The 461,373-nt window shown below is 36.8% G+C and carries 434 protein-coding genes, 2 tRNA genes, 10 pseudogenes, 1 riboswitch and 1 other annotated feature (1 of these 448 cut by a window edge); of the genes and pseudogenes, 350 read left to right on the plus strand and 96 right to left on the minus strand.

All coding sequences use genetic code 11. The features are described 5' to 3' along the window. The 14 genes from R2R35_RS18080 to R2R35_RS18145 all read left to right on the plus strand — a co-directional run. On the plus strand, nucleotides 1-284 hold the 3' portion of the coding sequence (locus R2R35_RS18080) for an ABC transporter substrate-binding protein (protein WP_317731234.1). The gene continues 1,051 nt to the left of window position 1, outside the view; the window shows 284 of its 1,335 coding nt (coding positions 1,052-1,335); its start codon lies off the left edge, out of view; its stop codon occupies nucleotides 282-284. A 289-nt stretch (nucleotides 285-573) separates the two neighbouring features. Further along, entirely contained in the window at nucleotides 574-1,461 is an 888-nt protein-coding gene (locus R2R35_RS18085; protein WP_317731235.1) for a carbohydrate ABC transporter permease, read from the plus strand. Nucleotides 1,462-1,472: 11 nt separating this feature from the next. After that, the gene (locus R2R35_RS18090; RefSeq protein WP_317731236.1) at nucleotides 1,473-2,300 is read left to right on the plus strand and encodes a carbohydrate ABC transporter permease; all 828 of its coding nucleotides are present in this window, start codon (nucleotides 1,473-1,475) and stop codon (nucleotides 2,298-2,300) included. Between the two features lie 263 nt (nucleotides 2,301-2,563). After that, complete coding sequence (locus tag R2R35_RS18095; protein ID WP_317731237.1) at nucleotides 2,564-3,157, plus strand: DNA-3-methyladenine glycosylase; 594 nt, start codon at nucleotides 2,564-2,566, stop codon at nucleotides 3,155-3,157. Between the two features lie 282 nt (nucleotides 3,158-3,439). Further along, complete coding sequence (locus R2R35_RS18100; RefSeq protein ID WP_317731238.1) at nucleotides 3,440-4,132, plus strand: iron-sulfur cluster assembly scaffold protein; 693 nt, start codon at nucleotides 3,440-3,442, stop codon at nucleotides 4,130-4,132. A 19-nt stretch (nucleotides 4,133-4,151) separates the two neighbouring features. Further along, nucleotides 4,152-5,162 (plus strand): GGGtGRT protein, encoded by a 1,011-nt coding sequence (locus R2R35_RS18105; RefSeq protein WP_033168102.1) that lies wholly within the window; start codon nucleotides 4,152-4,154, stop codon nucleotides 5,160-5,162. 332 nt (nucleotides 5,163-5,494) lie between these two features. Then, nucleotides 5,495-6,025 carry a GNAT family N-acetyltransferase gene (locus R2R35_RS18110; RefSeq protein WP_317731239.1) on the plus strand — a complete coding sequence of 177 codons (531 nt, stop codon included), beginning with the start codon at nucleotides 5,495-5,497 and terminating at the stop codon, nucleotides 6,023-6,025. Nucleotides 6,026-6,393: 368 nt separating this feature from the next. Further along, nucleotides 6,394-6,495, plus strand: a riboswitch (TPP riboswitch). 73 nt (nucleotides 6,496-6,568) lie between these two features. Continuing rightward, nucleotides 6,569-7,075, plus strand: a complete 507-nt coding sequence (gene thiW, locus R2R35_RS18115; RefSeq protein ID WP_442872300.1) for an energy coupling factor transporter S component ThiW — start codon at nucleotides 6,569-6,571, stop codon at nucleotides 7,073-7,075. A 31-nt stretch (nucleotides 7,076-7,106) separates the two neighbouring features. Further along, nucleotides 7,107-8,408, plus strand: a complete 1,302-nt coding sequence (thiC, locus tag R2R35_RS18120; protein ID WP_317731241.1) for a phosphomethylpyrimidine synthase ThiC — start codon at nucleotides 7,107-7,109, stop codon at nucleotides 8,406-8,408. A gap of 25 nt (nucleotides 8,409-8,433) precedes the next feature. Beyond that, the gene (thiM, locus tag R2R35_RS18125) at nucleotides 8,434-9,297 is read left to right on the plus strand and encodes a hydroxyethylthiazole kinase (protein WP_317731242.1); all 864 of its coding nucleotides are present in this window, start codon (nucleotides 8,434-8,436) and stop codon (nucleotides 9,295-9,297) included. Next, nucleotides 9,285-9,929, plus strand: a complete 645-nt coding sequence (thiE, locus tag R2R35_RS18130; RefSeq protein ID WP_317731243.1) for a thiamine phosphate synthase — start codon at nucleotides 9,285-9,287, stop codon at nucleotides 9,927-9,929. Before thiM ends, thiE begins: the two co-directional genes overlap by 13 nt. Nucleotides 9,930-9,966: 37 nt before the next feature. Continuing rightward, nucleotides 9,967-10,755, plus strand: coding sequence for a bifunctional hydroxymethylpyrimidine kinase/phosphomethylpyrimidine kinase (gene thiD / locus R2R35_RS18135; protein WP_317731244.1), 789 nt, complete (start codon nucleotides 9,967-9,969; stop codon nucleotides 10,753-10,755). 818 nt (nucleotides 10,756-11,573) lie between these two features. Continuing rightward, nucleotides 11,574-12,776 (plus strand): MBOAT family O-acyltransferase, encoded by a 1,203-nt coding sequence (locus R2R35_RS18140; protein WP_317731245.1) that lies wholly within the window; start codon nucleotides 11,574-11,576, stop codon nucleotides 12,774-12,776. A gap of 59 nt (nucleotides 12,777-12,835) precedes the next feature. After that, nucleotides 12,836-14,206 carry a GDSL-type esterase/lipase family protein gene (locus R2R35_RS18145; RefSeq protein ID WP_317731246.1) on the plus strand — a complete coding sequence of 457 codons (1,371 nt, stop codon included), beginning with the start codon at nucleotides 12,836-12,838 and terminating at the stop codon, nucleotides 14,204-14,206. A gap of 374 nt (nucleotides 14,207-14,580) precedes the next feature. Here R2R35_RS18145 and R2R35_RS18150 read toward each other — a convergent pair whose 3' ends face one another. Next, nucleotides 14,581-15,279, minus strand: coding sequence for a YitT family protein (locus tag R2R35_RS18150; protein WP_317731247.1), 699 nt, complete (start codon nucleotides 15,277-15,279; stop codon nucleotides 14,581-14,583). A 177-nt stretch (nucleotides 15,280-15,456) separates the two neighbouring features. Between R2R35_RS18150 and R2R35_RS18155 the strand changes: the two genes are divergently transcribed. From R2R35_RS18155 to R2R35_RS18230, 17 genes are all read left to right on the plus strand, one after another. After that, nucleotides 15,457-16,278: a MerR family transcriptional regulator gene (locus R2R35_RS18155; RefSeq protein ID WP_317731248.1), complete on the plus strand. Its 822-nt coding sequence runs from the start codon at nucleotides 15,457-15,459 to the stop codon at nucleotides 16,276-16,278. 408 nt (nucleotides 16,279-16,686) lie between these two features. Further along, nucleotides 16,687-17,898, plus strand: coding sequence for a GNAT family N-acetyltransferase (locus R2R35_RS18160; RefSeq protein ID WP_317731249.1), 1,212 nt, complete (start codon nucleotides 16,687-16,689; stop codon nucleotides 17,896-17,898). Nucleotides 17,899-18,382: 484 nt separating this feature from the next. Then, a complete protein-coding gene (locus tag R2R35_RS18165; RefSeq protein WP_317731250.1) occupies nucleotides 18,383-18,526 on the plus strand; it encodes a hypothetical protein in 144 nt (47 codons plus the stop codon). 406 nt (nucleotides 18,527-18,932) lie between these two features. Then, on the plus strand, nucleotides 18,933-19,022 hold the full coding sequence (locus R2R35_RS24755) for a potassium-transporting ATPase subunit F (RefSeq protein ID WP_442872253.1): 90 nt from the start codon (nucleotides 18,933-18,935) through the stop codon (nucleotides 19,020-19,022). Next, entirely contained in the window at nucleotides 19,019-20,707 is a 1,689-nt protein-coding gene (gene kdpA / locus R2R35_RS18170) for a potassium-transporting ATPase subunit KdpA (RefSeq protein ID WP_317731251.1), read from the plus strand. The genes R2R35_RS24755 and kdpA overlap by 4 nt, the downstream gene beginning before the upstream one ends. Before the next feature lie 82 nt (nucleotides 20,708-20,789). Beyond that, complete coding sequence (gene kdpB / locus R2R35_RS18175; RefSeq protein WP_317734814.1) at nucleotides 20,790-22,847, plus strand: potassium-transporting ATPase subunit KdpB; 2,058 nt, start codon at nucleotides 20,790-20,792, stop codon at nucleotides 22,845-22,847. Between the two features lie 126 nt (nucleotides 22,848-22,973). After that, the gene (gene kdpC / locus R2R35_RS18180) at nucleotides 22,974-23,534 is read left to right on the plus strand and encodes a K(+)-transporting ATPase subunit C (protein WP_317731252.1); all 561 of its coding nucleotides are present in this window, start codon (nucleotides 22,974-22,976) and stop codon (nucleotides 23,532-23,534) included. Nucleotides 23,535-23,601: 67 nt separating this feature from the next. Beyond that, entirely contained in the window at nucleotides 23,602-26,292 is a 2,691-nt protein-coding gene (locus R2R35_RS18185; RefSeq protein WP_317731253.1) for a sensor histidine kinase KdpD, read from the plus strand. 199 nt (nucleotides 26,293-26,491) lie between these two features. Next, entirely contained in the window at nucleotides 26,492-27,190 is a 699-nt protein-coding gene (locus tag R2R35_RS18190) for a response regulator transcription factor (protein ID WP_317734815.1), read from the plus strand. Between the two features lie 78 nt (nucleotides 27,191-27,268). Next, nucleotides 27,269-27,697, plus strand: coding sequence for a hypothetical protein (locus R2R35_RS18195; RefSeq protein ID WP_317731254.1), 429 nt, complete (start codon nucleotides 27,269-27,271; stop codon nucleotides 27,695-27,697). A 394-nt stretch (nucleotides 27,698-28,091) separates the two neighbouring features. Continuing rightward, nucleotides 28,092-29,309: a hypothetical protein gene (locus tag R2R35_RS18200; protein ID WP_317731255.1), complete on the plus strand. Its 1,218-nt coding sequence runs from the start codon at nucleotides 28,092-28,094 to the stop codon at nucleotides 29,307-29,309. Between the two features lie 19 nt (nucleotides 29,310-29,328). After that, nucleotides 29,329-29,721: a hypothetical protein gene (locus R2R35_RS18205; RefSeq protein WP_317731256.1), complete on the plus strand. Its 393-nt coding sequence runs from the start codon at nucleotides 29,329-29,331 to the stop codon at nucleotides 29,719-29,721. A 441-nt stretch (nucleotides 29,722-30,162) separates the two neighbouring features. Further along, complete coding sequence (locus tag R2R35_RS18210) at nucleotides 30,163-30,576, plus strand: DUF2500 domain-containing protein (RefSeq protein WP_317731257.1); 414 nt, start codon at nucleotides 30,163-30,165, stop codon at nucleotides 30,574-30,576. A 710-nt stretch (nucleotides 30,577-31,286) separates the two neighbouring features. Next, entirely contained in the window at nucleotides 31,287-33,089 is a 1,803-nt protein-coding gene (locus R2R35_RS18215; RefSeq protein ID WP_317731258.1) for a bifunctional homocysteine S-methyltransferase/methylenetetrahydrofolate reductase, read from the plus strand. 55 nt (nucleotides 33,090-33,144) lie between these two features. Beyond that, on the plus strand, nucleotides 33,145-33,306 hold the full coding sequence (locus tag R2R35_RS18220) for a hypothetical protein (protein WP_317731259.1): 162 nt from the start codon (nucleotides 33,145-33,147) through the stop codon (nucleotides 33,304-33,306). Nucleotides 33,307-33,479: 173 nt separating this feature from the next. Continuing rightward, nucleotides 33,480-33,836 carry a hypothetical protein gene (locus R2R35_RS18225; RefSeq protein ID WP_317731260.1) on the plus strand — a complete coding sequence of 119 codons (357 nt, stop codon included), beginning with the start codon at nucleotides 33,480-33,482 and terminating at the stop codon, nucleotides 33,834-33,836. Between the two features lie 135 nt (nucleotides 33,837-33,971). Next, nucleotides 33,972-36,461, plus strand: a complete 2,490-nt coding sequence (locus R2R35_RS18230; RefSeq protein WP_317731261.1) for a homocysteine S-methyltransferase family protein — start codon at nucleotides 33,972-33,974, stop codon at nucleotides 36,459-36,461. A gap of 180 nt (nucleotides 36,462-36,641) precedes the next feature. On the opposite strand, the gene R2R35_RS18235 is transcribed toward R2R35_RS18230, so the two are convergent. Together R2R35_RS18235 and R2R35_RS18240 are read right to left on the minus strand one after the other, a co-directional pair. After that, complete coding sequence (locus R2R35_RS18235) at nucleotides 36,642-37,202, minus strand: hypothetical protein (protein WP_317731262.1); 561 nt, start codon at nucleotides 37,200-37,202, stop codon at nucleotides 36,642-36,644. Then, a complete protein-coding gene (locus R2R35_RS18240) occupies nucleotides 37,199-37,399 on the minus strand; it encodes a helix-turn-helix transcriptional regulator (protein WP_317731263.1) in 201 nt (66 codons plus the stop codon). The genes R2R35_RS18235 and R2R35_RS18240 overlap by 4 nt, the downstream gene beginning before the upstream one ends. A gap of 362 nt (nucleotides 37,400-37,761) precedes the next feature. Between R2R35_RS18240 and R2R35_RS18245 the strand changes: the two genes are divergently transcribed. The 4 genes from R2R35_RS18245 (at nucleotide 37,762) to R2R35_RS18260 (ending at nucleotide 42,789) form a co-directional block, all read left to right on the plus strand. Further along, nucleotides 37,762-38,277: a MarR family winged helix-turn-helix transcriptional regulator gene (locus R2R35_RS18245; protein WP_317731264.1), complete on the plus strand. Its 516-nt coding sequence runs from the start codon at nucleotides 37,762-37,764 to the stop codon at nucleotides 38,275-38,277. A 37-nt stretch (nucleotides 38,278-38,314) separates the two neighbouring features. Then, nucleotides 38,315-40,555, plus strand: coding sequence for an ABC transporter ATP-binding protein (locus tag R2R35_RS18250; protein ID WP_317731265.1), 2,241 nt, complete (start codon nucleotides 38,315-38,317; stop codon nucleotides 40,553-40,555). After that, nucleotides 40,548-42,410 (plus strand): ABC transporter ATP-binding protein, encoded by a 1,863-nt coding sequence (locus tag R2R35_RS18255; RefSeq protein ID WP_331670156.1) that lies wholly within the window; start codon nucleotides 40,548-40,550, stop codon nucleotides 42,408-42,410. Before R2R35_RS18250 ends, R2R35_RS18255 begins: the two co-directional genes overlap by 8 nt. A gap of 220 nt (nucleotides 42,411-42,630) precedes the next feature. Then, nucleotides 42,631-42,789, plus strand: a complete 159-nt coding sequence (locus tag R2R35_RS18260; protein WP_317731266.1) for a hypothetical protein — start codon at nucleotides 42,631-42,633, stop codon at nucleotides 42,787-42,789. Nucleotides 42,790-42,873: 84 nt separating this feature from the next. Here the strand turns inward: R2R35_RS18260 and R2R35_RS18265 are convergent, their stop codons facing one another. Further along, nucleotides 42,874-43,644 (minus strand): MerR family transcriptional regulator, encoded by a 771-nt coding sequence (locus R2R35_RS18265; protein WP_317731267.1) that lies wholly within the window; start codon nucleotides 43,642-43,644, stop codon nucleotides 42,874-42,876. Between the two features lie 527 nt (nucleotides 43,645-44,171). Here R2R35_RS18265 and R2R35_RS18270 point away from each other — a divergent pair. Further along, complete coding sequence (locus R2R35_RS18270; RefSeq protein ID WP_317731268.1) at nucleotides 44,172-45,506, plus strand: MATE family efflux transporter; 1,335 nt, start codon at nucleotides 44,172-44,174, stop codon at nucleotides 45,504-45,506. A 574-nt stretch (nucleotides 45,507-46,080) separates the two neighbouring features. Next, nucleotides 46,081-47,238 carry a peptidoglycan DD-metalloendopeptidase family protein gene (locus R2R35_RS18275; protein ID WP_442872301.1) on the plus strand — a complete coding sequence of 386 codons (1,158 nt, stop codon included), beginning with the start codon at nucleotides 46,081-46,083 and terminating at the stop codon, nucleotides 47,236-47,238. Between the two features lie 321 nt (nucleotides 47,239-47,559). On the opposite strand, the gene R2R35_RS18280 is transcribed toward R2R35_RS18275, so the two are convergent. After that, nucleotides 47,560-48,462, minus strand: coding sequence for an AraC family transcriptional regulator (locus tag R2R35_RS18280; protein ID WP_317731270.1), 903 nt, complete (start codon nucleotides 48,460-48,462; stop codon nucleotides 47,560-47,562). Between the two features lie 261 nt (nucleotides 48,463-48,723). Between R2R35_RS18280 and R2R35_RS18285 the strand changes: the two genes are divergently transcribed. Then, the gene (locus R2R35_RS18285) at nucleotides 48,724-51,381 is read left to right on the plus strand and encodes an alpha-L-rhamnosidase (protein ID WP_317731271.1); all 2,658 of its coding nucleotides are present in this window, start codon (nucleotides 48,724-48,726) and stop codon (nucleotides 51,379-51,381) included. Nucleotides 51,382-51,532: 151 nt separating this feature from the next. On the opposite strand, the gene R2R35_RS18290 is transcribed toward R2R35_RS18285, so the two are convergent. Then, a complete protein-coding gene (locus tag R2R35_RS18290; RefSeq protein ID WP_317731272.1) occupies nucleotides 51,533-52,099 on the minus strand; it encodes a hydrolase in 567 nt (188 codons plus the stop codon). A 216-nt stretch (nucleotides 52,100-52,315) separates the two neighbouring features. On the opposite strand from R2R35_RS18290, the gene R2R35_RS18295 reads away from it, so the two are divergent. The 59 genes and pseudogenes from R2R35_RS18295 to R2R35_RS18585 all read left to right on the plus strand — a co-directional run bounded on the left by R2R35_RS18295 (nucleotide 52,316) and on the right by R2R35_RS18585 (nucleotide 114,529). Beyond that, nucleotides 52,316-53,155: a C40 family peptidase gene (locus tag R2R35_RS18295; RefSeq protein ID WP_317731273.1), complete on the plus strand. Its 840-nt coding sequence runs from the start codon at nucleotides 52,316-52,318 to the stop codon at nucleotides 53,153-53,155. Between the two features lie 137 nt (nucleotides 53,156-53,292). After that, nucleotides 53,293-54,270, plus strand: coding sequence for a dipeptidase (locus R2R35_RS18300; RefSeq protein WP_317731274.1), 978 nt, complete (start codon nucleotides 53,293-53,295; stop codon nucleotides 54,268-54,270). A 269-nt stretch (nucleotides 54,271-54,539) separates the two neighbouring features. After that, nucleotides 54,540-56,258: a MutS-related protein gene (locus R2R35_RS18305; RefSeq protein WP_317731275.1), complete on the plus strand. Its 1,719-nt coding sequence runs from the start codon at nucleotides 54,540-54,542 to the stop codon at nucleotides 56,256-56,258. 283 nt (nucleotides 56,259-56,541) lie between these two features. Beyond that, nucleotides 56,542-58,005, plus strand: a complete 1,464-nt coding sequence (locus R2R35_RS18310; RefSeq protein ID WP_317731276.1) for a cellulase family glycosylhydrolase — start codon at nucleotides 56,542-56,544, stop codon at nucleotides 58,003-58,005. Nucleotides 58,006-58,839: 834 nt separating this feature from the next. Next, a complete protein-coding gene (locus R2R35_RS18315; RefSeq protein ID WP_317731277.1) occupies nucleotides 58,840-59,685 on the plus strand; it encodes a nucleoside phosphorylase in 846 nt (281 codons plus the stop codon). 170 nt (nucleotides 59,686-59,855) lie between these two features. Further along, complete coding sequence (locus R2R35_RS18320; RefSeq protein WP_317731278.1) at nucleotides 59,856-60,536, plus strand: transposase; 681 nt, start codon at nucleotides 59,856-59,858, stop codon at nucleotides 60,534-60,536. 32 nt (nucleotides 60,537-60,568) lie between these two features. Next, nucleotides 60,569-61,435 carry an IS3 family transposase gene (locus tag R2R35_RS18325; RefSeq protein ID WP_317734817.1) on the plus strand — a complete coding sequence of 289 codons (867 nt, stop codon included), beginning with the start codon at nucleotides 60,569-60,571 and terminating at the stop codon, nucleotides 61,433-61,435. A gap of 491 nt (nucleotides 61,436-61,926) precedes the next feature. Then, complete coding sequence (locus R2R35_RS18330) at nucleotides 61,927-62,370, plus strand: LytTR family DNA-binding domain-containing protein (RefSeq protein WP_317731279.1); 444 nt, start codon at nucleotides 61,927-61,929, stop codon at nucleotides 62,368-62,370. Between the two features lie 4 nt (nucleotides 62,371-62,374). Then, nucleotides 62,375-62,797 (plus strand): DUF3021 family protein, encoded by a 423-nt coding sequence (locus R2R35_RS18335; RefSeq protein ID WP_317731280.1) that lies wholly within the window; start codon nucleotides 62,375-62,377, stop codon nucleotides 62,795-62,797. 152 nt (nucleotides 62,798-62,949) lie between these two features. Next, nucleotides 62,950-64,296 (plus strand): alpha/beta hydrolase family protein, encoded by a 1,347-nt coding sequence (locus R2R35_RS18340; protein ID WP_317731281.1) that lies wholly within the window; start codon nucleotides 62,950-62,952, stop codon nucleotides 64,294-64,296. 608 nt (nucleotides 64,297-64,904) lie between these two features. Next, nucleotides 64,905-65,336, plus strand: a pseudogene (locus R2R35_RS18345) (ABC transporter substrate-binding protein); the annotation flags it as partial. 591 nt (nucleotides 65,337-65,927) lie between these two features. Continuing rightward, nucleotides 65,928-66,905, plus strand: coding sequence for a hypothetical protein (locus R2R35_RS18350; RefSeq protein WP_317731282.1), 978 nt, complete (start codon nucleotides 65,928-65,930; stop codon nucleotides 66,903-66,905). 5 nt (nucleotides 66,906-66,910) lie between these two features. Continuing rightward, nucleotides 66,911-67,540: a hypothetical protein gene (locus R2R35_RS18355; RefSeq protein WP_317731283.1), complete on the plus strand. Its 630-nt coding sequence runs from the start codon at nucleotides 66,911-66,913 to the stop codon at nucleotides 67,538-67,540. A 106-nt stretch (nucleotides 67,541-67,646) separates the two neighbouring features. Next, entirely contained in the window at nucleotides 67,647-68,306 is a 660-nt protein-coding gene (locus R2R35_RS18360) for a hypothetical protein (RefSeq protein ID WP_317731284.1), read from the plus strand. A 183-nt stretch (nucleotides 68,307-68,489) separates the two neighbouring features. Beyond that, the gene (locus R2R35_RS18365; protein ID WP_317731285.1) at nucleotides 68,490-69,278 is read left to right on the plus strand and encodes a ParA family protein; all 789 of its coding nucleotides are present in this window, start codon (nucleotides 68,490-68,492) and stop codon (nucleotides 69,276-69,278) included. Then, the gene (locus R2R35_RS18370) at nucleotides 69,265-70,278 is read left to right on the plus strand and encodes a ParB N-terminal domain-containing protein (RefSeq protein ID WP_317731286.1); all 1,014 of its coding nucleotides are present in this window, start codon (nucleotides 69,265-69,267) and stop codon (nucleotides 70,276-70,278) included. Before R2R35_RS18365 ends, R2R35_RS18370 begins: the two co-directional genes overlap by 14 nt. Before the next feature lie 28 nt (nucleotides 70,279-70,306). After that, complete coding sequence (locus tag R2R35_RS18375) at nucleotides 70,307-70,903, plus strand: hypothetical protein (protein ID WP_317731287.1); 597 nt, start codon at nucleotides 70,307-70,309, stop codon at nucleotides 70,901-70,903. Between the two features lie 59 nt (nucleotides 70,904-70,962). Then, complete coding sequence (locus tag R2R35_RS18380) at nucleotides 70,963-71,343, plus strand: hypothetical protein (RefSeq protein WP_317731288.1); 381 nt, start codon at nucleotides 70,963-70,965, stop codon at nucleotides 71,341-71,343. A gap of 272 nt (nucleotides 71,344-71,615) precedes the next feature. Continuing rightward, a complete protein-coding gene (locus R2R35_RS18385) occupies nucleotides 71,616-72,179 on the plus strand; it encodes a hypothetical protein (RefSeq protein ID WP_317731289.1) in 564 nt (187 codons plus the stop codon). 104 nt (nucleotides 72,180-72,283) lie between these two features. Further along, nucleotides 72,284-78,709, plus strand: coding sequence for a helicase-related protein (locus tag R2R35_RS18390; RefSeq protein ID WP_317731290.1), 6,426 nt, complete (start codon nucleotides 72,284-72,286; stop codon nucleotides 78,707-78,709). A gap of 20 nt (nucleotides 78,710-78,729) precedes the next feature. Next, on the plus strand, nucleotides 78,730-79,284 hold the full coding sequence (locus R2R35_RS18395; protein ID WP_317731291.1) for a hypothetical protein: 555 nt from the start codon (nucleotides 78,730-78,732) through the stop codon (nucleotides 79,282-79,284). A gap of 195 nt (nucleotides 79,285-79,479) precedes the next feature. Further along, the gene (locus R2R35_RS18400) at nucleotides 79,480-81,435 is read left to right on the plus strand and encodes a hypothetical protein (RefSeq protein WP_317731292.1); all 1,956 of its coding nucleotides are present in this window, start codon (nucleotides 79,480-79,482) and stop codon (nucleotides 81,433-81,435) included. Nucleotides 81,436-81,512: 77 nt separating this feature from the next. Beyond that, nucleotides 81,513-82,538 carry a DUF3991 and TOPRIM domain-containing protein gene (locus R2R35_RS18405; RefSeq protein ID WP_317731293.1) on the plus strand — a complete coding sequence of 342 codons (1,026 nt, stop codon included), beginning with the start codon at nucleotides 81,513-81,515 and terminating at the stop codon, nucleotides 82,536-82,538. 61 nt (nucleotides 82,539-82,599) lie between these two features. After that, nucleotides 82,600-83,022 (plus strand): hypothetical protein, encoded by a 423-nt coding sequence (locus tag R2R35_RS18410; protein ID WP_317731294.1) that lies wholly within the window; start codon nucleotides 82,600-82,602, stop codon nucleotides 83,020-83,022. 170 nt (nucleotides 83,023-83,192) lie between these two features. Beyond that, nucleotides 83,193-83,744: a hypothetical protein gene (locus R2R35_RS18415; protein WP_317731295.1), complete on the plus strand. Its 552-nt coding sequence runs from the start codon at nucleotides 83,193-83,195 to the stop codon at nucleotides 83,742-83,744. Continuing rightward, a complete protein-coding gene (locus R2R35_RS18420; protein WP_317731296.1) occupies nucleotides 83,737-84,123 on the plus strand; it encodes a hypothetical protein in 387 nt (128 codons plus the stop codon). Before R2R35_RS18415 ends, R2R35_RS18420 begins: the two co-directional genes overlap by 8 nt. A gap of 11 nt (nucleotides 84,124-84,134) precedes the next feature. Continuing rightward, on the plus strand, nucleotides 84,135-84,665 hold the full coding sequence (locus R2R35_RS18425; RefSeq protein WP_317731297.1) for a hypothetical protein: 531 nt from the start codon (nucleotides 84,135-84,137) through the stop codon (nucleotides 84,663-84,665). A 45-nt stretch (nucleotides 84,666-84,710) separates the two neighbouring features. Beyond that, nucleotides 84,711-85,400: a hypothetical protein gene (locus R2R35_RS18430; protein WP_317731298.1), complete on the plus strand. Its 690-nt coding sequence runs from the start codon at nucleotides 84,711-84,713 to the stop codon at nucleotides 85,398-85,400. Further along, nucleotides 85,390-86,145 carry a DUF5688 family protein gene (locus tag R2R35_RS18435; RefSeq protein WP_317731299.1) on the plus strand — a complete coding sequence of 252 codons (756 nt, stop codon included), beginning with the start codon at nucleotides 85,390-85,392 and terminating at the stop codon, nucleotides 86,143-86,145. Before R2R35_RS18430 ends, R2R35_RS18435 begins: the two co-directional genes overlap by 11 nt. A 21-nt stretch (nucleotides 86,146-86,166) precedes the next feature. Continuing rightward, the gene (locus R2R35_RS18440; protein ID WP_317731300.1) at nucleotides 86,167-86,667 is read left to right on the plus strand and encodes a plasmid mobilization protein; all 501 of its coding nucleotides are present in this window, start codon (nucleotides 86,167-86,169) and stop codon (nucleotides 86,665-86,667) included. Nucleotides 86,668-86,671: 4 nt separating this feature from the next. After that, nucleotides 86,672-87,736 (plus strand): relaxase/mobilization nuclease domain-containing protein, encoded by a 1,065-nt coding sequence (locus tag R2R35_RS18445; RefSeq protein ID WP_317731301.1) that lies wholly within the window; start codon nucleotides 86,672-86,674, stop codon nucleotides 87,734-87,736. 10 nt (nucleotides 87,737-87,746) lie between these two features. Continuing rightward, on the plus strand, nucleotides 87,747-89,999 hold the full coding sequence (locus R2R35_RS18450) for a VirD4-like conjugal transfer protein, CD1115 family (RefSeq protein ID WP_317731302.1): 2,253 nt from the start codon (nucleotides 87,747-87,749) through the stop codon (nucleotides 89,997-89,999). Between the two features lie 16 nt (nucleotides 90,000-90,015). Beyond that, nucleotides 90,016-90,327: a hypothetical protein gene (locus R2R35_RS18455; RefSeq protein ID WP_317731303.1), complete on the plus strand. Its 312-nt coding sequence runs from the start codon at nucleotides 90,016-90,018 to the stop codon at nucleotides 90,325-90,327. A 28-nt stretch (nucleotides 90,328-90,355) separates the two neighbouring features. Continuing rightward, nucleotides 90,356-90,730, plus strand: a complete 375-nt coding sequence (locus R2R35_RS18460) for an Mbov_0395 family pilin-like conjugal transfer protein (protein ID WP_317731304.1) — start codon at nucleotides 90,356-90,358, stop codon at nucleotides 90,728-90,730. Nucleotides 90,731-90,753: 23 nt separating this feature from the next. Next, entirely contained in the window at nucleotides 90,754-91,002 is a 249-nt protein-coding gene (locus R2R35_RS18465; RefSeq protein WP_317731305.1) for a DUF6133 family protein, read from the plus strand. Nucleotides 91,003-91,079: 77 nt separating this feature from the next. Then, on the plus strand, nucleotides 91,080-96,530 hold the full coding sequence (locus tag R2R35_RS18470) for an Ig-like domain-containing protein (RefSeq protein ID WP_317731306.1): 5,451 nt from the start codon (nucleotides 91,080-91,082) through the stop codon (nucleotides 96,528-96,530). Between the two features lie 84 nt (nucleotides 96,531-96,614). Continuing rightward, nucleotides 96,615-97,487, plus strand: coding sequence for a conjugal transfer protein TrbL family protein (locus R2R35_RS18475; RefSeq protein ID WP_317731307.1), 873 nt, complete (start codon nucleotides 96,615-96,617; stop codon nucleotides 97,485-97,487). Between the two features lie 9 nt (nucleotides 97,488-97,496). Next, nucleotides 97,497-97,706 (plus strand): hypothetical protein, encoded by a 210-nt coding sequence (locus R2R35_RS18480; RefSeq protein WP_317731308.1) that lies wholly within the window; start codon nucleotides 97,497-97,499, stop codon nucleotides 97,704-97,706. A gap of 23 nt (nucleotides 97,707-97,729) precedes the next feature. After that, entirely contained in the window at nucleotides 97,730-98,056 is a 327-nt protein-coding gene (locus R2R35_RS18485) for a hypothetical protein (RefSeq protein WP_317731309.1), read from the plus strand. Further along, a complete protein-coding gene (locus R2R35_RS18490; protein WP_317731310.1) occupies nucleotides 98,047-98,466 on the plus strand; it encodes a prepilin peptidase in 420 nt (139 codons plus the stop codon). Before R2R35_RS18485 ends, R2R35_RS18490 begins: the two co-directional genes overlap by 10 nt. A 47-nt stretch (nucleotides 98,467-98,513) precedes the next feature. Further along, a complete protein-coding gene (gene cpaB / locus R2R35_RS18495) occupies nucleotides 98,514-99,356 on the plus strand; it encodes a Flp pilus assembly protein CpaB (protein ID WP_317731311.1) in 843 nt (280 codons plus the stop codon). Next, nucleotides 99,349-100,248, plus strand: coding sequence for a hypothetical protein (locus R2R35_RS18500; RefSeq protein ID WP_317731312.1), 900 nt, complete (start codon nucleotides 99,349-99,351; stop codon nucleotides 100,246-100,248). The genes cpaB and R2R35_RS18500 overlap by 8 nt, the downstream gene beginning before the upstream one ends. Then, complete coding sequence (locus tag R2R35_RS18505) at nucleotides 100,248-101,600, plus strand: CpaF/VirB11 family protein (RefSeq protein ID WP_317731313.1); 1,353 nt, start codon at nucleotides 100,248-100,250, stop codon at nucleotides 101,598-101,600. The genes R2R35_RS18500 and R2R35_RS18505 overlap by 1 nt, the downstream gene beginning before the upstream one ends. Continuing rightward, nucleotides 101,597-102,526 (plus strand): hypothetical protein, encoded by a 930-nt coding sequence (locus R2R35_RS18510; protein WP_317731314.1) that lies wholly within the window; start codon nucleotides 101,597-101,599, stop codon nucleotides 102,524-102,526. Before R2R35_RS18505 ends, R2R35_RS18510 begins: the two co-directional genes overlap by 4 nt. Nucleotides 102,527-102,542: 16 nt before the next feature. Further along, a complete protein-coding gene (locus R2R35_RS18515; RefSeq protein ID WP_317731315.1) occupies nucleotides 102,543-103,403 on the plus strand; it encodes a secretion protein F in 861 nt (286 codons plus the stop codon). 13 nt (nucleotides 103,404-103,416) lie between these two features. Continuing rightward, entirely contained in the window at nucleotides 103,417-103,854 is a 438-nt protein-coding gene (locus R2R35_RS18520; protein ID WP_317731316.1) for a DUF4320 family protein, read from the plus strand. Beyond that, nucleotides 103,851-104,426 carry a hypothetical protein gene (locus R2R35_RS18525; RefSeq protein ID WP_317731317.1) on the plus strand — a complete coding sequence of 192 codons (576 nt, stop codon included), beginning with the start codon at nucleotides 103,851-103,853 and terminating at the stop codon, nucleotides 104,424-104,426. The genes R2R35_RS18520 and R2R35_RS18525 overlap by 4 nt, the downstream gene beginning before the upstream one ends. A 117-nt stretch (nucleotides 104,427-104,543) precedes the next feature. Further along, nucleotides 104,544-105,164 carry a hypothetical protein gene (locus R2R35_RS18530; RefSeq protein ID WP_317731318.1) on the plus strand — a complete coding sequence of 207 codons (621 nt, stop codon included), beginning with the start codon at nucleotides 104,544-104,546 and terminating at the stop codon, nucleotides 105,162-105,164. A gap of 23 nt (nucleotides 105,165-105,187) precedes the next feature. Then, nucleotides 105,188-106,381 carry an immunoglobulin-like domain-containing protein gene (locus R2R35_RS18535; protein WP_317731319.1) on the plus strand — a complete coding sequence of 398 codons (1,194 nt, stop codon included), beginning with the start codon at nucleotides 105,188-105,190 and terminating at the stop codon, nucleotides 106,379-106,381. 42 nt (nucleotides 106,382-106,423) lie between these two features. Continuing rightward, nucleotides 106,424-106,717: a hypothetical protein gene (locus tag R2R35_RS18540; RefSeq protein ID WP_317731320.1), complete on the plus strand. Its 294-nt coding sequence runs from the start codon at nucleotides 106,424-106,426 to the stop codon at nucleotides 106,715-106,717. A 73-nt stretch (nucleotides 106,718-106,790) separates the two neighbouring features. Further along, nucleotides 106,791-108,650: a hypothetical protein gene (locus R2R35_RS18545; protein WP_317731321.1), complete on the plus strand. Its 1,860-nt coding sequence runs from the start codon at nucleotides 106,791-106,793 to the stop codon at nucleotides 108,648-108,650. 14 nt (nucleotides 108,651-108,664) lie between these two features. Then, entirely contained in the window at nucleotides 108,665-108,868 is a 204-nt protein-coding gene (locus R2R35_RS18550) for a hypothetical protein (RefSeq protein WP_317731322.1), read from the plus strand. Then, nucleotides 108,865-109,551: a JAB domain-containing protein gene (locus tag R2R35_RS18555; protein ID WP_317731323.1), complete on the plus strand. Its 687-nt coding sequence runs from the start codon at nucleotides 108,865-108,867 to the stop codon at nucleotides 109,549-109,551. The genes R2R35_RS18550 and R2R35_RS18555 overlap by 4 nt, the downstream gene beginning before the upstream one ends. A gap of 19 nt (nucleotides 109,552-109,570) precedes the next feature. After that, a complete protein-coding gene (locus tag R2R35_RS18560; RefSeq protein ID WP_317731324.1) occupies nucleotides 109,571-109,894 on the plus strand; it encodes a single-stranded DNA-binding protein in 324 nt (107 codons plus the stop codon). Between the two features lie 144 nt (nucleotides 109,895-110,038). Further along, entirely contained in the window at nucleotides 110,039-110,185 is a 147-nt protein-coding gene (locus R2R35_RS18565) for a hypothetical protein (RefSeq protein ID WP_317731325.1), read from the plus strand. A 116-nt stretch (nucleotides 110,186-110,301) separates the two neighbouring features. After that, nucleotides 110,302-110,997, plus strand: coding sequence for a hypothetical protein (locus R2R35_RS18570; protein WP_317731326.1), 696 nt, complete (start codon nucleotides 110,302-110,304; stop codon nucleotides 110,995-110,997). A gap of 34 nt (nucleotides 110,998-111,031) precedes the next feature. Beyond that, nucleotides 111,032-112,873 carry a VirB4 family type IV secretion system protein gene (locus R2R35_RS18575; RefSeq protein ID WP_317731327.1) on the plus strand — a complete coding sequence of 614 codons (1,842 nt, stop codon included), beginning with the start codon at nucleotides 111,032-111,034 and terminating at the stop codon, nucleotides 112,871-112,873. Then, nucleotides 112,873-113,706 (plus strand): C39 family peptidase, encoded by an 834-nt coding sequence (locus R2R35_RS18580; protein WP_317731328.1) that lies wholly within the window; start codon nucleotides 112,873-112,875, stop codon nucleotides 113,704-113,706. The genes R2R35_RS18575 and R2R35_RS18580 overlap by 1 nt, the downstream gene beginning before the upstream one ends. Nucleotides 113,707-113,827: 121 nt before the next feature. Continuing rightward, the gene (locus R2R35_RS18585; protein WP_317731329.1) at nucleotides 113,828-114,529 is read left to right on the plus strand and encodes a geobacillin-26 family protein; all 702 of its coding nucleotides are present in this window, start codon (nucleotides 113,828-113,830) and stop codon (nucleotides 114,527-114,529) included. Between the two features lie 687 nt (nucleotides 114,530-115,216). Here the strand turns inward: R2R35_RS18585 and R2R35_RS18590 are convergent. Next, nucleotides 115,217-115,411 carry a helix-turn-helix domain-containing protein gene (locus R2R35_RS18590; RefSeq protein ID WP_317731330.1) on the minus strand — a complete coding sequence of 65 codons (195 nt, stop codon included), beginning with the start codon at nucleotides 115,409-115,411 and terminating at the stop codon, nucleotides 115,217-115,219. Between the two features lie 206 nt (nucleotides 115,412-115,617). On the opposite strand from R2R35_RS18590, the gene R2R35_RS18595 reads away from it, so the two are divergent. From R2R35_RS18595 to R2R35_RS24600, 12 genes and pseudogenes are all read left to right on the plus strand, one after another. Then, on the plus strand, nucleotides 115,618-116,043 hold the full coding sequence (locus R2R35_RS18595; protein ID WP_317731331.1) for a hypothetical protein: 426 nt from the start codon (nucleotides 115,618-115,620) through the stop codon (nucleotides 116,041-116,043). Then, nucleotides 116,043-117,236 carry a hypothetical protein gene (locus R2R35_RS18600; RefSeq protein WP_317731332.1) on the plus strand — a complete coding sequence of 398 codons (1,194 nt, stop codon included), beginning with the start codon at nucleotides 116,043-116,045 and terminating at the stop codon, nucleotides 117,234-117,236. Before R2R35_RS18595 ends, R2R35_RS18600 begins: the two co-directional genes overlap by 1 nt. 69 nt (nucleotides 117,237-117,305) lie before the next feature. Continuing rightward, nucleotides 117,306-117,467, plus strand: a complete 162-nt coding sequence (locus R2R35_RS18605) for a hypothetical protein (RefSeq protein ID WP_317731333.1) — start codon at nucleotides 117,306-117,308, stop codon at nucleotides 117,465-117,467. Continuing rightward, nucleotides 117,460-117,741: a hypothetical protein gene (locus tag R2R35_RS18610; protein ID WP_317731334.1), complete on the plus strand. Its 282-nt coding sequence runs from the start codon at nucleotides 117,460-117,462 to the stop codon at nucleotides 117,739-117,741. The genes R2R35_RS18605 and R2R35_RS18610 overlap by 8 nt, the downstream gene beginning before the upstream one ends. Nucleotides 117,742-118,192: 451 nt before the next feature. Beyond that, nucleotides 118,193-118,363: a hypothetical protein gene (locus R2R35_RS18615; protein ID WP_317731335.1), complete on the plus strand. Its 171-nt coding sequence runs from the start codon at nucleotides 118,193-118,195 to the stop codon at nucleotides 118,361-118,363. Further along, nucleotides 118,363-119,622 (plus strand): hypothetical protein, encoded by a 1,260-nt coding sequence (locus tag R2R35_RS18620; RefSeq protein WP_317731336.1) that lies wholly within the window; start codon nucleotides 118,363-118,365, stop codon nucleotides 119,620-119,622. The genes R2R35_RS18615 and R2R35_RS18620 overlap by 1 nt, the downstream gene beginning before the upstream one ends. Nucleotides 119,623-119,818: 196 nt before the next feature. Beyond that, a complete protein-coding gene (locus R2R35_RS18625) occupies nucleotides 119,819-120,562 on the plus strand; it encodes a helix-turn-helix domain-containing protein (protein ID WP_317731337.1) in 744 nt (247 codons plus the stop codon). A gap of 151 nt (nucleotides 120,563-120,713) precedes the next feature. Next, nucleotides 120,714-121,010, plus strand: a complete 297-nt coding sequence (locus R2R35_RS18630) for a hypothetical protein (RefSeq protein ID WP_317731338.1) — start codon at nucleotides 120,714-120,716, stop codon at nucleotides 121,008-121,010. A 490-nt stretch (nucleotides 121,011-121,500) separates the two neighbouring features. Next, nucleotides 121,501-121,866, plus strand: a complete 366-nt coding sequence (locus R2R35_RS18635; RefSeq protein WP_317731339.1) for a hypothetical protein — start codon at nucleotides 121,501-121,503, stop codon at nucleotides 121,864-121,866. Between the two features lie 229 nt (nucleotides 121,867-122,095). Then, entirely contained in the window at nucleotides 122,096-123,220 is a 1,125-nt protein-coding gene (locus R2R35_RS18640; protein WP_317731340.1) for a phospholipase D-like domain-containing protein, read from the plus strand. A gap of 110 nt (nucleotides 123,221-123,330) precedes the next feature. After that, nucleotides 123,331-124,584 (plus strand): AbiH family protein, encoded by a 1,254-nt coding sequence (locus R2R35_RS18645; RefSeq protein ID WP_317731341.1) that lies wholly within the window; start codon nucleotides 123,331-123,333, stop codon nucleotides 124,582-124,584. A gap of 291 nt (nucleotides 124,585-124,875) precedes the next feature. Then, nucleotides 124,876-125,029, plus strand: a pseudogene (locus R2R35_RS24600) (DNA polymerase IV); the annotation flags it as partial. A 385-nt stretch (nucleotides 125,030-125,414) separates the two neighbouring features. Here the strand turns inward: R2R35_RS24600 and R2R35_RS18655 are convergent. The 3 genes from R2R35_RS18655 to R2R35_RS18665 all read right to left on the minus strand — a co-directional run bounded on the left by R2R35_RS18655 (nucleotide 125,415) and on the right by R2R35_RS18665 (nucleotide 131,752). Next, entirely contained in the window at nucleotides 125,415-127,967 is a 2,553-nt protein-coding gene (locus tag R2R35_RS18655; RefSeq protein WP_317731342.1) for a DEAD/DEAH box helicase, read from the minus strand. 568 nt (nucleotides 127,968-128,535) lie between these two features. Continuing rightward, complete coding sequence (locus R2R35_RS18660) at nucleotides 128,536-130,962, minus strand: DEAD/DEAH box helicase (protein ID WP_317731343.1); 2,427 nt, start codon at nucleotides 130,960-130,962, stop codon at nucleotides 128,536-128,538. A gap of 16 nt (nucleotides 130,963-130,978) precedes the next feature. Then, complete coding sequence (locus tag R2R35_RS18665) at nucleotides 130,979-131,752, minus strand: hypothetical protein (RefSeq protein WP_317731344.1); 774 nt, start codon at nucleotides 131,750-131,752, stop codon at nucleotides 130,979-130,981. Nucleotides 131,753-132,682: 930 nt separating this feature from the next. On the opposite strand from R2R35_RS18665, the gene R2R35_RS18670 reads away from it, so the two are divergent. The 7 genes from R2R35_RS18670 to R2R35_RS18700 all read left to right on the plus strand — a co-directional run bounded on the left by R2R35_RS18670 (nucleotide 132,683) and on the right by R2R35_RS18700 (nucleotide 143,142). Further along, on the plus strand, nucleotides 132,683-133,948 hold the full coding sequence (locus tag R2R35_RS18670) for a hypothetical protein (protein ID WP_317731345.1): 1,266 nt from the start codon (nucleotides 132,683-132,685) through the stop codon (nucleotides 133,946-133,948). Nucleotides 133,949-134,397: 449 nt separating this feature from the next. Then, nucleotides 134,398-137,634: a hypothetical protein gene (locus tag R2R35_RS18675; RefSeq protein ID WP_317731346.1), complete on the plus strand. Its 3,237-nt coding sequence runs from the start codon at nucleotides 134,398-134,400 to the stop codon at nucleotides 137,632-137,634. A 46-nt stretch (nucleotides 137,635-137,680) separates the two neighbouring features. Then, nucleotides 137,681-139,012 (plus strand): RES domain-containing protein, encoded by a 1,332-nt coding sequence (locus R2R35_RS18680; protein WP_317731347.1) that lies wholly within the window; start codon nucleotides 137,681-137,683, stop codon nucleotides 139,010-139,012. 128 nt (nucleotides 139,013-139,140) lie between these two features. Beyond that, nucleotides 139,141-140,067, plus strand: coding sequence for a hypothetical protein (locus R2R35_RS18685; protein WP_317731348.1), 927 nt, complete (start codon nucleotides 139,141-139,143; stop codon nucleotides 140,065-140,067). Nucleotides 140,068-140,174: 107 nt separating this feature from the next. After that, on the plus strand, nucleotides 140,175-140,717 hold the full coding sequence (locus R2R35_RS18690) for a hypothetical protein (RefSeq protein ID WP_317731349.1): 543 nt from the start codon (nucleotides 140,175-140,177) through the stop codon (nucleotides 140,715-140,717). Nucleotides 140,718-140,857: 140 nt separating this feature from the next. After that, nucleotides 140,858-141,727, plus strand: a complete 870-nt coding sequence (locus R2R35_RS18695) for a hypothetical protein (protein WP_317731350.1) — start codon at nucleotides 140,858-140,860, stop codon at nucleotides 141,725-141,727. A gap of 284 nt (nucleotides 141,728-142,011) precedes the next feature. Beyond that, nucleotides 142,012-143,142: a hypothetical protein gene (locus R2R35_RS18700; RefSeq protein WP_317731351.1), complete on the plus strand. Its 1,131-nt coding sequence runs from the start codon at nucleotides 142,012-142,014 to the stop codon at nucleotides 143,140-143,142. A gap of 235 nt (nucleotides 143,143-143,377) precedes the next feature. Here the strand turns inward: R2R35_RS18700 and R2R35_RS24760 are convergent. Further along, nucleotides 143,378-143,551, minus strand: a pseudogene (locus tag R2R35_RS24760) (transposase domain-containing protein); the annotation flags it as partial. A 13-nt stretch (nucleotides 143,552-143,564) separates the two neighbouring features. On the opposite strand from R2R35_RS24760, the pseudogene R2R35_RS24605 reads away from it, so the two are divergent. After that, nucleotides 143,565-143,706 (plus strand): annotated as a pseudogene (locus R2R35_RS24605) (transposase domain-containing protein); the annotation flags it as partial. Between the two features lie 228 nt (nucleotides 143,707-143,934). Here R2R35_RS24605 and R2R35_RS18715 read toward each other — a convergent pair. Continuing rightward, the gene (locus R2R35_RS18715; protein WP_317731353.1) at nucleotides 143,935-144,306 is read right to left on the minus strand and encodes a hypothetical protein; all 372 of its coding nucleotides are present in this window, start codon (nucleotides 144,304-144,306) and stop codon (nucleotides 143,935-143,937) included. Nucleotides 144,307-144,483: 177 nt separating this feature from the next. Here R2R35_RS18715 and R2R35_RS18720 point away from each other — a divergent pair. Continuing rightward, a pseudogene (locus tag R2R35_RS18720) lies at nucleotides 144,484-144,755 on the plus strand (transposase); the annotation flags it as partial. Nucleotides 144,756-144,995: 240 nt separating this feature from the next. On the opposite strand, the pseudogene R2R35_RS18725 reads toward R2R35_RS18720, so the two are convergent. Further along, nucleotides 144,996-146,315, minus strand: a pseudogene (locus R2R35_RS18725) (IS1380 family transposase). Nucleotides 146,316-146,698: 383 nt separating this feature from the next. Here R2R35_RS18725 and R2R35_RS18730 point away from each other — a divergent pair. The 6 genes and pseudogenes from R2R35_RS18730 to R2R35_RS18755 all read left to right on the plus strand — a co-directional run bounded on the left by R2R35_RS18730 (nucleotide 146,699) and on the right by R2R35_RS18755 (nucleotide 150,974). Beyond that, nucleotides 146,699-148,759, plus strand: coding sequence for a phospholipase D-like domain-containing protein (locus R2R35_RS18730; protein ID WP_317731354.1), 2,061 nt, complete (start codon nucleotides 146,699-146,701; stop codon nucleotides 148,757-148,759). 131 nt (nucleotides 148,760-148,890) lie between these two features. Beyond that, nucleotides 148,891-149,247: an IS66 family insertion sequence element accessory protein TnpA gene (gene tnpA / locus R2R35_RS18735; protein WP_317731355.1), complete on the plus strand. Its 357-nt coding sequence runs from the start codon at nucleotides 148,891-148,893 to the stop codon at nucleotides 149,245-149,247. Nucleotides 149,248-149,297: 50 nt separating this feature from the next. Continuing rightward, nucleotides 149,298-149,597: an IS66 family insertion sequence element accessory protein TnpB gene (gene tnpB / locus R2R35_RS18740; protein ID WP_442872254.1), complete on the plus strand. Its 300-nt coding sequence runs from the start codon at nucleotides 149,298-149,300 to the stop codon at nucleotides 149,595-149,597. 90 nt (nucleotides 149,598-149,687) lie between these two features. After that, nucleotides 149,688-149,879: pseudogene (locus tag R2R35_RS18745) on the plus strand (IS66 family transposase); the annotation flags it as partial. After that, on the plus strand, nucleotides 149,878-150,504 hold the full coding sequence (locus R2R35_RS18750) for a phospholipase D-like domain-containing protein (protein WP_317731358.1): 627 nt from the start codon (nucleotides 149,878-149,880) through the stop codon (nucleotides 150,502-150,504). The pseudogene R2R35_RS18745 and the gene R2R35_RS18750, both read left to right, overlap by 2 nt. A 23-nt stretch (nucleotides 150,505-150,527) precedes the next feature. After that, nucleotides 150,528-150,974 carry a hypothetical protein gene (locus R2R35_RS18755; protein ID WP_317731359.1) on the plus strand — a complete coding sequence of 149 codons (447 nt, stop codon included), beginning with the start codon at nucleotides 150,528-150,530 and terminating at the stop codon, nucleotides 150,972-150,974. 230 nt (nucleotides 150,975-151,204) lie between these two features. Here the strand turns inward: R2R35_RS18755 and R2R35_RS18760 are convergent, their stop codons facing one another. Continuing rightward, nucleotides 151,205-151,756 (minus strand): helix-turn-helix domain-containing protein, encoded by a 552-nt coding sequence (locus R2R35_RS18760; RefSeq protein WP_317731360.1) that lies wholly within the window; start codon nucleotides 151,754-151,756, stop codon nucleotides 151,205-151,207. Between the two features lie 196 nt (nucleotides 151,757-151,952). Between R2R35_RS18760 and R2R35_RS18765 the strand changes: the two genes are divergently transcribed. Then, nucleotides 151,953-152,189, plus strand: a complete 237-nt coding sequence (locus R2R35_RS18765; RefSeq protein ID WP_317731361.1) for a DUF4011 domain-containing protein — start codon at nucleotides 151,953-151,955, stop codon at nucleotides 152,187-152,189. A gap of 421 nt (nucleotides 152,190-152,610) precedes the next feature. Here R2R35_RS18765 and R2R35_RS18770 read toward each other — a convergent pair whose 3' ends face one another. After that, entirely contained in the window at nucleotides 152,611-153,747 is a 1,137-nt protein-coding gene (locus R2R35_RS18770) for a hypothetical protein (RefSeq protein WP_317731362.1), read from the minus strand. A 74-nt stretch (nucleotides 153,748-153,821) separates the two neighbouring features. Then, the gene (locus tag R2R35_RS18775) at nucleotides 153,822-154,340 is read right to left on the minus strand and encodes a helix-turn-helix domain-containing protein (protein WP_317731363.1); all 519 of its coding nucleotides are present in this window, start codon (nucleotides 154,338-154,340) and stop codon (nucleotides 153,822-153,824) included. A 967-nt stretch (nucleotides 154,341-155,307) separates the two neighbouring features. Here R2R35_RS18775 and R2R35_RS18780 point away from each other — a divergent pair. The 6 genes and pseudogenes from R2R35_RS18780 to R2R35_RS18805 all read left to right on the plus strand — a co-directional run bounded on the left by R2R35_RS18780 (nucleotide 155,308) and on the right by R2R35_RS18805 (nucleotide 162,968). Then, nucleotides 155,308-157,182 (plus strand): recombinase family protein, encoded by a 1,875-nt coding sequence (locus tag R2R35_RS18780; protein WP_317731364.1) that lies wholly within the window; start codon nucleotides 155,308-155,310, stop codon nucleotides 157,180-157,182. Beyond that, nucleotides 157,151-157,723, plus strand: a pseudogene (locus tag R2R35_RS18785) (ABC transporter substrate-binding protein); the annotation flags it as partial. The gene R2R35_RS18780 and the pseudogene R2R35_RS18785, both read left to right, overlap by 32 nt. Before the next feature lie 444 nt (nucleotides 157,724-158,167). Beyond that, nucleotides 158,168-159,403, plus strand: a complete 1,236-nt coding sequence (locus R2R35_RS18790) for a S8 family serine peptidase (RefSeq protein ID WP_317731365.1) — start codon at nucleotides 158,168-158,170, stop codon at nucleotides 159,401-159,403. 289 nt (nucleotides 159,404-159,692) lie between these two features. Beyond that, the gene (locus tag R2R35_RS18795) at nucleotides 159,693-160,397 is read left to right on the plus strand and encodes a response regulator transcription factor (protein WP_317731366.1); all 705 of its coding nucleotides are present in this window, start codon (nucleotides 159,693-159,695) and stop codon (nucleotides 160,395-160,397) included. After that, nucleotides 160,372-161,985: a sensor histidine kinase gene (locus R2R35_RS18800; RefSeq protein ID WP_317731367.1), complete on the plus strand. Its 1,614-nt coding sequence runs from the start codon at nucleotides 160,372-160,374 to the stop codon at nucleotides 161,983-161,985. The genes R2R35_RS18795 and R2R35_RS18800 overlap by 26 nt, the downstream gene beginning before the upstream one ends. 215 nt (nucleotides 161,986-162,200) lie before the next feature. Then, entirely contained in the window at nucleotides 162,201-162,968 is a 768-nt protein-coding gene (locus R2R35_RS18805; protein ID WP_317731368.1) for a SagB/ThcOx family dehydrogenase, read from the plus strand. Between the two features lie 229 nt (nucleotides 162,969-163,197). Here R2R35_RS18805 and R2R35_RS18810 read toward each other — a convergent pair whose 3' ends face one another. Further along, the gene (locus R2R35_RS18810; protein ID WP_317731369.1) at nucleotides 163,198-164,709 is read right to left on the minus strand and encodes an arylsulfotransferase family protein; all 1,512 of its coding nucleotides are present in this window, start codon (nucleotides 164,707-164,709) and stop codon (nucleotides 163,198-163,200) included. A gap of 465 nt (nucleotides 164,710-165,174) precedes the next feature. Between R2R35_RS18810 and R2R35_RS18815 the strand changes: the two genes are divergently transcribed. From R2R35_RS18815 to R2R35_RS18845, 7 genes are all read left to right on the plus strand, one after another. Beyond that, nucleotides 165,175-166,335, plus strand: a complete 1,161-nt coding sequence (locus R2R35_RS18815; RefSeq protein WP_317731370.1) for a C40 family peptidase — start codon at nucleotides 165,175-165,177, stop codon at nucleotides 166,333-166,335. Nucleotides 166,336-166,685: 350 nt separating this feature from the next. Continuing rightward, on the plus strand, nucleotides 166,686-167,897 hold the full coding sequence (locus tag R2R35_RS18820) for a C40 family peptidase (protein ID WP_317731371.1): 1,212 nt from the start codon (nucleotides 166,686-166,688) through the stop codon (nucleotides 167,895-167,897). Between the two features lie 446 nt (nucleotides 167,898-168,343). Next, nucleotides 168,344-168,925, plus strand: a complete 582-nt coding sequence (locus R2R35_RS18825) for a TetR/AcrR family transcriptional regulator (RefSeq protein WP_317731372.1) — start codon at nucleotides 168,344-168,346, stop codon at nucleotides 168,923-168,925. Then, nucleotides 168,922-169,347: a flavodoxin domain-containing protein gene (locus R2R35_RS18830; RefSeq protein ID WP_317731373.1), complete on the plus strand. Its 426-nt coding sequence runs from the start codon at nucleotides 168,922-168,924 to the stop codon at nucleotides 169,345-169,347. Before R2R35_RS18825 ends, R2R35_RS18830 begins: the two co-directional genes overlap by 4 nt. Beyond that, a complete protein-coding gene (locus R2R35_RS18835) occupies nucleotides 169,344-169,730 on the plus strand; it encodes an FMN-binding protein (RefSeq protein ID WP_317731374.1) in 387 nt (128 codons plus the stop codon). The genes R2R35_RS18830 and R2R35_RS18835 overlap by 4 nt, the downstream gene beginning before the upstream one ends. A gap of 27 nt (nucleotides 169,731-169,757) precedes the next feature. Beyond that, nucleotides 169,758-170,297 (plus strand): flavodoxin family protein, encoded by a 540-nt coding sequence (locus tag R2R35_RS18840; protein ID WP_317731375.1) that lies wholly within the window; start codon nucleotides 169,758-169,760, stop codon nucleotides 170,295-170,297. Next, on the plus strand, nucleotides 170,294-170,950 hold the full coding sequence (locus R2R35_RS18845; RefSeq protein ID WP_317731376.1) for an NAD(P)H-dependent oxidoreductase: 657 nt from the start codon (nucleotides 170,294-170,296) through the stop codon (nucleotides 170,948-170,950). The genes R2R35_RS18840 and R2R35_RS18845 overlap by 4 nt, the downstream gene beginning before the upstream one ends. 14 nt (nucleotides 170,951-170,964) lie before the next feature. Here R2R35_RS18845 and R2R35_RS18850 read toward each other — a convergent pair whose 3' ends face one another. From R2R35_RS18850 to R2R35_RS18870, 5 genes are all read right to left on the minus strand, one after another. Further along, entirely contained in the window at nucleotides 170,965-172,374 is a 1,410-nt protein-coding gene (locus R2R35_RS18850; RefSeq protein ID WP_317731377.1) for a PhoH family protein, read from the minus strand. Between the two features lie 210 nt (nucleotides 172,375-172,584). Then, nucleotides 172,585-172,728 carry a hypothetical protein gene (locus R2R35_RS18855; RefSeq protein ID WP_317731378.1) on the minus strand — a complete coding sequence of 48 codons (144 nt, stop codon included), beginning with the start codon at nucleotides 172,726-172,728 and terminating at the stop codon, nucleotides 172,585-172,587. A gap of 213 nt (nucleotides 172,729-172,941) precedes the next feature. Then, nucleotides 172,942-173,277, minus strand: a complete 336-nt coding sequence (locus tag R2R35_RS18860; protein ID WP_317731379.1) for a hypothetical protein — start codon at nucleotides 173,275-173,277, stop codon at nucleotides 172,942-172,944. A gap of 73 nt (nucleotides 173,278-173,350) precedes the next feature. Next, nucleotides 173,351-175,648 carry an ATP-dependent helicase gene (locus R2R35_RS18865; protein ID WP_317731380.1) on the minus strand — a complete coding sequence of 766 codons (2,298 nt, stop codon included), beginning with the start codon at nucleotides 175,646-175,648 and terminating at the stop codon, nucleotides 173,351-173,353. A gap of 206 nt (nucleotides 175,649-175,854) precedes the next feature. Next, nucleotides 175,855-176,073 (minus strand): DUF6774 domain-containing protein, encoded by a 219-nt coding sequence (locus R2R35_RS18870; RefSeq protein WP_317734818.1) that lies wholly within the window; start codon nucleotides 176,071-176,073, stop codon nucleotides 175,855-175,857. 110 nt (nucleotides 176,074-176,183) lie between these two features. Between R2R35_RS18870 and R2R35_RS18875 the strand changes: the two genes are divergently transcribed. Further along, nucleotides 176,184-176,789, plus strand: a complete 606-nt coding sequence (locus R2R35_RS18875; protein WP_317731381.1) for a DUF1836 domain-containing protein — start codon at nucleotides 176,184-176,186, stop codon at nucleotides 176,787-176,789. Between the two features lie 51 nt (nucleotides 176,790-176,840). Here R2R35_RS18875 and R2R35_RS18880 read toward each other — a convergent pair whose 3' ends face one another. Both R2R35_RS18880 and R2R35_RS18885 read right to left on the minus strand, forming a co-directional pair. Further along, nucleotides 176,841-177,161 (minus strand): YerC/YecD family TrpR-related protein, encoded by a 321-nt coding sequence (locus tag R2R35_RS18880; RefSeq protein ID WP_317731382.1) that lies wholly within the window; start codon nucleotides 177,159-177,161, stop codon nucleotides 176,841-176,843. Nucleotides 177,162-177,295: 134 nt separating this feature from the next. After that, nucleotides 177,296-177,877, minus strand: coding sequence for a hypothetical protein (locus tag R2R35_RS18885; protein ID WP_317731383.1), 582 nt, complete (start codon nucleotides 177,875-177,877; stop codon nucleotides 177,296-177,298). 198 nt (nucleotides 177,878-178,075) lie between these two features. On the opposite strand from R2R35_RS18885, the gene R2R35_RS18890 reads away from it, so the two are divergent. From R2R35_RS18890 to R2R35_RS18900, 3 genes are all read left to right on the plus strand, one after another. After that, entirely contained in the window at nucleotides 178,076-178,672 is a 597-nt protein-coding gene (locus R2R35_RS18890; RefSeq protein WP_317731384.1) for a class I SAM-dependent methyltransferase, read from the plus strand. 217 nt (nucleotides 178,673-178,889) lie between these two features. Continuing rightward, nucleotides 178,890-179,639 (plus strand): nitroreductase family protein, encoded by a 750-nt coding sequence (locus R2R35_RS18895; RefSeq protein ID WP_317731385.1) that lies wholly within the window; start codon nucleotides 178,890-178,892, stop codon nucleotides 179,637-179,639. Between the two features lie 287 nt (nucleotides 179,640-179,926). Beyond that, entirely contained in the window at nucleotides 179,927-180,223 is a 297-nt protein-coding gene (locus tag R2R35_RS18900) for an ArsR/SmtB family transcription factor (protein ID WP_317731386.1), read from the plus strand. 249 nt (nucleotides 180,224-180,472) lie between these two features. Here R2R35_RS18900 and R2R35_RS18905 read toward each other — a convergent pair whose 3' ends face one another. Both R2R35_RS18905 and R2R35_RS18910 read right to left on the minus strand, forming a co-directional pair. Next, the gene (locus R2R35_RS18905; protein WP_317731047.1) at nucleotides 180,473-181,378 is read right to left on the minus strand and encodes an IS3 family transposase; all 906 of its coding nucleotides are present in this window, start codon (nucleotides 181,376-181,378) and stop codon (nucleotides 180,473-180,475) included. After that, nucleotides 181,375-181,674 carry a transposase gene (locus tag R2R35_RS18910; protein ID WP_317731048.1) on the minus strand — a complete coding sequence of 100 codons (300 nt, stop codon included), beginning with the start codon at nucleotides 181,672-181,674 and terminating at the stop codon, nucleotides 181,375-181,377. Before R2R35_RS18910 ends, R2R35_RS18905 begins: the two co-directional genes overlap by 4 nt. Before the next feature lie 193 nt (nucleotides 181,675-181,867). On the opposite strand from R2R35_RS18910, the gene R2R35_RS18915 reads away from it, so the two are divergent. The 6 genes from R2R35_RS18915 (at nucleotide 181,868) to R2R35_RS18940 (ending at nucleotide 190,933) form a co-directional block, all read left to right on the plus strand. After that, nucleotides 181,868-184,387 carry a CoA-disulfide reductase gene (locus R2R35_RS18915; protein WP_317731387.1) on the plus strand — a complete coding sequence of 840 codons (2,520 nt, stop codon included), beginning with the start codon at nucleotides 181,868-181,870 and terminating at the stop codon, nucleotides 184,385-184,387. Between the two features lie 703 nt (nucleotides 184,388-185,090). Further along, nucleotides 185,091-186,038, plus strand: a complete 948-nt coding sequence (locus R2R35_RS18920) for a radical SAM protein (protein ID WP_317731388.1) — start codon at nucleotides 185,091-185,093, stop codon at nucleotides 186,036-186,038. A gap of 41 nt (nucleotides 186,039-186,079) precedes the next feature. Further along, on the plus strand, nucleotides 186,080-187,999 hold the full coding sequence (gene rlmD / locus R2R35_RS18925; RefSeq protein ID WP_317731389.1) for a 23S rRNA (uracil(1939)-C(5))-methyltransferase RlmD: 1,920 nt from the start codon (nucleotides 186,080-186,082) through the stop codon (nucleotides 187,997-187,999). A gap of 465 nt (nucleotides 188,000-188,464) precedes the next feature. Then, a complete protein-coding gene (locus R2R35_RS18930) occupies nucleotides 188,465-188,998 on the plus strand; it encodes a toll/interleukin-1 receptor domain-containing protein (protein WP_317731390.1) in 534 nt (177 codons plus the stop codon). Continuing rightward, a complete protein-coding gene (locus tag R2R35_RS18935; RefSeq protein ID WP_317731391.1) occupies nucleotides 188,995-190,131 on the plus strand; it encodes a hypothetical protein in 1,137 nt (378 codons plus the stop codon). Before R2R35_RS18930 ends, R2R35_RS18935 begins: the two co-directional genes overlap by 4 nt. 115 nt (nucleotides 190,132-190,246) lie before the next feature. Then, nucleotides 190,247-190,933, plus strand: a complete 687-nt coding sequence (locus R2R35_RS18940) for an SH3 domain-containing protein (RefSeq protein WP_317731392.1) — start codon at nucleotides 190,247-190,249, stop codon at nucleotides 190,931-190,933. A 728-nt stretch (nucleotides 190,934-191,661) separates the two neighbouring features. Here R2R35_RS18940 and R2R35_RS18945 read toward each other — a convergent pair. Continuing rightward, entirely contained in the window at nucleotides 191,662-192,543 is an 882-nt protein-coding gene (locus tag R2R35_RS18945) for an SH3 domain-containing protein (protein WP_317731393.1), read from the minus strand. A gap of 700 nt (nucleotides 192,544-193,243) precedes the next feature. Between R2R35_RS18945 and fliB the strand changes: the two genes are divergently transcribed. From fliB to R2R35_RS18975, 6 genes are all read left to right on the plus strand, one after another. After that, a complete protein-coding gene (gene fliB / locus R2R35_RS18950; protein WP_317731394.1) occupies nucleotides 193,244-194,377 on the plus strand; it encodes a flagellin lysine-N-methylase in 1,134 nt (377 codons plus the stop codon). A 449-nt stretch (nucleotides 194,378-194,826) separates the two neighbouring features. Beyond that, the gene (locus R2R35_RS18955; protein WP_317731395.1) at nucleotides 194,827-195,429 is read left to right on the plus strand and encodes a TetR/AcrR family transcriptional regulator; all 603 of its coding nucleotides are present in this window, start codon (nucleotides 194,827-194,829) and stop codon (nucleotides 195,427-195,429) included. A 12-nt stretch (nucleotides 195,430-195,441) separates the two neighbouring features. Continuing rightward, a complete protein-coding gene (locus tag R2R35_RS18960) occupies nucleotides 195,442-195,969 on the plus strand; it encodes a hypothetical protein (RefSeq protein ID WP_317731396.1) in 528 nt (175 codons plus the stop codon). Nucleotides 195,970-196,244: 275 nt separating this feature from the next. Next, nucleotides 196,245-196,388 carry a hypothetical protein gene (locus R2R35_RS18965; RefSeq protein ID WP_317731397.1) on the plus strand — a complete coding sequence of 48 codons (144 nt, stop codon included), beginning with the start codon at nucleotides 196,245-196,247 and terminating at the stop codon, nucleotides 196,386-196,388. A gap of 47 nt (nucleotides 196,389-196,435) precedes the next feature. Next, on the plus strand, nucleotides 196,436-196,816 hold the full coding sequence (locus tag R2R35_RS18970; protein ID WP_317734819.1) for a suppressor of fused domain protein: 381 nt from the start codon (nucleotides 196,436-196,438) through the stop codon (nucleotides 196,814-196,816). A gap of 171 nt (nucleotides 196,817-196,987) precedes the next feature. Next, nucleotides 196,988-197,299, plus strand: coding sequence for a hypothetical protein (locus R2R35_RS18975; RefSeq protein ID WP_317731398.1), 312 nt, complete (start codon nucleotides 196,988-196,990; stop codon nucleotides 197,297-197,299). 125 nt (nucleotides 197,300-197,424) lie between these two features. Here the strand turns inward: R2R35_RS18975 and R2R35_RS18980 are convergent, their stop codons facing one another. From R2R35_RS18980 to R2R35_RS18990, 3 genes are all read right to left on the minus strand, one after another. Next, nucleotides 197,425-197,970, minus strand: a complete 546-nt coding sequence (locus R2R35_RS18980; protein WP_317731399.1) for a GNAT family N-acetyltransferase — start codon at nucleotides 197,968-197,970, stop codon at nucleotides 197,425-197,427. 154 nt (nucleotides 197,971-198,124) lie between these two features. Next, nucleotides 198,125-198,709, minus strand: coding sequence for a TIGR00730 family Rossman fold protein (locus R2R35_RS18985; RefSeq protein ID WP_317731400.1), 585 nt, complete (start codon nucleotides 198,707-198,709; stop codon nucleotides 198,125-198,127). A 19-nt stretch (nucleotides 198,710-198,728) separates the two neighbouring features. Beyond that, on the minus strand, nucleotides 198,729-199,175 hold the full coding sequence (locus R2R35_RS18990; protein WP_331670160.1) for a DMT family transporter: 447 nt from the start codon (nucleotides 199,173-199,175) through the stop codon (nucleotides 198,729-198,731). Nucleotides 199,176-199,295: 120 nt separating this feature from the next. Between R2R35_RS18990 and R2R35_RS18995 the strand changes: the two genes are divergently transcribed. The 18 genes from R2R35_RS18995 (at nucleotide 199,296) to R2R35_RS19080 (ending at nucleotide 225,424) form a co-directional block, all read left to right on the plus strand. Continuing rightward, nucleotides 199,296-200,207, plus strand: coding sequence for a LysR family transcriptional regulator (locus R2R35_RS18995; protein WP_317731401.1), 912 nt, complete (start codon nucleotides 199,296-199,298; stop codon nucleotides 200,205-200,207). A gap of 134 nt (nucleotides 200,208-200,341) precedes the next feature. Next, on the plus strand, nucleotides 200,342-200,971 hold the full coding sequence (locus R2R35_RS19000) for a DUF4397 domain-containing protein (protein ID WP_317731402.1): 630 nt from the start codon (nucleotides 200,342-200,344) through the stop codon (nucleotides 200,969-200,971). A 289-nt stretch (nucleotides 200,972-201,260) separates the two neighbouring features. Then, entirely contained in the window at nucleotides 201,261-202,727 is a 1,467-nt protein-coding gene (locus R2R35_RS19005; RefSeq protein ID WP_317731403.1) for a helix-turn-helix transcriptional regulator, read from the plus strand. 655 nt (nucleotides 202,728-203,382) lie between these two features. After that, complete coding sequence (locus R2R35_RS19010) at nucleotides 203,383-204,711, plus strand: FRG domain-containing protein (protein ID WP_317731404.1); 1,329 nt, start codon at nucleotides 203,383-203,385, stop codon at nucleotides 204,709-204,711. A 527-nt stretch (nucleotides 204,712-205,238) separates the two neighbouring features. Next, nucleotides 205,239-205,661 carry an NAD(+)--rifampin ADP-ribosyltransferase gene (gene arr, locus R2R35_RS24500; RefSeq protein WP_331670297.1) on the plus strand — a complete coding sequence of 141 codons (423 nt, stop codon included), beginning with the start codon at nucleotides 205,239-205,241 and terminating at the stop codon, nucleotides 205,659-205,661. 319 nt (nucleotides 205,662-205,980) lie between these two features. Beyond that, nucleotides 205,981-206,880, plus strand: a complete 900-nt coding sequence (locus tag R2R35_RS19020; protein ID WP_317731406.1) for a helix-turn-helix domain-containing protein — start codon at nucleotides 205,981-205,983, stop codon at nucleotides 206,878-206,880. 96 nt (nucleotides 206,881-206,976) lie between these two features. Then, entirely contained in the window at nucleotides 206,977-207,492 is a 516-nt protein-coding gene (locus tag R2R35_RS19025; RefSeq protein WP_317731407.1) for a hypothetical protein, read from the plus strand. Nucleotides 207,493-207,703: 211 nt separating this feature from the next. Further along, the gene (locus R2R35_RS19030; RefSeq protein ID WP_317731408.1) at nucleotides 207,704-208,078 is read left to right on the plus strand and encodes a GntR family transcriptional regulator; all 375 of its coding nucleotides are present in this window, start codon (nucleotides 207,704-207,706) and stop codon (nucleotides 208,076-208,078) included. Between the two features lie 2 nt (nucleotides 208,079-208,080). Then, entirely contained in the window at nucleotides 208,081-208,980 is a 900-nt protein-coding gene (locus R2R35_RS19035) for an ABC transporter ATP-binding protein (protein WP_317731409.1), read from the plus strand. After that, nucleotides 208,940-209,578 (plus strand): ABC-2 transporter permease, encoded by a 639-nt coding sequence (locus tag R2R35_RS19040; protein WP_317731410.1) that lies wholly within the window; start codon nucleotides 208,940-208,942, stop codon nucleotides 209,576-209,578. The genes R2R35_RS19035 and R2R35_RS19040 overlap by 41 nt, the downstream gene beginning before the upstream one ends. Nucleotides 209,579-209,893: 315 nt before the next feature. Then, nucleotides 209,894-210,055, plus strand: a complete 162-nt coding sequence (locus R2R35_RS19045) for a hypothetical protein (protein WP_317731411.1) — start codon at nucleotides 209,894-209,896, stop codon at nucleotides 210,053-210,055. A 280-nt stretch (nucleotides 210,056-210,335) separates the two neighbouring features. Then, entirely contained in the window at nucleotides 210,336-216,452 is a 6,117-nt protein-coding gene (locus tag R2R35_RS19050) for a glucoamylase family protein (RefSeq protein WP_317731412.1), read from the plus strand. A 73-nt stretch (nucleotides 216,453-216,525) separates the two neighbouring features. Beyond that, nucleotides 216,526-218,958, plus strand: a complete 2,433-nt coding sequence (locus R2R35_RS19055; protein ID WP_317731413.1) for a GH36-type glycosyl hydrolase domain-containing protein — start codon at nucleotides 216,526-216,528, stop codon at nucleotides 218,956-218,958. A 922-nt stretch (nucleotides 218,959-219,880) separates the two neighbouring features. Further along, nucleotides 219,881-221,536 (plus strand): chitinase, encoded by a 1,656-nt coding sequence (locus tag R2R35_RS19060; RefSeq protein ID WP_317731414.1) that lies wholly within the window; start codon nucleotides 219,881-219,883, stop codon nucleotides 221,534-221,536. Between the two features lie 369 nt (nucleotides 221,537-221,905). After that, nucleotides 221,906-222,358, plus strand: a complete 453-nt coding sequence (locus tag R2R35_RS19065; RefSeq protein WP_317731415.1) for a chemotaxis protein CheX — start codon at nucleotides 221,906-221,908, stop codon at nucleotides 222,356-222,358. 330 nt (nucleotides 222,359-222,688) lie between these two features. Beyond that, on the plus strand, nucleotides 222,689-223,288 hold the full coding sequence (locus R2R35_RS19070) for a MarR family winged helix-turn-helix transcriptional regulator (RefSeq protein ID WP_317731416.1): 600 nt from the start codon (nucleotides 222,689-222,691) through the stop codon (nucleotides 223,286-223,288). 172 nt (nucleotides 223,289-223,460) lie between these two features. Next, entirely contained in the window at nucleotides 223,461-224,888 is a 1,428-nt protein-coding gene (locus R2R35_RS19075) for a DHA2 family efflux MFS transporter permease subunit (RefSeq protein WP_317731417.1), read from the plus strand. 80 nt (nucleotides 224,889-224,968) lie between these two features. Beyond that, on the plus strand, nucleotides 224,969-225,424 hold the full coding sequence (locus R2R35_RS19080; protein ID WP_317731418.1) for a MarR family winged helix-turn-helix transcriptional regulator: 456 nt from the start codon (nucleotides 224,969-224,971) through the stop codon (nucleotides 225,422-225,424). Between the two features lie 364 nt (nucleotides 225,425-225,788). On the opposite strand, the gene R2R35_RS19085 is transcribed toward R2R35_RS19080, so the two are convergent. The 3 genes from R2R35_RS19085 to R2R35_RS19095 all read right to left on the minus strand — a co-directional run bounded on the left by R2R35_RS19085 (nucleotide 225,789) and on the right by R2R35_RS19095 (nucleotide 229,088). Beyond that, nucleotides 225,789-227,564 carry an oleate hydratase gene (locus R2R35_RS19085; protein WP_317731419.1) on the minus strand — a complete coding sequence of 592 codons (1,776 nt, stop codon included), beginning with the start codon at nucleotides 227,562-227,564 and terminating at the stop codon, nucleotides 225,789-225,791. A 123-nt stretch (nucleotides 227,565-227,687) separates the two neighbouring features. Then, entirely contained in the window at nucleotides 227,688-228,272 is a 585-nt protein-coding gene (locus R2R35_RS19090) for a TetR/AcrR family transcriptional regulator (RefSeq protein ID WP_317731420.1), read from the minus strand. Between the two features lie 243 nt (nucleotides 228,273-228,515). Beyond that, the gene (locus R2R35_RS19095) at nucleotides 228,516-229,088 is read right to left on the minus strand and encodes a hypothetical protein (RefSeq protein WP_317731421.1); all 573 of its coding nucleotides are present in this window, start codon (nucleotides 229,086-229,088) and stop codon (nucleotides 228,516-228,518) included. A gap of 587 nt (nucleotides 229,089-229,675) precedes the next feature. Here R2R35_RS19095 and R2R35_RS19100 point away from each other — a divergent pair. Beyond that, nucleotides 229,676-230,752: a glycosyltransferase family 2 protein gene (locus R2R35_RS19100; RefSeq protein WP_317731422.1), complete on the plus strand. Its 1,077-nt coding sequence runs from the start codon at nucleotides 229,676-229,678 to the stop codon at nucleotides 230,750-230,752. Nucleotides 230,753-230,982: 230 nt separating this feature from the next. Here the strand turns inward: R2R35_RS19100 and R2R35_RS19105 are convergent, their stop codons facing one another. Continuing rightward, nucleotides 230,983-232,659 (minus strand): cellulase family glycosylhydrolase, encoded by a 1,677-nt coding sequence (locus tag R2R35_RS19105; RefSeq protein ID WP_317731423.1) that lies wholly within the window; start codon nucleotides 232,657-232,659, stop codon nucleotides 230,983-230,985. A 746-nt stretch (nucleotides 232,660-233,405) separates the two neighbouring features. Here R2R35_RS19105 and R2R35_RS19110 point away from each other — a divergent pair. From R2R35_RS19110 to R2R35_RS19160, 11 genes are all read left to right on the plus strand, one after another. After that, nucleotides 233,406-234,689: a 4Fe-4S dicluster domain-containing protein gene (locus R2R35_RS19110; protein ID WP_317731424.1), complete on the plus strand. Its 1,284-nt coding sequence runs from the start codon at nucleotides 233,406-233,408 to the stop codon at nucleotides 234,687-234,689. Nucleotides 234,690-235,190: 501 nt separating this feature from the next. After that, nucleotides 235,191-236,558: an MATE family efflux transporter gene (locus tag R2R35_RS19115; RefSeq protein ID WP_317731425.1), complete on the plus strand. Its 1,368-nt coding sequence runs from the start codon at nucleotides 235,191-235,193 to the stop codon at nucleotides 236,556-236,558. Between the two features lie 204 nt (nucleotides 236,559-236,762). Beyond that, nucleotides 236,763-237,725, plus strand: a complete 963-nt coding sequence (locus R2R35_RS19120) for a helix-turn-helix transcriptional regulator (protein WP_317731426.1) — start codon at nucleotides 236,763-236,765, stop codon at nucleotides 237,723-237,725. Nucleotides 237,726-237,886: 161 nt separating this feature from the next. Then, nucleotides 237,887-238,516 carry a type 1 glutamine amidotransferase family protein gene (locus R2R35_RS19125; protein WP_317731427.1) on the plus strand — a complete coding sequence of 210 codons (630 nt, stop codon included), beginning with the start codon at nucleotides 237,887-237,889 and terminating at the stop codon, nucleotides 238,514-238,516. A 382-nt stretch (nucleotides 238,517-238,898) separates the two neighbouring features. After that, nucleotides 238,899-239,321 (plus strand): MarR family transcriptional regulator, encoded by a 423-nt coding sequence (locus tag R2R35_RS19130; protein WP_317734821.1) that lies wholly within the window; start codon nucleotides 238,899-238,901, stop codon nucleotides 239,319-239,321. Between the two features lie 166 nt (nucleotides 239,322-239,487). After that, nucleotides 239,488-242,100 carry a LuxR C-terminal-related transcriptional regulator gene (locus R2R35_RS19135; RefSeq protein WP_317731428.1) on the plus strand — a complete coding sequence of 871 codons (2,613 nt, stop codon included), beginning with the start codon at nucleotides 239,488-239,490 and terminating at the stop codon, nucleotides 242,098-242,100. Between the two features lie 139 nt (nucleotides 242,101-242,239). Then, nucleotides 242,240-242,830: a DUF5105 domain-containing protein gene (locus R2R35_RS19140; protein WP_317731429.1), complete on the plus strand. Its 591-nt coding sequence runs from the start codon at nucleotides 242,240-242,242 to the stop codon at nucleotides 242,828-242,830. Between the two features lie 92 nt (nucleotides 242,831-242,922). Then, complete coding sequence (locus R2R35_RS19145) at nucleotides 242,923-243,312, plus strand: hypothetical protein (RefSeq protein WP_317731430.1); 390 nt, start codon at nucleotides 242,923-242,925, stop codon at nucleotides 243,310-243,312. Between the two features lie 279 nt (nucleotides 243,313-243,591). Then, on the plus strand, nucleotides 243,592-244,005 hold the full coding sequence (locus R2R35_RS19150; RefSeq protein ID WP_317731431.1) for an Rrf2 family transcriptional regulator: 414 nt from the start codon (nucleotides 243,592-243,594) through the stop codon (nucleotides 244,003-244,005). A gap of 95 nt (nucleotides 244,006-244,100) precedes the next feature. Next, on the plus strand, nucleotides 244,101-244,649 hold the full coding sequence (locus R2R35_RS19155; RefSeq protein WP_317731432.1) for an NADPH-dependent FMN reductase: 549 nt from the start codon (nucleotides 244,101-244,103) through the stop codon (nucleotides 244,647-244,649). Between the two features lie 325 nt (nucleotides 244,650-244,974). Beyond that, nucleotides 244,975-246,219: an RICIN domain-containing protein gene (locus tag R2R35_RS19160; protein ID WP_317731433.1), complete on the plus strand. Its 1,245-nt coding sequence runs from the start codon at nucleotides 244,975-244,977 to the stop codon at nucleotides 246,217-246,219. A 112-nt stretch (nucleotides 246,220-246,331) separates the two neighbouring features. Here the strand turns inward: R2R35_RS19160 and R2R35_RS19165 are convergent, their stop codons facing one another. After that, nucleotides 246,332-246,922 carry a TetR/AcrR family transcriptional regulator gene (locus tag R2R35_RS19165; protein WP_317731434.1) on the minus strand — a complete coding sequence of 197 codons (591 nt, stop codon included), beginning with the start codon at nucleotides 246,920-246,922 and terminating at the stop codon, nucleotides 246,332-246,334. 145 nt (nucleotides 246,923-247,067) lie between these two features. Here R2R35_RS19165 and R2R35_RS19170 point away from each other — a divergent pair, with 145 nt between their 5' ends. From R2R35_RS19170 to R2R35_RS19185, 4 genes are all read left to right on the plus strand, one after another. Beyond that, nucleotides 247,068-247,637: an NAD(P)H-dependent oxidoreductase gene (locus tag R2R35_RS19170; RefSeq protein ID WP_317731435.1), complete on the plus strand. Its 570-nt coding sequence runs from the start codon at nucleotides 247,068-247,070 to the stop codon at nucleotides 247,635-247,637. Continuing rightward, nucleotides 247,637-248,311: an NAD(P)H-dependent oxidoreductase gene (locus tag R2R35_RS19175; protein WP_317734822.1), complete on the plus strand. Its 675-nt coding sequence runs from the start codon at nucleotides 247,637-247,639 to the stop codon at nucleotides 248,309-248,311. The genes R2R35_RS19170 and R2R35_RS19175 overlap by 1 nt, the downstream gene beginning before the upstream one ends. 337 nt (nucleotides 248,312-248,648) lie before the next feature. Then, nucleotides 248,649-249,227, plus strand: a complete 579-nt coding sequence (locus tag R2R35_RS19180; RefSeq protein WP_317731436.1) for a TetR/AcrR family transcriptional regulator — start codon at nucleotides 248,649-248,651, stop codon at nucleotides 249,225-249,227. Between the two features lie 54 nt (nucleotides 249,228-249,281). Beyond that, nucleotides 249,282-249,536 carry a hypothetical protein gene (locus tag R2R35_RS19185; protein WP_317731437.1) on the plus strand — a complete coding sequence of 85 codons (255 nt, stop codon included), beginning with the start codon at nucleotides 249,282-249,284 and terminating at the stop codon, nucleotides 249,534-249,536. A gap of 52 nt (nucleotides 249,537-249,588) precedes the next feature. Here R2R35_RS19185 and R2R35_RS19190 read toward each other — a convergent pair whose 3' ends face one another. Continuing rightward, on the minus strand, nucleotides 249,589-250,461 hold the full coding sequence (locus R2R35_RS19190) for an AraC family transcriptional regulator (RefSeq protein WP_317731438.1): 873 nt from the start codon (nucleotides 250,459-250,461) through the stop codon (nucleotides 249,589-249,591). A gap of 323 nt (nucleotides 250,462-250,784) precedes the next feature. Between R2R35_RS19190 and R2R35_RS19195 the strand changes: the two genes are divergently transcribed. From R2R35_RS19195 to R2R35_RS19265, 15 genes and pseudogenes are all read left to right on the plus strand, one after another. After that, a complete protein-coding gene (locus R2R35_RS19195; RefSeq protein WP_317731439.1) occupies nucleotides 250,785-252,845 on the plus strand; it encodes a glycoside hydrolase family 31 protein in 2,061 nt (686 codons plus the stop codon). A 391-nt stretch (nucleotides 252,846-253,236) separates the two neighbouring features. Continuing rightward, the gene (locus R2R35_RS19200) at nucleotides 253,237-255,672 is read left to right on the plus strand and encodes an endoglucanase (protein WP_317731440.1); all 2,436 of its coding nucleotides are present in this window, start codon (nucleotides 253,237-253,239) and stop codon (nucleotides 255,670-255,672) included. A 232-nt stretch (nucleotides 255,673-255,904) separates the two neighbouring features. Continuing rightward, nucleotides 255,905-256,290, plus strand: a pseudogene (gene gloA2 / locus R2R35_RS19205) (SMU1112c/YaeR family gloxylase I-like metalloprotein). Nucleotides 256,291-256,612: 322 nt separating this feature from the next. Continuing rightward, a complete protein-coding gene (locus R2R35_RS19210; protein WP_317731441.1) occupies nucleotides 256,613-257,197 on the plus strand; it encodes a hypothetical protein in 585 nt (194 codons plus the stop codon). A 352-nt stretch (nucleotides 257,198-257,549) separates the two neighbouring features. Further along, a complete protein-coding gene (locus R2R35_RS19215) occupies nucleotides 257,550-258,266 on the plus strand; it encodes a hypothetical protein (protein ID WP_317731442.1) in 717 nt (238 codons plus the stop codon). Nucleotides 258,267-258,337: 71 nt separating this feature from the next. After that, nucleotides 258,338-258,763, plus strand: coding sequence for an SRPBCC family protein (locus R2R35_RS19220; protein WP_317731443.1), 426 nt, complete (start codon nucleotides 258,338-258,340; stop codon nucleotides 258,761-258,763). Nucleotides 258,764-258,836: 73 nt separating this feature from the next. Further along, nucleotides 258,837-261,068, plus strand: coding sequence for a DUF2339 domain-containing protein (locus R2R35_RS19225; RefSeq protein WP_317731444.1), 2,232 nt, complete (start codon nucleotides 258,837-258,839; stop codon nucleotides 261,066-261,068). A 405-nt stretch (nucleotides 261,069-261,473) separates the two neighbouring features. Beyond that, on the plus strand, nucleotides 261,474-263,282 hold the full coding sequence (locus R2R35_RS19230; protein WP_317731445.1) for a hypothetical protein: 1,809 nt from the start codon (nucleotides 261,474-261,476) through the stop codon (nucleotides 263,280-263,282). A gap of 155 nt (nucleotides 263,283-263,437) precedes the next feature. After that, a complete protein-coding gene (locus R2R35_RS19235) occupies nucleotides 263,438-264,856 on the plus strand; it encodes a dicarboxylate/amino acid:cation symporter (protein WP_317731446.1) in 1,419 nt (472 codons plus the stop codon). A 32-nt stretch (nucleotides 264,857-264,888) separates the two neighbouring features. Next, a complete protein-coding gene (locus tag R2R35_RS19240) occupies nucleotides 264,889-266,265 on the plus strand; it encodes a hypothetical protein (protein ID WP_317731447.1) in 1,377 nt (458 codons plus the stop codon). Between the two features lie 110 nt (nucleotides 266,266-266,375). Continuing rightward, on the plus strand, nucleotides 266,376-266,729 hold the full coding sequence (locus R2R35_RS19245) for an MGMT family protein (protein WP_317731448.1): 354 nt from the start codon (nucleotides 266,376-266,378) through the stop codon (nucleotides 266,727-266,729). Nucleotides 266,730-266,940: 211 nt separating this feature from the next. Then, the gene (locus R2R35_RS19250; RefSeq protein WP_317731449.1) at nucleotides 266,941-267,555 is read left to right on the plus strand and encodes a hypothetical protein; all 615 of its coding nucleotides are present in this window, start codon (nucleotides 266,941-266,943) and stop codon (nucleotides 267,553-267,555) included. Between the two features lie 435 nt (nucleotides 267,556-267,990). Then, nucleotides 267,991-269,001 carry a sensor domain-containing diguanylate cyclase gene (locus R2R35_RS19255; protein WP_317731450.1) on the plus strand — a complete coding sequence of 337 codons (1,011 nt, stop codon included), beginning with the start codon at nucleotides 267,991-267,993 and terminating at the stop codon, nucleotides 268,999-269,001. A 789-nt stretch (nucleotides 269,002-269,790) separates the two neighbouring features. Continuing rightward, nucleotides 269,791-270,138 carry a PadR family transcriptional regulator gene (locus R2R35_RS19260; RefSeq protein WP_317731451.1) on the plus strand — a complete coding sequence of 116 codons (348 nt, stop codon included), beginning with the start codon at nucleotides 269,791-269,793 and terminating at the stop codon, nucleotides 270,136-270,138. After that, complete coding sequence (locus tag R2R35_RS19265) at nucleotides 270,125-271,522, plus strand: FtsW/RodA/SpoVE family cell cycle protein (RefSeq protein WP_317731452.1); 1,398 nt, start codon at nucleotides 270,125-270,127, stop codon at nucleotides 271,520-271,522. The genes R2R35_RS19260 and R2R35_RS19265 overlap by 14 nt, the downstream gene beginning before the upstream one ends. 119 nt (nucleotides 271,523-271,641) lie before the next feature. Here the strand turns inward: R2R35_RS19265 and R2R35_RS19270 are convergent, their stop codons facing one another. Further along, complete coding sequence (locus R2R35_RS19270) at nucleotides 271,642-272,022, minus strand: VOC family protein (RefSeq protein ID WP_317731453.1); 381 nt, start codon at nucleotides 272,020-272,022, stop codon at nucleotides 271,642-271,644. Nucleotides 272,023-272,088: 66 nt separating this feature from the next. After that, nucleotides 272,089-272,409, minus strand: a complete 321-nt coding sequence (locus R2R35_RS19275; RefSeq protein WP_317731454.1) for a cupin domain-containing protein — start codon at nucleotides 272,407-272,409, stop codon at nucleotides 272,089-272,091. A gap of 231 nt (nucleotides 272,410-272,640) precedes the next feature. Between R2R35_RS19275 and R2R35_RS19280 the strand changes: the two genes are divergently transcribed. Next, nucleotides 272,641-272,985: a winged helix-turn-helix transcriptional regulator gene (locus tag R2R35_RS19280; RefSeq protein ID WP_317731455.1), complete on the plus strand. Its 345-nt coding sequence runs from the start codon at nucleotides 272,641-272,643 to the stop codon at nucleotides 272,983-272,985. A 172-nt stretch (nucleotides 272,986-273,157) separates the two neighbouring features. On the opposite strand, the gene R2R35_RS19285 is transcribed toward R2R35_RS19280, so the two are convergent. Beyond that, a complete protein-coding gene (locus R2R35_RS19285; protein WP_317731456.1) occupies nucleotides 273,158-274,783 on the minus strand; it encodes a response regulator transcription factor in 1,626 nt (541 codons plus the stop codon). A gap of 115 nt (nucleotides 274,784-274,898) precedes the next feature. Then, the gene (locus R2R35_RS19290; protein WP_317731457.1) at nucleotides 274,899-276,593 is read right to left on the minus strand and encodes a sensor histidine kinase; all 1,695 of its coding nucleotides are present in this window, start codon (nucleotides 276,591-276,593) and stop codon (nucleotides 274,899-274,901) included. 216 nt (nucleotides 276,594-276,809) lie between these two features. On the opposite strand from R2R35_RS19290, the gene R2R35_RS19295 reads away from it, so the two are divergent. From R2R35_RS19295 to R2R35_RS19310, 4 genes are all read left to right on the plus strand, one after another. Continuing rightward, nucleotides 276,810-277,748: an ABC transporter permease gene (locus R2R35_RS19295; RefSeq protein ID WP_317731458.1), complete on the plus strand. Its 939-nt coding sequence runs from the start codon at nucleotides 276,810-276,812 to the stop codon at nucleotides 277,746-277,748. 12 nt (nucleotides 277,749-277,760) lie between these two features. Then, complete coding sequence (locus tag R2R35_RS19300; RefSeq protein WP_317731459.1) at nucleotides 277,761-278,663, plus strand: carbohydrate ABC transporter permease; 903 nt, start codon at nucleotides 277,761-277,763, stop codon at nucleotides 278,661-278,663. Between the two features lie 15 nt (nucleotides 278,664-278,678). Further along, nucleotides 278,679-280,274 (plus strand): extracellular solute-binding protein, encoded by a 1,596-nt coding sequence (locus R2R35_RS19305; RefSeq protein WP_317731460.1) that lies wholly within the window; start codon nucleotides 278,679-278,681, stop codon nucleotides 280,272-280,274. A 231-nt stretch (nucleotides 280,275-280,505) separates the two neighbouring features. After that, nucleotides 280,506-282,803 carry a glycoside hydrolase family 31 protein gene (locus R2R35_RS19310; RefSeq protein ID WP_317731461.1) on the plus strand — a complete coding sequence of 766 codons (2,298 nt, stop codon included), beginning with the start codon at nucleotides 280,506-280,508 and terminating at the stop codon, nucleotides 282,801-282,803. Between the two features lie 123 nt (nucleotides 282,804-282,926). Here R2R35_RS19310 and R2R35_RS19315 read toward each other — a convergent pair whose 3' ends face one another. Continuing rightward, nucleotides 282,927-283,910 (minus strand): glycoside hydrolase family 43 protein, encoded by a 984-nt coding sequence (locus R2R35_RS19315; protein WP_317731462.1) that lies wholly within the window; start codon nucleotides 283,908-283,910, stop codon nucleotides 282,927-282,929. 250 nt (nucleotides 283,911-284,160) lie between these two features. Here R2R35_RS19315 and R2R35_RS19320 point away from each other — a divergent pair, with 250 nt between their 5' ends. After that, entirely contained in the window at nucleotides 284,161-285,603 is a 1,443-nt protein-coding gene (locus R2R35_RS19320; protein WP_317731463.1) for a DEAD/DEAH box helicase, read from the plus strand. A 108-nt stretch (nucleotides 285,604-285,711) separates the two neighbouring features. Here the strand turns inward: R2R35_RS19320 and rsmH are convergent, their stop codons facing one another. Next, nucleotides 285,712-286,761 (minus strand): 16S rRNA (cytosine(1402)-N(4))-methyltransferase RsmH, encoded by a 1,050-nt coding sequence (gene rsmH, locus R2R35_RS19325; protein WP_317731464.1) that lies wholly within the window; start codon nucleotides 286,759-286,761, stop codon nucleotides 285,712-285,714. 423 nt (nucleotides 286,762-287,184) lie between these two features. Here rsmH and R2R35_RS19330 point away from each other — a divergent pair, with 423 nt between their 5' ends. Further along, nucleotides 287,185-288,558 (plus strand): DEAD/DEAH box helicase, encoded by a 1,374-nt coding sequence (locus R2R35_RS19330; protein WP_317731465.1) that lies wholly within the window; start codon nucleotides 287,185-287,187, stop codon nucleotides 288,556-288,558. A gap of 112 nt (nucleotides 288,559-288,670) precedes the next feature. On the opposite strand, the gene R2R35_RS19335 is transcribed toward R2R35_RS19330, so the two are convergent. Next, nucleotides 288,671-289,243 carry a TetR/AcrR family transcriptional regulator gene (locus R2R35_RS19335; protein WP_317731466.1) on the minus strand — a complete coding sequence of 191 codons (573 nt, stop codon included), beginning with the start codon at nucleotides 289,241-289,243 and terminating at the stop codon, nucleotides 288,671-288,673. A gap of 170 nt (nucleotides 289,244-289,413) precedes the next feature. Between R2R35_RS19335 and R2R35_RS19340 the strand changes: the two genes are divergently transcribed. Beyond that, on the plus strand, nucleotides 289,414-290,115 hold the full coding sequence (locus tag R2R35_RS19340; RefSeq protein WP_317731467.1) for an ABC transporter ATP-binding protein: 702 nt from the start codon (nucleotides 289,414-289,416) through the stop codon (nucleotides 290,113-290,115). Nucleotides 290,116-290,120: 5 nt separating this feature from the next. Then, nucleotides 290,121-293,276, plus strand: coding sequence for an FtsX-like permease family protein (locus R2R35_RS19345; protein WP_331670162.1), 3,156 nt, complete (start codon nucleotides 290,121-290,123; stop codon nucleotides 293,274-293,276). A gap of 65 nt (nucleotides 293,277-293,341) precedes the next feature. On the opposite strand, the gene R2R35_RS19350 is transcribed toward R2R35_RS19345, so the two are convergent. After that, a complete protein-coding gene (locus R2R35_RS19350; RefSeq protein WP_317731468.1) occupies nucleotides 293,342-293,476 on the minus strand; it encodes a hypothetical protein in 135 nt (44 codons plus the stop codon). Nucleotides 293,477-293,745: 269 nt separating this feature from the next. Here R2R35_RS19350 and R2R35_RS19355 point away from each other — a divergent pair, with 269 nt between their 5' ends. The 11 genes from R2R35_RS19355 (at nucleotide 293,746) to R2R35_RS19405 (ending at nucleotide 303,167) form a co-directional block, all read left to right on the plus strand. Further along, the gene (locus R2R35_RS19355) at nucleotides 293,746-294,138 is read left to right on the plus strand and encodes a VOC family protein (protein WP_317731469.1); all 393 of its coding nucleotides are present in this window, start codon (nucleotides 293,746-293,748) and stop codon (nucleotides 294,136-294,138) included. Nucleotides 294,139-294,248: 110 nt separating this feature from the next. After that, on the plus strand, nucleotides 294,249-294,815 hold the full coding sequence (locus R2R35_RS19360; protein ID WP_317731470.1) for a rhomboid family intramembrane serine protease: 567 nt from the start codon (nucleotides 294,249-294,251) through the stop codon (nucleotides 294,813-294,815). Nucleotides 294,816-295,019: 204 nt separating this feature from the next. Further along, nucleotides 295,020-296,168 carry a hypothetical protein gene (locus tag R2R35_RS19365; protein WP_317731471.1) on the plus strand — a complete coding sequence of 383 codons (1,149 nt, stop codon included), beginning with the start codon at nucleotides 295,020-295,022 and terminating at the stop codon, nucleotides 296,166-296,168. A 422-nt stretch (nucleotides 296,169-296,590) separates the two neighbouring features. Next, the gene (locus tag R2R35_RS19370) at nucleotides 296,591-297,682 is read left to right on the plus strand and encodes an iron-siderophore ABC transporter substrate-binding protein (RefSeq protein ID WP_317731472.1); all 1,092 of its coding nucleotides are present in this window, start codon (nucleotides 296,591-296,593) and stop codon (nucleotides 297,680-297,682) included. Further along, a complete protein-coding gene (locus R2R35_RS19375; RefSeq protein WP_317731473.1) occupies nucleotides 297,679-298,677 on the plus strand; it encodes a FecCD family ABC transporter permease in 999 nt (332 codons plus the stop codon). Before R2R35_RS19370 ends, R2R35_RS19375 begins: the two co-directional genes overlap by 4 nt. After that, the gene (locus R2R35_RS19380) at nucleotides 298,674-299,702 is read left to right on the plus strand and encodes a FecCD family ABC transporter permease (RefSeq protein ID WP_317731474.1); all 1,029 of its coding nucleotides are present in this window, start codon (nucleotides 298,674-298,676) and stop codon (nucleotides 299,700-299,702) included. The genes R2R35_RS19375 and R2R35_RS19380 overlap by 4 nt, the downstream gene beginning before the upstream one ends. Continuing rightward, complete coding sequence (locus tag R2R35_RS19385) at nucleotides 299,699-300,505, plus strand: ABC transporter ATP-binding protein (RefSeq protein ID WP_317731475.1); 807 nt, start codon at nucleotides 299,699-299,701, stop codon at nucleotides 300,503-300,505. The genes R2R35_RS19380 and R2R35_RS19385 overlap by 4 nt, the downstream gene beginning before the upstream one ends. A gap of 451 nt (nucleotides 300,506-300,956) precedes the next feature. Then, nucleotides 300,957-301,493: a GNAT family N-acetyltransferase gene (locus tag R2R35_RS19390; RefSeq protein ID WP_317731476.1), complete on the plus strand. Its 537-nt coding sequence runs from the start codon at nucleotides 300,957-300,959 to the stop codon at nucleotides 301,491-301,493. A 40-nt stretch (nucleotides 301,494-301,533) separates the two neighbouring features. Beyond that, nucleotides 301,534-301,989, plus strand: coding sequence for a GNAT family N-acetyltransferase (locus tag R2R35_RS19395; RefSeq protein WP_317731477.1), 456 nt, complete (start codon nucleotides 301,534-301,536; stop codon nucleotides 301,987-301,989). Nucleotides 301,990-302,299: 310 nt separating this feature from the next. Further along, nucleotides 302,300-302,713: a bacteriohemerythrin gene (locus R2R35_RS19400; RefSeq protein WP_317731478.1), complete on the plus strand. Its 414-nt coding sequence runs from the start codon at nucleotides 302,300-302,302 to the stop codon at nucleotides 302,711-302,713. Between the two features lie 4 nt (nucleotides 302,714-302,717). Continuing rightward, complete coding sequence (locus tag R2R35_RS19405; RefSeq protein ID WP_317731479.1) at nucleotides 302,718-303,167, plus strand: chemotaxis protein CheX; 450 nt, start codon at nucleotides 302,718-302,720, stop codon at nucleotides 303,165-303,167. A gap of 54 nt (nucleotides 303,168-303,221) precedes the next feature. Here R2R35_RS19405 and R2R35_RS19410 read toward each other — a convergent pair whose 3' ends face one another. Beyond that, entirely contained in the window at nucleotides 303,222-304,322 is a 1,101-nt protein-coding gene (locus R2R35_RS19410) for a DNA alkylation repair protein (protein ID WP_317731480.1), read from the minus strand. 340 nt (nucleotides 304,323-304,662) lie between these two features. Here R2R35_RS19410 and R2R35_RS19415 point away from each other — a divergent pair, with 340 nt between their 5' ends. The 4 genes from R2R35_RS19415 to R2R35_RS19430 all read left to right on the plus strand — a co-directional run bounded on the left by R2R35_RS19415 (nucleotide 304,663) and on the right by R2R35_RS19430 (nucleotide 307,848). Continuing rightward, nucleotides 304,663-305,598 carry a bifunctional helix-turn-helix transcriptional regulator/GNAT family N-acetyltransferase gene (locus R2R35_RS19415; RefSeq protein WP_317731481.1) on the plus strand — a complete coding sequence of 312 codons (936 nt, stop codon included), beginning with the start codon at nucleotides 304,663-304,665 and terminating at the stop codon, nucleotides 305,596-305,598. A 66-nt stretch (nucleotides 305,599-305,664) separates the two neighbouring features. Then, nucleotides 305,665-306,267, plus strand: coding sequence for a helix-turn-helix domain-containing protein (locus R2R35_RS19420; protein ID WP_317731482.1), 603 nt, complete (start codon nucleotides 305,665-305,667; stop codon nucleotides 306,265-306,267). Nucleotides 306,268-306,287: 20 nt separating this feature from the next. Continuing rightward, a complete protein-coding gene (locus R2R35_RS19425; RefSeq protein ID WP_317731483.1) occupies nucleotides 306,288-306,620 on the plus strand; it encodes a GIY-YIG nuclease family protein in 333 nt (110 codons plus the stop codon). A gap of 175 nt (nucleotides 306,621-306,795) precedes the next feature. Beyond that, complete coding sequence (locus R2R35_RS19430; protein WP_317731484.1) at nucleotides 306,796-307,848, plus strand: bifunctional transcriptional activator/DNA repair enzyme AdaA; 1,053 nt, start codon at nucleotides 306,796-306,798, stop codon at nucleotides 307,846-307,848. 195 nt (nucleotides 307,849-308,043) lie between these two features. Here the strand turns inward: R2R35_RS19430 and R2R35_RS19435 are convergent, their stop codons facing one another. Together R2R35_RS19435 and R2R35_RS19440 are read right to left on the minus strand one after the other, a co-directional pair. After that, nucleotides 308,044-308,955 (minus strand): PLP-dependent cysteine synthase family protein, encoded by a 912-nt coding sequence (locus tag R2R35_RS19435; RefSeq protein ID WP_317731485.1) that lies wholly within the window; start codon nucleotides 308,953-308,955, stop codon nucleotides 308,044-308,046. Between the two features lie 235 nt (nucleotides 308,956-309,190). Continuing rightward, nucleotides 309,191-310,345, minus strand: coding sequence for a trans-sulfuration enzyme family protein (locus R2R35_RS19440; protein ID WP_317731486.1), 1,155 nt, complete (start codon nucleotides 310,343-310,345; stop codon nucleotides 309,191-309,193). A gap of 320 nt (nucleotides 310,346-310,665) precedes the next feature. On the opposite strand from R2R35_RS19440, the gene R2R35_RS19445 reads away from it, so the two are divergent. After that, complete coding sequence (locus tag R2R35_RS19445; RefSeq protein WP_317731487.1) at nucleotides 310,666-312,687, plus strand: putative bifunctional diguanylate cyclase/phosphodiesterase; 2,022 nt, start codon at nucleotides 310,666-310,668, stop codon at nucleotides 312,685-312,687. Nucleotides 312,688-312,941: 254 nt separating this feature from the next. Here the strand turns inward: R2R35_RS19445 and R2R35_RS19450 are convergent, their stop codons facing one another. Beyond that, the gene (locus R2R35_RS19450; RefSeq protein ID WP_317731488.1) at nucleotides 312,942-313,325 is read right to left on the minus strand and encodes a VOC family protein; all 384 of its coding nucleotides are present in this window, start codon (nucleotides 313,323-313,325) and stop codon (nucleotides 312,942-312,944) included. Between the two features lie 358 nt (nucleotides 313,326-313,683). Between R2R35_RS19450 and R2R35_RS19455 the strand changes: the two genes are divergently transcribed. From R2R35_RS19455 to R2R35_RS19470, 4 genes are all read left to right on the plus strand, one after another. Beyond that, nucleotides 313,684-314,133 carry a helix-turn-helix domain-containing protein gene (locus tag R2R35_RS19455; protein ID WP_317731489.1) on the plus strand — a complete coding sequence of 150 codons (450 nt, stop codon included), beginning with the start codon at nucleotides 313,684-313,686 and terminating at the stop codon, nucleotides 314,131-314,133. Nucleotides 314,134-314,135: 2 nt separating this feature from the next. Beyond that, nucleotides 314,136-314,459: a hypothetical protein gene (locus tag R2R35_RS19460; protein ID WP_317731490.1), complete on the plus strand. Its 324-nt coding sequence runs from the start codon at nucleotides 314,136-314,138 to the stop codon at nucleotides 314,457-314,459. A gap of 71 nt (nucleotides 314,460-314,530) precedes the next feature. Beyond that, nucleotides 314,531-314,962, plus strand: coding sequence for a GNAT family N-acetyltransferase (locus R2R35_RS19465; protein ID WP_317731491.1), 432 nt, complete (start codon nucleotides 314,531-314,533; stop codon nucleotides 314,960-314,962). Between the two features lie 64 nt (nucleotides 314,963-315,026). Beyond that, complete coding sequence (locus R2R35_RS19470) at nucleotides 315,027-316,199, plus strand: pectin acetylesterase-family hydrolase (RefSeq protein ID WP_317731492.1); 1,173 nt, start codon at nucleotides 315,027-315,029, stop codon at nucleotides 316,197-316,199. 137 nt (nucleotides 316,200-316,336) lie between these two features. Here R2R35_RS19470 and R2R35_RS19475 read toward each other — a convergent pair whose 3' ends face one another. The 3 genes from R2R35_RS19475 to R2R35_RS19485 all read right to left on the minus strand — a co-directional run bounded on the left by R2R35_RS19475 (nucleotide 316,337) and on the right by R2R35_RS19485 (nucleotide 318,320). Beyond that, a complete protein-coding gene (locus tag R2R35_RS19475; RefSeq protein WP_317731493.1) occupies nucleotides 316,337-316,885 on the minus strand; it encodes a cysteine hydrolase family protein in 549 nt (182 codons plus the stop codon). A gap of 61 nt (nucleotides 316,886-316,946) precedes the next feature. After that, complete coding sequence (locus R2R35_RS19480) at nucleotides 316,947-317,336, minus strand: winged helix-turn-helix transcriptional regulator (protein ID WP_317731494.1); 390 nt, start codon at nucleotides 317,334-317,336, stop codon at nucleotides 316,947-316,949. Between the two features lie 132 nt (nucleotides 317,337-317,468). Beyond that, a complete protein-coding gene (locus tag R2R35_RS19485) occupies nucleotides 317,469-318,320 on the minus strand; it encodes an AraC family transcriptional regulator (RefSeq protein WP_317731495.1) in 852 nt (283 codons plus the stop codon). Between the two features lie 162 nt (nucleotides 318,321-318,482). Between R2R35_RS19485 and R2R35_RS19490 the strand changes: the two genes are divergently transcribed. The 3 genes from R2R35_RS19490 (at nucleotide 318,483) to R2R35_RS19500 (ending at nucleotide 320,507) form a co-directional block, all read left to right on the plus strand. Beyond that, complete coding sequence (locus R2R35_RS19490; RefSeq protein ID WP_317731496.1) at nucleotides 318,483-319,952, plus strand: alpha-L-fucosidase; 1,470 nt, start codon at nucleotides 318,483-318,485, stop codon at nucleotides 319,950-319,952. Nucleotides 319,953-319,996: 44 nt separating this feature from the next. Beyond that, nucleotides 319,997-320,236, plus strand: coding sequence for a GNAT family N-acetyltransferase (locus R2R35_RS19495; protein WP_317734824.1), 240 nt, complete (start codon nucleotides 319,997-319,999; stop codon nucleotides 320,234-320,236). A 64-nt stretch (nucleotides 320,237-320,300) separates the two neighbouring features. After that, on the plus strand, nucleotides 320,301-320,507 hold the full coding sequence (locus R2R35_RS19500) for a GNAT family N-acetyltransferase (protein WP_317731497.1): 207 nt from the start codon (nucleotides 320,301-320,303) through the stop codon (nucleotides 320,505-320,507). 59 nt (nucleotides 320,508-320,566) lie between these two features. Here R2R35_RS19500 and R2R35_RS19505 read toward each other — a convergent pair whose 3' ends face one another. Beyond that, on the minus strand, nucleotides 320,567-321,823 hold the full coding sequence (locus tag R2R35_RS19505) for a diaminopimelate decarboxylase family protein (RefSeq protein ID WP_317731498.1): 1,257 nt from the start codon (nucleotides 321,821-321,823) through the stop codon (nucleotides 320,567-320,569). A 125-nt stretch (nucleotides 321,824-321,948) separates the two neighbouring features. Between R2R35_RS19505 and R2R35_RS19510 the strand changes: the two genes are divergently transcribed. From R2R35_RS19510 to R2R35_RS19535, 6 genes are all read left to right on the plus strand, one after another. Continuing rightward, on the plus strand, nucleotides 321,949-323,292 hold the full coding sequence (locus R2R35_RS19510; RefSeq protein ID WP_317731499.1) for an aminotransferase-like domain-containing protein: 1,344 nt from the start codon (nucleotides 321,949-321,951) through the stop codon (nucleotides 323,290-323,292). 416 nt (nucleotides 323,293-323,708) lie between these two features. Next, nucleotides 323,709-324,539, plus strand: a complete 831-nt coding sequence (locus R2R35_RS19515; protein ID WP_317731500.1) for a zinc dependent phospholipase C family protein — start codon at nucleotides 323,709-323,711, stop codon at nucleotides 324,537-324,539. Nucleotides 324,540-324,633: 94 nt separating this feature from the next. Further along, nucleotides 324,634-324,927, plus strand: coding sequence for an MFS transporter (locus tag R2R35_RS19520; RefSeq protein WP_331670163.1), 294 nt, complete (start codon nucleotides 324,634-324,636; stop codon nucleotides 324,925-324,927). Between the two features lie 293 nt (nucleotides 324,928-325,220). Beyond that, on the plus strand, nucleotides 325,221-325,841 hold the full coding sequence (locus R2R35_RS19525; RefSeq protein ID WP_317731501.1) for a TetR/AcrR family transcriptional regulator: 621 nt from the start codon (nucleotides 325,221-325,223) through the stop codon (nucleotides 325,839-325,841). A 119-nt stretch (nucleotides 325,842-325,960) separates the two neighbouring features. Beyond that, the gene (locus R2R35_RS19530) at nucleotides 325,961-327,727 is read left to right on the plus strand and encodes an ABC transporter ATP-binding protein (protein ID WP_317731502.1); all 1,767 of its coding nucleotides are present in this window, start codon (nucleotides 325,961-325,963) and stop codon (nucleotides 327,725-327,727) included. Between the two features lies 1 nt (nucleotide 327,728). Further along, nucleotides 327,729-329,459 carry an ABC transporter ATP-binding protein gene (locus R2R35_RS19535; RefSeq protein ID WP_317731503.1) on the plus strand — a complete coding sequence of 577 codons (1,731 nt, stop codon included), beginning with the start codon at nucleotides 327,729-327,731 and terminating at the stop codon, nucleotides 329,457-329,459. A gap of 159 nt (nucleotides 329,460-329,618) precedes the next feature. Here the strand turns inward: R2R35_RS19535 and R2R35_RS19540 are convergent, their stop codons facing one another. Together R2R35_RS19540 and R2R35_RS19545 are read right to left on the minus strand one after the other, a co-directional pair. Next, a complete protein-coding gene (locus tag R2R35_RS19540) occupies nucleotides 329,619-330,596 on the minus strand; it encodes a DUF3298 and DUF4163 domain-containing protein (protein ID WP_317731504.1) in 978 nt (325 codons plus the stop codon). Nucleotides 330,597-330,651: 55 nt separating this feature from the next. Next, nucleotides 330,652-331,149 (minus strand): RNA polymerase sigma factor, encoded by a 498-nt coding sequence (locus R2R35_RS19545; protein ID WP_317731505.1) that lies wholly within the window; start codon nucleotides 331,147-331,149, stop codon nucleotides 330,652-330,654. 452 nt (nucleotides 331,150-331,601) lie between these two features. On the opposite strand from R2R35_RS19545, the gene R2R35_RS19550 reads away from it, so the two are divergent. From R2R35_RS19550 to R2R35_RS19565, 4 genes are all read left to right on the plus strand, one after another. Then, nucleotides 331,602-335,408, plus strand: a complete 3,807-nt coding sequence (locus R2R35_RS19550) for a phosphoribosylformylglycinamidine synthase (protein WP_317731506.1) — start codon at nucleotides 331,602-331,604, stop codon at nucleotides 335,406-335,408. A 372-nt stretch (nucleotides 335,409-335,780) separates the two neighbouring features. After that, nucleotides 335,781-335,918 carry a hypothetical protein gene (locus tag R2R35_RS19555; RefSeq protein WP_317731507.1) on the plus strand — a complete coding sequence of 46 codons (138 nt, stop codon included), beginning with the start codon at nucleotides 335,781-335,783 and terminating at the stop codon, nucleotides 335,916-335,918. Between the two features lie 5 nt (nucleotides 335,919-335,923). Continuing rightward, on the plus strand, nucleotides 335,924-336,139 hold the full coding sequence (locus R2R35_RS19560) for a hypothetical protein (protein WP_317731508.1): 216 nt from the start codon (nucleotides 335,924-335,926) through the stop codon (nucleotides 336,137-336,139). A gap of 47 nt (nucleotides 336,140-336,186) precedes the next feature. After that, entirely contained in the window at nucleotides 336,187-337,137 is a 951-nt protein-coding gene (locus R2R35_RS19565) for an L-lactate dehydrogenase (RefSeq protein ID WP_317731509.1), read from the plus strand. A 719-nt stretch (nucleotides 337,138-337,856) separates the two neighbouring features. Here the strand turns inward: R2R35_RS19565 and rsgA are convergent. The 3 genes from rsgA to R2R35_RS19580 form a co-directional block, all read right to left on the minus strand. Next, nucleotides 337,857-338,921: a ribosome small subunit-dependent GTPase A gene (rsgA, locus tag R2R35_RS19570; RefSeq protein WP_317731510.1), complete on the minus strand. Its 1,065-nt coding sequence runs from the start codon at nucleotides 338,919-338,921 to the stop codon at nucleotides 337,857-337,859. Between the two features lie 695 nt (nucleotides 338,922-339,616). Then, the gene (locus R2R35_RS19575) at nucleotides 339,617-341,416 is read right to left on the minus strand and encodes an ABC transporter ATP-binding protein (protein ID WP_317731511.1); all 1,800 of its coding nucleotides are present in this window, start codon (nucleotides 341,414-341,416) and stop codon (nucleotides 339,617-339,619) included. Next, the gene (locus R2R35_RS19580; RefSeq protein ID WP_317731512.1) at nucleotides 341,416-343,173 is read right to left on the minus strand and encodes an ABC transporter ATP-binding protein; all 1,758 of its coding nucleotides are present in this window, start codon (nucleotides 343,171-343,173) and stop codon (nucleotides 341,416-341,418) included. The genes R2R35_RS19575 and R2R35_RS19580 overlap by 1 nt, the downstream gene beginning before the upstream one ends. A gap of 475 nt (nucleotides 343,174-343,648) precedes the next feature. Between R2R35_RS19580 and R2R35_RS19585 the strand changes: the two genes are divergently transcribed. The 3 genes from R2R35_RS19585 to R2R35_RS19595 all read left to right on the plus strand — a co-directional run bounded on the left by R2R35_RS19585 (nucleotide 343,649) and on the right by R2R35_RS19595 (nucleotide 345,527). Beyond that, nucleotides 343,649-344,539, plus strand: coding sequence for an AraC family transcriptional regulator (locus tag R2R35_RS19585; protein WP_033167907.1), 891 nt, complete (start codon nucleotides 343,649-343,651; stop codon nucleotides 344,537-344,539). A 17-nt stretch (nucleotides 344,540-344,556) separates the two neighbouring features. Then, nucleotides 344,557-345,321, plus strand: coding sequence for a nitroreductase family protein (locus R2R35_RS19590; RefSeq protein ID WP_317731513.1), 765 nt, complete (start codon nucleotides 344,557-344,559; stop codon nucleotides 345,319-345,321). 134 nt (nucleotides 345,322-345,455) lie between these two features. Then, nucleotides 345,456-345,527: transfer RNA gene (locus R2R35_RS19595), tRNA-Gly, on the plus strand. A 33-nt stretch (nucleotides 345,528-345,560) separates the two neighbouring features. Here the strand turns inward: R2R35_RS19595 and R2R35_RS19600 are convergent. The 4 genes from R2R35_RS19600 to R2R35_RS19615 all read right to left on the minus strand — a co-directional run bounded on the left by R2R35_RS19600 (nucleotide 345,561) and on the right by R2R35_RS19615 (nucleotide 349,181). Beyond that, complete coding sequence (locus R2R35_RS19600; RefSeq protein WP_317731514.1) at nucleotides 345,561-346,781, minus strand: tyrosine-type recombinase/integrase; 1,221 nt, start codon at nucleotides 346,779-346,781, stop codon at nucleotides 345,561-345,563. Between the two features lie 167 nt (nucleotides 346,782-346,948). After that, nucleotides 346,949-348,262, minus strand: a complete 1,314-nt coding sequence (locus tag R2R35_RS19605; protein WP_317731515.1) for a DUF4041 domain-containing protein — start codon at nucleotides 348,260-348,262, stop codon at nucleotides 346,949-346,951. Nucleotides 348,263-348,314: 52 nt separating this feature from the next. Next, on the minus strand, nucleotides 348,315-348,740 hold the full coding sequence (locus R2R35_RS19610) for an ImmA/IrrE family metallo-endopeptidase (RefSeq protein ID WP_317731516.1): 426 nt from the start codon (nucleotides 348,738-348,740) through the stop codon (nucleotides 348,315-348,317). Between the two features lie 18 nt (nucleotides 348,741-348,758). Further along, on the minus strand, nucleotides 348,759-349,181 hold the full coding sequence (locus tag R2R35_RS19615; RefSeq protein ID WP_317731517.1) for a helix-turn-helix domain-containing protein: 423 nt from the start codon (nucleotides 349,179-349,181) through the stop codon (nucleotides 348,759-348,761). A 240-nt stretch (nucleotides 349,182-349,421) separates the two neighbouring features. Here R2R35_RS19615 and R2R35_RS19620 point away from each other — a divergent pair, with 240 nt between their 5' ends. Further along, on the plus strand, nucleotides 349,422-349,625 hold the full coding sequence (locus R2R35_RS19620) for a helix-turn-helix domain-containing protein (protein ID WP_317731518.1): 204 nt from the start codon (nucleotides 349,422-349,424) through the stop codon (nucleotides 349,623-349,625). A 171-nt stretch (nucleotides 349,626-349,796) separates the two neighbouring features. Here R2R35_RS19620 and R2R35_RS19625 read toward each other — a convergent pair whose 3' ends face one another. Further along, the gene (locus R2R35_RS19625; protein ID WP_317731519.1) at nucleotides 349,797-349,952 is read right to left on the minus strand and encodes a hypothetical protein; all 156 of its coding nucleotides are present in this window, start codon (nucleotides 349,950-349,952) and stop codon (nucleotides 349,797-349,799) included. Nucleotides 349,953-350,099: 147 nt separating this feature from the next. Here R2R35_RS19625 and R2R35_RS19630 point away from each other — a divergent pair, with 147 nt between their 5' ends. From R2R35_RS19630 to R2R35_RS19650, 5 genes are all read left to right on the plus strand, one after another. After that, on the plus strand, nucleotides 350,100-350,267 hold the full coding sequence (locus R2R35_RS19630) for a hypothetical protein (protein WP_317731520.1): 168 nt from the start codon (nucleotides 350,100-350,102) through the stop codon (nucleotides 350,265-350,267). A gap of 89 nt (nucleotides 350,268-350,356) precedes the next feature. Continuing rightward, nucleotides 350,357-350,548 (plus strand): hypothetical protein, encoded by a 192-nt coding sequence (locus R2R35_RS19635; RefSeq protein WP_317731521.1) that lies wholly within the window; start codon nucleotides 350,357-350,359, stop codon nucleotides 350,546-350,548. Nucleotides 350,549-350,781: 233 nt separating this feature from the next. Continuing rightward, nucleotides 350,782-350,967, plus strand: coding sequence for a hypothetical protein (locus tag R2R35_RS19640; protein ID WP_317731522.1), 186 nt, complete (start codon nucleotides 350,782-350,784; stop codon nucleotides 350,965-350,967). 189 nt (nucleotides 350,968-351,156) lie between these two features. Then, nucleotides 351,157-351,318 (plus strand): hypothetical protein, encoded by a 162-nt coding sequence (locus tag R2R35_RS19645; RefSeq protein WP_317731523.1) that lies wholly within the window; start codon nucleotides 351,157-351,159, stop codon nucleotides 351,316-351,318. A gap of 155 nt (nucleotides 351,319-351,473) precedes the next feature. Further along, nucleotides 351,474-352,070, plus strand: coding sequence for a rolling circle replication-associated protein (locus R2R35_RS19650; protein WP_317731524.1), 597 nt, complete (start codon nucleotides 351,474-351,476; stop codon nucleotides 352,068-352,070). On the opposite strand, the gene R2R35_RS19655 is transcribed toward R2R35_RS19650, so the two are convergent. Together R2R35_RS19655 and R2R35_RS19660 are read right to left on the minus strand one after the other, a co-directional pair. After that, nucleotides 352,067-352,972 carry an IS3 family transposase gene (locus R2R35_RS19655; RefSeq protein ID WP_317731047.1) on the minus strand — a complete coding sequence of 302 codons (906 nt, stop codon included), beginning with the start codon at nucleotides 352,970-352,972 and terminating at the stop codon, nucleotides 352,067-352,069. The genes R2R35_RS19650 and R2R35_RS19655 overlap by 4 nt on opposite strands. Further along, nucleotides 352,969-353,268 (minus strand): transposase, encoded by a 300-nt coding sequence (locus tag R2R35_RS19660; RefSeq protein ID WP_317731048.1) that lies wholly within the window; start codon nucleotides 353,266-353,268, stop codon nucleotides 352,969-352,971. Before R2R35_RS19660 ends, R2R35_RS19655 begins: the two co-directional genes overlap by 4 nt. Before the next feature lie 80 nt (nucleotides 353,269-353,348). On the opposite strand from R2R35_RS19660, the gene R2R35_RS19665 reads away from it, so the two are divergent. From R2R35_RS19665 to R2R35_RS19710, 10 genes are all read left to right on the plus strand, one after another. After that, nucleotides 353,349-353,666 carry a hypothetical protein gene (locus tag R2R35_RS19665; RefSeq protein WP_317731525.1) on the plus strand — a complete coding sequence of 106 codons (318 nt, stop codon included), beginning with the start codon at nucleotides 353,349-353,351 and terminating at the stop codon, nucleotides 353,664-353,666. Between the two features lie 95 nt (nucleotides 353,667-353,761). Next, the gene (locus R2R35_RS19670; protein ID WP_317731526.1) at nucleotides 353,762-353,911 is read left to right on the plus strand and encodes a hypothetical protein; all 150 of its coding nucleotides are present in this window, start codon (nucleotides 353,762-353,764) and stop codon (nucleotides 353,909-353,911) included. Nucleotides 353,912-354,085: 174 nt separating this feature from the next. Then, nucleotides 354,086-354,259: a hypothetical protein gene (locus R2R35_RS19675; RefSeq protein ID WP_317731527.1), complete on the plus strand. Its 174-nt coding sequence runs from the start codon at nucleotides 354,086-354,088 to the stop codon at nucleotides 354,257-354,259. A gap of 28 nt (nucleotides 354,260-354,287) precedes the next feature. Then, the gene (locus R2R35_RS19680; RefSeq protein WP_317731528.1) at nucleotides 354,288-354,431 is read left to right on the plus strand and encodes a hypothetical protein; all 144 of its coding nucleotides are present in this window, start codon (nucleotides 354,288-354,290) and stop codon (nucleotides 354,429-354,431) included. A 72-nt stretch (nucleotides 354,432-354,503) separates the two neighbouring features. Next, entirely contained in the window at nucleotides 354,504-354,794 is a 291-nt protein-coding gene (locus R2R35_RS19685) for a hypothetical protein (protein ID WP_317731529.1), read from the plus strand. A 123-nt stretch (nucleotides 354,795-354,917) separates the two neighbouring features. Continuing rightward, nucleotides 354,918-355,286: a hypothetical protein gene (locus R2R35_RS19690; protein ID WP_317731530.1), complete on the plus strand. Its 369-nt coding sequence runs from the start codon at nucleotides 354,918-354,920 to the stop codon at nucleotides 355,284-355,286. A gap of 55 nt (nucleotides 355,287-355,341) precedes the next feature. Continuing rightward, the gene (locus tag R2R35_RS19695) at nucleotides 355,342-356,166 is read left to right on the plus strand and encodes a hypothetical protein (protein WP_317731531.1); all 825 of its coding nucleotides are present in this window, start codon (nucleotides 355,342-355,344) and stop codon (nucleotides 356,164-356,166) included. Nucleotides 356,167-356,180: 14 nt separating this feature from the next. After that, nucleotides 356,181-356,447, plus strand: coding sequence for a hypothetical protein (locus R2R35_RS19700; RefSeq protein ID WP_317731532.1), 267 nt, complete (start codon nucleotides 356,181-356,183; stop codon nucleotides 356,445-356,447). Continuing rightward, nucleotides 356,389-356,715, plus strand: coding sequence for a hypothetical protein (locus R2R35_RS19705; protein WP_317731533.1), 327 nt, complete (start codon nucleotides 356,389-356,391; stop codon nucleotides 356,713-356,715). Before R2R35_RS19700 ends, R2R35_RS19705 begins: the two co-directional genes overlap by 59 nt. 688 nt (nucleotides 356,716-357,403) lie before the next feature. Continuing rightward, nucleotides 357,404-358,111, plus strand: coding sequence for a sigma-70 family RNA polymerase sigma factor (locus tag R2R35_RS19710; protein WP_317731534.1), 708 nt, complete (start codon nucleotides 357,404-357,406; stop codon nucleotides 358,109-358,111). A gap of 18 nt (nucleotides 358,112-358,129) precedes the next feature. Here R2R35_RS19710 and R2R35_RS19715 read toward each other — a convergent pair whose 3' ends face one another. Continuing rightward, the gene (locus R2R35_RS19715; RefSeq protein ID WP_317731047.1) at nucleotides 358,130-359,035 is read right to left on the minus strand and encodes an IS3 family transposase; all 906 of its coding nucleotides are present in this window, start codon (nucleotides 359,033-359,035) and stop codon (nucleotides 358,130-358,132) included. Next, a complete protein-coding gene (locus tag R2R35_RS19720; RefSeq protein WP_317731048.1) occupies nucleotides 359,032-359,331 on the minus strand; it encodes a transposase in 300 nt (99 codons plus the stop codon). The genes R2R35_RS19715 and R2R35_RS19720 overlap by 4 nt, the downstream gene beginning before the upstream one ends. A gap of 88 nt (nucleotides 359,332-359,419) precedes the next feature. Between R2R35_RS19720 and R2R35_RS19725 the strand changes: the two genes are divergently transcribed. The 8 genes from R2R35_RS19725 (at nucleotide 359,420) to R2R35_RS19760 (ending at nucleotide 364,208) form a co-directional block, all read left to right on the plus strand. Then, the gene (locus R2R35_RS19725; protein ID WP_317731535.1) at nucleotides 359,420-359,665 is read left to right on the plus strand and encodes a hypothetical protein; all 246 of its coding nucleotides are present in this window, start codon (nucleotides 359,420-359,422) and stop codon (nucleotides 359,663-359,665) included. 71 nt (nucleotides 359,666-359,736) lie between these two features. Continuing rightward, a complete protein-coding gene (locus tag R2R35_RS19730; RefSeq protein WP_317731536.1) occupies nucleotides 359,737-359,946 on the plus strand; it encodes a hypothetical protein in 210 nt (69 codons plus the stop codon). Between the two features lie 379 nt (nucleotides 359,947-360,325). After that, a complete protein-coding gene (locus R2R35_RS19735) occupies nucleotides 360,326-360,694 on the plus strand; it encodes a hypothetical protein (RefSeq protein WP_317731537.1) in 369 nt (122 codons plus the stop codon). Further along, nucleotides 360,694-361,644 (plus strand): hypothetical protein, encoded by a 951-nt coding sequence (locus tag R2R35_RS19740; protein ID WP_317731538.1) that lies wholly within the window; start codon nucleotides 360,694-360,696, stop codon nucleotides 361,642-361,644. The genes R2R35_RS19735 and R2R35_RS19740 overlap by 1 nt, the downstream gene beginning before the upstream one ends. A gap of 11 nt (nucleotides 361,645-361,655) precedes the next feature. Further along, a complete protein-coding gene (locus R2R35_RS19745) occupies nucleotides 361,656-361,994 on the plus strand; it encodes a hypothetical protein (RefSeq protein WP_317731539.1) in 339 nt (112 codons plus the stop codon). Nucleotides 361,995-362,008: 14 nt separating this feature from the next. Continuing rightward, nucleotides 362,009-362,557, plus strand: coding sequence for a hypothetical protein (locus R2R35_RS19750; RefSeq protein WP_317731540.1), 549 nt, complete (start codon nucleotides 362,009-362,011; stop codon nucleotides 362,555-362,557). A 645-nt stretch (nucleotides 362,558-363,202) separates the two neighbouring features. Beyond that, nucleotides 363,203-363,787 carry an EcsC family protein gene (locus tag R2R35_RS19755; RefSeq protein ID WP_317731541.1) on the plus strand — a complete coding sequence of 195 codons (585 nt, stop codon included), beginning with the start codon at nucleotides 363,203-363,205 and terminating at the stop codon, nucleotides 363,785-363,787. A 61-nt stretch (nucleotides 363,788-363,848) separates the two neighbouring features. Then, nucleotides 363,849-364,208 (plus strand): hypothetical protein, encoded by a 360-nt coding sequence (locus R2R35_RS19760; protein WP_317731542.1) that lies wholly within the window; start codon nucleotides 363,849-363,851, stop codon nucleotides 364,206-364,208. Between the two features lie 95 nt (nucleotides 364,209-364,303). Here the strand turns inward: R2R35_RS19760 and R2R35_RS19765 are convergent, their stop codons facing one another. Next, nucleotides 364,304-364,453: a hypothetical protein gene (locus R2R35_RS19765; RefSeq protein ID WP_317731543.1), complete on the minus strand. Its 150-nt coding sequence runs from the start codon at nucleotides 364,451-364,453 to the stop codon at nucleotides 364,304-364,306. Between the two features lie 870 nt (nucleotides 364,454-365,323). Here R2R35_RS19765 and R2R35_RS19770 point away from each other — a divergent pair. Both R2R35_RS19770 and R2R35_RS19775 read left to right on the plus strand, forming a co-directional pair. Continuing rightward, nucleotides 365,324-366,115, plus strand: coding sequence for a hypothetical protein (locus R2R35_RS19770; RefSeq protein ID WP_317731544.1), 792 nt, complete (start codon nucleotides 365,324-365,326; stop codon nucleotides 366,113-366,115). 40 nt (nucleotides 366,116-366,155) lie between these two features. After that, on the plus strand, nucleotides 366,156-366,980 hold the full coding sequence (locus R2R35_RS19775; RefSeq protein WP_317731545.1) for a GNAT family N-acetyltransferase: 825 nt from the start codon (nucleotides 366,156-366,158) through the stop codon (nucleotides 366,978-366,980). 294 nt (nucleotides 366,981-367,274) lie between these two features. On the opposite strand, the gene R2R35_RS19780 is transcribed toward R2R35_RS19775, so the two are convergent. Next, nucleotides 367,275-368,162 carry a substrate-binding domain-containing protein gene (locus R2R35_RS19780; RefSeq protein ID WP_317731546.1) on the minus strand — a complete coding sequence of 296 codons (888 nt, stop codon included), beginning with the start codon at nucleotides 368,160-368,162 and terminating at the stop codon, nucleotides 367,275-367,277. A 235-nt stretch (nucleotides 368,163-368,397) separates the two neighbouring features. Here R2R35_RS19780 and R2R35_RS19785 point away from each other — a divergent pair, with 235 nt between their 5' ends. From R2R35_RS19785 to R2R35_RS19835, 11 genes are all read left to right on the plus strand, one after another. Beyond that, nucleotides 368,398-368,529: a 5'-nucleotidase C-terminal domain-containing protein gene (locus R2R35_RS19785; RefSeq protein WP_317731547.1), complete on the plus strand. Its 132-nt coding sequence runs from the start codon at nucleotides 368,398-368,400 to the stop codon at nucleotides 368,527-368,529. A gap of 147 nt (nucleotides 368,530-368,676) precedes the next feature. Beyond that, nucleotides 368,677-369,945 carry a M16 family metallopeptidase gene (locus R2R35_RS19790; RefSeq protein ID WP_317731548.1) on the plus strand — a complete coding sequence of 423 codons (1,269 nt, stop codon included), beginning with the start codon at nucleotides 368,677-368,679 and terminating at the stop codon, nucleotides 369,943-369,945. A 49-nt stretch (nucleotides 369,946-369,994) separates the two neighbouring features. Continuing rightward, nucleotides 369,995-370,564, plus strand: a complete 570-nt coding sequence (locus tag R2R35_RS19795; RefSeq protein WP_317731549.1) for a hypothetical protein — start codon at nucleotides 369,995-369,997, stop codon at nucleotides 370,562-370,564. Continuing rightward, complete coding sequence (locus tag R2R35_RS19800) at nucleotides 370,564-370,719, plus strand: hypothetical protein (RefSeq protein WP_317731551.1); 156 nt, start codon at nucleotides 370,564-370,566, stop codon at nucleotides 370,717-370,719. Before R2R35_RS19795 ends, R2R35_RS19800 begins: the two co-directional genes overlap by 1 nt. A gap of 108 nt (nucleotides 370,720-370,827) precedes the next feature. Continuing rightward, entirely contained in the window at nucleotides 370,828-370,959 is a 132-nt protein-coding gene (locus R2R35_RS19805) for a hypothetical protein (RefSeq protein ID WP_317731552.1), read from the plus strand. Between the two features lie 115 nt (nucleotides 370,960-371,074). After that, the gene (locus tag R2R35_RS19810) at nucleotides 371,075-372,367 is read left to right on the plus strand and encodes a radical SAM/SPASM domain-containing protein (RefSeq protein WP_317731553.1); all 1,293 of its coding nucleotides are present in this window, start codon (nucleotides 371,075-371,077) and stop codon (nucleotides 372,365-372,367) included. Beyond that, nucleotides 372,364-373,689 (plus strand): MFS transporter, encoded by a 1,326-nt coding sequence (locus tag R2R35_RS19815; protein ID WP_317731555.1) that lies wholly within the window; start codon nucleotides 372,364-372,366, stop codon nucleotides 373,687-373,689. The genes R2R35_RS19810 and R2R35_RS19815 overlap by 4 nt, the downstream gene beginning before the upstream one ends. A 248-nt stretch (nucleotides 373,690-373,937) precedes the next feature. Continuing rightward, nucleotides 373,938-374,498 carry an XRE family transcriptional regulator gene (locus tag R2R35_RS19820; protein WP_317731556.1) on the plus strand — a complete coding sequence of 187 codons (561 nt, stop codon included), beginning with the start codon at nucleotides 373,938-373,940 and terminating at the stop codon, nucleotides 374,496-374,498. A 114-nt stretch (nucleotides 374,499-374,612) separates the two neighbouring features. Next, nucleotides 374,613-376,316, plus strand: coding sequence for a TerB N-terminal domain-containing protein (locus tag R2R35_RS19825; protein ID WP_317731557.1), 1,704 nt, complete (start codon nucleotides 374,613-374,615; stop codon nucleotides 376,314-376,316). 2 nt (nucleotides 376,317-376,318) lie between these two features. Continuing rightward, nucleotides 376,319-377,635 (plus strand): ATP-binding protein, encoded by a 1,317-nt coding sequence (locus tag R2R35_RS19830; RefSeq protein ID WP_317731558.1) that lies wholly within the window; start codon nucleotides 376,319-376,321, stop codon nucleotides 377,633-377,635. After that, nucleotides 377,635-379,839 (plus strand): DEAD/DEAH box helicase, encoded by a 2,205-nt coding sequence (locus tag R2R35_RS19835; protein WP_317731559.1) that lies wholly within the window; start codon nucleotides 377,635-377,637, stop codon nucleotides 379,837-379,839. Before R2R35_RS19830 ends, R2R35_RS19835 begins: the two co-directional genes overlap by 1 nt. Nucleotides 379,840-379,932: 93 nt before the next feature. Here R2R35_RS19835 and R2R35_RS19840 read toward each other — a convergent pair whose 3' ends face one another. From R2R35_RS19840 to R2R35_RS19845, 3 genes and pseudogenes are all read right to left on the minus strand, one after another. Next, nucleotides 379,933-380,946 (minus strand): ABC transporter substrate-binding protein, encoded by a 1,014-nt coding sequence (locus R2R35_RS19840; RefSeq protein WP_317731560.1) that lies wholly within the window; start codon nucleotides 380,944-380,946, stop codon nucleotides 379,933-379,935. A 171-nt stretch (nucleotides 380,947-381,117) separates the two neighbouring features. Further along, nucleotides 381,118-381,282: pseudogene (locus R2R35_RS24765) on the minus strand (helix-turn-helix domain-containing protein); the annotation flags it as partial. Next, nucleotides 381,283-381,918: a hypothetical protein gene (locus R2R35_RS19845; RefSeq protein ID WP_317731561.1), complete on the minus strand. Its 636-nt coding sequence runs from the start codon at nucleotides 381,916-381,918 to the stop codon at nucleotides 381,283-381,285. It lies immediately after the preceding pseudogene. Between the two features lie 436 nt (nucleotides 381,919-382,354). Between R2R35_RS19845 and R2R35_RS19850 the strand changes: the two genes are divergently transcribed. The 4 genes from R2R35_RS19850 to R2R35_RS19865 all read left to right on the plus strand — a co-directional run bounded on the left by R2R35_RS19850 (nucleotide 382,355) and on the right by R2R35_RS19865 (nucleotide 385,616). Next, entirely contained in the window at nucleotides 382,355-383,359 is a 1,005-nt protein-coding gene (locus R2R35_RS19850; RefSeq protein WP_317731562.1) for a helix-turn-helix domain-containing protein, read from the plus strand. A gap of 284 nt (nucleotides 383,360-383,643) precedes the next feature. Next, entirely contained in the window at nucleotides 383,644-384,066 is a 423-nt protein-coding gene (locus R2R35_RS19855) for an NUDIX hydrolase (protein WP_442872255.1), read from the plus strand. 293 nt (nucleotides 384,067-384,359) lie between these two features. Then, nucleotides 384,360-384,800, plus strand: coding sequence for a GNAT family N-acetyltransferase (locus tag R2R35_RS19860; RefSeq protein WP_317731564.1), 441 nt, complete (start codon nucleotides 384,360-384,362; stop codon nucleotides 384,798-384,800). A 60-nt stretch (nucleotides 384,801-384,860) separates the two neighbouring features. Next, nucleotides 384,861-385,616 (plus strand): hypothetical protein, encoded by a 756-nt coding sequence (locus tag R2R35_RS19865; RefSeq protein WP_317731565.1) that lies wholly within the window; start codon nucleotides 384,861-384,863, stop codon nucleotides 385,614-385,616. 199 nt (nucleotides 385,617-385,815) lie between these two features. Here the strand turns inward: R2R35_RS19865 and R2R35_RS19870 are convergent, their stop codons facing one another. Continuing rightward, the gene (locus R2R35_RS19870) at nucleotides 385,816-386,523 is read right to left on the minus strand and encodes a DUF5780 domain-containing protein (RefSeq protein WP_317731566.1); all 708 of its coding nucleotides are present in this window, start codon (nucleotides 386,521-386,523) and stop codon (nucleotides 385,816-385,818) included. 295 nt (nucleotides 386,524-386,818) lie between these two features. Here R2R35_RS19870 and R2R35_RS19875 point away from each other — a divergent pair, with 295 nt between their 5' ends. The 4 genes from R2R35_RS19875 to R2R35_RS19890 all read left to right on the plus strand — a co-directional run bounded on the left by R2R35_RS19875 (nucleotide 386,819) and on the right by R2R35_RS19890 (nucleotide 390,868). Beyond that, nucleotides 386,819-387,676: a carbon-nitrogen hydrolase family protein gene (locus R2R35_RS19875; RefSeq protein ID WP_317731567.1), complete on the plus strand. Its 858-nt coding sequence runs from the start codon at nucleotides 386,819-386,821 to the stop codon at nucleotides 387,674-387,676. A 148-nt stretch (nucleotides 387,677-387,824) separates the two neighbouring features. Continuing rightward, nucleotides 387,825-388,655, plus strand: coding sequence for an ornithine carbamoyltransferase (locus tag R2R35_RS19880; protein ID WP_317731568.1), 831 nt, complete (start codon nucleotides 387,825-387,827; stop codon nucleotides 388,653-388,655). A 687-nt stretch (nucleotides 388,656-389,342) separates the two neighbouring features. After that, entirely contained in the window at nucleotides 389,343-390,137 is a 795-nt protein-coding gene (locus tag R2R35_RS19885) for a helix-turn-helix domain-containing protein (protein WP_317731569.1), read from the plus strand. 26 nt (nucleotides 390,138-390,163) lie between these two features. Next, nucleotides 390,164-390,868 carry a CPBP family intramembrane glutamic endopeptidase gene (locus R2R35_RS19890; protein WP_317731571.1) on the plus strand — a complete coding sequence of 235 codons (705 nt, stop codon included), beginning with the start codon at nucleotides 390,164-390,166 and terminating at the stop codon, nucleotides 390,866-390,868. A 234-nt stretch (nucleotides 390,869-391,102) separates the two neighbouring features. On the opposite strand, the gene R2R35_RS19895 is transcribed toward R2R35_RS19890, so the two are convergent. Both R2R35_RS19895 and R2R35_RS19900 read right to left on the minus strand, forming a co-directional pair. Next, the gene (locus R2R35_RS19895; protein WP_033167888.1) at nucleotides 391,103-391,354 is read right to left on the minus strand and encodes a GlsB/YeaQ/YmgE family stress response membrane protein; all 252 of its coding nucleotides are present in this window, start codon (nucleotides 391,352-391,354) and stop codon (nucleotides 391,103-391,105) included. Between the two features lie 36 nt (nucleotides 391,355-391,390). Next, nucleotides 391,391-391,609 carry a CsbD family protein gene (locus R2R35_RS19900; protein WP_317731572.1) on the minus strand — a complete coding sequence of 73 codons (219 nt, stop codon included), beginning with the start codon at nucleotides 391,607-391,609 and terminating at the stop codon, nucleotides 391,391-391,393. A gap of 278 nt (nucleotides 391,610-391,887) precedes the next feature. Between R2R35_RS19900 and R2R35_RS19905 the strand changes: the two genes are divergently transcribed. The 3 genes from R2R35_RS19905 (at nucleotide 391,888) to R2R35_RS19910 (ending at nucleotide 393,366) form a co-directional block, all read left to right on the plus strand. Beyond that, nucleotides 391,888-392,307 (plus strand): GNAT family N-acetyltransferase, encoded by a 420-nt coding sequence (locus R2R35_RS19905; RefSeq protein ID WP_317731573.1) that lies wholly within the window; start codon nucleotides 391,888-391,890, stop codon nucleotides 392,305-392,307. Nucleotides 392,308-392,350: 43 nt separating this feature from the next. Then, nucleotides 392,351-392,536 carry a DUF2268 domain-containing putative Zn-dependent protease gene (locus tag R2R35_RS24770; protein ID WP_442872302.1) on the plus strand — a complete coding sequence of 62 codons (186 nt, stop codon included), beginning with the start codon at nucleotides 392,351-392,353 and terminating at the stop codon, nucleotides 392,534-392,536. A gap of 68 nt (nucleotides 392,537-392,604) precedes the next feature. Beyond that, nucleotides 392,605-393,366, plus strand: a complete 762-nt coding sequence (locus R2R35_RS19910; protein WP_317731574.1) for a GH25 family lysozyme — start codon at nucleotides 392,605-392,607, stop codon at nucleotides 393,364-393,366. Nucleotides 393,367-393,738: 372 nt separating this feature from the next. Here R2R35_RS19910 and galE read toward each other — a convergent pair whose 3' ends face one another. Then, the gene (galE, locus tag R2R35_RS19915; protein WP_317731575.1) at nucleotides 393,739-394,734 is read right to left on the minus strand and encodes a UDP-glucose 4-epimerase GalE; all 996 of its coding nucleotides are present in this window, start codon (nucleotides 394,732-394,734) and stop codon (nucleotides 393,739-393,741) included. Nucleotides 394,735-395,059: 325 nt separating this feature from the next. Between galE and R2R35_RS19920 the strand changes: the two genes are divergently transcribed. Beyond that, nucleotides 395,060-395,887, plus strand: a complete 828-nt coding sequence (locus R2R35_RS19920; protein ID WP_317731577.1) for an AraC family transcriptional regulator — start codon at nucleotides 395,060-395,062, stop codon at nucleotides 395,885-395,887. 57 nt (nucleotides 395,888-395,944) lie between these two features. Here R2R35_RS19920 and R2R35_RS19925 read toward each other — a convergent pair whose 3' ends face one another. After that, on the minus strand, nucleotides 395,945-396,406 hold the full coding sequence (locus tag R2R35_RS19925; protein WP_317731578.1) for an AraC family transcriptional regulator: 462 nt from the start codon (nucleotides 396,404-396,406) through the stop codon (nucleotides 395,945-395,947). 355 nt (nucleotides 396,407-396,761) lie between these two features. On the opposite strand from R2R35_RS19925, the gene R2R35_RS19930 reads away from it, so the two are divergent. Next, nucleotides 396,762-397,544: an AAC(3) family N-acetyltransferase gene (locus R2R35_RS19930; RefSeq protein WP_317731579.1), complete on the plus strand. Its 783-nt coding sequence runs from the start codon at nucleotides 396,762-396,764 to the stop codon at nucleotides 397,542-397,544. A gap of 273 nt (nucleotides 397,545-397,817) precedes the next feature. On the opposite strand, the gene R2R35_RS19935 is transcribed toward R2R35_RS19930, so the two are convergent. Together R2R35_RS19935 and R2R35_RS19940 are read right to left on the minus strand one after the other, a co-directional pair. Then, a complete protein-coding gene (locus R2R35_RS19935; protein WP_317731580.1) occupies nucleotides 397,818-398,105 on the minus strand; it encodes a hypothetical protein in 288 nt (95 codons plus the stop codon). A 216-nt stretch (nucleotides 398,106-398,321) separates the two neighbouring features. Then, complete coding sequence (locus R2R35_RS19940) at nucleotides 398,322-398,831, minus strand: HIT family protein (RefSeq protein ID WP_317731581.1); 510 nt, start codon at nucleotides 398,829-398,831, stop codon at nucleotides 398,322-398,324. 410 nt (nucleotides 398,832-399,241) lie between these two features. Between R2R35_RS19940 and R2R35_RS19945 the strand changes: the two genes are divergently transcribed. From R2R35_RS19945 to R2R35_RS19955, 3 genes are all read left to right on the plus strand, one after another. Continuing rightward, a complete protein-coding gene (locus R2R35_RS19945; RefSeq protein WP_317731582.1) occupies nucleotides 399,242-400,453 on the plus strand; it encodes an EAL and HDOD domain-containing protein in 1,212 nt (403 codons plus the stop codon). A gap of 148 nt (nucleotides 400,454-400,601) precedes the next feature. Next, nucleotides 400,602-401,021 carry a hypothetical protein gene (locus tag R2R35_RS19950; protein ID WP_317731583.1) on the plus strand — a complete coding sequence of 140 codons (420 nt, stop codon included), beginning with the start codon at nucleotides 400,602-400,604 and terminating at the stop codon, nucleotides 401,019-401,021. 90 nt (nucleotides 401,022-401,111) lie between these two features. Then, nucleotides 401,112-401,183, plus strand: a tRNA-Gly gene (locus tag R2R35_RS19955). Nucleotides 401,184-401,217: 34 nt separating this feature from the next. Here the strand turns inward: R2R35_RS19955 and R2R35_RS19960 are convergent. The 5 genes from R2R35_RS19960 to R2R35_RS19980 all read right to left on the minus strand — a co-directional run bounded on the left by R2R35_RS19960 (nucleotide 401,218) and on the right by R2R35_RS19980 (nucleotide 404,062). Further along, nucleotides 401,218-402,438, minus strand: coding sequence for a tyrosine-type recombinase/integrase (locus R2R35_RS19960; protein WP_317731584.1), 1,221 nt, complete (start codon nucleotides 402,436-402,438; stop codon nucleotides 401,218-401,220). Nucleotides 402,439-402,597: 159 nt separating this feature from the next. Next, the gene (locus R2R35_RS19965; protein ID WP_317731585.1) at nucleotides 402,598-402,750 is read right to left on the minus strand and encodes a hypothetical protein; all 153 of its coding nucleotides are present in this window, start codon (nucleotides 402,748-402,750) and stop codon (nucleotides 402,598-402,600) included. Next, on the minus strand, nucleotides 402,740-403,183 hold the full coding sequence (locus R2R35_RS19970; RefSeq protein ID WP_317731586.1) for a helix-turn-helix domain-containing protein: 444 nt from the start codon (nucleotides 403,181-403,183) through the stop codon (nucleotides 402,740-402,742). The genes R2R35_RS19965 and R2R35_RS19970 overlap by 11 nt, the downstream gene beginning before the upstream one ends. A gap of 16 nt (nucleotides 403,184-403,199) precedes the next feature. Beyond that, complete coding sequence (locus tag R2R35_RS19975; RefSeq protein ID WP_317731587.1) at nucleotides 403,200-403,628, minus strand: ImmA/IrrE family metallo-endopeptidase; 429 nt, start codon at nucleotides 403,626-403,628, stop codon at nucleotides 403,200-403,202. A 17-nt stretch (nucleotides 403,629-403,645) separates the two neighbouring features. After that, nucleotides 403,646-404,062, minus strand: coding sequence for a helix-turn-helix domain-containing protein (locus tag R2R35_RS19980; RefSeq protein WP_317731588.1), 417 nt, complete (start codon nucleotides 404,060-404,062; stop codon nucleotides 403,646-403,648). Nucleotides 404,063-404,265: 203 nt separating this feature from the next. Between R2R35_RS19980 and R2R35_RS19985 the strand changes: the two genes are divergently transcribed. Beyond that, the gene (locus tag R2R35_RS19985) at nucleotides 404,266-404,466 is read left to right on the plus strand and encodes a helix-turn-helix transcriptional regulator (protein WP_317731589.1); all 201 of its coding nucleotides are present in this window, start codon (nucleotides 404,266-404,268) and stop codon (nucleotides 404,464-404,466) included. Nucleotides 404,467-404,589: 123 nt separating this feature from the next. Here R2R35_RS19985 and R2R35_RS19990 read toward each other — a convergent pair whose 3' ends face one another. Next, on the minus strand, nucleotides 404,590-404,919 hold the full coding sequence (locus R2R35_RS19990; protein WP_317731590.1) for a hypothetical protein: 330 nt from the start codon (nucleotides 404,917-404,919) through the stop codon (nucleotides 404,590-404,592). Nucleotides 404,920-405,060: 141 nt separating this feature from the next. On the opposite strand from R2R35_RS19990, the gene R2R35_RS19995 reads away from it, so the two are divergent. Then, nucleotides 405,061-405,231, plus strand: coding sequence for a hypothetical protein (locus R2R35_RS19995; RefSeq protein ID WP_317731591.1), 171 nt, complete (start codon nucleotides 405,061-405,063; stop codon nucleotides 405,229-405,231). On the opposite strand, the gene R2R35_RS20000 is transcribed toward R2R35_RS19995, so the two are convergent. Beyond that, a complete protein-coding gene (locus R2R35_RS20000) occupies nucleotides 405,224-405,922 on the minus strand; it encodes a nucleoside 2-deoxyribosyltransferase (RefSeq protein ID WP_317731592.1) in 699 nt (232 codons plus the stop codon). The two genes, R2R35_RS19995 and R2R35_RS20000, sit on opposite strands and share 8 nt — an antisense overlap. 87 nt (nucleotides 405,923-406,009) lie before the next feature. On the opposite strand from R2R35_RS20000, the gene R2R35_RS20005 reads away from it, so the two are divergent. The 10 genes from R2R35_RS20005 (at nucleotide 406,010) to R2R35_RS20050 (ending at nucleotide 410,475) form a co-directional block, all read left to right on the plus strand. Then, nucleotides 406,010-406,201 (plus strand): helix-turn-helix domain-containing protein, encoded by a 192-nt coding sequence (locus tag R2R35_RS20005; RefSeq protein WP_317731593.1) that lies wholly within the window; start codon nucleotides 406,010-406,012, stop codon nucleotides 406,199-406,201. Nucleotides 406,202-406,434: 233 nt separating this feature from the next. Continuing rightward, on the plus strand, nucleotides 406,435-406,620 hold the full coding sequence (locus R2R35_RS20010; protein WP_317731522.1) for a hypothetical protein: 186 nt from the start codon (nucleotides 406,435-406,437) through the stop codon (nucleotides 406,618-406,620). 189 nt (nucleotides 406,621-406,809) lie between these two features. Then, nucleotides 406,810-406,971: a hypothetical protein gene (locus tag R2R35_RS20015; RefSeq protein ID WP_317731523.1), complete on the plus strand. Its 162-nt coding sequence runs from the start codon at nucleotides 406,810-406,812 to the stop codon at nucleotides 406,969-406,971. A gap of 155 nt (nucleotides 406,972-407,126) precedes the next feature. Further along, on the plus strand, nucleotides 407,127-407,984 hold the full coding sequence (locus R2R35_RS20020; RefSeq protein ID WP_317731594.1) for a rolling circle replication-associated protein: 858 nt from the start codon (nucleotides 407,127-407,129) through the stop codon (nucleotides 407,982-407,984). 95 nt (nucleotides 407,985-408,079) lie between these two features. After that, nucleotides 408,080-408,229, plus strand: coding sequence for a hypothetical protein (locus R2R35_RS20025; protein ID WP_317731526.1), 150 nt, complete (start codon nucleotides 408,080-408,082; stop codon nucleotides 408,227-408,229). Nucleotides 408,230-408,392: 163 nt separating this feature from the next. Then, nucleotides 408,393-408,566 (plus strand): hypothetical protein, encoded by a 174-nt coding sequence (locus tag R2R35_RS20030; RefSeq protein ID WP_317731527.1) that lies wholly within the window; start codon nucleotides 408,393-408,395, stop codon nucleotides 408,564-408,566. A 30-nt stretch (nucleotides 408,567-408,596) separates the two neighbouring features. After that, on the plus strand, nucleotides 408,597-408,740 hold the full coding sequence (locus R2R35_RS20035) for a hypothetical protein (protein ID WP_317731528.1): 144 nt from the start codon (nucleotides 408,597-408,599) through the stop codon (nucleotides 408,738-408,740). Nucleotides 408,741-408,812: 72 nt separating this feature from the next. Then, a complete protein-coding gene (locus R2R35_RS20040) occupies nucleotides 408,813-409,103 on the plus strand; it encodes a hypothetical protein (RefSeq protein ID WP_317731595.1) in 291 nt (96 codons plus the stop codon). 123 nt (nucleotides 409,104-409,226) lie between these two features. Beyond that, nucleotides 409,227-409,595: a hypothetical protein gene (locus tag R2R35_RS20045; protein ID WP_317731530.1), complete on the plus strand. Its 369-nt coding sequence runs from the start codon at nucleotides 409,227-409,229 to the stop codon at nucleotides 409,593-409,595. Between the two features lie 55 nt (nucleotides 409,596-409,650). After that, complete coding sequence (locus R2R35_RS20050) at nucleotides 409,651-410,475, plus strand: hypothetical protein (protein ID WP_317731597.1); 825 nt, start codon at nucleotides 409,651-409,653, stop codon at nucleotides 410,473-410,475. A 121-nt stretch (nucleotides 410,476-410,596) separates the two neighbouring features. Here the strand turns inward: R2R35_RS20050 and R2R35_RS20055 are convergent, their stop codons facing one another. Continuing rightward, nucleotides 410,597-411,502, minus strand: a complete 906-nt coding sequence (locus R2R35_RS20055; RefSeq protein ID WP_317731047.1) for an IS3 family transposase — start codon at nucleotides 411,500-411,502, stop codon at nucleotides 410,597-410,599. Beyond that, nucleotides 411,499-411,798 (minus strand): transposase, encoded by a 300-nt coding sequence (locus R2R35_RS20060; protein WP_317731048.1) that lies wholly within the window; start codon nucleotides 411,796-411,798, stop codon nucleotides 411,499-411,501. The genes R2R35_RS20055 and R2R35_RS20060 overlap by 4 nt, the downstream gene beginning before the upstream one ends. Before the next feature lie 137 nt (nucleotides 411,799-411,935). Here R2R35_RS20060 and R2R35_RS20065 point away from each other — a divergent pair, with 137 nt between their 5' ends. The 6 genes from R2R35_RS20065 to R2R35_RS20090 all read left to right on the plus strand — a co-directional run bounded on the left by R2R35_RS20065 (nucleotide 411,936) and on the right by R2R35_RS20090 (nucleotide 418,751). Then, the gene (locus tag R2R35_RS20065; RefSeq protein ID WP_317731598.1) at nucleotides 411,936-412,358 is read left to right on the plus strand and encodes a hypothetical protein; all 423 of its coding nucleotides are present in this window, start codon (nucleotides 411,936-411,938) and stop codon (nucleotides 412,356-412,358) included. A gap of 684 nt (nucleotides 412,359-413,042) precedes the next feature. Further along, a complete protein-coding gene (locus tag R2R35_RS20070) occupies nucleotides 413,043-413,969 on the plus strand; it encodes a sigma-70 family RNA polymerase sigma factor (protein WP_317731599.1) in 927 nt (308 codons plus the stop codon). A gap of 153 nt (nucleotides 413,970-414,122) precedes the next feature. After that, a complete protein-coding gene (locus R2R35_RS20075; RefSeq protein ID WP_317731600.1) occupies nucleotides 414,123-415,457 on the plus strand; it encodes an AAA family ATPase in 1,335 nt (444 codons plus the stop codon). Further along, nucleotides 415,447-415,983, plus strand: coding sequence for a hypothetical protein (locus R2R35_RS20080; protein ID WP_317731601.1), 537 nt, complete (start codon nucleotides 415,447-415,449; stop codon nucleotides 415,981-415,983). Before R2R35_RS20075 ends, R2R35_RS20080 begins: the two co-directional genes overlap by 11 nt. 265 nt (nucleotides 415,984-416,248) lie before the next feature. Then, a complete protein-coding gene (locus tag R2R35_RS20085; protein WP_317731602.1) occupies nucleotides 416,249-417,853 on the plus strand; it encodes an SIR2 family protein in 1,605 nt (534 codons plus the stop codon). A gap of 274 nt (nucleotides 417,854-418,127) precedes the next feature. Further along, nucleotides 418,128-418,751, plus strand: coding sequence for an EcsC family protein (locus R2R35_RS20090; protein WP_317731604.1), 624 nt, complete (start codon nucleotides 418,128-418,130; stop codon nucleotides 418,749-418,751). A gap of 107 nt (nucleotides 418,752-418,858) precedes the next feature. Here the strand turns inward: R2R35_RS20090 and R2R35_RS20095 are convergent, their stop codons facing one another. After that, nucleotides 418,859-419,008, minus strand: a complete 150-nt coding sequence (locus tag R2R35_RS20095) for a hypothetical protein (RefSeq protein WP_317731605.1) — start codon at nucleotides 419,006-419,008, stop codon at nucleotides 418,859-418,861. Nucleotides 419,009-420,393: 1,385 nt separating this feature from the next. On the opposite strand from R2R35_RS20095, the gene R2R35_RS20100 reads away from it, so the two are divergent. After that, on the plus strand, nucleotides 420,394-421,266 hold the full coding sequence (locus R2R35_RS20100; protein WP_317731606.1) for an AraC family transcriptional regulator: 873 nt from the start codon (nucleotides 420,394-420,396) through the stop codon (nucleotides 421,264-421,266). Nucleotides 421,267-421,680: 414 nt separating this feature from the next. Then, the gene (locus R2R35_RS20105; RefSeq protein ID WP_317731607.1) at nucleotides 421,681-422,649 is read left to right on the plus strand and encodes a methyltransferase domain-containing protein; all 969 of its coding nucleotides are present in this window, start codon (nucleotides 421,681-421,683) and stop codon (nucleotides 422,647-422,649) included. A gap of 21 nt (nucleotides 422,650-422,670) precedes the next feature. On the opposite strand, the gene R2R35_RS24775 is transcribed toward R2R35_RS20105, so the two are convergent. Next, nucleotides 422,671-422,787, minus strand: coding sequence for a shikimate kinase (locus tag R2R35_RS24775; RefSeq protein ID WP_442872256.1), 117 nt, complete (start codon nucleotides 422,785-422,787; stop codon nucleotides 422,671-422,673). Between the two features lie 158 nt (nucleotides 422,788-422,945). Here R2R35_RS24775 and R2R35_RS20110 point away from each other — a divergent pair, with 158 nt between their 5' ends. The 9 genes from R2R35_RS20110 (at nucleotide 422,946) to R2R35_RS20150 (ending at nucleotide 432,263) form a co-directional block, all read left to right on the plus strand. Then, nucleotides 422,946-423,956 (plus strand): acyltransferase, encoded by a 1,011-nt coding sequence (locus tag R2R35_RS20110; RefSeq protein ID WP_317731608.1) that lies wholly within the window; start codon nucleotides 422,946-422,948, stop codon nucleotides 423,954-423,956. Nucleotides 423,957-424,382: 426 nt separating this feature from the next. Next, entirely contained in the window at nucleotides 424,383-425,030 is a 648-nt protein-coding gene (locus R2R35_RS20115; RefSeq protein WP_317731609.1) for a response regulator transcription factor, read from the plus strand. Between the two features lie 178 nt (nucleotides 425,031-425,208). Continuing rightward, nucleotides 425,209-426,435, plus strand: a complete 1,227-nt coding sequence (locus R2R35_RS20120; protein WP_317731610.1) for a sensor histidine kinase — start codon at nucleotides 425,209-425,211, stop codon at nucleotides 426,433-426,435. 91 nt (nucleotides 426,436-426,526) lie between these two features. Further along, nucleotides 426,527-427,369, plus strand: coding sequence for a hypothetical protein (locus R2R35_RS20125; protein ID WP_317731612.1), 843 nt, complete (start codon nucleotides 426,527-426,529; stop codon nucleotides 427,367-427,369). A gap of 387 nt (nucleotides 427,370-427,756) precedes the next feature. Continuing rightward, nucleotides 427,757-429,493: a methyl-accepting chemotaxis protein gene (locus tag R2R35_RS20130; RefSeq protein ID WP_317731613.1), complete on the plus strand. Its 1,737-nt coding sequence runs from the start codon at nucleotides 427,757-427,759 to the stop codon at nucleotides 429,491-429,493. Nucleotides 429,494-429,793: 300 nt separating this feature from the next. Further along, on the plus strand, nucleotides 429,794-430,066 hold the full coding sequence (locus tag R2R35_RS20135; RefSeq protein WP_317731614.1) for a CD3324 family protein: 273 nt from the start codon (nucleotides 429,794-429,796) through the stop codon (nucleotides 430,064-430,066). Nucleotides 430,067-430,279: 213 nt separating this feature from the next. After that, nucleotides 430,280-430,864, plus strand: coding sequence for a dTDP-4-dehydrorhamnose 3,5-epimerase (gene rfbC / locus R2R35_RS20140; RefSeq protein WP_317731615.1), 585 nt, complete (start codon nucleotides 430,280-430,282; stop codon nucleotides 430,862-430,864). 58 nt (nucleotides 430,865-430,922) lie between these two features. Continuing rightward, nucleotides 430,923-431,576 carry a zinc dependent phospholipase C family protein gene (locus R2R35_RS20145; RefSeq protein WP_317731616.1) on the plus strand — a complete coding sequence of 218 codons (654 nt, stop codon included), beginning with the start codon at nucleotides 430,923-430,925 and terminating at the stop codon, nucleotides 431,574-431,576. 108 nt (nucleotides 431,577-431,684) lie between these two features. Next, a complete protein-coding gene (locus R2R35_RS20150) occupies nucleotides 431,685-432,263 on the plus strand; it encodes a hypothetical protein (protein ID WP_317731617.1) in 579 nt (192 codons plus the stop codon). Nucleotides 432,264-432,375: 112 nt separating this feature from the next. Here the strand turns inward: R2R35_RS20150 and R2R35_RS20155 are convergent, their stop codons facing one another. Continuing rightward, nucleotides 432,376-434,172 carry a tetratricopeptide repeat-containing glycosyltransferase family 2 protein gene (locus R2R35_RS20155; RefSeq protein ID WP_317731618.1) on the minus strand — a complete coding sequence of 599 codons (1,797 nt, stop codon included), beginning with the start codon at nucleotides 434,170-434,172 and terminating at the stop codon, nucleotides 432,376-432,378. A 136-nt stretch (nucleotides 434,173-434,308) separates the two neighbouring features. Then, nucleotides 434,309-435,154, minus strand: coding sequence for an AraC family transcriptional regulator (locus R2R35_RS20160; RefSeq protein WP_317731619.1), 846 nt, complete (start codon nucleotides 435,152-435,154; stop codon nucleotides 434,309-434,311). Nucleotides 435,155-435,354: 200 nt separating this feature from the next. Between R2R35_RS20160 and R2R35_RS20165 the strand changes: the two genes are divergently transcribed. From R2R35_RS20165 to R2R35_RS20185, 5 genes are all read left to right on the plus strand, one after another. Then, nucleotides 435,355-436,113, plus strand: a complete 759-nt coding sequence (locus R2R35_RS20165; protein WP_317731620.1) for a sugar phosphate isomerase/epimerase family protein — start codon at nucleotides 435,355-435,357, stop codon at nucleotides 436,111-436,113. A 181-nt stretch (nucleotides 436,114-436,294) separates the two neighbouring features. Continuing rightward, nucleotides 436,295-437,467 (plus strand): Gfo/Idh/MocA family protein, encoded by a 1,173-nt coding sequence (locus R2R35_RS20170; RefSeq protein WP_317731621.1) that lies wholly within the window; start codon nucleotides 436,295-436,297, stop codon nucleotides 437,465-437,467. Beyond that, entirely contained in the window at nucleotides 437,448-438,530 is a 1,083-nt protein-coding gene (locus tag R2R35_RS20175; protein ID WP_317731622.1) for a Gfo/Idh/MocA family protein, read from the plus strand. The genes R2R35_RS20170 and R2R35_RS20175 overlap by 20 nt, the downstream gene beginning before the upstream one ends. A 53-nt stretch (nucleotides 438,531-438,583) precedes the next feature. Then, on the plus strand, nucleotides 438,584-439,429 hold the full coding sequence (locus R2R35_RS20180; RefSeq protein ID WP_317731623.1) for a sugar phosphate isomerase/epimerase family protein: 846 nt from the start codon (nucleotides 438,584-438,586) through the stop codon (nucleotides 439,427-439,429). Nucleotides 439,430-439,477: 48 nt separating this feature from the next. Continuing rightward, the gene (locus R2R35_RS20185) at nucleotides 439,478-440,134 is read left to right on the plus strand and encodes a DUF3298 and DUF4163 domain-containing protein (RefSeq protein WP_317731624.1); all 657 of its coding nucleotides are present in this window, start codon (nucleotides 439,478-439,480) and stop codon (nucleotides 440,132-440,134) included. 562 nt (nucleotides 440,135-440,696) lie between these two features. Here the strand turns inward: R2R35_RS20185 and R2R35_RS20190 are convergent. Then, nucleotides 440,697-440,894 (minus strand): hypothetical protein, encoded by a 198-nt coding sequence (locus R2R35_RS20190; RefSeq protein ID WP_317731625.1) that lies wholly within the window; start codon nucleotides 440,892-440,894, stop codon nucleotides 440,697-440,699. A 174-nt stretch (nucleotides 440,895-441,068) separates the two neighbouring features. Here R2R35_RS20190 and R2R35_RS20195 point away from each other — a divergent pair, with 174 nt between their 5' ends. From R2R35_RS20195 to pyrF, 3 genes are read left to right on the plus strand one after another with little or no spacing between them, the layout of a single operon-like run. Continuing rightward, the gene (locus R2R35_RS20195; RefSeq protein WP_317731626.1) at nucleotides 441,069-441,464 is read left to right on the plus strand and encodes an NUDIX domain-containing protein; all 396 of its coding nucleotides are present in this window, start codon (nucleotides 441,069-441,071) and stop codon (nucleotides 441,462-441,464) included. Between the two features lie 11 nt (nucleotides 441,465-441,475). After that, nucleotides 441,476-442,750 carry a dihydroorotase gene (locus tag R2R35_RS20200; RefSeq protein WP_317731627.1) on the plus strand — a complete coding sequence of 425 codons (1,275 nt, stop codon included), beginning with the start codon at nucleotides 441,476-441,478 and terminating at the stop codon, nucleotides 442,748-442,750. A gap of 21 nt (nucleotides 442,751-442,771) precedes the next feature. Next, on the plus strand, nucleotides 442,772-443,710 hold the full coding sequence (pyrF, locus tag R2R35_RS20205; protein ID WP_317731628.1) for an orotidine-5'-phosphate decarboxylase: 939 nt from the start codon (nucleotides 442,772-442,774) through the stop codon (nucleotides 443,708-443,710). A gap of 120 nt (nucleotides 443,711-443,830) precedes the next feature. On the opposite strand, the gene R2R35_RS20210 is transcribed toward pyrF, so the two are convergent. The 4 genes from R2R35_RS20210 to R2R35_RS20225 all read right to left on the minus strand — a co-directional run bounded on the left by R2R35_RS20210 (nucleotide 443,831) and on the right by R2R35_RS20225 (nucleotide 449,142). Then, nucleotides 443,831-445,006: a MalY/PatB family protein gene (locus R2R35_RS20210; RefSeq protein WP_317731629.1), complete on the minus strand. Its 1,176-nt coding sequence runs from the start codon at nucleotides 445,004-445,006 to the stop codon at nucleotides 443,831-443,833. 94 nt (nucleotides 445,007-445,100) lie between these two features. Then, nucleotides 445,101-446,237: a trans-sulfuration enzyme family protein gene (locus R2R35_RS20215; RefSeq protein WP_317731630.1), complete on the minus strand. Its 1,137-nt coding sequence runs from the start codon at nucleotides 446,235-446,237 to the stop codon at nucleotides 445,101-445,103. A 151-nt stretch (nucleotides 446,238-446,388) separates the two neighbouring features. Then, nucleotides 446,389-446,651: a binding site (T-box leader), on the minus strand. Nucleotides 446,652-446,809: 158 nt separating this feature from the next. Continuing rightward, nucleotides 446,810-448,600, minus strand: coding sequence for an aminopeptidase P family protein (locus R2R35_RS20220; protein WP_317731632.1), 1,791 nt, complete (start codon nucleotides 448,598-448,600; stop codon nucleotides 446,810-446,812). Nucleotides 448,601-448,617: 17 nt separating this feature from the next. Beyond that, nucleotides 448,618-449,142: a peptidylprolyl isomerase gene (locus R2R35_RS20225; protein WP_317731633.1), complete on the minus strand. Its 525-nt coding sequence runs from the start codon at nucleotides 449,140-449,142 to the stop codon at nucleotides 448,618-448,620. Between the two features lie 486 nt (nucleotides 449,143-449,628). On the opposite strand from R2R35_RS20225, the gene R2R35_RS20230 reads away from it, so the two are divergent. The 12 genes from R2R35_RS20230 (at nucleotide 449,629) to R2R35_RS20285 (ending at nucleotide 461,114) form a co-directional block, all read left to right on the plus strand. Continuing rightward, nucleotides 449,629-450,384 carry a DUF2087 domain-containing protein gene (locus R2R35_RS20230; RefSeq protein ID WP_317731634.1) on the plus strand — a complete coding sequence of 252 codons (756 nt, stop codon included), beginning with the start codon at nucleotides 449,629-449,631 and terminating at the stop codon, nucleotides 450,382-450,384. 19 nt (nucleotides 450,385-450,403) lie between these two features. After that, nucleotides 450,404-450,775 carry a DUF2087 domain-containing protein gene (locus R2R35_RS20235; protein WP_317731635.1) on the plus strand — a complete coding sequence of 124 codons (372 nt, stop codon included), beginning with the start codon at nucleotides 450,404-450,406 and terminating at the stop codon, nucleotides 450,773-450,775. Nucleotides 450,776-450,880: 105 nt separating this feature from the next. Then, nucleotides 450,881-451,642, plus strand: coding sequence for a dihydroorotate dehydrogenase electron transfer subunit (locus tag R2R35_RS20240; RefSeq protein WP_317731636.1), 762 nt, complete (start codon nucleotides 450,881-450,883; stop codon nucleotides 451,640-451,642). A gap of 32 nt (nucleotides 451,643-451,674) precedes the next feature. Further along, the gene (locus tag R2R35_RS20245) at nucleotides 451,675-452,583 is read left to right on the plus strand and encodes a dihydroorotate dehydrogenase (RefSeq protein WP_317731637.1); all 909 of its coding nucleotides are present in this window, start codon (nucleotides 451,675-451,677) and stop codon (nucleotides 452,581-452,583) included. 62 nt (nucleotides 452,584-452,645) lie between these two features. Further along, a complete protein-coding gene (pyrE, locus tag R2R35_RS20250) occupies nucleotides 452,646-453,323 on the plus strand; it encodes an orotate phosphoribosyltransferase (RefSeq protein WP_317731638.1) in 678 nt (225 codons plus the stop codon). A 53-nt stretch (nucleotides 453,324-453,376) separates the two neighbouring features. Further along, on the plus strand, nucleotides 453,377-453,529 hold the full coding sequence (locus R2R35_RS20255; protein ID WP_033167850.1) for a hypothetical protein: 153 nt from the start codon (nucleotides 453,377-453,379) through the stop codon (nucleotides 453,527-453,529). Between the two features lie 403 nt (nucleotides 453,530-453,932). Beyond that, entirely contained in the window at nucleotides 453,933-454,862 is a 930-nt protein-coding gene (locus R2R35_RS20260; RefSeq protein ID WP_317731639.1) for a hypothetical protein, read from the plus strand. After that, nucleotides 454,855-455,823, plus strand: a complete 969-nt coding sequence (locus R2R35_RS20265; RefSeq protein WP_317731640.1) for a hypothetical protein — start codon at nucleotides 454,855-454,857, stop codon at nucleotides 455,821-455,823. Before R2R35_RS20260 ends, R2R35_RS20265 begins: the two co-directional genes overlap by 8 nt. Continuing rightward, the gene (locus tag R2R35_RS20270; RefSeq protein ID WP_317731641.1) at nucleotides 455,813-456,469 is read left to right on the plus strand and encodes a hypothetical protein; all 657 of its coding nucleotides are present in this window, start codon (nucleotides 455,813-455,815) and stop codon (nucleotides 456,467-456,469) included. The genes R2R35_RS20265 and R2R35_RS20270 overlap by 11 nt, the downstream gene beginning before the upstream one ends. Further along, complete coding sequence (locus tag R2R35_RS20275) at nucleotides 456,469-457,284, plus strand: hypothetical protein (protein WP_317731643.1); 816 nt, start codon at nucleotides 456,469-456,471, stop codon at nucleotides 457,282-457,284. The genes R2R35_RS20270 and R2R35_RS20275 overlap by 1 nt, the downstream gene beginning before the upstream one ends. Next, nucleotides 457,274-459,100 carry an ATPase, T2SS/T4P/T4SS family gene (locus R2R35_RS20280; protein ID WP_317731644.1) on the plus strand — a complete coding sequence of 609 codons (1,827 nt, stop codon included), beginning with the start codon at nucleotides 457,274-457,276 and terminating at the stop codon, nucleotides 459,098-459,100. Before R2R35_RS20275 ends, R2R35_RS20280 begins: the two co-directional genes overlap by 11 nt. Then, nucleotides 459,093-461,114, plus strand: coding sequence for a hypothetical protein (locus R2R35_RS20285; protein WP_317731645.1), 2,022 nt, complete (start codon nucleotides 459,093-459,095; stop codon nucleotides 461,112-461,114). Before R2R35_RS20280 ends, R2R35_RS20285 begins: the two co-directional genes overlap by 8 nt. Nucleotides 461,115-461,373 lie beyond the last annotated feature (259 nt).

Here is a 461,373-nt window from a genome sequence, read left to right on the forward strand (position 1 = left end):
ATGATACAGCGCAGAAATACACAGCAGAAGTCGCTGGAAAGATTCCGGTAATCAACGTGGCATATGATAAGGAAAAAGCACCGGCACAGCTTGGTTACGTAATGGATATCCTGTCTAAATCAACCGGAACCCTGGGCTTTTATAATGAATCCCTGGCATCGGTGGAGGCTGGAGATGTATTTGATAATGCAATGGTCGATCTGTTCCTGGGTAGTCTGACCTCAGAACAGGCTTTTGAACAGGTTCAAAATTTCTACACCGAGAATGTCCGTAAGAAAAAATAGAACGAAAGGAAAAAGAGACTGTTAATATCACAAGGCTGCTGTAAGAAGTCCCATGGCTTTCTGTCACACAGCGACAAAAAGGCACATTACTGATTTCTGTGTACTGTAACCGTACAAGACTGTTCGCTTTCAGTATACAGAATCGGCAATATGTCTTTCAGAACGTTCATGACGGAAAAGCCAAGGACTTCTTACGACATCCTTTTTGCACACTCATGTAACAATCGTTTGCGCAACCCCTGCGGGTTCGTATATCCGAAATGAAGTAAAAACTGCCAGGGAGGTACCTATGGACAAAATATATCGTAATAAGACCGCAATTATTCTGTTTGTTGCACCTGCATTTATTTTATTTACAGCTGTACTCTTAGTGCCGATTTGCCAGGCACTTTATTATTCTCTTTGTAACTGGAATGCCTTGACCGGTGCTGAATTTACCGGGTTTGATAATTTTAAGAAGCTGTTTATGGAAGATGCCATCATGAGGACAGCTTTAAAGAACTCTATTTTCTTCATGCTGTTTTCTGCTGTCAGTCAGCAATTTATGGGTTTACTGCTGGCTGCGCTGCTTACCAATGTTAAACGCGGAAGGAATCTGTTTAAGAACATTTATTATCTGCCTGCGGTATTATCTTCTGCAGCACTGGGACTTCTCTGGTCCTTTCTCTTTAACCCGAAAATGGGTGTCAATCAATTGCTCAGCCTGATAGGTATAAAAGGCCCTCTCTGGCTGATGGATACAAAAGGTTTTATTGTTCTGCCCATGTGGGTAATTGCCTTTGTGGCTCTATGGCAGTATGTAGGGACTACCATGATGTTATATATGGCGCAGATTGCGGGGATTTCCGGTTCGCTTTATGAGGTGTCTTATATAGACGGAGCCGGCAGGTTTAAGAGTTTTTTCCATGTTACCTTACCTTTAATTAAGCCAATGATTGCCACCTCTCTGTCCCTGAACTGCATTGGTTCCCTGAAATTCTTTGATCTGGTATATAACATGACCCAGGGAGGTCCGAACCATCGGACGGATGTGCTTGCCACCCATCTGTATAACCAGGGGTTTCAATATTTTAAATACGGTTATGCCAGTGCCATAGGGGTTGTGCTATTGGTCTTATGCATCATTGTAACCTTTATTATCAGTAAGTGCCTGAAGACAGAAGATTATGAAATGTAGGAGGTTAGCAGGTGAGAAAGTTTAAAGTAAGTTTTCTGTTTGTATATATATTTCTTGGGTTATTGGCTGTAATCTACATAACGCCGTTGTTATGGGTCATATTAGTTTCCTTTAAGACAAATGCGGAAATTTTCAGCAGTCCCTTCCGTATTCCAAGGACACTCCAATGGGATAATTACAGAGTGGCCTGGACAGCCGGAAAATTAGGACTTGCAACCCTGAATTCTGTAATAGTCTGTGTCATTACACTGGCAGCAAGCATGCTCCTTGGAGCGATGGCTGCCTTTGCCATTGGGCGTATGAGATGGAAGTTCGCCAATTCTGCTATGGGATATTTTCTTATTGGAATGATGATACCGGTGCATTGTGTACTAATACCACTGTTTGTTGCCTTCTCTAACTGGCGGCTGACTAACAGTCTTTTTTCCTTGATACTCCCTTATGTAACTTTTTCTTTACCGATGACTATCTATATTCTGGTGAATTTTTTCCGTGGTATGCCAGGAGATATGTTTGAAGCGGCTTGCATTGATGGCTGTTCTATTTACGGCAGTTTTTTTAAGATTGCCTTGCCTTTGTCTAAGACGGGTCTATTCGTTACCGGCCTTATGACCTTTGTAAGTAACTGGAACGAACTACTCTTAGCAATGGTGTTCATATCTGATGCGGCCAAGAAGACACTTTCTGTGACGCTAACGTATTTTGTGGGTCCTTATTCAACAAACTATACTCAGATGTTTGCTGCTATTGTAATAGCGGTGGTTCCCTCCATTCTGGTATATTGCTGTTTCAGCAATCAGATTGTGGAAGGATTGACGGCAGGAGCTGTAAAAGGTTAAAAAGCCATTGAAAAAACGGCTGGAATTATCTATACTTTATAGGAGGAATTTGGAATGTGGCGGAAAACTACTTGCACCTCAGAAGGGTGCAATGAGTTTTCAGACATGCAATGGTATTGACTTTGTACATAGGTAATAGGAGGTATGCATTAGCAGTATGCGATACCTAACGACGACAGTACATTTTATTGGAATAACGGGTGCTGAATAAACTTATCAAGACAGTACTGGGATATACATGAGTTAGAAGGAGCAATACGGATATGAAATTATCACGTGAATTTTATAGACAGGACGGCATAAAGCTTGGAAAAGCTCTTCTTGGAAAGGTACTGGTTCATGAATCGGAGGAGGGCATAACCAAAGGAATCATTGTTGAGACAGAAAGTTATATGGGAGTAATCGATGCAGCAGCCCATTCATATAAAGGAAAAAGAGATGGCAGGTGCAATATCCAATACAATGAGGGGGGCTATGCCTATATTTTCATGATATATGGAATGTATAATTGTATGAATATTGTAGCCAATAAAGAAAATATACCGGAGGTGGTACTCCTTCGGGCACTTGAACCGCTGGAAGGCATTGATATCATGGAAAAAAGAAGAAAGAATGCCAAATTAAAAATGCTTCTTAATGGGCCTGGGAAATTGTGTCAGGGAATGGGAATTACCAGAGAACATTATGGTCTTGATCTGTGCAGCAGCAAATTATATCTTGAAGAACCGGCAAATTCAGAGGAATTTGAGATAGAAACCTCCAAGCGGATCAATATCGATTATGCGGGGGAAGCGAAAGATTATCTCTGGCGGTTTACCATTAAGAACAATCCTTATGTATCGGTTAAAGTAAAGTGAACAAATCGGAAAAGACCCTTAGATGGCATAAAATTCCTGTAGGAGAGAAGCAGGTTGTTAATAATTTTTTCTCAAAAACTATGGACTAATTTGACTTTTTATGAGAGAATAAGTGCGGTGTTAAAATAATAACATACTGTCTGCTTACAAAAGCATAGATGGCAGGGGATTTAAGCCTGCCTGCAAGGCGGTATTACCGCATTTATGAGGCATTCATAACCCCATATCCGCGACTAGATAGTAGATACTGCAAAATTGATGTACATTGAAAGGAGTCTAGACATGATTTATTCACATGAAGTAGAAATGATGTGTCCGGTTGCGCAAGGCGTTAACCACGGTGCAGCACCAATCCCAGAAGAAGCAAAATGGGTACAGGCCAGAGAAGTGAAGGATATTTCCGGTTTAACACACGGTGTTGGCTGGTGTGCACCTCAGCAGGGAGCCTGTAAATTGACCCTGAACGTAAAAGACGGTATTATCCAGGAAGCACTGGTAGAGACCATCGGATGTTCAGGTATGACACATTCAGCAGCTATGGCAGCTGAAATACTTCCCGGAAGAACTGTTTTAGAAGCACTTAACACAGACCTTGTTTGTGATGCTATCAATACAGCTATGAGAGAGCTTTTCTTACAGATCGCTTATGGTAGAACTCAGAGTGCCTTCTCTGAAGGAGGACTTCCAATCGGAGCCGGACTTGAAGACTTAGGAAAAGGTTTAAGAAGCCAGGTTGGTACTATGTATGGTACTTTAAAGAAAGGTCCCCGTTACCTTGAAATGGCAGAAGGCTATGTAACCGGAATCGCTCTGGATGAGGAAGATCAGATAATCGGTTATCAGTACGTAAATCTGGGCAAAATGACAGATTTCATCAAAAAAGGTGATGACCCTACAACCGCTTATGAGAAGTCCAAAGGACAGTACGGACGTGTTGCGGATGCTGTGAAGATCATTGACCCCAGAAAAGAATAACCGAAGGAGGATACATAAAATGGCTTTATTTGAATCATATGAAAGAAGAATAGATAAAATCAATGCTGTATTAAACAGCTATGGAATAGCTTCCATCGAAGAAGCAGAACAGATTACAAAAGCAGCCGGTCTTGATGTATACAACCAGGTAAAAGGTATTCAGAATATCTGTTTTGAAAATGCCTGTTGGTCTTATATTGTAGGCGCTGCAATCGCTATCAAAAAAGACTGCAGAAAAGCAGCAGATGCTGCTGCTGCAATTGGTGAAGGACTTCAGGCTTTCTGTATCCCCGGTTCTGTTGCTGACCAGAGAAAAGTTGGTTTAGGACACGGTAACTTAGGAAAGATGTTATTAGAAGAAGGCACAGAATGCTTCGCTTTCCTTGCTGGTCATGAGTCTTTCGCAGCAGCTGAAGGTGCTATCGGTATCGCGCTCTCCGCGAACAAGGTAAGAAAACAGCCTTTAAGAGTTATCTTAAATGGTCTTGGTAAAGATGCAGCTCAGATTATCTCCAGAATCAACGGCTTTACTTTCGTAGAGACACAGATGGATTACTATACAGGAGAGGTGAAGGAAGTATACCGTAAATCCTACTCCAATGGAGACAGAGCAAAAGTAAACTGCTATGGTGCAAACGACGTAACGGAAGGTGTTGCAATCATGCACAAGGAAGGTGTTGACGTTTCCATCACTGGTAACTCCACTAATCCTACAAGATTCCAGCATCCAGTAGCAGGTACTTACAAAAAAGAATGTCTTGAGCAGGGTAAGAAATACTTCTCCGTAGCTTCCGGCGGCGGTACAGGCAGAACACTTCATCCTGATAACATGGCAGCAGGTCCTGCTTCCTATGGTATGACAGATACTATGGGTAGAATGCACTCTGATGCTCAGTTCGCAGGTTCTTCTTCCGTTCCCGCTCACGTTGAGATGATGGGTCTTATCGGAATGGGTAACAACCCTATGGTTGGAGCCACTGTAGCGGTAGCGGTTGCGATCCAGCAGGCTGCTGATGCAGGTAAATTCTAAGCTTTGCTTGTTGAATAGATTTTAATATAATCAAGTTTGGTTCAAAACTTGCCCACTGCCCACGGTTTGTCCGCTACGGATAAACTGGTGGGCAGTTTTTCTGGATACATCTATTATTATTAGTATATTTATAAGCAATCATAGAGGGCAAAAGGAGACAAGGATGGGAAAAAATTATAGCTATGGTATAAGGTTTTGTAGTAAGCTCCATGCAATTCTTTAGGTGAACTCATCAATACGCATGGGGCGTTATGTTACAGTAAAGAATTGCATTATAAATTATAGTTTTAAGATAAATAAAAATTATAAAATATAAAAGGAGCAATTCAAATATGAAAATAGATTTGATTTTATGCAATAAAGAAACAGGCTTTGTAATAAAGAACATGTACCCGCTATATCTGCATGATTTGGCTGAAATCCATGATACACTGCCTAATCGATATGGTATCTTTGAAGAAGATGAGACACGCACTTTAAGCGAGCAATATGATACGCAGAATATCTGGTTTGAAAATCCGGAAGAGCTTTTTCCCTATTGCATAACCGTTGATGGGATTCCGGCAGGCTTCTGCCTCATAGCCAGTGGTAAATACGTATCAAGAGAAGTGGACTATTGCGTCCACGAGACCTTTATTTTGCGCCCCTATCGAAGCAAAGGCATCTCTCAGGAGGCGGTTATCCGTATTCTTGATAAACACAGAGGGCGATGGATGCTTGATACCAGTTCAGAGGATATTAATAGCCGTGCTCAATTGTTTTGGAGCAGAATGATATTGGCCTATACAGGAGGGATATATCAGGTAGAGAAAAGAATAATTCATAATATGCCAAGACTGGTATTCACTTTTCATAATCAGTAAGGGCGTTCATACCTTACCGTCTGGATATAACGAGCCATAGAAAAACAATTATGAGCCAAGAAGAACATTTACAAGCCAAGAAGAACAATTACAAGTCAAGAAAGACAATTACAAGTCAAGAAAGACAATTACAAGTCAAGAAAGACAATTACAAGCCAAGAAGAACGATTACAAGCCAAGAAAGACGATTACAAGCCAAGAAGAACGATTACAGGCCAAGAAAGATAATTACAAGCCAAGAAGATACGATTACAATCCAAGTGAGAAAACGGTTACAGTAACAAATCAAGTAAAGAGATGTGACCAATATCGAAAAGGTTTCCGTAATTCAATTGACATTACAGAATATGGATACTATAATAAAACTAAATAAATAATTCGGGAGCTTGTGTGCAGGCTGAGAGGAAACAATAGTTTCGACCGTACCTGATTTGGATAATGCCAACGTAGGGAAGTATAACATGGATGAACTGTATTTATGGGATATACCTGCGGGTATATCCCTTTTTGGTGTTATTTATTGACAAAATACAGAAAGGATAAATAAAAATGTCAGTTAAAAAGCTATCATTGGCAGGGGTTCTAACCGCTTTGGGAGTAGTATGCTCAACCTTCTATATTCCGGTCGGTGCCTCCAAGGTTTTTCCGGTGCAGCATTTCCTTAATGTGATTGCCGGTGTAATGCTGGGGCCGGTATACGCAGTTTCCATGGCTTTTGTTACCTCTGTGGTTCGCAATATCATGGGAACGGGAAGTATCCTGGCTTTCCCCGGGAGCATGTGCGGAGCTTTTCTCTGCGGAATACTCTATAAATACACAAAAAAGCTTGGAGCAGCTTTATTGGGAGAGGTTGCGGGTACAGGAATTTTTGGAGCTCTTTTAGCCTATCCTGTTGCAGCGATGTTTTTATCCGGTAAAGGAGCTTTTTACGTTTTTGTAATACCCTTTGGTATCAGTTCCTTCGCTGGCGCCATAATATCCGCAGTGCTCCTGTTATCCTTAAGTAGAAGCGGGATATTACAGAAACTTATTCACAATGAACAACTTTAAATAGTTAAAATATGAAAGAAGGTAATAAAAAATGAATTATCATACACAGATGGAAGCAGCCAGAAAGAAGATACTTACAAAGGAAATGGAGATAGTCTCCCAAAAAGAGGGAATGGATACCGAACTGCTCATGGAACGGGTCTCGGCAGGGCGTATTGTCATTCCAGCTAACAGACTGCATACTTCACTGAGCCCGGAAGGTATCGGAGAAGGCTTAAAGACAAAAATCAATGTCAACCTGGGAGTCTCAGGAGATTGCGCAGATTATGAAAAGGAATTTGAAAAAGTCAGACTTTCCCTTGCGTTTGGTGCCGAGGCTATAATGGATTTAAGCAACTACGGCAAGACCAATACCTTTCGGAGACAGCTGATAGAGTACTCAAAGGCTATGATCGGAACAGTTCCCATGTATGATGCAATAGGCTACCTGGAGAAAGATCTTATGGATATTTCAGCTAAGGATTTTCTGAGGGTGGTAGAAGCACATGCCAAACAGGGAGTGGATTTTATGACCATCCATGCTGGAATCAACAAGAGGGCAGTTGAAACCTTTAAAGCCTCCCATCGTTTAACTAATATTGTATCCAGGGGAGGTTCTCTGTTGTTTGCATGGATGGAGATGACAGGAAATGAAAATCCCTTTTATGAATACTACGATGAAGTACTGGCACTGTTAAGAGAATATGATGTTACCATCAGTCTGGGGGATGCGCTTCGACCAGGAAGTATTCATGACAGTACGGACGCCGGACAGCTGGGAGAGTTAATTGAATTGGGACAACTGACCTTAAGAGCCTGGGAGAAGGATGTACAGGTAGTGGTGGAGGGACCGGGGCATATGGCAATAAATGAAATTGCTGCCAATATGACCCTTCAAAAACGCCTGTGCCATGGTGCACCGTTTTATGTTCTGGGGCCTTTGGTAACGGATATTGCACCTGGCTATGACCACATTACATCTGCTATCGGAGGTGCCATTGCTGCTGCAAACGGTGCGGATTTTCTCTGTTATGTCACCCCTGCGGAGCACTTAAGGCTTCCGGACCTCTCCGATGTAAAGGAAGGAATCATGGCAACCAAAATAGCTGCTCATGCGGCGGATATTGCCAAAGGTTTACCGGGAGCAAGAGAGCAGGATAACCGTATGAGCGATGCCAGAAGAAGAATTGACTGGGAAGAAATGTTTGCTTGTGCTCTTGATTCTAAGAAAGCAAGGGAATACTTTGAAAGTGCACCGCCATCAGATAAGCACAGCTGCTCCATGTGCGGCAAAATGTGTGCAATGAGAACCACTAACAAAATATTGAACGGTGAAAAGGTAGAAATACTATAGAACTACTCTATAAAGGAAGGAAATAATGGTACATACTATTTTTGAGGGGAGTTTCAGGAGATTGCGGGAGAGGGCACCTCATATTCACTGTATCACCAACTATGTTACCGCAAACGACTGTGCTAATATATTGCTGGCCTGTGGCGCTTATCCGGTAATGGCAGATTTTTCGGAGGAAGCCGAGGAAATAACGGCAGGCTGTGAGGCTCTGGTAATCAATCTGGGAACGATAAATGACAACAGATTATCGGCTATGCTAAGGGCAGGTAAACGGGCAAATGCACTTTTGCACCCCGTACTTTTAGATCCGGTGGGAGTGGGAGCCTCTGCCTACCGCTTAGAGGCGGCTTTTCGATTGCTGAAGGAAATAGACTTTAGCGTCATCAGAGGAAATGCATCGGAAATAAAGACGTTGTATAAAGGAAGCGGCAGCTCAAAAGGAGTGGATGCGGCAAAAGAAGACAGCCGTATGGAAAATAATCCAGAGGAAGCCTGTAAAGCGGCACGGGAGCTTGCCGGAAGGACCGGTGCAGTCATTGTTCAGACGGGAGAAACAGATATTCTTGCAGAGAAAGAAAAGGTCTTTTATCTTGGAAACGGACATGCCTCCATGTGTAAAATAGCAGGAACCGGCTGTATGCTTTCGGCAGTTATCGGAGCTTTTAACGCCGTTTATCCGGAAGAACCCTTAAGGGCCGCAATAGCAGGAACTGCAGCAATGGGAATAAGCGGTGAAATTGCTTTTGCGAGAATGCTAGAGAGGAAAGAGGGGACAGCTTCCTTAAAAATTCATTTAATGGATTGCATCAGTAATATGGAGGAGGAACTCCTGAAAGAACGTATTTTACTGACAGAAGACCTGAAAGGATATAGAGAATGGACAAGTTAAGGGATAAAATGCTTTTATATCTGGTTACAGACAGAACCTGGCTTAGAGCGAAGCAATTGGCTGAGCAGGTAGAAACCGCCGTCAGAGCGGGAGTAACCATGGTACAGCTGAGAGAAAAAGAACTTTCCTTTGATGCTTTTACCGCAGAAGCGCTGGCAGTAAAAGAAGTGACGGACAGATACCGGATTCCCCTTATCATAAATGACAGAATTGATGTGGCGGTGGCAGTGGATGCCGCCGGTGTACATCTGGGACAGAAGGATGGAGAGATTGCAAAAGCAAGAAAGATACTTGGAAAAAATAAGATAATTGGTATGTCAGTTCATAATGTATGGGAAGCGGCAGAAGCGGAGCGAGAAGGGGCGGATTATCTTGGGGCAGGTGCAGTCTTTGGTTCTTCTACGAAAACGGATGCTGGTCTGTTGTCCTTTGAAACCTTAAAAGACATATGCCAGGAGGTATCCATACCGGTAACAGCCATCGGAGGAATCAACAGTGAAAATATCTGCAAATTGTCAGGCACCGGTATAAGCAGCGTGGCTGTTATTTCTGCAATTCTTGGAAGCAGGGATATTAAGCAGGCAGCGGCAGAAATGAAAAGGCTTGCAAAACAGATAATTATATCTTCTTAGAAACGTTAAGGAAGGAAAGAAAGGAAACAGACAGCTTATGCAGAAAGTACTTACGGTTGCAGGCTCCGACTGCAGCGGAGGAGCAGGAATTCAAGCAGACCTAAAGACCATTACTGCCCACGGACACTATGGTATGAGCGTAATTACAGCCCTAACGGCACAAAATACTCTTGGTGTTTCCGGAATATATGAAGTCAGCCCCCAGTTTGTTGAGGAACAGTTAAACCGCATCTGTGAAGATATCTATCCGGATGCAGTAAAGATTGGTATGCTATATAACGCAGAAATCATGAAGTGTCTGTGCAGGAAAATCAAAGAATACCGGCTGAGAAATATTGTATTAGATCCGGTGATGGTCTCCACTAGCGGAAAAAGTCTTTTGAAGGAAGAAGCCGCAGCTATTTTAATCGATGAACTTCTTCCCCTGTCCCATGTCTTTACCCCAAATCTGTATGAAGCCTCTGCTGTCAGTGGTATCTCCATTCGAAGCAAAAGTGATATGCTTGCTGCGGTACAAAAGATTGGCAGCAGATATGACGGATATATTTTGATGAAAGGAGGACATCTGCAGGAATGCTGTGATGACCTGCTGTATAAAGACGGAGAAGTATACTGGTTACGGCAGGAGAGAATCGACAACCCGAATACTCACGGAACAGGCTGCACTTTATCCTCAGCCATTGCCTGTAACCTGGCAAAAGGAAAAGAAACCAGAGATAGTATTACGGCTGCCAAAGAGTATGTAACCGGTGCAATCAGAGCAAATCTTAAGCTGGGGAGGGGGAACGGGCCGTTAAACCATGTCTGGAATTTGCCATTATATTGAAGGCAGGTTTCAAAGCCGATGGATAACAGAAAATTACGAAATCCAGAAATGTAGAAATATATGTAGAAATTTAAACTGGAAAAATTGATTAATGAAAAAGTACATAAATGAAAAGCACATAATGAATAGTTGATAAATGAGAAATTAATAAACGAATAATTGGTAAAAAAAAATTCATCAATGAAAAATGCTCTATGAACTGAACATGAAAAAATCGATTATCTGTAAAAATATTCATGATTGAAAAATAGGTTGCCTGAGAATTCACCAAAAGCTGTATTATAAGCTGGGAGATCTCAGGCAACCTTTTTTGAGAGGTAAAGAGGATTGAGAAGTATAAAAAAAGGCATAATTATAGAATGTGTGGGGATGTTAAACCTGTGTAAAATATAGCAAAACAGGAAAGAAACAGCAGAAAAAATACATATATTTACATATAATCACGAAGATGTCGAAATTGTTAAGTTTTTTGTAAGTTTGTTTACTAAATTGTAAAATTAATTAAAGCTTACTTAATGGTATTATTTTTAAAATAGTTTATAATACATTCTCGTAGCCTATTTTTTATATAGGAATATTCAATATGGCATGGACCATATAATGACAACAAGAGGGAGGACAAAGCAGTGGTTTTTAGCAGTCTGGAATTTATTTTTAGATTTTTACCGTTGTTTTTAATAATTTATTATGTTATGCCTGCCAGGTTTCGGAATGCTGTTCTCTTTCTCGGGAGCCTGTGTTTTTACGCTTGGGGAGATTTAAAATATCTCGCTTTGATTCTTATATCAATTCTGGTCAATTACTTAGCGGTCAGAGAAATGAAGCGTAATAAAGTATATTCCAGGATATGGCTCATTGCAGCACTGCTTTTTAACTTTGGAGTTTTGTTCTTCTTTAAATACATAAATTTTGCTATTGAAAACATCAACGTACCTCTTAAAGCCATAACACATGGAACGGGTATAGCCTCCCTGGAATTGGGGCTGCCTTTAGGAATCAGTTTTTATACCTTCCAGGCAGTAGCTTATGTAATTGACCTTTATCGAGGGGATTGTAAGGAAAACCCAAACCTGTTCCGTTTTGCCACATATCTGGTGATGTTTCCAAAATTGGTTTCCGGACCCATCGCTGTATACGGAGACATGGAAGACCAGTTAGAGGAGAGAAGGTATGGCCTGTTCAAATTTGAAAAAGGCTTAAAACTTTTTGTAGTCGGACTAGGTATGAAAGTACTCATTGCTAACCGTATCGGCATACTCTGGAATGATATACAGACCATCGGGTTTGAAAGTATTTCAACGCCTCTTGCCTGGCTTGGCTCTTTCGGTTACAGCTTACAGCTTTATTTTGATTTTCAGGGTTATTCCCTCATGGCGATTGGAATAGGGCGAATGCTGGGCTTTCATCTGCCGGAGAACTTCAATCATCCCTATATGTCCAAATCAATGACAGAATTCTGGCGCAGATGGCATATGACACTGGGAGCATGGTTTAGAAATTACGTGTACATTCCCCTTGGTGGAAATCGTAAAGGAAACAGACGATTGGCCATTAATATGCTGGTAGTATGGCTCTTGACCGGTTTATGGCATGGAGCCAGCTGGAATTTTGTGTTATGGGGCCTGGTACTATTTCTATTGATATTGCTTGAAAAGCTGTATTTCAAAAGAATTCTGGATAATTCAAGGATTATAGCAAGAATCTATATGCTTCTGGCTATTCCGCTTACCTGGACATTATTTGCTATCAGCAATTTAAGGGATGCGGGGATATATTTTGGCAGGATGTTTGGGATAGTTCCTGGCATAAATGTCAATGCTGGAGACTTTTTGAAGTATCTTGGGCAATATAAATGGTTGTTTTTGGTGGGATTATTCTTTTGCTTCCCTTATGGTAAGAGATTGTTTGAGAAATTTCAGAACAGTATCTTCTGCACAGCCTTTTTGTTCCTGGTCTTCTGGTACTCCATCTATCTCCTGGCCAACGGAGTTAACAATCCCTTCCTGTATTTCCAGTTTTAATCGTAGACTTCTAGACTTTTGATTATATACCGCCACAGGCGGAAGATTGTGAGTGAATTATGAAACATTTTAGGAATTTAAAAAGATATCACTTCCTGTTTGCGGTAGCAGCCAGTACACTGCTTCTGAGTATCCTTGGATATGCCGGCAAGAACAGCGTTTATGCTGATTACGCTGTTGATATAGTAAAGGTTCCACAGCTTGCGGTTGTATTTGAAGGATTAAAAGATGGAAAATATCCATGGAATATCCCAGGGGATAAACAAGAAGATTTAAAGGGTGATGGGCAGCTGACCGCTGATTCCGAAAAAACAGGTAACGAAACAGAGAATCCTATAGGAAATGCAGAGGCTTCAGGCAATCCAGCAGATAATAGCAAGGCTGACAGGCCTGGAACCGTAAAGAAACCCGGAGAAGGAAATAAAGGATCAAATGAATCTGGAGAAGGAAATAAGGGATCAAATGAACCCATGGATTCAGATAAAGACACCGGGAAAAATATCAATACGGGTATTGATAAAGATAATCAGACTAACGGAAAAGATGGCAGTACTGTTAAGGACGGTTCCGGAAATGAAAATACCGGAAAAGACAGTACGGAAAAAGGCAGTAACACGGAAAAAGGCAGTAACACGGAAAAAGGTAGTATTCCGGAGAACAATAGTACTACGGATAAAAACAACAACAACCCAGGCAAGAACAGCGAAAGTACCGGCAAAGGTGACAAACCGGTAAAAGGCAGCGATACGGATAAAAAGAATGATGCTGGTAAGAATACAGATAAAGACGGCAGTGCCGGCAAAGACAACAATTCAAATTCTGGTACAAAAGCAGACTTTAAGTATGAGACCGTAGAAAAAAGTTACTTCAAGGATGCACTTTTCATCGGTGATTCCAGAACAGTAGGACTCTCAGAATATTCCGGCTGGACAGAACCGACTTATTTTGCTGACGTAGGTCTTACGATTTACGATATCTTTAAAAAGGAAGTTGCCGAAGTGAATGGAAAGAAGCTTACAGTTGACAAAGCTTTGGCAAAACAGAAATATGGTAAGATCTATATTATGCTTGGAATCAATGAATTAGGAACAGGAACCACCAAAACCTTTGTTGCAGAATATAAAAAGGTGCTTGATGAAATTCAGAAGCTTCAACCCGATGCTATAATCTATATTGAAGGTATCATGAATGTGACCAAGAAAAAATCAGACACCGATCCGATCTTTAACAATAAGAACATCAAGGACAGAAACAATGGAATTGCAACCCTGGCTGATAATAAGTCCACTTTCTACATTGATGTGAACGAAGCAATAACAGATAAGACTGGTGGTATACCTGAAAAATATACCTTTGACAGTATTCATCTGAAAGCAGCCTATTATAAGATATGGACGGAATTTCTACTAAACCATGGTGTCGTTAAATAATTTAGATAAATAAAGGATCGTTCCCTTTTTATCAAATTAAGGCTGTTGCAGCTGGTTAACTGTAATAAGATAGTCTGAAGTATAGCTTATCTTACAGTTAAGAGCCGTAACAGTCTTTTTAGAATAATACATATCATATTATTACAAATCAAAGAGGAATGGGAGGAAGAAAGATAAGTCAAGGTTCAATGGAGGCCCAAGAACAAGCAAGTCAAGGTTCAATGGAAGCCAAGAACAAGCAAGTCAAGGTTCAATGGAGGCCAAGAACAAGCAAGTCAAGGTTCAATGGAAGCCAAGAACAAGCAAGTCAAGAGGCTCGAGGGAAGACATGATTAAGCATAATCAAGGCTCGAGGGAAGCCAAGAACAAGCAAATTAAGGCTCAAGGGAATCTGGCAGAGGAATTTCTTCACAAGAATAAACTTCTTTTGATTTCTCTTTTTTACGACCGACATTCTGCACGAACTCAATAAGAAAAGATGAGATAACTACCGTTACAAGGGAGTATACAATCCGTTGCAGCGGAATATAAAGCAGGGATAAGCTTAATACTACAATATCAGTAGCCAGGTATGCTCTTGATAATCTGCATCGGGTAAATTTTGAAATAATGAGTGCCAGGGCATCATCGCCTCCGCTGGAACCCCCCTGCCTTATAATCAAGCCGACACCTGTTCCCACAAAGATACCGCCTGCTATGGCAGCAACCAGGGGGTAAGGAGACAGATTGGGAAGAACTGGCGGGAACTGTTCCCACAGCCTGAAGAAACCGGCAAGGCTTAAGGTTGAGAGAAAGGATACCTTGATAAAGTTCTTGCCAAGATAACGAAAGGCAAGTGCATAGCAAAGGATGTCAAGTATAGGGGTCAGCAGTGACGGAGAGAGACCAAGCTGGTTATTTAATAACAGAATCAGTCCGATTACTCCGCCCTCTGTAATATTTGCCTGCTGGTGTATATTATAGACACCGAAGGAACCCATCGCAGTACCCAGCAATATGGCTCCAAAGCCTTTTAAGGTCAATAGTCCTTTATTATTATCTATAAATTTCGTAATTAATCTTTTTCCTAACATAACAGTCAACCTTTCAAATTTACCTGGAATTTTGGTTCAGGTGTTTTTTTGGGGTTTTTATCCATAAGTTGAATTAATCCCTACCATTCCATTTTAAACTCTGGTATAATACTAATGTCAAGTGCTTTATTTTACTGATAAAGCGGCTTAAAAATCAGTGCCAGAATGGGGGGAACCGTGAAAGATTATTATAAAATAAACGAAATCTCCAAACTTTATGGAATCGGAGTGGATTCTCTAAGATATTATGAAAGAATCGGAATCTTAAAGCCAAAAAGAGATATCAACGGATATCGTCTTTATAGCCTGAAGGATATCTACAAGTTAAATATCATATCGGATCTTCGTCAGTTGGATTTCTCCATGAAACAGATCAAGGAATATCTTGATCATCAAAGTATAGATAATACCATAGCTTTACTCTATGAAGAACAGGAGTACATCAAAGAGCAGCTAAAGAAACTCAGGGAAAGAAAGCAGATAATGAAAGACCGAATTGAGGCTCTGAAATCTGCAGCCAGAATTACAGCAGGCGAATATGTGGTAAAGGAGCTGCCGCCCCGCCCCTGTGTAAGACTGAATGAGTATATCACCAGAGATGAAGAAATGGATTTTGCTGTAAAGAAGCTTCATAGAAAGCATGAAAATAAAATAAGAGATTTTGGAAATCAGTCCATTGGTGCAGTAATGTCACTTGAGGATCTGGAAAGAGGTCTCGTAAATGTATACCGCAGCATTTTCTTTATTCTGGAGCATACAGAGGAGGCATATGATTTTATGCTTCCCGAGGGCAGATATCTGTCCTGCTGTTACAGGGGAGACTACCGGCAAAGTACGGAACGCATTAGTAAGATGTTAGACTATAGTAAGGCGCAGGGATTTACCATATCCGGTGACCCCTTTGAGATATATGTAGTAGATAATCGGGAAACCATGAAGGAAGAGGAATTTCTCACAGAAATTCAGGTACAAATATTCGATCCAATTTATCATTACTAAGATGTGACGAAACTGTTTATCGATGTGAGGAAACTGTTTATCGATGTGACGAAATTGTTTATCAATTTGAGGAAGCTGTTTATTGATGTGACGAAACTGTTTATCGATGTGACGAAACTGTTTATCAATGTGAAACATAGTATATCAATCTGACGAAATCTGCATATTGAATGACGGAATACATCATAAACCAGGCTGAACCTTTCCTTTATTGGCTTCAAGCAGGAAGTGGTAGCAGGGGGAATTTAAGCTGTGCATTGAAACTTCACCGTCCGGTGCAATACTATCATACAGATTGGAAGTAAGACGGGTACTATATACCTTCAGACACACCTTTAGGGAAAACGAAACGAATAAAACATAGAATGGGTTATTGCTTGTCGCTGTTAAGCGAGATAAGAGGAGATTATGAGTAGAAGAAAACAGCTAAAAATGAGAAAAGTGGGCTTAGAGCACCTGGAACAATATAATCAGCTTCTTCGATATGTCTTTCAGGTTACTGACAGAGAACTCCATCAGATCGGCTGGGAAGAGAAAGAGATGATAAGAGCCAAATCTCCCATCCTTGAGCAGGCGGACGTACTGGGATGGTTTGATGATGATAAATTAATATCACAGGTGGCAGTCTATCCTTTTCAGGTCAGAATCTTTCATAAGACCTACGATATGGGTGGTCTTACTGGAGTGGGCACCTATCCGGAATATTCCGGTCAGGGACTCATGCATAAGCTATTATGCCAGGCCCTTGAGAATATGCGAAACCGTAAGCAGTCTATTTCTTATCTATATCCCTATTCCATTCCTTATTATAGAAGGAAGGGTTGGGAAATCATATCAGATAAGATTACCTTTGAGATAAATGATTATCAGCTGCCAAAAAATAAAAGGGTATCCGGTGAGATTGAGAGAGTTCCTGCTGAAAGTGAGCAGGTCAGAGAAGCTTATGAGCGTTTTGCACTTCAGACCCATGGTGCGATGCTTCGGGGAGATCTTGCCTGGAATGAGTATTGGCTCTGGGATACAGACGATTTAATGGCAGCTATCTATTACAATGAGGATGGTGAGCCGGACGGTTATGTGCTCTATTGGATAGCAGATGAAATCTTTCATATAAAGGATATGATATTTGTCCATGAAGAAGCCAGAAGCGGGCTCTGGAATTTTATCAGTGCTCATTTTTCCATGATTTCAAAGGTTACGGGGAATATCCATACCGATGAACCACTGGCATTTCTATTGGAGGATGCAGATATCAAGGAGACCATTTCACCTTATTTTATGGCACGAATCGTAGATATTGAGATGTTCATAGCTCTTTATCCTTTTAAAGCAGATACTGCTGACAGGAAATGGACCTTTACCCTGGATGATCCGCTTCTTTCCTGGAACCAGGGAACCTTTATATTGCATATTTCGGCTGAAGGAAAAGGGGAGATTCTTAGAACCTCCCAAAAAAGCAGTGATAAGATAGATATACAGACAATGACAACCATGCTTCTTGGATATAAACGCCCGGATTATCTGAATAAAATCGGACGTTTAAGCTGTAGCCCTGACACTGTGGATATGTTGGAGGATGCCATTGAACAGCAGACACCTTATTTCTCTGATTATTTTTAAATAATATCTTATTTTAAAATTATTTGCGAAGGAAAAGACTGCAACTGCAGATATAAAAGGAGGAAGGCCAGCCGGTATAACCGTCTGGCCTCATATGAAAAAAAGATTATGTCAGCAAGGTGGGGAACCTTGTTTATTGCTATATAGGTAGTATACTGTTCATAAATGTACTTAATATGAATGGTTATTGAAAAGATTGTGAATATTTTTATTTAAATAAACTTCGTAACCTTTAAAACAACGAAAAGATGACTCCCTTTTTTCATAATAAGATAGCTGATTTATGAACCTGATGCGATAATTACTTACCTTACATTTCTGTATACATAAATTATTCTTGGCTGCAGATACTAACTGAAAAGCAATTTTATTATTCTATCATTTTTCGGTGGAGATAAGATTGGTTTTGGTGGACAAACTCATTTAAACTCAGCAATTCTTATCAGCGCTTCTCAAAGATTAATGGCGCAGAAATGGGGAATACATGGAAAAGGCTTCTGAAAAACAGCAGCAGCGCAAGGAAAAAGAAAAATTTAATACGTCAACGCAGAAAGAAAAACCGGAAAACCAGAATCAGACTCATAATGTGGTAAGAGAGGGTATCGGTCCTCAGAATCAGAAAAGATGAGTTAAAGGAGCTGTTATTTGAAATAATGTTGCGGTTAGAAGCCTCTTGGCTTTCCTCCACACACCGGCTGATCGACATATTGTAAACTTCGTTTGCTGTAATCGTACAAAATTGTTCGCTTATGCATCCCGAATTGGCAGATGTTCCTTCAGTCAGTGCATTACGGGGAAGCTAAGAGGCTTCTTACTGTTTGGCATCCTTTGGCATCATCAGCCTCTCTTATACATGTAAAATTACATACTATTTCATTTCTTTATATCTTCTTAACACGTTTGCTGCTTATCTGAACACCCCCTTAACCAGAAATTTGTTATTATCTATTTACGGTGACACCAAAACATCAGTAATACAAAACATGAATACCAGAACATTCGTAATGAAAATAGCAAAGATAGGAGTGGAAACAATGGGAAGTGTAATAATCCTTACAGGAACAGCAGGACTTTGCCTACTGGGATACCTGTTTTATGTCTTATTTCGAGGTGAAAAATTATGACAACGATACTAATACAACAGGTAGGATTTTTGATGATATTAATACTGCTGTCAATACCGCTGGGGTTATATATCAATAAGGTAATGAACGGGGAAAAGGTCTTTCTGACCAGGTTTATGGAACCGGTAGAGAAGGGCTTCTATCGGCTTATGGGGATAAAAGGGAATGAGGAAATGAGCGGGGGGAAATACGCTCTTTCAGTACTTATGTTCAGCCTGGCAGGTTTTGCTTTGCTGTTCTTGCTCTTATTATTACAGGGGTATCTGCCCTTTAACCCGGAAGGAATGAAAGGAATGAGCCCTGACCTGGCGTTTAACACCGCTGCAAGTTTTGTAACCAATACAAATTGGCAGGCTTATTCCGGTGAAGCAGCTCTTTCCTACCTGTCACAGTTTCTGGGACTGACAGTACAGAATTTCCTGTCAGCAGCTGTGGGGATTGCAGTATTATTTTCCCTGATCAGAGGTTTTGTCCGTAAGGAGATGAAAACCATCGGTAATTTCTGGGCAGATATGACCAGAGCTGTACTGTATGTATTGCTTCCCCTTTCCTTTCTGCTGGCTATCCTTTTAGTATCCCAGGGAGTGGTGCAGAGTTTTTCCTCCTATAAAGAAGTTACAACTCTTCAGGAGGGTACAGCTCAGGTACTGCCTTTGGGGCCGGCAGCCAGTCAGATTGCCATTAAGCAGCTTGGAACCAATGGCGGTGGTTTCTTTGGGATGAACTCTGCTTATCCTTTTGAGAATCCAACAGCCTTTTCCAATCTGTTGCAGCTGTTATCTATTTTATTGATTCCCGCGGCCCTTTGTGTAAGCTTTGGAAAAGGCGTTAAGGACAGAAAGCAGGGAAGGGTAATCTATATGGTTATGGCTGTATTGTTTACAGCGGCTCTGCTTATTACAACGGTAAGTGAAGAATATACGGGACCTGCTTATGCAGGTGTTACGGCAAGTGGAAATATGGAAGGAAAAGAAGCCGTTCACGATGTGGGGATGTCCTCGTTGTGGGCAACGGCTACTACCGCTGCCTCCAATGGCTCTGTAAATGCGATGCATGACAGCCTTACGCCTCTTGGAGGTCTGATGCCATTGTTTCTCATGCAGCTGGGCGAAATCGTATTTGGTGGTGTGGGAAGCGGCTTGTACGGAATACTTGCTTATGTGCTGCTGGCAGTATTCATAGCGGGACTTATGGTAGGACGTACCCCGGAATATCTGGGGAAAAAGGTTGAACCTTTTGATATGAAGATGGTGTGTCTGCTGATACTGATTCCACCTTTAGTATCCCTTCTGGGCACGGGCGCAGCGGTGTTAATGCCGGGAGCAGTGAGCTGGCTAACCAATTCCGGGGCACATGGATTTTCAGAAATACTTTACGCTTTTTCCTCAATGGGGAATAATAACGGCAGTGCCTTCGGAGGATTTACGGCAAATACTCCCTTTACGAACCTGACCGGAGGTGTAATTATGCTTCTTGGAAGATTTATACCTTTAATAGCAGTAATCTATCTTGGCGGGAATATGGCCGGAAAAAGGACGGTTGCAGCAAGTGAAGGTACCCTGCCGACGAACAACGGCATGTTTGGGGGGTTATTAATTGGAGTTATTTTAATCGTAACAGCCCTTAGCTTCCTGCCGGCTCTCGCCCTGGGTCCGATCGCGGACTTTTTCACCACTCGTTCATAAAGGCTATAATCGAGGGAACGTGATAGTCATAACACCCTTAGGTGTTACCTTCGCAGACAATGAGAAAGGCATGGTCATGATTATGAAAGAAAAGAGTTTTGACAAAAGTATTTTATCAGATGCAATATTGCAGTCATTTATGAAATTGAATCCGGCAGCGCAGTTACGGAATCCTGTTATGTTCGTGGTATATGTCGGTGCTATATTTACATCATTTCTATTCCTGTTATCCTTTGCTGGGATAAAGGATGAAAGCAGTGGGTATACCTTTGCAATAGCAATGATTTTATGGTTTACCTGCCTCTTTGCTAACTTTGCGGAAGCAATTGCGGAAGGGAGAGGCCGGGCACAGGCAGAGTCCCTAAAAAGTGCAAGAAAGGATGTAAAAGCAAGAAAATTAATTTCGCCCTCCGATGTGAAGAATTATACAGAGGTTATATCAAGCAGCCTGAAAAAAGGTGATATTGTTTTTGTGGAGGCCGGAGAGCAGATTCCAATGGACGGCGATGTCTTAGACGGTGCAGCTTCCGTGGACGAGAGTGCCATTACAGGTGAATCTGCGCCGGTAATCCGTGAATCCGGTGGTGACAGAAGTGCCGTTACCGGCGGTACCACCCTTGTTTCTGACTGGCTCATCATTCGAATTACAGCAGAAGCGGGAGAGAGTTTTCTGGATAAGATGATAGCAATGGTGGAAGGTGCAGCAAGAAAGAAGACTCCCAATGAAATTGCTCTGCAGATACTCCTGGTGGCCTTAACCATTATCTTTTTGGTTGTAACGGCTATGCTGCTTCCCTTTACCAGATTCTCCAGTATGCTAGCAGACAGCGGAGCCCCCATTTCCATAACAAATATAATTGCCTTGCTGGTGTGTCTGGCGCCTACTACCATAGGAGCGCTGCTATCCTCCATCGGTATAGCCGGTATGAGCCGTCTGAATCAGGCGAATGTACTGGCTATGAGCGGAAGAGCCATTGAAGCCGCTGGAGATGTGGATGTACTGCTCCTTGACAAGACCGGAACAATTACCCTTGGTAATCGTCAGGCCAGCGAATTTCTTCCTTTACAGGGAGTGAGTGAAGAAGAGCTTGCAGATGCAGCGCAGCTATCTTCTATTGCCGATGAGACAGCAGAAGGCAGAAGTATTGTTATTCTTGCAAAAGAAAAATTCGGTATCAGAGGAAGGGAATTGCAAAAGCTTCAGGCGTCTTTTATTGAATTTACGGCTAAAACCCGTATGAGCGGTATTGATTTTCAGGGAAATGAAATCCGTAAAGGTGCAGCAGAAGCAGTGAAATCCTATGTTACTGAAAAAGGCGGTGAATACACAGAGGAGTGTGACCGTCTTGTAAAAGAAGTGGCGAAAGCCGGTGGAACTCCGCTGGTAGTGGCTAAAAATGAGAAGGTACTGGGGGTAATTTATTTAAAGGATATTGTTAAGAATGGTGTGAAAGAGCGGTTTGAGGATTTGCGCAGGATGGGCATCAAGACAATAATGATAACCGGAGATAATCCGATGACCGCAGCAGCTATAGCAGCAGAAGCGGGAGTGGATGATTTTCTGGCAGAAGCAACACCGGAAGCCAAATTAAGCCTCATCCGTGATTACCAGACCAAAGGACATCTGGTAGCCATGACAGGAGACGGAACCAATGATGCGCCAGCCCTTGCGCAGGCAGATGTAGCGGTAGCCATGAATTCTGGAACCCAGGCTGCCAAGGAAGCTGGAAACATGGTGGATTTGGACTCCAATCCTACCAAGCTTATTGACATTGTGCGAATTGGAAAACAGCTGCTGATGACCAGAGGTTCACTGACAACCTTTTCTGTAGCCAATGATGTGGCCAAATATTTTGCAATAATACCGGTGCTATTCTTCTCAATTTATCCGGAGCTTTCCGTGCTTAATTTTATGGGGCTGACCAGTACCGTAAGTGCCATATTATCCGCAATCATCTATAATGCTTTAATTATCATAGCGCTTATACCTCTGGCATTAAAAGGGGTAAAATACAGAGAACTGCCTGCGGTTAAGCTATTGCAGAGAAACTTGCTATTCTATGGACTCGGTGGGATAATAGCCCCTTTCATTGCAATAAAGGTAATCGATATGCTGCTTTCAGCTTTCGGAGTCGTATAGTGCGGGTAATATAACGAAGAAATAGTCAGAGCACCCTGGTACAGAAAAAACTGGTGAGACAAATTTATATATACAGTATTTTGCATGGAACAAGGATTGGTTGTGGAAAAAGGAAGGATTATTAATATGAATAGTATAAAGAAAATAATAAGACCTGTTGCAGTAAGTTTACTAATGATGACTCTTCTCTGCGGTGTATTTTATACCGCAGCAGTAACAGGAATAGCAGGAATCTTCTTTCCGGTAAAGGCGGAAGGTAGTATAATAACAGTAACCTTAGCAGATGGAAGCACCAAAGAATACGGTTCGGCGCTGATAGCACAGGAATTTACCGAAACAAAGTATCTTATCGGACGTCCTGCGGGCACCAGTAACCTATCACCTGCCAGTAATGAACAAAAGGAACTGGTACAGGAAAGAATTGAGTGGTGGCACAGTATTGATCCGGCGAATCAATTGGAGCTTCCAGCTGATCTGGTAACGGCTTCTGCAAGTGGAGTTGATCCAAACATCTCTGTTGCGGCAGCCAGGTATCAGGTAAGCCGGATAGCAAAAGAGCGTGGTATGGGGGAGGAAGAGGTGCAGGAAATAATTGATAAATATACAGATAAGCCCTTTCTGGGTATATTCGGAGAAGCGGTGGTCAATGTATTAAAGGTCAATCTGGCACTGGATGGATTGCTATAGGGATAAGCAAATTTGCAGAGGTAAAAACTGTGATATAATTAGTTAAATGTGTGAAAGTGAGAAAGCCATGGATGTTACAGATAATCGTCCTGACCCGGAGGCAATTTTAATAAAACTTCAGGTGAAGGATGAAAAAGAAGGCGGAAAACTTAAAATATTCTTTGGATATGCAGCTGGTGTAGGGAAAACTTACGCTATGCTTGATGAAGCACTGGAACATTACAGGTGGGGCAGTGATGTACTGGTGGGTTATGTGGAACCACATGACAGACCTGAGACCCTTAAATTTTTGGAGGAATTACCTGTATTGCCTCCAAAAAGCATAAGCTACAAGAATATGGAACTGAAGGAATTCGATCTGGATGAAGCCTTAAGGAGAAAACCTAAGCTGATTCTTGTTGATGAGCTTGCGCATACCAATGGGGAAGGCTCCAGAAACCGGAAGCGTTATCAGGATGTAGAAGAGCTCCTTCATGCCGGAATTGATGTATTTACAACAGTAAATGTCCAGCATCTGGAGAGCCTTAACAATGTGGTTGAAGATGTAACGAAAGTTACAGTTAGAGAAACAGTTCCGGATTATATCTTTGATCAGGCGGATATGGTCAAGGTTATCGATATAGAGCCGGAGGAGTTATTGCAGCGTCTTAAGGAAGGAAAGGTCTATCACAAGGAAAGAGCCAGAACTGCCATGAGTAATTTCTTTGCAGTTGAGAATCTGAGAATATTAAGAGAAATAGCTTTGCGAAAGGCAACTGACCGTATCAGTAACGAGAATCAAAGTGAACGTATTATGCAGGAGAAAATGGCGAATACCAAATTCCTGGTCTGTATCAGCGGTTCACCCTCGTCGGCAAAATGTATCCGTTGGACTGCCAGAGCCGCAGAAGCTTTTCACGCGCACTGGATTGCTATTTATGTAGAAGATGAGGATAATCTTTCTGCAGAGCAGAAACAGACAGTTCGTAATAATATGGAGCTGGCAGAGAAGCTGGGGGCAGAAGTAAACACCCTTATGGGGCATGATATAGCAGAAACCATTGCAGAATATGCCAGATTGGCTGGGATAACAAATATTGTTGTAGGGAAAAGCCGGAATAAAAAGACGATTAGGAGTCTCTTTGAAATGGACTTTGAGGATCGGCTGATAGCGCTGTTACCGGCCATTGAGGTACACATTATACCGGATAATACCGGTGTCAGGAGCTTCCACCCTCAGAAAACACAGAGATTTCGGGACCTTCGACTTAATTTGAAGGGCAGGGATTGGCTTAAGACCTTTGGGATACTCCTTGCTGCCCTGTTACTATGTGAAGGACTTCAGTTCTGGGAGTTTGGTGATCAAAATGATGTTATGATTTTTATACTGTCCGTTTTGATTATATCGAGAATAACAGAAGGATATTTTTATGGTGTCTTTGCCTCCTTATTAAGTGTACTGATATTCAATTTCTTCTTTACCCAGCCTTATTTTACTTTTAATGCCATTGAAAACGGCTATCCCCTTACTTTTGTAATAATGCTGTTTATCTCACTTATCACCAGTGCACTTACCGTTCGGATTAAGCGGCAGGCCAGATTTGCTGCAGAAAGAGAACACCGTATTGAGGTATTATATGAGATAAATAAAAAGCTCCTTGTAACAAGAGGTACCGAAAATATTATCGCATTGGTATTGGATTACAGTGTGAAGCTTTTTGAAAGGTCGGCCATTCTATATATCCAGGATGAAAATGGTGAAATGAAAGGGAGCTATTCGCCGTTTCCGGAGGAGAAGGATTCCTTTATGCTGGCAGAAGATGAGAAGGCAGTAGCTCATTGGGTATTTGTAAACGGGAAAAAGGCCGGGGCCGGTACAGATACCCTGATGGGGGCCGGAGCCTTCTATGAGCCGGTATTATTCCAGGGAAATGTTCTGGCAGTTATCGGGTTATCCTGTAAGAATGGAAACATGGATCATAACAATCGTCTGTTCTTACGGATGATTACACCGCTGGTGGCTATGGCTTTTGAAAGGCAGAGGTTGAGTGATGAACAAAGGAATATATTAGTGGAGACAGAAAAAGAGAAGATGCGGAGCAATTTGCTGCGGGCTATTTCTCATGACTTAAGAACTCCACTTACCGGAATACTTGGTGCAAGCTCGGCAATTCTGGAAAATGAAGGTTCTATCAATGCAGATACCAGCAGACAGCTTATAGTGAATATCAAAGAAGATTCCCAGTGGCTTATCAGGATGGTGGAGAATCTTTTGTCCGTAACCAGAATCAATGAAGGAACTATGAATGTTACAAAGACACTGGAGGCAGGAGAAGAAATCATAGCAGAAGCAGTAAGCCGTATACGCAAAAGGTATGGTGAGAGGAACATTCAGGTCAAGGTACCGGAGGAATTCTTAGAAGTGCCTATGGATGGAACCCTCATTGCCCAGGTGTTGATTAATCTTCTTGAAAATGCCATTAAGCATTCCAGGGAGGAAGCTCTTATCGAAGTTTCCTTAAGAAAGAAAGAACAATGGGCAATATTTGAGGTGCTTGACAATGGAGAGGGTATCACAGAAGAAGATCTGCCTTCTCTGTTTGAGGGATATACAGCTCTTGGCGGTAAGGCATCCGATTCCGCTAGAGGACTGGGAATCGGGCTGTCAATCTGCCGGTCTATTATAAAAGCACATCAGGGAAGAATGGAGGCGGAGAACCGCTCTGGCGGCGGGGCAGCTTTCCGGTTCTTGCTGCCACTGGAGGAGAATATATCCTGAGCATTTCTTAAACATGCTCCTGACTGCCATAACTACAAGAATGCTCAAGGCCATTCCCGCAGCAATACTGGTGTATGTGTAGCGGTATTACTTTTGTTATAGTATAGTTGTTTTTGTGACTAATATGTTCTTTTGCAGTGGGACGAAATAAACCGCAAACCTGTTTGCATTATGAAAAGAATATGGAGATGAAAAAGTGATGGAAATGGAGCCTTTAATACAGATAGTGGAAGATGATGCGACCATTGGAAATTTCATATCTGCTGTACTTACAGCAAATGGCTATAAGGTCATACGAAGTACAGGAGGAAGAGAAGCAATCCAGATGAATGCTTCCTATATTCCGGATCTCATTCTCCTGGATCTGGGGTTGCCGGACATGGATGGCCTGGAAGTACTGAAAAATATAAGAACCTGGTCTAAAGTACCTGTAGTGGTAGTATCCGCAAGAGGACATGAAAGAGAGAAGGTGGAGGCGCTTGATCTGGAAGCAGATGATTACATCGTAAAACCTTTTGGAACCCCTGAGTTGCTGGCGCGTATCAGAACGGCTTTGCGCCATGGAGTTAGAAGCCATGATGAAATGAGCAAAGAAGCGGGACGTGTTAAGATTGCAGAACTGGAAATCGATTATGAGAAAAGAAGTGTTTCTCTGGAAAAGCAAAATATTCATCTGACGCCTATAGAATATAAAATACTTGCACTTTTAGCCAGACATCCGGGCAAAGTATTAACCCATGATTATATTATCAAGGAAATTTGGGGACCCTATGCCAATGAAAGCCGTACCCTTCGTGTAAATATGGCTAATATTCGAAGAAAAATTGAAAAAAATCCCGGTGAGCCTCAGTATATCCTTACGGAAATGGGAGTTGGCTACCGTATGGCTGACAGATAAAGTAATATCCTTTATGAGGTTGTCAAACCGAATAAAAGAAATGCATTCTGTGAATATTATCTCCAAGGAGGTAATACAATGGATGCCAATGAAGAATATTTAAATTATATCTACCAAAATGCTAAAATGGGTACAGATACTTTGGGACAATTGATCAATATTGCAGAAGATAAGGAGTTTACCAGTACATTAAACTCTCAGTTCAGAGAATATGAGTCCATCGAGAAAAAAGCAGAAGAGTATTTAAAGCAAAGAAACAAAGAAGAGAAAGATATTTCTTTGTTTCAGAAGGTCTCAGCAGATGTGATGATAAATGTTAAGACCTTAACGGATAAATCAGCCTCCCATATTGCAGGGATGCTTATGCAGGGTAGTACCATGGGAGTAATTGATATCATAAAAAATAACCGTAAATATAACGGTGCAGACAGCGAAATAAAGGAACTGGGACAGAGGTTGTTAACCTTGGAAGAAAATAATATCAATGAGTGTAAGAGATATATCTAGTACTGTTTTAGCTTAGACAGGGTACCCTGCTTCTTGAAAAAGCATGGTACTCTTTTTGTGTATTAAATCACTCCGTTTAAAGGTAATCACAAATTAGAATGTCTGCACATTGTCATAAAAAATAGATAGATAAAAGTCCACGGTCCTGAGTGATAAAAGTTATTCATCTTAATAGTGACAATGTAAAGGAAATTAAAGCTTACTATAACTCAATCAGTTATGACACAAATTAACAATAAAACAAGAAGAAAGACAATATATTATTGACATAAAATGTTAAAAATAGTAAAATAACTATTTATAGGGGAGGTGCAATAAATGTGAATTCAGTGATTTAATATTTATTAACAAATCACTCATATTATCAAATTTAATCAAAAAGGAGAGTTTAAGTATGAAAAAGGGAAAGATCTATTTAATATTAGTATTGACTCTGATGCTTTTGGTAACATGGTTAGATGGAGTAGCCATGGCTGATGTCTATGAGACAAAAGACAAATTTCTTACAGAAATAACTACTGAAGAGCTTACAAATTATGCTTTGAATTTTGCAAAAGATTTTAATGGTTCACTTAATCTTGAAACTCGTGATATGATACCAATCTACAATAATAATAATGTACTGGTAGGGTATTCAATTTCCTACTACATAGGCGAAACACCGTATGGATATATTAATCTTGATTTTTCATATGATGATCCTGTAACAGAATTTGTAATCAATGAGAACTCACCAAGTTTATATGATAATCTGGCTGATAGTGCAGTAAATAATGTTGGAAATGAAATTACAATTGGAGAAAAGCTTTATAATACAGCTCCTTTGGACTTCACTATAGAAGTGAAAGATAAAAGTAACCAGGATTTTTATTATAATAACAGAGAGAAAATGCCATCATATAAATTTAGAGATTTTCAAAATAAATCTAAAAGCACATTTAAAGTAAATAATCAATCTACATCAGCAACAAAATATAATTCGCATAGTGATTTATTTAGCAGTTCCTATGAATCAGGCTCAACTTTAGTGACTGGTCCAACATATACTTCAAAATATTCATCTAGTAAATCATTAATTTCTCAAAAAACCATAATGACAAGTACATATAAATATGCTTGTGCTGTGGTAGCATTAACAGAGGTAGCAAGACAGGAGGGCATATTAAAAAATTCAAGCATAACAGATACATTTAATGCGTTATGGACGTCCACCTCAACTAGTGAAGAATCTACAGGTAATTTTTATGGTTATACAATAACTCTCGGTAGTACAAAGGATTCAAAATTAGGATCTGGTATGAAATCATATTGTGAAGATAGAGGTAAAACTAATACAACAACGACATCCAGTAGCAATCCAAGTTTTTCGTTTTTTACCGGATCTATAGCAAGTAATTATTCAACAACTTTATCATATCGTATACTAGAAACCAGTGGAGAGGAATCAGGGCATACTGTAAATGTTGTAGGGTACTGCACTGCCAAAAAATCTGGAACTACATCGAATTACTTGATTGTTGCTGATGGCTGGTATGATGATGCTCCGAAGTATATGAATTATACTAGCATTGATTTTGTTGATACGTATGGTGTAAAATATGTTATTAAATGATTAAATATGAGGACTTAGAATGAAGAAAATTATTAGTATTGGAACGATTATTATACTGATTACAACTATATTTAATGGGTGTTCAAAAGAAAACAAAAAGAATGATGAAAGCAATACTACAGCAACTGCTTTTGGGATAATTGCTGAAGTTATAGAAGTGTTTGATGGGTATTGCAGAGCGAAAGTAACGAATGAGGATACCAATTTTAGTAAAGATACTAATGTATTAATTTATTTTAATAAGATCTATCAAGAGTTAAATGAAGTTGCAGATGACGCAAAGGATACTAAGAAAACTGAGGAAATAGATAAATTAAATGTTGGAGACAAAATTTCAGTGACTTATACAGAGTATCAAAAGGATGATAATGAATACTCTATAAATGCACCTTATATTGAAATTATTCAATAGGCTGAAAACCGGGTATACTTGTATGCTCGGTTTTTATTTTCATCTAACTCTGTCAAGTAGCTAATTTATATTATTTTGACATGTTTAAATGAGTATTGAAAGAAATGTATATAAGAACCTTTATAACTGCTTTGAAATTTGAGCGAATCCTTTATAGCATTAATATATTTGGGAATTATTAAATTACATAAAAAGCGCGAAATTACAATATGAAGCAGACTAGAAAATAATACATATATTACAGTATAAATTCATCTTATGTAGCAATGCACTTATAGAATCTATATTGAAAAAAGATACATCAGAGAACTGATAGAATTATTTGACAGTTGGATTTCGGTTTTGTTATAATCAAAGCGAAGAATACATGTAACGGATGAAAGATATCGTGCTGTAACCAAACGAAATTCTAGCTATCGTTTGGTGGAAAAGAGGATTTTGATGGATGGGTTTAATACTGGGTTTAGCGATGGTTTTGGAAATGGTTTCATAGGAAATGCTTTTCCGAGGATTTTTACAATTATTTTTCTGTTGATATTTGGATTTATTTTATTTGGGGTAATAACCGCAATCAGACAGGGTATCAAAAATAGTAATTCACCTGTTCTTACAGTAGAAGCAAAAGTAGTTGCCAAACGAACCAGTGTTTCTCATAGTACAAATAACACAGTGGACGGCTTCGCTTCTTCCAGTTCAAGTACCTGGTATTATGCTACATTCGAAGTAGAGAGCGGTGACCGGATGGAGTTCTCAGTCAGTGGCAGAGAATATGGAATGTTGGCAGAAGGAGATTACGGCAAATTAAAATTTCAGGGAACCAGATATTTAGAATTTACCAGGAATACAGCCTTATAGGTATATAAGCCGCTGATAAGCCTAAGTTTGACGGCAGGCATGATTGTTATCTGCTTGCAGTATTCGTACTCTTTGCCGGAGGCAATTTGCAACATCTGTAATACATTGCTTTAGGAAGTAGCAGTGTTGAAATACCGCTGATATGCATTGAAGTACAGGGGAATATAACGTAGTGTATGTCAAATTAAAAAAATCAAATTGAAATATGTCAAATTGAAAATATGTCAAATTGAGAGTTAAGAAGGTTTTAATGAGGTTTCAAAGATTCCGGAGTAATGAATAAAAATACGAATATTCTTTCAATAGAACAAAAAGTCTTAGGGATGGAAAGGTTTATTGCAGCTTCAAGCAGTATCCTTTCTTTTTTATTATCCGAAAAATAATTCTTGTAGACAAGTCATTCATTTCTGATTATGATATAAGAAATGAAATTACATAAAGGGAATAAAGTCAGATAGAAGATATGAGACACAAGATGAAATGAAAAGTATACGGAAGAAATGAAAAGTATACGGAAGAAATGAAAAGTATACGGAAGAAATGAAAAGTACACGGAAGAAATGAAAAGTACACAGAAGAAATGCAAGTGCACGGAAGAAATGAAAAGTATACAGACGAGATGAAATTGCACATAAGAAATGAAATAAAACGGAAAGAAATCTGAATAAATATACCATTAGTATTCTACTTCAAACAGAGAGGATTAAACTATGGAGTTAAGGGACTACCTAAAAGAACACAAATTGATAACAGATGGAGCCATGGGAACCTATTATTCCAGGCTGCTAAACAATGATAATGCTGTATCCGAATACGGTAATATTAAGAAAGAAGATATAATCGTTGACATTCATAAAGCATATATCAAAGCCGGTGCAGTGTTAATCAGAACAAATACCTTTGCTGCCAATAAGCAAACCCTTTCAAAGTTTGGAGAAGAACAGAAAGAATTGATTAAGAATGCCTACGGGCTGGCGCAAAGGGCTGTAAAAGAAGCGAAAGCAGAAGGATTCACAAACGCACAAGATATTTATATCGCCTGTGATATAGGGCCTATACCTGAAAATGGTACCAGAACGGAAGAGGATATACTGGCAGAATATCTGGAGATGTGTGATGCCTTTCTGGAAGCGGGCGGAGAAGTATTTCTTTTTGAGACTTTTTCGGATTTCTATTACTTAAAAAATGTCACCGCATATATCAAAAAGAAAAAACCAGAGGCTTTTATCATTACGAATTTCTGTCTTAATAAGAATGGTTTTACCACCAAGGGAATCAGTGCCAGAACCATACTCGAGACCATTGAAAAAATGGAGGAGATCGAGGCGGGAGGCTTCAACTGTGGTATTGGTTCAGGACACATGAATCAGATTCTGAAACGTCTGCCTTTCCCGGAGAAGAAATTCATAGCTGCAATGCCCAATGCCGGTTATCCGGAACAGTTTAAGAACCGCCTGGTCTTTATGGATAATGAAGGATATTTTAGGGAGAATCTTCAAAGGATATGTGATCTGGGTGTTGATATTATCGGAGGCTGCTGCGGTACAACGCCGGATTATATTCAGAATATGTCAGAGCGGCTTCTGTTAAGAGAGGACTACAGGGGAGTCAGAAAAGACCTGGCAGAATTAAAGGAAAGCAAAGTTGAAGTCCGAACCAATGATTTCTATGAGCTCTTTAAGACAAACAAGAAAGTAGTTGCAGTGGAGCTGGACCCCCCTTTTGATGCAAAGGATGAAAAGGTTATAGCCTGTGCCCTTAAATTGAAAGAAACAGGGACAGATATCATAACCATTGCGGATTCTCCAATGGGAAGAAGCAGAGTGGATTCCATTCTGATGGCTCTAAAGCTGCATAATGAAACAGGTTTACCTGTTATGCCCCATGTATGCTGCCGGGATAAGAATATGATTTCCATGCGTTCCACCTTGCTGGGAGCGTACTTAGGAGGAATACGCAATATATTGATTGTAACCGGAGATCCTATTCCCAGTGAACACAGACAATCTACTACCGGTGTATTCGACTACAACTCCATTCAGCTCATGAATTATGTAAAGGAAATGAACAGAGAACATTTTCCCGAGGAACTTCTCTATTATGGTGGTGCCTTGAATTATGGACGAGGTCCCATTGAGAAGGTGGTTGAAAGGATGGAGAAGAAGATTGAAGCCGGTGCCGGATATTTTCTTACACAGCCTGTATATTCAGAGGAAGACATGCGGCGTCTGGAAGAAATCAAGAAGAGGGTAAATACCAGGATCTTATGCGGAATCATGCCTCTTGTAAGCTACACCAATGCAAATTTTATCAAGAATGAGATATCTGGTATCAATGTACCAGACTGGGTAGTGGAAAGATATCGTCCGGATATGGAGAAAGAAGAAGCAGAATGGGTAGCAGCAGATATTGCAAGTGAAATTATAAGGGATATAAGTCCTTTTGCAGATGGTTATTACTTTATGCTTCCCTTTAACAGGGTAAGCCTGATGGAAAAAATTAAGATAGTATAGAGTTATGAAAACGATAGATAAAAGAAGATGTCTATAGAATGATTTCCAAAAAATAATGTGTCCAAGGTTATGGGTACAGTATAGAAAACTGGATAAAAAGAAACTGGATAAAAAGAATCTGGATAAAAAGAATCTGGATAAAAAGAATCTGGATAAAAAGAATCTGGATAAAAAGAATCTGGATAAAAAGAATCTGGATAAAAAGAAAACCAGATAAGAGAAAAACAAGATAAAAAAACTAGATTAAAAGAAAACGAAATAAAATGAAAACTAATAAAAAGATACTAAATAAAAATAAAACGATAAAATAAACGATAAATAAATGAAAAGGTCTAAGGTGTAACTATGAGGGATGTTGAGGATAAGCCGATCGTAAGGGAGTCCTTTGCCATGGCATATAAAGGAGGAGAGATCTGGTTTGAGCAGCTGGATGCTCTTTATGGGCATAAGGAGCTGGTGATGGAGAAGTTTCATAAGGATATGGAAATACTTAAGCGACCTTCTTCTACCGGTCTGGTAGCTGTTAACATAAACCAGACGGTTATAGAGGAAGACATGGCAAAGGATATACTTGATCGGCTGATAGAATTGAACAAATTGCGCAAGGTAGTTTTTGTAGGAACCGATAAGAAGATAAAACATTTTTTAAAGGTCAGGTTGAAAGAACAGAGGGATAAAACTACCTTTGTTTGTTCCTTTATAGATGATTATGAAAAGGCAAAGACCTGGCTGGTCGGAAAGATATAACAGCAGAAATGTACAAGTTGAATTAATTAGTCTTTACCTGTCCAAGCATAAAAGACCATATAAGCAAGCTTTTTATACTGGTACAGGAACAGGAGTAAACGAAAACGCAGCGATAGATTCAGGAAAGAGGTTACCATGACAAGAAAAGAATTCAGAGAGCTGACAAAGCAGAAAATTGTACTCTTAGACGGAGCAACTGGAAGTAATATGCAAAAAGCGGGAATGCCTACCGGCGTATGTCCGGAGGAATGGATACGAAAGAACCCGGATGTTCTGATTAATCTGCAAAAAGCCTATATCGAAGCCGGAACGGATATTCTTTATGCACCTACTTTTACCGGTAACCGAATAAAGCTTACCGAATACGGCCTTGCAGACAGTATTGCAGAGATTAATGAAGAACTTGTGAAGCTGTCTAAACAGGCAGTAACAGAAGCGGCTGCTGACAGAAAAGTCTATATCGCCGGAGATCTTACCATGACCGGGCAGCAGCTATACCCAGTGGGAACACTTCGTTTTGAAGAATTGGTAGAGATATACAAGGAGCAGATTGCTTATTTGTTATTAGCTGGAGTTGATCTATTTGTCATCGAGACAATGATGAGCCTGCAGGAATGCAGAGCCGCCCTCCTGGCAGTAAAAGAAACCTGTGAGTTACCTGTTATGATAACCCTTACCTTTAACGAGAATAACAGAACCCTTTATGGTACGGACCCGGTAACGGCAATTACTGTGCTTCAGAAAATGGGAGCGGATGCCGTAGGTGTCAACTGTTCCACCGGTCCGGAAGGCATGAAGGAAATCGTAAGTGAAATGAAAAAGTATTCTTCTGTACCCATCATTGCAAAACCCAATGCAGGTTTGCCAAAGCTTGTAAAGGATGAAACGGTCTTTTCTATGGCGGGAAAAGAATTTGCGGAAGAAACCAGAGGACTTGTGGAGGCAGGAGCAGGGATTATCGGTGGTTGCTGCGGAACCACACCAGAGCATTTAGCTATGCTAAAGGCTTCCGTCAGCGAACTTCCGATACCGGAACCTACTCCGGAAAAAGTAAGGATTCTCACAACGGAACGTAAAGCTCTTAAGATTAAGGATAATGGGAAATTCCTTGTAATCGGTGAACGAATCAACCCGACCGGTAAGAAAGCCCTTCAGGAAGAATTAAGACAGGGTAATTATCAGATGGTTACGGATTTTGCAAGGCAGCAGGAAGAAGACGGTGCGGATATTCTGGATGTTAATATGGGGATGAACGGTATTGATGAGAAAGAAGCCATGCTTGAAGCAATCTATGAGATAACAGGCTTTTCGGGACTGCCCCTAAGCATTGATACAAGCCATATCAGCGTAATGGAAGCCGCTCTGAGGATCTATCCGGGACGTGCTCTTATTAACTCCATATCGCTGGAAAAGGAGAAATTTGAAAAACTAATCCCCCTTGCCCGTAAATACGGAGCTATGTTTATACTGCTTCCTCTATCTGATAAAGGTTTACCGAAGGATCTGGAGGAGAAGAAAGAGATTATCCGTACAATTGTAGAAGCAGCAGAAAGAAATGGTCTCGAGAAAGACGATATAATCGTAGACGGGCTTGTAAATACCGTAGGAGCCAATCGTGACGCAGCACTGCAGACCCTTGAGACCATCAGGTACTGCAAGGAAGAGCTTGGACTGGCTACGGTAGTGGGGTTGTCCAATATATCTTTTGGACTCCCTGAGAGGCAGTACGTAAACAGTACTTTTCTGGCACTTGCAATCAGGGAAGGACTGACCATGGCAATAGCAAATCCTTCTCAGGAACTGTTGATGAACACAGCCTTTGCAGCAGATCTTCTGGCAGCCAAAGAAGAGTCAGATATCAGGTATATTAAAAGAGTAACGGAAAGGCCATCTTCTGTTGTAACCAGAAAGGAAGAAACTCTTAAGAAGTCGGGAGCAGATTCTTCCGGGAACCAGGAAGGCAGAGCAGGAAGCCCGGCAATTTTTGAGGGGAATAAAATCTATCAGGATATCTATGATGCGGTGATAAAGGGTAATAAAAGAGAGATTGCAGCACGTGTCAAGGAGGCTCTGAAAGAAGAACTTAAACCTTCTTTCATTTTGGATGAGCTGCTGATACCGGGGATTAATGAAGTGGGCAGGCTCTTTGACAAGCAGATTTATTTTCTTCCCCAGTTGATTGCGTCGGCGGAAGCCATGAAAATAGCAATTGATTATCTGGAGCCGCTGTTAAAAGACGGGCAGGAGGAGAAGAAGCTGGCAACGGTTGTTATAGCAACGGTTTCTGGAGATGTACATGATATCGGTAAGAATCTGGTGGTATTGATGCTTAAGAACTATGGTTTTCACGTCATTGATCTTGGCAAGGATGTACCCTCGGAAAAAATCATAGAAACAGCCAGAGAGCAGGAAGCGGATATTATTGCATTATCCGCCCTGATGACCACCACCATGCTTGAAATGAAACGGGTTATAGCTCTGAAAAATGAAGCAGGACTAAAAGCAAAGGTTATTATTGGAGGTGCGGTAATTACACAAAGTTATGCGGATGAGATAGGTGCAGACGGTTTTGCAGCAGATGCCGGAGAAACTGTAACAGTTGTAAAAAGGTTATTGAAGTTGTAAGGGTAAGTTAGCAAAAGCGCAGGCAAGGGCTTTCATATACCTAAAAAACCACCATAAGTTTTTCAATCAGACTTATGGTGGTTTTTACTGAAGTTATCCTTAGCGATATCCTTAAACAGCAAGTTGTAAAATACAAGTTATTTGAACCGCTGATGGTATAACTGATAGTTATAAATCACGTTAACGATTATCAGAATCTTCCTCCAGTTCATCACATTGTTTATTATATTTTTTAACTGCAAGTTCTCCCGTTATCCACTGAAAGAGAAGACTGAATACAAAAAAAGGAATAAACATCTGAACAGCACCCTTGAGGGCAGAAACTCCTTCAAACTGTGCATCCTGTACCCCAAAACCATAATGCAAGACAGTTGATACAATAACAATACCTGCAGACAGCCAGAGAGAATTCAAGACATAATGAAGTCTTCTTTTTTTTCTTCCGGAAATATTCACAGGCAGAAGTTTTCTGTTCAAACTCCGGGGAAGCATTGCCTCTATATGACTCTTTTCAGCTATAAGAAGAACAACACTGATTATTAAAATCAGACCGACTGCCCATCCGCAGTCATCCACACTTTTCGTGGTAATCACTTTATAAATTATTTCAAATATCAAATAGGTGTAGGCTGCCAGTACTGCCCACATACTGGCTTGCTGAGTGTTTCTCGTAATTCTCTCATCTTGGTGCAAATCAGCAGCTAGCTTTGCAGCAAGTTCCTTGGAATTTAATAACTTCATTCTTCATCCTCCCAAAAAAGATCATTCAAAGTTTTATCTGTTGCGCGGCAAATTGCAATACATAGGTTCAAAGTGGGATTATATTTTCCGCTTTCGATTAATCCTATGGTCTGCCTGGTAACGCCTATAGCTGCAGCCAGGTCTTCCTGAGACATATCCTTTTCAATACGCGCTAATTTCATTTTTATATTTTTCATTTTATCACCTGAAACAGAGTATATAGTATAAATTGCAAAATGTCAAATATATATTGCATTTTTATTTTAAAAATTGAGGTATGACAGACATGGAGGTAATGGCAGGTATGACAGGTATGGATAGGAGGTATAATTCATATGAATCATATGAATTACGCATAAATTGTGCAAATTTAAAACAATAAAAGGTGTTTTCTTCGTCCATTTATGTAAAATGCTGTTTTTCAAAAGTTCTATTGACTTCATTGAAAAAAGAATTATAATATTGGTTGAGCATCTCAATAGTTGAGGTACTCAACAAAATGAGAGCAAAAGAATATAAGAGCTCGGTACTGGGGAGTTCTTGAGGAGGAATCGTGATAATGGCAGATAAACGGGAAGATGAGGAGTATGAAGGAACCATAAGTCAGGAGTTCATCACCACCTTGAATAAAGTACGCAAGCTCATGGGAAGACTTCATGGAAACAGAAGTCTCTATCCGGCTGAATTTATGATGTTAGGCGCAATACATCATGGTGGAAAGCATTGCGGAGTGAAGGAAGCCGAGACAAACGAGCCGGGTGTACGTGTCGGTGAACTTAGTAAAATGGTTCATTCTACCAAGTCGGCCACGTCTAAGATGCTGAAAGCTTTAGAAGAAAAGGGTTATGTAATGAGAATAACTGATACCAAAGACCGTCGTGTCGTATATATATGCCTGACGGACAGAGGACATGAGATTATCCAGGAGTCAATATCGCAGCTGCGCATATTTACGGATAATACTATTCTGAAAATGGGAGAAAATAACACGAGAAGCTTGATAGAAATGCTAAACAAGTTATATGACGCCATGGTCGAGGTGTTGGGGGAATCAGATAAAACGGATGATTTCTAAGGGCAACAAAGTAAGAACATATTAGAAAGGAGCACCCATGTTTAAATTATTAAAACTGTTAAGATCCTCCTGGGCTATCATGCTTGTGGTAATTGCCCTTTTGGGATTGCAGGCTTATTGTGATTTGTCCCTTCCTACTTATACCTCCAAAATCGTGGATGTAGGTATACAAGGGGGAGGAATTGAGAATGCCGTCCCAGAAGCCATGCTGGAAAGCCATATGAAGGTTTATCTATATTTTCTGGATGAGAACGGACAAAAGGATGTAATGGATTCTTATACACTGGTAACAAAGGATTCTGTTTCCGACAGTGATTATAAGGATTATTTGAAAAAGTACCCGGAACTATCCAACGAAAATATATATGTGTTAAATGACAACGAAAATATTGAACATTTAAATAATATCCTGGCAGATTCAATGCTGCTGGCAGGTACATTAAGCCAGGAAACGGAACAATCTGAACTAATAAAAGAACAGCTGAAAACTATCGTTCCTGACGAGCTTAAGGATGGGACCTTGTTACAGATGATCCTAGCTCTGCCCAAGGAGCAGACAGTACAGATACTTGAACCAATAAAAACGTCTTTTGCAGCCTTGTCTGATTCCATGAGAGTTCAGGCAGCTACAAAGGTAGTAAAGGAAGAGTACAAAGCCTTAGGAATAGATACGGATAAGTTACAGACACAGTATATTCTTTTTGCGGGACTTAAGATGTTAGGTTTTGCTCTAATTGCCATGATCGCTACTGTACTGGTAGGTTTCTTCTCAGCCAGAATAGCAGCAGGCCTTGGTATGGAACTCAGAGGTAAGGTATTCCGTAAGGTGGTTGGTTTTTCCAACTCGGAATTCGACCATTTTTCCACTGCTTCCCTGATAACAAGAAGTACCAATGATATTCAGCAGATACAGATGATGCTGGTATTCTTAATCCGTATTGTATTCTATTCACCGATTCTTGCAATCGGAGGTGTAATTAAGGTGTTGAATACCAATGTATCCATGACCTGGATCATTGCACTTGCCGTACTTATTATTATCATGGTAGTGGGAATCCTGTTTGCAGTAGCCATGCCTAAGTTTAAAGCAATACAGAAACTGGTGGATAGGCTGAATCTGGTAACCAGAGAAATTCTTACAGGACTTCCCGTTATCCGGGCGTTCCATAAAGAGCGGACAGAGGAAAAGCGTTTTGATATTGCCAATAAAGATCTGACCGCTACGAACCTTTTTGTAAACAGATCAATGGCATTTATGATGCCTGTTATGATGTTTGTCATGAACGGTGTATCTGTACTTATTTTATGGAGCGGTGCTCATGGAATCAGTGACGGAAATATGCAGGTTGGTGATTTGATGGCATTCCTACAGTATACTATGCAAATAATCTTCTCCTTCCTGATGTTCACTATGATATCTATTATGCTGCCAAGGGCAACTGTTGCTGCCGGACGTATCCTGGAAGTACTGGAGTCTGAGGTTACCATCCATGATCCTGCTTCGTCCAAAGCATTTAAGGCGGACAAAAAAGGTTATGTGGAATTTAACTCCGTCTGTTTTAAATATCCTGGTGCAGAGGATAATGTACTGGAGGATATCAGCTTTACAGCAGAACCCGGTAAGACAACTGCATTTATCGGAAGTACCGGTAGCGGTAAGTCCACTCTGGTTCATTTGATACCGAGATTCTATGATGTAACAGGGGGAAATATTCTGGTGGATGGTGTTGATGTCAGAGATCTGACACAGCATGATCTGCGTGAGAAGATAGGTTTTGTTCCCCAGAAAGGTGTACTGTTCACCGGAACCATTGAATCCAATATCAAATACGGTAAGCAGGATGCCGGGGAAGAGGAAATAAAGAAAGCTGCACGTATTGCACAGGCGATAGATTTCATTGAAGAAAAACCGGAAAAGTATGAAACAGCTATATCCCAGGGCGGTAATAATGTATCAGGCGGTCAGAAGCAAAGGCTTTCCATAGCAAGAGCAATTGCAAAGAATCCGGATGTCTTTATCTTTGATGACAGCTTCTCTGCTCTTGATTACAAGACAGATGTGGCACTTCGTAAGGCTTTGAATGAGGAAATTAAGAATAAGACCATTCTTATTGTTGCTCAGAGAATATCAACGATTCTTCATGCGGATCAGATAATCGTTCTGGATGAGGGCAAGATTGTTGGAAAAGGTACTCATAAGGAGCTGCTGAGAAATTGTGAGGTTTACAATCAGATTGCATTATCACAGCTGTCAAAGGAGGAATTGGCATATGAGTGATGAGAGAAATAAACAGGCAGCACGTCCGCCCAGAGGCGGCAGAGGTCCTATGGGCGGAGGTCCTTTTGGCGGACCGGTTGAGAAACCCAAGGATTTTAAAGGCTCCGTATCAAAGCTGGTAAAATATATATCTGTTTATAAAATAAGCATTATACTTGCAATGCTGTTTGCAGCGGGCAGTGCGGTATTCTTTATCGTAGGACCGAAGCGTCTGGGTAATATCACTACAGATATTTTTACAGGTTATTCAGCAAAGCTTCGGGGAACCGGCGGAATTGATTTTACGAAGATAGGCAAAGCACTTATTGTATTACTTATATTGTATATTGCAAGTTCAGTATTTAACTTTGTCCAGGGATATATCATGTCAGGGGTAACCCAGAAGGTCACCTACAGGCTGCGAACTGAAATATCAACCAAGATAAACCGCATGCCAATGAACTACTTTGAGACCAAGACCCATGGTGAAGTGTTATCCAGAGTAACAAATGATGTCGATACCTTAAGCCAGAGCTTAAATCAGAGTATTACTACGGTAATTACCGCAATAACCCAAATAATTGGTATTACAATTATGATGATAACCATCAGCGGCAGAATGACAATTGTTGCTGTACTTACACTGCCGGTTTCTTCACTGCTGATAGCTTTTATCATGAAGAAATCTCAGAAGTACTTTAAGTCACAGCAGGAATATCTGGGTCATGTAAATGGTCAGGTAGAAGAAGTGTATTCCGGACACAACATTGTTAAGGCTTTTAACGGTGAGAAGCAGGTTATTGAAGAATTTGAAAAGTCCAACAGCACTTTATACGGTTCTGCCTGGAAGTCTCAGTTCTTATCCGGTATGATGATGCCTATTATGGGCTTTGTCGGAAATATCGGTTATGTAGCCGTTGCGATCCTGGGTGGTTATCTTACGATCAAGAAAACCATCGAAGTCGGTGATATCCAGTCCTTTATTCAGTATGTAAGAAGCTTTAACCAGCCTATTTCCCAGATTGCCCAGATCTCCACGCAGCTACAGCAGACAGCGGCCGCAGCGGAAAGAGTATTTGAGTTCTTGGAAGAAGAGGAAGAAGACCAGACCGTTCCTAATCCCGTTAATCCTGAAATTGTTGAGAGCAGAGTAGAATTCAAGAATGTTAAATTCGGTTATAACCCTGACAAGATCGTTATCAATAATTTCTCAGCTGAAATTGAAAAAGGACAGAAGATTGCAATTGTAGGTCCTACCGGTGCAGGTAAGACTACGATGGTCAAACTGCTAATGCGTTTCTATGATGTCAATTCCGGTGAGATCCTGATTGACGGTCACAACATTAAAGATTTCAACCGCGGAGAACTGCGTAAAATGTTTGGTATGGTATTGCAGGATACCTGGCTCTTTAACGGAAGCATAATGGAGAATATCCGTTACGGTAAAGAAGATGCAACGGATGAAGAGGTTATAGCAGCTGCCAAAGCGGCACATGCCCATCATTTTATATCAACCCTTCCCGATGGCTATCAGATGGTATTAAATGAAGAAGCCAGCAATGTCTCCCAGGGGCAGAAGCAACTCTTGACCATAGCAAGAGCTATCCTGGCAGATCCTAAGATCCTGATTCTGGATGAAGCTACAAGTTCTGTCGACACCAGAACCGAAGTCAGAATCCAGAAGGCCATGGATAACCTGATGAAAGGCAGAACCAGCTTTATCATTGCCCACAGACTGTCAACCATAAAAGATGCAGACCTTATCCTTGTTATGAAGGACGGAGATATTGTAGAACAGGGCAGCCATGAAGAACTGTTAAAGAAGCAGGGCTTCTATGCAGGACTTTATAATTCACAGTTTGAAGAGACTGCTTAAAATAAATGCCTATGGTATAATTGTTTAAATTGTAATAAACGTTCTATTTATTGAATGGATTTTATTTACACCCTCTGCTTAAAAAGGTAACTGAATTTAGGCAGAGGGTGTTCTGTTATGTGATTTGAATATGGACGGGCAGTATATATAAAATATAATAGAGTTTCCTGTTATAATGTGGTAAGATAATTAAAAAATAACACGTCAGAAAGGAATGTTTATGAAAAAATTAACGGTATTTTTAATGGGGACTACCTGCTTTTTAGGCGGTGTTTTACTTGGAATACTTATGGCTCCTGTAAAGCAAGGTATTGGTAATAATAGCGGGAATACTTATAACAATCATTACCACAAGGAAGAAACAGAGACAGAAGAATAGAAATATGTAATACAAACCACTTTTCATTAGAACAGCCGAAGCTGTAGCCTAATGAAAAGTGGTTTGTAGAAGGTTATTCAACGATTATTCATCCTTTAAGTCCGCTGTATATACATGAATAGCATCTCTTAAGAATTCGGCAAGTCCATCCTGTTCCTTATCGTAATAAGCCTTAAAACGGTCATCGGCTACATACATATCACCTAGTCCTTTATGGGCTTCTTTGTTATAATGTCCCCAGCTTAAGGTCAGCCATTCTCTGTGAAGGTGAGCTGTTTCCTGGGCTTTTTCACCGGAGGGGTCTTTGGTTTCATAAGCCTCTTTCAGTGTTTTATGAATAAGTCTGCTTAATTCCTCCAATCTGTCATACTCCTCTTTGGTCAGTTTTAACATTTGCTGATTGGACTTTTCTATGGTCTCATCACCATATTTTTCTCTAATTTCTTTTCCGTATTTTTCTTCATTTGCTGCTACAAGATCTTTCTTAAAACCTTCGAATTTATCTCTATCTGTCATGGTCTTCCTCCCTGTTACTGAATCAATGGTCTTATCGACGGTGGATATGAGAATATCCAGCCGTTCTCTTTCCTGCTTAAGTTTCTTGCGGTGTTCCTGTAAGGCTGTAAGGTTATCAAAGCCAGGGCTAAGGACAATGGAACGTATTTCATCAAGACCAAATCCCAGCTCCCGGTAGAAAAGTATCTGCTGCAGCAGAGCGATTTCCTTCTGGCCGTATATACGGTAACCGGAGGAGTTGGTTCGCAGGGGCTTCAAAAGACCTATGCTGTCATAATGCCTTAATGTTCTGGTGCTGACACCTGCCATTTGGCTTAATTTTAAAATAGTATATTCCATGTTTCTCCTGTTCCGCCCTGAGAGGCTGCGTCTGCTGGTTGTTAAAAACGAATATCTGCTATGTCTTTCCTGAGTCAGCAAGGATATAAAACGATATTTATAATACACTTACTTTCCTTCGTTCGTTGGCAAAACTTGGCTTCTCAGCCTGTAAAGCTATTTGATGATTTATTGTGTGCACACTGGTTGAAGAGGGACGGCTCCGGATGCAGTAATCATCAACCATGAACTTATCATAAACCTTTACGTAATGTGAATGTCAATAGGAAAAATGAAATTTTTTTGCATAAGATACTACATGATTTTGGGTCGAAATCATATTGTAATTTAGTACAGAAAGGGTCATAATGGAATTTACATGCTTTTAACGGAAGATTTACCACGAAATAAGTCACCTGATAATGGAACCCTCCTGGATTATGATCGGGAGTTTCTGTTTTAAAGGGCAATGGAAAGATTGCAGTTTTAGAACAGAGGTAAAACGAGACGTGCTATGGCACCTTAATACAGAAAGGCTACGGATTATTATGATGTTTACCAGAAAGCAGCTTTTTCAGCTGATCTTACCACTGATTATTGAGCAGATATTGGCAGTGTCTGTAGGACTTGTCGGAATAATAATGGTATCAAGAGCTACGGGAGAAGCCGGTATATCGGGAGTCTCACTGGTAGATACCCTTAACGTTCTTCTCATTACTCTATTTTCCTCCCTGGCTACAGGAGGTGCGGTAGTATCTTCCCAATACATGGGACGTAAAGAAAATGATAATGCCAGTAAAGCAGGAAGCCAGCTTATAATAACTACATTGATGATTTCCCTGATTATAATGCTTATTTCTTTAATCGGAAATGAAAATATTCTGATTATGATATATGGTAAGCAGGAAGCGGCCATAATGGACAGTGCAAAGATTTATTTCTTTATTACGGCTTTTTCCTTTCCGTTTCTGGCGGTATATAATTCCTGTGCAGCGCTGTTTCGCGCTATGGGTAATTCCAAGGTTTCCATGTATGTTTCCCTTCTGATGAATATTATTAACGCTGTAGGAATTTATATTATGATTTTTCTTTTGGATATGGGAGTAGAGGGCGTTGCGATTCCTACCCTTACTGCCAGAGCAGTGTCAGCGATTATTATGTTCATCCTGATTTGTAATAAGAAGCATCCCATACATATGAATAATATTCTCCGAACAGGAATTGATTTTAAGATGATTAAGCGAATTCTGAATATCGGTGTGCCAAATGGTCTTGAGAACAGTATCTTTCAGATAGGAAAGATCATGGTGCAGGGACTGACGGCGAGCCTTGGCTCCGTTGCCATAGCTGCCAATGCGGCAGCCGGTACCATTGCCGGATTTGCCTTGATCCCCGGTAGTGCCATGGGGCTTGCAATGATCACGGTAGTCGGACGTTGTATCGGTGCTGGTAATATCAAAGAGGCAAAGAACTATACCAAGAAGCTTATGAAGGCCTGCTACCTTATCATGTGCGGATTAAATATCGGAATTATTTTTCTCAGAGAACCTATTGTTTGGGTATTTAAATTATCACCTGCGGCAGAAGAGACAACACTGATGCTTATTCTATATCACAGTATCTGCTGCTGTATTGTCTGGCCTCTGTCTTTTGCACTGCCCAATGCATTACGGGCAGCAAATGACGTAAGAACTACTATGGTCATCTCCATAATATCCATGTGGGTATGGAGAATTGCTTTCAGTTATCTTCTGGTAAAGGGGTTGAAAATGGGAGTAATGGGAGTATGGGTTGCCATGACAATAGACTGGCTTTTTAGGGCAATCTGTTTTACGTTGCGGTTTGTCAGAGGCAAATGGGTGAAGCATGCCTATATACACTGATACCGGAGTAAAAGTATAGTGAGATGCATCTGAAAGATATAATTATCCCCATAGTTTACAGCAGTGATACATTCGCATGCAGATGAGGAATGAAATAAGAACCGGTGGTCAAAAAAGAATTTCATAAGGTTTTAAAGGTTTAAAGTGCTAAGTAAAACCCTCACGACATAAAATGTTACTACAGTTTATGGATGAGGGTTTTCTTTATATGAAAAAAATAAAGTATGGTATTATCATAGAAGCAGTTCTGCTTCTTGTATTAATAGGGAGTTTGGCATTCGGCGGCGGTAAGGGCGGCGGAATCGGAAACTTTATGAAGGAAACCTTTCTTCCGCGCTTTCTTTCAGAGGAGAATACAGAGAAGAAATACATAAAATGGGTGGATTTCGATGTTACGGCGGAAGCTATGGGCAGAGCCTATGATCTGGATGTGGCTTCTCAGTCTGAAACTGTGAAATTAAACTGGATAGAACTCTTAGCATATCTGGGAACCAGGTATGGAGGAGATTTTTCGAAATACAAGGATAAGGATATAAACAGCCTTGCCGAAAAATTAAAAAGCGGTGAGACTACAATGGCAGCATTAACTCAGGATATGAAATACTATTCTTATTATCTGGAAGTCTATACAGCAGTTCTTGGGGGATTTGTAGGAGAATACGAGGTAGAGTCAGTAAATGTCAGCAGTTCGGATCAAAATAATAGTACCGAACAAGGTACGGATACTGCACAAGGAACTGATACGACAAAGGAAAATAAAACAGTCCAGGGAACTGATGCAACAAAGGAAGATAAAGCAGCCAAAGGAACTGACACAACAAAGGAAGATAAAACAGCCCAGGGAACCGATACAACAAAGGAAGATAAAACAGCTAAAGGAACTGATGCAACAAAGGAAGATAAAACAGCCCAGGGTACTGACACCGCAAAAGAAAATAATACACAGGGAAACAATACAGTTCAGGAAGAAAGTACAAAGCAGGAAGAAAGTACGGAAGGAACTGTATGGGAGAAAAAATATGGTCTAAAAGCTTATCTGCCACTGGCAAAGTATTTCCCTTACAGTGATTATGATGATTTCGGTGTATCACGTACATATGGATATAAGCGAAGACATTTGGGCCATGATATGATGGGACAGGTGGGAACACCGGTTATTGCAGTGGAGTCTGGATATATAGAAGCTTTGGGCTGGAATCGCTATGGTGGCTGGCGTATCGGTATCCGAAGTTTTGATGGTAAGCGTTATTACTATTATGCGCATCTTAGAAAGAACTACCCCTATAACAAAGAGTTGGCCACCGGCAGTGTCGTTCAGGCAGGTGATGTTATAGGATATCTTGGCAGAACCGGTTACAGTACTACGGAGAATGTCAATAACATAGATACACCCCATCTTCATTTTGGTTTACAGCTGATTTTCGATGAATCCCAGAAAGAGGGAAATAATGAGATCTGGATAGACTGTTATGAACTGGTGAAGTTCCTGTACCGGAACCGTTCTGAAACGGAAAAAGTCGCTGCTTCCAAGGAATGGGTAAGGGTTTATAATATAAAAGATCCGGCAGCAGAGGATTTTGAAAAGAATAGAGATAAGTATAATATAACGCCTCATAATACAGACGAAGATATGGGAGAACCGATAAATGAAAATGGTGGAACTAATCAGCAGTCGTCACCTGCACCCACGGAACAACCTACGGGTGAACCATCAAATGGTACCGGTGAATAACAGCAATGCTGACTGCAGAAGTGGGGGATTATAGGATTATACAATGGAAGAGCTCGAAAAGAAGCCTTGCGTTAGAATCCCCCTGTAACAAAAAGGGCTGTATACTTCCACTGTGATATATACACAGCAGGCATATATCCCTTTTGTTGTCAGCAGCTCTAACACCGTCAGTTTGTTGAGGATGTAGGGAGATTTTTATGCATTCTGGATTAAATGCAAATATGAATTATATATTTGATATACGATGTATATCGAATATATAATAATTTCGATAATTGTATAAAATAATCATGTTATTATAAACATCGAATATCGATTTAATCATTTACTTCGTATCTGTTTCTTGTATTCCCGTGGAGTCATACCAGTCAGTCGTTTGAACACTTCATTAAAATGCTTGATATCGTTATATCCAACCTTCTGCGCTATTACGATAACTTTATCCTCTGTAGCCGTTAACAAATTACAAGCTTCTTCTATACGCAGTCTTTGTACATATTCTGAAATGGTCATACCGGCGTAATCTTTAAAAAGCTTACAAAAATAAGTTGGGCTTAAGAAAGACTGTGCTGCCAGATCGGTGAGTTTGGTATTGACAGAATAATTAAGTTTCAAATACTGGATGGACTGTTTTATCATTTTCGCATGGTGGGACATCATAGTGGTCGTATTGGTTCCGGAATTTTTGTAGGAGCGAAAGATCTTAATAAGAAGTTCAATAAGATATACACGCAACAGTTCTATATATCCTTCTTCTTTCTCGGTGAACTCAGTAAGCATTTTTTTATATATTGCTTCCAGTGAGTTATTTTCAACCCCCAGAATTTTAATATCTTCTATATTTTCTGACTCCAGGGCAAAAATGGAACGAAAGGAAAGATAGTTAATAACATCAGTAAATTCTTTATAATCCAAAAGGTTCATATCGATAAAGTCCGGCTTAAAAACACAGTTATATACCATCAAGGGTGCCGTAGGAGCAGGAAAAGAGCGGAACTCGTGAGGAATATGATAGTTTATCAGGAATAAATCTCCCTTCCCGACATCATATTGTTTATCTCCAATGATATGAATTCCTGTTCCGGAGGCTACATAGGATATCTCGATAAAATCGTGTACATGAAGGTGTGGTTCTGTGTTTTCATTGATATAGTTAATATATATGGAATTTCCATTACGAAAAAAGCTTTTACCGGTATCCCGGTAGAATTTATTATCATTCATAAAATTCACCCCATTTTATTATAATATAGCCCAAGGAAATTGAAAATAAAAAGAAGTAGAATATAACTATAATTAAAGTTTCTATTATTGATTATATCTGAAAGTTGTGAGAATTCATACTGATAATCATGTTATCTGAGATAAAAGAATTTATCCAAGAATTAAGTTATCTTGGAAAGGCGAGAGAATTCAGTACAGGCAATCATTCTATTTAATTGAGGAGAGACTTCTGCTTACAACTATTATATGGGAGGAAATAAAATGAAGATAAGCGCAATGAAATGTAACCGTATTGAGAATCCTTTAGGATATGCATTGGACAAGCCGGTTTTAAGCTGGATAACAGAGGCTGAGGAAGCTGTAGTTCAGACTGCCTGCCGAATTGAAATTGCCTTAGATGAGGAATTTGCAGACCTTGTGCATGACAGTGGCAGGGAGGAGACAATCAACAGTATTGGTTATACACCGGATATTACTTTGCTGCCGGAGACCAGATATTATTGGAGAGTTTATGTTTGGACAGATTGTGGGGAAGTTAGCAGTAATACTGCCTGGTTTGAAACATCAAAGCTTTTCAACCCCTGGAGTGGTATCTGGATTACACCTGACTGGAAAGAGGAAGTTTCCCATCCCTATGTCAGAAAGAATTTTCAGGTTAAGAGTGAGGTTAAGGAAGCCAGGCTCTATATATGCGGTTTGGGGCTTTATGAAGCTGAGTTAAATGGAAGCAGAGTAGGAGATGAATATCTAACACCTTATTGCAACAGTTATAACAATTGGATTCAATACCAGACCTTCGATGTAACGGAACTGTTAGAAAAAGGTGACAATGTCATTGGGGTACTTCTCGGAAATGGCTGGTATAAAGGACGTTTTGGTTTCCTGGGGAAAACAGAAGGAATCTATGGAAATGAATTTGCATTGCTTTGTGAAATCAAACTTACCTATGCGGATGGGAGCACTGAAAGAATAGGTACAGATGATACCTGGAGGGCAACTGGTTCCCATGTAATGGAGAGCAGTATCTATGACGGAGAGCTCCAGGATGCCGGAAAGAAGATCTATGGCTGGTCAACCATACAAGTATCCGATGAAGATTGGAGCGGAGTTAAACCCATTGAAATAGATAGCAGCTTATTGTCTGCCAGAAGAAGCATCCCTGTTAGAATCAAGGAAAAGCTTACGCCAGTAAAGGTAATTACAACCCCGATTGGTGAAACAGTACTGGATATGGGGCAGAATATGGTAGGGTGGTTAAACTTCCGGGTGGAAGCGCCAAAAGGCACAAGAATAAAACTACAATATGGAGAAGAACTGCAGGAGGGCTGCTTCTACAGAGAAAATCTCAGAACAGCCAAAGCAGAGTTTGAATATATAAGTGATGGTCATAAGGCAGAGGTACAGCCTCATTTCACTTTTTATGGATTTCGTTATGTCAAAGTAGAAGGATTTACCGAGGAAATCAAGAAAGAGGATTTTACAGGATGTGTAGTATACTCTGACCTTTTAAGAACCGGAAATATCGAGACATCCAATCCAATGGTCAATCGCCTCTTTCAGAATGCATTATGGGGACAGAAAGGTAACTTCCTGGATGTACCTACAGATTGCCCTCAAAGAGATGAAAGAATGGGGTGGACGGGAGATGCACAGATGTTTTCCGGAACTGCCTGCATGAATATGGATTGCGATGCCTTCTTCCGCAAATTTCTTTATGACCTTGCAAGAGAACAGGAAGCCTTAGGCGGAATCGTTCCCCATACGGTACCTACCTTTGATTTGGGAAAAGAAGGTGAGAACAGCTTCCTATCCGGTGGGTCCTCTGCCTGGTCAGAGGCAGCAACGGTAATTCCCTGGAACTTGTATCTTCATTATGGTGATAAGGAAGTCTTACAAGAACAACTAAATAGTATGATTTCCTATGTGGAATATATCAGAAAACAGGATGATGGCAGCAGGTTATGGAACACAGGTTTTCATTTTGGTGACTGGCTTGCACTGGATGGGCAAGGTGACTTCAATCCTTTTGGAGGAACGCCTACTGACTTAATTGCAACAGCTTATTATGCCTATTCTTCTGATATATTGGCAAAAGCAGCAGCGGTACTAGGCAGGAATGACCTTGTTCATGAATATGGTAAGTTGGCTAAAGAGGTCAGAGAAGCTTTCTGTGCCGAATTCCTGACACCCAGAGGACGTCTTGCCGCAGATACCCAGACAGCATATATTCTTGCACTTTTTATGGATTTGGTTCCGGAGAATTACAGACCTAGAATCCTTAAAGCATTGGTTCAGAATCTGGAGGCCAATAAGTATTATCTTAAGACTGGTTTCGTTGGTACTCCATATTTCTGCAGGGTATTATCCGAAAACGGATACAATGAACTGGCTTACAAGCTTTTGTTAAATGAGGAATTTCCTAGCTGGCTCTATGAGGTAAAACTTGGTGCCACAACTATCTGGGAGAGATGGAATTCCTTACTTCCGGATGGTAAATTTGGGGAACTGGGAATGAACTCCTTAAATCATTATACTTACGGGTCCATTGCTGAATGGATGTATCGTAATATGTGCGGAATCAACCCTCTTGAAGAATATCCGGGGTATAGAAAAATAAGACTTGCACCTCAGCCAAATAAGCTCTTATCTTATGCAAAGGCTGAATTGGATACAGCAGCAGGACATTATGAGAGTGGCTGGTGCTACGAGGAAGATGGACTGCACTATCAATTTATGATACCTTTTAATGCGGAGGCAGAGTTAGTCCTGCCGGTTACGGAGAACTCGGAGGTAACAATTAATGGCTCCCAACTTTCGGAGGCAGGAGTAAGCTATCGGAAAGAGGATAATGAATATAGAATCATTCTGAAAGCAGGTAAATTTGAAGTAAAGCAGAAGATAACAGCTTCATTAAGCTGAAATAACACAATTATCAAGCAAGAAAAATGTAATAATAATTATTTATAAGATGTGCCCCCCTTTAACGTCGATGAAACTGGCATTGTAAGGGGGGCTAAATTATATATTTTATTGGCTATTATTTCTATTGGAGACAGGCAGGCTTATATAATCATAGCTCCATTTCAGACATAAGACTTCTCATAGCATGAATCGTTTTATCTATTAACTCATTGAGTTCTACGTCCATCATCTGGGCACCCCGGTTAATCACCTCTCTGCTGCAGCCGGCAGCAAAATTGGCATTCTTATATTTTTTCATAACAGATTTTACTTCCAGATCCGATACACTTTTTGAGGGTCTCATAAGAGCTACGGCACCAATAAGACCGGTAAGCTCGTCCACGGCATATAATACCTTCTCCATATAACGCTCTGGTTCAACATCTACAGTAAGCATATAACCATGACTGGCAGCTGCATGAATTATGCTGTCGTCAATATCCAGTTTCTTCATGATCTCCTGAAGCTTGATGCAATGTTCTTCAGGATAAAGTTCAAAGTCTAAATCATGTAACATTCCTACGGTTTTCCAATAGGCCATATTTTCAGGATCGTATTCCTTTGCAAAATACTCCATTACTCCGGCTACGATTCTACCGTGTTTCAGGTGAAAGTCATCCTTGTTGTAATCCTTTAAGATCTCATAAGCCTGGTCCGGCGTCGGTATATAACTCATAGGTGCTCCTTTCAATATGCAGTCCTTATAATAAAATAGAACGGAATATAAATGATATTGGTGTAATCGGGGTGATTTGATACGGTTATATATATCCTATTATTTAAATATGAATATAGCACTTCTGACTTTTGTTGTCAAATCCCATAGAGTGATTAATTCTTGAATGAAGAAATTAAATTGCGAATATGATAGCATAAGAAGCAGTTGAATTGATTGAGGTTCATATTAATGTGTGAAGCTGTCATAAATACAGCCATTGGCTCGTTGAGAAAAGACCCGCACCAAAGAGGAGAGCTTCTGGACGAAGATCTCTATGGAAGACCTGTGACTATTTTAGAGGAAAAAGAGAATGGCTGGAGTTATATAAGAACGCAGTATGGTTATCATGGATACGTGAACAACAGAGAACTGATAAGGGACCATTGCCTGGTGTCCAGGTGGAAAAAGGAATTTAAAAAGGTAGTAATACATCCCTTTGCGGATATTTTGGCTGCGCCTAATGTTAGGGGAGCACTGATTATAACAGTGTGTAAAGGAGCACTTTTGGCTGTACTTGATTCGCCTGACCCTCAGGGCTATGTAAAAGTAGGGTTATGTAACGGGGACTCGGGTTTTATCAAAGAAGCTTTTCTAGGTGATTATCTAACAGATTTTAAGGTAGAAAAAGAAGATAATTTGCGTTATGATATAGTTCAGACTGCAATAACATATCTGGGCTGCCAGTACAGGTGGGGAGGCAAGTCGCCTCTGGGAGTAGATTGCTCCGGCTTAACCTTTATGGCTTATCAATTAAATGGAGTTACCATTTACCGGGATGCATCCATTGAACCAGGTTATCCGGTAAGAGCTATTTCGCCGGAAAATAAAAAACCTGCTGATTTGTTGTATTTTTCAGGTCATGTTGCTATTTATCTGGGGGATGAACGGTATATACATTCTACTGCAAGGAATGGCAGTGATGGAGTGGTAATTAACAGCTTAAATCCAAAGGATATTTTATACCGTGAGGATCTTGCACAACGGTTAAAGGAAGTGGGAAGTATCTTTCCTTAGAAAATAGGTAAGTTAAAGAGGCATTGAACGCTGATTTTTTCGATGGTAAGGCAACCATCCATATAATATATATGGAATTAATTATATAGCTTTAAAGTTACTTCTATTTAAATAGCAGAAAGGCTTGGTTATTATTTATGAAAATAATTGATATGCATTGTGATACCATTTCTGAGTTGTTTGCCAGAATGGCAGAAGGAAGAAAGGATACGCTGGCGAAAAGTGAGTTACATATAGATCTTGAAAAGATGAAAAAGGGTGATTATCTCCTTCAGAATTTTGCCATGTTCGTTAATCTTTCGGAAAGAGAAGATGCTCTAAGCTACTGTCTGGAGCTTATTGATTTATATTACAGGCAGCTGCAGGTAAATCAAGACTGTATAGCACCGGTTTTCCGATACGAAGATATTGAGCGAAACAGAAGTGAGGGAAAGCTGTCTGCTTTACTGACCATAGAAGAAGGCGGAGTTACGAAAGGAAACCTGGCACATTTGCGCAATTATTACAGACTTGGCGTGAGAATGCTTACACTGACCTGGAATCATATGAATGGAATCGGCTATCCAAATGTAACTATGAGAGGACAGGAAACAGACTGGTATACTCCAAATACCACTGAGGGTCTGACGGAGTTTGGACTTGAATTTATACATGAAATGGAGAATATCGGGATGATAATCGATGTATCCCATTTATCCGACGCTGGTTTCTATCAGGTGTTAAGACATACTACGAAGCCTTTTGTGGCAAGTCATTCCAATGCCCGCAGTATTTGTCCTCATGTCAGAAATCTTTCGGATGATATGATAAAAAAACTGGCTTTAAGGGGAGGGGTCACAGGGATGAATTTCTATCCTTTCTTTTTAGGAGAGGATGAAAGTGCAGGCACTGTTTCCGCAATCGTAAAGCATATCCTGCATATCCGAAATGTAGGTGGATACGAGTGTATCGGTCTTGGCTCAGATTTTGATGGGATACCGGGACATGATGAATTGATTGATTGTTCCTTTCTGCCCTTGTTGGCTGATAGCCTTAAAAAAGCAGGATTAAGCAACAAGGAGATAGAGTCTGTATTCTATAAAAATGTATTACGAGTGTATAAGGAGTTGTTATAATAGAGGCACAAAATGAAAGGGGTCCCGTAAAATTCTGATATGTTACGGGGTTCCTTTTTTGTACCCTTTATTTACAGATGACTTAGCATAAGGTAAAATATAGAAATACTGGAAAGAGATGCGGATAAACTAATTTTCCTTGTGTAATTTGCGAGTAATGCATCATGTGTAATTTTGGTAGGTTACGATCCTTAGAGAGCGGGACGCTTAATCTGGTACAGAAAAATTTATTAACATAGCAAATGAATGTGATTTGAAAGGGGAATTCTATGGAGATATTACTGTTCCTGGCTTTGGCAACTGCCATTATGCTTGCCACTCAAAACATACAGAAGAGACGGATGTACCGGTACCGTGAAAGCTCTTTTGGGAAAGAGAAAGGAACCGATAACTGGAGACAGGAAGAGGAATCAATCGCCTGTTATCACCGCACAGAATTAAAAGCTGGAGGCATAGATGACATAACCTGGAATGATCTGGAGCTGGATTGCATTTATAACGATATGAATATAACCCAGTCTAATTGTGGAGCGGAGTATCTCTATGCAATGCTTCGAAAACCTGTGGCGGAGGAGATGCTCCTGGCAAAGAGGCATCAGATGTCAGAAAAAATCAAAGAGGACAGAGAATTTCGCTTAAATCTTCAAAGGGTATTTTTTCGTTTAGGTAAGGTATATGGCGCATCTGCTTATGAAATGCTTCTTCATTGTACGACAGCCCTGCATATTCCGGCACTTTTTCATGTGGGTATTTTTGCATTTACAATGCTGGCAATCCTAACTCTATTTATAAATCCCTGGGTTGGAGGGTGTCTGAGTGTGCTGGCTTTGTTTGTGTCGCTATATACTTATTATAAAGCTTTATTCAGAATACCGGATTCTGGCAAGTGGTATCTTAAGAATTTCTCAAAGATGCTAAAGGCAGCTGACAGAATCGTAAAGATAAATTCACCGGAGCTTAAGCCTTACCAGCTTGAGCTGCTGGATATACTTAAGTGCTTTCGCGGCGTCAGGCTGCAATCAGTATTTCTGGTCTCGGGAACAGGAATCGTAGCCGATGTATATGAACTGGTACTTGATTATATCTGTATACTGACTCATGCTGATGTTCTGGCTACGGGAAGCATCACCACCAAAGTCAGAAAGAATTTTCCCAAAGCAAGAAGGCTGTTTGAAATCTTAGGTTTTCTGGATGCAATGACAGCAGTTGCTAATTATAAGCTGCTGCTTCCCTTTTATTCGATACCGGAATTAAAGAAGGAAGGGAGTAAAGATTCTGAAGGACTTATAGCAGAAGAATTATATCATCCGGGAGTCCGGGAGCCTGTCCCTAACTCCATAAGAGTAACAAAGGGAATCGTTCTGACAGGCAGTAATGCTTCCGGTAAATCCACTTTTCTAAAGGCAGTGGCTCTAAACGGAATTTTTTCACAGACCCTGTACTTGTCCACTTCCCGCAGATACCAGGGATATTTCTGCCAGGTTTATACATCAATGACTTTAAGGGATAGTATTGAAAATAGGGACAGCTATTTTCTTGCAGAGATTAAATCATTAAAAAGGATTCTGGAGGCTTCCAGGAAAGAAAGAGTACTCTGCTGTATTGATGAAGTCTTTCGGGGAACCAATACACCGGAGAGAATTGCAGCATCCACTGAGATATTACAAAGTCTTGGTGAAGGGAAGGCGATTTGTTTGGCAGCTACCCATGACATTGACCTTGCAAGACTGTTAGAGGGCGTATATGATAATTATTATTTCACGGAGCAGGTCTTAGCGGATGAGATATCATTTGATTACAAACTAATGAAAGGAATCTCCTATACAGGTAATGCACTTAAGCTGTTAAAGGCTTATGGATATCCTGAGAATATTGTGGAAAGAGCAGCAAGAAGACTGGCGGAATATGAGGCAAGCGGTGAGTGGGAACAGACCGCCCAGGGTTGGTTTTTACAGGAAGGCGAAGAGGTTTATGCATCTAAAAATTAAGAGGGTATTATGAGCAGTTGGTGGCTAAAGTGAATGATGAAAAGAAGTCTCACAAATTAATAAATAACATGACTAAGATAGAGTACAGTAATAAAAGCAGTGCTATGGGGCATAAGGTTGGGGGGACTGAATTCATCTATTCGCATTAAATGACAGGATTAAGCAGAAATGCAGGGAAATAAAATAAAAAAAGTAAAAAATATCCATTAATTTTGTTGATTATATAGAAAAATATGTTAAAATTAAATAGTAACTGTAAAAAATAAACAATAAGGAGGTTATTATGAGAGCTTTAAAGAAGGTAGGCGTTATTTTATTAGTACTGGTGCTGTTAACCGGTATGGGGGGGTATAAGCCTAACATTTTAAAGGCTGCAAGCAGGTTAGAAACAATTACTGCGCTAGAACTGACAAAGGATATGAAATTGGGTTGGAATTTAGGAAATTCACTTGATTGTACGAATATTACAGTCAATAACCCGACTGTAACCGATTACGAAACGGCATGGGGAAATCCGGTTACGACGAAAGCAATGGTAGATCAGGTTAAAAAAGCAGGTTTTAACACGATACGTATTCCCGTAACCTGGGATACGAAGTTTGGTCCGGCACCGAATTATACAATTAATTCTGCCTGGATGGACAGAGTGCAGGAAGTTGTTAATTACGGTATTGACAATGGTATGTATGTAATTATCAATCTTCATCATGAAACTAATTGGATGATACCAAATGCAGCAAACCAAAGTACAAATACTGCAATTCTGCAAAAGGTCTGGACCCAGATTGCCACACGTTTCAAGAATTATGATGAGCATTTAATTTTTGAGACAATGAACGAACCAAGAGTGGTTGGGGATCCAACAGAATGGTCCGGTGGTACTTCTCAGGCTCGTGCTATCGTAAATGCATATAATTTAGCAGCAGTTAATGCCATACGTATGACCGGAGGAAATAATACATATCGATTTATAATGGTGCCGACCTATGCAGCTTCTTCCGTTACTGCGGCAGTAGATGATCTGGTAATACCCAATAATGATAAAAACTGTATTGTATCACTGCATATGTACTCACCTTATTTTTTTGCTATGGATATTAATGGAACCTCTTCCTGGGGAAGTGATAGTGACAAAGCATCTTTAGACAGTGAGTTAAATGCGGTATATAACAAGTTCATTAGCAAAGGAATTGCTGTTGTTATTGGTGAATGTGGTTCCATTAACAAAAGCAATGAAAGCTCAAGAATTGCATTGGCTGAATATTTTGCTAAAGCAGCAAAAAGCAGGAAAATACCACTTATATGGTGGGATAATAACTATTCTGTGCCCAATCAAAGTGAAACCTTTGGTATATTTAACAGAAGTACTCTTACATGGGTATTTCCGTCTATAGTAACCGCACTTGTAAAAGGGGCAGGAGATTCGGTAACACCAACTCCTACACCGACACCAGGTACAGGGACAATGGCATTAAGTACTGAAGTTAATTCTTGGAATTCAGGTTATATCATGAATTTCACTATTACTAATTCCTCCAGTACAGCCATCAATGGTTGGAGCCTGACCGTGAACAAAGCAGATTTTAACATAAGCAGTATCTGGAATGCACAGCAGGCGGTGTCCGGTGATAAGATTATTATTACTCCGATGTCCTACAATAATACCATTAGCGCAGGAGGAACAGTAAGTTTTAGTTTACAGGGCTCAGGAACAGCAGTTACTAATTTTTCATATACACTCAAATAATTGAGCTGTGGTTATGAATGGGATAGATTTTATAGATTGTGTTTGAAGGATACATTGCATTGCTGGAGAGCAAGGAGTACGATGTAAACTAACGAAAAGAGAAGCAAATGTCAAACCCTGTCTCGGTCGTGTTGAACGTTGACAGACATAATCCAAGTAAGAGAGGAACTAAACGGGAGTTTGGTTCCTTTTTTTGTAATGGAGTTTAGGTTTTATTGTATAAAAAGCCCTGAAGGATTTGAAACTCCAGAAAACAAGAATGAGTGCATTAACGTGACAGTACGTCAGCACCAGAGTCAGATATGAAAGGTGCATTTGAATTGTTTTTCAAGTTGCTTGATGAATTTTTAGGGATATAAACTAATAATTAATATAAGCTTGGTATTGTTAGTTAGGAATGTAAAGCTAAAAATTTACATTTTGCAGTTGATTTATGGAAGCATTATGGTATACTATTTTAAATACATTGACGGAGACAGTAAGTTTATTTTGAAATTAACAGTGAATCGGAGATAGTGTGAACCCGATATAAGTAGAAATATACAGAACATCCCTCCTGAGTATCATATCGAAAGGAAACGAGTAGAGTATGACGGTTCCCTGCTGTGAATAAGGGCGCATATGCTTGTATGGCGAAATGGGTGGTAAGAGTCTGAAGTACAGACCGTAACGAGAGTATTGATTCTCGTCCCGATGCGAATAAGATTCGTTTTTGGGACGAGTTTTTTATTTGTCCCAGTGCATGGGAGGTGATCAGGCTATGGGAGTAGCCAATATGATTAATGATGACATTTGAGATATTACAATTATATATTTGGAGAGGAAATGTTATCAATGGAAAAAGAGATAAATGAAAGAAAGATAAAGGAAGAAAAGATAAAGGAAGAAAAGATAAAGGAAGAAAAGAAGTATGTATTAAAAAAGGAACTTCCCATATTGGAATACGATCCTAATCCAATCGCTAAAATTGACCCATTCAAATTGACGCTCAAAACGGATGTTTCAGAATACTGTGTAATAACTTTTTTTGGCGATATAATCGATGAAATGCTACAGTCGAACAGGTTAAAGCAAGTTGCAACATTCTACACCGCTACGGTTAATTTACCTATATATGAAACGAGATGTAATGGGAAGTCCATTGCAATTGTTCAGGGATTCTTAGGTGCTGCAGGCTCTGCTGCTTTATTGGAAGAACTTATTGCAATGGGATTTAAAAAGTTTATAGTTTGTGGTGCTGCCGGAGTCTTACAAAAAGGTATTCAGGTAGGTCATTTAATTGTACCTTATTCAGCAGTTCGAGATGAGGGGGTTTCCTATCATTATGTAGAGCCTGCGAGAGAAATAGAATGCAATGAACATGCAATAAGCACTATTGAGAAAATATTTAACAATGAAAACATCCCTTATATTAAGGCAAAGACATGGACTACTGATGCATTTTACAGAGAAACCGAAGATAAAATTGCACTTCGAGTTTCGGAAGGGTGTGTTTCAGTAGAGATGGAAGCTGCTGCATTTTTTGCGGTATCAAGATTCCGTAACGTAGTCTTAGGACAAATTTTATTTGGCGGTGACGATTTAAGTGGTGTTGAATGGGATTCGCGTCAATGGACTAGCAGAGATGAAATAAAGAGAGGGCTGGTTGAATTATCTTTAAAGACATGCATGGAACTGTAAAGGTTATTTGTATTATAAGCGTAATTGTGGCACAATAAATGCGAATATACAAAGTTAATGATAGATCGATTTATTCTGAAATGATAAAACAGACTAGCTTTGATATGCTTCCCTCTAAGTAGACAAGTGAAATAATAAAAAACTTGTTACTTAGGAGGAAGCATATTTTTATGGGAAGAAAAGCTAAGTTTTCTTTCGAAATAAAGATAAATATTGTTCAAAGATATTTATCAGGTAAGACCTCTGCTAATCATGAAGCGCAGTTATTAGGTATCAGCGGGACACGCATTTTGGAGTGGATTTCTTTATATCAATCTTTGGGAGAAGAAGGTCTTATTACTACTTCCCAGAATACCGCTTATTCTTCGGATACAAAAAAAAATGCTGTACTAGATTATCTAAATGGTAAGGGTTCCTATTCTGAACTCTGCAGAAAATATGGAATTCGTTCATCATCCCAACTACGAAACTGGATTTTGAAGTATAATGGTCATGAGAAGCTGAAAGCTTCCGGAACAGGAGGCCGTATCATGACCAAAGGTAGAAACACCACATTTGATGAGCGAGTGGAAATAGTACAGTATTGTATTGCACATAATCACAATTACAGAGAAACAGCAGAAAAACACCAGATATCCTATCAGCAGGCACGCAATTACACCATTAAATATGAATCAGATGGAGTTGAAGCTTTAAATGATAGTCGTGGAAAAAGGAAATCGAAAGAACAAATGAACGAGTTAGAGAAACTCCGGGCTGAAAACAAGATTTTGAGAGCAGAAAAAGAACGAGCCGAAATGGAGGTATCCTTCTTAAAAAAACTCGAGGAGATAGAAAGGAGGCGGTATTAAGCCTGATTCGCCATGAAAGTATTTACCAGGCAATCAAAGAGGTAAACGAAAAATACGGCTATCCTATACATGCTTTATGTAAGCTTGGTGGTATTTCCCGCTCTGCATACTATAAGTGGATAAACAGGAATATCCCCGCATGCGAAACCGAAAACAGGCGCATAGCAGATATCATTGAACGGATCCATGAGGAATCCCCAGATAAAGGGTATCGAAGAATCCGGGATGACCTGGAACGGTATCATGATATAAAAGTAAATGATAAACGCGTATTGAGAATCTGCCGGAATCGGAATATAAAATCAACAATCAAGTACTCTAGTAATGGATGTACAAGACAAGCAGTAAACCCATACTACATAGCAGAAAATTTACTCAACCGCGAGTTTAAAGCGGATGCACCCAACAGGAAATGGCTTACCGATGTAACTGAATTTCACTATTACATTGGCATCGAAAAGCATAAGGTCTATCTTAGCGCCATATTTGATTTGTATGACCGTCGGATTGTATCGTACATCATTCGTGACAACAACAATAATTCGTTAGTCTTTGATACATTTGATGCTGCGATTGAGACCAACCCAGGTGTTTGCCCACTATTTCATAGTGACAGAGGATTTCAATATACAAACAGGATTTTCCGTTCAAAAGTTGAATCAGCAGGAATGACTCAGAGTATGTCAAGAGTGGCAAAGTGCATTGACAATGGGCCAATGGAAGGGTTTTGGGGAATTATTAAAAGAGAGCGTTATTATGGAAAACGTTTTACGAGTAAGAAAGCAGTTGTTGAAATGATCGAGAAATATATGAAATACTATAACAATAAACGCTTACAAAGAAATCTAGGTGTATTAACTCCGATGGAGAAACATGAGTTATATCTACAGGCAGCATAAAAAACTGCCAGTAAGTTATCCTTTACTGGCAGAAAGATTTATATTTTTTTAATTGTCTACTTGACGGGAAGCAGTTCACTTATGGTAGTCTGTTTTTTTCAGATTTGGATTAAACATATCAAACGAATTACAACTATACCATTTCAACCCTCTTCGTAAATCCTCAGGAGAATAGATGTTTGGCAGCAAGCTCCAGCGCCATATCTTTTGAATTTTGTGGAATTTCATTGAAATATGGCTATTTTTAATTTATTATATGTTCATATCTATTTCAATCAGTAATCAGTAATTCCTTCTTAGTTTTAAAATATGGAAGCAAATTAGAGACAAACATTCATTTATACATTGAAATAATGAAGGCAGAAACAAGCATTAATCTATGAATGAGACGGATACAAGCTGAAACAGAATTTATTGTGACCACTATTAATCTGACAAATTTAGTTTGGTAATCAATCGTTAATATAAAAATAACAAGAAGGTATACTAGAATGAAAATTACAATAGACACCATTGGAAAAGAGCAGGAAGAAGAGATAATTATTCGGTGCCATGAAGTAACGGACGAGATTGTAAACTGCATAAATAGCTTTAAAAAGCAGGATAAAGAATTGATAGGATACATAGAAAATGATATCCATCGCCTATACTTTGGCGATGTGTATTATTTTGAAGCGGTTGAGAATAAGGTTTTTATCTATTGCCAGAATGGGGTCTATGAATCGAAGCAAAAGCTATATGAGCTTGAGCAAATGTATGAGAATCGCCGTTTTTTCCGTTGTTCTAAATCGACTATTTTGAATATTGAGAAAATCACCTTGGTTCGGCCATCAATCAGTGGCAGATTTGAAGCAATTCTTGACAATAAAGAAAAAGTGATTATATCAAGACAATATGTACCACAGTTAAAAAATAAGATTGGGCTAGGAGGCTGATAAAATGAATAAATCAAATTTATTTAGTAAAATGCTCCGTAATTATTTTATCATTTTTTCAGTTATTATATTATTAACAGCATTTCTTAATCCAACGCAAGCCCTTACCTTCAGAATAATTATCCTGGCAGCCTTATTTGCCCTTGCAGGGAATCTTACTAATCTGGTATATTATTCAAAAAAAGAGTTATCTCAAAAAAGTAGATATATTCGAAAGGTAATACATTTTCTTCTGCTGGAAGTTGTCATCGTTACCTTAGGTAATATAATAGGACAGGTATCTGGCGTGATGCAAAGCACCATATTAGCGCTCGAGGTTTTATTAATTCGTGTACTAGTCGTATTAATTATCTGGTTGATTGATCGCAAAACAGCGAATGATATCAATAAACAATTGGAAAACATGAGAACCAAAAGAAATGAATAGCGTAATATACTTTCGCGGTAAGTTTTTCAACTTACCGCTATTTTTATACAGCTTATCAGTACATAGTATCAACCTGGCTCGGCCTATATTTACTTTCAGTTTTTGCTATGGTACTGTATAAATATTAAAACAGATTAGTTGAGGAGATTATTATGATAGGTTTGATATTTCTGTTAATTGTAGTGTTTGAAATTTCATTTACGAGTTATTGTCTATTTACAAAATCCATAAACATCAAATTAAAAAGTTATACACGCCTTTTTACTTTTATAATTTTTCTGATTCTTAGTATACTGCAAGTGATTGAGTGGAGTATGCGTTGGTATCTACTAGGTGCTTTATTATTATTTCTAGCTGTAAAGAGTATCTATGCATTAACTTCAACGAAGATAAATGTAAAGCAAATTCCTCCGCGTAAGATGATTCTAAAAGCTATCACAAGGAGCTTGCTTTTTGCCGTTGTACTAATACCGGCTTTTCTGTTTCCGCAACATAAGCCTTTGCAGCCTACTGGACCATTCCAAGTTGCCACAGCCAAATTCACTTTTACAAGCGATACCATTACAGATTATTTTACTGGTGGTAAAAGGCAGGTGAATGTCGGTTTCTGGTATCCTAAGGATATCGATGAAAAATCTCCTTTGCTAATATTCTCTCATGGTGCGTTTGGGATAAAAAATAGCAATTTTTCTGCTTTTGAGGAGCTAGCCAGCCATGGCTATGTGGTTTGCTCAATTGATCATCCTGGGCACTCTTTTTATACGGTGTCATCAGATGGTAAAAGAACAATTGTTGATAAGGCATATATGAGTGAAGTTATAAACTCCAATAGGAAGGCTTACTATACCAATGCTGAAAAAAACGAATTAATAAAGAAATGGATGAACATACGTACAGAGGATATTAATCTGACGATTGATAGTATACTGAAGAATGCAAAGGAAGCAAATACGTCTAATAATACACAATTCCAGAATGATGATACCAGGAAACTTTATCATAGTATAGATTGCGATAAAATAGGTGTGTTTGGACATTCCATGGGTGCAGCTGCAAGTGTGCAGATGGGAAGAACGCGTAACGATGTAAGCGCTGTAATAAATATAGATGGGCCATATTTTAGTGAGATGACCTATGATGCTAATCTGGATGAATTTATTGCCACCAGGGAACAGTATAACACACCAATTCTTAATATTTACTCAGACCAGGTATGGGTACAGTTAAAGGATGGTACTGATACGGGTGTCTATGCAGGCAATAAAATATCCAATCAAATATGCAAGGAAAGTTATGATGTATATCTGAAGGGCACGAAACATTTAACCCTGACAGATTTATCTTTAAGCTCCCCTTTTCTAGCTACCGTACTAAACGGAGAAGTTGCTAAGGTTGATGCAAGAAAGTCTATTGAGCTTGAAAATAGAATTATATTAGAGTTTTTTAATGCTACATTAAAAAAAGAAGGAAAGTTTACGGCAGAGGGGATATATGAGTAGTAGTTTTCAATCCTTTATAGCGACAAACATCCAGAACTGATAATTCTCTGACATAATTTTCAGAGCTTTGATAACAAAAGAGTTTAAAATGATATTTCTTTCTTGTGTCATACTGGAATTAAGAAATTGTCTAATAAGAAAAGTCATCATATTTCCTAGATGGATGATATGATTTAACTTTGTTGTAGCTGATATAACTGAAATACCAGAAAAATAAAATCAATTACGAATAAGGAATAGAGGTTATTATACTGTTAAATCTTACAGATGAGGAATATGAAGAGTTATTATTTTTAGATTTTGGAATCAAATTGAGTAAGTAATTCTTAATATATATTAAATAATATTCAAAGATATTGTAGTAAACGCTACAATATCTTTTTTTATTGCTGTCCTATCAGCATGACGGGGTATACTCTCGCCATATAAGGTGGTGATGCGCAACACCACCTTATACTTATGTAAGGAGATGAGTCAATGAAATAATTACATGTATATATAATAAGTGAAACAGTAAAAGTAGTAATATTATAATATTAAAGACAGGCAACAAAACCTTAAACCTCTAATATACATATTGTAACAGCTTAATTTCAAGGAGACATGAAATGAAGAAAAAGGGATTAGCAGCACTGGCTGTATTTGTATTTACAGCAGTGCTTTTATCCGGTTGCGGCAAAAGTAATGGGAATCTGATAAAGGTTCAGTTAAATGAAGTAGCACATTCTATTTTTTATGCACCTCAATATGTAGCAATAGAACAGGGATATTTTAAAGACGAAGGCCTTGATGTGGCATTGGTAAACGGACTTGGTGCAGATAAGACAATGACTGCGGTTCTTTCAGGAGATGCAGATATCGGATTTATGGGGCCGGAGGCAACCGTTTATGTGTACAACGAGGGAAAAGATGATTATGTCGTAAACTTTGCGCAGCTGACACAACGAGCAGGTAATTTTCTGGTGACAAAGGATAAGAATGAGACTTTTACCTGGGATAATGTGAGAGGAAAGACAGTAGTCGGCGGTCGCGCCGGGGGACGCCAAGGTATAATGTAAACTTTGAGTCTATTGTATTGGTATGTAATTGGGTTAATAAGATTACGAGCAATAATTACTATCATTATTTATAACCTAATAGAATGTTTATCCAGAAATTTGTGCAGACATATCGTCTATATAATTAAGGAGTGAATGTTAGTTGAAAATAAATATAGAGTTAATAAGATATTGGGTATAAACTCAATATCTTATTTTATTGTCATTTTAGCTGAACGACAGGGAGTATACACCTTATTAATGATCTAACAATAAAAGATTGAATATAAAATTTAGTAAAGTTGATTAATACTCATTATTAGTAACAAAAGTAGCCAGTGGACAGTAATGTCTATTTACTATACTATTATTAATGTCTAAAATAGTGATATATAGTTGAATTACAATAAATTTTAACTGATACATTGTTTTCTTCTATTAAAAGTATTTTATTTATAGTTAAAATAAATATTGAAAATAATAACATAAAATGTTATTATATGTATATTAAGGAATTGATTCTTTATATTATAGAATATTTGCGCAAAATATCTAAAAAAAACAATTAAATAGTAAAAAGGAGAATGAATTTATATGAAAAAATTTTATAAATTTACTGCATTATTATTAATAGTAGCAATATTTTGTGTTAGCTTACAAAATAATGCATATGCTAAAACTAATAATTATGTTAGATCAACTATCGGAAACGAAAAGTTGCAGAGATATAGTCCTGAGAGACCAACAATGACAATATATAATGATGAGCAAATTGCTAAAAATGAAGTATATGTTGATGGTAAGAAAGTAAATATATCCATGGATGCTAATAATACTTTGGCATTAACTGTTAATGATAAAGATTTTAATGCTGTAATGGAAATTTATGCAGATGGTGCTGCTGGCTTAATTGTAGATAACGGTAAAGAGCAACATGATTATGTACTACAGATAAACGAACTAATAACAGATACAGGTAAAGTTGATATAAATGTATTTGAAGATAATACAATGGTCGAATCATATAGCAGTTTAAGTGATGTTAGAAGTTATACATATACGGGACAAATACCAATTTTTGCAGGATGGGCTATTGCAGAAATTATTGGTTTTTGTATTTCTGCTCTTATAGTTGCAGGAGTTATCACAACTATACAAAGTGTTGCTACACAATATGGTTATGATTGGTATGATGGAAAAGAGGCATATAAAGTAATTGCTGCCGAGCCAGAACTAAAAAAATATTATTATCCAGCTTTGATTACAAATACTGTAACTAAGAAAGTAGCAATGGGAGTAACTAAAAATTATACATATATTGCTGTCTATGCTGGTATGGACCTTAACAGTGCATCTGCCTTAGCAACTGTAGACAAGCCGATTGATGTGTATACTTATTCGGCTAGTAATGCAGCTAAAGTCATTACAAATGCTGGATTTAAAACAGAAAAAGTAGATATTGAAAAGCACACTTCCTCTGGACTTCAATTTCCTCATTTTCATAAAGCAGGACATAGTGCAGGACTATCTGATTTTCATTCATTATGTGGGACACCTACCCTTTATAATTAAAGTTTATGAATAGAAAGCGGATAATATTCATTGCTATTACATTACTAATAGTAATAACATTAGCATTAATAGTGGTTAGACTAAATTTTATAACACAAACAGATAAAGATATAACTATTGGAATGATAGATGGATCCGTTAGCAAGAATTATGATAATGTAATAATGAATACTAATAATAAGTCAGATTACATTAGTCATGGTGATCATATGATAGATTTTGCTAATATTTGCAACTCAAAAAATAAGATATATTATTTTGACGCATCAATAAATGGGGAAATATCAACTGAAAGTATCATTGAAGGGTTAGAATGGATGATAGAGAATTCAGTATCTAAGGTTAATCTTAGTCTGAGCAGTAAAATCTATAGCGAACAATTAAATCAATGGATTAATGACCATAAAGATGATATTGAGATATATGCAAGTTATAATAATAACATAAACTCTTATGATTATCCAGCGATGTATAGTAATGTAGTTGCGTCTGGTAAAAAAAGCACAATTAAATTCAAAGATATTGATTATAGTTATGCAAGTAGTAATATTATTTATATTGGTACTGGAGTAAAATTATATGAAGGGAATTCATATCTCTCAGTGCTGACTTTAATAAGAAAGTCTACTAAATAAATTCTATTATGAATTCCCCATGGATAAATTGCATGGGGAATTTTATAGATATATATACTGCACTATGTAAGTTATTCGAATATAAAATATCATATGAGGTGATAAATTGTATTATATAGAGAAATTAAATAATTTAGTATTAACAAAATTCTATGATTTTCTTCTATTAAGATGTGAAAAGATTTCTTTTAAAAGATCTTATCAACGAGGATTTATTGAAAAGTTAGATCCTATGCATCCAAAATATTATGAAATTGGTTACATAGAAAAAAAGAATTTTGATTGTATTCAAGAAAAACTGAAAGAGACTTTATTAAAACAATTTACTAATAATTATGAATTTTTAGATGGATCCGAAGAGGAATTTCAGAAAAATTTTGAAGAAGAGTTAGAGGTATATAATTGGAATATTGATTACAATATGAAAATTAAAGATAGTAAAGATATCTCATTTAAATGTAAAATGAAAGAATATTTAGGAAATGAGATAACACGATGCTCATATGATACAATTGGACCATTTCAAGAGTTGTGTTTTTTTGAAAAGGGCAATTTAGTAAAAGAAGTAATTGGAAATATGAAGCATTTATACGATTGGGAAAAATTTATGATAAATTGCCAACAATTTGAGGATATAGCGTTTTGGAGAAATGATATTGAAGTTATATATCATACACTTGAAGGTCGTCAAGCTGTTTTAAATCTTACAGATGAGGAATATGAAGAGTTATTATTTTTAGATTTTGGAATCAAATTGAGTAAGTAATTCTTAATATATATTAAATAATATTCAAAGATATTGTAGTTAGACTCTACAATATCTTTTTTTATTGCTGTCCTATCGGCACGACGGGGTAAATACTCTCTCCATATAAGGTGGTGTTGCGCAACGCCACCTTATACATATGTAAGGAGATGAGTTAAATAAAATAAAAGGAGAGATATTATTATGTGTGAAATCATTGCAGTTGCAAATCAGAAAGGTGGAGCAGGTAAGACTACCACAACAAAGAATTTAGGACGGGCTTTAACTGAAAATGGAAAGAGGGTATTAGAAGTTGATTTCGATCCCCAGTTTAGTCTTTCGACATCATTGGGTTATACCAATACCGATAGTGAGCAATTTACAATAGGGGATCTCATGGATCGAGCTATCGAAATGAAGGAGTTACCAGGTAAAGAGGAATACATTAAACATACCGAGCATTTTGACATATTATTGAGCAATATAGTTTTATCATCAACCGAATTAAAGCTGGTGGGTATAATGGAGAGAGAATACATACTTAAAAGTATACTTGACGAATTAAGAGAAGATTATGATTATATACTCATTGATTGCAACCCTTCTTTGGGTATGCTGGTTATTAATGCTCTGGCAGCTTGTGATTGTGTAATAATTCCGGTAGATAGTAATTACTTGGCATCGAAAGGTTTAGAATTGTTTCTACGAACCTTCATTAGAATATTAAAAAGAATTAATACAAAATTATATATAAAAGGTATTCTACTTACAAAATTTAATGGACTAACTAACATATCTAAAAAAACATTTAGGAATATAAATGAAGCATATGGATCTGGTATTAATATTTTTGAAACGAAAATTCCTACTTCTGTAAAAGTTGGTGAATCTGATGATGAAGGATTAAGTATCATTGATTTCGCCCCTGAGAACCCTGTAGCAATAGCGTATAAGGAATTAGCCAAGGAGGTCATCAATTATGTCCGACAATAAATTAACCGCATTAGATGCTCTGTTTGGTGAATTAAAAGAGACTAAAAGCGATGATAAAGACAAGGTTATGAAAGCTAATGTTAAATACCTTATACCTTTTAAAAATCATCCGTTTAAGCTTTATACAGGGCGAAAGTTTGATGAAATGGTGCGTAGTATTAAAGAGTTCGGCATACTGCAGCCAATCATAGTAAGAACATTTATAAGTGATTCAGTTCAATTTAAAGATCAGACTATTGAAACAAATAAATATGAAATATTAGCTGGACACAATCGTTGGAATGCAGCAATAGCCGCTGAATTAGATGAAGTACCAATTGTTATTATGGAAGGGCTTTCAGATGAGGAAGCAATGTTAGTTGTTATTGAAACTAATCTTTTACAAAGATCATTTGCAGATTTAAGTTATTCAGAAAGAGCCTTAGTGATAGATGAGCACTACAAGTCATTAAAATCTCAAGGTAGACGGACTGATATTATTAATCAAGTTAAAGAAATACTTGATTCTAAGAATTCTATTGAAGATGAAACTTGTGGACATGATGTCCACAAGTCAAATTCTAGGGATCAAGTAGGAGAAGAATATAATTTAGATGGAAGGACAATAGCCAGATACATAAGAATCAATAAGTTATGTGTTGGGCTTAAGAAGTTTATTGATGAAAAAAGCATTAGTTTTACAGCAGGTGAACAATTATCTTATTTAAGTGAAGAAAATCAACTTTATCTAGTTGATATTCTTAATAATAGTAAACTGAAGGTCAGCCCAGTTAAAGCGGCAGCTCTTAGAAAACTAGAAGAAGCCAATAATCTGGATGAAGACGGAATTAAAAATGTAATGGTAGAAAATGAGAACAAACAAGAAAAAACAGCATTACAGGGAATTAAGGTTAAACCCAACATTGTAAAAAAGTATTTTAAGGAAAATCAATCGGCCAAAGAAGTTGAGAATATTATTGATAAAGCTTTAGAATTTTACTTCTCACATAATAAAGAATAATAACATCTTAGGAAAGACAGGTGAGATATTGAAAAGAAATGAAGTGGATTCTGAAGAAGAGTTAAGGAAATCTTTTAATCGTTGGGAAGACATATATATAAATGGATGTAACGATCCGTTTCATACCGATGGTACTAATCTAAATCTGGTTCGTAATCATATAATATCATTTAAAAGACAACTTGAAGAGAAAAAGCTTTACCCTGAAATATATTATAAAGAAACTCCTCCAGAAGTTGACTATAAGTATATGGCAAAAAAAGAAGAAATAATTGATAGTGCTAATAAAATATTAAATATATATTTGAATAATGAGGATTATCAATACCTTATTTCTAATATTAATCGACTTAATAAAACTCAGTTGAAAGAAATAACACATTTAACCTCTTTAAACTATATTAATGGTTTTAAGAACGCTGTAGAGAATAGAGAATTAGTTTATATGCAGAGGAACCTGAATACAAGTTACATAGAGACTTTGCATTGTGCAAGAGAGCAGGTACAAAATTTATTAGATAATGATGTAGGTACTGATGTAGTTAGCAGTACTAGCCAGGTCATTGGGCAGATTTCTTTATTTGAACTAGATTGTGAAGAAGATGAAGATTACGAAATTGATTAATTACATAAAACAACTTGTGGGCATCATGTCCACAAGTTATAGAAAGGTAGGTGATAATCGTGTTTGAATTATTTATTCCAATAGTTTATCCCTTTGCAAAACATTATCAAGGGAAACTAAGCGTTGTTACTCAGAACTACCAAGATATTAGGATTGCTTTTGCAAGTAATAATAAAAGACGTTTAACTTATGGTAGACCAGTAAGAAGAGGATGCTTAAATCATCAGAGAGTCGTAGATAGAAGAAAAATGAAAGCTAATAAACGACAAAGAAGAAAGCTTTATAAATTCAATGCTATAGATGAAATGTATATTATAGGGTTAGATACAAGTAATTGTAACGATACTATTTTTCAAACATCAAATTCGAAGCAGCATTTTTCAGCTGTTCCATATGATTTTGATACAAAGAAAAATGCTCTTATTGTTTTAAAGAGATGAGGGTAGGCAACTTGTGGACATCATGTCCACAAGTACAGAGAAAGGTCTAAACCAAACTTTTGGATTTACATATCACAAAAATTACAACTATGCCATGACACCCCTTTCCAGTATATACTCTGGATAGGGGCATAGGTGTATGAAAGGAGAAGGATTCTATTATGAAATATCTAAGTGGTAGATATTTCATAATTAATACTTATGGACATCGTACCCACCAAGTTTAGTAATAGCACTTTGAAATAATTTGCCCTGAAAGGAGTAATCTAAGGTTGAAAAGAGAAAATATTCCAATTATAATAGGATTTATATTATGTTTAATTTTGTTATACGGAGGAAAAGAGAGTATGAATAATGGTTATTGGGCACTGGTAGTAGCACTAATATCAGTAGCAGGAACTTTGGTTGCACATCTTATATCATTTCGCAAAGATAGCAATAAAATCGGGTCTGTTAAAGAGGATACATCAAAAATGACACCACAGGTAAATAATATCGATGAAAATACTAAAAAAATTAGAGATCAGGTTATAGAACAAATTATTCCTTCTATAAATCAATTTAAAGATAGCAGAATAGGTATATCTGAATTAGTCGAAGATTTACGTTATCAGAAAAGGTTAAAACAAGAAACATTGCCATATGTAAACAATATGGATACTTTTATTTCAGGAATTAAAAATGTATATGATGTTAATGCGAGACTAGCTTTTGAATTAAAAGAAGAAAGAGAAAAGACACAATTTTTAACATTAGAAAATAATCAGCTAAAAGCGGAATTATATAAATATAAAGAAAAAAGTTTTACCAAATCTAAAGATGAACTCGAAAGATAAATAGAGTAAGTGATGGGATATTGCAAAAAAGCGATATCCCCTTTTTTATAAAATCTCAAATAATCTTGAGGTTTTATAAAAGGAGGGGAAAAGAGAGGTGACACATGAGTAAACTAGAAAATTTGAGACAGCTATATTACCAAACAGTACAGGAAATGCTTGATGATACAGATAAATGGAAAGCGTTTCTTCAATATGCCAGTAATATGTATAAGTACGACTTTGCAACTCTTGTTACTGCTTATGCACAGAATCCTAATTATGTGCAACTGGCTTCTTATGATGACTGGAAGTCGATTGGAAGACAAGTAAGAAGAAATGAAAAGAGTATTCCGGTATTAATTAAAAATCAATATGGTATAGATCATTTTTTTGATTCTTCTCAGTTATGGGGGAATAAGCAAATTATGAATTGGTCTATTAGCGCAGAAGAGCTGGATGATTTCAACCATCGTTTTATGGAAAAATATAAGGATTACAATAGTGAGTTCATTTTAACTCCAGATGATGTTAGACAAATGCTTATAACAGACCAATTAAAAGGGGCATATAATAAGACAAATAATCCAGTAAATAAAGCTGCCCTACTTTCAGATTACCTTATCAACAGTATTAATTATATGATACAATATCGATATCATGGTGTTGATCCGAAGATATTAATACATAAATCGGCAGAAGTTAACAGTGAAACAATAGGTACAGTTGGATATTATACAGTTAAGGCTGCAAGAGAAATATTATTAACCAGTAAAGAAATCATATTTGATATAAGGAAGGAGAAACGAGATGGACAAAAGAATGACAGAGATGATAGCGAACGGGATGGAAATGGAGTACGAAGAGAGGGAGGGACTTTGGTTCGGAGTGGTAGAAGAGGAGCAGAACCAGGGAATGGAACAACTGACCAAATACGGAAATCTGGCGATGAAGTATTGGGAAGAAGAGAAACCAGTGGAGTTACAGCAGATTCTGATAGACGGCACACTAAGAGAAACCATGCTGAAGATACAGGAACAAGCAGAGGAAAAGATGGAGAGATTACAGGCGAAAATGCTGGAGAAAGACCCAATAAAGAATCCAAACGACACAATGGAAGCTTATCAGCACAGACAAAGGATCCACGACCAAGCAGAGGAAATAGTCCTCAGGGAAGTGGTTTACAATTAGAACTTAATTTAAAAGAATTACATGAAAACATTGAAGGAGAAACTAAAACGGTTTCTTCTTTTTTTATTAATAGAAGCTATGGGCAGTCTATGTTAGATGATGTAACTCTTATCAAAGCCGTAAATTATGGTACAGGTACTGAAGGTAGTCAATCGGGTATAACAAGGCTTTATAACACTGATGTACCTTATACTGAAAGAGTAAAATATCTGCAGAATGCTTATGATAAAACTAATTATTATGATGAAACTGGGAATGAGGGCTTTATTGGGATTCAAACACTAAGGCAAATGGGCATTAAAATATCTTGGTCTGAGAATTCTAAATTAAGTAACGAAATTATACACTGGAGTCAATTGGACAGAATCCTTGAAAAGATGATTCTTGATAATAAGTATATAATACCAATCAATGAGGACAAGGTTGCTCACAAAGAAGTTGCCAATTTAGTGAAAGAAGATAAGGGAACCGTAACACAAAAAGCAAGTAACATTGAAAAAATTAATTATAAGTATCAGGAAGATCTGCTTAGTGAAGGAGGAATTAAGAAGAAGTTTCAGAATAATGTTGCAGCTATTAAGCTCTTAAAAGAAATAGAAAATGAACAACGCTATGCCACAGAGAATGAGCAAATTATATTAAACAGGTATGTTGGCTGGGGTGGTTTAGCAGCTGCATTTGATGAAAGAAATTCATCCTGGGTAAATGAGTATATAGTACTTAAGGAACTACTAACTGAACAGGAATATAAGAGTGCAAGAGCATCTACAACCACAGCATTTTATACTCCTCCAGAAATAATTAAAGGTATATATAAAGCTTTAGCTCAGTTTGGATTCAAGGGTGGAAACCTTCTAGAGCCGGCCCTAGGAACAGGAAGATTCTTTTCCCATATCCCAGAGAATATTACGAATCAAACACGGTTGTATGGTGTTGAATTAGATAGTATTTCTGGTAGAATAGCAAAGCAACTTTATCAGGAGGCAGATATACAGATATGCGGCTACGAAAATGCTAATCACTCTGATAACTTTTTTGATCTGGTTATAGGTAATGTACCTTTTGGTGATTACAAAGTATTTGACAAACGTTACAGCAAATACAACTATCATATTCACGATTATTATTTTGCAAAGTCACTTGATAAGGTACGAGCCGGTGGATTAGTAATCTTTATAACAAGTAAAGGCACTTTGGATAAGGCAAATCCAACATTCCGTAAGTATCTTGCAGAACGTGCGGATTTAATTGGAGCCATTAGACTACCAAATATTACTTTTAAGGATGCCAATACTGAGGTGACGAGTGATATTCTGTTTTTACAAAAGAGAGATAGAATACAAGTAAGTGAACCCTCTTGGGTATTTACTGGTTTTACGGATGATAAAATTCCTGTTAATCAATATTATCTTGAGCATCCGGAAATGATGCTTGGTAAAATGGTATTTGATAATAAAATGTTTGGAGAAGATAGTAAATATACAACTTTAGTCAACGAGGATCCGGAGCGTTTACAGGAAGATTTCTTAGCTGCAGTTACTAAGCTTACTGGAAGAATTGATAAAAATAAGAATATAGTTATGGAAAAAGAAGAGGAAATAATACACACCATTCTGGCTGATCCAAGTGTTAAGAATTACTCTTATGCTATTGTAGATGAAAAAGTCTATTATAGAGAGAATTCAGAAATGAAGGAAGTGTTATTACCTATTCCTAAACTAAATCAGTTAAAGGGATTGATATGCCTTAGAAAAGCAGCCAGAGAAATAATAGAAGCACAGCTTCAAAACTGTGCAGATAATGAATTATACAAATTGCAGGAAGATCTTCACTCTTTATATAATTCATTTGTAAATAAATATGGTGTACTTAGTGGAAAAAATAATAATATTTTTAAACTTGATGCTGATTATCCACTGATCCTATCATTAGAATATGTTGATAAGAATAATAAGGTAGTAAAAGCTGATATCTTTACCAAGCGTACAATTAAACCTTACAAATTAATTGATCATGTTGAAACTGCCAGAGAAGGATTAATAGTGTCACTAACTGAAAAGGGACGAGTTGATATCCCTTATATTGCAAACTTAGGTGGATTTACAAACGACCAGGTAATAAAAGATCTTAATGGTGAGATATTCCTTAATCCAGAGAAACAGGATACAGAAGATCCGTATGCTGGTTATGAAACAGCTGATTCATATTTATCAGGAAATGTACGGTCCAAGCTTAAAATAGCTGAATTATTTGCAGAAATTAATTCAGATTTAAAAATAAATGTGGAAGCCTTAAGGAGAGTTCAACCGGAGGATTTGAAGGCAGGTGAAATAACTGTACGGTTAGGTACAACATGGATTGATGAAGAGGATCTCAATCAATTTATGTATGAACTGCTAGATACTCCGAAGACTTATCAACTAAAGGTAGGGAACAAAGATAAAAAAAGAGTAACAGCTATTCGATACAATAATTTTACATCTGCTTATGCTGTAACAAATAAGGTTTATGATGTGACTAATCGTATTCGTGCATCAAAGACTTATGGTACAAGTAGGATGGATGCCTATATGATAATTGAAGATACTCTCAATTTAAAAACTGTTGTTGTAAAGGACAGGTTGGTTAACGAAGACGGTAATTATTACTATGTTGTAAATAAAGCAGAAACAATATTAGCCAGAGAAAAGCAGAGTTTAATTAAGGAAAAGTTTCAGGAATGGTTCTGGTCCGATATTAGTAGGCGTGAGAAGTATGTTAGAAAATATAATGACCTATTTAATACTACAAGACTACGTGAATATGACGGTTCCCATTTGCAATTTCCTGGTATGAATCCAGCAATTAAATTGAGAAATCATCAAAAAAATGCGATTGCAAGAGTCTTATATGGTGGGAATACATTGCTTGCTCATTGTGTAGGTGCCGGAAAAACATACGAAATGATAGCTAGTGCTATGGAACTTAAGAGAGTAGGTCTTGCTACCAAGTCGATGTTTTGTGTTCCTAATCACCTTACTGAACAAATTGGAAATGACTTCATAAAATTATATCCTGCAGCAAATATTCTTGTTGCTACAAAAGCAGATTTTGAGCCATTAAACAGAAAAACCTTTATAAGTAAAATTGCTACAGGTGAGTATGATGCAATAATACTTGGCTATACACAGTTTGAGAGAATACCAATATCACCAGAGAGAGAGCAAGTTATGTTGCATGAGCAGATTGACCAAGCAAAGGCTGCTATAGAAAGGATACACGAAGAAAATGGCGAGAACTGGTCAATTAAACAGATGGAAAAGTTTAAAAAGAGTCTGGAAACTGAACTTCTTTCTTTGCGTAATAGTGATAGAGACAATGTCATTTATTTTGAAGAATTAGGAGTAGACGCATTATTTGTAGATGAAGCACATTATTATAAAAACTGTGCTGTATTTTCAAAAATGAGAAATGTTGCTGGAATATCTACAACTAAGGCAAAAAAATCAACTGATATGCTTATCAAGTGTCAGTATATTCAAGAAATCAATAGTGGTAGAGGGGTAGTTTTCGCCACTGGGACTCCGATCTCTAATTCTATGACAGAATTATATGTTATGCAGAGATATTTACAGAATAATACCTTGAAGGAAAAAGGGATTGGACATTTTGATGCTTGGGCTGCGAACTTTGGTGAAGTTATTTCCTCTTTAGAATTAGCGCCAGAAGGTACGGGATACCGCTTTAAGAACCGCTTTGCCAAGTTTACTAATGTTCCAGAACTGATGAATATGTTCCGGGAGATAGCAGATGTTCAGCTTCCTGAAATGTTAGAAGATTTGCCAGTGCCTAAGATTAAGGGGGGGAAATACAAAGTTATAGTATCTGAACCGTCTGATTATACACGAAAAGTAATGGCTAGCTTTGCAGAAAGAGCTGAAGCAATAAGAAATGGACAAGTATATCCGCATGTTGATAATATGCTTAAGGTAACGAATGAAGCAAGAAAACTTGGAACGGATCCCAGATTACTTGATCCCAAAGCACCAAATGAACCAGCAAGTAAAGTTAATCAATGTATTGAGATTGTTTACGATGAGTATGTTAAGAGTTCAGAAATCAAAGGTACACAGATTATTTTCTGTGATATAGGAACACCTAATAAGGATAAGAGATGGAATATTTACAATTACATAAAAGAGGAATTGATACGATTAGGAATGCCAGAACAAGAGATATGTTTTATACATGACGCTAACACAGAAAAACAGAGGGAAAAACTATTTGAGTACTTACGGAATGGTACAAAAAGAGTAATAGTGGGAAGTACTCAAAAGATGGGAACAGGTGTAAACATACAAGACAGGATAGTAGCTGCACATGATCTTGATTGCCCATGGAGACCAAGTGATCTGGAGCAACGATCAGGACGTCCTTTACGACAGGGAAATATTAATGATGAGGTTGCTATGTATCGTTATGTAACGAAAGATACTTACGATGCTTATAATTGGCAGCTAGTAGAGCAAAAACAGAAAATTATTGCACAAATCATGACGAACAAGACTATAGAACGTACATATGAGGATATTGATGAAACAGTTTTGTCTTATGCAGAGATAAAAGCATTGGCTACTGGAAATCCCTATATAAAAGAGAAGATGGATATTGATACAGAAGTGGGTAGGTTAAAAATGTTAAAGGCTGGCTATTTAAATGAAAAGTATAAATATGAAGAAGGATTTCATCGTATTTATCCAGCTCAAATAACAGAGTATAGGTCAAAAATTGAAGCTATAGAAAAGGATATCAAGTTAAGAGATTCCAATCCTGTTAGTGAGGACAGCTTCTGCATAAAACTAATGAATACAATTTTTACGGAGAGATCCAAAGCCGGTGAAGCTTTGCTTGCTATTATGACCATGAAAGAAATACCAGATGAAATTGGAAGTTTTCGTGGATTTCGTTTATACCATATTACTACAGAAATATCTCAGAATAGAAGCAATATCATGGTTGATGGAACAAGAACATATAGTCTAGATTTGGGAACCAGTGGAGTAGGAAACATGAGCCGGTTGGAAAATCTTATAAATGGGCTTGAGGAAAAGTTAGAGCATTTCAAAGAAGAGCTTAATATTGCACAAGATAATCTTAAAGAAGCACAGATAAATTGTGGTAAGGTTTTTCCTTATGAGGAAGAACTTTCTAAAAAAATTATGAGACAATCTGAATTGAATCAATTTCTGGAACTTGATAAAACCGATGAGGTTTTAGCCGATGAGGACATGGATATTGAAAAGAATAATAGTAGCCTAATGGTTAAGGAAATTATAAGCGCATATAACATTATAGAAGATGATGCGGAAATGGAGCCATAAAGCGCAAGAAAGGGAATAAAATGGATAAGTATTTTTTTGATAATGAAGGAAATACAATGTATGAGTTTAAATGCAACATAGTTATGGATAAAGAGTTGCAAAATATACATGATAAAGAGAAAAAATGTAAACAGCATAATTTAATTATAATTTCTATTGGAATTGCTATAGGATTGTTTCTTGTACCCATTGTTTTCTTTTTACAACACTGGTTTTTTTCAGACTGGATATCAGACTTGAGGATGCAGATTTTTGGGTGTCTGGTGATGATATCGCCATTTTGTCTTTTAATAGTCACCTATGTATCAAACGACCTTCAGGACGTAGATTCAAAATATTATAATCGGGTTGAACTAATTAATTTAATACCTCAAATAGATGAGCTGTTAGAGATTTCATCTTCATCGGGTGGTATGTTTGAGTATGATGACTTCTTAATACATTATACAAATAAAGATGATAGTAGAAAAATAGTCTCATTATTCATACTGGAAGGATATAGATTAGAGAAAAGTAGAGCAGTAAGCTGCTTAACATTTGACATAGATAATTTCACTTTACAAAAACCATATTAATAACCATAAAATCAGGTAACTCGAAGTCGAACAGTAGAACTGTTCTTTTTTTATATATTTTATAAGGAGGTAAATATTATGGCCGAAACAGGTACAAAGGTCAAACAAAAACAGAAAGAAAGAGAGGATGCGAAGGTTGAAGTTGCCAATAGTATAAGCATACTTGATTATGCAAACAAAAATGATATGGATGTCTTGTATGAGGATAAGAAGATTGCCAGGATCGAAACACCTGGCGGTGAAATGCTAACAGTTTTTAAAGACAGAAACTCATGGTCAATCTCAAACGGAGAAGATGAAAGGGCTGAATACGGTAATACTATTCGTTTCGTAGCTAAAATGGAAAATAACGAATGGAGAGAAGCATTAGATAAACTGGTTGCAGACAGAGGTGACTATCTGTCGAGTGATCAATATAATGCAGCTTATGTAGAAACATATAATTTAAATAACCAGGATGCTTTAGAAAGTGTAAATACAAGGAATAAAGATTTGATTAAGTCGGAAAATCTGGAATTCCAAACTGCTAAAACTGTACGAATCGCTGATTATGCCAGAGCAATAGGGCTTCAAACAGATGAAATAAATCGTGGAAAGACTACAGTTATTAGAGATCCACGTTTTGAAGGGATTCTAATATATAACAACAGTAATAAATGGGACTGGCACTCAAAGTTTGTACGAGATGCAGATGTAATCAAGTTTGCAGAGAGAGCACAAGGTCTAAGCAGAGAAGAAGCAATAAAATCTCTTGCTGCTTTTAAAGACACTGGAATCATTACAGAAATCCAAAAAGATAGTGAATACATTATTGAGCAGGAAGAAGTACTTGGAGAACGTTCAGAAGAGAAGCCTACTGAAGAGACATTATTACCTGAAGAGCTTAATGATCAACAATCAGAATCAAGCCAAAGTAATGAAAAAAAAGAAGAAATAAATAATTCTCAGATACAGACGCAAAGCCAGACACGAAAAACAATGTCAAAGGAGCAGTTATCAGAAATCTTATCGGGTTATAGAAGAGGAATAGATGTAACCTCATTTGATAATGTTAAGTTATCTCCTAAACAAATGCGGCAGCTCCGCCTTGCAGAGCAAAATGGTATTGATTCGAAAGGTTTTAATGATCCTTCATTGTCTGCGGAATATATGAAAGAAATGCGTTTAGCTGCAGAAAATAGAGTGGATCTAAGCAGCTTTAAAAATGAAGAGAGTAACTTTGTATATTCTGCTGAACAGGCGAAGGAAATACGACTTGGGAAACAGTATGGATTGGCACCGGAAGAAGTTGCAGCTTTTGCTAAAGAAGAACTAGATCCGGAAGTTATGAAAGAAATGAGGCTTGGGCTTCAAGATGGAATGATTCAGATGAGAAACTTGGGTAACGGCAGTTATACTGCAAAAGATCTTCATTCTATTAGAATGACAATTATGGTGAATCATATCATGGATGCAATAAAGGTTCAGCTTAGAAATATCTTTGATAATCTCATCTCAATAATTAAACGTAATGTTTTACATGATCAAAGCTTTATCAGGCATGAACAAGTACCACAAAATGAGGTAAATGACACTGTTGTACAAGAGGTTGATATTGAAAAAGCTGCCATCAATGAAGTTAAAAACACAATTGAAAGTATCTATGAAGCTATTTCAGATGAGATGCAGGATCTTCCGGTGGAAGAGAGAAAAGATGTTATTATATCTGCTCTAAGGACTGTTATTAACCAGGTTAAGGAGAATGAATTTACTGCTAAATCTGATATTGAAAAGAACCAAGAATTTGAGGAAGCTGTAAATAATGTAATTGAGGAAAAACAAGAAAATGCCCTTAAGCGAGCAGCACTAGAGAGCCTGGAAGAAGATTATGTGGAACAATTTTATAAGAATGAAAATGACTATAACGACAAAATAATTGACTTCACAAACTCAATTGTGAATGATTCTACGATACCCTTAGAATTGAAGCATGAAATATTCGATCGCACAATTGAAAGAGTTTTCGGTACAGGCACAGCTGAGAAGTTGATAAGTCGATTATCGCCTGATGATCTGCATCCGGATTTACCGAAACAATCAATGGAAGAGATGCTTCAGCAGGAAGAGATATATCAGGAAGAAATAAGCGAAGAACTTTCATTAGAACAGTAAAAACTTCAGAATTGAAAATTATGGTTAGGGTAATGGCTTAATAATATGCTGTTGCCCTTTTTTTATGAGGTGATTATATGGAAAGTAAGGCACGTTATGCAAGAGCTGGAGCACCAGCAAACTATCAGATTTATAATGATGAGGATATTGCAAAGGCTAATGCAGTTAGTATACCTGATTTGGCAAGATCTAAGGGTTACAACGTTAAAGATGTAAATCAACGATGGGCAGAGGTAAAGGGGCAGGGAGGATTATCAATTGATAAGGCAGGAAATCGCTGGTACTGTCATTCTACCCATAAAGGTGGAGGCCCTATACAATTAGTTATGTATCTGGATGGATCAAGTTGGCAGGATGCTATGTCAGAGTTATTAAATGGTGAAAGTTCATATTCACGATATGTACCTTCAAAAGAATTGATTGTGGAAAAAAAAGATTTTGTACTACCTGAAAAAAACAATACTTACAGACATATCTTCGCATATCTTGGTCAGACACGTAAAATTCACCAGGAAGTTATCAAAGAATTTGTAGATAAGAAACTTCTATATGAAAATAATAAAAAAAGTTGCGTATTCGTCGGGATAGATAAAGAAGGTAATCAGAAGTATGCATGTATTCGAAGTACAAATACAAATGGTGCATCTTTCAAAGGGGAAGCTTCAGGATCAGATAAAAGATTTGGTTTTGCAAAAATAGGGTCAAATGACAGATTGACAATCGTTGAGGCTCCTATTGATCTCTTAAGTTATATGTCAATTTATCACTACCATGGATTAGGATATAAAATCCAAAATGACCACATTTTATCTCTTGGTGGAGTGAGTGATGTTGCATTAAAACAATATCTGATGGATCACCCTGAGATTAAACAAATACAAATGGGATTAGATAATGATACGGCAGGTAATGAAGCTTGCAATGATATATTTAAGCAGTATTCCAGTAAATATAAGATTAAACGTATTTCATTCAAGGAAAAAGATTTCAATGAAGTCTTGAAGGCGGATTTAGTTAATATGAATCTGAAGAAAGTTGAGCAACTACAGACCCAGCTGGCAGAGCCGGCTAATGAGCTGAATCATGAATGTGAGCCAGCATAAGCGGAGGTAGTGATATAAAAATGAAATAGATAGAAAGGATCAGTGTTTTAGCACTGCGGTTATGATGAATTCAAAATCAAACTCTTTTTTAAGATTAATAGGAGCAGCGGGTAATGAGAAAGAGTTAATTGAACGCCTGGTACGTGATCTAGGAATCAAAACTTTTCTTGATAATGCAGACTCCATAGTTTTAAGTCAGAAAACAAAGAATGCCTTGGAATGGCTAAATAATATTTTGTATCAGCAAGGAAATATTCCTGAGAGTTTATCGGGGTTGACAGAAATTCCTACTAAGACTTTTACACAAAATAATATAAAAGAATTAGAACTTCTTACCATTAAGGATCATCCAGAATTATTGGATGTGGATGCAAGGCAGTTCTATAAACTTCTATGTTTAAAAGATGTAATTAAAAATTTTCAGGATGAACAGGATTATATTGCAGTAAAAGAAGATTTTCTCGATTATGAACCTGAACAATGATTCTTTTTCAATATCGCCCCTCAAAAGGGGGAGGAACTCACCGTAGGTGTATAACTGGCAAGATTCCCCTTTGTGTGACTGTTGTCACACAAAGAGATCTTGTCGGGAGACCCGAACCCCAGAATTGGGATGAATCCCAAACCCTCTATTAAAGAAAGGAAAAAAAATAAATGAAGAGAAAATTAGCAAAGTTATTTATTTCAGTATTTTTAGTTATGCTTGCTTTGGTGGGATGTGATAATTATACGACTGCCGATGTAGATAATCAGATGATAGTCCAAGAAACGTTATCTGATAATCAGGGGACTCCAACTGATATAAATTACTCTCTTGAACGTTATAATCTAACTCGTAGAGCATATTGGGTTAATGGACAAAGAGAAAAAGCCAATAGCTTAATTTGCTCTATTGAGAAACCTCTAGGATATATAGTTTTAATAACTGATAATGGAGCTGTCCTTGGAAGTTTTGTAGTTGATGGGAAAGTAAGTAGCTTAAACAGCTTCTTAACCCCTAATTATATTGAGGAATACTACTCAAATGGAGCAACTATAAATAAAGAGTTAGCAGACGTAGATGGTTCCTTTGGAGAAAATGACAATGGAATATTCTTCTTTACTCCAGATGGAAAATATATGGAGTGGACAGGTACATATTTATATTCAGATATCCCTTTCGAAGTGGATGATCCGGTATTAAAGGTAGGTAAAGTCGATGAATAGTCTTTTTAAGGGAACAGGTATTGTTGTACTTGTTATCATGTCTCTTTTATTAATAATTTATATAACGCCTTTTGGAAGAGGAGCTATAAACACTTACTTTTTTCAGGTGCAAAAGGTTGATGATATAACTAATTACAAGACCGTCAAAGAAGTAGAAGATACTTGTAGAGCAATGATAAGTAGTTATGAAACAGACAAATTAACTTATGAACAATATAAGGACAGCAGCAATGAAGAGAAGCAATCCTGGGCAGAACAAGCAAAGATGAGGGCAAATAAAACTGCTAATAGTTATAACAATTACATACTTAAGAACAGTTTCATATGGGAAGACAATGTACCGCCTGATATTAAGGCTGAGTTACAAATATTAGAATAAGGAGATTAATCATGAAAATTAAAGTTATAGAAGGAAAGGTTGGATATGGAAAAACCTTTTATGTTAAATCTGAATTGCTCCGGTCAAGAGGAAAGACAATATGTTTGTCGTCTTATGATGAGTATGCCGCACTTAGCAAAAAATTAGATGGTAGTACTTATCTCGATGGATTAGATATTTCTATAGATAAGGTATTCGATTTCATGAATAATGAAAGCGAATATCTTTTCTTAAATTTTGACATGGAGGATGAGAAAGAAAAGCGTTTCGATTTTCTGCTGAATATTATTGGAATCATTAGCACAAATATAAAAGACAATAGTGTTAATCTGATAATTGATAATATTGAAAGTTTTGTTAATAAAATGGATGAACCTCAGTTATTAACCAGAATATTACTTCATAATAGAAAGAATTGTGAACGGCTCAATATAACCTATACAACATTTGGTAGGCAGAAAGCGAATATCCATCTATTAAAAGAGAATTCTAGGGATTTATCTGTTACGGAATATATACTAGGAAATATGGATAAAGGATAGAGTTAAGATCAATATATTATAACAAAATTTAGAGGAGGTAATTAATTGGATAAAAACAACTTCAAGTTAGGGGAGTTGTTTCGAGAAGAGTTTAATGATAAACAATGGAATGAAATACTTACAGGAGTTATATCTGGATGTGATGTTCTGATATATGCAAAACCATATTATCATTACGCACAGATGAGAGAACTTCGCCTGGGTCAAGAAGCTGGAATAGATACAACCTGCTATGAAGACCGTTTTCTACATTCCAAAGATATGGCTATTATCCGAAAAGCAATAGAACAAAAATTTGAAGTCGATATTCTGTTGGATAGAGAGTTTAATCATAAGCAAAGAGAGCAGATATATTTAGGCATGATTTCAGGAGTGAGTTATATGAAATATGCTCTACCTATTCACAATGAATGGAAGATGATGGAGGTAAGATTAGGCTTTGAAAAAGGTATAGACTTGACTCAGTACCTTTTTACACATAACCATAATCAGATATGTCAAATACGCATAGGTATTGAAAATGGATTGAGTGTGAAAATATTTGACGACAATCGATTCAAACAAGCACAGATGGCAGAAATTATTGATGGAATGCTGCGTGGTTTAGATGTTTCTCAATATTCAGATTATAGTCTTTCTATAGAGCAAATGCGATTCAAAAAGGCTGAACTTATACAAAAAGAGATGAAACAATCAAAGAATAAGAAAGGAAATTGTAGATATTATGAAAAATAAAGACATTAAGATTGTAGACAGAAATGAAGAAATGAATCTATTAAAGAAAGAAAATATTATATTTTCTCTAATTAGTCAGGAAGAAAATAGGCGCTCACAGCGGCCTCATCCCTATAGGCTGCAAAATGACATGGTGATTACATATCGATTGGTTGTAAAAGTTGAAGATCAAAGTATCCATTCTGCATTGATTGATGACACTCTTTTAAACACTCTTGATTTAAGTAGTTATGAGGAGTTGCATAATCTGGCTATTGAGAATACGATGCGTTTATTTCCAGCAAAGGTTATATCTATGGAGCAAATGTTTATGAATGAGTCTGCACCTTCTGATATTGATAATTTTCATTATGATGATATAGACAAGATGTCGCCTCCTTTGTATGTATTATCAAATAACATAAAAATCAACGGGGCTTCAACGATAGTTTATCCAGGTATTTTAGAAAAATTAGCAGAGAAGTTCAAATCCAATTTTTATATATTACCTTCATCCGTACATGAAGTAATACTTATTCCAGATGAAGGAGACATTGATAAATCTCAGCTAAGTTGGTTGGTAAGAACTGTTAACATGGAGCAAGTTTCCAGAAATGAAAGGCTTTCTAATAGTGCTTATAAATATGATAAAGATGAGAAGAGCCTTGAAAAGATTGAGGAACAGTCAACCACAGTAAATCAGGAGTTTGTTAATCATTTTCTTTACGGTAATGAACAAGATCCGGATATGGACTTAGAACCTTAAAGGTTTAAAGAGGTATTTGCAATGGAGGAAAAGCCCACCACTAAGATTAAAAGGATAGAAGCAAGAGCCACACTTGAACAGAAAATTTTTGTTAAACGTAAAGCGAAAGAAGCTGGAATGAAGGAATGTGAATATGTGCTTTATTGTTGCTTAAAAGATGAGATGCCCTTGCAATCACCAGCAATGTTGGAAAAGATTATGAATAGTGATCCAGAAAGTATACATATAAGGGTCACTGCTGAGGAAAAAAAACAGATTATCGAAAAATATAAAATCTCAGGCATTAATAACTTAAGTAGGTTTGTTCGACTATGCTGCCAGAATAAACAAATAATTGTTATAAATGATTTGAAAGTATTAGCAAAGGAACTACATAAAGTCGGCAACAATTTAAATCAAATTACTATGCTATGTCATCAAGGACTTATTCAAACGCCTGACATTACAGAAACTAAAGACAACTTAAGTAAAGTGTACCAGGAGCTGGTTAAGCTAAATAAAAAGGTTAAGCCAGGCAGGTGATAACATGGCTATTGTTGCTTTTTTTAATGGGAGAAAAAATAAGAAAGGTGAAAAACTAACTTATAAGACTCTTGGTAGTGTAAGAAGATTAATTAATTACATCTTACAGGAAAGCAAAACCAGAGATGAATTAATGGGGGGAGTTTATTGTAATCCGAAGACAGCTTTTGATGAATTTGTACTGACTAAGGCAATTCATAATAAATTACCTGAAGGCCCAGTATCCAAATCTGAGGAAGTAATACATTTTACACAGAGCTTTAAAGTAGAAGAAATTACACCGGAACTAGCGAAAGATATTGCGGATAAACTTCTTACCCATAAACTATTTGAAGGGTTTCAAATAGTCTACGCAGTACATACGGATCAGCAACACATCCATACTCATTTTGCTATTAACTCTGTAAATTATGAAACAGGGCTGAGATGGCATATTTCAAAATATGATCTACAAAAAATAAAAGATTGGAGTAATGAATTATGTAGAGAGAATAATTTGTCCGTTCTTCCTAAGATGGAACAGCGAAGAATACCCAGGGTTAAAATGGAGAATCGATTACATGAGCATGTTTCAAAGGGAGAGTATCGAGCTGCTAAAGAAGGTAGGAGCTGGAAGGCTGAAACATTATATGCAGGAATGGCAGCTAGAAAGGTTTCTCGAAGTCGTGATGAGTTTATAGATATTATGAATAGGTTTGGTTATCAGGTACGGTGGGAAGAAAGTCGTAAAGATATTACTTATACCAATTCCGACGGAAAGAAAATTAATTCTGACAAGCTGGGGTATCCCGCAAAGAACTTTACTCCATTAACAAAGGAATCTCTGGAGAAGCAGTTTGCTCTTAATAGACAAGTAGAAACAAATCATAATACAAGTATCCAGATCGGGCAAGAACGGTTAAGAAATCAATTACTTAAAATGGCAGATACACTAGCAAAAGACTCTTCAAATCCTTACCCCTTTCAAAATTCAGATTCATTGAAACCTTACTTCATAGATGGACAAGCCTTGAAAGACAAAATTATAGAATCTGAAAAAGGTAAGGGATTAGATTGGGAAAAGGATTAAGGTATATTATATGAATAAAAAAAATATTTATCTATATTCATTTTTAGCTTTAATAGGTAGTGTTTTAGCAATCTATTTTGCAGCTCTGTTCGATAGTGTCCTACTTAAACAGAAATTAGAAAGTATGAATATCTTCTATATTATAAAGTATGTAGCTTCCAGTAATAATGCATGGAAGCTTTTTTTAATACTTCTGGTTGCAATTATACTTTTTGTTTTTGTTACTGCGATGCAAGACAGTAAAGATTATCAGAGCAAGCAAATTTTTGTTACACCAGATATATCAACACCTGCAGTTGCAGGACAGGGGCAATGCGGAACAGCTAAGTGGTTACCTCCTGAGAAATTTGATACATCTTTTGATAATTTTATATTGGATCAAAATAATCCAACGCTCAAAAAAATTCAGATGAATAGCTTAAATGATATAAAACAGGAATTAAAACGAATAACCGCCTTAGAGGAGGAGATTGATAAGCTAACAAAAGAACAAGAGCAGGAAGAAGATGATACAAGGATAGAAGAGCTTGAAGCACTAATTGATATAAAACAACATGAACTAACGGATGAAGATAAAATTATTTATGATGTAACAAATCCGACTGTTTATGATGACATAAAAAAAGAAATAAAGAGAGGAGCGTTAAATAATATTAATCCACAAAAAGGTGGAATTGTTTTAGGTAAAAAAGACCTTGAAGAAAAAAAAGTAATTAATTCTTTATTCAAATTGGTTTCAGGGGTTCCGTTTTCCCAAGAACGAATTTACTACATTTTAAAAGATGTACATACTCTTGTACTTGGAGCTACAAGATCTGGTAAAGGTAGAACAGTAGTATTACAGACAATAGGTACGCTACTCTTGGCCGGAGAAAGCATTATAGTTACGGATCCCAAGGCAGAATCCTATTTTTACTACAAAAAGATTTTAGAGTTGCTGGGATACAAAACTATAACAATTGATTTTAAGAATCCGAGAAAAAGTACAAGATTTAATTTCTTACAGCCAATTATCGATAGGGTAGATGAAGATGATATCCCAGGTGCAATTGATGCAACCTGGGATTTGGTTTCTCAGCTTGTAGGTGAACCAAAAGGTGAAAGACTCTGGAACGATGGTGAAGCATCTACAATCGCAGCTTGTGCAATGTCAGTTGTATATGATAACCGGTCCCCCGAAAATCATAAGTATCGAAATCTTACCAATGTGTATTATTTCTTAAGTCAGATGTGTACGCCAATCCAAGTAGGAAAAGAACTTGTACTTCCAATTTCAAAATATGTACAAGACTTGCCTTATGAACATCCTTCAAAGGGGTTACTTGCTGTAGCAGATATAGCTCCGTCTAGGACTAGAGGAAGCTTTTACACATCAGCACTTATGACTTTAAAACTGTTTACAAACCCTTTAATCGCTGACATGACCTCAAGTACGGATTACGATCCAATGAAAGTAGGGGATAGAAAGACAGCAATATTCATTATCCTTCCTGATGATAGAAAGACATATTATTCTCTTGCGACATTATATGTAACACAGCAATATCAACTATTAAGTAGAGCAGCTGATTTAAGAGGTGGAAGGCTAAAAAGAAGAACAAACTATATTCTTGATGAATTTGGTAATTTTGCTAAGATTCCTAATTTTACTACTATGCAAACAGTAGGTGGAGGAAAGGGTATTCGATTTAATATTTTAGTGCAGGATTACAACCAAATTGATGATATTTACGAAAATACACAGGGAAAGATTATAAGAAGCAACTGTGAAAATTGGATATATCTGCAAACTGACGATCCCGATACCTTAGAGGGATTATCAAAGAAACTTGGTAATTATACAATTAGTACCTATTCCTTAACTGCAAATCATCAGAAATTCAGTAATCCCAGCTCTTCGCATAATGTAAGCTTAACTGGAAGAGAGTTGCTTAAACCAGATGAAATTAAAGATATTAAACGACCATACACTCTGGTGACTAGCCGTAATGATCCGGCTATTTTAAATTCACCAGATTTATCAAATTGGTATTTCAATTCGATGTTAGGTTTAGGAAATGAGGAACATAATCGTAGAGTGCGAATGGCCAGAGATAATATAAGGCCCCAAAGAAGCGTTTCTCCAAAGCTAGAATTATGGGGAATCTGGGATGAATATAAAGTAATCATGGTAAAAGAGCAAAAAGACAAGACTGCAAAAGCTATGAAAGAAATGGCTGAGCAAGTGATGGCAGCTCAGTCCAATCAATTTTTTGATTCCTAATCGAAAGGATGAGTAAATGCAAGATAAAGAAAAGGCGGCTTTAGTAAATCAACTCTGCAGAGAAATCATAGAAAAGAATGAATTAACGTTAAAGAGTAATGTTTACTATGATTACACAGCTGTAATAGAGAAATTATATGATTTGAAGGAGGTGATGCATGACACAATAAGAATACCAAGACCAGAGAAAATACCTAAGCACATGATCTGGAGTGAGAAGCCAGCTGACTTAGAATTAGACCCATATGTATTTGATGGTTCGATGAGTCCTGAAGAATTTGAATGCTGGCAAGATAAGGTGTTTGGCGAAGAACCTGAGCTGGAATAGTAACAATAAGAAAAGGAGTAATTATGTAATGAAAAAACTAAATAATATGAAAAAAGTTCTCAAAGGAATGAAAAGCAAGGTTATGTATCTATTGACCTTGCTTTTTTTGTTAAGCAACAGAGTGATGATTTATGCTGCATCTACAGAGGGAGGTAATAAAATTACATCTAGCAAAGCAGGTTCAGGGTTAAAGAATTTATTAACTGACGTATCATCCTTTCTACTAATTATATCACCTATTGTTGGAGGGCTATTTGCTATTTATTTCTTCATTAGAAAGAATGCAGCTGATGAGCAGGATCAGAAACAATGGAATAAAAGGTTAGTAATAACTGGAGTTTCAGTTATAGGAGCCGTACTGGTTTCTAGTGGTATTACACTTATTACAGGATACTTTGTATAAATTAAAATCGGAGGATAAAGAACATGAGAAAATTAAGAGAATTTACACAGGAAAAAATGATTACATTAAAGGTTAAATTACACAAGTCTGGTGAAACAGCAATTTTAAAGCTGTCTGAGAACAGTGGAAACTTCCTTGAAGAAGCACTGAAGTACATAGCTGGTATAGTAGTAGGGTTACTCTTTTTAGGAGGAATCTATCTACTGTTTAAAAATGTTATAATTCCTGGTCTTGGATCAAAAGTACAGGAAATATTTAACTTCTCTGCCTAATTACAATCAAAACGGTATCAAGTTAAGTGAGTGAAACTTGATACCGTTATATAACAGAATAAAAGAAAGGACAACGAATGAAAATAAAGAAAATTTATAGGCTAATGGCTGCATTTCTTCTTATTACATTAATAATGCAGTCATTTCAGCTAACAAGTGCAAAAGCAGCTAGTGGTGCTTCTGTAACTGGAGCAAGTGGTACGCAATACATTCTTGATCACCAGTATGTTAAACAGTTAAACATTAATACAGGAAATATAACAATAACAGATACAGGATACACACAAACCAACGGTACTAGTGAAAGCTGGGACGCCGATGAAGATGCCTATGTTATAAAGGGCCAGGGAACCAGTACTAATACCATAACCATAAATAATACAAATTATGTTCCTACAATTTATTTACTGGAAACAGAGTGGGCCGGAAATATAGCAATTAGTAATAGTAAGGGATGTAATTTAGTAATAGTGGGCAGCGTAAAAAATACAAATGGGTATGGATTAACAATGTCAGGAAATACTTCTGCAGCATCGCCAATCGCTTTGAGTGTAATAGGGCTGAATAGAGAGACATCTAAGTTATCTGTATCAAAAAATGTACTAGGAAGAGTATCTGGAGGTTATGCAACCTATGCCAAGTCATTTCTTATGAAAGATTTAGAACTTTCTTGTACCAGTATCGCTACAGGAACGTATTTTTATGAGAATGTTACTATAGCGGATTGTTCAATCACATCTTCAGTGACAACTTACGGTAATTATTCTTTTAATACTAATTCCGCAGCTAGTTTTTCAATAAGTAACCTTACTGCTAACTTCCTGGCAATTGAGAGAACATCCGGTAGTATTTATAATACGGATCTGGTATCAATAAGTTCATCTAATATAGACAGGCTTATTCTTACTTCAAGTTTTAGGTACGGCTGTAAGATAACTAACACAACTATTAATACTGCAACTATAGGGACAGTAAATAATTTAACCCTAAATAATGCTGTAATACATAATTTTGAGACATTTTTCTATGCGGACACTGTAAATATGATTGAAAGTACTATTGCTAATAAAAGTCTTACAAACAGTAATACCATAGTTACAAGTTATAAATTGGATTACAGTAGTTATAATGATGCCGGAGAAGGGTGGGTATTGGATGTAACACCTACGAATAGTGCAGCAGAGGATTTATTTCTTAAGAAAGTACGCTTAAGAGATTATCCTAATTATTATGTATTGGTTACTTTTCCTGACGGTTATACATCTAAGTTATTGCTGGATGAAAACGGTTATTTATTTCCGTATGTGCCCAAAAACTCTACAGAGCTTAAATTTCAGGTTACTGATGAAAAAGGTGCTGCCAACTTTGGGAATTATGAATTAGAGTTTGATCCCATAACAGGAAATGACACAAATACAAATGAACCTGCCATAACAATTCAGCCAACAGTAGTGACATTCACACCGTTTGCTAATTTACCTATCGAATATTCATTTGATAAAGATAATTGGACAGGTACAACCACAGATTCTAATTGTCAGTTCAGTGTTGTTTTTCCTATAGGGGTTAAGAGAATTTATTTAAGATATAATGGAGCACTCTATGTTATTGATTATGATGAATCTGGTACACCTGGAGAAGTTATTGAACAGAAACCTGAAATAACATCTCAATCCGGAAGTAATGTTACGCTGCTGAAAGGAAAAGAAGGAAGTATATTTGTTAATGCATCACCTGTTAATACAGGTACAATATTAAAGTATCAATGGTATAAAGATGGTTCTTTATTATCAGGTGAAAAATCAAACGTGCTAGTTATAAAAAACCCTGATAATTTAAATGCCGGTGATTATATATGTGTCGTTACTGAAGATGAGATTGGTAGTACTACATCAGCGCCTATATCAGTATCGGTTACCACTGGAGTACCAGAAGAAACAGCACTTGTAATATTGGCACAATCAGGTAATAAGAGTGTTACAGAGGATTCAAAGGTTGAGTTATATGTTATACCAAATAGTACAGATGGTGTTAATTATCAGTGGAAGAAAAATGGAGTTAATATACCTGGTGCTACAACTGCAAAATATGAAATCGGTGCTGTAGAAAAAGCTGATGAAGCTACTTATACAAATGTTCTTACTAAAGGAAGTGAAGTGGTAACATCTGACCCGATTGTGCTTACAGTAAATCCTAATCCGCTAGCCGGTGATGTTGAGGATCTACAGGGTGCTGTTGATACATTAACAGAGCAAGTTAATACATTGCAAGGACAGCTTGATGCTGCAAATAACAATTTAACCACCTTACAGAATACTATTAATGATTTGACTGCTCAGCTTAATGATTTAAATAATCAAATAACAGCATTGCAAACACAGATTTCTAACTTAAATGGTAATGTTACAGAGTTGCAAGATCAGATTAATGCATTGCAGGATCAGAAAAATAACCTGCAGATAGATTTGGATGCTGCCAATACAGAAAAATCTACACTGCAGATAACTATTAATGAGTTGAATACTGAGGTTAGTAATAAAGATACTCAAATTACATATCTCCAGACATTACTGAATGCCAGTGAGAGTGAGAATGCGGAATTAAAAGGTCAGATTACAGTGTTAAATACGCAAATCAATAATATGACCACTCAGATTGAAACTCTTAATGCGCAGGTAACAACAATAACTTCTGAAAGGGATTCCCTTCAAAATCAGCTCACTACTGCAAACACTATTATTAGTAATTTACAGCAGCAGATTTTAGATCTGACAAATGAAAATAATGACCTTAAATCACAGTTGGATACTGCTTTACTTCAAATTATTCTTCTACAAGGGCAGGTAAATAACCTTACTACTCAAAACGCGGAGTTGGTTAATCAGGTTAATGATCTTAATGCAGAGATTACATTGCTTAAGAACCAGCTAGACGGTGCCGGAGATAATACAAGCGAATTGCTGCAACAAATAAGCAACTTAACAACACAGGTTAATAACCTTACCACAATAATTAACCAGAAAGATACTCAGATAACATCCTTGAATGATCAAATAACCAATTTAAATACAACTATAGTGAATCTGCAAACAGAAGTAAATAATGCTCTGGATAGTTTATCCGAGTATGAAGGTGCAGCTTTACAAGATAAGATCAATCAAATTCTTTCTGAGAATGCAGAGCTAAAAAGTGAATTAAACTCTTTAAAACAGGAGCGAAATTCACTTTTGCTACAGTTAGCAGACTTAAATAACTTGGTACAAAGCCTGCAGGCTGAAAATGCTTCTTTGATTCACCAGTTACAAGAAGCAGAAACACTGATTAATAATTTACAGAGTAGCCTTACTGCAGAAATAGAAAAAAGCACTGCACTACAATCTCAGGTGGATACTTTAAATATTCAAATAAGTAATCTGCAGTTACAATTGGGACAAACAGAAAGTGATAAAGAAGCTCTGAACCAGCAGATAAATAATTTACAAACAGATTTGACTAATATTACATATCAGTTAAACGTGTCAACACAGACGATTGCTGACCTAAATAGTCAAATAACAGCTTTAAATACCACAATAATAAACCTGCAAATTCAGATAAATAATGCTTTATCAGAATTAACTGAATATGAAGGCAACAATTTGCTTGAAAAGATTCAAGATATAAAAACCAAACAGTCTACTATAACGGCTGACCTGAATGAAGCGAATGCATTAAATACAAGCTTGAACTCACAGTTAAATACAGCTAATACACTACTGATATCCTTACAACATCAAATCGATGTTTTAATGGGGCAGATAAACGATAAGGATGCTCAAATCGCAGAATTATTAGCATTGATAGCTGAAAAAGACACAGAGATAGCAGCAAAGAATACTCAAATCAATAATTTGCAGATCCAGGTTCAGACACTCCAAGAAACGATAAATAATTTATCTGGAGGAAATGATACTATTACAAAATTGACAGAACAGGTTAATGACTTGAAAAATCAATTGGAAGCAAAAAATACTGAAATTAGTAACTTACAAAAGAAAATAGAAGAACTACAAAATGCAGGAGGCAGTCAATCAGAGATTAACAAATTAACGGATGAATTGAATAAAGCAAAAGATATTATAAGTAATCTTCAAAAGCAAATTGATGAACTGAAAAAGAATCCTATAACAGTATATGTTCCTGTTCCGGCCGACAATAATGGAGTATCTGATGAAGTAGCAGACACCACTATACCCGAAACCATTGTTAAGGAAGTAAATCCAGATAAAGTTGATTCAGTTGTTAAAGATCCTGTGATATTAGATGGTAATGCAACGGTTGAAGCAAGGGAAGGCTGGGAAATTTCTACATCACTTGCAAAAGATGCTGTCTGGTCTGGTTCCTTACTTCCAGTAACAGAAAATTACACAGGACTTTATACTTTCTTTGATAATGGGTTGAGTGTAGATGCAGCAGTGAAAGGAGCTGCTTTAACAGTCGGTTATAATGGAATATCAAATGCTGGTCTGACAGATACAAAAGATGGTTTTATGAAATACACCTTCTATGCAAGACGTGTCATAGATAAAAATAATATCTATGTATGCTCGGTTGATATTGAAAAAGAGGAGTACACGACACCAGTTACAACCATAACTTCCTCAATTTTAAAAGAGCCAAGAAATTATACACCTGAGAACTCTTATAATGTATTGGCTGACAAAGCAATTACATTTAAACTCTCCGCTGATTATGGAACTTATGGAAAAGGAGCTATTAAATATCAGATAGTGCCAGAAAGCATGGATTTTGACCCCGACGGTACATGGATAAATGTAAAAGGAAATTCATTTACGATACCAAAGCAGGATAATAATTTCCGTATATATGTAAAATTTATCGATAAAAACGGAAATTACACTGTAGATAAAACAATAGGGTTTAAGATACCTGAAGAAAAAGTAACCCAAGTAACCCAAGATGATACCTCACCGATATTTACAATGTACAAGACTATCTATCTGGGATATGACTACCAGGTACAGCTTGCAAATGTGACAGGAGATGTTACTTATAAATCTTCTGATGCTAAAATCGCTAAAGTTAATAAAAATGGCTTGATTACTTCAGTAAAGGAAGGAAAGGCGATTATCACTTGCTCTGTGAAAGGTAAGAGAAGTTACACTTACCGGATTGTTGTAACGATAGCCGATGGAAAAGGATCACCAACGTTAAACCTTTTCACGTCACCAATACAGGCAACAGGTGATAACCCAGTTTTAATTATGTATAAGCAGCTAAAAGCTGGTACTAGTACAAAACTTAGTATAAGTGGGCTAGATAAGGATGCAACTGTAACGTACATTAATATGGACTCTGATATCGCAGTTGTTTCTAAAGATGGAACAATTACTGGTATTACAAAAGGTAGTACTGATGTAATGGCTATTGTTTCAAAAGGTGATATTAATTATATCTATTATATTAAAATCAGAGTGGATGATGGAACAAAAGATCCTAATATGTGGACTTATCTGACTGCAGCATAATATGAGCTGCAGACCGTAATTAATTGGAGAACGGTCTGCAGCTTTTTTAGTTTAGATTCTAGCGGAAAGAAGGTGCATAATTGTTTGTTTTTAGATGGTTTAAAAGAAACTATAGTTAATATTTTTAATATGGGTTTTGAGGGATTTCTCTCTTACTTACTGCAGGAAGCACTTAAAGCATTTGATACAAGTTTAATCTACATATCAGATATATCGTTCAATGCAGAAACATATATGCAAAGTAACATGGGAATGAATCTAAATAGTATCTTTTCTGTCATCCGTATATTTGGGTTTTATCTAATATTGCTCAAAGCATTAAAAAAGGGATTTGATGTATATGTTCTTTGGACTGATGGAGATTCTGACATGGATCCGTTTATGTTATTTACTAATTTTTTTAAAGCAATAGCAATAGCGGCTTCTTTTTCCAGCCTATATGGTTTTGCAGTAGAAATAATAGTGGATATTATAAACCAAGTACTTGGTTCTCTTAATAGGGTTGACTTAGGGAATATGTCCATGAGACTTGTTTTGGGACAGTTTATGTCTCAAGGTATTATTGTACTTATATTTGTCTTAGTGTACCTGGTATGCTATGTAATGCTGTATTTGAAATTCATTGGAAGGGGCCTTGAGATTTTCATTTTAAAAGCTGGTCTACCTTTTGCCTGTGTTGGTTTAATGGATTCTGATGGAGGTGTTTTTAAGATGTATATAAAAAAGTTTGCCCAAGAATTTTTTACAGTTCTTGTGCAAACTTTTTTACTTAAGTTATCTGTAGCATTAATGCTTAATGGTCATTATATATGGGCTACTGCAACAATGATGACTTCATTAAAAGCTCCCCAAGTATTGTCCGAGTTTATAATGGTCGGATCAGGTGGGCCAGGGGTAGCACAAAAGGTTACATCAACTGCTTATACTGCAAATATGATTCGTAGCTTTGTGAAATAAGAGGTAAGTATGAATACATTAATTGATATTATTAAATATCTTATCTTTCTTGCAGATATTGGTGCGGGCTTTAGAGCATTGTACTGTCTCATCCGGATTATGGCTAATCCGGATGAAGTGAGTAGCTATACGAAAAAAATTAATCATGTACTTATATTTGCGGTATTTGCAAATTGCAGCCTTGCACTTATGTTACTGGTAGAAAGATACTTTTTATAAATAAAAACTGAAAGGTGATAGAAATGGAGGATCATGAAAAGAAAGATGGTTTATACATTCCATGGGGTATTAAATTAGAACGTGAATATTTCTATGGTTACGGAAAGAAAGAGCTAATAATTACAATAATTTTTACGTTACTCGGTGCCGGAATCGGAATATTTATCAATTTAGTAACTGATAATATAATAGCTGCAGTATTAGAAGTACTAATACTACCAACTACTACTGTTTTCTGCATCGTAAAGAACGACTGTAATATTTCAGTAGTAGATCAGTTAAAGTTCATGGTCGATCATGCAAAGGAGCAAAAGAAGTATTATTATGTCCAGCAGGATGAATGGAAATGATTGATATCCTATGCTATATTATCACACTGCTATACGCTTCAGTATATGATTATAAGTATTTAACGGTACAGAATCGAATAAATGTAGTTATTGCTTTTTTAGCTATTATGTGTTCTGACTTTACTATATGGAGGTTGTTAGTAGCCTTTTTATTTACATTGCCTATTTTGCTTTTGGCAGTTTATAAGAACTCTATTGGTGGAGGAGATATTAAATTTATATTTTCTAATATCTTGTATCTTGGTTTTTCTGCCGGCTATGCAGGACTTATCATTGGCTTACCTCTAGCGGTGTTGTTTGCATTGGTGAGTAAATATATTTTAAAGCAACAGATTGATAAAATACCTTTGGTACCTTTTCTTTCCATAGGATTCTTAGTAACTATTATCATGAGAGTCATTGTTAATTAAGCAATGACTCTTTTTTATACCATAATTCATACTCGAAAGGAAAACATATGAAATACTTAAAGAATAAGACGGTTATTGGAATTTTAGCAATTGTGTTCGGATTACTTGTGGTTTTTATCATAAGTCCACTTTATAATAGGGCACTCGAAGCAAAGACAAAAGTTGTAAGGGTGGTAAATTATATTGAGAGAGGGAGCCAGATAACCTCTGATGACATTAAAATAGAGGAAGTCGGTAGCTATAATATACAAGCAGGAGTTTATCACGCTGAAAAAGATGTGATTGGGAAATATGCAGCAGCTGATTTATACAAAGATGAAAATATCATAAACAGTAAATTATCTGATACTCCTCTATCGGAAGATGAATATCTGGAGGGTATGGATGGAACTAAAGGAGCAATGAGTATAACATTGCAATCATTTGCTGCAGGATTATCCGGTAAGCTTTTGTCTGGGGATATTGTAAGTATAATTGCTACAGATGCTAATACAAAAGAAACGAAGGTACTACCGGAGCTTATGTATGTAAAAGTATTGGCAAGCACCACCCAAAAGGGAAAAGATGTAGATGACAAAAGCAAAAAGAACAGCGATACAGATGAAGATAATTTACCAGTAACAGTAACCATTCAAGTTAATAGAAAACAAGCACTAGCCATGGCAAATATTGAACAGTTGGAGAAATCACATCTTGAATTAGTATTCAGGGGAACAGAAGAAGATAGTAAGCGCTTTTTGGATCAGCAAGATAAAATTATTAATGAAATGGAAGCGGATCCTCTTTTAGAAGATTCAGAGGACATTACAACAAAAGATCAATCTGCAGATACAAAACTACCAGGTGATGCAGATCAGAAAATAGATGAGGTAGGTGATGATAATGAGTAATGGAAAGCTGATTGCTGTGTGGGGGAGTAAGGATTGTGGGAAAACAACATTGGCAGTAAAATTAGCTTCCAAACTTGCTGCCATGAAAAGAGAAACTATTTTAATACATACGGATCTGTTGGCTCCTGACATTAATGTCCTAATGCCTGAAAAAAAGGATATTAACACTATGGGAAATTTATGGGCTATGCCAGATTGTAGTATAGATACAATTCTTAAGGCTTGCAATGTAACCGACTCAAAGCATTTAGCAGTACTTTCCTTCAGGAGTGGTGATAATATATTCTCTTTCCCCGAATATACAAAAGAAAATATCATGGAGATTTTCATGAAGCTGAAAAACCTTGCAGAATTTATTATTGTTGACTGTGTAGAGGCCTTTGCATGGAATTCAATAACTACAGTATCTTTAGAGTTAGCCGACAAAGTAATACGATTGGGTGAGCCGACCATGAAATCTTTTTCTTTTTACGATTCAAATCTTGCATTGCTAAATGATAGCAGATATAGAACTGATCAGCATTTTAAAGTTTTGGCAAAAGTTAAAAGCAACCAAGCGAAGGAAATTGCAATTAGCCATTTTGGTGGTATAAATGTTGAGCTTCCTTTCGTGGGTGAATTGGAAAAACAGATGTTAGAAGGGGAGTTGTTCCAGCTTACAGACAATAAGGAAATGAAGAGTTATAACGCAGGGATTGATAATATTCTTGATGTCGTATTCTTTGAGAAAAAAATAGAAGATAATGAAAATATAGCTTTGACACAGCTTGATAAAAAAGCAAGGAAAGTGCAAAAACCGGATAGTGACAAGAACTCATCTACCAAAGCTGCAGCTAATTTGAAATCTGTAAGATCAGCTTTTAAATCCCGCAAAAACAAGGAGGTATCGTAATGGATAATATATTATTCAATGAAAAGGATCTTCGGCAAAAACCCTTTTTTGAAGTTTTACAGGAGGTGCAGAGTTACATTTCCGAAAACTTCTCCAATTTAATTGTGGAAGAGGAAACAGATAACACCAGGGAGCAACTAAAAAATAATATTCGCAAATATTTAAATGATAAAAAGTTAAAAGCGGAGGAATTATCCATACAGGAAACCATTGATAAGTTATATAGTGAAATGACAGAATTTTCAGTTCTAAATGAATACCTTGATCCCAAAAGAACTGATATTGAGGAAATTAATATCAACGCATGGAATGATGTTAAGGTAAATTTTTCGGATGGTACTACAAAAAGCGTAGAATCTTTCTCCGGCCCAAGACACTGCGAGAATATTATCCGAAGATTACTGAACAGAGAATCAAAAATGATTCTGGATAAATCCAGACCTATTGTGAGAGGGCATTTGTCCAAGAAAATTAGAATAACAGTAATGGGTGACGGTGTAATTGATTCCAGCATAGGGCTAGCTTCATCTATTCGTATTGTTAATCCTAAAAAGTTATGTAAACAGGATTTTATTGAAAAATGTACTGCATCTAAAGAAATGATTGATTTATTGGAGGTACTTTTTCAAAACGGTGTATCTATGTGTATTACAGGTGAGACTGGTTCTGGTAAGACAACATTCATGAGTTACCTCTTGACAACAATCCCTTATGAAAAGAGAATCTTCACAATAGAAGAAGATGTAAGAGAATTTGATCTTGTCGTGACAGATGAAAAGGGCAAAGTACTAAACAATGTAGTCCATACTTGTACAAGAAAATCAGATGATCCGGCCAAAGTAATTGATCAAGAGAAACTTTTAGAAACGGCCATGACAATGAATCCAGATGTAATCTGTGTAGCGGAGATGAAAGGGAGGGAGAGTTATGCTGCTCAGGAAGCTGCTAATACTGGACATACAGTTATAACTACAACCCATGCCAAAAGTTGTAGAGCAACTTATCCAAGGATGCAAAATCTTTGCAGAACCAGTACCAATATGGATAGTTTTACTTTAATGGAGATGTTAAAGGATGCTTTTCCAGTAGTAGCTTATATCGCAAAATATAAGGATAATGTCCGGAGGATAAAAGAAATAACTGAATGCTACAGGGATGAAAACGGTAACAGTAAAATAGTAACTTTATTCAAATACAAGGTGAAAGAAAACCGTATTAACAAAGACGGGAAAAGAGAGATTATTGGCGAATTTATTAAAGTGAATGATATCAGTGATGATCTTAAGATTATGCTATTAGAAAATGGTGTACAGCTTAATGATACTGAAGGTCAGGAGGCTGAAAATATATGATAGGTTTGCTTAGATTACTATCTTTTGCGCTTTATATTTTAGGAGTTTTTTATTTACTAAGGCTTAATGTAGCTGAAGTAATACAGGATCTATCAGCGCCTTTTTATGGCAAAGAAAGCTTAAAAGATAAAATACAATATGCACAAGGGAAAAAAAAGAAAAGCTGGTTGTATCTTCTGATAGAAGATACAAGAAATATCTTAAAACTTAATGGAAAAGAAAATGATTTTCCAAGAGTTTGCGTGTTTTCAGTATTACTTTCTATAGTGGGTATTCTTATCGGTTTTTCTATGTCTAATTATTTCATTGTGCCTGTACTCTGTGCTGGTCTATGTACAGTCCCATTTATATACATAAAATACCTGGGGATTAGATTAAAAAAACAACAGAATGAAGAACTTGAAACTGCTTTGTCTATCATAACATCTTCTTATATTCGATCTGAGAACATTGTGCTTGCTATTTCGGAAAATAAAGACTATTTAAATCCGCCAGTGAAAGATGTTTTTGAACAGTTTGTTCTACAGTCGAATTTGGTTAATCCAGATATAAAAATACTTTTAAACAGTTTAAAGCAGCAGATAGATAATAGTATTTTTCAAGAATGGTGCGATGCTATTATCGCTTGCCAAGATGATGGAGCTCTAAAAACTACTTTAACGCCAATTGTAAAGAAACTATCGAATATCCGTCTTGTTAGTGTAAGGTTAGATGCTTTGCTGTATGCACCAATAAAAGAATTTATAACCTTGGCTTTACTTGTAGTTGCAAATGTGCCACTTATGTATTTTCTTAATCGCACCTGGTTTGAGATACTTGTATTTCACACTGCAGGAAAGTTTACTCTTGCGGTATGTGCTGCTGTAATATTCATTTCTACAGTTAATATTATCAAAATATCTCGACCAGTTGAATATAAGCGTTAGATAGGAGGAGTAGCCGATGGTACTAATGATTTATACTTTTTTGTTTCTTATGACGGCATTTGGTATTTATTCAATAATTACTGGGCAGTTAGAACTGGTATCTTCCAAAACAGAAAAAGTTGCGAATGCATATCATAACCGTTATAAAAAGCTACAAAATACAGACAGATTTTTGGAAAGGCTGGCAGTTAAACTTAGCGTTTATATACGAATAGATTCTTATAAACGAAAAAAGTTAGAAGCTGACCTTAAGGGGCTGGATATTAATGAATCACCGGAAATCTATAAAGCCAAAACACTTATAAAACCTGCAGTTATGTTACTTGGAGTAATACCTTGTCTATTGATCGTTCCTATATTATCAATCGGTTTTATTGCAGCTGCAATTATTATTTATTTTAAGAACGATATGGAAATCAGGGAACGTTTGAGGAAGAAGAAAGAAGATATTGAATTTGAATTACCCAGGTTTACCTGCACGTTAAAACAAGAACTAGTAAGCAGTAGAGATGTCCTTACGATACTTGAAAATTATAAGAAGAATGCTGGTGATGCTATGAAAAAAGAATTAGAGAAAACAGTTGCGGATATGCGATCTGGAAATTATGAAGCAGCGTTGCTCCGGTTTGAAAGTCGAATCTCTATACCTGCACTTTCAGATATTATGAGAGGATTAATCGGTGTATTAAGAGGTGATAATAATGTAACTTATTTTGAGATGCTCAGCCATGATCTGGATATGCTTGAAGTACAAAGATTAGAAAATATTGCGATGAAGCAACCAGGTAAAATTAAAAAGTATCTGTTTATGCTTTTTATTTCGCTGATATTTATGTATTGCGTTATGATGGCTGTATACACCATAAGTATGGTTTAGTAAAGGAGTTGCGATGACAAGAAAAAAGAATAAGATATCGAAGATTTTAAAAGACAAATCAGGTGCAGCAACTTATCTTGAGATGGTAGTAACCATACTGATAGTAGCTATAGTAGTTGTATTTATTGTTAAAGTAGTTCCAGTACTTGTCTTAAAGAATCAGCTAAATACATTTGCTACTAGTGTTAGTAGAATCATTTCTGTTGAAGGGCGATATGACAATACAGTGCGTGAAGCAATTGAAGAGCTTCGGCAGAAGAGTGAGGTTGGAAATGTAACGATAACTTTAGATGGTTCAGATTTTATCTCTGGAGGTGAAAAAATACAGTTGAATGATATTATTCAAGTCAATGTAACTACTCAGTATGATCTTGGTTTTTTTACATTTGGTAGTTTTCCCATAACACTGAAAAATACAGCTCAATCAAGAAGTGAGGTGTATTGGAAATGAAACGGAGAATATTTGTTCCAAAGATAATTAATAAAATTAAAACTAAAGACGGATCAGGAATAATTGATGGAGTAATAATTTTTCTTTTTTGTATGTTACTGTTATCTGTAGCTTTTGAATATCTAAAAGTACAAATAATTGCTTATGGTATTCGTGATAATTTTGAGAGAGCTGTGCTTACTGTAGCGTCCGAAAATTATAATGAAGTATATGCAGGATTTCGAGAGATTGAATATACAGGTGGTGTGTATGAGGGAGGGCCTGCAGGTGGTGGGAATATAGAAGAGATTCCTGAATGGCTTCCGCTTAATGATTACGGTAATGTTATTGATGAATTGCAGGAGTTATTAAATTTGGAGCAAACAGAGGATGAAACGTATGTTAGTGAAAATGATAATTACGTCGTAGATAACATGATTGTTGAAGTTAGGGATTATAGCTCTGAAGCAGGGGGCAGGTACGAAATCAGAGGAGTTATCCGGCTTCATGTTCCTCTATATTTTGTAAAGATAAAAATTACGGATATAGAATTACCAATCAAAATAAAAACGGCATACACACCAAAGTATTAAATAATATAAGGGATGATAAAAAACTTGATTAACTACTCGTTATGTAGTATAATTAAATTGGGAAATATTAACCTTTTTAGAATATTTTGGGTATTTGAAGAAAGAGAGGTTATTATATTGAAGAAAAAGACCGAAATAAAAAGTAATAAATGGAAAATAATGATCATAAGTACATTACCGGTTCTTCTCTTGTTGTTTTTCCTTATCATTAGTATCTTGCCACAAAAAAGCACCAAATCAGATGCTGCGACTGAGAATCATTTGGATATTTCTCTAGATGAAAATGAAGATATAAGTACTGATGAAGAAAAAGAACTAACCCTTTTGGATTACGCAGATGTGAAAGATTATACCTATAAAGATGAGGACAAGCAAGAGGATGATAATTCATTAACTTATAAACCCAGTCGTATTAAAGAAGAAAATGATATGACGAATGAAGATAGTAAGCAGGTAACAGAAGATGCTGAAAAAGAAATAGACTCAATTGCTGCAGAAGGTAAAGACGAGAAAAGTAATGAGTCACAAATTGAACCATCAAGTAGCAATTCTAAAGATTCTAATAAAATTGTTATTGATGAATCCTCGGATACGATGAAGGATGAGACAAAGCAAAATGAATATAAAGGAGAAGATAGCCCGGAGGAAATAGAGTTTTTTGATGTCAGTCCTGAAAAGGGATCAGACATAAAGGGTGACGTTCCTGCAAGTGGTGTACATCTAGGAAATTGGAATTAGTTTAAAGAAAGGGGAGATATATTATGAAAAGAAAAGTTATAACAATATCAAGTATTGTAGTTTTATTTATTTCGGTTTTAATGATTGGAGGATTTCAGTTTTTTCGAATGGATTTAAAAAATAATACAACTGTAATTGAATTAGGGGAGCAGCTCAATGCAGAAGTTTCAAATTATGCAAAAGGGAATATTAGCAGTGCTAAACTGGATCTATCAGATGTTAATACAACAAAGGCAGGTATCTATAATGCGTATATCTCTAATAAAACGCAGAAGTTGACTTTTAATGTTGAAGTAGTCGACACGATACCTCCAACAGCAGATAAAATTGAAGGATTATCTTTTTTAACAAATGAAGTAGTAAAGGCAGAATCTTTAATTGTAAATATGAAAGATTACAGCAAGATAACGGTTTCTTTTGCAGACGGTAATGTAAATCATACATATACCCAAGGTGGAATCATTAATGAAGTTATTATATTGAATGATGAATCTGGTAATGAGACAAAAATTAATGTTAGTTTTGAAGTGATCGAGGATGAAAAAAAGCCAGTCTTGAGTGGTATAAAAAATATTACAGCCTTTATTGATGAGAAAATCAATTATTTTGATGGCATAACAGCTATTGATGATCGCGATGGAGATATTTCAAAAAATATTAAGGTTAACACTGATGGAATTAATCTTAATAAACCAGGACAATATAGTGTGTTATATTCCATAAAGGACAGTTCTGGTAATGAGACAACTAAAAAAATAAAAGTTACCTTATTAAAGGATAAGTCACCTGTGTTTAAAGGAATATCTAATAAAACATCATATTTAAATGAAAAAATTGATTTTTTAAATGGTGTAACTGCAATTGATGATAGAGATGGCGATATAACGTCAAAAATTAAGGTGGACACTACTAATGTAAATATTAACGTTGCAGGTATTTATAAGGTTACTTACTCAGTTGTAGATAGTGCTAAAAATAAGACTACTAAATCAATAACTATTACAATTAAGAAAAAAGAGACAGTAACCAAGCCAAAGAATGCTAAATCAACATCACCAAGTACTAATAATTCAACTAAAAAAGATAAAAGCACAAAATCTAAGACAAACGGAAATTCCTCAAGCGAGTTCAACTTTTTTGATGTTAATCCAGAACAGGGATCAGATGTGAATGGTGATGTTCCTGCAAGTGGTGAACATGTAGGAAACTGGGGTTAATAATTCCTTTTGAAAGAAGTAAATAATAAAGAGGTATGAGTTGTGAAGTCCATTTTTGAAGGAATCATGGTATCAAAAGTAGATAAATATAGTGTTGGGTGCTATTCTGATAGCGAATTTATTGACATAGAAAAGGAGTACGCATATGCAAATTCAACGGATATAAGTGATATAGTTGAATTAAACATAGGCTACAAAGATGGTACACTAAGAATTATAAAGGAACTTATAAATAATACTTTAAATGAGTATACCCACATTGTTGAGGATAGAGATGGTTTCCTATTTGCTATAGCAGTAAAAGATGGGGATTATAGTGAGTTATACCTCACCTAAATCCGCATACCTTAATAATGTGTATTTGTAAAAGCGTGGCTAAAATAGCCATGCTTTTTTTGTGGAGGTAAGGATGCAAATTAAAGGATTTGTTAGTATAGCTTTTTTGCTTTTTTTTATTCTTATGATTATTAATTGTAAACAAGTAAAAGCTGATACCAATATGGACGGTGGAGGAAGTGGAGGAGGTTCACAATCAGGGACAAGTGAAAACTTTTACTCGTCCGGAGACGATGGTGTTAGAATAACTATTATTGACATAAAAACAGGAATGAGGGCAACAGGTACATGGTCAATTGACTATTTTCGAAAATCAAAAGAAGATAAAACAATAACACATTTTGGAAAAGTTAATAAACTTGAATACATGGGAGTTTCTGGTTACTCATCTGCTAAAGCGCTACAGCAGTCAGCTGAAAGTTATCGTGTTGATGGTAGTGGGAAGACAGTTGCTTATCGTGTCGAGGATATGCCGATTATTGTTAGTAGTTCACTTGGTAATTCTGATATTGAAAAAATAAAAGATTATTTTGATGATAAAGCAAGATTAGAAGTGATTGCTTCACGAGTTGGTATTTCTTATTCTGAGATGATAAACGGAAATTATAAAATGATTATCGAACCAGTAATATATTTAACCTTTCAAGGACGATATATTGCAATGACAGCGCATGAAGCTGCCAAATTAGATATGGCTCTTGGCGGTACCTCTACAACAGGAGGTCAGCTAAGAGCTAAATTTGTATCTTTTTCACACAAAAACTTACCTTTATCAATATTTTTAAAGAAAAAAGAGCTGGGAGTAAAACGATGGACAGGAAGTAAAAAGGATAGAGTTAATAATGGGCAGATACTTGAGTATTTAGGTATTGGAATTCTATCTTTTGAGCCAGAAGGTACTGAAGTTGATGTGGGAGGCGGTAATTATCAGTATCGTCCCAACACTGATGTAATTACAAGTGTAGATGTAAGTGTAGAGAATATTGGGTATGGGGCAACAAGTGATAACCCTATTACGGTGCAATTCTCTGGAGATCTAATCCCAACAACTACAGTAACAGGAATTGTAATACCTGCTGGAGGATCCAGACCAGTTTGGTTTAAGTGGCGAACACCTTACGTTAAAGAACTTAAAAATTCAAAAATTTATGTAAATATCACTGAAGGTAGTAGTACAACATCATCTGCAGTAATAGATATTACAGTTAAACCAATAGTGGAGAAAGAACCTGCTAACCCTACTGCAGACGATAAGAGAAAAAGTACCTGGTCTGATGATACCCTACCTGCTTTCCCTAAAATTCTTGAGTTAAAGAACTTTTCAGTACCTAATAAATCAACTTCTTGGCATACATATACCTGTACAAAAAGGTCAGTTTGGACAGGAGATTATGAGACTGATTGGGAAGGAAATTATATTTTGGATGCTTGGGGAAGTAAAATTCCTATATACACTACAGTTTATGATTTTACAACTAATAATTATAGTGCATCATTGATTAGTACTACAGCAAGTATTAAGCCGGATAGTAAGACTAAGGTCACAAATACAAATGATTATTATATCAAGAGTGGATATGGAATAGAGTTAAAAGTTAATTCATCTATCTCCGGTAATTCTGATGTTACTGGTATACAGAATGCAGTAGTTTATTTTCCAGAATTTAAGTATGGAACATATAGGAGAATTGGTAAGTTACCAGGAGCTGGTCTTAATGGGGTTATAGAATTTCCAGTAAACATGTATTCTTTACATAAAAGTCGAGTGCATTTTTTACCAATATGGTTCCCAGATAAGGAATATAAAGTTTATATTGAAACATTAGATGCATGGACTCCAGGCGGTATGCTTTGCGATTATACTACTGCTAGTATAAATGTTAAGGGGTCTATGTGGGATGACTTTCACATTAGTGTACTGCCAAATTATTAAAACACGAGGTGTTTATGGAAAGTAATGAGCTGGAAGATTTATTAATAAAACTGTTAGACATTGCAGATGAGGATAAAGCTATAGTCTGCAGCTTTTTTAAAAGAAATAATATAAATTCTTTTTTTGAGGATTTCCATACATTGTTATTAACGGATGAGTCCTATATGAAGATACAAGCCTTAAAAGATATAATATTACTCATCGTGGAGGACATATGATAAAAGTTATAGCAAACAAAGATATCTTTATTGATGGCCTTGTAACAATTATAGGACTGGATCGGGTCAAACTTAATGAGATGTCTCCTGAAGATCTTCTTCAGATAATTGATCACCCAATGTTAGAGATGACAGATGTGCAGAGAGAAAAAATCTCATTGTTAAAGGAGTTTATAAATGTATATCAATATTACCGAAAAGGAGACACAGAACAACAAAGCTTTAATACACCTAAAAAATTTGTTAATTATTTTAAATCTAAATTAGAAAATAAAAAGGATCGTGAGTTCTTTCTTGTGGCGTATTTAGATTCGAAAATGCATTTGTTAAGTTGTGACGAATTTCAAGGTGGTATAAATCAATGTATAGTTTATCCAAGGGATTTAGTGAAAAGAGCCTTACAGTTAGATTGTATAGGAATCGTAATAAGCCATAATCACCCATCAGGAGATCCAACACCCAGTCAAGAGGATATAACGATTACAAGAAGGATTGTTGCTATTTTTAAGACTATGGGGATTAATATATTCGACCATATAATTATAGGCAATGACTGTTATTATTCTCTTGAAGAGAATGATTATTTAGAAGACATGAAGTCACTTCCCAATCCCGCTGATATACTTCCATTCGATATTACAAAGATATCTGATCTGGAAGTAGAATTCGAGGAAGAGCAATAAAAATTAGGAGGTACTAACCATGAATAAAGTAGTATTGATGGGAAGATTACCTAGAGATCCTACAATTAAATATTTTGAAAAAGGAATAGCAATCGGGAATTTTTCTCTTGCTGTTACCAGGAATGTTAAAAATAATGGTAAGGAAGAAGTGGATTATCTAAATTGTACTATTTTTAATAAACAAGCAGTGTTTTTAGATAAATATGTGAAACAAGGCAGTAAAATACTTATTTCCGGAAGAATAGAAAATAATAATTATGCTGGTAAAAGTGGACAGGCTTATAGCATAAAGGTAATAGTGGAAGAGATAGAATTTGCAGAGAATAAATCCAAACCTTTATAGATAATAGGATAAGGTTATTTAATATTGATAACTGTAAAAAAGAAATACAGCCAAAGATTTAATAGGTACAAGAAGTTGATTAAGTAAAGTAAGGCAACCGTCTAACTGCGGTTGCCTTTTTACTTTCAGAGAAGGAGGATTTTTATGCTAGATGATAAACAGTGCTTATATGTGGATATAGATGGAACATTAGCAGTATATCGTAAATTAAATACTTTAGAGCCATTATATGAGAAAGGATATTTCCTGAATCTTGAACCAATGGTTAATGTTGTTGCAGCCGTTAAATAACTGGTAAATAATCCTGGTATAGAAGTTAAGATACTCTCTGCAGTTTTAACTGACAGTCCGTATGCAATGGATGAAAAGAATGCCTGGTTAGATAAATAATTACAGAAAGGACAAAAATGAAAGAACTTATATTTCCAATATTGATGATTTTTATTTGCATTACTGGAATGATAGCACTACAAATATATTTAAAATACAGTAAAAACAAAGCTGTATCAAATGCAAGGAAGACTAGTGAAGGATCTAAGAAGTCTGCACAGGATTTTGTAAATGTAAAAGACATTCAAGATATTTTTCTTTATACAATGGATGGATATATCATAAGTTACATAAAGGTACAGAGTTTTGAAAAGGACTTATTAAGTGAGACAGAAAAGAAGGTTCTCACTAAAAAATCTACGCAGGAGTTTTCGGAACTTGAAGAAGGTTTTAAATTTATTGCTGTAAGTAGACCCGTTGACATTACCCCACTAGTGATTGACTATGCGGATTTAATGAAAAGCTCCAGCAACCCTATCCAAAAGCAGATATTAAGAAATGAGATTGCAGTAGTATCAGATTTTTCACTGTCTGGTGAAGTTGTGCAACGGGAGTTCTATTACATGATATGGGAAAAAGAAAATGAAGATGCAGAAGCTGATCTGAAAAAGCGAGTAAATGATCTGCAAGAGAAATTAAGTAAGTCAGGATTTAAGTGCGATATTATAAAAAAACCGGATATTATACGCTTGTGTAATTTGGTTAATAATCCAGCTTTTGCAACAATTGAGGGTACAGATACTGAAGTAACTTTTCCATTTCTGGAATACTAATATTTTTAATTAAATAGTAAGGGAGAAATAAAGCATGAAAAAAAAGACAATACAAAGGAATAATGCCCTTTTAAACCTGATATCGCCAATAGGACTTGACTTCCAAAAGAATCAATTAACGATAGGCGAAAACACTGGTAAGATTTATGGTGTAATACGTTATCCCATGGATCCTGAATATGGTTGGCTTTCTAAACTCACTAACATACCTGGTACGTTAGTGAGTTTTTATTTTAAACCAGTTGAAAATGGAGAATTTGTTGATGCACTAAACAGCAATATAAGCCATAGTAAAGGTGTTGTTAAGTCTTCTAATGATACGCTTACAATACAGAGAGCGCAGAAAGCTGCTGATGACGGAGAAAAATTGATGAAAAACATAGATCAAAACGGTGAAGCAGTAGGTGTACTGAGTACAACTATTATGCCTTTATCAAATGATCCTATAACCTTTGAGAAAATAAGGAGAAGAGCCGTAAGCTCTATAAAAAGTGCTAAATGCAGGTCGAGGTTGCTCAGCGATTTACAAAGTCGTTCGTTAAAGCAAATGTCTCCAATGTATACCGTTGATGATTATGTACAACAGGTTACAAATAAAGTAGTTCCTTTATCAGCCATAATGGGCGGATTTCCAAATGCAAGTTCTGGGTTTAATGATGGGACAGGTTATTATGTTGCTAAAGATGCCTCTGGCGGGTTGGTTATACTGGATTTTTGGCTACGATCAGGAGATAGGACAAATACAAATTTTGTTATTTTGGGGATACAAGGACAAGGTAAATCTACAGCTATTAAGCATATAGTAATTTCTGAGTTTATGAAAGGTACAAAAGTCATTTTAACTGATCCGCAGGGTGAGTATACTTTCCTCGTTAAGAAGCTAGGGGGGGATTTAATCAATGCAGGTGGTGGTGAGAATGGAAGAATTAATCCACTTCAAATTCGTGCAATACCTAGAGATACTGATGAAGATGCAAATGATGAAACAACAAAGGTATATGCTGATGAGGGGTTTGGTATGGGAGATATGGCATTGTATATCAAGCATCTTGAGGTTTTCTTTGCTATTTACTTACCCTCACTTACAGCAATTGAAAGAGCGATACTTAAATCTACTCTGATTGAGATGTATAACAATTTTAATATCTTTTGGGATACAGATATAACAAAGTTGAAGCCGCAGGACTTCCCTATAATGGAGGACTTATATAAGCTACTATTAAAGAAAGCGTTAGAGAAAGAAGAAGTAAGAAAAGGTAACGATACAAATATTTACGAGAATTTATCAATACTTCTGGAAGATGCAGCTATTGGATCAGACAGTGCACTATGGAATGGATATACAACAATTGATCCTAAGTCAAGAGTAATATGCCTGGTAACAAAAAGCCTCCAGGACGCTCCGGATAATGTTAAGTGTGCTCAATATTTTAACATTGACAGTTGGACTTGGGAGGTAATGACTGCAGATCCTACGGAACCAGTCTTAAGTTTATATGATGAAGCTTACTTAAAGATAGATCCTAAAGTTCCTCAATCTCTTGCATTTTTAAGAAATAGTGTTAAAAGTTCGAGGAAGTTTGAAGCAGGAATTGGAGTTATATCACATTCAGTAGTAGATTTTCTTGATCCTTCAGTCAAAATGTATGGACAGGCTCTTATGGACTCTCCTTGTTATAAAATCATTTTCGGTTGTGATGGACAAAATCTAAAAGAAATTAAAGAACTGTATAACCTTACAGATGCAGAAGAAGAGCTGCTATTAAGTAAACAACGTGGCCATGCCCTTATGATGATAGGATCTAAAAGACTTCATGTCAATTTCGAAATACCAGAGTATAAATTTGAATACATAGGAACTGCAGGAGGTAGATAATGGAACCTGTTACAGTTGCCAAGGTTACTCTTGAAGCAGCCAGGAACCTGAAAGATGAAAAGAAGAGGGAAAAAATACTGGGATTAATATTCACAGTATTTACGATTTGTTTCTTGCTCTTATCAATGTTGACTTATATAATTGTTGCTCCGCTTGAAGCCTTATTAGGAGATAATGAGGACACGGTAGGGCTTACGAAATTTAAAGAGCAAATCAGTATAGATTACTCTGACAGTTCATCTAGTGAAGATTACACCAGGGATTATACAAAATCCGTTATTAAAAGTGGTGAAACGGAGGTAGTTTACTATAATCAAAATGATAACCCATGGAAAAATATGCTATATGGAACAATACGAACAATAGGAGCTAGTGGGTGTGGACCGACATCTATGGCAATTGTTATTTCTACATTCACTGGGCAGGAAATAACACCAGAAATAACTGCAAATTGGTCATATAATAAAGGTTATTTGGTGCAGGGGTATGACAATGGGAAACCATATGCTATGTCGAGCCATTCCCTAATACCAGCTCTTGCTACAGAGTACAATCTTAATAGTACTGGAATAGCCAAAATTAATAATACTGCTGAAATGATATACCAAGCCCTGTCTAGTGGAAAGTTAGTTGTGGCTATTATGGGTCCAGGACATTTTACAAGTGGCGGGCATTTTATTGTGTTAAGAGGTGTTACTGAAAGTGGTAAAATATTGGTTGCTGATTGTGCCAGCCGGCAGAGAACAAATCAAGAATGGGATATTGAAACAATAATTAAAGAGTCTAAAGGGGGAGCCGGAGCTGGAGGACCTTTTTGGGCAATCGGAAAATGACATTTTCGTGTAGTTTATTGTGTTTTAGGATATATTTACTTGGATGTTATTTACATTTTAGTGATGATATGTTATTATAAACGAGTCGCTTATTAACAATTTTTAACAAGAAGGTTATATTATGTCAAGATTCAAAAGATACTTTGCAATGTTAATGGCAATAGTAATAACATTAAGCTCAAGTATTTCAGCATCTGCAGCCACTAATAATTCATCTATTGACATTGAAGGGGTAACGTACAAGCTTGAAGAAACTATCAATGATGATGGAAGTAAAACTGTAACAGTCATTGGTAATGGAGAGATAAATACAATTACAAATGATGGTGAATTTTTACATGTTAACACAGAAACTGTTGATGCATCAAGTTCTAAAAGTTACTTAATTGATATTAATTATGATGACAATACAGCAGCAAGGTATACTGCTAAATATTCACTGTATTGGAATTATAATTATTACTACGATCAAAGTCCCCCGTATGGTATGTTCTGGTACTTGGAATCTGGAAACGATAATGGTACCTGGACTGGATATGATTATGGTGAATCTAATTTAAGAGATCAGGCTTATGATTTTTGTACTAATGTAAGAGCTCTTGATACTGCACAGTGGGCAGCATCAGCAGCTTCGGGTGCAAGTGCTGGTTCAATTGCGGCAGCTATTGCTTCAGCAGGACCTACAGCAGGCATAGGTGCAATTATTGGAGTAGTTGCTGCTATTTTAGCAGGTGGTGTTGCAGTAGCAGAATGGGTTGCTGCTTATAACTGTTCATTAGATTGTAATCAATCTTTTCAACGAGTTAAACAATTAGCTCAATAATTATGATTAAAAGTATTGTATTTATATTATGTATTTTAGCATTTGTAAACTTTGGTCTTATTTATCTTATGACTAAATATAGAGTATCAAACGTTGCTGTATTTAGAGTTGCTTTATTAGCATTAATTTTTATTGATGTATTAAGTTTATTAGGAGCGATTTACATATATCTAAACTAAAAAGCATTAGGGATAACAAATAAAGAATCCATATCTGCAGTATAGATGTGGATTCTCTGTTTTTTATAAGCGGATTATTATAGTGCATAAACAAGTTTCCCAAAGGATACTGTAATTGATCCATTAAAGGAAAAGAAACTATGCTGGATATTAAATAATGTGCTTGTTTCATATTAGGACATGAAATATAATGGTATTAGCAACCAGAACAGGGTGATTATGGTCGCTCCCGTAAAGGGGGTGATAGTTTGAGTACATATGAGGAATTAATGCTTATTATAAGCTTTGTAGGACTTGTATTTGTAATATTAAACTATAAAGACAAAAAAAAATAATCACCCTCCCGTCAAGTAGTGTGATTATTTTTATCTAATTAACAATATTAGGCGACCATGCCACATGGACTGGTTGCTTTTCTAATGCAATTTTAACATAAAGCAAAATATAAGTCAAATATAGTAATAACTAAAAATAAACCAGTAATAGGAAAAAATATTCCGTTACTGGTTTATTCTATTTCAAAGATGTCGTTTGGAGTACATCCAAGAGCTTTGCATATTTTTTCTTGAATATCAAAATTTAGGGAAGAAGTCTTATTGTCACATAATTTTTTCATTGATATATATGTAACACCAACTTCCTTTGCAAGCCAATATCTTGATGTGTTATTTTTTTCAATAACTTTATCAATTGTTATTTTCATATCTGCACCTCACATGCTGATTATATCAAAAATATTTATAGTATGCAACATATAACTGCACAATGTATATAGGACATGATATATGTATTTAAATAAGTATAACCAGAGTGTGTGTATATTGTGGTATATATGTAGTTGACTATATATATACTGTGATATATAATTAATTCAAGACAGAAAATAATCAAGAAAGGAGTTTCATATTTATGGAAAGTTATAAGATCGGAGAGACATATAAGGCTTTACTGAGTGATGGCATACATACATTTCAGGTATTGGAATTTGGATCAGGAGATTTTAAGAACTTTATTGCAATCCGTTGGGAGGATGGGACTGAAGAGTGGGGGTATCCAGAGGATATGGACAGATGGGTAGAAGATGCCATGGAAAAAGAATATCGAGTTAGAGAAATTGAAAGCCTGTTAATCATTGATTCACCAGATGTTTATAATCCGCATTCAGTGATGGAGGATAAATCCTTGAACAGAAAACAAATCATTGAATTAATTATCAATTTAATAAATGAAGCAATAGATAAGACAAAGGAGAATGGGAAAGATAACCCTGAGTTTATCACAAGCTGCGAGCAAGCACTGGATTTTATTGAATCAATTAATAAGAAGGAGGCTTAATGTATAATACAAAAATTGTTTTACAGGATGGTACCACGATTTGTCCGGGTTATTTGGATAAAGAAAAAAAAGAACAGTTGAAAAATGAATATGGTACAACAAGAGGATATATGTGGTGTGGGTGTAGATCTGATCAAAAGCTTTTCTATAGAATAGCAGAAGATCTGAAAATATACCCCGAACATAATAATTATAAACATGACCGGAATTGTTGTCGCTTTAGGACTGACACAGGTGAAGAGGAGAGAAAAACAGCTTATGTTGTAAGTGATGAAGATGGTACAGTTACTGCTTATCTAAAATTCAACCCTAAAAAGTTAGAATTTGGCGAGAATGTTGAAAACGAAGAAAGTAATACAGAAGAAGAAATTACGGAAGATGTAGAAGAAGAGGTTGTTATTGAAAAAGAAGAGGCAACAACAAAGAAGGAAAGTAAGAAAGAACCTAAACTTTCATTACCATCCTTAATTAGAAGTATTAACATGGATACATATGCAGAAGTTATACTTAATAATAAAAAAATAAATTCAAGAGAATTGTTTTCAAAGTTGGTTTACTTTCGAATGAAGAAAGTTAAAGTAAGTAGAATGAAAAAATCCATCGGAGATTTGACTCTTGAAAATGATGGTGTGAGATTTTTTTATTTTCCTTTTGCTGGGCTTGTAAAGTTGGAGGATAAAGGCTTAACAAAGTGTTATATAAAAACTATTGGTAAAGATGGGAAAGTATATAACAATCTAATCTTTCCTGAAACACTTGAAAAGTTAAAGAAAGAATTTTTTAAAATGTATGGTGGTATGGAGCCTAATAAGGATACCATGATAGCTGGCTTTCAGTATTATAAGAAAAGTAAGTCAGGAATTAAATATAAAGTTCTTGGAAGAGTACACTTATTTCAAACTTCTGAGTTGGGGATATATTGTAGAAGTATCTTAGAAAAAGAAACTTTTGATACAATCTGCAGCATAACTTTTGCTGATAATAAATTGAAGTTATGGATCCCAGCGGATGATGAGAGTATTGGAGGTATTATACAAGTTAGTAATAAACAAAAAGATATACTAATTCTTTTTCGTTCAAACAAGGACGAAAGAATAACATTCGATAATTCCATGTATGAGCCGTTTGTTGTTGGGGAAAATGAACCAGTTACGAAAGAACGGCTGTATAAAGCTATAGGTTATATGGAATAAAATAATCCGCCTTTCGGGGATGGTGAAAGGCGGATTAGCTTAAGTTCTTGTAAAGGTAGGTTATCATAAATGAAAAAAAATGTCAAATCTAATTTGTCTAGTACTTTAAAAGGAGATAATGCAGGCAATAATTGTCTTGATTTCTCTACATTAGATATAGAAGTTGATATGATAAAAGAAACTATAAATAAATGCTCTGTAATAATAGAAAAGAAGGATAAAAATGAATAAAGAATATGTTAAGTTGAATGAAACAAAGCCATTAGTAATCGATGCATTTGCTTATAATGGAAATAGTGCAATATTAGGTGGAGGATTGTCTTTTGCAAATAAAAAACTAATGTTAAATATGGAAAGTATGCAGCATATTGTAAATGCTCATCTTAACAATAATAATTGGCTAAAGAGGCATAGAAAACCAATGATACGAAAAGGACACCAATTATATGAGCGTTGTCAATTATATAAAGGGGAACCCCCATTATTAGGAGATAAAGATATATGAATTATTCACCAAAAGATGTCTTTTACATTGCATCATTTACTGTATTTTCAATACTTTTTCTAAGTAAACTAATTTTATTATTATTACCTAGAAATAGAGAGAAATTCAAGTTTAAAAATTTACTTTATAATATTGCTCTTTTAATATTAGAGGTTTCATGTTTATTATATTTTATTTTCCATAAATGAAAATCGAAAGGAGATTACATATCTAGCTAGAGTAAGGAACCGGTTCCGTGTAGACGTACACAGATGAATAGCAGTGCACTACCACAGCAATTGGGAGCTGCACTATAACCAAAATAACTAAAACGGGCTTTCGATTCGGACAGGTTCCAGGGAGAGAAAAAAGTGCACAGTTTGATGAAATTAGAGAACTGAGATTACATATAATGAGAGACAATCAGTAGCAAATCAGATCATTGATATGGAAAAGCAAAGGAGATTCATTTGTGAAAGATAATAAAATACTTATTCTAATTATTTGGGGTGCTATAGCAGTATTTGTAATTGCTGCAAGCCTCCTTATAAATCTAAAAACTGTTGAAAATAAACCGGAAGATAATGCAACAATTGTTTATGACAGTAGTGAATATAATCCAGTAATTAAGGGGGTTCAATAATGTTTTTTTACATAACAGAAGAAGTCAATGAAAAGAAGTTCGACTTCCTGCAGGAAAACTATATTCTTAATAAAGAAATAAAAAAGAATATGAATTATGATTCTTTTATGAAGTTTTTGAAGAAGGAAGTAAGAAACATTAAGGTCGAGTCTCTCATACTTGACCTTAATTGCTTTCAAATAGATGATTTTATGGTGCTGAAAGATGCCTTTGATTCATTTTATTTGCTGTATCCGGAAAGTCAAATAATTCTAATACCCGAAGATGATGGCAAGAGCGATAGTTTGTATGAGCTGCAGGCTGATTATTTTAATAAGCTGTTTATACTAGCAGAACCAGATACCCCAGAGATAGAAATCTATAATATCATAGATAAAATTAAATCTGGAAAAGAAGTAAATGATGTTACTGAAGATTTAGTAGAGGCTGATCCGGTTGAAGATAATATAAAAACGGATGTGCAGGAATTATTAGAAGCTGAGGTCGAACCTCCAGTAGTTCCCCAAATAGCTGCTGAGGAGATAATTAGAAAACCTATTAAAGTAAACCAAGGAAATCCTTTAAAGTCTCCTATCAAGCAAAAGAAGGAAAATGAGAAACTTCCTGAGCATGAAGAAGAGAGAAATCCTGAGATTAAAACACTTCAAGATTATATTACTGAGCAGCAACCTAAAAGTAAATGGAAATGCCAGAATTTTATGATTGGTATCATGGGAGTAGAAAGGAAGGCTGGTTCTACAACTGCAGCTATTCAAATCACAAACTATCTGCAGTCTAACGGAGCGAAAGCGTCATATGTAGAAGCTAATACACATAATCATTTGGATCTTATTGCAAGGGATAATGAATTCCTGAATATAAAGGACCATTACTTAAAAAAAACTGTATCATATTTTCCTGAATACAAATATGATTCAAATGCCGGTAATAATTTTATTATTTTTGATCTTGGCTGCATTAATGAGTATGTGGATAAAATTGATCAATTTGTTAATAACATGGATAAAGTTTTCCTGGTATCAGGTAGGCAGTCATATGAGTTATTAGCACTTGATACAGCTATAAATATAATTGCAGATAACACTAAAATAAATATACTTTTTAACCTAGCTACGGAAAAAGAAATAAATAAAATGATAAAGAAATATCAGAACGAAGCAAAACTTATAACAAACATAAAATATTGCCCAGATCTTATATTGCCTTCCGGTTTTACTGGTAATAAAGACATAGATGGATTCTTTAAAGAAATTGAATAAGACAAAAAAATAAACGCCAGGGCATGTGGCGTTTATCTTAGCCAGTAAACTGACTATACTAAAAAACTAATAGCTACTATTATTATAACATATGTAAAAGAATAGTAAATAGCTATCATTTAGTTTTTTGGTATTTAGTTCTGGTTTTTGTACTTTTGTTTTCAATAACAACTAAAAACTAATAGGAGAATTAAATATGGCTATGAAAAAATTTAAGATCTTAAATCTTATCTGTGAAAACTGCGATCTATCATCTAAGGAAAAATTAGTAGCACAGTATTTCGTCTATAAATCTAATAAATCCGGTGAGTGTTATCCATCAGTAGAGACTATTTCTAAACATTGTGGTGTATCAGTGAGAACGGTCCAGAGAGCCACCAAAAAGTTACAGGAAAAAAATTTTATAACGATAGATAAGCGATACTACAAAGGGCGCCAGTCATCAAATCAATATACACTTAACACAGACATAGAGATTAAAAATAAAGATTACTTAACTGATGAGAGTATTCAAAATGATTTTGAACTGGTATCAATGTCAGAAATCCTACAAGATGATATCACTATATATAATCCATTTGAAGAGGAAACTGAGGCTACAACTCCGCCCATATCATGTATAAATGAAACAATAATTGAGACAATACAAAAACCTGAAGAGCTGAGTATGGAGGTTGTAAACCCGTCATTTACGTATAATAAAGAATTAATTAAGCAGAAACTCATTGGCTACAAGAAAACATTAAATAATATATGTATAGCAATAAAATTCCATAATATCTATGTTATTTATACTGCAGCTGTTAGTTTTAATAAGATATTAAATGTTCAATTTCATTATGAGAACATTAAGTATATGCTAATATTTAAAGTGTCTAAATTTAAGACTTTAGGGTTTATATTACATATCCAACTATATGATTTTTTATGCCCATTTTAGGGGTGTCACTATGACACCCAAATTATACTATAAAAAACTAAGATATTGAAAAAGAGTATATTATATTTAATATATTTAGTTTTAGTTAAATAAATATACATAACTGCTGGGATACTAATACAGATTTCATGAATAAAAAGAGGTATAGCAAATGGACTTATTTGAAGAGAAGAGAGTAAACCCTATGCTCATTTCGGAAATGAGAGAAGCGTTTGACTCCGAGGATTATATCTACGAAATCAAATGGGATGGAATTAGGTGTATAACATATTTGGATGAGAGTAGCACAGATATGCGTAATAAGCGAAATAAGATGATGATACCAATACTGCCGGAGCTTGCAGAGTTACAGTATTATCGCTTACGTCTTTATTACAAAGATAGAGATATAACCAATCTTCCATTGATCGAACGTAAGCGAATTTATCGCTTACTATCTTTGCGTTGATAAATATTGGAAAATAAGTTATAATGGAAAAAAATACCTAAATGAGTAGCATTTAATGGCGGTTTATGGAGACTATAGAACTGTTGTTAATGCTAGACTGTTTCAGTTAGTACTTTCTCTACAGCTTCTTTTCGCTTAATTGAAAGCATCATCTGATCGATGGCAACTGTAAGACTACGAGCGTCTCTATGCCTGCCATATTGATTACAGCTGTTATGCTTGTGGTATGTTTTGAAATGTCTAAAGGTGGGGTATTACTCTATATGGATTGCCCAAAAGTGTTTTGCATTCTTTGATTGCACATAGATGGAAAAGCAAACCATTTGCAGTATATTAAAATACTGGATGTCAGAAACGGAATTTTGAAGAAATAGATTTATTAAACACACTATTAAATGTAAAATTTACATAATATGTTATAATTAACATGTGTTTAAAAATATATAACAAAATGGTAAAAGGTAAAATTGTAATTTGGGAGAGGATTAATATGATTAAGTTAATTTTCAATTTCGTAATAGATCAATTTACTTTGTTTGATAATTATCTGTACAACTATATTGCAATGGGAATTATAGGATTTATCGCCTTTGCAATTGCATACAGGATAGTAGGAAAGTTATATGATAATGATATAATAGAAGGTTCAAGTATAGGAAGTATTTTGCATTGGATAATACGTCTTGTTGTGTGTACTGCTTTATTCTTGATTGGATCTTTTGTTATTTGGATTGTAAAAGCTATTATCTTAATTCCATTATATGTTTGGTTTATTATTTTTGGATTTTTATTTCTTGGCTTTTTAGCTTGTTATATATTAAGAATTAAGTCACAGTCGAATAGTAAAACGGAATAGTTTGTATACTGGGAGGAGACCAACTATGATGAATTGACAAAACCCGAACCTAAGAAATCTATTAACAGTGGGGTAAAGTTAATCGCTCCTATTACTGGTATAGCTAATGGTATCACGACCTTAGTTCGAAATTTGCAAAAGCTAATTGATTTTGTGGCACCTTACATTAACTAGTGTGGCTGGAGTTTTAATATGACTAAATAGAATATTAAGGAGATAGTTTCAGATAATGAGTAAGATATTTAGATATAGCCTATCAGATACAGAATTTATTGCTGGTGAAGAATTGCTTTGCTTTGGAGATGTGTTAAATGATTTTGTAAATGCAAAATATATAAACATATTAACTTACAATATATCTGAAAATAAAGGTGTATTACTAGATGCTGTAAAAAAAGCTGGTGCAAGAGATATACCAATAAAAATCATAACTAATATACCGGGTAGATGGCCTTATTATGCTAATTATTATAGAAAGAAGGCAGCTAAAAATAAAATTGAAATATATGAAAGAAAACTTAATCCAGTCTTCTTAGGAAAATTAGCTTCAGTGTTCTTTAAGTTTAATAATCATGGAAAAATAATTATGACGGATAGTATTATTTATTGGGGCTCTGCCAACTTCTCGGATGAAAGCAAAAAGAACTATGAATGTGGAACACTTTCCAGAGATAAAAAATTTATAGAATATGTAAATTCAGTTATTATTCCGGAAGTTATAAAAGAATCAACAAGCTATTATGATACAGAATATTATGTATGTGTAATGAGTATGTATTCAGCCATTGCTTACATTCATAATATGTATGATGAAATTCATGAAGCATCCTATGGATATCACGAAAGCTTTACGGAAGAAATTGAGTATTTTGACTTTCAAAATAATTATATTAATTGGACAATGCTGACAGAACTGATGGAGACAATAAATGAATATGAGACAATCCTAGATGATTTGATTGATGACTTGGAAAGCAGTGAAAAAGAAGCTAACTATGAAGAGTTGGAGAAATTATTAAAGGAATATAATGACTACATAAGTTCATCAAATAGAACTATAGTTGACCTATGTTATAAGTTAGAGAAATTAGCCAGATTTGATTCGCATGAGTATGCAAACGATTTACTAGCAGATGATTATGCAAGTGAAGCATATGAAGAAAATTTAGGAAATTGTGTAGAGATGGCTTCAAATGATGCCCGTGAGGTATTGGCGGAGTTAATTGAATCATCCGTAAAGAGTATCTTGGCATTACTAGAATTATTATCAGAATATGAGGATACTATGCTTAGGTTTATAGATTATATAATGGGTTTGGCTAATGTGAATGCTGAAATTGATAATACAAAATAAAATAATCAGAAAGACAAAAGAGGGGCATTCGTTTTTCAAATGCCTCAATATCATTTAGTAGGTTTAAAATATTGTTTTTATTAAAATGAAATCTGATATATGGAAGAAATATGGAAGAAGAGGTCGGAAAAAGAATGGAAATTTTGGTTATAGGTAATGGTTTTGATTTAGCACACAATCTACCAACAACATATGCTGATTTTTTGGAATTTATTAGGGTGATAAAAGATTTACTATATGGTGAATCTTTAGAAAGTGTAAACTGGGGTAAATTGAATCAAAAAATTAAATATGAAATCGGAAAACATGTAAGAAACTCTTCAGGAAGTATATTTGAGAATAAGGTATATAGTTTAAACCTAATAAATAATAATATATGGGTAGAATATTTCAGTCAGACTTTTATTAATGAGACTTGGATTGATTTTGAATCTGCAATAGCAACAATTATTAAATCTTTGGATGTAGATATGTATGATAAACGGAATGAGAGAAGAGAACCTTTGAAAGCAGAAATGCAAAATCTAAGTAATGAGTTCCTTGAGCAATGTTATAAAGAAGGCACATTTCTAGTTGATGTAGAAGATAAGAGAATTACCTTTGAGGAAATCCGTAATATCTTATTGAAAGACCTAAACAACCTCATTTATGCATTAGAAATATATTTATCAGAATATGTAAATAAAATCAAGGTAACCGTTGAATCTCCAGACATTAAGGGTATGAATCCTGATAAGATATTAAGTTTTAATTATACTGATACATATGAGAGGGTATATAGCCAAAAGAACAATATTGAATTTGATTTTATTCATGGTAAGGCAGACATTTATAATAATGTAGATATAAATAACTTAGTATTGGGTATTGACGAATATCTGCCAGAAGACAGAAGAAATCATGAAGTTGATCTTATAGCATTTAAAAAGTTCTATCAGAGAATACACAAGAGAACAGGCTGCCTTTATAAGGATTGGGTAAGTGAGATTCACGGTGAATATGTAGATTATCTGTATAAAGTAAGAAATGCTTTACATGAAGTTACTGATTACATTGATAATGGTATTTCGTTATCTTTTAAAATAAATGATGCCTTAAAATTGTTAAACGGTAAAACAGAAACCCATAATGTATATATTTTTGGGCATTCATTAGATATAACAGATAAAGATATACTGAGAGATTTGATTTTGAATAATAATGTGCAGACTACAATCTTTTATCATAACAAAGATGTATATGGTCAACAGATAGCCAATCTAGTAAAGGTTATTGGACAAGATGAACTCATCCGGCGCACTGGGGGTCCAGACAAAACAATAACATTTAGGCAACAACAAAGACCAATGGAAAATAAAACATAGTCTGAATAAGGTGGACTTTAGAATGGCTAATAATGAGGTCATTCGGAAGTTTAATAGAATAATACTGAACTATGCAACGAGAGCAATAATATCAGATAAGAAACAATGGGGGTATTTAAAGTGCATTTTTTAGCTACTCACTTTAGGTATATCTCACTAACTGTACTTTAATTAATAAACAGTTCACTTTACGTTTTTTTGCTGTATACATATTACATATATTACCTCTTTTCAATCGATCATTTGCTTGATGTTTTTAAACAAACATATGTTCTTTTGACGGCGGCCTATATGGAAAAAATAATATTTCATATCGATGTTAATTCAGCTTTTTTAAGCTGGGAAGCTGCGTATCAAATATCATTTAGGATGTCGAGAAGATTTAAGAGAGCAGATTTCTGCAGCTGGAGGCGATGTTACAAAAAGGCATGGAATTTTTCTTGCTTATTTTCCATGTAGTTTATTTTTATTTCTTTATAAACTGAACTTCACCATTGTCGTCAATATATTTAATCAGGAAAGGAGTTGCACTACACCTTTACTGGTAAACAAACATGCGCAAGCTATATCTATACTGGTTCCAAGATTACCACAAGAGAAGGAGAGCCTCGAATGATAAAATTGTTAGATTATGAGTTAATAAAGAAAAAACAAAATAAGATAGAAAAATTTGATTGTTGTTTATATAATATCATCCCCATGTATTAAATGCCTGGGGATGATTTTACTTAATGCTTTTTTTACGTTTATACCTAGTAAAGCTGTGTACATTTGCCCTTTTTTGTAAGCGATCTATAGATCGCTTAAGGTTTTTCTTGCCCCAAGAGAGATTATTTAACGGTATCTTTAACTGGATCTTCTGTGTATATCATGAAGTCAGTTTCATTAAGCTTATATTGATACAAAAGATTATGAAGAGTTTCATTATTTAAAGTGTGAATGTCATATGTTTTTAGCTCATTAAACAGACATTTAACATTTTGCTTTAATTGTGTTAATGAATGAGATCGCATGATTTTGACATCATGGGTAAAATCAGCATCTGATGAAACATTTTTTGTAGGAATTATCATTACCCTAATTACAGGAGCATCAGAATACTCATGTTCAAACCAACCGCAATGGCTATTCATTTGACCGACTTCATATTTATGAATAGTAGATCGCTTAGTATCAACTTCACTTTTGCATTCAAATATTATGTATTTATTATTACCTAGATACCATAGATTATCTGGCCCTTTACGAATCATTTTATCAGGTCTTTCACTATAATATCCCAACAATTTCCCCAATTGAAACATAGCATTTTCGAATTTTTCTGCTGAAATCCCAAACGATAGATTGTCTAGAATACTATTGAAATCTAGAAGCATATCTTCATAATCTTTGAAATTAGTAATCCAACCACATATATTTTTTATTCGGTTTGCATTAATATTGGAAACTTTTGTGTAAGTAATTGCTTCTTGTGGCTTTAAAAGTTCGAAGTTAGATTGAAAAGCTAATTTTTGTAGTTTATCTGCTTCTGCTCGGTTAACAGAATACTTATATCTAGCGATTGTTTGAAGATACCAGCCTTTATCAAAATTATTATTGGTTGTATATTTATCAATTATTTTCTGAGTCGTTTTTATGGCATTATCAACATCACCTTCATAAAAGAAATTATCAGCCTTTTTTTCTTCAGAAAAAATGTCATACATATCAGAAATTTTATCTTCTGCTTCAATAGAGTCCATTGTTTCTTCATAAAGATTTTTCCAGTCTTCATCTCTTTTTAAGCATTGATTTATTAGTTTCCTTAGTGCTTTGGATTTATCGCATCCTTCATAAAAGTCTTCTTTTGCCCACTCAGCTATTTCGCGACCTAAATCGATCTGTTTTTGTGTTTGTAAGGAAAAGTAGTCCCTTGTTTTACTGCTTTTAATAAATTTGACTAAATCACTACCAATAAGAAGAATACAGCTATAATCCTTTACACTACGAACACTACGGCCAAGTCCTTGTTCGATTTTTTGTGCAACTTTTTTATTAATAATATCACTATTTGGCCTACATATTTCTTCATATCTATCATATACTCTATCAAAATAAGGAAGAGAGTCTATTACTAATATCCTGCAAGATTCATCAGGTAAATCAATACCATCATATCTATTTTTAAATACATAGTTTTTAGTAAAATCTTTATCTTTAAGTGACCTGATGTCGCTAAATATAGTATTAGTAGTACTTATGATACAGCCACAATTATTATATTCAGTGGCTTTGTATTGTCCAGGAATTAAAGCTACTACTCCAAAAGCATTTGAAACATTTCCCATAATATCCGAAATAATTGTTTTTCTATCAAAGGCGGAATCAATCAAAGATGGTATTAGCATCATTTTTTCGCCAGACCAAAGTTTTGTAGTATTAATGACAGGGTTTTTAACTGCTTCTGGACTAAAATTGAGTCCTTTTATAAAAAATGAATCGTCTTGGGTTGTTGCAGACATTAATATTCTGTTTTTAGCATTATGAAAAGAGCCAAACTGATGAATAGGTATTGTATAAGGAGATATTTCTATTTGATTTGTAGATACAAAAGCTTGACAGTTTGCTAACATATCTTTTATTAGGGGCCAAGTAAATAGCATGAATTTATTAATAGAAAATGACTGTAATATTCTAGTAACTTCAGACAACTTGTTGTTCCATGCCCAATAAGGAACTGGAATAAGATTTTCAAAATTATTTCCTTCTTTAATATCAATAAAGGTACCTTCACGTTGCTGTCGAAGATCATCTTCAAAAAGAGAAAGAAGTTTAAAGTAGAGATTTGCTGATTCAGGAGTATCTTTATTTTCTCGCTCAATTGTAACAGTAAAAGCATCACGTATTATGTCAATACAAGTATGGGAATCATCTAAAATAATGCACCCTATATCTTCACATCTTGAACCTATACCAAATTTTGATTTTCCATTAAACATTTGATGTGCATACACTATAAGAATGCGTTTTCCACTATACCATTCATCTGGTATTTCTTTATTTGAATCTATAGTACATATTGGAATACCAAATTTAACAGCTTCAAGGCATACTTGTTGTAAAAGATATTTATTTGGACATACATAGATAGCGGGACCTTCGTTTGAGTTTAGTTTTGAAAGTAGTATCAGCAATCCGATTAAAGTTTTACCCTCACCAGTATGAAGCTTAATTATTAAGTCCTTTTGATTTATTCTATTATTATACCATTCTTCTAGGACTTTTTCTTGTGTCGGTCTCAGAGGACCAGCTTCGCTTTTTCTATCTAGTTCTTTATAGATGTCAATAGGATTAGTTTTTTTTGGCTTTTTACTTACTGATAGTCGTTTACTAAAATCAACCATAAATTTTAAACCTCCGCTATTTACAAGATAAATATCATTATACAACATAATAATGTTAAAATAAACCAAAATAAGACAATTATGTATTTTGTAAAAAATTATGTAATTACGTAATGAGGGTGGCGTACTAAAAGGCATCATTTATGAAACTTTTTATGTTTAATGTAAGCTGGCATCTGTCAGGCAATTTTTTTGACCATGTAAGATACTGATTCAGAAGTTCTGGATGTCGGAGATGATTGTTGCTTTGGCATCTTTTCAAGAAGATATTTCTATTCATAACATCCAGATGATGAGCTCGGATACTTTCCAACAGTGTATTCAAGACAGCGTAAACTCGGGCTCCCTTTTGGAGTATCAATAAACAGCCAGGCACGTCTTGCAGTTGCAAATGGTTTAGGGTTTGCTTTCAAAGATTGTTAGATAGTTGATTCTCCTATCATCAAGGAAAGTTTCCAGACCTTTCTTTAGATTTTACGGCATTGGTCAGAAGCTTTGTCAGGTTCTCATTTTTTTCCCACCTGCTTTTATAGGTGGGAAAATTGAGTTACTAAGAAGAGTTTTTACTTTATAGAAATTTGCTTAATTCAAAACTAAAAAAATCATCTACTGTTTTCTTGTAGGAGCTAAATTGTTCGTTATAATATAAGTTATTGTTATTATCAATGCGTATATTTTTTAATTGGTCGTCTTTTTCTAATTTGTTTACGATATTAATAGTTAAGCCCATTTTAATAAGATGAAGCTTTTGAGTACTTGTTGTACCATATACGAGTTGATTATATGCATCTAATGTAATAACGCTATAATCCAACAAGCATTGAAAAAGCATACTTAGCTTATGACTAACAAAATCCTCTTCAATTTTAATCTTTATAATTGCAATATTAACAAGCTCTTGGCGGCTTTTAGTGGCGAGATCTATATATACAGGTTTCTCATATCCCGTACTTTGACCATAAGGTATTTCACCATAACTCTCGCCTATAAAAAGTTTACTATTGTTATTTATTTTTTTCTGCTCATAATATTTAACTTCAATTGCGATATTCTCTCTTAGTGACTTTTGGCGAGAGTTTTCCAAAAACATTTTATAATAACTTATGGCTGCATCATTATCTAATCTTCGATATTCATCGTCATGGATATATTGTGTCAAACCATCAATGAATATAATTTTAATAATATCCATGATATGTACTTCGTTAGATGAGTGTAGTCTGTAAGCATCCATCCTTTTCAAAATTATTGAACATAAGCTGTCCTCTAATTTGTATAGCGAATCCATGCCCAACTCAAGCATTTTTTGTTTTAAGCGACTAACATCATTATGCACTTTTCTTAATACAAAATTTTCATTTTTTATTATCATTTCACATTCTTCTTTTAAAGCTGCCTTCGATGGCTTTTCCAATTGCTCCATATCGAACTCTAGAAGAAGAGGGTTTTCTATTTCATCGTCAGTGTATCCCTTTTTTAGAGAGCGGATTTTTTCACTCATTTTACTGGCTATGCGGTTATAATTTTCAGTATTAACAAAATGAATAGGGGGATTAAGCTTCAATAAATTTTGTTTTTCACCAAATATTGTATTAAGGCGATTTACTCTACCAATAAGATTAGTTAGGTCTTTTGAACCAAGCTTATAAGTATTTAAAATAAAAAGAGAATCAATTGGAAGATTAATCCCTTCAAGAATCACCCTATTGGCTATTAAATAGTGAATATCATCCACCTTTGCGAACTTATATTCCAGGTACTCCTTAATGTTGTCTGGCATTTTTCCATGCAAATACAGAATTCCATGATCAATGTATTTATTAATAAAGAATTCTTCATGGACGTATTTTTTTAGATTTAAAAGTACTTCATTTATTTCAGTACTTAATTCAATGTGTTGTGTATTAGCATACAGCTCTTTTGCAAAGTTTTCTATTTTTCTTGGAGAATATAAATATAAAAAGGTTTTCGATGTTTTGTAATTATCAATATATTCAAAAGCGTTTTTACAGCAACCAATCTTATAAAATAAGTCAATAAAACGATTGTATTTAAATATTCCGTTATCAAGACGATATTCATAATAGTCTGGTTCTTTAATATTGTGACTTATCCGTTGCTCCATAATATCCTGTTCAATATCTAACTTCAAATTATTACTGTCTGTAATTAGTGGAGAAAGATAGATTATTTTACAATTCGGATTTCTAGTACTATTAAGTTTAATTAGTCGCGTTAACAAAACACTTCTATGGTCGCGTTCAAGTAACCGGTGTGCTTCATCGATGTATAGAATATCAAAAGATAACTCTGCTTTATGTAATAGACGTAAAGCTCGCTCCTGAGTAAAAACAGCTATAAACTTTGTCTCATCTATATACATCTCGTCATGGATTAAGATCTTTCTCTTGAAATTTGCATTTCGAATTAAGCGGTAGGTTTGTGATAAAAGAGACTTAGTTGGTACTATAACTGCAATTTTTTTATATTCCAATATATGAGCACTCATATGCTCAACAATTACACTACTTTTTCCAAAAGAGGTTGGTGCTACATAACTTATTTCAGTTACAGTGCTGGACAGAACATTGTTCCTTGCAATATTCTGTTCCAAAGTTTCAATTACTTCATTAATTTTATAATTTTTTTCAATAGAGTAATCTATAATTTCAGAGTCAATTCTTGAAAAAATATCTGGATAAAGCTTTTTAATAGTGTGGGCTACTGGATAAAATCCAAAATTTACAGAAAAATCGTAGAGGGGTGTATAGTCTGAATATAATGTACTATACTTTAGTATTATGTAATAAGCAAAATCCAGAAAATTGGTATTTCTCTTATCGAGATTATACTTTCGCAACATTATTAAAGCACTACTTAAAAGAAGTGTCTTTTCATCCGTGGACATTGTTCTATCATTACACGTAAGCTTAGAAATAACTTTTTCAAACTCTGGAATGCTTTTAAGACTATGAATTTTTCTACTTCCATACATAGTGTTTTGCCCTCGCTTATTTTTTTTCAATGTATTCAATAAAAGTCTTAATTGTTTTTTGAGTTATGCACATAACGCGGATTTTTTTACCTTTCAACCCAGGTAAAATTTTAACAATTTCATCAAAAATATCTGCATGTTTTTTGGGACTCCAGGTGCTTTCGAGAAAAATTGTAGCACAAGGCATAATGTTAAAATTATCAATACAATCAAAAGACCCTAATATGAAATTATCCGACAACTTTTTTATACTCTTTTTAATGTCACTTGATGTTCCTACATCACAATGGCTGGCATGAGAGTAAGCATTTTGCCAAGGGTTATTTTTGCTTCTTCCTGAAAACTTATCAGTTAAATCAGACATTGCCTCTTTAATTTTACTTGAATGAGATATGCCCTTTGTAGATTTAAATCCAGATTTACTTTCCATAACCCATGTTTCAGCTTCAAAAGAGTAATATCCGTCGAATCCTTTTTTTATCGAGCGTTCCTCTAAGTTAAAAAAGAGACACTCTTGTTTAAAACCGTACATATTAGCATACAAATGGATGAAAAATTCTGAGATTGCACCTATTTTCCATTCGTCATTTTTATCGCAAAATAAGTTGATGAGGCGCTGTTTAACAAGACTTAAGTCAGATCCAGAGGCCCCCTCACAAATACTGACAATATGATTATCAAGTGCAGATTCTATATCTGGCGAAAGTGACTCAATTTCGAGCAACGTTATAAATCTAGTGCCAGATTTGTTAGATTTTGATTTGTAATTAAAGGACTTTGGTAGAACCATATTTACAATCCTCCTTTGCTTTATATGTTTTATAACAATATAAGAATGTAAAAACTCATAAGTATTTGTATTAATTATAATAATATTAGCATATTTTGTCTGCGTTATCAAATTATATTGTTAATTTTAGATAGTTAGTATTAAAAATTTAATGTTTAATAACCATATTTTGTGGCTTCTAGCTTTTTGTTATAAGCTGGGGGAGGGTATTTGACAGGAGAGAGTATATTAGAAGCATTACAAAAAAATCCTGATCTTGTCTTAGTAACAACGAACTATAATTTGTATGAAAGTTCGTCTGCAGCTTTTATAAAGATAACAGACATTCAGACATTAAAACAAAAAAATAAACGACATAACTATAGTTATTGATTAACCCTATAAACATAAGTGTTTGAGGGGGAATGTCGTTACTATAATAAAAACGATATTCCCAATACAACGGACAATTGAAATCATCGTAGTATTGTCGTAGAATCTTAATCATATTGTAAATTTAACTATAACTAGTTTTGTCGTTTTCATTAGATAATAATGTGGATAATATTATTGTATAAAATTTGTAATATTGTCCAAAAAGTGATATATTGGAAATACATATATTAGCAATAATGGGAAGTTGAGTCCAACACGGAATAAAAATATTCTAGACAAAAAAATTTAGTGATTCAACAAAGTTATAAGTATTAAGACAGCCAAAGTTATGTATGGTAAACAGCAAAAGTATGCAAGGTGAATTAGGAACAGTCATTTGATTTATAAGAAAAGAAAAATAGAAGTTTAGTTTCTATCAATAGAGTATTTACCAGAAATGTGTATTGGTGAGAGGATAAGAAATTCTTTGTTTCTGAAACTTATGTCTGGCGAATTGGATGTCGTAAAACCAATATCTAAGTTGAAAATTATCTTTTAATAGAAAGAGGAGTTTTTATGAAATCATATGTATTTTATTTTGATGAATCATTTCACGATAGGAAAATACTAGTAAATAAGAACGGTCAGATAAATGCTATGGCAGATAATTCACTTGAAAGTTATATAGGGGTTTTCTGGGGATGTGAAAAAGATGAATTGGGGGCAAATGTTAAAATTTTAAAGAGATTCGAAGAACGACAAAAGGATCGTTTTGGATTAACTAAAGAACAAGAATTAAAATCAACTATTATTAAGTCAACAAATTACAAGTATGGAATTCATTCATTTAACAAGAACACTTTAGCGTTTTATCAAGACTTCTTTGAAATTCTTGATTTTATTAGTCCGATTATTCAAATCAATGCAATTAGTAAAATCGAATTCTTCATACGAAGGGCATTTGAAAATGTTAAAATGCCTGATTATTATTATTTTAATAAAAACGTATTTTATTACACATTAACAAAATTTATGATATTTTATCATAATATTGAATTGTTAAATTCACTCTACAATATTCATGATGACAACTCTTTTGATTCTTTTCGAAAACTATTACTACTAAACCTGGAATACATTCTAAAAGCGATTGATGGCATAGAGAGAAAGAAAAGTGAAATTAATGCATATAGTCAATTATACGAGGTTATATCAGTATCTACAATGAAAATGGATTTTGCTGGAAAGTTTGATTTTTGCTATTATGCTAATTTTGAGGGATTGGCAAATTTACTGTCAGAAAAAGAGATTGACATTAACTTTGTTAGTGTGGTTATAGATAAAGAAGAGAAAACAACGATATCTGCAAAACAATTTTGTTTTTCTTCTGTAATGCAAGAAGATTCAAAGGAAATGATACAGATACGCTTTTCTGACTTAATAAGCGGATTCATCGGGAGATTTTTGTATGCGTTATCTCATGATAAAGGACTAGAAGAGGATAAGGTTGGAGATATCAGAAAAATTAAAGATAATAATTTGGAAGAAAAAAGGATCATTAGCAAAGAATGGTTCGACCTCTCAGAAGAACAGTTTGAACTTTATAAAATAATGTATAATGTTTTAATTATTCAACATCAGGAATATTGGACATGCATGACCTTGAGCTACAACGATGAAATTTCTTGCTTTTTTACATTAATGCGTTATGTTGCAGGATATAGAGAATATAAGAAATTCATAAGAATTAACAACAAACTACATTCAGAGTATTATAATGCAGCTTGTTGTGAGGAATTACAAAGGCATTATGCAAGCTTTTATGACGCGAGTAAACATTAACTCATTGTTGAAGAAGTGGATAAAAAAATAGAAAGAGTCCTAAAATGAGAATCCTACATATATGCATGCAATAGAAAGCTAATCTGAATTGGGTAAAGTGGATGATTTCTTTGAAACCTTAGGATAGAATCATGTTGAAAGGAGAAAGAAGTTATGAAGTATATATTAATTTATACGAATATATTTTTAGATGTACTTGTCGACAGAAAAAATTAGGTATCGAGTTAACTGGTTGAGACATTCGAGAAATTGCTGGATTATGATGAGATAAAACTCATTATACCGTCTATTGTAAAGCTTGAAACTTATAAACACATAGATGAAGAATTTGATAAAGTTAACGTAAACTTAAAGAAAGCTATAGCGGAAATGTTTAAACTAAAGCAAGTAAAACTATTGTATTATAAAACTATTTGTAATTTATATCTATAATTGGGGGTACTGCATATATGAGCGAAAAAGCATTCTACAAAAAAATTCATCCAAACCTATTCTCAGATTCGGAAATTAAAAAAGAAGGAAAACTTTCAAAAGATTTTTTTTCATATTTTTTAGAGGCATTAACCAGCCAAAGTAAGGAAAAGGAGTTTGAAGAATATTGCCGCAAGATAATTGAAGCAACTATTTGTCCGAATTTACTTCCGCAGACAGGTCCAACAGGAGGTGGAGACAGTAAAGTGGATTCAGAAACATATCCAGTTTCTGAATCTATTGCAGAGGGGTGGCTCTATGGATATAACAATGCAGCCCATAGTGAAAGATGGGCATTTGCTATCAGTGCGAAGAAAGATTGGAAACCAAAGCTAACATCGGATGTAAAAAAAATTATTATTACGAATGAAGAACATGAGAGGGGATACACAAAAATATTTTTTGTTACCAACCAGTTTATATCCGATAAAAAAAGAGCAGAAGCGGAAGACAATTTGAGAAGAGAGTATCAAACTGATATACGAATTTTGGACAAGACATGGCTGTTGGATAATACATTTAAAAATGATAATAAAAAAATTGCAATTAGTTCTTTTAATATGTCAGATGAATTAAATGATGTAATTGTAGAAGGAACAAATGATACCAAACGAAAAAGACGTTTAGATGAAATTGAAAAAGAGTTACAGAATATAGAAGATTTGAAGTCGGCAAGAATTATTAAACTTTCCGAAGAGTCTGTTGGGTTATTGCGGGAATTAGAAGTTGAAAAATCCACAATCATGAATGCTTTAGAGAGAAATATAAGATTAGCTAAAAAATATGGCGGATTGAGAAATTACGCAGATGCATTATATAATTATTGTTGGACGATTATATGGTGGTATGAGGATCGTGATAAATACTATGAAATGTATATAGAACTAGAAAATCTTTACAAAGAAAACTCAGATGAATATCCAATTTTAAAGGACTTAAGTACTTTATGGATTACTTTATATGCTAATCATAACCAAAAAAGAAAGAGCATCTCAGATATGGAAAACCATACTCAGTTACTGGTGAATTCATATGCTAAATTTATTCAAGATAATGAGAATCCTAAAAGAGCTAAACTGGCAAAATATGATTATCAGATGATGAGATTACAATATCCTGAATTGTGGTCTGATGTAATTGAAGTATATATTGAAATACTCCAAGATATGCATTTTAATAACGATATCGACTTATTTCAGTTAAAAAAAGTATTAGAGCTTCCTGTTTTAAAGGAATGTCTTAAATATGATGAATTATTTGAACTTCTTATACACTTATTGGGTGAACAATCTAAAAATATTGAATCGTCTCAATTGCTTTTGAATAGAGGAGATGACTACATAGAAAATGATATATATAAATCAATTAAGTTCTATGGCAGAGCTTTAACAAAATTATATCATGAAAGTTCAAAACTTGACTTAATTAAAACTTTAATGAAATTAGGTGGAGCATTTGAACAGATTGGATTGTTGTGGGGGGCTAGAAGTTATTACATAAGAGCATTTATGGACTCGTTCAATTTGTACTTTAGTAAGGGGAATGCCATTCCCGGTTTATTTTTGTCGGCTAGAGCACTTAAGTATTTAGTATTACGGTTGGGATATATTAATTCTTCTCTACAGTTTAATGAATTGGAATTAACTGGATTAAATTTATATCCATATAGAATTAATGATGAAAAGGAATTCGAAAGCTATCTACAGTACGATAGTCTGTTATCAGTAGCCTTTTTAAATTTGGAACAATGTAATATAAAAAAATATGAAGCATTGCCTGATTATTTGAATGAGATTGGATTACAGACGTCAGCTGCAGCATTAAAATACAATCTTGGCTATTATGATGAAGAATATGTTCAAGCTATCGGCTCGAAAGAAGCATTAGATGATTTTATGAAAAAATTATTCAACCAGCCAGTTTCAGATGATTTTCATGAACAATTAGCAGAAAGTGCCTTATGTGAAAAAATAGAATTGAAATCAAAAGTTATGGGTTGTAGTGTGATAATAAAGACCAAAAGAGATAATTTTCACAAAGAATTAGGGGCAACTATATTGGCTTTATTTGAAAACATGTTTGCTACATCTGTTTCAGAACATATAATGCCTATGCTCGCAGAATTTACCATTTATATTGAAGATATAGAGTCAAAGCAATTTGATATTGAACTCATAAGGTCTGATAATACCATTAAGATAATTGTTTCAAATATAAATGAAATGACTGAATACGCACATAGAGAAGTCGTATTTGAAAAGTTAAATATTATTTTAGCAATGTTTACTGCACAAATGTTACCTTTGTCAAGTGAGTTTGAAAAAATTAGAAAATCTATTGAAGCAGAGGAAGCGATGTTTAGGACGCTTAATTGCTCTAATACGTTAGATACATTCGTTGTCTATGAGCAAGAGGATTCATTGCCAGATAATTTTGAAAGAAATAATAAAATTTATAAAAATATCCGAGAAAAATCTGTTTTTTATCATGACAAAGTTGAAGAAAATAATAAAGAAGATAAAAAACAAATTAAAACATTACATTATGGGGAACTGCCAGAAGGATTTAATTTTTCAAAAATTCATCATGATAAAATTACAATCAGTGACATTATTTATATGCCACTGTGGGATAAAGCTAAGTGGAAAGGTCTTTTCGTTCTATCAGATGAGAAATTTGACAATATACCTTTGGTGGGCTTGGTCTTTGAGGAGATCGAAGGATATGATATTTTCAGAAAATGGATAGAGGAATCAAAAACAGATAAGATTTCAATAGGAATAATTACGGGGATTGATAAGAATAACCCATATTGGTACAGAATTATTATAGGGGATAGTACGATAGATACTTACGCTAATAAAGATGATGATTTGACTATTATAAATCAGATTTGTCGACTTCATACTATGCAGGCAAAAAATGATTTTAATTTAAAGTTATTGAAACAGGCTGTAGCAAAGCATAAAACTTATAAGTTTCAACCAGTATTAATGAAAGACTTAGAGACGCAGGACTTAAAAACTAAATTATCATTCATAAAAAAAATTGAAAGTATTATAATTAAAGATATTTCTGAAATAGATCAAAATGATATATTTCTTATTAATGGATTAACACCTTTCGACGTTCCAGTAAACAATACTGGAAAAAAGCTATATGCTGAATGGATAATTCAGGAGAAATTGAAAGTTCAAAGTAATCATAAAATTTAATCGGTAATTGATGTTATATTGTTAATAAATAAACAGGAGGGATGTAGTGTTTAGTAAAAGATGTTGCATAAAATGCTTTGATGAAATTGAGATACAATCCTTTATTAAAGAACTGGACAAAATTTCAGATTGCGATTATTGTGGAAGCAAACAGATATACTGTGGTTCTCTTGAAGATGTAGGCAACTTCATCCGTGAGGGAATTGAGCGAGCATATGAGGCGGTGTACATTGGTACGGGTTCTATGTATGATTCGGAGACTAAATCATACACAAATGAAGGCGATAATATTGCATCTATTCTAAAGTGGGATTTGTGTATTTTTTCTGATAACCTTAATAGTGAACAAACAGACTGTTTGTGTGATGATTTGATATCTAATAGCGGACCTTCATTAAGAGCTATTCAAAAAGGTGCTGATAATTGGATTGTGAATCAAAACCTCGTGGTGAAAGATGCACTATATGGATATGAGACGACAGCGCAACATAATTATTGGGAAGAGTTTAAGGAATCATGTAAGCATTTTAATCGCTTCTTTGACTTAGGCGGTCGCAGATCATCCCGAGCAAAAATCCTATCATCTTTAGATGACATATTTACGAGCATGAAAATAACGCTTCCAAAAGGTACTCAGGTGTACCGTGGTCGTCGTTTTGAAATCCCAAATGGAAAGACTTTAAGTGATATTGATTTATTAAAAGAGATTTCACCTCCGCCACCTAATTCGGCTCGAAATAGTCGTATGAGTCCTGCTGGAATTTCATATACATACCTTGCTTCCAATATTGATACATGTTTAGCAGAAATACATGTGCAAAGCAATGATAATGCTCTAATAGGTGAGTTTGTAACTAAAAAGGTCTTAAAAATATTAGATTTATCAAGCACTTCAACATATACAGTGAACAGCTGCTTTTCACCTGCTTACGACCATTCTCAAAACTGGATTGGGGATTTTGTTAATCATTTTAAAAATGAAATAAGTGCACCAATTTCTGAGGATGAGCAAGCGCTTGAATACGTTGCAACACAATTGTTAGCTGAATACATTCGAAAAAATAGATACGATGGTATCAGATTTAGAAGTAGCTTGAATGCTTCTGGTCTCAATTATGTTCTTTTTTGCAGTGTTAATCGGGATATTACACATGTTATGGAAGAACAACATTATGGCGTGCATCATCAAATTATACCTTTTACCAAATGGCTTAATCTCACCTCTGTCCAATACATTAATTGTCCAATTTCTTATAACATCATTGAGCAAATCAGCCATGACGATAGAGCAGCAAAATACCATAATTGGGAAGAAGGGCAACAAGCAAAAGTGATTGAACAATTTTGGATAAATGGTAAGACCGAATTCTGGGATTGACATCTATGGCAAGCTGAAGAATATGTTGTATTAGCGTCTGGTTATTATTTTGAGTTTGGGAACGATAGTGAAATTAGCATAGCAATTGTGGGGCAATAAGATATGCGAAGGCTGCATAGGAAGTGTTTATGATTAGTATTAATGATGTTCTTTCTGGGACAAATGTAAAAGAAATTAAGAGTGTACTTAACAAAAAAGAAAATGAAGTTGATTGTTATAACTTTCTTAACGGACACTTTTGTTTTCTTCCAATTAAATATTGCTCGGAAGAAAAAGAATTGGATAAAAATCCAGTTAAGGTAATTGGGAGCATACTACATGATGTTGATGGATCTAAAGGAATGAAAACATTATATACCCCAGAAGCTGTAATAATTTTATATGAGTTATTGTGGAACAACGTATTGAATACAAAAAAGCCAATTGAAATTACAAAAGGGAAAAAGTTATTTAGCGGAATTGTTAATTACTTTTATGAAATGAGATGGAAGGATGATATTACATGTAAGGTTTCAGGGGATCTTTTGAATAGTTTTCCAAAGCAAAAGACAATAGAAATTTTATATCCAAATTTACACGAAATCCCTTTTCAATTAAAGTTATTTGCAAGGTTGTGTTACACACTAGGGAATTTTATGCCAGTTCCTTGCTTGGGAAGGGCGAAAAATTCAATGAATAGTATTCATTCATATTTTAAATATGGAGAAGGTTTTCTTGAAAGAATCGATTATTTTTTATATGACATTGTAAACTATAATGAAAGTAAATATAAAGAAAGTTACAATAAATTTAAATGGTATATAAATGATGGTTATATTGAAATGAATTATTTAAACGACTATATTGATAATAACTCTATTTTTGATTTAGCAACTAAACATGATAAAATTAAGAGCAGAGGTTCTTTAGAGAAAATAACAAACGAAACAATAAATACATATATCGAGAATGTAAATGCAAGAATTATAGCTCGTGGCAATAGGATGTTAGAAAAGTTAAAAATGAATTATACAGATAAAGACATACTAATAATGTTTACAAATGATTGGGAATAATTAAAACAATAGTTTCGTGTGATTGACAAATTCCAAATTTGTAGGTAGTATGAACTGCCCATTATATTTATATTAATACAAAATTACCACAGTTTAAGGAGGCACTTATGAAGATTTCGGTTTTTTTAAGCTATCCCAAGCCATATATGCAAGTTCAAAGAGATTTTATAGATGAAATAACTAGATATTTACTATCGCGAGGTCTCGAACCTAGAACACTTGGAGTTACTGACTATGATATGGAAGAACCTTTGGTGGCTATTAGACGACTTATGATGGAGTCAAACGGGATGCTAACAGTGGCTTTTAAAAGAGGCTACATCCAAAACGGTCAAGGAAAGCCAAACAGTGATATTAATGAGCCAAATTATGATCTTTCAAATCAATGGCTTACGAGCCCTTATTGTCAAATTGAGCCTGCCATGGCTTTTCAGCTAGGTCATCCAATTCTCATATTAAGAGAGAAGGGGGTAATAGCTGAGGGAATATTAGAAAAAGGAGTAACAGGTACATATCTACCAGAATTTGATTTAAGTAATCATGTTAGCACATATTTTAACTCTCATGAATGGCAACAGCTCATTGGTAAGTGGGAAGGCTGTGTGAGAAGAGTGGTTGAAAACAAGGGGTGCCCACCACGACTGTATTGATACTTCTCTGTAAATGAGTCAAATTAAGCTTCTCATTATATTTATGATGGGCAGGTACTAAAATTAGCAATAATGGAAATATTGAACATGAGTTTATTAACTTTAAATGAGTTACTGGTGCGAACATATAGGAGGCGGCAATGAATCTGAAAAAAGAATTTAATTGTGAAATAAGGTCTTATTGTAAAAAAACAGGGAAAGATATTGCACAAGTTTCAGAACCGCAACTGGTAAAAATTTTTGTAGATGTATTGAATATGCAACCTAATATTAAGAGTAGGATGTATCATCAGAAATACGTTAATTTTCTTTATACAACAGGAACAATACGTCGAGAATTATGTGATACTTTATTAATTATTAAACACAGTGATTGTTTTAGAGTATCTTTTGTTCAGAACAAGAAAAAACTATATAATTATGGTGGATTGGGTAAATTTAATATAAACTGTGGACAACATTACTTGTTGCAAAATAAACCGTTATTTACTCCTACATTAGGATCTGGAATTATGCCTGCCGTCTCGAATTTTCTTAATGGGAGTATATACGATACAGTAACAACATATTCCGTTTTTTACTATGATAATAATGATAAAATAGATTTGGATTTAGCAAGTTCATGTTCTGTTACGTGCAATAGGAGCTTGCCTTATTGCAGTGGGTGCGGTGCTCGAATATCCAATGCATGCCACTCGTTTTCAAGAATAAATTATAATAAGAAAAATTCACATATAGATTATGATTCTCATTTGACATTAGATGAAATCGAAATCAATAATGAATTTGGCGAAGTGATTGAGTTTGAAAATTTTCATGCTAAACTTGGTACACTGATTTCTTTTTTTCATGAAGATAGCGTTTATGACTTTTTTGATATTCCGAATGAAATATATAATGATGGTTATGATTATCGACAAACAGATAGCATTGAAGATTTGAATAATAACGTATATTACTACATTCCTAAAATGGTACTTGTCAATATGGAAAATGATTTCAAAGATTAGCATTGCGTCAAAAATCAATTAATTGAAGATTCAACTTATCTTCGCATCATATTTATTATTGTAAAATAGTTAAAGAAAAACTGGCTGTTTGCACACATACCCCTAAGGGAGCTACTGCATCAGCTGCAGTATATAGTATGATCAAGACAGCAAAAGCGTATATACCTATCTAGAATATCTACTTTTGTATATGCCAGACAGCTTACCTTAAAACGATAGTTATAATCAATAGTCGCTATTTGTTTTAGTCTAAGACAAGGATAAAAGAATATAAGGAGGATGTTATGAGCGTTTGGTATCTTATTTTACTAATTATTAGTAGTTTTGCATTAATTCTTCTTCTATTGATTAGCTTTTTAATGATAATTTTATATGTTATCAAAAAAATTCTAAAAACAAAAAATTTTAACTCAAAACGGGGAATTGTATCTTTAGAAAAAATTCAAAGGTTACTAACCAAATGCGAACCTGTACTTTCTACATTTGCTTCGTTGGTAGCAATTATTGTATTCATAAATGGCATAATGGCATTTCCAAATCAGAGGAAGATTTCTACTAGCAAAGTTGAAGGTATACTAATAGGTGAATCATTTGAGTGCTATAAGCAAGACTTGGGCATTCCCCAAATTGTAAAAACTACTACATACCCAACTTATAGCGGAAAAAGGACTCCCGGATATTTCGCATATAACCAAAATGAGTACTTTTCGATTATAGCGTATTTTAAAGAGGACGATTCACTATTAGGCTATGTTGTAGTGTCGGGCGACAAATCATTTAAGCCATATATAGGCTCAAGCAAACAAGTTAAACTAAATTCTACTACATTTAATGAATATGAGCCTTATGGTCCATCAATAGATAGTGATGAATATAAAAGAATGCTAGAGGTAAATTCAAGCAACGACCCCACAGTTATAAAGTACTCAAATATAGATGATTATATAACATCAACAGGTAAAAGCTTTATTTCTATCAACTATGCTCTTGATAAGCCTGGCTATTGGGTGAACAAAACTGATTTTTATATTGAAGTATTCGATAATAATTCTGGTGGATATTTAGGATTGGCTTATACTGACTGGTATGGTGGGCAGGTTAGCCGTGAAAGCAAAGAGTGGAAGAATTTTATTAATATAATTTATGATTATGAGTTACCACCATCATTTAATTATAAAAAGGAGATCCTATACACTTTAGGAGATGAAGATTTCAAGAACTTAAAGAATTATTTCAACACAAAGCTTAAACTGGGTAAGCTATCCCCAAATTCATTTTTTATATTTTCTAACAATGACAAAGAAATAGATTTGGCAAACTTTTTTTCTGAACGTATTGGTGGAAAGGATGACTCAGAAGATAATATAGTTCCATTTTATTTTATAGACAAATCTGAATTTAATTTTTATAATTAAGATTTAATGAATAGCACGAAGGCATGTGTCTTGCGACACTATAGTTTCCGATTTTCCATATTAACACATGGACTTCATAAGCAAAAATGAAATTAACCCATCCGAAGAGAGTAGCATTTAGATGGGTTTCTAATTGAGTAAAAAGTCGAGAAAATTCTTAGTTCTAAAGTAAGCGCTTAATAAAATAGTGCCTTTCAATAAAAAGGAGATGGCTTATAATACCATCCCCTAAGATTTACTGTTTACATTCTGCTTGTATTGCTTTCGACCACGGCATCAGTACAACTAGCTCTTCTGGATCGTTTTACCAGTCAGAATCTGGCATGTACAAAAGAAGATATTCTAGATATGTAAAGACATTCAGACCATTCGCCTTGGTTGTCTCAATCAGGCTGTAGACCATGGCAGACACCCCTAAGGGAGGAGCTACTGCATCAGCTGCAGTATATAGTTATTATCGAGACAGCAAAAGCGAATGGTATTAACATATATACCTATCTGGAATATCTACTTTTGTATATGCTAGATACGGACTGGAGGAATTACCCGGAAGTACTGGATTAATTAATGCCCTGGTCAAAAGCCGTACAAGCAGAATGTGGAAAACACTAAAGGAGTACAATTATAACTGAAGTTGTTATTTTATATAAGGAACTCTTTTATTGATCGTTTACAGTATTTTTCGTGCTTTTGTTTTGTACAAATTTTCAATTATTGTATAATGGAAAAACGAGAAGTTGGTTAGTCAACAGTCTGAAGCTGATACCAATCACTTAATTAGTTTAATGAAAGTTATATAAAGTAAAGACTAGTACTTCGTTCCCTCATATGTATTAAGGAAGTATTGCCATGGGTGTCGGGGGTTCTGCGTTTAAGAGTAAGCTCATTTCCATAATATGATTTTGGTGAAGTAGTATCGCCTGTGATAGTAAAAATGTAATACGTTCCATTATATTCAAGAATAGTCCTGAGTGCCATTTCAGGATTATCAAAACCATATCTTGTTATTCTAATTTTATCAGGTATTCCTTTTTCTACATTAGATAAAAACTCGTAAAAGCGTTCACTGTTGAATGGATCAGATTGATTTACTACTACATTGTTGTTATTTATAGCTATTTCGTAAGCACACCATAACAGAGTGCCTTTAATTCTTTTTATCATCCATGAGACAATAACTCTAAATCTCAAACTAAAATATTTAGAGTTTTTCAAGTTTTTCAACTTGAACTCAAATTGGCAAGGAGTTCGATTTTTATGGATGAAGTTACTTTTAGTCAATATCTACAAGGCTTTAAGGCTCTTTTTGCTATACTATAGATATTAAATACAGGAGGTGAGATACTTATGATGACGCAGAATAACGATAAAAAGAGAGAACAAGTTCAAATGTTTTGTATGGATGACATGGTCTCGTAGGGCTATCTGCTTCGAATAATAGACAGTGCAATCAATTGGAACTTTATCTATGATCTTGTAAAAGATAAATATTCTCAGGTGAATGGGCAACCAAGTATGGATCCAGTAATGCTGATTACCCCTTAATCAAGTATCTGTATGGAATCAAAAGCATACGTCAGATCGTAAAAGAAATCGAAGTAAATGTAGCATACTGTTTGAGAGAAACTAGTTGATTCAGATGTATTAATATACTTAGTTTGGGTTAAAAATATAATGTCAGTTAAATTATCCTGAATTATTCATGGTGATGTAGACAATACATTCTACTCACCGATTTACCTTTACAGCCCACTTGCATTGATAATTACTGAATCCAATACCCAAAAAAGGGTAGAAAATCCCTGTGATATCCATAATTATCGTTTTTGAGCTGTCAATGTACACCTTTTTTGCTATTCTAGCTTTGGTAGTAACCTTATGTTCGTAAGGGTTTCAATAAATGCTTCCTTGTAAGGGCAACTGCTACAAAGCTTGAATGTCAGATATCTTGCTGAACGCACCATTTTGGCTGCGATTTTCAGCAACTTTAACCGCACGGTATCTATTTGGAGTTTCCTCATGGACTTAGGAAGCACAAGACGACGAAACCAGTTGAAAATGTTATAGACCAGCACCGAAATCTGCATTCTGTTGGAATTAACAGTCATGTTGTGACTTGACATAGTATCCATATCAAAACCGCTTTTGGATTCCTTTATGAAATTTTCCATCCTTCCACGATTACAGTAAAAACACATCATTTCTGATGGTTTCATGTCCATGTTTGTAACAATAAAGGTGTGCATATATACAAGCTATCCAGCCGGTTTTTCAACCTTTACGACAATTCTTCTGGTCTGTCCCCAGCTTGATGCAGCATAGCGAAACTCCCCATAGACTACAGCATAATCCACCTTGTTGTCAGCAGTTATCTCATCAAGTTCCTTTATGAGAGATTCTGCCAGTTTTGTTAGGGTAGCATTTACTTTAAGCCGGATTGCATAGGAGGTGCCATTGGTTTCAAGTAACTCAAATAAATCCGGATCAGCAAAACCACTATCTCCTCGCAGATATAGGTCTACATCAGGATAATCCTCCAGGTATTCCATGAGCAACGGTTTTAGGAATTCGCAGCAATCGGTGGAAGTGTAAACATTACCAGGTCTGAGCATAGCTTTCAGTAGGTCACCGGTCAGTCCATCATAACAGAGCAATGGATGATACCCATGATTTGAATAGTGGTAATTGAAGCCTTCTCCCTCCTGTTTGCCAAAGGTACTAAACAAGGTAGAATCTATGTCTAGTAGAATCATTTCCGGCTTACGGATGGAATAGATTCTTTTCCGAAGAAGAGATAAAATCCAGTCAAGCTGCATCAGCGTAATGTCATCCATTCGATTAAAAAAGCGGGACAGTGTTGGTTGCGATGCCAAAGAACTCTTATCCAGAAGATTTGTGAAAATGGGGTCGGCTATTAGCTCATCCGAATCATCGTCGGTAAAATAACCTGCCAACTGCTGATAGATTTTCTGTAATAGATTTTGGGCATCCTTGTGTATGCGGAATATTTTATCATCGGTCTGAAAATGTTGTGAAATTAGATTATCGAGACCGATTTTGCAGATAAACTCTTTGATTAAGAGCAGACCTGCATCGGAGGATAAATCTCCTCCATGAAAATTTATTTTAATCTTACTATTGCATTCAGAACGAAGTACACTTAAACTAGACATGAGGGTTTCTCCTTTGTGAAAATGTTTGTTGTGGTGACTTCATTCTAACAAAGGTGGAACTCTTTTACTACTATTTTGAGTTCACTTTTTAAGTGAAAGCAATAAGAAGATGAAAATGCAGTAACTATGCGGTGCTAAGCACCGCTTCATGAATTATCATGAATAATTCAGGATTAGTAATTATTTGTTACAACTCGTTAGCATAAACTATATAATTAACAAATTAAAAAGATGATGTGAGCAGGGGATTTGATAGATATTATTGGAGTAATTGTATAAAGGGAACTTAATCCAAGTATATATCATATTTCAATACTAGTATCTTAATGTTAAGCTGTGATTTTATTAATCATCAGAAAACAGGAACAATAGAGGTGACTAATTTGAGTAATATAAAAAACGGATACTGGATTCGTAATTACAATAATCCAACAGATGAAAATATTATGGAGGCATTGCATGAAAATGCTATGTCAATAAGATATGTTAAAAATCCATCTGATTCTATAATTGATTATGCAATAAATAAAAATCCGTTCAGTATTCAATATATAAAAAATCCAAGCATTGATCTACAAATGAAAGCATTATCAAGAAATGTTGCTGCAATTCAAGTTATATATAAGCCATGTAATGAGATAATTGAATATGCAAATCAGATAGATCCTAATAAAATGAAAAGATATGTAAAAAATGAAGCTGGTAATTTTGTGAAAGCACGGGCAGAGTTTTCGTCAGTAAAATTGAAGAATATAAATAATGACATTATGGATAAAATTCGTAATATAGAAAATCCTTCTTATGAAATACAAATTGAGGCAATACAAAATGATTATAGTGCTTTACAATACATCAAAAAAATAAATCCAAAAGTATATACGGAACTATATTTTGATAAGAATTTTGATGTTTATGACCTCGACGATTTTAATACACAATTAAAGATAGTAAGTGCATTTGAAATATTAGAAAAAAAATATGGAAAACGTACAGAAGAACAAACGACCCCTTTAATAAGTGATTCACAAGAGAATAATGGGGATTTTGAAGCGATTAGTAATGTGGATAAAAAAACAGAGGGGGCTTGTATTCAAATAAAAGAATTTTTTAGTAAATTAATCTTAAAGCTTGATAATAGTGATATGGCCTCTGAATTAATTACTACTGAAATACCCTTAAGTGAATATATAAATGAGTTTTCTATATCAAAACATATTACAGATATGTATGTAGCTTGCGGTTATGTATATAAGACTGGGTTAGATATGATCGAAACAGCAATAAATGGATTAAAAGATAAGCAAAGTAAAATGGATTTGATAATAGGAAGCCTTAAGGATTATTATAAAGCATCTACAGATAATAAAATAATTAATATGGATATAAATACTGCAAAGCGTTTGAATTATCTTATAAATGAAAAAATTGTTAGTGTCAGTACATACGAAGATCAATTCTATCATGGCAAATACTATTTTTTACAAGGGAGAGAAATTTCTTGTTGTATTATTGGTTCTTCGAATTTATCATTATCAGGATTTGCTGGAAACTATGAGCTGAATACACTATATCTTCTAAAAAACGATTGTGGATTATATAAAAGATTAAAAGAATGGTTTTTTGAATTTAAACAACACTGTATTCCAATTGATAATTTATTAGAATGCAATTTCGCAAATACTAATATGGTATTTGATGAAATCAGCAGCAAACCTACAGCTGTTTCAGTTGATATTGACAAAATTGAAAATGAGGTTAGAATGCTTACTGATAAGGAAGTAAAATTTAGATTAAATCTCTGGTTAAGCAAGCAACCTTCAAATATATACCGACAGTTAAATATTGAGAATTTGAACGATTATATTGCATTTGAATATAAAGATTATAAACTAATTGTATTTGAATCTTTTATATCTGGAAATGGATATTATTATTTTGATAGCAACAATATATTTGAGACAATAGAGAAAATCAAGCAATCAAGTAAAACAGAAATATTCCAAATGTCGGCTATGGATAAGCGTGGATATCATGTAAAAGATGCAAATAAATTAGTAAAAAAAATAGATAGCCTGTTTCGAATGCATAGTAAGGTTTATGAACAAAATATTCGGCAGAGTTCAACACAGAATGAATTTGTATATGAGCACATTGGTGAATCTCTACTTATAAAGAAAGATAACAATTCTTTGACGGGTGTAGGAATAGGTAACCAAATCGAAAAATATGTAATATATATTATGAAAGAAGATAGTGTGCGATGCCCAATTCATAATACAAAGATGGAAGTAAGGATATTATCATTCGGTAAAAAGATTAAAGATACTGTGCTTTACTGTAATCAGTGTAAGAAGAACATGATTTCTCAAAGTCATTACATGCAAATAAAAGATAGCAGAAGTTTTAATAATTATAATTTTCAAGATTTAGTTAAAATACAGTAAGCGCACTATAACAGAGTGCCTTTAATTCTTATTATCATCCATGAGATAATAGCTCTAAATCTCAAACTAAAATATTTAGAGTTTTTCAAGTTTTTCTACTTGAACTCAACTCGGCAAGGAGTTCGGTTTTTATGGATGAAGTAACTTTTGTTAAAACACAGTTCCGTAAGGAACAGTGGAAAAAGCTAATTCTTGAATGTCAAAGCAGTGACATTAAAGTTGAAGATTGGTGTGCAAGTCATGATGTTACGAAACATGCCTACTATTACTGGCTTCACAAGATCCGTGAAGAAGCCTGCGAAAACCTGCCGGCTAAACGGGAACAGGCCAAGTCTGTCCCTTTCAAAAAACTGGAGGTTACATCCCCACTTCCAAACATAAAAGCCGGTGTTATTATTCATCTATCATCTGCAACCGTTGAAGTTTATGAGGGAACCAGCCAGCAGACGGTTGAAGCAGTGCTTCTTGCACTGCGAAATATATGTTAGGTGACATCACGGTTGCTAAGGATATTTATGTCGCTTGTGGGTATACAGATATGCGTAAGTCCATAGATGGACTTGCAGCCATTGTAAAAGAACAGTTCCATCTCGACCCCTTTTCAAGAAGCCTTTTCCTTTTTTGTGGCAGACACAGAAATCCTATGAAAGCACTCCTATGGGAAGGCGATGGTTTTGTTCTTCTTTACAAGCGATTAGAAAACGGCAACTTCAAATGGCCACGACAGGAATCGGAATTCCGTCCCATCAACTGGCAGGAGTTCAGGTGGTTAATGGAGGGACTTAAGATAGAACAAAAAGGAGCAACCAGACCAGCACTGCAAGGTGCTTTCTGTTAGACACAAATGGCTTAAAACCCAGTATTTACTAGATTTCTGACATATTTAGTGGTATAATTATCTTATCAAAAATGATAAGGAATTATATAAATGAATCCAAAAGATGCTTATATCAGGCAGCTTGAAAATACAATACAAAACCTGCAGAATCAGGTAAATAACCTTACTGAGATGGTGTTACTTCTTCGGAAAGAAAAGTTTGGTTCTTCCAGTGAAAAAACTCCTAAGGGGGAAATTGCCGGACAACTTTCTCTTTTTAATGAAGCTGAAGTTGAGGAGGATGACAGATGCAGAGTTTGTTGCAGGTGAGGAATCACTTTGTTTTGGGGATGTATTAAAAGATTTTGCAAAAGCTAAATATATAAATATCTTAACATTTTATATCTCAGAAAAGCAAAATATATTATTAGATGCTGTAAAAAGAGCTGGTGCGAGGGATATACCAATTAAAATTATTACAAATATACCGGGTAGGTGGCCTCATTATTTTAATGAAAATACAAAGGAAGTAGCCAGAAATAAGATTGACGTTTATGAAAGAAAACTTAATCCTACATCCATAGGTAAGTTGGCTTCTGTATTTTTTAAGTTTAATAATCATGGAAAAATGATAATGACAAATAACATTATATATTGGGGTTCTGCGAACTTCTCAGATGAAAGTAAGAAAAATTATGAATGTGGAACGCTTTCCAGAGATAAGAATTTTATTGAATATGTAAATTCAGTTATTATCCCGGAAGTTCTGGAGGAACCAATAAGTTACTATGATATAGAATACAATGTATGTGTGCTAAGTATGTATTCAGCGATAGCTTATTTACACAATATTCATGATGAAATCCATGATGCTTCATATGGGTGTTTTGAGAGTTATACTATTTTGACTTTTATAATAATTACATAAATTGGACAATGCTGCAAGAACTGATGGAAACAATATATGATTATGAATCAATTGTAGAAGATTTGATTGGTGATTTGGAAACGAGTGAAAAAGAAGCGGATTATGAGGAGCTGGAAGATTTACTAAAAGACTATAATAACTTCATAAGCTCTTCAAATAAGAGTATCAATGGCCTTTGTTATAAGTTGGAAAAACTAGCAAGATTTGATTCTCATGAATATGTAAATGATTTGCTTGAAGATGATTATGCGAGTGAGGCTTATGATGAATATTTGGAAAACTGTGTAGAGATGGCAACATCAGATGCAAGAGAGATAGTTGAAGAATTAATTAAATCCTCAGAAAAGAGTATAATAGCATTGCTACAATTATTATCAAAATATGAAGATACAATGTTTAGGATGTTTAGGTTTATTGATGATGTGATGAGATTAGCTCATGTGAATGATGAAATTGACAATACAATCTAAAAATACTTACTATATTTAAACTTTAGTAGTGGGGCATTTGCTTTTAAATGTCCTCTTTCTTCGACTTATAATTCTTAATATCAATTTAGATTGTATTTTTTATAGATCAGATTGCTTACGTTGTTAAAGCTATAAAAGAAGATTTAAAGCTTATATATCCCGCTATTAAAATGGTGATTTCAATATAAGCTCAAAAGTCATTTCATTGACTTAACTAGAGGGGATTGTACTTATAAATTCATTCTTATAGATTTAAGTTCAACCACTTCACATGTTAAAAAGTATTGAAAGAGAAAGTGTGAAATACGATTTATAATCATAAAAATTCCCCATGTAAGTCTACCTGGGGAAGAAAAACTAAAAATGTTTTTTTCGTTTATATTTAGTAAAACTTTGTATATTAGCCCCTTTTTTTCAGCTTCCAATTCACGTTGATATGAAAGTATCTTGTTTTCAATATTATTTTCCATATGTAATTCAATAAAATGTATTAAATTTTGAACCAGATGATTAAATAAGCCTTCATCAAGATTAACTATAATAGCAATAGCACTTTTTTTAATCTGGGATAAATAATCATTGGTTCCGGGGACTTTGCCATATAGTAACCACAACTTATCAATAAAGAATAATGAACATATCTTATTTATAACATTTTCAGGAATGGAGATTATGTCATTCTCATACTGTGATAATAAAGATGAGGTTATACCAAGGCATTTAGCAAATTGATTCTGTGTCATATTCATATTTTTTCTTAATGCTTTTAATCTTTTGTTCATATCGTTCACCTCAAGTTAATGATACTAACTTACACTCTTTATGTAAATACTGACGATATATAAAATCCCATAATTTTAAACATATACATAGTATTATCTATATAATTCTTCCAAAAGAGAAGGTGCAGATCGTTGAGGATGGAGATTAAAAAAACGATGTGCAAATGTAGTGATAAAGTCTTGACAATGCTATTTTGTGAAAGAAAAAATGAAAAAGCCTCTTGAATTTTCTTTTTATGATGATATTGAAGATGAAGAGTATATTACCTTGCATGCAAGTATTATGACAAATCAATCTATTAAGGATATGCAGAAGATATTGCGTAGTCTGAGGGACAAGGCTAAGACTGCAACGGAGGAGCAAGGGATCAATACTTTATACCTTTCTTTTGGTTTTTTAGAATGGAATGAATTAAAAGATAGTGAACCATAACAGAGTGCCTTGATACAAGAAGATGTATCAACTCGACTGCTTAGCCACATATTGGAGGGATTAGGGTAAACGAAGTTGTACAAGGCTGAAACCAGAAAGGATAAGCTCATGAACTCCCTTACAAACGTGGACAGGTTATTGAAAAAGCGAAAAAGTATACCGACCTTACCAAACTGATACCGGAGTTACTCCGGATGTTTATTGCTACTGTGACATTGGAATGTTGACCGATGTCAAAGAGAATACAATATTCGTTCTATGGAACGGATGATGAAATACTGTTTGATGATGAGCTACCAGCCGCAATTTAAGGTAAATCAAAAGGTGAACAGTCGAAACTGTCCACCTTATACCCTGTATTTTTTAGTAGGTTCATAAAGTATCCTTATGAACATTCGACTAATGCTCAGGGACATTTAATTTATTTGATACTTTTTAAGGTCAAAGAATATGCTCCTTCAACTGTTCGAAATGAATAGCTTTTCTGTACAGAAATATAATAAGTATGATTAGCCTTAAATTTGAATTTTGAGGTTTTCTTGGTACCATCGATAGTGGAAATAGAGCCAATATTTTGAGTAATATCATCTTCATTAAAAATTGTAGCATTTATAGAATCATTACAACCATTAGCTAAGGTTATATTATAATATCCAGTTTTGGATGGTTTAAATTTGAAATAATCTATATCGCCATCAGTATTTATTTTAAATGAATTTTTCTTATTAAATAATAAAGTTTTACTTTTTTTAAAAGTATCTGAAGCGTCATCCTTTATTTCTTTAATTTTAATTTTATATATACCTGTTGGCTTATAATAACTGCTAGACCTTTTAACTGCAATATAATATGTTTTGTTAGGTTTCAATTTGAGTACAGTTGAATTTGATTTTGCTACTGGAACGATGAAATCTGTAATTCCAGTTGTTGAATCATTTTCCGAGTATAAGAATATGCCAATACCATCTGTAGCCCCTGAGTTGGATATTTCTACTTTATAAAATGAATCATTAGTAGTTGTTTTGAATTTAAAGAAGTCTACATCATCTTCTGTTTCAAGATTATATGCAACTTTCTTATTTAGCGGTATTAATTTGCTTTTATCAAAATTATCGGCTACATCATCTTTAATTTCTGAAACACTTAATTTATATTTACCGGTTGCAAGCCAAATAGATGAGTATTGGGATTTTACTAAGATATAATAAGTGTGATTGGGTTCCAATTTTCTAGAACTTTCACCTACACTAGATTTTCCAGCACTTAGGCTGTATACCTCAGTGGTTAAATCGTTATCAGAATATAATGATAATGCTATATTTTCTGTTGCCTCAGTGTTCCTTAATTCAATTTTATAATAAGAATCGCTATCTGAAGTAACAAATTTGTAATAACTTACATAGTCTTCAGTATACAAAGTACCTTCAGATATTTTGTTTAAAGTTAAACTTTCTGCTGTTGCAAAGGTATCTGCCGCAGATACTCTTAAAGTAAGTAATGAAAAAAATAAAGCTACTAAAAATATACTTACTGATAACCAATACTTCCTTTTAATCATTCAAAATTCTCCTCATATGTATATTTAATATATATAATAAGGATTAAGCTAATCATTTATTTCGTCAATATACTTTAATTTACCTTTTTAGTTACGTTTGGTTTTGCTTTTTTAGCACTCATCAATTGCTTTCTATAACTCTCTAATTCCTTTTGGATTTCAATATCTACATCAGAATCTTTATTAATAACTTGTGATTCGGACTTGTTATTTTTTTCTAATCCTTTTGAGAAAGTAACATTATTACTTTGTTGGAGAGAATATAAAGAATCTAGTAATATTGTATTTACATCACTTACTATATATTTCATAGAGTCATCAAGTTTATTATAATTATTTTCAAAAAGCTTAAGAAAGTGCTTTATTGTATTAGCATTTTTTAGTTCATGATTACGTAAATTATTTACACCAAGTAAGTAATCTGTTGAAACACAAAAAAACTTTGATAATTCAATAACTGTTTCAATTGTCGGTATTTTACTTCCATTTTCATACCCTGCAATTGAACTTCTAGTTAAGTGTATTATCTCAGCTAATTCACTTTGTGTTAAGTTTTTTTCTTTCCGGAGTTCTTTTAGACGATTGCTTAGCATATCCTTATCCTTCCTATTTTTCCTATTATACAATTAAAATAGAAATTGTCAAATAAAGGTCACTAAAAAGAACAATATATTGACAAATGTCTCTTAAGGTAGTAATATTTTAATAACGTACATTGAAAATTTAATAAAGTGTTCACTTACTTTCCTCCGTGAAGTTGACTATGATATTCGAGATTACACGATATTGTGGTTAATATTCAATGTGCCCGAAAGGCTAAGCGATGATAAACTGCGCCACGACCACCTGCGGACATATCCGTAAATAAGATGACATCAAAGGTGCCGAGCGAGAAATAGTTCTATCAAGGCAGGAGTTGGTTACCTGCTCGCCACGACCACCGGAGGCTATAATGATACTTCTGATCGTAATAATTGGGTCAGCTATCCATAGGAATGGGTAGATCCAGATTAACCTGGATATGAGAGGATAGTTTATCTAATATTTACTTATGATAATCGAAACCTGACTCGTTTGAACACTTAGCGTAGTAATACGCAATTATGATTAATACTGCTGGGTGCATATAAACATCCAGCAGTTGATATACACCAATAATCAACTAAGCATAAGACACCCCTCATTAATTTATACTCCCCTAACAAATTACATTGTCTTATGCTTAATTGACTATTGGTATTTTTATTTACATATAATTCACTAAAGAGTTTAAGAAGGGTAGGACATAAGATGCGTCGATATGAAAGCAAACCTACATATTACATATGGAAAACGAGAGAGATGAATGAGGAAGATATATGTAAGCAAAAACTTCATTGGCAGTCAATGGGATTTCGAACGGTTGTTTTTCAAGATGGTGATTGCGAGAAAGACATCAATATTGCTATGAAGGCAATTATTCAAAACCATATAAACACTCAATAAAGTCATTGACTTAGATAAGAATTAAATATATCCTATATTTACATGGTGTTATATTTGAGTGAAATGGAGAGCGTTATGGTAGTAGTTGGATATGCGAGGCTGTCAAGAGATGAAGATAAAAAGAATTACGTTTCTATAGAAAATCAAAAAATAGTTGGCAATCAGTTTGCTGCAGGAATGAACATGGTCATTGATCAGTGGTATGAAGATGATGGATTCTCAGGGTATAGTTTTAATCGCCCAGGATTTGTAGACTTAATAAATAATTTGGATAATATTGATGTTATTATTGCAAAAGATCTTTCCAGATTAGGCAGGCATAATGCAAAGGTATTATTGCTTCTTGATGAATTAAAAGAAAAGGGTAAGAGGCTGCTTCTTGTTACAGATGACTATGATACTTTTAAAGACGAAGATGATGTAATTGGTATTAAAACATGGTATAATGAACGTTATGTAAAAGACGCAAGCAAAAAAGTAAGAAGAGTAATTCGAGCACGTCAAAAGGAGGGAACTTTTTTGACAAGTGTACCATTCGGATATTGTATTGATAGAAGTGAAAATGCGAATAATAAAATAGTAATTGTAGAAGCTGAAGCTGAGATAGTAAGAAGTATATTTAATCTTTACCTTGAAGGATTTGGGTATAGAAAAATATCCATGCAGCTAACAGATCAAGAGATACCAACTCCATCTGCAATGAAAAAGAAAAGATTACAAGAGCAGGGAAGAACAGTTAAGTCCATACCCAAAGAACAATGGAGTGAAGGTATGGTTAGCGATATTTTAAAGAATGATTTTTATCTAGGTCATCTTAGACAACGTAAAAGAGAAAGAGTATTAATAAATGGAACTGATACAAGAGTACCCAAGGAGCAACAGTTTGTTTTTGAAAATAATCATGATGCAATAATAACTCAACATGATTTTGAATTAGTTCAGGAAACCATGAAAAAACGTCTAAGAACTAATTATAGGGGTAAAGGATTAAACAGGATATTTGGTAGTAGCCTTATATGTAAAGATTGTGGGTCAAGGCTAACACCGATAACGAGAAAAAATACAGAAAAACTATATTATATTTGTAATACTTATAATCAGAAAGGTAAAAGATATTGTGGCAGCTCCCATTTAATTACTGAGGACACATTGCTGCAGGATATAAATATCTACATAAAACTGTGCCGAGATGCACTGCAACATGTTATTGAAACATATGATTTAAATGACTTTCACAAAGATAAGAATAACCTAGAAGAAAAAAGATGTTTTTTGGAATCTTCTATTGTTACCAAAAAGAATGAATTAAAAGCTTTATTATCACAGAAATTAAAAGATATGGCATCTGGAGCTTATGAAAAATCCATAATGGATGAAACCTATGAAGAATTGCAAAAAGAAATTTTAGCTAAGCTTTCCGGTTATGAGAACCAGTTAAGGGAAATAGATCAATCCCAAATTAATACAGGCAATGTTAAAGAGAAGCTTGATACCGCATTAAAAGTTATAGACAATATCATTGATAAGAATTCTATAACTGGTAAAGATATTGAAATTTTGATTGATAAAATTATTGTTGATAAAGATGGAAATCCGGATATAAAATTCAAGTACGGATTAAGTGATCTTGTAAGCTATGATCCTGCTGAAGAATTGAATAAAAGGGAGAATGAAATTATTCTTACAACTATGCAGCTAATATTAAAGGAAGAAAGAGACTATACATCAGCTAAATATTTATCCAGGGAGTTAACAAGCTTAGGATTTGCAAAATCTAAAAAGTCTGTTCTTCCCTACATAGCAATTATGATTGATCGAAATATTCTAAAAGCTACTGAAGACCCTTTAAAGCCGTATAAAATTTTAGCTAGTAAGGAACAATTGCAAAATATGATCAATGTTTACATGGATACTATGACGGACCGGGGGCATGCCGGAAATGGTATTTGAGTATATCCTGAAGAAAAACGGTATTGACCCAAAGAAAGATCTCAACATTGTTCAGAATATTGATTTTGGTTTAACGGCACAGGCATTTGCAGCAGGAACAGGAGATTATACGATTGAATTTGAGCCTGCGGCTACAGCGCTGGAGAAGGAGGGTACTGGAAAGGTTGCTGCTTCTCTTGGTATTGAGAGCGGTAAAGTTCCCTACACAGCCTATTCTGCAAAAAAGAGTTATATTGAGAAAAATCCGGAAGTAATTCAGAAATTTACAAAAGCAGTTCAGAAAGGACTGGATTATGTGAATTCCCATACACCGGAGGAAATCGCAAAAATCATACAGCCTCAATTTAAGGAAACAGACCTGGACACTTTAACTACAATCGTTAAGAGGTACTACGATCAGCAGTCCTGGAAAGAGAATACGGTTTTTCAGGAGGAGAGTTTTACACTGTTACAGGATATCTTGGAGGATGCCGGAGTTATTGAGAAGAGAGCTCCTTATGCGGATTTAGTAGATACAACTTATGCTGAAAAAGCGAAATAATTTCATAGATGTTTATAAGATGAGGAAGCTGTTTAATACGTAGCTTCCTCATCTTTTTGTCTAACAGCACTATCGATGTTAAGCGAATTTGCTCAAGAAGTAGGTCATTAAGAAAAATAGTTATAGCCATTTCCCAGAAGCTGTTTCCATTGCAGCTTGTGCCTTCAGCTTACTTAAAATGCAGTATTAAGCGAACTGATACATTTATACAAGTGTGAGAGACAGACAACTCAGCTTATAAATACGATACAGCAATCAAGTTATAATCTTTAATAATGTCAGAGATCAGTGAAGGGATTAACAATTTACAAATGACAATTGAAAGAATTTTGAAAGAATAATGTAGAAAAAATATCGGTTTTCTTTGTTAGACTATTAAAGGTAAGAAGAGAAAGCTTTAACGCTACTGTACAAGAAAAAAGAAAAGAAAGGGAATAGGTTCATATGAAAAGTTTAAAAAAAGTATTATGCATCATATTAATAATTACTATAATGATGCAGGCAATCGGGTGCTCACAAAAAGAAAACATTGCAGAGAAAGATGGTATGGGCGAAGTATCTAAGAATAGTACATCGGAGGAAAAGCAAACGACGTCTTTGCCTTATATTGAAAGACATCCATCTCCCGATAATTATTATATGGGGAAAGTATCAAAATTACCAGATGCTGATGATGGTCAGATTGAAATCAGAAGTGCAGATTTATCGCAGGCTGATTTGTCTGATGAGCTCGAAAACCTTTTGTTAACTACTTATGACAGCAAGACGAAATGGCCGGATTATTTACCAGAAGGCTTTAATCCAGATAAGATTATGGAGATAGGCAAAGATCCGGGATTAGGGGTAAGAAAGCTACACAAAGAAGGCATAACAGGAAAGAATGTAGGAATAGCTATCATTGATCAAGAGCTATTAACGGAGCATGAAGAATTTAAAAAACAATTGAAATATTATTCAGAGAGTGATTTTATCAAAACAAAGTCTGCAGCTGCGATGCACGGAGCTGCAGTAACATCCATCGCAGTGGGGAAAACCTGTGGGGTTGCGCCGGAGGCTAGCATTTATTACATAGCTGAAAATTTTATTATCGAAAACTATACCGGCAGAATAGCCAAGGACATTAATGAACTGTTAGATTTGAATAAAACACTGAAGGAAGATGAAAAAATTCGTGTTATTTCAATCTCCTGGGGTGCGGAGGAAAAAGAAAGTAATGGCTATAAGGACTTGAGAAAGGCATATCAGAGAGCCAAAGAGGAAGGTGTATTCGTTATTACAACTTCACTGCTAAAGGGTACTAGAGAGGATATCAAAAAAGTTAATTTCATTGGAATGGGAAAAACAAAATTAACGGATCCAAATGATTTTTCCGCATATGGTAAAGCTTCTTGGGCAGAAGAAATGGATTATTACAAAAAAGATTATTTGTGCATTCCTATGGATAATCGTTGTGTGGCAGCACCTACTGGAGTCAATGATTATGCTATCTACCAAACAGGAGGACTGAGCTGGAGTGTACCATATCTTGCTGGAGTATATGCGCTGGCGTGTCAGGTAAAACCGGATATTGATTATGAAGAGTTCTGGAAAATCGCACTGGATACTGCAATTGCTAATGACAAGCTGGATACGATTATTAATCCCCAAGGAATTATAGATAAGCTGAAAGAGCAAAGATAAAGGGATTGCTTATGCTATTCTTAAAGTAATGGAAATGAACCATAGCATAATGATTATGATTAGGACGAGTTAAAAAGCGGCTACTACTGTAGCAAGTAGTGAGTGGGAGGAAATAAGAAGTCATATCCAATGACATAGGAGAGAGCAGTTATTATAAGGCAAGCACTTACAGCAATTTTTTTCTTGAATTTCTATTCTTTTTTGCCATTATCTGCTAAACTGTATTAGGCTATCTATAGAAATTATGGATTATAATAAAAGTAACCAAATACCGAGAAAGGTAAAATTTATGTATCAGATCAACATCTTAGTGGTAGACGATGATAAAAATATTGTTGAGGTGCTTACCAAACTTTTAGAGCTGGAGGGCTATCTTGTACATCAAGCCTATAATGGTATTGAGGCTTTGGAGCTTGTACAAAAACAAGAGCTTCAATTAATATTATTGGATGTTATGATGCCAAAAATGAATGGATTGACTGCAATGCTAAAAATCAGGGAGAAGAAAAACATTCCTATCATTATATTATCCGCAAAGACAGAGGAGAGTGATATTGTCTCAGGTTTAGAGTTAGGTGCGGATGACTATATTGAAAAACCGTTTAATACACCAGTATTGCTAGCCAGAGTAAAGGCACAAATCAGGAGGTGTTTTTTTCTTGAAAATTGCAGGAGTGAAGAGACAGAGAGCATCCTTTGCAACGGAGTGCTTGAACTTAACCGCTGCAGTAAGCAGATAAACGTTAATGGAACGGTATGTAGTCTTACTGCGACTGAATATAAAATTATGGATTTACTGATGGAGAATGCCGGAAGAGTTTTTTCCGCAGAACAAATCTATCAAAGAGTATGGGACGATGAGGAGGCTTATAGCGTTGAGAATACTGTTATGATACATATACGTCGGATACGTGAGAAGATAGAAATTGATCCAAAGAAGCCAAAATATTTGAAGGTGGTGTGGGGAATTGGATACAAAATTGAAAAAATGTAGGGGGTATCATGTATTCTTTTGTATTAATGTAATCCTTTATGGTATGTTCTGGGCAATTATAAGCAGTATGAAAAGCAGTATGTGTTTTGGTATATATAGTGAGTATGCCTATGAAGGGAGATATCCAAGTATATTTACTGGTATCGTATTGGCACTTCAGATAATGATGCTGATTTTCCTGCTTTGCAGTATAAAGCACACAGAGATTGACAAAGCTTCTTATGCCAGAAAGGTACCATCAGAATTAGCGGTAATAATCTTTGCTTTGTATACTTTGTTTATTTATTATCTATATCGTCATAAACAAGTGTTTTCGTTTCAGTTTGAGGAAGTATATTTCGAAGGTGCCTATGAGTTTTGGGAAACTTATGGTGATATAATCAAGAAAATTGTGTTAGGATTTATTCAGAATATACTGATTGGTAGTGGATATTTATGGATTATTACAGGAATCACGGTAAAAATGAAAGGAAGGTACTGGAAGGAGGACAGCTTGCTTGTAAAGCTCTTTCAGCACTATAACAGAAATAGGATAAGTTCCTTAAGACAATTATATTTTAATGATATTCTCTTTCTGTTTCTTCAGTTGGGAATCATCCTATATGAAAATATAGCAAGCATTATGATCCTTAACAGAAAAAAATCGACTTTACTTTTTAATCTTTTTATTCTTCTTGCAATACCTTTATTATGTGAAGCACTTTTGATTTTATGGAAATGTAAAGAGGAGATAAAGGAAAAGGACATCCGTTCCCTGGTTGATGAAATTCACAAAATGAAGCAAGGACAAAAAACGATTGAAAATAAGATCCCTAAAAACTCATATCTATATGAGACTGGTGAAGAGATAAAAAATATTTCAATCAATTTACAGAACAGTATGCAGCAGCAAATGAAGAATGAGAAGCTTAAAGTCGATCTAATAACAAATATATCCCATGATTTGAAAACACCGCTTACTTCTATCATAGGCTACATAGACTTATTGAGTGCAAAGGATTATTTAAGCTGTGAAGACAGGCATTATGTGAATGAACTCAACAAAAAGGCGGAGAACTTGCGTGATATGATCAACACTGTGTTTGAATTGTCCAAAGCCTCCAGTGGAGATATGAAAGTTGATAAAATAAAACTGAATTTGAATAAATTGATAATGCAAACTATGGCAGATATGGATGATATTATTTCAAATTCCGGATTTGATGTAAAAACAGTATATTCGAAAGAAGGTTTGGAGATTTATGGGGATGGATCGAAATTATATCTGGTTTGCCAAAATTTGATAAGTAATGCATTAAAATACTCTTTGACAGGCAGTAGAATCTATATCAGAACATATTTAGAGTCTGAGAATGCAGTTTTATGCTTTCAAAATACCTCTGCATATGAAATAGATTTTTCACCGGAAGAAATTACCGGAAGATTTGTCCGGGGTGATGAATCAAGAAGTGATGGAGGTAATGGACTTGGAATTGCAATTGCAAAAACATATTCGGAAGTATGTGATGGCGAATTTAAAATAGATATTGATGGGGATATGTTTAAAGTAACTATTCGGTTTCCTAGGGTAGAATTGGTGAATTCATAAGTAATTATGATACGCTGATTTAAGGCTGGCAGAGGGACGAGTATATTTCCAGCTCTTAACATCTGAAACTGTTATAAAATATAATAGAATAGGTTACTAACAATCAATATAAAATAAATTGAACCGTAACATAAGACACGGAAATTTTCTCTCAATTTGATATAATGAATTAAGATCCGCAGGAAACTGTGTTAAAAGAACGAAGGAGAATATAAATGGGAACTTATGAACAACAGAGAAAATTCCTAAAATCCAATTTCAATGACTTTAAGAACATAAAGACAGATAAAATGAAGGGTATGCCGCAACCGGAAGAAAACAAATACTATCCTTCGAACGCCATGCTAATAAAGCTGCCGGCTGTTAAGGCTGACATCCTGAAAAAACGAGATATTTATGAATGCATAAAGGATAGAAGAAGTACAAGACTTTACAGCGAAGAATCAATTAGCCTTGATGAATTATCTTTTCTGTTATGGGCAACCCAAGGTATAACCGGGAAAAATAAATCTGGAGGAATTACTTTTCGTACAGTTCCCTGCAGTGGGGCGACACATTCCTTTGAAACCTATTTGTTCATAATGAATGTGACCGGTCTGGAGAAAGGATTATATAGATATCTTCCGGCTGAGCATAAGCTTTTATTACTCCTTGTTTTAGAGGATGTCGATAATAGATTAGATGCCATTACATTAGATCAGCCATTTGTACCCCACTTTGCCAAGAAAGCATGTGTTACCTTTGCATGGAGTACAACCCCTTATCGCTCTGAGTGGAAATATGATATTACAGCACATAAGAAAATATTAATTGATATCGGACATGTATGCCAGAATTTATATTTAGCAGGTGAAGCGTTAGCTATGGGTGTATGTGCAATTGGTATATATGATCAGGAAGCAGTGGATTATCTGTTTCAATTAGATGGAGAAAATGAATTTGTAATTTACCTTGCAGCCGTAGGCAGACAGAAGAGTATGTAGTGATCAATTAAGAAGTATAAGCTTATATAACTCTGCTAAATTTACAAGAAATAATAAAAATATTTTTAGATGTTTAAGTATAACTTAAATTACAGGGACTTTAGTTTAGAGAAGAATAATCAACTTGTGTTAATACAGAAACATATAAATAGAACCATGCATTATTCCTTTGATAAATCGAGGATATGCATGGTTTTTTCTATTTAACTTGTAGTAATCTATAACAGATTTAGTCCATCAATTTAACAAGCTTAGAGGTACCGATAATAAAACCGCAGGAATCCAGGGCATTTACCTGATAATAAGGTCCATCACATGGCAGACATATTTTCGTTTCAAAACCGGTTCTTGGAATGCTTTCTACTTGGATGGATAGACAATAAGGTGATGGGCCCGAAAGTAACTGCCATGCGGCAGTCTCCGTTGAACCATTCCATGAGGCAAATACCTCCGTCATATCATAGCTTCTGACAACTGCAATACTTGGCGGAACCGAGGGAAGACCTATCCACCTGTTCTTAAAAGCACGGTAAGATATATTCTCATTAGGAAAACGTACATCATATAAAAAGTTCAACCAAGGTTCGGTTATTGTATTCCCTTCTTCTGCATATTCAGAGAGATATGGTTCCTGTCCCCAACCGATAAACTGATTACCATTGGGAAGCTTCTGTACGTTACCCTGACTTGGTACGTATAGAGCAGGATCATGGAAATATTCTCGGACTGCACAAGCAGTCCTATTGCAGAAATCAAGCTCCAGAATTAAGCCGTGGGATTGGCATTGTGGCGGAGAGGTCGGAGAGGCACAGCAGGCATCATTAAACATGCTGATTCTGTTATCAGATCTATAACGCGCGTCGTGCTGCCAGGAAAAAGCAGCGTCAGGAGAAATTGTAAAGTCACTTTGTTTTCCGCCTAATTGCCAGATGATGTCGCCGGTCTCCTTATTAAGTTTATAGATAGCCCACATATTTCGCATACTAATAAGAAGGGAGTTATCCGAACCTTCGTCTATGGAATTAAGATGATAACAATCCCAGATATTATTGCTTTCTGATGCTGAGGATGCTGGCAGGAAGGAGTCTGCAGGGTTAATATGGGAGAGTGCATTCCAGAAGAACAAAAGCCGTCCTGTTTCTAAATCAACCTCTTGAATGGAGTAATCGTCAAAATACCCATCTTTCGGACCACCATAGGAAGTGAGATCAGCGGGTACTTGTTTTATCGCTGTAAATAATGCGGTATTGCGCTTTGTAATAGTAAATTCATGCAAATCAGATGTAAACCCATTTCTTGCGGATATTTGTTTGATGATATTGTAATGCTGATCTAAAATATTGTAATAAGCACCGGGTTCCGGATCTCCTGCGGGCAGATCAGGTTCAGAAGACTGGGTACCGGATATGGTTCCCTGCCACATGGTGAGTACCGGGTATCCATGATATGACTGTACTCTAAAATCAGTATTCTGTATATATTTACTGCATAGAGGTTTAAACCATATAGGATTACCCTTCTGATCCATGATCAATGCACCTGTCTGACCTATCATAGTAGCTCCATATATTGTATACGGAGCTACGAAGACGGAACCAGGAGCCGTACCAGGCTTAGCTACATTTACAGTTACTTTCATTGGATGCAGCTCAGGGGCAGAAACAAAATCCCACACCTGCTCTTTGGAGTACTCCCTGGTTACCAGTGAGTTTTTTTCATCGTAATCATCTATTTCATTCATTTCTATTATCCGCTCCCCCCCTATTTGATTCCTATAAAAAATATGTTAATGTTTTTAAATCAGGTCTGATTGAAAAACCATTTGAGCCAGTTTGCATACTAGAGTTTCTGATTTTTGTAATTGTTTTTATGGAAATTGAACCTTATAGCATCCCAAATTCATTGTGCGTATCCGTGTAAGGTGCTGCATGCAGCTTTTATAAAGTATTTTGAGTTTTATTTTTTAAGGGCTTCTTAAAAATTAGAATACACCAGGTGTAAACTACTTGCATAATAATATATGACTTTATTCGATATATTGTGAGCGAAAATGGCCAATCCCGTTCTTTTGGTTTGAAACAGCAGAAGAAAGAAGGATTCTGCAACAGTGGAATAATTTTCATATTGTAATCTTTTCGGAATGTGTTATAATAAATTCGTAATAAATTTAATACTCTTGTAATAAATGTCTGGAATTGGAGGATACATGTTAAAATTTAAAAAAGTAGCAACGTTCTTACTTGTTGGAACTCTGGCAGCTTTAGGCCGGGTAACAATGGTACAGGCGGAAGAGATGCCAATGGCCGGAATAGCGGTTGTACTAGATGATTTTTATGTTAATGCTGAAAACTCTGACGAAACTGCAGTAAAGAAGCTTATGGAAGAGATATCGATACAAAATAATCTGGCTTTTGCACAGGTAGATAATTATGTTAATATAAGAAGTAAAGCCAGTGAAGAAGGCAAGATAATCGGTAAGCTATATGATAATGCAGCTGCAACGATCTTAGGTGAGAAAAATGGCTGGTATAAAATTAAGTCAGGATCGGTTACAGGATACATAAATGGAGATTACCTGGTTACAGGTGAAAAAGCAGTATCCATTGCAAAGAAAGTAGGGAACAAAGTTGCAGTAGTTGATACAACGACCCTGAAAGTCAGAAAAAAAGCTTCCACAGATTCTACAGTATTAACCTTGATCGCTATTGGTGATGACCTTAAGGTAACAAAGGAACTGGAAGGATGGGCTAAAGTTCAGGTAGATGAAAATACATATGGATATGTTTCCACAGATTATGTTAAGCTTCAAACGACTTATGAAGAAGCAATTTCAATAGAAGAAGAACGTCAGCGTCTTGCGGAAGAACAGGCAAGCAGCCAGGCAGAAAATCAGTCACAGGCCCAAAGTCAAAGCAGCAATTCTTCAAGTAATGGAAGCAGTTCTACGACCAAAGGCTCTAGTAGTAGTAGTAGTAGTAGTAGTAGTTCTGGCAGCAGTAGTAATTACTCCTCCAGCGGCAACAGCATAGCTGATTATGCAGTACAGTTTGTAGGCAATCCTTATGTATGGGGAGGAACCAGCTTAACAAACGGAGCTGATTGCTCAGGCTTCACACAGTCTGTATTTCGAAAGTTTGGAATAAGTATTCCAAGAACCTCCAGATCACAGGCAACTAGTGGAACAAGAGTATCACTTGATAACCTCAGAGCAGGCGATTTAGTATTCTATTCCAGGGGTGGTACAATAAACCATGTAGCTATCTATATTGGCGGTGGACAAGTTATCAGTGCTAGCTCACCTTCAACTGGTATAAGAATCACAAGTTATAATTATAGAACACCTGTTAAGGCTGTAAGATATAATTAAACAAAGTATATATTGATTTATAAAAGGAGCAGCTGTAAAACTATATGGTTTTACGGCTGCTCTGTTATATAGCTGTGTTTGCTATAGCTATGTTTGTTATGGCTGTGCTTGTTATACGGCTGTTTTTGTTAATACAGCTATGTAATTCAGCTTATGTCATACGTCTTATGTTTTATGGTTTAGTTTTACGGCTTATGTAGTGCGGCTTTTTTTACACAGATAATTAATCAGGTTCGCTCAGAATAAGATTCTTACAGTTTTTACCCAACAATTTCATATTGAAACAGTCATTGGCAGTTGATAGAATAATTTTGTAACAAAAATGTAATAACTGAATTTATGGAGGATAAATGACCAAAGTAAAAAGGCTGGCAGCATTTTTAATGTTAGGAGTTATAACACTAACAGGTAAGACAATGGTAGTCCAGGCAGAAGAAATGCCAATGGCTGGTATAGCTGTTGTTTTAAATGATTTTTATGATAATGCGGAATCTGCTGACGAAAAAGTAGTAAATAATCTGCTGCAAGATTTGATCATTCAAAAGAAGCTGTCTTTTGCTCAGGTTGCTGACTATGCGAATATAAGGAACAAAGCAAGTGAAGAAGGCGAAGTTGTCGGTAAATTGTATGACAATGCAGCAGCAACTATCCTTGCTCAAAAGGGAGCCTGGTATAAAATTAAATCAGGATCAGTTACAGGATACATAGTAAGTAAATATCTTGTAACAGGTGAAAGTGCAATGAACATAGCGAAAAAGGTTGGAACAAGAGTAGCAGTGGTAAATACAAAAACTCTAAAGGTTAGAGAGAAAGCATCTACCAAAGCAGCGGTTGTGGCATTAATTGCCAAAGGAGATGACCTAAAGGTTACGAAAGAACTGGAAGGATGGGCGAAGGTTCAGTTAGATGAGAATACATATGGATATGTATCAACTGACTTTGTTAAGCTCCAAACAAGCTATGAAGAAGCAGTCTCAATCGAAGAGGAAATACAGCGACTGGAAGAAGAAGCAATTTCTTTTGAAGAGGAAAGACAGAATCAGGCAGCAGATTCTGTTGAAGCAGAAATAAAGCGTATGGAAGCACTTGCCGTATCGCTGGAGAAGGAAAGACTGCGTCAGCTTAAAATTGCAGGCAATCAATCCAATAATAATACAAGTACAGGAAATAACACTGCGACCAAAGAAGCAACAGGCAGTAATGCTGATTTAGGAAGTAAGATTGTGGATTATGCAGTGCAATTTCTTGGTAATCCTTATGTATGGGGAGGAACCAGCCTGACGAATGGGGCTGACTGTTCTGGTTTTACCCAAGCAATTTTTAAAAAATTTGGAATATCAATTCCAAGGACTTCAAGGGTTCAGGCAACAGGTGGGACAAGAATCTCTCTTGATAATATGATTGCTGGCGATCTGATTTTCTACGCCAAAGACGGTGTTATAAATCACGTTGGAATTTATATGGGAAATGGGAAAGTGATTAGTGCAAGTTCTCCATCAACAGGTATCAGAATTTCAGATTATGATTACAGAACACCTGTTAAAGCCGTAAGATACCTTTAAGATAATTGATGTATAAAAGAAGCTGAGCAAACAATTAAATGTTTGTTCAGCTTTTTTTGCGGTGTAAAACCTAATCTAGAATTAAATAAACGGACACTAAGGTAATCCAATCTTGACATTGATATAATAAATTGGTATTATAAACATAACACTGTTATTAAAAAAAACACCGTTATTTAAAAAAATCAAGTGAATAAAAGTAAATACAAAATAAAGAAATAAAAAAACGGATATGCAAAATGGATATGCAAAATGGATATGCAAAACGGATATGTAAAACAGATATGCAAAACGGATATGCAAAATGGATACGTAATACGGATATGTAAAACAGATATGCTAAAACAGATATGTTAAAACAGATATCTAAAAACAGATACTTTTTTAATTAGCATGGTTGTTAAGAATGATTTCGATACAACTATTAACAAATAAGGGGATTAGTGATGGCTAGAGAAGAACAGAAAATGAGAAGTGATAGTGTACGTCAGGCAATCCTGGATACGGCCCTGGAGATCGGAATGAAAGAAGGATTTGAGGAATTGTCTATTCGTAAAATTATTAATCAGATGAGATACTCGACAGGTGTTGTATATCATCATTTTAAAGATAAGCAGGAAATAATCGATGCCATAGAAGCAGCGGAGACAAAATGGCTGCAGGGGCAGATTATGGAATTATTGGATGAATCAAAGGACGTTGCGGCAGAAATTGAAACAGTATTCAAACGAATCTTAAAACTTGCGTTTGAAGAACCGGAAAAATACAATCTTATAGTTCTGCACAAGTACAGCCGGCGAAAGTCAGAACAGCCGGGGTGGATTACCCACTTATGTAAGAGATTACAGGAGGGGATGGATAAGGGTCTTATAAAAGAGATGGACACAGAGAAGGCTGCATTTGCAATCTGGAGCTCTTTTCTTGGTTTTCATCTTATGATTTCAAGGCAGCGGGAGCTGACAATGGAAGAGGCTGAAGAAATGTTCAGAGTTCAATTAAATATAATTCTTAAAGGAGTATTACGGTGAGTGAGAATCGAATCATCTATGGGACTAAGACCAGGCATTCTAAGAAAATAGCAGAGGCTATTGGCAGGGCATTCAATATTATTCCTTGCAATATTAATTCTGAGCCGGTGATAAAGGAAACAGACATTTTATTTATTGTAGGAGGCATTTATGGTGGCAACAGCCTTCCAGAGCTATTAAAATTTGTACATAACCTGGAGGGGAACAACGTCCGGGGGGCAGTACTGATAACTTCCTGTGCTGCTAAGAAGCAAGGGCAGGATTCAATAAGAAGTATTCTGGAAGACAAAGGTATTCCGGTAATTGATGAAATTCTATGTCAAGGTAGCTTTTTATTTATGAAAATGGGGCATCCAAATAAAACTGATATTACAGAAGCAGTCAATTTTGCCGTAAGCATTGCACAAGGAGCCATAAAATGAAAAAGATAGGGCTTATACTTTTAATTTTAGGCGTAATTGTTCTTGGACTTTATATCAGTTTGGTCAACAGTTCAAAAAAAAGCCTGACAGATATGGAATATGAAGAAGTGGATATGTCTAAAGTAGCTGATGGTGTTTACTTTGGTGAAGTTGATGCAGGTCTGGTATATGTTAAGGTAAGTGTAACCATAAAGGATAATAAAATTATTAATATACGTATACTTAAACATAAAAACGGACTGGGAGGCAAGGCGGAATCCATAGTCACAGAGATGCTCCAGCAAAACAGCTATAATGTAGATGCAGTAAGTGGTGCTACTTTATCTAGTGAGGCAATTAAAAGTGCTGTGAGCAAAGCACTTAAGAAGGGATACGGAAATTAGTACATAACGCTTCAAAAAGGAGAATCCATGATAACTATTATTTCTGATGGTAAGATGAATTACATTGGTGAAGAACTTGTGAAGGAGCTGACCGGTAAAGGCCTCCAGACTGAGTATATTTCCCTGGAGGGTGTAACGATAAAGCCCTGTACTAATTGCGGAGGATGTACCTATAAGACTTATGGTAAATGTGTAGTCCGGGATGACGGTGATTGGATATTTCCTAAAGTTATACAATCCGATGTTATTATATTTGTTACACCCATCGTGTTTGGAAGCTATTCCTTTCCCATAAAAAGATTATTTGATAAATTTGCTCTGATAATGGACCGTTATTACTATATAGAGAACAAAGAACTGGTTAAGGGCGGCATGCAGGGAAAGCGGTTTAAGTTCTTTGTATTAGGTGCCACAGACACTATACTGGCAGAAGAAGAGCAAGCCTTTCTAAAACTTCATCATGAGAATCTTAGGATAACCAGAGGTGTGGGAAGAGTCTTTTTTATAGATTCAATCCTTACTACTGATATGAAAAAGCAAATTACGGAGGAGGTTTCAAAGGCATGAGAAATATACTTTTCATTAATCTAAGTCCCAGAACCCAAGGAACCAGTTCTTTGCTGCTGCAAAAATGTGCAGACTATCTTGCTGCAAGAGGACACCTTACAAAGCTGCTGCCTCTTTACCCAAGCCTTAAGGATAAAGCACAGCTACTGAAGGCAGTTAACGAAGCAGATACTCTGATACTGGGAGGCCCCTGTTATGTAAATACTTTTCCGGCAGAGACTCTGACCCTTTTAGAAGAGCTCTCATTTCATAAAGATGTCTTACATGGCCAGAGTCTGTACGGAATCATTCAAGGCGGAATGCCTTATGCGCATACTCACGAATGCGGATTAGCCCTGCTTGAGATATTTGGACTGAAATGTAATGTCAATTATAAAGGCGGATTTGTTATGGGGCTAGGTGCTATGCTGAACGGAGAACCCTTAGAGAAACTCCTGAATGGGAAAACTGTTATCAGGCAGTTTCATATTTTTGCAGAGCATATCAGCAGGAACGAAGACGCTCCAAAGGAGGACTATTTAAAGGCACAGTTTCATGTACCGGTCTTTGTATTCCGTATAATGGCTATCGGGATGAATCAAAGGATGAAAAAGGAATTTAAAAAGCATGGTATCCATAGGAATCACAAAAGCCCATATTTGTCAGAGGACTAAAGAGGAGGCTTGGATTACATTCGTTTTGCTGCATCCATGGCCAGTGCCGAGCGCTCACATTCCTCCGTCTGCATGGTTATCTGGTAACACAGCGGACTTCCTTTCATTTTCTCAAACACATAACTAAGACCGTTGGTACGTTCATCCAGAAGTGGATGGTCAATCTGTCCGGGATCGCCTAAAAGTATGACTTTTGTACCTTTACCGACTCTTGTTACAATACCTTTAACCTGCTTGGGAGTAAGGTTCTGTGCTTCATCAATTATGAGATAAGTGTGGGTAATAGAGCGTCCTCTGATGAAATTCATCGCTTCTGCCATGATAATTCCACGTGAGAATAATTCCTCGATTTTGCCACGAAGTTCTTTTTCATTCTTATAGCGTTCCTTTTCATTCTTATCCACCAATATTTCAAGGTTATCAATAACAGGTCTCAGATAAGGTGCTATTTTCTCCTGTTCAGTACCAGGCAGAAATCCGATGTCCTCATCAAACTGTACATTAGGTCTTGTTATCAGGATTCTCCGGTAACTTTTCTTCTCTGTCTCAAAAATGCACGCAAGACCAACCGCCAGAGAGTAGAAAGTCTTCGCTGTACCTGCCGGACCCTTAACAATTACTAATGGGGCGGTATTGGCATCTTCCAGCAGTGCCTCCTGCAGAAAACGCTGTCCCACATTTGCCGGCTTAACCCCAAAGGGTTCTTCCTTCAGGCTTTTTAAGGGGACAATCAGCTTGCCGTTATACCTTCCAAGTAAGGTTTTCTTCTCACTGGTCTCTGAGTGTATGATAAAGAACTGGTTATGAACTGGTTTAACCTCCTGGCGGAAAGCGGCCAGAGCAGTATCATCTTCCGCAGTGCTTGGATTAACTGAAGAGGTACGTTGATAGATTTGATCAGGAGCGATCCCTTTTTTCTTGAAGTCACCCATGGCTTTGTCGGAAGCGTAGACGTGCAGCCTGCCATTATACTGTTCTTTGAGCAAAGGAGACTGTTCCGTAGTAAAATCCTCCGCCGCAATTCCTATCTTTTGTGCTTTTAACCGAACAAGAATATCTTTGGTAACCAGAATAACTGATTCTCCTTTTTCCGCCAGCCCTTTGCAGACTTTAAGGATACGATTATCGTTAGAGTCCAAGGCATAGATAAAAGGAAGATCCACATGTACAAAATTAGCTTCTATTTTTAGAGAACCGCCGGAAAGAAGGGTAACACCTTCAAAAAGGTTACCGGTCTGTCTTAACTGTTCCAGGCAGCGAATAGACTGTCTTGCATTAGCACCTCTTTCTCCGTCATCGTTTTTAAGCTTATCCAACTCTTCCAGGACAGCGATGGGAAGCACGACTTTATTATCCTCGAAGGAACTAAGGGCATAGGGAGCTTGGATCAATACATTGGTGTCTAAAACATAGGTTTTTGTCATAGGAACCCCTCCATAAGGTTAATATAGATGCATTGAAAGAATTTTAAATTTCATTATCAAGAGATATTGTGCCTTCCTTATCTGGGCAGCAGGTCTTGACCGATTACCGAGTCTCTGTCCAGTCCGCAAGTAGTTTCTAGTGAAATGGAAATGGATAAAACTGGAGAAGTAAAAAGAAAGCTTACTGCCAGTACAATTGCAGTAAGCTTCTTATGATACATAATGTCGTTTTGCAAGTGTGATATATTTTCTGGAGAAAATCTGACGTTTGGCGTAGAACAGGAACATACCAATACTGTATAGAAATGAGATGATTAGAAGAATTGGTTTTACAATGCCATGAAGCATAAACATAGGCTATACCTCCTTGATTGTTTGATATAAACAGGTTTAATGGTATCTGTTTTATTTATACTCCAAAACTGAAGTTCCTTCAATCAAAGAATTGTAAAGTGTATATGTGAAATTGGTAAATACGAGACAGGAGTACTGCAGAGCTTCAGAGCTTGTCAGAAAAAAGACTGACAGCACAGTCGTATTCCTTCTGTAGTGTCAGTCTATGTTTAATTACTCAGTTGTTGTTTCAGTTTCAGGCTGATCAGATACTTTAGTAGCATTGTCACCTGCTTCAGTTTTACAACCGCAGTCACAGCCACAAGAATCATCATCATCGTCGTCATCAAAATCATCGTCGAAATCATCATCAAAATCTTCAAGATAATCAGGTGTGAAATATCTGTATACGGCATATGCTATACCTGCAACAGCAGCTACAGCTCCAATCACTGCTAAAATAGTAAGAATGCAGTTGCCGGATTTCTTTTCTTCTTTTTTGTGTAACAGGTCATTTACTGAGTTAAATAAATCTTCCATCTTTGTATTCATAATAGCACGTCCTTTCATGTAGAGTTTATTCCCTTGTATTATACCACAAAGATACAGATTTTACTATAGAAAAACTGGAAAATGCATGTAATTAAGATAATTTTTTCAATTTAGCAAAAGAAGCAAGCATTTTTTTGGTTCCTGCACCGGAAAAATCTACCGTTACTTCGTAATCCTTACCGGCATTGTTAATATTTGTAACAAGACCTACTCCGAACTTGATATGAGATACCGTATCACCAATGCCATAGTCTATGGTGCCAAGATTGCTGCCTCCAAACTCCCTGGGAGTTTGGGCAAAGGTTTTGGGTTTGTCAAATACATTGTCAGAAAATGCTTTTCCTGCTGAACCTGCAGCCTTTTTATTGAATTCCGGTACCAGGCTGTTATGGGAGTTGCTGCGGAACGGACTTGAGTTATACGGATTCTGCTCCATGGTAAGTAGATATCTCGGTATTTCACGAATAAATCTCGAGGCTCTGTTAAACTGTGTCTCTCCACGTAACATACGTTGAGAGCAGGCACTTAAGGACAGACGTTTCATTGCTCTTGTAATACCTACATAGCAAAGGCGTCTCTCTTCTTCGATTTCCGTCTCGGGATCTTCTGCATGTATAGACATATAACTTGGAAAGAGACCATCTTCCATACCGCACAGATATACATAGGGGAATTCAAGCCCTTTCGCACTGTGAAGAGTCATAAGTACTACCACGTTGCTATCGGCAGACAGGTTGTCGATATCTGACACCAGTGCAACCTCTTCCAGGAAATCACTTAAGGAAGGGGGTTCCAGAGCATTGTCTTCAAAAGCAACAATTTTACTCTTTAATTCGCCGATGATATCCAGGCGGTCTTCTTCATTTTCCAGTTCCTGACCTTTTAAGTCCTCAACATAACCTGTAGCTTCAATGATTTCCTCCAAAAGATCACTGATGGAATAATCAGGACGTGCAATTTTGGATTTTAAGATTTCAATAAGGCTTACAAAAGGTGAAATCTTAGCAGCAGTTCTGCCAAGACCCGGTATGTATTCTGCCTGTCTCAATGCTTCATAGAAGCTGATACCGTTATTTGCTGCATAAACATCTACTTTGTCTATGGTTGCAAGTCCAATACCTCTCTTGGGTACATTGATGATACGTTTTACTGCCAGGCTGTCCAGGCCGTTATCTATGGTCTTTAAATAAGAGAGCAGATCCTTAACCTCTTTACGTGCATAGAAGTTAATACTTCCAATGATCTTATAAGGAATATTTCTGACTACCAGCTTCTCTTCGAAGATACGGGATTGTGCGTTGGTTCGGTATAGAATGGCAAAATCCTGATAAGCAGCTTCTCCAGACTGAACAATACTGGCTATTTCAGTAACAATGTTTTCTGCTTCTTCCAGGTCTCTGTCAAATTGGGTAAAGCGTACGGCGTCTCCATCCGCGTTATCCGTCCAGAGGGCCTTATCCTTTCTTCCAGAATTATTGGAAATAACTTCGTTGGCAGCCTCAAGGATCTTCTTTGTTGAGCGATAGTTCTGTTCCAGTTTGATAACCTGGGCTTCCGGATATTCTTTCTCAAAGTTAAGGATATTATAGATATTGGCACCCCGGAATTTATAGATGGACTGATCATCATCGCCTACAACGCATAGATTATGTTCTCTGCGTCCATCATCATGTATTCCGTCTGCCAATAGCTTAATTAATCTGAACTGTGCTGTATTGGTATCCTGATATTCGTCCACCATAATATACTGAAAACGCCGCTGAAAATAAGTAAGAGCTTCCTTGCTGGTCTGAAAGAGTTCAATGGTCTTAAAGATCAGATCGTCAAAATCCAGGGCATTGTTAGCCTTTAATCGCTTCTGATATTCTTTGTATACAGCTGCATACTTCTGCCTGTTAAAATCACCTACCGCACGCAGCTCATATTCTTCCGGTGTTATCAGTTCATCTTTGGCAGAGGAGATCATGGATAAGAGAGTCCTTTCCTTGAGATTCTTGGTATCAATCTGCAGATATTTACACACTTCTCTCATCAGGGTCTTCTGATCATCACTGTCATAAATGGTAAAACCCTTATCATAACCCAGCACATCGATCCATCTTCTAAGAATTCTTACGCAAGTGGAATGAAAGGTACTAACCCAGATATTTTCAGAACCGTAGCCTACAATATTATCTACACGTTCTCTCATTTCCCCGGCAGCCTTGTTGGTAAAGGTCAGGGCAAGGATATTCCAGGGATTAACGCCTCTGTGTTCCATCAGATAAGCTATTCGGTGGGTTAACACACGGGTCTTGCCGGAACCGGCACCAGCCAGTATCAGCAATGGCCCTTTAAAGTGCTCAACAGCCTTTCGTTGTTCGGTATTTAAGGTATCGTAAATGCTCATTATAAATCACCTTTCCTGTATGGTTAAAATCTCTCAATGTCTTAATAAAGCTCAATAAGAGAGCTAGTCTACTTCTTTCGCGCTGACATTTTCTTAAAGCAAAAGGTTGTGCAGACAGTCGCTGTACAACCCAAAGCTTAAGCTCACAGGCAAACATATGTTTAATTATACCATGGAATAAGGGGATAGACAAGGAATACCTCTCATTACCTGATTGGATTATTCTGCTGCCCGGCTACCACAGCAGAGCTTTCGTTGTCAGAGGAATCAGGTTCCAGATTACTTTTTTGTATGGAAATAGTTGCAAGGGTACTGCTGACCTGAGATAAGAGTACTGCTATCAGATCTAGTTCGTCTGTGGTTTTGTCTTTTGAAATAGCAATGGCAAGAGAAGCGGCAAAAGCGGCTAATTCTTCCGGACACATCAAAAAATCACCTCTTATCAGTATATGAAGTATTTGTGAAAGGGTGTTCCTAAAAATATTTGTTTACATCAAGTTTTCCATACTATATAATGGAAGAAGAGGTGATTACAATGGATTTTAGGGATGACAAGTATTTAAAGACCCTGATACAGGGAATGAAGAAGCTGGATTACATTGATCCGGATGATATTCCTAACATTGATTTATACATGGATCAGGTCACGACCTTTATGGATGAGCATCTGAAATCCTCCAAGCGTTATAACGAGGACAAGCTCTTAACAAAGACCATGATCAATAACTATACAAAGAATGATCTGCTGCCGGCTCCCAATAAGAAGAAATATACCAAGGAGCATATGCTGATGCTGATATTTATATATTATTTTAAGAATATCCTCAGTATTAACGATATCCAGCAGATGTTTGGTCCGCTTACCGAGAAGTACTATGGTGGGTCTTCAGGCATCGGATTAGAAGAAATCTATAAAGAAGTATTCCGATATGAAGAAGAACAGATGGATAATCTTCTTAAGGATGTTATCAGAAAGTACCGCAAATCCCAGGAAACCTTTTCGGAGGTGAAGTCCCAGGAGGACAAGGAATTCCTGAATGTCTTTTCCTTTATCTGCTTTTTGGGCTTTGATGTGTATCTAAAGAAACAGATGATTGAGAAATTAATAGATGATATGGCAAAAGAAACGGAGAAGAAATAATAAAAGTCTGACTGCTTAGGAATAATCCTTACAAATCAGACTTTTATGTCTTTATACGTCGCTGGGTTCGTCGTTCTCCTCTTTAAAATCCGAAATTCTTGAAAACACCATATCGTAACCGTCCTTGCCATAGTTAAGGGAACGATTCACTCTGCTGATTGTAGCAGTTGATGCACCTGTTTTTTCCGCAATTTCTAAGTAGGTCTTATGGTCACGCAGCATTCTGGCAACCTCAAAACGCTGTGACAGGGACAGCAATTCATTTACCGTGCAAATATCTTCAAAGAAAGTATAACATTCTTCCTGACTTTTCAAGCTCAAGATAGCTTCGAATAAATAATCCACAGCATGGGTTCTTATATTTTTGCTCAATTTTTCATCTCCTGCTAAAATATTCTTAATACTATAATAGTATAATTTTAACACTACGCAGTTTTAAAGTAAAGCTTTATTTTTCAGGCTTGAGTACTTGTAAATACTATGTTTTCAGACGATAAGCCGAATTATCACAGATATAGTTCTTTCCGTATTCTATCATGGCTTGTATGATACTCCTCCACGAGTTGAAGAGCTTCTAATATTGCAGTGGTGTTGAATGCAATATAGTCCATGGTATTTTCTTTCATATAAGTAAATATAAGATATGAAATATCTACCGAAGCCATTGAATCACCAGTTCTCTCATTGATCAATTCACCTAAGGGGCCATAGGATTTATAATAACTACCTGCGCTTGCTAAGTAGCTGTTTTGAACCTCAGCAGCTGTTTTCAGATTAACATCGGTTACTTTATCTCTGCTTAGATAAAAGGATTGGTTATCCGCTTTGATCTCATAGCGTTCAGGAAAAACACATATCTTACACAAGGTGTTTTCCGGTAGGGGTAACCCCAGAGTGTGGTTAAGGGAAAGAAGTTTATTATTAGACGATGTGTATTGCTGTATTATCTCATTTTGTGTCGCCCGTTTGATTTTATGAAAAGTCATCAACTGATAAATACTAAAAATAACAAGTAAAGTCGGGAGTAAAATCAGTATTGTATATAATATCAGTTCTCCTATTGTTACAGTTCCTATTGCTGTATTCATACCTTGCTCCTATCTGCATGTTTTTTGCCATGTACGTTTATTAGGGAGAGAAGTTATTTCTTCCTTTATCCGCCAGTGTAATTTTATAAATATTATGGGGTATGATTCCTATATTGTCAAATGAAATGGTTTATCAGAGTGCCAGAAAGTTCAGGTAAGGCTGCCAGATGAAATATATTATTAGAAAGGATAGTATTTATGAATGATGTGATTAGACATTATGATTTATTAGTAGAAGAAAATAATGATCCGGTTAATGATACGCTTCCTCTAAGACAATACATGGACAAATGGGATGGACATTTGTTCCTTGAAGATCTGCAGCTGGAGCTAAGTAAGACAGTTCTGGAAATCGGTGTGGGTACTGGACGGCTTGCAATACGAACCTGTGGTTACTGTAAGGAATTATGGGGAATTGATCTCTCACCAAAGACAGTGAAAAGAGCGGGAGAGAACCTAAGGTGTTATACCAATGTTAAGTTGGTCTGCGGTGATTTTATGACCTATGAATTTTCTAAGAAATTCGATATCATCTATTCCTCCCTTACCTTTATGCATGTGAAGGAGAAAGAACAGGCTATTGCTAAAGCAGCCCGTCTGCTTACTGGCAGGGGAAGATTCGTTCTGTCAATAGATAAGTCCCAGGCAGAATACATAGAGATTGGTACCAGAAGGGTCAGAATATATCCGGACAAGCTGGAAGATATAACGAAATTTATTGGAAATGCCGGAATGTACCCTTTAAAAATCTATGAAACGGAGTTTGCTGTTATATTTGTTGCAGTTATCAGGTAAGAGACATAAACAACTTGAAACAATATTAAATTAATGATACAGATAATATACATAGATAGGATGGATTATTATCAATCCTTTCAGTAAGGATGGCAAAAAGTAAACTTTTCTTATTACAGGAGGAAGAGTAAACCAATAAGACTACACTTAATTGTGTAAATGGACTAAATAACTGAATATTGAAGAGACAATCAATATATTAAAGGAGATAATGAGAATGAGGACAAATCTATATGAAGTAGTTGAGAAGAGAAAATCTGTACGGAAGTATGATATGAATCCGGTGGATAGTGTATTATTACAGCAAATAAAACAGTTTGGAGAAGAAGTAAGCCCTTTGATTCCGGATATCAGAGTGAAATTCAATGTTTACAGTTATGAAGAGGTCAAGAGTCTGATGGCAATCAAAGCACCTCATTATGTAGGCATCTATTCTGATAAGAAAGATAACTTTCTTTTAAATGCCGGTTATATGCTTCAGCAGATGGATCTCTATTTATCTGCCAACAATCTTGGCAGTTGTTGGCTTGGTATGGCAAAACCTTCGGTAGCTCTGCCGGAAGCGGTCGACGGACTTGACTTTGTCATAATGCTGGCTTTTGGGAATCCCAAAGAAGAAGTACATAGAAGCAGCAAGGAGGAATTTAAACGTAAGTCCTTAGAGGAAATTCTGGAGGGCAGCGGATATGAGGAGGTAATAGAAGCTGCCAGGCTTGCTCCTTCAGCCAGGAATACACAGGCCTGGTATTTTATCTGTAAGGAGAAAGAAATTCTCGTATGCAGAAAACCAGCAGGGTTTGTAACCGAACATTTGATGGCCAGGCTAAATACAATAGATGTTGGCATAGCCATGTGTCATCTGGATCTGGCATTAGAAAACCGAGCGCTGGAGAGAACTATTACCTTTGAGGACCTAGAAGTTCCCAAAGGATTTCTACATCTTGCCACAATAAGACTTTCAGTGTAAGAGGATATAATTAAGATTTTTATAGAATAGTTTATGGAAACGAGCTTTTGAAATAAAGTCAGCGATATGAGAGCTTATATTTATAAGTGCAGTGGCAGAATAAACTGAAACAATTATATGCATGAGCAGTTTACTGCTTTATTTCATAAGCTCCTTTTTAATAGATATTTGCTTCTTATAAGTAAGTTATAAAAATTTATTGACATATATATTCATATATCGTAATATATGAATATAGTAATGTTATATGACAGTAGTTATTTTTGCAGTTAAGGAAAGAGGCTCATATGGATAATAACATTGATAATTATACGGAAGCTGCTGAGATTCTGAAGGTTCTTGCTCATCCGGTTCGACTTTGTATGGTTAATGGTCTGCTGGAGAAGGGGGAATGCAATGTAAGCTTTATGCAGTCCTGTTTAAAGACACCCCAGTCAACGGTATCCCAGCACTTGCAGAAATTAAAATCTGCAGGGATTATAGAAGGTCGCAGAGAAGGTCTGGAAATATACTACCGGATAAAAGATGAGAGAATCGGAGAACTTGTACGGATTCTTACAAGTAATACGGGCAGAAAAAAATAGAGACGAGACAGAAGCGGACAGAAGAAAGCCAATGAAACAGAAGAACGCGGGAGAAACAGTAGTAAGCTGGTGAAATAGAAGTAAGCAGAAAACAGAAACAGACAAAATCATAACAGAAAAAAGGATAAAAAAACAACCAGACAGAAGCATGGCAGAAAGAAGACAGAAGACAGAAGTGGAATAGAGGCATAAGTTGTTCTTGGTCCTATGTCAAGATTTAGTACAAATTAAAATGAGAAGTTCTGCATGTTAAGCAGCAGGCAGAGACTTAGCCCTCTCATACAGTTTTTCATATTCGTCTGGAGACAAATAATCACAATAGCTGTGTATTCTGACGGTGTTATAAAAGGCTTCAATATATTCAAAAACAAGCTTATATGCATGGTTGTAGTTATGAATACTAAACCGGTTCAACCATTCTCGTTTGATGAGAGAATGGAAAGATTCAATACAGGCATTGTCGTAAGGATAGCCAGTATGAGAATAACTTCGTTGCATATTTACAGTGGCTTCTCGCCAGGCATTAGAAACATACTGGCTACCACGGTCTGAGTGTATAATCAAAGGAAAATCGGTGTCTCGACAAGCTTTTGCTTTATTGATTGTTTCGATAACGGAACACACTTCCATAGTATCAGAAAGAGTCCAGGCAATAATCTTTCTCGCAAATAAGTCCATAACGCAGTTGAGATAGACAAATCCGTCCTGTGTCCAAATGTAAGTGATATCGGTACACCAGACAGCATTAGGGCGTTCTGGATTAAACTGTTCATCAAGAATGTTGTGAAGTTCATCACTGAAATCAGAGTCTCTGGTTGTAGTGGTCCAAGGTCTAATCCACTGAGCTTTGATACCCATTTCACGCATGTATTTACCTACTGTGCGCTGGGCAATGGTTTCCCCAGATTTGCGAAGTTCCTTGGTGATTTTAGGAGCGCCGTAATTCTGTTTTGAACTATCATAAATCTTCTGGATTTCCTTTTTGACAGCCTCTTTACGTTGCTTGGTGGAAGAGACTTTTCGGTTCAGAAAAGCATGATATCCAGAGCGAGACACGCCTAAAAATTTCAGCATTCCGGAAGTAGAGACTCGGCGTTTTGTGACTTTAGATGCCTCTACCTTGGCAGAAACTTCGGTATAGATAGCTTCTGTCAATCTTTCCCCAGAATGCCGATGGCTTTTTTTAACACATCAAGTGCATCCTGAGCGTCACGGAGCTCACGTTTGAGACGAGCGATTTCCTTTTGTTCATCTGATTCGTAGTTACCGGAACCTCTAACGGGAATGTCACCATCATGGTCACGGAACTGAGCCTCCCATTTGGCTAAGGTACTTATACCAATTCCGAGATTCTTGGCACATTCAACCTGTGTAAGATCAGGATGTTCCTTGCGATAGTTGATAGCATCCAACTTGAACTGCTTAGTGTGTTGTTTTGATTTTCTTGGCATAATGAGTTCCTCCTCTTGTTATTATACATTATTTCAAGGGATTGTCTCATTTTGTTTTGTACTAATTAGATGCTAACATCATCTTTACTTGTTTGCGGTGTGCATAGGGTTATAAAAGTAGAGATTATAAACATTTCTTCAACAACGGTTTATAAATATCCTGAGAAAGAGGGTATTTAGAAAAGAGGTTATTATGAGTAAAAAGGTATTGATTATAGGAGGAGTTGCCGGAGGTGCATCTGCTGCGGCAAGGCTAAGAAGACTCGATGAAAACATAGAGATTATCCTGTTCGAACGGGATGGTTATATCTCTTATGCTAATTGTGGTCTTCCTTATTATATCGGTGAGACCATTAAGGAGAGGGAGAATCTTCTGGTTCAAACACCGGAGTCTATGAAAGCACGCTTTGGAATTGACATTCGAATACACAGTGAAGTGATTTCGGTAGATACAAAGAAAAAGAGTGTTTCTGTTATAAGCAGGGATCAGGGAGAATATGAAGAAAGCTTTGACAGTCTTATCCTGTCACCTGGAGCAAAAGCATTCAGACCCGGTATTGAGGGAATCAACAGCAGCCGTATCCATACACTTCGCAATGTTCCGGATACCGATAAGATAAAAGCTTATGTAGACGAAATGAAACCCAAAAGCGCAATTGTAATCGGAGGAGGTTTTGTCGGCGTAGAAATGGCAGAAAACCTGACAGAAAGGGGAATTAAAACGACGCTGGTGGAAGCTGCTCCTCATATTCTTGCTCCTTTTGATGGGGATATGGTAGTTACAGCGGAGAGAGAGCTAGAGCAGAATGGCATTCAACTTCAGTTAAATGACGGTATAGTTGCCTTTACTGATACACCACAGGAGACTAAGGTTCAGCTTAAGAGCGGCAAGAGCCTTGAAGCAGAACTGGTTATCCTTGCTATGGGAGTAAGACCGGATACGGATTTTCTTCGGGACAGCGGAATAGAGCTTGGTGAAAGAGGACATATCAAGGTAAATGGTCATATGGAAACCAATGTGAAAAATATTTATGCTGTAGGTGATGCCATAGAAGGTGTAGATTATGTGACCGGAGAGGCAGCAGCGGTAGCTTTGGCAGGACCGGCAAATAAGCAGGGACGAATTGCTGCCGATAATATAGCAGGAATCCCTTCTCACTTCGATGGTTTTCTCGGTACTTCTATTATTAAGATCTTTGGAATGACAGCAGCTAGAACGGGAGTCAATGAAAGAGGTCTTAAGGCTGCTGGTTTGGATTATAAAATGGTGCATCTGCATCCCATGTCCCATGCCTCCTATTATCCAGGAGCATTTAATATTTCCCTTAAGCTGCTATTTGACCTGGAGGGGAAAATACTTGGAGCTCAGGCGATTGGTTACGAGGGAGTGGATAAGCGAATGGACGTTATAGCAGCGGTTATGGGCATGAAGGGAAGTGTTTCGGATCTAACAAAACTGGAATTGTCTTATGCCCCCCCATATTCTTCAGCCAAAGATCCTGTTAATATGGCAGGTTATGCCGCTGAAAATGTACTGAAAGGTTACAGCCACCTCACTACCTGGGAGGAGGTATTAGGCCGTGAAGAGGATTATCTTCTGGTAGATGTAAGGAATGAAGAAGAATATGAACTAGGTCATGTAGAAGGTGCAATTAATCTTCCCCTTAACAATCTGCGAAGCAGGTTGAATGAATTGGATAAGGAACAGAAGATAGTTGTATATTGCCAGGTAGGGTTAAGAGGCTATATCGCTGATAGAATACTTACACAGCATGGATACCAGGTACAGAACGTTACAGGTGGTTATGTAGGTGCCAAAGACTACTTGTACAATACGAAGGATAGCAGAGAGCCGGACAGAACAGAAGTAAAGGCTGCAGATTTAGAGGAGAGCAACGCAGAGAATGGCAAAGACAATATCGGAAATGTTATAGCAGTTACTGCAGATGTGGATGCAAAGGTATGTGAAGAGGATATAATAATTCATGAAACACTGGATGCCACAGGATTATGCTGTCCCGGACCGCTTCTTAGAGTAAAACAGGCAGTTGATAAGTTAACTGAAGGAGAAACAATCAAAGCAGTTGCCTCTGATCCAGGATTTTACGAGGATATTAAGGCCTGGTGTAAAAATACCGGGAATCAACTTCTGATGCGAAAGAAAGAACAGGGGAAAGTTCTTGCTGTAATTCAAAAAGGAGAGGTTACAAAGACTGAAAGTCAACTCCAAACAAGCACAGAGAAAAATAATAAGACCATGGTGGTATTCAGCGGTGATTTGGATAAAGCCATAGCTTCCTTTATCATAGCAAACGGAGCTGCCTCTATGGGAAGAAAAGTAACCATGTTCTTTACCTTCTGGGGACTGAATATATTAAGGAAGCCAAAGAAGATTAAGGTGAAGAAAGGCTTCATGGATACTATGTTTGGCGGAATGATGCCAAGAGGCAGCAGGAAACTTAAGCTCTCTAACATGAATATGATGGGAATGGGAGCACAGATGATTCGTAAGGTCATGAAGGATAAAAATGTGGATTCCCTGGAAAGCCTTATTGAAACCGCTATAGCCGGCGGAGTGGAAATTGTAGCCTGCCAGATGTCTATGGATGTGATGGGATTAAAGCAGGAGGAGCTGATAGACGGTATAAAGATTGGCGGTGTAGGCTACTATCTGGGAGAAGCAGAAGAGTCAAATGTAAACTTGTTTATTTAAACGCAAAAGTTGCTGCATAGGTTAAAGAATTTACTCAGGACTACAGTAAAATTCAATAACTGATTGCAGCAGCTTTTTTTCATTGTAATTATTCATCGAATAAGGTAAAATAAACTCTGCACGTTTTGAAGGAGTAAGGTAAAATATATTTGTATGTGTTGGAAGGCCAAGTGACAGAAATCAGTTAGAGAAATAAATGGATGCAAGAAGTAACAGAAATCATTTTAAGAAATAATTGGATGTAAGAAGTAACAGAAATCATTTTGAGAAATAAATGGATTAAGAAGTAACAGGAAATCATTTTATGAAATAATTGGATGTAAGAAGTAACAGAAATCATTTTAAAAAATAAATGGATGTAATCAGAAGTGACAAAAAGCAGTTAGATAATGAAGTGATGGTTTAAACAGTAATAAAAGAATTGATAACTTTTTAAATAAAAGAATTGATAGCTTATTAAAAAAAGAATTGTTAGCTATATAAATAAAAGAATTATATATTTAATTAATAGTAAGAAAAATAAAAAGCAGATATAATCAATAAGATTATTTGATTATTAAATATCAGATTACTGGGTGAAAATCCACGAAACTGTGGGTATAATTTATTATAAGGGATAGTCTGAATTATTGAAATAAATACACATCTAGATTTGTGGGATTGCCCCATCTGCAGGCAGATGAGGTGAGCAAGGGGAACCGGAATGGACAACTCAAATAATGATACAAAATTATATACTGTAAGTGCAATATCAGAGGAAGCCTATTATGAGGACTGTATCCTTTGTCCAAGAAACTGTCATGTTAATAGACGAAAGGGGACTTTGGGCTTTTGCAGAGCGGGTGCTTCTATAACGGCAGCGAGAGCAGCCCTGCATTACTGGGAAGAGCCCTGCATATCGGGAGCCAACGGTTCCGGAACAGTTTTTTTCACCGGTTGCTCCTTAGGCTGTGTTTATTGTCAGAATTATAATATCTCAAGGAACCAGACCGGAAAAGAAATAACCACTGAACGCCTGGCTGAAATATTTCTGGAATTGCAGGGACAGAAAGCGCATAATATCAATCTGGTAACCCCCAGCCATTACGTACCATCCATAGTAAAATCCATAAGACTTGCCAGGGAAAAGGGATTGGATATTCCAATTGTATACAATAGCAGCGGTTATGAAAGTGTGGATACTGTTAAATTGCTGGAAGGAAATGTGGATATTTTCCTTCCGGATTTGAAATATTGTGGACAAAATTTTTCAAAACGTTATTCCTTTAGCAACGATTACTTTGAAGCAGCGTCAAAAGCCATCGCTGAGATGGTGCGGCAGGCCGGAGAAGCACAATTTTCGGAGGATATCATGACAAAAGGTGTCATTGTGAGACATCTGTTATTACCAGGAGGCCTTAAGGACTCTAAGAAGGTGATAAAATATCTGTATGAGACCTATGGAGATACAATTTATCTCAGTATTATGAATCAGTATACCCCCTTAGAACAAGTGAAATCATACCCGGAACTTGACCGAAAGGTAACACAGAAGGAATACGACGAATTAATAGATTACGCACTGGAAATTGGAGTAGAGAACGGATTTATACAAGAAGGAGATACCGCTCTGGAAAGCTTCATTCCGGAATTTGATTCTCAGGGTATTTGAACTTATTGACGATAGAAATAACCTTAATGGAAGGAAAGAAAATGAAACCGTATAACAATAGTAATGAGAAGAATGTAAAGTCTGAGAAGAAGCGGTCCGGGCAGAAGAATAGTCAGCGTAAAAATAATGAAGCAAGAAAAAACGCAGAAACAGAGTACAGGGCAGAGTATAAAAGTGATAATAGCACTCAGAAAAATATTTCCAAGCGAGATGGCTTACAAGGAGCCGGTGGAAATAGAAAAGGGACTGGATACGCAGAGAATAAAGATGCAGCCATAAGAAGTAAAGGTACTTCCTATTCGGAGTATAAAGGTACAGCGGCTAGAGGTAAAGAAAATAGATATACAGAGAATAAGAGCAATGAAGCCAGAGGAAATGAAAAAAGGTATTCAGCAAATAAATTCAATGAAAATAAAAGTTCGGGAAATAGAAGCTCAGAAAATAGAAAATCAGGAAATAGAAGTGCAGAAGATAGAAATTGGGAAAATAGAAACTCAGAGTATAGAAGTGCGGAAAATAGAAACTCAGAAAATAGAAGCTCAGAAAATAGAAAATCAGGAAATAGAAGTGCAGAAGATAGAAATTGGGAAAATAGAAACTCAGAAAATAGAAACTCAGAGTATAGAGATTCAAGCAATAAAGGTACACGAGGAATAGGAAAAGGTACCAAATACGCAGAGAGCAGAAGTAATTTACAGGTAAATAAGAAAGAGTTTGGAAACAAGAAGCAAAAACTGACGGGCAAGGATACAAGCTGGGACAGGAACGGAAAAGCAAGTGGCAGATCCTATGAAGAGAAAAATTCCAGGAAATCACCAGATGGAACATGTCCTCATAGAAGAGATTGCGGTAGCTGTAGAATTCAGGAAAAAAGTTACAAGGAGCATTTGAAAGACAAACAGGGGTATGTAAGTGAACTGCTCAAGAGTTATTGTCCGGTTGAACCTATTATCGGCATGGAAGATCCCAGGCATTACAGAAACAAGGTACATGTAGTCTTTGACCATGACCGCAGAGGAAATGCAATTTCCGGTGTTTACGAAGAAGGAACCCACCGTGTTATTGCCATAGAAAGTTGTCTTATCCATAATGAAAAGGCAGATGAAGTCATTGCATCCATCAGAGGCTTATTAAAATCCTTTAAGATAAAGACTTATGATGAGGACACCGGATATGGCCTGTTACGACATGTCCTGATACGAACAGGGTATCACAGCAAAGAAATCATGGTGGTGCTTGTAATCGGCTCACCAATCTTCCCGTCTAAGAACAACTTTGTAAAAGCCTTAAGAAAACTTCATCCTGAAATATCGACTATCGTTGTAAATGTAAATGACAAGAATACCAGTATGGTACTGGGAGAAAAAGAGCAGGCTATTTATGGAAAAGGATTTATAGAGGATTCCCTCTGTGATAAAGTGTTCCGTATTTCTCCGAAATCCTTCTATCAGGTAAACCCTCAGCAAACAGAGATACTTTACCGTAAAGCAATTGAAATGGCAGGGCTGACCGGTAAGGAAACGGTATTGGATGCCTATTGCGGAACTGGAACAATCGGACTCATTGCATCGGATAAAGCGGATAAAGTTATCGGTGTGGAGTTGAATAAGGATGCAGTAGCAGATGCTAAGGTGAATGCTAAAAGAAATCAGGTTTCAAATATTCAATTCTATCAAAAAGATGCCAGTGAGTTTATCTCCCAGTTGGCAGCTCAGGAAGAGAAGATAGATGTAGTGTTCATGGATCCTCCCAGAGCTGGAAGTGATGAGAGCTTCCTGGATTCACTAACAGTATTAAAGCCAGAGAGAGTGGTATATATATCTTGCAATCCGGTTACATTAGAGCGGGATGTAGCGTATTTGACGAAGAAAGGGTATAAGGCTAAAAAACTGGTACCAGTGGATATGTTTCCTTGGACGAATCATACAGAAACAGTTTGTTTGCTTAATAGAACAAAATAGATTATAGCAGAGTGCACCCATTTATTAATGGGTGCACTCTGCTGTAGAAAAATAGATAAATACTTTGAAACTTATAAATTATTGGTATATAATGGTGATGGTAATAATATGGAATTTTGAAGACTTGCAACAAGTTGAAATCTCAAATATCCAAGGTCAAGCAATGTACTTTCTATCCTAGTCAATAATTTTATTAAGGTTCTCGTTAATTGATGAAAAAATCAGTATCCAGAAGAAACAAAATAATAGTAATTGTGCGGCTTAATGACTCATATCAGGAGAAGGATTAAGCTAAACCCAAAAGGGGCCAACAGAACTCAACTATAAAAACTTCCATTACATTTATAATACAGCTTTTATTCGAAGTTGGTGTAGCCATCAAAGCATGTTGGAGACTTAATGGTAGGATTGATTAGAAAGTTGAGATAAAATTACTTTTAATAATATATGAATAGGAGGATAGGAATGAATCACAAATTTAAAATTGCATTATCCTTTGCAACAGAAGAACAGAAGCTGGTGGAAAAAGTGTATCATTATTTGAAAGCTGAAAATATATCTGTATTTTTTGCGCCCTCATCAGAGTGTCAAGCATTGCTTAGTGGGGAAAATCAACGTGAAGTATTTTATAGTATCTTTGGGATGAAATCGGAGTATGTAGCTTTATTTGTTTCTAAAAACTATATCCTCAAAGATGTTCCGATGGAAGAAGCTAATATTGCTTTTACTAAGCATAGTAGCGATGGGAAGGTAATACCCATCTATCTTGATGGAACACCATTACCCCCAGACATGTTTGATCCGAGAAGCACTAACTACTTTAAGTCGGATAATCCTGCGGCAATTGCAAGTCATCTTTCTGCAAAAATAAAAAATGCAGAGTTCATGGATAAAAAGAATTCTTCAGCTGTAACATCAGAAAATACGATGAATGTTAGAGGGAATACAGCTGAAAAGCAAATATTTATTCAACAATTGAACGGAAATATAGACTTATGAACCTAAAGGATGGAAAAAATGAAAAAATAGAAGATATGAAGGAAGAGGATTCTAGTGATAATGAAGCTATTGATAATGCCGATGGCTTAGCACAAAATAAGCGTAAGCATAATGCTAATGTATTTAATGCAACTGATAATACTGCCCAATTCCAGGTGTTCATACAAAATTTGGATACTTTGAATACTTATATCCCAAGTGTAGATACAGTCAACCTTGAGTCTCCTGAAAATATAAGCTATAACTTGCGTAAGCTGATTTTAAAAGATTCCGTTTATCAAAATGGATTTTTTCCTCAAATACCGAATTTCAGGAAACGTGGTTCAGCTTTTATACTTACTGGTGGAACTACTGATGATATCATCGTCGATGAGCATACAACGGCAAAGCAAATTAGGCAAGGAAAATATACACGGCTTGTTGAAATAGCTACATTGCCTTACACAAAAGAAATTACACTTAATTCATCCAGTAAGGAAACGGCCTATTCCTTTGACGTATATGTCAAGGCTGTAATTCAAGTAAAAAATCCTATACTATTATATGGGAATAAGAATTTAGACGTTGATGCGTACTTTAATAATTTACTTTCACTCGATGTTAGAAGAATAACACGGCGCTATAGTATTTTAGACTTTGATGGATTGGATGCCGAATTGACAGAAAAATTGTCTCCATATAGCAACACCGATGAATCTACGGGTTTTGGTTACCAAATCTCTGCCGTTGATGCTAAACCTGGTAAGGATGCACAAAGGTACGTGTATAAACAAAGTACACAGCAACTTGATATGGAACTAAAGAATAAAGCTAGAAAGCAGCTTGAATTTCTTGCAAAGAGCTATGAGGAAGCAATTAAGACAGAGATTGTAGAAGGTAAGTTAACAGAAGCTGAAGCTATAATAAAAATCAAGGAATACGAAAATTCAAATTTTGATGATCAAGTGAAACGTCTAGAAGAATTGCGTGAGAAAGGCTTCCTCACTGATAGTGAGGCTAAATCTCTAGTTACTCCAGCATTAGAAAAGGTAGGTACCAAATCACAGAAAATAGTGGAACGCTCTGGACAAGGAAACTCAAAAGCATTTGATGATTCTACTATGGATAGTTTTTATGAAGAGGAACAAGACTAATGAATTTAATAATAGATAGTTTTATATCACTACCCTTTTTTTGCGTGTAGCCATTTTATTATTTTTCATTATTTTTGTGATTTGAAGGATTTTTGGAAAATGGATACTTTGGATTTTGTCTATAATTCCGTTCGCATTGCAAGGAGTTTTTCGAGCTATTTATTGGGTGATTGAAATTCCTGTAGCAGCACTTCATAAAAAATTAGGGATAAGCTTTTATAAAATAGATAATTTACTGTCTCAATTAGGGGCGAAAATAGACTCTGTGCTATTGCGTTGGAATAAAGCATGGCACTTCCCTAAAAAGATGCGTTTATGGAAATCCTTATTGGTTTATGTTGTTTGTGTCGCTGCTATTACATTTCCCTCATTAATAAAGGTTGAAACAAATATTTATCGAAAGGGAGAATACGTTTATCTTCAGTATGAAAGTACACTTATTAATTTAGTTGAAAAATGTGGTTGGTACAATAAGGCAGAAACTGTCTCTTTGAATCATGATATACAAGCTGCACAGGAGATTTCAGAAGAGTCGGAAGTGTCCCCTATTACACTCGTTGTTTCAGGGCTTAAGAGTTCTTTACTTGTAAGAGATGCTCCCTCAGCAAAGAATTCCATTGAACTAGATCGGTTATATAATGGCGATACTGTTGTTTGGTCTGGTATGTTAATTTTTTCAGAGATGGGTAATGGTAGTATAGAACCTTGGGTCAAAGTTATAACACCAAATGGAATAGAAGGATGGACGAGACTGTTCTATCTATACCCTAAACAGTATGACAATACAGAATTTTATGTTTAAATACATAAATGATCTTTTTATGCAAAATAGTTATTTTTACCATATCATAGATCAAAAAATTGCTATCAGTAACATTCATATTAATTCTATGGATGATTACACTATAGGCGGTTTATTTTGAAATATATCTTAATGCCAAGGGGGAAATAGGTTTAACTGGAATCTTTTTTATCTCCTCAAGGCATGTTGAGACAGTTGTGAAGTTGGAAAGACGGTAACACCAGAAGAATCAATAGATTATGCCACTGAGTGTATAGATGACATTCGGTGGCTTCTCTGTTAGGGAACATATCTGCAGGAATAAATTTTGCAAAGCAGAAAAAGTTTATTTTATCAGTTACCAATTAATAATTTTTGCTAAGATATTGGGAAAGGTTGTGAAATTTAAAGTTTTGCATTATAAATACTGTTTAAAGCAATCCCTCCTCCAAGGAACCCGTGGGTCTTCACGACATCTTTTTTATCTCCTCAAGGCCGTTGAGACGTGCGTTTTATTAACTCGAAAAAATTTGGCAAGCTATAATGTTGAGATAACAGTGGATATTGGTGTGTAAATATTTATGCGTTATATTATATTAGGAGTTCGATAAAAATTTGAATTAGAAAATTTCCTGGTTATGGACAAGAATGATATATTAGAATATTCGATATTTTCCTATCAGAAATAATAAATATCAGGTTATTATTTCTGATAGGGATTGTAATTATTATTGTGGTAAAAATATCCATCAACCCCAAGCCGGATATTCTATAAATAAATCCTCCTGTGTTGATTTAATCCAGCCGGTCTTTCCCTTATTATTTACAATTCTAAAATAAGCTTTTCCTGATTTTGTTACATACAGTGAATTAAAGGTAACCCTCTCTCCCTTTTTTACAGTATAAGCCACCTTCTTTGAACCGACTGTAGCATATACAGAGAAACTTTTAGCTGCTTTATACTGATATTCCTTGGAGAACTTGTTAAAAGCATAGGTTTTCGCTGGAACGCAAGAAATCACATTATCCTTTAATTGAAATGGTACATAGCAGATATAGCAGCCAATTGCCTCAGAGAAGATAGGAGTATCCATCATTAAATCAAACTTACCATCTCCGCCTAAGGCTCCCAAGGAATAACGAGTTGTAATAAAATTATTTGTTAATTCTTTGGGACTAAATTTTGTTGCGTGATATTGATTATTTTCATCATACCTTGCAAAGAAGGAATAACTGATACAATCTGATTCCATGGTTCCATACCCGTATAAATCCAGATAATTATCGCTCTTATCCAAATCAACAAGCTGAAGGGTATAGGAAAAACCATGATCCTTTCTGGACATACACAGCTTATCATTAATATACAGCTTTAAAGTAACTGTTGATTTTTCATCATCTAAAGTTAGTTTATACTGTATTTTCTCCGGTTTACCATCACTGTTTAAATCGTAATCATAGACCTTATCTTTTTCCAGGGTTGTAATTTCCTCCAATTCTTTTTCTGATTGCGCAGCAAAACAGGTTTTTGAACCCATTAACAGACTAACGATAAACATGAACAATAGCAGGCCGACGGCTAACACAGGTAACCGTAAGGCGCTTATGTTAATATTTGCTTTATTTTTCATTCTACTTAATTCCTTTTCCTACATACTTATTTTTAGCATTACTATTATATTAATGATTAAAAATTATAATACTCTTATATAGTTTTTACAAGTTGAAGATTATACGAAAAACTACGAAAAATCGGTAAAAAACCGTTACGTTAAATTTATCCTATAATCCAAAGGTGGAACGCTTGGTACTGCCTTGCATTCGTATCACTTATTATTTGATTAAGTTTATGTTTTATGATTATTGCCTTTAAAAGCTAATCTTTCGCATTTAATACAGATATTGATTGGATTCTATTAAAATTATAACGTTGAGATCAAAAGCGCTGAAAGTTGTAATAAAGCTCGGGTTCATTGAAGGAACGAGTAGAGCCAATATACATTTCCTTGAATTTTACTGGCGCACAGATTGATTTAACGTGTTATAATTTTGGAGCTAAAGAATCGTATGTGGAGACGGTGATTCTGATGGTACGTTGTGGTCAAAATGATAAATAGAACACGGAGACCACAACCACAATATTTTGAGATTTTAAAAAAGGATGCTACACAAGCTTAGAAAATGAGAGCGACATGAGCAATTATTGGAACAATCACAGCCAATGGTTTATTTGAAAAAACAATAAATTAGTTATATACTAGATTTATATGAAGCACTGAGAAAATTAGTGGTATACAAAATGACTTTGTCAGTGTACTTTAGGAGATGAATATGAAGAAAGAAATCAAAACGGACTTCTATGACAATTTTACCTGTATTGCAGATAAGTGTTCATTTACTTGTTGTCAAGAATGGAAGATTGTAGTAGATGATGATACTTATAAAAATTGGAATCGCTTAAGCTTAACAAAGCAGAACAATAGTTGTTTAGATCAATATGTAAAGCAAAAAGATGATACACGTGTCATTGCATTGAATGAACAGAAGCAGTGTCCTTTTTTAAATGAACAGAAACTTTGCAATCTAGTATTGAATTTTGGAGATGAAGTTTTATCTGAGACCTGTGCGATTTTCCCAAGGCAGTTACACGAATTTGCAGATAGAAAAGAATACTCTTTGGTATCCTGCTGCCCAGAAGTTGTGGATTTGATAAATCAGCAGGATAAAATTTGTTTTACGAATATGTTTGATATAGAGGAAGACATTTTGCTGCAGCTTCGAACTATGATGATTACTATTATGCAAAATCAGCAATTTTCTATCTCAAAAAGTTTGATGATTATTTTTTATATTCTTCTGGATATTCATCAAAACGAAGCTGCATTAATAAAAGAGATAGACAAATATAAGGACAAAACTGTTTTAAAAGAATTATCAGATACTATAGATAACATGCAATTTCTAAGTTTAGATACTTTTGAAGAAAATAATGAACTTTTTTTAGACATAGCTGAAAATTATCGTAAGCAAGGGCTATATACCAGCTATCTGGAACCAATAGCTATGATAGCGGAAAACTTATCGAGAGATTATGATAAGCGTAAAATGACCGTACAATTACAGAAATTCCAAAAGCTGTTTTCTTCTTATGAAAAGTTATTTCGAAATTACCTTGTTGTTGAAATTTTCTCAAATTGTCTGATGCCAGAATCGGATTTGGAAAGTATAGTTGTTATGATTCAGTGGATTACTATGGAATATTCCATAATGAGGCACTCAATCTTTCTAAGCTGGTTACTTGATGAACAAGAAAAACTGTCTTATACGATGGTACGCAATTATATTGTTGTTATATCAAGAATGATGGGATATGACCAAGAAGATATCTGTGAATATCTGGATAAAAGCTTTGAAAATTTAATATGGGAATGGGGATATTTTGCTTTGCTTATTGGAGCAGAATAAGGTGAATAATTTGATATCACCAGCCATTACTTAGAGAACGTACCAATATATTTAAGAGGAGATGAATAGCAGTTATTCATTGAAAACCAGATTAAAGTAATGATCTACTATTTGGTTAAGTTAAATTATTTTTAAGAGAAGGACCTGTGAGAAGTTTTTATGAAAGGTATCTTGCCGCCAAGGCCCTACTAGGTTCAATAGTCATCTTTATTAGTTCTTCATGGCATGTAGAGACGGTTGCGTTATCAATTCGAAAATATACAGTGAATTATAAGATAAATATTGAGATTAATATTAAATAGTAATCTATAAACAAGCCTTGAGATAGTTTCAAGGCTTTAGTTGTGAATTAATGAAAGTATTATAAGATTTATATTGACAGGTGAACAGTCGTTAACTATAATTATGGTTAACAACTGTTCACCAATTTGCCTAAAAAGGAGAATTATATGTCGACAAAAGAAAGAATTTTGAGTGAGGCACTATCTCTTTTTTCCGTACATGGTTATAGTAGCGTATCTGTAAGAGATATTACCAAAGCCATTGGAATACGAGAAAGTGCTATATATAAGCATTATAAAAATAAACAAGAAATATTTGATACAATTATTCATATATCGGCTGAGCGGATAAATGAATTTCAGCAGGAACTTATTAATACCGCTGGGCAGGAAGTATCTGATGATACCAATTTTTCCATAGATCTTATACAGAAAATTTACTGCAGGCTATTTTCTTTTTATCTGACGGATGAGATATTGTCTAAATTCCGTAAGATGATGATTATTGAACAATACAGGAGCATGGAATTAAATACCATGTTTACTGAGATGTTTATAGAAAAAACATTGCGTTATCAAACCGAAGTTTTTAGGCAGTTAATTCATGAGGGAAGAATAGGCGGCACTGATCCTGAGATAATGGCACTTCACTTTTATTCGCCTGTCTTTCTACTTCTTTTTCGATATGACACTTGCACAGAAAAATTGGATGAGGCTTTAAAGTTAATTCAAAAGCATATCCAAGAGTTTTTTGAATTATACCTAAAATAAAAGGAGATTGATATGAAAAGTAGAATGTTAAAGTCAATGAAACAGTGGGCAGGTATTTTCATAGCTATTATCTGTTATTATATCATTCATGAAGGAACACATTTATTGTTCGCATTATCATTTGACGTTTTTGAGAGAATACGGTTTGTTGGAATTTGGGGTATCCAGATTGTTACTGACAAAGGACTTGACGGGATAAGATTGGCTTTATTTAATGGGCTAAGCAGTATTGTAACTATATTAATCGGGTACATATTAGCGCTATCACCAATTGTTTATAAACTAAAAAGCAGAGCGTTGTTGATTACTTTTTATTATATCACATTATGTTTTATGCTACTTGACCCGATTTATTTATCTGTACTATCATTGTTTGTTGACGGAGGAGGAGATCTCAATGGAATAAGGACTGGGTTACAGACTTCAGATATTCCATTTAGAATTATATTTGGAAGTATTGCGATATTTAATATCTTTTTATTTATAAAGAGAGTTTCAAAACAATATAAATGCATTTTTAGTGAACCTAAATCTTATTAGAATTTGGTATGTTGCTTTTGGAATTAGTAAAACACATGGTGAGACGATAATAAGGATGAACTATTATGGTCAAAAGGGAAAATAAGTCTGTCTTACTACAAGAAAATCTGGCTTTCGTTCAATAAATCATCTAGGCAAGAATTTTTAGGATTTTGTAGTTCTTGATAATATTACATAATTTGCTATAATTATAATAAATACACAAGATATGTATAAAATAATACTTCGCCTTTTACTGATAATGTAATTATAATCTGGGTTAACTGGGAGGCTCTATGGGAATTTCGAATGAAAATAAGGTAATAGCAAAATCTGCTCTTCAGGCATTTGGGGGGAAACCGAATGTTTCAAAGTATTGGGATGATGCGAATGTGAGTAGCGTTGATTTGCTAACTGCGGTTAGACCGGACGAAACATAGTATCGTATTCAACGATTGGGTTATCCGATCATTCAATTGACTATAACATTGGTGGAACTCCACTTCGCATTGAAATCGTTGGAGCATGTGCGGCTAAGTTTAATCAATATCCTAATTTGTTAGCTACCTGTGCATTTTATATTATTAACTCAAAGTTTTCTATTTTTCATGGAAAAATATTTCGGGATATTATAGAAATGTATTTTCCTGATAGTCAGATGAAGCATGTACTCTTTGTAACACCTTTTTTATGGGAAGATATTAAGACACTTGAATTCCCAGATAAAAAAGTAGCGTGGTTACTGGCGGTTCCAATATCGGAGAACGAGTATTTATTTGCACAGGAAAAAGGAACGGAGATGCTTGAGAAATTATTCGAGCAAAAAAAGATACAAATATTTGACATTGAGCGAAAGTCTATATTGTAATTACTATAGCAAGCTGTTTGTTGGTTAACAAGTGGCTACTAGCTTCAATTAGCATCTTGTTTTAGCGTATGAAGTTTCTCTGAATCAAATATTCTAGCAAAAGAAAAATATATGGATTATTATTATACCAGCTTCAATGAACTGTTAATTAATAGAAAAAGGAGATGAAATATGCAAACCATTATTATTAAGCTATATCCGGGAAAACTTGAAAATGCAGATATAGATTTACGTTACCTTGTTCCAGACCGTATAGAAGAAGTATCCAATGGTTTGGTTCAAGATAACGGATATGACTATCTGGAAAATAATGCTTTGGGACTTTGGCTTAAAACAGAATCGGCAATTAGTACCTATCCCATGATTATTAAGCTGTTCAGAGAGGAAAAAATTATAGAGAATGATTTATCTCTGTCAGCAGAAATATATATTTCAGAAAAAGATACCGATGAGTTGGAAAATTGTAGACTTGTTTTTCCTTAATTCTCAACTGGATATTTTTTGATTTCCTGAAAAGTTCCCTTAATGACAACTTATTTCTGATAAATTATCGTTAATGATTTCAATTTATCTATGGTGAAAGCCAAAAGTAATCAACCTAATAATAATTACAAAGAAGGCTCATTTAAAAGAACCATGTGGATATGATCCTCCCATTTTCCATTTATTTTTAAATATTTATAAGAAAGTCCTTCATTGTAAAATCCGGCTTTTTCTGCTACTCTTAAGGAACGCTTGTTTTTAGGCATGATATTTGCTTCAATCCGATGAAGTCCAAAATCCTGGAACATGATTTCTGTTCCTTTCTTAAGCGATTCCGTCATATATCCATGATTGATTTCCTGCTCGTCTAACTTATAACCAAGAAAACAGGACAGAAAGGCTCCTCTCATAATATTTGTAAAACTCAAGCACCCAATGATTTTTTCCTCATTCTCTTTTTTGAATATCCAAAGTCGAAATGAATTCTTGTCTTCCATATCATTGCATAGTTGTTTTAACTGGTATTCTCTTGTATAGAATTCAACCTCTCTCACTGGTTCCCATTCTTCTAAAAATACCTTGTTTCTTAAGCAATAATCTACAACCATATCGGAATATGAGATATGGGAGGGCTTTAATAATAAATGTTCTGTTTCATATACTGTATGCACTTAGTACCTCCATTTTTTGATGTCATCACTATGCTTTAATATGTGTTAAAATTAATTTTTTAAGTAGGAATCTTTTTCACCCTCTATTTCTGGTGGAAAGTTGGGTAAAGTAACGATATTCATGATATTATTTTTAATTCTGCCGTGAGTTTATTTACTTTTGATTTAATTCGAGCCATTTGGTAGCAAGTACAGGTGGCTCATATAATTCCAGCTCTTCTACAAGAGTCAGTGGGTCAGAAGAATAACGAAATAATGACAGATTCTTCGGATTCATAAAACCCGCATGAACAGTGTGCTGTAACAAGCGGAATAATGGACTAAAAAAATCTTCTGCATTTAAAAAACCGACAGGTTTGTGATGAATACCAATCTGAGCCCAACTAAGAATCTCAAATACTTCTTCATATGTTCCTATGCCTCCAGGGAGAGCAATAAAGCCGTCAGATAATTCAAACATGTTTTTTTTTCTTTCATGCATATCATTTACTTCTATTAATTTTGTAAGAGCAGGATGAATAATTTCATTTGGGAATAGATTCTTTGGCATAACACCAGTGACCTTTCCGCCACATTGTAGAACCCGGTCTGCAATGGCACCCATTAAACCTACATTTGATCCGCCGTAGACTAGTTCAATTTTTTTCTGAGCTAAGATAGTACCAAGCTCAGTGGCAAGAGCATGATAGGAAGGGTGATTTCCTAAATTTGATCCAGAATAAACACATATTTTTTTCATAAAGACCTCCTTAATTATATTACTTTTTTTGTATCAAATAAACACCGGATATTAGTAGAATAACACCAAATATTCGAAATAAGTTAATAGAGTGAATTTCATTTCCGAGCAGGCCAAAGTGATCAATCAAAATGGATAGTAGTAATTGACCGCATATCACAAGACAAAACATGTTTCCAAAACCGATTTTGGGTGATACAAATATGGTCGAAAAAATATAAAAAGCTCCAAGAACGCCATCGGTTAACATCCACCAGCGAATATTTTTCACGGATTGAAAAGATACTGTATCAGTATTATTTAATACACCAATACAAAAGATGCTGCCAAGGCATAAGGCACCTATAAAAAAACTGATAAAGGAAGATAAAACAGGGCTTCCAACAGTCTTGCGAAGTTGGCCGTTAATACCTACCTGTAATGATAAAAAGATACCTGAGATAAATGATAATAGATAATAGAACAATATGATGTACACCTCCTTTGCATATTCAATTGCTTGAATTAAATCTTATTGCCTATTATAATCATTTAACAGCTATAAGAAAAATAATAAAAATTACGTGGAGGTATACTAAAAAATTATATGTACATTAATCTGGAACTTTATCGTATATTTTATATTACAGCCAAAGTGGGAAGTATTTCAAAAGCTGCAAAAGAGCTGTTTACCTCCCAGCCTGCCATTAGCCAGTCAATCAGGCAACTTGAGCTTAAACTCGGAGGTCCTTTATTTTATAGAAATGCTAGAGGTGTTACCTTAACATCTGAGGGAAGTGTACTTTATCAGTATATTGAACAGGGATACATCATGATGGAAATGGCGGAGAGAAAATATCGCGAATTGAGAGAATTATCGGAGGGACAAATTAGAATATCTGCATGTAGTGAAATATGCAAACATACATTGATGAAGTCTATTTGTGAATTCCATAAATTACATTCCAATATAAAAATACAAATGAAAGATGAATCCAGCTTAGAGATATTGAGAAAATTAGATTTGGGTGAAATTGATTTGGGTTTATTCAATCTCATTCCGATGCAGGAGAATAAGATTGAAATCATAGATACCTTTGAACTACACGATTGCTTTGTGGTAGGTGAGCAATACAAAGAATTATCCAGACAGAAGGTGGAGATACGAAATGTAATTAATAACTATCCAATTATTATGCTGCAAAGAGGTGGAAATACAAGAGCATTTATAGATGAGTTTTTTCGATTAAAAGGAATTGATATTCATCCGCAGATAGAGTTAAGCAATATGGATTTAATAGTAGAATTTGCAAAAAATGGATTAGGTGTAGCATGCGTGACAAAAGAATATATTATGTCTGAACTAATAAACGGACAGCTTTATGAAGTGCCACTTGACGAAATAATAACACCTAGAACGTTAGGAATTGGGATTAAGAAGGATATGCCATTATCCGTAGCTTCAGAAGAATTTTTACGTATATTAAAGCTTAACAACAAAGTGATGGTGGAAACATAAAAAGATTGAAACAATGAAAGTACCTTTGTTATCCTTTAATGGAATACTGTAAAAGCAAATACAATTTAACAAAAATAGTATATTTATATATTTATGCATATATTATACCATACTATATTAGTAGTGAGGGTCAAATGTATAACAATGCAAAATATACTAATAATGAGATGTCAACGGGTTATGTTCGTGTAATACACACGGTACCAGACGCGCCTAATGTTGACGTATATGCTGATGATAAATTAATTATTAGAAATCTTGCTTATGGTAATTATACAGATTATTTATCTATACCTGAAGGAACGTATAAAATTTCTCTTTATGTTGCTGGAACAAGAAATTCACCTGTTTTAGCTAATATGTTAACAGTGAATAAGAATTCTATATTAACGGTAGCTGCAGTTGGTAAGCTTAGTGATATAGGGTTACTGGCTATTACTGATTCTAACGAAAGAAGAAAGCCAGGTAAAGCCTTGATAAGATTCTTGCATCTTTCGCCGAATGCTCCTGCAGTAGATATTACGTTACCAGATGGGACAGTAGTTTTTAGTAATGTTGCGTTTAAGCACATAACGCCTTATATTGATGTTCCACCGATGAACTATACACTGCAAGTCAGGGTGGCAGGAACCTCAAATGTTGTACTTACAGTACCCGATGTTAACCTTTTCGCTGATGAGTATTATACGGTTTATGCAATTGGTCTTGTAGGCGAAAAACCTGAGCTGGAAGCATTATTACTGATGGATGGAAAAAATAAATAAAGTGATTCTGTTGAAACAATCCATTCAATTCACAATCAATGTGCATTGGATGGATTTTTCGCATCATCTAATGGTCTTATTAAAATAATAATATGGAATAATAAGAAGAAGTAAAATAATGGTTGATTTATACAGTAACATGATATATAATCAGGAAAAATAAGGGAAAGAAGTGAATAATTAAGCATTTTTTAAAGAAAAAGTACGAATGAGTGACACAACGTCGTATTCTAAGACATGACTTTTAAAGCGCAAATTTTGTATAATGCTCCTTGGAAGGAGGTGGCTTATGAATTGGATACAAAGCTTAACGAGAGCTATAGATTATATTGAAAATCACCTGACCGATAATATTAACATTGAGGATGTATCACACCAGGCCTTTACATCCAGCTCACATTTTCAACTTATTTTTCATGTAGTGATTGGTATGACCGTCGGGGAGTATATTCGTTACAGACGTATGAGTTTGGCAGCTTCTGATTTGTTACAGCCAAACAGCAGAATAATCGATGTAGCTATGCGATATCAATATGATACCCAGGAGAGCTTCTCCAAAGCATTTACAAGGTTTCACGGCATACCGCCATCAAAGGTGCAGCCGGGAAAGGTAAAACTGTTTCAGCCACTTTCCATTAACATTACCATTCAAGGAGGATTTGAAATGTCATGTAATCTGATTGATGAGTTTTACTGGTGCGATGTGCCGGGAGAAAATGGCGAGAAATTGACGGATATGGAGAAATACAAAAGTATTGTTAACTGGGCAGCAAAAGCAAGAGGCCAAAATCCCGGTGTTTTTGATGCCTTGACCGAATGGATTCAGGATGATTCACAGTGGAGTGATGAAAAACTACCAGAAAATGAGCAAATCTTAATACAAGGAGTATTAGCACGCTTTAAAGATCAGAATGCTCAGCTTCGGACATATCTATCGGTATTAGAACCTTCCGGTGTGGTTAACCAGGCAGTGTTCAAGGCCTTGGATCGATTTGATGAGGAGCTGTCGGGGCAGTCTGCCGACAAGAGGCTGAAGGAGGTAGTAGCAAAAGTATTTACTGACTTTTCAGTCATGAAGGAGCCCAGGATACGGGAACAGATCGCCGGAAATAAAACTGGCCCTACCGGAACGGATAGTGTAGATTTGTTTGGATATATTAATTGTCTGAAAGACTGCGATGCAGGAGTTCAGTGGGCGCTGTTTATGCCGGATATGGTAGCAAGGCAGCAAAAGGACTTCACAGTAGAAAGCTTTGAATACAGGAAGATGCCTGCCATGCGCTTTATTGGATGGGAGTGCGAGGAAATGAATAGTCTGGAAGCCCGTAAGAAAATATTTGACCTGCTGGACAGTATGGGCGAGTATAAATCGGATATTTCCTATGATGTTTTGTTTATGCATCATAATGGGTTAGGTGTGGATGTTGGTCCTTGGCATGGTGTCTGGGGACGGTTTATGAAGGCGGAAACCCCTGTGCCGGATGGCTTTCTCTTTTTCGATTTTGTTCCCTATAACAATGGCAAGGTAGGTCTGCCCTATATATCCCAATATGCATATGCCACCTTCACTGGCGATTTGGAGGCAATGCACGCAAGGGAGGGGTATGACAGTGATGCCATGTATGATGTCACCAGAAATATTATGCTTGGACAGGGGGTAATAATTCCATATCCGGATAAATACTGGACAGCAGAAGTATTTCCAGAGGGTTATGACAAATACAGCACCGCTTATATGTTTAGTGCGGAATTTTAATAAGTTTATAAAAAAGAAGCCTTTGGGATTCTTACCCAATGCATTGTAAGAAAGCAGATAGAATTATCGATATAGAAATCTAGATAAAGCTATTAGATAAAGCTATTAGATAAAGCTATTAGATAAAGCTATTAGATAAAGCTATTAGATAAAGCTATTAGATAAAGCTATTAGATAAAGCTATTAGATAAAGCTATTAGATAAAGCTATTAGATAAAGCTATTAAGTAAAGATAATAAAGAAATTATATGAAATAAAGTAAGCGTGAGAGCTGTTGCATATTAATTGTAAGGCTGTAAGACTCCCTCGGGCTATCCTTTACTTTGCTGTCTGGTAGACAGACTGCGGACTTCATGTGCTAAAATCATACAATTCTGTCAGATTACAGCATATGAAATCGACTGGTGTTTTGAGGTCAGTGTGTAAAGAAAAGTCAGGGGAATCTTTTAGCAGTACTATTTAATGTAACAGCTATTTTTTATAGAAAACAGTCGGATATTTTTCTGTAGATTAACAGCAGAATCCTTTGAAACCTGTTAAAATCTGGTATATAATGGATGTGAGAATAACTTTAACCAGAACCAGAACTTGGAAATGTATATTCTATAATACGAATTTTAAGAAATAAAAATAAAAGTGCAAGGGGAGTAAAAGAATGCCTTTTTTCTTTTTTGATGAAGATCTGAGTAATAATGTCATGATACAGGAAGCGTTAAAAAAGATTTGTTTTGAAAAATTAATGGCTGAAGGATATTGCGATATGAATTCAGTGTTTAACAGACCGCAATTAAAGAGGGAAGAAATCGCTTTTGAATTAGCCAAGATAAATTCACCATTGGCAAGCCTATTTAAGCGAATATATCCTAAAACCATAGAGGAAGCCAAAAAGAGACTTTTAGCTGTTTTAGAGAAAGAAGCTTTTGATATAAAACTGCTGAACTATTATAGTATGTTTGCAATTGTATATTATATTTATCGAACGATACCCACCTATGAAGAACGTAGCGAAAAAACCCATGCGATGTTTGGTTTCTGGAAGAAGTATCTGTATGAGTTGTCTGGGAATTTCTTTAGCAGTGATATTGACCTGAGAATTTCAGGAGGAATCCTTTTCGACTTTAATACGGTTGATTTACGAGTCATACGGTCAATTTCAAATTATGTAGATTTACTGGATGAAATCAAACTTCCGGAGAAAAAAGTTTTTTTCAGAGGACATAGTGACATATCTTATAGATTGCTGCCATCCATTTTTCGTAAGAAAGAGTGGCTACATAATGAAAAAAAGATGTATCAGGAATTACAGATAAATTGCCCGGGTGATTTTTCCCGCATGAAAAATCACCTGGAGACATTGGCTGAAATGCAGCATTATGGATTACCTACAAGACTATTGGACATTACACAAAATCCGCTGATTGCTTTGTATTTTGCATGTGAAAGCCGTGATACCTATGCAGGAGAGGTAATCCTTTTTTCAATAGACATAGATAATATCAAGTATCCCCAAAGTGATACAGTAGCTTTATTAGCGTCCTTACCCCTCTTTACAAATACAGTACAAAGAGACTTTTATTTCGCTTCAAAGGATAAAACCTTGACTTTGGATACCTTTAACAAAAGGATAACACGACTGGTTCAGGAGGTACGGTTAGAACGGCCCGGCTTCAAGGATGAAGTGCTGCCTGAAGATCTATGCAGAAGTGTTATTGTAATTCCATCCCGCAATAACAGGCGAATTGACAGACAAGAGGGTGCTTTTATTATTTGCGGTTTACTGGACGAAATCTACGGAAATGAAACAAGGAATTCCATAACAGATCTGAGGGCAAAAGATATAGACGGCAAAAAGATAGTCTGTGTTATTGGCTTAAAAGATAAAATCCAGAAGCAGTTGAACTCCTTGGGGATAAATAAGGCAAGAATATATCCGGAAATTGATGATGTTGCAGATTACATAAAAAATCATACGGACGAATTGTAGGGATTATTTGAGTAAGTCAGGTAAACTTAAGATTTGAACACGACTCAACTTGAGGACTTTACCTTGGTGAAAATTAAGCAAGATAATATATCGTAAAAATGTATCGGTGTTCTTATTCCTGTTAGTGAATTATTTTAATTATGATGTGATATAATGGTTGAATCACTAATTTATTATTTCGAAAGAAAGAGGTAATTAAGATGAATGTACAATTCGATCCTAATAATAATATAATAAAACTCTGCCTTCAGGGAATGAGTATGGAAGAAAACAGCAAAGCAGAAGAGGCAGCTTTATTGTTTCAGAAAGCCTGGAAGGAAGCTGCGGACGATTTTGAAAGATTTTTTGCTGCCTATTATGTCAGCCGGTACCAAAAAAATATAGCAGATAGATTACAATGGTTAGAGAAGGCGTTGCAGCTTGTATTAAAGATAAATAATATAGCTGTAATAAGTGCACTGCCATTATTATATGCAAACATTGCCCAATGCTATCACGACTTAGGGGACTTTCAGGAGGCAGGCAGAATGAAGGAATTATCCGAGTCCAGTAAGTTAGAACAGTATGACAAAGGGCCCTTTTATCATGGAACAAAAGCAGATTTGCAGATTGGTGAGCTGCTTACACCAGGTGGAATCTCAAATTATAAGCCTGAACTTAAAATGAATCATATCTATTTCACCGCCATAATAAACGGAGCGGGACTTGCTGCTGGATTGGCAAGAGGAGATGGAAGAGAACGTGTCTATATTGTTGAACCTCTGGGTGAATTTGAAAATGACCCCAATGTAACAAATAAAAAATTTCCCGGCAATCCAACACGTTCATATCGTTCACTGGAACCCCTGAAAATTGTTGGTGAAGTAACAGAATGGCTGCGACAGACCCCAGAAGAACTTCGTAATTGGCGTGAAAGACTGGCTAACAATAAAGGTGAAATTATTAACTGAAGATATTTTTAACAACTGGATTACTTTATTCTGGTGATAGAAACCTTGGACAAGGCTTTGAAGAGACATTAAATCTCTATAATTTTATCCAAAAGCACAATGCGGATATGAATTATTTACAACTTGACCTATTACTTCCAATAAAAGAAAAGTAACTTGACCTACTGCTTTCAGAAGGTTTCTTTTTGTTATAAGTATGTTAATGAGTTAAATGAATAAATAATAACTTTCATACTACTAGGGCGTGGATAGAAGAGAAAATGTTATATATTGTTAAGGTCAATCAGACATTAACAAACCTAAAATTGAGGTGAAATAATTGAAGCGACATCAGGAAACGGTAGAAGCTGTAAAAAAATACATTGAGAGCAACATTGATGATGCGGTATCTCCTGATGATGCCGCAAAAGAAGTTAATTATTCGTTGAGGCAATTAAACCGTATCTTTTCTTTTTCAACTGGAATAACTGTCAGTGAGTATATACGTTGGCGAAAGCTTGTAAAATCCTTGTTTGAATTAAAATATAGTGAAAGACCTGTTATCGATATAGCAGTCAAATTTGGTTATGAGTCACAAGAAAGCTACACAAGAGCATTTAAAGAAAACTTTGCGCTTAATCCCGGAGAGTATAGGAAAACAAAACAACAGGTTAGAGCTAAAAATTGGCATATTAATCAATTTATACATCAATCGGCTCATAGTGCTTTGAATGAAGGCTTGTTTCGTTTTGGAAATGTTGATAACTGGATCATTGTGAAACCAGATAGGATTTTTATTTCTGCGAGAAGAAATACTGAAAATTTGCCACCGGGTAAATTTTATGATATCTGCATGGAAGAAGGAATAATGAGCAAAATCGGTTCATTGCCCAATGTAATCACCATATGCGGCGCATATTTTCCTTCAAAGGATAACAGTGGACTATGCTTTGGAGCGGAGGTTGAGGGAAATTACCCCATCGAACTGCTACGTGAATTTGAGATAATTCATGTGCCTCAATCCAAATATGTGGTATTCAATTATCCAAAGTACCCAATAGAAAATCATGGAGATGCAATTTACAGTACATGGCATGCCCAAAAGAAGTATGATTATACGGCTCAGGGCTTACAATGGAACTTAAAGAAAATGCCTGTTTTTGAAAACGATGATGATGAATTGGGTTACATATTATTTTTTCCGGCTTCTGATATGTCAGTTGAAAACGAATCTGTGTAGAAAACCTGTCCTGAAATGTCAAAACAACGATAAGACTTTCATGTATACTAAGTTTACTGCGGAAACGCAAGTATACTTTAAAGGAGATTTTTAATCATGTTTAGACCGCGTATTAATGAATTCCAAACATGTAAAGCAGTAGCATCAGGGTGGAAGGGAGAGTTTCAGGGAGTTCTGGAATTTATGGATGAATGGATTTCAGGTGATGAAGCAAGTTCACCTTTTACAAGCCCCGATTTCCTTTGTTTCAATGAACCAATGGATTTTTTATGGATAAAATTATTACCAAATGATAAGGTAGATACTAAAGGGTTCGAGATTATTGACTTCTTAGGTGGGTTGTATGTATCAGCTATAGCAAAAGATGATAATATTGAAGATTTAATGAAAACAATTAATGATTTAAAAATTTGGATAAATGAACATAATTTTGAACTGGATTTTCGTTCGGGACGATATCGAATGACACGCCGTATCACATCAGATAAAACTTCAGAAGTTCTAGAGCAAGCGCTGGGATATGGTCAGCTGGAAGTATTTATTCCTATAACGATTTCTACTTTGGACAGCAGCAAGAAGTTACCAAATGAAGATGCATTGCAAATTGATTAACAACGATTATAATTTTTTTATCTTAAGGCAGTACCAAATTCGAGTATTGGTACTGTCTTTTCTTAATGGATTCGATTGGTACATTTTATATTTTCTTATTGATAACCTAAGCATCATGAAATAGATAAGAAATTTTTGTGGATTATATTGACAAAAAAGTGACTATAGTGTATGGTGTGTATATTGATACATCACACTTAGGAGGGACGATATGAAAATTTTAATTTCAAATACTTCTGAAAGTCCTCTTTATCAACAAATTAAAGACCAAATTATAGATGCTATCTTAAAAAGCGAGTTAGCAGAAGGGGATGCTTTACCTTCTATACGAGCGTTTGCAAATGATTTGAAAGTGAGCATTTTAACCATTCGACGGGTATATGATGAACTGGAAAAGGAAGGGTTTATAAAGAGTCAAATTGGTATTGGGACCTTTGTATCAACGAGTAATGTTGATCTGTTACGAGATTCGAAACGGCGTCTTGTAGAGCAAAAAATGCAGGATATGATACAAACGGCAAAATCACTAGATATTAGCATCCAGGAATTAAATGAAATGATGATTATTTTATTTGAGGAGGAGTAAGAATGGAAAGCATTTTGGAAATTAGTGGATTGCATAAGTCCTACGGGAATTTTTCTTTGCAGGATATTTCGTTTTCCTTACCAGAGGGGTGTATTACTGGATTTATTGGTATAAATGGAGCAGGTAAAACTACCACGTTAAGGACCATTTTAGGTTTGACCTCAAGATTATCCGGTGATATTAGAGTGTTTGGAATGGATATGAAAACAAACGAGAAGAAGATAAAAGAGCGGATTGGGATTGTTCTTGACGGCGGCGGATTTTATGATGATTTGAGTTTATTAGAGATGAAGAGCATTGTAGCTTCCGCTTATAAATCTTGGGATGAAGTAGTATACAGAAGATATATTGATAGATTTTCCCTCAACCAAAAGCAAAAAATAACTGATCTTTCAAAAGGTATGCGTATGAAATATGCTCTAGCCCTTGCTTTATCTCACAAAGCAGAGCTTTTAATTATGGACGAACCGACAAGCGGGCTTGATCCCCTAATTAGAAGGCAACTTCTAGATATCTTAAAGGAATTTATGGATAACGGCGGGAGAGGTGTATTCTTTTCTACACATATAACATCTGATTTAGACAAAATTGCTGATATGTTGATTATGATAGACAACGGGAAAATAATATTTCAAGAAGAAAAGGATTTTTTGCTTGACAGTTACAGGATAGTAAAAGGTGATTTGAAAAACCTCACGAAAGATATGGAAAACCTATTTATGAATCTAAGTAAAACTGCTTTTGGATTTACAGGTATAACGAATCAGCTTGAAACTGTTAAAAAAGCTATACCTGACGTTCTCATTGAACGAATACAAATAGAAGATGTAATGCTGTGCAATATCAAAGGAGGTAAAAATAATGTTAATGCAATTGGTGAAAAAAGACTTTCTGCTGGTTAAAAAATATGCTTTGATTATGATTGCTTTGTGTATCATACTTCCGCCATTTTTGATTTCCAGTATTCCTGAATATGCAGGAGTACTGGGTTTTGTTCTTATAACCGTTTATTCTGTTTTTATGCTTCTGCAATATGTAATCCTTAAAGAAACTCAATTTCCTAAAGCGTCAGCTTTAATATGTGCTTTGCCTTATTCCCGTACCGAATTTGTATTATCAAAATATGTTTTTAGTTTAATTATTTATTTGGCATGTTGTATGTTTTTTGGATTTGATACACTTATGTTTCCGCAATTAGGTACCTTGGGAGTTAAAATGCCTGTAATGTTATTTTTAGTTATATCATTAATACTGAGTGTTTATCTGCCTGTGCATTACAAGTTAGGGTGTGAAAAAACAAAAATATTATTTGCAATAGTTATTATGACATTTTCTTTTGCTTTTCCGCAAATCATTAAGATAGAAAGAAGCTTGAACATAAGTTTTTTAGTTTTGTTAAATCCTTCAATTTTGTTAGGTGGCTCTATACTCTTAAGCATAGTTATTTTAATGGTATCTGTTAAGATATCAATACAGATTTATAAAAAAGCAGAGTTATGATATTTTAAACGTTTAACTACACTTTTATTGACACAAACCCAGTAGTATAACATAAGCTTAAATAAAGATTCTTTTAAACATTCTGAATAAATAAAGGTTAATAAAGCCAAATAAAATAATAAAAATATACTTACTAAAATTTGGTGAGTTTCAAATTGTGTTGAAACTATAAGCAGTTTGTGTGATAATAGATTCTAGAACATAATACATTTGATTAAATGCTCAAGCTCTGATACTGCGATATAGAAATAGCAGTATTATGTTGTGTTAAGAAAGCATGTAAATTTGTTTTAGAATTGAAAGGTGGAACACAAAATGTCAATAAACGATATGGAAAAAATGAAAAAATTTATAGAAGAGAAAAAGGCCAAAGGCGGTTACTTGCAGGCCGAAAAAAAAATAGGCTCTGGTAAGGTTGAAAAAAAGCATAGGAATATAGGCTTGGAATTTACAAGATCCGATAAAATATCTCAATAGATTATGGATAGACATATTATTTATAATATAATTATAACGAAAATAACTTCATAATTACGAAAAAATATCTTCAGTCACGTAACTGTGACTGGAGATATTTTTTTTGCAGTGACTTCAGAACTACAATACACTGCATAAATTTTATATATCTGGCAGAAAATAAATAAAATCTTAAAATAATGCTATAATAAAATATTGTGCTATTTTTTTGAAAAAACAGAGGATCTGTGAGAAGACAAGCATCTTGTCTGAAGATTTCTTAAATAAGGAGGAGCTTTCATTGCTGGTCTTATTGTATGGAATTAATTTTTATATACATTCACCGTTTCGGCAGGTTATTTTATTACTGCTGGTTGCATTAATCTGCTTTGTTCTATTAATGCTGTATAACCGATTTAATCATTTTGGTAAGAAAGTTAATTTTCCCGCCTATACCCTGGGTGAAGGAGATAACACGGGACCAAAGGATTGGGAGAAGCAGATGCTTAAGCTGGCAGAAGACCATAGTCAGGTCAGACTAACCGGATACAGCTTTGTTCTTAACGATTACAACCAGATCGCTTATAAAAAGCTGAATAAAATCAGAGACAGAATCTCTGCCTTATCCACGGATATCATTGCTTTGATTCCGGCAGCACGCTGGCTCTTTGATAATTTTCAGATGATGTACCGGGAAATTAAGAAAGTGCGAACCTCCGGAACGAGCTATGCAGTATTGCCGGTCCTAAAGGGAAAGGAATACCATAACTTTCCACGTATTTACATTGTGGCGAAAAGGATGGTTGCTCTTTCCGGCGGTCACTTAAGTGAAGAAAATATCTCTGTAATGTTAACAGCTTATCAGCAAAAATTACCGCTTACAGACAAGGAAATCTGGGTCTTGCCAGAGGTACTGGGCTTTTGCCTGCTTGAAGAGATCATTGTAATTGCAGATGAAATTCTTTCTATCATCGATGTGAAGACTAAGGCAGAAGATTTTTTAAGGGATAAGTTAAAAAACAATCAGGATTCGGCTGATTTAGCAGTATTGCTTTGTGAGATAGAAGAGAAGCTGAAGCTGAATTACTCTTTCCATGCACATGTATTATATCTGCTGAAGAATAGTTCCTTTGATGAGACTTCCCTTCAAAAATACCTGGAACATCATTTTGCTTCCCTTGGAAAGCAGATGAAAACCTCTGATTTAATCCTGGAGGAAGGAAGGGTGGAAGCCTTCCTTGAGTCCAAAATTCGCACCTTAATTGTCAGCCTCAGGGATATCAATGAAGTGGATGAGGAAAAGTTCTTTCAGGATTATTCCTGTCTAGAGCAGATTCTGTCACAGGATCCAGAGGGTGTCTATTCAAAGATGGATTTAGAAGCCAGAGGTATGTATCGCGGGGTTGTTGTAAAATTATCACACCGTTATCGACTGCTGGAAGAGAAGATAGCAAAGGATTGCCTGGAACTGGCAATTCAGGGAAGAGAGGATCTGCATTGTTCACATCATGTAGGTGCTTATCTTTTGGGTAAGGGTTATCCGCTTTTAAAAGCAAAGATATTAGAAAAACCAATCCCCACAGGTATCAGGAAAAGAAGAAATGTTAAAGGCTTCCTTTATTTTCTTTCCCTGTTCTTAGTAATTCTTGGTCTGAGTGTCTGCCTGCTCTATGCATTCCGTGAATTTGGCGGACTTGAAGGTATCGGCCGGTATCTTATTTCCCTGCTGGTAATCCTGCCACTGTTAATAGGAATTTCAATAGAGATTATTAATTTTATTTTTACCAGAAGAATCAAGGTCAAGAAGATTCCTTCCCTGGACTATCTAAAGGAAATACCAGAGGAAGCAAGAACCTTTGTCGTTATGCCGGTCATAGTTTCCAACAAGGAACAGGGTCTTACGTATATGGAACGGCTCGAGAAGCATTATCTGGCAAATGGGCAGCCCAATCTTTTCTTCGCCTTGCTGCTTGATTTTGAGGATTCCCAGGAAGAGGTAATGCAAAAAGATGAGGTAATACAAAATGCTCTTGCTGCTCGTATGAAGGAGCTGAATGAGCGTTATCCGTCGGAGCAGCAGCGCTTTTCCCTGTTCTTTCGCTGCCGTAAATGGAATGAGGCGGAGAACTGTTATATGGGATGGGAGCGCAAAAGAGGAAAACTGGAGGAGTTTAATAACCTTTTGATTGGAGCAGGTAAGGAGAATACCACCTTTACTTCAATTTATTGTGACCAAGAGCTGCTTACTACCTTCCGGTATGTGATTACACTGGATGCTGATACGAATCTGCTTCGTGACAATGCTGCAAAATTGGTTGGACTCATTGATCATCCTTTAAATAAACCTATCCTTGACTCCTCAGGCAGGAGGGTAAAGGAGGGTTATGTCATCATTCAACCCTCGGTAAGAAATCATATCGTAGGCAAGAACGGCAGCAGGTTTACAAAAATCTTTGGCGGAGAATCAGGACTTGACCATTACGGAACTGTAATATCAGACATTTACCAGGATATTTTCGGTGAAGGTATCTATACCGGAAAGGGTGTTTATCATATAAAAGCTTTTCACGAGCTGCTTCATAATAAGGTACCGGAGAACAGGATTCTAAGTCATGACCTTTTTGAGAGCTGCTATGCACGAACGGCTTTTTCCAGCGCGGCTAAGATTATGGACACCTTTCCCAACAGCGTTTTATCCTTTACCAAAAGAGAACACCGATGGCTGCGCGGAGACTGGCAGCTCCTGCCCTGGCTGTTTATAAGGAAAACTGGGGACGGAAGAGGCTTAAGCCCACTATCAAAATGGAAGATTTTTGACAACCTGAGGCGAAGTCTGGTTCCACTTAGTAAGATACTGTTTATTTTGCTGAATCTGGCATGGATGGGAGAAGCCTTTTACCTGTTTATTCCTTTTGTTTTCTTTAGCGATGTATTTAGTTTCATTATTTTATTGATTGCAATTATTAAACAGAAGTTTCTCCGGCCGAACCTTGCTCTTATCTATAAGGACTTTCTAAAGGAACTTGTAACTATGGCAGAGAGGACATTTCTGGAGTTTACGATTACTCCCTACAGGGCTTATGTCGCATCGGACGCAATTGTCAGGACTCTCTACCGGATCTGTATCAGCAAAAAAAATCTGCTTCGATGGAATACGGCGGAGGCAGTGGACAGCTCAATTATCAATACCAGAAAAGGGTATTTTCTTACCATGTGGAGTAATTTCCTTCCGGTATGTGTGCTGTTAATCATTCTATTTACAGGAATATTAAATCCGGCAGGAACTGTTCTGGCAATAATTCTGCTTCTTGACTGGAGCTTTGCTTTTGAAATCTCTTATCGGATCAGCCAGCCGGAAAAGAAATCAAATCAAGGGGATAAAGCACAGGATAAGGAAATGCTGCTTGATACTGCGCGCAGAACCTGGCAGTTTTTTAAGGACCTTTCTACGGAGAAAAATAACTACCTCTGCCCGGATAACTGTCAGATTGGGATGGTTCCAAAGATCAGTGACAAGACCTCGCCCACCAACATCGGGCTTCAATTCCTGGCGATTCTATCAGCCAGAGACTTTGGTTTTGAAACCCTGAGCTCTACCTTGGAGGCTGTTGAACATCTGATGGATACGGTTTATAAATTGGAGAAATGGAAAGGACATCTCTATAATTGGTACCAGGTTGAAACCTTGGAGGTGCTGAATCCTGCCTATATATCAACCGTAGATAGCGGTAACTTTTTCGGGCACCTGGTCGCCTTGAAGAATGGTTTACTGGAGCAAGCGGATAAACCGATTTATCCGGACTGTCTATTGGCTGAGCTGCAAGTTGCACTAAGAAGAAGTAACGAGGAGCTCCAGCAAAGAACAGGTGCTGCCGCCGGTTATGAGCTTAAGAACGGATATACAAGGATATGTGAACTGGTTGAGGATATAGCGGATATCTGGGAAGACCTAAATGACAGGGAGCTTGTCCCTGCTGAGGATTACCGCTATACCAGGCAGTTAATGGGTACCATTGACAGTATTGTCAATGAAGCCGCCGGTCTGAAACTGAAGGAAGAGTGCTTTTCTTCCTGTTCTACGCTTCGTTGTATTGCAGAAAAGGATAATAAGGTAGCAAATAACCTGCTTAATCGTATTCATGCCATCAGCAATAAAATAGACTACCTTTTGACAAATGTTGACTTTCAGTGTTTATTTAATGATAAGAGAGCTCTTTTTCACATCGGATACCATGTATCCTCTCATGTGCTGGATGAAGGCTGTTACGACCTGATGGCATCAGAATGTGCTCTTACAAGTCTTCTTGCGATAGCGAAAGGAGAAGTGCCTCTAAAGCATTGGTATAAACTTGGAAGGCCCCTGACTATCGTAGGTGGAATTCCTTGCTTTGTATCCTGGAGCGGTACCATGTTTGAATATTTGATGCCGAATATCGTATTCAAGGAATATGAAGGTTCTGTTTATGCACAGACCTCCAGAGCAGCGGTGCTTCAGCATAGGAAGTATGCGGAGGAAACTAAGATCCCCTGGGGGATATCAGAATCCCAGTATTACCGTTTTGATTTGAATTCTAATTACCAATACCAGGCTTTTGGTGTTCCAAAGATAAGACTTCAGCCTGTCCGCAGAAATTCCCTAGTGGTTGCTCCTTATGCAACCATGCTGGCATTGGATATCGCTGATGATGAATGCATAAAGAATCTTAGAAGGTTAAAGGAATTAGGAGCCTTCAGCGATTATGGTTTCTATGAGGCAGTGGATTTTAATGTACCAAATTCTGTGGATATGACACCATATTGTATTGTGAAATCCTATATGGCACATCATCAGGGGATGAATCTGGCTGCTATTAATAATTATCTCAATGAAGGGATTCTACGGGAGAGATTTCATGCAGAGATGATGATAAAGGCCACAGAGGTCCTGCTGGAGGAAAAACGCCAGTCTCATCTGATTTCCATTGCCAAACATGGATATACAATTAAAATTGGTAAGCCCCTGTTTAAGGAAGTTACTTACAGTAACCGTTATGTGAACAGTGTGGCCACGAATCCACCCATTGTAAATTACTTGTCAAACGGTTCGTATTCACTGATGATTTCCTCAGATGGAGATGGTTTTAGTAAATATGAAGACAGGATGCTTTACCGTTTCCGATCCGATATTTATGCAAACACAGGTAATTATATCTATATCAAGGATATGAATAAAGGAAAGGTTTGGAGCACCACTTATCATCCCACCAGAACAGAGCCTGAAAACTATCAGGTGATATTTTCACCGAATCAGGCTGAATACAAACGCAGGGATGGAGATATTACAACCCATATGATCGTGAGCCTGGATGCGGACCGGGATTTTGAGATCCGAAAGGTTACCTTTACCAATCACAGTAATGAGGAAAAAAGGTTGGAAGTGACCAGTTATCTGGAGGTGGTGGATGATACCCTTCCGGCAGAATTAAGCCATCCTGCCTTTAATAAGCTCTTTCTGGAAAGTGAGTATCTGGAAGAACAGGAAATCTTCCTCTCTAAAAGAAGGCGTAAGAAAGAGGACGATAATCCTTATCTTATGCACATGCTCAGAACAGGAGGGAAACTAAGTAAAAAGGTAGAATACGAGAATGACCGAAAGCGTTTTATCGGAAGAAACAATACCCTGGAGAATCCGGACTCCGTTGTTAACAGTGTTGCTTTTTTCAATAATTCCGGTTTTTGTAATGATCCTATTATGAGCCTGCGGGGACAGTTATGCATAGGACCGGGTGAAACTGCCTGCATTTCTTTCATAACAGGAGTATGCAAAAGCAAAGAAGACGCAGTAAAAATTGCCGGTGAATTTAATCTAAGCTACAGGGTTGACGATATACTGGAGAAATTCCGTCTTCAGAAGGAACTGGAGTTAAAGTATCTGGAAATTACGAATCTTCAGCTCAATGCCTTTCAGGATTTGATCAGCCCCATTTTCTATACTGCTAAGGCTTACCGAGGTCCGGTTGAAAATATAAGACGAAACTTTAAGAATCAGAGTTTCTTATGGAAATTTGGTATATCCGGTGATAATCCCATTCTGCTGTTATTGGTTCGATCCAATCAGGAAGAAAGAATTGTAAAGGACGTCTTAAAGGCTTATGAATACCTGAGAATTAACCGTATTATGGTGGATCTGGTCATACTGCTGGATTCCAAGCATGGTTATTTCCAGGAGGTGGATATATTAATAAATGATATGACAAGCTCTCTTCGGATCTATGATTCAGGAAGTGAGAAGCCAAGTTTCTTTATGCTGCATACCTATGAAATGATACCGGCAGAGATTGATTTGCTGTATACGGTTGCAAGTGTTGTGTTTTCAGAGAAAACAGGTATTTATTTTACCCATCTGAAAGAAAATATATATGAGATACTGGAAGAGTAGATTTCAATTTGGCAGCTAGGACAGAACGGCTCGTGTTATAAAAGAGAGCTTTGGGTTTAAGGAGGAAGAGGCTTTGGATACAGCATATGCACCAACAATACAGGAGAAAGAAAAAGAGAACTATGAGTTTTTTAACGGCTTCGGAGCATTTGCCTGTGAGGGCAGGGAGTATGAAATTCTGCTGGAGGGCAATAATCGGCCGCCGGCTCCCTGGATTAATGTTATCTCAAATAAGAACTTTGGTTTCCAGATATCAGAATCCGGTGCAGGCTTTACCTGGAGTATCAACAGCAGGGAAAATAAACTTACCCCCTGGTCCAATGATCCTGTTAGTGACAGAGCTTCCGAGGCAATCTATATTCTGGATGAAGTGACCGGAGAGGTGATGACACCAATGTCCCTTGGAAGATCTGACAGAGGTGTTTACCGGGTAAGACATGGCTTTGGATACAGCAGGTTCCTTCATGAAGAAGGTCTTATAGACCAGGAACTAACAGTTTTTACTCCTTTGGATGAATCACTAAAGTTATGGAATCTAAAACTGACAAACAATTCGGATAAGGTAAAATATCTAAGCCTTACCTATTATGTAGAATGGGTTTTAGGTACACAGCGGGAGAATACCAATCCTTATGTTCTTACCGCTTATGACAATGAGCATGAGTATTTATATGCAAAAAACATTTATACCCTGAATTTTGGGAACAGTTTTTCTTATTTGTTTTCCAGTGAGATGATTGTCGGCTATACCGGTGACCGGCAGGAATTTCTGGGACAAAAGGGAAATATCAGAGAACCCAAAGGAGCGGAAGTCAAACTGTCCTGTAATACGGGAGTGTGTTATGATTCCTGCGGAGCAATCCAGGTATCGGTAGAAATACAACCCAAGGAAAGCAAAACGGTGGTGTTTGGAATTGGTCAGAGCAGTGACCTGAACGAGATAAATAACATCAGATATAAATACAAAGATATAACTGCTGCCGGAAATGAGCTTAATAAGGTGAAAGCTTACTGGGACAGACTGCTTGGGACAATTCAGGTGAAGACAAAGGACAGAGCAACGGATATCCTGGTGAACGGATGGCTGCTCTATCAGTCGGTATCCTGCCGTATTAATGCAAGAGCTGGTTTTTATCAATGCGGAGGAGCTTATGGCTACAGGGACCAGCTTCAGGATACCCTTTCACTTCTTTTTACGGATTCTGGTATTCTGCGAAAGCAAATATTAATTGCCTGCAGCAGACAGTTTGAGGAAGGAGATGTCCAGCATTGGTGGCATCCCCCTATGGGAATCGGGGTAAGAACGAGAATAACCGACGATTTGCTTTGGCTGCCTTATTGCACTGCCGCTTATATTCGAAGTACCGGGGATACCGGGATATTAAAGGAGAAGGTACATTATATAAAAGGCCCGATATTAAGAGAGGATCAGCATGATGTAATGTTTACTCCGGAAGTCTCCGAGCTATCCGAAAGTGTTTATGAACATTGTAAAAAAACCATAGACCGGACCAATTTCGGAGAACATGGACTTCCTCTTATGGGAGGCGGTGACTGGAATGACGGAATGAATGAGGTAGGAATGCTTGGGAAGGGAGAAAGTGTCTGGCTGGCCTGGTTCTTTTACACTGTATTGGGTGACTTTATACCTTTATGTTATCAGGAAAATGATGCAGATTACGGGCAGGAGCTGGAACAGAAACGGGAGCTGCTGCTCCAAAATATCGAAGAACATGCCTGGGATGGAGAGTGGTATCTCCGGGCATTTTATGATGACGGTTCGAAACTTGGCTCTAAGGAAAACGATGAATGCCGGTTGGATTCCATCAGTCAGTCCTGGAGCGTGATATCAAAGGGGGCAAAAGAAGAACGTGCGAAGACTGCGATGCAGTCCGCATGGCGGTATTTAGTAATGGAAGAGGAAGCTCTTTCCCTACTTTTAACACCTCCTTTTAATAAAACCAGTAAAAATCCGGGTTATATCAAAAACTATATCCCCGGCATACGGGAAAATGGAGGACAGTATACCCATGCGGCAGTTTGGCTGGCAATCGCCACCTCCATGCTGCACGACTGTAATATGGCTCAGAGCCTGTTTTCCATACTTAATCCGATTAACATTACCCAGAACAGAAAGGATGCACTCAGGTATGAGAAAGAACCATATGTAATGACAGCAGATATCTCCCTTAGCCCGCCTTATACCGGAAGAGGTGGCTGGAGCTGGTATACCGGGTCCGCGGGCTGGATGTATCAGGGATTGTTATGCTGGTTTCTGGGCATTCGCAAAGAAGGAGAGGAATTGATTATCGATCCGGCCACACCGTCAAGTTTCGGAGAGTATTCCGTTGAATATAAGTATGGTGGCTCCCTTTATGAAATCAGAGTGGAGAGCAGAAGCAAGGGAATACTGACCACGGAAACAATCACAGCAGATGGCAGCCTGATTCAGGGAAACAGGGTTTTGCTAAAGGATGACGGAGAAAGGCATCTGATAGTCGTATAATCCCCGGCGTTACTATCCCGGGTATCTTTCATTATATCTTGCTTACACTGCAGGATATAATGAAAGCAAACTGTATTGTAAGGAATCACTGGGCAGGGAAACCCGGTATGCGAAAGAGGTGTTGGTATAAAGAAGGGCTAATGCAATCTTATCTTCCCACAACTGGAAACAATCCGTAGTGGAATATTTTGTAAGGCTATTTGACTTTAGATAATAAAATGCCAATAAATGAACAAAAAGAGCAATTTAATACAATTACAATTTATTGAAAACATATTATAATAAAATTAATCTAAAAATTTTATTTATTGTCGATACTTTCCTGGACCGGCAGCAGTTATTATACTTCTTAACCTTGTTGATAAGACAGATCCTCAAGAGAGATTTTGCATGTAGAAGGACTCTCATAAAACGGATATACGGTTAATTAATATGGAAGCTTAGCTGCAGGTCTTCTTATTTCCTGCTCGTAGAGATTCTATTTGTATTTCAATCCTATTCAAAGACGAATTTATATAAAAAATTAAATGTCCTGTGATATTGCCTATGCTTATATTTTACTGGGCATATTTAATAGGTTTCTTTTTTATGCAATATTTTTTTCTTTTGGCTTACCTGACAGTTCATAGTAACCAATATTAAATGGGAAGGGGGAATCTGGCCTGATGTTTGAGAGGCTGGTTATATCGCGGTGTTGTGAATTGCCAAGATGAGTATAGATCAAAGAGAAAGGGGTTAATTTATGAAATAGTAAAAAAATAGTGGAAGGGTAGTGTATTCAGGTACATACAGCCTTATCCGTATGGACTCCTGAGATTGTTCCGGCATTATGGAGACTGGTTCAATAATTATACGGTATAAATAAGCAGATTCCTAACAACCAGAAAAGTAAGCTTTTGCTTACCTTATAGGAGGAGATTATATGAAGTGTATTAAAGTGGTAAAAGCAACAGCTGTTATTATCCTGTTGGTCATGGTATTTTCCCTTTCATCCAATGCTGTTGTAAAAGCAGCTTATCCAGCCTGGCAGGCAGGAACAGCATATAAAGTCAATGATATTGTTTCTTACAGCGGAAACAACTATAAGTGTATTCAGGCACATACGGCACTGACCGGCTGGGAGCCACCAATTGTACCGGCACTTTGGGGATTATACAGCGGCGGGGAAACACAGACAACAGCTACACCGGTATTTAATCCTGCAGGCGGGACATATGCAGCCTCTCAGAGCGTGACGATAACCTGTTCTACGCCAGGAAGCACTATCCGTTATACATTAGACGGCAATGAACCCACGGTTTCTTCCTCTGCTTATACTGGTGCAATAACCATTTCCACTACCGCCACAGTAAAAGCAAAAGCCTTTGCTTCCGGTATGAATGACTCTCAGACAGCTTCAGCTACATATTCCATTAACAAGGCAGATACCGTGTCTGCCCCGGTATTCTCACCGGCAGCAGGAACTTATTACGGAAATCTGAATGTGACCTTAACCTGTTCTACAAGCAATGTAACCATTCGCTATACAACAGATGGCACCAACCCGACAGCATCCTCCAAGGTTTATACCGGTGCCATAGCACTTACAGCCACAACTACTGTAAAGGCTTATGCAACAGCCTCAGGCTTGAAGGATTCAGCCATTATTACTGCAGTTTATACCATATCAAAGAATCAAACAGGGCTTCCTGCTCATGTTCTGACAGGATACTGGCAGAACTTTGATAATGGAGCAAAGTGTTTAAAGATCAGCGATGTACCCCAGACCTATAACATCATTGCAGTAGCATTTGCGTCAGCAACGGGCAACGCCGGTGAAGTCACTTTCACGCTGGATTCCAGTCTTGCTTCCAAATTGGGAGGTTATACAGAACAGCAGTTTATCAGTGATATCGCAGTAGCCAAGACAAAAGGACAGAAGGTAATCATTTCCGTAGGCGGTGAAACCGGTACGGTCAGCGTAAGCAATGCTGCGGCAGCCACGAATTTTGCAAACAGTGTTTATGCACTTATGGTAAAATACGGATTTGACGGTGTTGATATTGATTTGGAAAATGGTATTAATGCAACCTACATGACCTCTGCACTTCGCCAGCTTTCCTCAAAGGCAGGAGCAGGCTTAATCATTACCATGGCTCCTCAGACTCTTGATATGCAGTCTGTAAACTCCGGTTATTTCCAGGTGGCCCTAAATATCAAGGACATTCTGACAGTAGTTAATACACAGTATTATAACTCAGGAAGTATGTTAGGGCAGGATGGAAAGGTATATTACCAGGGAAGTGTTGACTTCTTAACAGCTCTTGCAGCCATTCAGCTGGAGAATGGGCTTCGACCTGACCAGATTGGACTTGGACTGCCAGCTTCTACAAGAGGAGCCGGAAGCGGTTATGTATCTCCCAGCGTTGTAAATGCTGCCCTTGATTGTCTGACAACCGGTACCGGCGGCGGTTCCTACAAGCCACCAAGGACATATCCGACACTTCGCGGTGCAATGACCTGGTCTATTAATTGGGATGCCAGTAACAACTATGAATTTGCAAATTCGGTTAGTGCGAAATTAAAGACTCTTCCGTAACTGATAAAGTGATGCCTGGAATATGACAAGAGAAATCTGATCATCAATTTAAGCGTATATTAGATAGAGCATAATAGCAAAGCTATACCCATTTCTGTCAATGTCAGAGAGGGGCATGGGCTTTGCTATTGTTCTCCCACAAAGTGGAATCCAGTCCGGCACAAGCAGTTTTCAGACACGCCCTGGTTCTATCAGCCTATTATCATAGGTATATAGTCTGTGATTTGTAATATTAATCTCATGAAATGTCGAAATAGAATAAATAAGCCTAATTAGGAGTAATTATCATAGTAGGAACAGTTAATGACTTAGATTAACTAACCGTGAAACTTTGGGATGCGGCAGGCTAAAAGGAGATTATGTGCTATTATGGATGTTAAGTATATAAACACTATTTTAGAGACTTTCAATGTTACTTTGGAACAATTCGGTGTAAATAATATCAAAAGGTGTAATATTCAAAAGAAAGATAAAATGCATGTAAATTTGGAGGTATCCACAATTGTATGCTTTCAAGGGGCAGTACAAGGAGACATCGCACTATCAATGCCGCTCGACACTGCAAAAAAATTAGCGTCAATCATGATGATGGGTATGAGCATTACTACCATCGATGATATGGCTAAAAGTGCAATTGGGGAATTATCCAGTATGATAGCAGGAGCTTCGGCAACAAAACTGTCTTCCTTCGGGTTGGCAACAAAGATTAATCCTCCCAAGGTTATTTTAGAAAATGCTGAAATTAACGGCTTTGAGACGATTGCTATTGATTTTGAGACTGATATTGGGAAAATAGAACTTGATATTGGATTGAATATATAAGATCAGTTTATATCATTACTGAAAAATGGTAAAGCATACCTTATGAAAATTGATACTGGTATGAGATTTAACATGGAGGAATGTATTTATCTGATAAATTATAGGGAACCAGATAGATTCATGCATATTTAATCATTTATCGGTATGGTAATATGAACATGTAGTAATAATATCAAAGCGGATGATATTACCAATTAGCAGTAGATATGGGGATTTATTTATCCAATTATTAATTAATATAAGGTACCTTAAAAAAATCTTGACAACAATGAAATACAGGTTTATACTCCTAATTATAAGGTACCTTATAAAAAGAAAGGATATGACTGTATGAAGGAAAATCTCTCTGATACACTGCTGCAACAAATACGAAGTTGCACGAATCTGGTTCACAGGCTGATTCACAGCGAGCACCATTTCAAAAATTCCGATGCTCAAAATAACATTGGTCGTGCACAAGGAATTGTGCTGAAGATCTTAGCAGAAAAGGATGGTATGACACAAACCGAAATTACAGAAAAGTTGGATATCCGTCCTTCTTCTCTTGGAGAACTTGTTATGAAACTTGAAAAAAATGGTTACGTCGAACGTCGTCAAAATGAAAATGATAAGCGGGTCATTAATGTATTCTTAACGGAAAAAGGTCGAGAGTTCGAAAAAGAGTTAATCAATCCAAGACAGAAGGCAGCTGAAACCTGGTGTGCGGGTCTGTCTGACGAAGATAAAACACAGCTTTCTGAGCTTTTGAATAAGCTTATTCTTTCCATGGAAGATGTTCTCACGAAAAATGGAGAGGAATTATCAGAAAGAGAGGCGCCATTTGGGTTTGGCTTCAATGAAATGGATTCGGAAGGATTCTCTCATCATGGACATAAGGGAAGGCAGCATGGAGGCTGGAGGGGAGAAGGGAGAAAGAGCTTCAGGCTCTAGGTTCTTTCTATGTATAAGATAGACTAACCTTATTTTACTATTTCACCAATAGCTTATCTTATCTGAGCATTGCTTGTACCAATTAAGATACGAACTATATTTTAGTTGGTACATTATTTAAGTCAAATAGGTAGAAATCTACCTTTTAATTTTATCAAATTAGGAGAAGTATATGAAAAATTCAAATTCAATCTCATTAAAAACATCTGATCCATCACGTCTGACACCTCGTTTAAGAATGATTCTAATGGTTGTTATAATTGCAGATGTTCTTGATCTGATGGATTCAACCATAACTAATATAGCGGCTCCCTCCATTGTGCAAAGTATTGGTGGAGGGGAACTACTGATTAAATGGCTTACAGCTGCTTATGCATTGGCTATGGGAGTGTTACTGGTTATTGGAGGACGTTTGGGCGACCGGTATGGAAAGAGGCGATTATATTTAATTGGAATTATCGGATTTACACTGGCATCGGCTTTTTGCGGATTTTCTGCCAGTCCTACTATGATTATCATAGGACGTTTGATACAGGGGGGCTTTGGCGCATTGCTGATTCCACAGGGGATGAGCATCCTGATGTCGACATTTTCACGTGAGCAGTTTCCTCGTGCTGTCAGTGTTTTTGGACCAATTATGAGCATATCCACTGTTTTTGGGCCTATTCTGGCTGGATTTATCATTCAGGCAAATATCGGAGGTCTTGGCTGGAGACCTATGTTTCTTATTAACATAATCCTTGGTCTTATAGGGTTAGTTGCTGCAATTAAGTTATTACCCCCTGATCAGCCTAACTCAGAAGAAAAGTTGGATGGCATAGGGACTCTTTTGCTTGGTATTTCTATGTTGGGATTAATTTATGGATTGAATGAAGGTCCAGTAGCAGGTTGGACGCTAGTACCTGTTATCAGCCTGATTACAGGAGTTCTGTTTCTAGGTGCATTTGCATTTAGACAAATACATGCTTCTAACCCGCTTATTAAGCCGGAATTATTCAAGAATAGAGGATTTACCTCTGGTATGCTGTTAGGTCTTGCATTTTTTGCGGCGGTAAGCGGCCTGTCATATGTAATATCTCTGTTTTTCCAAATGGTACTGCATTTGTCTGCTTATGCAGCTGCATTGGGACTTTGCCCAATGGCAATTGGTATTGTCATTTCTTCAACTGTATGCCGGCCTCTTTTAAATAAAATGGGGCGTAAAATTGTCGTGATTGGACTTGGAATAACTCTCCTTGGAGCTTTTGTACTCTGGATCACCCTCTTTTTAAAAGGAGACGCGGCGACAGCCTTAATGATGGCTCCGGCTATTATGATTATTGGTGCAGGTATGGGGGCTTGTTTCAGCAGTATTTACGATGTAGCGCTCGGTGATCTTGCGCAGGATGAAGCCGGCAGTGCAAGTGGTTCTTTGAGTGCAATTCAGCAATTGGCTTCAGCAATAGGCTCTGCCGTTGTTGTAACACTTTTCTTTCATCTTCAGAGTACAGTTGGTGATAGCAGGGCTATGGAATACTGCGTTTTAATTGTCGCAGCCATAGTAGTAATCGGTCTTTGCCTTGTATGGCTTATGCCCAAATCAATTTCTTTAGAGGAATAAGTGGAAGAGTTGACGGTAGACACTATATTGCTTTTGCGATACAATAAGTAGAGATGAACTTAGTTAAAAGGTGGTAAACCATGGACAATAATGCACGTATCCCGAATCATGATTTCTATATAAAGAATATTGCTCACGCTCTACGATACCAAATTGATCAAAAACTCACCTATTATCATGTCACGGAACCTCAAGTTCGCCTCTTGGGACATATACAAGGAGGACAAAATACAGGTCATGAAATCAGCCGAAAGTATTTAAGTGAAGCAATGCAGATTTCGGGGCCTTCTGTCACCAGTTTGTTGAATGGTCTGGAAAAGAATGGTTTTATTATCAGGAGTTCAGGAATCAAGGATGGAAGAACTATGCACCTCGTCCTTACTGAAAAGGCCACTGATGTGATGAATGATACAATAGAAATGTTGTATGAGATTTCAGAAGCCTTGCTGACTGGTTTTTCAGAAGGTGAGAAATCCCTCTTTCTAGGATTTTTGAAAAGAGTTTATGAAAACGTCGGCCAGGGTTCACATATATAAAGGTTAATATTTTGCTCCTTTAGGAAAGAAGGAATTGATTATATGGATCATAAACTGAATTATTAAAGAGAATATTATAAAGAAATAAACACATCTTTTAGTTTCTTCAGTAATGGAATGGGCTCATATATAGCCATTGACACAGCCAACTGTGAACAAAATAATGCTGCATTTTGGTCAGCAAAAACCCAACCTAAATATAATATTAACTTCTGGAGTTATGTTGATGAATGGATTGTTATTGGGTTTCAGGCATAGGACACAAGTAATATAGAGAATAGAAGAAGCTGGCTCTTTCATTAAGCCAGCTTCTTTAATAGAAGATATAAAATTCATCAGTTTGGAAGCTGTCCTGACCTTATACTTAAATCAAATGATATTCTTTCAATAACTTTTCAATATCAGTACCCGCAATCTTCTTAAGTGCTTCCCCAAGGGTTGCCTTAACAGTAGGATCAAGATTGATATCTGTAAGTTTTTTACCATCGCTTAAGGTGGAGGTTGCATTCAGCAGGTCACGAATATCGTAAGTGCTGCTCCAAACTTCTGGTACACCACGATCGATATTTAAAAGTGTATAGACACTTTCCATAGCCGTACGAACAGAGTATTCTATCGTAAAGATTGTATCGCGTGTTGTTTCAGCAAATTGACCGAGGAAAGCAAAATTAACGCTGCCAGCCGGAATAACAGCAGGGCGGTCACCGGCCTCCCGGGGCATGAAGAAGGCAGTTATATAAGGCATCATACAGGGCACGGTGTTAGCACTGTTCTCTGCCATATCTTCGATTTGATTTTCCGGAACACCGAGGTGGTACAGCCACTCCATACAGATCTCCTTACCGGTGCAATCACGCATAGGCTTTTTGATATAGTTGCCGGGTTTATCGGTAAATAAACCATAAATCCAGCCAACCAACTGATCCTTGGGCTGATTACGGAAATGAGGCTGACGGTTAAAGGTCCAGCTGAGCAGCCAGTTGGAGTCCTTAACGGTTACGATACCGCCAGTAACGACTTTACCGCTGAAGGGATCACGTTTGCAGATGTTCTGAATATAAGGAGGAATGCGGTTGTCTAAGGTCGTCACAGTTGCAGACATCCAATTACTTTGCTCTGCATCATAACAGAATTTATCCGGGTGTCCGAAAGACGGATCCTGAGCCGCTATTTTACGCCACATATCCCAGCCGCCGCCTTGTTTGAGCTCTTGATTGAAAGCAGCGGGAGTGTTTTGATTACCGATAGAGGAATTCTCAACACAGCCACCGTTGGTGATAAACACCAGGTCATCTTCGGTCAGATCGATATGATCCTTCTGATTATCCCGGATAATATCAATACGGGTAGCAACTTTCTTATCAGTTTTTGTGTCAAATTGTATGTTCTCCACCTTTGTGCCGTAATGGAACTGTACGTTGTGGGCATCTAAATACCTGACTAATGGCAGGATCATGGATTCGTACTGGTTCAGCTTTGTAAAACGTACCGCAGTGAAATCAGGCATACCGCCAATATGATGAACGAAACGTTTAATATATAACTTCATTTCCAGAGCACTATGCCAGTTTTCAAAAGCGAACATCGTACGCCAGTACAACCAGAAATTCGAATTCAGAACCTCTTCGCTGAATACTTCTGAAATGCGTCTGTTATACAGAGCTTCATCTGGGGTAAAAAACAGCCTCGTGATTTCCTGTGTGCCTTTGTCGGATAAACCAAATTTACCGTCAGTATGAGCATCCTCGCCGCGGTTCACTGTTGCGCGCATGAGAGAACTGTTTGGGTCATGCTTGTTGAGCCAATAGAACTCATCCAGTACACTGGCACCCTCTACTTCCAAGGAAGGAATGGAATGGAATAAGTCCCACAGGCACTCATAGCGATTATCCACCTCACGGCCACCACGGATTACAAATCCGGTATTGTCATATTCGTATCCATCACAGGCACCACCTGCGAGAGAATCCTTCTCTAAGATATGGATTCGTTTGCCTTCCATCTGTCCGTCACGAACAAGAAAAGCTGCAGCAGCAAGTGAAGCGAGACCTGATCCGATTAAATAAGCAGATTTAGATTCTACACCTTTGGGTTTTTCCGGTCGGGCAAGTGATTCATAATTTCCTTTAGAATAATACATAGTGATTACCTCCAGTTTTATGATTTCTTTCACTCACTATTGTACTATTTGCTGAAATTACTACAATAATCAATTATTTGACTTTGATAAGATTTACATCATGTGGACAATACTGTATATTTTTTAATCATTTTTAGGGATTTGATTAGTTTTCTTATTTTGATACTTTTCTAAAGCTCTTGAAACCTCTCCATGGATCAAAGTGCTGAGCTGATCTATAATCAACTGCGGATTTTCCTTCATATCCTTTTTGATCCAGTCCATAAGCAGGCCCACAAAGGCAAAATTATAGAAATTTGCAATGAACTTTTTGTCTGCTTCCGAGACTTTCATACCGGCCGCTTTTTCTTCTATTACTCCAATCAGCAAATCGTAAGTTATTGCATAGAAGTAGTCTTCAATTTTCTCTCTGCTGATAGAATGATAAACATTCGAAATAAATGGTTTATTCTCAAGAACCATTTGAAAGGTTTGCAAAAATCCCTGCTGCCAGGTCTCATATGTTTTTTTACCATTAATTGCCCTTGCCGTTTCTTCTATGCAAATCCACTCTATTAAATCATAAATGTCCTTGAAATGATAATAAAAAGTCATTCGATTAATTCCACAATCATTTGCAATGTCGGAAATAGTGATTTTGTTAAGTGGTTTTTGCAGCAGTAGTTTTTTTAGGGAGTCTTCTAAGGCTCTCTTTGTTATCTGTGACATTCAAAGAAACCTCCTTGGTAGTGTCTGACTTATATGAAATAAATAGTTTTCGTGTAATTATCCTAATAGTTATCATACCATAAATTGCTAAAATCTACCATCAGAATTATAAATCTGAGATTTATTCATTAATTGTCTGGAAAAGCTTGGGGGGAAATATACAGTTAAGTTAATGGAAAAAATACTATAAAAATGACAGAGAGGGTGGAGTGCTATATTGCCTCCAACCTCTCTGCCTTACTATCAATAAACCTTATTATCCAGCTTATCATAGACTGAAACAATGATTGTACGGATGGTTCCGGTATCTTTACTAATCTTTAAGGAAATACTTACATGATGCTGCCGATATAAGAAAAAATCAGCATCAGTTTCGGAGGTTTGTTCAGGGTCTGTGAACCCCTTTTCCTCCAAAAGCGGTGTTACATCATTTAAGGTTTGCCCAATGGTTATACCATAAACATGATATGGTATTGCTGTTAGACTGATTTTTGCAAGCCGGTAGTCATTGCTATCATAGGGATAACTAAAATAAATCCCTTCAACACCATCCTTCGCTGCTTCCGCAAAATCAGGGAGGATATCAGAAGCTCCTTCAGATTGCTCTTTTCCTGTTTTGCTTGGGAAAGCCAGAAGCTCTAATCCGCCGAAATCGCTGTTTTGATTGATGTCTTTAACCAGTTCCAGGGTTTCGTTGTATTCTTTCAATTCTTTTTCTCTGTTTTTGGTTTTATTGTTCTCAGCAATCATATTGGTTCCTACCAAACAAGCTATAATAACGACTACAGCCAGTATTACAATAAAAAAAGGTTTCATTAGATATTCTCCTTGGCGTATGCCTTATTAGGGGGAATGAGCCTTAAACAGTATGGCTTTTTTGCAAGATAATAAAAATAGTAATACCGTTTTAGCAGAGGCTGGTTTATGCCGTTTTTTATGAAATAGTTCTGGTTCATACAACTTAACGATATATTAACTTTCTGTATATCAAAATAATAGTACATTTTGGTTATTTTCTCAACAAACAATATGAAAATAATGTAATATTATTTATTATGCTATATATGAGGGAAAAATCGTTTCAATTATCTGAATAGTGAATTCACCTGAGCCTTACTAGAAGAATTATTAGTCTATAAATAAAAAGGATTTATAAAGTAGATTGAATGGTAATTCCTCTTTTTAAATACAAATATTTCTGTATAAAGGAATAATAAAACAAAAATTATTTGACAAATTGTGGAGATAAAGATAGAATTGTAAGAGGAAAAAATATACAATTGAAAACATTTTAACCTGTTGTAAAAGACATTTATAAAAATATTCAAGAGTAAAGGAGGTGGAATACAAACTCCTGGATGAAATTTATGGACTGATTAATAGAAAATTAGGAGGGTGAGGATTTGAGAAAGTATAGTTTTGTGATTCCTACCTATCAAAATAGAAAGCTGGTTATCAATACCTTAAGGGCGTTGGAGTATATCGAAACTACGGAAGCGATATCCTATGAAGTAATAATTGTCGATGATGGTTCACTGGATGATACCTTTCAAGCCGTAGTTTCTGAACGCAGGAAATATCCTTTTATTTATACATATTTGCCAAGAAATGAGGATTCTTCCAGAGCAAGGGCAAGAAACTATGGGCTTAAAAATGTAACGGGTGATATTGTAGTTTTTATAGACGGAGATATTTTGGTCAGACCTGATTATTTGATAAAGCTGGATCGATTTTTTGCACAAAGCTGCGATATGGCGGTAGTTGGAATGCGGTTGCTGCTCAATCAAACAATCAATGAACAAATAGTATTGAATAAATCTATATTTGATAAAAATCTTTTAAGGTCCTATCAAACAGGAGTGGATTTCAGACATCAGATATTTGAGACCCTTTCCTACAATGCTGACAGTATGAGGGTGCCCTTTCTATTTGCATTAACCTGCAATCTGGCGGTACCTAAGAAATGGATTGATTTAACAGAAGGTTTTGATGAAGAACTGAAAAAATGGGGGATTGAAGATATTGAGTTTGTTTACCGTATGTGGCAGAAAGGAATGAAGATTGCTATCAATACCAAGGGGACAGTTATTCATCAGTTTCATGGCTCTAAAGAAGAAGATACCGTAGAAAAAGATAAAATTGAGGAGGTAGACTATAATACTTCCGTATTCATAAAAAAATATCCAGGTTTTTTTGGTTTATCAGACCAGGAAATTTATGAATTATTCCATAGCATCGCTCATAATTATAAGAAGCTGGAAGTGGATCATACCTTAAAATCAATAGAGATATGTTATGATGATATAAAAAAGAAGGAAGAGATAAAAGCAGCAATCTGTCAATATGCCAAGGAGGAAGCAATTAAGCTGACGGTATTTGACTATATTGAGGATTCGGATTTGGACATCTTTATTCAATTAATGACAGATGTAAAAGCCAAAATACTCTATTTTCCGAAAACAATTGATTTCTATGGCTAAAGACCGCATAATTTGATGACTGTATGACTGTATGACTGTATGACTGTATGACTGTATGACTGTATGACTGTATGACTGTATGACTGTATGACTGGCAGAACAGGAAGCGGAAGCTTTATACGGAGGAGTTTTTAAACATTGATTTGAGGCCCTTTCCTGGATGAAGATTCTGTATTCATAATCTGGATACGGACAACCAGGTGAAAGTGCCTCATTTTAGTTATTCCGTCTTATTTCGTGAATTTTATATTATCCAAAGAAATATTGTCGGAGCTTGCTCCTATAAATAATATCATATTTCTTACGATACTATCATTTGAATCAGCAGCTATTGTTTTGAAGTTCGGGCTATCATCAACAGAAATGGTTATGGTTGCTTTATAGGTACCGTCTGGCTGCGCTGTAAAATTATACGTACTGATATGCACTGCTCTCGCCGGATTTGCCCATCCGTGGGTGTTGCTTTGCGGAATTGCAGCTATTGATACATTGGTGGGAGAGGGTGAGATAACGTCCATAGTAAGTTTGGTCAACCCGAATATATTAATAGACTGCCCCCAGACATCGGCTGAAAGGCGTGCATTGGCCCAAAAGTTGCCTTCTGATAAATCATTGCTGCCATAGGTGTTAAGTCCGCGAAGCTCTAAGGCATTATTCACATTTTGTACCAGAATGGAAGTAATGGGGCTGTCCCCATTAATACCAAAGCCTTGTGTGGTACCATCGTTGAAATCCCAAAAACCGGAAGAAAAATCCAAGGGTGGCTGTGGTTTAATTGGTTTAGGATCTTCCGGTGTGGCGTAATAGCTCCCATTAATCCGGGCACGTACATATTGACCTGAAGTAGTCAATTCACTTTCTGACCATACTTTATCAGAACCAGGATCATAGCTGGTGGTACTTTTTAATGCTGAGGCTACTTCATCTTTGTTGCAGAGTGAGAAATTACACCAGCTTATGTTGTTTGCATTCAGGAAATCTAACCAGGCGTCAGCTTTTGCCAGATAAGGTCCGGTAGTACCGGTGGCAAGACTGGTTCCCCATTCAGTAGCAAAAACCCCAACACCATGGTTCAGTGCGTATCTTACGTTACTCATGGCATTGTTTCTATCGGTATCCACATTTGATACCGGATTGGTGCCGCTATAGAAATGAACAGAATACATCGTGTTTTTATCGGCAATTGGATTATCAGCCGCTAAATCTGGTCTTTGGCTCCAGAAAGGAGAACCAACGATGATAAGATTTTCATTGCCCTTCTTTCTTAACAGTTGAACGATAGGGGAAGCATAAGCTTTTACCTGAGACCATCCGGCTGCATCATTTGAGATACCTCCATTTTCACCATTAGGTTCATTGCATAATTCATAGATGATGTTTTTGTTATTGGGATATAAATCAGAGATTTCATTGAAAAAGCTTTGTGCTCCAGAATAGATACTGGCAGTTGGATTTCCAGGATTAATCATATGCCAGTCTACGATCACGTACAGGTCATTTGCAATCGCATAGTCTATCCCGTTTATAACTTTCTGTTTGACTGACGGATTGGTAGCATACCCATCTTCACCTATATACATAGCAAGACGTATTACATTTGCTCCCCAGTCATTGGCAAGAGCAGAAAATCCATTATTATTAACAACCTCCGGAAACCATTGTAACCCATGGGTACTCATGCCCCTTAACTGAATTGGATTTCCGTCTGCGCTGCAAAGTGTCTTTATTCCGTTTTTATCAAGTACCTGTAATTTACCTCCCTCAGAAGGTTTTTTCACATCAGAATTACCAATAAGATGAGAATAATCTGAGGAGGCAGCTGTAACATTAGCTTTTGGTAAAATTGAGATTACCATAACGATAATTACAGCAATAGAAATCAGCGTTCTTTTAGCATTTTTAAACATTATATTCTCCTTTTCTGTGCATTAATCAATAGTTTATGTGGAGTCGACTTCCATTTATTTCTAATACGCCATAATATTACAGCTAAAAAATTTTGATGTAAAGTAAAAATTTGCTTACAAAAATGTGAATTATTTAACAAAAATGCCATAGCTTTTATAAAAAACAGAGTGTAGCTTTAAAAAATAGAAAAAAATTTACAAAATAAGAACTTATTTTCTACGTGTGACTATTCTGATAATAACTCGGTAAACCTCTAAAAGGCCTGAATTTGATAAGGAAATTAAAATTTATATATATAAAACCTGACCATAGATTGTTGTTAATCATTTGTCATAATAAAATAGAATTATATATGAGATGCAGTTGGAAATAGGTGGTTAATTTTACAGGGTTGGTGTTTGAAAGAATATGTAAAATATTTCTATAAAATAATTTTGAAATATAGTATAATATAGAATCATAAATTTACTTCATATGGAAGAAATGAAAAATATAGACAATGTTGATTATTTATAGGAAGAAAGGAGTCTCAAAAATAAAAAGGAAATGGGAAAGTACCAAAGTGAAGAAGCAAAGTTAAGATATAAAGTGAAGATGTAAAGCGAAAAAGCAAAGATGCAAGTGAAGATGTAAAACGACGAAGCAAAGCGAAGATACAAACAAAGATTGAAACGAACATTTCAATTATTATAGTAAGCTTTCGCATCATTAGACGATAAAAAGTAGACAATAGGAAGGATAAAGAATGGGACATATAACCAGTAAAGATGCTTATAAGAACCTGGAAGAAAGAATTAATTGGTTTACACAGGGGGCCCCGCCAACGGATAGCCTGTATAAAATTCTGCAGGTTCTTTATACGGAAAAAGAAGCCAAGTGGGTCGCACGTTTGCCAGTTCGTCCTTTTACAGCAAAAAAAGCGGCAAAAATATGGAATACCAGCGAAGGAAAAGCAGAAGCTTTTTTAGAGCATCTTTGTGAGAAGGCTTTACTGGTGGATTCATTTTACAGAGGTGTACGGCAATTTGTGATGCCTCCGCCAATGGCAGGGTTTATAGAGTTTGCATTAATGCGTACAAGAGGTGATATTGATCAGAAGTATTTAAGTGAGTTGTATTATCAATATATGAATGTGGAAGAGGACTTCGTTAAGGATTTATTCTATGCTACAGAGACCCATCTTGGAAGAGTTTATGTGCAGGAGCCGATATTGACAAATGAAAATACAATTCATATTCTGGATTATGAAAGGGCAAGTCATATTATTGAGGATGCTACACATATAGGCCTAGGAACCTGTTATTGCAGACATAAGATGCTGCATGCGGGCCACCCCTGTGAGATAGATGCTCCTTTGGACGTTTGTCTCACCTTTGGAAATGTAGCCCGTTCTCTTGCAGAAAATGGACATCATGCAAGATTAATTGACAGAAAAGAGGCAATGGAGGTATTGGAACGTTCTTATGAAGCTAATCTTGTCCAGATTGGAGAAAATGTTCGTGAAGCTCCTGCTTTTATTTGCAATTGCTGTGGCTGCTGTTGTGAAGCCTTACAGGCAGCAAGAAAGTTCAGCCCAATGCAGCCGGTGGCAACTACGAATTATGTGCCTAAGATTTCCCATGAATGTGTAGGCTGTGGCAAATGCGAAAAGGTATGTCCGGTATTAGCAATTTCCATGTCTAACAACAAAGAGGTTAAGAAGGTTGCAGAGGTTGATAAGGAAGTTTGCCTTGGCTGCGGTGTCTGTGTACGGAGCTGTCCGAAAAAAGCCATAGAATTAGTACAAAGGGAGGTACGTGTTATTACACCGGTGAATAGTACCCATCGGTTCGTGTTGCAGGCAATTGAGAAAGGAACCCTTCAGAATCTCATCTTTGATAACCAGGCATTTGCGAATCATCGTGCTATGGCAGCTGTATTTGGAGTTATTTTCAAATTACCGCCTTTAAAGCAAATGATGGCTAGTAAGCAGTTTAAATCCATCTACCTTGATAAATTACTGTCGAAGAAAATAGATAAAAAGTCTTAAGACAAAAAACGTAAGAATATTAAAATAATTCATTAATTGAAACATGAAAAAGTGTAAAAGATTGAGGACGTGAAAGAAACTATTTCACGTCCTTATTTGTATGCAAAACAATTGGAGGGTTTCAGAATTTATGCTGTGAAACTTATCTTATTGGCAGAAGCATACGGTTACGGTATAAAAGTTGAATGCAAAGGGAATTCCCAATGACTGGATGTCCTCTTTGAAAGTTCCCAAAGACTTATCACTTTTAAACCTTATGAAGATATGCATTTTATTGAAAACCCAGCAAGGCCTTATCCATTTTAGAATTTATAGAGACATGTATTTAATTGAAATCCTAGAAAAGCCTTATCCAATAAAAAATACATAGAGATTTAATTGATAAATCAACTAATTTTTGTTCGTCCATATTTTTTATAGATTTTCAGATTGCCACCTGTAGTTATTTGATTTATAATTGAATCCGTTGCGTAAATCAGATACGGATAAAAGAGGTAGAAAATGAACAAAAAGTGGTTTCAACTGGATAAAAGAGCGGACAAAGAGATAATTTCACTTGCCTGGCCTTCTATTACCGAACAGATACTTGAGATGATGGTAGGTATGGTTTCTACTATTTTTATGGGGAAGATAGGTATCTTTGCAGTTGCAGCTGTAGGAATGGTAAATATGCTGATGGGATTCCTGCAAACAGTTTTTTCTGGATTGTCAATTGGTACAACGGTTATTATTGCAAGAGTAACCGGTGAAGGTAAAAATAATGAGGCCAAAAACGCATTAATACAGTCAGGATATATGGCAGTCATTGTAGGCGTGCTTCTGGCAGTGCTGGGAAGAGTATTTTCCCTTCCTTTATTGAGCCTGTTCTTTGGAAAAGCCGAGCCAGAGGTTTTTGCAGCAGGAATCAGTTATTTTAATATTGTACTGATAAATCTGCCTTTTCTTGTGTTGGATATCATTGTATCCGGAGCAATGAGAGGGGCAGGCGATACAAAGACTCCCATGATAATCACTGCCGGAGTAAATGTCTTAAATATCATATTAAATACGGTCTTAATATTTGGTGTACCTTTTCTGCATATACCTGCATATGGTATCGTAGGTTCTGCCATAGCAGTAACTGTTTCAAGAATTGTTGGTGTGGTGGTAAGAGTTTTGGTTCTGTATAATTACAAAGGGCTTAAACTGAATCTAAGCCTGAAAGATGACTATACCATCAAGCCTGAAATGATTAAACGAATTATTAAAATAGGTGTTCCTGGTTTCATCGAGCAGGCGGTAATGCAGGGCGGATTTCTTATGCTGCAGATTATTATAGTTCCTTTAGGAACCGTTGCTATGGCAGCCTATCAGATTGGATTAAATATAAATGCACTTGCATTCTTTCCGATATTTGGTTTTGCAATTGCAAATACAACACTTGTAGGACAAAGTCTCGGAGAGAAGAATTATGAGAAAGCAGAAATCTATTCCCGTGAAAGCTTAAAGATTACTATGCTTGTGGGTTTTGTCATTGGTATGTTTATGATTATATTTTCAAAATATCTTGCAGGTATGTATACCAGTGACCCTCTTGTTATGAAAGAATCCATTGCTATTGTTTGTACTTTTGGAGTAATAGAGCCATTGCTTGCTATCTTGAATTTATGTTCAGCAACCTTAAAGGCTGCGGGAGATATCAAGTATGTAATGATTACCTCCTTTGTAGGACTTTGGGCCTTTCGGGTTATCCTGTCCTTCGCACTTATTCATTTATTTGGAATAGGATTAACTGCGGTAATGGTTGGTATATTCTTTGACTTCTGCTCCAGATCGATTATGTATCTGACCAGAGTACATAGTGGCAAGTGGAAATATATAAAAGTCTGACATGTATATAAAAGTACAGAACATCTCATCTCTGGGATTCCCTGCCTGGTGATGGTTTTCGGTGCGGTTTGCTTTGGGTCTGTTCAGAATAGATTTATACTGATAAGGGTATATCTATGGTTAACCGGGATCATACATAAAAGACGGTTGAAGGACTGATTTATATTAAGCTATTTCTGAATGAACATGAAAGGAGGCGGTTGATTGGCGAAGAACGGAAATATGCTTGCGATATTATGGATGCTAAACGCAGGAACGAAAATAACTGCAAAGCAGATAGCGGAGAAATTAGAGATAAATATACGAACGGTATATCGTTATATTGATTCCCTTTGTGAAAGCGGAGTACCTATTATATCAGATTCAGGGCAGAATGGCGGATACACTTTACTGAATAATTTTATTCAGTCACCGTTAGTTTTCGATCTTGAAGAACAAAAGGCATTGCTTCATGCGGCTGTTTTTGCAAAGGAAGCGGGATACCCTTTCAGTGAATCCTTAAATAAAGCGACACAAAAGTTAAAAAGTTATTCAAATAGAGAACAGGAAAATATGCTAAATCGCCACTTAACCGGTTTTGAGGTCATCAGTCGAGAAATTGGCCCATCTGTCAGGAAGACCCTGAAAGAGTTGGAAGCTGCTATTGCAAATGAATATTCAGTAGAGATTGAATATCGTTCAAACCGAGAAAAGCAACCGGTTATAAGAGTAATTGACCCTTATGGAATGCTTTACTGGAACAATAAATGGTATACGGTTGGTTTCTGCCGGCTTCGAAAGGAAATCAGAAGTTTTCGAGCTGAAAGGATTACCCGAATACAATGTACACAAGAGAGGTTTAAAAGGCCGGACAACTTTTCTGCCAGACAATATTTTCTGCAAAACCTTTTGCAGGATCAGGATAGTAAAGAAGAGCTGTTAACGGTCATTATAGGCGGCCGGCCGGAAGCTCTGGAGGATTTATGTATTCATTGGTTTTTCGGCCATCACCTGAAAGAGCGTAATCCAGACCAAGTGGTTTTTTTACTGGATGAAAGAGCCGTTATGGGATATGTGCCTTTTATCCTTCTGTCTTATGGAAAAGCTGTTCAAGTGATTGAGCCAAAGAGTTTAAAGGAAAAGCTTGTTTCTGTTGCATCGGAATTAATAGAACATTATCAAATATAATAACTTCACTGACAGTGGTTGTCAGTGAAGTTGTTTTATTATTAGGATAAACATCGTCCTGTTTCATGGAGGTCCATTACACCAGAAAAAAGAGTATGTATGGATTTCTTCGTGGAGGTAGCGTAGGTTTAATAAATTATTAAAAGGAGAGATTTAGAGTTATGCATCATAACATAGTGTATCTTTATATATTCGATACAATGGCAGATTGGGAAGTTGGTTATATAACAGCAGAATTGAATTCTGGAAGATTTTTTAAGAAAGATTTAGCACCGGTAAAAATTATTACAGTCGGAATGAATAAGTCTCCTGTCGTTACAATGGGAGGCCTGAAGATATTACCGGACATTGAAGTGGATGCTTTTGAGATTGATAAGGCGGATGCTCTGATTTTACCTGGCGGAGATACCTGGACAGAATCAGTTCATTTACCTATTTTGAAAACGGCAGAGAAATGTGTAGAGAAGGGGATTGTTGTTGCTGGAATTTGTGGTGCAACAATAGGTCTTGCCCGGAAAGGTTTGCTAGATACTAAAAATCATACCAGCAATGACCTGGGTTACCTTAAAGCTATCTGCCCGAATTATAAGGGAGAACAGTATTATAACCAGGAAACTGCCGTAGCCGATGGAAAGCTGATAACCGCTTCCGGGATAGCACCGTTGGAATTTTCCTTTCAGGTGTTGAAAGCCTTAGAAGTGTTCTCTGCTGAAACTCTGGGTGCCTGGTATAGGCTATATAAAACAAAGGAAGAGAAGTATTATTTAAAGCTGATGGATTCTATCTGTTAATAAGGAAAAGAAAAGTCTCATATAAATGTTATCAATGCAGAGCAGTTAAGAAGGCTCACACAGATATTTAAAGGTTAGGTTATGTAAATCAAATAAATGTGATAAACGGGTTGGAGAGATACCTTTCCAGCTCGTTTTTACGTAACACCGATATAGCAGCAGTTGATGCTTGACATAGGATTTGATATAATATTGTATTAAAGTTAAAATTTGCTATTTGTAATGCCAGTTGATGATTATTGGGAGGTTTTTCTGTTGACGAAGCCATACAAGATTGCATCAGGAATCTGAAGAAAAAGGATGTATAAGCTTTGTCAGATAATTTAAATATTTGACAATGGTACTATATGAAACTATACTACGTGGTATGGAGGTGGATTATATTAAAACGTACGGAGGATTTTTGATATCCCAAATCAAGCAGCTTCAGGGAAGAGTATTTGAGAAAATGCTGAAAGAAAGTGGCATAGATGCATTTAACGGTGCTCAGGGAAGGATATTATATGTGTTGTGGGAGCACGAAAAGCTTACGATAAGCGAAATCGGGCATCTTACATCACTGGCCAAAACGACTCTCACCAGTATGCTGGATAGAATGGAAGAAAGTGGGCTGGTAGTCAGAGCCGCTGATCCCAAAAACCGTAGGCAGATCTACGTATCCATTACAGAGAAAGCAAGGCATTATAAAGAGGAATATGATAAGGTAACGGATCGGATGAATGAGTTATTCTATAAAGGGTTTTCAGAAAAAGAGGTAACTGAATTTGAAAATATGCTGCGAAGAATTATAAGCAATATAGAGTAGGGCTCTCATTAAATTTGATTAATCACCTTGGGTAGGATAAGATTCTGCCATCGGAAGGAGGAATAGTACAGTACTTAAAATGTATTTCAGATTGTAAATAGGGATAAAAAAATGCGTATAATACGAATGGGTAGTAGGGATGTTTATCACAATCACAAGGGGAAACATGGATAAAAAAATATTTTTAGATACCAAGCTGCAAATGCCTTCTGTCAGACAGAATCATATTTGCAGAGATATTCTAAATAACAGGTTAGGCGAGGGACTGGAGAAAGGACATAGAGTTTTTCTGGTTTCCGCACCAGCGGGATACGGTAAAACAACATTAGTTTCAGGGTGGCTGGACCGGTTGAACTGTAAGTATACCTGGCTGTCTTTGGATGAATATGATAATGAGCCTTCAAAGTTTATTTGTTATCTGCTTGAGGCGGTCAGAAAGATAAGTAAAGGCTTTGGTTCAACCATTGAAAATCTTATGCTGACTGTAAACCTGCCTGCTGTTAAGACAGTAAGCTTATATATGGCACGGGAGCTGGAACAGCTTCAGGAGTCTATCATACTGGTTTTGGATAACTATCATATAATTCATAATAACTATATCAATGAACTGATGCAAAAACTAATAAATGGGGTAACCATGCGATTAGTAATAATTACGCGCAAGGAACCGGAGCTTGCTTTTTCAAAATGCAGAGTTGAAGATAAGATAACAGAGCTGAATGCAAGGGATTTGAAATTTACAAAAGTAGAAATTGAGGAATTTTTCAGCAGATATTTTAAACTGAACTTAAAGGAGCAATCCCTGGAAACGATTGAAAAGCAGACAGAGGGCTGGGCTGCCGGAATGCAGCTGATTGGGCTTTCCTTAACAAATATGGAAGGTAACCGGGAAGATGCTTTCATGAAAGCGTTTAGTGGCAATAATCGTTTCATAACAGAGTACCTGATGGATGAGGTTCTGAAGAATCAAGAGGAGGAGCTGCGTGATTTTCTGAATAAGACCTGTATACTAAAGGAATTTAATGAGGAGCTATGTGAGGCCGTAACAGGAAGGAAAGACAGCAGAAGTATCATACAGAAGCTGGAAAAGGAAAATCTCTTTATCATATCACTGGATGATACGAAGACCTGGTATAGATACCATCCTCTTTTTTCAGAGTTTCTAAGGAGCAACCAGGAGGAGACTGCAATCGCTGAAATTTCCAGAATGGCTGGCCAATGGTGCAGAAAGAATGGATATACAGAAGCTGCTCTTGCCTATGCCTTACAGGCAAAGGACCAGGAAACATCGGTATGTTTGGTGAAAGACAGGGCAATAGAGTTGTTTCAGAAAGGCGAGGTAAAGAACCTTCTTACATTATTGAATTCTGATTTGCTAGTTAAGAAGGAGAAGGATGGCATTCTGGAAATATATAAGGCCTGGTGCATGCTGTTAACAGGGGAAATTGATGAAGCAAGAAAAATAATACATAACCTGAAACATAGGAAAGCTGACATTAATAATCCAATAATTACTGGAATGGTAAAGGCTTCAGCACCGTACCTGTTAAATAATGAAGATAAAGTAAAGGCCTTAATGGAGGCTGAAGAAGCAATCACATATGTAGCGGATAAAAAGGATTATTTCTACTATGTAGCATTAACAGCTTTGGGACATGCATATGCCTTAAACGGTCACACTGGTACTGCGGCAGCTTTGCATGCAAAAGTTCATGAAGGAGCCTGTAAAAAGGGGTACCGTATGCTGGAAGTGACTTCCCTGCACGATGTAGCATTTTATCTTAATTGTATGGGGAAAGGAAGAGAGGCGCTTGCCTTATGTGAAAAGACTCTCGACAGATTTAAGGATCAGGCAGGAAATTACCTGCCAATAGGAAAGATCGTTTATCTTTCACTGGGAATACGGTTATATTACTCCAATAAGCTGGAAGAAGCTCAAAAGTATCTGGAGGAAGGTATTGCAGTTTACCGTGAGTTGGGATATGCCTATTTGGGGGGCGTAGGAGAATGGTATTTCGTTCTGGCTCTTTATCATAACGGAGAGAAAGAAAAGGCTTTTGATATGGTATATCGATTGAAAGCCAATTATAAAAATATTAAAATAGCCAGGATTGCCTTATTTTTTGAAGCACTGGAAATGGAGCTGTTCTATAGGGAAGGGAATTATGAAAAGGTCTTTCGGTGGCTGAAGGAACCAAAAACTACCTTTGACAAAATATCAGGGTTATCGGACATAAATCCTTATTTTACCTATCTAAGAGCTTTGATTTCGCAAAAAGACTTTCTCACAGCACAGAAGGCCCTTCGTGAAAAAGAGGAACACTTAAAAGAAGAAGGCCGGTTTGGAGAGCTAATTACTGTGCTGCTGCTGTCAGCTTTGGTTAATAAGCACCTGGGGTTAGAAGACAGAGCCTTGGATTGCTCTAGAGAAGCTGTAACGCTTGCGGCTCCTGAAGGGTATGAAAGATTATTTCTTGATGAGGGAGGCGAACTTCTGGAGCTGGTATTTAAGGTAAGAGATACAGCGCCGGATTTTATAGACAAAATATGCAGCAGTGGCATAAATAACATGAATTCTCTTACAGACCCTCTTAGGAAAAGAGAACTAGAGATACTAAAACTTATTGCAGAAGGACTGTCTAATGATGAGATTGCAGAGATACTTTTTATTACGACAGGTACGGTTAAATGGCATATTAATAATATGTTCTCTAAACTAGGAGTCAATAAGCGCACCCAGGCAGTGGTCAAGGCCAGGCGTCTTGAGATAATCAATTAGCTTTTAGAATGAAAAGCCCTACTTTTTACCTAACTTTTGATAGGTTGAATGTGAGGCTTTTTTCTTTATAATGAGATAGTTAAAAAAATTGTAGAATTATATATTATACAATCGAAATAAAACAAAAGGAGAAACACAAATGAAAAAAAGTTCATATTCATCAAGATGTTTCCTCATCCTGATGATGATTACATTGGTTTTATCTATGATGGCTTGTAAGAAAACGGTATTTCCGGCAGCTGATGATAGTGTTAAGGGATTTTTTACAGCGTTAAGTAAAGCGGATTTAAAAGAGGCAGAGAAATATTGTAAATCTGATACCGGTAATTTTACATTTGCGGATCCGCAGGAAGAAAAGTTAATAACCCTTATTTTTTCAAAATTGAACTATGAAATTGTATCCTCTGAAGAAGATGGAGATACAGCGACTGTTGGGGTAAAGCTGACAAATCTGGATATGCAATTAGTTTTTGAAGATATGTATGGAAAGATCTTTGATGAAGCATATGATGCTGCTCTCTCAGAGGAAGAGATGTCAGATGATGATGTGGAAGAGAAAATGATGGGGTATCTGGAGGAAGGTATGTCTGACCCGGAAGCACCTGTTGTAACAAATGAATTTGAGATTACCTTAAAAAAAGACAATGGTAAGAAAATCTGGGTGATTCAGGATGATGATACTTTTATGAGTAATATAACTGGAAACCTTGATGAAATGCTTAGTGAATAAATTTTACGATTGACAGTTATGATGGTGTTGGAAGAATAAGCCGGGGAATAAAACATTTCGTTCTAAATAATAGGAGTTTAATAGGAGGAAGTATGAGAGTTGCAACAATTATATTAGTTATTATAGGTACATTAGCATCCATAGGATTAGGGGCAAAATGGTTATCAGATTTTGATACATACAGCACAGAAATAGCAGCCGTGGAAGAATATAGTTCAGATCCGGATGTAGCTCAGGCCCTGAAAGAGATGGAAGAGTTAAAGAGTTGTTCATATGCCTTGATTGTTTGTGGTATTGTTTCCTTGATATCAGTATTCTTAATGAGTAAATTAGGAAAAATTACTTCAGTAATATTTCTGGCTTCGGCGATTATTCCCGCAGTTTTGGCACCTATATCTCTCGTAGTTACATTTTTCTTTATCATTGCAGGTATTTTAGCTTTCTTTGTAAAGCCGAAAGTACAAACTGCAAAACCAGCATAAGTTAGCTTAGTTTATCCGGCAATATTTCATTCCTTCCTGGCACATATCATATAGTTAATTAGAGGAGCACTGAATTAAGTTCAGCAGCTCCTCTTTCTTATTACCTGGATAGTCCTGGCAAGAGGGAAGAATGAAGCAGAAGAAGAAGAAGAAGAAGAAGAAGTAAAAGAAAACCCATAATTTCTAAAGAAATAAATTGAATTTAATAAAATTAAATTTAACCATTGACAAATGAAGTATTTGTAACTATAATAGTAACAAATAGAGGAGATGATGATTATGTACTCAACAAAATATGCTGTTGGTATTCATATACTTAGCCTTATTGCTTTAAAACAGGAGGATGGAATAACATCGGATTATATTGCAGGAAGTGTGAATACGAATCCGGCTCTTGTAAGACGACTGATGAGTGATTTGAAGAAGTCGGGTCTCATACAGACAAAAACCAAAGTTGGTGTAACCGGACTCATGAAACCTCCGGAAGAGATTACACTTTTGGAAATTTTTAAAGCAGTAGAAAACCGGCAGGATTTGTTTGCAATACATTCAGATACCAATTCAGACTGTCCGGTAGGCGCAAGAATAGGATGTGTATTAGAGCGTATTAATCATAAAGTACAATCCAGTTTTGAAGAGGAATTGGAAACGATGCATCTATCTGATATTTTAGAGGGCTTAGGCAATATTTGAGTCAGATCATTATCATCTATATAACTTAAACTAATGTTATTAACCTTCCTGAATGGGAAAATAAAATCAAAATGAATTTAATAGGAGGAATTATTATGAGCAAAAAAACAATCGGCATTATTGTAGGAAGTTTGAGAAAAGGATCTTTTAACAGAGCAATTGCAAATTATGTAGCATCAATAATACCTGAAGGATATGAAGCTAAATTCATTGATATAAATGGAATAGATTTATTTAATGAAGACCTGGAAGCAAATCCTCCGGTATCCTGGAGCAATTTAAGAGCAGAGGTCAAGTCCGCTGATGCGTATCTGTTTTTTACACCCGAGTATAACCGTTCTGTACCAGCTGCGTTAAAGAATGTTTTGGATGTTGCCTCCAGACCCTATGGACAAAGCGTTTGGGCTGGTAAACCAGCAGGTATAGTCAGTGTATCAATGGGAGGTATATCAGGTTTTGGAGCAAATCATCACCTTAGACAGACCCTTACATTCCTTGATGTCTATCCTTTACAGCAGCCGGAGGCTTATATTGGAAATGTTACCAGCTTGCTGGATGAAAGCGGTAAGCTTACAAATGAAGGTACAAAAGACTTCTTAAAAACTTACGTGGATGCATTTGTTGCCTGGATTGATAAGTTTTAATACCATCGGAGCAGCCAGTGACAGGCGAGCAGGAACGGAATAGTATGGGAAAAGACCGAAGTGCAGATTTTTTATTCCAATCTGTATTTGCAGGTCTTTTCTGTTTTACATAGAAGTCTGATAATTATTTGACTGACTACGAAAGGAAGAAGCGGCTATTAACAGCATAATGGACAAAATTAAATAAGTAAAATATTTACATATTATCGAAGGTATACTATAATATTCTTAAATTGAAAGAACTGCCATTTTCCGAAACGAGAGGATTTCATGGTCATGATTCGCGCGGCATGATCTGAAATAATAAATGATAAGGAGATAAGATATGTTAAGGAAAGGGAAGTTATTAAGTGTGCTACTGGTTTTCATTCTAGTGGTATCCTGGCTGTCATCTATGACAGTTCCGGCAAAGGCAGCTACCAACTGGTCACTTGTGTGGAGCGATGAGTTTAATGGAAGCAGTCTGAGTACCTCTAATTGGACAGCTGAAATCGGGACGGGCAGCGGAGGCTGGGGAAACAACGAGCTGCAGTATTATACCAACCGTTCACAGAATCTCTCGGTATCTGGTGGTAATCTCATTATAACTGCACAGAAGGAAGCCTATGGCGGTATGAATTATACCTCTGCCAGAATTAAGACCCAGAATCTAAAGAGTTTTACTTATGGTAAAATTGAAGCCAGGATAAAACTGCCTTCTGGGCAGGGTTTATGGCCTGCTTTCTGGATGCTGGGCGATAACATTACCAGTGTTGGCTGGCCGAAATGCGGTGAAATTGACATCATGGAACGTGTAAATAACAATGCTTATGTTAACGGTACAGTTCACTGGGATTCCAATGGACAGGCTGATTATGGACAGGTATCCGGCTCATTGGATTTTTCCCAGTTCCACACTTACTCCATTGAATGGGACTCCAGTTATATCAGATGGTTTGTTGACGGTGTACAATTTAATGAATTCTACATACAGAACAATGCAGGAGGAACAGAAGAATTCCAGAAATCCTTTTTTATCCTTCTGAATCTTGCAGTAGGCGGAAACTGGCCGGGAAGCCCTAACAATCAGACCGCTTTTCCGTCTCAGATGCTGGTTGATTATGTAAGAGTATATAAGGCACAATCCTCACCGACTATTGTAAGCGGAGGAGTCTATACGCTGGCTGCAAAATGCAGCGGTAAGGTACTGGATGTGAAGGACGTTTCCTATGATGACGGAGCCAAAATGCATCAGTGGACCTATAAAGGAGCGGATAACCAAAAGTTTCGCATTGATGATATGGGAGGAGGGTATTATAAACTAACCGCAGTTCACAGCGGTAAGTGTCTGGATGTACCATATGCTTCTACTGCCCAGGGAGTGCAGCTTCAGCAGTGCTATGACAATGGTAACGATGCGCAGCGGTGGAAAATCGTAGATGCAGGCGGAGGATATTATAAACTGATATCGAAAGCCAGTGGATTAGCCATGGACGTGTCCAATTCCTCCACAGCCGATGGAGGCGTGGTACAGCAATGGAATGATAATGGAACGGATGCACAGAAATGGTATTTGACAAAAGTAAATTAAAATAATCCGAAAGCCGTAAAAGAGTTACATAGAATGAATCAAAAACTTCCGTCTAGGTGAAGTGAATGAGAATTCTATCGTAACTCTTTTATATATAAACTTTCTATGACAGTTAATGAAAACGCAGCTTCTCTCTTAACATCTTATCGATGACCTCCAGATAGTTTTCTGGAATATCGATGTTACCGTTAACCAGTAGCATGGAATAACCATGAACCAGGCTCCACATGGTGAGAATATCGACAGTCTGCTCCTTTTTATCTGCCTTAAGCCATTCCAGATAACCCAGAGCGCTTTTTTGAAAAATCTGATAAGGATTCGTTTCATAATCAGGTACCGGTACCAGGTTGAGGTTTTTATGACTTGGATTAATGAAGATGAAACGCATATAATCCGGATTCTCCACCATAAATCGTACATAACACTTTCCCAGTTCTATAATTTGATTTTCTGCTTCCTTTGGATATCTTTGTACAGCTTCTTCCAATGCTTTTTTAAAGCTATTGGATACCTCCAGAATAATGGCAAGAATTAATTCATCTTTATTTTTAAAATGTTTATAAGGCGCTGAGTGGGATACACCGCACATAGCCGCAATTTTTCTTAAGGAAAAGTCCTCATAATTTTCTTCATTTAATAATTGAATACCTTTTATAATCATTTCTTTTTTTAAATCACCATGATGATAATGTTCTTTTTGCAACTTACATACCTCTTACAATCACTATAGTTATTTATCTTCAATAAAATCAAATTTATCAAATTATAACATAAAAAGTTGACAGTGTAAACATTGTGGAGTATGATTGTGTATGTAGACAGCGTAAACATTGAGGAGGGCAAGGAAAATGAAGGTTTTAGTTATATGTGATGCCTTAGATACCAGTCAGCTTGGGAGAAAGGTAAAGGAAGAATTGAAGAAATATCTTGAAAAAGATAAACATAGTGTTGCTACCTTTGAGATACAGACGGAAGATATGCATCATTGTATTGGATGCTTTGGCTGTTGGGTAAAAACTCCGGGGGAATGTGTATTCAAGGATATCAGCAGTGACATTAACAAAGCCTATATCGGAAGTGATATTGCAATATTTGTATCTCCTGTAAGATATGGTTGTTACACGCCTGCTATTCGAAGAACACTGGACCGGATGATACCCAATATCCTGCCGTTTTTTAAGAAGATAAAAGGGGAACAGCATCATGCTCCGCGATATAAGAAATATCCCGGTTATATTGTCTTTGGATACGGAGAGGATATCACCAAAGAAGAGGCAGAGACTTTTCATTCCCTCTGCAAGGCAAATGCATTGAACTTACAGGCTAAGAAAGCAGCTACCTACATCAGCAGAAGTGAATCGGACGTTACAGACAGGTTGATTTCTCTCTGCAACTACCTAAAGGAGTGTGAGCAGTGATGAATAAAGTATGTTTTATTAACGGCAGCCCCAGAGGAAAAAATAGTGCCTCCAAAGGACTGATTGATAAAGTAATGGAAATGCTTGACGTGCAAAAGATTCAAAGCCATGAGCTTAGTGTTGTGGAATGGAACAAAAAGAACGCAAAAGAAGAAGACTTTGAATTAATGAGGACAATGGATGCAATTGTATTTGCCTTCCCGCTCTATGTAGATGCGATTCCTTCCAGTCTGTTGGAATTTATGTATGCATTCCATGAGCATCTCATAAAGCATCCCTGTCCGAAGGATTGTAAGGTACCAAAGGTATATTCCATCATAAACAACGGATTTATCGAAGGAAAGCAAAATATTAATGCACTTCAGATTATGGCTCACTATTCAGCACGAATCGGTTTTATCTGGAGATTCGGCATTGGCATAGGAGCAGGTGAATTCATAAGGGAAACCATGGAAGTGATACCTTTAAGCAGCAAGCTGAAGCAAGGTATCTATAAGGGATTAACGATATTAACAACCGATTTGGAGGGGCAGTCGGAGAAAGAACAGAGCAATATTATGACTAATCCATCCATGCCAAAGTTTATCTTTACTGCCGCTGCCAGCCGACATTGGTTGAAGGAAGCTAAAATCTCCAGGAAAGCTTTGAGCAGGAGAGTATGGTCGGAAGCTTAAAGTGAACTTAAAGTGAAACAGCTGCAGAAAGAACTATACCGAAAACCATACCGAAAACCATACAGAAAACCATACAGAAAGAAAGATTCTTCTAAAAGCAGTAAATAACCCTTCTGATACAGCATGGGGATAAAGGTCCAGTCTGGGTAGGTATACATAAAAGAAGAATTTTATATGAGAGGCTGTTGCATTCTTTTGCGACAGCCTTTTTTTGCAGTAAGATCTGTACATGACTAAACTGTCAGAATATTACACACAAAGGAACTTGACAAAGGAGAAAGTTAATTGTATGATATATATGACTTAAATAATAATTATAGTCATATAGGAGATTGATATGCCAAAAGGATTCAGTGAGCAGGAAAAAAGCAATATAAGAGAGAAGCTTATAAAAAGCTGTGTGAGTAACTGGGAAAAGTATGGATATAAAAAGACCAATGTTGACGATGTATGTTCAGAGGCCGGAATATCAAAAGGAGCATTCTATATCTTCTTTGACTCAAAGGAACTCCTATTTTTAGAAACCTTAAGTATAATACAAAGAAATCTTTATACCTTAGTGGAAGAAATCTTACAGCAGGAACAAAATAAATATGGCGTCGCCAAAGCGTTAAAAGCTGTCTATAGAGAATATGATAAAAGTCCGTTCCTATACGATACCTTAAGTGCTGATTTTACAAGTTTTATAAATAAACTTACGGAAGAAGAAAAGCAAAGCATTTATTATGACAGTGCAATGGGAGCCAGACAAATGCTTGATAAGCCTTATTTGAAACTTCGTATCAGCGAAGAGAAAGCACGCTCGGTAATGGCCTCTTTGTTGTTCATGATAACCGGCAAAGATAAAATGGCTTACAATCATTTTGAAGTATTTGATTTTATGCTGGATAATCTGATAAATGAAATATTTGAGTAATATTATAGTGGACAAATATTCTGATAAATCTGTTAAGTTGGAAGGGAGATAAATATGGAGAAATTCGATTTAAAGAAACATAATGAGAAAATCCTTGCTTTTACAAAGGTTGCCGCAAGGGGTGGATATCCTTCTAAAAAGGTTGCAAGGATAGGATCTGTTGTAGGGAATATCATAGGAATAATCTTAATATTAGTAGGAACGGGAAGTGCTATCTCAGGCAGTACCTGGGGATTAGGAAGTATACTGGCGGGGTTATTGACCGTAATATCCAATATCATTAATTTAAAACGTCTTGAAAAAGCGTAATCTTGTTACGTATAAAAGCTGGTGGCAGTTTGTTAGGATTTTTAAGGTGCCATCAGCTTTCTTTTCTATACGCCCCCGGAGAACAGCCAATGGATTTTTTGAATTCACGGTTAAAATAGCTGATATTGTTAAAACCTGTAATTCTGGCAACCTCTGAGATTTTCCAGTCCGTCTGGGTTAACAGGCTGCAGCTCTGTAAAATTCTGTGCCTGATAACATAGGCAATGGGGGACATTCCGATAACGTCCTTAAACGTATGACAGAATTGACCTTCACTCATAGGGAGCAGCCCGGTCAGGGACTCCAGGGATATTTCTTCTCTGTAATTGTTATGTATATAATCGATGACTGGCTCCAGCCTTTCTAATTTATAGTTCTTCTTATCCTTTAATGCCTGTGCAGCTTCTGCATGCTGATAACACAAATGCCACATTTCAAAAATCCGGCTCTTGATAAGCAGCTCATTTTCAATGAAATTTTCTTTTCTAAAAGAATCCATTTCTAATATAAGGCGTAGAATTGTCTGTTGCCATTCCTCGGCAGGTGTTATGTTGGGACATAAGTTTAGTTCTCCTTTTAAAAAAGGCTGCAGGAATTTAGAATAGGTAGGACTATGGGTGCTTCCGAATAACCCTGGGTGGAATAGTACTACGCAGGCCTCGCAAGGCAGGCCCATATATGCTCTGGCAGCATGCAGTTTATTGGAATGAATGAATAGGCCTTCTCCAGCCCTTACAGTGTATTCTTTCTCTTCTATGGTATAGATCATCGCACCTTCTAAGACTGCGACAAATTCAAATTCATCATGCCAATGCAGATAGAAGAAATTGCCCGTATTCTGCCGGTAGCTTAGATGATGAATAGCTATGGGGATTAAGGCTGTTCCATGTACGGCTTTTTCCTTTAGTAATACTCTGGATTTCATAAGACAAGCTCCTTTTGAATTAGCAATATTGTGTTAGTAATTAACAATTTAATTCAAGAAATATGCGCAAATAATTAATATAATACAATTATATCATGGATTTTCATTATAACAATAGCTCAAGTGGTATGGCTTAGTAAATCCCAAAAAGCTTTGATTGATGTAAGAATGTGTACGCAGTAGAAAAAAGAAATAAGAACTTACAGATAGCCAGGAAAAGTTGAATATCAGAACTTCACTTCTGATTGAGAGCGCCAAGGAGCATATGGAGATGAAATCTGGAATATCAAAGGGAAGAATTGATATTCGCGAAAGGAGATATTATGAAATTTGCCGTTGAAGGAAACAGATTAATCGCAAAATCGGGCAGAGAGATTATATGGCTTGAGCCTTGGGGAACTAATTCCTTAAGGGTTCGTATGACAAAGGACGCCGCAATGGATCGAAATGATTGGGCACTTACCGATGAACCAAAGGAAAGCAAAGCTGAAATAATCCTTGAAGAGGTGATATTAAAGGAACCCTGGAGTGAAGAAGAAGGCAAGGAAGGCGTAAAATGCCAGATAGCTTCTATAAAAAATGGTGAAATAACCGCCTCCTTCAATGGAGAAGGATGGCTTTCCTTTACAAACAGTAAAGGAGAAGTACTTACGGAAGAATATCACAGGGACAGAAACCGTATTGACAGGTATTGTGTTCCCTTGAATATTTCAGGAAGAGAAATGAAACCAATTACCGGTACCAGTGATTATAAGCTCACACTTCGCTTTGAGGCCTATGACGATGAGAAAATCTATGGAATGGGACAATATCAGGATAAAATTTTGAATAAAAAAGGAGCAACCTTAGAACTTGCCCATAGAAATTGCCAGGCCAGTGTACCCTTTATGATATCCAGCAGAGGTTATGGAATGTTATGGAACAATCCAGGCATCGGTACCGTAACTTTTGGAACCAATCGGACAGAGTGGATCAGTTATAGTACGAAGAAACTGGATTACTTTATTACAGCAGGTGATACTCCCGCACAGATTGAAGAGCAATATGCCGATGCAGTAGGAAAAGTTCCCATGATGCCGGAATATGGCATGGGTTTCTGGCAGTGTAAGCTCAGGTATCGCAACCAGGAAGAACTTCTTACGGTGGCCAGAGAATACAAAAAACGTGGGATACCGGTAGATGTAATCGTAATTGATTTCTTTCATTGGACCAGACAGGGAGATTTTAAATTCGAACCCAGGGACTGGCCGGATCCGGAGAATATGATAGCAGAATTAAAGTCTATGGGAATAGAACTTATGGTATCGGTATGGCCAACCATTGACAGCCGTTCCGAAAATTATGAAACCATGGCACAGGAAGGATATCTCATTTCTGCTGACAGAGGTTTGAATATCAATATGAACTGGATGGGTGAAACCGTATTCTTTGATGCCACGAATAAAGAAGCAAGGGATTATGTATGGCAGGTATGCAAAAAGAATTATTATGACAAAGGTGTCCGAATCTTCTGGTTGGATGAAGCGGAACCGGAATTTGGTCCTTATGATTTCGACCTGTACCGATATCAGCAGGGAAGTGCATTACAATGCTCTAATATCTATCCGCTGATGTATTCAAAAGGTTATTACGATGGTATGACAGCAGAAGGACAGGAAAACATCTGTAATTTAGTTCGTTCTGCCTGGGCAGGAAGTTCCAAATACGGAGCGCTGGTGTGGTCAGGGGATGTTTCTTCTACCTTCAGGGCAATGAGAGAACAGCTGCAAATAGGACTGAATATGGGAATCGCAGGAATTCCCTGGTGGACAACGGATATCGGCGGCTTTTTAGGCGGGTATATAAAAGATAGGGATTTCCAGGAACTATTGCTGCGCTGGTTTGCCTTTGGCGTGTTCTCACCGGTATTTCGTCTTCATGGAGAAAGAGTTCCGCACCATGAGCCGGAGCAGGCAGTAATTGATGGGGTAACACAGATGATGACCGGAACCGACAATGAAATCTGGAGTTATGGAGAAGAAAACTATCTTATTATGAAAGCTTATATTGAGATGAGAGAAAGACTCCGTCCCTATATAAGAAATTGCATGTTGGAAGCCCATGAAAAGGGTACTCCTGTCATGCGAACCATGTTCTATGAATTTCCGGAGGATGAGGTATGTTGGAACGTTGAAACACAATATATGTTCGGAGCAGATATTTTAGTGGCTCCTGTTTTTGAACTTGGTCAAAGGCAGGCAAAGGTATATCTTCCGAAGAACCAGATCTGGAGAAATGCAAAGACAAAAGAGGTACTGGAAGGTGGTCAATTTGTAATCGTGGATGCACCTGTAAATGAGATACCTTTATTTGTAAGAAGTGAGAAAGTTTATCCTATTTATTGATAAACTTAGCGTTTCAAATAATAGGAAGGTAATAAGAGTGAGGTTTTCGCAAGGGGACGGCAAATTACGCAGAACAGAAAAAACTCATGCTTCAATTCCAAGGTATAAGAAGTCCTAATTCTCTGGAAGTTTTGTGCTTGACATACTATAAAACGGATAACTCGCTACGCTCAAACAATCCGTTTTATAGTATAGCACAAAACCTCCAGAGAAAAGGACTTCTAATACCTTTCCATAGGCGCATTCGTTCTTTCTGTTCTGTGTAATTTGCCTGACATTCTTTGGACGCAAGATTTTTTGATGGAAAATCATGACTTATAAGCTTTATTGAAAATATAGAGAGAAAAGGATGCTATAGAGAGATTTTTATAAGAGGATTGAGGAGAAAAACATGCCTGATAATGTAAGGAATAATCTAAGAGAGAAGTATATCTATAAGTCTGTTAGTGTACCTGGAGGTGGATTTGTTACCGGCTTTGTATTCCATCCGGTGGTACCTGATATTTTATATTGCAGGACGGATATAGGCGGAATATACAGATATGATTTCCAGAAGGATTGCTGGATTTCCTTAGTAGATTCTGCAACGGACACGGAGGTCTGGAAGACTTATCCACTTTCAATTGCACTTGACCCAAATAATCCGGGATATCTTTACGCTATGGTAGGTTTGTACCCAACACATAAGATCGCCTTTTCGAAGGATTACGGGAACCATTTTGAATATCTTGAGGTGCCTGTTGATGAATTGGGTAATTCTGTAGCCATGCATGGGAATGCACCAGGGCGTTCTACCGGAGAACGACTGGTAGTAGATCCGAAGGATTCTGATATCCTCTATATGGGAACCATGAAAAATGGATTATGGAAGACAAAGGACCGTTGTAAAACCTGGGAGAAGCTTACTATAAGCTATCCCGGCAGAACACCGGAAAAGAATATTTCTTTTGTTGAAATTGCTCCTGCTAACGATGAGAGTGGACCGTCAAAAAGAATTATCGTAGCCACCAGTGGGGAAGGCGGCTCTCCCGGTGATAATGTCAGGGGTCAAAGTGTATATATCAGCAATGATGGGGGTGAGACCTTTAGCCCGTTGCACAAAGAACCTGTGCCGGTAACAGAAGGACCCTCTGATTACCCAGGATATGTGGGACAAAGGGCTGCCTTTATCAATCAGTATCTTTATATTACCTATACCGCCTACAATATCGGGTGGTCTAACTGGGACAGTTATGGCTGTGATACGGGAAGAGGGTATGATGGCGCGCTTTATCGTTATGAATTTAGCCCTGAAGGAAATGTCATTGAAGCATTGGATATAACACCTGCTAATAGTATTGCTTCGTTCTTTCAAGAGAATGAGACTACCAGCAGAAGAATTGGGTATGGTATGGGAGGAATCAGTGCAGATACCAGTAATCCCGGTACCTTGATCTGTTCTACAATTCTGGCATCACCGGATACCATTTACCACTCCACAGATTATGGGCTGTCCTGGACCCCGATTCTATCAGGACTTGAAATAGGAAAAATTGATTTTAATGTGTCTTATCAAAAACCTGAATATAACGGGAATGAATCACTGATACATTGGATGTCGGATGTAAAAATAAATCCATTTAACAGCAATATGGCAGTCTTTAATACAGGTGCAGGTGTTTTTATGACCAAAGATTTAAGGAATGCAGAAGAAGAAAAAGGTGTAAACTGGTTCTGTTGTGATACCGGTATGGAGGAAACAGTTCATCTGAATATCTATTCACCGCCGTCAGGTGAGGTTAAGCTGATTGATATTATTGGAGATTATGGCGGTTTTGTATTTAAAGATCTTGATAAACCAGCTAGAAATACCTTTGAAGATTACAAGCAGGACAGATGGATAACTGCCATGAATGCGGATTATCCAGATAGCAATCCCAATCTCTTAGTAGTAACACCCAGAGGCAACTGGAAAGGTAACACCAAAGGCGGACTGATTGTATCCTTCGATCAGGGAAACACCTGGGAGCAAGTAGCAGAGCCTGTTGGGTTAACTGAGGATTTGGATCAGCAGCTCCTTGCCTTAAAGAATCCCAATGTTACTTCCGGCTGGGCTGCTGTATCGGCAGACGGTGCTACGATTCTTTGGACAATTGGAATTCCGATTTACGCATCAAGACTTGTTTATACCAGAGACTTAGGAAAGCACTGGGCTCGGGCTGTAATATACAATCTGGAAGGTGAGGATATTAACGAGGATAAACTTCCCTTTAAAGTTATGGCAGATCGCGTGAATCCTGATATATTCTACGGTTTCAGTGAAGTAAAGGCTGGCAAAGGGTTTTATGTAAGCACGGATGGAGGTGGGACATTTCATCAGAAAGAAGTACCCCCAGGGTTTCCAGAAGTTAACTTAGCCGGCATTGACAGCAAGCAGACTTATGAAATCAGAGTTGAACCTGGGAAGGAAGGGAGCATCTGGCTTTCAATGAATCAGGACGGTCTGTGGAAGCTTATCTATAACACTGAAACGGATCGGTTTCAAGGGAATAGAGTGTCCAAAGACGGGGATTATATTAAGCGCATAGGCCTTGGCAAAGCTGCTCCGGGAAGTAATAAAAACACATTGTATACAAGCGGTACTATCAGCAAAGAGTATGGTTTTTATAAATCCCTGGATGAAGGTATATCCTGGATACGTATTAACGATGATGAGCATCAGTTTGGTGATATCAGATCCATATCCGGCGATCCCAGGGTATACGGTAGGATCTATGTTGCTACCGGAACCAGAGGTTTGGTGTATGGTGACATTGATTCAATTGATCAGCCTATACCTCCAAAATAAAATAATTAATTATTCCACTTTAGCCTTTTGTAAATCAGAGCATTTTTGCTTTGCTTTATGAAAGGCTTTTTATGATAAGGTAATATATTAGCGGTGTTATAAGGCATGTGTTATAATATATCATAATAAGCAGAGTATTTAGAGAATACCTAAAGTTTTCAGATAAGTCCATTGTGGTAATATTGCAATAACACAGTCATACCACAGTAATTAAGAAGGAGAATGAGAATATATGGAATTAAAGAAGGTACATCATATAGCCATTATTTGTAGTGATTACACTAAATCTAAGCGTTTTATACAGAAATATTGGGTCTTCAGATCATAAGGGAAGTATACAGGAAAGAAAGAGATTCCTATAAACTTGATCTCTCACTTCACGGGACATACCTTATTGAACTGTTTTCTTTTCCGAACCCGCCTATGAGACCCAGTTATCCTGAGGCTGCGGGATTGAGGCATCTTGCTTTTGCAGTAGAAGAGCTTGAACTGGCAGTCAGAGAGCTAAACGGCAAAGGTGTCCATGTAGAACCGATAAGAATTGATACAATAACCGGTAAGAAATGTACCTTTTTTCAAGACCCTGACGGATTGCCTTTAGAATTCTACGAGAGTTAAATGACATAATAATATACGTTACCCATAAAAATACGAAGCTGTAAAAAAACGAAGCTGTAAAAAACGAAGCTGTAAAAAACGAAGCTGTAAAAAACGAAGCTGTAAAAAACGAAGCTGTAAAAAACGAAGCTGTAAAAAACGAAGCTGTAAAAAACGAAGCTGTAAAAAAATGATGCAATAGAGAGAAGAGAGCTAGCAGGGATAGTGATTGTAATTGTTTGAATCTTATGTATAAAATTTCTTTACTTGGCAGATACTTAAAAAAAGGTGAATAAAAAACCGATCGGACCATATTAAATGAGAGGAAAATGAAAAGATGTTAATGAGTAAGCAAGTAAAGAAAAAGAATATGATTAGTCGTTCTATAAGTTATGTATTAATGAGTACCATGCTGGTATTTCTGCTAACCGGATGTATGAAAACAAATTCAGGTCAATCAGAGACTGGTAACAGCGGGGAAACTGACGGAACCTCTTCCGCATCAATTGTTGATACTACAGAGGGTTTTGAAAAGGCCATTAGTGCAGATGGTACCTGGATCATATGTCCTACAAAAGATCTTACATTTGACAAGGATCTTGTAATAGAGGGCGAATTTACCAATGGAAAGAAAGATGACAGCGGTAAAGATATAGTTCAACGTAAAGTAGCTTTATACTCACAGGATGCAGACAGAAACATTACTGCAAGATATACGCTTACAGTACCGAAACTTACGATTAAGAGCCCATATGCAAGCTTACAGCATGGAAAATTTGTAGGGGATGTAATCGTAGATGCTCAGAATTTTCAGCTTGTTGACAATGAAGTACAGGGAAATATCTATTTTACCAGCCAGGAAGCAAAGGATACCTTTACCATGGATGCAACCAGTAAAGTTTCCGGAGTTCAAGAGATTCAGAAGTAATTATTTATGGTAATTATGGTAAAATCCATAAATCGTTCTTATAAATATACAATCAAATTATCCTCATAAAAATTCAATAAATCTTTCCTAAAGGAAGGGGCCGCTGCTAAATAAATGAAAATCGGTAAGAGTCAAAAGCTTCTTAACGCAGCATTTTTATTAAATGCAACAGCCCCTTTCTATAATACATCCTTATTCTGTTGTCAAGACAGAGTAAGGAATTTTTGCATTTATGCTTTATTTGTAATATAAGTAAACATATGGTAATAAATCTTGTTTTAATGTGGAATTTTGTTATAATGAAAGATATTTACACAAATATACAGCTTATAGAGGCAAAGGGAGGCAAAAAGTGAAGGAATATAAATTATCCGAAAATTATATGAAGCATGAAAAGAGAAAAAGTTTGCTTTTAGCATTACCTATTACCGTATTTGCCATTCTATCAGGTCTTATAGTAGGTGGTTACGGCGATGAATTTCATGAGTTTTTAAAGGTACTGCCAATGGTATTAATCCTTATTGTAATTGCGGTAATAATCGGGTTAAAGAGTGGGAATAAGTATAATAAGGATAGCCTGACATCATACAGGATAGAGTTATCTGAGAATAAGATCATTAAATACCAGAAAAATATCTCTACAATAGAAATTGAACAATTTGAAGTGATATCCCTCACAGAGTATAAGAATAAAGGTATTATGATTAATACAGAAAACAAAGTTAAATATATTTTTATACCTGTGTCTATAGAAGATTATTCTGAGATAAAAAAGTTATTATCTGTATGGATGAACATCAAGGTCAAGGAAAGCGAAAGTAAAAATGCACTGCTGTTAATGTATATAACAGGTATTGGAACTGCAATAGGTTTCCTGGTTGTTATGATATGTGAGTACCCATACATAGTAGTTCCGGTTGGAGTTATAATGATAGTTACATTAATATGGAGCATTGTAACGGTTTTAAGAAGCCCCCATACAGATAAAAGACTGAAGAAAAATATTCTATTTGTAATTTTACCCATACTGGCGATTCTGGCCAGAACATTATCTTTTATAGTAAAGTAAGCATAAAGGGTTATTGTAAAGGTTAAAGTAAGAAAGGCAATTACATTCACAGAAAGAACAGGAGAAGAGAGATGAGTAACAGACATACGATAACGATTCAAACAACTGTTAATGCACCTGTAGAAAAAGTATGGAAAGCCTTTAATGAGCCTGAACATATAAAAAGGTGGAACAGTGCTTCTGAGGATTGGCATACCACCGCCTCAGAAAATGATTTAAAAACAGGTGGAAGTTTTCGGTCCAGAATGGAAGCAAAGGACGGAAGCTTTGGCTTTGATTTTTCAGGAACTTATGACGAGATTATATTACATGAGACTATCAAATATACCTTAGAGGATGGTAGAAAAGTCTCAATAAATTTTAAGAGTATAGGAAATCAGACCCAAATTACAGAAGCATTTGAAGCGGAAGAAGAAAACCCTGTTAAAATGCAGGAAGAGGGTTGGCAGGCAATACTGAACAATTTTAAAAGGTATACGGAAGAAACATCGATATAAACACATACTGGTTAAGCAGGGAGTTTAATGTGTATAAAGGGAAATCGAAAGCCAATGGGAAGGGCGGTGTTTTATGAAATCACCAGAGGAGAGAATTACGGAGCTGGAACAAAGGGTAGCTCTTTTAGAAAGTATCATAAAAAGGTCAGAAATAAATAGAACACCCGATACGGAAGTACATGGTACAGTAAGTCAAATGCCAGTTAATCAAATGCCAGTGAATCAAATGCCAGTGAATCAAATGCTGGTGAACCAAATGCCAGTGAACCAAACGCAAGCGAACCAAATGTTAGACAATCAAATGCCTAATCAAAGACGCCCTTTAAATCAAAGAACGGCTGGCTCCAGGTCTTCTACCCAAAGGCAGTCACTGAATCAAAGAACAAATTCATCACCTCAGGTAAATAATAAAAAAGACAAAGAGGCTCTGATTGGAAAGTATATTATCGGGGTATTGGCAGCAGTGCTCATTTTCGTTGGTGCAATATCCTTTATAGGTTTAGTGTGGAACCGAATGACTCCAGGTATTAAAATATCACTATTGGCTGTCTCAGGTATTGTATTATCTGTATTTGGTTTCTGGTTTCTAAGGACAAGACGAAATCCCATAACCTCCATAATACTTGGAACAGGAGCAGGATTACTGTTTATCACCATATTATCTGCCAATCTGGCATTTCATATGATTGGAAACAACTTATCAATTATATTAGCGGGATTTTGGGCAGTATTGTTTATGATCTCGACCCGTTATACGAAACTGTTCTTCACATCTGTAATAGCTTACATAGGCAGTTACATAACCTTGATTTTAGGTTTACTGCTAATAAAAGGGGACAGAGATTTATTATTATTGATATTGTTTAGCACGGTTATAGCAGCAGTTATGTTTTATACAACCTTTAAAGGAAAGAATTTCGAAATAATTATTAGCATAATGATGTCCTTCGTCAGCTATAGCACCATTTTAGTTCGATGTTATGCAGACGGTATTTTTGGTGATGATCCGCTTTTAAAGGGGTATTTTCTGCAAATTGCAATTGTATTAATCATATATATGCTTTTGAATTTCTTGTTCAAGGTAAGAATCAATACAGACTTGGTTCTGTTCTATTTTGTGGTGAGTATCGTCACGACGATATTAACTGTTTTAGCTATGACATACTTAAATGTGATTTATCTTGATATAAGCATACGGCATATATATCTGCTATTTTTCGCTGTGAATCTGGTTCAGTTTATACTGAACTATATATTACATAAATGGATTGAAAAATGGCTGACAATATACTACAGCATAATGCTGACAATCACAGCTTTACTGATAAATATTGAACTTATTGGTGATCCTACGGGAATTGTACTGATTGGACTGTTATTACTTGCCTGCGGGAAAATCTTTAAGCGGGAAGAACAGACGCTGCTGATAGGGGCAATTGTGGTAGTTGATTCATTTTTTCTGCTTCGTTTTCCTTCCAATAATCCAATTTGTGCGGTTTTTGGTCTGATACAGCTAGCACTGATGGGATATCTGTTATGGAGTTGTGTCAGCTTAAAGCGATATGTACAGCTACACCTGTTAAAATTATTCGCTGTTCCAGTGGTTATATTTTGCTGTTTTGGTATCCCCTCCAATATTGTCAGACTTTTTGAGAGTTCCAGCAGAAATACATATCTTGATAATATAGCAGGGTATCTTCTTCTTATTATCGCCGTCATAGCTTTGATAAAAATTGATTACTTCAAGAGCTGGAAGAATGAACAGTTCAAGCTGTTTGGCGTAAATGAATCCCTGGAGAATGATACGACCCTGGACATAGTTCTATATACTCTTACGACCGGCTTATATTTATATGGACTGTGGGGAGTATCCAGTTCAGACAAGGTAATGATACAATTAATATTTACGCTGGCTGTAATAGCAGTTGCCTTATTACAAACAAGAATCTTCTTACAGGGAAAGCTGCGTAATAATACAGTAACTGGTATCTGGATTGTTCTTAAATATTTGATATTAACCTGGACTATACTGGGTTCGTTCTTAGACTTAGGTTTTATATCGGTAGTCTATAGCATAGCCGGCCTGGTTGTTGCAATCGTAAGTATAACCGTTGGTTTTAAGCTGAAAGTAAAAAGTATCAGATTATATGGTCTGATTTTGACAATTATTATGGTAGCAAAGTTCATACTGGTGGATTTGATTCAGGAAAACTCTATTACCAAGGTTCTTGCACTGATAATGGGAGGAGGATTATGCTTCTTCATCAGTTATATCTATAATAAATTAAGCGAGTCAACAAAATAAGTAAAAAAGGACATAAAGAAGGAAGTGCTCTTTCCTATAACGGACGTTTTAACGATCAAAAACTGTCTGTCATAGGAAGGAGTTTTTTTAATTCTAAGCATATTTTTTCTACCGGCAATATAGAAATTATCTTCTGAATGCTCCTGGCTTTGGAGATAAAAGTAAGAAAATACGGTATCTTGCACCGGGTGTTTCGAGATGAAACAGAAAACAGATTGTCTAGTCTCATAATTTGTTATTTATACCAAAATTTTTATTTTTGTAGTTGACTTTTATAATTTCGTATGCTACTATACAAAACATAAATTTAATACATAGAATTCATATAAGTATAGTATGAATTGAAAGATGAACATTTCAACAATTTACACGACGAGGTAAGCATCATATCAAGGGAGGACATTTATGAAATCAATCTTAAAAAAAGCAACTGCGGGCATTATAACATTTGCACTTGCATTTACAGTTTTGTTTAATACGGTTGCAGCTGCAAAAACAGCAGCCCCTGAGCCCTATTCCTGGAGTAAGGTTAATGGAGGAACCACCGGAGACTATATTGCTGATTCTTATGAAGGTATAGGAACAGGGCATGTATTTGAGTCAGTAACCCAGGAACGATTACTTGATATCCTAAGCAGCAAAGGTAACTACTATATCGTTTTTGGCAGTCCTAAATTGACTACCAGTCAGGATATCCTGAGCAGTATTAATAAGCAGGCTAAAAAAGATGGAATAACAAAGATTTATCATTTTGATCCTTTTATTGATGGTTACCAGCTTGATATAACTAAGAGCAATACTGTTTTTAAGACAGCTAATGGAACTTCTGTGAATGAATTATGGACCAGAATAACCGCCTTACTTCCAGCAGAAGAGCCCATAAAGAGCTATACCGTGAATGATACCTTGCTGTTTTCTTATAACAGCGAGAGTACTGACAAAATTACAGCATATTTCAGTTTTAAAGATACGGATGAATATAACGGAAATGCTTCCGCAGCAAGCATAGCCAAAGTTTTTAGAGGCGGTAAGAGCAAAGGAACAGTAGTTCCTTCCAGTGTAAGAACAGACTTTGATTTCTTTCAGAGAGTATATAATGCTTCTGCGACCTATTTTAATTATAACAACGGAGTTGCAGATCCCTTAGGAAACAGAACAGGAGCTGCAACAACAGAAATCTTTACAAATGCAGACAAAAGTGGATTTGCACTGCATCAGGTGAACTTCGCTGAACTGATCAATCTGTTAAATTCTCCTGGCGATCACATCATATTCTTTGGTGCTTCCTGGTGCCACAATACACAGGCCATCATCGGAAGTGTTGCAAGAAAAGCGAAAGAATATGGCTATGAGAAAGTTTATGTATATGACACCACACTGGGGAATCAGTTAACCTTTGGCACCGGTGATGACATTAATAAAGTAACAGCTTCCTCAAGTGCTTTTAATTCCAGAAATAGTGTTAACACCACTACAGGAAACGGAAATATAAGCTACCTTTATGGTGAACTTGCAAAGTATCTTGGCAACTTTACGACAGAGAACAATTCTAAGCAGAACAATAGTATCACTTACTATCCAAATGGAGATTTAAACGGAACTCTTACTTCAACAACACCTTGGAGTGAAGGAAATGATAAAAATGCTATTCGTCTTCAATTACCATTCCTGATCAGCTATAACAAGGATAAAGCAGAACCTGTAACGAAACAGTGGCTCCATAAGAATGCTGCTAATGACGGAACTTATACTGAGTATATGCTTGAACTTGCATGGGTTTTAAAGACTTCTTATGCAGTAACGGCAGAGGGCAGTATTGATGGACTTAGCAAGGTTGATTTCGCCAGTGAAGCTGTGACAGCTCTTGATAATGTATTAAAACCTGATAAATACGGAATATCCCTTTCAAAATCCGGCAAATATACTTTCACAGCCGCGAAGGTTGGCTACAAAAATCAAAAAGCTTACACGGTAGCAGTGAAAAATATCGGAGGGCCTACAGGAAAGCTTAAGGTATCCTTATCAGGAAGTGGAAGTAAATATTTCAAGCTATCAAAGACCTCTATCAGCAGCCTGACCTTAAATGAAAGTGATTCCTTTACTATTAGACCCGTAACCGGACTTAAGGCAGGAGCTTATAAGGCAACAGTAACAGTTACCGGCAGCAATAATATTTCCTCCTCCTTCACTGTTAATTTTACAGTAAAGAAATAATCTGTTCATACAGATATAGCCCAGGCAAAGAATAAGGTTAAATAAAAACTGGTCGTAAAAGAAATATCAGGAGGTGCCTTATAGCATATCCTGATATTTCATTAATGTAAGTCATGAAATTTAGGCTTACACAGACGGGAAAGGGAATTAATTAAATGAATATAGACTGGTTATCAGCAGCAGCGCTAGCGGTTGTATTTGTACTTTTTATCATAATCTATAAGCTGCAGAAAAAGAAAGTAAATTTCACTGCAATTATTTTAGGTTCTTTAGTGGCAGGTATCATAATAGGAATAATTTTCTCGGGTCATACCTCCTGGGTAATGCCCATTGGTAAGATTTATGTCAGTACACTGACTGCGATTGTAAGTCCTTTGATTATAATATCAATCCTCAGCAGTATTACCTCCCTGGGGTCTACTGCCCAGTTAAAAGGCATAGGTTTACGTTCCATTGTATGGCTGCTTACCACTACCTTACTTGCCATATTACTGTCACTTGGACTGGGGTTGACCTTTGGTATCGGAAGAAATTCCTATCTTTCCCTGGAAGGAATCGATGCACAAAATTTTAAAAGTAAGGTCGTTCCTTTTACCCAGGTGCTGATAGGCTTCTTTCCTCGTAATGTTGTCAGTGACATAGCAGAAGAAAATACGATTCCCATGATTTTATTTGCGGTACTCATTGCAGTTTCCTATGTATTAGTAGCGAATAAAAACCGTGAAAAGGTAGCGATTTTTAAAAGCTTTGTTGAAGCTGTAAAAGAAATTATATTTAAAGCAGTAGATTTTATTATCAGCCTGACACCTTATGCAGTATTAGCATTAATCGCTACAGCGACAGGAAACGGCGTCAGCAGATCAGGAATTATGTGGTCTCTGCTAGTACTCCTCATTGTATCCTTCCTTGCTTTCGCTTTGGATACCTGGGTTATAAATGCAGTGTTGTTAAAGGCCTTTGCAAAGCTCAGCCCACTAAAGTTCTTCCGTAAGATATTGCCGGCTCAGGTGGTTGGATTTTCCACACAGTCCAGTGCAGGAACCTTACCTATATCAACGGGAATATTAGTGAAGAAAATTGGTATAGATCCTCAGGTTGCAAATTTTACCGCACCTCTTGGTACTACTATAGGAATGCCCGGATGCGCCGGAATATGGCCGGTTCTTGTTGCTATCTATGGTATTAACGGACTTGGAATAAATTATGAGGTAAAGGATTACATTCTTTTAGCGATTGTCAGTTTGTTCGTATCTCTTGGAACAGCAGGAGTACCCGGTACAGCTACAATTACAACAGCAAGTGTTCTGACTGCGTTAGGGCTGCCATTGGAGCTTATCGTGCTTAGTATTCCTATTTCAGCAATAGCTGATACAGGGCGAACTGCTACCAATATCACCGGTGCAATGGTAGCTTCTGCTATTGTAGGAAGACAGGAACATGGTATTAACGACAACATTTTTAACGATGTGGATATTTATGAAGCAGAGGATTCCACGGAGCCGAAGGAGGAAGCTGCCATAAGTGATACAGAACCTGATAATGGTATACCCATCGGTGCAGGATGCAGATTATAGATAGCGGCAGCAGGAAAGGAGAATATGATCCTATGAAAGATATTCACAGAGAATACAATAATAGCCATAAAATGAAGAAGATAAGAAAATTCATTTTTTCCGGTGTTATGGTTTTTGCATTGGTGCTTGCAGTACCGGGCAATTATCTTGTTGCTTATGCAGCTCCCTTGGAAGATTGTGATTTGGATGGTTTTGATGATGCCACAGGAGTGCCGGTTCCCTGGCCCGGTTATGACGAAACAAAAGGAGATACACCGGATGGACCTGGGGGAAGCAAAAACCCTACTACATCTCCTGGCAGCACCAATAGTTCCTCCGGAAATACAGGGACTGGTGAAACCACCGGAAATACGGGAAGCGGAGCGTCTGGAAATACTGGCAGTACCGACACAGATAAAACAGACAGTGTGAAATCAGAGGATACGAAGACCAGCAGTTCAAAAGATACGGATTCCGGCAAGACTGGCTCAAAATCTTCAAATACCGCAACCGATAGCACAGATAAAACCAGCAGCCAGCCAGTAGGTGCTGCTAAAAACAGCAGTAAATCAGGGACAGATAAAGCAGCCAGCACAACGACAGCAGGTACTTCTAAAAGCAGCGTTACCTCAGGTAACAGTGTTTCAGGCAGTTCTGGTACAGGTAACACCTCCTCAGGCAGTTCAGCTTCAAGCACAGATAAATTAATAAATGCCAAAATTGAAACGGATAATACAAGCAAAGCAACAGGGAATGAAAGTAACAAGGGGGCAGAAAGCACAGCTTCAATTGATACAGAGGATGAAGGAGCAGGCGACATTGACAGTTCCAAATCAGAAGCTGAAACAGAATCCAGCCAGTCTGAAACGGATATTCCGGTGACTGAACAACAGTCAGTGGTAACTGTTAATGAAATTACAGAAGCATCCGATACATCAGAGGATGTAATTTCTACCGCAGTCAATGCAAAAGGTTCACTGGTAATAAAAGAGGTTTCAGGAAGTATTTTACATGCGGGAAGTTCTGTTATTATCTCCGGTACCGGATTTGCAGGTAATGTACAGAAACTGGAGATGGTTATTCAATCAGAACTCAGACAGCTTGGATTTGTCGAGTCTTCCGCAGAGGGAACCTTTGAGGCGCAGCTCGTTATTCCGAAAGATTTGTCAGCAGGTGTACATCAGATAGTTGTTCTTTATGAGGGAAATGAGATTACCCGACAGGAAATCGAAATTGGTCCAAAAGCTGCGGATAGTTTTTTACAGGCACTTTCAGCAGGCTTTACAACAGAAAATCATGGACTTGTACCTGGTCTGTTAATTTTATCAGGGCTCATTGTTGCAGGAGCCGGAGTATTAGGTTATAGTATTCTTTTTCATTCAGATAAGAGAAAGGTAATTCCTAATCTTCCAGATAAAAGCCAAAAATAAGTAAGATTACACTGGCGTAAATTGATACAATAAGGTACACTGGTCTCATAGGTAAAAATTTGATTTATACAAATTGAAGATGAAGAAGTGTCGTGATAAAGGAAGTAGGGATGATTCGTTCAGAATTGTATCAGAAAATATATGAGATCGTAGCAGATATTCCGGAGGGAAAGGTGGCTACTTACGGGCAGATAGCCTGGATGGCCGGAAGACCCGGTGCACCACGTATAGTTGGTTATGCAATGAGGATAGTTCCCTATGAGCTTAAGATACCCTGCCACAGAGTAGTTAACAAAGCAGGTAAAATGGCGCCTGACCACGTCTTTGGAGGAGAGCAGCTTCAACGCACCATACTCGAACAGGAGGGAGTTACCTTTCTGAATAACGGATGTATCGATATGAAGAAATGTCAATGGATGATGTACGATCCGGATGAAGAGGCAGGCAATCAATATAGACTTTAAAGTTTCATATTGATCAAAAATGAATAGGAGTTGATTCAAACAAATACCTTTGTTTGGAATCAACTCCTATTTCGCTAAGTAAAGATGTTATGCTTAATGAGAGAGTATTTTCTGCTGCAGTATTTATTTGTAAAAAATCTTAAACATGACATACTATAGTCATATTATTCCTGTTATACTGTTTATAGGTGTAAAAAAGGAGGATAATAAAATGCTGATTAATGTAAAAGAATATTTGATTGATACTTTACCAAAAGAGTACGGTAAATTGCTTCAGCTTCCCGATGTTCAGATTGATTCGGATAAAATAAAATGTATAATGATCAATGAGGTTCCTCCTATTAACCCTGATGATGGGTTTTATGGTAATAGCGCTGATCCGGATTACATGAGAACCACACGCGAGCTGTTTCAGGCTGCTGGAATACCTGTGAATAACATTTCAGAAATTCTTGATATGGGTATCTATATTACAACAGCTGTTAAAATACCAAAACAGCAATATACAGTTCCCAGGGAATTGATAAATCAGCACCTGCCCATACTAGAGAAAGAAATAGAGCTCTTCCCTAATATAAAAGTTGTTATGCTAATGGGGGATGTGGCTAAAACTGCCTTTAATGAAATTGCCAAGAGAAAAACAAGTAAAAGGGTTGTTCCCTCAGGCTCAACTTATAAAATAAGAGGACTGCAATTTTATTATGGACAAGTACGGGTGTTTCCTTCTTATATAATGACCGGTGGAAATATACTCATTGAGAAGTCAAAACGTAATATGATTTCAGAGGACATCAAGGAAATGATGAAAGTGCTGCAGAGCTTGTAAAATGAGATGACAGAAGCCTGCATATCATGTTAAGACACGTGGTAGGCGGCCAGCAGTGTATTTCTGCTTCCCTCAGCAGTATTCAATGAAATAGTATATAAAAAAAAGCTACTTCGATTCGAAGAAGCTTTTTTAGCATAGTACAATATACACTAAGGTCTATAGCAAAAGGAGGGACGTAAAGTCCGTATCATAAGACTTTGGGCTGTGCTTGCTGTCTATAGCTTTCAGACAGTAACCAGAACTTAGTAAATAAGTTAAATAATATAAGTAGATATAAAAATATTGACAGCAGGCGTTATATTAATGTTTAATAAGGAGTAAACCTATCATGAAAGTCTTTCCAGTGTTAGGTGTAATATTGGGGAAATTTACATCAATTTAAGGGGTTTGAAATTTGTCAGCAAGAAGTATCTTAGAAAGGCGGTCATAATTTTGAACCAAAACAGTGTAAGTAATGAAAAACTGTTGGAGATTATTAATGTACAGACTGAAGTAGCACAGCAAGGAATGGATCTGGGGTGTATTATGGATTTAGTAACACAGAGAACACAACAGATTACATATGCTGACGGTGCTTCCGTAGAATTAATTGAGGATAAGGAACTCGTCTATAGCGCTGCCTCCGGAATGGCTGAAAAATTCCTGGGCTTGCGTTTGAAAATAGATAACAGCCTTTCGGGAGAATGCATTAAGGCAAGAATTCCGTTAATAAGTAATGATATAGAATTGGATGACCGGGTCAATAAAATTGCATGCAGGCAAATTGGGCTGAATTCTATGATAGTTGTACCTTTGATTTGCAGAGGTGAGGTTGTTGGTATAATAAAGGTGCTTTCTTCAAATGCAGGGCATTTCAAAGAAGAAGACATTAAGATATTGGAACTTATGTCAGGGCTTATCGCTGCAGAGATGTTTAGTGCAATGAGAAATGAAGAAAGTGAGTTGTTATTCAAGGCTACCCATGACAGTCTGACCGGAATATCAAATAGGGCGTTATTCTACGACCGCTTACGTCAGAAATTAGCAAAAGCAGCAAACCGCCAAGAGAATTTTGGAATTATTACACTTGATATGGATGGCTTAAAAGAAATCAATGATAAGCTCGGACATCGGGCTGGCGATGCAGCCATCAAAGAAATTGCGGTTCGAATCAAAACTTCCTTACAGGAAATGGACTTGGTATCCAGACTAGGTGGAGATGAATTTGGAATTATTGCGGGTAATGTGTCAGATAAAAATGAAATTGTAGCTATGATTCACCAAATTGATAGTAAAATCACAAGACCCTTTGAGTTTGAAGGGCAGAATGTAAACTTAAGAGCCAGTATCGGTTATGCTCTTTTTAGTGAAGATGGGATAGAACTTGAGGTTTTAATAGAAAAAGCGGATAAATCCATGTATGAAGTGAAAAGAGAGCGCAAGGGAGCAGCAAACGTGCGATAAAATAATATTATAGCTATGAATTTAGACGTAGGTTCAAAAACTTACGTCTTTTTATTATTTTATTATCCAATTGAAGCTCATATTTTTATATTAGCCTCAGATTTTATTCGCACTGGTATTATATGCTGCTTCTAATTTTAACGCGGGCTCAGATTTCAAGCTTGCCCTGTATTTATATGGGTACAAATAAAGGCAGCCCTGTATTTTAAGTGGCCTCAGATTAAGGACAAACATGTATTTTATGTGGGTTCAAATAAAAGGCAGCCTTGTATTTTAAGTGGGCTCAGATTAAGGACAAACATGTATTTTATGTGGGTTCAAATAAAAGCCAGCCTTGTATTTTAAGTGGGCTCAAATTAAAACCAGTCCTGTATTTTAAGTGGGCTCAAATTAAAACCAGTCCTGCATTTTATGTGGGTTCAAATTAAAACCAGTCCTCTATTTTATGTGGGTTCAAATAAAAGCCAGCCCTGTATTTTATATAGACTCAAATTAAACTAGCCCTATATGGGCTCAAACATTAAGTTAGCCTCATATTTAACAGAATTGTATTTTATGCTAGCTCATATCCTGGGTAAATCTCTTTTAACATAATCCTATAAACAATTTTCATTAGAGCAAGAAAAGTGCAAATAGTTTTAAGAGAACAAGGAAACGTACAACATCGGTTCTTACATAAAAATTACGTAGATTTATTGCTGAAAGAAAAAATATGGAAATTTGAACTTGACATATATAGATTATCTATATATTATATGTATAGATAATCTATATATAAGGAGGACAGTAATGGCGATTGATAAAAGTTTGCTCTCAGGAAGTACAACCATGCTAATATTAAAGCTTTTGGATAAGAAAGATATGTATGGTTATCAGATGATAGAAGAATTGCATCAGCAATCCAATAAAACCTTTGAGTTGAAAGCAGGTACCCTATATCCCTTATTGCATGGTTTGGAGCGTGAAGGTATGGTGAAGGCCTATGATGACAGTGCGGATAGCTTAAGAGTTAGAAAATACTATCATATAACGAAAAAAGGGAAGAAGCAGCTTGCTGAGAAGAAAGAGGAATGGAATCTATATACCAATGCGGTCAATAATATACTAAATGGAGGTATAAGCTTTGGAATCAGTTGATAAATTAAAAGAATATAAAGAGGAAGTATGTAAGCAGATCAGGTGGAAGCGGGTTCATGAGCCTGTAGCCAGGGAATTAGAAGCTCATATGATGGATCAAGTAGATAATTATTTAAGACAGGGGGATTCCGAAGAGACTGCGGTATATAAGACTATTCTGGATATGGGAGACCCTGTGGCAGTAGGTACTCAGCTTGATCGTATACACAGGCCAAAATCTCAAATTAGTATGATTATATTTACAATTTCATTACTCCTGATAGGTTTAGTGATTCAGACCTTCTTAGTGCATGACATTGCTCATCCTGTCAATCTTCCCAAGCTGATAGTTGCGGCTGTTCTTGGCATCGGCTTTATGTTTCTGGCATATTACGGAGACTTTACCTTAATAGGAAGGTATCCAAAAGCACTTTTGCTTGCAACTGTAACCATTTCAGTTGGTATGCTGATAGTGGCACCTGAAGTAAACGGGAGACCGTATTTTTTCATTTCTACTTTCGTCACATTCAGCCTTGCCTGCATTTCACTTATATTGCCCCTTGCATTAACTGGAATTATTTTTGTAACAAGAAAGTATGGTTATATCGGGCTTTTCCTCTTAAATCTTGTAATACTGGGATTAACATTTCTTACATACAGAACATCTTCTATTGGAAATGCAGCATTCTTCTTTGCTACGGCTATCATACTTACCGGTGCCGCTATATACAAAGGATGGTATCCGGTGAATAAAAAGGTGGGCTATATAATAGAAGTTTTAACAAGTATAGCAACTCTTGTAGTAGTTTTTTTACAAGACAGTTATTATATTGTAAATCGTTTGCAGATAGTAATGAATCCTGGAATGGATGCGTATGGAAAAGGATATTTTGGTGTAATGATAAGAGAGCTGCTTCATAATGCCAGATTTGTTGGAAAAGGGGTAATACCGGAAGTTTATAACCATTCCGTATTTCCGCTTCCGTCGATTCATTCCGATTATTTGTTGACTTACTTTATCATTAATTGGGGGTGGCTTTTCTTCTGTGTTTTATTAGTAGTTTTTGCCGTCTTTCTTATATGCGGATTCCGGATAACCTTCAGGCAAAAGAATCTATTGGGTTTTTTAGTTTCCCTTGCGGTAATGCTAACGATAACCTTTGAAACCTGTAACTACATTGCATGGAATTTAGGGTTTTTGCTCGTATCACCTATTACACTGCCGTTGATTTCTTATGGTAATGCAGCTTTATGTATACATTTGTTCTTGATTGGCATTATGCTGTCAGTATTTCGCAGTGATTCTAGTGTATCGGATACCAGACTCTATTACCAGAAAGGTGGCTTTATCCAATGGAAAGACAGGTGTCTTACCATAGATTTCAATAAATATAGAGCAGACTAAAGGATTTATCATCTTCATAAGTCATTCGTAATAATCCTAAATCAAAGTTTTCTGTAAACACTATTCATAAAAATACCTTGCAGAATATTAAGTTATTCGCAAGGTATTTTTGTAATAGGTTATCCTCTGAACTCGATATGTTCACCGTCTGGCCCTTGAAAGAGCACCCTTTTCCAGCCTTTTTCCTCTGGGACTCTTGGGCTTGGGATATGAGGTTCAGATATAACGGGTATACCTGCCTCCACCAGTCTGTTATAATCTCCATCAAAATCATCGCTGATTAAACAGAAATGACAGCCTGCGTTCACTTTGTTAGTGTTCCAATGTTCAAGTTCTAATACCGTGTTACCCAACTTAAGATAGACAACTTTCTCAAGTGCTGGAACACCAGGTACATCATGTTCAAAGTATTGTTTGAATCCAAAGTTTTCTTCATAAAATGCAATCGATTTCATTCTGTCTTTTACAGAAATCGCAACATGGTCAATATGTGTAAACATTATTCCTTCATCCTTTCCTTTCAATAAACTGATAAGTTGCAGGGAGTAGATTAAAGTGTAATTAATTTAATTTGCCAAAGATATTTTAATCTGTAAGACCACCCAATTGGAGGAAGTCGTATTATGAAATCCATGAAGCTCGTCATGAGGAGAATAAATGATGTCCTTTTCTTTTACAGAAATAGGTTCATTATTAATGGTTATTGTACCTCCTCCTGAGATAACGTAGAATACTTCATCGATATCCGTGTGTTTATGGTCAGGCGTTGTCTGACCGGGAGCATAAAGCAGAAGGCCGGTATCCAGCTGACCTTCTTTGAATATTCCTTTTCTGGCACTTTTATTCTTGGTAAATTCTAAAATATCTTCTATATTAATTTTCTGCATTTCTAGTACTCCTAACTATAGTATTCTCTAATACACAGCATTTATCAGGTTTCATTACAAGCGCTTGTATTTACTCATGAATTACTGTAAAATTATCATAGTATAGATGTATTCTTTTGACAAGAAGGCACTTTTTAGTTGATTACTGACCATATGGTAAGTAATGATTGTGAATGGTAAAGTAATGATTGTGAATGGTAAGTAATGATTATTGATAGAAAGAGGTTGCATATGCCCTGTAATAAATCCTGTCCCATTGAACACACGGTTAATCTAATCGGGCACAAATGGAAGGTATTAATCATAAGAAATCTGATGAATGACGGGACCCAAAGGTTCTCGGAACTTAGCAAAGGAATCAACGGCATAAGCCAGAAGATGCTGACCCAACAGCTTAAGCAATTAGAACAGGACGGGATTATAGATCGAAAAGTTTTCCCGGAAGTTCCGCCAAGAGTGGAATATTCCTTGACAGAGTCAGGCAACTCTCTAAAACCTATTTTGGATTCCATGAATTTATGGGGTGTTGAACATATGAAGCAGCAAGGAAAGAATAATAATAATTTCCATTCTTGATTTTTGGATTTTTCGTCTATAATATAAGAAAAATATGAATATTTGGTAAAGTACCTGATGCTGCAAGCTATGAATAATATTTTCCATAGCTTGCGATAATTGCAACTATGAATGATCTTATCCTGCAACTGGTTTTCTGTCAAAGTTAAGCCGAAACCGTCCAGTCGTAATATTAAGGCAATCTCTTCCTTCTGCGAAAGTCCACCGGTGTAAATCCCGTCTCTTTCTTAAAGAGTTTTGTAAAATAAGAATAATTCCCATAGCCTACTTTATCCGATATAAGATTAACTGACAGCACCGTGTTGATAAGCAGATCCTTTGCCGTATCAATACGTTTCTTAATAATGTAATTGACCAAGGAGGTTCCTGTTTCTTTTTTAAAGAGTCTGGCGGTGTAGTCCGGATCCAGATAAACAATTTCAGCCAGGCTGTTACGGTTGATATCCTCAGCAAAATGTATGTCGATAAACTCACAGATAATAGAGGCTACTGACTTTTCAGAAGCTGAAAAGGCGGCATAATCCAGAGCTGTATTTACCAGATAAGTAATGTAGAGAGTCATATTTTCAATGGATTTAGAGGAAAGCTCCAGCAAGGTGTCATTGGTCTTGCCCTGTATCAGTTTATGAGCCAATATTCCTTTCTCTTTTAAGAAAGAATAGATAAGCTGTATGACATCAATCTGGAAACTGGCCAAAACCGTGTAATTCAATTTATCAGATTGAGCCAGAGTGGTCAGGTAGTCTTTGCAGTAGGAGGTAAATGATTCACGTTTTTCCAATTGCAGATATTCATCCAAAAGCTTTAGGTTAGGTAAGGAGTACTCGGCCTGCACCGGTACGTAGTCACCCAGGAAAAAGACCTTATCCTTGCAATCAATGCTATTTTCATTCATAGCTTGTAATTGCTTCAGTTCGTTGTGAAACTCCTGGAAGGAAGCCGGGAGTCCTATATAACAGCTAAGAGAGGCTTCATACTTTTTATTTACCAGACGTATAAGTCTGGTGCAGTAATCAGATAATTTGGGAAATAACTCCTCCGTTGTACTGTTCGTGATGTTTAAAATTGCAAGGAAACTTCCATTAACAGGATTTAATTCCAAAAGAATGTCATGGGGAGATAAAACGCTCTCAAAGGTTTCCTGGAAAGAACTTTCAAAGCCCATCCTCAGCTTTTTGGCATCTGGATAAGAATAGCTTATCTCATTTTTAGCGGATAATTTAATGGTAAACAGGTCAAAGAGAAGAAGAATAAACTTGTCCGTCATTTTATAGGGTAAATGATTTTTAGACAGACGGGCTTTTAGTTCCTCTTCCGTGTAAGCAGCCTCGCGTTTCAGATAGGCACTCCAGAAATGCTCAAAAATATTAACCTTGATATCCTCCCAAATGGTAGTAATATTTGCTGCTTGTTTTGCCTGATAGCCGGCTTCTACTTTTATTACTGCTTTTTTAACAATAAGGGCGAGCTTGTCAAATTCAATGGGTTTTAAATAATATTCCAGACTTTGCAGTTCCACTGCTTTCTGTGCAAAAGTAAAATCTGCATAGTTGGTCAAAAAGATAGTCTGTATATCATAATTTTCTTCCCTTACCCAGGTAAGGAGATCAATACCGCTTCCCTGGGGCATGTCGATATCTGTAATCAGAATCTGTACGGATTTTTCCCTGATTACTTCTTTGGCCTGGCTTATATTGGGGGCTGTGTAGACCTCCTTAAGACCCAGGGCCTTCCAATCCATATTTTGAAGCAAGGCACCTAATACAAAGCGATCGTCGTCAACAAGTAATATATTCATAAAATTCTTTCTATATATGTTGAATCTTTGCTTTACCGGGAAGAGAAATATCTGAACTCAGGCATTTTTATCTCGGAAGCAGTATAATACTTTATTCAACTTATAGAATCCTCCTCTAGTTATTTTCTGTATGAAAAGGCAATAAAAGTTCGATGCATGCACCCATATCTATATTATTGGAGAATTTCAATTCATAATCCTCACCATATAAAAAGGTGAGTCTTTCTTTGGTATTACTGATTCCAATTCTGTTACCATCTTTACCGGCAAGGGTGTGGCGGCTGTTTAACACATGGAGAGCCTCCTTGTTAAATCCCGGACCGGAATCTTTTAAAAGAATTTTTAGATAGTCTTTCTCCAGTCTCCTGCGTTTTTGTACCTTTAATGTAATCTTCAGGGTTATGGTAAGGGATACACAGTGCTTAATGGTGTTCTCCATAAAGGTCATAAGGATAAGAGGAGGTATGACAGCCTCAGCTGTTCCGGCTTCGATATCACATTGATAGGAAAAGGCAGAACCGTACCTTAAGCTTTGTATATTTAAATAATCATTGACATGATTAAGCTCATATTCCAGCTTTATAAAATCCTTATTCGTCTGGAACAGGTAGCGCAGATATTTGGAGGTAAAAAGTGCCATGGACTCAATCTCTTTATAATTCTTTGTCTGAGCCATACTGTATATGGTTGTCAGACAGTTTAAATAGAAATGGGGTTTGATTTGCTGCTGCAAGAAACCTATCTGAATACGTTTTTTCTCCAATTCCTCTTCATATAGGGTGATTTTTAATTTTGTAATTTCCCGCATCAGATTCTTGAACTGCATACTGGCCTGTTCCAGCTCAATGATATTGCCATCCTGCAAGTCCAAAAGATTGGAGCCTTCATTGATCTTAGAGAGATTCAAGGAGAAATTCCGTATTGGCTTAATCACTTTTTGCTGCATATAAAACAGGAATACAAATAAAGTCAAGGCTACAATAAAAGCCATGATAATAACAAAAATCTGAATAATGATAATCCTTTCATAAGACCAGTTATCCACAAAAATATTTAAAGTAAAAGGCAGATTTGATTCTTCATTGCCAAAAAATAAACGGCTTAAAAAAAGAGGATTTCCAGAACTGTGTTTCTTTTTGGAATCCGTGTTGGCGAGGATGGTATTGTTTGTATCTTTCATAAGCATATAGCCATTGGCACCAAGATTTACATCTTCAAGAGGGGTCAGAATATCTCTGGCAGAAATCAGTGAGATAAAAGTACGGTTATTATAAGTAATAATATAGTAAAAGTAGTAGTTCTTACGTATCTTTAGTATCTTCCAGTCGCTGCTGTTTTTTAAAGTCTCACCGCTTTTGATCTTCTTGAGAAATTCCTTCTTGCATATTAGATAGTCTGAATAGGAAAGGTTAAGGGCAGAACTGTTAAAGAATAGGTCCTGCTCCTCCAAATACAGGAAATACTGATATTCCCTTCCTGTGGCATATTGATTGTCACTTACTCTGGTACGAAAGGTAGAGATGGCATCCTTGCGTTCACCAAAATCCGTGCTGGTCTCTAGGGTTTCCACCAGTGGCTCATGGATGGCTGTCCAACGGACAAAGTGCTCTACGGCTACGGTTTTTCGAACCGTTTCATTCTGATATAAGGTTATGGTATTGGAAATATGAGTCACATTTTGCTGCCTTGTAGTGATAATGGAGAAAAAGCTAACCATAATATTAATAACAATAATCGGAATGGACAAACTGATTAATACTTTTATATAATGCTCCAGTGAATAACTGGATCGGTATCTTTTTTTTTCCATGTAAGCTCCTGTAATGGTAGTTTTATGAGTGGAATAGTAAGTCAGGTCACTATTTAATACTACCCTGTAGTACTAGTTTATCACTATTATACAAGAATAGACTCATAGATACTAGCGAATTTCCCAGGAAAACGAAATAGTGCTAGGGTAAAGTCGGAATTGTTCTATAGACCCTTGTATAAATGTGATAAAATTCCCACTAAAGGAGGACGCAAAATGAAAAAATTATCAAAGGGTACCAAAGGTGCAAAAGTTTCTTTGGGCAGAGGCTTAAAGAAGAGCATCCCGCTCTATATACTTTTATTCCCTTCTGCAGTACTTTTGTTCTGCTTTGCGTATTTGCCGATGTATGGTCTTTTAATTGCCTTTAAAGATTATTCACCGGCGCTGGGGATTATGGGGAGTCCCTGGGTAGGCTTCAAGCATTTTTTAAAATTTTTCAATTCGTATCAGTTTACACTAACACTCAAAAATACATTATCTATCAGCCTTTACGGAATTATCGTCGGGTTTCCGCTGCCAATTGCATTGGCGTTGTTATGCAACCAGATCAGAAACCAGAAATTCAAGAAAGTGTTTCAGGTAACAACCTACCTTCCGCACTTTATTTCCACTATGGTCATGTGCGGTCTGATTCTGATCTTTTTGTCACCCAGCAGCGGAATTATAGCTAATTTTTTCAGATTGTTTGGTGTGGAGCTGCCAAATTTCATGGCAAGCGTAACGGCGTTTAAGCATGTTTATGTATGGAGTGATATCTGGCAGCATTTAGGCTGGGACAGTATTATATATCTGGCGGCTTTGTCTGCCATAGATCCTACATATTATGAAGCTGCTACCATAGACGGTGCATCTACGATGCAGAAAATTCGTTATATCGATATTCCGCTGATTCTATCCACTGCCATGATACTGTTAATCTTAAGAGCAGGCGGTATTTTGAGTGTAGGGTTTGAGAAAGTACTGCTGCTGCAAAATACACAGAATTCCATGGGGAGTGAGATTATTTCTACGTATGTCTATAAAGTTGGTATGCAGAGCTTTCAATACAGTCTGTCGACTGCAATCGGTTTGTTTAATACGGTAGTAAATTTGGCGGTACTCTTAGTGGTTAACTGGTTTTCAAAGAAAACTACAGATACTGGTCTGATATAAGGAGGGGTTTTCATGAGCAGACAGAAACCCGTTAAAATGAAAAAGAGCCGTCAGGACAGAATAGTTGACTTTGCTATCCATGCCATTGCGGTTATCATGATATTGGCAGTTATTTATCCTTTATGGTTTATAATCATAGCATCTTTTAGTAATCCTGCAGATGTGGCCAACGGAAATGTATGGGTCTGGCCGAAGAAATGGATATTGGACGGATACCGGGAATTGTTTAAACAGACAGCCATCTGGCGCAGTTATGGTAATACGATAATTTATACTATAACTGGCACACTGGTTGCATTACTCGTTAATATTACCGCAGGATATGCCATGTCCCGAAAAGATATGGTAGGAAGAAAGTGGATTAATTTATTTTATATTATACCGATGTTTATCAGCGGTGGTCTGATTCCTATTTATCTGGTGGTAAAGGACTTTAATTTATTGGATTCCTTCTGGGTTATGATAGTACCTTTTTCGGTATCTACTTATAATATCATTGTGGCAAGGACCTTTTTCAACTCAAGCTTACCGGAAGGTCTATGGGAATCTGCACAGATTGACGGCTGCGGTACCATTAGGTATTTCTTTCGGTTTGCAATACCCTTATCCAAGGCAATAATTGCCGTAATTGGATTATGGACGGCAGTAGGTATTTGGAATTCCTGGTTTAATGCTCTGATTTATTTACAGAGTGCGAACCTTCAACCATTACAGCTTTTACTGCGCAGAATCCTGATATCGAATCAGTCACTCCTTGGAGCTGCTACAGGGGAAATGGCATCTGAGCTTCGAAGACTGTCTGATATGATGAAATATGCATCAATTGTAATCTCAACCATTCCGATTATGTGCTTATATCCTTTTCTGCAAAAGTACTTTAATCAAGGGGTTATGATAGGTGCCATTAAAGAATAATTGGAGGAGAAAGTTATGTTTAAAAAAGTAGTGAGTGCCATCGTTATGGCAGCAATGTTAGCAGTCTCATTAACAGGCTGCGGGGGAAAGGGAGGAGAGGATAATGCTAATCCCGCCTCTCAGGAAAGTCAGGGGAAAGGAAATGAAACAGCAGAGCAGAATTCCTTTAAGGTAGCTACCGTTCGTTGGGCAGACTGGGGTGAAGCCTACCATGAAGGTTTTGTTGATACTGCTGCTGAAAATGCCGGTATAAAGATTCAATGGGAAACTATTCTTAATTCTGACTGGGGGGATAAAAAAGCGGTATTAATGGCAGGCGGTGATTTACCCGATGCATTTTTAGGTTCCATCTGTTTTTCTGCGGCTGAAATCGCATCAAACCAGAACTCCTTTATCGCTTTAGATGATTATATTGATGAAAACATGCCTAACTTTAAAGCTATCCTGGAAAAGGATCCGACCATGAAGGCTCTTGCAACTTCTTCTGACGGACATATTTACGGACTTCCCAGTAAAAAACCCTGCAGGCCGGTTGTAGCGAACCAGATGTTCATCAATCAGACCTGGCTTGATAACTTAGGACTCTCCATGCCTCAGACATATGAGGAATATTATAATGTGTTAAAAGCTTTCAAAGAACAGGATGCCAATGGAAATGGTGATCCCAACGATGAAATTCCTTACGGACAGGGGTATGCCGATACCACAATGTTTTTCCTGCTTCCATTTGGTATGACCATTGGTGCAGATAATACTTATTTAATGTCCATCAAAGACGGACAGCCAGTTTATCTGCCCACCCTTGATTCATACCGTGAAGGAATTAAATGGATGCATAAAGCTTATAGTGAAGGTCTGATAGATCCGGAAGTGTTTACACAGGATACCTCCATGAGAGATGCAAAGCTTATGAATGAAACAGCTCTAATCGGTTCTGCCCCCGGGTGGACAGCCGATGCGACATTTGGTCCTAACTCATCCCAGTATACAGCTTTGACAGCCTTACAGGGGCCTGACGGAGAGCGTTATATCTCTTCTGATCCGGAGCACTGGAATTACAGCAGAAATGAATTCATGATAACCAATAATTGTGAAGATCCCGGCGCTCTTCTTCGTTGGATGGATCAGTTCTATACAGAAGATGCCTCCATACAGACCTTCTATGGATCTTTTGGTGTAGGTGTTGAGAAAGCTGGAGATACTTACTCCCTGCTGCCTCCTACCAATGGAGATTCCGCAGATACCTTTGCATGGGTTAATTCTCTTCGTGACTTCGGTCCGAAATATATAGCGGATGGTTTTAATGATAAGGTTAAATTACCTGCAGACAGTGGAGACGGCTTAAAGCTTGAGCTTGATAAAGAATTGAGCCAGTATGCAAAACCGGCATATCCCAATGTAAGTTATACCAATGAACAGTTAAATGATTTATCAACTCTTTATATGGACATCAATTCTTATGTGACTACCATGCAGGCTAAATGGGTAACAGAAGGTGGAGTGGAAGAAGAATGGAATACTTATATTGATACCTTAAAGCAGATGGGCTATGATGATTTCATGAAAATACAGCTGGATGCATTTGAAACCTATCAGGCGAATGCAAAATAGATGGATTGAGCGGCATAAAGCATCAGCATCCGTAAGAAAATACAGCATAATAAATACAATGAATGTGCCGGCAAGCCGATCTCTTTACAAGAGCTTGCCGGCATATTTAAGGCTTGTCTGAAAACGAGGTTTTTGAATACCCCATTCAGGCAGTTAAAGATATATCCCTGTTAATATTAATTAAAAGCATCACAGCAAGAGATGATGCATATAGAAGAAGCGGAGTTTAAAATGTTTGGAAAAATCGTAAATTTTAATGTTAAACAGCAAGAGGTAGAAATCTTATTTGAAAATGGGAAGGGTAGAATTTCTATTGTTAGTGAACTTATCATACATGTATTCTCAAAATTAGAAGAAAACGGAAAATCAAAAGCCATTGAAGAGGAAGTATTATGGAATACAGAATTTAACGCTGCCATGGTGGGGGAGTGTCTGGTTATAAGTACGGCGAAAGTTACCATCAAAGTTTATGAGGATTTTCTGGTGGACTTTTATCATACGAATGGAGGCCTATTATGCAGGGATTACCGCGGTGAGCGTAAGCAGAGGCTTGTACTTAGCGAAGAGCTGATTGAACTGATGGCAAAAGAAGGACATCAGCTTAAAAATGAAGTGAACAACCATAAAATTCAAGTGCTAAAGGAACTGGAAGGGGATGAATATTTCTATGGGCTTGGTGACAAGACCGGGTTCTTAAATAAAAGAGGCTACGATTATGAAATGTGGAATACAGATGACCCTACACCTCAGGTTGACAGTTACAAGGCACTATACAAAACCATACCTTTTCTGATTACGGTAAAGGCTCATGGTGTCTATGGTATATTTTTTGATAACACCAACCGTACTTACTGGGATATGGGAAAGGAAAGCAATGATTATTTTTATTTTGCAGCTGACAGGGGAAATCTGGACTATTATTTCTTTGCAGGAGAGGAGATGAAGGACATTCTAAAAGGCTATACTGCCCTGACCGGCAGGGTTAACAGGCCTCAGCTGTGGAGTCTTGGGTATCATCAGTCCAGATGGGGCTACGAAACAGAAAGCGATGTCAGAAAGCTGGCGAAAGACCTAAGAGACAATCACATTCCCTGTGATACCATACATCTGGATATTGATTACATGGAAAAATATAAGGTATTTACCTGGAATAAAGTTTCCTATGATGCTCCGAAGAAAATGATACAGGACTTAAGGGAAGAAGGATTTAAAATCGTTACGATTATTGATCCCGGTGTGAAAGCAGAAGAGGGATATAAGGTATATGACGAAGGTGTGGAAAAGGATTATTTCGTTAAAACACCGGAAGGTGAAATCTATGTGAATCAGGTATGGCCTGGGGATTCTGTTTATCCGGACTTTGGAAATGAAAAGGTGAGACAGTGGTGGGCAGACAACCAGAAGTTTCTGCTGAACTACGGAGTTCGGGGAGTATGGAATGATATGAATGAACCTGCCAGCTTTCAAGGTGAAATTCCGGAGGATATCATATTTTCCGATGAAGAGAGAAAGGCAACCCATGGTGAAATGCATAATGTTTATGGGCACTTCATGTCCAAGGCAACCTATGAAGGTCTAAAGAAGTATGATAAAAGAAGACCTTTTGTCATTACCAGAGCCTGCTATAGCGGAAGCCAGAAATATACCACAGCCTGGACGGGGGATAACCACAGCATTTGGGCACATTTGCAAATGGCAATTCCGCAATTGTGCAATTTAGGCTTAAGCGGTATGGGTTTTGCGGGCACGGATGTAGGAGGTTTTGGATCTGACACCACAGCGGAACTCTTAACCAGGTGGGTTCAGGTAGGATGTTTTTCACCGTTGTTTAGAAATCATTCCAATAAGGGCAGCTTTTATCAGGAGCCTTGGCAGTTTGGTAAGAAGACCATGGATATTTACCGTAAGTATGTAGAATTAAGATATAAGCTGCTGCCATATTTCTATGATTTATTTGTGGAAGGGGAACAAAGTGGATTGCCTGTCCTAAGACCTCTTGTACTTCATTATGAAACGGACGTAAGAGTCCGTCAATGCAATGACCAGTTCCTGGTAGGTGAAAGTCTTTTGGTTGCACCAGTGGTTATGCAGGGAGCCCGAAATCGTATGGTATATCTGCCCGAAGGAAATTGGATAGATTACTGGACTGGCAAGGAAGTGGAAGGAGCACGTTATATCATTGCAGATGCGCCCCTTGAGGTTTGCCCCCTCTATGTAAAGGAAGGTTCTATTATACCCAATTATCCGCCTCAGGAATATGTCGGGGAAAAGGAAATTACAGCACTGATTCTTGATATCTACCAGGGGGATGGGGGTTATACCCACTACCAGGATGACGGAGAGAGCTTTGATTATAATGAAGGTGTCTATAATCAATATGAATTTTCGATTACAAAAGAAGGAATCTTTACGGCAGAACTTTCACACCGCGGATACGAGAAGCTTTACAGCTCATTTATCCTAAAGGTTAACGGGAAGGAAAGAGAGATACCTTTTGAAGGAAGAAAACTGGAGATTAAGTTAAAGTAACAACACCGGAGTATCAGAAATTTGTTTCAGCATTAGGCTGAGGCTTGTACAGCTCAGCCAGTTGCCAGCTTAGCTTTTATTTAGCCGCACCAGCAAAAAGCCGTATACTGTACAGAAGAAGTGTTAATCCTCGTAAGGCATTATCTTTTGAATTGTACCATCCGTGTTGTACTTTAACTCTGCGTATTTAACACAGCGCTTATGGTTAACACCGCCGGATAAGGAACAGTCATGGTAGAACAGGTACCATTTGTCTTCAAACTGAACAATGGAATGGTGTGTCGTCCAACCGATAACAGGTTCTAAGATTCTTCCCTGATAGGTAAAAGGACCCAGGGGATTATTACTGATAGCATAGACAACATAATGAGTGGTGCCGGTAGAGTAGGACAGGTAATAATTACCATTGTACTTATGCATCCAGGGGCCTTCAAAATACCGTCTGTCTTCATCCTCTGCGGTTATCCTGTTACCATGCTCATCAAGGATGATGATTTCCTGAGGTCTAGCCTTAAAGGAAAGCAGATCATCGCTTAGTTCCGCAACCATTGGCCCTAAGGCTGGTGAATTACCGGAGGGAGGAATGGCATCCGCAAGAAAATCTCCCGTTTGCCAATTCTCCAGCTGGCCTCCCCAAAGGCCTCCAAAATACAAGTAGGTCTTTTGATCCTCATCGGTGAAAACAGCGGGATCGATACTAAAGCTGCCAGGGATATAGGTTGTCTCTGCATTGAAAGGACCATCAGGATTTGTACTGGTGGCAATCCCTATTCGGAAAATACCATCTTTATCTTTGGCTGGAAAAAATAAATAGTAGATACCGTCTTTGTATGCGGTGTCGGGTGCCCATAATTGCTGGCTGGCCCAGGGAATATCTTTTAGATGGAGTGCTTCACCATGATCAGTGCAGGGAGATGCCAGGTTCTCCATGGAAAAGACATGGTAATCCTCCATCTTGTATTGGTCACCATTATCATTATCCGGTTCGTTATGTTCAAGGTCGTGAGAGGGATAGATATAGAGTTTATCTTCGAAAACGTGAGCAGACGGATCGGCTGTATACATATGTGTGACTAAAGGTTGTTTCTGTTTGGGAATATACTTCATTTTTTGCCCCCCATTATATGATTTTACTATAATGATTTTATCAAAATAGTCATATCATATCTTCCCAAAACTTGCGGTTCGTTTATCACTTATTGCGAATTTACACGTTGTTTTTTGTATTCATATGTTGACATAACAACAAAATGACAGGATAATATAATCCATTGAAATACTTTACAACGTACAAGCTATTCCAAAATCAAAGGCCTGCGGCCTTAAGAAAGCTATGAAAGTAAAATGAGGATTATAAATGGGAGTAAAAAGTTTTCAGGATTTCAGACTAAGTGAAGAAATTAAAAAGGCATTGAACGGCCTTGAATATTATATACCTACCGAAGTACAGCAGCAGGTGATACCGAAAGCCTTGGAAAAGAAAGATCTGTTAGTAAAAGCACAGACAGGCAGTGGTAAAACAGCGGCATATGCAATACCCATATGTGAGCAGCTTGAGTGGCTTGAAAATAAACCACAGGCACTTATTCTGACACCGACCAGAGAACTGGCAGTTCAGGTAAAAGAGGATTTCACCAACATCGGCAGATTTAAGAGAATCAAAGCCACAGCAATCTATGGCAGACATTCCTTTTCCATTGAGAAGACGGAACTAAAACAGAAGTCCCATGTTGTTGCCGGGACCCCCGGTCGTGTTCTGGATCATATCAGAAAAGGAACCTTACCCTTAAGCAAGATAAATTATTTAGTGATTGACGAAGCTGACAGAATGCTCGATATGGGATTTTTAGAGCAGGTTGAAAGTATCCTGAAAGAGCTACCGAAAGAACGTGTAACAATGATGTTTTCAGCTACGATACAGGAGGAAATCAAGAGTATAACATCAAAGTATATAAGAAATCCGGATTATATTGATATCAGTAAGTCTGACACTCCGGTAAAGGAGATTGAACACTCACTTTATCCTACGGATAATGAGGATAAATTTGAACTGCTGAGAGAGGTTACGATTATAGAGAACCCGGATAGCTGTATTATATTTTGCAGAACCAAAGAGCAGGTGGATTTGGTATGCTGTCAGCTGACGGAGAAGGGGTACTCCTGTCATAAGATTCATGGTGGAATGGAGCAGGAGGAGCGTCTCGATTCTATGAACCGCTTTAAGAGAGGAGAGTTCAGCTATCTGGTTGCAACAGATTTGGCAGCCAGAGGGATTGATGTAGAGAATATATCCTTAGTCATAAATTATGACCTGCCATTTGAAAGCGAAGTCTATGTTCACCGTACTGGAAGGACCGGACGAGCAGGTCAGAAGGGAAAAGCCATTTCCTTTGTAACAACAGCTGAAGGCAGGTATCTAAAGGATATCGAAAGTTTCATCGGTTTTGAGATTACCGAAGCCGTCAGACCAGCAAAAGAAGAGATTGCGCTTCTGAAAACCGCTTTTGATAAGAAGCAAAAAGCAGCGCCGGTAATCAGAATAATGAAGAGTGATAATCTGAATAAGGAGATAACGAAGCTTAAATTCTATGGCGGTAAGAAAAAGAAACTCAGAGCAACGAATTTTGTCGGGGTTATTTCTAATCTTAATGGCGTTACGGCTGAGGATATTGGGATTATTACGATTCAGGATACGCTAACCTATGTAGAAATACTGAATGGAAAAGGTTCGCTGGTCCTGGAGGCAATGCAGCAAACCATGATAGGCGGTAAACAACTAAAAGTAATCAAAGTAAAATAGCAGATAGTACGGATTATTACCTTTCAAATAAAGTATCATATAATACCCCTTCTATTTATGAAATATCGGCTTTAGCCTTTTATCCAATAGAAGGGGTATTTATAGTAGTTAAGCTTTGATTGCCCAACGCAGTTTTGCGGAACGGGCACGGCTGTTGGAATTACATTCTTCTGCTGAAGGACGTATGGCATCAGGAGCAATTTCACGGTAGATACCGGCACGGAGTAATTGTTTGAAAGATTTTTTAACCAGTCGGTCTTCTCCTGAGTGAAAGGTCAGTATGGCCACACGTCCACCCGAAGCAAGAGCTGACGGGAGCTTTTCCAAAAAGTCATATAAAACTTCAAATTCATTGTTGACATCGATTCGAAGGGCCTGAAAACATCTTCTGCAAGCTTTCTTAACTTCTTCCTCACGGGTACTTTCCGGCAGGAACTTAAGCGTATCTTTAATGACCTGTGTAAGCTTGTTTGTTGTTGCTATATCGTTCCCTTTTTTGATTTCGGTAACGACTGCTTTGGCAATGGCAGCTGCATTGGGTTCATCGGAATTTTCAAAAAGTAATCCCTCCAGTTCGCTCTGCGTGATGGTCTTTAACCGTTCAGCGGCAGAAATACCATTGCTGGGATTGAGACGCAGGTCCAAGGGTCCATCGAACTTAAAGGAAAAACCTCGGTCAGGATTGTCAATCTGCATGGAAGAGACCCCTAAATCAGCCAATACAAAATCTAATGGGCCAGAAAGACTTACCACCTGATCGATACAGGAAAAATTCATCTGCTTAAGGGTCAGGATTTCAGGACCATAACCTAACTGCTCCAGGCGTTCTCTTGTACGGGGAAGCTCAATAGTATCCACATCTGTTGCATAAAGATGCCCTTTGGATTCCAGACGTTTAAGCATTTCCAAAGTGTGACCGCCGTAACCTAAGGTAGCATCCAGTCCTGTTTCACCCGGCGTAATTTTTAGAATATCCAGAATTTCCTCTACGCAGATGGAACGATGCATACCGGCAGGTGTATTGCCTTTTGAAATAACTTTTTCTATGGTATCACCATAACTTTCCGGATTTAATTCTTTATATTTTTCACTGAATTTCTTAGGGTGGGTGCCTTTATATCGGACACGTCGTTGATGTTTTTGTTCTTGATTCTCCATTGAATTCTCCAATTTTTTCTCCATTCTTCTATATAAGTTGAATATTTTATCTTTAGGGATAGCTGCACAGTGGTGATTACGCAGATTGTGGAAACCTATAGTGGTAAAACAGATTGCTCTTTAACAGATTGTTGGGGATATTATGTTGTCTGTTTGTAAAACTATATAGATTATATGATACCAAATGTATTTCAGAAAAGCAAATTATAAACTGGGACAGATTGGCCCCCAGAGAGCTGATTTTAAACGATAAAATACAATAAAATTTTAATACGATAAAATACAGATGAGGAAATTTAACGTGCAAAGAAAGCGAATTACTAACGGTGTTATGAATAAAAACATTGTTTAGATGCTATTATTGCTATTGTGTGATATAATGGTGGTCTGTGTTTAATAATGTTAACAGAAATAGGAGCGACCATGCAATTTAAAGAATTAAATATAATACCTGATATATTAAAGGCCTTAGAAAAGGAAAACTATGAAATACCCACACCAATCCAGGAAAAAGCTATTCCGGTTATACTAGAGGGAAGGGATCTGCTGGGCTGTGCACAGACCGGAACCGGCAAGACAGCAGCCTTTGCCATACCTACACTGCAATTGCTCAGCCAGGATAAACCACCTTTTTCAAAGAAAAGAGAAATAAGAGCCCTTGTATTAACCCCAACCAGAGAGCTGGCCATTCAAATATATGAAAGCTTTACCACCTATGGAAAATATACAAAGCTTAAGACCTGTGTAATCTTTGGCGGAGTCTCCCAGAAACCCCAGGAGGAAGCGTTGAATGAGGGGGTAGATATCCTGGTAGCAACCCCCGGAAGACTGCTTGACTTAATGAATCAGCAGCAGATAACGCTGCAGCATATTAAGATGTTTATTCTGGATGAAGCAGATCGTATGTTGGATATGGGCTTCATAAATGATGTAAAGAAGGTCATAGCCAAAACTCCCGCAGGTAAGCAGACCCTGCTATTTTCTGCTACCATGCCATCTGATATTGCCAACCTATCCCGTTCCCTGCTGAAAAATCCTGCCAAGGTTGAGATAACTCCGGTATCTTCAACAGTAGATACCATAGATCAATATCTTTACTACGTGGATAAGAAAAATAAAAAAGATTTGATTGTACACCTACTAAAGGATAGCTCCATATCCTCTGTTCTTGTATTTACCCGTACCAAACACGGTGCTGATTATATAGTACGCCAGTTAGCCAAGAAAAAAATCACGGCCCAGGCAATCCATGGAGATAAATCCCAGGGTGCACGTCAGCGTGCCTTGAGTGATTTCAAGAACAAACAGCTTCGTGTACTGGTTGCCACGGATATTGCTGCCAGAGGCATCGATATTGATGAACTCTCCCATGTTATTAATCTAGATCTGCCGGAAGTGCCTGAGACCTATGTGCATCGTATCGGACGTACCGGGCGGGCAGGGCTTTCTGGGACAGCGATATCCTTTTGTGATTTTGATGAGAAAGAACTGCTGGCGCAAATCGAAAAATTAATACGGAAGCACTTAATAGAAGTAAAGGAACATCCATATCCGTTAATGAATAATTTCCCTTCAGAAAAGAAAACACAGCCCCGAAGAAAAGAGAACATACAAACGGAGACTGCAGCAAAAGGCGGCAGGGGAGCCAATACTTCAAATAAATCCTCATTTAGAACAGAAGCAAAACAAGCAGATACGGGATCTAAGAAGAAGTATCGTATGACAGCAGATGGAACCCTGAAAGAGAAAAGAGCCTATAATAAATTTCCGAAGCAGGGTAAGAAACGAGATAAATAATAAAAAATGAAAAGGGTATCCTAATAGCTGTAATAGAATTACCATCACAATCTTCCAACGAAGCGGAGAAGTGAAATGAGCTGTTAGGACCCTTTTTTTGTTTACCTACTTATCAGGTATAAGAGGCTTTGCCGCTGATAGCAGTATTCAGTATTAAATCGGCTATTTCTCTGGAGGACTTTTTCATGCCTTCCTTTAACCACATTTGAATTACACCGATTGCACCACATGCCAGAAAATGAAAGATATATGCAGCATCTTCCCTGTCTATGGACTCATTTCCTATCATAGGGATGAAATGCTGTTTTCCGATAATATTGATAAATTCCTGCTGAAACCGGATATCTCCGTTGGAATTCAGCAAGAGGTCAAAGAGCTCCGCATTTTCTTTGACATAGTCCAGAATCTTTTCTGTGGTCTCCACCGTAACGAGAGTATCTTCTTTAAAATTACAGCCGCTTAAGAACTGGTTAATATTATCAATTACCTCTTCTTCAATTTTCCGGAGCAGATCATATTGATCCAGATAGTGCGCATAAAAAGTAGCCCGGTTAACATCAGCATTTTCACAGATTTCTTTCACGGAAATCTTGGTTATGGGTTTTTGTTTCAGAAACTTTATTAAGCTGTTCTTAATTACCATTCTGGTATACTTTACACGTCTGTCTGTTTTCTTAGCTTCCATTAGCAGCTCCTCCAACAAGTAAAATTATTATAAACTTCTAAACATATCCTGGTTTTATGTTGAAAAACTTTCATATATATAAGTTTTGATTATTGTAATTGCTTCACAATGTCAATATAATGTATCCGAGTCTGATTGTCAACACAGTGTTTACTAAAATGGAGGTATAAATGGCACTCATAGAATTTGAAAATATCAAAAAAGAATATGTAATCGGCGATGTGAAGATTTCTGCAGTCGCTGATTGTTCTTTTTCAATAGAAAAAGGCGAGCTGGTTGTTATACTTGGTCCCTCAGGAGCCGGAAAAACTACCGTATTGAATTTATTGGGAGGAATGGACAGTCCAAGCAGCGGCAGTATTAAGGTTGATGGCAAGGAAATTCATAAATACAGTAAGAAGGAACTGGTAAATTACAGACGAAAAGATATCGGTTTCGTATTCCAGTTCTATAATTTAATGGGAAATCTGACAGCACTGGAAAATGTTGAGCTTGCCTGCCAGATATGTCCGGACTCCCTGGACCCTGGCACAGTACTTAATCAAGTGGGGTTAGGAGAGCGACTGAGCAACTTTCCATCCCAGCTATCCGGAGGAGAGCAGCAAAGGGTTGCCATAGCCAGAGCTATTGCTAAAAATCCCAAACTGCTGTTGTGTGATGAGCCTACAGGAGCTTTGGACAGTGTGACCGGACAGCTTATAATTGAGCTGCTGCAAAAGAACTGTAAAGAGATGGATATGACAACGGTCCTGATTACACACAATGCCGTAATTGCTGAGGTTGCGGATAAGGTTATTAAGATTAAAAATGGCACGGTGAAAGAAGTAATAGTAAATGAGAATCCGAAAAAAGCGGATGAGATTGTGTGGTGATTGGCTTGCTGTATAAAAATTCACTGGTAAAGATAAAGAAATCATTCGGAAGATATATATCACTGCTAGTTATGGTTATGGTAGGTGTCGGTTTTTTTGCAGGGATACAGGCAAGTGCACCGGATATGTCAGCCGTTGCCGATCAGTATTATAGAGATTATAATCTGATGGATTTTAAAATTGTCAGTTCCATGGGGCTTACAGAGGAGGATGTAGCGGCACTGAAGGCCCTTCGTAAAGCAGAGGCAGTAATACCTGCGTACTCACTGGATGTCATGGCACAGGAATTGACTACAGGTAGTCAGAGCGGGAATCAGACTACTGGCGGACAGTCCGGTAATAGTCAGGCTACAGCTACAAGCGGTCTGACCGTCAGGCTTCATAGTCTGGAATCGGTTAATAAGGTAAAACTGGTTGACGGAAGAATGCCTCAAAAGGATACGGAGTGTATAACAGACAACAAGTCTTATAAAGTAGGAGATAAGCTTGTAATAACTGATGATGTCAGTGACAAGCTTAAGAACAAAGAGTTCACCGTGGTAGGAACTGTGGAATCGGTGCTCTATCTGGCAGAGGAATATGGAAGCACTACAAATGGAGACGGTAAACTATCTTCCTTTCTATTTATAAACAGCAGTAATTTTATCATGGATGTCTATACGGAAATCTATCTGACAGCAGCAGGCACCAAGGATGCGATAGCTTATTCCGATGCTTATGATGAGGCCGCAGAGGAGCTTCAGGAACAGTTGGTAAGTATAAAGCCTGAGAGAGAAACGGCCCGTTATAATGAGATTTATAAGGAAGCAGATTCTGAAATCAGAGAAAATGAAGAGAAATTGAATTCAGAAAAAGCGAAAGGAGAAACAAAGCTTAAAGACGCTAAGACAGAACTTGACGATAATGCAAAAAAACTGGAAGACGGAAAAAGTGAGCTTAAAGAAAACGAGCAGACGCTAAAGGATAACAAGGAGAAACAGAATCGTGAATTTGCTGCTGCCAGGGTACAGATAGCTGATGGCTGGAAGGAGATTGACTCAGCACTTACCCAGAGCGGAACAAACCGGAAGGGGCTGAATACCAAAATAGCAGAACTGGAGACTGCACTTACTCAGCTAAAGGGGCAGGCAGCACAGCTCCCGGAAGGCAGTCCTTTAGCGGAACAGCTAAATGCTTCCATTAAACAATATACAGAAGGCTATAACGGTATGTTAGCGTTAAGGGAATCCATTAATACGTTAACCGCAAAAGAGAAGGAGCTGAATGAGGGGATTGAAACCTTTCAGACGGAGATTCAAAAAGCTGAGAAAGAAATCGCCAAAGGAAAAGCAGACATAAAAGAGAACGAGAAGAAGCTGGCTGACGGCTATGCAGAATATAATGAAAATCTTGATAAGTTCAATACTGAAATGGCAGATGCAGAAGGAAAGCTTAAGGATGCCAGAGAAGAACTGTCGAAACTGGAAAGGCCCAAATGGTATATACAGGACAGAGATGCGGCAGTAGGTTACACAAGCTTGAAAACGGATATTGATGTGGTCAACTCTGTTGCCGCAGTATTCCCTTTTTTCTTTATATTGCTTGGAATGCTTATGACCTCCAATTCCATGACCCGTATGATAGCAGAGGAACGAAGTGAACTTGGAACATTAACCTCACTTGGATACAGTGACGGCAAGATTATTTCTACTTATCTGTTCTATATCCTCTCAGCTACCGGTCTGGGTTCAATCGTGGGATTTTATGCAGGCTGCAGTATTATACCGCCCTTAATTTATTCAAATTATCAGTATATCTTACCTTCACTCATACTAAAATATGATCTGGTGTCATTTCTTCAGATAGTGGGAGTGGCATTTGTATTGATGACCCTGGTTACGGTTGTTTCCTGTAACAAAGAATTAAAACAGAAGCCGGCAGCCCTCTTGCGTCCGGTTCCTCTGGCAAAAGGAAAAACTATTCTGTTAGAGCGAATCGCTCCGGTCTGGAAACGTCTTTCTTTTACCTGGAAAGTTACCATGCGTAATATATTCAGATTCAAAAAAAGAGCTTTAATGACCATTGTGGGTGTATCCGGTTGTACAGCTTTGTTACTGGTCGGATTTGGCTTAAGGGATAGCATGCAGGGAGTGGCACAAAGACAATATGGTGAAATACTGCGCTATGGCAACATGATGATTCTGAAAGATGAGACGAAGAGTATTTCTGGAGAACTGGAAGACCTGTTGTCCAAAGAACAAGTTAATAATCCGCTGCTGATCAGACAGACAGCCTTCCAAAGCAGCAAAGGAAGAGTGGATAATGCAGACGGCTCTAAATTGAAATCAAAAGGAAAAACCCTGGATTCTTATGTTATTGTACCGGAGAATCAGGAAGGATTTAATGAATACTTTAACTTAAAAGATTCTAAAAGCGGGGTTGAAATTACCCTTAACGACAGCGGAGTTGTCCTGACAGAGAAATTAGCAGAGGTACTGGGGCTTGGCAAAGGAGATACCTTATCAGTGAAAGATACTGATAACAATGTATATTCCCTGACTGTCAGTGCAGTAACAGAAAACTACACCTCCCATTATATCTATATGAGCAATGAACTGTATGATAAGATTTTTAGTGAAGCTCCCGCCTATAATACCATTGTATCTGATTTTATGGGGGATAAAGATACCTTGTCTGAGCATCTGATAGACAGTGGTCTTGTACTGAATGTGGTCTATACCGGTGATGTATTGGAGAAAGCCATTGAAAGCAATAACAGCCTGGATAGCATTATTCTGCTTATAGTAGTGGTAGCATCGCTGCTGGCAATCATTGTTCTATACAACCTGACCTCTATTAATATCAGTGAAAGATTACGTGAAATAGCGACCCTTAAGGTACTTGGTTTTACGGATCAGGAGGCCAATGGCTACATCTATCGAGAAGCCATAATTCTTACAATTATCAGTGCCTGTGTCGGCCTGGTGCTGGGAATCTATCTCCATGATTTTATCGTTGGAATTGTAGAGAGAGATCAAATGATATTATCAAGAGAAATCAGTTGGGTCAGCTACGGCTTATCCTGGCTGATTACCATGGCGTTTTCTCTAATAATGCAGATGGTAACTTATTTTAAGCTTAGGACTGTTGAAATGCTGGAATCTTTAAAATCTGTGGAATAAGTTTAGAAGTAATCTTTATTGGCTGAATACTGACCTGCTGTGCGGGGGAAGTATACAGCCATTTCTTATATTATCCCTTTATTCCTTGGAGAAAGGTCTATTTGGTTTTCAAGAAGAGAGAGGAATGCAGGCTTGTCATTCTCAAATATAGTGGCAATCTGTAAAATTTCTACCAATGAAAGCTCACTATATGTTATCATATAATATATAACTCCTTTCGGATTCGTGATTCATTGTTTCTCGACAATTCCATTTACCATAAACAGGTGCGAGTTATATTTTTGTATCGAAATACCCCGTCCTTGAGAAAATCCTTGCGGTATGGAGCTGCGACAGGGATAAGTCCTGGAAGGAAATAATGGAAATAATGGATATAATGGAAGGAACCCATAAGGAGAAGGATTGGGTATGAAGCCATTCGCCAAAAAGTTGTGCTTTATAAAATTTAACAAATGAAGGAGTGTACAGGATGAAACTAGGAGCAACCTTATATATAAAAAATACCATTGAGGCGGTAGCGCTTTACACAGAAGCTTTTGGACTAACCTTGGGATACCATGAGAAATATCCGGATGGCACATTTATGCATGCGTCATTACTGAGAGACAGACAAGAAATATTTGCTGTCAGTGAATCACATAATGATAACTTTGTTAATATCATGCTCACATCTTCATTAGAAGGAGCACGGCCAACTATGAGTTATGGGATAAACTTTGAAAGTGAACAAGAAGTAAAAAGAGCATATGAGATGTTAGCGAAGGAGGGAACAGTGCTATTAGAGTTGGGTTCCCTTCCATGGAGTTCCTGCTGTGCTGATGTTGTTGATAAGTACGGCGTATACTGGTATATCGCAGTATAGAAAAAATCCGTATTTTCTGTGGTATCTGCTTTTGGGCATCCCATCAGATATTTTTATTGATGAAGGAAGTTAAGAATGATACTATATAGAAATGAAAGGATAAAAAGCTTATGAAAAAAATATTTGATAAATTCCAATACAATTCTCCTGTAACCCTTACCTTTGCATTTATATCCCTGGCAGCACTGATTCTTGGCTATCTCACAGGTGGATTCACTACGAGTTTACTGTTTTCTGCACACCGTACCTCCTTATTGGATCCATTTACCTATTTCAGGATATTCGGACATGTGCTGGGGCATGCCAACTGGAGCCATTACAGCGGGAACATGGTGCTGTTTCTGGTATTAGGTCCCATGCTGGAGGAAAAATATAAATCTAAGGCCTTTTTGACTATGATTTTGATTACAGCATTGGTTTCCGGATTGTTTTATATTGTATTGTTTCCGGGCAGTGTATTGCTTGGAGCAAGCGGAGTTGTATTTATGATGATAGTTCTCTCATCAGCTGCCGGTGTAAAAGATGGGAAAATTCCTTTGACACTGGTATTGGTGCTTATTGTTTATCTTGGAGGGGAAGTATTAAGCATCGGATCAAAAGATGGGATTGCACATGCAGCTCATATTCTGGGTGGAATTTGTGGCGCAGGCTTTGGCTTGACCCGCAGAAAATCTTAGGGCGGAGCAGGCTGTTATAGGGCTGCGAGGCTTTAAGGTGACAGTTTTATGTTGAATATTTCCAGGAACTGCCTTATAATAAAAATGGCCCTAAAGTGATTTAACAGGCATGGTACGATTAGTTTAGATGTTAATTAATAATATAAAAATATTTATTACAGAAAAGAGTAATTCAAATAAGTGTAAAAAAACGGGGGTTTCAGTGTGGTTAAGCACATGATTGATTTTAGGGATATTATAGCAAAAGGACGGGTAGAATGTGAGCCGGTGGAGGACATGCTTCATGTAAGAACGAAACATGCGATTCCCAGTCAGCGTTTTGATGCGGAGCATCTATCTGTTAATTCTTATATTGCTTTACCTGGAACCTTTAAGCTGCCTTTGCGGATTGATATCACCGCCCAACTAGATGAACCAGGGCTTTATCTTCTTGTTGGAAAGGGGCGCATCAATTTTGGTACTTTGTGTTCGGACAACCGGAGAATGGATGATATTATAAAACCTGCCAGAAAAGTTTTCTTTTACCATAACCAAATGCCTATGAAAGAATTTACGGATTTATCGGTAACCTACAATCTAAAGGAAATGCAGATTCTCATTCAGGGGGAAGAACGATATTATTCCCAAAAAGAAAAGTATATGAAAGCCTCAGAATTCCCTGAAAGGAATGAAGAAGGTTTTTCCATAAAGATAGCCTGTGATAAGTTTGTAAACCTTATGATAAAGTCGATAACTGTCACAGAGTACGAAGATGATTGTAAGATAATCCGCCAGGGAAAGGAGCTGCCTCCTGCCATTACTACAAATCAATGGGAGGTTTCTGGAGAAAAGCTTTCCATGGAAGCATGTATCGCCAGGCTGCCGGATGAGATACAAAAAAGTATTCTTTGTATGGATGACTATTTCAAATCTATCAAAAATCTTAAATTGAAAAGAAGCATTGAAAGAAATGGGAATAAAATAACTTATGTTTCCTCGGACTATGGATTTTCCTATGCCATTTATGTGGGCAATGAGTTGTTTAAGCATTCCCTGCAGTGGTATCTGATTACCAAAGGTAAACCGGAGACCTGGCATAGAAAAGCCGACTTTATGGAGGAGACCTTAAGCAGCCTGCAGACAAGCAACCAGGAATTTGCCCAGCGGATGTACAATGACTTAGAGGAGTGTGTAGGCTGCTATGGTCTTTGCCTCGCAAGGACACCTTATAGCTTCGGAGACAGAAAAAAGTATGTTTGCCATGGTAAATTATTTTTTCAGATGAATAAAGCTGGTTTTGATGATGCCCGTACCTTTGTCGATGAAATTAACCAGGTTGTGCAAAGGAAAGAAATAGCCTCAAAGAGCAGTTAATTTATTGCATCATTATAAGCTTAATAAATCCATGCATTATAGAAGAGAACTTTTCAAGTAAGCCTTTTCTGTAATCCATGGATTTTTTGTAGTTGGAGATATTCTTACAATACAATATATGTAAGGGCGTGAGGATAATAATACCAGAAGAGTCCAGTTTATATGTATTATGAAAATGATAATATTTCTCAATAAAATCGAGCGAGTCTGTTTTACAATAATTTCAGAAATGGGAAGAAGGGCTTATTTACTGTAATTTTCAAGACAAATGTAAAATCACATTCCTTAAAACTCAGATAGGAGGAGGGTTTCGCCATTTTTCGGCCACTTGACAAATAAGGACTCCTTTGATAACCTAACAAAGTTAGAAATGACTAACATAGTCGAGACGGTACATAACGAAAAGAAAGAGGAGTTAGAATATGAAATTAAAAAAACTTAGTTCTATTATAGCTATAGCGCTGGTTATGACACTAACAGCCTGCTCTGGTAAATCCAATAATACAAATGGAAACAATAGTGAAGCTGAGACAACGAAGGCACCAACTGCTGAAGCAACAGAGGCTGCAGAACCAACAGATGCAGCTGGTGAAGCTACGGTTGAATATCCTATAACAATAAAACATGCTTTCGGTGAGACAGTTCTTGAGAGTAAACCCGAACGTATTGCAACTATTTCCTGGGGAAACCAAGATGTTCCTTTAGCTTTAGGTGTGGTTCCGGTTGGTGTTTCAGAAGCGAATTATGGAGTGACAGATGGTAGCAAGTTATTACCCTGGACAGGTGAAGGTTTTAAGAATCTGGGCGAAGAAAATCCCGTTCTTTTTAATGATACAGATGGTCTGAATTATGAAGCAATCAGCGATGTACAGCCTGATGTGATTCTTGCAGCATATTCAGGAATTACAGAAGAAGAATATAATCTGTTAAGTGAAATAGCACCTGTGGTTGCTTATCCGACACTTGCCTGGCAGACCCTGTGGCGTGATCAGATTACCATGGATGCAACAGGTATGGGTATGAAAGCAGAAGGTGAGAAGCTGGTAGCTGATCTTGATCAGCTTATAACTGATAAAACAGCGGCATATCCTCAGATAGCAGGAAAGACAGCAGCCTTTTTCTACTTCAGCCCTACAGATCTTGGTAAATTCTATATTTACACTTCAACAGATCCCCGTGCCGCCTATCTCAATGATTTAGGCCTGGTAGAGCCGGAAAGTGTTAAGAAACTGGCGGAAGGACAGGCAACCTTTGCACTTGAAATCAGTGCTGAAAACGCAGACGTTCTTTCTGATGTAGATATTATCGTTGCCTATGGAGATGAGGCATTGTTAAAGGCTATGCAGGCAGATGCTCTCCTTGGGACCGTACCGGCAATACAGAGAGGCTCCGTAGTATTGATCCAGGATGGTACTCCCCTGGCTGCTTCTGGTACACCCAGCGCCCTTTCTATTCCTGCAACTATCGATGAGTACTTAAAGTTAATCGGAGAGGCAGCTGATAAAGTGCAATGAAACGAGAGAAAATAATAATACTGATATTTGCCGGTGTTGCAGGACTTGCGCTGTCTGTTTTCGCATCCCTGGCACTTGGTTCAAGAAATATAGGGCTTTCGCAAGTAATGGGAGCCCTTCTACATCCAAACAGCGGAGCTTTTGAAGCACTGGTAATCCGAGAGCGTATTCCCAGAACTGTATTCAGTATTATCGCCGGAGCTTCCCTTGGGGTCTCCGGCGCTTTGATGCAGGCGATTACCCGTAATCCGATTGCAGATCCAAGTATTTTAGGTGTTAATACCGGAGCTTCCCTGTTCGTTGTAAGCGGAATTGCTTTTTTTCATATCAGTTCAGCGAATCAATACATCTGGTTTGCGCTGGCAGGAGCTGCAGTAACGGCTGTTTTTGTCTACAGGATAGGTTCTATGGGCTCAGGAGGTGCAACTCCTATTAAGCTTGCACTGGCAGGTGCTGCCACCAGTGCTGCCTTATCTTCCTTAGTCAGTGCGGTAATTTTGCCAAGGACTGATGTTATGAATGCTTACCGTTTCTGGCAGGTGGGCAGTGTAAGCGGAGCTACCTGGGAAGGAATCCTGTCGGTATCTCCTTTTCTTGTTATTGGCTTAGCCATAGGAGTGCTATCGGCATCTGCTTTAAATGCTCTTGCCTTAGGTGACGATGTGGCAACGGGATTAGGGGTAAAAACCGGCTTGATCAGAATCATTGGTGCCTTAGCCGGCGTACTATTGTGTGGTGCCACGACTGCTCTTGCTGGCCCCATAGGATTTGTCGGTCTTATGATTCCGCACATTATGAGAATGCTCTGTGGTCCAGATATGAAATTCGTTGTACCTATGTCAGCCTTGGGCGGAGCAATTCTTTTGACGGTATCAGATATAATAGGAAGACTCATAGGACAACCCGGAGAACTGGAAGCCGGAATTGTTACAGCATTTTTCGGAGCACCCATTCTGATTCTGATTGCTATGAGAGCGAAGGTGCGTTCATTATGACAAATAATAACTTAAATATTGTACAATTGGGTTTTCACAAAAGAAGAACTCGTTTTATCACAGTTACCGTGATCTTGACGTTTATCACAGCAGTCCTTTGCTGTATAATGCTTTATCTTGGAAATACAAAGTATTCACCGGAAATAATCCTTCGCGTTTTATTAGGAGAGGAGATTAAGGGTGCTACCTTTGCAATTGAAACGATAAGGCTGCCTCGTATGCTGGCAGGGCTTTTAGCAGGTATGGCCTTTGGTATGGCGGGAAATACGTTTCAGACCATGCTAAGGAACCCTCTGGCAAGTCCTGACATCATTGGTGTGACCTCTGGTTCCAGTGTTGCCGCGGTTTTTTGCATCCTCGTCCTTAATGTCAGCGGAACGGTTGTATCTATTTCTGCTGTTATATCCGGATTAGCCGTTGCTTTCTTAATCTATCTGCTGTCCAGAGGAGGAAGCTTTTCCGGCGGAAGACTGATACTGATTGGTATCGGAATACAGGCTATGTTAAATGCAGCAATTTCTTATCTGCTTTTAAGAGCCAATCAGTATGATGTGCCTGCGGCTATCAGATGGCTCAATGGAAGTCTGAATGGAATGCAGATGAAGAATATACCGGGGTTATTTATAGTTGTACTGATATTTGGCTGCTTACTGGTGCTTCTTAGTAAAATGCTTAAGATTCTGGAGCTTGGTGAGCAGTCAGCCATCACCCTGGGCTTAAGAACCGATATCAGCAGACTGCTGCTGGTTTTAGCAGCTGTATTCTTAATTGCTTATGCAACAGCTGTTACCGGTCCTATCGCATTTGTGGCATTTCTGTCAGGTCCAATCGCAAGTAAACTGGCAGGCTCCTCTAATGCAATTACCGCCGGATTGACGGGAGCAGTTCTTGTGCTTCTGGCAGATATTATAGGGCAGTATGCTTTTGATATCCGCTTTCCTGTGGGAATCATAACGGGAATTCTTGGTGCACCCTATCTAATTTATCTACTGATACGTATGAATCGAACCGGAGGAGCAGCATGAAACAATCACCTAAATTTTCGGCAAATAAAATTGTTGCCGGATATGACAAAAAAATCATTATCAATGATGTGGATGTGGTCATACCGAATAATAAGATCAGTGTAATCATCGGTGCCAATGCCTGTGGTAAATCCACACTGCTGAAAACCCTGGCAAGGCTTATAAAACCTGTGTCCGGTGAAGTGGTACTGGACGGAAAACAGATCAGTGAGATACCGCCAAAACAACTGGCAAGAGTCCTTGGTCTGCTTCCTCAATCACCGGTGGTACCGGAAGGCATCACTGTTTCTGATCTTGTTTCCAGAGGACGTTATCCTTACCAGAACTTCTTAAAAGGCCTTGGCAAAAAAGATTATGAAGCAGTAGAAGAAGCGTTGGAAATCATGGGAATTACGGAACTGGCTAACCGAAATGTGGATGAATTATCCGGAGGACAGCGCCAGAGAGTATGGATTGCCATGGCTCTTGCTCAGCAGACAGATATATTACTCCTGGATGAACCTACAACTTTCCTGGATATTACCTACCAGGTTGAGATACTGGACCTCCTAACGGATTTGAACCGAAAAAGAGGTACTACAATAGTAATGGTATTACATGATATTAATCTTTCTGCCCGTTATGCAGATTATATCTTTGCAGTGCAAAAAGGTAACCTTATTGCACAGGGAGAACCTTCTCAGGTGATTTCAGAAGAATTAATGAAACAGGTTTTCGGGTTGGATTGTGCGGTTATTAAAGACCCGGTATCAGGTTCTCCTTTTATCGTTCCAAAAGGAAGATATCATGTGGTAAATGCATAGATTTTCTAAAACGTTAAGTATCAGATCAAGTGCAGGATTTCTACACTTGGTTTGATGAAAATTATATACTTATTTTAAAAGGCTGAATACAAAATGTATTTATGCCTTTTTTTATAGAAGACACCCATTATCGTGATCTCACAGTGGCTAATATATAAGCAAAAATCAACTAAGACAATAAATATTCTTTGAAATTAAATCCAATAAATTTTATAATACAAATTAGATGCAGAAAAATTTAGGAGGTTACCTCCTTTGCCACCTCCTGGACGGACTGGATGAGCAACACAAGGAGAGTATGATGAAAGAAATAAGAGCTGTTATTATAGAGTTCGGTGGATATGTTAGTACGTATTTAAGTTTTTCTTTGTACCTTGCCAGGAAAAAGTAGCAATACGATTTGCTGTAGTACACATACCGCAGGACTACACAGGAAGAAAAGGAGCAGAAGGTGAAGAAGATAGAAACAGAACGCTTAATTATAAGGCCTATAAAAGAAAGTGACTACGAGGATATATGTGAATACGGTACGGATGAAGAAATCGGAAAGTATATGATTTATTGGCCAAAAACCAGAGAAACTATAAAAACTTTTATCAAGGAATGTGAAGTTGCAGCAATGCAGGAGACTCCAGGATGGAGAGAATATGCGATACAGTTAAAGTCCTCCCTAAAGGTGATAGGCAATGTTTCTCTGATTATAAGTAAAAATGATATCACAGCGGCTGAAATCGGATGGATTTCCAATAAGGATTATTGGGGCAGAGGGTATATGAGTGAAGCAGTAAACTGTATTATTCAGGACACTTTTCAGAATACCCCCATTTGCAAAATACTTGCGACCTGTACAGAGAAAAATATTGCCTCCCTAAAGGTAATGGAGAAAAGCGGGATGCATCGTATACTGATAGAACAAAATCAGAAAGCAATCAAAAATGGAGAAGAGGTAAGTTATACCAAACTGACCTATTGCATTACAAAAAATTGATAGAAGTAAGTTTACCGGAAAAGTAAGGAGAATGGTCAGAATGAATATTGAAATCAAAATGACAGACAACACAAATCCTGATTTTGTAAAGCTTATAAAATTGTTGGATGAAGACCTTGTAAGCCGTTATGGAGAGTCTCAAAAACAGTACGATAAGCATAATAAAGTGGACAAGATCAAAGATGTAACTGTTATCTATGCAGATAATATACCGGCAGGCTGTGGTGCCTTTAAGAAATTTAACGACAATACGGTAGAGATAAAAAGAGTATATGTCGGTAATGAATTCAGAGGACGAGGATTCTCAAGAATTATATTGAAGAGACTGGAGACAGAGGCTCTGAGTCAGGGGTATTGCTATGCTGTACTTGAAACCGGAAATGAACAGCAGGAGGCCATTGGTTTGTATCAAAGCTCAGGATATGAGATTATTCCGAATTATGAACCGTATGTTGGCTTAGAGACAAGTATATGCATGAGGAGGGTATTGAGATAATTATTTTTATGTTCGGTTCAAATATCTGAGACAAATGATAGAGCTTGTTTGGGTTATGTCAAAATGATAATATTGCTATTAATTCTTCATTATTAAAGGAAGTGCTGAAAGAAGCGAATGTAAAAGCAAATCACACATTCTTTTATAGCAGTACCATATCTGCAAAGATAAGCATAAATAGGGTAGTGTAGAAATTAGAAAGCAATTTCAACTTTATTATGTAAAAAAATTTACTTGAAAAATAGTAGTACAAACTATATAATACATTAACTAATATTAGTATACTTCGACAAGAAAGGACTTACACCATATGCTTTGGAAAGATAAGTACGAGCTGGGAGTGGATGTGATTGATGCACAACATATAGAATTATTCCGTCGCGTGCAGGTATTTATGCAGACACTGAGGTCTGCTGCTTCCTGGGAAGAGAAAGTACAACAGGTCAATGAAACGCTTGCGTTTATGAATGGTTATGTAGTAGAACACTTCAGAGATGAGGAAGAATATCAGTTAAGAATCGGTTATCCGGGTTATGAAGCACACAGGCAGATACATACAGATATGGTGAACTACGTAGTACAGTTTACAAAGGACTACGAAAAAAGCGGATATAACGAGCAGCTGATGCAGCAATTTGCAGGAAAGCTCTTAGCCTGGCTGATTAATCATGTTGCCGCTGAAGATCAGCGAATCGCTGCATATGCATTGGAAAAGGGGGTCTGACTATATGAATGATAATCTCTACAGTCCTTTTTTAGAAGCTACACGCAATGTATTTCTGCTGATGCTCGATCTATCAGATATATCCGATCGCCCGGCTGAAAGTTTTCTCAGCGATAATGAACTTGATATTTCAATCGGAGTTATCGGTGAACTGACAGGAGAAGTAATCTACCGCTTTCCTCACTCGACTTCTCTTGGAATGGTGAATATCATGAGCGGTATGGAAATGGATTCGGTTGATGATTTTGTGACCTCTGCCATATCTGAGATTGCAAACATTATCAGCGGAAATGTTCTTACAATGCTGGCAGAGAAGAATCTCAATTGTGATATACTTCCCCCGGTGATTGGTAAACCGGAGGATAACAAGGAATACTCTCTTCGTACAGCCTGCTGCATATCCACTTCTGTAGGTGATGTATATCTTGATATTAGGCTGAATCCAGCAGCATAAGGTACGTCAGTTCAACTTAACAGATAAATGGGAAAGGGGCTTGTTAAAGCCCCTTTATTGTAGCAATAATGTAGTTGTAGCAACCTCCATGCCATTAATCAAAAGAACAATATTGTGTAAACCGGGATAGTGCTTTCGGGTGGTAAGATCCGCAAAGCTGTGGTTATGTGAGCCTTCTAAATGGAAATTGCCGGGTACTGTTCTATCAGACAACAAGAATAATTTTCTTGAGGTTTTACCTTTGGATTTCACAAAATCAATTCCATACTCCAAACGGATATGCACAGGATTTTTCCGGTTGACATCAAGAGAGTATTGAAAAAGACAGGTATCACCAACAGAGAGCTGTTCCTGTGATACCTTACAGTTAGCATTTAAAACCAAGGGTTCTGCCTCATTGGTATCAGCGTAACCGAATAGAGCAAGTGCTTCCGGTAGGGCTTTTCGTATAAGGGTACGGCAGCCATGTCTTAGAATCCAATCGGTCTCTGGAGTTTTTCCAATCCATTTCCTTGTAACGGATAACACCAAGTCCGGATGATCCTTCGCTATGTCATTAAGATTGTTAGCAACACTTTTACGCACATAGAGGGAAGAATCTGCTTTCAGATTCTCCAGTATCTGAAGCACCGGCACTGGATCTCTCTTAAATACAGGAAGATCCATACTCCAGGGAAGACGAGGCCGGCAACCTTCACTGGACAAACGCCTGACATGTTCATTGGAACTGGAAGACCATTTAAGCATACACTTCATTGTCCGTTCCGTATCTTTCAGGATAAAAGGTCTGATAGCGAACTCCGAAGAAGAATGCTTCGTGAAACACTCTAAGGCCTTCATGGAGGTATCCCAATATTCTTCCTTTAAACCGAAGGCGGCCACAAAGTCCGGAAAGAATAGATAAGGAAAACCCTCACAGTCATCAACAAGCCTGTATAATATCTCTAATGCTTCTTCATAATCCGATGGTAATAATCTGCCCAATACCTCAACGATTCGCAGCATCCTGCCCCGCAGGGCCAGGTTCTCCCAGGAAGCCGCGAGTACAGCGGCTGTAAACTCTTCTTCTTGAAAATTCCCATACACTGAACTTACTTTATGACTAAAATCCCGGAGAAACTGCTCCGTATAAATATCCTTAAAAGCTTCACCCATAAGGCACCTCCTGCAATAACAGTCTATTAGATAAAGTATAACCATTCAAATATGACAACAGTAAGTCAAGTTTAAACTTTCATACAAAGAAGAACACTAAGAGCTATCTTCATACTCCACTTAGCGGTATTCTAAGTTGCAATTTTAGGAAGGTACTCCTTTCACCAAAATCACGCCTAGCTGTTTTCGATAACTGCCTCCACAAAGTGAAACTTCGGTCCAGCACAAGTTTTTTCAGATACACCCTGGGTTACAGAATTATTTAGTTTTATAAAATAGTTGACTAAGTCAGATAATATACTTATAATAAGCATAAATTAAATACTCAGGAGGTATTTTCATGGAATCCGTACATACTCCATTTATCCATACCATACGAAAATTCAATCGTTTCTACACCAATATTCTGGGGCTGTTGGATCAGCATATGCTAAACAGTGACTTTTCTTTGTCGGAAGCCCGTGTGCTGTTTGATATTGCTCATACCAAAGACTGTACTGCAAAACAGTTAATTCAGGGACTAAGTATTGATTCCGGATATCTCAGCCGAATTATAAAACGATTTGAAAAGCAAGGTCTTACTTACAGGGTACAATCAAAAGAAGATGGGAGACTGTTCTATCTGTATCTCACGGCACTTGGAGAAGAAACGCTGGACAAGCTGAATGGATTATCTGACAAGCATATTACGAGCATGGTTTCTGAATTGCGTAAAGAGGAACAGGAGAGACTAATCAGGAGCATGGAAAGCATTGAAGATGTGCTGTCCGGAGAGCAGAATAGAAGGAGAGAAGAGCAGATAAACCTTCGTTGTGAGTTAAGACCCGGAGATGCAGGGCGGCTCATTGAGCTGCATGGTTGGTTATATGAAAAGGAATGCGGTTACAATCATATTTTTGAAGGTTATGTCTGCAAGACTTTGTATGATTTTCTCCTAAGCTATAATACAGAGAAGGATAGAATCTGGTTTGCAGAAGCGCAGGGGGAAATTGTTGGCGCTATTGCTATTGTCGGACACTCAGAGGAATTGGCACAGCTTAGATGGTTTATCATACATCCTTCCTACAGGAGTATTGGATTAGGAAGACGGTTGTTGACACAGGCCTTACAATTCTGTAAGGATAAAAACTATAAGAAGGTATTTCTTGACACTACCAGGGAACAGACGACGGCAGTCAGTATGTATAAGAAAGCAGGCTTTCAGTTGGTAAAAGAATTTGAAAATAATTCCTGGGGAAAAACCCTGATGGAACAGAATTATGAGCTAAAGCTGTAACTCTACGGAGCGTTTATTGCGGCTTTATTCACAGACATTTATAATAGTAAATTGGAGGTAAGGTAATTGGACAGTCAGAAAGTGGGAAGTCTGTTGCTCCGTCTTCGTAAAGAAAAGGGTATGACCCAAAAGCAGATAGCAGACAGTTTAAATCTCAGTGACAAAACAATATCGAAATGGGAGCGAGGCTTGGGATGTCCGGATATATCCCTGCTTGGAGAATTATCAAATCTGTTTCAGGTAGATATTGAAAAGATACTAGAGGGTGACCTGGTTTCCAATTCCATTGATACCGGGAATTTCAAACGTACCCGTTTCTATGTTTGCCCGGTATGCAGCAATATGATCAGCAATACGGGAGATGCCAGTATTTCCTGCTGTGGACGAAGGCTTAAAGCGCTGACAGCAAAACCGTGTGATGAAAAACATCGGGCTGAGATAGAAGAAACAGAAGACGAATATTATATAACATTTTCTCACGAAATGAAGAAAGACCATTATCTCTCCTTTGTGGCATATGTAATGTCAGACAGGACTCTGTTGGTGAAGCTATATCCGGAACAGCAGGCCAGTGTCAGACTGCCTAAACTAAGCGGCGGAAAACTACAGCACAGGGATAATACAAGGCTGTATTATTACTGCAGCCGGCACGGCTTATGGTTTCTATAGATCTGAAAGGAAGCAAAACAATGGATAAATCGAAAAGAAAAGAATTAATAGAACAATATAAGAATAAAAAAGCAACGGGTGGCATCTATTGCATTAAATGCAGCGTAAATAATCGAACCTGGTTAAAAGCTACAAGGGATATGGAAGGACAGAAAAACAGATATGAATTTTTCTTCTCTACAAACTCCTGTCCGGAACCTGCCATGCTTCCGGAGTGGAACCAATATGGGGCTAAGACATTTTCTTTTGAAATATTAGAAGAGTTAGAACAAGGGGAGACACAGACTAGTAAGGAATTTGCAGAAGATTTGGAAGTACTGCTTCAAATATGGATGGAGAAACAAGCGGTATAAAAAATGCATGTTCATTTTTCGTAGGACAGCTTCTCATAAAGTGCTTATAATATAAATTAGAAATTACTTTCCAGCTTTCTGGTAAAAGGCAGCACCATAAGGTGCATCTAGCGTATCAGAAACGAATTCAAGACGGAGAAACAGTGTTAAGTGAAACAGAAAGTGAGGTTTTATTATGGTAATAGATGAGACTGTCAAACGAAAATATTATACAGCACTGGTAGAGAGAAACTCGGAGTATGACGGTATTTTCTTTGTGGGAATTAAAACGACAGGCGTGTTCTGCCATGCTACCTGCCCGGCGAGAAAACCCAGATATGAGAATTGCATCTTCTACGAATCTGCCAGGGAAGCATTGCATGCTGGTTTTCGTCCCTGTAAGAAATGTCATCCTCTTTCTTATCCCCAGGAAATCTCTCCCCTGATTCAAAATATGGTGGAACAGGTTGAAGAAAACCCGGAAAAACGTTGGAAAGACTCTGATTTTGCTGCGCTTGGTATTCATGGAGCAACTGCCAGAAGACAATTCAAGAAACTTTACGGTATGACCTTTGTACAATACGCAAGAGCAAGAAGAATGGGTCTTGCGATGAAATCCATCCGAAGCGGGGAAAAGATTATTGATACACAGCTTGATACGGGGTATGATTCCTCCAGCGGTTTTCATGATGCTTTTTCAAAAATTATGGGGATACCACCAAAGAAAGCAGGGGAAATTAAAGTATTATTTGCCTGCTGGATAGATACACCCTTAGGACCAATGCTCAGCATAGCAGATGACGAATACCTGTATTTACTGGAATTTGTAGATCGCAGAGGATTGGAAAGGGAGATTGAAAGACTTAGATTAAGGTTAAATGCTCGTATTATTCCAGGGAAGACTGAAATATCCAGGCAGATAGAAGCGGAATTAAACCTTTATTTTTCCGGGAAGCTAAAAGAGTTTACAACTCCATTTATAGTCTTTGGCTCAGACTTTCAAAAGAAGGTTTGGGATATGCTGAGGAAAATAGAGCCAGGAGAAGTAATATCTTATAAAGATATAGCACAGGCTCTTGGAAATCCCAAAGCAGTACGAGCGGTAGGAAATGCAAATGGTGCGAATCAGCTGGCTATTATCATACCCTGCCACAGAGTTATACAAACAGGTGGTGACTTAGGCGGCTATGGTGGTGGTCTGGAACGGAAAAGGTGGATGATACAACATGAGCAGCGTTACAAAGCATGAAAGTCTGTCGTATTAAAAAATGGGTACTGTAAGAATCCAGTCGGGTTTTCTTCCTATACCATAATTAAGGCATATTATCACTTATGTGTGCTAACCGAGCAAATAGTTCGCTTATAGCAGATAAATTTGGTAATATGCCTTTTTGGGAGTGCTTTTGGGGACCAGGGAGCTTCTCATAGTATTTATCGTATTGCTTTAATATATATTCTTACTGAAGTAGCGGTCTCCTCTGTCAGGCAGGATAACCACCACGTTACTTCCCTCAGGCAGATGAGCGGCTGCTTTTCTAACGGCTGTTAACGCAGCACCGGAGGAAAAACCAGCTAATATTCCTTCTTGTGAAGCCAATAGGCGTACTTCCTGAACGGCTTCTTCATCCCTTACCTTGATTACTTCATCAATTAAGGTCATATCCATGGTTTCCGGCATAAAAGTATTTCCAATACCTTCGATAGAATAACAGCCGGCTTCACCTCCGCCCATGGTTGAACCCACAGGATCTGCCAGGATACATTTTAGAGAAGGGAGCTGTTCTTTCAGGAATTTGGCTGCCCCACTTAAAGTTCCGCCGCTTCCGGCACCACCTATAAGATAATCGATTTTGCCATCCAGGTCATTATAAATCTCACGACCGGTTGTTTGATAATGAGCTTTGGGATTCTCAGGATTAGCAAACTGATTTAAAAGAACCGGATTTTCTATTTCTCTTTTTAATTCTTCTACCTTCTCAAAGGCACCCTGCATTCCCTTATCCAAAGGTGTATGAATAATTTCTGCTCCATAAGCCCGCATGATAGCTTGCTTTTCCAAAGAGAATTTTTCAGGAACGGCAAAAATTACACGGTAGCCTTTACCAAGGGCCGCAAGAGCCAGGCCAATTCCAGCATTACCGGCCGTGGCTTCTATTATGACAGAACCGGGTTTTAGGATACCACGCTCTTCCGCATCCTTAATAAGAGCCATGCCCATACGGTCTTTTACGCTTCCTCCGGGATTCAATAGCTCCAGCTTGGCAAAGATGCGGAGGTTGTTTGGGTAATTCATATTATTTAGTAAAATAAGAGGAGTGTTACCAATAAGCTGACGAATATCATTATAATATTTCATTTTTATAACAACTGTAACAATTGCGCTTGAGTTAATCATACAGGCGGAAGAGATTGAATAACTCTATTCCTACAGTTCTCCACAACAACAAATGAGGTGGAAGCTCCTTTCTTTGATTTTAGATAGTTGTTAGCGTTAGTAGAGTAGCAATGTCGTTGCTACTGGCAAAGCCGTTGAAAAAAAGTAGTAGCTATAAGTCGGCAGTTGCTGCAAATAGAACGGTTTATACAGACTCTTACAACAGGGCATCTGTAAGGGCATTTTCAAGGTCTATCACTAAATCTCTCTTATCTTCTATACCAATGGAGAGCCTCACCAGATTATCACTTATTCCTAATTTCTGGCGTAGATCCGCAGGAATGGAAGCATGAGTCATGGAAGCCGGATGGCAGGCCAGGGATTCTACTCCGCCAAGACTTTCACCTAAGATGATAAGGTCAAGGTTTTTGTAGAATTTCCTGATGTCATAACCCTTTGCCAAAGTAAAGGATATGATCGCCCCGGCTCCAGAGGCCTGTTTTTTGTGTATTTCATACCCTGCAAAATCAGTGAACCCAGGATAGAATACTTTCTCCACGGCCTTATGATTCCTCAGATATTCGGCAATATAGGAGGCATTAACCAAATGTCTGTCAAGCCGGACGGAGAGAGTCTTGATACCCCGGATCAGCAGCCAGGAATCAAAGGGTTCCAGGATTCCTCCTGCAGCATTTTGTAAAAAAGCAATGCGTTTTGCAAGTTCTTCACTGCTGGTTACAGCAAGGCCTGCAACCAGATCACTGTGGCCACCCAGATACTTGGTGGCACTGTGTACCACGATATCGGCGCCTAAGGTTAGAGGTTTTTGCAGATATGGAGTCATGAAGGTATTGTCTACAATGGTAAGGATACCTTTCTTACGGGTAAGTTCTGAGACTGCGGCAATATCTGTGATGCTAAGGAGTGGATTGGCAGGGCTTTCAATAAAGACTGCTTTCACTTCTTCTGTCAGTTCTTTCTCTAAGAGCAGGGAATCAGAAGTATCAACTATTTTGTATTGAAGCCCGAATTGCTGAAAAACTTTATCCAGAACGCGGAAGGTACCGCCGTAAACATTGTTTGATATCAGGAGCTTATCACCGCTTTTAAATAACAAGAGAATAGTTGTAATAGCTGCCATTCCGGAAGCGAAGGCAAAACCGGCGGTTCCTTCCTCCAGTTCCGCTATCAGCTTCTCTAAGGCTTCACGGGTAGGATTGCCGGTTCTTGAGTATTCATAAGGGGCCTCTCCACCCAGTTCTTTCTGACGATAAGTTGCTGTCTGATATATGGGGACACTGACAGCTCCAGTCTGTTTGTCACCGTCTACGCCGCCATGTATGAGTTTTGTGTTAATAAAATGTTCAGCCATATTGTATATTCCTTTCCTTGTATGTATTTTTGATCACTGCAATTTCTTAAGACAGTAATAATTCATATTATAAATATATGAATATAAGTAATTAGATGTTACATTTTATTACCGTAATCTCAAGATAATGTCATTGAATTTAGTAATAAATTTCGTCATTCAAAAAATAATCTCATATATTTGTAAAAAAATATAATCTAGTTGTTTAAAGTTTTCACACATTGTCTATAAAAAATTTCACACTAACCTTTGAAAATTGAGAAAAATGGTTTATAATGGTATAAAAATTTGGAATATGTCATTTCTTTTGAGGTGTTATCGTGAAAAACAAAAAAATGCCTAAGACCATACCAGGTATCCTTAAGGTAATCAATGAATCCAACGATATGGATACCATTGAGAGAATGGAAAATTATATTGGTTGTTATTATGGAATTCCCGTATTAATCGTAGGTTCTGTGGTTAATTTCATATTGCACTATCCTCTCAAAAGTGCTGTCTTGGATAGTGCATTTATGTTATTCTTATGTTTTTGCTTCATTTTATCCCAATGTGTTAATGTCAAGACAAGGATTATCACTCATTGGATATCCATTTTGTTTTCAATTGTTCTTATCTTTGTTGTCATCAGGGCTTATGCTTATGTAGGACCGGCAATTTGGACCATTGCATTTCTGAATATTATTATTTCTTCCGTCAGATTGACCAGGGTAATGTTAAACTATGCTACCGCATCTATTTTCTTTATAGGAATGTATTATTCGCTGCTGTTGTCTGATAAACCCTTTGAGTTTGGGACAAGTTATTTTATCCTTCAGCTTATCCTGTTTGCGTTGGTGGTAATAATAGCTCCTGTTGCTCATCTCATTAACCAGGCTCATTACGGCCGTATGAACAGAATGTATATGACTGAGCTAAAGCAAAGGGAAGAACTCGAAGCAATGTATGAGAGAATAGCGGTAACCCATACAGAACTTAGCTGTAAATACAACGAGTTAAACGAGAAGAATATCGAATTACAAGAGAATGAGGATAAATTATATCAACTGGCTCATTTTGACATGGTAACCAATCTGCCGAATAGAATGGCTGTTATAGAGAATATACAAGAGCTTATCAAAAATTCAGAAGCAGAAGAAAAAAGTTTCTATATTGCTTTTATAGACATCGATTTCTTTAAGAAAATTAATGATACCATGGGACATCATATGGGAGATTTGTTTGTAGAAAAAGCAGCAGAACGTTTTAAAGCCAGCTTGCATAAAGATGATATGATTGGAAGAATCGGCGGAGACGAATTTGCTTTGATTATTTCACGTGATCTTAATTGGGAAGAAGCATATTATTACATCGAAAATATTCGGCAGGATTTCCTTAAGCCCTTTTATGTGTGTAAGAACGAAATTAAGACCAGTGCAAGCTTTGGTGTAGCAGCCTATCCGGAGGATGGAACAGGTGTAATCGAACTCATGCGCAATGCGGACACAGCAATGTACAAAGCGAAAGAATATGGAAAGAACAATATTCAGTTCTTTGAAGGCGCAATGAAAAAGGAGATTATAGACAAAGTAACTTTTGAATCAGAACTGAAAACAGCTCTTCAAAAAGAGGAATTCTTTCTGCTCTATCAACCTATTTATAATCTGGATAAAAAGACTATCCGCGGTTTTGAAGTATTGACCAGGTGGAACTCATCTAGTCTTGGTTTAGTACGTCCTGATAGATTTATTAGTGTAGCAGAAGAACTCGGGCTGATTATTCCTATAGGAGAATGGATTATACGGACTGCCTGTAAGAACTTTCGAAGTATACAGGAGAAACACCAGTTTGAAGGATTGCTCTCGGTCAACCTTTCAGTGAAACAGCTGGAAGACCCAAATATTATCGAAGTGATAGATAATGCCCTCAAAGAAGCTGGTCTGGAGCCTAAATATCTAGAGATAGAAATTACAGAATCCATATTGATCTCTTCCGTAGAAAGTATCATGGCAACCTTGGAGATTCTAAGATGCAGAGACATCCACATATCATTGGATGATTTCGGCACCGGCTATTCCTCTCTAAGCTACTTAAGAAAGCTACCTATCCATACATTAAAGATTGACAAGTCCTTTATTGACGACCTGCTAATAGAAGATAAAAATATGGAGATTATAGGAAGTATTATAAACCTTGCTCATAACTTAGGTATTTCAGTGGTAGCAGAAGGAATAGAAGAGGAGAAGCAGATTCGCCTGTTAGAAAAGCTTAAGTGTGACTATGTCCAGGGATATTTTATCAGCAGACCAAAGAAGCTTAAAGCTTTGGATGATTACATAAATGATTTCAACAGTTCTTCATAGGCTGTTATAAATAATCTCATAAGGTGAAGAGAATCATTTCTTAAGAGTATTAAAGCTGTATCAAAGATTGGTTTTCACGAAATTAAGACCGTTGAGGATTTCTGGACTGACCCGGAAGGTGAAAGTCACATGATCTGGTCTTTCTGGAACGAAAGAAAGAGGAAGTTTATAAGAATCTCAGCTTAGAATAAGAAATAAAAGATACCCTGCAGACTGAAATAGAAGTCCGAAGGGTATCGATTTATGTTATATTCTCAGACAGTTATTTCTATCTGATTGTTTTCTCCGTCCAGTACACAGCTTTCATAATACCCGTCACCGGTAGTACGCGGTCCGTTAATCACCGGATAACCAGAATTACTAAGTCTTTCAGTAAGCTCATCAACCTTTTCTCTGCTTCCGACACAGAATGCGAGATGGGCATATCCAGTCTGTACTGGCAATTTCTCCTTGGAAGCCATATCTGTGCGGTTCATAAGTTCCAGTCTTGCGCCGTCTTCAAAGGTAAGAAAGTAAGTACGAAGACCGGTTTTTGGGTTATAATAACCATCGTTTGATATTCCACCAAAGAATTGTTGGAAGAAGTTTCTGCTGCTTTCTAAATCCTTTACATAAATGGCAATGTGTTCTATCTTCAAAGAAAACCTCCAAAAAAATATTATTTTAATTGTTATTGTGTTATTGCTGTGATATAAAATATATAAACAATTTTTAGGTGTGCTAATTGAAAGCAGTTTATGGCAGGTTTAAGAATAAGATAATCTCCTAAAGTTATTTTATTATATCATAAAATCTCCATGATTTGTAAAGAAAGATTAGCCTTAAGAATCTACTCTGAGCTTATGAAATAAGTTTGCTATTATGGTGAAAAATAGAGCATCTCATACCATGTAACATGTAATGCAACCAGAATGTAACAGAAAGAAACTCATAATTGGTAGAGACATTACAGCAAATGACTTAGGATAAAGAGGTAAAAAGAATGGAGGTGCCAAGATGGGATTAGGAAATAAAATAGCAGATGCCCGGAAAGCGAAAAATATGACACAGGAGCAAATGGCAGAATTAATGTCGGTAACCAGACAGTCCATATCAAGATGGGAGTCGGAGCAATCATATCCAGAAATGGATAAAATAGTTTACCTGGCAGAAATATTAGGTGTAAGCTGTGATTATCTTTTAAAAGATAATTGTGAAAAGACAGAAACAAAAAAAGAAAGCGGCAGTGCTATTACCAGATTATTGTATGGACTGAAAGGGAAAAAAGTACGACTTGCATTTTACAGTGAGGCTGCTGATTATGATCTGGTAAATTCAAATTGTGTGATAAAAGACTTTGACGGGCAATGGATTAACGTAGAGTATACGAAGGGGAAGCAAACAGAAAATAAGCTGCTGCCAGTGTCTTCAATACTTTCTATTAAGTATGTGAAGGAGGGGAAATAGCCATGGAATACTTAGGATATATATTTGGTCTGATAGCTTTTGTATGGTGCTGTAATTTGAATACGCAGGTTGAGAAACTCAAACGAACCTTGAAGGAAAATAATATTGTTAATAACGAGAAAAAGTCTTTGAAAGTAATACTTGAGAAGAATATCGGTAAACGAGGAAAAATTACATTAGAGAGCAATGCTGCGGATTACGACATTACAGTCAAACATTGCATCATTCAGGATATTGATGAGGATTGGGTGCAATTAGAGGTTGAGAAATCAGGTATACAAAAGCTGATAAGAATTGAGTCCATAAAAAGTATACAAATAAAATAATGCAGCTAAGAAATATTACAAATTAATAAGTATAACGAAGGAAACATTATAAATACAGACAGGAGAACAATATGGGACAGGAAATCGAATTACAGAAGGACGGCTATTATGTTACATCGGACAGGAATAAATTGGATATACAGGCAGTATATCAATTGCTGAAACAGACCTATTGGGCAGAAAATCGATCAAGTGAAATTGTTCTAAAATCCTTGGAGAATTCACTTTGTTTTTCTTTATTTGAGGGCAACAAGCAGATTGGCCTTCTGAGGATTGTTACTGATTATGCAACCTTTGCTTATCTGTGCGATGTGATAATTGATGAAGCATACAGGCATAAGGGACTGGGCGAATGGTTCCTTAAGTGTGTATTTCAGCATCCTAAGCTGCAGAATTTAAGACGCTGGTGCCTGGCAACAAAAGATGCGCATACCTTTTATGAGAAATTTGGTTTTCGCCCATTATCACAGCCGGAAAATTTCATGGAGATATTTAATGGCTAAGCAATTTTCGAAGTAAGCACTTTATAAAGGAAACTAAACGGAAGAAACCGGGTGGAAGACTGGAATGAAAAAGAAGAAGACTATTCGAACAAGTGGGATTTGCGTTGCCGTATTACTGGCAACAATTAGTTTACTGACAGGAGCAGTTTGGCTATTTGTTATTGAAAGACCGACGCGTATCAGTGATTTTTTGCAAACCCAAACAGATAAATGGAATAGGATTGATTTGGGAAATACCGTTACATCAGCAGACGGGTCTGAGTATTATGTCCTGACAAAAAAAGGACAGAACCCAGAAGAGGAAAATAACTGGATCATATACTTTTCCGGTGGAGGTATGAATTGGGATGAAAACTCGACTGCAAATCCCATAAACCTGGCCAATATACTTAAAGGTGAAGGTCTTACGTACTTTTCCAGTATTCCTTTTTACAAACTCAATACAATGAAAGGCATTCTGGAGGAAGGGAATGATAAGAATCCTTTTGGAGATTGGAATTATCTATATATTCCCTATGCTACTGGGGATTTTCATATCGGTAATAATCTTGTTGAATATGAAAGAAAAGGGAAAACTTATAAATCCTTCCATAACGGAAGAAATAATGTACTGGCGGCTCTTGAGTGGTTTCAAAGAAATGCAGGTACTCCGGATAAAATATTCGTCTGCGGTGAAAGTGCGGGTGGTTTTGGTGCAGCTTTCTGGACACCTTACATCGCTGAAAGTGTACCCGAAGCCAGGATCTATGAGTATACGGACAGTTCCTATATTCAAACTGATAAATGGGAATATATCATGGATTCTTATTGGAATGCGGAGGTTGAAGATAATTTTCATTTCAGACCAGAAGCAGATATCATAAAAGCAGTATTTCAAGCGAATGCTGAAAAACACCCTGATATAACCTACCTGCAATCCAATACACTCTATGATAATCTTTTATTGAATTTTCAGAAAAGGCTGAATGATGAAAAGGTGACTGATTTGGAATATAAAGACATCTGGAGCACACAAATGCTGGCCTCTGCAGCAGCCTTGTCTGAAAATTTCAGTAATTACCATTATTTTATAACGGATTATGGGTTGGATGAAAAAACAGGAACTACACCTCACACCTTAAGTGCTTCTAAGGATTTCTATGAATCGAAAGAGGATGGAATAAGTCTTAGTGAATGGCTCTATCAGGCAGTAGAATTTGAGGCTTACAGAAATGTGGGAAGCCGTTTTATGAGGTAAGAGAAAGGGATTTTTAATAGCAAAAGGTTGAATAGATTGCTCCCTCTTCTAAGGAAACAGGAATCAAAAACTGCTTCTTAAAGAGGGAGCAATTTATATTTGTTTATTAATCTTAGGGTCTTATGCTTTTTTAACGATTATAAATGTTCCTTCAGTTCTTCCGTTGTGATAACCTGAGCAAAAACCCCCTCCAGGGAGGCCATGATAGTATTGTGTACTGTAGGTGCAGAAATTACATTTTCCTTCCAGACAAGATTCTTTGTGGTACAGGCATCATCAAGAACGGTCACCTGAAATCCGTGTTCTATTGCACTTCTTACGGTGGTATCAATACACATATGACTCATCATTCCACATATAACAAGGTGGGTAATACCAAGGTTATGAAGTTTGTCAGCCAAAGGAGTATTTAAAAAGGCATTGGGAGCGTGTTTGATTAGTACGGTTTCCTCTTTAAGGGGGGATACGCTTGCATGTATTTGTACTCCATCGCTATCCGGCAGAAAAAAAGTTGCATTTTCTTGAATACTAACATGTTGAATGTGAAAGAGAGGTCTGTTTAATTCACGAAAGAGTGCTAGTGCTTTGGCAGCGTTAACAGCTGCAGCATTTGGCTGGAACAATTCATTTCTGCCGCCTTTAAAATAATCATTCTGTATATCAATAAGAATAAGTGCTGCGTTCATTTTTTACCTCCGGCTTTTTTCTGTATTATAAGCTGAATACCGGAGGCTGTAAATTACCCACTTATTTGTGGGTATCGGACAAATACTTTGTATATGAAATCCCTTTTTGGTCAAGTACCTCTGTCATACCTTGCTCAACCATGTACTGAATTCCTATTTCCTGCATGATATCAATAGCCTGTAATATCTTTCTGCCTTTGTCCGGGGTAAGAAAATATTCCACGTGAAGAGGATAACCTTCAAAGCTTTGTTTTCCAACCAACCCAAATTCCTGTAATTCCTTTAACTGCTGTAAAAGCATCTTTTGATTAATTCCCATTATGTCATGCTCTAATTTGGTCAATGTGGTATTGCCATACTTTAACTGAAACAGAATAATGGTTTTCCATTTCCCCTTTATAATGTCATGAACAATTTCCAAAGGACAGGTATAGCTTGTTCTGATTTCCATAAAGACTCCTTTCTAATATCCTTGACTTTAATGGTGTATATCTTATACTGTCAAGTAAGAAGAAGTATGTCAAGTAATACTTAAGGAAATCAGTTTAATTTAAACAGAGTATAAAGATCTCAAATCTGGTTATTATGTCCTGGCGGAATTACTGTAACTACGGTATTTTCCGGGGGTAACGCCATATTTCTTTGTGAATAGCCTGGAAAAGGATACTTTATCTCCGAAACCGCTGCGATGGCTTACCTCAGTTAATGGGAGCTTGGTATATTTTAATAAACGGGCAGCCAGTATCAGCCTGCATTTTATAACATAATCAATGGGTGAGACACCATACACATCACGGAAAATCCGGGTAAACTGCCGTTCGGAAAGACAAGCCATGGCTGCCAGATCACCCAGAGTTATCTTTTCGGTGAGATTTTCATGAATGTAGTTAATCGTATGAATAATCTGCGGTGTTTTAGCGGAAGCTCCGGTCAGACTGGGAGAATAATTTCTGGACAGGAAGGTGATAAGGGTAAGAAGGTAGGATTTAATAGAAAGCTTATAGCCTGCCTTTTTCTCCGTCCACTCATTTAAGATGAGCTCACTTAATATATGGACCACAGAGAGCTTCTCTTCCTCCAGGGTCATAAAACTTGTATAGTCGTGCTGGTATTTATCAAAGGGCTGCAGGATAAAAAGCGCCTGAAAGCCCGACAGCTGTTCTAAATCTTCTTCTAACAGCAGTAGTTTATCCAGGTCGAATTTATAGTTGTATATCTCAAGGTTATCAACATTCTGTATTTCATGGACATAAGAGGGCATTATAACAAGAACATCCCCTCTTTTTATATGATAGGTTCTGCCCTCCACGATATGGTCTGCACTTCCACTTAAGATTATCTCCAGCTCTATGAAATTATGGGTATGGGGAGAATAAGGCTTTGTATGAACGCCTTTGTCAACCCAAAAGGGAAAATCAATTCTTGCAAAATCCAATATGTTATATTCCTTCATAATGTCTGGATTGTATACTAAATTGTCTTAATTGTCAACTGATTTGGATAGTAACATTTGATATAATGAGAGCAGTAACAGCAAATACCAAGAGTGATAAGAACGGAGATCTTCAGTCATCTTGGGAGGGAAAGCGAGGTAAATATGGATAAAATAAAGTACAGAGAAGAAATTGAAAGAGTTATAAAGACAGGGAGATTTCAGGACAACTGGGATTCCCTGTCCGGTTATGAGCTTCCTGAATGGTATAGAAAAGCTAAATTCGGTATCTTCATTCATTGGGGAATCTACAGCGTACCAGCTTTTGGCAGTGAATGGTATTCCAGAAACATGTACATTCAAGGGTCCAGGGAATTTGATCATCATGTAAAGACTTATGGAGAGCATAAGGATTTCGGCTATAAAGATTTCATTCCTATGTTTAAAGCAGAAAAATTTGATGCCGGCGAATGGGCGGACCTTTTTAAAGCCTCCGGTGCAAAGTATGTAGTACCGGTAGCAGAACATCATGACGGTTTCCAGATGTATAAAAGTGAGATATCTCATTATAATGCTGCTGAGATGGGACCTGAAAAGGATGTTTTAGGTGACCTGAAAACTGCTCTGGAAAAAGAAGAGATTGTATTAGGAGCTTCCTCCCACCGAATTGAGCACTGGTTCTTTATGAGCCATGGGAAGGAATTTGACAGTGATATCAAAGAGCCGTTGGTATGCGGAGACTTCTATTGGCCCTCTATGCCGGAACCGGATCATCATGATCTTTTCAGTGCTTCCCCCACCGAAGAGTTTCTGGAGGATTGGCTCCTTCGTACCTGTGAGATAGTAGACAAATACAGGCCCAAAATCGTATATTTTGACTGGTGGATACAGCACAGTGCAGCCAAGCCTTATTTAAAGAAATTTGCTGCCTATTACTATAACAGAGCCATTGAGTGGGGCGAGCAGGTGGTAATTAATTATAAACACGATGCCTTTATGTTTGGATGTGCTGTAGTGGATATAGAAAGAGGACAGTTTGCAGAGCAAAAGCCATACTTCTGGCAGACAGATACAGCAGTTGCTGTGAACTCCTGGGGATATACAGAAAATAACAGCTATAAAAAGGCCAAGGATATTATCTGTGACCTCATTGATATCGTCAGTAAAAACGGCTGCTTGTTATTAAATATTGGTCCCAGGGCAGATGGTTCCATACCAGAAGAAGATAAGGCAATTCTTACAGAAATTGGTGACTGGTTAAAGATAAACGGAGAAGGTATCTATGACAGTAAGTTATGGAGAATATCAGGCGAAGGTCCAACACAGATTGAGGAAGGACAGTTTACTGATTCCAAAGAGAAGGTCTTTACAAAAGAAGATATCAGGTTTACAGTCAGGGGTAGCTACCTCTATGCTTATATTTTGAATTTTCCGAAGGATGGCAAGGTATCCATTCATGCACTTGGAGAAAAGAATGCATCAAAATTACCGAATTTCCACGGTATTATAAAGGATATATCCATACTCGGATATGATGAGAAACCTCAATGGATACGAGAAGAAGAAGCTCTTCACATCAATACCCAGACCGTAGCAAGCGATAAGCCGGTTGCCTTTAAAATATTAATAGATTGATATTGCTATCTTTTATCTCCTGTTTTATAATGTAGCAATAGTGTATTCTAAAGGAGTATTGGGGATATGGCATTGGTAAAAGCCTGTTGCAGGAAACCGTTGCCTGGGCAGACAGTAACAATATCAAAAAGATTACGCTAAATGTATTGGAGACCAATGAAAAGGCCATAACCTTATATCAGAAGTTCGGGTTTTTAGTGGAAGGTATCCTGCGGAATGATAAGTTTCTTTCTGATGGAAAATATTATAATACCATTGTGATGGGAAGAGTAAAAGAAGAGTAAAAAATCCCCCTTTGATTGGAGAAATGATAGGCTGCAAACTCCAATTGGAGGGGGAGTCTTTGTTGTGGTCCTATTGCCTGAATTCTGGGGCTGCGGTTATGCCTCAGAAGCAGCCGGTATATTAACAGAGATTGGTTTTCGCCATATCCGGCTGCATCGATTGTGTGCAAGCTGTAACGCCAATAATCAGCATTCTGAAAAGGTTATGAGAAAACTCGGAATGCAGAAAGAAGGCGAACTTCGTAACGAACGCTTTAAAGAAGGAAAATAGGTCAATGAGCTGCGTTATGGAATCTTAAAAACAGATTGGGAAAAGCAGAGGCCTCTTTCCTAATCCCCATATTTGATGGGGTAATCAAGGGTAGCAAAATAATCCTTTGCAGTTTCAGCCTTACGAATGACTCTCAGAGAGTTATCCGTACATAGCAGAAGCTCTGCCGGACGGAGTCTTCCATTGAAGTTATTTCCATGTGAATAGGTGTAAGCACCGGCATCATGGAATATAAGAATATCTCCTTTGTCAACAGGAGGGAGTAGCCTGTCTGTGGCAAATCGGTCTCTGTTCTCGCATAATGCACCGGTTATGACATAAGAGCAGTCAGGCTTTTTAAGCTCCTTGCCTGCTACTGTGATATAGTGGTAATTGCTATATCTGGAAGGACTCATAAAACTGTTGGTAGAGGCATCCAGTCCTAAAAAGGTTTTGGAAGCCTTTTTTATGTGCATTACAGAGGAAATGAAGTAACCATAAGGTCCGGTCATAAATATCCCTAATTCAAGATATAAGGGGATAGGTAATAGCCCGGCAGCCCCCAGGATTTCATCATAAGCTTTTCGTATGGAAGCACTTACTGCATAGATATCAGTCTCAGGTGCCGCCTCATCATAGGGAATACCAACTCCTCCCGCAAGATTGATAAATTCAAGCTGGATTCCCGCACTTTTAGAAATAGTGACTACCTGCTCAAATAATTTTCTGGTATTTTCTTCAAAATAATCCGCTTCGTTTCGGTGGCTGCCGAATTGGCAATGAAGCCCGAAGCGCTTCACTCCCTTTTCCTTTAAGTATTTCACGCTGTTTATGAATTGCTCTGTGGTAAAGCCGAATTTGTGATCTTCAAAATCAACAATCAGTTTATCCTTATAGTAGATCCTTCCGCCAGGATTTAAACGAAGGCAGACAAGGTCCGGCAGACTGACATATTCTATGAAATAGTCAATGTGCGAAGGGTCGTCCAGATTAATAATGGAGTTTAGCGCTGCGGCTTTCTTAAATTCAGCCGCAGAGGTGACATTGGAGGTAAACATGATGTCTTCTCCATAAAAGGAGCAGGAATCTGCAAGCATTAATTCTGTTTCAGAAGCACAATCCACTCCGCAGCCTTCTGACTTAAAGAGTTCTAAGATATATGGGTTTGGTGTGGATTTTATGGCGAAATACTCGCGAAAGCCCTTATTCCAGGAGAAAGCAGCTTTAAGCTTTCTGATATTATTTACAATGGCAGCTTCCTCATAGATATAAAAAGGGGTGGGATACTCTTTTATAATCTTTTGCAATTCCTCTAAGTTCAGCGGAAAAGTTTTCATAACGATATTCTCTCCTTTGCAGTTTTATGATATAGTCATCTTATTGGAAATATACTTGTAATACAAGTTGAAAAATATAGAACTGTACCGGTACAGATTAGAGGAAAAGCAGGTAGACAAAGGGAATGTATAAATATCAGAAATTAGCAGAGACAATTCGTGAGAATATTTTAAAAGGCGAATTAAAGCCAGGGGAGAAGCTTGCTTCCATTCACTCAGTGGCTAGTGAGAAAGGCTGTAATACAGATACAGTAATAAAAGCTTACAGACTATTAGAGGAAGAGCATCTGATATATTCCGCTGCCAGAAGCGGTTATTACGTGGTCAAGGCAATAAACAGATTGCAAACTGCCAATGCAGCAACAGATCTAAGTACTGTAAGACCTCCGGACAGTATAAATCCCTATAAAGACTTTTACCATTGTATGGAGAAATCTATCACTATATATAAGAATAAATTACTGGAATATGCACCGGCACAAGGGATGGAGGAATTAAGAACTGTACTGGCAAAGCATTTAATGAATTTTCATATCTTTACAAAACCTCAGGATATCTGCATTACAAACGGGGCACAGCAGGCGTTGTATATCCTGGCCTCCATGAATTTTCCGTGCAGAGGGAAAAAGATATTAGTAGAGCAGCCCACCTATTCTGTTATGCTACAGGCCCTGTATTGTAATAGGCAAAACGTCGCAGGCATTAAACGCACCGATGAAGGACTTAATCTGGAGGAACTTGAAGCCCAATTTCAGACAGGTGAGATCAAGTTCTTTTATACTATGCCCCGGTTTATGAATCCCACAGGTTTCAGCTACAAAAGGGAAGAAAAACGAAAGATCTTACAGCTGGCTTCCCGTTATGACGTATATCTGGTAGAGGATGATTATCTGGCAGATCTGGAAACAGATGAGAAAGAGGATTCCCTCTATGCCATGGGAGAGAAAGATAAGATTATCCATATCCGAAGCTTTTCTAAGACTCTTCTTCCGGGCCTGCGTCTTGGGATGGCAATTATACCGGAGATCTTAAAAGAGGAATTCCTGCGTTATAAGCAAAGTATGGATCTTAACACACCGATTCTGACACAGGGTGCTCTGGAAATTTACCTAAAGAGCAGTATGTACAAATCACATGTAGCAAGAACCAGAAAATTTTATCAGAAAAAAATGCAGGTGCTAAAAGAAATCTGTCATGATACATTTGGGGAAGAAACTTACTATCATGTTCCGGAATCTGGAATTTATGCCTTTATTCAAACGGAAAAGAATACAGCAGAAGCAGTGGTAAACAGATTAAAAAAGCAAGGTATCCTGGTTAACGGTATTAAGAACAGTTATTTGCCGGGTTTTGAAGAGACAGAAGGGATACGGCTATGTGTGTGTAACTGTGAGGATAAAGAATTGATAAGAGCCGTTAAGTTGTTAAAGAATGAAATGAGCAAATGTATAAAAGGAGCAAATGCGTAAAAGGAGCAAATACATAAAAGGAGCAAATACATAAAAGGAGCAAATACATAAAAGGATCAAATGCATAAAAGGATCAAATGCATAAAATGAGCAAATGCATAAAAGGAGCAAATGCATAAAAGGAGCAAATGCATAAAATGAGCAAATGCATAAAAGGAGCAAAGGCATAAAAGGAACAAATGTATAAAAGGAACAAATGCATAAAAGGAACAAATGTATAAAAGGAGCAGATGTATAAAAGAAACAAACGTATAAAAGGAGCATTTAATAGTAACAGATATCTAAGAGTAAGCGAAAGGTGATATTTACCTTAATTTATCATAAGGGATATAAGAAACTTAACATTATCTTTGTATAGTTACCTCAGATGAAAATAATTTCATGGAGAGACGTTAAGTCTGAGGAGGTGTACCCTTATGCCGTCAACTTATGCTCATTACAGACTAGGTAAAGAAGTGGTACTTTCTTTACCTGAAGGATTACGGGATATAATTAATAAACATATAGAACTGTACGATATCGGTCTTCATGGGCCGGATATTCTTTTTTATTACAAGCCTTTTTATGAAAACCGGGTGAATCAGACCGGGTTTGGCATGCATGAGGAGCCGGGAAAGTATTTCTTTGAAGGCGCCGGAAATATCATCAGAGGGAAAGAAAAGAAGGAAGCTCACCTGGCTTATATTTTCGGGTTTATCTGCCATTTTGTTCTGGATAGCCAATGCCATGGTTATATCGAGGAGAAGATCGAAAGAAGCGGAGTCAGTCATACGGAAATTGAAGCGGAGTTTGACAGAGAATTGCTTCAAAGGGATGGCTACAATCCGATAAGCAAGTCCCTGACAGATCACATTCTTCCCTCTGAGAATAGCGGTAAGGTGATATCGGAATTCTTTCAGGATATTTCAGCGGAAGAAATAATCCTATCCTTGGAAGCTATGAAACATTACAATCAGATGCTGCGGGCACCCAGGCTATATCAACGTCTGGTTATCTATGGAATTCTTGCGGTCACTGGGAATTATAAAGAAATGCACGGGTTGGTTATGAACAGAAAGGCAAATTTAAGCTGTGAAGACAGTACGGAAATGTTAAAGCGGCTGTATGTTACAGCTGTCGGGGAAGCTATCCGGCTTATTACAGAATATGATGAATATATAAGGCAGAAGCAACCTCTGGATATCAGGTACCGTCAAACCTTCGGGTCTAAGGACGAGGAGATGTTGAAGGGGGAAAGACTGGCATGAAAATAAAACTGACCAGACTGGAAAAGAGTTGGGTTCTTTATGACGTAGTAAACTGCGTTTACCCTCCTGCTTTCAACGATTATTCCTATTTATTGTGACTATCTGGCGGAGCAGCAGAATTTTAACCAAAATTATTCCGGCGGAGAAAGCCGGTGAGTATTTCGGTATTATGGATATCTGCGGACAAGGGGCTTCTTTTCTTGGTACTGCATTGGTAAGCATAAGTTCACAGCTGACTGGAAGTATCAATAAAGGTGTTGGAGCCGTTGCTGTCTTGTTCGTAATCGGAATACTTTTGTTTCGCAAGGCAATCTCTATGCGCAGTAATACCGAGGATAAAAATAATACAGTAGATGATGAGATATGTCTAAAGGAACAAAAAGTCTGAAAGGCCAGGCATACATATTCGATAAACGGGCAGCTTTACAATGGGGTAAAGCAGCCTGAAACAATTAGATATGTAAATGAAATAGAAATTAATTCTGGAAAAAAATAAATACACTCAATGTTATTTGCGGCAGCAGCCCAGGACAGCCTGGGGAATCAAGGGTATAAATGATGAAAAATTATCAAAAGAAGCAGTTACCAAGAGAAACCGTGTAATAGAGACTTGACACATAACATTTGAGATGATAATATAACACTGTTATATAACGGTGTTATATTTAAGGAGGCAGTAAAATGACAGAACAGGAACAATCAACCAAAGAGCGTATATTACAGGCAGCCAGAGAAGAATTCTTAAGAGTGGGATTTCAGAATTCCTCTTTGCGTTCTATTGTGAAGGCAGCCGGTGTGACGACCGGAGCATTTTACGGTTATTATCCGGATAAGATCTCTTTGTTTGACGCCCTTGTGAAAGAACCTGCAGATCAACTCTATGAGATTTACTTAAAGGGACATGACTATTTTGCAGAACTGCCACCGGAAAGAAAGATAACTGAAATGAAGGAGATCACCAAGACCGATGTAATAGAGTGTTTCGATTATGTCTATGAACATTTTGATGCCTTTAAGCTGCTTGTATGCTGCAGTGAAGGTACTTCCTATGAAGATTACCTGCATCGTCTTGCCGAAGTTGAAGTTAATAGTTCCTATATCTTTTTTTCCTGTTTCGAAAATATGGGAAGGACTGCTCCCGTTATGCCGGATGATTTGAATCATATGCTGGCCAGCGCTTATTTATCCGGATTTTTTGAAATCGTAGTACATGATATGCCAAAAGAAGAAGCCTGGACTTATGTGGATAAACTTACTGATTTTTTTGCCGCAGGCTGGAAGGACTTGCTGGGATTTTCTTAAGGTGTGTCCGAAGAGGTAGAGTATTGTGCTGCAGATACTAAAAGGGGTAGGCTTAGTTTGCCCCTCTATTTTTTTGATGTAAATGTTAGCAACATCTAACATTTTGAGGAGGATAATTTATGTCAGAGAAAAAATTACAAAGTAAAAAGCCTGGGACCGCTGCAAGGCTGGCAGAATATGCGGGAGAGCATAAAAGAGAATATGTGCTGTCAGTAGTACTTGCAATTTTAGGGGTCGGTGCCGGTATGGTGCCTTATTATGCGGTGTCACGAATGATTGTCCTGTTGTTGGAGGGAAATAAGGAGTACCGCGTATATCTTGTCTGGAGCGGTGTAATGGCTCTTGGATTCTTAGGAAAGGCTGCTTTTCACAATATTTCAACAACAATGTCTCATAAGGCTACCTTTGCCGTTATCTCAGAAGTCAGAAGACGAATCGGCAAGAAGCTGAAGTTGGTGCCTATGGGGTATGTTCTTGACACACCTTCCGGTAAATTCAAGAACATTATGGTTGAAAAGGTAGACAGCATAGAACCGACCCTGGCACATGTACTGCCGGAAATGACATCCAATCTGCTGGTTCCCATTGCCATTGTGATCTATCTCTTTGCAATTGACTGGCGTATGGCATTGATATCACTGATAACTCTTCCTGTTGGTGCAGTGTGTTATATGGGGATGATGAAGGACTATGAACCACGTTTTGCTGAGTACGTAAGAGTTGGACAGCATATGAATGCTACAGCAGTAGAATACATAAATGGTATTGAAGTAATCAAAGCTTTTGGACAGTCCGCCTCTTCTTATAATAAATTTACGGATGCAGTCCGTCACAATGCTAACTATGGTCTGGACTGGATGAAGGAAGTACAGCTGTATTTTTCCATGGGAATTGGAATCTGGCCGGCAGTGCTCATCGGAGTGCTTCCGGCAGGCTGTATCTTTTACCGCAACGGTTCTCTGTCAGCCGGTGATTTCATTACGATAATGATTCTGGCGCTTGGTATTATGTCACCACTTCTGTCAGCAATGTATTATACCGATGATCTTGCCAAAATAGGTATTATTGTTGGTGAGATAGGAGATATACTGGAGGAAAAAGAACAGGAACGTCCGGAGCAAAGAGCTTCCTTAAAGGGACTCGATATCAAGCTGAACAACGTCACCTTTGGTTACAAAGAAAAAGAGGTACTTCATGGAGTGAATCTTTCGCTTCCAGCTGGTACTGTTACGGCTTTCGTTGGCCCCTCCGGTGGAGGAAAATCCACTATAGCAAAGCTGATTGCTTCCTTTTGGGATGTCACCACCGGTTCTATTACCATTGGTGGGGTAAAGCTGAGTGATATACCGCAGTCCCAACTGATGGAGCTGATTGCTTATGTTGCCCAGGATAATTACTTATTCGACCAGAGTATTCTTGATAATATAAGACTGGGAAATCCGGAGGCAACAGATGAACAGGTCATAGAGGCTGCAAAAGCTTCCGGCTGCCATGAATTTATTTTGGGACTGGAGAACGGCTATCATACCATCGCAGGAGGTGCAGGCGGTCATCTCTCCGGCGGTGAAAGACAACGGATAACCATTGCACGTGCCATGTTAAAAAATGCCCCGATTATTATTCTGGATGAAGCAACTGCTTATACTGATCCGGAAAATGAAGCAGTTATCCAGAAGGCAGTTGCCAGACTGGTTGAAGGAAAGACACTGATTGTGATTGCACATCGCCTGTCAACCATTACAGATTCCGACCAGATCGCGGTTATTAAAAGCGGCCGGGTTGCCGGTGTGGGGACTCATGAGGAGCTCTTAAAATCAAATCCTTTATATAGTGAACTGTGGCAGGCACATATCAGTTCCAAAGACAGAATAGAAGGAGGACAATAAGATGATTGGTACCATTCGTAAATTTTTTGCTTTTGCCGGTAAACGAGGCGACTTAATGAAAAAGGGAATCCTTCTGGCAGTTATTAATTCTGTTTTTCAGGCATTTCAGATATTGGCTATGGCAGTAGTGCTGCGAGCCATAACAGAAGGAAATGTTACGGCAGGAACCGCCTGGACTTCTTTTGGTATCATGTTCGCCAGTATGGCAGGTGCAATATTAACCAGACAGCGGGCAACCATGGCACAGGCGCAGGGAAGTTTCTACATGTGTGCGGATAAACGGTCTGAAATGGGTGACCGAATGAAATATATGCCTATGGGGTACTTTAACGATAACAGTCTGGGAAAAATAACGGCAGCCATAACGTCTACCATGGAGGACGTACAGGATATAGCACCAAGAGTTATGGATAAGATAATACATGGTTATGTCCATTCCGCAGTAATAACTGTGATGCTTCTTGTATTTGATTGGCGTATCGGACTGATTATTCTGGGAGGAATTCTCTTATTCATAGGAGGAAATTCTCTCATGCAAAAAAAATCCAGAAAGATTTCGCCTGCCAGAGTAGCAGCCCAGACGACCCTGGTGGGAGCAATTCTTGAGTATGTACAGGGAATTAGCGTAGTAAGAGCCTTTAATCTGGGGGAATCTGCAAGCCACACCTTAGAGAAAGCAATTGCAGACTGTGAGAAAAATAACGTTCGTTTAGAGCTTGCTTTTATACCATTTATGCTCCTGCAAAGTATCCTGCTTAAATTCGTCAGTGTGCTAATAGCAATCGCAGCCATTGGATTCTATCTGTCAGGAACAATGGAACTTATAACCTGCCTGTTAATGCTCATATCAGTATTCTTGATCTACAGTCAGCTGGAAACTGCCGGAAGCATGTCCTCACTACTGCGCTCTGTAGACATAGCCATTGACAGAGTAGACGAAATAGGAAATTCACCGATCATGGACAGCAGGGGGAAGAATATAAAACCTGCCAACTTTACCATTGAAGGAAAAAATGTAAGCTTCTCCTACGAGAAACGAAAGATACTAAAGGAGGTATCTTTTACGATCCCCTCCGGCACCACGACTGCTATCGTAGGGCCCTCCGGCGGAGGAAAATCCACACTGTGTAATCTTATCACCAGGTTCTGGGACGTAGAAGAAGGCTCCATTACCTTAGGAGGAAAAGATATCAGGGAGTATACCTTAGACAGTCTGCTGTCAAATTTCAGCATGGTATTCCAGAAGGTGTATCTGTTCAATGATACTGTGCTGAACAATATTAAATTTGGTAAACCGGAGGCTACCTTAGAGGAGGTACAAAAAGCAGCCAGGAAGGCGAGATGCCATGATTTTATCATGTCGCTTCCAGAAGGGTATAATACAATGGTAGGTGAAGGCGGAGCCAGTATGTCCGGTGGTGAGAAGCAGAGAATTTCTATTGCCAGGGCAATACTAAAAGATGCTCCCATAGTAATTCTGGATGAAGCAACGGCAAATGTGGATCCGGAGAATGAGAGCAGACTGCAGGAAGCAATTGCAGAAATGACAAAAAATAAGACGATTATTATGATAGCCCATCGACTTAAGACCGTTCAGAACGCGGAGCAGATACTGGTTTTGGAGGAGGGAAGGATTACACAGAGAGGTACCCATAAACAGCTTTTGTCCCAGGGCGGCTTATATGCCAGATTTGTAGGGATGAGAGAAGAAGCTATGGGCTGGAAGCTGTAGCTTTTAGGTCTTTCCTATCATACAAAATCCATGAATCCCGGTTAAGGCTTAATCCCTTGCCTTGACAGTGTTTCGTGGATTTTGTATTAGTCATTGAGTTCAAATGGAGCTTTTGTAAAATAAGTTTCCCGTGATAAGTAATGGGGTTAAGGCATATTATTAGTGAATATAATAATCGCTGACCAACAGATCTTTTATTATTTCTGTAGGTATTTCGAATTCTACGATTCCCATATAGCCCGGTGCAACATCATATTCGTTAAAGGAAATAACCAGTTTTCCATCTTTATTGATATAGAAGTTCTGGTCTGAGGCGATGGTCTTAAAGTCATCCGTCATACCATCCTCCAGAAAATAAAGCTTGCCATCTTTCCCTTTCATTTGTTCCTTCATCTGATCGATTATATTTTTGCTTATTGTATTAATATATCCGCTGTCCTTAAACAGACTTGAAAGTGTCAATACCAGCTGATTCTTTTTATCAATCGTGTCATAATGGATGCTTTCACTTCCGGAGGCGGCTATTTCAGTTTTTTCACTGGCTAAGACCAGAAGTGCATCCGAATCGAGAACAACCTTGTAATCGGAGAAAAGTGCAGTATTGGCATTCTTTAGATCGTCTGTACCGATTTTATCCAGGAACTCTTCGTACAATCTGGTATTTTCTTCAAGATATTTCTGGTTCAGCATGTCCTCAAGCTCTTTGTCCGACAATCCTGTTACCTGAGGGATATTTAACTGAGCTTCATGATGTTCATCCTTGTAGCTATATTCCCGGAAGGTAACTACTTTTACAAAGCTGCCGATGGCAGGAACCTCTGCCATGGCTTTGGCAGCCGCAGGGCTGATATTTACGGTTATGATAAGCAGTGCGGCCGCAGAAGCAACAGTGGAAATCACACCAGTGGAGAGATGATGTATCCACTTTCTGCAGCGTAATTTAGTCTGTTCCAGTCTAAGGGAGTTTTTTACCAGAAGCTCCAGTTCTTTAGGAATGTCCTGGCTTTCATAAGTATCTTTCAATTTCCTTAATGTTTCATGGGGGATGGTTTTGTTAGTATTGCTTTGGTTATTTTCTTGTATCGAGGTTTCTATTTTTACATTGTTGACGCTGAAGGTTTTATTATTATTTTTCATATTTACCCCTTTCGTAAATACCAAATTTCAAAATTTGATATTCCTCAATCCGTAGTTAAATAGGTTTGTGTGTCTTTAATTCCACTTTAAGCTGTTTCAGTGCAGAATATAGCTTTGTTTTAACTGTGTTTTCATTCTTACCGAGAATCTGTGCGATTTCCTGAAGCTTTAAATCTTCAAAGTATCGCAGTATAATAATGATACGACTCTCAGGAGATAATCTCTCCATGGCATTATGAAGATCCAGGTCTTCATAAGAGTCCTCTGTTTGATAATCTAAATGCTCCCATTCAGCCTCATCCAGATAGGCATATTTTTTATTCTTTCTTATAAAATCCAGAGAAGTATTTATGACGATCCGATAGAACCAGGACTTTACATAAGAAGCCTCCTTTAAAGCTCTTCGGGAGGAAAAGGCCCTGACAATGGAGTCCTGTACAATGTCCAGGGCATCTTCCCGGTTTCTGACATAGCTAAAAGCTAGTCGGTAATAATTGTCCTGATTATGAAGGATAAATTCAGCCAATTCTTCATAAGTGATTTGGAGTTTCATAGTATCCTCTCAATCCGCTGCCCAAAGAGACAGGGTCGTGGAAAATCAGATTGTCTGTACTCACCACTGGCTCTTATAGCGGAAACGTGTTATTATTTGAAGTAACGGGCATGCATGTGTTGTCTTCTATATATAAGACGTATTATGATGGAAAAAAGTTTTATAATAAATAGTATAAGATGAATTATTTACAGGTAAACATTAGACAGGCTTATTAACACTTTAATATATATTAATTTCAATTATAAAAACAGCTGTGTTATAATGAGATAAGATTTTATGGCAGTAGAATAATGCTATCCCTGTTAACATAACAGATATTTGGCGGATAAAACCCTGCCGTTTTGGAGAATAAAAAGCAAGAGCTTATAAGAAAATTATCAGCAGCCTTAGAGTAACATTCAGTGACAGTTGAAGGATAACGTGAGCAAAGATGGGAATGGAGGAACAACATGAGCAGTGTCAGAAGAATATATGTAGAGAAGAAACCGGCATATGCGGTTAGAGCACAGGAGTTACTGGAAGAGATAGAAAATTACCTTGCGATAGGAAGTTTAAAACAGGTTCGGGTGTTAAACCGATATGACCTTGAGAATATCAGCGAGGAGACCATAGAGAGAGCTTTCGGTACGGTATTTTCAGAACCTCCCGTAGATCTTTTGTTTACCGAAGAATTTCCAAAAGAAGAGAAGGATTTCGTATTCTCTGTAGAATATCTACCCGGTCAATTCGACCAGAGAGCAGATTCTGCCGTTCAATGCGTCAAATTATTGTCTCCCAAGGAAGCACCGGTAATTAACTGTGCGACCACCTATGTATTATCCGGTACTCTGACAGAAGAAGAATTCCAGAAAATCAAAGCCTACTGTATCAATCCCGTAGACTCCAGAGAAGCAAAGCGAAAGAAACCGGAAACTCTTGAAACTACTTATAAGGAACCGGAGGACGTAGCTGTTCTGACAGGTTTTACAAGCATGAGCAGTGAGGAGCTGAAGGAGTTTTATAAATCCCTTAACCTTGCCATGACCATCAAGGATTTTCTTCATGTACAGAAGTATTTTGCTTCAGAGGAAAAAAGAGAACCTTCACTTACGGAAATTAAAGTTCTGGACACCTACTGGTCTGACCACTGCAGACATACAACCTTTCTTACAGAGCTTACCAAGGTAAAGATTGAAGACGGTTATTTTAAGAAACCTCTTGAAGAATCATTTCTCAGATACCAAAGAGATCATAAAGAATTGTATCAGGGCAGAGACGATAAATATATGTCCTTGATGGATATAGCACTTATGGCTATGAAAAAGCTGAAGAGCCAGGGAAAGCTTAAGGAGATGGAGGAAAGCGAGGAAATCAATGCCTGCTCCATTATAGTTCCCGTTGAAATGGAAGGAAAGAAAGAGGAGTGGCTGGTATTCTTTAAGAACGAGACACACAACCATCCCACCGAGATAGAACCCTTTGGCGGAGCGGCTACCTGCCTGGGCGGCGCTATAAGAGATCCCTTATCCGGCAGAGGTTATGTCTATCAAGCAATGAGAGTTACCGGTGCGGCAGACCCCAGAGTGGCTATCGAAGATACTCTTAAAGGAAAGCTTCCTCAGAGAAAAATCGTAACTGGTGCGGCAAGCGGCTACAGCTCCTATGGGAATCAGATAGGACTTGCTACCGGACTGGTTGATGAAATCTATCATCCGGGTTATGTGGCAAAGAGAATGGAAATCGGTGCTGTTATGGGAGCGGCTCCCAGAAAGAATGTAATGCGAATGTCCTCCGAACCGGGTGACAGGATAATCCTTTTGGGAGGAAGAACCGGAAGAGACGGCTGTGGCGGTGCTACAGGCTCTTCCAAGGTGCATACGGAAGCCTCCATCGAAACCTGCGGAGCCGAAGTTCAGAAGGGAAATGCACCTACGGAAAGAAAGCTTCAAAGACTTTTCCGCAGGGAGGAAGTCAGCAGGCTGATTAAGAAATGCAATGATTTTGGCGCCGGCGGCGTGGCAGTTGCAATTGGAGAACTGGCAGACGGATTATTTATTGACCTGGACAAGGTTCCTAAGAAATATGCCGGACTTGATGGTACAGAACTTGCGATATCCGAGTCCCAGGAGAGAATGGCACTGGTAGCAGATGCAGGAGATGTAGAGGCCTTGCTTTTGTATGCAGAGGAAGAGAACCTGGAAGCTACACTTGTGGCAGAAGTGACGGAAGAGCCCAGACTAGTTATGGTATGGAGAGGTAAGGAAATTGTTAATATATCCAGAGAATTCTTAAACACCAATGGTGCTCATCAAGAAACTGAGGTAGTGGTGGCACCTCCTGAAGTTCAGACTAATTATTTTAAAAATGGCAGCAGTTTTTATGACAGAACATCAGAGGGTTCCAGTACAACAGAGAGCTTTTCCTTTAGAAACAAGCTGCTTAAGGTATTAAGTGACCTTAATAGCTGCTCCAAAAAGGGACTGGTTGAGATGTTTGACAGCTCCATCGGAGCTGCAACGGTTACGATGCCTTACGGCGGAAAATACCAAACCACACCGGTACAGGCAATGGCAGCAAAGCTTCCAGCCTTAAAGGGGGAATGTGATACCGTCACCTTAATGAGTTATGGTTTTGATCCCTTCTTATCCAGCTGGAGTCCATATCATGGTGCGGTGTATGCCATTCTTTCCTCTGTTGCAAAGATAGTTGCAGCTGGTGCAGACTATAAAACGATCTATTTCACCTTCCAGGAATATTTTAAGAGGCTGGGAGACGATGCGAAACGCTGGGGAGAACCTCTGGCAGCATTATTGGGAGCTTATGAAGCTCAGTTAAGCTTAGGGCTTGCTTCTATCGGCGGCAAAGACAGTATGTCCGGAACCTTCCAGGACATTGATGTACCTCCTACCCTTGTATCCTTTGCCGTTGCAATAACGAAAGCTTCTCAGGTTATTACCGGAGAAATAAAAGAAGCAGGTTCTCACTTAATCGCAGTTCTGGCAGAGAAGGATGAATACGACCTGCCGGTTTATGAGTCGATCAAAGCTTCCTATGAAAAGATACATGAGCTGATGAACAAAGGACTTGTGTCAGCAGCATACGCTCCTGGAGCTTTCGGTATAGCTGAAGCAGCAAGTAAGATGGCATTTGGAAACAAATTTGGTATTGCTTTTCAGGAAAAACTCACAGAAGAGGAGCTTTTTGCACCAGCATACGGTGCCCTGCTTCTGGAAGTGAAAGAGGAAGGTCTTGCAGCCATCAATGCTTCGGAGTTAAACCTTCTTTATGTAGGTGAAGTTACGGCTGATAAGACATTTACGTATAAAGAAGCTAAGGTGGAGCTGAAAGAAGCACAGAGCAGCTGGGAAAATTCTTTGGAAAAAGTATTTCCTACCTCCTCCGGTGTGAAAGAGGCCTTAATTGATACAGGGATATACGAAGAAAAGAAATCTATTTATTATACAAAAGATAAAATAGCGAAACCCAGAGTATTTATTCCCGTATTTCCGGGAACCAATTGTGAATATGATTCTGCCCTGGCTTTTGAAGCCGCAGGTGCCTCCGCGGATATCGTTGTATTCCGTAACCTGACACCGGGAAGCATTGAGGAATCGGTTGACAGATTCGTTAAGGCAGTGAAGGAAGCACAGATAATTATGTTCCCAGGCGGATTTTCCGCAGGAGATGAACCCGATGGTTCCGGTAAGTTTATCGCCACTGCTTTTCAGAATGCAAAATTAAAGGAAGCAGTAGATGAGCTCCTAAAGAAAAGAGATGGTCTGGCACTTGGTATCTGTAACGGCTTCCAGGCAATCATCAAACTGGGGCTGGTGCCTTACGGTGAGATTACTCCTCAGAAGGAGGATTCCCCTACCTTAACGACCAATCATATCGGACGACATGTATCCAAATATGTGTATACGAAAGTGGTATCCAATAAGTCACCCTGGCTTAAAAAGGCTGAACTTGGAGGTATCTATGCAGTCCCTACCTCTCATGGGGAAGGAAGATTCGTAGCAAACCAGGAATGGATAAGTAAACTTTTTGCAGCAGGACAGGTTGCTACTCAGTATGTGGATTTAAGCGGAAATCCTGTAATGAGTGAAGAATTCAATCCCAATGGTTCTTATTACGCCATAGAAGGTATCACAAGTCCTGATGGAAGAGTACTTGGTAAGATGACACATTCGGAAAGAAAAGGGGATGGAGTTGCCATAAATATTACCGGCAACCGTGACCAGCATATCTTTGAATCCGGTGTTGCATATTTCAAATAACTTTACAGGCATTGAAATCATTTTAAATTGTATTAGCAGATCACCCCGGCAAATGCGCTGACCCGGGGTGATTTTTATGCTTTTATGGATGAGAGATCTTTAAATGTCTCATGAACTGGAAAGATAGGCCAGATGGATTTGTATATTGGCACGGATTAGAGAATTCGTAATACCTTTATAGTAGAGGGATTTTTGAATTGTACGCAGATATTTGGTGTTATTATGATACTGGGTATAAACCATGCAATCAGAAAGTACAATTTCCTTCTGGCTTCTAAGGAATTATTTATGAAGGAATGTTTAAGGAAACCATGGATTATGAGCCTCATTGATCTGTGTGGGAGAATTATACGGATAAGCCGGCAGGCATGAATGATACTGGGATATGAGAAGGAAGACCTTGTCAGCACCAAATTTGAAAAACTCTTAGGCAATGAGCAGAAGCAATTCAAAACCTGGAGAAAGGGAAGCTCACCTCATAGAAAGAAACATTACAATATCAGTGTTTAGATTTTATGCTTATCCTTAGCGGAATAAATGGCATAAGCGGTGCGCTGGAAGTCGCTGATAGAATTAAGGAATGTATAAGAAATTATGTATTTGAAAAGAAGGAACTTCGTGTTACAATAAGCATTGGTCTTGCCTGCTATCAGGGAGAAAGTATCAAAGAGCTGATAGGCATTGCAGTCAACTGCTATATCAGGCCAAGAGAAACGGCCGTAACAGAATAGAATATCTTATAGAATAGCAGTCAGGCAGGATAAGAAAGGAGTTATTCATGACAATTAACAGAAGCAAGGTTGTAATCGTTGGAGCAGGTATGGTTGGCTCATCCACAGCTTTCAGTCTCATAACACAGGGAGTATGTGATGAGGTAATGATTATAGATATTAACAAAGACAAAGCCAGAGGAGAGGTAATGGACCTATGCCACTGCGTTGAATATTTAAACCGTAACGTTAAGGTTACTCAAGGAACCTATGAAGACTGTGGAGATGCAGATATTGTAGTTATCACAGCCGGAGCACCTCCAAAAGCCGGACAGACAAGACTGGATACCCTGGAGCTGTCAGCAAAAATAGCGAAGTCCATTGTTACGCCTATTATGGAAGCTGGTTTTAAGGGACATTTTATTGTGGTGTCCAATCCGGTAGATATTATTGCACATTATGTATATAAAATCTCAGGACTTCCTAAGAATCAGGTTATTGGAACTGGTACAGCCATGGATTCTGCAAGATTAAAGCATTTTATCGGAGAGCTCTTTCATGTGGACCCAAGAAGCGTACAGGGTTACACCATGGGTGAGCACGGAGACAGCCAGATGTGCCCCTGGTCCCATGTAACAGTAGGCGGTAAGCGGATTAATGATATCCTTTCCGATAATAAGGAATATGATGATATCAATCTTGATGAGATCGTATATAAAGTAACGCGGGTAGGCTTTGATATCCTTAATATCAAAGGTACGACCTGCTATGGTATTGCAACTACAGCAGCCGGAATAATAAAAGCAGTCTTAAATGATGAAAATAAGATTATTCCCGTATCGACCCTATTAGAAGGCGAATTTGGAGAACGTGACGTATTCTGTGGCGTACCCGCTATTCTTAACCGCAGCGGTGTCAGTGATGTAGTGGAAGTCCATCTGACAGAAGAGGAACTTGAGAAGTTCAAGAAATCTGTAGGTGTCATCAGAGAATACACCAGTAAGATATTATCGCTGTAATGAAATAATGAAGATATGTAGATTGAGATATGCAGGTCAGTTCACCAAGATAAAAAACCAAGATAAAAAACCAAGATAAAAACTCAAGATAAACCTAAGAAAAAACCAAGATAAAACCAAGATATAAAACCAAGATATAAAACCAAGAAAAAGAACCAAGAAAAAGAACCAAGAAAAAGAACCAAGAAAAAGAACCAAGAAAAAGAACCAAGAAAAAGAACCAAGAAAAAGAACCAAGAAAAAGAGCCAAGAAAAAGAGCTAAGAAAAAGAGCCAAGAAAAAGAACCAAATAAAGAACCAAAATAAAGAACCAAAATAAAGAACCGAAATAAAGAACCAAAATAAAGAACCAAGAAATAAAGAATCAAGAAATAAACCAAGATATAACCCTAAGAAAAAGAACAAAGAAAAGAACCGATCTCGATGGATGAATTATTACGCCCTTAAGGCAGGCAGATATATAACTGTTTACCTTAAGGCGTAGTATTTATAAATTTCTGATCGGTTCTTTTTTGTTGAGGATATTGATTCAAAGTCTGTAATTTGACTACAATTTTCTCCTTCATGAATGAATTAATAAGAAGATAAGAAGGAATGTGCGCTTGAACGACTTTTAAGCACTTGCCTGATATAATTTGTAATCATAGCATAAAGAAAATTGTCTTAGCCAGTTAAGTTTTAGATTTAATGACTAATGAATCATACAATCCATTCACTATTTATCTGCTGTTTCTTTTCTTTGAGGTATTTGAGTTATTTTGTAGCCTTTTCTCAAACATTGCAGCTTTTTTTGCAGTATATCTTGCTTCTTTTTCAAGTTTTAAATAGGACTGAAATCTGGATTTCGTAAGAGTTCCTTCTGCTAAAGCTTTTTTAATAGCGCAGCCGGGCTCAGTTCTGTGACTGCAGTCATGGAAACGGCAGCCTGCTATCAGCTCTTCAATATCGGAGAAGACTTCGCTTACGCCTTCGTCTGCCGACCAGATACCGAGTTCTCGCATACCGGGTGTATCAATAATCAAAGCACCGCTTTCAAGGGCAAACAACTGGCGGTATGTGGTGGTGTGATGACCTTTGCTGTCGTCCTCACGAATGATATTAACTTTCATAAGCTCTTCCCCAGCCAGACTGTTGACCAGAGAGGATTTTCCGATACCGGAGGAGCCCATGAATACAAGGGTCTTACCGGGTTTTAGGTATTGGTTCAGTTCTTCCAGGCCTTGGCCTGTATGGCTGCTGATGGCATGGACACCAATACCCGGTGCAATAGACTCTGTCTGGATAAGCTTCTCCTCATAATCCGAACAAAGATCTGCTTTGGTCAGGATAACTACGGGTACACCACCACTGTACCAGGCGGCTGACAGATACCTTTCCAATCTTCGTAAGTTAAAGTCATGGTTTAAGGATGCCATGACAAACACATAATCGAAATTAGTGGCAACCATCTGAGCGCTGGCACCGGATATTTTGGAAGGCAGGGAGGGATTGGCTCTGGAAAAGCTGGAGCGTCTGTCTAGGACTCGGTATATGATATCCTCACCCTGGTGGTTTGCCTTAATAAGCACGAAATCTCCCACAGCCGGATATGTCTTTAGCTCCATGTCCTGATAAAATACAGAACCTTTTAATTTGCCATTGTTTTCACCACATTCAGATATCAGCTTATAGGTTTCCTTCTGAATGGATATTATTCTTGCGGGGATAAGACCCAGCTCTTTTTCTTTTTCGGTTATCTGTTTGCTAAAGTAATCGGTATAACCGTAATTTTCTAATGATATCATCTAAGATCCTCCTGGTTAAATACAATAAATTTTTAATAGTTATGTTGAAAACAATCAGACTGTTTCAACGAATTCTGGAATATCAAATTGAAAATCGATATTCATGAAAGCGGTTATAAATGGATTAAAACCAAACTTAGATGGTGTAAGACAGCATTAGATAATTTTAGGCATAAAAAAAGCACGCCGTTTGCGTGCAGGATTTTATTCGAACATTTCACAAAAGGGTAGAAATGCAGAGCGGTTCTTTTATTTCATTTCTCTGCCCATATTCAGTTCTGTTTCGAAGCACCATATAAGTCAGATTCATGATAGAACGTCTCCTTTCTTAGTGAAACTAATTGTGATGTAATAGTATAAGTTGATTACCGATTTAATTTTACCAACTCATTTTACTATAGTAAAAATAATATTACCAGGGTGAAAATAAATAAATCTGTTTTTGCCTGGAGTAAAGAAGTAGGTATAATTTACCAAGCAAGGCAGGCTGATTTTTTATTCATACAAATTAAGGTATGTCTTAAAGCCCATTGAAACATTCTGAAACACCGTTTTGGACCGGATTGCAGCTTTGGGAATGTAATTCCTTACATCCCCAAAAACTTACCTTGCTGCAGCTTAATATTCGTAAAGTTGAAGCTCCAGACCTGCATATGCAGCTTTCAGACACACCCTGGTTAATCAATCTTGTTCCTTTATATATCCGCAGCTTTATTCAGGAAATCATACTGAGAAACGAAAAGCTTATGGTAGTAGCCGTCATTTTCCATCAGTTTATCATGATTTCCCATTTCAAGGATCTTACCTTTATCCACATAGAGAATACAGTCGGAATTCTTTATGGTGGAAAGGCGGTGTGCGATGATAAAGGAGGTACGACCCTTTAAGAGTTTTGCAAGGCCTTCCTGTAAAAGAATCTCCGTCTCTGTGTCAATACTTGAAGTAGCTTCATCCAGAATCAGAATCTTAGGATCTGCCAAAAGTGCTCTTGCAAAGGATATAAGCTGACGCTGACCGGCAGAAAGGCGGCTGCCGCGTTCATTTACTTCCGTTTCATAACCTTTCTCCAGACCCATGATAAAGTCGTGGGCACATACTGTCTTAGCTGCCTCCATAACCTGTTCATTGGTAGCGTCCATATTACCGTAACGGATATTATCCATAATGGTTCCTGAGAAAATGAAGCTGTCCTGAAGCATGACACCCATCTGTTTTCTTAAGGATTTAATGGTAACATCATTAATATCCACACCATCTATCAGAATACTTCCGGAATCCAGGTTATAGAATCGGCTGATTAGGTTAATGATGGTAGTCTTGCCTGCACCGGTAGGACCTACAATGGCAAAGGATTCACCCTGTTTGGCAGTAAAGTTGATTCCGTTTAAAATCGGAAGGCCTTCTTCGTAGCTGAAGACTACATCCTTAAAATCTACAGTTCCTTTGATAGAAGGCATTTCCACGGCACCTTCCTTGTCCTTTACCAGTACCGGCTCATCAATGGTTTCAAAAATTCTCTCAAGATAAGAGATAGCAGTAAGGAGAGAATTATAAAAGCTTGCCAGTGTGTTGACAGGTGCCCAGAAACGGCCGATATATCCGGTAAAGGCAATCAGAACACCGACGGTAACACCGCTTACATCTCCTGTAATCCAGCTTACACCAAGGATATAAACAGCAGCCATGGTAAGGGTTGAGATATTATCAATGGCGGGCCATAAGAGGAAGTTGTATTTAACTGCTTTCATCCAGGCATCACTGTATTTACCGCTTAAGCTGTTGAAAATCTTAATGTTTTCCTCCTCTCTGACAAAGCTCTGCGTAACACGGATACCGTTGATACTCTCTGCAATATAAGCATTTAAGTTAGAGGACTTGTTGCTGGAAATCTGCCAGGCAATACGCTGTTTCTTCTTTATAAAGAAGATTACTGCCATTAGTATGGGAAGACCCAGTAAACATACAATTGTCAGCCTGATATTTATGGACAGCATAAATATTACGATGAAGACCAAACTGAACAAATCGGTAATAGTATTGATAATACCGTTTGATAGAAGGTCACTTAAGCTGTTAACATAATTTACGACCCTTACCTGAATCTTGCCGTGGGGACGGTCATCATAATAGGAGAAGGGCAGTTCCTGCAGATGGTTAAAAATATCACTTCTGATTTTATGGATGATGTTCTGGCCAAGTTTTGTAGTAATCTGAATCTTTAAGCGGAGAATTACTACCACTATAAGGTTTAACAGCATCAAGACAATACTGATCATGATAACTCCCCTGATATTTTGATTGGGGATATAATCATCCATGATCATCATCAGGATTCTTGGTGTGAACATACCAAGGGCACTGGAGATAACCATTAAAAGGATTGTAAAATACATTTCCTTGCGATGGGGCTTAATATAGGAATAAAGTCGTTTCAATTGTTCAAAGCTGAATTCGCTCTGGAGGGTTTCGTCAATATCGTATTTATTACGGGCCATTAATTGTACACCTCCTTATAATTTCCGCCTGCAAACTGGTCGAACTCACCGTATTGGTGGTTAAATACTGTATAATAATAGCCCTTCTTATTGATGAGAGAATCATGATTGCCGGATTCTATTATCTTACCGTTATCCAATACCAGAATGAGGTCGGCATCTTTAATGGAGGAAATACGGTGGGCAATGATAAATACTGTCTTATCGGACAGGGAACCTAACTGCTGCTGAATCTGTGTTTCAGTTTCCATATCCACGGCTGAGGTAGTATCATCAAGAATAACGATGGAAGGATTCTTAAGCAGGGCTCTGGCTAAGGAAATACGCTGTTTCTGTCCGCCGGAGAGACCCATACCTCTTTCACCGACAATGGTATCGTAGCCGTCAGGCATATTCATGATAAAGTCATGAGCATTGGCAACCTTGGCAGCTTCTTTCACTTCCTCCAGGGTGCAGTTGGGATTGCCGTAGGCAATATTACCTTCAATGGTATCAGAAAACAGGAATACATCCTGCATTGCCATACCGATATTACTGCGAAGCTGGTATAAGTCCATGTCCTTGAGATTAATACCGTCAACAGTAATTTCTCCATCAGTAACATCATAGAAACGGCATAACAGGTTCATAAGGGTGGATTTACCAGCCCCGGTGGCACCGATAATACCTACGGTCTGACCGGGTTTTACTTTAAAATTAATATCCGTTAAGATAACATCATCTTCTGCTTTGTAATGGACATTTTTAAATTCCAGAATACCTTCAAAGCGTTTGGATTTCTGCCCTTTGTAAGGAGTCTTAATGCCTGGTTCCTCTTTGATCGTGGAGTAGATCTTCTCGGCAGAAGTAACAAAACGCTGGTAATCGTTAGCCAGCCAGCCTGCCATTCTCAGAGGGTTATTAAGCATCCAGAGGTATCCGCTGACAGTTACCATCTTTCCTATGGTAATATAACCTTTGATCACCATGATACCACCCACCAGGTAAAGGATTACTGTCAGGAAGTTGGCAAGGAATTCGAAAATAGGCACATATTTTTTCCAGATACCAGCAGCAGCAAGCTCTGCATCTCGGTAGCCATCATTCTCCTTGTTGAATTTCTGGATTTCATAATCTTCTTTGGCAAAGGCCTTAACTACACGGTTACCGCTGACATTTTCCTGCACAAAGGTGTTAAGGCTTGAAAAGCGCTGTCTGATATTATGAAAGGCAGCCTTAACAGAAGTCAGCTGTTTGCGGGTTAATAATACTGTGATTGGAACAACAGCAATCATACAAAGGGCAAGCCTGTAATCAACTGTAAAAATCATAACCAGAGCTATGATAAACAGCAGTGAGTTCTCATAAACAGAATAAATTACATAGGCAACGAAGTGCCTGATAGCATCCATATCACCGGTCTGTCTTGACATCAAATCACCGGTCCTGTTCTTATTATAAAAAGTAAAGTCTTCTTCCAGGAATCTGCGGTATACATAATCACGCATGTTGTAAAGCATGTTCTGCGAAGTAGTCTCAAATATCACAAGAAATCGATATTTTACAAGAGATCTTACTACAGTAGTACCGATGAGAAGCAGTACCAGTTCAGGAAGTATTCCTGTGTTCCCGCCTTTGATAACATCGTCCACGATAATACCGGATATGTAAGGATTGACGATGGTCAAAAGACAGGATACGGTAACTAATAACAATGCTGTCATCAGTCGAAAGCGGTGTTTTTTCAAAAATGAAAAAACCCATTGCATTGCTGTCATAATATTTAGCCTCCACTCTTATGCCGGCCTGTATTTTATGATATGGCGCAGCATCTGTATTTTAAGATTCTGTTCTATTATAGTATCAGACCACAAAAATAAAATGTACTTTGTTATGAAAAGCATGTCAATTGTTATATAAGGTCAATTATATCGACAAAAATTGCAAAACCATAAAAATATGAAAAAAGGTTTTTCAAATCCAAAAAAGATGATATAATGAAAGAGATGCAACCAAATGAATTTACGAAACGTTTAAGTAGCTTTATTACAATAGAGGCTAGAGCGTGTTTGAAGCCAGTTGCACCGTTCTGAGTGCCTCACTTGAATTTATGACTTGCTGCAATATAGAAAAGGCAATCCCCCAACGCATTTTTGTATTGCTAACAAAAGAAGAAAGTGGAAGCACAGTCCGGCTCAAGAAGTCTTCAGACGCACCCTGGGGGAGAGTATAAATCAGAGAAGGAGGAATTCTATGTGCCAGCACCAGTTTGATATAACCTACTATGACTTAAACCCGACAATATTATTTGTCAGTAAGCAGAAGATGGTTAAGGAAAGCAGTTACCATGAGCATGATTTTACCGAACTGACATATATATTATCAGGAAAAGGCAAATATCTGGTGGAAGGAACAGTTTATGATGTAGAGGCCGGGGACGTTATTATGTGTAACCCTGGAGTAAAACATCAGAACATCTTAGTAAATCCCAAGGAACCAACAGTAGAATTCTTTGCCGGTTTCACAGGCTTTCAGTTTAAGAATATGCCGCCTAATTCTCTGATATTTAAAGACGGAGGGCATATACTTCATACATCATCGGAGACGAAGCAGGATATATCAAAACACTGCTATGAGATGATATCTGAAAACGAAAGCTGTAAGGCGGGTAAGTATTTTATGCTGAAAGCGCATATGATTCAGATTATGCTTCATATAATCAGGGATATTACAGAAGCCGCTACCAGCCAGAAGGGCTTAAATTTTGAGTCCTACAATAAAAGTTATGCAGTTAAGAAGATCATTAACTACCTGAATGAGAATTACGAGACCAAAATATCCCTTGATCAGATTGCCCATAATATGTACCTAAGCCCTGTATACATCTCCAAGATATTTAAGGAAGAGACAGGGGAATCACCAATTAATTATTTGATTAAGATACGGCTGGAAAAGGCAAGAGATATCCTTCTGTCTTCGGAAGGGGAGAGTATCAAGAGTATTGCCAACCGGGTTGGATATGAGGATGTTTATCATTTCAGCAAGCTGTTTAAGAAATACTATGGAATATCTCCGCTGTACTATAAAAGATACGCCATGGAGAAATTAAGAGGCGAGTCAGAGGAGATGAGCTGCCCTAATTAGGGTATAAGGAGTCTGCCATGAATCTTTACGAAGCAATTTTTGCCAGGAAATCTGTCCGTAAATACAGTATGGATAAAATAGATCAAAAGGTACTTGACCATATTGCTAATTTTGCAGAAAGTATACCAATGCTGTCTGATGATATAAAAGTAAAATATAAGATGGTGGAGCTGGCTGGACTAAAGCGCCTTCAACCGGGGATCCTTACCGTTAAAGCTCCTCATTATCTGGTGCTGTATTCCACAAGGGAATCGGATTATCAATTAAATGCCGGTTATGTAATGGAACAGATCGCTCTTTATATTACAGCAAGAGGACTTGGCTGTTGTTATATCGCCAATCTGAATTTGAAAAATGAAACGGTGGCGGAGGATTATGAACAGGTCATAACCCTTGCTTTTGGAGAGGCTGAGAATGAGGTATACAGACAGAATGAGAAGGCCAGGAGATTAGCGATTAAGGACATTGCCGTATTTAAGGAAGAAGTGGATAAGAATGTCCGTACGATGATATCTGCTGCCAGATTGTCACCCTCTGTGTTAAACAGTCAGCCCTGGAGAATGGTTGTATATAATAATCGTATACATCTGTTTTCTACCAGAAACATATTGATGAAAAATGTTATGAAGGAAACCAGACTTATAGATATGGGAATCTGTCTTTCACATCTTCTTATAGCAGCAGAAGAGATGTGGCTGGATGCCAGACCGGTATATATGAATAATATCAGCAGCCAGAATCTAAAGAAGAATGATTACATCATTAGTGTTAAAATGTCTTAATTTTATATAATAAATATATTAAATAAAAAATTTATCAAATTAGTATTGACATTATATTTCCTATATAGTATACTACTGTATGTGCTGAGGCGGTAAAATAAATAACAAAAAACCTCACACATACAATAGTAAATGCGCGAGTGGCTCAGTGGTGGAGTATCGCCTTGCCAAGGCGAGGGTCGCGGGTTCGAATCCCGTCTCGCGCTTGCAGTAATATGAGGGTTTAACCTGTCGGAGGGTTAAGCCCTTTCTTCTTTTTCTTGTCTTTTTTCTTGTCCTTTCTTGAACAGGATATTTTCCAGCTTATCAACGGCCTGACTTTGCATGGTTCTGGTAGCAGCAGCCTGGTATATATTCTGCGTTGTGGAAGTCTTAGCGTGTCCCAACATTTCACTAACCACCTTTATATTTGTGTCATTATAAAGAAGAGTAGTAGCGAATCCATGACGGAGATCATGCAGCCTGATAACCGGCAGCAGGTGCTTGCCCTTTTCATTATTATTCTTGATGATTTTACGGAATACTTTAGTTAGTGTGTAAGGATTGATAACATTGTTCTTTTCATCAGTGATAATATAACCGTTTATCTGCGGTGGTAGTCCTAAAGTAGCAGATATTCGGGCTTGCTTGGTTTTCTGTTCCTCCAGGATTGTAATAACACTTCCCATTAACTCTATACGTCTATGACTTGATTTTGTCTTAAGGTCTGTTTCTGCCAAATTTGTATCAAGTCCGCGTTGAAGGAAAAGGGTAGAGCCGTCATAATCATTCCATCTAAGACCGCATACTTCACTACGTCTCATGCCGGTTGTAGCCAAAAGCAGAAAGGGAAGATAATAAATACCATATCTAACCTCATTTAAGCCAAGAAAATAATAAGTATCCTCAGGTGTCCATACTTCCATGTCAGGAGTGTCAGGAGATTTTAACTCAATTCCATCACAAGGATTCTTAAGCACATATCCCCAGGTCTTAGCACTAGAAAAAATGCTATTAAGGATTGAAAATATCTTTCGCTTTGTGGCAGCAGATGGCACAACCTTGTTACGTATCTTCTTACCGTTTTCATTGAAAGTTTTATCTATCCTCAATTTGAATAAGAACTTTTGTATATCCTGGGTACCAATTTCATCAATAGAAACTTTTTCAAAGTAAGGAAGCACATGTTTAGTTACATAACCTTTTGCAGTAGCTACAGACTGAGAAGAATGATATATTTCAGGAACAACTAACTCAAGCCATTGTTCGTATATGTACTTAAGACCTTCATCCTCACTTACTGGTTTGCCATTGTCGGAGTAATTGACAACCATTTTTGCTAGTGCTGTCTCTGCATCTTTTTTCTTTATGTAACCAGATCCCCACTTATAGTCCTTTTTCTTTGTAATGTTATCCTGTCCGCGATAAATGACAGGATAGTAAAGCTTGTTACTCTTTTTTTGCGTAACGTACCCCTTCATAGATCTCCTTTCGAATTTAGGGTACAAGAAAATACCCTAGTTGATAAAAACCAGGGCACGTGATATAATATGCTTGTCTAAGGCACTATATCCGGCCTAGTTTTTACTAAGTCCATAGTGTATAAACCGTTCTTATGTTACCAGCATAAGGGCGGTTTTTATTTGTATTAGGCTATTTGTAATGACTGTCTATACTCTGTTGCTAAAGCCGTCTTTGTAAACTCTACTGTGTTATTATAATTAGACTTAACGAATGATTCAATTTCGTCTATGGATATCTTGAAAAATTCTTTTCTTAAATTTATCTTATTAACGCTTTGTTTTTCAAAATATTGGTGTAAAGATGTTTCTAATGCAGGAGCATCAGTACTAAAAATCATTGCATGCACATCGAACTCAAATGGAACGGATGCGCTACTTAATTCCTTAATTCTGTCCATAGGTTGAAGTCGACGCGTCATACCTATTTTATAGATATCATCCCCAAAGGATCCTATGTTTGAAATAACATACACATAACCGGCACGAGCATTAGCTTCTCGCTCCAACACAGAAGCTTTGTCATTTTCTAGCTGTTTTAATCTTTCTTCTAATTCTTTTATCTTATCAACATATAATTGTTTCTCAATATCGTTATCAGTTTTTTGCAAGTACTGCAATAGCTTTGAAATTTCATTACTACACTGAGCTTGATCCTTCTCTAATTTAGCTTTCTCACGCTCGATTTCACGGCGAACTTTCTCTTCTTCAATCATTTGTTCTTTTATAGCTTTTTGTTGTTCTAACTCTTGTTGCTTTTTCAGTTCATATGTATAAATGAGGTTAAGTTCTTCAAGTTTTAACTCCAACAATTCTTTATTTATGTACATGCCATCTGTAGAAAATATAGTGTTTAATGATTCATAAGATTTCTGTAGCTTTCCTCTAGAAGCATCAATATTTTTAACAGATAAATTGAGTAAAATATTATCACATTCACTATTAAATAACCGCAATATCTGTTTCAAATTATTGTTTTGAATTTTTTTAGTAGTATTTGAAGAATATGCTATTTTAACTGCTGAATCAGATTTGATTAATTCTGAAGCTTGAATCTTTATTAAACTAAGCTTATTTTTGCATTCCTCAGAAGATAACCCATCATAGTCAGAAAACATATAGTGATCAATAAATACCTGTTTTTCTAATTGAGATATCTCAGAATTTAAATTCTTAGTAATTTTTTTTAATTCATAATTTGTATTTTCAATCTTTTTCTTTTCCTCAGTATAGTAATCTGATAGTTTTTGGAATTCAATATTTTTATTGTTGATAGAATTATCCAGATTATCTACTTCTCCATATTTTTGGACAAGTTTCTTGTTTTCATTATTTTGCATTATTAATAAAACTAATCCAACTAAAGCAGGAATAACAAGGAACCAAAAAGCAATCAATAAAATAATAAACCATGTTTGTAGATACCATTTTTCTTTGTACATTTTCATGTCCTTTCATATGTAAAATAATATAAATACCAGGTGAAAATTATTATCAACAAAGCCTTAATTGGATAAACCTTTCGTGATAACCAAATATTTTAGATAATTGGGCTACAGAATATTCTTGATATTCTAGAAGGTCATTATCCGAAAGCAGTAAATGCATAGCGAATCTATTGGCCTCAATTTCCATTTTTTCAACTGATAAGTATGTATTAGCCTTTAAAAAAGGTGTATTAGCATTAGGATGCAAAACAGAATGTCCTAATTCATGAGATAAAACAAATTTTTCTTCTATTCTAGAAAGATCACAGTTTAAATATATTTGCTTCACTCTATAAGCCTTATAATAATAACCATGAATCTGGCCTAATTCACATCTATGTATATCAATTCCTAGTAAATCAGCCAATTCATAAGGAGAGTCTGTCTTATGTTTGCTTTTTATCCCCTCAACTAGTTTTTTGATGTCATTCACCTGGTCGTACTCCCCCTTTTAATTATCCTTTCTATATTTTCTAGGAGTATATTTCTTTTTAGCTGTTATTTTAGCTGTTCTAATTGCATTCTCCAGACTGATTTTTAATAACTCCTTCGTTTCATCGTCTAAGGCTTCTCCTTCAAACATTAATCCATCACTTGATTCTAATTGATCAAGAGTAGAATTTAATTTCTTTGCAATGTCTCTTTCGTCTTTAGTAGTTAAAGCAGCTTCTTTCTCGTCAACTTCCTTACCTGTCATTAGATAATCGACAGATACACCAAAGTAATCAGCAATGATTTGTAATTTATCAGACTTTAAATTGCTTTTTCCCGTTTTCCATGCGCTTAGAGTAGATTGACCTATACCAGTTTCTTTTGAAACTTTATATGCGGTTACTCCATATTTTTGTAATAACTGTTCAAAAACACTATACATAATGTACACCTTTCACAAAAAATAGAATACTCAAATAAAATGTAGTATTTTTTATTGACTAATGAAAAGAACTGTAGTATAGTAGTGATATACTCAATAAAACAGCAGTAAATAAAAATAATACTTCATAAATTTGGATGCTATATTTATTTTGATTACTTCAAACGACAATGAAAGTATATCAGAAAACCGAAGTATATGCAAGTAATTTATGTAAAATTTTATGAAAGGAGAGCGTCTATGTATAGCAGATTTAAGACACTATTAAAAGAAAAAGGCATTACACCTTACAAAGTAGCAAAAGATACTGGAATTTCACAAGGAACATTAAGTGATTGGAAATTGGGCAAATGTAAGCCCAAACTTGATAAACTCATGAAAATAGCTAATTACCTAGGAGTACCCCTAGAGGAACTTATAAAAGAAGAAGTAGAGATAGGATAGAAAAAAAGAGTTCATTAAAGTAAACAGATATAACCGTCCGCGAACGAATGTTTATACATGAAGAGACAATAGATATCAAAAAATGGCATCTAAAGCTTGTAAAGGAAAAACAAAGAAAATGACTACGCTTACCATTATAAGCATAGCCATCTCTGAACTAATTTTTACGTTTTAACTTTTTTCAGCTTTGTAGGTACTCATAACAGTGGCAGCAACCTCTTTAACTGCTTCTACAAGGGAATCCTTTGACAAATCATCAGCTGATGAATTGTAAATCTCGTTTATCATTTCATGCTGAAAAAGTTCTATAGCTTCAGTAACTGTCATATATATTTTTTCCTTTCCTATACATTCCGGTGTCAGCCAGTAACTTAAGTATAGGGAAAGAGGGGAAAAATAGCAATATTTTAACCAGTATTTACCTTGTTAACTAATAATATTTAAAATACAAAATATCATAAAGGCAGGAAAAAAATGAAAGAAAAAGCAATACGGACAGTGTGTAGAGAAGTGTTTATAGAAGGATCTGGAGAGACCTTATCAGTAACTATAAAGCTTGAAAATGTTTCTCCGACTACAACTAAAAAGACTATAACAGGACTTACAGATCTACTATATCAAGATGCCAAAAGGGAATTATAAGCCCAGGATTGCTTGATGCCTTCTTAGAAAAGATCTGATCGACATGTAAGAGCATCTAACTAGACAATTCAAAAGAAAGAAGGGGAAATATGGGATATGGAAAATTCATGACAGTTTTAGAATATTGCTCCATTACAGGACTTAGCCGTTCAGGGACTTATAACCGTATCCGACAAGGCAAAATACCAGTATTTATCTATTCGGATAAGAAACTTATCCCAAGAAGCATCTTAGAAGAAACAACGCTATCAAAGTTTAATAATTCAATCGCAATTGAGTAAATAACATGGCAGCAGGAGAAAGCAGAAGAAGAAACTAGTTATTTAAAGAAGAAACCTTAGTTATGGAACGGAACTAGAGATCCTTATGAGCTATAAGAACTATAATGCAGCAGATGAAGAAGAATTATGTAAAATTCTTTTAAAAAAGGCAGTATCAATAGGAAATAAAATATAAACACATTTTAAAAGAACAAGGGGAAATAAGCAACCTTAAAAGAAAGAGCATAGAAAAAATGAAAGAAAAAATTAAATTTGTCCTTGGGTTATCCATTTGCTTTGGAATATTTTATATCTGGGGGATTGTAGGGTCATTACAGTGGGACAAGTTAACAGTGGGACAAACGTTATTCAGGGGAATCATAGCATGTACTTATATGACAGGGGCACTTTTTACATATAAAAAAATTGACGAAGAATAACCTTGTTAACATCCAGGAAGGGGCAAGAAATGAAATCTAGGTGCAAATACTGCGGACAGTATTGGAATATAAGCATTAAGCAGCAGGTACCAAAAAAAGGCTATGAATGCCCTAAGTGCGCTACGCTTATAAGAAACAATACGAATGATGTAAAAATAAGTAAAAGAACCAAGAGAGGAGGAAAAAACAATGTATAGAAATCCTTGTAAAAAATGTGGCGCTAATTTAGATCCTGGGGAAACATGCGATTGCATGAAAGAAGAAAGCTTTAGTTCTTCAGAAAAGAAAGCTTTTGATTACATAACAGAAACAGAGTACTTACATGCAGACAATAAAAAAATACCGGTTTAGCTGAGAACTAAGCCGGTATTCTGTAAATAAACTATAACTAACACGTACAAGTAGTATAGCATATTTACAGAATTTTGTCAAAGAAATTAAAAGGGGCAATCCCCTTAATCTACCTTGTAATGGGTATTATCTTTATGACAGGAGGAGTAGTTTCATTGAGTAAATATGCAGATTACAGCTATTTAGATATATATAATGAATCAGTACTAGGGGCAAGGACAGTAGAAGAAAGAATAGAAGAGCTTAGAGTATCAGGAAAGAACTATAGATACATGGTAAAAACTATTGTATCTGGTTCCATGATAGAAAGTAACATCTATCCTGTTTATGAAAAGAGAAAAGATAAACCAAGAAGAGAGAAAAATAAGATATCCAAAGAAGCCCAAGTTAAGCTAAATGATAAAAATGCCAAGTTAAAGTTTATAAGGCTGGTTAATAGCAATTTCTCTAAGGATGATTTAATGATTACCCTTACCTATGAGGACAGATATCTACCTACAGAGAAGCAAGCCAAGAAGGATATAACAAATTATATCAGAAGAATCAAAACATACAGAAGAAAGAACGGTCTACCAACACTGAAATACATATATGTGATAGGGTATGAAGATCCTGAGAAACAGCATGGAAATAAAAAGGTCAGAATACATCACCATATCATTATGAATCAAATGGATAGAGAAGCAGCAGAGGACTTGTTGGTCCTATGTCAAGATTTAGTACAAATTAAAATGAGAAGTTCTGCATGTTAAGCAGCAGGCAGAGACTTAGCCCTCTCATACAGTTTTTCATATTCGTCTGGAGACAAATAATCACAATAGCTGTGTATTCTGACGGTGTTATAAAAGGCTTCAATATATTCAAAAACAAGCTTATATGCATGGTTGTAGTTATGAATACTAAACCGGTTCAACCATTCTCGTTTGATGAGAGAATGGAAAGATTCAATACAGGCATTGTCGTAAGGATAGCCAGTATGAGAATAACTTCGTTGCATATTTACAGTGGCTTCTCGCCAGGCATTAGAAACATACTGGCTACCACGGTCTGAGTGTATAATCAAAGGAAAATCGGTGTCTCGACAAGCTTTTGCTTTATTGATTGTTTCGATAACGGAACACACTTCCATAGTATCAGAAAGAGTCCAGGCAATAATCTTTCTCGCAAATAAGTCCATAACGCAGTTGAGATAGACAAATCCGTCCTGTGTCCAAATGTAAGTGATATCGGTACACCAGACAGCATTAGGGCGTTCTGGATTAAACTGTTCATCAAGAATGTTGTGAAGTTCATCACTGAAATCAGAGTCTCTGGTTGTAGTGGTCCAAGGTCTAATCCACTGAGCTTTGATACCCATTTCACGCATGTATTTACCTACTGTGCGCTGGGCAATGGTTTCCCCAGATTTGCGAAGTTCCTTGGTGATTTTAGGAGCGCCGTAATTCTGTTTTGAACTATCATAAATCTTCTGGATTTCCTTTTTGACAGCCTCTTTACGTTGCTTGGTGGAAGAGACTTTTCGGTTCAGAAAAGCATGATATCCAGAGCGAGACACGCCTAAAAATTTCAGCATTCCGGAAGTAGAGACTCGGCGTTTTGTGACTTTAGATGCCTCTACCTTGGCAGAAACTTCGGTATAGATAGCTTCTGTCAATCTTTCCCCAGAATGCCGATGGCTTTTTTTAACACATCAAGTGCATCCTGAGCGTCACGGAGCTCACGTTTGAGACGAGCGATTTCCTTTTGTTCATCTGATTCGTAGTTACCGGAACCTCTAACGGGAATGTCACCATCATGGTCACGGAACTGAGCCTCCCATTTGGCTAAGGTACTTATACCAATTCCGAGATTCTTGGCACATTCAACCTGTGTAAGATCAGGATGTTCCTTGCGATAGTTGATAGCATCCAACTTGAACTGCTTAGTGTGTTGTTTTGATTTTCTTGGCATAATGAGTTCCTCCTCTTGTTATTATACATTATTTCAAGGGATTGTCTCATTTTGTTTTGTACTAATTAGATGCTAACATCATGTGGGGACGTGGACGTGTAGAAGCCAAAAGGCTGCAACCAGACGAATACGGTCTTGAAGGAATCGCAAGATATATGGTAGCTCAAAAGGGTAAACGGTGGTACTCTTCTAAGAATCTTATTCAGCCCAAAGAATATAAATCAAGAACTAAGATATCAAAGCGTAAGGCTGAGAGAATAGCTTTAAATGAGAATGACCACAAAGAACTCTTTGAAAAGCTCTATAGTGACAAATATAAGTTCCTGGACTGCAAGACTTATATCTCTGATATTACTGGAGGTACATATTTATACTGTCGAATGCGGAAAAAAGACTGATATATTTACTAACAATATGAATAATGAGTATCCCCGGGAATGGGGGGCTATATAGTGCCAGAATGGAGCACAATCAAAAATTTGGAGGAAAACATATGAAAACAGCAGTAAAAATTAATAGTATTCAATCGGATGAATCGGTCTATAGAGATTATATCAAGATGATAGCGAATAGCCTGGATGAATCCAAATTAAAAAGACTTAGTAAGTTAGCACAGTATTTGTGGTTGAGTGAAAATAAATAACTGTTTAGTCGATGCAAGTTATCTTACTATCGGCAGCAGGAATAAGATAAATTATCATTGGACTGCTTATATTTAGTTATCGAAATGTATCAATGAACAATAGCATTATCAGAACATGGCAACTCATTAAATGTGTCAGAATCGGGCACAATCAAAAATTTGGAGGAAAAGTACATGGGAGCAGCTTTAAAAGAACAAAGCATTGATAATATAGATCAACAAGTACAAGAGATAGAATCTTTAGGAGTGCGTTATAAGGGTTCGATTGCTGATATCGTGAGTAAAATACCCAATAATGATATTAGAGCTTTAAGAGCCATATATACGGCTGCAAAACACTTAGTTTAGAAATCATCAAAGAATAGGAGATAAAAGCATGAAAACAGCAGTAAAAGTTAATAGCAATCAGGCTGAGGAAAATTACAAAGTATGCATCAAACGGATTGTAGACAATCTGGATACATCTAAACTAGAAAGACTCTATAACTTAGCAGCATATTTATACATGGGGAAAAAATAGATATCTCAAGGTGCCTGGAAGTATATCAATATATCAATGAAATACATAAGCATAAACTAATAAGGCAAAGGGGTGAAAACATTTAAATTATCAGCTTTTATAGAAGTGTTTGAAAATAATAAAAATAAAGTGGAAGAAGCACTAAAAGAACTTGAATCAAAAGGTTTTATTAATTCTTCTGGGAATATCACCACAGAGAAGGCTATACAACGAACCCAAGGTTTAATTACAGAGTATTTCTACGTTGATGTTACAGCACCAACTAAATTCATTCAATTTGGTCTTGTGAATGAATTTTATGATATCCAAAGAACACTAATAATCAGAGAAAATGGGCAGATCACTTTGATTAAGGATAATTAACAATAATACATATAAATATCTTAGTTGCAGCAGGGAATTAAATCAATTCCAGCCGGCTGGAATAATCGCGCCGGCGCGACTGAGTAAAAGGTGCATTTTTAAGAAAAATATAGAGGTAAATTCATGGAAATGGCAGACATTATAAGAAAACTGTATCACTTAAATAATATAGGTATCATCAAAGTTAATGAACAGATAGACAAGCTTTTAGAGTTAAGTGATTATACTGAAATTGACAAAGAACAAGAAGAGCTTCTTTTATTTGATATAACTCACATGAATGAGTCAATGAAAAATCGAATAGAAGTGACACAAGCTAAAAATGACATGGTAAATGCATATAGGCAGGAACTAGGAGAAATTGAAAGTATTCCCTTTCCAGTAAAGCAAAAAGATATTCTAAGAGTTATACGAGATACAACGGAAAGTCCTTTTGTAGCTCTGGGCAAAGCATATATATGGGGAAGTATCCAAAGTAGTAAAAATACATAGAGCATTGAGCTTATGGTATATAAATCAAAAAATCAAAATAAAGGAGATAACACACATGAACGGAGAAGTTTCAAAGGAAGTCACAGAAAGAGAAAAAGAACAGATGCGAGCAAAAGTAAGAAAGGCAGTTGAACAAGACGGTTTTCTTGCTTTATCAGAATCTAATTTTGACATAATAACTAAAGCAATCAAAGAATTGCATTCTGTTTACCAGGAAAAAGCAAATACTTTTGAAAAAAACATCAATACTCAGGCTTCAAGAATGCAGACTAAGGTTAATGAATTAAAGAATCAATATGCGGATAAAGTCACTGATGCTAATGAGAAAGGAAAGTTAATGGCGCAGGCTATTGCATATGGTGATGAAGAAAAAGCCGGACTATTGGAAAATGAGATAGATCAGTTAAACGAAGAGGCTTTTAAGATTGAGAAAAAGCTTCAGACTTTTGCAGATAGTGCAATTTCCGGGGATAAGAAATTGTACATTGAAGCTTCAGAAGCATATAAGGAGTATACAAGAGGAAAAGAGATTGGAGAAGCTGGCAGACTCGAATTAATGGAAATCATCAAAGAGAAAGAAGAGGAAATAAAGAAGATGCGGGCTCTTATGGTTGGATTAGAACGTATTACCTCTCTTATTCCGAATACACATGAAGGTGCACAACGTGTGAAATTTTATGAGAATATTCATGGCCTAATTGATGTAAAAGGTCATAGAGCCGGAACGGATAACGAAGCAAAGAGAAGATTTGTAGATGGTACTACAGCAGGAATTGAAAATACAATAGCAGGTAGACAGCTTTTAAAAGAATTAGGTGAAGAAGTGCCTGATATCAAAGAACAAGTAATACTTAAGGAAAGACCAAGAGGAGCTATATAAGGAGGTATAAAGGAATGGATTACAGATTATCAAAAGAAGAAATGGCAGCAGCTGCCATGATAGCACAGCCACATAACGGTGCTACCAAAGAAGAGAGGGATAGATTTGAAATTCTTAGAGGGGTAGTGACTGAGGGGGAATTCAAATCAGGAAATCAGAACAAATCCCCACTATCAGTAGAAACACAGAGAATTGCCCAAATGATTGCTATGGCTGGAAAGGGTGAGGGGCAGCAGGAGGAAAGTAGCAGAGAAGAGAAAAATATATGCGGTGGAGTTTGATGGTGTTATTTGTGAAGACAACTATCCAGAAATAGGAGAACCTATAACAAGTACAATAGAGAAGTTAAAGGAGATCCAGGAGGATGGAGGGCAGCTCATACTTTGGACTTGTAGAAACGGCAAGGAGCTGTCAGATGCAACTAAATGGTGCGAGGGACAAGGACTAACATTCAATAGCATTAACACCAATATAAATGGTGATGAATGCAAGAAGGTCACAGCTGATTATTACATTGATAAAAACAATGCTGATATTACTGATATATAAAGCAGCATAAGAGATATCTTAATACTTAGTAGTATCATGAAAAGATGCAGCCCGGCAGCAGGGGAGTTACTTGTACTGCTGCCAATATCATATAGATCGTAAGAGTGATTTGAAGTAGGCCGTTTCAAAAGGTAGAAATTATCTTATTATAAAGCTGACCAGTCGTAGGAAATCAAAAGGTACTTCCAGAGAGAAAATTTCCCTGCGGTGCTTGCGAGCCCATAATCTATCTAGACGCAAAAAATTTTTTTCGGGTCGTTCGTTCGTTTGAAGAAAAAGAATTTGATAAAAAGAGGTAAAAACAATGCAAATCGACGGATAATTTCAAGTTGAATATGAACAGTTGTTAACGCAGTAAATATATGGGTTCCTCATTGTTTTTTCTCGACGTCGATATTGAGAAAAAAGTGCGTGTTGATTTTGGTTTTAAGTGGATTAAGAAAATGTCAATTTGGCGAACGGAGGTTATAAAACTGTTCGCCAAATGATTTTTTTGAATTTAGTCTATCAAATGATGGGGAAATTATCTTTTTTATCCCGAAAATCGCAATATGAGAGTATAGAGGAATTCAAATATGATAATAAGACAAGCAGAGGGATGCCGGTAGAAAAAAACGCAAAATAAGGCTTTCTTTCCTGCATATTAACATTTTTATGCTGATCTGTGAGAAATGCAAGAGGGAAAAGTATGAGCAATGAAGAACTAATTAAATTAATAAAGCTAGGGATTGATAAAAAGAACAACATGGAGCAGCTCTACATACAGAATCAAGGCATGATATATGCAGTTGTTAAAAGATACCGTTACGCTTGTCAGAGTGACCATAACAACACTTCAATTATAGAAGTCGAAGATTTGATGCATGAAGCTTATTTCGGTCTTTTAAAAGCCGTAGAGAGCTATGATACAGGTCAAGGAGTGCTGTTTATGTCATATGCTCCCTACTGGATAAAAAGAGCAGTAAAAAGATACCTGGAGAATTGCGGACAGGCTGTCCGGGTACCGGTACATAAGCAAGCACAGGTTTATCAATATAACCAGGCAACATCATGTTTTTTGAGAAAGTATAACCGGCAACCTTCTGTTAAGGAGTACGCAACCTGGTTAAGTGTATCAGAAAAAGCAGTGGAGCAGCTGCAACGTTTTATGTTTCAAAGTAAAATTAAGAGTCTGGATATTCCCTTACCTGGAAGTGATAACGTTGAATTAACAATAATCGACACAATAGCAAGTGAAGTAGATATAGAAAACGAGGTTACAGAAAGACTAAGTCGGCAGCAGCTATACTCAGAATTATGGAAGATAGTAAAAGAAGAGTTGAAGGATGAAAAAGCGTTACAGATCCTAAAAATAAAATATAAGGATGGTCCTATGTCAAGATTTAGTACAAATTAAAATGAGAAGTTCTGCATGTTAAGCAGCAGGCAGAGACTTAGCCCTCTCATACAGTTTTTCATATTCGTCTGGAGACAAATAATCACAATAGCTGTGTATTCTGACGGTGTTATAAAAGGCTTCAATATATTCAAAAACAAGCTTATATGCATGGTTGTAGTTATGAATACTAAACCGGTTCAACCATTCTCGTTTGATGAGAGAATGGAAAGATTCAATACAGGCATTGTCGTAAGGATAGCCAGTATGAGAATAACTTCGTTGCATATTTACAGTGGCTTCTCGCCAGGCATTAGAAACATACTGGCTACCACGGTCTGAGTGTATAATCAAAGGAAAATCGGTGTCTCGACAAGCTTTTGCTTTATTGATTGTTTCGATAACGGAACACACTTCCATAGTATCAGAAAGAGTCCAGGCAATAATCTTTCTCGCAAATAAGTCCATAACGCAGTTGAGATAGACAAATCCGTCCTGTGTCCAAATGTAAGTGATATCGGTACACCAGACAGCATTAGGGCGTTCTGGATTAAACTGTTCATCAAGAATGTTGTGAAGTTCATCACTGAAATCAGAGTCTCTGGTTGTAGTGGTCCAAGGTCTAATCCACTGAGCTTTGATACCCATTTCACGCATGTATTTACCTACTGTGCGCTGGGCAATGGTTTCCCCAGATTTGCGAAGTTCCTTGGTGATTTTAGGAGCGCCGTAATTCTGTTTTGAACTATCATAAATCTTCTGGATTTCCTTTTTGACAGCCTCTTTACGTTGCTTGGTGGAAGAGACTTTTCGGTTCAGAAAAGCATGATATCCAGAGCGAGACACGCCTAAAAATTTCAGCATTCCGGAAGTAGAGACTCGGCGTTTTGTGACTTTAGATGCCTCTACCTTGGCAGAAACTTCGGTATAGATAGCTTCTGTCAATCTTTCCCCAGAATGCCGATGGCTTTTTTTAACACATCAAGTGCATCCTGAGCGTCACGGAGCTCACGTTTGAGACGAGCGATTTCCTTTTGTTCATCTGATTCGTAGTTACCGGAACCTCTAACGGGAATGTCACCATCATGGTCACGGAACTGAGCCTCCCATTTGGCTAAGGTACTTATACCAATTCCGAGATTCTTGGCACATTCAACCTGTGTAAGATCAGGATGTTCCTTGCGATAGTTGATAGCATCCAACTTGAACTGCTTAGTGTGTTGTTTTGATTTTCTTGGCATAATGAGTTCCTCCTCTTGTTATTATACATTATTTCAAGGGATTGTCTCATTTTGTTTTGTACTAATTAGATGCTAACATCAGGACAATATGACATCTAATGACATAGCCTTGCTACTTAATGACGATTATAAGCATGTAAATAGCGTTATAAGGAAGTATATTAATCTCTTAAGAAAAAAAGGTGAAATAAGGCAGATAGGCAAAGAATTAGGAATGCTAGATTATGGTACTTTAAATGTAGGTCTTTTAGAAAAAATCATTGCAGCAGGAAATGAGAACATATTGACATACGACGAAAAAAAATATGCAAAGCGAATGGGATGGATTAAGTAAAATTATCATAGGCATATATTGAAAATGTCAAAAATGAATGATAACATTGTCGGCATGGAGGTGTTTTAAAAGTGACTGACGAAGAAATATATTTAAAAATGGAGGATTACATAAACAAGAATGGACTTAAAAAGCTACCAATTGATAAATCATTACCGTTAATAAATGATTATGCATGTAAAATTAGCAGTGAATTAGGGAGAGACCGAAAAGAAATTTTCAATTTGTATTTTGATTGGAGGTCGGATGTAATACTGGGAAAAAGGAGTAAGGAATCATAATAACGCTATACCAATAGTACGCACCAAGCTATAGTATGGTAAATATTATTTCTTTAGTTTTTTAAGACAATTAGCCTAGTGCTAAAAGGGGTGTGATTTACTTATATCTGCTGAAGGATATATAGGAAACGGGCAACAATATACATATTAACGTATTGAACCGAATGCTTATGCTAAAAGAATAACTTGGCTATAACACTTTAGGGCTGGCAGCATGTAATAGATAATATACTAAAAGGAAATTAATTATAGTTTAGCTTATAAGATATCTATATATTAGGAGAATATGTACAAAATATTAAATTATTATGCAAATATTGTATTTGTATACAATTAATGTTAAGATATGACATATTCAAAGACGTATAGTGGGGAAGTTATGAGCGAGAAGAGAAAAAGAAAGAAGAAAAAATACGAAGTAAATAGATTAAGTAAAATTATGAGATCCTTAAAAAGGAAGAATAAGAAGAACGAAAATCGTTGTGGTCAACGAAGAGAACTTGAATATTGTATTGATGTTATTAACTTTTTAAAGAAAATTAACTTTGGCAATAGTATTTTTCAAAAAAGAATAAAGGGCAATAAAGCAAACATAAAAATACCAACAATTTTTGCGTTTTCTGAAAATCCTGAAGTAGTTATTGAAAAATTTGGAGAAATATTGAGAGCTGGTACGAATTTAAATATTAATGAATTATCTTTTGACCATCTCGCATGTAAAAAGCTAGGATTGCTGCAAGTACTGTAATGGATGTTATAGTAGTAGGCATTAAAACATATAGACAGAAGATAAAAAAAGATATATCATTTAGTGGTGAATATCATGGTAAAGGTCCAATTAAGAATGTTTTGATTGCCAGCGGTATCATAAAACATCTAAACGCATACACTGATACCATAGTAGATTACAAAAATCTTATACTATTCAAAGCTCAAAGCGGTAAAAACAATAGCAGAAAATCAGATACAGTGGCAACGAAATTAAAAGAATATTTTGACAGATGTCTAGAAACGCAAGGATATATGTTGACAGAAGATGCCGGTAATTATATGGGAAAGATGTTTGGAGAGGTGATCAATAACTGTGAAATACATGGTGGTGTTAACTCTATTTGGTATACTATAGGACATTATGAAATGAAAGAAGATGGATGTGGAGAATTTCAATTAGCAATTTTCAATTTCGGTGATTCTATAAGCCAAAGAATAAGATCAAAAGAGACAACTGCCGAAATAAAGGATTTATTAAATAAAATGAATGAGATACATAAACCAAATTATGGGGCAAACTGGAATCAAGATGCTATGTATACTGTACTATCTCTTCAAGAAGGAATAAGCAGGCTTAAGGATAGGAATAATCCAGGAAATAAAAAGAGAGGTACAGGAACTATTAGATTGATGGAAAGCTTATATACGATAGGAATGTCAAAACCTGGTAAAGAACCAGATTTATCAATAACCTCAGGAAATATAAACATAAAGTTTAGTAATAAGTATAGTTTGGATAATGTTTTGTTTAATGATAATATAATGGGTAACAATTTAAGAAAGATAATAGCTTTTAATAACGATAATGACATATATAAACCTGCAGATAGTAACAATGTTAGAATTATGAAAGAGACTTTTCCAGGAACGGTTATTTCAATAAAGTTTTATCTAGATGGAAAGTATCTTCAAACCTTTGCAGAATAAAGGAGCTTGCTATGGAAATTAACGAAATAAACAAAATTAATATGCATAATCACAAGTCAGAAGGATCAAAAATATATTCAGGGCGAGATTTGGGAATTGAAGTCAGGGATTTAATTGATTTGGATTCTAAGGATAAAGATGATAACAAATATAATATGATATTTCCTGATGATACTGTATCTATTAATTCTTCATATTTTGGAGGGTTATTTGAAACTAGCATAATCAAACTTGGTAGAGAAAAATTTTTAGAAAAATATAATTTTATCTATGCTGATGGAAAAGAATTAAAAGATGCTTTACAACGGAACATTGATGAAGGAATAGATGATGCATTAAAAGAATTCTAGTGGAGTGAATGCCAATGCGAGAAAACTGGGAATATATTTCAGAAATAATACAAGCCATAATTGGTGCTGGAAACATTTTTGTTGTATGGAAGATTTTTAGGTCTGAGAATTCGGAAAGAAAAAAAGAATCAAGTGAAAAAGAAGTTGCAGATAATAATAAAAGGCTAGTTGCTAGTAAAGAATTGTGGTACTCTGAGATCGTTATAAAACGTTCAGTTGTAGCTGTAGAAGAATTTTTTGATAAAAACAATAAATTGATATCATTAACTAAGACTAAGTTAAAGGAACACAGTGAGTATAATAAAGCTATCGATGAATTTTATGATGATTTTTATCAAGTAAAACACATTTTGCTTCCTGCTACAAAAGTATTCAATGATGATTTATCTCGATCTTTAGGGAGGATAATACAAGAGTATTGTGATAATTTCACTGTCAATATCGAGAGCAGTTTTAATAAAAAGTTTATTGTTTCAAACTTAAAAAATCTCCCGGATACATATAAATACAAAATATTACAACAGCTTTATCAATATGATGTTAAAGCAGATGTATGCAATTAATCACTACCAGTTTTTTAAGTTATTTTGATTTCTGATGTTGTAATTATATAATCCCTCAGAACATTGGTCTGAGGGATTTTTGTGGTTATATTTTTGATAAATAATAATTTCAGTATATTATATATGTTATTCCTGCATAACTTCTCTAAATTTACACCTAAAGAATAAGCAATTTTTATTGATGTTGAAACCCTGTTGTCATTCCACTTTTCTAAATCTTCAATTGTACGTATGGGTACGGCACTTAACCAGGATACTTCCGGCACTGACAGTTTCTTATATTTTCCAAGCAACATTAGTATAGAATTACAGATTGAATATATACAAGCATATACTAACGGTCTGTAACTATTGCAAAATTATTAAAAATGAAAAAAGTGTATTTGATTACATTATTTTCATTTTATGAATAAATCCAATGTGAATTTTAGGTAGGGGAGATTTCTTTCTGCCTGATTATCTGAGGATATGATTAAACTGCAAATAATATAGTTGATCCATATTGTGAAAATAAAAATACAGTTAATAATATGCAGAGTCTAATCTTGCCGATTATAGAAAATTGGTGTATAATAGTGGAAAAAATAGGGCATGGAGTATATTAAATGGAAGAAAGAAAAATAAAGCTATTATTAGATACTTGTTATGAAAAAGCTCTACAAGGACTACCAACTAGTTAAGTCTGTTTATGATTTATCAGATCAATATTTAACAAAATATCGTGATCCATATATAGCAGCTGATAAGTTGAAAATTAATCAAATAGCTAAGTGTGGTACATCAGGTTTTATTACTGGACTGGGAGGTGTGATAACATTGCCTATTGCAATACCTGCCAATATATCAAGTGTTATATATATACAATTAAGAATGATTGCATGCATCGCTTATATTGGTGGATACGACCCTTCGGATGATGAGGTACAAACTTTGGCATATGTATGCTTAACCGGGAGTGCAGCAGCTGACATACTAAAAAAAGCTGGTATAAATATAAGTGAAAAAATTACCGTTAATATGATTAAAAAAATACCTGGAGCGGTACTTACAAAAATTAATCAAAAAGTTGGATTTCGATTTCTAACAAAGTTTGGAGAAAAAGGAGTAATTAATTTTGTAAAATTAGTACCTTTAGTTGGAGGGGTAATTGGTGGGGGTGTAGATATAGCTAGAACCAAAGTAATTGCGGATAAAGCTATTAAAATATTTATAGAAGGTAAAATACAGTAATATGAATAATTTAAAGGCAATGAACTAAAGATCACTACTAGTGAAAAAGGGGAGAAAAAGAATGAGGTTAACAAGATTAATAGGGAAATTTATTGTTAAGGCAAGTGAATTTTGGGTGTTCTTAACTTTAACTTTTATAGATATTGTTTTATTTTTTCTAAAGCAAAATTACAAGTATGAGTTAATTTTACCTTCAGGACTACTAGATAAAACGTTTTATATAATTGACCATATAGGTGAAGTTGGATTAAATATATTCTTAACAGTTTTATTTATGGTATTAACAATAAGTCTAATACTTGCTGCAGTTTATAGTATATCAAAGTATATACATAGTGAAGGCAGTAGCGAACATATATTTAAGGTAATTACTAAATTTGTACTAATATTCGCAGTGTTCTTTAGTGATATTATTTGGTAGGAGTAAATAAATTATTCTATTCACTTAGCAACTGATAAAACCACCGGCATATTGTCGGTGGTTTTATTATATAGATTTTTATTGAAAGTCATATATTATTTTTTCCAATTGTCATATGCATCTTTTATCTCGGCATATAATTCGGGCATGTCCTCTTCATCAACCTCGTGCAGCATATCAATTATGACTTTCTTCATTTCGTCAAATGATAATTTGTCGAATTCTTCATTTGATGGAAAATTCATAAAATAACCTCCTTAGATTCAATATAAAATTAGTATGATTTACAAAGGATATTTTGTCAATCCTTGTTACATATAAACCGTTAATTACATTAATATTAAAAGAATAAAATCGAAGGGGAAAGAGCATATCATATCACAATTTTCTTGTCCTTTTTCTTGTCAATTTACCCATTTTAGGCTTGTGAGAAATACTAGAACATATAACCAGTAAACGAATAGAAGCATTGATTTTACTGTGATTTATAGTAAATAGTAATGATTAATATACATAGTATTTCGCCTTGCCAAGGCGAGGGTCGCGGGTTCGAATCCCGTCTCGCGCTTAATTGAAAAGTATCGCTAATCCTTATAAAACAAGGGTTAGCGATTTTTTTGCTTAAAAACATGTGTGCAGGTGTGTGCAATATCCTTTTATGTACTCAAAAGTTCATAAAGCCTTGTTGGATTCGAAATTACTCCATCGTAGGCTATAATTACTTTGTTAGGTGTATTAAATCAATTTACATTTGTATTTTGAATATGTGTGATACGCCGTACTAAAGTTTGTGGCAGTTAGTGCTTTGTCGTATTCTGTAAATATACTTTTAAGTTCGTCGAATTTCACATCTATATACGCCTTCCTACCAGATGAGATGTAAAATACAATAAAAGTGCAGGTGCTGCATTTGACTTTACGTATCAATAAAAGTATAATTAAGGAAATTTGAATAATTACATAATGGAATTGATTATCAAAGCGAAGAAATAACGGTTTGTAATAGTGCGAGTTTAGAAAGGGTCATAACTTCTGGCCTTGTAACCAGTATATTCTGCCTGTTATGGATAAAGTTGAAGCTTGTGATGGATCTTGTTTAACAAAGGGAGGTTATAATGAATAGCAAAACATGGTTTCATAAAATTTTAAAAGTAAATTTATCCTTTTTAATTGTAGTAGTATTAAGTTTACTAACTATTTATTGTAAAAATGTTAGCGCTGAAACTAGTATAGATTACTGGGATAAAAATGCAAATAAAATAGTAACTACTACGGAAAGTAAATTTTTGCAAAAGTATGGAGTAAACAATAAAAAACCCTTTTATAAAGGTTATGATGATGAAGGCAAATTAGCCGTCGAATTATATTTTGATGAAAAAACAAAAAAAGGGTGTGGGATTTCATATTACTACAGCAATCCATTTGGATTTGAAATAGATTCCTATAATACTCAAAAAGGATTTTCTTATGATAAATATTCACTTATGCCAATTAGAAATGATATAAAGTTTAACCCCTACACGGAAGAAATTTCAAACTATAAAGAAGAAAAAACCTACAAGTTTATTAATAAAAAGCAGAGACTTATAAATTATACATCAAAAGGTATATTTAGTGGTAACGAAACAGAAAAATTAGTAGTAATGGATTTTAGTTATGATAAAAATGGAAAATTAACTTCTAAACGTATTACTGTTAATTCTTTCATAGCGGGAAGTTATAGGAGTTCATCAGCTATCTATTATGATAAATCAGAGCGGCCATATTATAGCAACTCATATACAACGCATGGTAGCCTTCTTGATTTTTACATATATAACGGAAATAGTAAAATTCCTAGTTATATACTTACTCTTGATGATAATCTTGGGGTGATAAATCCTGAATTAACTAAAATAACCAAATAGTAATAAAATTTACCGGAATTGAAAAGGAACGATTAACATAATGTCTGAAGATGAAATATTAGAATTAATTGAAAGAATATCCCCCCATGCAAAGGAATATGTAGCCAATTCCATAAAAAATGTAGAAGTGTTATATTCTTTAAATTCATTAGATAATAAAGGTGTATTCATAAAAGTTGACAATGAAGATTGTTGTATTTTTTATACTTATTTTCTTAATGAAGATAATATAGAAGATGTTTTAGAATTAATAAAGCTAAAAGCAAATGAATACATTTCTGAAAATATAACAAAAGAGGTATGCTTTAATACATGGGGGAATAATTCCAAGATAATTAAATTAGTAAGAAATTTAGGTTTTAAATCAGATATGGAAGGATACCACCTTGAATATCAGGATGAAAACTTACCACAATTAACTAATTGCAATTTAGTAGAAAGAAATTTTGATAATAGCAAATTAAAGGAATTTATTGATTTATTTGATACTGCATATTATCAGATGAACCTCGATAATGGTTGGCAAATAAATAGTTATGCTTTAAATGAAAAGCAATTTCAACAAAAACTTGATACTTTGAATAAACATAATCAAATCTGTTCGTTCTGGTTAAGCGGGGAATTGGTAGGTGCATATATTATTCAAGAAAACTATATTACAGATTTAGTTGTAAGACCAAGATACCAAAATCATGGCTACGGAACATACATATTAGCACATTGCATTAGAACTATGAGTTCAAACAAATCCATGGATAAGATAAGACTTCGAATAGCAAAATCAAATTCTGGTGCAAAAAAATTATATGAAAGAAATGGTTTTGCTGAGATTGCTTCTTTTGCAGAACATACTTACGTGTGCTGATGAAGTTGTACTCCGCCCTCAACATTAGGTTATTGATAAAGAGATTGTTCCAGGGCATGTAAGTGTATCCAGTTATGGGAATTTGCCTGGGAAGCCCTTTTTATAGGACTTCCTATTTTTTTGCGCGCCATAGGCGCGTAAAGTTTTCTCCTACTCCGTTTGCGTCTAAATTGCTATTGCCTTATAAAACGAATTAACAATTTTATTTTCGGTCTGTATATTTCATGAGTTTCTTATTTTTATAATGCCTTTGTTTGTTTTTTCTTTTTTGTCTCGAATTCTAGCATAAAATTATTAATTTGTATACTTTGTTCGAACGGATACCCCAGTATTAATATAGGGTGGTCCTGTGTCAAACCCCTTTAAAGCTGCTATGGTTTGTGCCATTCCAAGATATCCCATGGTGTATGGATTTTGTACCATAACCGCTTTTAAGCTTCCATTCTCAATCAATTTCTCAGTTTCAGGTGGAAAATCAAATCCTATTCCAACTATTGGAATGCTACTTTTACTGATTGCATACCCAACACCGATCGTTGTATCCTCATTGGTACCATATATTCCAACTAAATCCGGGTTATTAGCAATATAACTATCTGCTATTATTAATGCACTTGCTGTGTTAGGACCAAATTGAGTATTAAGCAGTTTGAAATTTCTATTAGTAGCTAATACACTACGAAAACCATTAACTCTATCTCTGGTATTTGTACTCATTATGGAATCGCTAACAATTCCTATTGTGCCTTGTCTATATCCGGCGGCTGCCAATTCAATAATCATATTTTCACCAGCAGTAACACCAGCGATGTAATCATTCGTTGCTAGTGTTACAATGCCTTTCTCAGTGGAAGGAGTATCTAGATATATAATTTTTACACCTAAGGATTTTGCATATTCTATTGCACTGGATACTCCTACAGGATCGAGAGCAGCTATTAGCATAGCATCTGCACCGTTGTTTGCGGCATTCGTTATTATTTCTATTTGCTTATTTACAGATCTTTCCTGAGGAGCATCCCAAATAAAACTAGCACCTACTAAGCTAGCCATATCATTGATTCCTTGATTAATGATAAACCAGAAATTACTGATTTTGTCCTTGGATATATAGTAGATATTGTAATCCTCTAAGTTAGATAGTCTTATAAGCATATTTGTATATTTATTTCTTATATGCATAATTAACCTCTTTTAAAAAGTAAAAAATATAGAGTATTTTATTAAATATATTCGTTAATAGCTAATCTATTCCCAATCATAATTGTTAACTCATTGTGTGAGACCGTGCGTGCGATTCTTTAGCATCTTTTCCTCCATCCACGGATAAATTGTTATGAGGCTAATAAAGTTTGCGGAGATTTTACTATAATATGTAGAATTCAAAACTCATATCTTTTAAGATTTGTAAGAACTGGTGAAACGAACCTGGGGTGATTTTGTAACGGATGCATTTCGGGATGCAACAGGTGCAGATATTGTCATTACCAATGGTGGTGGCAATATAAATGCCATAAATCAGAGTGGCAATAATATTTTTTTAGTATAAAAATTAATAGATTGTCATATTTATCCAGTGAGATGAATATAATAGATATATAAGATCAATTTGGTGGCTAAATTATAGATCACGTCAATTGGTATATATGTGACGGTAAGATTATATTTAGTTGACGGAGATATAGGAGAGATTTCAATGTATGATATTCTGAATGTCTATCTTGAAAATGGCCTGCGAATTGTAATACATAGGATACCGAACATAAAGACCATAGCATGTGGCATATGGGTGCGGCAGGGCAGTAAATATGAAGATGCAAATACGAGTGGTCAGTCTCATTTGCTGGAGCATCTAATGATTAATATGGACAATCATGGAAATTCCAGATTTCAAGAACTGATGCGAGAGGTAACCTCAGAGGGGGTTATCTATAATGCAGGCACTACAAAAGAAAATACGTCTTTTTATTTTACAGGATTGTCAGATACACTTGAGAAGTGCATCAAAACACTTGCCAGTATTGTAATTGAGAATAAATCATTTCCGGAAGAATTATTAGAGAATGAAAAAAAAGTTGTCGTACAGGAAGCAATATCCTTTTACTCCTCCTTTGGACAGATTAAGGAACGGATTGGGCAGGCTCTGTGGGGGGATATGGATGTTGGCAGGATCATAGTTGGAAATATCGAGAACATAAAAAATTGCAAAAATGAAAATTTGGAAAATATAATAAAAATGGCATATACACCGGAAAATTCAACACTAGTGATTGTCGGTGAACTTGAGTACCAGGATGTGCTTAAAATTGTAGAAGAGAACTTTGCAGATTGGAAAGATACTAGTACAAGGGAATATAACGAGATAGTGGAAAGTGAACCGGGAATTTATTTCAATAGTGGAGGAGGCAAAAATACCGTTATTGCTATCGGTTTTAGGACAGGCGGTTATACGGAAAAAGAAAGGATAAATATTGATGTCATATCAAAGATCATGGGCGATACAAGTCTGGAGTCAAGACTTGTAAAGGAAATAAGAGTCAAGAAAGGACTAGCCTATAATCTGGGAACTTTTACAAGCTTTTATGAAAACAAAGGAACTTTTTCATTTACCTCAGTATGTGCACAGGAATCAGTAGAAGAAGTTGTAAAATTGGCAATAGAGGAATTTCAGAAAGCAAAAGAGTCCGGTTTTAGCAAAACGGAGCTGGAGAGGGCAAAGCGGATATTAAGAACCTCAAGGCTTCTTGAATTAGGTAATTTAACATCGCAATTAAAATTCCTTGGGAAATGTGGATCCTTTGGACATCTCTATTCCCTGGAACAGGAATTGCGTAATTTAGAGAAAGTTGAACTGGAAAGTCTTAATCGTACTGCTGCAGAAATAATAAAAAGTGATAATCTTTCTGTGGCAGTAATAGGAAATTGCAACATAGACAAACTGGTACCGATTTTAAATATCAACTGACTGGAGAGTGATTGTATTGAATGATATATCTTGTATATATGAGATGTCAATGGTAGATGAAAAAGATAGTCTGAAGGAAGATATCCTAAAAGGAAACGCACTGGATATAATACTGAGTTTGCTTGCCACCAGCAAAACGGCGAGAGAATTATCAAGAGAACTCGATATACCGGTATTTTCTCTTCAGCTCTATATCAACAGGCTGATAAATGCCGGATTGGTTGCTATAAAAAGCATGTCAGTGAATGACGGCAAGATGGAAAAGGTCTATATGTTGGCTTCAAAGGATATAGATATACTGAACTATCTTAAAGATAATAATGTAAATGATAACAATAACAGAGAGAGGGACATTGAGTTGTCTGCGCAGCACTTTTCATCATTGACAAGACAGGTTATTAAAAATATAAATCATTATGGTGATAAGACTTACAAAATAAAGGCATATTTCATTAAAACAGATGATGAAACGATGAAGGGATTTAAAAAAGATCTGGAAGAATTATTTGCAAAATACCAGAGTCTTGAGAATGAAGATGCCACGGAGACCTATGGGTTTATCAGTGTTTTGGCACCCTATAGCATGGAATTAAATCAAGCTGGGAAGGAGGAAGAATGATGGAAGAAAAGGTTGGAAAGAAGATTATATCAGATGACATCAAGAAAGAGGGAGAAATTGAAATAACAAATACGAATGTAGATGTTGATTCGCCTGAGGAAAGACCGGGAGTTGGCTATGAGATATACAATATTGGTATTGGTACAGATAATTAGTAAAGCCTTACCCGATGATACGTATCAGAATGTTAAACAGTAATAACAAACGGCTTACAGGGAGATATATGCCCTTTAAAGTAAATTTTCCATAAGGAGGTGATTAGAATGGATAAAGACAAGGAAATTAAAGAAGTAGTAGTAAATGAGGAAACTTTAAATGTTGAGCAAGAAGAAGAAGCAGGTCTTATGAAAGAGGATCTTGTTGCACCTGGTAACGGTCCGGTATTATGTTGCTAAAATAAAATAATACATAATCAATGGGGGAAGTGAAAAGTTTATTATGGGCTTGCACTTCCCTTATTCAATGAAGAAAAAACTTTTAAAATGGCTAATACTGATTGGAGGGGAGAACTTGAAATCATCAAAGTACAATGTAAATATAACAATTGATAAGAGCAAGAAAATGATATATAACAATTTAAATAGAAATTATGTTATTTATGATAGTAATAAGCATGAACATATTATGGGGTTGCTTGATAATTTGAATCAGGGAGCCTATGGTGTGGAGGACGCTGCATTACTAAAGAAAATGATCCATAAACAGATGATAATTAAAGATAACACCGACGAGCTTGAGATTATTAAGTTCAGAGAAAATAGAGTAAGGTTTAACAATCAGGTTTATAGTATATGTATACTTCCTACGCTGGATTGCAACTTCAGATGTGTTTATTGTTATGAGGAACATAAAAAAAATATTATGGATGATGCTGCAGCAGCAAAAATAGTTAAATATATTGAGAATATTGCACCAAACGCCAGTTATTTGTATGTATCCTGGTTTGGCGGAGAGCCGCTGATGGAATTTAAACGAATAACGGAATTAACAGAGCAGTTCAAAAGTATATGCAGCAGGTATAACTGCAGATATAATGCTCACATTACTACAAATGGTTATTTGTTAAATGAGGATGTAATAAATAAATTTAAAGACTTGAATATAACAAAAGCACAAATTACGATAGATGGTCTGGAGGAATATCACAATAAGAAGCGACCGTTAACCAACGGGATGGGTACATATAAAGTAATTCAAGAGAATATCATTAATCTCCTGAATAAGAATCCTGATGTCAGTATTGTACTAAGAATCAATATAGACGAAGAAAATTTCAATCATATAGATGAGATATTTGATATCATTCCGGAACAACACAGAAACAGAATTGAGATAGCTTTAAGTAATTTATTTGAAGCAAAAGACAAATTGAATTTATATGAACTGCTTAAAAAGTCAGTTGATAAAACTTATAATTATTCTAATGTCGAAAATAATTATCAAGTATGTCCTGCCTGTATTGTAAATGGGTTTTCTATAGCACCGGATTGTACAGTAATTCCGTGTTCCCATGCTGCCGAAGAAGGATACAGTCTGGGATACATCAATGAGGAAGGAAAGTTTATAATAAAAGACCAGAATCTATATTATAGAATGAAAACAGTAACTGCTTTAGACAATGATAAATGTGTGGATTGCATCAAACTTCCAGCATGTACTGCCTCATGTAAATATAAAAGATATAAAAATAATAGTATTTGCATCGGAAAAAGCGGTGAAGGTATCAGTATGGAGGAAAGAAGTAAGCTACATTACTATAGTGACTTAATGCATAACAGAATTCAAGAGGTTGATATGCTATGAATATAAGATTATTAAGAAATAAAGATTTCGCATTGCTGATGGGAGGCCAGTACATTTCATCTATAGGTTCAGGTATGCAAAGCTTTGCCCTATCTCTATATGTACTTTCAATTACCGGATCCGGAGGGAAATTCGCTTCGGTTCTAGCTGTTTCTGTTATTCCAAAGCTGATCTTAGGACCTGTTTCCGGAGTATTTATAGACAGGATTAACAGAAAAAAAATTATAGTATGTTTGGACATATTAAGTGGAATCGTATCAGCATTATTTTATATTTTATCAATTACCTCTGGTATTAAGCTGCTGTATATTTATATTGGGGTTATTATTTTGTCAATTATATCGTCGATATATAGTCCAGCAATCAATTCAGTGTTTCCGTCCATCATGAAAAAAGACGAACTTGTGGACGCAAACGCACTGTCTTCTGTAATTATGAGTACAGCTAGTATTATTTCGCCAATGCTTGCAGGAGCATTATACGGTTTATTAGGGCTTCCCATTATACTATTATTAAATGCTGTCAGCTTCTTTTGTGTTTCGTTTATGGAGTTGTTTGTAAAAGTTCCGCAAGTGATGAGAGAAAATATTAAATTCACATTTGCCTTGTTTAAAAAGGATTTTGCAGAAGGTGTAAAATTTATAGTGAATCATAAATTACTTCGAAAAATGCTGATATGTGCATTTATCATTAACTTTACCCTTAACCCCATGATGAGCATCGGTTTTGTTTATCTGGCAAAAATGGTACTTAAAGTAAGCGATGTTCAGCTTGGTATGCAGCAAACGGTATTTGTAGCAGGATCGCTTGTCGGGCCTTTCATTGCAAGTAAACTTCTAAAGAAGCTAGAGTTGTCAAAGATATTCTATATGGGCTTGTTTGTATTGGGAGGCTTAATTACATTCATTGCCTTTAATACCAGCAAATTTATAATGGATTTATTTACTGGAACTACAGTTCCTTTTATATTGCTTGTATTTATTGGCGCATTAGTGGTTGCAATTATTGGTATAATTAATATTTCTTTGACAACCATAAAGCAAAGAGAAACGCCTATGGAACTGTACGGCCGAGTGAACTCCGTCCAAACAATGGCAGCTATGAGTGCAGTACCCCTTGGCCAAATATTATTTGGATCATTACTTGACCATATGCCAAGCTATATAACTATACTCTTAACTTCGTTTTCTCTTGCAATTACTGCATTTTTATTTAGGCATTCACTACTGGCAGAAGAAAAACGAAATAGTGGAAGAGAGCTTGTGATTGAGGAAGAAGCAGTCATTATTGGCGAAGAAATTGTTAATACAGAAATATCCTGATTGTAATTATATGAAAGATTTTATGGGCGGTCGCTAATCCTTTTGAATTGAAGGATTAGCGATTTTTGACTTCGCTAGAATTATGCTCCCTGCTATGCAGCAGCTTGGAAGGAGAATAGTAGTCTATTCAATAGTCAATCCTAATTGCAAAATCTGCATTTGAAATAATGATTTGTTGCAGAAACTGCAATTTTATGATTGTATTTCATAAAAAACGATATATAATAATTATATTGGAGGTGTTCAACATGAACTTGGGAAAGAAATTATTAGAAGTCCGAGAGACTGCTAAGATATCGCGTGCACAGATGGTTGAACTCTTAAAAGAAAAAGGTTTTGACGTAAAAACGTATACAATCAGTAAGTGGGAGAGCGGAGTGTCGAAGCCTACCATAGAGGCATTCTTTGCTATTTGCGATATCTGCCAGGTGAAGGACATACGGCAGGCCTTCGTCGACAAAAGGCTCTTGCGCTTATATGACATACCGGTTTCTGCCGGCTACGGTAATTATCTTGATGATGGGTCTTACGGGATGATAGAGGTTGACAATACAGTTCCAGGTTTGGCCGATTATGCTGTAAGAGTGAGCGGAAATAGCATGATTCCCCGCTTTGTAGATCAACAGATTATCTTTATCCATGAGCAGCCTGCTCTGGAGGAAGGGGAGATCGGGATCTTCTGCTTAAACAATAATACGTATTTAAAAAAGCTTGGGAAGGGGTCCCTGATATCATTAAATCCTGATTATGAACCTATCTTGATTCGTGAGAAGGATGACTTTAGGATATTCGGAAAGGTTGTGGGATAATCCTGCTTCATTTTAAGAATATGTATTAAATATGGTGGACACTGATCCTGATATTTATTGCAGAAAGTAAATCAAGCAGGAATCTTATTCAGAACAACTTTTCAGGGAGGAATTATGGACGAATATGATATAGATAAAAAATATGATTCATTTAAGATCCCCGGGCGGCGGCAGTTTCAGGAAGACAGAGCCGCGAAAGAGTTGTCTCAAACAAAAATCAAGGAATCCGTTTCCTTTGATGAAAGCCCGTTTTATGAGATTGAATATGATACGTGCCCTATGCCGGGGGTTGGCAGATTTGTATTAAAGTCTCAAAAAATAGAGGAACCGAAAAAGGATGAAAAACGGGATTTGTTTGGTCAGATGAGAGAAATCGCAAGAACGCAGGGTTCCGCCTATGATCATACCAGATTCTTTGACAGAAGGGTTCAGCTTGACAATGCCAGAATCTTTTATAAACAAGGTATATTTATGAAAGATTTTACAGATGATTATTCTGAAATTGCACAATTTTCGCAATACTTTCCATATTATCAGATGATGGGATATGAACAGCTCCGGACTTATTTTACCTGGCGAACTGAAGTCAGAAAAGGGAAGGTCGCTGATATCTCTTTGTCATACGTCTTTCTTTATATTTACGAGTTGTTAAGCAATATCGGAGTGAAGGACCCACAGGAAGGACTTGATCAACTGATGTCCTTTTGGAGGGCTTTTGCTGTTTATAATAAATCTATCGACAGATATGTGCTAAGGTGGCTGAAGGATTATCATATTTACTACGAACTTTCTCATTCCTTTAAGGAATTCCTTGAAGCCAACAAGCTTGAGGAGTATTATCCGAAAATGACGGATACAGAGGATAATTTTGATCTCTTCTGTTCTATCTCAAAGTACGATATAAGGAAATCAACTTATTTTACAGAGGATAAAGTAGAGCTGGTTAAGAACTGTTTCTACTTTGTAATTCATAAGCTCAGGCAAAGGTTTGGAGATAGCGGAATCAACTTTGAGGAAGAAATCTTTCAGGCTACAAAGAAAATGACGGAATGGAAGCCGTTTAGGGACGCATTATTTTATCCCTGGAGGAAGCAGGCAGACAGGCGGATCGTGCTGTCAGAAAATGAAATATATATATGCAGCGGTAATAAATGGGCCTTCAGCAAGGTCATAACTTCTGAAAGTGGTCGTCAGCTGATTGGCTATATAATAAAGCAGATGGAAGTTGCTTTAAGGAAAGCTACAAATTATAAGTTTAAGCTGACAGCAAATATCAATACGGTAGCACATGAAGCCCTTACCAAATTAAAGGAAGCTGATTTATCCCTTGAAATAATGGTAAACAGTGCAGTGGAGGAATTCTATAAAGAAGAAACGAAGACAGTGGTAATAGTAGATAAGGCTGCATTGTTAAGAATCAAACAGGAAGCTCTTCTCACACAGGAAAAATTAATTGTGCCGGAGCAGCAAAAGGAAATCATTCCCGTAATCCCTGCTCCAAAACAGCTTAGTTTATTTGATATTGTTAGGGAGGACAAGCCTTCTATACCACCGTCTGATACCGAACCGGTGCACATAGATAGTCCTTGGGAGAGTTTAAAGAAGCATTTGTCCGATGTTGAAATAAAGGCATTGTCTGTAGTGCTTCAGGGTGAGACAGAGTTAAAGAAATATGCGGATGAGTGTGGAATCATGCTGGAGGTTCTTGCGGATGGAATCAATGAGAAAGCCATAGATTTCATTGGTGATAACCTTTTAGACGATGAATTCGCTTTATACGATGACTATAAAGAACAAGTAAAGGAATTGGTGGGATGAGTATGGCAAGTCAGGTACCGAACAGAATAGCAAACATATTAATAAACGCCTTAAAGGGCGGAGTTGTGCCAAGAGTAGGCCTTGAATATATCACAGTGGGCAGGACCCAGGAGATTGCTGCTATTCTGCATGATATTGAAATGATTGAGGAGGGCAGTGCGTCTTTCCGTTTCATTGTTGGCAAATACGGCAGCGGTAAGAGCTTTCTGCTTCAGACAATAAGAAATTACGCCACAGCAAAGGGTTTTGTGGTTGTGGATGCAGATCTTTCGCCGGAACGCAGGTTTGCCGGCACGAAAGGCCAGGGTTTGGCTACCTATAAAGAGTTGATTCAGAATCTTTCTACCAAATCAAAACCGGATGGAGGTGCCCTTCCTCTGATACTTGAAAAATGGATTTCTGGTATTCAGGCAAATGTGAAGGCACAGTCTTCTGTCAGTGAAGAGGAATTTGACAATCAGGTCGAAAGACAAATTTATGCAGTGGCAGGTTCTCTTGAAGGAATGGTAAATGGCTTTGAGTTTGCTAAGGCTGTGGTCACTTATTGGAAGGCCTATAAACAGGATGATACGGCACTGAAATCAAATGTTCTCAAGTGGTTTAGAGGAGAATATCCCACCAGGAAAGAGGCAAAAGAGGAGCTGGGAATCAATTTTATTGTCAATGATGAGACTTGGTACGACTTTTTAAAGATATTTGCCGCATTTCTGGTAGGAGCCGGGTATAAAGGAATGCTTGTGATTATAGACGAGCTGGTGAATATCTTTAAAATACCGAACTCCATCACCAGAGCAAACAATTATGAGAAAATCCTTACGATGTATAATGATGTATTACAAGGTAAAGCAAGCCATATCGGCTTCCTTATGGGGGGAACACCTCAATGCATCGAGGATAAATATAAAGGTGTCTTCAGCTATGAAGCTCTGCGTTCACGTTTAGCGGAGGGGCATTTTGCTACCGCAGATGTCAAGGATTTGTCAGCACCCATCATCCGACTGCAGATGCTGTCACAGGAGGAGATGTATGTGCTGGTGGAGAAGCTTATGAACATTCATGCACAGCTCTACAATTACACCTCGACCTTATCCCACGATGAATTGGTTTATTTCTTAACGGTAGAATATAATCGTGTGGGAGCCCAGACACATATTACTCCCCGTGAAATTATCCGGGACTTCATTGAATTAATCAATATCCTGCATCAGAATCCACAGAAAAGTGTTTCTGAGATATTAGGTGACAATAGCTTTGAAATGGCCAAAGGCGGGGTATCGGACGAAGTCATACACAGTGAATTCCAAGAATTTGAGGTATAATGAGTATGGATGTTTTTAACAGGCTTGCGCCATTTATACAAGAGTTTATTTATCAAAACAAGTGGGAAGAACTACGCGGTAACCAGGTGGCTGCCTGTGAGGTTATTTTTGACACGGATGACAATCTGCTGCTGTCTTCCGGAACTGCCTCCGGTAAGACCGAGGCAGCCTTTCTGCCGGTGCTTACTGAATTATATAATAAACCGTCAAGCTCAGTGGGGGTCATGTACATATCACCTCTTAAGGCTTTGATAAATGACCAGTTCAAACGATTGGAACAGATGCTCCTTGATTCTAACATCCCCGTTACGAAATGGCATGGCGATGCATCGCAGACTCAAAAGAATAAGCTTATTAAAAATCCGGAGGGGCTGCTGCAAATAACACCGGAGTCATTGGAAAGTCTGATTACCAATAAACGTAGCGCCTGCCTGTCCTTGTTCTCTGATCTGCGGTTTGTTATCATCGACGAAGTCCATTACTTTATGAGGGATGTGAGAGGCTTGCAGCTGCTCTGTGTTCTTGAGCGACTGAAACAACTGACAAGCGTAAATCCAAGGCGTATAGGCTTATCTGCGACTTTGGGAGACGTTTCCCTGGCGCAGAACTGGCTGAATATGGGGACGGGACGGGAATGTGCTGCTCCCATTGTGGAAGAAGGAAAGAAGCGTATCAGGCTTCATATCGAACGGTTTGTAAATTATGCGGAAGAACGGGATCTTATAACAAGAGACGGAAGCGGTAAGGTCGTCGATGTCAACTCCGGAGATATAGGCGACAGAGAGCATTACGAATACCTTTTCAGACAAACCCTGGATAAAAAGACGATAATTTTCACCAACAGCCGGGAGGAGACGGAATTTGTACTTGCTCATTTAAGAGAAATTGCGTTGAAGAATAAAGCCCCGGATGTTTATCGGGTTCATCACGGTAATGTTTCGGCTCTGCTGCGGGAAAACACAGAAGATGAAATGAAATCTGCTGATGAAAAGATTGTGACGGGAGCAACGGTTACACTGGAGCTTGGAATTGATATAGGTTCCCTTGACCAAGCAGTTCAGGTTGGGGCACCACTCAATGTCTCCAGCTTTGCGCAGCGTTTAGGCCGGTGCGGAAGACGTGGACAGGTTCCTCAACTGCTATTTACCTTTGTAGAGAGTATACGAATAAATTCCGCAGATATTCTAGGCCCTATTAATTGGGAATTTATACGGACTATCAGCATCATCGAGCTTTATGTTAAAGATCACTGGATGGAGCCCATCCCGCCGGCCCATCATGCCTATAATCTTTTGTATCACCAGACGATGAGCTGCTTAAAAAGTAATGGTGAGATGTCTCCGGCAGGACTTGCCCAGTCGATTCTGACCTTGGGCTGCTTCAAAAATATCCCTCAGGAGGATTATAAATATCTGCTATCCCATATGATCAACATAGATCAACTGCAGCGTACGGAGCATGGTGGTTTGATTATCGGACGTGAAGGCGAAAAGATTGTAAACAGTCATAAATTTCTGACGGTTTTCCTGGCACCAGAATATCTCCTTGTAAAAGATGAAAACCGCACCATAGGTACAGTGGATAAAGTTTACCCGGTGGGTACCCGCTTTGCTTTGGCAGGCATCGCATGGGAGACCGTGGATGTAAATGAGAAATCGAAGGTTATCTTTGTAAAAAGAGTTCCCGGTGTATCGGTGGTGGACTGGAATGTGGATTTTAATGCCGAACTTCATACCGTTCTTGTCCGTAAGGTACGCAGTGTTTTAAAAGAGAATGATTCGTATCCCTATTTAAGTGTCCGCTGCCGGGAAAGATTAACTGAAATTCAATACATTGCCCGAAACAGCGGAATCCTTGATAATCTCGTTACCCCATTATCAGACAGAAAATATGCTGTCTTCCCCTGGGTGGGAACAAGACAACTAATAACCTTGAATTACGCTTTACGGCAAAGAAAAATAAAGAGTAAACATCCCTGGATTACCTGTGTTTATCTTGAGGTTATATTTGAGGGAACAAAAGAAGAACTCAGTAATGTCATATACGATATCCTTCATCGTGAGCTTAACCTTTATGACCTGCCATTACCTGATAAGGTGCAGATTGATGGGAAGTACAATGAGTTCATTCCACCAGAGCTTCTTCGTAAGCAATTCATTGAAGATTTTCTTGATTTTGAAGGATTAAAGAAAGCGATGTTATGATTTAAAGAAAGCGATGTTTGATTTTATCTTTTAAGAAATGAAAAGGTGGTTTCATTATTCTGTAATCTGTGGAATGAAACCACCTTTTCCTAGTTATTTAGCGAGTTCAAGAAGTGCATTTGCTACGAGGTCTAATTGTGCTGACCAGGAATAGATGTCATTTTGATACATATATGGTTCAGAAAATAACATGATATTTCCTGCTTGTACGGCTGGAACGGACTGCCATATGGGATTATCTACAATCAGCTTATAATTATTATCATATTCCGTAACCAAAATATAATCCCCCATATACTGTGGAACAGTTTCAAAGGAGAGAGTTGCACCCCAATCTACCCCGGATTCTATCTCTTTTAAAGCCAGCTCTGTCTGAGGAAGTTCCAATGCACCAAATAGAATCTGCCCGCCCAGATTGTTGCTCCAACGCACACCAATCTTATTCTCACCCTGAACCCTGATGACGCTGAAGGTTTTCTCATACAGTCCGGCAGCCTTTAGTTTTTCTTTATAATCAGCCGCTTTCTCATAAAAAGCAGTAACAAGGCTTATACCTTCTTCTGGTGTTTTTCCCAGCGCTTCCGCAATCAAAGAAAGTCGTTCCTCTTCTGTAAGATTATTAGAAGGTACATAGACAGTTGGTGCAATTTTAGATAACTGTTCATAATTATCTTCATATAGAGTTAGGATTAAATCCGGTTTTTCAGCCATAATAAATTCGGGCTCCCATTTTTCCAGTATAGTGGTAGCTGCTATTAAATCTCTATAAGCTACGTCCTTTGAACCATAGTCTTCAACTGCTGCAGGGATCACTCCAAGAGCTACAATATCCCCAACTAAACCACAATCAGTAATAACACGTTTCGGATTAAGTGGTATTTCGACATTTCCGTTTAAGGTACTGAGTATTTTTGTTTCTGTTTTTGCAGGAGATTCTTTAATTTTTTCGTGTACCTGATTGTCTGCTGGTTGTGCGTTTGTTGTTTGTGTGTCTGTTGCTGAACCGCCTACAGGACTTGAAGCTGGAGTTGAGCAGGCGGAAAAAAGAGTTATGAAAGAAAACATGGCAGCAACTACAGCAGCTTTGTTTTTAAAATGTTTTAACATAAATTGAGCTCCTTCTGGATTTGGTTTGTTATGACTAACTAGACATGCTACATTATAGAGAGAAGGTTCAGGTATTTCCATGTATGTATATTTCTTATCCCATGTAAGATTCTTTCTTAAAGTTACGGGTGAGATTCCAGTAAGCTTTTTAAAGGAGCTGCTAAGATGAAATTCATCATAAAATCCAGTGAATCTGGCAATTTCCCTAAGTGAATAGCTGCTTTCAAGTATATATTGCCTGGCTTTTTCCACGCGGATGTTTAATAGATAACTCTGAAAGGAGCTTCCGGTACTTTTTTTGAAGAGTCTGTAAAAATGGCTGTAGCTGATACCAATCTATTGGCATATATCCTGAATCGAGATATGAGATGCATAATTTTCTTCCAGATAATGTATTGTCATACCAACAATGTCCGTATCGAATTTTAAGATACTGGTACGTGACAGCTCATGATATACTTCATATGTAAATTGATAAAACAAGGATTTAATATAAAATTTGTTTTGTGGAGCAGACAGGTGCCAGTGTTCGTACATTTTACATAAGAGCTCTGAAAATAGAACCGGATTTTGAGGTGTGAAGCCATAGTGCAGCTGATATGGGTTAATGCGTTTAAGTAGCTTTCTCAATTCTTCCTGGTGAAACTGCGTTTCACCGGCTTTGTAGAGGAGCAAATAATATTCAAACCAGTTACAGTTGGGTAAAATAGAAAGTTTCATATTTTTGCTGCCATGGAAAAGGCTGAAATGATTGATATGATAAGATATATCACCCAGTAATATCTCAGCTTTTCCTGTATTGGTAAAGAGAAAGGCACTGCTAGGCAGGAAAAAGTCTTTAAGCACTTCTTTTGGGGAAATTAATGCATGTCTTACATCTATGAGTGAGAATGCAGAGCATTCTAAAATGCAAAAGATATCCTTTAATTCTCCTTTTGAAAAGGCAGTATTACTTTGATTTAAGTCTTTCATTAAAGTTCTCCTTTGAGAATTATGGCGAATGTTAGTAATGTCTAACTTTTTCTATTATAGCAATGTATTTGCTAATTGTAAATGATGGAGTCTCATAGGATGCTGGCAGGGTCTATTGTGTTTGTAATGACTTGTAGTTTATGTTATTATTTCTATTTTCTTATGACCTTACATAGGATAAAATTTCAGGAGTTTATTAATAATATTTGTATCAGAGGCAAGCAGATTTCAGGAACTATTAATGAGTGACTATGTAATCGGATGATTGCAAAATAAACGAAAAATGCAAGATAAACGAAAAATACAAGTAAAAGATAATCGTAATGAGCATAGTTGTAATCGGAAGGTAAAAATGGACAAAGATAAATACTTAATGACAGGAATTGCACAAGAATGAAAGGTATAATGATAACAGCAAAATACAGGGAGAGAAAGTATGTCAAAGGATGAAAATAAGAGTTTTAGTACGGTTTCGTTTGATACAGTACAGCTAATTATCAATTATATTGAAGAAAGTATTCTTGAAAGCCTGACACTGAAACATATAGCAAAGAAATTTTACTTAAGCGTATCCACCCTTAATAACTTATTTAAAATCGTCTGTGGTATGACTATCATGGAATATGTACGTAACCGTCGCTTATCACTTGCCGGACAGGAGCTTTTGATTTCTAATATACATATAATAGATATTGCTTTTAAATACGGGTATGAAACACCAGAAGCCTTTTCCAAAGCTTTTACTAGATTTCATGGATTTCCACCTAGCTTTGTAAGAAGAACATATCCCAAAATCAAATTCTTTCATCCTCTTTTTATTAAAATTGAAAGACTTGGTGGATGGGAAAAGGATTATCCTGATTATGAGTTAGTAAGGACAAAACAAAATTCTTCAGGACAGGAAATAAACTCCTTTTATTGTTATGATGAAACTACCAAAAATAAAGGAGGAATTACATTGGAGAAGAAAAGCAAAGAGTATCGCCTGTGTGTCAGTGATATGAATCACAAAGAAGACTGGAGGATATTGCTCTTATTGTCACAAAAGCTGAACCAGAAAGACATTCATTTTAAAGTGGATGGGAAAACATCAATATTTGCACACGGATTGGAATTTAAACTAGATAAAATAGGATTGACCTTTAAATGGAAGGAAGAGCAGAGAATAAAAGATTTTTTTCACCATAAAGGAAATGCATCAAACAGATTTGCAGGATTTAAATATTTTGATACAACCTTTGAAGGGATGAAGGTACGATGTATGTTCTATGGAGACTGCCCGGGTGATGATAAAGACGAATTCCTTTACAACAATACAGATCCAGTTGAGATAAATGGTCAGATTCTACGTGTGCAGACATTAGAATTTTACTATGAGAATGCAGAACCGGATAATGAGTATTATAAAATGGTAGAAGCATGGCTTAAAAAATACAGTTAATAAACAAAAGCTAATCCGGATAATGGATTAGCTTTTTGTATAACTTCTATATTTCTAATTTATGCTATAATATACCTATCAAATCAGTTATAGGTCATACCTATCGAGCCAGTTATAGGTATATCAACGCCGTTAAATTATTAAATATATTTCCACTTTTTATGAATGTAAATAGGGATAAATACAAAATGAATTGAAAAGCAAAGGAGAGTTTATTTATGAAGTAATTTCCTACACATATTGTTGCAGTGGATGGGGTCATAGAAAATGAAAAGAATGAGATTTTGCTGGTAAAAAGCAGAAAAGATGGTACATACACAGTTCCAGGAGGACAAGTTGAAGTTGGTGAAAATCTGATAGAGGCTTTAAAACGAGAAATCAGGGAGGAATCCGGTGTTGAAGTAGAAGTCGGGAAATTAGTATGCGTTTCATCCAATACTGGTACATATCAGGGTTACAACGGATATGGGTTAATTCCTACAAAGGTGATGTTTGGTTTCGTTTGTAAATACGTTAGTGGTGAATTACAAATATCAGATGAAACCTCAGAAACTATTTGGGTGGAAAAAGAGAAGGTTCTTACTCTTATAACGAATCCGAATTTAAGAAAGCGATTTGAAGCTTACCTGAACTTTAATGGAGATGTTCATTATCTGGAATATATTACAAAACCCCATTATGAACTGAAATTAGAGTATTTAATATAACCGGAACCGATTGTGCTTAATTAGGATTCAGGATAATTGAGTTAAATTGTTTTTGGTAATGTCATTTATTCCAAACAATGTTATGATGTGTCTGAAAACCCGTTGCTGGTTCTGAATGACCACTTGTGGTATTCTGCATTGCAATTCTTGGAACATAACACCACTACAGCCCCCAAGTTATGCCTTGTTGTTTTTCGGAATTACCTCCCACAAAGTGGAACCTCCATCGGCACAAGCTGTTTATAAACACATTTGGCATTAAGCAGGAATAATTTATAGGAGCGGATAGAGTTATGACGATTAAAATAATAACATCAGCTGATGCTGAATGGCTTAACGTAATAGAGTATGCGGAAGGCTGTTCCTGGAGAGCTGGAAAAAATCTTTCAGATGCAATGAAAGAAGATAAATTTACAGAGTGGGAACGTGTATTTGTTGCAATTGAAGCAGAAAAAATAGCAGGTTATTGTACTATAGCGAAGAGAGATTGTATTCCTGATGTACCATATACTCCTTATATAGGATTTATGTTTGTGGGAGAAGAGTTTAGAGGAAACCGGCTAAGTCAGGAACTAATCATAAAAGCAATGGAATATGCAAAAGAGCTGGGATTTAAAAATATATACCTGATTAGTGACCATGATAATCTGTATGAAAAATATGGTTTTACTATTGTTGATAAGAAAATTGCACCTTGGGGTGCTGAAGAAAAAATATATATGCAGCGACTGTAGAAAAGGATTTCGTATGAAGAAGTTCAGGATGAAAATCTATTTAAAACCCAAGGAGAACAAATGAAATTATTATATAAAAACCCAAGTTTGGAATACAGTATAGATAGTATATTATTATTCCATGAGGGAGCTCAAAGTGACTTTTGGTCTGAGCCTTTATTTTTAGAATTCCCACAAATAGATAAAAGTAAATTCAATCGGTTAACAAGACTTGAGAAAAGAGAATACTTAAGAGAAATTTTTAGTGGCATACTTAAAGCAAATGAAATGAAAGAAAAGCTAATCCGCTATCAGGATTACTGGGATACGAATAGTATAAATATTCAGAAGGCATTAGAGGATGCCTTTCAGTTACAGCTATCCGACAAATTTAATAATATAATAGGAAATATCACATTAAATCCTATATGCCCTAGATTTTTAGAGAGTAATACTTTTGACATCTATTATCGGAATAGTGAGAGAGGGGCACTGGGTATGGCACTCCATGAAATTATACATTTTGTATGGTTTCATGTATGGAATTTATATTTTCAAGATAATAAAAAGGAATATGAAATGCCGCATTTAACATGGGTATTGAGTGAAATGGTGGTGGATACTATCATGCGGCATGACAAAAGGTTATATTCCATTAACCCTTATTTTGATGAGGGGTGTGCATATGACTATTTTTATGCTATGAAGATTGAAAGAAAACCTATATTAGAAACTCTCATGGAATTATATGTAAATAACTCTACATTAGCTTTTATGGAAAAGAGTTATAATTATTGCCTGGAACATGAAACAGAAATCAGAAGTCAGATGAAATAAATAATGAGGGAGGTCAAAAATAGACTGTAAATTTTATGGAGCAGTTTTTTATGAATGACGTAAAATAAATTTACACGAAATAATTAGCAGAACCTCTGTATGCTGAGCTTCTATAATATTATTAGGACTGTGAAGCCAAGCTTCACAGTCCTTTGTTTTTTTAGAGAATATGTATTACATGATAAGCTGCAGATAAAAATTATTTCCCAAGTTTTTTATTTTCGTATACGGAAATCCAATTCTGGTAATATGGATTCTCCCAGGTGTTACCGTCAAAGTCAGTATATTCAATCACGATTGCTTTAACAGTTTTGATTGTGTCACTTTTTTCGCTTAAGGAATAACCGGTATCTTTGCCGAATTCGGCTCCATCCACCATATTAACATCATCATAAGCTACCTGCTGTATATAACTACCGTTGTCAAAATCAAACTGGCCAACAATTTTGACGGGCATTTTGTTGTCATCCCAGCCAGCGAAAGCCAGGGTAACATTTTTGATTTCTTGGCCGGAGACATTTTTAAAGACGGCATTTAACATGTCAGGATACAATGCTTTGTATTCATCTGATTGCACAAAATATTCGGTTGAAACAACATATATAGGCTGCTCTTTGAGTTTAGCTTCCAGTTCTTTCGCGCTAAGACCTTCCGCAACAGGAGCTTCTGTTTTAGTTTCTTCCTGATTTCCTTTATCTGCTTGTGCTGTTTCAAGTTGTTCCTTTAATGCAGCAACTTCGCTTTCAAGTTCCTTCGTCTTGCTATTGGCTGTGTCCAGATCTTTTTTTATTTTGTCATAATCCTCTTTGGATACAGTATTGCCGCTGGCAGCCTGATTTCCTCCCGCTGAGCAGCCTGTAAATCCTAAAACAACAGCCAGTGATAGTAAAGCAAACACTTTTTTCATTTGATTTCTCTCCCTTAAATGTATTAGCCCCTTGGGACAGGATAATATTAACATTGATAATAATGGAAGTAAACAGAGGAAGGAATTATCTAATTTAAGATTAAGCAGGTATATAGCTGGATTTAAACTATTTCTAATAAACCGGATAGTTCAGTATTTACGTTATTCCATTCGGAATATATTTACATAATTTCTTTTATCGTATAAAATTAGGTTATTATAGTTATAGGTTTACAATCTTTCATTACTTTCATAATTGTAAAGAAGAATTATACAATAAGGAGTGGTATGGCAAATGAAGAACTTTAAGGTAGCAATTATACAGCATAATGTATTACATGGGGATAAAGAAGAGAATACCAGGCTGGCAATACAGTATATACAGGAAGCAAACGAAAACGGAGCAGATTTTGTACTTTTTCCGGAATGCTGGCTTACATCTTATTCTGCACCTGATATCTGCAGCAAGTTAAGGCCGGTAGAAGAAATGGAGAAAGATACGGATTTTCTTAATTGGTGTGAAGCGGCTTTAGAGGATGACAGTGAATATATCAAGAGAATCTGTGATATAGCCAGAAAGTTAAAGATTGGAGTTGAAATTACCGGATTTACAAAAGGAAAAAAATATCCACAGAATTCAGCTTTCATAATCGATAGAGACGGCACTGTTATATTGAAATATTCAAAAGTTCATACCTGTGATTTTGACTGGGAGCAATATCTTGAAGGCGGAGAGGCGTTTCACGTATGCCAGTTTGACGGAATATGTATCGGCGTAATGATCTGTTATGACAGAGAGCATCCGGAAAGCGCAAGAGAATTAATGCTTCAGGGAGCAGAATTAATATTAATGCCAAATGACTGTGATGGAATGAAACCAAGATTACAGGAATTAGCTGTTGAAGCAATGCAGAACATGGTCGGTATAGCAATGGCAAATCCACCAGGGGAATATGCAGGTAATTCCTGTGCCTTCCATCCTATGGTATGGGACAAAAATGGAAGAATTATCGACAATACCATGGTTGTCGCAGAGGCTTTATATGATGGTATTGTATATGCCAATTTTGACATAGAGGCTATCAGAGAATACAGAGAGCGTGAAGATCTGGGCAAATACAGAAAACCGAAAGCATATAAACATCTTGTGTAATTTCCAGCTTGTTGGTGATACATAGAATAGTCATTAGTATGTCATGGAATTTTTGTTTAAGAAGGCTGTTATTGAAAGGATATTAAGAGCAAATTGTTTATCCGGTGGAACTGTTTAAGAACAAAAATATAAGTACCTGGGAGAATTTATGAGAAATACTATCAGACTTACTGAATATACAACCGAGAATTTAATAGAAATCTTTCATATTGCAGATGATTTACAGAAAGGTAAATACAAGAACTTTCTTGAAGGTAAGACCGTTATTATGTTCTTTCCCGCTTCAAGCCTCCGTACAAGAGTAACCTTTGAAAAAGGTATATACCAGTTAGGAGGACAAACCATCTTATTTCCGCCGGAAACTCTGGATAAAAAAGAAAAACTTGAAGATGTAACAGGGTATCTTAACAATTGGGCAGATGCCGTCGTTGTTCGGCATAGTAAACTTGGAGTCTTAGAGGAAATGGCTAAGTATGCGGAATTTCCCGTTATAAACGCAATGACCGAGGTCAATCATCCCTGCGAGATTCTATCAGACTTATATAGCTTATCCAAGATAAGAAATGATTTCAGAAGTGACAGCTATTTATTTGTAGGTGCAAAAGGAAATATCGGTGGTGCTTGGACCGAAGCGGCTAATGCATTTGGGCTCAATTTCAGACAATGCTGTCCGCCAGGTTATGAAATGGATGGAGTGAGTAATATTTCGGAGCTTGTAAAAGCAGTAAAAGGTGTGGATATTATTTGCACAGACTCACTGCCTTCAGAAGTATATCCGGATTTTAAGGATTATCAGATAACCGTTGATATTATGAAAATGGCAAATAATAAAGCCATCTTAAATCCCTGTCCGCCTTTTTACCGCGGGGAAGAGGTTTCTGAGGATGTTATTGGAAGTGAATATTTTGTCGGTTATAATTTTAAAAAATATCTGCTGGAGATTCAGCAGGCTATATTAATCTATAATCTTACACGATAATAATGAGAAGAATAGATAAAAGAACTATCAATAGGGGATTCCGGTATATTTATATTCTGGAATAACCAGGTTTGAAGGGAATAAATTGCAATAGGATGATTTGTTTATTTCCTTACATAATAAAATTAAGGAATGTAAGTAAGGATTACAGAAATATGTTGTGCTAGAAAATACCGCACTTATTCCTGAGAGGCACAAAGAACTTTAGGTAAGATAAACGTATTTTGATAAAAGAAAGTCTAAAAGTGATGACTCATGTATAAAACTAATACCTTGAGGTTATTTCATTCATATTCTTTATTTTGACGTCGCGTCTCAAGATGTCTTAGATTCGTAATTACAAAAGAAGAAGAGATTTATTTGATTACGGAACCATGAATAAATCGATAACGCAAATAAAGTATATAATATCCCTGGTAGTAATATTATCGGGGATATTTTTTATCTATTTCCTTATGGCTAAATGAAAAGATCAAATTAATAGACTTGTAATAAAATGAACCAAGCATATAATTAAACTGGCAGTACAATATTGTGTTTTTTTGAAATAATAAAATCAGTGTTACCAACAGGCTTAAAACCCTTATAAATAAAGCAATGTTAAGTTTAGTTGACACATTTCAAACTGTGATTGGTAGACTTTTTTGCGGGTTGATACTACACTGGGGTAATAAAGGAGGAGCTATAATGGCAGAACAGTTTGGCAGCAGGCTTATGTATTTAAGAAAAGGAAAAGGTCTGTCACAGGAGGAATTAGGTAATAGAACAGGTGTAACCAGGCAGACAGTTTCAAAGTGGGAATTGAATCAGACAACACCGGAGATGGATAAGCTGATTGCTCTTAGTGACATTTTTGGTATCAGTCTGGATGAACTGGCCGGCAGAGAATTTATTGCTTCGGATGGTTCAATGAATTATGAAGAACTGAATGCGAAGATGGATACAATTATAAAATCGAAAGAGCCATATCGATATGAATATAAAAGTACTCGGATGGTTGGGAACCTGCCTCTTATACATATTAATCTGGGACGTGGGTTTTATAAAGCAAAGGGGGTCATTAGTATCGGTGTTATCTCTTCCGGTATTATATCATTGGGTGTATTATCCTGCGGAGTTATTAGCATAGGAGTGCTGGCTCTTGGTATTCTTACAATTGCAGTGTTTGCAGCTGGTATGGTATCGGCTGGAAGTATAGCACTTGGTATACTGGCATTAGGTGCCTTCTCAGTTGGGTATTTTTCTGCCGGTGCTATGGCAATTGGTGTCTATTCCATTGGTGCGAATGCCATAGCGCAGCGAATAGCTTTAGGGGATGCTGCTGCCGGGCATATAGCAATTGGTAAGACATCCGCAAAAGGAACCATAGAGTTTCTGTTTAAGAATCATGTATCAGCAGATGAAATTAAAGCGGCTATTCTTAAGGAGTACCCTGATATTTGGAAATGGCTGATAAAAATATATGTGTATTTCGGTAAATGAATATAAAAGTGATAAAGGAGTGGCGTATGCTTAGTCGTATAAGGCAATTTTTTTCAGTAGATTCAGACTATAAAAAAAGCACATCTCAATATACCAAAACAGATGGTACCATTGCAGTTATATTCTATTTAATGCTTATGCTCAGCTACTATGGTATGGGAAGAATTTATGTGGAGCGGAAAATGTATCTGGGTATCATATGTAATAGTATATTGATTGTTATATGTATCGGACTGGTTTTTATAAGAGGGCAGAAAGTCTCTAGCTTAGGATTATCGTATAAAAAGTTGAAGCAATCTTTACTATTAGGATTGGTCCTTGGTCTTTTTATGATTCTTGCCAATAATATTATACCTGGTATTGCAGGAGGTTCTCATTTTGCTCAAATCTCCAAAATACTTTATAATATTTTTTATTATTTTGTAATAATAGCTTTTATGGAGGAGCTTATCTTCAGGGGGTATCTGCAGACACGTATTTACGGATTGATTAAAAGTGATGGATTAGCAATTATTGTTGTAGCATTTATGTTCAGCATTATGCATGTTCCCTTTCAGATGGCAATAAATAATAAAAATGCTCTGGAATTTGTCGCAGGAAATTTTACGCTTTTGATATTTACATTTTTTTATCATATAGTATTTAATATGATTCAGCGGAAATATAATAATATAGCAGGTAATACGTTGTTTCACGGATTTATGAATTGGGGGAATAGTTTAATGGTATAATTTTTTGTTTTAACATGTGAGAATTGTACTGAAATTGTAAAGCTGCTGGCGACTGACAGAACTGGGGCACAGAATTTAATCCATGAAATCCTGTAAGGTAATGATTTATGTCTGTTTAACAGGATTTCATGGAGTTATGTATGTATACTCGAAGCGGATACTGCGTGTTATTTTATCATTTTCATAAGATAATAAAAAATTCAGAGTTTAATTTAAACAGATGACAGGGTATACTTACTTTCTTGAAACTGCATTAATTATAATTAGTAAAACGACTGATCCGATAAACGACACCAGCAAGCTCCATAAATTAAAGCCTGTCACTCCGTTACCACCAATTATATTAATTAGAAATCCACCAATAAATCCACCAAGTATACCCACCAAGATATTACTTCCCAGACCCATTTTTTTATCATTACCGGTAAAAATGCTGGCTAACCAGCCGGCGATACCGCCTATTATAATCCAACTTAATATTCCCATAATTTATCCTTTCTGTACAATGAACGTACTAATAATTTATTTTTCTTTTTTATCAAGCTTATCAATAAGTTCGTTTACTTTTTCCGAAGCTCTTTCTTTCAAAGATTCCCCTAATTCTGACGTTGCTTCCGATAGTTCACCACGTTTTTTCTGGAGTTTTCCTTCTAATTCAAGTTGTTCTGAACCAATAATTTTTCCTGTGCTTTCTTTGATCGTTCCTTTTACTTTATCAAGCCTACCATTATTGTTTTTCATAGTTTTTACTCTCCTTATCATTAGAATTTAAAGATTATAAAATTAAATTTGATAAAATTTTTAGTTAATTTTACTACAATTGACTTTAAATTGCAATAAAAAAATAACATAATCTATTTATTTGATAACTATTAATAAATTTATAAACATTATAACATGGAGCCAGAGGAAGAGTGTCAACTTTGTTTTAAATTATTTATGGTAATCTATTCTTAAGGATTTATGATAGAATTAAAGCAATTCACACATACATTTAAAATAAAAGGAGAAGGTTGATTATGTTTCAGATACGCTATGCAGAGGAAGAAGATAAGGGCTATTGGTATACGCTAGACAGGCATCTGCCTGAAGCAGAATTTTATAGAAAAGTTGTAGAGAAAAGAGGATATATCCTGTTGGAGGACGGTAAACCCATTGGGGTACTTCGTTACAATCTTTTCTGGGATAATACACCATTTTTAAACCTTATTTTTATAGAATTCACTCATCATAAAAAAGGGTATGGCAGGCTGGCTATGGATTTATGGGAAAGTGAAATGGCAGATCTGGGATACAAAGTCTGCATGACGTCTACCATGGTCAATGAAGAATCACAGCATTTTTATCGGAAAATCGGATATAAAGATTGCGGCTGCCTTGTACTTGATATTCCAGGCTTTGAACAGCCCATGGAAATGTTCCTGATAAAAGCGCTGTAAAGATGAAGAATCAATAAGCAGGAAAAAATAAGCAGGAAAATACATCTTCGGAAGTAAAGCGTATGGAATCCCACAAAATGCCGGGTATTATTTTGGGATAAAGCTGATAAGAGAATATTTGGAGAGAAATCCGTTGCAGGATATAAAGATATTGTTAAAAACTCCGATTGATGAGATATATAAAAACAACCAGGGTATCAGTAGTATTATTAAAAATTATAAAATATAACAAGGGATATATTGGAATATTATTCTTTTGATGTTATCATAGATGGTAGTAAATTGTGAGGAACTATTATGAGAAGAATAAAACTACCTATAAATACCAAGATTATCGCAAAATTATTTATAATGTCAATTTTATTGCTATTGCTATTTGGTATGTTGATATATAAAAGAATCATTATCATAAACTACCCATCAGATAGTAACTATCCTGTCAGAGGAGTGGACGTTTCCAATTATCAGGGAGAAATTAATTGGGACAAGCTGGCTGATCAAAATATAGATTTTGTCTTTATTAAAGCTACAGAAGGTAGTAAATACAAGGATAAGCAATTTTATGTTAACTGGGATGGAGCAAGCAGAACAAAGCTAATCTTCGGAGCATATCATTTTTTTAGTTTTGACAGCAGTGGAATAACACAGGCTGAAAACTATATAGACTCAGTACCTTTGACCAAGGGAATGCTTCCACCTGTAGTGGATATTGAATTCTATGGTGATAAAGAGCGGAATATTCCGGATAAAGCAGAAACTACCAAGGAACTGACTTTACTTCTGGATAAATTGTATGAGCATTATGGTGTTAAACCGATAATTTATGCTACACTTAAATCCTATAATCTATACATAAAAGGTGCTTTTTCAGAATATCTGCTTTGGATTAGAAATGTTTATTATAATCCACAGCTTGATCTAAGGGGAAAATGGACATTCTGGCAATACACGGATAGAGCCGTATTAGAAGGGTATAAAGGTTCTGAAAAATATATCGACATGAATGTTTATGCTGGAAAGATAGAAGAGTTGGAAAGCTTACGTATTAATACTGACTAAAGATTTTAACGGTGCCGAGCTGGAAGGCAGCAGGTAAAACTGCTATAGCGAAGGGAAAAGTACCTAATATAGAGTATATTACATGGAGTAAGCATAATTGCTTAGACAGCAGATATTAACTGTTATTTATACTTACGATATCTATAATATTAGTAAATTAATATTATAAACAGGAGAAAATCACATGATTTATCCATCAAATATATATAGTTTACATTTAGAGTAATTACATTGAATAGATAGTGTATACTTAGAATAATCCCATAAAATGCCGTAAGACCAATTCTTGTCTTTCGGCATTTTATGGAATAATATTATACATTCTTTGGATATATTATATCTTTTTAGAGTTAAACATGAAGTAATGTTGCATTAGTTATTTTTCATAAAGTTCCAGCTGTCTTTACACATTTCCTTTAGGGTATGCTTGACTTTCCAGTTAAGTTCCCGTTCAGCTTTCCCAGGTGCGGCGTAACTTTCGCTGATATCGCCGGGACGTCTGTCAAAGGTCATCCGTTTAATTTCCATTCCGTTTGCTTTTTCAAAGATATCTATCAATTCAAGAACAGATGTCCCCTGGCCTGAACCCAGGTTGTAAATTTCTGTTCCTGCTATTGTATTAAGCTTTTCAAGAGCTTTTCTATGCCCGCAGGCAAGATCGCTGATATGGATATAATCCCGTATTCCTGTACCGTCCGCAGTGGGATAATCGGTACCATATACTTTGAAGTAGGGAAGTTCTCCGGCAGCTGTCTGACATAAGTACGGCATAAGATTATTTGGAATTCCCTTTGGCTTTTCTCCTATTAATCCGCTTGGATGAGCTCCAACGGGGTTGAAGTATCTTAGTATTGCTATTTTCATATCGTTATTTGCAGCAGCATAATCTTTAAGGATTTGCTCAAGCATGACCTTTGACCATCCATAGGGATTTGTAGCTGAGGTGGGCATATCTTCATGATAAGGAACGGAGTTACTGGTTCCATAAACAGTAGCAGAAGAGCTGAACACAAGCTTTGTTACCTGATGCCTAACCATGACCTCCAGCAGATTCAAGGTTCCTACAATATTGTTTCGGTAATACATTAAGGGGTATTGCACTGATTCCGGTACAGATTTAAACGCGGCAAAATGTATAACTGCATCAGTTTCTATTTGAGAAAAAACAGAATCCAGGTGTTCCATATTCTGCAGATCACATTTATAAACCCGAACCTCTTTGCCGGTAATCTGCTTAATCTTATCCGGCACATTCTCCTCGGCATTGCTGAAGTTATCAATGATAGTAACGTTATATCCATGGTTAAGCAGCTCTACACATGTATGGGAACCGATAAAGCCGGCACCTCCTGTAATTGTTATATTCATGGGTTTCTCCTTCTTTTCTTTTTATTACTGTCTTACAATATTTTGGATTTGATAGTATTGAGTTCTGTTGTTGAAAACAATTCATGATTGTTACTCCACTGCTTCAGTGAATATCACAACATTGATTGGACATTTTTGAACTGTAGCTGAATAAGAGCTGTTCTTTGTTACTAAATTTAACTGTAAATCGATTTACTGTATTCTTATCATACTGTGAATATCCTGTTTATTCCAGTATTCAATGTTGCAATTATATGTATTTATGTTGCATGAAAAAATACTGTGAGTTATAATCTATCGTATCAATCGAAGGGATGGGAGCGGTATGAGTAATAATTCTAAAATATCATTTGTTTCCACTGGTAATGAATCGCTTTCTATACGTGTAAATAATGTGGGCAGAGAGCAATGTACAAGTCTTCATAAATGGGGGCCTGGAATCCGGAATTTTTATCTGTTGCATTATGTGGTTTCCGGGAAAGGGGTATACACTGCCGGTAAAAGGAGGTATGACATAGCAGCTGGAAGTGCATTTCTGATTTATCCTTATACAGAAATAACCTACTGTGCCGACAAAGAAGAACCCTGGGAGTATTACTGGGTTGGATTTCATGGAAATGATGCCAGAATAATTCTGGGTAAAACTGATTTTACAGAAGAGAATCCAGTAATCCATACCAATATGGATGGCAGTTTTGAAAAGCTCCTGATGGAGATATATGATGCAAAAGGAAACACGGATTCGGATAAAATTAAAATGGCAGGGCACTTATTGCTTGCTCTAGGGTTTCTCGCAGAACATGCCTCCATAAAAGAACGTTTTGATACGGTTATGCTCTACACACAAAGAGCTTCGGAATATATTGAATATAATTATGCAGAAGAATTAACAGTTCAGGGAATTGCCGATTATATAGGTATCAGCAGAAGCCAGCTATACCGGGTTTTTAAAAAGCACTATCATAAATCACCGGAAGAGTATATTCTCGAATATCGAATTGAACAAGCCTGTTATTTGCTAAAGAATTCCGATCTGTCCGTGGGAGCAGTGGGTTACTCCGTTGGATTTAATGACAATCTGTATTTCTCAAAGGCATTTAAGAAAGTCAAAGGGATATCACCGACCACATATATTAAGAATAATTCTTTATGAGGGAAAAGGAACTGGGAAACTGTAGTGCAAGTTTCCAGTTCCAGAAATTAAAGCAAGTCAGGTCTTTTCTGAAAGAATAGGTACACAAAGCTCACAAAAATGTTCTTTCAACAGCTTAAAGTTGTACCGTTCCATCATTGGTCTGTCGTCATCCAACTGACAGCCTTCAGAGCTTATGGCTGAAAAAATTGTATTCCAAGCTTTCCCTACAGCCTCTGCCGTATGTGCTATCTGAAACACTGCATATTTTCCGCCTTGTATTCGGCCTTCCTGTATGCAGGTGTCGTTTATAACAGAATCCTCCGCTATAATGAGACAGGTATCATAGCGGCATTTATTACCTTCAACAAAAGCAGGATTATCATAAGCGATTCCTAACAGGACTGAGTCCTCCTTCAATAAATCCATACTTATAGCCCAGGTCTTCAGTTTGTCCATAGACTGTCTGTTGTTATCACCATAGGGTCCTACCTGCCTTATATAAGCAACTTTAGTACAGGGGATATTTTCAATGTTCAATGATTTTCTTTCCTTTCATTTTTCGTACATCGATGTCAGTTATTATCCTATAATGATATAAAATTTATTGCAAAGGAATTTTTTATATTTGTAATTATTACAATAGAAGTGAAAAGATTTACATGATTTATAAAATTTTATTAGATTTAAAAAAACAAAAAAACTAATATCTATGATATCAATTGATTGGAGGTATTTGGTATGTTAAGATATTAGAGAGAAGTTCAGTAATTATATTTCCATACAGCTATGATAATAAGCCAGGAGAAGTGTACTACCAATTAGTATGAATAAGTTTGCTTCATGGTAGTTTGATAAATTCTAAAATACAAAGAGTATAAAAAAGGAGTAAAGAATGTATACAAAAAATGATATTATAAAGGATCTTTCAGCTATAGGAATAGAACCCGACGATACCTTACTGGTGCATTCCTCTATGAAAGCAATCGGTGAAGTTGAGGGTGGTGCAGAGACGGTACTGGATGCTTTTATTGAATACATGCAGCAGGGACTTTTAATTTTTCCTACTCATACTTGGGACAAGATCAATGAAGAATATTGTGTATATGATCCCAAAACAGAACCCTCCTGTGTTGGTATCCTAACCAACCTCTTTCTAAAACGTCCGAGCGTTATACGTTCGTTGCATCCTACCCACTCAGTGGCTGCTCTTGGCAAAGATGCAAAAAGTTATACCTCCGGAGAAGAACAACTAGATACTCCCTGTCCCAGAACGGGATGCTGGGGAAAACTGTATGACCGAAAGGCAAAGATACTCTTTTTGGGTTGTGATTTAAGACGTAATACTTTCATTCATAGTGTTGAGGAGTGGAACAATATACCCCTTCGCCTTACTGATAAATACCAGTTTCTTAAAATAGTTACACCAAATGGCTATGTGATTGACCGTCCCATGTACCGTCATCATAATCCTGTAATTGGAGACGTTTCACAAAACTACGGAAAGCTGGAAGCACCCTTTTGGCAGAAAGGCTTTATCAAGAAAGGGAAAATAGGTGATGCAGATAGTATACTGGGAGAAGCAGTGCTTATGGCAGATTTAACAAGCTCCTATTTGAAACGTAATCCTGACCTGTTCGGAGACAACAAAGCTATACCAGAGGAATGGTATTTATAACCCGCTTAGTTAAGCCGCACTGGCATTGATATTAGTGAAAAGAGGAGAGGCCAGCAAGTAAAATTTGTTGGCCTTTATGAAAAAAGTTTTTATAAGGTGTTAGCTTATGCTTTAAGTATAGCCTTTCATCATTGGGGTGGGCTGTAGCTATGAGCAGGAAACGGGGCAGGGCTATACAGTATTTATCCGTTGTATAGCGTTTTACATGCCCGTCTAATCTTTCTATTAATACAAGGCATAGAAACCTTGATATTATCTTATGAATGAAATACACTAATCCTCCAGGCGCCACATGTGATTTTTTACATAATAAGTCAGGAGCAGTTCCTTCTGAATAGAGCCAATGGTATAACCACAGCAAAAGGAAAATCCGCCGCGTATCTCTTTCTTATATTTGATACAGTCAATCTTTACCTTACAGGTATTGCTGTATAAATCCGTTATAGAAATAGATAGAGGCTTAAGATCACCTAAGGGATTGAAAACTGCAGCAACACTGACCGGCTGGCCGGAAAATAATAGAGTTGACTGATTATCCTTGGATGAATCGTTAAATGGCATTTAAAACACCTCCTTTTAGCATTATAACAAACATATGTTCGAAAATCAAGGGGTATACTGTAAAATATCTGTAACAAAGGGAAAGAGTAAATTCCGGTTTGCATTGACTAAATTTTATTGTGAAAGTTACCTTTTTCAGTATTTCTGCTGGTTAGCCGTTATTCAATTTAGATTTTCTTTTGCCTTCGGTAAGGTGATTGAATAGTACTACATAATTTAACGAAACATAGCTTTCAGCTTAACTGTGTATAATTCAGCTTCTGTTTTATAGTCCATGAGGATTCCTTCTTCCTTCGTGAAGTTTTGATATCCTATAGTCTCTCCTTTTAGCCTTGGAAATAGTTGAAAGTGCAGGTGGTTTCTTTTGCCATCACAAATTGTGCACATATACACCTTTTCAGCACCTAATATTTCCTTGTGCAGTTTTATCAGGGCATTTGCAGCTTTTAATATATAGGTTCCTAATTCTAAGGGCATTTCTGAGATATCTTCATAATGTTCCTTAGAAACAATTATTGTCTGACCGGTAGCTCTCGGATATTTTTCAAACTGACATCGAATTAACTTATCTTCATAAATAATCAGACCATCATCAGGAAAAATATCTCCGCTTATAAAATTTTGACAAGAAAAACAAATTCCGTTTTCCTGGTACTCCCTAATTTTGTCTCTCCTTGATTTTAATGCTTCCTTTTCGCCTTCTGTCAATTGGTGTTTTATGTACATGGTAACCTCCCGTTGAAATATCTGACTATTTATTAGCTGCTACTCTGTGCTCATAGTTAGAATAAAAATCATAAATACTTTAAAGATATTGTACTACATAAATCTCAGCAACGACCATCTTAAATTTCACGAAAATAATCATTGTACTGTAAATAGGATGGATGTTTTAATGGCATCGTTATTTTTATTACATATATGCCACGATTCAACTATATTCAACAAAATATATTAAAATAATTTAAAAAAATCAAAATCAGAAATTTTTTATCTACATTTTTCGCAAAATAGTATATAATAGTGGTACATACAAATTGAAAAAATATGGATAGACATGGAATGCTTTGGGGAAGCTGGAAATATTAAGAAAGGTTATAGAACAGAATTTTATTTCACATGCAGTGGGAGGGTATATGGACGTATTTATTGCCAGACAGCCGATTTTCAACCGTAAGATGAAAGTGTATGGATACGAACTTCTTTACAGACAGAGCAGAAATAATTATTTTGAAGGTACCGATGATGACCAGGCAACAACAAACCTGATTAATAATACTTTTATGGTATTTGGATTTCAGGAACTTACGGAGCAGAAGAGAGGATTTATCAATTTTTCACAGAATCTTATTTTAAGTGATTTGGTATATGTACTGCCAAAGGATAAGGTTGTAATTGAAATACTGGAAAAGGTCGAACCCAATGAGAAAGTCTTGGAAGCTTGCCGCAAACTGAAGGAGAAAGGCTACATACTGGCGTTGGATGATTTTATACTGGAGCAGTACTCAGAGGAGTATATACCGCTTATTGAACTGGCTGATATAATAAAGGTTGAATTTCCGGCCATACAGGGTAAAGGAATTCAACAGATGATAGAACAATTTGGGCAACGTATCATTTTTCTGGCTGAAAAGGTGGAGACCAGAGAAGAACATCAACTTGCTATGGATATGGGATTTAAGCTGTTTCAAGGATATTATTTCAGCAAGCCGGTTATGGAGAATTTAAAAGATATAGGAGTTCTTAATGTCAATCTGGTACGAGTTATGAATGAACTTCATTTAGACCCCATTAATTATGGAAGTATAGCTGAAATCATTCAACAGGATGTGGGGCTCTCGTATAAATTCCTGAAAATGGCTAATTCGGTTTATTATGGCTCCAAGTATCGCATTAGTAATATAAAACAGGGGTTGACGTTTTTAGGGATAGATGATTTGAAACGCTGGATATACCTTATGATGTTGAGAGGAGTACAATGCACGGAGAATGCAGAACTCGTTAAAAATTCCATGATCAGGGGGAAAATGCTATCCTTAATAGCAAAAGAGCTTCGTATAAAAGGAGAATCTGATTATTTTATCAGCGGGATGTTCTCAGCAATTGATATACTCATGAATACCAGTATGGACAAGGCTTTGGAAGGATTACCTTTATCTCATAATGTGTGGGATGCTTTAACCGGAAAAAACAATCAGTTAAGATGGTACCTTGATATTGTAATTGCCTTGGAACAGGCAAAATGGAATCAACTGAAAAGAGAATCAGAATACCCCATGTTATCAGCAGAAAAGTATATGAGGCTTTATCTGGAAGCGCTTAAATGGCAGCGGATGTTAGCGGATTAGAACAATTATAATTATTATTGTAGTACTATCTTAACGTTTACTTTGTGAAGATAATATGCTAATATAATTATCATACTATGCAGAATATGTCGTATTACAGTGCATAGCAGCCCCGCCCAAGAACTTAATAAGATAGGGGGATTGTCTCATGGCAAAAGACGGCGGATTACAGAGTTGTTTAAGATGCGGCAATATGTTCCTTTATACAGGTATAGGAAAGTGCATCTGTGAGAATTGTAAGAAAGAGGACGAAAATGAATTTCAGACAGTGAAAAATTACATATATGAACATCCTCTTGCTACAATTATGGAGGTTTCTAAAGAAACCGGAGTGCGAGTTATTAGGATCAGAAATTATTTAAAAGATGGGCGTCTTATTATTGCCGATAATTCACCAATATTTATTAATTGTGAGATATGTGGTGGAAGCATCAAATATGGTAGGTTTTGTAGATCCTGTGCAGATTCTCTAAGTGGTGAGATGAGAAAAACTCTGCAGGTAGATGAATATCAGATAGGTGAGAAACCGGTTCCAACCAGCAAAATGAGATTTCTTGAAAGAGATTAAAAAAGTTGTTGACATTGAATTAAGTTTGTACTATAATATTGTTTGTGTTCGGTACATAGTATTAAAAAGTACTAAAATGAATGCAAACATGCGCGAGTGGCTCAGTGGTGGAGTATCGCCTTGCCAAGGCGAGGGTCGCGGGTTCGAATCCCGTCTCGCGCTTCGAGTAATTACAAGGGTTTAACCTGTCGGAGGGTTAAGCCCTTATTTCATTTTCTTGTCTTTTTTCTTGTCCTTTCTTGAACAGGATATTTTCCAGCTTATCAACGGCCTGACTTTGCATGGTTCTGGTAGCAGCAGCCTGGTATATATTCTGCGTTGTGGAAGTCTTAGCGTGTCCCAACATTTCACTAACCACCTTTATATTTGTGTCATTATAAAGAAGAGTAGTAGCGAATCCATGACGGAGATCATGCAGCCTGATAACCGGCAGCTGGTGCTTGCCCTTTGCATTATTATTCTTGATGATTTTACGGAATACTTTAGTTAGTGTGTAAGGATTGATAACATTGTTCTTTTCATCAGTGATAATATAACCGTTTATCTGCGGTGGTAGCCCTAAAGTAGCAGATATTCGGGCTTGCTTGGTTTTCTGTTCCTCCAGGATTGTAATAACACTTCCCATTAACTCTATACGTCTATGACTTGATTTTGTCTTAAGGTCTGTTTCTGCCAAATTTGTATCAAGTCCGCGTTGAAGGAAAAGGGTAGAGCCGTCATAATCATTCCATCTAAGACCGCATACTTCACTACGTCTCATGCCGGTTGTAGCCAAAAGCAGAAAGGGAAGATAATAAATACCATATCTAACCTCATTTAAGCCAAGAAAATAATAAGTATCCTCAGGTGTCCATACTTCCATGTCTGGAGTGTCAGGAGATTTTAACTCAATTCCATCACAAGGATTCTTAAGCACATATCCCCAGGTCTTAGCACTAGAAAAAATGCTATTAAGGATTGAAAATATCTTTCGCTTTGTGGCAGCAGATGGCACAACCTTTTTACGTACCTTCTTACCGTTTTCATTGAAAGTTTTATCTATCCTCAACTTGAATAAGAACTTTTGTATATCCTGGGTGCCAATTTCATCAATAGAAACTTTTTCAAAGTAAGGAAGCACATGTTTAGTTACATAACCTTTTGCAGTAGCTACAGACTGAGAAGAATGATATATTTCAGGAACGACTAATTCAAGCCATTGCTCGTATATGTACTTAAGACTTTCATCTTCACTTACTGGTTTGCCATTGTCGGAGTAATTAACAACCATTTTTGCAAGTGCTGTCTCTGCATCTTTTTTCTTTATGTAACCAGATCCCCACTTATAGTCCTTTTTCTTTGTAATGTTATCCTGTCCGCGATAAATGACAGGATAGTAAAGCTTGTTACTCTTTTTTTGCGTAACGTACCCCTTCATAAATCTCCTTTCGAATTAAGGGTACAAGAAAATACCCTAGTTGATAAAAACCAGGGCACGTGATATAATATGCTTGTCTAAGGCACTATATCCGGCCTAGTTTTTGCTAAGTCCATAGTGTGTAAACCGTTCTTATGTTACCAGCATAAGGGCGGTTTTTTATTGATCGTCATTTTCTAAATCAAGCATAAGAGTATCAACGTCCTCTTTACTCCATATCATGTTTTTATCATTTGGAATAGCGTGAATCAATCCATGCTGCCTTGCTTGTTCATAATAATATAATTCGGTTTCTTTAGAATCAAATTTCATGCTTAATCTTTCCTTTGTTCTTTTTAGGATTATATTTTTCTTTATTAATAATCTTTAAGTGTTTTAACCCTATTTCTATTGCATTTTCGAGTAATGAGAGAGAATCAGGATCTATTTCCATGCCATCATAATGAATAGAACCATCCTCACCATTTCTAATCTTCTCCATAATACTTTTTAAGTCTTTAGCAATATCTTTTTCGTCTTTTTTTGTTAATGTGATCTCTTTCGTGTTGGATATCTCTTTTCCGGTCACAAGGTAATCCAATGTGACACCGAAGTAATTAGCGATTATCTGCATTTTATCTTGTTTAGGCATACTTGTACCATTTTTCCATTGTGTTAAAGTAGCAGTTGATATACCTGTGTCTTTCGAAACTTTGTAAGCAGTAATACCATTTTGATTCAGAAGCTTTTCAAAGATATCATACATATGTATACACTCCTTTTCAACCATAGATACGTAATTGTAAAAGCTTTTCATGATACCCTAATACTCTTGATAACTGACCTATTGAGTAGTCATGGTATTCCAGAATATCACTATCAGAAATAAGTAAATGCATAGCAAATTTATTTGCTTCAATTTCCATTTTTTCAATAGATAAATAAGTATTGGCTCTCAGAAAGGGAGTATTCGCATTAGGATGAATAAACGAATGACCTAATTCATGTGCTAATACGAATTTTTCTTCATTCCTACTCAAATTACAGTTAAGATATATTTGCTTAACCCTATAAGCATTGTAATAATAACCATGAATCTGACCTAATTCACATCTATGTATATCAATTCCTAGTAAATTAGCCAATTCATAAGGAGAGTCTGTCTTATGTTTGCTTTTTATCCCCTCAACTAGTTTCTTGATGTCACTCACCCGGTCGTACTCCCCCTTTATTTGTCCTTTCTATATTTCTTAGGAGTATATTTCTTTTTAGCTGTTATCTTGGCTGTTCTGATAGCATTCTCCAGACTAATTTTTAATAGCTCCTTTGTTTCATCGTCTAAAGCTTCACCGTCAAACATTAATCCATCATTGAATTCTAACTGATCAAGCGTAGAATTTAGTTTTTTTGCAATGTCTCTTTCATCCTTACTATTAAGTAATTCTTCTTGCGATTCTTCTCCAGAGGTTAAGAAATCAAAAGATACATTTAGGTAATCAGCTATTCGAATTAATCGTTCATCCGGAAAAGATCCCTTTTTTAATTGTCCTATGTATCCGTTTGCAAATCCTAAATCTTTCTCAAGTTTTGATATGGGTATCTTTCTTTCTTTGCATAATGCCTTTACTCTTTCAACACTGTTCATAATATCCTCCAAAAAAATAGGTGAAAGCCTAAAAAATATGTTGACAAATTAGAGTATACCCGATATAATGAAAACAAGATTTAGGTGAAAGCCTAAATTTGTAGAGGGTAACTCAAATGATTGTGGTAAATCTATTTTAGATTATTCCCTATGAAAAGTCAATATAAATTTATGCTAAAACCTAAATATTGGAGGTGAATTTTTTGATCTATGAAAATATTAAGAGAATCTCAAAAGAAAAAGGGAGAAGTATCAGGTCAATAGAGGTGCAAGCAGGGTTAGGCAACGGAGTTATCAGAGGATGGAGAACATCAAGCCCCACAATTGACAGCTTAAAAGCGGTTTCAATTGTACTAGGGGTATCCCTAGAGGAACTTATAAAAGATGAGGTAAAAGCTCGATAGTAGATTAGAGGATGACAGAAGATTGGCAATTGTAAATATTGAATTAGAATAAAAGGAATTGAGCCAATTAATCGAACTTCAGGAGTAACAGAAGAATTAATTGACTCAATAAAACAAAGATCATTAAAAACCTAATTCATTGTCAAGGTAATCAAAAGAAGCTGCATCAAGCATCTCTTGCCATGACTGGAAGTTTGTATTAGCAGAAACATATTTGTCTAATTCATCTTCTGGTATTGCTTCGAATTCATCATCTGTTTCAAAGTTGAATTTGCCTTGAGCGAAAAAATCATCAATATTAGATACATTTGTGTGTGCTTTCATGAATTCAGAATTAAAAATATCTTCAAAGTCAACTTTTGAACCATCGATATTTTTAGCCTTATCAACAGAATTATTTAGTTCTTCTCTAACATCATCAAAATTTGCGTTATCGCTATTGAATTTAATCATGCTAATTTCCTCCTTTTTATTTATTCCGGTAGCATCCGGTATATAAAATTATAGGAGAAAAGGGAGAAAATAGCAATATTTTAAAAGATTTACTTTGTTAGATGACAATAGCATGAAAAGTAAGAACAAGGAAGGTAGAAAGTGATTGAAACAACAGTAAAAACCTTATGTAAACAGTTATCATTCGAAAAATCTGGAGAGACATTATCAGTGGAACTAAAGTTAATTAATGTATCTCCAGATATGAAAATAGAAAAATTCGAGGAGTTAATCAATAGGTTATTTATAGATGCAAAAAACGAAATTATTTAGGCATTTCTGGTAGTTTATTCACAAAATCGACCAGTGACAAAATCTGGCTAGGATTTTCAATAAATTTTGTTAATAGTAACTCATTTATAGCAGCTTCTGATGATTTATTTGTCGAAACTAATTTATCAGCCAAAACAGATACAGCACCAGTATCATTGGTTTTCATATTATTATGTATGTCCTTTAACATATCTTGTATTTTGTACAACTCTTGAAAAATCTGTGAGTTGAAATTATTAGAAATATTATTTTCGGGCATGTCCTCAGAGTTTGGCGTATCATCCGACAAAGCAGATATTGTTTGGGTTAATCTGCTTTTTAATTGATCAACTGACTCCAAATCAGTGAGTTCATAATCAAATGTTCTGATTGTGGAAATATCAAAAGGTATATTTTGAGATTTAGACCTTAAATGAATTATGTGTCTTCCTAATGCGGAACGATAACCTATTTCGTAAAAAGCATTCGGATTTAATTCACTTATATCAGCTATAACAAGTTCATCATTTTTTAAATGATCGATAATTTCTTCTGTAATAACACCATTTGTATTAACAATGTCAATGCGTATTGGTTCATAATCACACTCTTTACAAACGGGAGCAATTATAAACTTTAGCAATTTATCAGAGCGATTACGTGTTTCTGAACCTTCTTGACCTATAGGGCAAACAATGAAGCATTTTTTCATAATAAAGGGCTCCTTATACTTTGGTAGTTTTAAATAATTATACTACTATTTTACAGTAAATGCCACAAAAAAGAGAGTAGGTGAAATATGAAGTTTGGAAAATTCATGACAGTATCAGAATATTGCTCCATTACAGGACTTAGCCGTTCAGGGACTTATAACCGTATCCGTCAAGGCAAAATACCAGTATTTATCTATTCGGATAAGAAACTTATCCCAAGAAGCATTTTAGAAGAAACAACGCTATCAAAGCTGAATAATTTAATTGCAATTGAGTAAACAACATGGCAGCAGGAGAAAGCAGAAGAAGAAATTAGTTATTTAAAGAAGAACCCTTAGTTATGAAACGGAACTAGAGATCCTTATGAGCTATAAGAACTATAATGCAGCAGATGAAGAAGAATTATGTAAAATTCTTTTAAAAAAGGCAGTATCAATAGGAAATAAAATATAAACACATTTTAAAAGAACAAGGGGAAATAAGCAACCTTAAAAGAAAGAGCATAGAAAAAATGAAAGAAAAAATTAAATTTGTCCTTGGGTTATCCATTTGCTTTGGAATATTTTATATCTGGGGGATTGTAGGGTCATTACAGTGGGACAAGTTAACAGTGGGACAAACGTTATTCAGGGGAATCATAGCATGTACTTATATGACAGGGGCACTTTTTACATATAAAAAAATTGACGAAGAATAACCTTGTTAACATCCAGGAAGGGGCAAGAAATGAAATCTAGGTGCAAATACTGCGGACAGTATTGGAATATAAGCATTAAGCAGCAGGTACCAAAAAAAGGCTATGAATGCCCTAAGTGCGCTACGCTTATAAGAAACAATACGAATGATGTAAAAATAAGTAAAAGAACCAAGAGAGGAGGAAAAAACAATGTATAGAAATCCTTGTAAAAAATGTGGCGCTAATTTAGATCCTGGGGAAACATGCGATTGCATGAAAGAAGAAAGCTTTAGTTCTTCAGAAAAGAAAGCTTTTGATTACATAACAGAAACAGAGTACTTACATGCAGACAATAAAAAAATACCGGTTTAGCTGAGAACTAAGCCGGTATTCTGTAAATAAACTATAACTAACACGTACAAGTAGTATAGCATATTTACAGAATTTTGTCAAAGAAATTAAAAGGGGCAATCCCCTTAATCTACCTTGTAATGGGTATTATCTTTATGACAGGAGGAGTAGTTTCATTGAGTAAATATGCAGATTACAGCTATTTAGATATATATAATGAATCAGTACTAGGGGCAAGGACAGTAGAAGAAAGAATAGAAGAGCTTAGAGTATCAGGAAAGAACTATAGATACATGGTAAAAACTATTGTATCTGGTTCCATGATAGAAAGTAACATCTATCCTGTTTATGAAAAGAGAAAAGATAAACCAAGAAGAGAGAAAAATAAGATATCCAAAGAAGCCCAAGTTAAGCTAAATGATAAAAATGCCAAGTTAAAGTTTATAAGGCTGGTTAATAGCAATTTCTCTAAGGATGATTTAATGATTACCCTTACCTATGAGGACAGATATCTACCTACAGAGAAGCAAGCCAAGAAGGATATAACAAATTATATCAGAAGAATCAAAACATACAGAAGAAAGAACGGTCTACCAACACTGAAATACATATATGTGATAGGGTATGAAGATCCTGAGAAACAGCATGGAAATAAAAAGGTCAGAATACATCACCATATCATTATGAATCAAATGGATAGAGAAGCAGCAGAGGACTTGTGGGGACGTGGACGTGTAGAAGCCAAAAGGCTGCAACCAGACGAATACGGTCTTGAAGGAATCGCAAGATATATGGTAGCTCAAAAGGGTAAACGGTGGTACTCTTCTAAGAATCTTATTCAGCCCAAAGAATATAAATCAAGAACTAAGATATCAAAGCGTAAGGCTGAGAGAATAGCTTTAAATGAGAATGACCACAAAGAACTCTTTGAAAAGCTCTATAGTGACAAATATAAGTTCCTGGACTGCAAGACTTATATCTCTGATATTACTGGAGGTACATATTTATACTGTCGAATGCGGAAAAAAGACTGATATATTTACTAACAATATGAATAATGAGTATCCCCGGGAATGGGGGGCTATATAGTGCCAGAATGGAGCACAATCAAAAATTTGGAGGAAAACATATGAAAACAGCAGTAAAAATTAATAGTATTCAATCGGATGAATCGGTCTATAGAGATTATATCAAGATGATAGCGAATAGCCTGGATGAATCCAAATTAAAAAGACTTAGTAAGTTAGCACAGTATTTGTGGTTGAGTGAAAATAAATAACTGCAAGTTATCTTACAATCGGCAGCAGGAATAAGATAAATTATCATTGGACTGCTAGTATTTAGGTGTCGAAATTCATCAATGAACAATAGCATTATCAGAACATGGCAACTCATTAAATGTGTCAGAATCGGGCACAATCAAAAATTTGGAGGAAAAGTACATGGGAGCAGCTTTAAAAGAACAAAGCATTGATAATATAGATCAACAAGTACAAGAGATAGAATCTTTAGGAGTGCGTTATAAGGGTTCGATTGCTGATATCGTGAGTAAAATACCCAATAATGATATTAGAGCTTTAAGAGCCATATATACGGCTGCAAAACACTTAGTTTAGAAAAATCATCAAAGAATAGGAGATAAAAGCATGAAAACAGCAGTAAAAGTTAATAGCAATCAGGCTGAGGAAAATTACAAAGTATGCATCAAACGGATTGTAGACAATCTGGATACATCTAAACTGGAAAGACTCTATAACTTAGCAGCATATTTATACATGGGGAAAAAATAGATATCTCAAGGTGCCTGGAAGTATATCAATATATCAATGAAATACATAAGCATAAACTAATAAGGCAAAGGGGTGAAAACAATTAAATTATCAGCTTTTATAGAAGTGTTTGAAAATAATAAAAATAAAGTGGAAGAAGCACTAAAAGAACTTGAATCAAAAGGTTTTATTAATTCTTCTGGGAATATCACCACAGAGAAGGCTATACAACGAACCCAAGGTTTAATTACAGAGTATTTCTACGTTGATGTTACAGCACCAACTAAATTCATTCAATTTGGTCTTGTGAATGAATTTCATGATATCCAAAGAACACTAATAATCAGAGAAAATGGGCAGATCACTTTGATTAAGGATAATTAACAATAATACATATAAATATCTTAGTTGCAGCAGGGAATTAAACCAATTCCAGCCGGCTGGAATAATCGCGCCGGCGCGACTGAGTAAAAGGTGCATTTTTAAGAAAAATATAGAGGTAAATTCATGGAAATGGCAGACATTATAAGAAAACTGTATCACTTAAATAATATAGGTATCATCAAAGTTAATGAACAGATAGACAAGCTTTTAGAGTTAAGTGATTATACTGAAATTGACAAAGAACAAGAAGAGCTTCTTTTATTTGATATAACTCACATGAATGAGTCAATGAAAAATCGAATAGAAGTGACACAAGCTAAAAATGACATGGTAAATGCATATAGGCAGGAACTAGGAGAAATTGAAAGTATTCCCTTTCCAGTAAAGCAAAAGGATATTCTAAGAGTTATACGAGATACAACGGAAAGTCCTTTTGTAGCTCTGGGCAAAGCATATATATGGGGAAGTATCCAAAGTAGTAAAAATACATAGAGCATTGAGCTTATGGTATAGAAATCAAAAAATCAAAATAAAGGAGATAACACACATGAACGGAGAAGTTTCAAAGGAAGTCACAGAAAGAGAAAAAGAACAGATGCGAGCAAAAGTAAGAAAGGCAGTTGAACAAGACGGTTTTCTTGCTTTATCAGAATCTAATTTTGACATAATAACAAAAGCAATCAAAGAATTGCATTCTGTTTACCAGGAAAAAGCAAATGCTTTTGAAAAAAACATCAATACTCAGGCTTCAAGAATGCAGACTAAGGTTAATGAATTAAAGAATCAATATGCGGATAAAGTCACTGATGCTAATGAAAAAGGAAAGTTAATGGCGCAGGCTATTGCCTATGGTGATGATGAAAAAGCCGGACTATTGGAAAATGAGATAGATCAGTTAAACGAAGAAGCTTTTAAGATTGAGAAAAAGCTTCAGACTTTTGCGGATAGTGTAATTTCCGGGGATATGAAATTATACAATGAAGCTTCAGAAGCCTATAAAGACTATATAAGAAAAAAAGAGATTGGAGAAGCCGGAAGACTCGAATTAATGGAAATCATCAAAGAGAAAGAAGAGGAAATAAAAAAAATGCGGGCTCTTATGGTTGGATTAGAACGTATTACCTCTCTTATTCCGAATACACATGAAGGTGCACAACGTGTGAAATTTTATGAGAATATTCATGGCCCGATTGATGTAAAAGGTCATAGAGCCGGAACGGATAACGAAGCAAAGAGAAGATTTGTAGATGGTACTACAGCAGGAATTGAAAATACAATAGCAGGTAGACAGCTTTTAAAAGAATTAGGTGAAGAAGTGTCTGATATCAAAGGACAAGTAATACTTAAGGAAAGACCAAGAGGAGCTATATAAGGAGGTATAAAGGAATGGATTACAGATTATCAAAAGAAGAAATGGCAGCAGCTGCCATGATAGCACAGCCACTGGTCCTATGTCAAGATTTAGTACAAATTAAAATGAGAAGTTCTGCATGTTAAGCAGCAGGCAGAGACTTAGCCCTCTCATACAGTTTTTCATATTCGTCTGGAGACAAATAATCACAATAGCTGTGTATTCTGACGGTGTTATAAAAGGCTTCAATATATTCAAAAACAAGCTTATATGCATGGTTGTAGTTATGAATACTAAACCGGTTCAACCATTCTCGTTTGATGAGAGAATGGAAAGATTCAATACAGGCATTGTCGTAAGGATAGCCAGTATGAGAATAACTTCGTTGCATATTTACAGTGGCTTCTCGCCAGGCATTAGAAACATACTGGCTACCACGGTCTGAGTGTATAATCAAAGGAAAATCGGTGTCTCGACAAGCTTTTGCTTTATTGATTGTTTCGATAACGGAACACACTTCCATAGTATCAGAAAGAGTCCAGGCAATAATCTTTCTCGCAAATAAGTCCATAACGCAGTTGAGATAGACAAATCCGTCCTGTGTCCAAATGTAAGTGATATCGGTACACCAGACAGCATTAGGGCGTTCTGGATTAAACTGTTCATCAAGAATGTTGTGAAGTTCATCACTGAAATCAGAGTCTCTGGTTGTAGTGGTCCAAGGTCTAATCCACTGAGCTTTGATACCCATTTCACGCATGTATTTACCTACTGTGCGCTGGGCAATGGTTTCCCCAGATTTGCGAAGTTCCTTGGTGATTTTAGGAGCGCCGTAATTCTGTTTTGAACTATCATAAATCTTCTGGATTTCCTTTTTGACAGCCTCTTTACGTTGCTTGGTGGAAGAGACTTTTCGGTTCAGAAAAGCATGATATCCAGAGCGAGACACGCCTAAAAATTTCAGCATTCCGGAAGTAGAGACTCGGCGTTTTGTGACTTTAGATGCCTCTACCTTGGCAGAAACTTCGGTATAGATAGCTTCTGTCAATCTTTCCCCAGAATGCCGATGGCTTTTTTTAACACATCAAGTGCATCCTGAGCGTCACGGAGCTCACGTTTGAGACGAGCGATTTCCTTTTGTTCATCTGATTCGTAGTTACCGGAACCTCTAACGGGAATGTCACCATCATGGTCACGGAACTGAGCCTCCCATTTGGCTAAGGTACTTATACCAATTCCGAGATTCTTGGCACATTCAACCTGTGTAAGATCAGGATGTTCCTTGCGATAGTTGATAGCATCCAACTTGAACTGCTTAGTGTGTTGTTTTGATTTTCTTGGCATAATGAGTTCCTCCTCTTGTTATTATACATTATTTCAAGGGATTGTCTCATTTTGTTTTGTACTAATTAGATGCTAACATCACACATAACGGTGCTACCAAAGAAGAGAGGGATAGATTTGAAATTCTTAGAGGGGTAGTGACTGAGGGGGAATTCAAATCAGGAAATCAGAACAAATCCCCACTATCAGTAGAAACACAGAGAATTGCCCAAATGATTGCTATGGCTGGAAAGGGTGAGGGGCAGCAGGAGGAAAGTAGCAGAGAAGAGAAAATATATGCGGTGGAGTTTGATGGTGTTATTTGTGAAGACAACTATCCAGAAATAGGAGAACCTATAACAAGTACAATAGAGAAGTTAAAGGAGATCCAGGAGGATGGAGGGCAGCTCATACTATGGACTTGTAGAAACGGCAAGGAGCTGTCAGATGCAACTAAATGGTGCGAGGGACAAGGACTAACATTCAATAGCATTAACACCAATATAAATGGTGATGAATGCAAGAAGGTCACAGCTGATTATTACATTGATAAAAACAATGCTGATATTACTGATATATAAAGCAGCATAAGAGATATCTTAATACTTAGTAGTATCATGAAAAGATGCAGCCCGGCAGCAGTGGAGTTACTTGTACTGCTGCCAATATCATATAGATCGTAAGAGTGATTTGAAGTAGGCCGTTTCAAAAGGTAGAAATTATCTTATTATAAAGCTGACCAGTCGTAGGAAATCAAAAGGTACTTCCAGAGAGAAAATTTCCCTGCGGTGCTTGCGAGCCCATAATCTATCTAGACGCAAAATTTTTTTTCGGGTCGTTCGTTCGTTTGAAGAAAAAGAATTTGATAATAAGAGTTAAAAATAATGCAAATCGACGGATAATTTCAGGTTGAATATGAGAAGATTTCAATGCAGTAAATATATGGGTTCTTCATTGTTTTTTCTCACCGTCGATATTGAGTGAAAAGTGCATGTTGATTTTGATTATAAGTGGATTAGTAAAATGTCAATTTGGCGAACGGAGGTTATAAAACTGTTCGCCAAATGATATTTTGAAATTTGTCTATCAAATGATAGGGAATTTATCGTTTTTATCCCGAAAATCGCAATATGAGAGTATAAAGGAATCCGAATAAAATAATAAGACGAGCAGAGGGATGCCGGTAGAAAAAACGCAAAAAAGGCTTTCTTTCCTGCATATTAACTTTTTTATGCTGATCTGCAAGAAATGCAAGAGGGAAACGTATGAGCAATGAAGAACTAATCAATTTAATAAAGCTGGGGAGTGATATTAAAAACAACATGGAGCAGCTCTACATACAGAATCAAGGCATGATATATGCAGTTGTTAAAAGATACCGTTACGCTTGCCAGAGTGACCATAAAGGCACTTCAATAATAGAAGTCGAAGAATTAATGAATGAAGCTTATTTCGGTCTTTTAAAAGCAGTAGAGAGCTATGATACAGGTCAAGGAGTGCTGTTTATGTCATATGCTCCCTACTGGATAAAAAGAGCAGTAAAAAGATACCTGGAGAATTGCGGACAGGCTGTCCGGGTACCGGTACATAAACAAGCACAGGTTTATCAATATAATCAGGCAACATCATGTTTTTTGAGAAAGTATAATCGGCAACCTTCTGTTAAGGAATACGCGACCTGGTTAAGTGTATCAGAAAAAGCAGTGGAGCAGCTGCAACGTTTTATGTTTCAAAGTAAAATTAAGAGTCTGGATATTCCCTTACCTGGAAGTGATAACGTTGAATTAACAATAATCGACACAATAGCAAGTGAAGTAGATATAGAAAACGAGATTACAGAAAGACTAAGTCGGCAGCAGCTATATTCTGAATTATGGAAGATAGTAAAAGAAGAGTTGAAGGATGATATAGCGTTACAGATCCTAAAAATGAAATATGAGGACAATATGACATCAAAAGACATAGCCTTGCTAGTTAATGACGATTATAAGCATGTAAATAGCGTTATAAGGAAGTATATTAACCTTTTGAGAAAAAACGATGAAATAAGGCATATAGGCAAAGAATTAGGTCTGTTTGATAACCGCACGATAAACATAGGGTTTATTGAAAAAATCGTGTCTGCAGGCAATAACAGCATTTTAACAAATTTGGAAAAAGATTATGCCAAACATTTGGGTTGGATAAAATAAAGAATTAATTAATACTAAAGGGTAAAACAGTAACTTAAAGAAGGTGAAATAATAAATTATTGGAAAAATTTATATATAAGTTATTGAGAACTTATAAAAAATGAATTATAATTGATTAAGGATTATAATTTTCCCTATAGAAAGAAGAATATAATGAAACGTGTGAAGATTGAAAATTTTGGTGCTGTGAAAAATGTGGTAATTGATATTGATAAAAACATACAAGTTTATATTGGAGCCCAAGCTTCTGGTAAAAGTACAATATGTAAAATTATTTATTTCTGTAAAAAAATAAGAGACTATTTATTAGAATTCTTAATGGATACGGATCAATTTAATCGTAACCATCCAAATGAATATTATAATAATTTCTTAAAATTCTTAACTAAACAATTTATGGGATGCTTTGGAACAACAAAGCATATGAATAAATTTGTCATAAGATACGAATTTAATCAGAGCAATATTCAAATAAAATTAAACGAGGATGGTTATGTTAGATTTTCATTTAATCCTTTATTGAAAGATGCAATAGTAAAAATTATAGATGAAACTGCAAGTTTATTGGAAAAAAGTACCAATATAACATATGGAGATGAATTATTTTCTGTTTTAGATAAAGTATCTACAATGAATATAATGAAAGTACAGCTTAGAAAATTAGTTTTCGAAATTTTTAATGATGATATGGATATTATTTATATACCAGCAGGAAGAAGCTTATTAGCTTCTATGTCTGAGCAATTACATGGTTTTTCAATAACTGATATGGATTTAACAATGCAAGAGTTTATAAATTTGATAACAACAACAAAGAACAAATTTGGAAGTAAAATTCCTGATATGGTGGTAAATTATACAAAAACGGTTAAAGGACAAATTAATAATTCGGCTACAGATTACGCTTATCTTTTAATAAAGCAAATTTTAAAAGCTGATTATACAAGTGAAAATGATGGTGAAAAAATATATTTTGATGAAAATCATTGGGTAAAATTGATGTTTGGATCTTCAGGGCAACAAGAAGCTTTATGGATATTAATGATAGCTTTTGCCATTATTTTAGAAAAGAAAAAATCGTTCATAGTAATAGAAGAACCGGAAGCCCATCTTTTCCCAATTGCACAAAAGGAAATTATAAATTTAATAGCATTGTTAGTAAACACAACAGATAGCCAAGTTGTTATTACAACGCACAGCCCATACATTCTTACATCTATAAATATATTATTATACTCTTGGAAAGTTGAGAATTCAAAAAAAATACAATCAGAATTAACGATTATTCCCAAATCGATAAGATTATCAAGCTATAAGTTTGCAGCATATGTTATAGAAAATAGGGCACATGACAACAATTTCATAATGCAGTCATTGTTGGATAATGAGACAGGTTTGATAGATACTGAATACATTGATAAAGTTTCTGAAATAACAAATGATGATTTGGAAAAATTAATTGAGCTGGAGACAAAATATGATTTGTAATAAACTATCATTATGTTTTGATGCAAAGAAAAATTCTGGTGATTTTCGAGAATGTCCCAATATTCCTAGTAAATGCATAGAAAAAGAGGGTACTATATCAAACATAAAATGTGAAGAAAATGGTAAAATATACATTTTACAAAATACAGATAATAAATATATTGTTTCGTATAAAATGGACGGTGGAGTTATCAAAGAGGATAGTACCGTACCTCCGGGAACAAATAAGTGCGATTATTTATATTTAATCAATGAAAAGACCGAACCAATGGCTATAATAATAGAATTAAAAGGAACATCTGTAAAGAAAGCAATTACTCAACTTCTTGGGACCATTGAGCTTTACGATAAAATTTTTAGTAATTGTTCTAAAGTATTTTGCAGAATTGTTGTAACTTCATCTACTCCAATGATCAAAGCTGAACCAGCATACATAAAACTATCAAAGAAAATACAATCGAAATTAAATGGAAATATTAAAATTCATGAAAAAAAATTTATTGAAAAATATACAGAACTTTTATAATTTTATTTTTATGTTTAACATAATTTTTTAATCTTATCAATAAAAAAATCCTAAAATTGCAGGTGTTATTCTTGTACTGTATTTTGAGGATTTTTTAGTTTAATTTATTTGAAATAAATTATGTATACTGCAAAGTATAATTAATCATTCTCTTATAATTTGTAGTAGAACATAAAGTTGTAAAAGTCTGATAATTCTAGAATTAGCAAACTTAAAGTATTATTAAATATTTAATTTATATGTTTAAATCTAGGAGGATATAATTATGAATCATATTGAAGAGGAAATAATTAAAAATGTATCTTCTTTTCGACAATTACCTTATTTATTTGTTGGAACAGGAATGTCTATGCGGTATTCAAATGCCCCGGACTGGAATATGCTCTTATTTACTGTTTGGAGTATTTTAAATACAGATAAAGAAGAGCAAGAATTCAAACGATTAAGGCAAGGAATAGAAAATGAAATAAAAAGCAAATATGGAGATATTAATGATGAAGAAAAAAAATACTATATTAATCCTATTCTAGCATCTGTGTTACAAGAAAAATTTCATCACTCCTATTATAAAGATACTAATTTTCCCTCAAAAGTATTTACAAAAGAAGAAGATAAAGATATTCTTGATAAAAATTTCGATCCGTTTAAATACTATATTTCAAAAGAAATTAGTCAGTTAAAGTTAGATAAAACAAAACCTGATTTTCCTGAAATAAGAGATTTAATGAGATATCAAAACAAAATTGCTGGTATAATAACTACAAACTATGATTCCATTTTAGAAGACCTATTTTCGGATTTTTCCGTAATGATAGGACAGGATAACATGTTATTAGCTAATTCATTTAATATATTTGAAATTTTTAAGATTCATGGTTGCGCAACCTCTCCGAATTCATTAATTATAACTAATGAAGATTATTTAAGATTCAGAAGTAAGCTGAAATATTTGTCTGCAAAACTATTAACAATCTTCGTAGAACATCCAATAATATTTATTGGTTACGGCATGGGAGATATTAATGTAAGGAGTCTTTTTAAGGAGATTGCTGAATGTTTATCTAATGAGCAAATAAATAAAATTAAAAGTAATTTTATATTTCTAACTCCAGCATTTGGAAGTGAAGAAAAAAGTACTATTCGTGAGATTGTCTTTGGGAAAAGTACTATAGCGATGAAAGAATTTATCCTAAATGATTATTCAATATTTTATAAAGCTTTATCAAATATTCAAAGTTCATTACCAATTAAATTAGCTCGCAAGTTACAAGATATGGTCTGCAATTATGTTTACTCAGCAACTGCAACTAATAATATTCTTTTTGGAACAATAAATAGTCCTGACCTGGATGATAGTAAGGCAGCTATATATTTTGGAGAGCTTGATACTGTACGTCAAATTGGATTTAGTCACTATACTATTGATGATATATTAGAAGATGTGTTATTAGATAATAAATCATATTTAGTTAACGAGCAACTAATAACGAAAACATTTAAGAATATAAGAAGTAGTGCCGGTACTACACTTTTACCAATTTATAAATATATTAAGGCTCTAAATTATAATATTAACAATATTCCAGATACATATAATATTATAAAAAGTTATAATGATGTAATGCCAACAAGTAGTGAAAGAAGAAGTATGGATAAAAGCCTTCAATTTAATAAAATAGCAGATATAGAGAATAAATTTCCCAATCATATACCTAAACAAGTATGTTATATTAAAAAGTTTGCATCTTATATATCAGTAACTGAACTTGAGGATTATCTAAAAAAACATTATAGAACTCCTGAGTATATTAAGTATTTATCTACTTTTAAAAGACTTATAGCTTTATATGATTTTAAGAAATATAAATAAAAGAAGGTACAATCCCCTTCTTTCATATCTTTAAAAAAAGACCATCCAGAAGGTTCATATACCTTGTACTTTTATTATATTATTTATATATGAAATTATACCATAAAAGTATTAAAAGTCAATTAGTTTCAGGAGAATTAGATCCTTGAATAGTAATAAAATACTATAGAATAAGTATATAAATAAAAGCGCCTATATGGGTGCTTTTTTCTTGCTGTTTAAAATAAGATAGTGTATAATAATGGAAAATAACAAGGGAATATGGAGTATATATATGGATGAGAGCAAAATTAAGCAGTTACTAGATACATGTTATGAAAAAGCTCTACAAGGACTACCAACTAGCAAATCTGTTTATGATTTATCAGATCAATATTTAATAAAATATCGTGATCCTTATACAGCAGCTGATAAGTTGAAAATTAATCAAATTGCTAAGTGTGGTACTTCAGGTTTTATTACTGGACTTGGAGGTGTGATAACATTACCTATTGCAATACCTGCCAATATATCAAGTGTTATATATATACAATTAAGAATGATTGCATGCATCGCTTATATTGGAGGATATGATCCCTCGGATGACGAAGTACAAACTATGGCATATGTATGCTTAACAGGGAGTGCAGCTGCTGACATCTTAAAAAAAGCTGGGATAAATATAGGCGAAAAAATAACTGTTAATTTGATAAAAAAAATCCCAGGAGCGGCACTAACTAAAATAAATCAAAAAGTTGGATTTCGATTTTTAACAAAGTTTGGAGAAAAAGGTGCAATTAATCTTGTAAAATTCGTCCCTTTAGTCGGTGGGGTAGTTGGCGGAGGTGTTGATATAGTTGGAACAAAATTAATAGCAGACAATGCAATCAAGATGTTTATAGAAGGGAAAATTCAGTAATAATTCGGTGGAATTAATTAATTTTATACTATTCACTTATTAAATATTTAAAACCACCGACTATATGCCGGTGGTTTTAGTATGTAGAATTCTGTGGAAAACATAAATTATTTTTTCCAATTGTCGTAAAATTCTTTGATCCCATTATATAATTCGGGTATATCCTCTTCATCAACCTCGTTTAACATATCAATTATAACTTTCTTCATTTCGTCATTTGATAATTTATCGAATTCTTCTTCTGTTGGGTAATTCATTAAATAACCTCCAAGTTAAATTATAGACTTAGTATGGTGCAAATAGAACATTTTGTCAATATTTTATATATATGAAATCACGAATTATATTACTGCTAAAAATAAAGTTCAGAAGAGGGAAAGTGCATATCATATCACATTTTTCTTGTCCTTTTTCTTGTCAATTTACCCATTTTAGGCTTACGAGAAACACTAGTACATATAACCAGTAAAAGATAGAAGCACTGATTTTACTGTAATTTATAGCAGATAGTAATAATTAATATACATAGTATTTCGCCTTGCCAAGGCGAGGGTCGCGGGTTCGAATCCCGTCTCGCGCTTACGAAATCCCTTGATTTTCAAGGGATTTTTTATTGCGCTGATATGTGCACCGTATGTGCACTACTATTTTATGCTCTTTCTATCACTTTTTTCAGAGCTTTATTCATAATATCTAAGTTCTCACGTTCCGTATTGGGATTGTAAATATAACTAAGAGTAGTGCAATGGGACTTTTGCATATAAATTCCTGCAACTCTACAATATTTGCCAAGCCAATAGGTTACTGTTCTTGCAGATAATAATGAAAACAAAAAACATATTGATGCATAAAGTTATCACGTATTTATTATTGTCCCTTTGTGCGGCATGTATATCGCTTCATTTAACTATATATGGAGTACAATTTGTACAAGAGGTTCAAGATTCGCAGTTAGCTTCTATAAATCACGAATACAACAATTCTGGTGCTGGCAACAACAATTCAATAAACGATTAATTAATTAGTAATAATCTTAATCGTATTAAAGTAATTAATAATTCTGGATTACTATTTTTTTTAGCAGGCTCATTTAACATAATACATTCAAACTCAAGCGAAAAGGCACTCAGTTCAAAGACATATAAAAGAAATTGCACGATCATTGGCTCACTATTTTTACTAATAAATATGTGTACTATTATGTGCACATAAATCAGAAGTGGATGGAACCCCTTTCTTTTCTGTATTTTAGGAGTGGACTATGGTTCGAATCCCGTCGCGAGCTCTTCTTAATTAGCCAGAAGTCCTTTATTTAAGAGGCTTCTGGTGTTTTTTCGTTCAGGGAGTTTTGAGTATAACAAGTCCATTCACATATGAAAGAACAATTTTGCAATATAAGCATTATTGGTAAATGTTGCCATGTGTAATATTGGGTGATATAATGATTGATGCTAGAGTGATAGAGTTATTATTAAGCTTTATACCATTATGTTCGTCTCAGTTGTTTACAATTGCGAATTAATTTTTTAAATTCAAATATATCAAGAAAGACCTATTAACAATAACCTTGCAGATTTGTTCTAAAAATGTAAGGTTATTATTTTTGGGTTATTATATCCTTATTACGAAAGGACGGTATGATATGGAATTTTTGAATCGAATGACAGAGGTTATAAATTATATCGAAGAGCATGTTACTGATGACTTTAATCTTACCGATGTAGCAAAAATAGTTTGCTGTGATGTATATCAATTTGGAAGAATATTTTCATACGTAGTTGGTATATCACTTGCAGAATATGTACGTAACAGGAGGTTGTCACTAGCAGCCTTGGAACTACAAAACGGAAATGTCAAAGTTATTGATATTGCTCTTAAATATGGTTATAGCTCTCCAGAATCATTTGCTCGTGCATTTCGCGAGATGCATGGTGTGTCACCAAAAGAAGCATATGCAAAAGGTGTTACTCTCAGAATGTATCCATGTATCGACTTTCAAATTTCAATTAAAGGAGTTGTCAACATGGATTATCGAATCGAAGAAATAAGTACTATTAAGTGCGTGGGGGTTTCGTATAATGTTGTTCAAGCCAAGGATGTTTGGACGAATGCATGGGAAAAATTTATAGACATACCTGATGAAAAATTAGGTGGATCCCCTGACCAAATACTAGCATGCAAACATCATCTGTATCGAGCGCCCCTTTGGCAAATCGGTCTTGCTCATAATTTAGAAAACGGTGACTTGGTTATGTCAATTGGTGCTGAAGATGCAGGCGGTGAATATCCAGGATTTGACTATTTTGAAATACCAGCTGGAACATGGGCGAAGTTCAAAGAAAATGGTACTATGCCAAGTGGTATTGGAGCGCTTTATACGAAAATTTTCACTGAATGGCTTCCGTCAAGTGGATATGAACAGTCAATGAAGACATCTATAGAAATTTATCCGCCAGGAAATTCGCAAAGCGAAGAATATACATTTGAAGTTTGGATTCCAATCAAGAAAAAATAACTATATTCCCCGACCAGGCTTAATGAAAGAGGGCAGGAAAGCTAGTAAAATTATGCTTTCCTGTTTTTTTAGTTTCTGAAATAATGTGTACAGCATCCTTTTGTTTCTATATAACATAGGCTAACCGCTATAGTACTTTATATAGAAATATTATAGTGTGGATTAATTGCATGAGTTTCGATATATTTGAACAAGTAAAAAGTTTTCATGCAAACAATTAGATAGAATTCTTGGTTGAGTTTCTATTATAATTGAATATGTGACGAGCCTTATGAAAATATATCCAGATAAGGGTTATACGAATAGTTGTATGATAATCAACAGACACGTTACCTTACATCTCCTAAGAGTGTATTGGTAATGAAGCGATTTTTATTTATACTATACTTAATAAACGAGAAGGAGTTGTACGAAATGAATATTGGTTTAACAATAAAGAAGCTTAGAAATCAGAAGAATGTAAGTCAGAAAGAACTGTCCGAACAACTTAATGTTTCATGTCAGACAATAAGTAAATGGGAAAATGATAATACCTATCCAGATATAAGCATGATACCTATTATTGCAGATTATTTTCATGTTACGATAGACACGCTTTTTCATGGTGTGATAGAAAGTGCGGACGATGTTATTCCGGGGGCAATGAAAGACAATCTTAGTGAAAATAACGAAGGCTGGAATCTTGCACAGAAAAATGGATGGACAGGAACCATTCTCCCTGCGTATGGTTCTTATACTCCCACCGAAGAAAAATTATGCCTGTTTGATGGTATAGAGGATAAATCTGTTCTTGAAATTGCATGTGGAGATGGAAGGTCATTACTATATTTAGCAGGAAAGGGTGCGAAAGAATTATATGGTCTTGATATTTCGGAAAAACAAATTGAAGTGGCAAAAGACAATTTAAAGAGTAACAAAGTTAAAGCAACTCTTTTCGTGTCTCCAATGGAGGTTAACCCTGGAATCCCTTTTCATCACTTTGATTGTGTGTACTCTATATATGGCATTGGCTGGGCACAGGACTTGTATAAAGTATTTGGACTTATCTCTAAATATCTTAAGCCAAAGGGCAGATTCATTTTTTCGTGGGACAACCCAATGCTGCCGTGCATAAAAGAGAAAGACGGCGAGTACCTGATTACTGAATCATATGTTAAAGAACAGGAGAGACAGTGGACCAAGTTTGGAGAACCCTTTACCACCAGGAACTGGAAGCTTTCTTCATACATAAATGCGCTTATCGGTTCAGGCTTTGAAATAGAAAGGATAATAGAAGAATCCGATGACTACTCAGATTCTGCACCTTTTATGGATAAATACTATTCTGAACATAAAGCTTCAATAATCAATCATACGGTAATAATAAGGGCTCGTAAGAAATAAAATGCCAACTCAAATAGCGGATTAGAGATGAAAATCATCTAAATCAAAATGTTGAAAATTTAACGGTTGTGCCAACTCTGCGCCAACGGTTGTTTTTCCTGTACCCAATGCACGGAAAATTATTATCCCTCTGGACACTAGGTCACCTCTTAAAGTATTAGTAGTATTGTAACCCTGTTAAATGTGATAATTATATACATTATGTATATTAATTCATAGGAAAAAAATTGATTATGGAATTATTTCAGATGGTTGATAATAAGCTTAAACGAAAGCAAGATTAAGGGGTAACTAGGATGCAAGCAAAAGATGTAAATAATACTTTTTATGTACTAAGATTCTTTGCTATCTTAGCTGTTGTAATGGCCCACTCTGTATACACTCTGATTCCAAATGATACTGTGGTAAAAGTATTTAATTCTTTTGGAAGATGTGGTGTCATAATTTTCTTTATTATATCAGGTTACTATTTTAGAAAAGAAAAATATGAGAATGTATTGCAACTGTTGAAGGCAAAACTTAAAACTATAATTATTCCGTGGATTATTTGGGGCATGGCAATTTATTGCACAAGATTTACGTCAACAGATTTATATTTTAGCCTGAAAGAAATAATCTTATGGCTTTTAGGATTTGGTACGTACCTGTATTTCTTAACAATATATATTCTATTGCTATGTATATTTCAAATACTACCCCAAAAGAGTGGAATTCAGGTGATATTACTCCTGTGTACATTAATAAATGTGTATTTAGTTGCTGGTAATGTCGGGCCATATTCGGTATTAAAATCAACCAATGTTCACGCTGAATTAATATATCTATTAACTTATTTAAATATATTCAATTGGATCGGTTTCTTTACATTAGGATTACTACTGAGAAAAATAAATCTATTCGAAAATAAAAAATTATGGGCTTTTAAATATAAAATAATAATTAATATATTTATTATTTCTCTATTAGTATGTATGATTTTGATTGAAAAGGGTAATACATATTGGACTAATTATAGTATTTGGATTGAAATGAGTTTCTTTGTAATTCTCTTTCAGGTATCAAAATTGCTTAAGGATGTAAAATATATACAGGAAATTGGAAAAGTAACAATGCCAATTTATTTAATTCATTTTTTGATAGAAGGGTTTATATTTAATAAAGTCTTACCGGAAAGTATTATAATGGGATTAATAAGACCTTTGATATCGGTATTAGTTGTTTATTGGTTATTACAATTGGGATTAATTATAAGCAAAAAGATACATCTTCAAAGATTATACACTACCTTCCTGGGGTTAAAATCATAGAGTAAGAAATGCACACCCCACACTTAGTAGACAGAGTGCGTTCCACCTTACATTTATGGGTACACAGGTGATAAAGTTCGAAGCCGTCCTATGCTTAATTTGATTGGGAAACCTTATTTATGGGGTTTTCCAATTTTTTTGGTGTGGCAATCTTTTAATAAAACACCTGTTATACATTGTATACAGGTGGCAAATACACTAATGTTAGCCGCTGTGAGAAAAGGACGGCAATAAATATGACTTTTTCCTCCATCCTTGTGCATCTCTATCCTATCTGTCCAGGTTAATGCCTATGTCAAAAGCTGTACAAGCAGAATGACTTCTAGCTATTTACAATTTTGCAATTAGTAGAAATTCAATAATATTTATAGAATTTTACAGTTTCATTACATGAAAATGGTATAATCTGCTTAAGAGGTGAATGGGATGACAAAAATATTAATTGTTGAAGATGATAGACATATTAATGAATTAATAAAGCGAAATTTGAAGTTAGTCGGTTATGACTGTGATCAGGCGTATGATGGTAAAAACGCGTTAGAGATTTTCAGAAAAGATAAATACGACTTGATATTACTTGATGTTATGCTGCCGAATTCTTCTGGATTTGAGTTAATTCCAGAAATTAAAGATACACCAGTTATTTTTGTTACAGCAAAAGGTGAATTAAAAGATAAATTACAGGGGTTATCTTTAGGAGCAGAGGATTATCTCGTTAAACCTTTTGAAATGCTCGAATTGATTGCACGAGTTGGGGTTGTTCTAAAACGATATAAAAAGGCAGAAGAAACATTCCAATTAGGAGATGCCATGGTTTATCTTGATAAACGAAGTGTCTATGTTCGAGGGCGCGAAATGGATATTACTCCAAGGGAATATAGCCTGCTTGAAACTTTGATTATAAATAAAAATATTGCATTATCAAGAGAAAAATTACTCGATATTGCATGGGGATATGATTATGAAGGGGAAACAAAAACAGTGGATGTTCATATTCAGAAACTACGCAAAAAACTTGGATGGGAGAGCTATATAAAAACGATAGTTAAATTAGGTTATCGATTGGAGTGCTAGTATGAAACTTTGGAACAAGATATATTTTATAACACTGATTGTTACTTTAATATTTGTAAATCTGGGTATTTATTTTGTATTCAATATAACATATCGGAAGAATATTGAAACAGAAAAAAACAGGGCTGAGGCGGATTTCGAAATATTAAAAAGCAATATTGAAAAAAGTATGATGGCCTTGGAGGAACAGGGGCGTTGTACAGATATTGCAGTGCAATCATTATTAGTTTCATATGAACAGGTTTATAAGAACCAAGATATTTCATTACAAATGTGGATGAATGAATCTTACATTTATCCTAAATTTCCTAAGTATCAGAATAAATCCTTAAAAAATGATACAGAAGGAAAAATTGTTATTAAAACAGAAAACAGCATTAAGGTCATCTATGTGACAGCAAAACTCAGAGGCATGACTAATCCGTATTCTTTTATGTATGAACGACCTTTAACGGAGTTGAATGAAATATGGAATAGTTTGAATCATATTTATATTTCTTTAAGTATAGGAATTTCAGCATTACTTGCTATTCTTTTAGGCTTAGTTCTATATCGTATTATGCAGCCATTAAAGAAATTGTCTATGGCAGTAAATGAGATGAGAGAAGGGAATTATGAGAGCAGAGTGGAGCCTATGGGAAATGATGAAATATCAGAACTTGGAATTAATTTCAATCACATGGCAATAAAGATACAGCAGGATGTTAGAAGTATCTCTGCTGAGGCAGAGCGAAAGCAAATGTTTATTGATAATCTGGCACATGAATTAAAAAGTCCCTTAACTAGCATCTATGGTTTTGCAGAATATATCCAAAAAGCAAATGTATCTGATTCAGAGCGGGAAGAATGCCTATCTTTTATCATGGAAGAAAGCAAACGTATGATGGAAATGTCATATACATTATTGGATCTGGCTATGTATCGAAAAGAACAGATTGAATATGGGGATATTTCAATTAATACATTGAAAGAGACTGTTAATAAAATACTAGAATCCAGATTAAAGGATAAATCGGTAACGTTAAAATGGGATTATCATATAGAAAAAATATATGGCAATGGGCTATTAATAGAAAGTTTATTAACCAATCTGATTTCAAATGCTGTATCTGCCTGTAGACAGAAAGGTAAAATTATTGTTCAACTGAAAGCTGGGCAGGCAAGAATGATACATTTTGAAGTTATTGATAATGGAAAAGGTATTTGTCAGGAAGATTTGCTACATATTATGGAACCGTTCTATCGGGTGGATAAATCAAGAAGCCGTGAACATGGAGAAACTGGATTAGGACTGGCGTTATGCAAAAAAATCGTGGAAGCCCACCATGGAGATATTAGTTATACATCAGAACAAGGAAAAGGAACGTGTGTAAAAATCGATTTATGGAAATCTTTTACCGATTGATAACAATTTCATTAATTTTTTATATTTTTAATCATGTAAATTATTTATGATATTAATACTTCGAAGCTATAAACGAAAGGGAGGATTCATCATGAAAAAAAATAATATTATTACAATCGCAATATCGTTGGGCATGATTATCGGAGGCGCATACATAACATATGGAGCGATGACGAAGACTCAAGGTAAAACAGTTCAGGCTGATATGACTAATATGGAATGGACAGAAGAAATGCAGCAATCTTTTAGTGATACGGAAGTCGCAGATGATAGTACTAAAGCAGTTAATAAAAAAACTTTATCCACAGAAATTGGCTTTAACATTGAATTTGATCAAGAGCACTCTCCTCTTAAAAAAGAAGCTGTGGATATGGATATGGAGGATGCCTTGGGTATCGTATTAAAACAGATAGAAAAAATATATTCTGTTTCTTTAACTGGTAATAAAGTAATTATGACAATAGATCAATACAGTAGTAATCAATCAATCGATAGCTTTATAGGTGCTCGATTCTATATGGGATTTATCATTTGTGATTCTGTTTCCGGGTATAGTTTTGAGATTAATTCGGTTACCGGAGAAATATATTCTATAGGAAAATTATATCAAGATATTGATAAGGAAATCTCCAATATTTCAGAAGAAACACTGAAACAGCTGGGAATTATTTATGATATGTATACCAAATCAGATTTAGAAAAAGTTCAAGATACTTATTTTGAAATTGCAAAAGCTTATATTGTTAATAACCTTGATAAAGGAAAAGTTGTTAAAGAGTACGGTATTTGTCCGGGAAATTATGGTACCAATTATGTGGATGTAGCAAATATGTTTATCATGGACTTATATTGTGAATTGGATAATGGAAGTGTTATTAATATTCAAATTGACCAAGTTACAAAAGAAGTTGTGAATTTCCGTATTTGCTCATAACTAATTTAATCCAAAGGTATAAATAAACTTAATCATACATCCCTTTTTCTCTCAGGCAGATCGAGATGCTTCTTGTCTGCGCGCTGCTTCCAATTTGAAGTTGGATTCTTACTTGAATAATCAAACGAATAAGTTATTGAGTTTTTATACGGTAACTCTATAATAAAGTTGTAGCTACAATATAAATTCGAGGTGAACGAAATGGAAGATATGAAGTTAAACCGGGAAATATCAGTTTAAAGACACCTTAAGTACTTCTGTTCATTTTTGATATAGCTTTGGAAATAAGTTTGTTGTATTTTTATGTCGAAATTTGGTTTACATGAATTCCCTAAAATGGTATAATAAGGTAATGTTAAAATATACACGCGATGGGGGAAATAACAAATGAAAAAGCATAAGAATGCAAAAGTTGGTTTTAAGGTGTTGCTCACAATTGGACTTATCTTCACAATTTCAGTTTTGTCCTTGGTAGTAAACTGGTACAATCAAAACAGTACTTATCAGAAATCCAACAAGATTATTACTGGTACAATGGAAGATATATTGGCTTTTGATAATACCTATCAGTATATGCTGGCTGTAGACAGTTTGGCGATGAAGCAATTCGCAGCCGAAGATAAAGAAACCAAAGAATTATTTGCAGGCTATATCGAATCAAGCTGTGATGTGATCAAGACCTCCCTGGAAGATATCTCAGCCCGCTATAAAAATACAGAGTATATTGATAAAATGACAGAACTGAACAGTCAGTTCACAGAATATAACGGTTATATGGAACAGGCCTTAGCACTTTCCAATCAGAATGATAACGAAGGTGCCAATAAGATCTTTAACAGCAATATGTCACCGATTACTTCTGTAATGTTCAATGATCTGAGATACTTAAGCTCTGATCTAAAAGATACCGTTAATGCGCAGATAAAAGGCCTGGAAGCCTCCAAAGGTTTCTCGGATGTCTTTACCGTAGCCATAGCAGCTGTTTATATTGTAATGTTAATCTTTTCCTGGTTTATTATCCGCAATATTTTAGTGAATCCATTAAAAAGAACAGAACAATCGCTGTTAGGGATTACAAAAGCTATTGAAGCTGGAGAAGGTGACTTGACAAAACGTGTTTATTATAAACACGATGATGAGATTGGTCAATTAGCCCAGGGGATGAATGGATTTATTGATACCTTACAGCGTATCATTACAGATATTAACAAAGTATCTGCCTCCATAGACACGAACTTTAAAAGTTTTGAATTAGGACTGAACCATGTGATAGACAGTGTAGCAGATAATTCTGCTTCCATGGAAGAGATGTCGGCAGGTATGGAGGAAACCTCTGCTAATATTGAGTCAGTAAATAATTCTGCAGCAGATATTGGAAACCTGTTGGTAAATATGTCTGATAAGACGGATAGAGGGGTTACTTTAGCAGGCGAAATCAGTGCCCGTGCAACCTCGTTAAAGGAATCCTCTTTACAGGCACAGAACTCAACCAGTAATATCTTACAGGAAATTTCAGAGAACTTTAAAGTAACCATTGAGAAATCCAAAGAAGTAGAACAGATCAATCTACTGACAAATACAATCTTAGATATCACCTCCCAAACGAATCTTCTTGCTTTAAACGCTTCAATAGAAGCAGCAAGAGCAGGGGAGCAGGGGAAAGGTTTTGCAGTAGTAGCAGACGAAATTGGCCATCTGGCTCATAGATCTCAGGAAACAGCTAATCAGATACAAGTGATAAGCGCTTCTGTAATTGAATCCGTAAAACATCTGGCAGATGATTCGAACCGTATGCTGGAGTTTGTCGATAGCCAGGTAATGGAAGATTACGGCAGAATGGTTGAGACGGGTGAGCTTTACGATACAGACGCCAGAACGATACATGGTATCATGAATGAATTCAGACAGACTGCAGTAGAACTTCAGCAAACAGTGTCTTATATTGTCAGTACCATTGAAGGTGTTACAGAAATTATCGGTGAAAGTTCGAAGAACACGCAATCCGTAGCAGAGAACAGTGAAGTACTATTAAAGGAGACGGAAGTGTTACGAGCAGCACTGGATGAAAGTGCACAATCAGTATATAATTTAAGTCAGGCAGTTCTTAAATTCAAACATATATAAGCTTAATATCGATAATTTATACAAATAAAGAAAATAGATGAAATACAGGAATTCAAGTCCGGTACAAACAGCTTTTAAATACACATATTAATTATTTTACTGTGAAGCCTTCGAATAATTTCGTTTATATGTGTGTTGACGCTGCCCAAAATAAATATTACAATGCTTCTATATGGAAGGAGATATATGACATGGTAAAATATTTAAGAAGGGTCTGCCTTTAAGTACTATACCCAAATACATCGTAATATTCTGACTGCTTAGTTTTCTCTTTTTTATTTCAAATTGAAAGGAGAAAAGATGAGTTATATAAAAGCAGAAGCAATATTACCGGCAGATTTGCTGGCAGAAATCCAAAAGTATGTAAGTGGCAGAAATATCTATATCCCGGCAAAGCAAGACAATAAGCTGAATTGGGGAATGAAAAGTAGTTACAGACAGGAATTGAAAGAAAGAAATGCTGATATCTTTTTTCAGTATCTGCAAGGCATAAAAGTTTCAGAACTGGCTTTAAGATTTTATCTTTCTGAAAAGAGTATCTATAGAATTATTTATCAAATGAAAATAAGATAAAAGGTAAAATAAGTCCGCTGCGTTAAGGTCAGTTTTTAACGCAGCGGATTCTTTTATGTTTTTCTAGCTACTTTTTCCGTAGCTTCTTTCAGCTAAGCAGAGTTTAGATGCATCTGGATATTTTATACAATATTGATTTTTATTTGAGTTATTTTATGATATACTTGTGTAAATACAAATAGATAAAATGTAATTTACGCAGGAGGTATATACATGGGAGAGTTCATATTCGAAAAATGTTCAGACATAGAAGGTCTTTATATGGTAGAGCCCAAAGTTTTTCTTGATGAAAGAGGTTACTCGATGGAAACCTATAACTATAAAGACTTCTCAGAAGCAGGTCTTACCATGGATTTTGTGCAGGATAATCAGTCAATGTCCGTAAAAGGTGTGCTCAGGGGATTGCATTTTCAAAAGACCTATCAGCAGGGGAAACTGGTAAGGGTTATGCATGGAGAAGTATTTGACGTGGTGGTTGATATCCGTGAAGGCTCTCAAACTTATGGTAAATGGTTTGGCGTTATCCTGTCCGCAGAGAAGAATAAGATGTTCTATATACCGGAAGGATTCGCTCATGGCTTTCTGGTACTATCAGAAACTGCTGAATTTGCTTACAAGCTAACGGATTATTATCATCCTGAGGACGAAAGCGGCATCCCCTGGAATGATCCTGCAATAGGAGTGGAATGGCCTATTACCGCGGAGCTGAAGGTAATAACCTCTGAAAGAGACAATAGTCACCCAGCTTTTCATAAGGGGATAGTATTGAAACCGAAAGGCCTGCAATTGGATAAATAGGATAGATTAGACAATGACAACAAAGGATTACAAAATATATGAAACTAAAGAGGGCAGAATGGCATCCAGATTAATCCATTACTTAATAGCAGAAGAAATTGCTAAAACAGATAAAAAGATTAATAGAGAAAGGTTTGTATACGGTGCTTTATTACCTGATTTATCTTCCCATGAGGATGGGAGTTATAATAAAGCACATTTTGGAGAAATACACAGGGAGAAAAGAAAAAAGGGTATTAACTGGCATAATTTCAGAAATAAATATAGGGATGAAATGGAAACGGATTTCATGTATCTGGGTTACTATTCTCATTTGATAATGGATGCATTATGGTTTGCACAAATTGCTGATAAATACATCAGAATATATCCGAATCCGGAAAGAAAAATTTACTACAAGAAAAGCTATGAGGATTATTTAACATTAAATAAATTGCTGACAAAAGAATATGATCTCTATTATTCTTTACCTGTAATAGAGAAGATAGATATTGAAGAGATCAATATATCCTTTGGTGAAAGTTTCTTTGAGGAATTGAGAAATGATATGATACCCTCCTCAGGTGTTCGCAAAGAAGATTTGAGGCTATATCCTTATGAAGTCATAGCTGAGTTTCTGAATCAGGCTAAGAACTTGTGTATAGAGGAGATAAGTGCGCATCGAAGAGGGATTGATTCCCTGGACCCTCATGAACTTTTTGTGAGTAGATAAAAAGCTGGGAAATATGGAAGACTTCTATTCTTTCCAGATTGTAGAGAGCTGTTTTGTGATTACCGGATTTGAACTTAGTGTCTAGGCGATGAAGTGGAGGTGGTATGAATGAGAAAATCTCTTACAGCTTTGTTTTTGGTTCTTTCCTTTATGTTAGCAGCCTGTTCGAAAGGCAAATTAGAGGAGTCGGATGACCAGATTCTAAAAAACGATAGCCTTGATCGTGTGAAAAAAGGAGATTTTATTGTTTTTGAAGATGGCAAAATTACTTCTGGACAATTGTTATGGGAGGATTTTATAAAAAAAACGGATAAGGGAGAAACAGCGTCTGTGAGCCTGGCTTATTACTATACACTGGGAGAACCATCCCAATACTCTGAGGAATATTATGAGTCGGTAAAGGATAATTACCCTAGGCTTTTTACGAAAGATTTAAGTTATGACGGTAAAATATACATGATTGAAGAAGCGGAGGATGGGCAGAAGCAATCAAAAGAGTATAAATTCCTGATGAGATATGAAGAGGTACCAGACAGTACCTCTGCTCTATATTCCAAATGCATCTATTACGTTCTTGTAAATGATGACGCTGTAACCTGGAAGGATATATTTAATGGTATGATCAGTTCCCGGTTAGACGCAGGTATTGATCACTACCTGATTTATTATGATTATATTAGGAAATAAATATCAATCAGTATATTGAAGAAATCAAACTCGAGAATTTCGTCTGTAAATCCAAAAATTTTTGTCTGTACATTGTAAAAAGTTAAGGGTCTATAGGTGGAAAGCAGGTTAGTCAAAGATACCGAAGCAACAGGTTTGCACTGTTCTTGTCAATGAAGTTATACTGCCTGACGGACAAAAGGATAGCATGAATGGCTTTCTCTCTGTAATCCTGCTTTAAATAAATTTCTCCCAGTTTCGTATAGGCATCAAGGATATTGAGCTTTGGCAGTGCCGCAGCCAACGCATCGACATGGGTAGTTTCACCGGCTTTCATAAGCTTTTCCAGGAGTTTATAAAGGAAGTTGTATTGATAAGAGCTTGAATTTTCTACGTGAAATTCAGATGGAATTAATTGCTCTAAAACAAAAAGGGAAGTGCTCTTAAGCTGTTCGGGCATGTTATCCAGTAAAGAATGAATCCTGTCTATAACCTCATCGGTTGTGAGTATAAGGGATAAAAGGTAATAGGCAATTATTTCTTCTGTATCAGCAGCAGACGCCAGAGAGGAAGCTGCCATTGCATAAAGAGCAGAAAAAGTATCAATTGCATTGTCGTAAAGATGCAGAAAAAAAGATAGCTTTCCGGATACCATAAGAAGTTCCCTGCTGTTGTTTGGTGTGAAATTACCCAAAGACAAAGCATAGTGGGACAGTTCATACAGCCTCAATTCAACCAGAATATCGGCGGCTTTAAGGTATTTTTCTTCAAGGCTGCCGGCTGTTATATAAGCAAGCAGCTTGTCAAAGAACTCCTGACGTTCTTTACACTGTGGATACAGGCACTTAGCCAGGGGAAGTAATATATCAGGCGCTTCCGGGTATGACAAGGCTTCTGCATAGTAATCTAGCGCGTCCTGATAAATCTCCTCCTCGTAATAGATTTCACCTAAAGCTATAAGTGCCCTGTAGGTTCCGCAGCCTGCAGTGAATTTTAAGGTATTAGGGGCTTCCCCCATGGCAAGGCAGCGCTCGAAGGATCTTACAGCAAGTAGATTTCGGTGATTAGATTTGTAGATGCTTCCTTTTAAATACTCAATATCTGTACAGGAAGGATATTCCATAAGCCCTTCCTCTGCAAAGAATAGAGCAGCAGTACTGTCACCCTGTGTCATATAGCATAGAATTATCCGGTAATAAACATGGGGAAAATAAGCCTGTGAGTGGGCTTTCTTCTCATGTGCCTTCAGGTAACAGGGCAGGGCGTTATTACAATCCCCCTGAGCCATATATTCATTTCCCAGATTGAAAAGATAGTAGGGATCTTCGGGATTATCCTCCAATTGCTTCTTTAATAAGGGCATATTCCGGTTATGTTTCTCCTTTTGCTGTATAACCTTATCGGTATATCCGAAATGGTGCAAGGTAATCTCTGCAAGGGTAAAGCGGGAGGAGTCAAAGTTTCCATTTCTATTATTAATCTGCTCGTGTATTCTTCCTTCAAAATAGTATTCTCCGGTATTTCTGACCATGCGGAAGGCATAATGGACGGAATAGTCTTTCGTATTCTCGGTGGAATAATAATTATGCAAGGTAAAATGATATCCATCATAATCCTCACGGTCTAGAAGAGCATAGAAGTTTTCGGTATCTTCCTCACGAAAGAGTTCATCTGCATCCAGTAACAAGATCCAGTCGCAGGTGGCTCTCTCAAGTGTCTGATTTCTGGCTGCTGCGAAATCGTCTTCCCATTCTATATCAAAAACAGTGGCGCCGTATCTGGCAGCAATCTCTTTGGAATTATCCTCAGAACCGGTATCACCGATTATAATCTCATCTACAATTCCTGACACACTGCCAAGGCACTGCTCCAGTATCCATTCCTCATCTTTTACAATCATACATAAACTTACGGTTTTCTTCTTTCCCATGGCGGTTCTGATTCCTTCATAAGAAGAGAGCTTCATTTATTAAGGTATTCAGATAATCATAGATTGACACTCTAAACAGCAGCAAGAAGCCGTTCGCAAATGTTTCTTCTTTTGTATAGGTGGTGCAATTTTCACGCTAGCGAATGAGAGAAGGAAGGGCTCCCCTGTCTTTTACAGGACTGTTACCGGTTATTTTCAGGTATGCCCGGTAAAAAGCAGAATAGTCTGTATAACCGGATTTGCCTGCTGCTTCCTCCGCACTATGCCCGCCCATAAGCAGCTGCTTTGCATAGATGATACGCTTATAGCTAAGATAATCGCAAAGGGTTGTGCCGGTAGCCTTTCGGAATACCTTGTTCAGATGATGTTTGCTGATACAGAATTTGTCTGCAATTAAGTCCAGGGTTATATGATCTGTATAATGACGGTTGAGATAGTTTATAACATTTTGAAGGGTTTCTGAGCCATCACTTTTTCTTTGTACCTCCCCATTTTCTTTCCCAAGAGATAGAATTCTTGCTAATAATGCTTCCAAATAAACAGGCAGCAGAGTGTTTTTAAGGGATTCTGAGAGACCTGCACAGTCAATAAGTGCTTCCATCTGAGGGAAAATCTTCTCTTTTACATTGTCAGCATAAAATATTTCTTTTGTATCTGCTTTGGATGCACCGGGGAAAATAGACTGCAGCATAGCCCGTCTTTCCAGAGAGAGTGCCTCAGGAAAGAAATGCAGAGCAATGCGGATGTAGGGTTTTCCTGAATTTACTCTGACTCCATGAAAAACATTTGGTGCTAAGAGCAGCAGGCTATGGGGAGAGAGCTTATAATGTATCCCCTCCACCAGATAATCTACATCTCCCTCCATATAGTAATAGATTTCATAAAAGTTGTGGCAATGGAGTGCGTAATCATAACTTGAGTTCAGGGTAGTGCTGTAGCCGAATATCACGTGTTCGGTTGTAATCTGTGCCAGGGATGCCATAGGTCTATTATCCTCCTTCCGCCTATCCCAAAAAATTAAAAGCAGGTAATTCTATTAAATAAATCATAGAAAGTACTCGTTAAGGCGATTATATCTAATGAACGCTATATTTGCAATATAAATATCTCTTTCTGCAATGGAGTTATCTGGCTGAATACGTTAGAATTGAGACAAATAACAAAGGAGAGAGGGTAGGAAAGATGGAATTGGGAGCTCAGCTATATACAGTAAGAGATTTTATACAGACAGAGGAGGATTTTAACAGAACAGCAAAAAAGATTGCAGATATCGGTTATCGTACGGTGCAATTATCAGCGGTAGGAAAGGAGATCAGACCGGAAAGAATCAGAGAAATCTGTGACCGCCATGGGCTTAAGATTGTACTGACCCATATGGATGTTAACCGAATCCTGTATGACACGGAGGAGGTGATAAAGGAGCATGACATATATGGCTGTTCCTATATCGGACTTGGCTCCATGCCAGGGAAGTTTCGCAATGCCTGCTGGCTTCCTTACTTTCTTGAGGATTTTAAGGAACCTGCCAGGAAAATAGCGGCAGCAGGTAAGCTCTTTATGTATCATAACCATAATTTTGAATTTGAAAAAATAAATGGAGTTACAATTTTAGAGCAGTTGATAAATAGTTTTACCAAAGATGAAATGGGGATTACCCTGGATACCTACTGGGTTCAGGCAGCAGGGGCAGATCCTGTTCAATGGATAAGAAAACTAAAAGACAGAGTACCCTGCGTCCATCTAAAGGATATGGCGGTTTCAGGCGGGGTTTCTGTTATGGCGCCGGTTATGGAAGGAAACCTGAATTTTGAAAGAATTCTTCAGGAGCTGGAAGAAACCAATTGTAAATATATCCTGGTAGAGCAGGACAGCTGTCAGACTAGTCCTTTTGACTGTCTGAAACAAAGCTATGACAATGTAAGCCAGCTTGGATATCATTAAGGCAAAGCATATATATAATTAGTACTTACATTCAAAGGCAGCTGGATGGAATAAATGCCAGTTCTATACATGGATTCCACCGCAAGCTTGCAGTATAAGCCAGCCTGAGAGGGCAAGGTATTTAAAGCATAGAAGAAAGGAAATCAGGTGTTCGTTTTGAAAACGCCTGAGAGGTACATAGATGGATAAGGTTAGAATGGGTATAATCGGAATCGGAAATATGGGAAGCGCACATGCAAAGTCCATAGCAGCAGGAGAAATTCCAGGGCTAGTACTTACTGCAGTAGCCGATCGAAAGGAAAGCCGTAGGGAATGGGCTGTCACACAACTTGGAGAGGCTGTTCAGATCTACAAAGAAGGAGAGGAACTTATTGCTTCCGGTTCATGTGATGCAGTATTGGTGGCAACGCCTCACTACCAGCATCCAGACCTTGTGATAAGTGCTTTTCATCATGGCCTCCATGCATTATGCGAAAAGCCTGCCGGCGTCTATACAAAGCAGGTTCGAAGAATGAATGAGGAGGCAGATAAATATAACCTGGTGTTTGCTGTAATGTTCAATCAGAGGACAAATCCGGTATACCGCCGAATGAAAGAACTGGTTGATAATAAGAGCCTGGGTGCAATCAAAAGGGTGAACTGGATCATAACGGATTGGTATCGTACACAGGCTTATTACGATTCCGGTGAATGGCGGGCAACCTGGGACGGGGAAGGCGGTGGTGTACTGTTAAACCAGTGTCCCCACAATTTGGATCTGCTCCAATGGATCTGTGGTCTGCCAAAGGAAGTCCAGGCTTTCTGTCATAATGGGAAATGGCATAATATCGAGGTAGAGGATGATGTAACAGCCTACTTTACCCTTGAAAACGGAGCGACTGGTGTCTTTATTACTACAACCGGTGATGCACCGGGAACCAATCGACTGGAAATTACCCTGGAAAAGGGAAAACTGGTTAGTGAAAATGATAAACTGACAGTATATGAACTTGAGGTAAGTGAGAGGGAATATTGTTTTTATGCAACAGAAGGTTTTAAGAAACCAGAGGGAGCATACAGGGAGGAAGAAATAACGGGAGATAATCCTCAGCACAAAGGCGTGTTAAAAGCTTTCACGGAACGGATTTTATACGGTACACCCCTGGTAGCAGACGGTAGAGAAGGTATCAGAGGATTAATGCTGTCCAATGCCATGCATCTCTCCTCCTGGTTGAAAAAATCAGTTACTCTGCCCATTGATGAGGATTTGTTCCTGGAAGAATTAAATAAGAGAAGAAAGGCGACTGTCCAAAAAGAAAAGGTAAAGGATATAACCTTTGATACCAGTGGCAGCTATGGTAACCGTAATGGCTGAAATTAGAAAGGCAGCAATTATCGGCTGCGGAAATATTGCCCAGGTACATGCTGCCTGCATTGCCGGGCAGCCAGGCATCAGCCTTGCCGGTGTAGCAGATACCTGCCTTGAGCGGGCAGTTAGCCTGGGAGAGAAGTATGGCGCTGAAGCTTATTATACAATGGAAGAACTGCTAGATAGAGTAAAACCGGAGATCGTTCATATCTGCACCCCTCATTATCTTCATGTCCCCATGGCAGCAGAAGCTTTGAGACAGGGAAGGCAGGTATTTATGGAAAAACCTCCGGTTATAAACCAGGAGCAGTATACGATTCTGAAAGATGCTGTAAAGAGTTCAAAAGGAAAACTGGGCTTGTGTTTTCAGAACCGCTATAATCCTGGAACTCTCGCCGCGATGAGGCTTTTTGCTCTTGGAATTCCGGGCAGGGTAAAAGGAGGAAGAGCGATTGTCAGCTGGTGCAGAGAGCGAGAATATTATACAGAAAGCGATTGGAGGGGAAACCGAAAGACCGAGGGCGGAGGAGCACTCATTAATCAAGCGGTGCATTCCCTGGATTTGTTGACGTTGTTCCTTGGCAAGCCTGTTTCGGCAGAGGCTGTTATGGCCAATCATCATTTGAAAAATGTCATTGAGGTTGAAGATATGATGGAGGCCTATATTCAATATGAGGAGGGAATTACAGGTTGCTTTTATGCTACAACGGCATATTGCACCAATATGCCACCGATTATAGAATTGCATTGCGATAATATGAATGTAAGAGTTGAAGAGATGAAAGCAGTATGCACTGATTTCTCTGGGGAGGAAATAAAACTTTCCGAAATGCAGGAATTTAAGTTCTCTGACGAGACATCTGCTTCACCGGAAGAAAATAAGAAAAAACAGGCCTCCCTCGGTAAGAGTTATTGGGGAGCAGGCCATATGGATTGCATAACGGATTATTACAGCAGCCTTTTGTCTGAAAAGGCAGTACCTATTGGACTTAAAGAAACGAAAGACACCATTGAGCTTATGCTGGCAATCTATGAATCTGCCAGAATAGGGGAAGAGGTAATAGTATAAAAAACCTCCGAGAGTTTTGGCAAAGGAGTACTGGTTACAGGGAAGGAGTAATTATGTTAAGAGAATGTAGAATAACAGGTTTTGCGGATGAGATTAGTGATAGCTTGCAAGAACAGGCAGGCTTGTTAAAGCAGTTGGGAATGGAGTATTTAGAGCTGCGAAGTGTGAATGGTAGGAATGTAGCTGATTTCACCATAGAGGAAATCAAGGAAATCAAAAGCTATCTGGACAGTGAAGGAATCAAAGTATCCGCTATTGGTTCACCCATAGGAAAAATATCTATCAAAGCTCCTTTTAAAGAACATCTGGAACGTTTTAAACGTGTAGTGGAGACTGCCCATCTCTTTGAGACACCAAATATAAGAATGTTCAGTTTCTATATGGAGAAGGAGGAGAGACCGGAGGACTACAAAAATACAGTGATAGAACGCCTGGGAGAGCTTAAAAATTATGGAAAGAATCACAGGGCAGTGTTGCTGCATGAAAATGAGAAAGGTATTTATGGGGAGACTGCAGAAAGATGCAGCGAGCTGTTTCAGGCTTTATATGATGAGAACTTTAAGGCAGTGTTTGATTTTGCCAACTTTGTGCAATGCAAAGAAGATACCTTAAAAGCATATGAGCTTTTAAAACCGTATATTTCCTATATACATATTAAGGATGCTGTTTTTGAAACTGGGGAAGTAAGGCCGGCTGGTATGGGAGATGGAAATATAAAAGAGATTTTAACTGACCTGGATATAAGCGGATATAACGGATTTCTAAGTCTGGAACCCCATCTGGCAGATTTTACAATGCTGAAACAGTTAGAGGAAAGTACGTTAGCCCGCAGGATGACCAACAGAGAAATGGCTTTTCACACTGCCCATGAAGCTCTTTTGAAAATATTGAACGCCTAGAGAAGAAACAGCATATATTATCACAAAGCTATCTTAGGGTGAATGAAATTGGCGATAGACAGTGTTTATGTAAGAGCCTTCCAGCTGAAAGGAGAACTAAATTACAAGGGGCAGAAACTGCTTACTTATGACATTAAATATCCACAGTTCAGTTCGGAACGGTTCCGGAATTTTACCAACAAACTCAGTGTATATTACAGAGCAGAAGCAGAGTTATATAAGAAGTATCATGTAATGAAGTTATTCCAGATGGCAATTGACGACTACGAATATGCCATAGCCAATGATTTTCCTGTCAGGATATATGAAGTATTAACGGAATATACCGTGACTTATAATGACAAGTATATTCTGAGCCTGTATTTTGACCGCTATGAATATACCGGCGGAGCCCATGGAATGACTACCAGAAGTGCTGACACCTGGAATCTGCGGACTGGCAGAAGAATGGACCTGGCGGATTTCTTTCCCGGAAGAAAGGACTATGTAAATTACATTATCGCCAATATCAACAGTCAGATTGCGAAAAAGGTAAAAGAAGAAGACGCCTACTACTTTGATGATGTAGATGATTTGGTAAAAGAAAATTTTAATGAGAAAAACTTCTATATTGTGCCGGAAGGGGTAATGATCTTTTATCAGCTATATGAAATAGCACCTTATTCCAGTGGAATCCAGACGTTTCTGATACCGGTAAAAATTTAAAAGAAGGGTTGTTTCAAAATTCTTAGGAATTTGGGAACAGCCCTTCTTACTTGTATTATGAGTTAAGACTTATAGTATGAGTTATCTTTTTGTAGTTTGGTATTCGTTGCTTCTAGTTTTATCTGCAGTTTAGATATTTTTTGATAAATTCCAGTAACTGAGTACAATCAAAGTTGTAATAATTGAAGCACATTCACTTATCCTCCTTAAATTGGTGTCCATAACGGACGGGTGTTTATCAGTTCCTGTTCATGAACGTTGTTTAGAAGGTAGCGCTTTCCTTCTGAACACTTATGATTATAGCATAGGGGGAGGGGCAAAGGATAGCTGTAAGTTCTGGTTAGAGAGGAAATATTAACAAATATTTAAATATGTATTACGAAAGTGTTACATGAAAAAGGGCATGTATCCCTATAAGAGGCATAAAGAAAGGACATTTCACGCTTTTTATTTGAGCAGTACCGCAAGCTTACTTACAGCATTACGCCGGTGTTGTCGTAAAAGTCCATCCTGCCTCTTTATTTGGGAGTACACATCCTATGATGTGGCTACCTGGAACTATTTAGTGAAAATCATCTTCGTTGCGGTGATAAAGATAACGTTCCATCTCTTCTTTTGATTGAAATTCTCTTGCATAATCCATAAAATTTTGCTGATCTAATTCATTAAGTCCTAAAAAGGTATCCCGTGCAACCAGATCGTTGGTAAGAAATACTGCCAGTGAAGGAGGCAGCATATTAAATCCGCCGAAATTATCCATACAATCGTCCTTTCTGTTTGATAACCTAATAAATGGTATAAGGATAGGTTTTGCAGTAAATGCTTAAATATACAATCCTTTTTCTGGATGAAAACCGTCGAAAACCAGGTTGTATTTGAGACTTTGTTAAGTTATAATAATGAAAAGATGGCTAGTAACGCAGGAGGATAGTATATGGATAAATATAGAATACTTGTTAAAGGTATTGTTCAATATGAAAATAAGTATCTGTTGACAGAAAAATGGTATGACGATCGTATAATGGATCCTTATCAGTGGGAATTTCTGGATGGTGAGCTGGAATTCGGAGAAAGTCCTGAGAAAGGTGTCCTTCGTATCGTTTATGAAAATACCGGAGTGAATGCCCATATCAACCGCATTCTCTATACCTGGTCCTTTATGCTGGGAGATGTATGCAATATAGGAATATGTTTTCATTTATTAAGCACCAGTGAAGAAGTGGTACTGTCGGAGGAACTTCATGATTATCAATGGGTTTCCAAAGAAGATATTGAGACCTATGTGAAGAACAAGGCTGTATTAGAGGATGTTGCCAAAGCAGAACTGTAAAGGAGAACAGAGTGTCATTACTAATTAAGAAAGGCCATGTACTTGACCCTTCCACCAACACCGATGGAATACGAGATATTCTGGTGGAAGACGGAATTATTAAAGAAATCAGTGAACAAATCAATGTTCAGGCGGATAAAGTTATCATGGCGGAAGGTTTGTTTGTAATGCCAGGTTTTATCGATCTGCATGTTCATTTAAGGGAACCGGGCTTTGAATACAAGGAAACCATAAGAACAGGAGCAATGTCTGCAGCGAGAGGTGGATTTACTACTATCTGCCCCATGCCCAATACAAAACCTGCCATTGACACCAGGGATATGGTGGAGTGGGTTAATCAAAAAGCCAAAGAGGAAGCAATAGTTCATATACTTCCTATTGGTGCCGTAACCCTTGGTCAGGCAGGAGATCAACTGGCAGATATAAAAGGGATGAAAGAAGCCGGTGCGGCAGCTATCAGTGAAGACGGTAAATCTGTTATGAACATAACAGTATACAAGCAGGGAATGCTGGCTGCAAAAGAGGCTGGAATACCAGTATTTGCACATTGTGAAGAGAAGGACCTGGCAGGCAGAGGGGTTATAAACGCCGGAAGTAAAGCCAGGGAGCTTGAGCTTCCCGGTATCACCAATGGAGTCGAAGACATTATTGCCATAAGGGACATTCTGTTGGCAAAAGAAACAGGAGCCAGGCTGCACTTATGTCATTGTTCCACCAGGGACAGTGTAGCTTTTCTGAAATGGGCGAAAGAAGAAGGCCTTCCGGTTACCGGAGAAGTGTGTCCTCATCATTTTACCCTTGCGGATGAAGATATTCCGGGTAATGACAGTAATTATAAAATGAATCCTCCTTTAAGAAGCAGAGAAGATGTCGCTGCTTTGAAGGATGCTCTTAAACAGGGAATTCTGGATGTTATTGCGACAGATCATGCACCACATAGCAAAGAGGAGAAAGAAAAGTCTTTCCTGGATTCGCCTTTTGGAATTGTGGGGCTTGATACAGCATTTGCACTCTCCTATACAGAATTGGTAGAGAGTGGTATCCTCACACCTTTGGAACTGGTTCGTAAACTTACAGTTAACCCGGCTAGTGTCTTGGGAATGGAGAAAGGAAGCTTAAGTACCGGAAAGGCTGCAGACCTTGTAATAGCGGATACCAGCAGCTGGTATGCAATTGATAAAGAAGAGTTTCTGTCACTGGGCAAGAATACCCCCTTTCAGGGAAGAAAAGTGAAGGGCAGAATTAAATATACACTGGTAGACGGTAAGATAGTTTACCAAGATTAAATAAACATTGCGGAGGCAGATATGATAAACCAGCTAATAGAGAAGATTCAGAAAACCCAGGCCCCTATTGTTGTAGGATTAGACCCCATGCTGGATTATATCCCGGAACAGGTTAAGAGCCAGGCCTACAAAGAAAAAGGTGAGACGCTGGAAGGAGCAGCAGAAGCTATCTGGCAGTTTAACAAAGGAATAGTGGATGCAACATATGATTTGATTCCTGCAGTAAAACCTCAGATTGCCATGTATGAGCAATTTGGTATTGAAGGTATGATAGCTTATAAGAAAACCATTGATTACTGCAAGGAAAAAGGACTGGTAGTTATCGGTGATATCAAACGAGGCGATATTGGTTCCACCTCTGCTGCCTATGCTGTGGGACATCTTGGAAAGGTAAAGGTAGGGAATAATACTTACAGTGGCTTCAATGAGGATTTTGCTACGGTAAATCCTTATCTTGGCTCAGATGGAGTCGACCCCTTTATTGAGGTGTGCAAGGAAGAAAATAAAGGTCTGTTTATATTGGTTAAGACCTCAAATCCCTCTAGCGGAGAATTCCAGGACAAGCAGGTTGATGGAAGACCTCTATATGAACTGGTAGGTGAAAAAGTAGATCAGTGGGGAAGTACGCATATGGGAAACAACTACAGTTATATAGGTGCCGTAGTTGGGGCTACTTATCCGGAAATGGGGAAAATACTCCGAAAGCTTATGCCAAAGACCTATATTTTGGTTCCAGGTTATGGAGCCCAGGGTGGTAAAGCGGAGGATCTGATTCACTACTTTAATGCAGATGGACTTGGAGCTATCGTAAATTCCTCAAGAGGAATTATTGCTGCTTATAAGCAGAAGGGGTATGAGAAATTCGGTGCTGAGAACTTTGCAGATGCTTCCAGACAAGCGGTAATCGATATGAAAGAAGATATTAATGCCGCATTGATAAAAGGTGGAGTTATAAAATAAGAAAAGTTGATAACTGTAAGAAGACAGAATAATTAAAGCAGAAGCTTCCATATACTCGTCAGTCATGGGATGACAGGAGTAATTGGAAGCTTCTGCTTTAATTTCTATCTTTATTATATATTATAAGGAATTAATAGCATCCCTAAGCTGGTTTAACGCTTTTAAAAGTGTTGATTTCGGGCAGGCCAGATTAAAACGTTGAAAGCCTTTTCCCTCAGGACCGAACATGGTACCTCCATCCAGCCAAAGTCCGGCTTTCTCGGTTATAAAGTCCTCTAAGTCGGCTTCCTCCATACCAAGTTCGTTAAAATCTACCCAGAACAGGTAGGTACCTTCTGTATCAATCACCTTCAGAACAGGAATTTCCTTTTCAATAAATTCTCTGGCTGTAAGGATATTATCGTAAATATACGCTTTAAGCTCCTCTAACCATTCTTCCCCATACTGGTAAGCAGCTTTGCAGGCAATAAGCCCCATGGTGTTTAACTGGCTGTAGCCGGACTTATTGATTTCTGCTTTGAATTTTTTCTTAAGAGAAGGATTGGGTATAAATACGTTGGAAACCTGTAAACCTGCCAGGTTAAAGGTCTTGCTGGGTGCAGTGCAGGTGACTGAAATATTAGCATATTCCTCTTTGACAGAGGCAAATGCAGTATGACAGTGTCCAGGATGAATAAAATCCGCATGAATCTCATCGGAAACTACTAAAACACCATGTTTAACACAGATATCGCCCAAGAGGGTAAGCTCCTTTTCTGTCAGCACTCTGCCCACTGGGTTGTGAGGATTGCATAATATAAACAATTTAACCTGATTGTCAATGATCTTACCTTCGAAATCTTCATAGTCAATACTATAAGTGCCATTCTCATAGATAAGAGGATTATTTATGAGCTTTCGATTATTGCTTAAGATAGCCTCAGAGAAAGGATAATAAACCGGTCTCTGTATCAGAATAGAATCACCTTCTTTGGTGAGTGAGCGTACTGCCATCGCTATGGCAAATACGACACCGGGAGTTTTCACAAGCCATTTTCTCTCAATGCTCCAGTTATAATGGGAAGCAAACCAGCTTTTCAGAACCTGAAAGTAATCCTCCTTAACATCAGAATATCCAAAGATTCCATGTCTTGCAGCATCTATCAGGGCTTCGGTTACCTCGGGGGGAGTGGAAAAATCCATATCCGCAACCCACATAGGCAGCAGATTCTCTCTTTTTCCACGCTCTTTTGCAAAATCATATTTTAAAGAATTCGTATTCCTGCGGTCAATTAATTGGTCAAAATCGTATGGCATAAGCTATTTTCTCCTCATGGTATAATGGTAAAAATGCATTCTTGTGAACGGTCTAAGAATTATTAAAATGGAATCAATAGTATCGCTCTTCAATTCATACAGCGAAAGCATTATTTAAATCCTGTATCAGATCCTGAACATTCTCCAGCCCTACGGACATACGAAGCAAGCAGCCGTTAATACCTCTTGCTATACGTTCCTCCATGGGAACATCTGCATGGGTCTGGATCATAGGGTAGGTTATCAGGGTTTCAGTACCGCCAAGACTCTCGGCAAAAAGTATTACGGATACCCGTTCAAGAATCTGTTTTGCCGTAGCTTCTGAGTCCACCTCAAAGCTGATCATAGAGCCGAAACCGGTGGTTTGCCTGATTGAGGTTTCATAGCCGGGATGATCTTTCAGGCCAATGTAAAATACCTTTTTGACTTTAGCATGACCTTCAAGGAATTGTGCTAACTCAAGGGCATTTTGAGATTGGCGGTCCATTCTCACGGCAAGAGTTTTGATTCCTCTAATCATCAACCAGCTGTCAAAAGGAGAGAGACAGGCACCGGTTGTCTTATAGATAAAACGAAGCTGTTCAGATAAGTCAGCCCGGTTTGTGACCAAAAAGCCGGAAAGGGTATCATTGTGTCCGCTTAAATACTTTGTACCGCTGTGAATTACAATATCTGCACCCAGTGTTAAAGGACGCTGGTAATAAGGCGTCAGGAAAGTATTGTCTACAATCAATAGCAGATTGTTTTCTTTGGCAATTTTAGAAACAGCCTGGATATCCGTTACCTGCATCATGGGATTAGTAGGTGTTTCAAGGTAAATAGCTTTGGTTTCCTTCCGAATGAGAGAACGTAGCTTTGTAAGATCAGAGGTATCCAGGTAATCAAAGGTCAGCCCATTTTTCTTGTTGATATGTTCAAACAGACGTATGGTTCCACCGTATAGATCTTCTGATGCAATAATGTGGTCACCAATGGAGAAGAGTTCCATCAAGGCAGTCTCAGCAGCCATACCGGTACTAAAGGCAATGGCATCAATCCCGTCTTCCAGATTGGCAATGATTTTCTCCAGGTGTTCTCTGGTAGGATTCTGAAGTCGGGAATAATCATAACCCGTACTCTGTCCGACTCCTGGATGAGCAAAGGTAGCTGCTTGATAGATGGGGATGGTTACCGCACCGGTAACTTGTGTTTTGTCAATTGCTCCATGTATGCAGCGGGTAGTAAAATCCATTTTGTGACCTCCTGAGTATTTATTCTGATGCGGCTGATAGAAAGGCTGGCAGTTGGAATTTTGGTTTTAAGCCTGCCAAGGGGGGGGTCTATAAGCAGCTATAAAATTATTTCATATTTAAATCTGTGTATAAAAAAAACCCGCCTTCCAATAAGAAGACGAGCATAGCCCGTGATACCACTTCAATTCATCTATGCCTCACAGCAAAAGAACTTATTAAGTACGACATCTGCCATCGAGGGAGATATTTATACTTCTTTGCTGTAACAGGCAAACCTGTCGCGGCCTAAGCGTTATAACGGTTCGGCGCGCCGCTCCTGAGCCATATTCTGCAAATCCAACCTGCTTTTTTACACCAGCCAAAAGCTCTCTGTTAGGTATTGTTTTACATACTCTCTCATTCCTAGCGTTTTGCTATGAAATTGATTTGAGTATAGCAGACAACAAAGTATTTGTCAATGTGAAAATCTCTTAGCAGAATAAAATAAATTTTAATAAATAACCCAACCTGCTCTTGAGCCTGCTGTTAGTAGGCTTAAGCACAGATTGGGTTATTTTAATGTCTATGTGTTTTAGATTTCTCTGGTTGCTTCTTTTAACCAGAGATTCTCCTCGTCAGTCAGATAAGGAGACAGTTTTTCATAAACTTCTTTGTGATAGCGATTCAGACTGTCTATTTCTTTGCTGGTCATATAAACAGTATCCACAGCCTCCAGATCAATAGGGGCAAAGGTAAGATGCTCGAAATACATGAACTGACCATATTCGTTTTTAACGCCTTTATGGCAGATCAATTCGTTTTCTGTACGGATACCATGGCTTCCTTCAATATAAACACCGGGTTCATCTGTAGTAACCATACCTTCTTCCAGAACACAGCCGTCATCTCTTTCAGGTACCTTTTTCCAACGGAAACCGTTAGGAGCTTCATGGACATTCAGGAGATATCCCACACCATGACCGGTACCGCATTTATAATCCAGATCCATGTCCCAGATGGGGCCTCTTGCAAGAATATCTAAGTTCAGACCGATACAGCCATGAAGAAATCTGGCATCAGAAAGGTTAAGCATACTTCTTAGAACAGCTGTAAAATGCTTTTTGATCTCATGGCTGATTTCTCCAAGAACAATGGTTCTGGTTATATCGGTGGTACCCTCATAATATTGACCACCGGAGTCAACTAAGAGAATTCCTTCCGGTTTTAATACCGCATGACTTTCTTCTGTAGCTTTATAGTGCATCATGGCAGCATTTGCGTTGTAAGCGCTGATGGTGTCAAAGCTTAAATCAATGCAGCCATCCTGCTCACGTCTTTTAGCTTCCAGGAAATCACTGGCGCTGACTTCGGTGATTTCTGTCTTGCCAATGTTCTGTTTTAACCAATAGATAAACTTGGTTACGGCAACACCGTCTTTAATATGAGCCTTACGCAAATTCTCAAGCTCGACGGGATTCTTAATCGCTTTAAACAATACCGTAGGATTTGGGGCATCAATAATAGCAGCATCAGTGCCGAGGTTTTTATAAATTGCGTAATTGACTTTTGCTGTATCCAATAAGATCTTTTCAGTTTTAGGCAAGGTTTTAACGAATTCATAAATTTCAAAATAATCCTTTATCTCTACGCCGGCGTTTTCAAGTTCCTTTTTGATTTCTGCTGAAAGTTTACGTTCATCCAGAAAAAGATAAGCTTTCTCACTGTCAATGACTGCATAGGAGAGTACTACGGGATTATAAGCGATATCACCGCCCCGGATATTGAACAGCCAGGCGATATCATCCAGTGAGGTTATGATGTGATACTTAGCCTGCTTTTTCTGCATTTCAATTCTTACCGCTTCCAGTTTTAAAACAGTGGATTTACCGGAGTATTTTTCCTCTAACAGAAAAGCAGGGGTTGTAGGCAGGGATGGGCGGTCAGTCCAAATCTCATCTACCAGATCTTTTTCATAGGAAATTGAAATTTTCCTGGAAGATAACTTTTCACTTAAACGAAGACCAAGTCGGGCATTAACGACTCTGCCGTCAAAACCTAAAACATCTCCTTCTTTTAAGGAATCAACGAGGAACTCTTCCAGCGTTGGAACGCCTTCTTCGCCCATTTTATAAAGAGTTATACCGGAGTCAGCCAGTTCTCTTGCAGCCTGGATGAAATATCTTCCGTCGGTCCAAAGACCTGCGGTTTCCAGAGTAACCACTACACTTCCTGCTGAGCCGGTAAAACCGGATAAATATTTTCTTGACTTAAAGTAATCTCCTACATACTCTGATTCATGAAAATCAGAAGTGGGAAGCAGATAAGCCTGAATGCCGTTCTTTGCCATTAGGGCTCTTAAATGCTGTAATCTTTCTTTTACCATAGAATAGCCTCCTGTTATTACATTTTTTCAGGTTCGCCGTATTCTTCTCCGAATAATTCAACGGTTACTTTTTTCATAACCTGAGGAGTTAAGGGTCTGTCGGAATAGTCGGTTCTTTCATCAGCAATTGCATTTACAACCTCAAGTCCTTCTGTTACCTTACCGAAAGCCGCGTAGGAGCCGTCCAGATGAGGGCTGTCCTTATGCATGATGAAGAACTGGGAACCTGCTGAGTTAGGCATCTGGGATCTTGCCATGGAAATAACACCTGCAGAATGCTTTAAATTATTTTCAAATTGGTTGTATGAAAATTCTCCTTTAATAGAATATCCGGGACCACCCATGCCGGTTCCTTCCGGATCGCCGCCCTGAATCATAAAACCACGGATAACTCTGTGGAAGATCAGCCCGTCATAATAGTTTTTCTGAACTAAAGATATAAAGTTCTTAACTGTATTTGGAGCGATATCAGGATATAACTCCAGTTTGATAAGACCGCCATTTTCCATTTCAATTGTTACGATAGGATTTTTTTCTGCCATTTTATATACCCTTTCTGTAATCTGATATTTACAAAAAATAATTATATCATAGTTTAAATGGGGTGTCTAATGAAAATAAACCATCCTCTATCCAGTATAAGGATCCGGATTAACTTTATGGTGACCGGATAACTGTTTGGTAATTCAAATTAATCGTAAAACTATAAAAAAAGATTAGAGGAAGCACAAGTAATTAATTATAATGGTTGACAAATTCTATAAACAATAATAATATATGTTTATAGTAATGGCAAATGGTAAAACAAGATAAGGCCAAAAGAAAAAGGTGGACTCATCCGAAGCAAAGGAAGTTAACAAGATACATCCTCAATCTGTCACAGATATTGTGTGAAGTGTAAGAAGGAATAATACAAGATTTGTGTGCTACAGGTACTTGTGGTAGGCACAGATCATCGGATAGGAAAACGAGTGGGTATTTTAGGAAAAGTTACAATTTGAAGATGTTTCGTGAGAAAGGATTTGATTATGGAAGGTAAAAATAAGGATTTCAATATAAATGAAATGAAGCAGGGGTATTCTTACTTGGAAGAAGAGGGCAAATATACCTGCAGTTATTGTCAAAAGGAGTTTTACAAGGGTGAGGTATATCCTATCGGTGAACGTTTTTATGAGGCACAAAAAGGAGCTATGCTTCATGTACACATGGAGCATGGAAAACCTTTTGAGCTTCTTTTGCAGTCAGACAGCAAGTATCTGACTTTGACCGATAATCAGAAGCAGATATTAACCCTGTTAGAAGCAGGGCTTAGTGATAACGAAATTGCGAAACAGCTGGGGGTTACACCCTCTACCGTAAGACACCAGAAATTTATGTTCCGGGAAAAAGCAAAGCAGGCAAAAATGTTTCTGGCAGTATACGAGCTGGCGCAGGAACATAATACGGGCGGAGACAGGCTGGTCCCAATTCACTCAAAGGCAAAAATGGTGGATGACAGATACATTACGACGGAAGAGGAAAAAGAGAAGATACTGGAAACTGCCTTCTCCTCGCTTAATCCTTTGAAGTTAAAGCATTTTCCGGCCAAAGAAAAGAAAAAAATCGTCATACTAAAAAAGATAACCGAATCCTTTTCCGTAGGCAAACGTTATAAGGAAAAAGAGCTTAATCAGATTCTAAAAGAGATCTATGACGACTACCCTACTCTTAGGAGATACATGATAGAATACGGTTTTATGGGCAGAACCGATGACTGCAGGGAATATTGGTTAACGCAGGGATAATTTTATAATGAAGGCTGTTTTGAGAGAATTTCACCACAAAGGAAGGAATACCAAATCAGAAATTATTACAGGAATGAAAGGGGATAACATGGAAGATAAAATAAATAATAAATTAGAAATACCGGATAATTACAGGGAGATTATTAGTCAGTTCCTGGATGAGAAGCAGAGAATCAAAACATGGCCGGCTAAAAAGGATCGTAAGATTGCAGTTCTTTATTACCTCAGTGAAAAGTTTGAAGAAGAAGTTAAGTATACGGAAAAAGAAGTCAATGAGATTATTAAGAAGTGGCATACCTTTGAAGATTTTTTCCTGCTTCGCAGAGGACTTGTGGATATGAAATTTTTATTAAGGGCAAGGGATGGAAGTGTTTACTGGAAAGAAAAATAACATGAAATAGTGGATTAAATATTCTCGTAAAAATGGTACTTGTGCTTATATTTGATTTCGTATATAATGTATGGGATTAAAAAATGGCACAGATGGGAGAAAACCATGGCAATTCAGAAACGAGCCCTAATAACATCCCAGGTGCAGATAGCACCTGGGATATTCAGTATGTGGTTAAAGGATGCAGAAATTGTGGCACAGGCGAAGCCCGGACAATTCTTATCCCTGTATTGTAACAATGAGGACAGGCTGCTTCCAAGGCCTATAAGCATCTGCGAGATCAATGCAGCAGAAGGCTCACTGCGGTTAGTTTACCGTGTGGCAGGGAAAGGCACGGAAGAGTTTTCTGCGCTTAAAAAGGGGGATACCCTTCAGGTATTGGGACCACTTGGCAATGGATTTCCCTTGGAGAAGAAGAAAGCCATTTTAATTGGAGGCGGAATTGGTATTCCTCCCATGCTAGAGCTGGCGAAACAGCTGGATTGCGAGAAAAGCATTGTCTTAGGATATCGGGATGTTACCTTTATGAATGATAATTTTCAGCCTTATGGAGAAGTATATCTGTCAACAGAGGATGGCAGCGATGGAGTAAAAGGCAATGTAATTGATGCCATCAGACGATATGGCTTAAAAGCTGACATTATTTATGCCTGCGGGCCAACGCCTATGTTAAAAGGGGTCAAAGCCTATGCAGAAGAACAAGGCATTGAATGCTATTTATCTCTGGAAGAAAGAATGGCCTGCGGAATCGGAGCATGCCTTGCCTGTGTTTGTAAGACAAAAGAAAAGGATCATCATACCAATGTGCAGAATACACGAATCTGCAAAGAGGGACCGGTATTTGCAAGCAGTGAAATTGAATTGTAGCATGTGTTGCGGCACACAGATGGGAGATAATTATGTCAGATACAAAAGTAATCATAGCAGGTGTGGAATGGAAGAATCCCGTAACCACGGCCTCAGGTACCTTTGGCTCAGGAATGGAATTTGCTGATTTTGTTGATTTGAATAAACTGGGAGCGGTAACAACAAAAGGTGTATCTTATGAACCCTGGACCGGCAATCCGGTACCCAGAATTGCAGAGACTGGCAGCGGAATGCTCAATGCCATCGGACTTCAGAATCCTGGTGTTGAGATGTTCATAAAAAGAGACCTTCCTTTTTTGAAACAATATGATACCAAGGTAATCGTTAATGTTTGCGGTAAAACCACAGAGGATTATATCAAAGTTGTGGAAAGGCTTGGTGACAGTGAGGTTGATATGCTGGAAATCAACATCTCCTGCCCGAATGTCAAAGAAGGCGGAATTGCTTTTGGACAGAATTGTCTTGCTGTGGAGGACATTACAAAGGAAGTTAAGAAATATGCCAAACAGCCTGTAATAATGAAGCTAAGCCCCAATGTTACGGATATCAGGGAAATGGCCAAAGCAGCAGAAGCAGGCGGTGCAGATGCCCTTTCATTAATTAACACCTTAACGGGAACCAAAGTTGACATTTATAAAAGAAAGTTCGTATTAGCCAATGAAACCGGTGGTTTGTCCGGACCTGCAGTTAAGCCTGTAGCCCTGCGAATGGTAAATCAGGTTGCAAGAACCGTTAAGATACCGGTTATTGGAATGGGTGGAATAATGAATAGTGAGGATGCTATTGAATTTCTTATGGCAGGTGCAACAGCTGTTGCAGTCGGTACAGCTAATTTCAGAAATCCTACAGCTACGGTAGAGGTTATAGAGGGAATCCATGAATTCCTGAATCAGCAGGGAATTTCCGAGGTAAAGGAAATCATAGGTTGTCTTAACAGATAAGTTTAGGTTTAAGAAATATTAAACTATTTTTTGGCCGTCGCTGGCGGCGGAATGGAGGATAAATGGAAAAGTATAAACAGGAATTTATAGAGTTTATGGTAGACTGTGGTGTATTAAAATTCGGTGATTTTACAACAAAAAGCGGACGTAAGACCCCCTTTTTTATTAACGCAGGCTTTTATCGTACCGGTTCACAGTTAAGAAAATTAGGAGAGTATTACGCAAAAGCTATTGAAGCAGCTTTTGGACTTGATTTCGATGTTCTCTTTGGACCTGCCTACAAGGGAATACCTCTGAGTGTGGCAGCCTCTATGGCAATCAGTGAATTCTATCATACGGACATTCGCTATTGTTCCAACCGAAAGGAAGTAAAAGACCACGGAGATACAGGAATACTGCTTGGAAGCCCTATCTATGATAAGGACAAAGTCATCATAATTGAAGATGTTACCACCGCAGGTACTTCTATAGGTGAAACAATGCCTATATTAAAAGCGCAAGGTGAGGTATCTGTATTGGGCCTGGTAGTTTCGGTGGATCGTATGGAAAGAGGCCAAGGTGAGAAGAGTGCTCTTTCTGAAATTGAGGAAGTGTATGGTATCAAAACAACTTCTATTGTAACCATGGAAGAAGTAGTTGAACATTTATACAATAAGCCTTATAATGGAAATATCATAATAGATGATGCTCTAAAAAATGCGATTGATGCATATTATAAGCAATATGGAGCCAGCTGTTAAGTAATGTAAGTATAAGAGAAAGGGCTGCAACAGGCAGCGGTCAGGAGTCGGATATGAGTGAAAAAATCTATACTACCATGAAATCAGTAGGTGTAGGAAATATTGTAATAGGAATTCTTCTCATAGTCACTGGTATTACCAGCGGTGTCCTAGTGATTGTTAACGGCAGCAGATTACTAAGGAAAAAATCAGAGATTCTATTTTAAATGAACAGAGACTAAAAGCATAAGTACTCAGATGCACTCTGGAAAGACCTCCATGGCACAGAAGCCTTTGGGAGGTCTTTTTTTAAAAATTTCTAAAAAGCACTTTACATTTACAAAAATTTCATTTATTATTAAGAATATCTTAAGTTCTATTTTTCATTTTTTCTATTTTAATCATAAGAATTCCTTCAAGCGAGGTGGTAGATAATATGAGTTGATGAAGCGGTTGTATTTTGGCATACCGTTTAATTTATATGCCATAAAATAAAGTTATTTTGTTCAGCAATATTGAGAGCCGGCTTACGACATCCAGGGTATGAAGGGTATCAGCGAACAGGGATAAATCCTGATAGGCAAGAAAGAGGTCGGTTGAAAACCAAAAAGACTGCGAATGGAGGTTAACATGAAAATTGCTTTTTGGAGCAGTGCCAAGGGGAGTAATGGTGTGACCAGTAATTTGGCCTGTGTCAGTATTGCTATGGTCTTTGAGAAATCGGTTAAAACCATATTGTTAGAAAATCATTATCAGAAAAAAACACTGGCAGATATGCTTATTCACAGGCAAGAGAAACGGAAGAACAGAAATACTCTTAACGTTAGCAGATATAAAGGCCTTGAGCATGTAATCAATCAATTGTCAAAAAACAGGTACAACAGATATTTTAATTATACAGCTGTGGATGCGGAGGAAAAACCGGACAACCAGCTTTGGGTGTTAAGAGATTCAATAGGTGGACACACCTACCTTACATTAAAAGAAGATGAAAAGCTAATAAAAGAAGCTTCTTTCGAAATTCTGATTAATTCTTTATACTATCTCCCAATTGGGAATCAAATCAATGAGTTTGTCTTTGACTATATCCTAAATGAAAATATTCTGAAAATTCTATGGGCAAGTGAGATTTTTGCAGGTTATACCTTTATTGACACTTCTAACATTAATCATATGAGTTCTAAGATCATATTGGATAAAGCAGACCTCGTAGTGGTAAATCTGATACAGGAAGATGATCTACTCGACCAGTTCTTTCGAAATTATTCTTCTTTACTTTCAAAGAGTATTATTCTGTTAAGTGAGTTTCACTACAATTCTCTAAAATCAGATACACTTCCGGGAAAATATCCTATTCATACTTCAAAAATTATCCCTATTCCCTATAACATGGAATATCATCAGGCCATACAGCAAGGTACAATCGTAGAATTTATGACACGTAATTACGGCTGTAAGAAAGACAACCCCAATTATGAGTTTATCAGGGCAGTAAAACGGGTGGTATTTGTAATTCACGAAGAATTAGATAACAGAAAGAAAGGATTAGTGAATGAGTAAAAGATTAAAAAGGCCACTTACCGGAAAGGAAATCACAAAACGCGTTGCTGCAGGACTTTTATGTGTGATATTGCCTGCAGGTATCTTTACCGGATATTTAAAAGTGAAGAGTATTTATGAACACCGGATTGAAATAATGTCGGAGGTTTTACAGCAGAATACGGTAACAGTATATGAAGCAACTGCTGAGATCAAAGCCGGAGACATAATAACCGGAACCACGGTGACGGCTGTGAAGACTTTATCAGGGCAGGATATGAGTTATTTTATGACTGAAACGGATATAGGACATAAAGCACTTATAGATATCCCGGCTGGGACACATATTCTTAAGAATATGATAACAGATGAAGTTATGGGCGATAGTAAGAGGGAGGTGGAGCTGTCTCTTAATCTGGCAGGGGAGAATATAAAAGAAGGGGATTATGCTGACCTTCGTCTGCGTTATCCAAACGGTGAAGATTATATTGTTATCAGCAAGAGCTGTATCAGCCGGATTGACACGGAGAAAGGATATCTATATCTGAACCTGTCACCGGATGAAATACATCTGATATCTTCTGCTTTTGTAGATTGTTTTCTAAAGGCAGGTACTTATTTATACACCACAAAATATATTGCGGCCTCTTATCAGAAGCCCTCTTTTGTTACCTATACTCCTAACCAGGATGTGCTAAATCTGATACGGCAAGATCCCAATGTATTGGAAGCAGCCAGAGATTACCTGTTTGAAGGAAAGCGTACAGGTCTGGAAGAAAGGCTGGAAACCTATTATGAAAATTATCGCAGTACCCAGGATAAAGCAACTGATAAGGAGATATATAACAACGAAGCTGCAGACGCTTACCAGTACATAACAGGGAAAGAGAGCGCTTCTGATGGAATAGAGTATCTGGAGGAAGTCAGTGGAGGAGAGGAGTATCAGGTAGGGGACAGTTATGAGGTAGAGTATGCAGAATGAAAAGAAAATTTTAGGGTTTGCAGGAATCTACAGCTATGACCTGATATTTTATCTGGCTGTATTTTTAAGTGCTCTGGATAAAAAGGTATTGCTTGTGGATAATGCGCCTTATAAAGCATTGAGTGATTGTATGCCAATACCAAAAGGAATGGAAGAAGATATACTGTCCTGCTCTGAAAGACTTGAACTGTGCAAAGACACAGAGATTGAAAGCGTATATGACGAGTATGACTATATACTGATAGATTTTGGGATGAATCTAAACCATAAAGATATCCTGCATAGTGATTACCGTTTCCTGGTTACAGACACACGAATACATAATCTTAACGCCTTAAAGGCATTTAGCAAAAATAATCAGGACTATTACCTGCTGGTCAGAGATATAGTGAAAGGAATAAATGAAACGTACCTGCCTATGTTATTGGAACACAAAGGACTTCGGGGGAAGAAGAACTACTATTTATATCTGAATGAAACAGACATTGAAGCTGGTAGTGTATTGCAGTATTACCACAGTTTTAATTATAAGAAACTCTCTCCGGAGATTAAGCTGCTGCTAAAAGAGCTCCTCTTTGAAATAAGAATTACAGATCTCAAAGCGATAAAGGAAGCCACAAAGAAAATAAGAAAAGGAGGGATTTGATGCATGTGGTTTTTTGGAGCCCGGTAACCGGTCAGACGGGCACAACCTCTTCTTTGGCAGCTATAGCCCTGTCGGCAGTATATCAAAGTAAGAAAAGGGTGCTGCTGACACAGACACATTATGGTAGCAGAGAGTTGGAAGAGCTTCTCCTTGGCAGCAATCAGAGAGAAGAAATATATCAGAATATCGGCTTAGATTCTTTGATAAGGCTTATCAGGACTCATAGCCAGACTCTTGGAACTGAAGCAGTACAGATTATGAAGGATTATATTATGAGTCTTGGCAAAGGAGGAATTGATTTGTTATGCGGTACCAGAAAGCCTGAGGAAACGGAACAGGAGGAGCTGTTAAAATATCTGCCCTTTATTTATAGCAGATTAGAGGAAGAATATGATTTAATACTCACAGATACATCCTTTGGAAATAACAGACTATCACAGCAGCTGTGGATGGAAGCAGATATACTTGCTGTGACATTGAATCAGAATGTATCCATCATAAGGAGTACCCTTAAGGAATATCAATTTCCGCTGGAAAAGACAATCTTTATTCTTAATAATTATCATCGCGATTCTGCATATAACCTGAGAAATCTTGAAAAACAATATAAAGAATTGAAAGGCAGACTGTATGCTATTCCACATTTGACTGCTTTTATGGATGCAGTTTCTGACAGGGATTTAATAGATTTTTATTTAAAGAATATGTCCATAAGTAAGCAAGGGGAAAGAGAAGCTTTCTTTCTTAGGGTTATAAAACTGACAGAAGTGTTACTTAAGGAGCGGGGCAGGGGAGGTAAGGGGGATGTTATTTAACTTTTTTATTATCCTTTTGTTGCTCACGGGAGTGGTTGGATTTGCAGCACTAAGCCTGGAACCAATCAGAAAAGAAGATAAGAAACCTGATCGTTATGCGATTGAAGAAATTATAACAACAGTAGATCATGTATTTGCAAAAATTCTTGATAAAGATTACAGGAGCTTAAATCTTAACCAGAAAGAAACGATGAAGCGGGAAAATATTAAGAAGCATATAAAACAGTGTCTTAAGAAATCCGCGGAGGGTGACAAGGAAGCGAAGGAATATATTAAGGACTATATCAAAGAAATTCTTCTGCATAAAGTTATGCTGAACGAAGAGAACATAGAGAAGGTCATTCCTTTTCAGTGTGCTGATAAGCTGACAGAGCAGGATAAATTTGAAATCCTACTGCAGCAGTATGAGAAAGAATACAAAAAAGACGGATTTCAAAAATTTCTGGAAAAGAATCGCCTGGATACAGCTTATACCATTACTGCCCTAGATTTGGAAAAGGCATATTTTAAAGAGATGATCTACCTGTCTTTTGAGGATAAGATTGAGATTATAGCGCAGAGGGTGTATCAGCAGTACAGAGGTTTTGGCATAATTGACAGGTTGAGGGAGATGAAAATCGATGGTGTATCAGCAGGTATTTCAGCAGGTAATCTGTTAGAAAATATAGAGGGAACGGCAGCAGGATTCCAGGTAGAAGAGCTGCCTGTTAAGGAAATAGGAGATAAAGATAAGTATAATCCCAGTATAAAAGAAGAGGAGAGCCTGCTTGATGTATGGATTTTCTATAAAGGAAGAACCATTAGACTTGATTTTCTGCGTTTTCCATCGGAAAAAGAACTTATACGGGTTTGCAAAAGTATATACCGGCATAATAATCCAGGCTACTTAAGCGAAACCAGAGGTTATCTGGTAAATGATATGAAGGATGGCTCCAGGGTAGTAGTATTCCGACCGCCCATAGCTGTAAGCTGGGCATTCTTTGTTCGAAAACATGACAATATAATTGTTATGGATATAAGGAAGGTCATCAGAGAGGAAGGCTCTGATCAGGTAATTGAACTTCTTAAGTGGATGGTCAAAGGTTGCCTTTCCATTGCCATAACAGGAGAAATGGGTAGCGGTAAAACGACCTTGTTAAAACTACTGATACAGTATATTGATGAGAGCTACCCAATTCGTGTCTTTGAGCAGGTATATGAGCTTAATCTAACGAAAGCCTATCCCAAACGTAACATACTGTCATTAAGAGATAGCCCGGAAGTTTCAGGACAGGAAATACTAAATGTTATGAAGAAAACAGACGGATCAGTTCTTATATTAGGTGAAGTAGCATCTCACGAAACGGCCAACTACCTCATAGAAATTTCTCAAATATCGAAAATGACCCTGTTTTCTCATCATGCGGAGACTACGCAAGATTTGATATCTTATTTTAAAATCTCACAGCTTAAGGAGGGAGGGTTTCACAAGGAAGAATTAGCAGAATATCAGGCAGCCAATGCCATAAATATTGACATTCATCTGGAGAACAAAAATGGTCACCGCTATATTTCAAGAATTACTGAGATAATCCCTTATTACAAGAAGGACTTACCTGGCGGTCTGGTAGAAGCAACTCAGGAATATTATAAAAGAAGGACAAGTCCGGTGACATATGAAACAAGAGATATCCTGTCCTTTGTAGAAGGTAAGTATGTCCTGGGGCAGGACTTTTCCGATAAAAGCCAGGAGCATATTTTTTATCATCTGTCGGATTCAGAAGGGCAGGAATACAGAGAATTTATGAAGGGAGGAGGTTTGACACAGAATGGATAATCTTATTATGATTCGTATAGCTGCAGGGCTTTTAGGTATCTTTGTACCGATTATGCTTTTTCTGTTATTTCTACTGAGAAAGCAAATGGAATATAGGGAGACCTACAGCATCTTTCTGAAAGATAAAAAAGTCGACAGGGATTATTGGTATGTGCTTTATGATCTGTTAAGCAGAGTAATCTTAATTAGAGTTTATTTAAAAAGCCTTACGGGAAGATACGCTATTCTCTATCCTGGTGAAGAAAGACTGATAGAGAAAAAGGCCATTAAATTAGCAGTTAAGCTCTGGTACATCGATATTGCTATTGTAACTATCGTGTTTCTCTTTGGAGAAAGCTGGTATTATCTTTGGTTAGCCATATTTTATTTATATGTTGCAGGTAATGGTATTGTATTCTGGGAAGAGGGAAGAGAGAGAGAAAAGCTGCTGGAACAATTTGATATATTTCTTTGCGAGGTAAGTGAAAATTATCAAAGTCACGAAATACTGGATGAAGCTGTTTATGAAGCAATGCAGGATACAGATAAACCTCTGAAACTCCATGCAGGCTGTATTTTAGATATACTTACTTCTTCTGAAAGTGACAGGAAGAAAGAGGCGTATCTTAGCTGTGTTCCAGACAAATTCATAAAAACCTTTCTGGCACTTTGTCTGATAATCAATACATATGGAGATACAAAGACGGCGGAAGGAAGGTCACTGTTTCTGGCAAATATTGCTCACTTAAGACAGGAAATCCATTTGGAGGTATTAAAACGAAGTAAAATTCAATACCTTTTCTCCGGTCTTACTTTTGTAACGGTACTTCCTGTACTGTTCTTAAAAGCTATTGAGAAATGGGCTGTTAACAGTTTACCGCAGTTGATTAATTTTTACAGTGGAACAGCGGGAATTCTATTAATGGCAGTAATATTTCTCATTACCTTCTTTTCGTATCAACTGTTGCTGACTCTCCGAGAAGAAAGAAAACCTTCTCAAAGGGAGGCAGTTTTATTGGAAGCTTTAGAGAAACAAGAAAATATCAGACAGATGCTTGATTCATACCAATATAGATATTATGGAAAGCTGCTAAATAAACAAGAATTTTTAAAGCTGCATGGTGAGAAGCTGGGAGTAAGACAGTTTATCTTAAAGAGCATGCTTTTCAGTATTGCAGGTTTTCTAATCTGTATCTTATTATCCTTTGGTATTCATAATGCTAACAGAAAATTGGAGCTGACCAGGAGTATTAATTATTCAGACAGTACCATATCCGAGGAGAAAGGGAGGACTTTGTCCTCGGAGGTAATAAATATTACCCATAGATCTCTTGGAAGAAATATTACGCTTGAGGAAATTTTGAAGGTTATTAAGAAAGAGGAGAAAATTAAAGAAAAATCCCTTCAAAGAATAGCTGCTGAAGACATTTATGCAAGACTGAAGGCCATTAAAAATGAGTATTTTAAGTGGTATGAGCTTCTTGCAGCATTTCTTGCAGCTTGGGGGTCTTATTATATTCCAAGTTTAAGATTGTTACTGCTAAAGAAGGTAAGGCAGAGAGATATGGAGGATGAAGTATTTTCCTTTCAATCCATAATTGTGATTCTTCGTAATATTAAGAGAGCTGATACAGACATTGTCATAGAATGGATGGAAGAATTTTCGTATATCTTTCAAAGTTCTATAAGAGAATGCAGCAGAAACCTGTGCATGGACGAAAGACAAGCTCTTGAGGAATTAAAGGAGAAAGAACCTTTCAGACCTTTCTGTAAAATTGTAGATGGATTACAAAGCAGCGATAAGCTGGGACTTTACAAAGCTTTTGAGGATGTGGAACAGGAAAGGAATAACTATATTAATAAAAGGGCTTTAGACAACGAAATCAGCATACAGGATAAAACTATTCTGGGTAGGACCATTGCTTTTGTACCCTTTGTTCTGACGGTGGGTTTGTATCTGATTCTTCCTTTTGTAGCAGAAGGACTTAGAATGTATAAGGTCTATATGGAGCAGATAAATGGGATTGGGGGGTAGATTTCTGTGTTAATGCGTTAAGTGTTAAAATTCGGGGGTACGGAAGGGGGACGGCAAATTGTATAAAAAGAAAAACTAATGCTTCGATTACAAGGTATAAGAAGTCCTAATTCTCTGGATATTTTGGGCTTGACATATGATAAAGCAGATAACTCGCTTCGCTCAGACAACAATCTGCTTTATCATATAGCGCAAAATATCCAGAGAAAAGGGCTTCTAATACCTTTTCATAGGCGCATTCGTTCTTTCTTTTTATACA

The organism is Anaerocolumna sp. AGMB13020 (assembly GCF_033100115.1).
In the GTDB taxonomy this organism is placed as follows: Bacteria; Bacillota; Clostridia; order Lachnospirales; family Lachnospiraceae; genus Anaerocolumna.

Bases quoted from the DNA above. Each gene is read 5' to 3' on its own strand.
- R2R35_RS18085 (WP_317731235.1), top strand. From the start codon at position 574: ATGGACAAAATATATCGTAATAAGACCGCAATTATTCTGTTTGTTGCA.
- R2R35_RS18095 (WP_317731237.1), top strand. From the start codon at position 2,564: ATGAAATTATCACGTGAATTTTATAGACAGGACGGCATAAAGCTTGGA.
- R2R35_RS18100 (WP_317731238.1), top strand. From the start codon at position 3,440: ATGATTTATTCACATGAAGTAGAAATGATGTGTCCGGTTGCGCAAGGC.
- R2R35_RS18105 (WP_033168102.1), top strand. From the start codon at position 4,152: ATGGCTTTATTTGAATCATATGAAAGAAGAATAGATAAAATCAATGCT.
- R2R35_RS18110 (WP_317731239.1), top strand. From the start codon at position 5,495: ATGAAAATAGATTTGATTTTATGCAATAAAGAAACAGGCTTTGTAATA.
- thiC (WP_317731241.1), top strand. From the start codon at position 7,107: ATGAATTATCATACACAGATGGAAGCAGCCAGAAAGAAGATACTTACA.
- thiM (WP_317731242.1), top strand. From the start codon at position 8,434: ATGGTACATACTATTTTTGAGGGGAGTTTCAGGAGATTGCGGGAGAGG.
- thiE (WP_317731243.1), top strand. From the start codon at position 9,285: ATGGACAAGTTAAGGGATAAAATGCTTTTATATCTGGTTACAGACAGA.
- thiD (WP_317731244.1), top strand. From the start codon at position 9,967: ATGCAGAAAGTACTTACGGTTGCAGGCTCCGACTGCAGCGGAGGAGCA.
- R2R35_RS18140 (WP_317731245.1), top strand. From the start codon at position 11,574: ATGAAGCGTAATAAAGTATATTCCAGGATATGGCTCATTGCAGCACTG.
- R2R35_RS18145 (WP_317731246.1), top strand. From the start codon at position 12,836: ATGAAACATTTTAGGAATTTAAAAAGATATCACTTCCTGTTTGCGGTA.
- R2R35_RS18150 (WP_317731247.1), bottom strand. From the start codon at position 15,279: ATGTTAGGAAAAAGATTAATTACGAAATTTATAGATAATAATAAAGGA.
- R2R35_RS18160 (WP_317731249.1), top strand. From the start codon at position 16,687: ATGAGTAGAAGAAAACAGCTAAAAATGAGAAAAGTGGGCTTAGAGCAC.
- R2R35_RS18165 (WP_317731250.1), top strand. From the start codon at position 18,383: ATGGAAAAGGCTTCTGAAAAACAGCAGCAGCGCAAGGAAAAAGAAAAA.
- R2R35_RS24755 (WP_442872253.1), top strand. From the start codon at position 18,933: ATGGGAAGTGTAATAATCCTTACAGGAACAGCAGGACTTTGCCTACTG.
- kdpA (WP_317731251.1), top strand. From the start codon at position 19,019: ATGACAACGATACTAATACAACAGGTAGGATTTTTGATGATATTAATA.
- kdpB (WP_317734814.1), top strand. From the start codon at position 20,790: ATGAAAGAAAAGAGTTTTGACAAAAGTATTTTATCAGATGCAATATTG.
- kdpC (WP_317731252.1), top strand. From the start codon at position 22,974: ATGAATAGTATAAAGAAAATAATAAGACCTGTTGCAGTAAGTTTACTA.
- R2R35_RS18185 (WP_317731253.1), top strand. From the start codon at position 23,602: ATGGATGTTACAGATAATCGTCCTGACCCGGAGGCAATTTTAATAAAA.
- R2R35_RS18190 (WP_317734815.1), top strand. From the start codon at position 26,492: ATGGAAATGGAGCCTTTAATACAGATAGTGGAAGATGATGCGACCATT.
- R2R35_RS18195 (WP_317731254.1), top strand. From the start codon at position 27,269: ATGGATGCCAATGAAGAATATTTAAATTATATCTACCAAAATGCTAAA.
- R2R35_RS18200 (WP_317731255.1), top strand. From the start codon at position 28,092: ATGAAAAAGGGAAAGATCTATTTAATATTAGTATTGACTCTGATGCTT.
- R2R35_RS18205 (WP_317731256.1), top strand. From the start codon at position 29,329: ATGAAGAAAATTATTAGTATTGGAACGATTATTATACTGATTACAACT.
- R2R35_RS18210 (WP_317731257.1), top strand. From the start codon at position 30,163: ATGGATGGGTTTAATACTGGGTTTAGCGATGGTTTTGGAAATGGTTTC.
- R2R35_RS18215 (WP_317731258.1), top strand. From the start codon at position 31,287: ATGGAGTTAAGGGACTACCTAAAAGAACACAAATTGATAACAGATGGA.
- R2R35_RS18220 (WP_317731259.1), top strand. From the start codon at position 33,145: ATGTGTCCAAGGTTATGGGTACAGTATAGAAAACTGGATAAAAAGAAA.
- R2R35_RS18225 (WP_317731260.1), top strand. From the start codon at position 33,480: ATGGCATATAAAGGAGGAGAGATCTGGTTTGAGCAGCTGGATGCTCTT.
- R2R35_RS18230 (WP_317731261.1), top strand. From the start codon at position 33,972: ATGACAAGAAAAGAATTCAGAGAGCTGACAAAGCAGAAAATTGTACTC.
- R2R35_RS18235 (WP_317731262.1), bottom strand. From the start codon at position 37,202: ATGAAGTTATTAAATTCCAAGGAACTTGCTGCAAAGCTAGCTGCTGAT.
- R2R35_RS18240 (WP_317731263.1), bottom strand. From the start codon at position 37,399: ATGAAAAATATAAAAATGAAATTAGCGCGTATTGAAAAGGATATGTCT.
- R2R35_RS18245 (WP_317731264.1), top strand. From the start codon at position 37,762: ATGGCAGATAAACGGGAAGATGAGGAGTATGAAGGAACCATAAGTCAG.
- R2R35_RS18250 (WP_317731265.1), top strand. From the start codon at position 38,315: ATGTTTAAATTATTAAAACTGTTAAGATCCTCCTGGGCTATCATGCTT.
- R2R35_RS18255 (WP_331670156.1), top strand. From the start codon at position 40,548: ATGAGTGATGAGAGAAATAAACAGGCAGCACGTCCGCCCAGAGGCGGC.
- R2R35_RS18260 (WP_317731266.1), top strand. From the start codon at position 42,631: ATGAAAAAATTAACGGTATTTTTAATGGGGACTACCTGCTTTTTAGGC.
- R2R35_RS18265 (WP_317731267.1), bottom strand. From the start codon at position 43,644: ATGGAATATACTATTTTAAAATTAAGCCAAATGGCAGGTGTCAGCACC.
- R2R35_RS18270 (WP_317731268.1), top strand. From the start codon at position 44,172: ATGATGTTTACCAGAAAGCAGCTTTTTCAGCTGATCTTACCACTGATT.
- R2R35_RS18275 (WP_442872301.1), top strand. From the start codon at position 46,081: ATGGCAGCATTAACTCAGGATATGAAATACTATTCTTATTATCTGGAA.
- R2R35_RS18280 (WP_317731270.1), bottom strand. From the start codon at position 48,462: ATGAATGATAATAAATTCTACCGGGATACCGGTAAAAGCTTTTTTCGT.
- R2R35_RS18285 (WP_317731271.1), top strand. From the start codon at position 48,724: ATGAAGATAAGCGCAATGAAATGTAACCGTATTGAGAATCCTTTAGGA.
- R2R35_RS18290 (WP_317731272.1), bottom strand. From the start codon at position 52,099: ATGAGTTATATACCGACGCCGGACCAGGCTTATGAGATCTTAAAGGAT.
- R2R35_RS18300 (WP_317731274.1), top strand. From the start codon at position 53,293: ATGAAAATAATTGATATGCATTGTGATACCATTTCTGAGTTGTTTGCC.
- R2R35_RS18305 (WP_317731275.1), top strand. From the start codon at position 54,540: ATGGAGATATTACTGTTCCTGGCTTTGGCAACTGCCATTATGCTTGCC.
- R2R35_RS18310 (WP_317731276.1), top strand. From the start codon at position 56,542: ATGAGAGCTTTAAAGAAGGTAGGCGTTATTTTATTAGTACTGGTGCTG.
- R2R35_RS18315 (WP_317731277.1), top strand. From the start codon at position 58,840: ATGGAAAAAGAGATAAATGAAAGAAAGATAAAGGAAGAAAAGATAAAG.
- R2R35_RS18320 (WP_317731278.1), top strand. From the start codon at position 59,856: ATGGGAAGAAAAGCTAAGTTTTCTTTCGAAATAAAGATAAATATTGTT.
- R2R35_RS18330 (WP_317731279.1), top strand. From the start codon at position 61,927: ATGAAAATTACAATAGACACCATTGGAAAAGAGCAGGAAGAAGAGATA.
- R2R35_RS18335 (WP_317731280.1), top strand. From the start codon at position 62,375: ATGAATAAATCAAATTTATTTAGTAAAATGCTCCGTAATTATTTTATC.
- R2R35_RS18340 (WP_317731281.1), top strand. From the start codon at position 62,950: ATGATAGGTTTGATATTTCTGTTAATTGTAGTGTTTGAAATTTCATTT.
- R2R35_RS18350 (WP_317731282.1), top strand. From the start codon at position 65,928: ATGAAAAAATTTTATAAATTTACTGCATTATTATTAATAGTAGCAATA.
- R2R35_RS18355 (WP_317731283.1), top strand. From the start codon at position 66,911: ATGAATAGAAAGCGGATAATATTCATTGCTATTACATTACTAATAGTA.
- R2R35_RS18365 (WP_317731285.1), top strand. From the start codon at position 68,490: ATGTGTGAAATCATTGCAGTTGCAAATCAGAAAGGTGGAGCAGGTAAG.
- R2R35_RS18370 (WP_317731286.1), top strand. From the start codon at position 69,265: ATGTCCGACAATAAATTAACCGCATTAGATGCTCTGTTTGGTGAATTA.
- R2R35_RS18390 (WP_317731290.1), top strand. From the start codon at position 72,284: ATGAGTAAACTAGAAAATTTGAGACAGCTATATTACCAAACAGTACAG.
- R2R35_RS18395 (WP_317731291.1), top strand. From the start codon at position 78,730: ATGGATAAGTATTTTTTTGATAATGAAGGAAATACAATGTATGAGTTT.
- R2R35_RS18405 (WP_317731293.1), top strand. From the start codon at position 81,513: ATGGAAAGTAAGGCACGTTATGCAAGAGCTGGAGCACCAGCAAACTAT.
- R2R35_RS18410 (WP_317731294.1), top strand. From the start codon at position 82,600: ATGATGAATTCAAAATCAAACTCTTTTTTAAGATTAATAGGAGCAGCG.
- R2R35_RS18415 (WP_317731295.1), top strand. From the start codon at position 83,193: ATGAAGAGAAAATTAGCAAAGTTATTTATTTCAGTATTTTTAGTTATG.
- R2R35_RS18420 (WP_317731296.1), top strand. From the start codon at position 83,737: ATGAATAGTCTTTTTAAGGGAACAGGTATTGTTGTACTTGTTATCATG.
- R2R35_RS18425 (WP_317731297.1), top strand. From the start codon at position 84,135: ATGAAAATTAAAGTTATAGAAGGAAAGGTTGGATATGGAAAAACCTTT.
- R2R35_RS18435 (WP_317731299.1), top strand. From the start codon at position 85,390: ATGAAAAATAAAGACATTAAGATTGTAGACAGAAATGAAGAAATGAAT.
- R2R35_RS18440 (WP_317731300.1), top strand. From the start codon at position 86,167: ATGGAGGAAAAGCCCACCACTAAGATTAAAAGGATAGAAGCAAGAGCC.
- R2R35_RS18445 (WP_317731301.1), top strand. From the start codon at position 86,672: ATGGCTATTGTTGCTTTTTTTAATGGGAGAAAAAATAAGAAAGGTGAA.
- R2R35_RS18450 (WP_317731302.1), top strand. From the start codon at position 87,747: ATGAATAAAAAAAATATTTATCTATATTCATTTTTAGCTTTAATAGGT.
- R2R35_RS18455 (WP_317731303.1), top strand. From the start codon at position 90,016: ATGCAAGATAAAGAAAAGGCGGCTTTAGTAAATCAACTCTGCAGAGAA.
- R2R35_RS18460 (WP_317731304.1), top strand. From the start codon at position 90,356: ATGAAAAAACTAAATAATATGAAAAAAGTTCTCAAAGGAATGAAAAGC.
- R2R35_RS18465 (WP_317731305.1), top strand. From the start codon at position 90,754: ATGAGAAAATTAAGAGAATTTACACAGGAAAAAATGATTACATTAAAG.
- R2R35_RS18470 (WP_317731306.1), top strand. From the start codon at position 91,080: ATGAAAATAAAGAAAATTTATAGGCTAATGGCTGCATTTCTTCTTATT.
- R2R35_RS18480 (WP_317731308.1), top strand. From the start codon at position 97,497: ATGAATACATTAATTGATATTATTAAATATCTTATCTTTCTTGCAGAT.
- R2R35_RS18485 (WP_317731309.1), top strand. From the start codon at position 97,730: ATGGAGGATCATGAAAAGAAAGATGGTTTATACATTCCATGGGGTATT.
- R2R35_RS18490 (WP_317731310.1), top strand. From the start codon at position 98,047: ATGGAAATGATTGATATCCTATGCTATATTATCACACTGCTATACGCT.
- cpaB (WP_317731311.1), top strand. From the start codon at position 98,514: ATGAAATACTTAAAGAATAAGACGGTTATTGGAATTTTAGCAATTGTG.
- R2R35_RS18500 (WP_317731312.1), top strand. From the start codon at position 99,349: ATGAGTAATGGAAAGCTGATTGCTGTGTGGGGGAGTAAGGATTGTGGG.
- R2R35_RS18505 (WP_317731313.1), top strand. From the start codon at position 100,248: ATGGATAATATATTATTCAATGAAAAGGATCTTCGGCAAAAACCCTTT.
- R2R35_RS18510 (WP_317731314.1), top strand. From the start codon at position 101,597: ATGATAGGTTTGCTTAGATTACTATCTTTTGCGCTTTATATTTTAGGA.
- R2R35_RS18515 (WP_317731315.1), top strand. From the start codon at position 102,543: ATGGTACTAATGATTTATACTTTTTTGTTTCTTATGACGGCATTTGGT.
- R2R35_RS18520 (WP_317731316.1), top strand. From the start codon at position 103,417: ATGACAAGAAAAAAGAATAAGATATCGAAGATTTTAAAAGACAAATCA.
- R2R35_RS18525 (WP_317731317.1), top strand. From the start codon at position 103,851: ATGAAACGGAGAATATTTGTTCCAAAGATAATTAATAAAATTAAAACT.
- R2R35_RS18535 (WP_317731319.1), top strand. From the start codon at position 105,188: ATGAAAAGAAAAGTTATAACAATATCAAGTATTGTAGTTTTATTTATT.
- R2R35_RS18545 (WP_317731321.1), top strand. From the start codon at position 106,791: ATGCAAATTAAAGGATTTGTTAGTATAGCTTTTTTGCTTTTTTTTATT.
- R2R35_RS18550 (WP_317731322.1), top strand. From the start codon at position 108,665: ATGGAAAGTAATGAGCTGGAAGATTTATTAATAAAACTGTTAGACATT.
- R2R35_RS18555 (WP_317731323.1), top strand. From the start codon at position 108,865: ATGATAAAAGTTATAGCAAACAAAGATATCTTTATTGATGGCCTTGTA.
- R2R35_RS18560 (WP_317731324.1), top strand. From the start codon at position 109,571: ATGAATAAAGTAGTATTGATGGGAAGATTACCTAGAGATCCTACAATT.
- R2R35_RS18565 (WP_317731325.1), top strand. From the start codon at position 110,039: ATGCTAGATGATAAACAGTGCTTATATGTGGATATAGATGGAACATTA.
- R2R35_RS18570 (WP_317731326.1), top strand. From the start codon at position 110,302: ATGAAAGAACTTATATTTCCAATATTGATGATTTTTATTTGCATTACT.
- R2R35_RS18575 (WP_317731327.1), top strand. From the start codon at position 111,032: ATGAAAAAAAAGACAATACAAAGGAATAATGCCCTTTTAAACCTGATA.
- R2R35_RS18580 (WP_317731328.1), top strand. From the start codon at position 112,873: ATGGAACCTGTTACAGTTGCCAAGGTTACTCTTGAAGCAGCCAGGAAC.
- R2R35_RS18585 (WP_317731329.1), top strand. From the start codon at position 113,828: ATGTCAAGATTCAAAAGATACTTTGCAATGTTAATGGCAATAGTAATA.
- R2R35_RS18590 (WP_317731330.1), bottom strand. From the start codon at position 115,411: ATGAAAATAACAATTGATAAAGTTATTGAAAAAAATAACACATCAAGA.
- R2R35_RS18595 (WP_317731331.1), top strand. From the start codon at position 115,618: ATGGAAAGTTATAAGATCGGAGAGACATATAAGGCTTTACTGAGTGAT.
- R2R35_RS18600 (WP_317731332.1), top strand. From the start codon at position 116,043: ATGTATAATACAAAAATTGTTTTACAGGATGGTACCACGATTTGTCCG.
- R2R35_RS18605 (WP_317731333.1), top strand. From the start codon at position 117,306: ATGAAAAAAAATGTCAAATCTAATTTGTCTAGTACTTTAAAAGGAGAT.
- R2R35_RS18610 (WP_317731334.1), top strand. From the start codon at position 117,460: ATGAATAAAGAATATGTTAAGTTGAATGAAACAAAGCCATTAGTAATC.
- R2R35_RS18620 (WP_317731336.1), top strand. From the start codon at position 118,363: ATGTTTTTTTACATAACAGAAGAAGTCAATGAAAAGAAGTTCGACTTC.
- R2R35_RS18625 (WP_317731337.1), top strand. From the start codon at position 119,819: ATGGCTATGAAAAAATTTAAGATCTTAAATCTTATCTGTGAAAACTGC.
- R2R35_RS18630 (WP_317731338.1), top strand. From the start codon at position 120,714: ATGGACTTATTTGAAGAGAAGAGAGTAAACCCTATGCTCATTTCGGAA.
- R2R35_RS18635 (WP_317731339.1), top strand. From the start codon at position 121,501: ATGATTAAGTTAATTTTCAATTTCGTAATAGATCAATTTACTTTGTTT.
- R2R35_RS18640 (WP_317731340.1), top strand. From the start codon at position 122,096: ATGAGTAAGATATTTAGATATAGCCTATCAGATACAGAATTTATTGCT.
- R2R35_RS18645 (WP_317731341.1), top strand. From the start codon at position 123,331: ATGGAAGAAGAGGTCGGAAAAAGAATGGAAATTTTGGTTATAGGTAAT.
- R2R35_RS18655 (WP_317731342.1), bottom strand. From the start codon at position 127,967: ATGGTTGATTTTAGTAAACGACTATCAGTAAGTAAAAAGCCAAAAAAA.
- R2R35_RS18660 (WP_317731343.1), bottom strand. From the start codon at position 130,962: ATGTATGGAAGTAGAAAAATTCATAGTCTTAAAAGCATTCCAGAGTTT.
- R2R35_RS18665 (WP_317731344.1), bottom strand. From the start codon at position 131,752: ATGGTTCTACCAAAGTCCTTTAATTACAAATCAAAATCTAACAAATCT.
- R2R35_RS18670 (WP_317731345.1), top strand. From the start codon at position 132,683: ATGAAATCATATGTATTTTATTTTGATGAATCATTTCACGATAGGAAA.
- R2R35_RS18675 (WP_317731346.1), top strand. From the start codon at position 134,398: ATGAGCGAAAAAGCATTCTACAAAAAAATTCATCCAAACCTATTCTCA.
- R2R35_RS18685 (WP_317731348.1), top strand. From the start codon at position 139,141: ATGATTAGTATTAATGATGTTCTTTCTGGGACAAATGTAAAAGAAATT.
- R2R35_RS18690 (WP_317731349.1), top strand. From the start codon at position 140,175: ATGAAGATTTCGGTTTTTTTAAGCTATCCCAAGCCATATATGCAAGTT.
- R2R35_RS18695 (WP_317731350.1), top strand. From the start codon at position 140,858: ATGAATCTGAAAAAAGAATTTAATTGTGAAATAAGGTCTTATTGTAAA.
- R2R35_RS18700 (WP_317731351.1), top strand. From the start codon at position 142,012: ATGAGCGTTTGGTATCTTATTTTACTAATTATTAGTAGTTTTGCATTA.
- R2R35_RS18715 (WP_317731353.1), bottom strand. From the start codon at position 144,306: ATGATAAAAAGAATTAAAGGCACTCTGTTATGGTGTGCTTACGAAATA.
- tnpA (WP_317731355.1), top strand. From the start codon at position 148,891: ATGGATGAAGTAACTTTTGTTAAAACACAGTTCCGTAAGGAACAGTGG.
- tnpB (WP_442872254.1), top strand. From the start codon at position 149,298: ATGCGTAAGTCCATAGATGGACTTGCAGCCATTGTAAAAGAACAGTTC.
- R2R35_RS18750 (WP_317731358.1), top strand. From the start codon at position 149,878: ATGACAGATGCAGAGTTTGTTGCAGGTGAGGAATCACTTTGTTTTGGG.
- R2R35_RS18755 (WP_317731359.1), top strand. From the start codon at position 150,528: ATGGAAACAATATATGATTATGAATCAATTGTAGAAGATTTGATTGGT.
- R2R35_RS18760 (WP_317731360.1), bottom strand. From the start codon at position 151,756: ATGAACAAAAGATTAAAAGCATTAAGAAAAAATATGAATATGACACAG.
- R2R35_RS18770 (WP_317731362.1), bottom strand. From the start codon at position 153,747: ATGATTAAAAGGAAGTATTGGTTATCAGTAAGTATATTTTTAGTAGCT.
- R2R35_RS18775 (WP_317731363.1), bottom strand. From the start codon at position 154,340: ATGCTAAGCAATCGTCTAAAAGAACTCCGGAAAGAAAAAAACTTAACA.
- R2R35_RS18780 (WP_317731364.1), top strand. From the start codon at position 155,308: ATGGTAGTAGTTGGATATGCGAGGCTGTCAAGAGATGAAGATAAAAAG.
- R2R35_RS18790 (WP_317731365.1), top strand. From the start codon at position 158,168: ATGAAAAGTTTAAAAAAAGTATTATGCATCATATTAATAATTACTATA.
- R2R35_RS18795 (WP_317731366.1), top strand. From the start codon at position 159,693: ATGTATCAGATCAACATCTTAGTGGTAGACGATGATAAAAATATTGTT.
- R2R35_RS18805 (WP_317731368.1), top strand. From the start codon at position 162,201: ATGGGAACTTATGAACAACAGAGAAAATTCCTAAAATCCAATTTCAAT.
- R2R35_RS18810 (WP_317731369.1), bottom strand. From the start codon at position 164,709: ATGAATGAAATAGATGATTACGATGAAAAAAACTCACTGGTAACCAGG.
- R2R35_RS18815 (WP_317731370.1), top strand. From the start codon at position 165,175: ATGTTAAAATTTAAAAAAGTAGCAACGTTCTTACTTGTTGGAACTCTG.
- R2R35_RS18820 (WP_317731371.1), top strand. From the start codon at position 166,686: ATGACCAAAGTAAAAAGGCTGGCAGCATTTTTAATGTTAGGAGTTATA.
- R2R35_RS18825 (WP_317731372.1), top strand. From the start codon at position 168,344: ATGGCTAGAGAAGAACAGAAAATGAGAAGTGATAGTGTACGTCAGGCA.
- R2R35_RS18835 (WP_317731374.1), top strand. From the start codon at position 169,344: ATGAAAAAGATAGGGCTTATACTTTTAATTTTAGGCGTAATTGTTCTT.
- R2R35_RS18840 (WP_317731375.1), top strand. From the start codon at position 169,758: ATGATAACTATTATTTCTGATGGTAAGATGAATTACATTGGTGAAGAA.
- R2R35_RS18845 (WP_317731376.1), top strand. From the start codon at position 170,294: ATGAGAAATATACTTTTCATTAATCTAAGTCCCAGAACCCAAGGAACC.
- R2R35_RS18850 (WP_317731377.1), bottom strand. From the start codon at position 172,374: ATGACAAAAACCTATGTTTTAGACACCAATGTATTGATCCAAGCTCCC.
- R2R35_RS18855 (WP_317731378.1), bottom strand. From the start codon at position 172,728: ATGTTTATGCTTCATGGCATTGTAAAACCAATTCTTCTAATCATCTCA.
- R2R35_RS18860 (WP_317731379.1), bottom strand. From the start codon at position 173,277: ATGAAAGGACGTGCTATTATGAATACAAAGATGGAAGATTTATTTAAC.
- R2R35_RS18865 (WP_317731380.1), bottom strand. From the start codon at position 175,648: ATGAGCATTTACGATACCTTAAATACCGAACAACGAAAGGCTGTTGAG.
- R2R35_RS18870 (WP_317734818.1), bottom strand. From the start codon at position 176,073: ATGTGTCCGGAAGAATTAGCCGCTTTTGCCGCTTCTCTTGCCATTGCT.
- R2R35_RS18875 (WP_317731381.1), top strand. From the start codon at position 176,184: ATGGATTTTAGGGATGACAAGTATTTAAAGACCCTGATACAGGGAATG.
- R2R35_RS18885 (WP_317731383.1), bottom strand. From the start codon at position 177,877: ATGAATACAGCAATAGGAACTGTAACAATAGGAGAACTGATATTATAT.
- R2R35_RS18890 (WP_317731384.1), top strand. From the start codon at position 178,076: ATGAATGATGTGATTAGACATTATGATTTATTAGTAGAAGAAAATAAT.
- R2R35_RS18895 (WP_317731385.1), top strand. From the start codon at position 178,890: ATGAGGACAAATCTATATGAAGTAGTTGAGAAGAGAAAATCTGTACGG.
- R2R35_RS18900 (WP_317731386.1), top strand. From the start codon at position 179,927: ATGGATAATAACATTGATAATTATACGGAAGCTGCTGAGATTCTGAAG.
- R2R35_RS18910 (WP_317731048.1), bottom strand. From the start codon at position 181,674: ATGCCAAGAAAATCAAAACAACACACTAAGCAGTTCAAGTTGGATGCT.
- R2R35_RS18915 (WP_317731387.1), top strand. From the start codon at position 181,868: ATGAGTAAAAAGGTATTGATTATAGGAGGAGTTGCCGGAGGTGCATCT.
- R2R35_RS18920 (WP_317731388.1), top strand. From the start codon at position 185,091: ATGGACAACTCAAATAATGATACAAAATTATATACTGTAAGTGCAATA.
- rlmD (WP_317731389.1), top strand. From the start codon at position 186,080: ATGAAACCGTATAACAATAGTAATGAGAAGAATGTAAAGTCTGAGAAG.
- R2R35_RS18930 (WP_317731390.1), top strand. From the start codon at position 188,465: ATGAATCACAAATTTAAAATTGCATTATCCTTTGCAACAGAAGAACAG.
- R2R35_RS18935 (WP_317731391.1), top strand. From the start codon at position 188,995: ATGAACCTAAAGGATGGAAAAAATGAAAAAATAGAAGATATGAAGGAA.
- R2R35_RS18945 (WP_317731393.1), bottom strand. From the start codon at position 192,543: ATGAAAAATAAAGCAAATATTAACATAAGCGCCTTACGGTTACCTGTG.
- fliB (WP_317731394.1), top strand. From the start codon at position 193,244: ATGAAGAAAGAAATCAAAACGGACTTCTATGACAATTTTACCTGTATT.
- R2R35_RS18955 (WP_317731395.1), top strand. From the start codon at position 194,827: ATGTCGACAAAAGAAAGAATTTTGAGTGAGGCACTATCTCTTTTTTCC.
- R2R35_RS18960 (WP_317731396.1), top strand. From the start codon at position 195,442: ATGAAAAGTAGAATGTTAAAGTCAATGAAACAGTGGGCAGGTATTTTC.
- R2R35_RS18965 (WP_317731397.1), top strand. From the start codon at position 196,245: ATGGGAATTTCGAATGAAAATAAGGTAATAGCAAAATCTGCTCTTCAG.
- R2R35_RS18975 (WP_317731398.1), top strand. From the start codon at position 196,988: ATGCAAACCATTATTATTAAGCTATATCCGGGAAAACTTGAAAATGCA.
- R2R35_RS18985 (WP_317731400.1), bottom strand. From the start codon at position 198,709: ATGAAAAAAATATGTGTTTATTCTGGATCAAATTTAGGAAATCACCCT.
- R2R35_RS18995 (WP_317731401.1), top strand. From the start codon at position 199,296: ATGTACATTAATCTGGAACTTTATCGTATATTTTATATTACAGCCAAA.
- R2R35_RS19000 (WP_317731402.1), top strand. From the start codon at position 200,342: ATGTATAACAATGCAAAATATACTAATAATGAGATGTCAACGGGTTAT.
- R2R35_RS19005 (WP_317731403.1), top strand. From the start codon at position 201,261: ATGAATTGGATACAAAGCTTAACGAGAGCTATAGATTATATTGAAAAT.
- R2R35_RS19010 (WP_317731404.1), top strand. From the start codon at position 203,383: ATGCCTTTTTTCTTTTTTGATGAAGATCTGAGTAATAATGTCATGATA.
- arr (WP_331670297.1), top strand. From the start codon at position 205,239: ATGAAGGAATTATCCGAGTCCAGTAAGTTAGAACAGTATGACAAAGGG.
- R2R35_RS19025 (WP_317731407.1), top strand. From the start codon at position 206,977: ATGTTTAGACCGCGTATTAATGAATTCCAAACATGTAAAGCAGTAGCA.
- R2R35_RS19030 (WP_317731408.1), top strand. From the start codon at position 207,704: ATGAAAATTTTAATTTCAAATACTTCTGAAAGTCCTCTTTATCAACAA.
- R2R35_RS19035 (WP_317731409.1), top strand. From the start codon at position 208,081: ATGGAAAGCATTTTGGAAATTAGTGGATTGCATAAGTCCTACGGGAAT.
- R2R35_RS19040 (WP_317731410.1), top strand. From the start codon at position 208,940: ATGTTAATGCAATTGGTGAAAAAAGACTTTCTGCTGGTTAAAAAATAT.
- R2R35_RS19045 (WP_317731411.1), top strand. From the start codon at position 209,894: ATGTCAATAAACGATATGGAAAAAATGAAAAAATTTATAGAAGAGAAA.
- R2R35_RS19060 (WP_317731414.1), top strand. From the start codon at position 219,881: ATGAAGTGTATTAAAGTGGTAAAAGCAACAGCTGTTATTATCCTGTTG.
- R2R35_RS19065 (WP_317731415.1), top strand. From the start codon at position 221,906: ATGGATGTTAAGTATATAAACACTATTTTAGAGACTTTCAATGTTACT.
- R2R35_RS19070 (WP_317731416.1), top strand. From the start codon at position 222,689: ATGAAGGAAAATCTCTCTGATACACTGCTGCAACAAATACGAAGTTGC.
- R2R35_RS19075 (WP_317731417.1), top strand. From the start codon at position 223,461: ATGAAAAATTCAAATTCAATCTCATTAAAAACATCTGATCCATCACGT.
- R2R35_RS19080 (WP_317731418.1), top strand. From the start codon at position 224,969: ATGGACAATAATGCACGTATCCCGAATCATGATTTCTATATAAAGAAT.
- R2R35_RS19085 (WP_317731419.1), bottom strand. From the start codon at position 227,564: ATGTATTATTCTAAAGGAAATTATGAATCACTTGCCCGACCGGAAAAA.
- R2R35_RS19090 (WP_317731420.1), bottom strand. From the start codon at position 228,272: ATGTCACAGATAACAAAGAGAGCCTTAGAAGACTCCCTAAAAAAACTA.
- R2R35_RS19095 (WP_317731421.1), bottom strand. From the start codon at position 229,088: ATGAAACCTTTTTTTATTGTAATACTGGCTGTAGTCGTTATTATAGCT.
- R2R35_RS19105 (WP_317731423.1), bottom strand. From the start codon at position 232,659: ATGTTTAAAAATGCTAAAAGAACGCTGATTTCTATTGCTGTAATTATC.
- R2R35_RS19110 (WP_317731424.1), top strand. From the start codon at position 233,406: ATGGGACATATAACCAGTAAAGATGCTTATAAGAACCTGGAAGAAAGA.
- R2R35_RS19115 (WP_317731425.1), top strand. From the start codon at position 235,191: ATGAACAAAAAGTGGTTTCAACTGGATAAAAGAGCGGACAAAGAGATA.
- R2R35_RS19125 (WP_317731427.1), top strand. From the start codon at position 237,887: ATGCATCATAACATAGTGTATCTTTATATATTCGATACAATGGCAGAT.
- R2R35_RS19135 (WP_317731428.1), top strand. From the start codon at position 239,488: ATGGATAAAAAAATATTTTTAGATACCAAGCTGCAAATGCCTTCTGTC.
- R2R35_RS19140 (WP_317731429.1), top strand. From the start codon at position 242,240: ATGAAAAAAAGTTCATATTCATCAAGATGTTTCCTCATCCTGATGATG.
- R2R35_RS19145 (WP_317731430.1), top strand. From the start codon at position 242,923: ATGAGAGTTGCAACAATTATATTAGTTATTATAGGTACATTAGCATCC.
- R2R35_RS19150 (WP_317731431.1), top strand. From the start codon at position 243,592: ATGTACTCAACAAAATATGCTGTTGGTATTCATATACTTAGCCTTATT.
- R2R35_RS19155 (WP_317731432.1), top strand. From the start codon at position 244,101: ATGAGCAAAAAAACAATCGGCATTATTGTAGGAAGTTTGAGAAAAGGA.
- R2R35_RS19160 (WP_317731433.1), top strand. From the start codon at position 244,975: ATGTTAAGGAAAGGGAAGTTATTAAGTGTGCTACTGGTTTTCATTCTA.
- R2R35_RS19170 (WP_317731435.1), top strand. From the start codon at position 247,068: ATGAAGGTTTTAGTTATATGTGATGCCTTAGATACCAGTCAGCTTGGG.
- R2R35_RS19175 (WP_317734822.1), top strand. From the start codon at position 247,637: ATGAATAAAGTATGTTTTATTAACGGCAGCCCCAGAGGAAAAAATAGT.
- R2R35_RS19180 (WP_317731436.1), top strand. From the start codon at position 248,649: ATGCCAAAAGGATTCAGTGAGCAGGAAAAAAGCAATATAAGAGAGAAG.
- R2R35_RS19185 (WP_317731437.1), top strand. From the start codon at position 249,282: ATGGAGAAATTCGATTTAAAGAAACATAATGAGAAAATCCTTGCTTTT.
- R2R35_RS19190 (WP_317731438.1), bottom strand. From the start codon at position 250,461: ATGAAATCCAGAGTATTACTAAAGGAAAAAGCCGTACATGGAACAGCC.
- R2R35_RS19195 (WP_317731439.1), top strand. From the start codon at position 250,785: ATGAAATTTGCCGTTGAAGGAAACAGATTAATCGCAAAATCGGGCAGA.
- R2R35_RS19200 (WP_317731440.1), top strand. From the start codon at position 253,237: ATGCCTGATAATGTAAGGAATAATCTAAGAGAGAAGTATATCTATAAG.
- R2R35_RS19210 (WP_317731441.1), top strand. From the start codon at position 256,613: ATGAGTAAGCAAGTAAAGAAAAAGAATATGATTAGTCGTTCTATAAGT.
- R2R35_RS19220 (WP_317731443.1), top strand. From the start codon at position 258,338: ATGAGTAACAGACATACGATAACGATTCAAACAACTGTTAATGCACCT.
- R2R35_RS19225 (WP_317731444.1), top strand. From the start codon at position 258,837: ATGAAATCACCAGAGGAGAGAATTACGGAGCTGGAACAAAGGGTAGCT.
- R2R35_RS19230 (WP_317731445.1), top strand. From the start codon at position 261,474: ATGAAATCAATCTTAAAAAAAGCAACTGCGGGCATTATAACATTTGCA.
- R2R35_RS19235 (WP_317731446.1), top strand. From the start codon at position 263,438: ATGAATATAGACTGGTTATCAGCAGCAGCGCTAGCGGTTGTATTTGTA.
- R2R35_RS19240 (WP_317731447.1), top strand. From the start codon at position 264,889: ATGAAAGATATTCACAGAGAATACAATAATAGCCATAAAATGAAGAAG.
- R2R35_RS19245 (WP_317731448.1), top strand. From the start codon at position 266,376: ATGATTCGTTCAGAATTGTATCAGAAAATATATGAGATCGTAGCAGAT.
- R2R35_RS19250 (WP_317731449.1), top strand. From the start codon at position 266,941: ATGCTGATTAATGTAAAAGAATATTTGATTGATACTTTACCAAAAGAG.
- R2R35_RS19260 (WP_317731451.1), top strand. From the start codon at position 269,791: ATGGCGATTGATAAAAGTTTGCTCTCAGGAAGTACAACCATGCTAATA.
- R2R35_RS19270 (WP_317731453.1), bottom strand. From the start codon at position 272,022: ATGTTTACACATATTGACCATGTTGCGATTTCTGTAAAAGACAGAATG.
- R2R35_RS19275 (WP_317731454.1), bottom strand. From the start codon at position 272,409: ATGCAGAAAATTAATATAGAAGATATTTTAGAATTTACCAAGAATAAA.
- R2R35_RS19280 (WP_317731455.1), top strand. From the start codon at position 272,641: ATGCCCTGTAATAAATCCTGTCCCATTGAACACACGGTTAATCTAATC.
- R2R35_RS19285 (WP_317731456.1), bottom strand. From the start codon at position 274,783: ATGAATATATTACTTGTTGACGACGATCGCTTTGTATTAGGTGCCTTG.
- R2R35_RS19290 (WP_317731457.1), bottom strand. From the start codon at position 276,593: ATGGAAAAAAAAAGATACCGATCCAGTTATTCACTGGAGCATTATATA.
- R2R35_RS19295 (WP_317731458.1), top strand. From the start codon at position 276,810: ATGAAAAAATTATCAAAGGGTACCAAAGGTGCAAAAGTTTCTTTGGGC.
- R2R35_RS19300 (WP_317731459.1), top strand. From the start codon at position 277,761: ATGAGCAGACAGAAACCCGTTAAAATGAAAAAGAGCCGTCAGGACAGA.
- R2R35_RS19305 (WP_317731460.1), top strand. From the start codon at position 278,679: ATGTTTAAAAAAGTAGTGAGTGCCATCGTTATGGCAGCAATGTTAGCA.
- R2R35_RS19310 (WP_317731461.1), top strand. From the start codon at position 280,506: ATGTTTGGAAAAATCGTAAATTTTAATGTTAAACAGCAAGAGGTAGAA.
- R2R35_RS19315 (WP_317731462.1), bottom strand. From the start codon at position 283,910: ATGAAGTATATTCCCAAACAGAAACAACCTTTAGTCACACATATGTAT.
- R2R35_RS19320 (WP_317731463.1), top strand. From the start codon at position 284,161: ATGGGAGTAAAAAGTTTTCAGGATTTCAGACTAAGTGAAGAAATTAAA.
- rsmH (WP_317731464.1), bottom strand. From the start codon at position 286,761: ATGGAGAATCAAGAACAAAAACATCAACGACGTGTCCGATATAAAGGC.
- R2R35_RS19330 (WP_317731465.1), top strand. From the start codon at position 287,185: ATGCAATTTAAAGAATTAAATATAATACCTGATATATTAAAGGCCTTA.
- R2R35_RS19335 (WP_317731466.1), bottom strand. From the start codon at position 289,243: ATGGAAGCTAAGAAAACAGACAGACGTGTAAAGTATACCAGAATGGTA.
- R2R35_RS19340 (WP_317731467.1), top strand. From the start codon at position 289,414: ATGGCACTCATAGAATTTGAAAATATCAAAAAAGAATATGTAATCGGC.
- R2R35_RS19350 (WP_317731468.1), bottom strand. From the start codon at position 293,476: ATGATAACATATAGTGAGCTTTCATTGGTAGAAATTTTACAGATTGCC.
- R2R35_RS19355 (WP_317731469.1), top strand. From the start codon at position 293,746: ATGAAACTAGGAGCAACCTTATATATAAAAAATACCATTGAGGCGGTA.
- R2R35_RS19360 (WP_317731470.1), top strand. From the start codon at position 294,249: ATGAAAAAAATATTTGATAAATTCCAATACAATTCTCCTGTAACCCTT.
- R2R35_RS19370 (WP_317731472.1), top strand. From the start codon at position 296,591: ATGAAATTAAAAAAACTTAGTTCTATTATAGCTATAGCGCTGGTTATG.
- R2R35_RS19375 (WP_317731473.1), top strand. From the start codon at position 297,679: ATGAAACGAGAGAAAATAATAATACTGATATTTGCCGGTGTTGCAGGA.
- R2R35_RS19380 (WP_317731474.1), top strand. From the start codon at position 298,674: ATGACAAATAATAACTTAAATATTGTACAATTGGGTTTTCACAAAAGA.
- R2R35_RS19385 (WP_317731475.1), top strand. From the start codon at position 299,699: ATGAAACAATCACCTAAATTTTCGGCAAATAAAATTGTTGCCGGATAT.
- R2R35_RS19395 (WP_317731477.1), top strand. From the start codon at position 301,534: ATGAATATTGAAATCAAAATGACAGACAACACAAATCCTGATTTTGTA.
- R2R35_RS19400 (WP_317731478.1), top strand. From the start codon at position 302,300: ATGCTTTGGAAAGATAAGTACGAGCTGGGAGTGGATGTGATTGATGCA.
- R2R35_RS19405 (WP_317731479.1), top strand. From the start codon at position 302,718: ATGAATGATAATCTCTACAGTCCTTTTTTAGAAGCTACACGCAATGTA.
- R2R35_RS19410 (WP_317731480.1), bottom strand. From the start codon at position 304,322: ATGGGTGAAGCTTTTAAGGATATTTATACGGAGCAGTTTCTCCGGGAT.
- R2R35_RS19415 (WP_317731481.1), top strand. From the start codon at position 304,663: ATGGAATCCGTACATACTCCATTTATCCATACCATACGAAAATTCAAT.
- R2R35_RS19425 (WP_317731483.1), top strand. From the start codon at position 306,288: ATGGATAAATCGAAAAGAAAAGAATTAATAGAACAATATAAGAATAAA.
- R2R35_RS19430 (WP_317731484.1), top strand. From the start codon at position 306,796: ATGGTAATAGATGAGACTGTCAAACGAAAATATTATACAGCACTGGTA.
- R2R35_RS19435 (WP_317731485.1), bottom strand. From the start codon at position 308,955: ATGAAATATTATAATGATATTCGTCAGCTTATTGGTAACACTCCTCTT.
- R2R35_RS19440 (WP_317731486.1), bottom strand. From the start codon at position 310,345: ATGGCTGAACATTTTATTAACACAAAACTCATACATGGCGGCGTAGAC.
- R2R35_RS19455 (WP_317731489.1), top strand. From the start codon at position 313,684: ATGGGATTAGGAAATAAAATAGCAGATGCCCGGAAAGCGAAAAATATG.
- R2R35_RS19460 (WP_317731490.1), top strand. From the start codon at position 314,136: ATGGAATACTTAGGATATATATTTGGTCTGATAGCTTTTGTATGGTGC.
- R2R35_RS19465 (WP_317731491.1), top strand. From the start codon at position 314,531: ATGGGACAGGAAATCGAATTACAGAAGGACGGCTATTATGTTACATCG.
- R2R35_RS19470 (WP_317731492.1), top strand. From the start codon at position 315,027: ATGAAAAAGAAGAAGACTATTCGAACAAGTGGGATTTGCGTTGCCGTA.
- R2R35_RS19475 (WP_317731493.1), bottom strand. From the start codon at position 316,885: ATGAACGCAGCACTTATTCTTATTGATATACAGAATGATTATTTTAAA.
- R2R35_RS19480 (WP_317731494.1), bottom strand. From the start codon at position 317,336: ATGGAAATCAGAACAAGCTATACCTGTCCTTTGGAAATTGTTCATGAC.
- R2R35_RS19490 (WP_317731496.1), top strand. From the start codon at position 318,483: ATGGATAAAATAAAGTACAGAGAAGAAATTGAAAGAGTTATAAAGACA.
- R2R35_RS19505 (WP_317731498.1), bottom strand. From the start codon at position 321,823: ATGAAAACTTTTCCGCTGAACTTAGAGGAATTGCAAAAGATTATAAAA.
- R2R35_RS19510 (WP_317731499.1), top strand. From the start codon at position 321,949: ATGTATAAATATCAGAAATTAGCAGAGACAATTCGTGAGAATATTTTA.
- R2R35_RS19515 (WP_317731500.1), top strand. From the start codon at position 323,709: ATGCCGTCAACTTATGCTCATTACAGACTAGGTAAAGAAGTGGTACTT.
- R2R35_RS19525 (WP_317731501.1), top strand. From the start codon at position 325,221: ATGACAGAACAGGAACAATCAACCAAAGAGCGTATATTACAGGCAGCC.
- R2R35_RS19530 (WP_317731502.1), top strand. From the start codon at position 325,961: ATGTCAGAGAAAAAATTACAAAGTAAAAAGCCTGGGACCGCTGCAAGG.
- R2R35_RS19535 (WP_317731503.1), top strand. From the start codon at position 327,729: ATGATTGGTACCATTCGTAAATTTTTTGCTTTTGCCGGTAAACGAGGC.
- R2R35_RS19540 (WP_317731504.1), bottom strand. From the start codon at position 330,596: ATGAAAAATAATAATAAAACCTTCAGCGTCAACAATGTAAAAATAGAA.
- R2R35_RS19545 (WP_317731505.1), bottom strand. From the start codon at position 331,149: ATGAAACTCCAAATCACTTATGAAGAATTGGCTGAATTTATCCTTCAT.
- R2R35_RS19550 (WP_317731506.1), top strand. From the start codon at position 331,602: ATGAGCAGTGTCAGAAGAATATATGTAGAGAAGAAACCGGCATATGCG.
- R2R35_RS19555 (WP_317731507.1), top strand. From the start codon at position 335,781: ATGATACTGGGATATGAGAAGGAAGACCTTGTCAGCACCAAATTTGAA.
- R2R35_RS19560 (WP_317731508.1), top strand. From the start codon at position 335,924: ATGCTTATCCTTAGCGGAATAAATGGCATAAGCGGTGCGCTGGAAGTC.
- R2R35_RS19565 (WP_317731509.1), top strand. From the start codon at position 336,187: ATGACAATTAACAGAAGCAAGGTTGTAATCGTTGGAGCAGGTATGGTT.
- rsgA (WP_317731510.1), bottom strand. From the start codon at position 338,921: ATGATATCATTAGAAAATTACGGTTATACCGATTACTTTAGCAAACAG.
- R2R35_RS19575 (WP_317731511.1), bottom strand. From the start codon at position 341,416: ATGGCCCGTAATAAATACGATATTGACGAAACCCTCCAGAGCGAATTC.
- R2R35_RS19580 (WP_317731512.1), bottom strand. From the start codon at position 343,173: ATGACAGCAATGCAATGGGTTTTTTCATTTTTGAAAAAACACCGCTTT.
- R2R35_RS19585 (WP_033167907.1), top strand. From the start codon at position 343,649: ATGTGCCAGCACCAGTTTGATATAACCTACTATGACTTAAACCCGACA.
- R2R35_RS19590 (WP_317731513.1), top strand. From the start codon at position 344,557: ATGAATCTTTACGAAGCAATTTTTGCCAGGAAATCTGTCCGTAAATAC.
- R2R35_RS19600 (WP_317731514.1), bottom strand. From the start codon at position 346,781: ATGAAGGGGTACGTTACGCAAAAAAAGAGTAACAAGCTTTACTATCCT.
- R2R35_RS19605 (WP_317731515.1), bottom strand. From the start codon at position 348,262: ATGTACAAAGAAAAATGGTATCTACAAACATGGTTTATTATTTTATTG.
- R2R35_RS19615 (WP_317731517.1), bottom strand. From the start codon at position 349,181: ATGTATAGTGTTTTTGAACAGTTATTACAAAAATATGGAGTAACCGCA.
- R2R35_RS19620 (WP_317731518.1), top strand. From the start codon at position 349,422: ATGTATAGCAGATTTAAGACACTATTAAAAGAAAAAGGCATTACACCT.
- R2R35_RS19625 (WP_317731519.1), bottom strand. From the start codon at position 349,952: ATGACAGTTACTGAAGCTATAGAACTTTTTCAGCATGAAATGATAAAC.
- R2R35_RS19630 (WP_317731520.1), top strand. From the start codon at position 350,100: ATGAAAGAAAAAGCAATACGGACAGTGTGTAGAGAAGTGTTTATAGAA.
- R2R35_RS19635 (WP_317731521.1), top strand. From the start codon at position 350,357: ATGGGATATGGAAAATTCATGACAGTTTTAGAATATTGCTCCATTACA.
- R2R35_RS19640 (WP_317731522.1), top strand. From the start codon at position 350,782: ATGAAAGAAAAAATTAAATTTGTCCTTGGGTTATCCATTTGCTTTGGA.
- R2R35_RS19645 (WP_317731523.1), top strand. From the start codon at position 351,157: ATGTATAGAAATCCTTGTAAAAAATGTGGCGCTAATTTAGATCCTGGG.
- R2R35_RS19660 (WP_317731048.1), bottom strand. From the start codon at position 353,268: ATGCCAAGAAAATCAAAACAACACACTAAGCAGTTCAAGTTGGATGCT.
- R2R35_RS19665 (WP_317731525.1), top strand. From the start codon at position 353,349: ATGTGGGGACGTGGACGTGTAGAAGCCAAAAGGCTGCAACCAGACGAA.
- R2R35_RS19670 (WP_317731526.1), top strand. From the start codon at position 353,762: ATGAAAACAGCAGTAAAAATTAATAGTATTCAATCGGATGAATCGGTC.
- R2R35_RS19675 (WP_317731527.1), top strand. From the start codon at position 354,086: ATGGGAGCAGCTTTAAAAGAACAAAGCATTGATAATATAGATCAACAA.
- R2R35_RS19680 (WP_317731528.1), top strand. From the start codon at position 354,288: ATGAAAACAGCAGTAAAAGTTAATAGCAATCAGGCTGAGGAAAATTAC.
- R2R35_RS19690 (WP_317731530.1), top strand. From the start codon at position 354,918: ATGGAAATGGCAGACATTATAAGAAAACTGTATCACTTAAATAATATA.
- R2R35_RS19695 (WP_317731531.1), top strand. From the start codon at position 355,342: ATGAACGGAGAAGTTTCAAAGGAAGTCACAGAAAGAGAAAAAGAACAG.
- R2R35_RS19700 (WP_317731532.1), top strand. From the start codon at position 356,181: ATGGATTACAGATTATCAAAAGAAGAAATGGCAGCAGCTGCCATGATA.
- R2R35_RS19710 (WP_317731534.1), top strand. From the start codon at position 357,404: ATGAGCAATGAAGAACTAATTAAATTAATAAAGCTAGGGATTGATAAA.
- R2R35_RS19720 (WP_317731048.1), bottom strand. From the start codon at position 359,331: ATGCCAAGAAAATCAAAACAACACACTAAGCAGTTCAAGTTGGATGCT.
- R2R35_RS19725 (WP_317731535.1), top strand. From the start codon at position 359,420: ATGACATCTAATGACATAGCCTTGCTACTTAATGACGATTATAAGCAT.
- R2R35_RS19735 (WP_317731537.1), top strand. From the start codon at position 360,326: ATGAGCGAGAAGAGAAAAAGAAAGAAGAAAAAATACGAAGTAAATAGA.
- R2R35_RS19740 (WP_317731538.1), top strand. From the start codon at position 360,694: ATGGATGTTATAGTAGTAGGCATTAAAACATATAGACAGAAGATAAAA.
- R2R35_RS19745 (WP_317731539.1), top strand. From the start codon at position 361,656: ATGGAAATTAACGAAATAAACAAAATTAATATGCATAATCACAAGTCA.
- R2R35_RS19750 (WP_317731540.1), top strand. From the start codon at position 362,009: ATGCGAGAAAACTGGGAATATATTTCAGAAATAATACAAGCCATAATT.
- R2R35_RS19755 (WP_317731541.1), top strand. From the start codon at position 363,203: ATGAAAAAGCTCTACAAGGACTACCAACTAGTTAAGTCTGTTTATGAT.
- R2R35_RS19760 (WP_317731542.1), top strand. From the start codon at position 363,849: ATGAGGTTAACAAGATTAATAGGGAAATTTATTGTTAAGGCAAGTGAA.
- R2R35_RS19765 (WP_317731543.1), bottom strand. From the start codon at position 364,453: ATGAATTTTCCATCAAATGAAGAATTCGACAAATTATCATTTGACGAA.
- R2R35_RS19770 (WP_317731544.1), top strand. From the start codon at position 365,324: ATGAATAGCAAAACATGGTTTCATAAAATTTTAAAAGTAAATTTATCC.
- R2R35_RS19775 (WP_317731545.1), top strand. From the start codon at position 366,156: ATGTCTGAAGATGAAATATTAGAATTAATTGAAAGAATATCCCCCCAT.
- R2R35_RS19780 (WP_317731546.1), bottom strand. From the start codon at position 368,162: ATGCATATAAGAAATAAATATACAAATATGCTTATAAGACTATCTAAC.
- R2R35_RS19790 (WP_317731548.1), top strand. From the start codon at position 368,677: ATGTATGATATTCTGAATGTCTATCTTGAAAATGGCCTGCGAATTGTA.
- R2R35_RS19795 (WP_317731549.1), top strand. From the start codon at position 369,995: ATGGTAGATGAAAAAGATAGTCTGAAGGAAGATATCCTAAAAGGAAAC.
- R2R35_RS19800 (WP_317731551.1), top strand. From the start codon at position 370,564: ATGGAAGAAAAGGTTGGAAAGAAGATTATATCAGATGACATCAAGAAA.
- R2R35_RS19805 (WP_317731552.1), top strand. From the start codon at position 370,828: ATGGATAAAGACAAGGAAATTAAAGAAGTAGTAGTAAATGAGGAAACT.
- R2R35_RS19815 (WP_317731555.1), top strand. From the start codon at position 372,364: ATGAATATAAGATTATTAAGAAATAAAGATTTCGCATTGCTGATGGGA.
- R2R35_RS19820 (WP_317731556.1), top strand. From the start codon at position 373,938: ATGAACTTGGGAAAGAAATTATTAGAAGTCCGAGAGACTGCTAAGATA.
- R2R35_RS19825 (WP_317731557.1), top strand. From the start codon at position 374,613: ATGGACGAATATGATATAGATAAAAAATATGATTCATTTAAGATCCCC.
- R2R35_RS19830 (WP_317731558.1), top strand. From the start codon at position 376,319: ATGGCAAGTCAGGTACCGAACAGAATAGCAAACATATTAATAAACGCC.
- R2R35_RS19835 (WP_317731559.1), top strand. From the start codon at position 377,635: ATGAGTATGGATGTTTTTAACAGGCTTGCGCCATTTATACAAGAGTTT.
- R2R35_RS19840 (WP_317731560.1), bottom strand. From the start codon at position 380,946: ATGTTAAAACATTTTAAAAACAAAGCTGCTGTAGTTGCTGCCATGTTT.
- R2R35_RS19845 (WP_317731561.1), bottom strand. From the start codon at position 381,918: ATGAAAGACTTAAATCAAAGTAATACTGCCTTTTCAAAAGGAGAATTA.
- R2R35_RS19850 (WP_317731562.1), top strand. From the start codon at position 382,355: ATGTCAAAGGATGAAAATAAGAGTTTTAGTACGGTTTCGTTTGATACA.
- R2R35_RS19860 (WP_317731564.1), top strand. From the start codon at position 384,360: ATGACGATTAAAATAATAACATCAGCTGATGCTGAATGGCTTAACGTA.
- R2R35_RS19865 (WP_317731565.1), top strand. From the start codon at position 384,861: ATGAAATTATTATATAAAAACCCAAGTTTGGAATACAGTATAGATAGT.
- R2R35_RS19870 (WP_317731566.1), bottom strand. From the start codon at position 386,523: ATGAAAAAAGTGTTTGCTTTACTATCACTGGCTGTTGTTTTAGGATTT.
- R2R35_RS19875 (WP_317731567.1), top strand. From the start codon at position 386,819: ATGAAGAACTTTAAGGTAGCAATTATACAGCATAATGTATTACATGGG.
- R2R35_RS19880 (WP_317731568.1), top strand. From the start codon at position 387,825: ATGAGAAATACTATCAGACTTACTGAATATACAACCGAGAATTTAATA.
- R2R35_RS19885 (WP_317731569.1), top strand. From the start codon at position 389,343: ATGGCAGAACAGTTTGGCAGCAGGCTTATGTATTTAAGAAAAGGAAAA.
- R2R35_RS19890 (WP_317731571.1), top strand. From the start codon at position 390,164: ATGCTTAGTCGTATAAGGCAATTTTTTTCAGTAGATTCAGACTATAAA.
- R2R35_RS19895 (WP_033167888.1), bottom strand. From the start codon at position 391,354: ATGGGAATATTAAGTTGGATTATAATAGGCGGTATCGCCGGCTGGTTA.
- R2R35_RS19900 (WP_317731572.1), bottom strand. From the start codon at position 391,609: ATGAAAAACAATAATGGTAGGCTTGATAAAGTAAAAGGAACGATCAAA.
- R2R35_RS19905 (WP_317731573.1), top strand. From the start codon at position 391,888: ATGTTTCAGATACGCTATGCAGAGGAAGAAGATAAGGGCTATTGGTAT.
- R2R35_RS19910 (WP_317731574.1), top strand. From the start codon at position 392,605: ATGAGAAGAATAAAACTACCTATAAATACCAAGATTATCGCAAAATTA.
- galE (WP_317731575.1), bottom strand. From the start codon at position 394,734: ATGAATATAACAATTACAGGAGGTGCCGGCTTTATCGGTTCCCATACA.
- R2R35_RS19920 (WP_317731577.1), top strand. From the start codon at position 395,060: ATGAGTAATAATTCTAAAATATCATTTGTTTCCACTGGTAATGAATCG.
- R2R35_RS19930 (WP_317731579.1), top strand. From the start codon at position 396,762: ATGTATACAAAAAATGATATTATAAAGGATCTTTCAGCTATAGGAATA.
- R2R35_RS19935 (WP_317731580.1), bottom strand. From the start codon at position 398,105: ATGCCATTTAACGATTCATCCAAGGATAATCAGTCAACTCTATTATTT.
- R2R35_RS19940 (WP_317731581.1), bottom strand. From the start codon at position 398,831: ATGTACATAAAACACCAATTGACAGAAGGCGAAAAGGAAGCATTAAAA.
- R2R35_RS19945 (WP_317731582.1), top strand. From the start codon at position 399,242: ATGGACGTATTTATTGCCAGACAGCCGATTTTCAACCGTAAGATGAAA.
- R2R35_RS19950 (WP_317731583.1), top strand. From the start codon at position 400,602: ATGGCAAAAGACGGCGGATTACAGAGTTGTTTAAGATGCGGCAATATG.
- R2R35_RS19960 (WP_317731584.1), bottom strand. From the start codon at position 402,438: ATGAAGGGGTACGTTACGCAAAAAAAGAGTAACAAGCTTTACTATCCT.
- R2R35_RS19965 (WP_317731585.1), bottom strand. From the start codon at position 402,750: ATGAAATTTGATTCTAAAGAAACCGAATTATATTATTATGAACAAGCA.
- R2R35_RS19970 (WP_317731586.1), bottom strand. From the start codon at position 403,183: ATGTATGATATCTTTGAAAAGCTTCTGAATCAAAATGGTATTACTGCT.
- R2R35_RS19980 (WP_317731588.1), bottom strand. From the start codon at position 404,062: ATGAACAGTGTTGAAAGAGTAAAGGCATTATGCAAAGAAAGAAAGATA.
- R2R35_RS19990 (WP_317731590.1), bottom strand. From the start codon at position 404,919: ATGATTAAATTCAATAGCGATAACGCAAATTTTGATGATGTTAGAGAA.
- R2R35_RS20000 (WP_317731592.1), bottom strand. From the start codon at position 405,922: ATGAAAAAATGCTTCATTGTTTGCCCTATAGGTCAAGAAGGTTCAGAA.
- R2R35_RS20005 (WP_317731593.1), top strand. From the start codon at position 406,010: ATGAAGTTTGGAAAATTCATGACAGTATCAGAATATTGCTCCATTACA.
- R2R35_RS20010 (WP_317731522.1), top strand. From the start codon at position 406,435: ATGAAAGAAAAAATTAAATTTGTCCTTGGGTTATCCATTTGCTTTGGA.
- R2R35_RS20015 (WP_317731523.1), top strand. From the start codon at position 406,810: ATGTATAGAAATCCTTGTAAAAAATGTGGCGCTAATTTAGATCCTGGG.
- R2R35_RS20025 (WP_317731526.1), top strand. From the start codon at position 408,080: ATGAAAACAGCAGTAAAAATTAATAGTATTCAATCGGATGAATCGGTC.
- R2R35_RS20030 (WP_317731527.1), top strand. From the start codon at position 408,393: ATGGGAGCAGCTTTAAAAGAACAAAGCATTGATAATATAGATCAACAA.
- R2R35_RS20035 (WP_317731528.1), top strand. From the start codon at position 408,597: ATGAAAACAGCAGTAAAAGTTAATAGCAATCAGGCTGAGGAAAATTAC.
- R2R35_RS20045 (WP_317731530.1), top strand. From the start codon at position 409,227: ATGGAAATGGCAGACATTATAAGAAAACTGTATCACTTAAATAATATA.
- R2R35_RS20050 (WP_317731597.1), top strand. From the start codon at position 409,651: ATGAACGGAGAAGTTTCAAAGGAAGTCACAGAAAGAGAAAAAGAACAG.
- R2R35_RS20060 (WP_317731048.1), bottom strand. From the start codon at position 411,798: ATGCCAAGAAAATCAAAACAACACACTAAGCAGTTCAAGTTGGATGCT.
- R2R35_RS20070 (WP_317731599.1), top strand. From the start codon at position 413,043: ATGAGCAATGAAGAACTAATCAATTTAATAAAGCTGGGGAGTGATATT.
- R2R35_RS20075 (WP_317731600.1), top strand. From the start codon at position 414,123: ATGAAACGTGTGAAGATTGAAAATTTTGGTGCTGTGAAAAATGTGGTA.
- R2R35_RS20080 (WP_317731601.1), top strand. From the start codon at position 415,447: ATGATTTGTAATAAACTATCATTATGTTTTGATGCAAAGAAAAATTCT.
- R2R35_RS20085 (WP_317731602.1), top strand. From the start codon at position 416,249: ATGAATCATATTGAAGAGGAAATAATTAAAAATGTATCTTCTTTTCGA.
- R2R35_RS20090 (WP_317731604.1), top strand. From the start codon at position 418,128: ATGGATGAGAGCAAAATTAAGCAGTTACTAGATACATGTTATGAAAAA.
- R2R35_RS20095 (WP_317731605.1), bottom strand. From the start codon at position 419,008: ATGAATTACCCAACAGAAGAAGAATTCGATAAATTATCAAATGACGAA.
- R2R35_RS20100 (WP_317731606.1), top strand. From the start codon at position 420,394: ATGGAATTTTTGAATCGAATGACAGAGGTTATAAATTATATCGAAGAG.
- R2R35_RS20105 (WP_317731607.1), top strand. From the start codon at position 421,681: ATGAATATTGGTTTAACAATAAAGAAGCTTAGAAATCAGAAGAATGTA.
- R2R35_RS20110 (WP_317731608.1), top strand. From the start codon at position 422,946: ATGCAAGCAAAAGATGTAAATAATACTTTTTATGTACTAAGATTCTTT.
- R2R35_RS20115 (WP_317731609.1), top strand. From the start codon at position 424,383: ATGACAAAAATATTAATTGTTGAAGATGATAGACATATTAATGAATTA.
- R2R35_RS20125 (WP_317731612.1), top strand. From the start codon at position 426,527: ATGAAAAAAAATAATATTATTACAATCGCAATATCGTTGGGCATGATT.
- R2R35_RS20130 (WP_317731613.1), top strand. From the start codon at position 427,757: ATGAAAAAGCATAAGAATGCAAAAGTTGGTTTTAAGGTGTTGCTCACA.
- R2R35_RS20135 (WP_317731614.1), top strand. From the start codon at position 429,794: ATGAGTTATATAAAAGCAGAAGCAATATTACCGGCAGATTTGCTGGCA.
- rfbC (WP_317731615.1), top strand. From the start codon at position 430,280: ATGGGAGAGTTCATATTCGAAAAATGTTCAGACATAGAAGGTCTTTAT.
- R2R35_RS20145 (WP_317731616.1), top strand. From the start codon at position 430,923: ATGGCATCCAGATTAATCCATTACTTAATAGCAGAAGAAATTGCTAAA.
- R2R35_RS20150 (WP_317731617.1), top strand. From the start codon at position 431,685: ATGAGAAAATCTCTTACAGCTTTGTTTTTGGTTCTTTCCTTTATGTTA.
- R2R35_RS20155 (WP_317731618.1), bottom strand. From the start codon at position 434,172: ATGGGAAAGAAGAAAACCGTAAGTTTATGTATGATTGTAAAAGATGAG.
- R2R35_RS20160 (WP_317731619.1), bottom strand. From the start codon at position 435,154: ATGGCATCCCTGGCACAGATTACAACCGAACACGTGATATTCGGCTAC.
- R2R35_RS20165 (WP_317731620.1), top strand. From the start codon at position 435,355: ATGGAATTGGGAGCTCAGCTATATACAGTAAGAGATTTTATACAGACA.
- R2R35_RS20170 (WP_317731621.1), top strand. From the start codon at position 436,295: ATGGATAAGGTTAGAATGGGTATAATCGGAATCGGAAATATGGGAAGC.
- R2R35_RS20175 (WP_317731622.1), top strand. From the start codon at position 437,448: ATGGTAACCGTAATGGCTGAAATTAGAAAGGCAGCAATTATCGGCTGC.
- R2R35_RS20180 (WP_317731623.1), top strand. From the start codon at position 438,584: ATGTTAAGAGAATGTAGAATAACAGGTTTTGCGGATGAGATTAGTGAT.
- R2R35_RS20190 (WP_317731625.1), bottom strand. From the start codon at position 440,894: ATGGATAATTTCGGCGGATTTAATATGCTGCCTCCTTCACTGGCAGTA.
- R2R35_RS20195 (WP_317731626.1), top strand. From the start codon at position 441,069: ATGGATAAATATAGAATACTTGTTAAAGGTATTGTTCAATATGAAAAT.
- pyrF (WP_317731628.1), top strand. From the start codon at position 442,772: ATGATAAACCAGCTAATAGAGAAGATTCAGAAAACCCAGGCCCCTATT.
- R2R35_RS20210 (WP_317731629.1), bottom strand. From the start codon at position 445,006: ATGCCATACGATTTTGACCAATTAATTGACCGCAGGAATACGAATTCT.
- R2R35_RS20215 (WP_317731630.1), bottom strand. From the start codon at position 446,237: ATGGATTTTACTACCCGCTGCATACATGGAGCAATTGACAAAACACAA.
- R2R35_RS20220 (WP_317731632.1), bottom strand. From the start codon at position 448,600: ATGGTAAAAGAAAGATTACAGCATTTAAGAGCCCTAATGGCAAAGAAC.
- R2R35_RS20225 (WP_317731633.1), bottom strand. From the start codon at position 449,142: ATGGCAGAAAAAAATCCTATCGTAACAATTGAAATGGAAAATGGCGGT.
- R2R35_RS20230 (WP_317731634.1), top strand. From the start codon at position 449,629: ATGGAAGGTAAAAATAAGGATTTCAATATAAATGAAATGAAGCAGGGG.
- R2R35_RS20240 (WP_317731636.1), top strand. From the start codon at position 450,881: ATGGCAATTCAGAAACGAGCCCTAATAACATCCCAGGTGCAGATAGCA.
- R2R35_RS20245 (WP_317731637.1), top strand. From the start codon at position 451,675: ATGTCAGATACAAAAGTAATCATAGCAGGTGTGGAATGGAAGAATCCC.
- pyrE (WP_317731638.1), top strand. From the start codon at position 452,646: ATGGAAAAGTATAAACAGGAATTTATAGAGTTTATGGTAGACTGTGGT.
- R2R35_RS20255 (WP_033167850.1), top strand. From the start codon at position 453,377: ATGAGTGAAAAAATCTATACTACCATGAAATCAGTAGGTGTAGGAAAT.
- R2R35_RS20260 (WP_317731639.1), top strand. From the start codon at position 453,933: ATGAAAATTGCTTTTTGGAGCAGTGCCAAGGGGAGTAATGGTGTGACC.
- R2R35_RS20265 (WP_317731640.1), top strand. From the start codon at position 454,855: ATGAGTAAAAGATTAAAAAGGCCACTTACCGGAAAGGAAATCACAAAA.
- R2R35_RS20270 (WP_317731641.1), top strand. From the start codon at position 455,813: ATGCAGAATGAAAAGAAAATTTTAGGGTTTGCAGGAATCTACAGCTAT.
- R2R35_RS20275 (WP_317731643.1), top strand. From the start codon at position 456,469: ATGCATGTGGTTTTTTGGAGCCCGGTAACCGGTCAGACGGGCACAACC.
- R2R35_RS20280 (WP_317731644.1), top strand. From the start codon at position 457,274: ATGTTATTTAACTTTTTTATTATCCTTTTGTTGCTCACGGGAGTGGTT.
- R2R35_RS20285 (WP_317731645.1), top strand. From the start codon at position 459,093: ATGGATAATCTTATTATGATTCGTATAGCTGCAGGGCTTTTAGGTATC.